This is a genomic window from Microbulbifer maximicatervae (SeqCode) (genome assembly GCF_052467225.1).
Genome location: NZ_CP174303.1, coordinates 4,315,001 through 4,776,373 on the forward strand (window position 1 = coordinate 4,315,001; position 461,373 = coordinate 4,776,373).

Annotated in this window: 419 protein-coding genes, 2 tRNA genes and 2 pseudogenes (1 of these 423 running past the window's edge); 176 read left to right on the forward strand and 247 right to left on the reverse strand. The window is 48.5% G+C overall.

All coding sequences use genetic code 11. The features are described 5' to 3' along the window. Positions 1–69 precede the first annotated feature (69 nt). The 10 genes from ACJJIZ_RS18590 to ACJJIZ_RS18635 form a co-directional block, all read right to left on the reverse strand. The gene (locus ACJJIZ_RS18590) at positions 70–1,302 is read right to left on the reverse strand and encodes an aspartate kinase (RefSeq protein ID WP_413662880.1); all 1,233 of its coding nucleotides are present in this window, start codon (positions 1,300–1,302) and stop codon (positions 70–72) included. A 132-nt stretch (positions 1,303–1,434) separates the two neighbouring features. Further along, positions 1,435–4,044, reverse strand: a complete 2,610-nt coding sequence (gene alaS, locus ACJJIZ_RS18595) for an alanine--tRNA ligase (RefSeq protein WP_444914424.1) — start codon at positions 4,042–4,044, stop codon at positions 1,435–1,437. Positions 4,045–4,116: 72 nt separating this feature from the next. After that, a complete protein-coding gene (locus ACJJIZ_RS18600; protein WP_413662882.1) occupies positions 4,117–4,464 on the reverse strand; it encodes a histidine triad nucleotide-binding protein in 348 nt (115 codons plus the stop codon). Positions 4,465–4,468: 4 nt separating this feature from the next. Then, positions 4,469–4,654: a Trm112 family protein gene (locus ACJJIZ_RS18605; protein WP_108734085.1), complete on the reverse strand. Its 186-nt coding sequence runs from the start codon at positions 4,652–4,654 to the stop codon at positions 4,469–4,471. Positions 4,655–4,793: 139 nt separating this feature from the next. Continuing rightward, positions 4,794–5,627 (reverse strand): alpha/beta hydrolase, encoded by an 834-nt coding sequence (locus tag ACJJIZ_RS18610; RefSeq protein ID WP_444914425.1) that lies wholly within the window; start codon positions 5,625–5,627, stop codon positions 4,794–4,796. 39 nt (positions 5,628–5,666) lie between these two features. Then, the gene (locus tag ACJJIZ_RS18615; RefSeq protein ID WP_444914426.1) at positions 5,667–6,677 is read right to left on the reverse strand and encodes a class I fructose-bisphosphate aldolase; all 1,011 of its coding nucleotides are present in this window, start codon (positions 6,675–6,677) and stop codon (positions 5,667–5,669) included. 48 nt (positions 6,678–6,725) lie between these two features. Next, on the reverse strand, positions 6,726–8,204 hold the full coding sequence (glpK, locus tag ACJJIZ_RS18620; protein WP_444914427.1) for a glycerol kinase GlpK: 1,479 nt from the start codon (positions 8,202–8,204) through the stop codon (positions 6,726–6,728). A gap of 99 nt (positions 8,205–8,303) precedes the next feature. Continuing rightward, positions 8,304–8,789, reverse strand: a complete 486-nt coding sequence (locus tag ACJJIZ_RS18625; protein ID WP_413662886.1) for a regulatory protein RecX — start codon at positions 8,787–8,789, stop codon at positions 8,304–8,306. Next, positions 8,790–9,824: a recombinase RecA gene (gene recA / locus ACJJIZ_RS18630; protein WP_108735301.1), complete on the reverse strand. Its 1,035-nt coding sequence runs from the start codon at positions 9,822–9,824 to the stop codon at positions 8,790–8,792. It abuts the gene before it with no gap. A 174-nt stretch (positions 9,825–9,998) separates the two neighbouring features. Next, positions 9,999–10,511, reverse strand: a complete 513-nt coding sequence (locus ACJJIZ_RS18635) for a CinA family protein (RefSeq protein WP_444914428.1) — start codon at positions 10,509–10,511, stop codon at positions 9,999–10,001. 709 nt (positions 10,512–11,220) lie between these two features. Between ACJJIZ_RS18635 and ACJJIZ_RS18640 the strand changes: the two genes are divergently transcribed. Together ACJJIZ_RS18640 and ACJJIZ_RS18645 are read left to right on the forward strand one after the other, a co-directional pair. Continuing rightward, complete coding sequence (locus tag ACJJIZ_RS18640) at positions 11,221–13,254, forward strand: glycoside hydrolase family 16 protein (RefSeq protein ID WP_444914429.1); 2,034 nt, start codon at positions 11,221–11,223, stop codon at positions 13,252–13,254. Between the two features lie 518 nt (positions 13,255–13,772). Further along, complete coding sequence (locus ACJJIZ_RS18645; RefSeq protein ID WP_444914430.1) at positions 13,773–16,505, forward strand: discoidin domain-containing protein; 2,733 nt, start codon at positions 13,773–13,775, stop codon at positions 16,503–16,505. A gap of 162 nt (positions 16,506–16,667) precedes the next feature. Here ACJJIZ_RS18645 and ACJJIZ_RS18650 read toward each other — a convergent pair whose 3' ends face one another. After that, positions 16,668–17,102 (reverse strand): GNAT family N-acetyltransferase, encoded by a 435-nt coding sequence (locus ACJJIZ_RS18650; RefSeq protein WP_444914431.1) that lies wholly within the window; start codon positions 17,100–17,102, stop codon positions 16,668–16,670. A 31-nt stretch (positions 17,103–17,133) separates the two neighbouring features. On the opposite strand from ACJJIZ_RS18650, the gene ACJJIZ_RS18655 reads away from it, so the two are divergent. Further along, positions 17,134–17,739 carry a tRNA-uridine aminocarboxypropyltransferase gene (locus ACJJIZ_RS18655; RefSeq protein WP_444914432.1) on the forward strand — a complete coding sequence of 202 codons (606 nt, stop codon included), beginning with the start codon at positions 17,134–17,136 and terminating at the stop codon, positions 17,737–17,739. Between the two features lie 42 nt (positions 17,740–17,781). Here ACJJIZ_RS18655 and ACJJIZ_RS18660 read toward each other — a convergent pair whose 3' ends face one another. Both ACJJIZ_RS18660 and ACJJIZ_RS18665 read right to left on the reverse strand, forming a co-directional pair. Beyond that, positions 17,782–18,552, reverse strand: coding sequence for a TSUP family transporter (locus ACJJIZ_RS18660; protein ID WP_444914433.1), 771 nt, complete (start codon positions 18,550–18,552; stop codon positions 17,782–17,784). A gap of 3 nt (positions 18,553–18,555) precedes the next feature. After that, complete coding sequence (locus ACJJIZ_RS18665; protein WP_282933761.1) at positions 18,556–19,344, reverse strand: TauD/TfdA family dioxygenase; 789 nt, start codon at positions 19,342–19,344, stop codon at positions 18,556–18,558. A gap of 560 nt (positions 19,345–19,904) precedes the next feature. On the opposite strand from ACJJIZ_RS18665, the gene ACJJIZ_RS18670 reads away from it, so the two are divergent. Then, positions 19,905–20,573, forward strand: coding sequence for a FecR family protein (locus ACJJIZ_RS18670; protein ID WP_413662894.1), 669 nt, complete (start codon positions 19,905–19,907; stop codon positions 20,571–20,573). A 270-nt stretch (positions 20,574–20,843) separates the two neighbouring features. On the opposite strand, the gene ACJJIZ_RS18675 is transcribed toward ACJJIZ_RS18670, so the two are convergent. The 10 genes from ACJJIZ_RS18675 to ACJJIZ_RS18720 form a co-directional block, all read right to left on the reverse strand. Further along, on the reverse strand, positions 20,844–22,784 hold the full coding sequence (locus tag ACJJIZ_RS18675) for a hypothetical protein (protein ID WP_444914434.1): 1,941 nt from the start codon (positions 22,782–22,784) through the stop codon (positions 20,844–20,846). A 259-nt stretch (positions 22,785–23,043) separates the two neighbouring features. Further along, entirely contained in the window at positions 23,044–23,382 is a 339-nt protein-coding gene (locus ACJJIZ_RS18680) for a macro domain-containing protein (protein ID WP_444916224.1), read from the reverse strand. A 4-nt stretch (positions 23,383–23,386) separates the two neighbouring features. Next, on the reverse strand, positions 23,387–23,512 hold the full coding sequence (locus ACJJIZ_RS18685; RefSeq protein ID WP_444916229.1) for a hypothetical protein: 126 nt from the start codon (positions 23,510–23,512) through the stop codon (positions 23,387–23,389). Between the two features lie 77 nt (positions 23,513–23,589). Beyond that, complete coding sequence (locus ACJJIZ_RS18690) at positions 23,590–24,522, reverse strand: hypothetical protein (protein ID WP_444914435.1); 933 nt, start codon at positions 24,520–24,522, stop codon at positions 23,590–23,592. Positions 24,523–24,937: 415 nt separating this feature from the next. After that, on the reverse strand, positions 24,938–25,057 hold the full coding sequence (locus ACJJIZ_RS18695; RefSeq protein ID WP_444914436.1) for a transposase: 120 nt from the start codon (positions 25,055–25,057) through the stop codon (positions 24,938–24,940). A gap of 188 nt (positions 25,058–25,245) precedes the next feature. After that, entirely contained in the window at positions 25,246–25,854 is a 609-nt protein-coding gene (locus tag ACJJIZ_RS18700; protein WP_444914437.1) for an energy transducer TonB, read from the reverse strand. Positions 25,855–25,943: 89 nt separating this feature from the next. Continuing rightward, positions 25,944–26,303, reverse strand: coding sequence for a hypothetical protein (locus ACJJIZ_RS18705; protein WP_444914438.1), 360 nt, complete (start codon positions 26,301–26,303; stop codon positions 25,944–25,946). Between the two features lie 124 nt (positions 26,304–26,427). After that, positions 26,428–27,717, reverse strand: coding sequence for a group II intron reverse transcriptase/maturase (gene ltrA / locus ACJJIZ_RS18710; protein WP_444914439.1), 1,290 nt, complete (start codon positions 27,715–27,717; stop codon positions 26,428–26,430). Between the two features lie 1,054 nt (positions 27,718–28,771). Further along, entirely contained in the window at positions 28,772–29,068 is a 297-nt protein-coding gene (locus ACJJIZ_RS18715) for a hypothetical protein (RefSeq protein ID WP_444894543.1), read from the reverse strand. Positions 29,069–29,665: 597 nt separating this feature from the next. After that, complete coding sequence (locus ACJJIZ_RS18720; RefSeq protein ID WP_444914440.1) at positions 29,666–30,025, reverse strand: hypothetical protein; 360 nt, start codon at positions 30,023–30,025, stop codon at positions 29,666–29,668. A 716-nt stretch (positions 30,026–30,741) separates the two neighbouring features. Between ACJJIZ_RS18720 and ACJJIZ_RS18725 the strand changes: the two genes are divergently transcribed. Then, the gene (locus ACJJIZ_RS18725; RefSeq protein WP_444914441.1) at positions 30,742–31,821 is read left to right on the forward strand and encodes an integron integrase; all 1,080 of its coding nucleotides are present in this window, start codon (positions 30,742–30,744) and stop codon (positions 31,819–31,821) included. 58 nt (positions 31,822–31,879) lie between these two features. Here ACJJIZ_RS18725 and aroC read toward each other — a convergent pair whose 3' ends face one another. Both aroC and prmB read right to left on the reverse strand, forming a co-directional pair. Next, positions 31,880–32,956 carry a chorismate synthase gene (gene aroC, locus ACJJIZ_RS18730; RefSeq protein ID WP_413662948.1) on the reverse strand — a complete coding sequence of 359 codons (1,077 nt, stop codon included), beginning with the start codon at positions 32,954–32,956 and terminating at the stop codon, positions 31,880–31,882. 173 nt (positions 32,957–33,129) lie between these two features. Then, positions 33,130–34,053 (reverse strand): 50S ribosomal protein L3 N(5)-glutamine methyltransferase, encoded by a 924-nt coding sequence (gene prmB / locus ACJJIZ_RS18735; protein ID WP_444907556.1) that lies wholly within the window; start codon positions 34,051–34,053, stop codon positions 33,130–33,132. A 342-nt stretch (positions 34,054–34,395) separates the two neighbouring features. Between prmB and folE the strand changes: the two genes are divergently transcribed. Together folE and ACJJIZ_RS18745 are read left to right on the forward strand one after the other, a co-directional pair. Further along, positions 34,396–34,938, forward strand: coding sequence for a GTP cyclohydrolase I FolE (gene folE, locus ACJJIZ_RS18740; protein WP_282933775.1), 543 nt, complete (start codon positions 34,396–34,398; stop codon positions 34,936–34,938). Between the two features lie 54 nt (positions 34,939–34,992). Further along, complete coding sequence (locus ACJJIZ_RS18745; protein ID WP_444896455.1) at positions 34,993–35,337, forward strand: 5-carboxymethyl-2-hydroxymuconate Delta-isomerase; 345 nt, start codon at positions 34,993–34,995, stop codon at positions 35,335–35,337. Here the strand turns inward: ACJJIZ_RS18745 and ACJJIZ_RS18750 are convergent. The 7 genes from ACJJIZ_RS18750 to ACJJIZ_RS18780 form a co-directional block, all read right to left on the reverse strand. Continuing rightward, positions 35,334–36,266, reverse strand: coding sequence for an alpha/beta fold hydrolase (locus ACJJIZ_RS18750; RefSeq protein WP_444911342.1), 933 nt, complete (start codon positions 36,264–36,266; stop codon positions 35,334–35,336). The genes ACJJIZ_RS18745 and ACJJIZ_RS18750 overlap by 4 nt on opposite strands. Before the next feature lie 68 nt (positions 36,267–36,334). Continuing rightward, positions 36,335–36,787, reverse strand: a complete 453-nt coding sequence (gene sixA, locus ACJJIZ_RS18755) for a phosphohistidine phosphatase SixA (RefSeq protein ID WP_444914442.1) — start codon at positions 36,785–36,787, stop codon at positions 36,335–36,337. Between the two features lie 125 nt (positions 36,788–36,912). Beyond that, positions 36,913–37,395 (reverse strand): DUF4389 domain-containing protein, encoded by a 483-nt coding sequence (locus tag ACJJIZ_RS18760; RefSeq protein ID WP_444914443.1) that lies wholly within the window; start codon positions 37,393–37,395, stop codon positions 36,913–36,915. Between the two features lie 13 nt (positions 37,396–37,408). After that, positions 37,409–38,440: an NAD(P)H-dependent glycerol-3-phosphate dehydrogenase gene (locus ACJJIZ_RS18765; RefSeq protein WP_413662953.1), complete on the reverse strand. Its 1,032-nt coding sequence runs from the start codon at positions 38,438–38,440 to the stop codon at positions 37,409–37,411. A 246-nt stretch (positions 38,441–38,686) separates the two neighbouring features. Continuing rightward, positions 38,687–40,606: a molecular chaperone HtpG gene (htpG, locus tag ACJJIZ_RS18770; protein WP_444914444.1), complete on the reverse strand. Its 1,920-nt coding sequence runs from the start codon at positions 40,604–40,606 to the stop codon at positions 38,687–38,689. Between the two features lie 97 nt (positions 40,607–40,703). Then, positions 40,704–41,906 (reverse strand): serine hydrolase domain-containing protein, encoded by a 1,203-nt coding sequence (locus tag ACJJIZ_RS18775; protein ID WP_413662955.1) that lies wholly within the window; start codon positions 41,904–41,906, stop codon positions 40,704–40,706. A gap of 241 nt (positions 41,907–42,147) precedes the next feature. Beyond that, complete coding sequence (locus tag ACJJIZ_RS18780) at positions 42,148–42,750, reverse strand: peroxiredoxin (protein ID WP_143730920.1); 603 nt, start codon at positions 42,748–42,750, stop codon at positions 42,148–42,150. A gap of 314 nt (positions 42,751–43,064) precedes the next feature. Here ACJJIZ_RS18780 and ACJJIZ_RS18785 point away from each other — a divergent pair, with 314 nt between their 5' ends. From ACJJIZ_RS18785 to bfr, 3 genes are all read left to right on the forward strand, one after another. After that, entirely contained in the window at positions 43,065–43,295 is a 231-nt protein-coding gene (locus ACJJIZ_RS18785; protein ID WP_413662956.1) for a bacterioferritin-associated ferredoxin, read from the forward strand. A 570-nt stretch (positions 43,296–43,865) separates the two neighbouring features. Continuing rightward, positions 43,866–45,185, forward strand: a complete 1,320-nt coding sequence (locus ACJJIZ_RS18790) for a DUF2254 domain-containing protein (RefSeq protein WP_444914445.1) — start codon at positions 43,866–43,868, stop codon at positions 45,183–45,185. Between the two features lie 305 nt (positions 45,186–45,490). Further along, positions 45,491–45,982, forward strand: a complete 492-nt coding sequence (gene bfr / locus ACJJIZ_RS18795; protein WP_020412720.1) for a bacterioferritin — start codon at positions 45,491–45,493, stop codon at positions 45,980–45,982. A gap of 110 nt (positions 45,983–46,092) precedes the next feature. Here the strand turns inward: bfr and grxD are convergent, their stop codons facing one another. After that, positions 46,093–46,425, reverse strand: a complete 333-nt coding sequence (gene grxD / locus ACJJIZ_RS18800; RefSeq protein ID WP_282933784.1) for a Grx4 family monothiol glutaredoxin — start codon at positions 46,423–46,425, stop codon at positions 46,093–46,095. Positions 46,426–46,741: 316 nt separating this feature from the next. Here grxD and ACJJIZ_RS18805 point away from each other — a divergent pair, with 316 nt between their 5' ends. The 5 genes from ACJJIZ_RS18805 (at position 46,742) to ACJJIZ_RS18825 (ending at position 54,964) form a co-directional block, all read left to right on the forward strand. Next, entirely contained in the window at positions 46,742–47,926 is a 1,185-nt protein-coding gene (locus ACJJIZ_RS18805) for an acetylornithine transaminase (RefSeq protein WP_444914446.1), read from the forward strand. A 22-nt stretch (positions 47,927–47,948) separates the two neighbouring features. Next, positions 47,949–48,863: an ornithine carbamoyltransferase gene (gene argF / locus ACJJIZ_RS18810; RefSeq protein WP_444914447.1), complete on the forward strand. Its 915-nt coding sequence runs from the start codon at positions 47,949–47,951 to the stop codon at positions 48,861–48,863. Positions 48,864–49,670: 807 nt separating this feature from the next. Continuing rightward, positions 49,671–52,610, forward strand: a complete 2,940-nt coding sequence (locus ACJJIZ_RS18815; protein ID WP_444914448.1) for a ribonucleoside-diphosphate reductase subunit alpha — start codon at positions 49,671–49,673, stop codon at positions 52,608–52,610. Between the two features lie 410 nt (positions 52,611–53,020). Next, entirely contained in the window at positions 53,021–54,265 is a 1,245-nt protein-coding gene (locus ACJJIZ_RS18820; RefSeq protein ID WP_108734126.1) for a ribonucleotide-diphosphate reductase subunit beta, read from the forward strand. Positions 54,266–54,577: 312 nt separating this feature from the next. Further along, positions 54,578–54,964, forward strand: a complete 387-nt coding sequence (locus ACJJIZ_RS18825; protein ID WP_444914449.1) for a DUF2750 domain-containing protein — start codon at positions 54,578–54,580, stop codon at positions 54,962–54,964. 152 nt (positions 54,965–55,116) lie between these two features. Here the strand turns inward: ACJJIZ_RS18825 and ACJJIZ_RS18830 are convergent, their stop codons facing one another. Together ACJJIZ_RS18830 and ACJJIZ_RS18835 are read right to left on the reverse strand one after the other, a co-directional pair. Beyond that, positions 55,117–55,560, reverse strand: coding sequence for a hypothetical protein (locus ACJJIZ_RS18830; RefSeq protein WP_444896442.1), 444 nt, complete (start codon positions 55,558–55,560; stop codon positions 55,117–55,119). A gap of 93 nt (positions 55,561–55,653) precedes the next feature. Beyond that, entirely contained in the window at positions 55,654–56,184 is a 531-nt protein-coding gene (locus tag ACJJIZ_RS18835) for a redoxin domain-containing protein (RefSeq protein WP_444896441.1), read from the reverse strand. Between the two features lie 72 nt (positions 56,185–56,256). On the opposite strand from ACJJIZ_RS18835, the gene ACJJIZ_RS18840 reads away from it, so the two are divergent. Then, on the forward strand, positions 56,257–57,171 hold the full coding sequence (locus ACJJIZ_RS18840; RefSeq protein ID WP_444914450.1) for an alpha/beta hydrolase: 915 nt from the start codon (positions 56,257–56,259) through the stop codon (positions 57,169–57,171). Positions 57,172–57,257: 86 nt separating this feature from the next. On the opposite strand, the gene ACJJIZ_RS18845 is transcribed toward ACJJIZ_RS18840, so the two are convergent. Next, positions 57,258–58,475: a hypothetical protein gene (locus ACJJIZ_RS18845; protein ID WP_444907544.1), complete on the reverse strand. Its 1,218-nt coding sequence runs from the start codon at positions 58,473–58,475 to the stop codon at positions 57,258–57,260. A 638-nt stretch (positions 58,476–59,113) separates the two neighbouring features. On the opposite strand from ACJJIZ_RS18845, the gene ACJJIZ_RS18850 reads away from it, so the two are divergent. The 10 genes from ACJJIZ_RS18850 (at position 59,114) to ACJJIZ_RS18895 (ending at position 72,623) form a co-directional block, all read left to right on the forward strand. After that, positions 59,114–59,506, forward strand: coding sequence for a class I SAM-dependent DNA methyltransferase (locus ACJJIZ_RS18850; protein ID WP_444914451.1), 393 nt, complete (start codon positions 59,114–59,116; stop codon positions 59,504–59,506). A gap of 947 nt (positions 59,507–60,453) precedes the next feature. Beyond that, entirely contained in the window at positions 60,454–61,338 is an 885-nt protein-coding gene (locus ACJJIZ_RS18855) for a TolB-like translocation protein (RefSeq protein ID WP_444914452.1), read from the forward strand. A gap of 1,399 nt (positions 61,339–62,737) precedes the next feature. Next, positions 62,738–63,151: a putative signal transducing protein gene (locus ACJJIZ_RS18860; protein WP_444914453.1), complete on the forward strand. Its 414-nt coding sequence runs from the start codon at positions 62,738–62,740 to the stop codon at positions 63,149–63,151. 866 nt (positions 63,152–64,017) lie between these two features. Next, entirely contained in the window at positions 64,018–64,698 is a 681-nt protein-coding gene (locus ACJJIZ_RS18865; RefSeq protein WP_444914454.1) for a DUF6629 family protein, read from the forward strand. Between the two features lie 655 nt (positions 64,699–65,353). Further along, entirely contained in the window at positions 65,354–66,025 is a 672-nt protein-coding gene (locus ACJJIZ_RS18870) for a DUF6629 family protein (protein WP_444914455.1), read from the forward strand. Positions 66,026–66,935: 910 nt separating this feature from the next. Beyond that, the gene (locus tag ACJJIZ_RS18875) at positions 66,936–68,003 is read left to right on the forward strand and encodes an alpha/beta fold hydrolase (protein WP_444914456.1); all 1,068 of its coding nucleotides are present in this window, start codon (positions 66,936–66,938) and stop codon (positions 68,001–68,003) included. A gap of 999 nt (positions 68,004–69,002) precedes the next feature. Beyond that, complete coding sequence (locus ACJJIZ_RS18880; RefSeq protein WP_444914457.1) at positions 69,003–69,704, forward strand: CPBP family intramembrane glutamic endopeptidase; 702 nt, start codon at positions 69,003–69,005, stop codon at positions 69,702–69,704. 926 nt (positions 69,705–70,630) lie between these two features. Further along, complete coding sequence (locus ACJJIZ_RS18885; protein ID WP_444914458.1) at positions 70,631–70,942, forward strand: outer membrane protein assembly factor BamD; 312 nt, start codon at positions 70,631–70,633, stop codon at positions 70,940–70,942. Between the two features lie 48 nt (positions 70,943–70,990). Further along, positions 70,991–71,452: a hypothetical protein gene (locus tag ACJJIZ_RS18890; RefSeq protein WP_444914459.1), complete on the forward strand. Its 462-nt coding sequence runs from the start codon at positions 70,991–70,993 to the stop codon at positions 71,450–71,452. A 127-nt stretch (positions 71,453–71,579) separates the two neighbouring features. After that, complete coding sequence (locus ACJJIZ_RS18895; protein WP_444914460.1) at positions 71,580–72,623, forward strand: ABC transporter ATP-binding protein; 1,044 nt, start codon at positions 71,580–71,582, stop codon at positions 72,621–72,623. Positions 72,624–72,629: 6 nt separating this feature from the next. Here the strand turns inward: ACJJIZ_RS18895 and ACJJIZ_RS18900 are convergent, their stop codons facing one another. Then, positions 72,630–74,315 (reverse strand): ABC transporter permease, encoded by a 1,686-nt coding sequence (locus tag ACJJIZ_RS18900; RefSeq protein ID WP_444894865.1) that lies wholly within the window; start codon positions 74,313–74,315, stop codon positions 72,630–72,632. A gap of 122 nt (positions 74,316–74,437) precedes the next feature. Beyond that, complete coding sequence (locus tag ACJJIZ_RS18905; RefSeq protein ID WP_282931603.1) at positions 74,438–75,469, reverse strand: Fe(3+) ABC transporter substrate-binding protein; 1,032 nt, start codon at positions 75,467–75,469, stop codon at positions 74,438–74,440. A gap of 149 nt (positions 75,470–75,618) precedes the next feature. Between ACJJIZ_RS18905 and ACJJIZ_RS18910 the strand changes: the two genes are divergently transcribed. From ACJJIZ_RS18910 to ACJJIZ_RS18925, 4 genes are all read left to right on the forward strand, one after another. Next, positions 75,619–76,026: a hypothetical protein gene (locus ACJJIZ_RS18910; protein WP_444914461.1), complete on the forward strand. Its 408-nt coding sequence runs from the start codon at positions 75,619–75,621 to the stop codon at positions 76,024–76,026. A gap of 130 nt (positions 76,027–76,156) precedes the next feature. Further along, complete coding sequence (locus tag ACJJIZ_RS18915) at positions 76,157–76,423, forward strand: PepSY domain-containing protein (protein WP_282931601.1); 267 nt, start codon at positions 76,157–76,159, stop codon at positions 76,421–76,423. A 237-nt stretch (positions 76,424–76,660) separates the two neighbouring features. After that, positions 76,661–78,106, forward strand: a complete 1,446-nt coding sequence (locus ACJJIZ_RS18920; RefSeq protein ID WP_444914462.1) for a coniferyl aldehyde dehydrogenase — start codon at positions 76,661–76,663, stop codon at positions 78,104–78,106. A gap of 149 nt (positions 78,107–78,255) precedes the next feature. Next, positions 78,256–78,561, forward strand: coding sequence for a hypothetical protein (locus ACJJIZ_RS18925; RefSeq protein WP_413664728.1), 306 nt, complete (start codon positions 78,256–78,258; stop codon positions 78,559–78,561). A gap of 96 nt (positions 78,562–78,657) precedes the next feature. Here ACJJIZ_RS18925 and ACJJIZ_RS18930 read toward each other — a convergent pair whose 3' ends face one another. The 3 genes from ACJJIZ_RS18930 to ACJJIZ_RS18940 all read right to left on the reverse strand — a co-directional run bounded on the left by ACJJIZ_RS18930 (position 78,658) and on the right by ACJJIZ_RS18940 (position 80,964). Next, positions 78,658–79,656 carry an AraC family transcriptional regulator gene (locus tag ACJJIZ_RS18930; RefSeq protein ID WP_444914463.1) on the reverse strand — a complete coding sequence of 333 codons (999 nt, stop codon included), beginning with the start codon at positions 79,654–79,656 and terminating at the stop codon, positions 78,658–78,660. An 18-nt stretch (positions 79,657–79,674) separates the two neighbouring features. Further along, entirely contained in the window at positions 79,675–80,448 is a 774-nt protein-coding gene (locus tag ACJJIZ_RS18935) for an SDR family NAD(P)-dependent oxidoreductase (RefSeq protein ID WP_444914464.1), read from the reverse strand. A gap of 132 nt (positions 80,449–80,580) precedes the next feature. Then, positions 80,581–80,964, reverse strand: coding sequence for a zinc ribbon domain-containing protein (locus ACJJIZ_RS18940; RefSeq protein WP_444894721.1), 384 nt, complete (start codon positions 80,962–80,964; stop codon positions 80,581–80,583). Positions 80,965–80,996: 32 nt separating this feature from the next. On the opposite strand from ACJJIZ_RS18940, the gene ACJJIZ_RS18945 reads away from it, so the two are divergent. Beyond that, the gene (locus ACJJIZ_RS18945) at positions 80,997–81,278 is read left to right on the forward strand and encodes a hypothetical protein (protein ID WP_444914465.1); all 282 of its coding nucleotides are present in this window, start codon (positions 80,997–80,999) and stop codon (positions 81,276–81,278) included. 201 nt (positions 81,279–81,479) lie between these two features. On the opposite strand, the gene ACJJIZ_RS18950 is transcribed toward ACJJIZ_RS18945, so the two are convergent. The 4 genes from ACJJIZ_RS18950 to ACJJIZ_RS18965 form a co-directional block, all read right to left on the reverse strand. Next, complete coding sequence (locus ACJJIZ_RS18950; protein WP_444914466.1) at positions 81,480–81,896, reverse strand: PaaI family thioesterase; 417 nt, start codon at positions 81,894–81,896, stop codon at positions 81,480–81,482. Between the two features lie 242 nt (positions 81,897–82,138). Then, positions 82,139–83,779 (reverse strand): chaperonin GroEL, encoded by a 1,641-nt coding sequence (gene groL / locus ACJJIZ_RS18955; protein ID WP_444894876.1) that lies wholly within the window; start codon positions 83,777–83,779, stop codon positions 82,139–82,141. Between the two features lie 48 nt (positions 83,780–83,827). Then, positions 83,828–84,121: a co-chaperone GroES gene (locus ACJJIZ_RS18960; protein WP_020412315.1), complete on the reverse strand. Its 294-nt coding sequence runs from the start codon at positions 84,119–84,121 to the stop codon at positions 83,828–83,830. A 215-nt stretch (positions 84,122–84,336) separates the two neighbouring features. Beyond that, positions 84,337–84,822 carry an FxsA family protein gene (locus ACJJIZ_RS18965; RefSeq protein ID WP_444914467.1) on the reverse strand — a complete coding sequence of 162 codons (486 nt, stop codon included), beginning with the start codon at positions 84,820–84,822 and terminating at the stop codon, positions 84,337–84,339. A 144-nt stretch (positions 84,823–84,966) separates the two neighbouring features. Here ACJJIZ_RS18965 and cfa point away from each other — a divergent pair, with 144 nt between their 5' ends. Further along, a complete protein-coding gene (gene cfa, locus ACJJIZ_RS18970; RefSeq protein WP_444914468.1) occupies positions 84,967–86,115 on the forward strand; it encodes a cyclopropane fatty acyl phospholipid synthase in 1,149 nt (382 codons plus the stop codon). A gap of 90 nt (positions 86,116–86,205) precedes the next feature. Here the strand turns inward: cfa and ACJJIZ_RS18975 are convergent, their stop codons facing one another. Continuing rightward, the gene (locus ACJJIZ_RS18975) at positions 86,206–86,967 is read right to left on the reverse strand and encodes an SDR family oxidoreductase (protein ID WP_444914469.1); all 762 of its coding nucleotides are present in this window, start codon (positions 86,965–86,967) and stop codon (positions 86,206–86,208) included. Between the two features lie 84 nt (positions 86,968–87,051). Beyond that, positions 87,052–88,083, reverse strand: coding sequence for a DUF481 domain-containing protein (locus tag ACJJIZ_RS18980; RefSeq protein ID WP_444914470.1), 1,032 nt, complete (start codon positions 88,081–88,083; stop codon positions 87,052–87,054). 241 nt (positions 88,084–88,324) lie between these two features. On the opposite strand from ACJJIZ_RS18980, the gene ACJJIZ_RS18985 reads away from it, so the two are divergent. After that, positions 88,325–88,630, forward strand: a complete 306-nt coding sequence (locus ACJJIZ_RS18985) for an MGMT family protein (protein ID WP_413664717.1) — start codon at positions 88,325–88,327, stop codon at positions 88,628–88,630. Between the two features lie 20 nt (positions 88,631–88,650). On the opposite strand, the gene ACJJIZ_RS18990 is transcribed toward ACJJIZ_RS18985, so the two are convergent. The 8 genes from ACJJIZ_RS18990 to ACJJIZ_RS19025 form a co-directional block, all read right to left on the reverse strand. Beyond that, positions 88,651–89,922, reverse strand: a complete 1,272-nt coding sequence (locus tag ACJJIZ_RS18990) for an AmpG family muropeptide MFS transporter (RefSeq protein ID WP_413664716.1) — start codon at positions 89,920–89,922, stop codon at positions 88,651–88,653. A gap of 236 nt (positions 89,923–90,158) precedes the next feature. After that, positions 90,159–91,532: an AmpG family muropeptide MFS transporter gene (locus ACJJIZ_RS18995; protein ID WP_444914471.1), complete on the reverse strand. Its 1,374-nt coding sequence runs from the start codon at positions 91,530–91,532 to the stop codon at positions 90,159–90,161. A gap of 340 nt (positions 91,533–91,872) precedes the next feature. After that, on the reverse strand, positions 91,873–92,445 hold the full coding sequence (locus ACJJIZ_RS19000) for a YbhB/YbcL family Raf kinase inhibitor-like protein (RefSeq protein WP_413664714.1): 573 nt from the start codon (positions 92,443–92,445) through the stop codon (positions 91,873–91,875). Positions 92,446–92,460: 15 nt separating this feature from the next. Then, entirely contained in the window at positions 92,461–93,447 is a 987-nt protein-coding gene (locus tag ACJJIZ_RS19005) for a threonine ammonia-lyase (RefSeq protein ID WP_444914472.1), read from the reverse strand. A 113-nt stretch (positions 93,448–93,560) separates the two neighbouring features. Next, a complete protein-coding gene (locus ACJJIZ_RS19010; RefSeq protein ID WP_444914473.1) occupies positions 93,561–94,988 on the reverse strand; it encodes an aldehyde dehydrogenase family protein in 1,428 nt (475 codons plus the stop codon). 238 nt (positions 94,989–95,226) lie between these two features. After that, positions 95,227–96,102, reverse strand: a complete 876-nt coding sequence (gene ampE, locus ACJJIZ_RS19015; RefSeq protein WP_444914474.1) for a regulatory signaling modulator protein AmpE — start codon at positions 96,100–96,102, stop codon at positions 95,227–95,229. Between the two features lie 89 nt (positions 96,103–96,191). Continuing rightward, positions 96,192–96,749: a 1,6-anhydro-N-acetylmuramyl-L-alanine amidase AmpD gene (gene ampD, locus ACJJIZ_RS19020; RefSeq protein WP_413664710.1), complete on the reverse strand. Its 558-nt coding sequence runs from the start codon at positions 96,747–96,749 to the stop codon at positions 96,192–96,194. Between the two features lie 190 nt (positions 96,750–96,939). Continuing rightward, positions 96,940–99,399, reverse strand: coding sequence for a DUF1631 domain-containing protein (locus ACJJIZ_RS19025; RefSeq protein WP_444912293.1), 2,460 nt, complete (start codon positions 99,397–99,399; stop codon positions 96,940–96,942). 433 nt (positions 99,400–99,832) lie between these two features. Here ACJJIZ_RS19025 and nadC point away from each other — a divergent pair, with 433 nt between their 5' ends. Then, positions 99,833–100,687: a carboxylating nicotinate-nucleotide diphosphorylase gene (nadC, locus tag ACJJIZ_RS19030; RefSeq protein ID WP_282931576.1), complete on the forward strand. Its 855-nt coding sequence runs from the start codon at positions 99,833–99,835 to the stop codon at positions 100,685–100,687. Positions 100,688–100,714: 27 nt separating this feature from the next. On the opposite strand, the gene ACJJIZ_RS19035 is transcribed toward nadC, so the two are convergent. The 10 genes from ACJJIZ_RS19035 to ACJJIZ_RS19080 all read right to left on the reverse strand — a co-directional run bounded on the left by ACJJIZ_RS19035 (position 100,715) and on the right by ACJJIZ_RS19080 (position 110,901). Further along, positions 100,715–101,464 carry a sulfite exporter TauE/SafE family protein gene (locus tag ACJJIZ_RS19035; RefSeq protein WP_444914475.1) on the reverse strand — a complete coding sequence of 250 codons (750 nt, stop codon included), beginning with the start codon at positions 101,462–101,464 and terminating at the stop codon, positions 100,715–100,717. Further along, entirely contained in the window at positions 101,465–101,650 is a 186-nt protein-coding gene (ccoS, locus tag ACJJIZ_RS19040; RefSeq protein WP_108732140.1) for a cbb3-type cytochrome oxidase assembly protein CcoS, read from the reverse strand. A 34-nt stretch (positions 101,651–101,684) separates the two neighbouring features. Beyond that, on the reverse strand, positions 101,685–104,117 hold the full coding sequence (locus tag ACJJIZ_RS19045) for a heavy metal translocating P-type ATPase (protein ID WP_444914476.1): 2,433 nt from the start codon (positions 104,115–104,117) through the stop codon (positions 101,685–101,687). Then, a complete protein-coding gene (locus tag ACJJIZ_RS19050; protein WP_444914477.1) occupies positions 104,114–104,638 on the reverse strand; it encodes a FixH family protein in 525 nt (174 codons plus the stop codon). The genes ACJJIZ_RS19045 and ACJJIZ_RS19050 overlap by 4 nt, the downstream gene beginning before the upstream one ends. 85 nt (positions 104,639–104,723) lie before the next feature. After that, positions 104,724–106,142, reverse strand: a complete 1,419-nt coding sequence (gene ccoG / locus ACJJIZ_RS19055) for a cytochrome c oxidase accessory protein CcoG (protein ID WP_413664704.1) — start codon at positions 106,140–106,142, stop codon at positions 104,724–104,726. 139 nt (positions 106,143–106,281) lie between these two features. After that, entirely contained in the window at positions 106,282–107,190 is a 909-nt protein-coding gene (gene ccoP / locus ACJJIZ_RS19060) for a cytochrome-c oxidase, cbb3-type subunit III (RefSeq protein ID WP_444906137.1), read from the reverse strand. Continuing rightward, positions 107,190–107,423 carry a cbb3-type cytochrome oxidase subunit 3 gene (locus ACJJIZ_RS19065; protein WP_413664702.1) on the reverse strand — a complete coding sequence of 78 codons (234 nt, stop codon included), beginning with the start codon at positions 107,421–107,423 and terminating at the stop codon, positions 107,190–107,192. The genes ccoP and ACJJIZ_RS19065 overlap by 1 nt, the downstream gene beginning before the upstream one ends. Positions 107,424–107,441: 18 nt before the next feature. Further along, positions 107,442–108,059, reverse strand: a complete 618-nt coding sequence (gene ccoO, locus ACJJIZ_RS19070; protein ID WP_413664701.1) for a cytochrome-c oxidase, cbb3-type subunit II — start codon at positions 108,057–108,059, stop codon at positions 107,442–107,444. 11 nt (positions 108,060–108,070) lie between these two features. Beyond that, a complete protein-coding gene (gene ccoN / locus ACJJIZ_RS19075; protein WP_413664700.1) occupies positions 108,071–109,525 on the reverse strand; it encodes a cytochrome-c oxidase, cbb3-type subunit I in 1,455 nt (484 codons plus the stop codon). 155 nt (positions 109,526–109,680) lie between these two features. Further along, positions 109,681–110,901 carry an argininosuccinate synthase gene (locus ACJJIZ_RS19080; RefSeq protein WP_413664699.1) on the reverse strand — a complete coding sequence of 407 codons (1,221 nt, stop codon included), beginning with the start codon at positions 110,899–110,901 and terminating at the stop codon, positions 109,681–109,683. A gap of 319 nt (positions 110,902–111,220) precedes the next feature. Here ACJJIZ_RS19080 and pyrC point away from each other — a divergent pair, with 319 nt between their 5' ends. The 3 genes from pyrC to ACJJIZ_RS19095 all read left to right on the forward strand — a co-directional run bounded on the left by pyrC (position 111,221) and on the right by ACJJIZ_RS19095 (position 113,420). Then, on the forward strand, positions 111,221–112,252 hold the full coding sequence (pyrC, locus tag ACJJIZ_RS19085; RefSeq protein ID WP_444894895.1) for a dihydroorotase: 1,032 nt from the start codon (positions 111,221–111,223) through the stop codon (positions 112,250–112,252). Positions 112,253–112,382: 130 nt separating this feature from the next. After that, positions 112,383–113,054 carry a ribonuclease T gene (gene rnt / locus ACJJIZ_RS19090; protein WP_282931564.1) on the forward strand — a complete coding sequence of 224 codons (672 nt, stop codon included), beginning with the start codon at positions 112,383–112,385 and terminating at the stop codon, positions 113,052–113,054. A gap of 171 nt (positions 113,055–113,225) precedes the next feature. Then, on the forward strand, positions 113,226–113,420 hold the full coding sequence (locus ACJJIZ_RS19095) for a PFL_1563 family small protein (RefSeq protein WP_282931563.1): 195 nt from the start codon (positions 113,226–113,228) through the stop codon (positions 113,418–113,420). 105 nt (positions 113,421–113,525) lie between these two features. Here ACJJIZ_RS19095 and secF read toward each other — a convergent pair whose 3' ends face one another. From secF to queA, 4 genes are all read right to left on the reverse strand, one after another. After that, positions 113,526–114,527 (reverse strand): protein translocase subunit SecF, encoded by a 1,002-nt coding sequence (gene secF / locus ACJJIZ_RS19100; protein ID WP_444894896.1) that lies wholly within the window; start codon positions 114,525–114,527, stop codon positions 113,526–113,528. Between the two features lie 11 nt (positions 114,528–114,538). After that, positions 114,539–116,407: a protein translocase subunit SecD gene (gene secD / locus ACJJIZ_RS19105; RefSeq protein ID WP_444914478.1), complete on the reverse strand. Its 1,869-nt coding sequence runs from the start codon at positions 116,405–116,407 to the stop codon at positions 114,539–114,541. Between the two features lie 219 nt (positions 116,408–116,626). Next, positions 116,627–117,745, reverse strand: coding sequence for a tRNA guanosine(34) transglycosylase Tgt (tgt, locus tag ACJJIZ_RS19110; protein WP_444898252.1), 1,119 nt, complete (start codon positions 117,743–117,745; stop codon positions 116,627–116,629). Between the two features lie 14 nt (positions 117,746–117,759). Further along, positions 117,760–118,833, reverse strand: coding sequence for a tRNA preQ1(34) S-adenosylmethionine ribosyltransferase-isomerase QueA (queA, locus tag ACJJIZ_RS19115; RefSeq protein ID WP_444906139.1), 1,074 nt, complete (start codon positions 118,831–118,833; stop codon positions 117,760–117,762). 444 nt (positions 118,834–119,277) lie between these two features. Here queA and ACJJIZ_RS19120 point away from each other — a divergent pair. From ACJJIZ_RS19120 to ACJJIZ_RS19130, 3 genes are all read left to right on the forward strand, one after another. Then, a tRNA-Leu gene (locus ACJJIZ_RS19120) sits at positions 119,278–119,364 on the forward strand. Positions 119,365–119,903: 539 nt separating this feature from the next. Then, positions 119,904–120,338: a hypothetical protein gene (locus ACJJIZ_RS19125; RefSeq protein WP_282932466.1), complete on the forward strand. Its 435-nt coding sequence runs from the start codon at positions 119,904–119,906 to the stop codon at positions 120,336–120,338. 10 nt (positions 120,339–120,348) lie between these two features. Next, on the forward strand, positions 120,349–121,332 hold the full coding sequence (locus ACJJIZ_RS19130; RefSeq protein ID WP_444914479.1) for a hypothetical protein: 984 nt from the start codon (positions 120,349–120,351) through the stop codon (positions 121,330–121,332). A 53-nt stretch (positions 121,333–121,385) separates the two neighbouring features. Here ACJJIZ_RS19130 and ACJJIZ_RS19135 read toward each other — a convergent pair whose 3' ends face one another. Together ACJJIZ_RS19135 and ACJJIZ_RS19140 are read right to left on the reverse strand one after the other, a co-directional pair. Next, complete coding sequence (locus ACJJIZ_RS19135; protein ID WP_444914480.1) at positions 121,386–121,631, reverse strand: hypothetical protein; 246 nt, start codon at positions 121,629–121,631, stop codon at positions 121,386–121,388. Between the two features lie 28 nt (positions 121,632–121,659). Continuing rightward, positions 121,660–122,433, reverse strand: coding sequence for a hypothetical protein (locus ACJJIZ_RS19140; RefSeq protein WP_444914481.1), 774 nt, complete (start codon positions 122,431–122,433; stop codon positions 121,660–121,662). Positions 122,434–122,561: 128 nt separating this feature from the next. On the opposite strand from ACJJIZ_RS19140, the gene ACJJIZ_RS19145 reads away from it, so the two are divergent. The 4 genes from ACJJIZ_RS19145 (at position 122,562) to ACJJIZ_RS19160 (ending at position 124,780) form a co-directional block, all read left to right on the forward strand. Continuing rightward, positions 122,562–122,993: a GFA family protein gene (locus ACJJIZ_RS19145; RefSeq protein ID WP_444914482.1), complete on the forward strand. Its 432-nt coding sequence runs from the start codon at positions 122,562–122,564 to the stop codon at positions 122,991–122,993. 719 nt (positions 122,994–123,712) lie between these two features. Beyond that, a complete protein-coding gene (locus ACJJIZ_RS19150) occupies positions 123,713–124,132 on the forward strand; it encodes a hypothetical protein (protein WP_444914483.1) in 420 nt (139 codons plus the stop codon). Between the two features lie 2 nt (positions 124,133–124,134). After that, positions 124,135–124,317, forward strand: coding sequence for a hypothetical protein (locus ACJJIZ_RS19155; protein WP_444914484.1), 183 nt, complete (start codon positions 124,135–124,137; stop codon positions 124,315–124,317). Then, positions 124,280–124,780, forward strand: coding sequence for a hypothetical protein (locus ACJJIZ_RS19160; RefSeq protein ID WP_444914485.1), 501 nt, complete (start codon positions 124,280–124,282; stop codon positions 124,778–124,780). The genes ACJJIZ_RS19155 and ACJJIZ_RS19160 overlap by 38 nt, the downstream gene beginning before the upstream one ends. A 516-nt stretch (positions 124,781–125,296) precedes the next feature. On the opposite strand, the gene ACJJIZ_RS19165 is transcribed toward ACJJIZ_RS19160, so the two are convergent. Continuing rightward, positions 125,297–126,244, reverse strand: coding sequence for a DoxX family protein (locus tag ACJJIZ_RS19165; protein ID WP_444914486.1), 948 nt, complete (start codon positions 126,242–126,244; stop codon positions 125,297–125,299). 663 nt (positions 126,245–126,907) lie between these two features. Here ACJJIZ_RS19165 and ACJJIZ_RS19170 point away from each other — a divergent pair. The 5 genes from ACJJIZ_RS19170 (at position 126,908) to ACJJIZ_RS19190 (ending at position 131,086) form a co-directional block, all read left to right on the forward strand. After that, positions 126,908–127,174, forward strand: a complete 267-nt coding sequence (locus ACJJIZ_RS19170) for a hypothetical protein (RefSeq protein ID WP_444914487.1) — start codon at positions 126,908–126,910, stop codon at positions 127,172–127,174. A gap of 276 nt (positions 127,175–127,450) precedes the next feature. Beyond that, the gene (locus ACJJIZ_RS19175; RefSeq protein ID WP_444914488.1) at positions 127,451–127,618 is read left to right on the forward strand and encodes a hypothetical protein; all 168 of its coding nucleotides are present in this window, start codon (positions 127,451–127,453) and stop codon (positions 127,616–127,618) included. Between the two features lie 174 nt (positions 127,619–127,792). Then, complete coding sequence (locus ACJJIZ_RS19180) at positions 127,793–129,169, forward strand: amidohydrolase family protein (protein WP_444914489.1); 1,377 nt, start codon at positions 127,793–127,795, stop codon at positions 129,167–129,169. A gap of 151 nt (positions 129,170–129,320) precedes the next feature. Beyond that, positions 129,321–130,352 carry a sensor histidine kinase gene (locus tag ACJJIZ_RS19185; protein WP_444914490.1) on the forward strand — a complete coding sequence of 344 codons (1,032 nt, stop codon included), beginning with the start codon at positions 129,321–129,323 and terminating at the stop codon, positions 130,350–130,352. Then, positions 130,349–131,086 carry a LytR/AlgR family response regulator transcription factor gene (locus tag ACJJIZ_RS19190; protein WP_444914491.1) on the forward strand — a complete coding sequence of 246 codons (738 nt, stop codon included), beginning with the start codon at positions 130,349–130,351 and terminating at the stop codon, positions 131,084–131,086. The genes ACJJIZ_RS19185 and ACJJIZ_RS19190 overlap by 4 nt, the downstream gene beginning before the upstream one ends. Positions 131,087–131,355: 269 nt before the next feature. Here ACJJIZ_RS19190 and ACJJIZ_RS19195 read toward each other — a convergent pair whose 3' ends face one another. From ACJJIZ_RS19195 to ACJJIZ_RS19205, 3 genes are all read right to left on the reverse strand, one after another. Then, positions 131,356–132,033 carry a DUF7822 domain-containing protein gene (locus tag ACJJIZ_RS19195; protein ID WP_444914492.1) on the reverse strand — a complete coding sequence of 226 codons (678 nt, stop codon included), beginning with the start codon at positions 132,031–132,033 and terminating at the stop codon, positions 131,356–131,358. Between the two features lie 514 nt (positions 132,034–132,547). After that, positions 132,548–132,814, reverse strand: a complete 267-nt coding sequence (locus ACJJIZ_RS19200; protein WP_444914493.1) for a hypothetical protein — start codon at positions 132,812–132,814, stop codon at positions 132,548–132,550. 688 nt (positions 132,815–133,502) lie between these two features. Continuing rightward, the gene (locus tag ACJJIZ_RS19205) at positions 133,503–134,000 is read right to left on the reverse strand and encodes an SMI1/KNR4 family protein (RefSeq protein WP_444914494.1); all 498 of its coding nucleotides are present in this window, start codon (positions 133,998–134,000) and stop codon (positions 133,503–133,505) included. Positions 134,001–134,874: 874 nt separating this feature from the next. On the opposite strand from ACJJIZ_RS19205, the gene csrA (ACJJIZ_RS19210) reads away from it, so the two are divergent. Then, positions 134,875–135,054: a carbon storage regulator CsrA gene (gene csrA, locus ACJJIZ_RS19210; RefSeq protein ID WP_299588813.1), complete on the forward strand. Its 180-nt coding sequence runs from the start codon at positions 134,875–134,877 to the stop codon at positions 135,052–135,054. A gap of 121 nt (positions 135,055–135,175) precedes the next feature. On the opposite strand, the gene ACJJIZ_RS19215 is transcribed toward csrA (ACJJIZ_RS19210), so the two are convergent. Further along, positions 135,176–135,904 (reverse strand): helix-turn-helix transcriptional regulator, encoded by a 729-nt coding sequence (locus ACJJIZ_RS19215; protein WP_444914495.1) that lies wholly within the window; start codon positions 135,902–135,904, stop codon positions 135,176–135,178. Between the two features lie 170 nt (positions 135,905–136,074). Between ACJJIZ_RS19215 and ACJJIZ_RS19220 the strand changes: the two genes are divergently transcribed. The 3 genes from ACJJIZ_RS19220 (at position 136,075) to ACJJIZ_RS19230 (ending at position 138,907) form a co-directional block, all read left to right on the forward strand. Continuing rightward, the gene (locus ACJJIZ_RS19220; protein WP_444914496.1) at positions 136,075–137,019 is read left to right on the forward strand and encodes an alpha/beta fold hydrolase; all 945 of its coding nucleotides are present in this window, start codon (positions 136,075–136,077) and stop codon (positions 137,017–137,019) included. A 343-nt stretch (positions 137,020–137,362) separates the two neighbouring features. Next, complete coding sequence (locus tag ACJJIZ_RS19225) at positions 137,363–137,836, forward strand: LabA-like NYN domain-containing protein (RefSeq protein ID WP_444894959.1); 474 nt, start codon at positions 137,363–137,365, stop codon at positions 137,834–137,836. Between the two features lie 702 nt (positions 137,837–138,538). After that, the gene (locus ACJJIZ_RS19230; RefSeq protein WP_444914497.1) at positions 138,539–138,907 is read left to right on the forward strand and encodes a hypothetical protein; all 369 of its coding nucleotides are present in this window, start codon (positions 138,539–138,541) and stop codon (positions 138,905–138,907) included. On the opposite strand, the gene tnpA is transcribed toward ACJJIZ_RS19230, so the two are convergent. Continuing rightward, positions 138,904–139,308, reverse strand: a complete 405-nt coding sequence (tnpA, locus tag ACJJIZ_RS19235) for an IS200/IS605 family transposase (protein WP_444913664.1) — start codon at positions 139,306–139,308, stop codon at positions 138,904–138,906. The genes ACJJIZ_RS19230 and tnpA overlap by 4 nt on opposite strands. A 394-nt stretch (positions 139,309–139,702) precedes the next feature. Between tnpA and ACJJIZ_RS19240 the strand changes: the two genes are divergently transcribed. Together ACJJIZ_RS19240 and ACJJIZ_RS19245 are read left to right on the forward strand one after the other, a co-directional pair. Next, positions 139,703–140,062: a hypothetical protein gene (locus tag ACJJIZ_RS19240; protein WP_444912269.1), complete on the forward strand. Its 360-nt coding sequence runs from the start codon at positions 139,703–139,705 to the stop codon at positions 140,060–140,062. Between the two features lie 284 nt (positions 140,063–140,346). Continuing rightward, entirely contained in the window at positions 140,347–141,363 is a 1,017-nt protein-coding gene (locus ACJJIZ_RS19245) for a patatin-like phospholipase family protein (protein ID WP_444914498.1), read from the forward strand. 56 nt (positions 141,364–141,419) lie between these two features. Here the strand turns inward: ACJJIZ_RS19245 and ACJJIZ_RS19250 are convergent, their stop codons facing one another. Continuing rightward, positions 141,420–143,366 (reverse strand): aconitate hydratase, encoded by a 1,947-nt coding sequence (locus tag ACJJIZ_RS19250; RefSeq protein WP_444914499.1) that lies wholly within the window; start codon positions 143,364–143,366, stop codon positions 141,420–141,422. Positions 143,367–143,987: 621 nt separating this feature from the next. After that, positions 143,988–144,644: a class I SAM-dependent methyltransferase gene (locus ACJJIZ_RS19255; RefSeq protein WP_444914500.1), complete on the reverse strand. Its 657-nt coding sequence runs from the start codon at positions 144,642–144,644 to the stop codon at positions 143,988–143,990. A 1,701-nt stretch (positions 144,645–146,345) separates the two neighbouring features. On the opposite strand from ACJJIZ_RS19255, the gene ACJJIZ_RS19260 reads away from it, so the two are divergent. The 5 genes from ACJJIZ_RS19260 (at position 146,346) to ACJJIZ_RS19280 (ending at position 151,802) form a co-directional block, all read left to right on the forward strand. Continuing rightward, complete coding sequence (locus ACJJIZ_RS19260; RefSeq protein ID WP_444914501.1) at positions 146,346–146,657, forward strand: cupin domain-containing protein; 312 nt, start codon at positions 146,346–146,348, stop codon at positions 146,655–146,657. Between the two features lie 258 nt (positions 146,658–146,915). Beyond that, positions 146,916–147,293 carry a biotin/lipoyl attachment domain-containing protein gene (locus ACJJIZ_RS19265; RefSeq protein ID WP_444914502.1) on the forward strand — a complete coding sequence of 126 codons (378 nt, stop codon included), beginning with the start codon at positions 146,916–146,918 and terminating at the stop codon, positions 147,291–147,293. 463 nt (positions 147,294–147,756) lie between these two features. Then, positions 147,757–148,776 carry a cytochrome-c peroxidase gene (locus ACJJIZ_RS19270; protein ID WP_444914503.1) on the forward strand — a complete coding sequence of 340 codons (1,020 nt, stop codon included), beginning with the start codon at positions 147,757–147,759 and terminating at the stop codon, positions 148,774–148,776. 548 nt (positions 148,777–149,324) lie between these two features. After that, positions 149,325–150,491 carry a patatin-like phospholipase family protein gene (locus ACJJIZ_RS19275; RefSeq protein WP_444914504.1) on the forward strand — a complete coding sequence of 389 codons (1,167 nt, stop codon included), beginning with the start codon at positions 149,325–149,327 and terminating at the stop codon, positions 150,489–150,491. A 204-nt stretch (positions 150,492–150,695) separates the two neighbouring features. Further along, positions 150,696–151,802: an acyltransferase family protein gene (locus tag ACJJIZ_RS19280; RefSeq protein WP_444914505.1), complete on the forward strand. Its 1,107-nt coding sequence runs from the start codon at positions 150,696–150,698 to the stop codon at positions 151,800–151,802. A gap of 97 nt (positions 151,803–151,899) precedes the next feature. Here ACJJIZ_RS19280 and ACJJIZ_RS19285 read toward each other — a convergent pair whose 3' ends face one another. Further along, a complete protein-coding gene (locus ACJJIZ_RS19285; RefSeq protein ID WP_282933969.1) occupies positions 151,900–152,520 on the reverse strand; it encodes a LysE/ArgO family amino acid transporter in 621 nt (206 codons plus the stop codon). 130 nt (positions 152,521–152,650) lie between these two features. Here ACJJIZ_RS19285 and ACJJIZ_RS19290 point away from each other — a divergent pair, with 130 nt between their 5' ends. Continuing rightward, on the forward strand, positions 152,651–153,553 hold the full coding sequence (locus ACJJIZ_RS19290) for a LysR family transcriptional regulator ArgP (protein ID WP_444914506.1): 903 nt from the start codon (positions 152,651–152,653) through the stop codon (positions 153,551–153,553). A gap of 11 nt (positions 153,554–153,564) precedes the next feature. Here ACJJIZ_RS19290 and ACJJIZ_RS19295 read toward each other — a convergent pair whose 3' ends face one another. Together ACJJIZ_RS19295 and ACJJIZ_RS19300 are read right to left on the reverse strand one after the other, a co-directional pair. Then, the gene (locus tag ACJJIZ_RS19295) at positions 153,565–154,440 is read right to left on the reverse strand and encodes a deaminase (RefSeq protein ID WP_444914507.1); all 876 of its coding nucleotides are present in this window, start codon (positions 154,438–154,440) and stop codon (positions 153,565–153,567) included. Further along, entirely contained in the window at positions 154,431–155,300 is an 870-nt protein-coding gene (locus tag ACJJIZ_RS19300) for a LysR family transcriptional regulator (RefSeq protein ID WP_444914508.1), read from the reverse strand. The genes ACJJIZ_RS19295 and ACJJIZ_RS19300 overlap by 10 nt, the downstream gene beginning before the upstream one ends. Positions 155,301–155,390: 90 nt before the next feature. Here ACJJIZ_RS19300 and ACJJIZ_RS19305 point away from each other — a divergent pair, with 90 nt between their 5' ends. Next, on the forward strand, positions 155,391–155,891 hold the full coding sequence (locus ACJJIZ_RS19305; protein WP_444914509.1) for a lactoylglutathione lyase family protein: 501 nt from the start codon (positions 155,391–155,393) through the stop codon (positions 155,889–155,891). A 100-nt stretch (positions 155,892–155,991) separates the two neighbouring features. On the opposite strand, the gene ACJJIZ_RS19310 is transcribed toward ACJJIZ_RS19305, so the two are convergent. After that, complete coding sequence (locus tag ACJJIZ_RS19310) at positions 155,992–157,197, reverse strand: multidrug effflux MFS transporter (RefSeq protein WP_444914510.1); 1,206 nt, start codon at positions 157,195–157,197, stop codon at positions 155,992–155,994. A gap of 280 nt (positions 157,198–157,477) precedes the next feature. Between ACJJIZ_RS19310 and ACJJIZ_RS19315 the strand changes: the two genes are divergently transcribed. Beyond that, a complete protein-coding gene (locus ACJJIZ_RS19315; RefSeq protein WP_444914511.1) occupies positions 157,478–158,581 on the forward strand; it encodes a glycosyltransferase family 25 protein in 1,104 nt (367 codons plus the stop codon). Between the two features lie 11 nt (positions 158,582–158,592). Here ACJJIZ_RS19315 and ACJJIZ_RS19320 read toward each other — a convergent pair whose 3' ends face one another. The 4 genes from ACJJIZ_RS19320 to ACJJIZ_RS19335 are packed head-to-tail and all read right to left on the reverse strand — an operon-like array spanning position 158,593 to position 161,946. Further along, positions 158,593–159,030, reverse strand: coding sequence for an ion channel (locus tag ACJJIZ_RS19320; RefSeq protein WP_282933977.1), 438 nt, complete (start codon positions 159,028–159,030; stop codon positions 158,593–158,595). Beyond that, positions 159,017–159,472, reverse strand: a complete 456-nt coding sequence (tadA, locus tag ACJJIZ_RS19325; protein WP_444892964.1) for a tRNA adenosine(34) deaminase TadA — start codon at positions 159,470–159,472, stop codon at positions 159,017–159,019. The genes ACJJIZ_RS19320 and tadA overlap by 14 nt, the downstream gene beginning before the upstream one ends. Positions 159,473–159,508: 36 nt before the next feature. Then, positions 159,509–160,312, reverse strand: coding sequence for a putative RNA methyltransferase (locus tag ACJJIZ_RS19330; protein ID WP_444914512.1), 804 nt, complete (start codon positions 160,310–160,312; stop codon positions 159,509–159,511). Then, the gene (locus ACJJIZ_RS19335; protein ID WP_444894980.1) at positions 160,309–161,946 is read right to left on the reverse strand and encodes a GMC family oxidoreductase; all 1,638 of its coding nucleotides are present in this window, start codon (positions 161,944–161,946) and stop codon (positions 160,309–160,311) included. The genes ACJJIZ_RS19330 and ACJJIZ_RS19335 overlap by 4 nt, the downstream gene beginning before the upstream one ends. Before the next feature lie 84 nt (positions 161,947–162,030). Here ACJJIZ_RS19335 and ACJJIZ_RS19340 point away from each other — a divergent pair, with 84 nt between their 5' ends. Continuing rightward, on the forward strand, positions 162,031–162,720 hold the full coding sequence (locus ACJJIZ_RS19340; RefSeq protein ID WP_444914513.1) for a class I SAM-dependent DNA methyltransferase: 690 nt from the start codon (positions 162,031–162,033) through the stop codon (positions 162,718–162,720). A gap of 26 nt (positions 162,721–162,746) precedes the next feature. Here ACJJIZ_RS19340 and ACJJIZ_RS19345 read toward each other — a convergent pair whose 3' ends face one another. After that, a complete protein-coding gene (locus ACJJIZ_RS19345) occupies positions 162,747–162,899 on the reverse strand; it encodes a hypothetical protein (protein ID WP_413664650.1) in 153 nt (50 codons plus the stop codon). Positions 162,900–163,064: 165 nt separating this feature from the next. On the opposite strand from ACJJIZ_RS19345, the gene ACJJIZ_RS19350 reads away from it, so the two are divergent. Together ACJJIZ_RS19350 and ACJJIZ_RS19355 are read left to right on the forward strand one after the other, a co-directional pair. After that, positions 163,065–163,553, forward strand: coding sequence for a hypothetical protein (locus ACJJIZ_RS19350; protein WP_444914514.1), 489 nt, complete (start codon positions 163,065–163,067; stop codon positions 163,551–163,553). Between the two features lie 88 nt (positions 163,554–163,641). Continuing rightward, positions 163,642–164,136 carry an RDD family protein gene (locus ACJJIZ_RS19355; RefSeq protein ID WP_444906181.1) on the forward strand — a complete coding sequence of 165 codons (495 nt, stop codon included), beginning with the start codon at positions 163,642–163,644 and terminating at the stop codon, positions 164,134–164,136. A gap of 13 nt (positions 164,137–164,149) precedes the next feature. Here ACJJIZ_RS19355 and lptG read toward each other — a convergent pair whose 3' ends face one another. Together lptG and lptF are read right to left on the reverse strand one after the other, a co-directional pair. Further along, positions 164,150–165,211: an LPS export ABC transporter permease LptG gene (gene lptG / locus ACJJIZ_RS19360; protein WP_444892961.1), complete on the reverse strand. Its 1,062-nt coding sequence runs from the start codon at positions 165,209–165,211 to the stop codon at positions 164,150–164,152. Beyond that, the gene (gene lptF / locus ACJJIZ_RS19365; protein ID WP_444914515.1) at positions 165,204–166,337 is read right to left on the reverse strand and encodes an LPS export ABC transporter permease LptF; all 1,134 of its coding nucleotides are present in this window, start codon (positions 166,335–166,337) and stop codon (positions 165,204–165,206) included. The genes lptG and lptF overlap by 8 nt, the downstream gene beginning before the upstream one ends. 189 nt (positions 166,338–166,526) lie before the next feature. Here lptF and ACJJIZ_RS19370 point away from each other — a divergent pair, with 189 nt between their 5' ends. From ACJJIZ_RS19370 to ACJJIZ_RS19395, 6 genes are all read left to right on the forward strand, one after another. Next, a complete protein-coding gene (locus ACJJIZ_RS19370) occupies positions 166,527–167,993 on the forward strand; it encodes a leucyl aminopeptidase (protein WP_444894984.1) in 1,467 nt (488 codons plus the stop codon). A gap of 128 nt (positions 167,994–168,121) precedes the next feature. Continuing rightward, positions 168,122–168,544, forward strand: coding sequence for a DNA polymerase III subunit chi (locus tag ACJJIZ_RS19375; protein ID WP_282933987.1), 423 nt, complete (start codon positions 168,122–168,124; stop codon positions 168,542–168,544). A gap of 24 nt (positions 168,545–168,568) precedes the next feature. Further along, the gene (locus ACJJIZ_RS19380) at positions 168,569–169,459 is read left to right on the forward strand and encodes a hypothetical protein (RefSeq protein ID WP_444914516.1); all 891 of its coding nucleotides are present in this window, start codon (positions 168,569–168,571) and stop codon (positions 169,457–169,459) included. Between the two features lie 144 nt (positions 169,460–169,603). Then, positions 169,604–172,378 carry a valine--tRNA ligase gene (locus tag ACJJIZ_RS19385; protein WP_444914517.1) on the forward strand — a complete coding sequence of 925 codons (2,775 nt, stop codon included), beginning with the start codon at positions 169,604–169,606 and terminating at the stop codon, positions 172,376–172,378. A 537-nt stretch (positions 172,379–172,915) separates the two neighbouring features. Next, positions 172,916–173,539, forward strand: a complete 624-nt coding sequence (locus tag ACJJIZ_RS19390; protein ID WP_444906186.1) for a suppressor of fused domain protein — start codon at positions 172,916–172,918, stop codon at positions 173,537–173,539. A gap of 96 nt (positions 173,540–173,635) precedes the next feature. After that, complete coding sequence (locus ACJJIZ_RS19395) at positions 173,636–174,040, forward strand: ABZJ_00895 family protein (protein ID WP_444914518.1); 405 nt, start codon at positions 173,636–173,638, stop codon at positions 174,038–174,040. Positions 174,041–174,085: 45 nt separating this feature from the next. Here the strand turns inward: ACJJIZ_RS19395 and csrA (ACJJIZ_RS19400) are convergent, their stop codons facing one another. Continuing rightward, positions 174,086–174,274: a carbon storage regulator CsrA gene (csrA, locus tag ACJJIZ_RS19400; RefSeq protein WP_444914519.1), complete on the reverse strand. Its 189-nt coding sequence runs from the start codon at positions 174,272–174,274 to the stop codon at positions 174,086–174,088. A 718-nt stretch (positions 174,275–174,992) separates the two neighbouring features. Between csrA (ACJJIZ_RS19400) and ACJJIZ_RS19405 the strand changes: the two genes are divergently transcribed. Then, positions 174,993–175,247, forward strand: coding sequence for a hypothetical protein (locus ACJJIZ_RS19405; RefSeq protein ID WP_444914520.1), 255 nt, complete (start codon positions 174,993–174,995; stop codon positions 175,245–175,247). A gap of 130 nt (positions 175,248–175,377) precedes the next feature. Here ACJJIZ_RS19405 and csrA (ACJJIZ_RS19410) read toward each other — a convergent pair whose 3' ends face one another. Further along, entirely contained in the window at positions 175,378–175,566 is a 189-nt protein-coding gene (gene csrA, locus ACJJIZ_RS19410) for a carbon storage regulator CsrA (protein WP_444914521.1), read from the reverse strand. Positions 175,567–176,515: 949 nt separating this feature from the next. On the opposite strand from csrA (ACJJIZ_RS19410), the gene ACJJIZ_RS19415 reads away from it, so the two are divergent. The 18 genes and pseudogenes from ACJJIZ_RS19415 (at position 176,516) to ACJJIZ_RS19500 (ending at position 193,606) form a co-directional block, all read left to right on the forward strand. Beyond that, on the forward strand, positions 176,516–177,256 hold the full coding sequence (locus tag ACJJIZ_RS19415; protein ID WP_444914522.1) for a TIR domain-containing protein: 741 nt from the start codon (positions 176,516–176,518) through the stop codon (positions 177,254–177,256). Between the two features lie 12 nt (positions 177,257–177,268). Beyond that, the gene (locus tag ACJJIZ_RS19420; RefSeq protein WP_444914523.1) at positions 177,269–177,631 is read left to right on the forward strand and encodes a hypothetical protein; all 363 of its coding nucleotides are present in this window, start codon (positions 177,269–177,271) and stop codon (positions 177,629–177,631) included. A 106-nt stretch (positions 177,632–177,737) separates the two neighbouring features. Next, entirely contained in the window at positions 177,738–178,835 is a 1,098-nt protein-coding gene (locus tag ACJJIZ_RS19425) for a hypothetical protein (RefSeq protein WP_444914524.1), read from the forward strand. Between the two features lie 234 nt (positions 178,836–179,069). Continuing rightward, a complete protein-coding gene (locus tag ACJJIZ_RS19430) occupies positions 179,070–179,906 on the forward strand; it encodes a DUF2971 domain-containing protein (RefSeq protein WP_444914525.1) in 837 nt (278 codons plus the stop codon). 846 nt (positions 179,907–180,752) lie between these two features. Then, complete coding sequence (locus tag ACJJIZ_RS19435) at positions 180,753–181,505, forward strand: hypothetical protein (protein ID WP_444914526.1); 753 nt, start codon at positions 180,753–180,755, stop codon at positions 181,503–181,505. Between the two features lie 1,029 nt (positions 181,506–182,534). Then, complete coding sequence (locus ACJJIZ_RS19440) at positions 182,535–183,008, forward strand: helix-turn-helix domain-containing protein (protein WP_444914527.1); 474 nt, start codon at positions 182,535–182,537, stop codon at positions 183,006–183,008. A 971-nt stretch (positions 183,009–183,979) separates the two neighbouring features. Continuing rightward, positions 183,980–184,288: a transposase gene (locus ACJJIZ_RS19445; protein ID WP_444895975.1), complete on the forward strand. Its 309-nt coding sequence runs from the start codon at positions 183,980–183,982 to the stop codon at positions 184,286–184,288. An 8-nt stretch (positions 184,289–184,296) separates the two neighbouring features. Continuing rightward, entirely contained in the window at positions 184,297–185,142 is an 846-nt protein-coding gene (locus ACJJIZ_RS19450; RefSeq protein ID WP_444914528.1) for an IS3 family transposase, read from the forward strand. 47 nt (positions 185,143–185,189) lie between these two features. Then, positions 185,190–185,609 carry a hypothetical protein gene (locus tag ACJJIZ_RS19455; protein ID WP_444914529.1) on the forward strand — a complete coding sequence of 140 codons (420 nt, stop codon included), beginning with the start codon at positions 185,190–185,192 and terminating at the stop codon, positions 185,607–185,609. Between the two features lie 18 nt (positions 185,610–185,627). Then, positions 185,628–186,050 carry a GNAT family N-acetyltransferase gene (locus ACJJIZ_RS19460; protein ID WP_444914530.1) on the forward strand — a complete coding sequence of 141 codons (423 nt, stop codon included), beginning with the start codon at positions 185,628–185,630 and terminating at the stop codon, positions 186,048–186,050. 564 nt (positions 186,051–186,614) lie between these two features. Beyond that, complete coding sequence (locus tag ACJJIZ_RS19465; RefSeq protein ID WP_444914531.1) at positions 186,615–187,061, forward strand: GIY-YIG nuclease family protein; 447 nt, start codon at positions 186,615–186,617, stop codon at positions 187,059–187,061. Positions 187,062–187,864: 803 nt separating this feature from the next. Next, complete coding sequence (locus ACJJIZ_RS19470) at positions 187,865–188,341, forward strand: hypothetical protein (RefSeq protein ID WP_444914532.1); 477 nt, start codon at positions 187,865–187,867, stop codon at positions 188,339–188,341. A gap of 24 nt (positions 188,342–188,365) precedes the next feature. Further along, positions 188,366–188,884 carry a hypothetical protein gene (locus ACJJIZ_RS19475; RefSeq protein WP_444914533.1) on the forward strand — a complete coding sequence of 173 codons (519 nt, stop codon included), beginning with the start codon at positions 188,366–188,368 and terminating at the stop codon, positions 188,882–188,884. A gap of 892 nt (positions 188,885–189,776) precedes the next feature. Further along, positions 189,777–190,259 (forward strand): YcxB family protein, encoded by a 483-nt coding sequence (locus tag ACJJIZ_RS19480; RefSeq protein ID WP_444914534.1) that lies wholly within the window; start codon positions 189,777–189,779, stop codon positions 190,257–190,259. A gap of 237 nt (positions 190,260–190,496) precedes the next feature. Next, a pseudogene (locus ACJJIZ_RS19485) lies at positions 190,497–190,751 on the forward strand (DUF6559 family protein); the annotation flags it as partial. Between the two features lie 789 nt (positions 190,752–191,540). Next, positions 191,541–192,137 (forward strand): hypothetical protein, encoded by a 597-nt coding sequence (locus ACJJIZ_RS19490; protein WP_444914535.1) that lies wholly within the window; start codon positions 191,541–191,543, stop codon positions 192,135–192,137. 629 nt (positions 192,138–192,766) lie between these two features. Further along, positions 192,767–193,102 (forward strand): Imm8 family immunity protein, encoded by a 336-nt coding sequence (locus ACJJIZ_RS19495; protein ID WP_444914536.1) that lies wholly within the window; start codon positions 192,767–192,769, stop codon positions 193,100–193,102. A 108-nt stretch (positions 193,103–193,210) separates the two neighbouring features. After that, positions 193,211–193,606, forward strand: a complete 396-nt coding sequence (locus ACJJIZ_RS19500) for a hypothetical protein (protein WP_444914537.1) — start codon at positions 193,211–193,213, stop codon at positions 193,604–193,606. Between the two features lie 103 nt (positions 193,607–193,709). On the opposite strand, the gene ACJJIZ_RS19505 is transcribed toward ACJJIZ_RS19500, so the two are convergent. Next, positions 193,710–194,744 carry an IS481 family transposase gene (locus ACJJIZ_RS19505; RefSeq protein ID WP_444913809.1) on the reverse strand — a complete coding sequence of 345 codons (1,035 nt, stop codon included), beginning with the start codon at positions 194,742–194,744 and terminating at the stop codon, positions 193,710–193,712. A gap of 872 nt (positions 194,745–195,616) precedes the next feature. Here ACJJIZ_RS19505 and ACJJIZ_RS19510 point away from each other — a divergent pair. The 5 genes from ACJJIZ_RS19510 (at position 195,617) to ACJJIZ_RS19530 (ending at position 200,826) form a co-directional block, all read left to right on the forward strand. After that, positions 195,617–196,027, forward strand: a complete 411-nt coding sequence (locus ACJJIZ_RS19510) for a hypothetical protein (RefSeq protein WP_444914538.1) — start codon at positions 195,617–195,619, stop codon at positions 196,025–196,027. Between the two features lie 60 nt (positions 196,028–196,087). Then, positions 196,088–196,438, forward strand: coding sequence for a hypothetical protein (locus ACJJIZ_RS19515; RefSeq protein ID WP_444914539.1), 351 nt, complete (start codon positions 196,088–196,090; stop codon positions 196,436–196,438). 789 nt (positions 196,439–197,227) lie between these two features. Then, the gene (locus ACJJIZ_RS19520; protein ID WP_444914540.1) at positions 197,228–198,493 is read left to right on the forward strand and encodes an amidohydrolase family protein; all 1,266 of its coding nucleotides are present in this window, start codon (positions 197,228–197,230) and stop codon (positions 198,491–198,493) included. Between the two features lie 465 nt (positions 198,494–198,958). Continuing rightward, positions 198,959–199,579: a class I SAM-dependent methyltransferase gene (locus ACJJIZ_RS19525; RefSeq protein WP_444914541.1), complete on the forward strand. Its 621-nt coding sequence runs from the start codon at positions 198,959–198,961 to the stop codon at positions 199,577–199,579. Between the two features lie 1,013 nt (positions 199,580–200,592). After that, on the forward strand, positions 200,593–200,826 hold the full coding sequence (locus ACJJIZ_RS19530; protein ID WP_413664607.1) for a DUF5062 family protein: 234 nt from the start codon (positions 200,593–200,595) through the stop codon (positions 200,824–200,826). Positions 200,827–200,870: 44 nt separating this feature from the next. Here the strand turns inward: ACJJIZ_RS19530 and ACJJIZ_RS19535 are convergent. Next, positions 200,871–201,620 (reverse strand): annotated as a pseudogene (locus tag ACJJIZ_RS19535) (SDR family oxidoreductase). Between the two features lie 90 nt (positions 201,621–201,710). Here ACJJIZ_RS19535 and gcvA point away from each other — a divergent pair. Further along, the gene (gene gcvA, locus ACJJIZ_RS19540) at positions 201,711–202,640 is read left to right on the forward strand and encodes a transcriptional regulator GcvA (protein ID WP_444914542.1); all 930 of its coding nucleotides are present in this window, start codon (positions 201,711–201,713) and stop codon (positions 202,638–202,640) included. A gap of 775 nt (positions 202,641–203,415) precedes the next feature. Here gcvA and ACJJIZ_RS19545 read toward each other — a convergent pair. Continuing rightward, complete coding sequence (locus ACJJIZ_RS19545) at positions 203,416–204,825, reverse strand: YdgA family protein (RefSeq protein WP_444914543.1); 1,410 nt, start codon at positions 204,823–204,825, stop codon at positions 203,416–203,418. A 1,163-nt stretch (positions 204,826–205,988) separates the two neighbouring features. On the opposite strand from ACJJIZ_RS19545, the gene ACJJIZ_RS19550 reads away from it, so the two are divergent. Then, positions 205,989–206,465: a hypothetical protein gene (locus ACJJIZ_RS19550; RefSeq protein ID WP_444914544.1), complete on the forward strand. Its 477-nt coding sequence runs from the start codon at positions 205,989–205,991 to the stop codon at positions 206,463–206,465. 58 nt (positions 206,466–206,523) lie between these two features. Then, positions 206,524–206,874, forward strand: a complete 351-nt coding sequence (locus ACJJIZ_RS19555) for a hypothetical protein (protein WP_444914545.1) — start codon at positions 206,524–206,526, stop codon at positions 206,872–206,874. 815 nt (positions 206,875–207,689) lie between these two features. Here ACJJIZ_RS19555 and ACJJIZ_RS19560 read toward each other — a convergent pair. Next, the gene (locus ACJJIZ_RS19560; RefSeq protein ID WP_444914546.1) at positions 207,690–208,127 is read right to left on the reverse strand and encodes a DoxX family protein; all 438 of its coding nucleotides are present in this window, start codon (positions 208,125–208,127) and stop codon (positions 207,690–207,692) included. Positions 208,128–208,240: 113 nt separating this feature from the next. Between ACJJIZ_RS19560 and ACJJIZ_RS19565 the strand changes: the two genes are divergently transcribed. The 18 genes from ACJJIZ_RS19565 (at position 208,241) to ACJJIZ_RS19650 (ending at position 227,512) form a co-directional block, all read left to right on the forward strand. Then, a complete protein-coding gene (locus tag ACJJIZ_RS19565) occupies positions 208,241–209,110 on the forward strand; it encodes a LysR family transcriptional regulator (protein WP_444914547.1) in 870 nt (289 codons plus the stop codon). Between the two features lie 425 nt (positions 209,111–209,535). Next, positions 209,536–209,940, forward strand: coding sequence for an ACT domain-containing protein (locus tag ACJJIZ_RS19570; protein WP_444914548.1), 405 nt, complete (start codon positions 209,536–209,538; stop codon positions 209,938–209,940). 108 nt (positions 209,941–210,048) lie between these two features. After that, on the forward strand, positions 210,049–210,522 hold the full coding sequence (locus ACJJIZ_RS19575; protein WP_444914549.1) for a CYTH domain-containing protein: 474 nt from the start codon (positions 210,049–210,051) through the stop codon (positions 210,520–210,522). Between the two features lie 97 nt (positions 210,523–210,619). Continuing rightward, complete coding sequence (locus ACJJIZ_RS19580) at positions 210,620–210,940, forward strand: hypothetical protein (RefSeq protein ID WP_444914550.1); 321 nt, start codon at positions 210,620–210,622, stop codon at positions 210,938–210,940. 901 nt (positions 210,941–211,841) lie between these two features. Further along, on the forward strand, positions 211,842–212,255 hold the full coding sequence (ndhC, locus tag ACJJIZ_RS19585) for an NADH-quinone oxidoreductase subunit A (protein ID WP_444906223.1): 414 nt from the start codon (positions 211,842–211,844) through the stop codon (positions 212,253–212,255). A gap of 18 nt (positions 212,256–212,273) precedes the next feature. Then, positions 212,274–212,921 carry a NuoB/complex I 20 kDa subunit family protein gene (locus ACJJIZ_RS19590; protein WP_444914551.1) on the forward strand — a complete coding sequence of 216 codons (648 nt, stop codon included), beginning with the start codon at positions 212,274–212,276 and terminating at the stop codon, positions 212,919–212,921. Positions 212,922–212,957: 36 nt separating this feature from the next. After that, entirely contained in the window at positions 212,958–214,763 is a 1,806-nt protein-coding gene (gene nuoC, locus ACJJIZ_RS19595) for an NADH-quinone oxidoreductase subunit C/D (protein WP_444914552.1), read from the forward strand. A gap of 145 nt (positions 214,764–214,908) precedes the next feature. Then, positions 214,909–215,475: an NADH-quinone oxidoreductase subunit NuoE gene (nuoE, locus tag ACJJIZ_RS19600; protein ID WP_413664589.1), complete on the forward strand. Its 567-nt coding sequence runs from the start codon at positions 214,909–214,911 to the stop codon at positions 215,473–215,475. Further along, positions 215,453–216,727 carry an NADH-quinone oxidoreductase subunit NuoF gene (nuoF, locus tag ACJJIZ_RS19605; protein WP_444914553.1) on the forward strand — a complete coding sequence of 425 codons (1,275 nt, stop codon included), beginning with the start codon at positions 215,453–215,455 and terminating at the stop codon, positions 216,725–216,727. The genes nuoE and nuoF overlap by 23 nt, the downstream gene beginning before the upstream one ends. A gap of 55 nt (positions 216,728–216,782) precedes the next feature. Then, on the forward strand, positions 216,783–219,626 hold the full coding sequence (gene nuoG / locus ACJJIZ_RS19610) for an NADH-quinone oxidoreductase subunit NuoG (protein WP_444914554.1): 2,844 nt from the start codon (positions 216,783–216,785) through the stop codon (positions 219,624–219,626). Between the two features lie 2 nt (positions 219,627–219,628). Continuing rightward, a complete protein-coding gene (gene nuoH, locus ACJJIZ_RS19615) occupies positions 219,629–220,585 on the forward strand; it encodes an NADH-quinone oxidoreductase subunit NuoH (RefSeq protein ID WP_282934030.1) in 957 nt (318 codons plus the stop codon). 31 nt (positions 220,586–220,616) lie between these two features. Then, complete coding sequence (nuoI, locus tag ACJJIZ_RS19620; protein ID WP_282934031.1) at positions 220,617–221,135, forward strand: NADH-quinone oxidoreductase subunit NuoI; 519 nt, start codon at positions 220,617–220,619, stop codon at positions 221,133–221,135. A gap of 37 nt (positions 221,136–221,172) precedes the next feature. Further along, the gene (gene nuoJ / locus ACJJIZ_RS19625) at positions 221,173–221,682 is read left to right on the forward strand and encodes an NADH-quinone oxidoreductase subunit J (RefSeq protein ID WP_444895022.1); all 510 of its coding nucleotides are present in this window, start codon (positions 221,173–221,175) and stop codon (positions 221,680–221,682) included. A 4-nt stretch (positions 221,683–221,686) separates the two neighbouring features. Further along, positions 221,687–222,004, forward strand: a complete 318-nt coding sequence (nuoK, locus tag ACJJIZ_RS19630) for an NADH-quinone oxidoreductase subunit NuoK (protein WP_444892930.1) — start codon at positions 221,687–221,689, stop codon at positions 222,002–222,004. 1 nt (position 222,005) lies between these two features. Next, positions 222,006–223,844: an NADH-quinone oxidoreductase subunit L gene (nuoL, locus tag ACJJIZ_RS19635; protein ID WP_444914555.1), complete on the forward strand. Its 1,839-nt coding sequence runs from the start codon at positions 222,006–222,008 to the stop codon at positions 223,842–223,844. After that, a complete protein-coding gene (gene nuoM, locus ACJJIZ_RS19640) occupies positions 223,841–225,439 on the forward strand; it encodes an NADH-quinone oxidoreductase subunit M (protein WP_444906229.1) in 1,599 nt (532 codons plus the stop codon). Before nuoL ends, nuoM begins: the two co-directional genes overlap by 4 nt. Then, positions 225,436–226,980 (forward strand): NADH-quinone oxidoreductase subunit N, encoded by a 1,545-nt coding sequence (locus ACJJIZ_RS19645; protein ID WP_444914556.1) that lies wholly within the window; start codon positions 225,436–225,438, stop codon positions 226,978–226,980. Before nuoM ends, ACJJIZ_RS19645 begins: the two co-directional genes overlap by 4 nt. A 73-nt stretch (positions 226,981–227,053) precedes the next feature. Continuing rightward, a complete protein-coding gene (locus tag ACJJIZ_RS19650; protein ID WP_282934036.1) occupies positions 227,054–227,512 on the forward strand; it encodes a hypothetical protein in 459 nt (152 codons plus the stop codon). A 115-nt stretch (positions 227,513–227,627) separates the two neighbouring features. Here ACJJIZ_RS19650 and ACJJIZ_RS19655 read toward each other — a convergent pair whose 3' ends face one another. The 6 genes from ACJJIZ_RS19655 to ACJJIZ_RS19680 all read right to left on the reverse strand — a co-directional run bounded on the left by ACJJIZ_RS19655 (position 227,628) and on the right by ACJJIZ_RS19680 (position 235,935). Beyond that, positions 227,628–230,105, reverse strand: coding sequence for a TonB-dependent receptor plug domain-containing protein (locus tag ACJJIZ_RS19655; protein ID WP_444914557.1), 2,478 nt, complete (start codon positions 230,103–230,105; stop codon positions 227,628–227,630). Between the two features lie 766 nt (positions 230,106–230,871). Next, entirely contained in the window at positions 230,872–231,567 is a 696-nt protein-coding gene (locus ACJJIZ_RS19660) for an aspartate/glutamate racemase family protein (protein ID WP_444914558.1), read from the reverse strand. Positions 231,568–231,768: 201 nt separating this feature from the next. After that, positions 231,769–232,590: an MBL fold metallo-hydrolase gene (locus ACJJIZ_RS19665; protein ID WP_444914559.1), complete on the reverse strand. Its 822-nt coding sequence runs from the start codon at positions 232,588–232,590 to the stop codon at positions 231,769–231,771. Positions 232,591–232,756: 166 nt separating this feature from the next. Next, a complete protein-coding gene (locus ACJJIZ_RS19670) occupies positions 232,757–233,260 on the reverse strand; it encodes a protein disulfide oxidoreductase (RefSeq protein ID WP_444914560.1) in 504 nt (167 codons plus the stop codon). A gap of 15 nt (positions 233,261–233,275) precedes the next feature. Next, positions 233,276–233,902 (reverse strand): thioredoxin family protein, encoded by a 627-nt coding sequence (locus ACJJIZ_RS19675; RefSeq protein WP_444914561.1) that lies wholly within the window; start codon positions 233,900–233,902, stop codon positions 233,276–233,278. A gap of 2 nt (positions 233,903–233,904) precedes the next feature. Beyond that, on the reverse strand, positions 233,905–235,935 hold the full coding sequence (locus tag ACJJIZ_RS19680; protein WP_444914562.1) for a protein-disulfide reductase DsbD family protein: 2,031 nt from the start codon (positions 235,933–235,935) through the stop codon (positions 233,905–233,907). Between the two features lie 134 nt (positions 235,936–236,069). Here ACJJIZ_RS19680 and ACJJIZ_RS19685 point away from each other — a divergent pair, with 134 nt between their 5' ends. Continuing rightward, on the forward strand, positions 236,070–236,927 hold the full coding sequence (locus tag ACJJIZ_RS19685) for an alpha/beta hydrolase (RefSeq protein ID WP_444914563.1): 858 nt from the start codon (positions 236,070–236,072) through the stop codon (positions 236,925–236,927). Positions 236,928–236,958: 31 nt separating this feature from the next. Here the strand turns inward: ACJJIZ_RS19685 and ACJJIZ_RS19690 are convergent, their stop codons facing one another. After that, a complete protein-coding gene (locus tag ACJJIZ_RS19690) occupies positions 236,959–237,987 on the reverse strand; it encodes a glycosyltransferase family 4 protein (RefSeq protein ID WP_444914564.1) in 1,029 nt (342 codons plus the stop codon). 91 nt (positions 237,988–238,078) lie between these two features. Further along, positions 238,079–239,236 (reverse strand): NAD-dependent epimerase/dehydratase family protein, encoded by a 1,158-nt coding sequence (locus ACJJIZ_RS19695; protein ID WP_444914565.1) that lies wholly within the window; start codon positions 239,234–239,236, stop codon positions 238,079–238,081. 874 nt (positions 239,237–240,110) lie between these two features. Here ACJJIZ_RS19695 and ACJJIZ_RS19700 point away from each other — a divergent pair. Further along, positions 240,111–240,239: a hypothetical protein gene (locus ACJJIZ_RS19700; protein ID WP_444906238.1), complete on the forward strand. Its 129-nt coding sequence runs from the start codon at positions 240,111–240,113 to the stop codon at positions 240,237–240,239. 371 nt (positions 240,240–240,610) lie between these two features. Further along, a complete protein-coding gene (locus tag ACJJIZ_RS19705) occupies positions 240,611–242,239 on the forward strand; it encodes a di-heme oxidoredictase family protein (RefSeq protein ID WP_444914566.1) in 1,629 nt (542 codons plus the stop codon). A gap of 69 nt (positions 242,240–242,308) precedes the next feature. On the opposite strand, the gene ACJJIZ_RS19710 is transcribed toward ACJJIZ_RS19705, so the two are convergent. Then, on the reverse strand, positions 242,309–242,797 hold the full coding sequence (locus ACJJIZ_RS19710; protein ID WP_444914567.1) for a GFA family protein: 489 nt from the start codon (positions 242,795–242,797) through the stop codon (positions 242,309–242,311). Between the two features lie 174 nt (positions 242,798–242,971). On the opposite strand from ACJJIZ_RS19710, the gene ACJJIZ_RS19715 reads away from it, so the two are divergent. Then, positions 242,972–243,760, forward strand: a complete 789-nt coding sequence (locus ACJJIZ_RS19715) for a class I SAM-dependent methyltransferase (RefSeq protein ID WP_444914568.1) — start codon at positions 242,972–242,974, stop codon at positions 243,758–243,760. 7 nt (positions 243,761–243,767) lie between these two features. On the opposite strand, the gene ACJJIZ_RS19720 is transcribed toward ACJJIZ_RS19715, so the two are convergent. The 25 genes from ACJJIZ_RS19720 to trmJ form a co-directional block, all read right to left on the reverse strand. Then, the gene (locus ACJJIZ_RS19720) at positions 243,768–244,256 is read right to left on the reverse strand and encodes a hypothetical protein (protein ID WP_444914569.1); all 489 of its coding nucleotides are present in this window, start codon (positions 244,254–244,256) and stop codon (positions 243,768–243,770) included. A gap of 54 nt (positions 244,257–244,310) precedes the next feature. Continuing rightward, the gene (locus tag ACJJIZ_RS19725) at positions 244,311–245,132 is read right to left on the reverse strand and encodes an MBL fold metallo-hydrolase (RefSeq protein WP_444914570.1); all 822 of its coding nucleotides are present in this window, start codon (positions 245,130–245,132) and stop codon (positions 244,311–244,313) included. Positions 245,133–245,296: 164 nt separating this feature from the next. Then, positions 245,297–245,980, reverse strand: a complete 684-nt coding sequence (tsaA, locus tag ACJJIZ_RS19730) for a tRNA (N6-threonylcarbamoyladenosine(37)-N6)-methyltransferase TrmO (RefSeq protein WP_444914571.1) — start codon at positions 245,978–245,980, stop codon at positions 245,297–245,299. Between the two features lie 24 nt (positions 245,981–246,004). Next, positions 246,005–247,468 (reverse strand): NAD-dependent succinate-semialdehyde dehydrogenase, encoded by a 1,464-nt coding sequence (locus tag ACJJIZ_RS19735; RefSeq protein WP_444914572.1) that lies wholly within the window; start codon positions 247,466–247,468, stop codon positions 246,005–246,007. A 158-nt stretch (positions 247,469–247,626) separates the two neighbouring features. Further along, entirely contained in the window at positions 247,627–249,024 is a 1,398-nt protein-coding gene (der, locus tag ACJJIZ_RS19740) for a ribosome biogenesis GTPase Der (RefSeq protein WP_413664566.1), read from the reverse strand. A gap of 146 nt (positions 249,025–249,170) precedes the next feature. Beyond that, the gene (bamB, locus tag ACJJIZ_RS19745; RefSeq protein ID WP_282934067.1) at positions 249,171–250,334 is read right to left on the reverse strand and encodes an outer membrane protein assembly factor BamB; all 1,164 of its coding nucleotides are present in this window, start codon (positions 250,332–250,334) and stop codon (positions 249,171–249,173) included. Further along, on the reverse strand, positions 250,334–251,041 hold the full coding sequence (locus ACJJIZ_RS19750; protein ID WP_444895038.1) for a YfgM family protein: 708 nt from the start codon (positions 251,039–251,041) through the stop codon (positions 250,334–250,336). Before ACJJIZ_RS19750 ends, bamB begins: the two co-directional genes overlap by 1 nt. A 70-nt stretch (positions 251,042–251,111) precedes the next feature. Further along, on the reverse strand, positions 251,112–252,374 hold the full coding sequence (gene hisS / locus ACJJIZ_RS19755) for a histidine--tRNA ligase (protein ID WP_282934069.1): 1,263 nt from the start codon (positions 252,372–252,374) through the stop codon (positions 251,112–251,114). A gap of 58 nt (positions 252,375–252,432) precedes the next feature. Then, the gene (gene ispG / locus ACJJIZ_RS19760; protein ID WP_282934070.1) at positions 252,433–253,545 is read right to left on the reverse strand and encodes a flavodoxin-dependent (E)-4-hydroxy-3-methylbut-2-enyl-diphosphate synthase; all 1,113 of its coding nucleotides are present in this window, start codon (positions 253,543–253,545) and stop codon (positions 252,433–252,435) included. A 98-nt stretch (positions 253,546–253,643) separates the two neighbouring features. Next, positions 253,644–254,600 (reverse strand): RodZ domain-containing protein, encoded by a 957-nt coding sequence (locus ACJJIZ_RS19765; protein WP_444914573.1) that lies wholly within the window; start codon positions 254,598–254,600, stop codon positions 253,644–253,646. Further along, entirely contained in the window at positions 254,590–255,366 is a 777-nt protein-coding gene (gene pilW, locus ACJJIZ_RS19770; RefSeq protein ID WP_444914574.1) for a type IV pilus biogenesis/stability protein PilW, read from the reverse strand. Before pilW ends, ACJJIZ_RS19765 begins: the two co-directional genes overlap by 11 nt. Positions 255,367–255,721: 355 nt before the next feature. Then, a complete protein-coding gene (locus ACJJIZ_RS19775; protein WP_444914575.1) occupies positions 255,722–257,653 on the reverse strand; it encodes a cytochrome-c peroxidase in 1,932 nt (643 codons plus the stop codon). 608 nt (positions 257,654–258,261) lie between these two features. Then, on the reverse strand, positions 258,262–260,244 hold the full coding sequence (locus ACJJIZ_RS19780; RefSeq protein WP_444914576.1) for a cytochrome-c peroxidase: 1,983 nt from the start codon (positions 260,242–260,244) through the stop codon (positions 258,262–258,264). A gap of 410 nt (positions 260,245–260,654) precedes the next feature. Next, entirely contained in the window at positions 260,655–262,604 is a 1,950-nt protein-coding gene (locus ACJJIZ_RS19785; protein WP_444914577.1) for a cytochrome-c peroxidase, read from the reverse strand. Between the two features lie 539 nt (positions 262,605–263,143). Then, positions 263,144–264,262, reverse strand: a complete 1,119-nt coding sequence (gene rlmN / locus ACJJIZ_RS19790; RefSeq protein ID WP_444892905.1) for a dual-specificity RNA methyltransferase RlmN — start codon at positions 264,260–264,262, stop codon at positions 263,144–263,146. Between the two features lie 63 nt (positions 264,263–264,325). Next, a complete protein-coding gene (gene ndk, locus ACJJIZ_RS19795) occupies positions 264,326–264,754 on the reverse strand; it encodes a nucleoside-diphosphate kinase (RefSeq protein WP_108731991.1) in 429 nt (142 codons plus the stop codon). 195 nt (positions 264,755–264,949) lie between these two features. Next, positions 264,950–265,144: a Fe-S cluster assembly protein IscX gene (gene iscX / locus ACJJIZ_RS19800; protein ID WP_282934076.1), complete on the reverse strand. Its 195-nt coding sequence runs from the start codon at positions 265,142–265,144 to the stop codon at positions 264,950–264,952. A 24-nt stretch (positions 265,145–265,168) separates the two neighbouring features. Then, positions 265,169–265,507 carry an ISC system 2Fe-2S type ferredoxin gene (gene fdx, locus ACJJIZ_RS19805; RefSeq protein WP_108731989.1) on the reverse strand — a complete coding sequence of 113 codons (339 nt, stop codon included), beginning with the start codon at positions 265,505–265,507 and terminating at the stop codon, positions 265,169–265,171. A 90-nt stretch (positions 265,508–265,597) separates the two neighbouring features. Next, positions 265,598–267,469 (reverse strand): Fe-S protein assembly chaperone HscA, encoded by a 1,872-nt coding sequence (hscA, locus tag ACJJIZ_RS19810; protein WP_444914578.1) that lies wholly within the window; start codon positions 267,467–267,469, stop codon positions 265,598–265,600. A gap of 63 nt (positions 267,470–267,532) precedes the next feature. Next, entirely contained in the window at positions 267,533–268,060 is a 528-nt protein-coding gene (hscB, locus tag ACJJIZ_RS19815) for a co-chaperone HscB (protein WP_444914579.1), read from the reverse strand. Between the two features lie 136 nt (positions 268,061–268,196). Further along, positions 268,197–268,508 (reverse strand): iron-sulfur cluster assembly protein IscA, encoded by a 312-nt coding sequence (gene iscA, locus ACJJIZ_RS19820; RefSeq protein WP_444895049.1) that lies wholly within the window; start codon positions 268,506–268,508, stop codon positions 268,197–268,199. Positions 268,509–268,564: 56 nt separating this feature from the next. After that, the gene (gene iscU / locus ACJJIZ_RS19825) at positions 268,565–268,987 is read right to left on the reverse strand and encodes a Fe-S cluster assembly scaffold IscU (RefSeq protein ID WP_108731985.1); all 423 of its coding nucleotides are present in this window, start codon (positions 268,985–268,987) and stop codon (positions 268,565–268,567) included. Between the two features lie 27 nt (positions 268,988–269,014). Then, on the reverse strand, positions 269,015–270,229 hold the full coding sequence (locus ACJJIZ_RS19830) for an IscS subfamily cysteine desulfurase (RefSeq protein ID WP_444908430.1): 1,215 nt from the start codon (positions 270,227–270,229) through the stop codon (positions 269,015–269,017). A 62-nt stretch (positions 270,230–270,291) separates the two neighbouring features. Next, positions 270,292–270,768 (reverse strand): Fe-S cluster assembly transcriptional regulator IscR, encoded by a 477-nt coding sequence (gene iscR, locus ACJJIZ_RS19835; protein WP_282934079.1) that lies wholly within the window; start codon positions 270,766–270,768, stop codon positions 270,292–270,294. Positions 270,769–270,874: 106 nt separating this feature from the next. After that, positions 270,875–271,666 carry a tRNA (cytosine(32)/uridine(32)-2'-O)-methyltransferase TrmJ gene (gene trmJ / locus ACJJIZ_RS19840; RefSeq protein WP_108731983.1) on the reverse strand — a complete coding sequence of 264 codons (792 nt, stop codon included), beginning with the start codon at positions 271,664–271,666 and terminating at the stop codon, positions 270,875–270,877. Positions 271,667–271,801: 135 nt separating this feature from the next. Between trmJ and ACJJIZ_RS19845 the strand changes: the two genes are divergently transcribed. After that, positions 271,802–272,605, forward strand: coding sequence for an inositol monophosphatase family protein (locus ACJJIZ_RS19845; RefSeq protein WP_282934081.1), 804 nt, complete (start codon positions 271,802–271,804; stop codon positions 272,603–272,605). A gap of 58 nt (positions 272,606–272,663) precedes the next feature. On the opposite strand, the gene ACJJIZ_RS19850 is transcribed toward ACJJIZ_RS19845, so the two are convergent. Continuing rightward, positions 272,664–274,703, reverse strand: coding sequence for an ATP-binding protein (locus ACJJIZ_RS19850; RefSeq protein WP_444914580.1), 2,040 nt, complete (start codon positions 274,701–274,703; stop codon positions 272,664–272,666). Between the two features lie 469 nt (positions 274,704–275,172). Between ACJJIZ_RS19850 and ACJJIZ_RS19855 the strand changes: the two genes are divergently transcribed. Next, complete coding sequence (locus ACJJIZ_RS19855; protein WP_444914581.1) at positions 275,173–276,336, forward strand: acyl-CoA desaturase; 1,164 nt, start codon at positions 275,173–275,175, stop codon at positions 276,334–276,336. Between the two features lie 59 nt (positions 276,337–276,395). Here the strand turns inward: ACJJIZ_RS19855 and ACJJIZ_RS19860 are convergent, their stop codons facing one another. The 6 genes from ACJJIZ_RS19860 to ACJJIZ_RS19885 all read right to left on the reverse strand — a co-directional run bounded on the left by ACJJIZ_RS19860 (position 276,396) and on the right by ACJJIZ_RS19885 (position 283,716). Further along, positions 276,396–277,391 (reverse strand): alpha-L-glutamate ligase-like protein, encoded by a 996-nt coding sequence (locus ACJJIZ_RS19860; RefSeq protein ID WP_444892899.1) that lies wholly within the window; start codon positions 277,389–277,391, stop codon positions 276,396–276,398. An 8-nt stretch (positions 277,392–277,399) separates the two neighbouring features. Then, the gene (locus ACJJIZ_RS19865) at positions 277,400–278,932 is read right to left on the reverse strand and encodes an inactive transglutaminase family protein (protein WP_108731979.1); all 1,533 of its coding nucleotides are present in this window, start codon (positions 278,930–278,932) and stop codon (positions 277,400–277,402) included. 55 nt (positions 278,933–278,987) lie between these two features. Then, positions 278,988–279,671: an ATP-dependent zinc protease family protein gene (locus ACJJIZ_RS19870; protein ID WP_282934087.1), complete on the reverse strand. Its 684-nt coding sequence runs from the start codon at positions 279,669–279,671 to the stop codon at positions 278,988–278,990. Between the two features lie 232 nt (positions 279,672–279,903). Further along, a complete protein-coding gene (locus tag ACJJIZ_RS19875; RefSeq protein WP_282934088.1) occupies positions 279,904–280,227 on the reverse strand; it encodes a YqcC family protein in 324 nt (107 codons plus the stop codon). A gap of 91 nt (positions 280,228–280,318) precedes the next feature. Next, positions 280,319–282,454 carry an ATP-dependent DNA helicase DinG gene (dinG, locus tag ACJJIZ_RS19880; protein ID WP_282934089.1) on the reverse strand — a complete coding sequence of 712 codons (2,136 nt, stop codon included), beginning with the start codon at positions 282,452–282,454 and terminating at the stop codon, positions 280,319–280,321. A 92-nt stretch (positions 282,455–282,546) separates the two neighbouring features. Further along, positions 282,547–283,716: a 1-acyl-sn-glycerol-3-phosphate acyltransferase gene (locus tag ACJJIZ_RS19885; protein ID WP_413664551.1), complete on the reverse strand. Its 1,170-nt coding sequence runs from the start codon at positions 283,714–283,716 to the stop codon at positions 282,547–282,549. 313 nt (positions 283,717–284,029) lie between these two features. Here ACJJIZ_RS19885 and nhaC point away from each other — a divergent pair, with 313 nt between their 5' ends. The 4 genes from nhaC (at position 284,030) to pgi (ending at position 289,167) form a co-directional block, all read left to right on the forward strand. Beyond that, positions 284,030–285,496 carry a Na+/H+ antiporter NhaC gene (nhaC, locus tag ACJJIZ_RS19890; RefSeq protein WP_413665846.1) on the forward strand — a complete coding sequence of 489 codons (1,467 nt, stop codon included), beginning with the start codon at positions 284,030–284,032 and terminating at the stop codon, positions 285,494–285,496. A gap of 19 nt (positions 285,497–285,515) precedes the next feature. Beyond that, entirely contained in the window at positions 285,516–286,562 is a 1,047-nt protein-coding gene (locus ACJJIZ_RS19895; protein WP_444914582.1) for a DUF3549 family protein, read from the forward strand. A 464-nt stretch (positions 286,563–287,026) separates the two neighbouring features. Continuing rightward, positions 287,027–287,221, forward strand: a complete 195-nt coding sequence (locus tag ACJJIZ_RS19900; RefSeq protein WP_157533369.1) for a hypothetical protein — start codon at positions 287,027–287,029, stop codon at positions 287,219–287,221. A gap of 320 nt (positions 287,222–287,541) precedes the next feature. After that, positions 287,542–289,167: a glucose-6-phosphate isomerase gene (gene pgi / locus ACJJIZ_RS19905; protein WP_444914583.1), complete on the forward strand. Its 1,626-nt coding sequence runs from the start codon at positions 287,542–287,544 to the stop codon at positions 289,165–289,167. 61 nt (positions 289,168–289,228) lie between these two features. Here pgi and ACJJIZ_RS19910 read toward each other — a convergent pair whose 3' ends face one another. The 4 genes from ACJJIZ_RS19910 to sbcB all read right to left on the reverse strand — a co-directional run bounded on the left by ACJJIZ_RS19910 (position 289,229) and on the right by sbcB (position 294,241). Then, positions 289,229–289,993: a slipin family protein gene (locus ACJJIZ_RS19910; protein WP_413664548.1), complete on the reverse strand. Its 765-nt coding sequence runs from the start codon at positions 289,991–289,993 to the stop codon at positions 289,229–289,231. Positions 289,994–290,056: 63 nt separating this feature from the next. Further along, positions 290,057–291,463 carry an NfeD family protein gene (locus tag ACJJIZ_RS19915; RefSeq protein WP_444906262.1) on the reverse strand — a complete coding sequence of 469 codons (1,407 nt, stop codon included), beginning with the start codon at positions 291,461–291,463 and terminating at the stop codon, positions 290,057–290,059. Between the two features lie 195 nt (positions 291,464–291,658). Then, complete coding sequence (locus tag ACJJIZ_RS19920; RefSeq protein WP_413664546.1) at positions 291,659–292,675, reverse strand: aspartate carbamoyltransferase; 1,017 nt, start codon at positions 292,673–292,675, stop codon at positions 291,659–291,661. 111 nt (positions 292,676–292,786) lie between these two features. Continuing rightward, positions 292,787–294,241: an exodeoxyribonuclease I gene (sbcB, locus tag ACJJIZ_RS19925; RefSeq protein ID WP_444914584.1), complete on the reverse strand. Its 1,455-nt coding sequence runs from the start codon at positions 294,239–294,241 to the stop codon at positions 292,787–292,789. 142 nt (positions 294,242–294,383) lie between these two features. Here sbcB and argS point away from each other — a divergent pair, with 142 nt between their 5' ends. The 4 genes from argS (at position 294,384) to gcvP (ending at position 302,217) form a co-directional block, all read left to right on the forward strand. After that, complete coding sequence (argS, locus tag ACJJIZ_RS19930) at positions 294,384–296,120, forward strand: arginine--tRNA ligase (RefSeq protein ID WP_444914585.1); 1,737 nt, start codon at positions 294,384–294,386, stop codon at positions 296,118–296,120. A gap of 162 nt (positions 296,121–296,282) precedes the next feature. Then, positions 296,283–297,170, forward strand: coding sequence for a dTDP-4-dehydrorhamnose reductase family protein (locus ACJJIZ_RS19935; RefSeq protein ID WP_444914586.1), 888 nt, complete (start codon positions 296,283–296,285; stop codon positions 297,168–297,170). A gap of 181 nt (positions 297,171–297,351) precedes the next feature. Further along, complete coding sequence (locus tag ACJJIZ_RS19940) at positions 297,352–298,830, forward strand: nucleoside hydrolase (RefSeq protein ID WP_444914587.1); 1,479 nt, start codon at positions 297,352–297,354, stop codon at positions 298,828–298,830. Between the two features lie 495 nt (positions 298,831–299,325). Continuing rightward, positions 299,326–302,217 carry an aminomethyl-transferring glycine dehydrogenase gene (gcvP, locus tag ACJJIZ_RS19945; RefSeq protein WP_444914588.1) on the forward strand — a complete coding sequence of 964 codons (2,892 nt, stop codon included), beginning with the start codon at positions 299,326–299,328 and terminating at the stop codon, positions 302,215–302,217. Positions 302,218–303,458: 1,241 nt separating this feature from the next. On the opposite strand, the gene ACJJIZ_RS19950 is transcribed toward gcvP, so the two are convergent. Next, the gene (locus ACJJIZ_RS19950; protein WP_444914589.1) at positions 303,459–303,656 is read right to left on the reverse strand and encodes a transposase; all 198 of its coding nucleotides are present in this window, start codon (positions 303,654–303,656) and stop codon (positions 303,459–303,461) included. Between the two features lie 1,545 nt (positions 303,657–305,201). Between ACJJIZ_RS19950 and ACJJIZ_RS19955 the strand changes: the two genes are divergently transcribed. Next, positions 305,202–305,513, forward strand: coding sequence for a hypothetical protein (locus tag ACJJIZ_RS19955; protein WP_444914590.1), 312 nt, complete (start codon positions 305,202–305,204; stop codon positions 305,511–305,513). Between the two features lie 8 nt (positions 305,514–305,521). Here ACJJIZ_RS19955 and ACJJIZ_RS19960 read toward each other — a convergent pair whose 3' ends face one another. After that, positions 305,522–305,776 (reverse strand): hypothetical protein, encoded by a 255-nt coding sequence (locus tag ACJJIZ_RS19960; RefSeq protein ID WP_444914591.1) that lies wholly within the window; start codon positions 305,774–305,776, stop codon positions 305,522–305,524. Between the two features lie 314 nt (positions 305,777–306,090). Between ACJJIZ_RS19960 and ACJJIZ_RS19965 the strand changes: the two genes are divergently transcribed. Then, positions 306,091–306,510, forward strand: coding sequence for a zinc-ribbon domain-containing protein (locus ACJJIZ_RS19965; protein WP_444914592.1), 420 nt, complete (start codon positions 306,091–306,093; stop codon positions 306,508–306,510). 140 nt (positions 306,511–306,650) lie between these two features. On the opposite strand, the gene ACJJIZ_RS19970 is transcribed toward ACJJIZ_RS19965, so the two are convergent. The 5 genes from ACJJIZ_RS19970 to purU form a co-directional block, all read right to left on the reverse strand. Continuing rightward, complete coding sequence (locus ACJJIZ_RS19970; protein WP_444914593.1) at positions 306,651–307,970, reverse strand: glycosyl hydrolase family 18 protein; 1,320 nt, start codon at positions 307,968–307,970, stop codon at positions 306,651–306,653. Between the two features lie 113 nt (positions 307,971–308,083). Then, complete coding sequence (locus ACJJIZ_RS19975) at positions 308,084–310,891, reverse strand: TonB-dependent receptor (protein WP_444914594.1); 2,808 nt, start codon at positions 310,889–310,891, stop codon at positions 308,084–308,086. Between the two features lie 380 nt (positions 310,892–311,271). Beyond that, complete coding sequence (locus ACJJIZ_RS19980) at positions 311,272–312,003, reverse strand: AraC family transcriptional regulator (protein ID WP_413664535.1); 732 nt, start codon at positions 312,001–312,003, stop codon at positions 311,272–311,274. A 76-nt stretch (positions 312,004–312,079) separates the two neighbouring features. Further along, positions 312,080–312,496, reverse strand: coding sequence for a hypothetical protein (locus tag ACJJIZ_RS19985; RefSeq protein ID WP_444914595.1), 417 nt, complete (start codon positions 312,494–312,496; stop codon positions 312,080–312,082). A gap of 70 nt (positions 312,497–312,566) precedes the next feature. Then, positions 312,567–313,406 (reverse strand): formyltetrahydrofolate deformylase, encoded by an 840-nt coding sequence (gene purU / locus ACJJIZ_RS19990; protein ID WP_282934112.1) that lies wholly within the window; start codon positions 313,404–313,406, stop codon positions 312,567–312,569. 83 nt (positions 313,407–313,489) lie between these two features. Between purU and pepQ the strand changes: the two genes are divergently transcribed. Together pepQ and ACJJIZ_RS20000 are read left to right on the forward strand one after the other, a co-directional pair. Then, positions 313,490–314,791 (forward strand): Xaa-Pro dipeptidase, encoded by a 1,302-nt coding sequence (gene pepQ, locus ACJJIZ_RS19995; protein ID WP_444914596.1) that lies wholly within the window; start codon positions 313,490–313,492, stop codon positions 314,789–314,791. A gap of 205 nt (positions 314,792–314,996) precedes the next feature. Continuing rightward, positions 314,997–317,048: an amidohydrolase family protein gene (locus tag ACJJIZ_RS20000; RefSeq protein WP_444914597.1), complete on the forward strand. Its 2,052-nt coding sequence runs from the start codon at positions 314,997–314,999 to the stop codon at positions 317,046–317,048. A gap of 82 nt (positions 317,049–317,130) precedes the next feature. Here ACJJIZ_RS20000 and metE read toward each other — a convergent pair whose 3' ends face one another. Continuing rightward, entirely contained in the window at positions 317,131–319,365 is a 2,235-nt protein-coding gene (gene metE / locus ACJJIZ_RS20005; RefSeq protein ID WP_444914598.1) for a 5-methyltetrahydropteroyltriglutamate--homocysteine S-methyltransferase, read from the reverse strand. Positions 319,366–319,537: 172 nt separating this feature from the next. Between metE and ACJJIZ_RS20010 the strand changes: the two genes are divergently transcribed. Further along, positions 319,538–320,497, forward strand: a complete 960-nt coding sequence (locus tag ACJJIZ_RS20010; RefSeq protein ID WP_444914599.1) for a LysR family transcriptional regulator — start codon at positions 319,538–319,540, stop codon at positions 320,495–320,497. 207 nt (positions 320,498–320,704) lie between these two features. Next, positions 320,705–321,244 carry a cytochrome b gene (locus ACJJIZ_RS20015; protein ID WP_413664530.1) on the forward strand — a complete coding sequence of 180 codons (540 nt, stop codon included), beginning with the start codon at positions 320,705–320,707 and terminating at the stop codon, positions 321,242–321,244. 91 nt (positions 321,245–321,335) lie between these two features. On the opposite strand, the gene ACJJIZ_RS20020 is transcribed toward ACJJIZ_RS20015, so the two are convergent. From ACJJIZ_RS20020 to ACJJIZ_RS20130, 23 genes are all read right to left on the reverse strand, one after another. After that, the gene (locus ACJJIZ_RS20020) at positions 321,336–323,102 is read right to left on the reverse strand and encodes a DEAD/DEAH box helicase (protein ID WP_282934580.1); all 1,767 of its coding nucleotides are present in this window, start codon (positions 323,100–323,102) and stop codon (positions 321,336–321,338) included. A gap of 209 nt (positions 323,103–323,311) precedes the next feature. Then, positions 323,312–324,547, reverse strand: coding sequence for a capsule polysaccharide biogenesis protein (locus ACJJIZ_RS20025; RefSeq protein ID WP_444914600.1), 1,236 nt, complete (start codon positions 324,545–324,547; stop codon positions 323,312–323,314). A gap of 682 nt (positions 324,548–325,229) precedes the next feature. After that, positions 325,230–327,275: a capsule polysaccharide biogenesis protein gene (locus ACJJIZ_RS20030; protein WP_444914601.1), complete on the reverse strand. Its 2,046-nt coding sequence runs from the start codon at positions 327,273–327,275 to the stop codon at positions 325,230–325,232. Continuing rightward, a complete protein-coding gene (locus tag ACJJIZ_RS20035) occupies positions 327,266–328,198 on the reverse strand; it encodes a glycosyltransferase family protein (RefSeq protein WP_444914602.1) in 933 nt (310 codons plus the stop codon). Before ACJJIZ_RS20035 ends, ACJJIZ_RS20030 begins: the two co-directional genes overlap by 10 nt. A gap of 4 nt (positions 328,199–328,202) precedes the next feature. Beyond that, positions 328,203–329,936 carry an SLC13 family permease gene (locus tag ACJJIZ_RS20040; protein WP_444914603.1) on the reverse strand — a complete coding sequence of 578 codons (1,734 nt, stop codon included), beginning with the start codon at positions 329,934–329,936 and terminating at the stop codon, positions 328,203–328,205. A gap of 307 nt (positions 329,937–330,243) precedes the next feature. Further along, positions 330,244–332,514 (reverse strand): glycosyltransferase family 2 protein, encoded by a 2,271-nt coding sequence (locus tag ACJJIZ_RS20045; protein ID WP_444914604.1) that lies wholly within the window; start codon positions 332,512–332,514, stop codon positions 330,244–330,246. Between the two features lie 35 nt (positions 332,515–332,549). Next, positions 332,550–333,509, reverse strand: coding sequence for a sulfotransferase family 2 domain-containing protein (locus ACJJIZ_RS20050; protein WP_444914605.1), 960 nt, complete (start codon positions 333,507–333,509; stop codon positions 332,550–332,552). 170 nt (positions 333,510–333,679) lie between these two features. After that, positions 333,680–335,020: a UDP-glucose dehydrogenase family protein gene (locus ACJJIZ_RS20055; RefSeq protein WP_444914606.1), complete on the reverse strand. Its 1,341-nt coding sequence runs from the start codon at positions 335,018–335,020 to the stop codon at positions 333,680–333,682. After that, positions 335,017–336,090, reverse strand: a complete 1,074-nt coding sequence (locus ACJJIZ_RS20060; RefSeq protein ID WP_444914607.1) for a glycosyltransferase family 2 protein — start codon at positions 336,088–336,090, stop codon at positions 335,017–335,019. Before ACJJIZ_RS20060 ends, ACJJIZ_RS20055 begins: the two co-directional genes overlap by 4 nt. Before the next feature lies 1 nt (position 336,091). Further along, positions 336,092–337,015 (reverse strand): alginate O-acetyltransferase AlgX-related protein, encoded by a 924-nt coding sequence (locus tag ACJJIZ_RS20065; RefSeq protein ID WP_444914608.1) that lies wholly within the window; start codon positions 337,013–337,015, stop codon positions 336,092–336,094. Beyond that, positions 337,015–337,980: a hypothetical protein gene (locus ACJJIZ_RS20070; protein WP_444914609.1), complete on the reverse strand. Its 966-nt coding sequence runs from the start codon at positions 337,978–337,980 to the stop codon at positions 337,015–337,017. The genes ACJJIZ_RS20065 and ACJJIZ_RS20070 overlap by 1 nt, the downstream gene beginning before the upstream one ends. After that, entirely contained in the window at positions 337,981–341,736 is a 3,756-nt protein-coding gene (locus tag ACJJIZ_RS20075) for a glycoside hydrolase family 99-like domain-containing protein (RefSeq protein WP_444914610.1), read from the reverse strand. It abuts the gene before it with no gap. Between the two features lie 5 nt (positions 341,737–341,741). Beyond that, a complete protein-coding gene (gene rfbB / locus ACJJIZ_RS20080; protein ID WP_444914611.1) occupies positions 341,742–342,812 on the reverse strand; it encodes a dTDP-glucose 4,6-dehydratase in 1,071 nt (356 codons plus the stop codon). 65 nt (positions 342,813–342,877) lie between these two features. Then, on the reverse strand, positions 342,878–343,795 hold the full coding sequence (gene rfbD, locus ACJJIZ_RS20085; RefSeq protein ID WP_444914612.1) for a dTDP-4-dehydrorhamnose reductase: 918 nt from the start codon (positions 343,793–343,795) through the stop codon (positions 342,878–342,880). A gap of 89 nt (positions 343,796–343,884) precedes the next feature. After that, the gene (gene rfbC, locus ACJJIZ_RS20090) at positions 343,885–344,433 is read right to left on the reverse strand and encodes a dTDP-4-dehydrorhamnose 3,5-epimerase (RefSeq protein ID WP_444916225.1); all 549 of its coding nucleotides are present in this window, start codon (positions 344,431–344,433) and stop codon (positions 343,885–343,887) included. Between the two features lie 143 nt (positions 344,434–344,576). Further along, positions 344,577–345,509: a glucose-1-phosphate thymidylyltransferase RfbA gene (rfbA, locus tag ACJJIZ_RS20095; protein WP_444914613.1), complete on the reverse strand. Its 933-nt coding sequence runs from the start codon at positions 345,507–345,509 to the stop codon at positions 344,577–344,579. A gap of 276 nt (positions 345,510–345,785) precedes the next feature. Then, positions 345,786–347,420: a polysaccharide biosynthesis/export family protein gene (locus ACJJIZ_RS20100; RefSeq protein ID WP_444914614.1), complete on the reverse strand. Its 1,635-nt coding sequence runs from the start codon at positions 347,418–347,420 to the stop codon at positions 345,786–345,788. Between the two features lie 89 nt (positions 347,421–347,509). Then, positions 347,510–348,694, reverse strand: a complete 1,185-nt coding sequence (locus ACJJIZ_RS20105) for a KpsE/RkpR family capsule polysaccharide export protein (protein ID WP_444914615.1) — start codon at positions 348,692–348,694, stop codon at positions 347,510–347,512. Between the two features lie 2 nt (positions 348,695–348,696). Beyond that, a complete protein-coding gene (locus ACJJIZ_RS20110) occupies positions 348,697–349,401 on the reverse strand; it encodes an ABC transporter ATP-binding protein (protein ID WP_444914616.1) in 705 nt (234 codons plus the stop codon). Then, entirely contained in the window at positions 349,398–350,189 is a 792-nt protein-coding gene (locus ACJJIZ_RS20115; RefSeq protein ID WP_444914617.1) for an ABC transporter permease, read from the reverse strand. The genes ACJJIZ_RS20110 and ACJJIZ_RS20115 overlap by 4 nt, the downstream gene beginning before the upstream one ends. A gap of 1,487 nt (positions 350,190–351,676) precedes the next feature. After that, positions 351,677–351,967, reverse strand: coding sequence for a YciI family protein (locus ACJJIZ_RS20120; RefSeq protein ID WP_444914618.1), 291 nt, complete (start codon positions 351,965–351,967; stop codon positions 351,677–351,679). 262 nt (positions 351,968–352,229) lie between these two features. After that, complete coding sequence (locus ACJJIZ_RS20125; protein ID WP_444914619.1) at positions 352,230–352,607, reverse strand: hypothetical protein; 378 nt, start codon at positions 352,605–352,607, stop codon at positions 352,230–352,232. Positions 352,608–352,790: 183 nt separating this feature from the next. Next, positions 352,791–353,069, reverse strand: coding sequence for a hypothetical protein (locus tag ACJJIZ_RS20130; protein WP_444914620.1), 279 nt, complete (start codon positions 353,067–353,069; stop codon positions 352,791–352,793). A gap of 660 nt (positions 353,070–353,729) precedes the next feature. On the opposite strand from ACJJIZ_RS20130, the gene ACJJIZ_RS20135 reads away from it, so the two are divergent. Next, entirely contained in the window at positions 353,730–354,098 is a 369-nt protein-coding gene (locus tag ACJJIZ_RS20135) for a hypothetical protein (protein WP_444914621.1), read from the forward strand. A gap of 230 nt (positions 354,099–354,328) precedes the next feature. On the opposite strand, the gene ACJJIZ_RS20140 is transcribed toward ACJJIZ_RS20135, so the two are convergent. From ACJJIZ_RS20140 to ACJJIZ_RS20155, 4 genes are all read right to left on the reverse strand, one after another. Continuing rightward, on the reverse strand, positions 354,329–354,949 hold the full coding sequence (locus tag ACJJIZ_RS20140; RefSeq protein ID WP_444914622.1) for a Type 1 glutamine amidotransferase-like domain-containing protein: 621 nt from the start codon (positions 354,947–354,949) through the stop codon (positions 354,329–354,331). A 532-nt stretch (positions 354,950–355,481) separates the two neighbouring features. Continuing rightward, complete coding sequence (locus ACJJIZ_RS20145) at positions 355,482–355,847, reverse strand: hypothetical protein (protein ID WP_444914623.1); 366 nt, start codon at positions 355,845–355,847, stop codon at positions 355,482–355,484. A gap of 458 nt (positions 355,848–356,305) precedes the next feature. Next, a complete protein-coding gene (locus ACJJIZ_RS20150; protein WP_444914624.1) occupies positions 356,306–356,638 on the reverse strand; it encodes a hypothetical protein in 333 nt (110 codons plus the stop codon). A 98-nt stretch (positions 356,639–356,736) separates the two neighbouring features. Then, the gene (locus ACJJIZ_RS20155; protein WP_444914625.1) at positions 356,737–357,468 is read right to left on the reverse strand and encodes a C39 family peptidase; all 732 of its coding nucleotides are present in this window, start codon (positions 357,466–357,468) and stop codon (positions 356,737–356,739) included. A gap of 426 nt (positions 357,469–357,894) precedes the next feature. Here ACJJIZ_RS20155 and ACJJIZ_RS20160 point away from each other — a divergent pair, with 426 nt between their 5' ends. Further along, positions 357,895–358,536, forward strand: coding sequence for a hypothetical protein (locus ACJJIZ_RS20160; RefSeq protein WP_444914626.1), 642 nt, complete (start codon positions 357,895–357,897; stop codon positions 358,534–358,536). Positions 358,537–358,764: 228 nt separating this feature from the next. Here ACJJIZ_RS20160 and ACJJIZ_RS20165 read toward each other — a convergent pair whose 3' ends face one another. The 33 genes from ACJJIZ_RS20165 to ACJJIZ_RS20325 all read right to left on the reverse strand — a co-directional run bounded on the left by ACJJIZ_RS20165 (position 358,765) and on the right by ACJJIZ_RS20325 (position 385,689). Beyond that, positions 358,765–358,989, reverse strand: a complete 225-nt coding sequence (locus ACJJIZ_RS20165) for a hypothetical protein (RefSeq protein ID WP_444914627.1) — start codon at positions 358,987–358,989, stop codon at positions 358,765–358,767. Positions 358,990–359,014: 25 nt separating this feature from the next. Beyond that, a complete protein-coding gene (locus ACJJIZ_RS20170) occupies positions 359,015–359,398 on the reverse strand; it encodes a hypothetical protein (RefSeq protein WP_444914628.1) in 384 nt (127 codons plus the stop codon). A 19-nt stretch (positions 359,399–359,417) separates the two neighbouring features. Next, positions 359,418–364,736 (reverse strand): hypothetical protein, encoded by a 5,319-nt coding sequence (locus tag ACJJIZ_RS20175; RefSeq protein WP_444914629.1) that lies wholly within the window; start codon positions 364,734–364,736, stop codon positions 359,418–359,420. Between the two features lie 2 nt (positions 364,737–364,738). Next, positions 364,739–365,134 (reverse strand): hypothetical protein, encoded by a 396-nt coding sequence (locus ACJJIZ_RS20180; protein ID WP_444914630.1) that lies wholly within the window; start codon positions 365,132–365,134, stop codon positions 364,739–364,741. An 11-nt stretch (positions 365,135–365,145) separates the two neighbouring features. After that, on the reverse strand, positions 365,146–367,791 hold the full coding sequence (locus ACJJIZ_RS20185; RefSeq protein WP_444914631.1) for a hypothetical protein: 2,646 nt from the start codon (positions 367,789–367,791) through the stop codon (positions 365,146–365,148). 3 nt (positions 367,792–367,794) lie between these two features. Then, positions 367,795–368,061, reverse strand: a complete 267-nt coding sequence (locus ACJJIZ_RS20190; protein WP_444914632.1) for a hypothetical protein — start codon at positions 368,059–368,061, stop codon at positions 367,795–367,797. Beyond that, positions 368,061–368,486 (reverse strand): phage minor tail protein domain-containing protein, encoded by a 426-nt coding sequence (locus ACJJIZ_RS20195; protein ID WP_444914633.1) that lies wholly within the window; start codon positions 368,484–368,486, stop codon positions 368,061–368,063. Before ACJJIZ_RS20195 ends, ACJJIZ_RS20190 begins: the two co-directional genes overlap by 1 nt. A 2-nt stretch (positions 368,487–368,488) precedes the next feature. Next, on the reverse strand, positions 368,489–368,902 hold the full coding sequence (locus ACJJIZ_RS20200) for a phage tail tube protein (RefSeq protein WP_444914634.1): 414 nt from the start codon (positions 368,900–368,902) through the stop codon (positions 368,489–368,491). A 26-nt stretch (positions 368,903–368,928) separates the two neighbouring features. Further along, complete coding sequence (gene gpU / locus ACJJIZ_RS20205; protein WP_444914635.1) at positions 368,929–369,336, reverse strand: phage tail terminator protein; 408 nt, start codon at positions 369,334–369,336, stop codon at positions 368,929–368,931. Between the two features lie 151 nt (positions 369,337–369,487). Further along, on the reverse strand, positions 369,488–370,120 hold the full coding sequence (locus ACJJIZ_RS20210; RefSeq protein ID WP_444914636.1) for a hypothetical protein: 633 nt from the start codon (positions 370,118–370,120) through the stop codon (positions 369,488–369,490). Between the two features lie 100 nt (positions 370,121–370,220). Beyond that, positions 370,221–370,769, reverse strand: coding sequence for a hypothetical protein (locus ACJJIZ_RS20215; protein ID WP_444914637.1), 549 nt, complete (start codon positions 370,767–370,769; stop codon positions 370,221–370,223). A 191-nt stretch (positions 370,770–370,960) separates the two neighbouring features. Beyond that, entirely contained in the window at positions 370,961–371,371 is a 411-nt protein-coding gene (locus tag ACJJIZ_RS20220; protein WP_444914638.1) for a hypothetical protein, read from the reverse strand. 87 nt (positions 371,372–371,458) lie between these two features. After that, positions 371,459–371,839 carry an energy transducer TonB gene (locus tag ACJJIZ_RS20225; RefSeq protein ID WP_444914639.1) on the reverse strand — a complete coding sequence of 127 codons (381 nt, stop codon included), beginning with the start codon at positions 371,837–371,839 and terminating at the stop codon, positions 371,459–371,461. 101 nt (positions 371,840–371,940) lie between these two features. After that, positions 371,941–372,294: a hypothetical protein gene (locus ACJJIZ_RS20230; protein WP_444889684.1), complete on the reverse strand. Its 354-nt coding sequence runs from the start codon at positions 372,292–372,294 to the stop codon at positions 371,941–371,943. A gap of 128 nt (positions 372,295–372,422) precedes the next feature. Then, the gene (locus tag ACJJIZ_RS20235) at positions 372,423–372,629 is read right to left on the reverse strand and encodes a hypothetical protein (RefSeq protein ID WP_444914640.1); all 207 of its coding nucleotides are present in this window, start codon (positions 372,627–372,629) and stop codon (positions 372,423–372,425) included. 79 nt (positions 372,630–372,708) lie between these two features. Next, a complete protein-coding gene (locus tag ACJJIZ_RS20240) occupies positions 372,709–373,041 on the reverse strand; it encodes a hypothetical protein (RefSeq protein WP_444914641.1) in 333 nt (110 codons plus the stop codon). A gap of 96 nt (positions 373,042–373,137) precedes the next feature. Next, positions 373,138–373,581, reverse strand: coding sequence for a DUF6756 family protein (locus tag ACJJIZ_RS20245; protein ID WP_444914642.1), 444 nt, complete (start codon positions 373,579–373,581; stop codon positions 373,138–373,140). Positions 373,582–373,866: 285 nt separating this feature from the next. Continuing rightward, positions 373,867–374,163 (reverse strand): head-tail joining protein, encoded by a 297-nt coding sequence (locus ACJJIZ_RS20250; RefSeq protein WP_444914643.1) that lies wholly within the window; start codon positions 374,161–374,163, stop codon positions 373,867–373,869. A 7-nt stretch (positions 374,164–374,170) separates the two neighbouring features. Then, the gene (locus tag ACJJIZ_RS20255; protein ID WP_444914644.1) at positions 374,171–374,542 is read right to left on the reverse strand and encodes a capsid cement protein; all 372 of its coding nucleotides are present in this window, start codon (positions 374,540–374,542) and stop codon (positions 374,171–374,173) included. 87 nt (positions 374,543–374,629) lie between these two features. Next, positions 374,630–376,678, reverse strand: coding sequence for a ClpP-like prohead protease/major capsid protein fusion protein (locus ACJJIZ_RS20260; protein WP_444914645.1), 2,049 nt, complete (start codon positions 376,676–376,678; stop codon positions 374,630–374,632). 9 nt (positions 376,679–376,687) lie between these two features. Next, on the reverse strand, positions 376,688–378,169 hold the full coding sequence (locus ACJJIZ_RS20265; protein ID WP_444914646.1) for a phage portal protein: 1,482 nt from the start codon (positions 378,167–378,169) through the stop codon (positions 376,688–376,690). Continuing rightward, on the reverse strand, positions 378,169–378,384 hold the full coding sequence (locus ACJJIZ_RS20270) for a DUF6148 family protein (RefSeq protein WP_252472065.1): 216 nt from the start codon (positions 378,382–378,384) through the stop codon (positions 378,169–378,171). The genes ACJJIZ_RS20265 and ACJJIZ_RS20270 overlap by 1 nt, the downstream gene beginning before the upstream one ends. Then, positions 378,385–380,391 carry a terminase gpA endonuclease subunit gene (locus ACJJIZ_RS20275; protein WP_444914647.1) on the reverse strand — a complete coding sequence of 669 codons (2,007 nt, stop codon included), beginning with the start codon at positions 380,389–380,391 and terminating at the stop codon, positions 378,385–378,387. Further along, positions 380,354–380,875, reverse strand: coding sequence for a hypothetical protein (locus tag ACJJIZ_RS20280; RefSeq protein ID WP_444914648.1), 522 nt, complete (start codon positions 380,873–380,875; stop codon positions 380,354–380,356). Before ACJJIZ_RS20280 ends, ACJJIZ_RS20275 begins: the two co-directional genes overlap by 38 nt. Positions 380,876–380,960: 85 nt before the next feature. Beyond that, entirely contained in the window at positions 380,961–381,683 is a 723-nt protein-coding gene (locus ACJJIZ_RS20285; protein ID WP_444914649.1) for a hypothetical protein, read from the reverse strand. Next, the gene (locus ACJJIZ_RS20290) at positions 381,673–381,900 is read right to left on the reverse strand and encodes a holin (protein WP_444914650.1); all 228 of its coding nucleotides are present in this window, start codon (positions 381,898–381,900) and stop codon (positions 381,673–381,675) included. Before ACJJIZ_RS20290 ends, ACJJIZ_RS20285 begins: the two co-directional genes overlap by 11 nt. Positions 381,901–381,923: 23 nt before the next feature. Next, a complete protein-coding gene (locus tag ACJJIZ_RS20295) occupies positions 381,924–382,442 on the reverse strand; it encodes a hypothetical protein (protein ID WP_444914651.1) in 519 nt (172 codons plus the stop codon). Further along, positions 382,430–382,837 carry a D-Ala-D-Ala carboxypeptidase family metallohydrolase gene (locus ACJJIZ_RS20300; protein WP_444914652.1) on the reverse strand — a complete coding sequence of 136 codons (408 nt, stop codon included), beginning with the start codon at positions 382,835–382,837 and terminating at the stop codon, positions 382,430–382,432. Before ACJJIZ_RS20300 ends, ACJJIZ_RS20295 begins: the two co-directional genes overlap by 13 nt. 174 nt (positions 382,838–383,011) lie before the next feature. Then, positions 383,012–383,677 carry a hypothetical protein gene (locus ACJJIZ_RS20305; protein WP_444914653.1) on the reverse strand — a complete coding sequence of 222 codons (666 nt, stop codon included), beginning with the start codon at positions 383,675–383,677 and terminating at the stop codon, positions 383,012–383,014. 44 nt (positions 383,678–383,721) lie between these two features. Beyond that, complete coding sequence (locus ACJJIZ_RS20310) at positions 383,722–383,967, reverse strand: hypothetical protein (RefSeq protein WP_444914654.1); 246 nt, start codon at positions 383,965–383,967, stop codon at positions 383,722–383,724. A gap of 25 nt (positions 383,968–383,992) precedes the next feature. Then, positions 383,993–384,826 (reverse strand): hypothetical protein, encoded by an 834-nt coding sequence (locus tag ACJJIZ_RS20315; protein WP_444914655.1) that lies wholly within the window; start codon positions 384,824–384,826, stop codon positions 383,993–383,995. A 164-nt stretch (positions 384,827–384,990) separates the two neighbouring features. Next, positions 384,991–385,281 carry a hypothetical protein gene (locus tag ACJJIZ_RS20320; protein ID WP_444914656.1) on the reverse strand — a complete coding sequence of 97 codons (291 nt, stop codon included), beginning with the start codon at positions 385,279–385,281 and terminating at the stop codon, positions 384,991–384,993. Between the two features lie 138 nt (positions 385,282–385,419). Further along, on the reverse strand, positions 385,420–385,689 hold the full coding sequence (locus ACJJIZ_RS20325; protein WP_444914657.1) for a helix-turn-helix transcriptional regulator: 270 nt from the start codon (positions 385,687–385,689) through the stop codon (positions 385,420–385,422). A gap of 112 nt (positions 385,690–385,801) precedes the next feature. Between ACJJIZ_RS20325 and ACJJIZ_RS20330 the strand changes: the two genes are divergently transcribed. Both ACJJIZ_RS20330 and ACJJIZ_RS20335 read left to right on the forward strand, forming a co-directional pair. Beyond that, complete coding sequence (locus tag ACJJIZ_RS20330; protein ID WP_444914658.1) at positions 385,802–386,659, forward strand: type II toxin-antitoxin system RelB family anti-toxin; 858 nt, start codon at positions 385,802–385,804, stop codon at positions 386,657–386,659. 100 nt (positions 386,660–386,759) lie between these two features. Further along, entirely contained in the window at positions 386,760–387,761 is a 1,002-nt protein-coding gene (locus tag ACJJIZ_RS20335) for a hypothetical protein (RefSeq protein ID WP_444914659.1), read from the forward strand. Positions 387,762–387,884: 123 nt separating this feature from the next. Here the strand turns inward: ACJJIZ_RS20335 and ACJJIZ_RS20340 are convergent, their stop codons facing one another. Next, a complete protein-coding gene (locus ACJJIZ_RS20340; protein ID WP_444914660.1) occupies positions 387,885–388,346 on the reverse strand; it encodes a hypothetical protein in 462 nt (153 codons plus the stop codon). 147 nt (positions 388,347–388,493) lie between these two features. Here ACJJIZ_RS20340 and ACJJIZ_RS20345 point away from each other — a divergent pair, with 147 nt between their 5' ends. From ACJJIZ_RS20345 to ACJJIZ_RS20410, 14 genes are all read left to right on the forward strand, one after another. Then, the gene (locus ACJJIZ_RS20345) at positions 388,494–388,829 is read left to right on the forward strand and encodes a response regulator transcription factor (RefSeq protein ID WP_444914661.1); all 336 of its coding nucleotides are present in this window, start codon (positions 388,494–388,496) and stop codon (positions 388,827–388,829) included. Further along, positions 388,826–389,008, forward strand: coding sequence for a hypothetical protein (locus tag ACJJIZ_RS20350; protein WP_444914662.1), 183 nt, complete (start codon positions 388,826–388,828; stop codon positions 389,006–389,008). Before ACJJIZ_RS20345 ends, ACJJIZ_RS20350 begins: the two co-directional genes overlap by 4 nt. Further along, positions 389,005–389,307: a DUF7673 family protein gene (locus ACJJIZ_RS20355; RefSeq protein WP_444914663.1), complete on the forward strand. Its 303-nt coding sequence runs from the start codon at positions 389,005–389,007 to the stop codon at positions 389,305–389,307. The genes ACJJIZ_RS20350 and ACJJIZ_RS20355 overlap by 4 nt, the downstream gene beginning before the upstream one ends. A gap of 165 nt (positions 389,308–389,472) precedes the next feature. Further along, complete coding sequence (locus tag ACJJIZ_RS20360; RefSeq protein WP_444914664.1) at positions 389,473–389,631, forward strand: hypothetical protein; 159 nt, start codon at positions 389,473–389,475, stop codon at positions 389,629–389,631. After that, positions 389,628–389,915, forward strand: coding sequence for a phage antirepressor KilAC domain-containing protein (locus ACJJIZ_RS20365; protein WP_444914665.1), 288 nt, complete (start codon positions 389,628–389,630; stop codon positions 389,913–389,915). The genes ACJJIZ_RS20360 and ACJJIZ_RS20365 overlap by 4 nt, the downstream gene beginning before the upstream one ends. A gap of 32 nt (positions 389,916–389,947) precedes the next feature. Further along, positions 389,948–390,091 (forward strand): hypothetical protein, encoded by a 144-nt coding sequence (locus ACJJIZ_RS20370; protein ID WP_444914666.1) that lies wholly within the window; start codon positions 389,948–389,950, stop codon positions 390,089–390,091. Positions 390,092–390,171: 80 nt separating this feature from the next. Further along, positions 390,172–390,426 (forward strand): hypothetical protein, encoded by a 255-nt coding sequence (locus ACJJIZ_RS20375; protein WP_444914667.1) that lies wholly within the window; start codon positions 390,172–390,174, stop codon positions 390,424–390,426. Positions 390,427–390,501: 75 nt separating this feature from the next. Beyond that, a complete protein-coding gene (locus ACJJIZ_RS20380; RefSeq protein WP_444914668.1) occupies positions 390,502–390,687 on the forward strand; it encodes a hypothetical protein in 186 nt (61 codons plus the stop codon). Positions 390,688–390,717: 30 nt separating this feature from the next. Next, a complete protein-coding gene (locus ACJJIZ_RS20385; RefSeq protein WP_444914669.1) occupies positions 390,718–391,047 on the forward strand; it encodes a hypothetical protein in 330 nt (109 codons plus the stop codon). Further along, on the forward strand, positions 391,034–391,480 hold the full coding sequence (locus tag ACJJIZ_RS20390; protein WP_444914670.1) for a hypothetical protein: 447 nt from the start codon (positions 391,034–391,036) through the stop codon (positions 391,478–391,480). The genes ACJJIZ_RS20385 and ACJJIZ_RS20390 overlap by 14 nt, the downstream gene beginning before the upstream one ends. Then, positions 391,480–392,079 (forward strand): ASCH domain-containing protein, encoded by a 600-nt coding sequence (locus ACJJIZ_RS20395; protein WP_444914671.1) that lies wholly within the window; start codon positions 391,480–391,482, stop codon positions 392,077–392,079. The genes ACJJIZ_RS20390 and ACJJIZ_RS20395 overlap by 1 nt, the downstream gene beginning before the upstream one ends. Continuing rightward, positions 392,076–393,008, forward strand: coding sequence for a hypothetical protein (locus ACJJIZ_RS20400; protein WP_444914672.1), 933 nt, complete (start codon positions 392,076–392,078; stop codon positions 393,006–393,008). The genes ACJJIZ_RS20395 and ACJJIZ_RS20400 overlap by 4 nt, the downstream gene beginning before the upstream one ends. Continuing rightward, a complete protein-coding gene (locus ACJJIZ_RS20405) occupies positions 393,001–393,246 on the forward strand; it encodes a hypothetical protein (protein WP_444914673.1) in 246 nt (81 codons plus the stop codon). Before ACJJIZ_RS20400 ends, ACJJIZ_RS20405 begins: the two co-directional genes overlap by 8 nt. Before the next feature lie 30 nt (positions 393,247–393,276). Continuing rightward, on the forward strand, positions 393,277–394,479 hold the full coding sequence (locus tag ACJJIZ_RS20410) for a tyrosine-type recombinase/integrase (RefSeq protein WP_444914674.1): 1,203 nt from the start codon (positions 393,277–393,279) through the stop codon (positions 394,477–394,479). A gap of 172 nt (positions 394,480–394,651) precedes the next feature. Here ACJJIZ_RS20410 and ACJJIZ_RS20415 read toward each other — a convergent pair whose 3' ends face one another. From ACJJIZ_RS20415 to gltX, 3 genes are all read right to left on the reverse strand, one after another. Next, complete coding sequence (locus tag ACJJIZ_RS20415) at positions 394,652–395,602, reverse strand: hypothetical protein (protein ID WP_444914675.1); 951 nt, start codon at positions 395,600–395,602, stop codon at positions 394,652–394,654. A 307-nt stretch (positions 395,603–395,909) separates the two neighbouring features. Further along, positions 395,910–395,985, reverse strand: a tRNA-Ala gene (locus ACJJIZ_RS20420). Positions 395,986–396,146: 161 nt separating this feature from the next. Continuing rightward, a complete protein-coding gene (gltX, locus tag ACJJIZ_RS20425; RefSeq protein WP_444914676.1) occupies positions 396,147–397,622 on the reverse strand; it encodes a glutamate--tRNA ligase in 1,476 nt (491 codons plus the stop codon). A gap of 276 nt (positions 397,623–397,898) precedes the next feature. On the opposite strand from gltX, the gene ACJJIZ_RS20430 reads away from it, so the two are divergent. The 3 genes from ACJJIZ_RS20430 to ACJJIZ_RS20440 are packed head-to-tail and all read left to right on the forward strand — an operon-like array spanning position 397,899 to position 401,912. Further along, positions 397,899–398,426, forward strand: coding sequence for a hypothetical protein (locus ACJJIZ_RS20430; RefSeq protein ID WP_444914677.1), 528 nt, complete (start codon positions 397,899–397,901; stop codon positions 398,424–398,426). Between the two features lie 38 nt (positions 398,427–398,464). Then, positions 398,465–400,978, forward strand: coding sequence for a TcfC E-set like domain-containing protein (locus ACJJIZ_RS20435; RefSeq protein WP_444914678.1), 2,514 nt, complete (start codon positions 398,465–398,467; stop codon positions 400,976–400,978). Further along, positions 400,965–401,912 (forward strand): hypothetical protein, encoded by a 948-nt coding sequence (locus ACJJIZ_RS20440; protein ID WP_444895100.1) that lies wholly within the window; start codon positions 400,965–400,967, stop codon positions 401,910–401,912. The genes ACJJIZ_RS20435 and ACJJIZ_RS20440 overlap by 14 nt, the downstream gene beginning before the upstream one ends. Positions 401,913–401,973: 61 nt before the next feature. On the opposite strand, the gene ACJJIZ_RS20445 is transcribed toward ACJJIZ_RS20440, so the two are convergent. Beyond that, positions 401,974–402,657: a fimbrial biogenesis chaperone gene (locus ACJJIZ_RS20445; RefSeq protein WP_444914679.1), complete on the reverse strand. Its 684-nt coding sequence runs from the start codon at positions 402,655–402,657 to the stop codon at positions 401,974–401,976. A 460-nt stretch (positions 402,658–403,117) separates the two neighbouring features. On the opposite strand from ACJJIZ_RS20445, the gene ACJJIZ_RS20450 reads away from it, so the two are divergent. Next, positions 403,118–403,810, forward strand: coding sequence for a glycerophosphodiester phosphodiesterase family protein (locus tag ACJJIZ_RS20450; RefSeq protein WP_282934155.1), 693 nt, complete (start codon positions 403,118–403,120; stop codon positions 403,808–403,810). Next, the gene (locus ACJJIZ_RS20455) at positions 403,794–405,002 is read left to right on the forward strand and encodes a glycerol-3-phosphate dehydrogenase/oxidase (protein ID WP_444914680.1); all 1,209 of its coding nucleotides are present in this window, start codon (positions 403,794–403,796) and stop codon (positions 405,000–405,002) included. Before ACJJIZ_RS20450 ends, ACJJIZ_RS20455 begins: the two co-directional genes overlap by 17 nt. A gap of 80 nt (positions 405,003–405,082) precedes the next feature. Here the strand turns inward: ACJJIZ_RS20455 and ACJJIZ_RS20460 are convergent, their stop codons facing one another. The 3 genes from ACJJIZ_RS20460 to ACJJIZ_RS20470 are packed head-to-tail and all read right to left on the reverse strand — an operon-like array spanning position 405,083 to position 406,680. After that, a complete protein-coding gene (locus ACJJIZ_RS20460; RefSeq protein ID WP_444914681.1) occupies positions 405,083–405,304 on the reverse strand; it encodes a hypothetical protein in 222 nt (73 codons plus the stop codon). Between the two features lie 43 nt (positions 405,305–405,347). Beyond that, on the reverse strand, positions 405,348–405,971 hold the full coding sequence (locus ACJJIZ_RS20465) for an isochorismatase family protein (RefSeq protein WP_444914682.1): 624 nt from the start codon (positions 405,969–405,971) through the stop codon (positions 405,348–405,350). 16 nt (positions 405,972–405,987) lie between these two features. Continuing rightward, on the reverse strand, positions 405,988–406,680 hold the full coding sequence (locus ACJJIZ_RS20470) for a pirin family protein (RefSeq protein ID WP_444914683.1): 693 nt from the start codon (positions 406,678–406,680) through the stop codon (positions 405,988–405,990). Between the two features lie 132 nt (positions 406,681–406,812). Here ACJJIZ_RS20470 and ACJJIZ_RS20475 point away from each other — a divergent pair, with 132 nt between their 5' ends. The 4 genes from ACJJIZ_RS20475 to ACJJIZ_RS20490 all read left to right on the forward strand — a co-directional run bounded on the left by ACJJIZ_RS20475 (position 406,813) and on the right by ACJJIZ_RS20490 (position 410,160). Then, on the forward strand, positions 406,813–406,962 hold the full coding sequence (locus tag ACJJIZ_RS20475; RefSeq protein WP_444908432.1) for a helix-turn-helix domain-containing protein: 150 nt from the start codon (positions 406,813–406,815) through the stop codon (positions 406,960–406,962). Between the two features lie 741 nt (positions 406,963–407,703). Next, complete coding sequence (dusA, locus tag ACJJIZ_RS20480) at positions 407,704–408,681, forward strand: tRNA dihydrouridine(20/20a) synthase DusA (protein WP_444914684.1); 978 nt, start codon at positions 407,704–407,706, stop codon at positions 408,679–408,681. 44 nt (positions 408,682–408,725) lie between these two features. After that, on the forward strand, positions 408,726–409,721 hold the full coding sequence (tal, locus tag ACJJIZ_RS20485; RefSeq protein WP_444912162.1) for a transaldolase: 996 nt from the start codon (positions 408,726–408,728) through the stop codon (positions 409,719–409,721). Then, positions 409,702–410,160, forward strand: coding sequence for a tellurite resistance TerB family protein (locus tag ACJJIZ_RS20490; RefSeq protein WP_282934160.1), 459 nt, complete (start codon positions 409,702–409,704; stop codon positions 410,158–410,160). The genes tal and ACJJIZ_RS20490 overlap by 20 nt, the downstream gene beginning before the upstream one ends. Positions 410,161–410,203: 43 nt before the next feature. Here the strand turns inward: ACJJIZ_RS20490 and ACJJIZ_RS20495 are convergent, their stop codons facing one another. The 7 genes from ACJJIZ_RS20495 to hrpA form a co-directional block, all read right to left on the reverse strand. Next, positions 410,204–410,722, reverse strand: coding sequence for an STAS domain-containing protein (locus ACJJIZ_RS20495; RefSeq protein WP_444914685.1), 519 nt, complete (start codon positions 410,720–410,722; stop codon positions 410,204–410,206). A 220-nt stretch (positions 410,723–410,942) separates the two neighbouring features. Next, complete coding sequence (locus tag ACJJIZ_RS20500) at positions 410,943–412,121, reverse strand: PP2C family protein-serine/threonine phosphatase (protein ID WP_413664484.1); 1,179 nt, start codon at positions 412,119–412,121, stop codon at positions 410,943–410,945. Positions 412,122–412,159: 38 nt separating this feature from the next. Continuing rightward, positions 412,160–413,062: an MlaA family lipoprotein gene (locus tag ACJJIZ_RS20505; protein ID WP_444914686.1), complete on the reverse strand. Its 903-nt coding sequence runs from the start codon at positions 413,060–413,062 to the stop codon at positions 412,160–412,162. Between the two features lie 127 nt (positions 413,063–413,189). Next, positions 413,190–413,960 (reverse strand): HvfC family RiPP maturation protein, encoded by a 771-nt coding sequence (locus ACJJIZ_RS20510; protein WP_444914687.1) that lies wholly within the window; start codon positions 413,958–413,960, stop codon positions 413,190–413,192. After that, a complete protein-coding gene (locus ACJJIZ_RS20515) occupies positions 413,941–414,786 on the reverse strand; it encodes an HvfB family MNIO-type RiPP peptide maturase (RefSeq protein WP_444916226.1) in 846 nt (281 codons plus the stop codon). The genes ACJJIZ_RS20510 and ACJJIZ_RS20515 overlap by 20 nt, the downstream gene beginning before the upstream one ends. 88 nt (positions 414,787–414,874) lie before the next feature. Further along, on the reverse strand, positions 414,875–415,174 hold the full coding sequence (locus ACJJIZ_RS20520; protein WP_108731896.1) for an HvfA family oxazolone/thioamide-modified RiPP metallophore: 300 nt from the start codon (positions 415,172–415,174) through the stop codon (positions 414,875–414,877). Between the two features lie 239 nt (positions 415,175–415,413). After that, positions 415,414–419,316, reverse strand: a complete 3,903-nt coding sequence (hrpA, locus tag ACJJIZ_RS20525; protein WP_444914688.1) for an ATP-dependent RNA helicase HrpA — start codon at positions 419,314–419,316, stop codon at positions 415,414–415,416. 166 nt (positions 419,317–419,482) lie between these two features. Between hrpA and ACJJIZ_RS20530 the strand changes: the two genes are divergently transcribed. Together ACJJIZ_RS20530 and ACJJIZ_RS20535 are read left to right on the forward strand one after the other, a co-directional pair. Next, the gene (locus ACJJIZ_RS20530; RefSeq protein WP_444914689.1) at positions 419,483–420,976 is read left to right on the forward strand and encodes a peptide MFS transporter; all 1,494 of its coding nucleotides are present in this window, start codon (positions 419,483–419,485) and stop codon (positions 420,974–420,976) included. Next, a complete protein-coding gene (locus ACJJIZ_RS20535; protein ID WP_444914690.1) occupies positions 420,966–422,225 on the forward strand; it encodes an amidase family protein in 1,260 nt (419 codons plus the stop codon). Before ACJJIZ_RS20530 ends, ACJJIZ_RS20535 begins: the two co-directional genes overlap by 11 nt. A 28-nt stretch (positions 422,226–422,253) precedes the next feature. Here ACJJIZ_RS20535 and ACJJIZ_RS20540 read toward each other — a convergent pair whose 3' ends face one another. The 10 genes from ACJJIZ_RS20540 to dnaX form a co-directional block, all read right to left on the reverse strand. Beyond that, positions 422,254–423,435 (reverse strand): vWA domain-containing protein, encoded by a 1,182-nt coding sequence (locus ACJJIZ_RS20540; RefSeq protein WP_108731893.1) that lies wholly within the window; start codon positions 423,433–423,435, stop codon positions 422,254–422,256. Positions 423,436–423,535: 100 nt separating this feature from the next. After that, positions 423,536–424,381 carry an AAA family ATPase gene (locus tag ACJJIZ_RS20545; protein WP_444895115.1) on the reverse strand — a complete coding sequence of 282 codons (846 nt, stop codon included), beginning with the start codon at positions 424,379–424,381 and terminating at the stop codon, positions 423,536–423,538. Between the two features lie 172 nt (positions 424,382–424,553). Beyond that, a complete protein-coding gene (locus tag ACJJIZ_RS20550) occupies positions 424,554–425,234 on the reverse strand; it encodes a YEATS-associated helix-containing protein (protein WP_108731891.1) in 681 nt (226 codons plus the stop codon). Positions 425,235–425,649: 415 nt separating this feature from the next. Then, the gene (locus ACJJIZ_RS20555) at positions 425,650–426,030 is read right to left on the reverse strand and encodes a hypothetical protein (protein ID WP_282934168.1); all 381 of its coding nucleotides are present in this window, start codon (positions 426,028–426,030) and stop codon (positions 425,650–425,652) included. Positions 426,031–426,226: 196 nt separating this feature from the next. Further along, positions 426,227–426,676 (reverse strand): YcgN family cysteine cluster protein, encoded by a 450-nt coding sequence (locus tag ACJJIZ_RS20560; RefSeq protein WP_444914691.1) that lies wholly within the window; start codon positions 426,674–426,676, stop codon positions 426,227–426,229. A gap of 10 nt (positions 426,677–426,686) precedes the next feature. Further along, entirely contained in the window at positions 426,687–426,974 is a 288-nt protein-coding gene (locus ACJJIZ_RS20565; protein ID WP_444914692.1) for a YcgL domain-containing protein, read from the reverse strand. Further along, complete coding sequence (rnd, locus tag ACJJIZ_RS20570; protein WP_444914693.1) at positions 426,971–428,101, reverse strand: ribonuclease D; 1,131 nt, start codon at positions 428,099–428,101, stop codon at positions 426,971–426,973. The genes ACJJIZ_RS20565 and rnd overlap by 4 nt, the downstream gene beginning before the upstream one ends. A 9-nt stretch (positions 428,102–428,110) precedes the next feature. Continuing rightward, the gene (gene recR, locus ACJJIZ_RS20575) at positions 428,111–428,716 is read right to left on the reverse strand and encodes a recombination mediator RecR (RefSeq protein ID WP_282934172.1); all 606 of its coding nucleotides are present in this window, start codon (positions 428,714–428,716) and stop codon (positions 428,111–428,113) included. 30 nt (positions 428,717–428,746) lie between these two features. Further along, entirely contained in the window at positions 428,747–429,091 is a 345-nt protein-coding gene (locus ACJJIZ_RS20580; RefSeq protein ID WP_444914694.1) for a YbaB/EbfC family nucleoid-associated protein, read from the reverse strand. 55 nt (positions 429,092–429,146) lie between these two features. Beyond that, positions 429,147–431,123, reverse strand: a complete 1,977-nt coding sequence (gene dnaX, locus ACJJIZ_RS20585) for a DNA polymerase III subunit gamma/tau (RefSeq protein WP_444914695.1) — start codon at positions 431,121–431,123, stop codon at positions 429,147–429,149. Positions 431,124–431,358: 235 nt separating this feature from the next. Between dnaX and ACJJIZ_RS20590 the strand changes: the two genes are divergently transcribed. The 4 genes from ACJJIZ_RS20590 to ACJJIZ_RS20605 all read left to right on the forward strand — a co-directional run bounded on the left by ACJJIZ_RS20590 (position 431,359) and on the right by ACJJIZ_RS20605 (position 439,551). Beyond that, on the forward strand, positions 431,359–431,886 hold the full coding sequence (locus tag ACJJIZ_RS20590) for an RNA polymerase sigma factor (RefSeq protein ID WP_444914696.1): 528 nt from the start codon (positions 431,359–431,361) through the stop codon (positions 431,884–431,886). Positions 431,887–432,226: 340 nt separating this feature from the next. Beyond that, positions 432,227–433,276: a FecR family protein gene (locus ACJJIZ_RS20595; RefSeq protein WP_444914697.1), complete on the forward strand. Its 1,050-nt coding sequence runs from the start codon at positions 432,227–432,229 to the stop codon at positions 433,274–433,276. A gap of 472 nt (positions 433,277–433,748) precedes the next feature. Then, positions 433,749–436,301, forward strand: coding sequence for a TonB-dependent receptor (locus tag ACJJIZ_RS20600; protein WP_444914698.1), 2,553 nt, complete (start codon positions 433,749–433,751; stop codon positions 436,299–436,301). A gap of 274 nt (positions 436,302–436,575) precedes the next feature. Next, positions 436,576–439,551, forward strand: coding sequence for a TonB-dependent receptor plug domain-containing protein (locus tag ACJJIZ_RS20605; protein WP_444914699.1), 2,976 nt, complete (start codon positions 436,576–436,578; stop codon positions 439,549–439,551). A gap of 374 nt (positions 439,552–439,925) precedes the next feature. Here ACJJIZ_RS20605 and ACJJIZ_RS20610 read toward each other — a convergent pair whose 3' ends face one another. Both ACJJIZ_RS20610 and ACJJIZ_RS20615 read right to left on the reverse strand, forming a co-directional pair. Next, on the reverse strand, positions 439,926–441,563 hold the full coding sequence (locus ACJJIZ_RS20610) for a tetratricopeptide repeat-containing sulfotransferase family protein (protein WP_444914700.1): 1,638 nt from the start codon (positions 441,561–441,563) through the stop codon (positions 439,926–439,928). Between the two features lie 105 nt (positions 441,564–441,668). Next, positions 441,669–441,965: a hypothetical protein gene (locus ACJJIZ_RS20615; protein ID WP_444914701.1), complete on the reverse strand. Its 297-nt coding sequence runs from the start codon at positions 441,963–441,965 to the stop codon at positions 441,669–441,671. Positions 441,966–443,069: 1,104 nt separating this feature from the next. Between ACJJIZ_RS20615 and ACJJIZ_RS20620 the strand changes: the two genes are divergently transcribed. Continuing rightward, complete coding sequence (locus ACJJIZ_RS20620; RefSeq protein WP_444914702.1) at positions 443,070–445,778, forward strand: TonB-dependent receptor plug domain-containing protein; 2,709 nt, start codon at positions 443,070–443,072, stop codon at positions 445,776–445,778. 100 nt (positions 445,779–445,878) lie between these two features. Here ACJJIZ_RS20620 and ACJJIZ_RS20625 read toward each other — a convergent pair whose 3' ends face one another. Next, positions 445,879–447,015, reverse strand: a complete 1,137-nt coding sequence (locus ACJJIZ_RS20625) for a tetratricopeptide repeat protein (protein ID WP_444914703.1) — start codon at positions 447,013–447,015, stop codon at positions 445,879–445,881. Positions 447,016–447,396: 381 nt separating this feature from the next. On the opposite strand from ACJJIZ_RS20625, the gene ACJJIZ_RS20630 reads away from it, so the two are divergent. Continuing rightward, the gene (locus ACJJIZ_RS20630; protein ID WP_444914704.1) at positions 447,397–448,929 is read left to right on the forward strand and encodes a peptide MFS transporter; all 1,533 of its coding nucleotides are present in this window, start codon (positions 447,397–447,399) and stop codon (positions 448,927–448,929) included. Between the two features lie 62 nt (positions 448,930–448,991). Here the strand turns inward: ACJJIZ_RS20630 and ACJJIZ_RS20635 are convergent, their stop codons facing one another. The 8 genes from ACJJIZ_RS20635 to fabV all read right to left on the reverse strand — a co-directional run bounded on the left by ACJJIZ_RS20635 (position 448,992) and on the right by fabV (position 456,653). Next, entirely contained in the window at positions 448,992–449,822 is an 831-nt protein-coding gene (locus ACJJIZ_RS20635) for a sulfite exporter TauE/SafE family protein (RefSeq protein WP_444906357.1), read from the reverse strand. 74 nt (positions 449,823–449,896) lie between these two features. Next, on the reverse strand, positions 449,897–450,670 hold the full coding sequence (locus tag ACJJIZ_RS20640) for an MBL fold metallo-hydrolase (protein WP_444914705.1): 774 nt from the start codon (positions 450,668–450,670) through the stop codon (positions 449,897–449,899). Continuing rightward, entirely contained in the window at positions 450,670–451,863 is a 1,194-nt protein-coding gene (locus ACJJIZ_RS20645; protein WP_444914706.1) for an NlpB/DapX family lipoprotein, read from the reverse strand. The genes ACJJIZ_RS20640 and ACJJIZ_RS20645 overlap by 1 nt, the downstream gene beginning before the upstream one ends. 34 nt (positions 451,864–451,897) lie before the next feature. Then, positions 451,898–452,773, reverse strand: coding sequence for a 4-hydroxy-tetrahydrodipicolinate synthase (gene dapA, locus ACJJIZ_RS20650; protein ID WP_444914707.1), 876 nt, complete (start codon positions 452,771–452,773; stop codon positions 451,898–451,900). Between the two features lie 91 nt (positions 452,774–452,864). Next, positions 452,865–453,830, reverse strand: a complete 966-nt coding sequence (gene lpxL / locus ACJJIZ_RS20655; RefSeq protein ID WP_444895130.1) for an LpxL/LpxP family Kdo(2)-lipid IV(A) lauroyl/palmitoleoyl acyltransferase — start codon at positions 453,828–453,830, stop codon at positions 452,865–452,867. Between the two features lie 106 nt (positions 453,831–453,936). Then, positions 453,937–454,170, reverse strand: coding sequence for a DUF2789 family protein (locus ACJJIZ_RS20660; protein ID WP_413664456.1), 234 nt, complete (start codon positions 454,168–454,170; stop codon positions 453,937–453,939). Between the two features lie 149 nt (positions 454,171–454,319). Continuing rightward, the gene (locus ACJJIZ_RS20665; protein WP_444912153.1) at positions 454,320–455,363 is read right to left on the reverse strand and encodes an NADP(H)-dependent aldo-keto reductase; all 1,044 of its coding nucleotides are present in this window, start codon (positions 455,361–455,363) and stop codon (positions 454,320–454,322) included. 111 nt (positions 455,364–455,474) lie between these two features. Then, entirely contained in the window at positions 455,475–456,653 is a 1,179-nt protein-coding gene (gene fabV, locus ACJJIZ_RS20670; RefSeq protein WP_444895132.1) for an enoyl-ACP reductase FabV, read from the reverse strand. 480 nt (positions 456,654–457,133) lie between these two features. Between fabV and ACJJIZ_RS20675 the strand changes: the two genes are divergently transcribed. From ACJJIZ_RS20675 to ACJJIZ_RS20685, 3 genes are all read left to right on the forward strand, one after another. Then, the gene (locus ACJJIZ_RS20675) at positions 457,134–457,562 is read left to right on the forward strand and encodes an acyl-CoA thioesterase (protein ID WP_108731868.1); all 429 of its coding nucleotides are present in this window, start codon (positions 457,134–457,136) and stop codon (positions 457,560–457,562) included. A 79-nt stretch (positions 457,563–457,641) separates the two neighbouring features. Continuing rightward, on the forward strand, positions 457,642–458,214 hold the full coding sequence (locus tag ACJJIZ_RS20680) for a tRNA-(ms[2]io[6]A)-hydroxylase (RefSeq protein WP_444914708.1): 573 nt from the start codon (positions 457,642–457,644) through the stop codon (positions 458,212–458,214). A gap of 86 nt (positions 458,215–458,300) precedes the next feature. Then, positions 458,301–459,011 carry a DUF2238 domain-containing protein gene (locus tag ACJJIZ_RS20685; RefSeq protein ID WP_444914709.1) on the forward strand — a complete coding sequence of 237 codons (711 nt, stop codon included), beginning with the start codon at positions 458,301–458,303 and terminating at the stop codon, positions 459,009–459,011. A 9-nt stretch (positions 459,012–459,020) separates the two neighbouring features. Here the strand turns inward: ACJJIZ_RS20685 and ACJJIZ_RS20690 are convergent, their stop codons facing one another. Continuing rightward, on the reverse strand, positions 459,021–459,497 hold the full coding sequence (locus tag ACJJIZ_RS20690; protein WP_444914710.1) for an Lrp/AsnC family transcriptional regulator: 477 nt from the start codon (positions 459,495–459,497) through the stop codon (positions 459,021–459,023). Between the two features lie 177 nt (positions 459,498–459,674). Between ACJJIZ_RS20690 and ACJJIZ_RS20695 the strand changes: the two genes are divergently transcribed. Beyond that, positions 459,675–461,348 (forward strand): aminotransferase class V-fold PLP-dependent enzyme, encoded by a 1,674-nt coding sequence (locus ACJJIZ_RS20695; RefSeq protein ID WP_444914711.1) that lies wholly within the window; start codon positions 459,675–459,677, stop codon positions 461,346–461,348. Positions 461,349–461,367: 19 nt separating this feature from the next. On the opposite strand, the gene ACJJIZ_RS20700 is transcribed toward ACJJIZ_RS20695, so the two are convergent. Further along, a protein-coding gene (locus ACJJIZ_RS20700) for a universal stress protein (protein ID WP_444914712.1) crosses the window boundary here: on the reverse strand, positions 461,368–461,373 show its end. The gene runs 897 nt beyond the window's last position; the window shows 6 of its 903 coding nt (coding positions 898–903); its start codon lies off the right edge, out of view; the stop codon is at positions 461,368–461,370.

Genomic DNA, 461,373 nt, shown 5'->3' on the forward strand with positions numbered 1-461,373 from the left:
CATGCTACGTCGAGCCACTGAATTGTAATTGGTTGTTTTTTCCGCCTGCAGGCCGGCTATAAAATCTCGCTACCTTTCTTTGTCTGAAAGCTCAAATTCGCTATGCAGCGCCCGGACAGCCAACTCTAAATAACGCTCGTCAATAATCACTGAGATCTTAATTTCAGAAGTAGTGATCATTTGGATATTAATATTGTCTTCACCCAGGGCACTAAACATACGACTAGCCACATTTGCATGTGAACGCATACCTACGCCAACAATAGAAACCTTGGCGATCTTGTCGTCTGTGATCACCTCCCGCGCACCAAGTTCCGCAGAAACTCGCTCTAAAACATCACGAGCCTTACCTAAATCATTGCGGTGAACAGTGAAGGTGAAATCAGTCGTGCCATCGACAGCACTGATATTTTGAACAATAACGTCGACTTCGATATTTTCAGCGCCGACCGGTGCCAGGATTCGGCATGCAACCCCAGGGGTATCCGGCACTCCACGAATTGTCAGTTTTGCTTCATCGCGATTAAACGCGATACCGGATACAACTGGCTGTTCCATATCGTTATCTTCCTCATCCAGGCTAATCAGGGTTCCGTTACCCTCTTCAAAAGTTGAGAGTACGCGCAGGGGAACCTTGTATTTACCGGCGAACTCTACGGCGCGGATCTGCAGAACCTTGGAGCCAAGACTGGCCATTTCCAACATTTCTTCAAATGTGATTCGATCGAGTCTGCGTGCACTGTCGACCACTCGAGGGTCAGTGGTATAGACCCCGTCCACGTCGGTATAAATCTGGCACTCGGTAGCATCTAACGCCGCAGCTAACGCCACACCCGTCGTGTCAGACCCGCCGCGCCCAAGTGTGGTGATATTGCCGTCGTCATCCACCCCCTGAAAACCAGCCACAACTATGACTTTGCCTTCATCGAGATCGGTGCGCATTCGCTCCACATCGATACTTTGAATGCGAGCTTTGGTATGAGCATTATCCGTAAGAATTTTTACCTGCCCACCCGTGTAGGAACAGGCGTCATAACCACGCTTCTTCAGAGCCATGCTCAAAAGGGCAATTGTGACCTGCTCTCCTGTGGAAACCAGAACATCCAATTCTCTGGGGTCTGGTTTTTCCTGGATTTGATAAGCGAGATCAATCAGGCGATTTGTTTCACCACTCATGGCAGACAATACGACAACCATGTCATGTCCCTGAGCGCGAAACGCGGCGACTTTATCGGCCACAGCTTCAATTCGCTCAATTGAGCCAACTGAAGTCCCGCCATACTTCTGCACGAACAAACTCATAACTTACTGTGTTTCCTTAGCTCCACAATAAGTACGCTTCCTGCCCAACTCGTGCAGGCGCGCACTTAATCACCAAACCTCTGCGAAATCAACTCAACTACGAATTCAGACCACGAATTTGACAAAACTTAACTAGTTTAAGGATTGCTCAATCCAATTTGGCACTTCTTTCAGCATATTAGGGAGCGCGGACACATCGGTTCCACCACCCTGGGCCATGTCTTTTCGACCGCCACCCTTGCCGCCCAGCTTCCCGGCAGCAAAGCGCATAAGGTCACCCGCAGAAAGCCGATCTGTCAGGTCTTGGGTCACTGCGGCAACCAAAGCCACCTTTTCATCGCCCGGAGCCGCCAGCAGCACCACGCCGCTGCCCAGCTTGTTCTTCATTTGATCCGCCAAATCTCTCAGTGATTTGGGGTCAGCTCCGTCAATAGAGGTTGCCAGCAACTTAAAGCCCGCCAATTCAATAGCCTGAGTGGAAAGGTCTCCACCAGCACCGCTGGCCAACTTGGTTTTTAACTGGGCAATCTCTTTTTCCAGCTTTCGATTGTTAAGCAGCAGCTGTTCAACTTTGTCAGCCAAGGAGTCCGGACGCGCCTTAAGCAGAGTCGCTACATGCTCCAGACGCTGCTGTGCCTGATCGAACAGAGACATTGCGTGAGCGCCAGTAACCGCTTCGATTCGACGCTGGCCGGAAGCAATGCCGCTTTCCCCAACAATGCGAATCAAACCGATATCACCGGTGCGCTTCACGTGAGTACCGCCACACAACTCAACGGAAAAAGCCTTGTCATCAGATTTGCCCATGGAAAGTACACGTACAGTATCGCCGTACTTTTCGCCAAATAGAGCCATAGCGCCCATCGCTTTTGCAGACTCAATATCGGTTTCGTGAGTTTCAACTGGGGTATTTGCGCGAATTTGGCTATTAACCAGGGATTCAATCGCGTGCAGTTGCTTTGCCGTTACGGCTTCGGGGTGGGAGAAGTCAAAGCGCAGGCGCTCGGAGTCCACCAGGGAGCCCTTCTGGGTGACATGCTCGCCCAGCACTTTGCGCAAGGCGGCATGTAATAGATGGGTTGCAGAGTGATTCAGGGCGGTGGATTGACGAACATCTGCTGATACGACTGCCTCAAGGGTTTCGCCCACAGCGATACCCCCCTTCAACAACTTACCAGTATGCAAATGATGCGCGCTCTGCTTGGTGCAGTCGCGCACTTCAAAGCGGGCGTCACCGGAACTCAAATAGCCACTATCACCTACCTGACCACCGGACTCTGCGTAGAAGGGAGTCCGATCCAGAACAATTGCACCCTCTTCACCTTCTTCCAAGCGTTCAACCTGCTCACCACCTTTAACGATGGCCAACACTTTGCCTGTTGCCTCGATCGCGTTGTAACCGAGAAACTCTGTAGCCCCTTCCAGTTCGAGGACATCGGTATAGTCCTGTTTAAATTTACCGGCAGCGCGAGCTCTCTGGCGCTGGGCTTCCATAGCAGCTTCATATCCATCCATATCCAGGGATAGACCGCGCTCACGGGCAATATCCTGGGTTAAGTCTGTCGGGAAGCCGTAAGTATCATGCAGAGTAAATACCAACTCACCGGGGATCTCACTGCCTTCGAGGGAAGCCAGGGCATCTTCTAGCAGCGCCATTCCCTTATCCAGAGTCTTCGCAAACTGCTCTTCCTCTTTGCGCAGCGCATTCTCAATCACCTGCTGCTTTTCACGCAGCTCCGGGTATGCGTCACCCATCTGCTCGGCGAGCGCCTCTACCAGCTTGTAGAAGAAGATATCTTTGTGCCCAAGTTTGTGACCATGGCGCACTGCGCGGCGAATAATGCGGCGAAGTACAAATCCACGGCCTTCGTTGGAAGGCATTACGCCATCGGCAATCAAGAATGAACAAGAGCGGATATGGTCGGCGATCACTCGCAGGGATTTCTCTTCCAGGTCGCTGCAGCCAACCACTTCTCCCGCCGCCTTCAGCAGCGCTTGGAACAAGTCAATTTCATAATTGGAGTGTACTCCCTGCATTACAGCGGCAATACGCTCCAGCCCCATGCCGGTATCCACTGAGGGCTTGGGCAGTGGGTGCAGTTCACCATCAGCGGTGCGCTCATACTGCATAAATACCAGGTTCCAGATCTCGATATAGCGATCAAGGTCGTCATTATCGGAACCGGGTGGACCGCCGGGCACATCGGCACCGTGATCGTAGAAAATCTCAGAACTTGGACCGCAGGGACCAGTGTCACCCATCTGCCAGAAGTTATCCTCGTCGAGACGGGAGAAGCGCTCGGCACTCACCCCCATTTCCTTCAACCAAATATCAGCGGCTTCATCATCGCTGATATGTACGGTTACCCAAAGACGCTCCTCCGGCAAGTTCAATACTTTGGTCAGGAACTCCCAGGCAAAGCGAATCGCCTCGCGCTTGAAGTAGTCGCCGAAGCTAAAATTACCGAGCATTTCAAAAAACGTGTGGTGCCGTGCGGTGTAACCGACATTTTCGAGGTCGTTATGCTTGCCTCCTGCACGCACACAGCGCTGTGAACTGGTGGCGCGATTGTAGGAACGCTTTTCCTGCCCCAGGAAGGTGTCCTTAAACTGCACCATGCCGGCATTGGTGAATAACAGCGTCGGGTCATTGCCCGGAACCAGGGAACTGGAGGGCACAATGGCATGACCCTGCTCAGCAAAATAATTCAGAAAGGCGTCGCGAATCTGTGCGCTTTTCATCCGGCGTAATTCCACTTCGTTAGTTGAGTTTTATTTGATTGGCGTCAGTGACACGGTGTCACTTCTGTTCCACTACTGTGCCAGCCCCTGTTCGGGCATTCTTTTTTGGGCAAGCAGGTGAACATGCAGGTGAAATACGGTTTGACCTGCGCTTCGACCGTTATTAACTACCAGTCGATAGCCCTCGAGCCCCAGCTTGCGCCCCAGTTCTGCCGCCAGCCACATAAGGTGGCCGAGCAGGGATTTATCTTCAGCCTGAGCCGCGGATAAATTCACTAGGGGTTTGCGTGGGATAATGAGGAGATGGGTCGGCGCTTGTGGCGCGCGATCCTCAATAACGACACATTGGTCGTCCTCGTAGATCATCTCAGCAGGGATATCTCCCGAGATAATTTGACTGAAAACGCTGGGTTCACCCATTGGTTTACTTTTCCAGCTTTTCCTCGGCTGTCAGCTGCCGCGCTTCAGATTCCAGCATTACCGGTATACCGTCCCGCACCGGATAGGCTAGACCGCTGGCCTTGCAGACCAGCTCCTGTGTGTCCTCCCGGTATTCAAGCGGCGCTTTACTCACCGGACATACCAACAGGCTCAGCAACTTTTTATCCATGTTCCACCCCACTATTTTCCCTCGGTAATACTTCCGATGGGCAAAAATGACCGCGTATCATACAATGCTTCATACGCTTTTACACGGTATTCGCCATAGCTTCTGCTGCGCCACCTGTTAGCTTTGCGCTTTTTTACCCTTATATGACAGAAGCAGTCTCTACTGAAACAGAATTGAGATGGCTAAGTAGCAGCTCCCGGGCTAAACGCCCCTCCTCTATTTCATTAAATACCTCGTGGTAAGACCTTGAAAAACAGTGCAATTGCTTGTTTTTTGACCCCACCTGCCCAAACCACTTGCGACTGAGTTCCACATCGACAATATGGTCTGATTCCGGCAATAACAGAAGGCAAGGCATGGATATCCCATCCAACCGGCCAGATAAAAACTCCCGCTCCTGCAAAAAAGTCTTGAACCAGCGCAGAGAGATACTGTGATGTACAAGTTCATCACTGACATACCGCTTGACCACATCCGGACTACGAGATATCCACTGACTATTTATCTGGCTGGAAAGAGCCAACCCCGGAAGCCAGCGAGCCCAAAATAGCGCGAGCCATAACAGAAGGCCTTTGGGCTCACTTTTACCGCGAAAGCCCGGTGCAGAAAGATTTAAGCTGTCGACAGATTTATATCGAATAGCACAGCCACAGGCGATAACAGCTCCCATACTGTGGCCAAGAAGATGCATCCCAAGCCCGGGGTTTCCACTTTTTACCAAAGAGATAAATTCATTTAGATCCTCACTATAAAGTGCAAAATCCTCAATATCCCCGCGCTTCCCATCCGACAATCCGTGGCCATAATGATCTAAGGCATAGACATTGTACCCTGCTCGATTGAGATCTTCCGCCAGCTCACTGTAACGCCCACTGTGCTCGCCCAACCCGTGGGATATAACCACTACACCCACAGCTTCTTCTACCCACCAGCGCCGGTAATACAGCGTCACTCCCCTGGTGACAAACTCCATTGCAATCTCCTTATTGATTATTATTTTGCTAGCTAATCGCTATTCCAGGGTTTCGCGGTACCTGCCCAGCATGGCCAAATGATTCATGCGGGACCGTTTAAGTAGCGCTTCCTGGGCTGCCTCAACATTCTCCGGGCGCCCCTGCCAAGCAGCGAGTGCTGGCTCTTGTAGTGCACGCCCATAGGAAAAGCTCAACTGCCAGGGGCCACCACCTTGCTGATTCATTGCATTGAGATTGGCCGTGGCCTCTTCCGGTCCCTGCCCCCCGGAAAGAAAGTTAATTCCCGGCACTGCTGCGGGGACCGTTCGCCGCAAGCTGCGCAGGGTATATTCGGCCACCTGCTCAGGGTCAGCCGTTTCCGCCTCCGCACCAGGGGTTACCATACTGGGCTTTAGCAACATCAGCTCCAGTATTACCCCGTGCTGGTGGAGTGCGTGGAACACAGAGTGCCAAACCCGCTCATTTACCGCCGCACTGCGCTCTATATCGTGCTCACCGTCCATCAGAACCTCTGGCTCGACAATAGGAACCACCCCTTCGGCCTGGCATACCGCTGCATAGCGGGCCAACATCTCAGCATTTGCGGTAAGCCCCAGGCGCGTGGGGTTGTGATGACCAATAGGATAGACTTCACGCCACTTGGCGAAGCGAGCTCCTTGCTTTTTATATTGCTGCAAGCGCTCAGACAACCCGTCCAACCCGTAGGTGATCATATCCCCAGGCGCTCCAGGCAGAGGGCCCTTGCCCTTATCCACCTTAATGCCCGGCACTATCCCCTGTGACGCTGCCACTTCCGGCAAGGGCTGACCCTCGGCATCTTTTTGCCCCAGAGTTTCCTCGAACAAAATAACGCCACTGATACATTCACCCAACCCCTTACAGGACAGCAGCGCAGCACGGTAGTCGCGCCGGTTTTTCTCAGTGGAATCCACTCCAATCGTGGCAAAGCGCTTTGCAATAGTGCCGCCACTCTCATCGGCAGCCAGGATGCCTCTTTGACCATCGACCAATGTTGCTACAGTTTCCTCCAGCATATCGATATGTGACATCTCTACCCCTCCCTTAGGTTATTACGCTAAGAGGATAGGCGGTCCAGCCTAAAAAGCTTTACAGGCTTTTACCGCCCTCCGCCAACCAGCCAACAACTGCTCCCTCTCCGCCTGAGTCATTGCCGGCATAAAGTCCCGTTCAATTTCCTGCAAACACTCCGGTAATTCCTTTGGTCGCCAGGTTCCACTGCCAATACCAGCCAGCAACGCAGCACCAATAGCTGTGGACTCAATCTGCCGGGGCCGTTCAACACGCAAAGAGGAAACATCCGCCTGGAATTGCATCAGGAAATTATTCGCGCAAGCACCCCCATCCACACGCATATGGGTAATCGGCAAGCCCAGGGCCTGCTCCATCAAACGAGCCAGCTCATCACTCTGGTAAGCTATAGATTCCAAAGTGGCACGCACCACCTCAGCTCGACCAGCCCCCCGACTCAAGCCGCAAATAGTCCCCCGTGCCGATGGGTCCCAGTGCGGCGCACCCAGTCCACTAAATGCAGGCACAAGATAAACGCCGCGGGTATGAGGAATACTCTGGGCGATGATTTCGGTATCCACCGCCTGCTGGATCATTCCCATCTCGTCCCGCAACCACTGTATAGCGGAGCCCGCTGTGAAAACTGAACCCTCTACGGCATAGGCCGGATTACCCTGTGCATCACAGGCCACTGTAGCCAGCAACCCCTGGGGAAGCTCCGGGCGATCCTCGCCGGCAAAAGCCAACATAAAGCAGCCGGTTCCATAGGTGTTTTTTATACTACCGGGCTCGGTACAACCCTGGCCAAACAGTGCTGCCTGCTGATCCCCGGCAACACCACAAATCGGAGCCGATGTGCCGAGAAAAGCGTGGGGGTCTGTATCGGTAAAGTGGCCAGCCGACGGTAGAACTCTGGGAAGAATGGATTCAGGGCACTGGAAAAAATCCAGCAGCTCTCTATCCCAGGCTTTATCTTTTATGTTGTACAGGAGGGTACGACTGGCATTGGTGTGATCGGTGAGATGGGCTTTGCCACCGCTCATTTTCCAGATCAACCAGCTATCTACGGTGCCGAAACACAGGTCGCCATTTTGAGCTCGGGTTAGTAAATCCGGGTTGCGGCGGAACAGCCAGGTCAACTTACTTGCGGAAAAGTAAGCATCCAGCAATAGGCCACTGCGCTCTCGCAACCAATCAGACCTGCCGCCCCCCCCCAACTCCCGGCATACCTCCGCCGAGCGCCGGCACTGCCACACAATCGCAGGAAAAACCGGCTCGCCGGTATACCTATCCCAGACGATCGTGGTCTCGCGCTGGTTGGTAATTCCCACTGCGGTGATATCCGACGCGCGAACACCAGCGCGCTGGAGTGCTGCGGCACAGACCCGGAGAGTTACCGACCAAATCTCTTCCGCATCCTGCTCAACCCAGCCAGGCTGGGGATAACGATTGGGAATTTCCGAGTAACTGCGACCAATCAGGTGGCCCTTACTATCGAAGATAAAAGCTGTGGTACCAGTGGTGCCCTGGTCAATAGACAGGATCATAGGGTTCTCGCGCTTATTCTTTTAGTCTCTTTCTGTACCTGAAAAATGGCCGAAACCTATCGACCAGTCATTCAGGTAGTAGTCAGAGTATAAGCCCGATTAATTGCCGTCCAGCGCCCAGCTAATCGCATCTGTGGGGAAGCCCCTGTAAGCCAGGTATCGCTGGCGCCGCGCTCGCTCCTTCATCCACTGATCCCGTGGAAGCTCTGCGCTCATAGGGGCCCGGTATTTTCTCTGAAGCATTTCCGCAGCTAACTCAAACCAATCCACTTCCAACTGATCCAGCGCCTGGGCAATTAGTTCACCGCGCACACCGCGCTGCTGTAGCTCCTGGCGAATACGCATCGGCCCCTGACCGCGCTGGACACGGGAGCGGGCAAAAACTTCGGCAAAGCGTTGATCGGATTGATAGTTGAGTTCGTGTAGGCGCTCAAAAAGCGTGTCGAAATCGGCGCTGGGGAATTTTGCCGCGAGCTTTTGCCTCAATTCATGGCGGGAGTGCTCGCGGCGGGTCAACAGCTCAAGCGCCGCGCTGAAAAGCGCTTGAGCTGGATCAACGGAAAAATCCGCTTTTGAGTACGGCATTTACTCTTCCGGTAATTCCGCAGCCTCTTCAGGGGTCGCAGGCACTAAATCACCAAGCAGCTGCGCACGCAGCTGACCTTCAATCTCGTTGCGAATGTCGGGGTTATCGCGCAGGAACTTGGTAGCGTTCGCCTTGCCCTGGCCAATCTTGTCGCCCTTGTAGCTGTACCAAGCCCCCGCTTTATCCACCAGCCCCATCTTCACGCCGTAATCGACGATTTCACCAATCATGTTAATGCCTTCGCCATACATGATCTGGAACTCGGTCTGCTTAAACGGAGGAGCTACCTTGTTCTTAACCACTTTCACTCGGGTTTCGTTACCCACCACCTCATCGCCATCCTTAACGGAACCGATACGACGGATATCCAAGCGCACAGAAGAGTAGAACTTGAGGGCATTACCACCAGTGGTGGTTTCAGGGCTGCCGAACATAACACCGATCTTCATGCGAATCTGGTTAATGAAGATCGCCAGGGTGTTGGTGTTCTTGATATTACCAGTGAGCTTACGCAGAGCCTGGGACATCAAACGAGCCTGCAAGCCCACGTGGGAATCACCCATCTCACCTTCGATCTCAGCGCGCGGGGTCAGGGCCGCAACGGAGTCCACTACCAGCACATCAACGGCACCGGAGCGCACTAGCATATCGGCAACTTCCAGAGCCTGCTCACCGGTATCCGGCTGGGATACGATCAACTCATCGACGTTGACACCCAGTTTTTCAGCATAGATAGGGTCGAGGGCGTGCTCAGCATCTACGAAAGCACAAGTACCACCATTGCGCTGGGCCTCGGCAATCACCTGCAAGGTGAGGGTGGTTTTACCGGAGGATTCTGGTCCATAGATTTCAACGATACGGCCACGCGGCAAGCCGCCTATACCCAGGGCCACATCCAAGCCGAGGGAGCCGGTGGAGATTGCAGGAATACGCTCGCGCTCCTTGTCTCCCATACGCATCACAGTGCCTTTACCGAACTGACGTTCAATCTGAGATAGCGCCGCTTTTAATGCCTTGTCTTTATTGGAATCCATGACCATTCCCGTATTTCTGAGCTGAATTGAGTGGTGGCAAGCTTAACGAAGGATTACTGTATAGGCAACCAGTAATTCCACATACTGAGTACCAGCTTCAGGCTGAGTTGCTCGCCCCTCAAAAAGAAGCCTAAAGCTGGGGCAAACGAACAAAGATTGACCCGGCGGACAAGTTCAAACCGGGTGCTCACGGACAATCCTTAACATTCCCTTCAGCGCCTCAACAACTGTCTGCGATTGCACCTCTGCCCGGTTACCACTGAACAGAAAACACTTCGCATCTATCTGCACTGGCTCTTGCCCCTCCGCATGGGCCCAGGCAATCCAAACTGTACCTACCGGCTTCTCGGCAGTGCCGCCATCAGGCCCCGCGATACCACTGACCGCAACGGCGAGATTGGCATCCATCATCGCCAGAACCCCACAAGCCATCTGCCGGGCGACCGGCTCACTCACTGCCCCAAACTGCTTGAGATCATTGCTGTCGACACCCAGAACACCGTTCTTGATACGATTCGCATAGCTCACGATCGATCCATCAAACCAATTCGAAGCACCCGCTATAGAGGTAATAGCCGCCGCAATCGCACCACCGGTGCAAGATTCTGCCGACGTCACACGCCAATCTCTCTTTTCCAGCTCCCCGCCCAACTCTCTGGCAAGCTCAGTTATCTCTCTGTATTCCACCGTTTCTTCCTATTCAACCGCTCCTGGGCCACAACCAAATATTACAGCACAGAAGTGGGCTCTTATTCTGGGTGCCAACCTGCAGCAAGCTTACAAATTCCATTTTAAGTAAGCTGCCCCATACCGAATATACAACCGCCCCTCAGTGGTGAAGCCACAACCCCTTTAAAAACTCAATCCACGCCGGCTGCACACCGGCGCCGACACCAAAAGATAAATCTCACGCTGTCGAAGCGCTCGCAAGCGACGCCAACACTCTAAAAAATAAAACTACCTATGGGAGCCGGGTTGCCAATTCTAATTTCCGCCGCCGGTCCACCTTCAAATTAGAATTTAAATTTTAAAAGGAGTCTTAAATCAGCAAATAATTTCAAGCGGGCAATCCAATAAGCAACAGCAAATTTAAAAGTAAAAACGTAAACAATGTAAAAACACATTAATACGCACTGGCTGATTCTAATTTTAAAGCAGAAAAATTTTGTATATGCGATAAGTTGGACCAGTCTCGCGATAAAGGGCCCGGGCTTTCCCTATGCAACAATCGGCTTTTTGTTAGTCTGTTACTGCTGTACTGAATATATAAATATCACAATAAAAAAGCAGATAAATCCCCAAGCCCAACAAGCATTAATCATCGTGGCAGATCACCGCCACTATAAAAATACAATGAAGTTGGCACCTCCATAGATAATTAAAGAAAGACAAAATCATGAATTTAAAAAAATCAGCGATCGCGGCTGCTATTGTAGGCGCCTGTGTGTCCTCACTTGCCAATTCAAAAACTTTGGTCTGGGAAGATAATTTCGACGGCGACAGTATTGATAAGTCCGTTTGGACTTACGATGTGGGCAACTCAGGCTGGGGTAACAATGAGCTGCAAACCTACACCGATGATAGCGCCAATGCCTATGTTGAAGATGGCAACCTTATTATTCAAGCACTGCAAAACGACGACGGCAGTTTTACTTCCGCCCGCCTGAAATCCCTGGGTCGTATGACTTATAAATATGGCACTATTGAAGCCCGCATTAAATTACCTGACCTGGATGCCGGATTGTGGCCCGCCTTCTGGCAGCTGGGTGGCGACTACGGCCAAGTGGGCTGGCCCGCTTGCGGCGAACTGGATATTCTCGAGGCGGGCATGGCCGACGCTCTCAGTGCCGGCACGGTCAACTCAGAAGTTTCCGGCGCTTTCCATTGGTGGCATGAATCCGATGATTACACCGGCCAGGCAGACTACGGCCAATCGAAAAACCTTATTGATGACTTCGGCTCCAGCACTGACCTCACTGAGGACTACCATATTTTCGGTATGACCTGGACACCGGATAGCATCGTCATGTGGGTCGACGACGAAGCCAATGAAATTATTAGCATCGGCAGTGAAGACCCCGCATTTGACGAGTTCCGTCAACATCACTTCCTGATCCTGAACTTAGCGGTAGGTGGCGTCTTCCCAGAGATTTACGCTAACAGTGAAATCACCGCACCGATGCCCGCCAGAATGTATGTGGACTATGTTCGCATCTACGATAACGACGACAGCAGCTACAGCACAGAAATCTCCCTGGCTGAAGACACCGCCAAAACAGGTGATATCGGCGTATTTTCCGAGGGCAGCAACCTCTCCGAATCCTTGGAGCTTGGCACCGATACCGAGCTGTATGTCTGGAACCAAAACAGCATGTCAGCTACTGTCAGCGCCGAAGCTGCCGAGGGTGATGAAGCCCTGGAGTTTGATATTACCGCTGGTGAATGGTTCGGCATGGGCTTCTGGATGCACTATGACCTAAACCTAATGAACTACGAAAACGGTCATCTCAATTTCAAAATGAAAACCACCAGCAGCCAGACTATCGGCATTGGTATTTCCAGTACTGGTAGCGGAGATGCCTGGGTAGATCTGGTGGATGGTGATGATACCTACGGCCTGGAGCGCGATGGCGAATGGCATCAGGTCAGTATCCCCCTGAGCAAACTGGGAGTGGACTTCAACACTATCAGCCAGGCATTTATGATTCGAGGTGATGCCGCCTCTGAAGATTTTGTTCTGTCCATTGATGATATCTACTTTAGCGAAAGTGTTGAAAAAACAGCGCCAACCGGTGTCTTCTCTCTATACACCGAAACTACAGAGGCCAACTCAATTTTCACACTGGGAACTGATGGTAATCTGTACATTTGGGGCGACACCCTGCTGGAAGCCACTCAAACCCCATTTGAAGGTGAAGAGTCGCTCTCCTACTACTCCTCCGGGGCCGGCTGGTTTGGAATGGCATTTACTGCCGACAGCTACTACGATCTATCCGCCTTCGATAATGATACTGCAACGCTGAATTTCGCCCTGAAAACCAGCTCAGAAACCACCTTTAAAATTGGCATGAAGAGCGGTAGCGTCAGCGATATTGGGCAGCAGTGGATTGAATTTGCCAACGGCTCTGATCCTTACGAATTCGCGCGGGATGGCGAGTGGCACCAAGTATCAATCCCCGTTACTGATTTCAGTAGTGAAGTAGATATGTCAAATGTTATCCAACTATTTGAGCTACTGGGCGTTGATGGAGATATCAGCGATATTGAAATTGACGATATCTATTTCTCCGGCGGAAGCTCAGACAGCGATAGTAATGACAACTGTCGTCCACACTCCCACAAGTGCCACCCTCATCATAAAAGGCACAAGCATCGCCATGGAAACTGCACCCCACCTGCACGATGCGCACAGGGACCCCGTAGACATTAAAAATACAAGGGCGCCGCTAAATAGCAGCGCCCTTTTCTTTTTTACACCACCCAATTTTTTCACCAGCATCAAAACCCGCCCTGTCTGTTGGCAGATATTATCTTTTAAAGATATGATCCTGTGTGAGGGAAAGCACAACAACAATAAATCCAGATTAAATTTGCTTGCGCTTTTGCCCAACACAGAAAGATCAAAAACAGAATTCCCGCACAAAACACTTGCAAACAAAAACACAAAAAGGAATTTATTTTCGTGTAAAAAAATTACAAGAAAATAATTTTTCAAGTGTATGCGACAAGCAGGACTACAACTACGATAAGGGGTCCAGATTCGCTTTCCTGTGGAACAATCGTTTTGCTAGGCTTTGCCCGTGACCAGCACCTGTTTTTCGCGTGAATTTTAGGCAATTACAATTTAAGTAATCTGCATTCATTAAATCCACGAGTAAAATTTGACTGAGTCACTCCATTCCTATCAGGCGTTTTATTCTTATAAATAATTAACAACGAAAGAAAATTATGATTATTAAAAAATCAGCGATAGCCGCAGCTATTGCCGGCACCTTTGTGTCCTCAATAGCCAATGCAAAAACTTTGGTCTGGGAAGATAATTTTGACGGAGACACTATCGACTCCTCCGTCTGGACCTACGATGTTGGCAACTCCGGCTGGGGTAACAACGAGTTACAAAATTATACCGATGACAGCGACAACGCTTATGTCGAAGACGGCAACCTGATTATTCAGGCCGTACAGGAAAGTGATGGCAGTTTTACTTCTGCTCGCCTAAAGTCTCTCGGGCGTCTGTCCTACAAATACGGAACCATTGAAGCTCGAATTAAATTGCCGGATTTGGATGCGGGGCTATGGCCAGCATTCTGGCAACTGGGCAGCGACTACGGTCAAGCCGGTTGGCCTGCCTGTGGCGAACTGGATATTCTCGAAGCGGGTATGGCCGAAGCGCTAGAAGCCGGCGTCGTAAATTCTGAAATTTCCGGAGCCTTCCACTGGTGGCACGAGTCCGACGACTACACCGGGCAAGCAGATTATGGTGTATCGCAAAACCTGGTTGAGGACTTCGGTTCCAGCTCCGACCTCACTGAGGATTACCATATCTTCGGCATGACCTGGACGCCCGATAGCATCGTTATGTGGGTGGATGACGAATCCAACCAAATCGCAGCTTTGACGGATACCAGTGATTCCGCATTCGATGAATTTCGCCAGCATAACTTTTTAATTCTCAACCTGGCAGTAGGTGGCATCTTCCCGCAGATCTATGACAACAGCGAGATCACTGCCCCAATGCCCGCCAAGATGTATGTTGACTACGTACGTATCTACGACAACGATGACAGCAGCTACAGCACCGAGCTTTCCCTGGCTGCCGATACCGCAAAAAGCGGCAATCTGGACGTATTCGGGGACAGTAGCGATATTTCCGAATCCCTGACGTTTGGCACTGATATCGAGCTCTACGTCTGGAACAATATGGAAAGCCAATCCAGCGTCGACGAGAGTGATGCCCTGGAGTTCCAAATCGATATCGGCGAATGGTATGGCATGGGTGTATGGATGCACTACGACCTGAACTTGATGAACTATCAAAATGGTCATCTGAACTTCCGCATGAAAACCACTAGCGAAGAGACTATCGGCATCGGTATCAACAGTACCAGCGGTGGTGAGTCCTGGGTGGACCTGAGCGTAGAAGGCGATACTTTTGGCCTGGAACGGGATGGGCAATGGCACGAGGTGAGTATCCCCCTGAGCAAATTTGGGGTGGACTACAACACCATTAGCCAGGCATTTATGGTACGCGGCGATGGGCCGTCAGAAGCCTTCACCCTGTCCATTGACGATATTTACTTTAGTGAGAGCGTCGAAAAAACCACACCAAGCGGCACCTTCTCTCTATACAGTGAAAACACCGAGGCCGACTCCAGTTTCGAACTGGGCACTGATGGCAATCTGTATATCTGGGGCGAAACCCTGATCGAGACTTCTCCTTCCCCCTACGAAGGCTCTGAATCCCTGTCCTACACCTCCGCAGGTGCTGGCTGGTTTGGTATGGCTTTCACTGCTGACTATTACTACGACATGTCAGCCTTCGACAACGATACCGCCACGCTCAATTTTGCTTTAAAAAGCAGCTCCACCACGACCTTTAAGATCGGCATGAAGAGCGGCAGCATTGACGATGTAGAACAAAAGTGGATTGACTTTGCCAATGGCGCCGATCCCTACGGTTTCGCGCGGGATGGCCAATGGCACCAGATCTCTATCCCCGTAAGCGACTTCAGTGACGAAGTAGACATGTCTAACGTGGTTCAACTATTCGAGCTTCTAGGCGTAGATGGAGAAATCAGCGATATCGAGATCGACAATATCTACTTCTCTGGCGGTACTGGCGGCAACGATGACTCCGGTGACGATTCCGATAGTGGAGGCGACGAGGACGACGGCGAAGGCTCTGGCGATAGCGGTGAAGCTGGCAGCCAGGACCTGATTGCACAGGCTACCGTCACCGCCAGCAACGAAATCCAGCCCATCGCAAATGCAGTTGATGATAACAGCAGCACCCGCTGGGAAAGCGCCCATGGCGGTGACTCAGTGTGGGTACTTCTGGATCTGGGTGAAGCAGAAGCTCTGAACACCCTGACAATCGACTGGGAAACAGCCAACGCTGCGACCTATGCGGTCCAAGGCAGTAACGACACTATTTCCTGGACCACACTGGCCAACTTTAGTGGTGGTAGCGCCGGAGAGAGAACCGATGAGCACTCTCTAAGTGGAAGCTATCGATATGTGCGCCTGTACTTCACTGAGCGCAGCACAAGCTATGGGTACTCCATCTGGGAACTGGGCTTAACTGGTGGCGACAGCCAAGCTTCAAGTATCTCTGCAACCTCTGAACTGCAAAGTGCTGAACTGGCAATCGACGGAGACAGTAGCACCCGCTGGGAGAGTGCCCACGGTGTGGACAATGTCAGCCTGACTTATGACTTGGGCTCTGTACAGTCCATTGGCACCCTCAATATCGACTGGGAAACTGCCAATGCGGCTGCCTACACTCTGCTCGGCAGTACCGATGGCAGCAACTGGACAACTGTTGAGTCATTTTCTGGAATGGGAAACGGTGAACGCACCGACGCAATCACCGTAGAGGGGAACTACCGTTACCTGAAGATTGACTGCACCGAACGCAATACCGTGTACGGCTACTCCATTTGGGAAATTAGCACTTACTAATAGCAGCTGGTAGTAGCAACTTGGGCAGCACTTTTACAGTGCTGCCCTACCTATAAACTGCCACCGAAAGAACTAAAATTCCAAAGCTAGAGGTGCTACACACCTTTGCACAGTAATTCTTTCTAATTCAAAGCCAACCTGAAAATAATAACCTTCCCAAGGCTAACGGTAGACCATCGCCAGAATCGAGCGCCCCTGTTTCACGTAACCGCGGAATAAATCCCCAACAGGGCCACTTAACTCATTCACTTCAACCCTCTCAAACCCCAAAGAGGAGTAAAAAGGCTCCAGGTGGTCGTAGGGAAATGTATAGGTGTCACTATCAAAACGTTCAGCAAGGAGCGTCAACAGCTGCCTTGCAACACCCTGCCCTTGATGATCTGGTGCAACAGCAACTCCAGCCAGGAGCTTAAAGTTCTCATAGCGCCGCAAATAACCGCAGGCAATCACCTCCCCCCGTTCGCCGCGCACTATCCCGCAGTCCTCATGGCGTTTGGCTTTGCCACGAAATCCATACATGCGATAAAATTTGTTCGCTAGCGGAATCTCTATATCTGCCAGCCACTGAACACTTTTAGAAGGCTGCGTTTTCGCCATAAACCTGCCCCTGTACCCCTGAAGTAGAAAAATGCCCAGAGAGACCTGTAGCACCTGCCTGCGCCCGCCCAATGTCTGCTACTGCAGTGCGTTGGTGAGCTTGGCTAATACCATAAAAGTGGTGATCATACAGCACCCACAAGAAGAGAAGCACCCGTTCAATACCGGGCGTATGGCGAACCTGTGTTTAAATAACAGTGAAATGTTTATTTCTGAAACTCTTCCTAATCAACAGCTGGACAGGCTACTCGATACACCCAGCGCTCTACTCTATCCGTCACTATCATGGCTACCCCAAACACCCCGATTAGCTGAAGGGAACAATACCCCTAGCCACCAGAATCAGCTGGAAAAGATTGAACAGCTAATTGTTATTGATGCGACTTGGAAAAAATCAAAAAAGATTCTTCACCTGAATCCCAAGCTACAACAGCTTCCAAGAGTCAATCTCAGTGGAGACTTGAAATCCAACTACGCTATTCGGAAAACCACCGTTGCGGATGGTCTGTCAACCATTGAAAGTATTGCCTTGGCTATGGCTCAACTTGAAGATAAAAATGAGTATTCCAAGCTTCTGCAACCATTTGAAAAGATGATTAGCCTGCAACAACAGAGCTATTCAGCAGAGCCAACTTAGGGCATTTGATAATCACAGTGAGTGAGGCCTCAAGCAGAGAACCTAAACAATCACACCACCAGAAAATATCAAATTAGAAACCCCCTGATAGGTTAGCACGCACATAAAAATTGATAAGGCATATCGAATAATCGATCGATATCGCTCTTCATCAATCCTAGATTGAAGCTTAAATCCAATAATTAGTCCAAAATATGCAAATACGGTAATTGCAGATAGCGACATCAACTCCAAATCATCAAAGCTCAAGTAAACTGAAAGTACAGAAAGCTGTATCAGCTTGCCAATCAAGAAACAAATATTGGAAATAAGGATTACTTCCTTTGATGATCTGGCAACTTCCAATAAGTAAATCATCAGTAGAGGCGCAATCGCATTAGTCGCGCCACCAATCACCCCAGCCAAGCCGCCCATAATGACAGGAAAAAGTACTGGCCGACTGGAGAATTTGGACAAATAACCCCTTAAACGATTGGAAAACAGGTAAATTAAGATTGATACCGCCAGTAACAACTTGAGAATATCCGGATTTGCCCAGGTTAACAGCCATGTTCCAGCAAGGCTTCCAAGAGACACCAATAATATTACTAAACTATATTTAGAAAAATTAATCCTATAATCTCGGCACTTATAAAGACTGGATATAATTACCAAAAGCGACGGCAAGATGGTTAACACCACTGCCGTTTTCAAATCATAAGCAAGTGCCAGAATAGGCGTCGCAAGCATTGGGAAACCAAACCCCAATGCTCCGTGAGCCATACCTGCTACCAGAATAAGCAACAACCCAACTATAACTATCTCTATGACCACCCGTTAAGCAACCCTCGATATAGCAGGCATATTAAAACGTATTCGTTTAAGGTGCCTTTTCCTATCCTTTATTCCAGTTCTTGCGTGAAGATATCGTCGATTATCCAATAACAATATCTGATTATTATTCAACCTAACCTTAAACATATTATGTGGCAACGATATTTTTAGCTCCAGCTCACGTAAAGCATCAAGCTCATCTGAAGAGCAATACTCACGCTCGATAATATCATACCTGTATCTGAAACCATGACTCTCATCAATTAAGGATGCCTCTATAAACTCAGACGACTTGCGAAACTCTTCAGGAACACGCAGTTTAAACTTACTACTTGAAAGCACTTGGAAAGTTTTATCGGAGAGGCTCTCGATTATCCTGTCGGCACAGACAAGAATATTTTCTCCGCCTCCATGCATATCAGCGTGCACAACGAAGAGACCAAAGTAGCCAGGCATCTCCGATTCAAAAGCACCGTCATTGTGCAAGAAGAATTCTCTATCACTATGAGATATAGCCAATGCCTCATCGCCTGTCTCACCACCAATCCTCACATCCCAAACCGTTCGCCCCATAGAATCATGCTCATGTACCAACCCAATGGTATTGACAATATCCTCCATCACTTCAGCAGAATCATCAGAAAATTTGAGATGGATAAGCGCAATCCCCTTTTTAAACAGGGCTATCTTATAACTTTCATACTCTATGTCCGAACAGGACCCAAGTTCAAAGCAGCAGTAACTTGGGACTCTAAGTGGCATGGCATGCGATGAAAAATAGAGTGACGACATTTTCAGCTCCCTTGATGAACAATTCCTTTACGATTCCCACAATATGAACTTCTACCCACAAGATAAAAGGAGCAATCTTTATGCCAAATATCACACATGTACCAAACTCATACGTCTCCAACTTTAGTCCCTGATGGCGTTTAAAGCTCTTTTACATCGAAAAAGTAAGTGTCCCCGTGGAAACTCTCTGAATCGCCTATCACAAAGTAACCCAGGCCACCCTAATAAGCCCCCTGTTTATTTCACAAAACAGCAACAATCCCCGGTTCAGGCCAAGATAACCTACCTCCAAGCAGATAAAATTTATCGTAGTACGGCAAAACCATAGCGAAATAGCTCTCGAGTCATGACCATTTAATAAAACCACAACAAATCCCCCTTAAAAAAGAAAAGAAAGCGTCGCAAAATAACAGCCAGTATCGGAGACAAGCATGCCCTATCAATTCCCCAATCAGGTGGAATAATAAAAAGTCAGGCGCTAACAATAAAATATATAAAGTGGATAAAGGTACCACCTATCAGGACCAATTCTGCTTTCGAGCCAAGCCGAGGGGAAAAGTATGGAAGATTTAAAGACACGGGAGCCATTTAAATGCCGTTACCAAACAGCCCCCAAGGAAATATCTAAACAAACCCTACCTGATGGCAGCCATATAAAGTTGAGTGCCACAACTAAAGTACTCGTCAATTATTCAGAGACACGCAGACGCATACGTCTATTAAATGGGGAGGCCCAAATAAGCATTTGTAAAGAGGTAACCTGGCCATTTATAGTAGAATCACGACAAGCATTGATCCGTACACATAAAGCCACTTTCAATATTGACCAGCGATATGGAATAACAGAAGTCACTGTTCTCGAAGGGAATATCACTGTCAGCCCGATAAAACAAAATAAAAATCGCGCCGAAATAAAGAAGGGTGAGATGCTCAAAGTAACTGAGCACAACACCGGTGCAATCAAAGGTTTTGAGGTTTCCAGCTATAAGGATTGGGGAAGTGGATTTACAAAGGCTGATAACATCAGATTAACAGAACTTCTAATATCGCTAAATCGCTTTACAAATACACCACTTGTGACGAGAGACCAGAACACTAGTAGACTACTTGTTAGTGGGGTTTATGACCTGAATCATATAGAAGATACCGTCCTCTGTCTGAGCAAATCTTATAACCTGAAAGTCACAAAAGAAGAGTCTCACACAGTGCTAGAGCTGCTTCCAGAATAATAACCTAGCTTGTTAAATACCAACAAAAGTGGTCTTGTGTACCTAACAATAAAGATAAAACAGTACTTTTCTGTAATTCTACCAGCAAATACGGTCAATCTTAGGGGCTCAGTATTACTAAAAATACGTAATTTGCTAGCCTAGTACCCTCAGCTGGCAAGGGGTACCAGGAATTCTCTTTCTGGTCCAGAGACTCCGAACCTTGCCAGCTTTTTTTATCACTTTCACTCAAGGTAAGTGACAGTAGAGCCAAAGAAAAGGCTGTAAATCCTACTCAACCGTGTCCTTATCCTCTTGCCTCAAATAACCAGCCGCATTTTCATCTTGAGCTAATTGTCCCTGTTCTGTCATTGGCAGAGCACGACTTTGCTGATTAATAGCATGAATATTCGAAGTGTTTTCCAAGTCTCTACTGCTTGTAATGGAGGCAATAGACTCTCTATCTTTCAAGAAACTAATTACGTCATCCCTGATTTCAGATAAGTCGCGTTCAGACTTATGCATTTCAAGTATATGCCTTGGATACTCCAAGTTTCTCATGCCAGATGCGGCAAATGTACTTGAGACAACCCTGGTTACTATCACCCAGGGCGTAATCGAACTTCTGACTAGTACATTTTCAGAACGAGTACTGTCATGTATTCCAGTGCCCGTTGAGATCTTAGATTCAGTGAATGTCCCTTCGCATTTAAAATACACCAATAGTGATTCAAACTGCATCTCAGCAAAGAAGATATGTGCCGCATTGACCAACAAGCGAGCAAATGTATTAAGAATAAATCCTATCAATAGCAGGTGAATTAGCGTCATACAGAGCGCGCCGCCTGCTGAAATATACTGTTCTAGCAGAGCTAAGCGGCCAGCTTCCTCGTCTAAGGCTCCAAACTCCTGTTTAATGGCTGTAAGAGATTCCGGCTGAAAGAAGTGAATAACATCAATCAAAGAATATGCAAGCCAAATAGCTAGCGCAGTAACAACGATATAAAGCGCATTACCTGCGAAAAGACTAATATCGCGAATCAGCTTGAATTTATCACCCAAATCAACAGGACGAACGGTAGGTTGTACTTCCTGGATCATTTCCCCATTGAATGAACCTTTACCATCCACTTGCTCTTCAAGTTTTGGATCAAGCTCTCTGTAAATACGATTGGGCACTTCCTTATAACGACGATTTGCCATCACAAGGTTATCCAAGTTTATAAAGATTTCCTTCGGGTGAACCGATTCCTGCCAGTTATCCCTTAATTCAGAAACCTCAGTGACTGGGTTTGCTATTTCGCTTCTAAAGCGCAGCATATAGACAACAGCAAAACTACAAGCAGCGCCTACAAATATAACCCCAAGAATATACAAGAACGGGCTAAAGCTCGGTAAAGCCTCAGTCAATACACCGGACACACTGATTATTTCATCTAGGGAAGTAGTACCTTCCCCCTTAAAAGCCACAACGCCTAAACTTAACCCCAATCCTAGCAACAGAGGCACCACAATCGAGAATAATATCGTTTTTGCAATACTTCCCCCCGTAAGACTCGCTACACTTTTCTGGGCTTCCCGTGAAATACCTTTACTCGCAGAGTGCCATACAATCAATGTATAAAGTAAAGCGATGGCAGAGTACATCGGGAATAGCTTTTCTCCCATATCGCCAGCAAAGCCACTGAGACAAATAAAAGCGACAATGACATAAGAGAGCAAGACAGTTAATGTACTTACCCATGCGCCAAACTGTGCCTGAGCCATATTTCGAATGGGGTATGGCATATAAAGCAATTTAGGGAAGATACTGTGTAATACCCGAGCCAAGAAGCCCTTAGGCTCTAGAAAGGTTGGATTCTTACGGCCAACTAACATCTCTTCTAAGCCGGAAGCAGTATAAGCCACTTCATTTTTCTCTTCTGATGCCGTACTCGTTTCAGATTTAGAATGGTTAAAAGCTAATGATACGGGATGATTTCGACCAACAAAGAAGCGCAATAAGGCCAAAATGCCGCCTGATAGAGCCCTGATACCGCCGACCAGCAGGATTGCCCCCACTACGACAAGCACCCAACCACTTACGGGGTCCGACTTCACTTGGCCAGCAGCAATAAACAGCAAGATTAGGGCAACAATGAACTGAATTCCCCCCCTAATTGCGGTAACCCGGCCTTCTTTCTTAAAAGGGTTCTTCAGGCCCAAATCAATCGAGCCGTAATCAAACGCCATAGAGTATCCCCTTAGTACTGGTACTTATGCTTAACGCCTTAATCTGCTAAAAGAAGATGTACTTCTCAACTCAATGCAGCTTAAGGCTTTCCTGACTATTTTTCACTCACTTTCTATAAAGATACTTGCTATGCACTAGTAAGCTAATTGCAGCCCTCTATGTGTTGTATGTATTTCTGTATAACTGGGTATTCTTGAAGGCTTGGATAAGGAGTTATAGGCTGCTCGCATATGGCCTGTACAACGCCTAGCCGATAAGCTATCTATACCTGTTCCCACATAGAATCGAGTTAATTCTCTCCGAGGAGTTTGATCGGTTAAATGGCTGCACAGAGTTTAAGATTGCTCGAAAAACGTAATATGCATTTAGCGTATTGGAAACATCTTCCGGCACTCGCATAGTTGGAACTGATATTAAATATGGCCAATTTTCATAAGAGGTAGGTACTAATACAGCTGATCCTATCGGGAATTCACCATGAAAGTCGGATTTGATCCGTGCTTGCACCCGATCCTCTACTTGAAAACCGAGCCTATCCCTAATTAGCAAATCCAACCCACCATCCATAATTCCGAAGCTATTAGCAGGGCTAACCATTGCGTCAACTGGCTTGGAAAAAAAAATCACTCTCGATAACGTCTACAATTTCAACGTCTTCAAATACTTCACTCCAAGCTTCCACAAGCTCCTTGGATTTATTAATTAAGTAGATTTTATCTGGCAGCATAGGCAGAACCTAATGTTAAATAACACTCATATCATATTTAGAAAACATCATACATGAGCCTACTATCATGAACCCAACTAAAGTCCCTCACTCATTGTTTCACGACATAATCTTACATACTTATCAGCTTTACAATGAATATATTTATCATCACTGTTTTTTAAAAGAGAAACCAAATCAATAGAAGTATATTTGAACCCAACTGGCCGGCCAATTTCATCGATTAATTTGTTACACAGTACGGCAATACAAGATAATCTAACCCAAAGAATTGGTGTATCCTTGAGACAAAACCCAGACATGACATCAACAAGGGGCGAAAGTTTATTCACAAAACCAACATTCACAAGCTCGTCAGAAAATTCTGAAAAAGACATACATCGCATTATTGACTGACCTTCGTGAACAACTAGAGCATTACCAATTTTCGACAGTACATCAAAAAATATATGTTCTTTTTGTGTTTTCCAATTAGCCTTAGGGTGATGGCAAATAACTTTTGAGCCAGACAGCATAACAAACAAAGCTTTCTTAAATTCTAGTAACTTAATCGATGAATCATCTACAGCGAAATCAGCATACGCGACCTTGCTTTCTATAAGCTCTGCAAGACAGAGAAGTCTAGCCAAACGATATATGGTACTTTTACCATAGTGCCCACCCAAATTAATACTATATGGATTTCTTGGCATCTCTGATACCCTGACTTTAAAGTCTCGAGCAGCCAACAAAAGCTGAAATTTTAATGGCCCAATAGCGTGATAAAGACGAGCCCTGGCCTCAAAATTATACTTAATATCTGCGTCATGCTGTTTTAAATATAGTTCAACATCTTTCCTAACCTGACCATCTTGCTCACCTTTAAATGCATCAAGTGATTTTTCAAGCTTAACCTTATGGACTTGCAAATCTTTTTTAAGCCGATGAGAAACAAGTAATTTTGTTAGCCAGACAGCAGTAAAAGAAGAAACCCCCAATGAAGAAATAAATGTAACTATGCCTACTTCCATGACTCAATATTTCCATACTTAATCTAACTAAAGATGCTACCGACGGTAGCATATATCTTATCTTTTATGCTGACCATCAGAGCTTATCATTCATTGTGATAATAAAAAGTCAATAAATCCACAAAGGCCCTTCCAGGCATACCAAAGTGAAAATTTTATCCATTGAAAATCTTTAAACTCTAAGTAGTATAATAACTGATATACCGAGTGTATCAGGTATACCGTTGTACACTCTTCGTAAATCATATAGGATAGAGGACTTTACCAAGGTAACGTTACCTCTTAGCGAACGTTAAATACGTCCTTTTTATTAGTAAACCTCAGCTATTTATCACTTCGAATATTCAATATGATCCATGCCATTGAATTACACATCAAATAGCCTCTTAAAATAAACTTGCCAGATACAATTTTGCTACACGCTGACGCCTAGCTCTCGCGCCATGGAAGCCGTTGTTGCTCCAGGCTTTTCCGCTCTCTTAACTGCTTCTCTACGGAACTCCTCCATATACGCCTGAGGTCTTTTCTTACCCATGATACACCTCCGTGTTAGGCCTAAACCTAACTATACAGTGTGTGTACTAAACGTGGGCAATTCTTACATTTAACGCCGCAATACGATGCGGCTTATTTTGTGTGCTTTTTGCTCAAAAATGGGAGCGCAGCGACCGTGCAAGAAGTACACAAAGTAAAACGTCGACTGTATTGCTTTGTTATGTGAACTTAATTCACCGACTCTTCCGGAATTCCAAAATTTATTCTACTTCTAACGCCAGTTACCTCATAGGCTTTGCCATCAATTACTCGTGGTAAATACTTGTCATTAGAAACGGAAAACAAAGCAGTTCTATCAAAAATACCAGCTGGTTTAGATTCGAGAACTATGGCATCTTTAACTTCGCCATTTATTCCAATCGTAAATTCAACTAATACATATCCCTCAATCTTCTTTTCTAGCGCATCTCTGGGATAGTATTCTTTACTTTTTTGGATTAACCAGAAATCTCCGTCAATTAGATGGTTATCTCCTTGAAGCTTTTTATATTTTCCTGAATATATAGATTCCTGATAGACATTAAGAACAGTTAGGTAAGAGTCTTGCTCATCCTCTGGACTATGAGCTATAGAGAGCGTTGCTACCTCTAATTGCTGTTTAGCTTCAGCTACTCTACCAAAATGGAGGTAGCACCTTACTCTATGTATTTGATGCCAGGTGCTCTCCTGCTCTTTTCGTTTCTCGCTGCAGGCTACATCTCTTGTGTGCTCCATGTTTTCTTGAGTTGCACAAGAAGAAATTAGGATTAAAAGTATAAATTGCAGGAGAACTTTCATTCTAAGACTACTTCAACGCATAACGGCGCGCGCCTTTCGCGCGTCTAGTGGAGGCTGTTTTTCGGCCGAAACGATGTTTGAGTACCTTGTTATGAGCTGCATATATCAATACCCTTTTTCCTAAGATAGGTGATGAGATGATAGTTATATGCTTCTGCATAAACTGGCGCAATTACTTGATACTTTCTTTCTGCAAAGCTATCTATTACGTCGTCAATCTTTAAATACCTAACATTGCTGCCATACTCGCAGCTCTTATCAATGAGAGGAACTTCGTTTAGAAGCATGCCCGTAAGGCCAATCAGCCGTAAATCACCATTATCAGCTGCAGAGATAGCCTCGCTCTCTGGATTGGCGTGTAAAATCCAGTCAAAACCCTCTCGGTTATTCTCGGGGCTTGTACAAGATGCCATTAATAAAGCTATAAAAATTACTCTAAAAATACTCATACCTTGAGAGGCTCAGTAGTGGTAGGACAGCCGGTTACCCTAACTGCCCCCACGCAGATCCGGACGTGCGGAACTACCGCATCCGGCTCTTCAGTAATATATTCGCTCGTGTAAAGCACGAACCCTAATACCAGTCCACAAGTATACTGCGTTTGTATACTCGCGGTGGCTTTAGCCCAAAATATCCCAGCATTTCCTTTAGACTATTCCAGTTATAACTCTTGCGCTGACTCCGTCGATTGAGCCATTTGTGTATGCTGTGTAGAACATAGCTGTACAAACGGGACAAGCTTCGACTGTTGTCTGGCAGACCGAAGTAGTTCTGGAAGCCTTGTAGCTTGCGCTTCAGTGTGGACAGCCATTCTCTCAGACGCTCACTGCGCTTGGCTTTGATCCAGTGGTAGAGCGCTTCCATTGTGCCCTTCTGTTTCTTTGCGGCAGTCCGGCGCCTGAGCCTGGGACGTTTGTTGACGTCCAAGCTCCAGTAGAACTCAAAACCCAGAAACTGGAACTGCCGTTTTCGGCCCGGATGGAAGCGGCTAAAGCGCTTCAGGTGCGTTTTCTCGGGGGCTAACTGCAGGCCAAACTTGTTCAGCCGTTGCGGTAGTACCCGGTAAAAGCGCTCTGCATCCGTTTTCAATTGGAAAGCCGCTACATAATCATCGGCGTACCGGATTAGCATGGCTCTGCCACGCATACGCGGCTTAACCTTCTTCTCGAACCACAAATCCAGGACGTAGTGCAGATAGATGTTCGCCAGTACCGGACTGATCACGCCACCTTGCGGGGTGCCTGCTGCCGCTTTACTGAACTTACCATCTGGAGTTTGCACGCGCACCTTAAGCCACTGTTTAATCAGTGTCAGCAGGGCTTTGTCGTCGATACGAAGGGCTAGCATGCGCAGTAACCAGTCGTGATCCAGCTGATCAAAGAAGCCTTTAATATCGGCTTCAACGATGTAGCCGTAGCCTTTGAATTGCAGGTTTAAGCCAAGGCTATGTACGGCTTGGTGGGCGCTTTTCCTGGGGCGGTAGCCGTAGCTAAAGGGCAGAAAATCCTGCTCCCAGATACTTTGCAGTAGCTGCGCTACGCTCTGCTGCACCAGTTTGTCTTCCACCGTAGGCAGCCCCAGTGGGCGCTGCTTGCCGTTGCCTTTGGGAATCAATACCCGCTTAATCGCCTGGGTACGGTAGCGTTTGTCACACAGCCGTTGATGTAGGCATTGGATATTTTGCGGCAGACCTTGCCGGTAAACTTCGGTTGTTACTCCATCAATACCGCAGCGGGCCTGCTTGTTGAGCTGGCCCCAGCTTTGATACAGCAGGTTGGAATTTAGCAGTCCGTATAAATTCTGAAACCTGTGCGTGGGGTGGCTCTGTGCTTTAAATGCGATGGCGTGCAAGGCGGTTGTCATAGTGTATCCAGCCCTACTTTGTCCGGACTATGTTTCTGTTGCACACCGATATTACTGTCAGCCCCTTCGCCATGTAAGCGGCTTTCCCGCTCTCGGACTACTATGAGCTGATCCGACTTCCGAGTGGTCTTCGTTGGTTTCACCATTAGGCTTAACTTCCCTACCTGCTCCTTCAGGAACCTGCTCGGATCTCTCAAGTTCTCAATACCTCTCTTTCTACATGCCATGGCTTGATAACCCCGCCGATCCGCCACAACCTCACCAATGCGGTTGCTTTGCCTGGACTTCGATGGCGTTACACATCTCGTCGATCGGAGCTCACTTTATTATCGGAGCGATACCAGCACTTCAGGATCACGATAACCCCTATGGCCTATAGAATTCTCTGTGTACGCTTCACATAGTTTGTTCACAGTGAGAAAAAAATGAGTATATTTTTTTTTCCTTCTGCTCCGCCCTACGCGCAACACTCGATACGGGTGGCTGGTTAGGCCTTACCCGACAGGGACTTCCACCCTGCAAGAAGCATCAAGCTTAGCTTGACGCACTAACGCCGCAAGCAACGGCCGAAATGTAGCGGCGAAGCCGCGGAATGTAGGTCCAGCCCACGTAGTGGGCGGTGTTGCCTTGCTTTGTTAAGCATGATGTCCTCTCTTATAAAATGCATAGGCACACAAAGCCAGCCCTACGGAATATACAAAATCAAAAGACATTACGGAAATAGCAGTGTAAGTGGGTGAGCTAGATAATAAATCAGGGTAAATAGCCGACAGCCACTCCATTGTAGGAATTGCTAACATGCTAGGCAGTAGCATTATGGTGAGGCCAATGATAAACAACCCGGAGGAGGACGAGCTTTGCTTTAAGATGCTGTATCCGGCGACTATCGCAACCAGAAGAGACGGCCAGGTAGAAAGCAAAGTCATTGTAATTATTTCGTAGATTCCCACTCGATCCCTCGTGATGCTTAACGCCGTGCTCAATTGCTGGCAAAAGTAGCGCGACTTTTGAATCAAAAGGCGTGACGCTTTTGACTGTCAACTGCAGCACTTGGTTATAACCTTTCCAGCACAACATCTGATTCAAAATCAGTATTGTCACTGAGCCTTAGCAATAAATTGATCCCCTCAAATCTAAACTCTATTGAGGAGAACTCTTCGAAAGACCCTTTGCAAGTAATTGATAAAACTTTCTTATGCTTCAGGTCGAACTCTTTAGCAAGATCTACATGCTCCAAATCATCCACGTCACAAAATGCATCTTCTTCACTCCACTCTTCCCAAAATCCGAGCGCAGCATCGAGAAAAAAACGCTGGTAGAGTTCAACTTCTTTTAACTTTAAAATGAGCATTAAAACATTGTTTTCACTCTCTTCCGTATAAATGATAATGAAATTCTCAACTGTCTTACTCGTTAGAGAGACGCATTCAAAGCCATGATCGTTCGTAATTCTCTGACCGATTTCGATATCCTCTGAAAGTTATAACGTTGCCAGCAAGGGCAGCCGAAGCAGAGCGTAGGCTGTCCAGCCCAGCCTCCGGCTGGGCGAGCTTGCCTGGCCTGGTTATAGCTGGCGCGCTCTGAACAACCTACTTGCTCTTTGCCAGCCACCTTTGGCTGGCCACTGCCCAATAAATTTACTGGGAAAAATACCATACTTTCCCCACCAGTTAACTAACTGACTGGCACTCCACAATGCTGCTGCTAGCTTGCAGAACTTGTTGGCTTAAAACGAAGACACTTGAACGGAACTGCGGTGCCAACCTGCAGGAAAACTCTCTGGAGAAATGTGCTCAGGAAGAGATTGGTGCTTGCAGCAACTTCAAACTACCTAAAAAATGACCGCCACAATAACGCCTCAATAACCGGCAGCTGGAACGAAGCGAAGCGTAGAGTAAGCTGTCCGGCGCCGTAGGCGCGTAGTTAATTGATTTGTTAAGCCTTCTCACTACCATGCTGCGATTAACCCTAAACCAAAAGCCGGCCCAAGAAGAAACCCAACTATATACCGCCAGCGAAGACCTACCGTTTTTGGTAAAAATAGTCCCAGGAGGAAGCCTACACCTGCCAAAATACAATATATAAACAAACTCATTGCAAACGCAGCCATGAACATTGAAGGCTCTTCTGAGGGAAACACGTAATGATCGATAGTGCCAACAATTAGAAGCAGGACCATAGGAGTGACTGCCCCAAGAACAGGAACTAGTAAGCTACGTTTAGCTGGCTTCTTCAATATGAGATAAACCAAAAGAGCCGGAAGACCGAACTCTATTAGCATTGACCCAATTGTTAAAAACGTATCCATACTCTCCTAGGGGCTTAACGAAAATAGATATGCGGAACCGTTAAGAAAGTTGGCAGTGCCTTTGTGCAAGCAAAGGGAATGACAACTTTTAGGTTTCCGCATAATCGGGTTGTTATTTGTTGCTCGTGGCACTGTGTACAAATCCACTACAAATATCTTTCTTTTATTGTCTACCACGATTCGGAGAGAGAAACTAGCAGCACTAGGTTCGCGGCCTTGCTTCGAAGCGGCTGCGCCGTCCGCATTAACTTCGTTATGCGAGCGTCGCTGAAGCTTCGAAGCTTACATGAAGGTCGAACCGTTGGCTATGGGCTTTCCCGCCAATACTGTTTTTTTATACAGCAACCTAATAATTACCTGCTATTCTTTATTGAACCCCCGCAAAACTGGAGCGAGCGACCAATAACAGTTAATTCAAAAGAAGCGTCTTTATATCACCCTTCTATATAATTCTACTCACTTCTTTCAAGATAACCTCAAAAACCCAATAATATCAAAAAGTTAAGAAATTTGGCATATTTCTCAACAGGTAGATATATAGCAGGCGCTATATATCTACCTGCTTTTTCTGCTCTTTATAACATTACCGACCCTATAAAAATCAAAGAGATAGATCGCCACCCCCCAGAAATAGGAGAAGCTTCTCTTGAATTCTGATATTGACAGCAGGACAAAAGAGTAAATACTGTATATAAAAACAGTCTAAGAGCAATATCATGGACGACATTCGCCACAAAATCCCAGGTAAGCCTGAACGATTTATGGACAATCTGCGATTTCACATTCGAAAGCAGGGACTATCGTACCGAACAGAGCAAACTTACACCCATTGGGTTAAACGTTTCATTCATTTCAATAAAAAGAAGCACCCTGACGATATGGGAGCTGTTGAGATTGAGACGTTTCTCTCTCACCTTGCAGTTCAGGGTCTTTGCTCCGCAAATACACAGAGAATAGCTCTGAACGCTTTGATATATCTGTACAAGAGATTCTTAGGTAGGGATATTCAGGCTCTGGACTTTAAACTGGCAAAACAACAAAAGTACTTGCCCGTGGTTTATAGCCGTAGAGAAATATCAGCAATTTTGGATCACCTTGAAGGCACCTACAGATTACAGGTTGAGCTAATGTACGGTAGTGGCCTTCGCAGCGCCGAACTGCTTTCTTTGCGTATAAAGGATATAGACTTCGACAGCAATAATATTTTTGTTCGAGGTGGTAAGGGGGATAAGGATCGCACTACGATATTACCTAACGGGTTAATTGTGCAGCTACATAGGCAGGTAGAGACTGTTTCCCTATTACACCAACAAGATATTTTGGCTGGTTTTGGTTCGGTTTATTTACCTAACGCTTTGGAAAGAAAGTATCCAAGTGCAAGCCGACAACTGGCTTGGCAATACCTTTTCCCTTCCAGCACCATCGGCCAATGTCCTCGCTCCGGTGAAAACAGAAGGCACCATATGCACGCGTCAACTTTAGCGCGCCAGGTTCGTATAGCTGTCAAGCTAGCGGGAGTCAACAAGCCGGCTCGTTGCCATGCATTTCGCCATAGCTTTGCGACTCACTTGCTCGAAGCAGGTTATGACTTGCGTACGATTCAGGAGTTGCTAGGGCATTCGGATGTTAGTACTACTGAAATTTATACCCATGTCGTAAATCGGGGAAATAAAGGCGTTTTAAGCCCCTCAGATCGACTGCGCAACATTAATAAAATTGAGGAGGATGGAGCTAACTATTTTGTTGGGAGTAAAGTTGGGGAAGTACAGGGGCTTAGCTTATTGGCTGCATCTTAGTAGTGCGGAGACCGGATACCGGCTCCCGCCGGTATCTAATAGAAAAAAGCCGATCGAATTATCCCGGTGTTACATCGCCATTCTGCGCGCGATGGCGCAGTGCGTGATCGATCAGAACCAGGGCCATCATGGCCTCTGCGATAGGCGTTGCTCGAATACCAACACAGGGGTCGTGGCGGCCTTTGGTAACGACTTCAATGGGATTGCCGGAGCGGTCAACGCTGCGGCCGGGAATACGCAGACTGGAAGTCGGCTTCAGGGCGATATGGGCAATGACATCCTGGCCACTGGAAATACCACCCAAGACACCCCCAGCATTATTCGACAGGAACCCCTCTTCCGGAGTGATTTCATCTCGGTGCTCAGTGCCCTTCTGCTCCACGCTGTCAAAGCCAGCTCCAATTTCCACGCCTTTTACCGCGTTAATACTCATTAAGCCGTGGGCCAGATCTGCATCCAGGCGATCAAAAATAGGTTCACCCAGTCCGGCTGGGACGCCGCTGGCGTGTACTGAGATACGCGCACCGATGGAGTTCCCCTCTTTGATCAGCTCCTGCATATAGGTCTCCATTTCGGGGACCCGATCGGCATCCGGGCAAAAGAAGGGGTTTTGTTCTACCTGATCCCAATCCAGTTTTTGTACTTTAATCGGGCCCAATTGCGAGAGATAACCGCGCACTTCAATGCCGTATTTTTGTTTCAGCCATTTTTTGGCGATGGCCCCGGCGGCAACCCGCATGGCAGTTTCACGGGCGGAGGATCGGCCACCCCCACGGTAGTCGCGGATGCCGTATTTTTGCCAATAGGTGAAATCGGCATGGGCTGGCCTTACCTGTTCAGCGATATTGCTGTAGTCCTTGGAGCGCTGGTCGGTATTTTCAATCAACAGGCCAATAGGCGTGCCGGTGGTTTTTCCCTCGAAAACACCGGAAAGGATTTTTACCTGGTCGGGCTCGCGGCGCTGGGTGGTATAACGGGAAGTGCCGGGCTTACGGCGGTCCAGCTCTCGCTGAATTTCTTCTTCACTGATCTCCAGACCCGGAGGGCATCCATCGACGATACAGCCGAGCGCGGGGCCGTGGCTTTCGCCAAAGGTGGTGACACAAAACAGCTTGCCAAAGGTATTGCCCGACATAGACGACTTTTCCAGCTAGTAGGTAGTAAAACAGGATGGCCCACAATAGGGGCGCGCATTATAAATGATCTGCCCGCCTCAGTGCGCAGACTGGGGCAAAAAGCACAAGTGTCCGCAGAACCGGGCTTGTACCCATAACCCGGCAACCGAGATTGCCGGGGAGGCAAAAGGAATTATTCCTTTTCGAAGTAGGGTTGATAGGCGAGTAGTTCTTCCCGGCTGATGGCAAAAACACCGTGGCCGCCATCCTCAAACTCGGGCCACATAAACGGCACCTCCGGGAAGGCTTTTTCCAGGGCTTCCCAGCTATTGCCCACTTCGCAGATCAACAGCCCGTCGGGCTGTAAGTGGTTGGCAGCCTCGCGCAGCAAGCGGCGGGTAAAATCGAGACCGTCATCGCCAGAGCCCAGGGCTATATCCGGCTCAGCGTGGTATTCCTTGGGCATTTCGGCCAGATCGCGGGCATCGACATAGGGCGGGTTGCACACGATCAACTCGTAACTCATACCGTGCAGGCCGGAAAATAGGTCCGACTGAACTGCGCGCACGCGTTCGTTCAACTCGTGACGATTGATATTGATCTGTGCAACTTCGATCGCGTCCTCGGAAATATCGCTCACATCGACACGCGCTTCCGGGAAGGCCTCGGCACAGGCGATACCGATACAACCGCTACCACAACAGAGGTCCAGAATCGCCAGGGGCTCAACATTGAGCCAGGGCTGGAAGTTGTGGCGAATCATCTCGCCAATCGGTGAGCGGGGTACCAGTACCCGCTCGTCCACATAAAATGTCATATCGCAGAAGTGCGCTTCCTTGGTCAGGTAGGCCGCCGGTACCCGCTCGCTAAAGCGCCGCTCCAGGATAGTGAGTACGTCGCGGCGCTCCTCCATGGTCAAACGGGCCTGGAGTATCTCTGGCTTGCTGTAAGGGGGGAGATGCAGGGCGTGGGTTACCAGTAAAACGGCCTCGTCCCAGGCGTTGTCGGTGCCATGGCCGTAGTAGAGGTCGGCCTCATTGAATCGGCTGGTCCCCCAGCGGATATAGTCCAAAACCGTGGTCAGTTCGTGGAGGCTTGTTTCACGCCTTTCTATCATCAATCTATCCTTAAGTGCTTTGTATCTCGTCGGGGCCCACTATCACTAGCGGGTACCCTCTGTTGTTGCTGCAGAGGGGCCAATCAATGCCCGGGGAGTGTAGTTTGCTCACACCAAATAAGCGACGAGTAAGGTTAAGTGGCCATTTTACAGCGGCTACCTAAAGGCCCTAAGCCATTTTTCCGCCCAACTTCGCTCCGCCCTGCTAACAAAATAGCCTTCGTCAGTGGTCGTCAAATAACAACTAACAAGCTCCTCGGGCCGCGTGGATCTTTACTCTCGGGTTACAAACGCTTAGGGTAGCGCACCCGCCCTTCGGGCTGAGATGTTGGAAAGAGCAGCATGAACGAACATTACGCGCGAATTATTGAAGCAATCGGCGAAGATCCGCAACGTCCTGGGCTCAAAGACACCCCGGAGCGCGCCGCCAAAGCCATGGAATACCTGACACGCGGCTATAAACAGACCGTGGAAGATGTAGTCAACGACGCGCTCTTCCCGTCCGACTGCAGCGAAATGGTGCTGGTTAAGGATATCGAACTCTACTCCCTGTGTGAGCACCACCTGCTGCCGTTTATCGGCCGCGCCCACGTAGCCTATATTCCCAATGGCAAGGTCGTTGGCCTGTCCAAGGTAGCACGCATTGTGGATATGTTTGCGCGCCGCCTGCAGATCCAGGAGCAGCTGACCGTAGAGATCGCCGAGACCCTGCAAAACGTTACCGGTGCTGCCGGTGTCGGCGTGATCATCGAAGCCAAGCATATGTGCATGATGATGCGCGGTGTGGAAAAACAGAACTCTGTGATGAAGACTTCGGCTATGCTCGGTACTTTCCGCAGCAACCAGGCCACCCGCAACGAGTTCCTCTCCCTGCTGCGCCAGTAAACGCCACAGGTACCCAGCGGCCGCCAGGGCCGCTTTGACCGAGGAGTGACCGCTATGCCTCACCTGATCATAGAGTATGCGAAAAATCTGGAAGAGAAGATTTCTATCGCTGCACTGGTCAGCTCGGCTCAGGAGGCGATGCACCGTTCCGGTTTATTCGCCTCTCACAATATCAAGACTCGCGCCAAGTCCTACGATCAGTTTATCGCTGGGGACAATGGCAACAGCTTTATCCACGCAGAGATCCGCTTGCTTGAAGGGCGCTCTACGCGGGAAAGGGAAGCATTGAGCTCGGCGGTTTTTAACAGCCTGTGCCAATTTGCCGAGGGAGTTCCCGCAGTCTCGGTAGAGGTGCGGGAGATGGATGCCAGCTGCTATTCCAAGCGGGTTCCCTTCTAAGCGGTTTCACCGCGCAAGAAAGGCCCAAACCACTCTGCAATCGCCTGGGCACCACTCTCCTCCAGGTGTAAGTGGTGGCTTCCGGGAATCTCACGTGCCTCAATACCCGGAAACTCTTGCAGTACAGGGCGCAGGCGCTTGAGCATATCTGCGATACCATCTTCAGCGAGAACCAGCTGCACCGGCATCTTCAATCGGGATAAGTAAGCTTTAATCTGTGGCTCATTGAGCTTGGCCGTGGAAGCCGCCATCAGCCGGGGATCATTACTCCACATATAGCCACCCTCCACTTCCCGGGTGCCCCGCTCGGTCAATACCTGCGCAGCCCACTCAGTTAGCGGAAACATGCCATTCTTGCGCGCTTCGACAGCCTCTTCGAAGGTACCGTAAACCCGCAGCTTGCGCGTGCCGTAACGGGCTCTCTGGGCAATAGCTTTGGCCAGGTTCTCCGGAGCCTTTTCATCTTCGGTGGAGGGGGGCACCAGGCCATCGATCAGCGCCAGGCGCTTTACCCGATCGGGAAAAGCGCCAGCGGTAATCACCCCGGCAATAGCACCTCGGGAATGCGCCACAATGGAGAACTTGCGCCAGCCGAGCGCGTGCACCGCCCCCAAAATATCTTCCGCCTCTTCCCAGATGTTGTAGTTGGCATCGAGTGAGCGGTGATAGCTGCGTCCGTGGCCCGGCATATCTATCGCTACCAGATTAATTCCGCTCAGCAGGGGAGCCAGCCGACTGAAGGTGGCACAGTTATCCAGCCAGCCGTGAAGAGCAATTACCGGCTCTCCCTCCGGATCGCCCCACTGGCGTGCGGCAATCGACTTGTGATCAAACTCAAGGGTGATTTCACGGGGAGTGATTTGATTTGTCGCCAAAGTGATATCCACCGGATAGTGACTAAAAACAGGTGGTGAAATGGTGCGGCCCACCAACGACATCCGCAATGACAGTTGTGATCAGCGCAATAGGAATTTACTGGCAGACACGACCGGAAAAATTACTCTGCGTGCTGCAACCACTCCAGGTCAGCGCAGCTATTAGCCCATACATCCGCACTGACACAGGCGAGGCTGGAAGTGCCCATCGGGTGTTCGTTACCGCTGCCACAGAGGCCATTGAGCAGGCTGCCCACCAGAGGCTGGTGACTAACCAGGAGAAGCGGGAAGGTATCCTGGGTTTGCAAATGGTCGAGCAGTTGCTGTGGGTGGATATTGCCGATCAGCAGCGGTTCGGTAATAACGGGCAGTCCCAGTTGAGCAGCAGCAATCTCAGCGGTTTCCTGGGTGCGTACAAATGGGCTGGCCCAAATAGCCTTTACCGCCGCCAGTTCCTCGGCGCGCTTTTTACAAACCTGTGCAACCTGCCTGCGCCCGCGCTCTGTCAGGGCTCTCTCTGCATCATTAGCGAGCATGGGCTCGGCTTTACCGTGACGCAAAATAAACAGCTGCATGGGGCTTCCTCAAGGGTGGGTTGTGACTTTGTTGATATCTGCGGGAATATTCGTAGGGAGGGCAGCGGATATTTATCCGGTGCCCACGGATAAGGCACCGGATAAACTGGCGATAGGAAAAGCGATCAATTCTTGTCGACAGGTTTGTCGGCGTCGTCGGCACTTTCCTCTACCAGCTCGGGCTTTTCACTGCTCTCGGGCTCGGAGCTACCCAGGATAATCGCATCTTCGGCTTCGTCGTCAGCCTTGTCCTTTTCACGCTTTACTTCCGTAGAAACCACTTCTGCAGAAACATCTTCGGCGCCCTCGTAACCGGACAAATCCTCTACTTCAGATTCAGGCCACTCGGAAAACGGGAAAGGTTTTTCGTCGGAGTTGTAGATCAGGAACTGGATCGCCTGGTAAACATAGGAGGCGAGCTGATCGCCAAAGCGACGCAGATTATCGTTGGATTTCCCGCTGATAATCGAAAACAGGAATTGCAGTATCACTACCGCCATCAGTAACCACGCGGCAACCTGAAGGCACACTGCAAACAGCACCATATAGATAAGGCGCACCCACTGGTTGCCGGAAGTAAGATTGCGCTTTAGATCGTCATTTTTCATATGAGGCTTCCATTTAAGGCTTGGCCGAGTAGGCCACATCAAAAGTTTGTGCGCCCGACATCAAATTGCGAATCACCTCAGGAATCGGCCGCTGTTCAAATAATATGGCGTGAATCGCGGAAACCAAGGGCATGTAGACACCCATTTCGTCAGCTTTCTGTTTAATCAGACGAACCGTATTCACACCTTCGGCCACCTGACCGATTTCTGCGACAGCCTGATCGAGCGGCTTGCCTTTACCGACCATATACCCCACCCGGTAATTTCGGCTGAGGTCTGAGGAACAGGTCAAAATCAAGTCGCCAACACCGGCAAGACCAATAAACGTCATGGGATCAGCACCCATCGCTTCGGCAAAACGCATCATTTCTGCCAGAGAGCGGGTGATCAATAAACTGATGGTATTTTGCCCGCGCTCCAGCGCCGCAGCCATACCAGTGATGATCGCGTAGATATTTTTTAGCGCACCGGCAAGCTCTACTCCAAACACATCGCTACTGGAATAAACCCGGAAAGTCTCCGAGTGCAGTGCCGATTGAATCGCTTTACAAAGTGCCTCGTCTTCACTGGCCACCACCGTTGCAGTGTAGTGCCCCGCAACAATTTCTTTTGCAAAATTTGGTCCGCTCAAGACCCCGACACGCATGTCGGTGGTTTCCTCGCGCAGGATATCGCTCATTAAGTGGAAGTTGTCATGCTCGATTCCCTTAGTGGTGGAGATCAGCATGGTGCCCGGCGCCAACAACGGGGCTACTTTTTTTACCACCTCGCGAAAGGACTTACTGGGTATCGCAACAAAAACGATACTGCAACCATCGACCGCTTGCTCCAGGTCGCTGGTAAGTTGTAATTCCGGGTGCAGCGGCACGCCGGGCAGGTATTTATGGTTTTCTCGAGTGTCGCGACACTCAGCCGCCGTCTCCGCATTGCGCATCCACTGGCGGGTGTCGTGGCCGTTGCCCGCCACAATGTTAGCAATCGCGGTTCCGAAACTGCCGCCGCCCAATACGGCAATAGCGAGGGGGTTGGAAGTTTCTTTTTGCATTGTCACACCGATAAAGCTTCTTATAAGACTTGCGGATTATAGAGGCATGACCCGCTGAGCCCAATGGGGTCAATTTGTTTTAAACTTCTGCCAATTGTGCGAAACGGCACAGTAAATAGCAAAAACGGCCCTCTGCCTTGACCAACCGATAAAACACCGCTCGATCCGGCAGGGGCCGCTTCTCGGACCAGCAAAGTCTAAAACAACTCCGCTGGCCATCGCTTAGCACCAATCAATAGCGCTGACTTAGCCGTGCATTTCCAGCAACAGCGTGTTCAGGCGGCGCACATAATCCGCCGGATCTGCCAACTGGTTACCGGCAGCCAGATTAGCCTGGTCCATCAGGATATTGGTGAGGTCCGCAAAACGATCTTCATCCGCCTCCTGGTCCAGACGCTGTACCAGTGGGTGGGACGGATTGATTTCAAAGATCGGCTTGGCATCTGGCAGGGCCTGGCCGGCCTGTTCCAGGATGCGGCGCATTTGCGGGCCCATATCCTGTTCGCTCACCACCAGACACGCTGGGGAGTCCACCAAACGAGTGGTTGCGCGTACGGATTCAACGCGACCTTCCAGAACTTCCTGTACCCGCTCAACCAGGGCACCGGACTCCTGCTCAACTTTTTCGCGCTCAGCTTTGTCTTCGTCGCTCTCGGCTTCACCCAGATCCAGCGCACCTTTGGCCACGTCCTGGAACTGCTTGCCGTCGAACTCGTTCATATGGCCCACGAACCACTCGTCCACCTGATCGGTGAGCAGCAGCACTTCGATACCCTTCTTGCGGAATACTTCCAGGTAGGGGCTGGACTTGGCCGTAGCGAAGTTGTCGGCACACACGTAGTAGATCGCCTTTTGGCCATCCTTCATGCGACCCACATAGTCTTCCAGGGATTGATCCTGTTTCTCGGTATCGGTATGGGTGCTGGCGAAGCGCAGCAGCTTGGCAATTTTCTCTTTGTTGGAGAAATCTTCAGCCGGACCTTCTTTCAATACATTGCCGAACAGATCCCAGAACTTCTGGTATTCATCGCCATCTTTCTTCGCCAATTTATCCAGCATATCCAGAACACGCTTGGTCAGTGCGCTCTTGATCGCATCAGTATTGCGATCTTTTTGCAGGATTTCACGGGATACGTTCAGCGGCAGATCGTTGGAGTCCAGAACACCTTTCACGAAACGCAAGTACAGCGGCAGGAACTGCTCCGCATCGTCCATGATAAAAGTGCGCTGCACATACAGCTTGAGGCCGCGAGCGGCATCGCGCTGGTACAGATCAAACGGTGCGCGCGCAGGGATGTAAAGCAGGCTGGTGTAATCCTGTTTGCCCTCTACGCGGTTGTGGCTCCAGGTTAAGGGATCGTCGAAATCGTGGGAGATATGCTTGTAGAACTCCTTGTACTCCTCAGATTTCACATCGGAGCGGGGACGAGTCCACAGGGCCTGGGCAGCGTTTACTGCTTCAAACTCAGGCGCCTTCTCTTCTTTCGGCTCTTCGCCCTCTTCCGCCGCCGGCATTTCCTCTTTCAACATCTCCACCGGAATGGCGATGTGATCGGAGTACTTTTTAATGATGGAGCGCAGGCGCCAGTTATCGGCAAACTCTTTCGCTTCTTCTTTCAGGTGCAGAACCACCCGGGTGCCACGCTGGGGCCATTCAACAGTCTCTACGGAGTATTCCGCTTCACCGTGACACTCCCAGTGCACACCCTGGTCGGAATTCAAACCGGCGCGACGAGTGAATACGTCCACTTTGTCAGCGACGATAAAGGCGGAGTAAAAGCCCACACCGAACTGGCCGATCAGGTGCGCATCTTTTTTCTGGTCTCCGGTCAGCTGCTGCATAAACGCAGAGGTGCCGGAGCGGGCGATAGTACCGAGGTTTTCGATAACTTCATCGCGGCTCATACCAATACCGTTATCGGTAATGGTGAGCGTTCCCTCTTCCTTGTCAAACTCGATGCGAATGCGCAGGTCTGCATCTTCGCCCAGTAATTCGGGCTTGGACAACGATTCAAAACGCAGCTTGTCGGCGGCATCAGAAGCGTTGGATACCAGCTCGCGCAGGAAAATCTCCTTGTTGGAGTAGAGCGAGTGGATCATCAGGTGCAGTAGCTGCTTGGCTTCCGTCTGGAATCCATGGCTCTCTTTTTGGGCCTCAACGGTCATCTATTCGGTCTCCCCGTAAACGTCAATCGGAACAGGGAGCAAATATTGGGATCAGCCAGCAGGTTTCAAGGGGGGACTTCACACTTGCCAGTGGAGATCAGCGATCTCCACTGGTTTGAGCAGTAGCGAGGTTACCTTTACCGGTAATATCGATCACGAAATTGGCAGTGAGATCTGAGATCACACGGGACTCCGCATTCATCAGGATGGCGATACCCACTTTCAACTTTTCCGAATAGGCCACCGCTGCACGGAAGCCCGCAACCCAACCGCCGTGGTAAATAATACGATCGTCACCAATGGTATAGAGGCGCCAGCCCAGACCATAGCCCGCGTGAGACAGGTAATCTCTCCAGATACGATGGCGCATATGGCGCTGCGTAGCGACTCGCTCAGTAGTCATATCGGCGATCACTTCCGGTGACAGCACCTTCGGGTAGTAGCCCATCTGCGCTTTCAACCACTGGGCCATATCGGAAATACTGGCATTCACTCCCGCCGCCGGTGCAGCAAAGTAGTATTCCTTCTCCACTTTTACCGGGCGCCAGCCGCTGCCTGTCTGAATATGGGGTGCCGCACGGTTGTCGGAGGCCATAAAGCTCTCCCAGCCGACCGATGCGTTCTGCATTTTCAGCGGGACAAAAATCCGCTTTTTCAGCTGGCTGGCAAAGGAGACCCCGGTCGCCTCAAAAATCACATCTTCAATAAGACTGAACAACACATTCTGGTAGCCGTAGCATTTTCCCGGCGTGCAGCGCGGATCGATATTGGCAAACTTGGGCAATATCTTGCTGAGAGGCTTGTTGTCCTCAAGGTAGTTGTCGTAGGCGTTGGGGGTCAGGCCCGAGGAATGGCTGAGCAGGTGCTCCACCTGAAGCTGGCGAGACAGTGAAGGCGTCTTAAAGCTCAGGTCCGGCACATAGTTGACCACCTTGTCATCCCATTTGAAGCGATCTTCATGCTCCAACATAGTGGCCATACTGGCAGCGAAGGTCTTGGATACCGAGGCCAGACGGAACACCGTGTCCTGATCCACCTTGCCGGATTTACCCCTGACCCTGACGCCATAGGTATCCATCGCGACCACCCGGTTGCCATCCACGATGACATAGGCGCCGCCGGGTATAGATTTACCCGCCATCATCTGTTTGAAGTATCGGCCAAACTGTTTGGCCCTGTCGTCTATATCAGCCGCTTGCGCAGGCAGGGACAGACTCCCCAGAATCACCAGGAAGAGAAAAAAACGTGCCATAGAGGCGCGCATGACGTAGACGATATTTGAAAGAATTGCAGGTCTCATAAGCAAATCGAGCCGCCAAAGCAATCCGGTAGTTGCAGATAAGACTAGCAGCCAGCGGGCAAAAACTCTATTTAGGCGCCACGCAGGACTGACTGCTGAATTCTAGTCTGCACTTTTCTCCGGCGCGGGGACGGCCATGCCAATCAGCGCAGGTCAGCGCAACAAGGCTTGTACAAACAAAAAAACCGCCTTGCGGCGGTTCTTCTTTTTGGGGTCCGGAGACCCCAGCGCAAAAAGCGTCTTACAGCTTCTCAGCGTTCTCGCTCAGGTAAGCCGCTACACCTTCCGGAGAAGCGTTCATACCTTTGTCGCCTTCCTGCCAGCCGGCGGGGCAAACTTCACCGTGCTCCTGGTGGAACGCCAGAGCGTCAACCATGCGCAGCATTTCGTCAACGTTACGGCCCAGCGGCAGATCGTTAACTACCTGGTGACGTACATTGCCTTCTTCGTCGATCAGGAAGGAACCGCGGAAAGCAACACCAGCGTCAGCTTCTACGTCGTACGCCTGGCAGATTTCGTGCTTAACGTCTGCAACCAGGGTGTACTTAACCGGGCCGATACCACCGTCGTTGACGGAGGTGTTACGCCATGCGTTGTGAGAGAACTGGGAATCGATGGATACACCGATTACCTCAACACCGCGCTTTTCAAACTCAGCGAAACGGTGGTCGAAAGCGATCAGCTCAGAAGGACATACGAAGGTGAAGTCCAGCGGGTAGAAGAAAACTACAGCCTTCTTACCTTTGATTGCTTCTTTCAGGTTAAAAGTATCGACGATCTCGCCGTTACCCAATACCGCTGCAGCGGTGAAATCCGGAGCCGGCTTGCCTACCAGAACTGCCATGAAAACCTCCTCAATCCAATGATGGGTTGTTGATGATACGTAGAGTGTTCAATTTATGAGCAACAGCTATAAATCGAATGGGAATTAATAGTGGGCCGCTATGATACACACCCACTTATTTCAGGCCCATAAATTTTTTAAATCAGGCTGATAGCAGAACGGCTATGCGTGAACTAACACCCAAAATAGGATGACCTACCCGCAAAAATGTACAAATAGCAAACAAAGAGGGTAAAATGCGACCATTCCGGAATCTTATTGACACTCATTCTCAATTGCAATAGGATTCCTACCTGACTACTATTGAGTAAGAGTTGAACAGAGCCACCGCCATGTATGTATGTATTTGTAAGGGCATAACTGACCGCCAGATTAAAGAGGCGATCTATGATGGCTCCACTTCGGTGAAGGCGTTGAGACGCCAGCTGGGCGTTTCTTCTCAATGTGGACGCTGTGCCGAGCAGACCAAGGAGATCATCGATGAGACCATGAGCGGTGGGATGGTATCCTCTGCCAACAACGGCCTCTTCTACTCCGCCAGCTGATTTTGGCTTTTGACCTGCGATCGTGTCCCTGGCGATCGCCTCCCCTCTTCTTATATCTCAGCTTCCACTCAACACCTGCTAGTTGAGTCAGGCTCTTCCCTTTAACGGCTTAGCGCGGTTCAACTGAAATTCAAAAATGGTGCCTCAGTTTTCCCTGCTACACACAAAAACGATTGTATTTAGATATAGCAATATTCCTGATCCATACATTTTTGTACCGCCCACTGACAACAACAAGTGCAGTGAAATGAACCAGAAATATGTATTTGTAAGTTCTTAGCAGACCGCCAGACCAAAGAGATAATCTATGGTGGTGCTATCTCAGTAAGGGCCTTGGGGCACCAGTTGGCGGTCTCATCCCTGTGCGGGAGGCCGAATAAACGAATGAGCTTATCGAATAGACCATGAGCGGGAGTATGGTCTACTCAGTTAACTACCGCCGATTCTACTTCACAAGCTGACCCCGAATCCCGGCAACCACAATCTATAACCACTAAGTTACCTTCCCGAATGCTCCCTCTAAAGCTCATAGGCTAAGCTGATAGCACGCTGGCGTGCCTTTCTCCATCTATGAAGCAGTATCTTATACACCTCTATGAACGCCTCCACTCCAGTTTCTGGAGCGTCCCGCTGATTATGATCCTAGCGGCGCTAGCGCTCTGCGCCTTTACCGTTCACCTGGACACAGAGCTTCCTGCTCCTCCCCTTTTATTCCGGGGCAGTTTGCAATGGTTTGATTTGGGTAATATCGAAAATGCTCGAGCCCTTTTGTCAGTCATTGCTGGCTCCACTATCACGGTAGCCGGAACGGTATTCTCAATAACAATGGTTGCCCTCTCCCTCGCCTCTAATCAATTCGGCCCCCATTTGATCAGAAATTTTATCCGGGACCGAGCGACCCAGATATCCCTCGGGATTTTCCTAGCGACCTATGTCTATGCCATTGTCACTATGCGTTCGATTGGCACAGCGGAAAACGAAATAGCTAACTATGGCATTAGCGTGCTCACGGCTTTGGTGCTGACTTTAATCAGTGTTATCTACCTTATTTACTTTATTCACAATGTTGCACAGTCAATTCAGGTCGATAACATTACCCACCGTATTAATCTCGAGTTTCAGCAGGCCATAGAGCGTGAATATCCAGATTGCCATGAATCTACGAACAAAAAAGTATTCGATACTAAACGCCTGGACCTCGGCTCAAGTTGGATCGACATCCCCACCCCAAAGGGCGGTTATGTCCAATTTATCGATAAGCAAAGAATTACGCGTACAACCCAGAATTTCCAATGCTGCCTAAAGCTGAACTGCCACCCGGGAAGCTACCTGCATCACTGGGAGATGATCGGCCAGGTTTATCCGGCAAATAACCCAGAAAGAATAATTCCTGCAATTCAGTCTGCAATACAGATCGGCACCCAGCCAACGGCAGAACAAGATGTGGTCTTTTCTATCCAGCAGCTTTCACAAATTGCTGTGCGAGCTTTATCTCCAGGCATTAATGACCCATTTACTGCTTATTCCTGCGTTGATCGCCTGATTGAGGGGCTTGGTACTGTATTATATCGACCTGAGCCCGCAAATTGTTTTACCGACTCATCGGGGGAATTGCGAATAATTTGCAGTAAGCTTGACTTTTCTCAACTGCTCCAAGCTTCTCTCGACGAAATTGTCGAACACGGCAGATCAAGTAGTGTATTTATGTGCCATTTACTCAACGCACTAGAAACACTTGTTGAGGTTTGTCATAGGAAAACAGATAAACAGGCATTAAAGGACTATTTAAAGCGCCTGAATGACGACAACTCAGTTTTTATAAAAAGCAAAGTCGATCAACAAATCATTAATGACAAATTAGTTTTTATTAGAGAAAAACTAAAAAGCTGAAATATAGCCCTGCAACCTAAATGAGAATTATTTTCGTTGCTATTTTCGGCTAAATTTGCGTTAAAACCCTTGTTTTTCCTGCATTCTACAAGAAAATTTTTTTCTTGACTTGCCGCAAATCGCAACGCAAACTCGGCCCCGATTGCAGCTGAAATCCTAAAATAAAATTAGGTAAATCAGGCAGCCGCAGACTTTAGTGACTAATAAACTTTAGTAACTAAAAATATCAACTAATCTCTAGCGACTAACAAATAGGAACTCTCTGCAAACCTAATTGAGTTGGCAGGGCTTCAGGAGCACAGGCTATGAAAGGCGACCCCAAGGTAATTGAGCATTTAAATAAAGTGCTGGGTAATGAACTGGTAGCTATTAACCAGTATTTCCTACACGCCCGCATGTATGACAACTGGGGTTTAAAAGAGCTGGGCAAACAGGAATATCACGAATCCATCGATGAAATGAAGCACGCCGATTGGCTGATCGAGCGCATTCTTTTCCTCGAAGGTATTCCCAACCTGCAGCATCTGGGCAAACTTCTGATCGGCGAAAATACCGAAGAGATGCTCAAGTGCGACCTGAAAATTGAATCCAAGGCCATTCCCGACTTGCGTGAAGCCATTGCCTATTGCGAGTCCGTTCGGGATTACGGCAGTCGTGAATTGCTGGAGAAAATCCTCGAGTCTGAGGAAGAGCATGTAGATTGGCTGGAAACCCAGCTGGAGCTGATCGACAAAGTTGGCATTCAAAACTACCTGCAAACTCAAATGGAAACTGCAGCCGGCCACTCTGGCAAGTAGCTTAAGTCCTCTCACAGGCATAAAAAAACCGCAGCTTCCGCTGCGGTTTTTTTGTTTCTACAGTATGCCTACCATCTATAGCAGCAGACATATTGGAGCAAAAGCGGAAATTAATCCTCGCCTTCGCTCTCCGCTGATGCCTCATCAATCAAGGTTTTCAGCTCACCGTTCTCATGCATTTCCATAATGATGTCACAGCCACCGATCAGCTCGCCCTTAACCCACAGCTGGGGGAAGGTCGGCCAGTTCGCGTACTTAGGCAGCTCAGCGCGGATGTCCGGGTTAGCCAGAATATCAACGTAGGCAAAGCGCTTACCGCAAGCCATCATCGCCTGGGAGGCCCGCATGGAAAAGCCGCACTGGGGGGCATTAGGGCTACCTTTCATATAAAGCAGAATGGTGTTATCAGCGATCTGCTGCTTGATGTTCTCCAGTGTATCCATAAGCGTGAAAAACCTCAGGTGGTCGAAGCAAAAAGTAAGTGTACAGGCACCATACCATCACCTGGTATAGCGCGCCGGCATCCATTGTACCCCAGTGGGGCCGGCAATAAGTACACCATCCCCTCGATGAAAGCAAAAACCGCAGATCTACAACACCGGATACCATGTTGAAATTTCAGCCAGCCAGATAGCACACAGCTTATAAAGGCTGTGTTACCATTGCTCAACCAATATAAAGTGCAGATTAAAAAGCTTAAACAGAATTTTCTGCGGAAAACAGATAATCCAAATAGTCAATATTTAAGGAGATGCCCCGGTGGCCACCCCGACACTCATGCAAAACTATGGCGATCGAACCCTCACACTGGTTCGGGGTGAAGGCAATTATGTATGGGATGATCAGGGCCGACGATACCTGGATGCAATCTCTGGAATCGCCGTCTGCGGCCTTGGCCACTGCCACCCCAAAGTGACCCTGGCCCTGCACGAGCAGATTCGGACCCTGTTACATGTATCCAATCTCTACAATATCCCTGCGCAGGAGAAACTGGCAGACAAGCTGGTACAGCTATCCGGCATGGACAATGTGTTTTTCTCCAATTCCGGAGCTGAGGCCAATGAAGCAGCGATTAAGCTAGCGCGGCGGCTAGGCAATAGCCGCAATATTGAGACCCCTCAAATCCTGGTAATGGAAAGCGCTTTCCACGGCCGCACCTTGGCTACCCTGACAGCAACCGGCAATGAAAAAATCCAAGAGGGCTTCGGTCCTCTGCCCGAGGGTTTTTTGCGTGTGCCGTTTAACGATACTGCAGCCATCGAAAAGCTCGCAGGTGAGCGCAACGATATTGTCGCAGTGCTGGTTGAGCCGGTTCAGGGAGAGGGCGGTGTACGCGTGCCCACTTCCAACTACCTGGGGCAATTGCGCGAACTCTGCGATCAACATAACTGGCTCCTGATGCTGGATGAAGTGCAAACCGGAAACGGCCGCAGCGGCAAAATGTTTGCCTACCAGCATGCGGACATATTGCCCGACGTGGTGACCACTGCCAAAGGACTGGGTAACGGTGTCCCCATCGGAGCCTGCCTGGCCAGGGGAGTTGCCGCTCAATTATTTTCTGCGGGCACCCACGGCTCCACTTTTGGCGGCAACCCTCTAGCCTGCAGTGCCGCACTGGCAGTGATCGATACGCTGGAAAGTGAATGGCTGTTAGAGCGCGCCGAGGCATTGGGGCAACGCCTGCTGCATCAACTCAAACAACAGTTATCCGATTGCGACCAGGTCAAAGAGGTGCGGGGCTTGGGGCTGATGATCGGAATAGAATTGCAGCAGCCCTGTGCCAAACTGGTGGACATAGCCCGCGAGCGCGGACTGCTGATTAATGTTACCGCCGGCAATGTAGTACGCCTGCTCCCCCCACTCACACTCAGCGACGACGAGTGCCATCAATTGGCAAACGATGTCAGCTCACTGATTCACCAGTTTGCACTGCAAGCAGTCTGATGCAAAAAAAGGAGAACAGCTTATGGCGATCAGACATTTTCTCACCCTTACAGACTTGTCCTCGGAAGAGCTCAAGCAAATTATTGAGCGCGCGATCGAACTCAAAACACTGCGCGCTCAAGGAATAAATACCGACCTTTTTCGCGGCAAAGTGCTGGGGATGATTTTTGAAAAATCCTCTACTCGCACCCGCGTTTCGTTTGAGGCCGGTATGGCACAGATGGGGGGAAGCGCCCTCTTCCTATCTCCCCGCGATACTCAGTTAGGCCGCGGGGAGCCCGTTGAAGACAGCGCCCGAGTAATTTCCAGCATGGTGGATATGGTGATGATTCGCACCTTTGGCCACCAGGTACTGGAGCGCTTCTCAGAATATTCAAAGGTACCGGTGATTAATGCCCTCTCCGACAGCTACCACCCCTGCCAGCTGCTCGCAGATATCCAAACCTTTGTGGAGCACCGCGGCAGCCCTGAGGGCAAGGTGGTCGCCTGGGTCGGCGATGGCAACAATATGTGCCACTCCTATATTAATGCTGCCCGCCTGTGCAATTTTGAGCTGCGTATAGCCTGCCCGCCCGGCTACGAGCCCAACGCCAATATCCTCGCTTCGGCAAGTGATCGGGTCACCGTAGTACACGATCCGGTGGAGGCTGTTAAAGGGGCCGATTGGGTGGCCACCGATGTGTGGGCTTCCATGGGACAGGAAACTGAACAACAGATCCGCCTGAAAGCCTTCGAGAGCTTCCTGGTGGACCATGAGCTGATGGGCCACGCCAATAGCGATGCCATCTTTATGCACTGCTTGCCCGCCCACCGTGGAGAGGAAGTGAGCGCCGAACTTTTAGAGGATGGCAATATCTCGGTGGTATGGGATGAGGCTGAAAACCGCCTTCACGCGCAAAAAGCCCTGATGGAATTCCTCCAAGACCACAGTCGATAAACCCTAAAAGGGTACAGCCACTCCTGCGGTTGTACCCTGCTACCTGTACCCACTCCCCTGCGCCTCTCCTCCCGACAACGTATAAAAGATGCGATTGGCGCCAAAACATCCAAGAGATCGCTAAATTTAGCAATCGGCGCCAACGACTAATTTACAGCCAGCCAAGATGTCAGAATTAAATAAGCGTCAACAAATTGAGCAATTGAGTACCACTTTGCTCAAAGAGCAGCCATTTGCAAATGGTTATTGCCGTTGTTAATTTACAGCGCTCTAGCTATTAAAAAAAATTGTAAGACACTGTACCCAGCGTTCTTTCCCGGCACCCACTCCTTTGCAGCCCAGAGCTGGCGGGCTCTGCCGCGAAAGTGGCTACTGACTCAGCCCCACTACCCACAATTTATCCACAAACAACTACATAGTTATTCGCCTTGAACTGACCCGCCTACCGCATTATCTTGTAGCGCACTCGAGGCCGACCCCCTATATATTGGGGTAGAGGCTCAAGAGCACCCCCATTATGTGGGGCAAATTCCGGCGCACCACCACACTTTTTGGCGGTGGGCGTCAGGCGCTGCTTTTTTCAAAGCAGAATCAGAGGTAAGCGGGCGGAATGGAATTTCCGCCACAGGCAGCAGCTGGCAAACCTTTTCAGATAGCCGGTGACAAGCCGCCTGTTTCCAGTGTCCACAGCTGTGGATAAACACTGGCAAAGCGAAGGACACGCTCCGCCATGCCACACAGTCATGTGGCCGCCGTTCTTTTGAACGCACGCGGACAGACAACAGAACAAACCTTTCGGAGATTTACATGCACACAGAGACAGGGCGCTCTCAAGCCGTGCCTGCGGAAAAATCAGGCACCTCCAGCGACCAGGCGACTGGCGGCACGACTCTGGCCGCTACTGCACCGGGCCAGATCCGCGTAATCAAGCGCAATGGCACCGTTGTACCCTACGACGACAGCAAAATTGCCGTCGCCGTCACTAAAGCCTTCCTCGCTGTTGAAGGCGGCACCGCCGCTGCTTCCAGCCGTGTCCACGAGCAAGTTGAAGAACTGGTCAGCCAGATCAGTGCCACTTTCAAACGCCGCATGCCCTCTGGCGGCACTATCCACATTGAAGAGATCCAGGACCAGGTAGAACTGGCCCTGATGCGCGCCGGTGAACAAAAGGTTGCCCGCGACTACGTACTCTACCGCGAAGAACACGCCCGCCTGCGCGCAGAGAAAGAAAAAACTGCTCAAATTGCCGAGCAAGCCGTCGATGCCCACCCCAGCATCCGTGTAAAGCAGGACGATGGCAGCCTTGCACCTCTGGATATGGAGCGCCTGCGCACCGTTGTCAAAGAAGCCTGTGAAGGCCTGAAAGATGTCGACAGCGCGGCAATTCTTAACGAAGCCCTGAAAAACCTGTACGACGGTGTTTCCGAAAACGATATCAATACCGCGCTGGTAATCACTGCGCGCACCTTGGTTGAGCAGGAGCCCAATTACACCTTCGCTACCGCCAGCCTGCTGCTGGACAAGCTGCGCTCCGAAGCTCTGCGCTTCCTCGGTGTTGCCGAGCGCGCCACCCAGCACGAGATGGAAAAGCTGTACGCCTCTACCCTGCCCACTTACGTGAAAAAGGGTATCGAGCTGGACCTGCTGGACCCTGCGCTGGCCACCTTCGACCTGGAAAAACTCGGCGAAGCTCTAAAAGGCGAGCGCGATCACCAGTTCACTTATCTGGGCCTGCAGACTCTGTACGACCGCTACTTCCTGCACAGCGACGATATTCGTTTCGAGCTGCCGCAGATCTTCTTTATGCGCGTCGCCATGGGCCTCAGCATCAATGAAGAGAACAAAAACGAGCGCGCGGTAGAGTTCTACAACCTGTTGAGCTCTTTCGACTACATGAGTTCCACCCCGACCCTGTTCAACGCCGGCACCCTGCGCCCGCAGCTGTCCTCCTGCTACCTGACCACGGTACCGGACGACCTGCACGGCATTTACGGCGCGATCCGCGATAACGCCATGCTGTCCAAGTGGGCAGGCGGTCTCGGCAATGACTGGACGCCGGTGCGCTCCCTGGGTTCCTATATCAAAGGCACCAACGGCAAGTCCCAAGGTGTTGTGCCCTTCCTGAAAGTGGCCAATGACACCGCAGTAGCCGTCAACCAGGGCGGTAAGCGCAAAGGCGCTGTCTGTGCCTACCTGGAAACCTGGCACCTGGATATCGAGGAATTCCTCGAGCTGCGCAAAAACACTGGTGACGACCGCCGCCGCACCCACGATATGAACACCGCCAACTGGGTCCCCGACCTGTTTATGAAGCGCGTGTTCGAAGATAAAGAGTGGACCCTGTTCTCCCCGGCCGATTGCCCGGACCTGCACGATCTGTTCGGCACCGCATTCGAAGAGCGCTACAACCACTACGAGCAACTGGCTGCCGAAGGCAAGCTGCGTCTGTTCAAGAAGATCCGCGCACTAGACCTTTGGCGCAAGATGCTGGGCATGCTGTTCGAAACCGGCCACCCCTGGATCACCTTTAAAGACAGCTGCAACCTGCGCAGCCCGCAGCAACACGCCGGTGTGGTTCACAGCTCCAACCTGTGCACCGAGATCACTCTCAACACCAAGGCCGACGACGAAATCGCCGTGTGTAACCTGGGCTCCGTCAACCTGGCTCAACACATTGGTGAGAACGGTGAACTCGACCGCACCAAGCTGGCCAATACCGTAAAAACTGCGGTGCGTATGCTCGATAACGTTATCGACATCAACTACTACGCAGTTGAAAGTGCACGTCAGTCCAACATGCGTCACCGCCCTGTGGGCATGGGCCTGATGGGCTTCCAGGACGCACTGTACAAAGCCGGCATCGCCTACGCCAGCGATGAAGCCGTCGCCTTTGCCGACAACACCATGGAAGCGATCAGCTTCGAAGCCATCTCCGCTTCCAGCGACCTGGCTGCCGAGCGCGGCAAGTACCAGACCTACGAAGGCTCCCTGTGGAGCAAAGGTGTTCTGCCGCTGGATTCCATCCAGATCCTGGCTGAACAGCGCGGCCAGCAGTTTATCGAACAGGACACCAGCTCCACGCTGGACTGGGACGGCCTGCGCGAGAAAGTAAAAGCCCAAGGTATGCGCAACTCCAACGTGATGGCGATCGCTCCTACTGCGACCATTGCCAATATCACCGGGGTTTCCCAGTCGATCGAACCGACCTACCAAAACCTGTATGTGAAGTCGAACTTGTCCGGCGAATTCACCGTAGTAAACCCCTACCTGGTACACGATCTGAAAGATCGCGGTCTATGGGATCAAGTCATGGTTAACGACCTGAAATACTATGAAGGTTCTGTACAGAAAATCGATCGCGTACCGGAAGACCTGAAAGCAAAATACCGCACCGCGTTTGAAGTGGAGCCGCGCTGGATCGTGGACGCTGCCAGCCGTCGCCAAAAGTGGATCGACCAGGCCCAGTCCCTGAACCTGTATATTGCCGGCGCCGACGGCAAGAAGCTGGACCTGACCTATCGCATGGCTTGGTTCCGCGGCCTGAAAACCACTTACTACCTGCGCGCACTGGCTGCCACTACCACAGAGAAATCTACGGTAAATAGCGGCACCCTGAACGCGGTAAGTGCACACGGCGGTAGCAATGGAATGGCTGCGGCAGCACCTGCTGAACAAGCTGCACCCGCACCGGCCGCAGTGCCTCAGGCCTGCTCACTGGACGACCCGGATTGCGAGGCCTGCCAGTAAAATTTAAGCCCCTTTTTTATAGGGGCTGCACTGACTCTCGGGGGAGAGCGTCGTAACCGCAAGTGCGGGCATGACCATGCGCAGCGACCCCGGTCCACCCATTATTTTAATAGTGGGTAATACCATAGGGACCGGGGATCGGCTGCGGCTTATTTCCCGAGAAAACCCAGTGCAATTGCCAGCGAAAATTCAGTGCAAATAAATGCACAAAAGCGCAGCAAAAATTGATCTGGCACAGGATTTTCTGTGCCCAGGCGAGTTAAAAATACGAGCCTGTAATGAATTATTGCCGGTAAAAAAATCACCGGTATGTCATCCCTGGTTACACACAATTAGTGAGTAATACACCAGGAAGATTTAAGAATTTTTTATCGAACTTTCGATAGTGAGACCGATCAAAAGGGCCAACTATGCTGAGCTGGGACGACATCGACACCAAGCCCCAACAACCTGAAAAAGCAACCGAACCGCGACCGACGCCGGAGGCCCAGGCAAAATCCGTGCAGGAGCCCAGCGCTTCCTACACAGCCGCTCCGGCGTCGCCTGCGGCCCAAAGCGGCTCCACTGCCGTTGATGCCGCCCGTGCCGCAGTTGCTAATATGGACCCGGCTCCCGGCCTGGAAGAACTGGAAATGGGTGCGGCCCGTATCCAGGTAGATGAAAAACGCATTATTAATTGCCGCGCTGACCTCAACCAGCTGGTTCCCTTTAAATACGACTGGGCCTGGCAAAAATACCTGGACGGCTGCGCCAACCACTGGATGCCCCAGGAAATCAACATGAACAAAGACGTGTCCATGTGGAAAGACCCCAACGGTCTGACCGAGGACGAGCGTCGCATCGTGGAATACTCCCTGGGCTATTTCTCCACCGCAGACTCCCTGGTTGCTAACAACCTGGTATTGGCGATCTACCGCCATATCACCAACCCTGAGTGCCGCCAGTACCTGCTGCGTCAGTCTTTTGAAGAAGCCATTCACACCCACGCCTACCAGTACTGTGTAGAGTCCCTGGGTATGGACGAAGGTGAAGTCTTCAATATGTACCGCGAAGTGCCTGCGGTTGCCAAAAAAGCGGCCTGGAGCCTATCTCACACCCAGGCCATCGGTGATCCCAACTTCAAAACCGGCACCGTTGAATCCGACCAGGAGCTGCTGCGCAACCTGATCGCCTTCTACGCTGTCACTGAAGGTATCTTCTTCTACTGTGGCTTCAGCCAGATCCTGTCCATGGGTCGCCGTAACAAAATGACCGGTGTTGCCGAGCAGTTCCAGTACATCCTGCGCGACGAGTCTATGCACCTGAACTTCGGCATCGACGTCATCAACCAGATTAAGCTGGAAAACCCACACCTGTGGACAGCAGAATTCCAGCAGGAAGTCACCCAGATGATTCTCGAGGGTATGGAGCTTGAAGTAGCTTATGCCCGCGACACTATGCCCCGCGGCGTACTCGGCATGAATGCGAATATGATGGAGGAGTACCTCCAGTTTATCGCCAACCGCCGCCTTAGCCAGCTGGGCCTGAAAGAGCAGTTCCCTGGCGCTCAGAACCCATTCCCGTGGATGTCTGAAATTATGGACCTGCGCAAAGAGAAAAACTTCTTTGAAACCCGCGTTATCGAATACCAAACCGGCGGCGCACTGCAGTGGTAAGCGCTTCCTGGTTAGCGAATTACTAAAAAGGAGAAAGTAGTCGCTCACAGGAAGAGAAGTATTGAAAACGGGCTTAATGCCCGTTTTTTTTATTTTGAGCATTCCAGTTTCCTCTTCACTCTAACCATAGACTTAAGTTCTATAGAAACTCTTTCTCTCCCCCTGCCGCTGACCATCTCGGCAAAGCATTTGGATAGCGGCTTGTATTCGCGCATAATGCCCCGCATTAATTGGTATAACAGCTATGCCTCTAGATGAGCAGGCCTTCAGTTATCCCTACTCGCCTATTACCTAGCTACAACGAATTGATATATGAGCACCCCAGATTTAAGTGAAATAACTAATCTCAGCTGTGAAGATCGCTACGAGTATTTTCTGAGCATAGCCGGAGAAGAGCGGGAGATCTGGATACTGATCGATAGCCAAAATTGCTTTCTTAAAATACACACCGATGAAGATGGTGGCTTTGAATATCTGCCAGTATGGCCAAGCGCTGAATTTGCCCAAGCCTATGCCGAGAATGAAACGGGCCTCACCCCTAAAAGCATTCCCTTACCACAGTTTTTAAAGAAGTGGCTTTCTGGCTTAAAAGGTGACGACATTGAAATAGGTGTGTTTCCTGCGCCGGATAAAAGCGTATGGATTACTAGCTCAGAGGAACTAGAGATCGATCTACGGGAAGAGCTGAACAACTTCTAAATAGGCTATTCACGTTGAAGCTATCGCTTCAAAAATCCGACAAAGAAAGTTCAGCTCTATTGAATAAAAGTAAGATAACAGGGTAAACACCTGTTATCTTACTTGGGTAATATACAATTACAGATTCGCCGCCTGATATTTATATATACTATTCACTTGAGGCGCTGCAATGAAAACCAGGAATAAAATAAGTTTCGACGCCACCAAAAACTATAAGGAAGAGAAAGATATAAAGCCGGCCTTGCCCGCTTATAGCAGCGCAGTCGCCAGTGCAAAGCATTCGGAAAAGAAAAGCAAATAGTATCCGGTTGGATAACTTTCACGTCATCTAAATCTCCCCATAAGTCGATATCCGAACTCAAAGCAAAATCCAAAACTCTTCCTCTAGAGAGTAGGTAGATATTAACTCCCTGATCCAGAGACCACCAATCATGTAGGATAACTAACACTTTATCGAGAAATTGGTATTGAGCAACAATCTCTCTACCATAAACGGGTATAGCTCTTTGGTTGGGGCCATCAATTAATACGACTTTACTATTATCAATTGGATTAAGCTTGAAGTGATTCACCTCAGAGAGAAAAGCGTTCGTCACTATCCTACCCCCTTAAATTCCAGACCTCTAACTTTACTACAAACTTTTAACCCAAAATATAGCTCCCTGAATTAGCAGGGTATTTAAAAAATCTTAATATGTTCCCCTAATTGGGTAATGGTTATCAGGATTTCGGATAAACTCGATACCCACCAATAGCGTTTGCAAGTCAGGCCTCGCAAAAGGTGCATTGGAAATGTCGACTATTTGCAGCCTTCCAGATTCGTTGATGACAAAAACACCCGGTTCAGCAAAGGGCCTATCTGTTTCTTCAGGGGAGCGGGGTTTTGAAATATAGAGCCCAAGCTGCTGCATTTGGGGTATTGATAAACCGTAACCGACAGTAAATCCCGGCTGAATTGCTTCCATATGCAGAGAAGCTTTTTCCTCCGTATCGGCAGAGACAACAGCCACGTCAATACCCTCCGCATGATAGCGGGGTAGTAGTACACTCAAGACACGCAAATACTTGGTACATAGTGGGCAGTGCTTACCTCGGTAAACGACTACCATTTGCCAAGGGAAACTACCTTCAAGCTTCCCCAGTACCAACTCACCTCCACCAAGTCGCTTTACTTCTATTGCAGGAAAATCGATACCAGCAGCAAGCTTTATATTGCTCATTAGCACCCCACTTGAGAATATAAGAAGAGACTTAGTCAACCAATGAATCCCACCGTTAGTATAGGAGACTCGATGAAAAAGCCCCTTATTCGTTTTCTATCAACGCTATTAGCAGCCGGACTGCTAAGTGGCTGCCCTGCTAACCACCAAAGTAACTCTTCTCCTGAAAGTCATTCCCAGCCTCTTGAGTTCTTACCTGCCCTGAAAGGGGACTACTTTAAGCTGGATTCAGCGATTATTGGGCGCCCCTACCATATCTATACTCGCCTGCCTGAGGGCTATAATCCAAACGAGGATACAACCTACCCGGTCATTTATCTCCTCGATGGGGATTCACTGTTCCCAATTTTGGCTACTAATCACCTGTTTATGCATTACGATGATTACGCCCCCGAGGCGATTATCGTAGGTATTGCTTACGGCTCATTTAAACCCGAGATCAATCATCGCAGTTTTGACTTTTCACTACCCGGTGACAGTGACACACTTACGTATGGCGGTGCAGCACAGTTTCTCAACTTTCTAGAGCGGGAGCTCTTGCCAACAGTTGAAAGCCGCTACTCGGTAGACCCTCATCAACGAGTTCTCTTCGGTCAAAGTCGAGGGGGATATTTTGTGCTTTACACAGCATTTTCTAAGCCCGACTTGTTTAAAGGATTGATAGCCAGCAATGCCACCTTCCTACCACAACAGGAATTTTTCTACAGGGAACCTGTACAAGCGACAAGAGAGGATCTGACTCTGGTAGTAACAAGTGGCTCCAAAGACATGCCAAACCTGCGCAAAGATGCACTCTCCTGGCATAAGCACTGGAAAGAACAAGAGACCACTCCCTGGCGCATTGCATTTACAACGATTCCAGGCGGTACCCATGCGGCAAATAGTACTGACAGTTACCGTTTCGGCATCCACGAGATTTTTGCAGAAGAGATCGAAATATCTCGTATGAAAGCAGAGAACAATTTGCAAGTGGTAGAGGATCACTAGAGCTAAAAACTAATAGAAGTAAATATGTGATTCCCGCAAACTAAAAAGCCCGCTTTTAAGCGGGCTTTTTTAAAACGATGAGCTAATTACTCTGTACAGGCAGCAATACGACCAGCCGTATTTTTACCGGCACCACAGTTCAGGCCATCGGGGATACCAGTGTAGTCTGGGGCCATAATACCGCCGTTACGCTGAGCGTCATGATCGGTATAAATACTCGCCAGGTTATAGGAACGCGCTGTCCCCTTATTGTCATTATCGCAGGAGAAGATAGCGCTTCCGTAAGCGATACCCAGGAAGGTCTTGTATTCCTTCAGGTTTGACCACAAGTTGCGCTTAGCAGAACCAGAACAGTTCATCTGGGAAGCCAGATTGATGTAACCATCGTCCTCACCGCCCAACAGCAAAGAGCTAGCACTCTCAATACCAGGGAAACCGGCGTAGCCTCCAATGGTATAAACCGGTGCAGCCAGGTTGGTGCCGACATAGTTGCGCACAGCATAGACATCATTAGTCTGCAGGTAACGTACTGCTGCGCACTCGCGACCGATAAACCAATCGTTGATCAAATCTTCGATCCAGCTACCGTTACACAGTCGATCAACCCCCTCAGTACCGGTGATTGCACCACCAGTAGTAAAGATTGCCGCGATACCGCTAATGGCAGTGTCAAAGTCCACTTCAACCGCGTAACTATCATTCAGGCCTGCGACATTAACGGTTTCGGTTTTCGTCTTACAGCTTTTCCAGAACCAGGAGCCAGTACAAACCTTCGAGGTTTCGGTCACAGTATTGGAATCCAGCTGGTTGTAAGCACGGTTATAGTAAGGGGACCCCGGTACGGCATTGCCTGCGAGGTACATCATCTGGGTGGCACCCTGACTGTGGGCAATCACGTAGAAAGTATCATCAGCAGCACACTGGTTTTCATGCTCATAATCATCGCCTTCGCCATTGCGAATAGCGATTATCTGCCGAGCGATTTCACCCGCTGTGCCGTCATGCCAGTAGGGCATCTCGCCCTCATCGGTGGAGTTGTAACCAACCACACCGTAATTGCCGCCATTTACACGCAACTGTTCAATAAAGTCACTACCCGCGTATTCATCGAAGTAAGCCTCACTCCAATAATCTAAAGCCGGCTGCTCAAGATTACCCTGGGAGTTAGTACGCTGCTTAATATGGCCCTCAGTACCATGGCCATGAACCAGGATGTAGCAGTTATCCGCACTAGCAGAGGCTGATCCCAAAAGCCCCGCTAATAGTAAAGAGAAGCTCGCACCCAATCGTTGATAAAGTGTCATTGTGATGTCCTTTTATTTTTGCTCGGGCTTGATCCCAATTTTTTAAATTGTCTTTTTATGTTGCCGAGACTGTTTTATGGCTTGCGAAAGGTATCTGGTTAATTAGTGCCAAGAATATGACTAATAGCGCCAAACAGAATCTTAGGGCGACAAGCAATATGACTATTTAGTCATAAAGAAAAGGAGGCTTAGATGAATGTGACATAGTTCGCAAAAACTAAGAACCGCGACTTCGCTCTAGGTCACAGTATTGATGAAGCTAAAGGTGAGTGAGCACTTCTAAAAAACTTTTGGAGCAAGCTATCTTTTCGAAGAAATAACTTACGTAAAGAAAAGGTTGAAATCGTTTAAATTTTGATCAACCCCTATCGTAGCACACAAGTATCGTAGCCACTTTTCTATCGATATACCTATGACACGTTATGCACCCTTTCCATAAAAAATTGTGGCACTAAATTAAAACATGCAGCAAGAATTACAAGGTATAAATATATGAGCACCTCTACGGAGATAATTTTTAGAGTCTAACGATTCGGGAAATATACTACATATACTTAAAATCAAAAGGTAATCATCTAGTAGTAGATTATCCGCCGACCGAATGCATACTCATTGAACATCTACGGTAGGAAGGAAAAATGATAGAGCCAAAAAAGTTTTGGGATAAAACTGCAGCGCGCTATGCCAAAAGCCCTATAAAAGATTTAAAAAGTTACAAGAGAAAACTGGCTATAACACAAGAATATTTTCAGGCAGACTGGTCTGTACTGGAATTTGGATGCGGCACCGGCAGCACCGCTATTCATCACTCTCCCTATGTGAACAGTATAACTGCTACTGATATTTCCGAGAAGATGCTGGATATTGCTAAGCAAAAAGTAAAAATTGCTTCCATAAAAAACATAAATTTTAAACAAGGCACCTTAGGTTCACTAAAATTCGAACCAGATAGTTTTAACGCCATCTTAGCGAAGTGTCCGGAAGGATTAGACCACTACAACACTGGGAGATCTAGCCCCTATCGAATTTGAGGAATGTGCTTAAAGAAGTGTCCGGCTGGAGTTGACCACAACAAATAGTCACGGTTTTTGGTGTAGTGCCACCGGCCTTGTTGTAATAGTTATAGCAGGCTTATTTGCTGCCAGACAGTTTTAACACGTATAAAATACATAACAAACAATAGCGCGTACACTCTTAAAAAACACTGAGTTGGACTGCCTACGTACTACTTCGCCTTGCTTTGGTCGCTGATATACTGGGCGCTAGCGGGCAAGGAAAGATCGAGAATGATCGAACCGTTATTCAGGAACACGCATAATCAAGATCAAGAAATGCTTTAGGCATTTACTCAAGCATCGAACACTATTGGTGATTTCATCGATCTTGTGAAATCCGGCCCTAAAGCCATTTACGCAGCAAATTCTAACTTCATATCGACCACCCAGCAATGAATCGTTAAACAGCTGACCGTTTTCGCACACCTCCAAGCCATATTCGCCTAGCGATTTCTCAAGGCCTGAATTTCTTAAATGGTGGTCAATTTACACCGATATGGCAGAGTTGAGTTTGGTGTGTTTAAAACTTCGTGCTGGCGCTGCAACATCCTTAGTGAGTACTCTCGGCACAGCAGCGAGAGGCGACCTTATACCCTTGATGGAGGCACTATGCGATGCTCCAGACTAAAGATTTCAGTCCAATAAGCGCTTCCATCTAGTATCCTTCTTTCAAGGACAGCTGGTTGGTACGGATTCCCATGATCTTCCTGCCCTAGATATTTGAAAGTTGACCAGTCTACAGTACCCAGCTGCCGGCCTTTACTTTTGCCAAGTGTGTCGGTTTTGTGCACTTTAGGTTTAAAAGTTTCGTGCCGTCAGCTCAAAATCATTTAAAAATCATAAGTACTTCAGGTGTTTTCATGTCGAACTGATTAAATTGCCCGCAGTTCATTTATTCGTTGATGTAAAAACAAGGGCAAGCTGTGAAGCATTTTTGTAGTTCTATTAGCCTCCTGATTTCTCTTTTTGCGGTGAGTAGCCACGGTTGTAGCCAAGAAGCACTTCCCCTGCTCGAAGGCCCCTACCTTGGACAAACACCACCGGGACTAACACCCAAAATATTCGCGCCGGGCTATGTCGCAACCCGGCATCGTGACTATAGCGGCTCTTTCACACCAGATATGACCGAGTTTTACTTTAGCCGAATGGATGTTGACACTGAAAAGTGGTTGCTCATTCGTTTCAAGCAGATAGGTAACCAGTGGCACGAATCCGTTGTTGGCCCAAGGGTCGGCCGCCCTCTACTTGCCCCAGATGGCAAAACCATGCACTTGGGGAACAAGTACATGGTGCGTACCGAATCAGGCTGGTCAGATTTTAAAAGTATGGGGACGATGTTCGACCGCAAAGATTGGGGCATAATGCGTCTGACGTCTTCAGCTGATGGCACCATAGTATTTGACGACTACAAAAGCGATGACGTGCTACGTGTTTCAACCGTTAGAAACGGCAAGCGGCAGCCACCTGTATTATTGGGGCCGCATATCAACTCTGGTAAGTGGACAGCCCACCCCTTCATTGCCGCCGATGGCTCTTACCTCATCTGGGACAGCGAAAAAGACGACGGTTACGGTGACAAAGATCTCTACATCAGTTTCCGCCAACAAGATGGTTCCTGGGGTAAGGCAATAAACCTGGGAGGTACCATAAACACAGCTGGCAATGAAGCCAGCGCGTATGTGTCACCAGACGGTAAGTATCTGTTCTTCAATCACAACCCCATTAAGAGAGAAGATGATGTCGATCCTGAGGGCGATATCTATTGGGTAGATACCCAAATCATAGAAAAACACAGACCCAAATTCTAATCCGCGCAATACAAAGATACAGCCAGCCTAAATCGGGTAGCCGATAGTTTAAAACTACCGGCTCCAACACTACTCTCTTATGAGTCAGCGGCCACACTGATAGCTTTATAGTAGCTCGCTATATAAGAATATGAACTTTCACAATACAACTTCTGCATTCACGATCATATAGTTTTGGTGTCCCTGACCACCTCACCTACACGTCAAGCCTTATATCGTTTTCTGTTCGTCAACTCGTTACTTTTATAGGGCGTCTTTCCCCCAGAATCTCGCCGTCTTTTGGTTGCCATTCTTTAGTAGTTGGCATTTAATGGAAGTCAAAAACGGCGGTCGTGTTAAAGGGGCTTTCATTTCAGTAATCCAAGCTCAGCCAGAGGAAATTCCACTTCTCTGCGGCCACTGCTGGCGGGTATTATTCCGTTCTGTGGAGCATCAGATTTTGAAGAGAAGATATTGCTTACTAGTTACCGCTGTATTGCTGATTATTGGTGTTAGAAAGGCTTCTTTGGGGTGATGCCGAATGTGATGATCAAGAACCAAAGTGGAATATAGGTAGACTCGGCAGTTGTTCAGCTTCCAAGCCATAGACTTAGGTTTGGTGCTGTAGCACCAGATGAGTCCCGGACAATTTACCGGTCATTGAGCAAAATAATGGAAGCTACAAATACACAATTGCTTTGAACTCTGGTGTGGATTTGTCTGGGGAATGTGGTTACTTCACTGCGAGTGAGTTTTTCACCAACTTCGTAATTGTTGTTGGGGGGGGCAAATGATGTGTCCTGTTCAAGCTGAGTGGCATTACAATCAAATGAACCAGGCATTCGCGCTACAGCCCTTACGGTGGCAGGTGCAATATAGCTGTCGAGGCGCTGCACTTGCCCATTATACAGACGTTATACTTCATCATAATTGGAACTAATTTTTATGCTCTTTAAGGGATCGTGTGAATGTAACCGTTGGCACGTTGAAGTTCAGTTAGCAGAGCCGCTCGAAGCTTTGAATCCGCGCATTTGCGATTGCAATTATTGCCAATCCAGTCCTTCCCCTATTATAAGTGACCCAACTATGTCTGCGATTTTCACTGGCGATGGAATCTCAACTAAACAAAATGGGGATCAGCTTTCTGATTTCTACCATTGCAAAGGTTGTAATCAACTGCTAGCCGTAGGCTGCAATATAAATGGTCAACTTCGCGGCGCAGTAAATCTCAACCTATTGAAAGGTGTAGATCAACTTGGCGACCCTATTCAAGTTCAGCCGAGGCTATTGAGCGCTGATCAAAAGCTAGAACGGTGGGGTAAGTTGTGGGGTTTCCTTAGTGGGCTATAAAAACATAACACGTCTAAACTTTCAGACACTTCGCCCCGCATCTCAAGACGTTAAGCGCTAAGGTGATCACTTGCTAGTAACCGTTGCTAGATTCTCATTTCCATATGAAGCGCAGATTGCAAGAGCACGACTTGAGTCTGAAGGAATACACGCTTTCATTGCAGATGAGCACACAGTCAATATGCAGTGGCTATATTCTAATGCTATGGGTGGAGTCAGGCTTCAAGTGTCGGAAAGCGACCTAGATGAAGCTAATGAAATATTGAATCAAGACCGTTCCAATCTTGTAGACCAAGAATTAGGGCATGATGAAGAAAGGGTATGCGAGTCCTGCTCATCACGAAATCTCGAGCCATTTACCAAGGGGAAAAAGCCCGCATTTTTGGTTTTCCTACTTTTGGGGATGCCTTTATTTTTCTATCAACATGGAGTTAAGTGCAAGGACTGCGGCTACTTCCAAAAGCTTGATAATCAGCAATCATAAAATATTGCCCCTTTAATGTTGAGCATGGCGCCAATACCCCCACCCATACTCTTTGTTAAAAGCCTATTGATTTGAATATGAGTTTTAGACTAAACAAATAAGGTATATCCATTCACCAAGCTGCTGGATTAAACCTTAATTGCCTCATTTACAATCACCGCGAACAATACAACGCCATTTTAAACACCCCAATCATTCTTATATGACCAATCATCTGGAAAAATAGGGGGTCGAATGGACGTGACTGCCAGCCCTAACCGCAATATCCAAAATGAGTCGTAAAGCATGGCAGTGATGACCTTTGACTGTCAGTTCTCGTTTACGGTAGATAGGCTTATTCGTGACACGCACATCTGAAATCTAAGATGTCTTGAGTAAAAGGCAATTACTCTGGTATCAACGACTTAATAGCGCTCTCTGATAAATGTGTTCACCGTAAATGACCGGCGAGTATCGCTAGGATTAATACCCCCAATGTATTTAATTTAACGGACGTATTAAGACTGCTAAGTGTAAATGCCAATCCCAAGAGGCAAAACTGAGACCCACTTTGATTAACTGAATAGATAATGCAACCACCACAGCAACATTACACTGGCTTGTTTAACCCTCTCGCTATAGATTTTACTTATATAGGTATCGACCTACATAAGCAAACTCAACATAGCTTTATTAGTCTTTTCAGCTTAACTCATTAGATGAATTGAAAGCATTGAAGTAGAAATAGTCTTCGTAAATAAATTAAGTAGTTTAGTACAAATTAGCGGAGCCAACTGATTTTCTTGGTTAAGGGTATTGTTATGTTGTACATCAAGTTATAAGACCTTTGTTTTAAATAGAGCATCTTACATATAGAGAAAATCATTATGTGTTTTTCAGCTACGGCATCATTCGGATCAGCAGCTCTGCTTATTGTCGGTGGTGCTTTGTGTACAACACATGCTATAAAAAATGATAAAACCTATTTATTACTCGCAGTTACCCCTCTCTTGTTTGCGTTACAGCAAGCGAGTGAAGGGATGGTTTGGATTGGGCACAACGAAAATTTGATTTCACTAACGACAAAAGCTTCTATTTTGTATCTGTTTTTTGCTTTCTTTTTCTGGCTTATTTGGATACCTCTTGTAGCCTATATGCTTGAAACAAAAAAATGGAAAAGAAATTTTTATATCATATTAATAATTATAGGATTTATTTTTGGCTTATATCTCTGGGTGCCTATTCTATTGGAAACAGGACCAAGACACATAATAAAAACAAGTGTATGTGGACATAGCTTATGTTATGAGTTATCCGAAGGTGGTTTGCTACCCGTCACAGTTCGAGAAAGCATTTATGCATTACTAGGTGTTTTATTCTTGTTATCGAGCAATCATCTATTTAGAAAATTTTGGGCACTTGTCATGCTACTCGGTGTTATCACTTACTTTACTCAGCGTGAAACATGGGTATCAACCTGGTGTTTTTTTGCTGCGATATCAACGTTATGGATTTATTTCCTATTAATAAATGAGTTTAAAGCAAAGATGAAAAAACAAGCTTCATGATCGCAGTATATTAGTATGTATAGATTGGCACTCTAAAGATGAGCTATTGAAAATTCGTAAAAACAGACAACAAATAATTTCCGGCCGAAGAAGTATTAACGCTACCAATAGAATTGGGGGTATTTAATACTCGAATAAACATGCAAAAATCGGATTGTAGTCGTGACACGTCCAACAATTCTGTTACCTCCTAGCCATTGGAGATCCCCGCTTAGTTAGTTCAACATGAATAACCGGAGAGTACCGACTAGAATAAATCCCCCAATTTAGTGGAAGCATAATTACTCTAGCATTCAACCAGCAACCCTTAATCCAAGGCTTATATAGGTGACCAATTTTGATAAGTGGAATAAAGAACAGCAACTATCCAATTAGTATTACACTGGGCTTGTTAGGCCCTATCGAAATAGGCTTTACTTCTGTAAGCATCAATATCCAAAGGCAAACTAAATGTATCTTTTCGAATTTTATAGACTTAACTAATAAGGTGAATTGAAAACGTTGAAGTAGGCCTAGTCATCACAGGCTAATTCATAAGCTTAGTACAAAATAGCAAAATCAACTGATTTTCTACGCTAAGGATATTGTTATGTTGCATATCAAATTATATGGCTTTGGCTTAAGTTAGAATATCTTACATATAGAGAAAATCATTATGTGTTTTTCAGCCACGGCATCGTTCGGATCAGCAGCTCTGCTTATTGTCGGTGGTGCTTTGTGTACAACACATGCTATGAAAAATGATAAAACCTATTTATTACTCGCAGTTACCCCCCTTCTTTTTGCATTACAGCAAGCAAGTGAAGGGGTAGTATGGATTGGATACAACGAAAATTTAGTGTCACTGACTGCAGCGTCTTCTATTTTTTACTTATTTTTTGCTCTATTTTTTTGGCTTGTCTGGATACCAATCGTTGCCTTTAGTCTTGAGACAAAAAAATGGAAAAGAATTTTCTTTATTATATTAACAATCATAGGTTTTATTTTTGGCTTATATCTTTGGATACCCATCCTATTAGAAACAGGACCAAGACACTTAATAAAAACGAGCGTATGCGGCCATAGCTTATGCTACATCACATCCGATTACAGCTTATTCGCCATAACAACTGGACATATTATCTATTCTTTACTTGGATTTTTATTTTTATTATCGAGCAATCGAATTTTTATAAAATTTTGGGTACTTGTCATGGCACTAGGTGTTATCGTTTATTTCACTCAACGCGAAACATGGGTATCAACCTGGTGCTTCTTTGCTGCGATATCCACATTATGGATTTATTTTTTATTAACAAATGATTATAAAGCAAAAATAAATAAATAGACTTTATAGCGGTAGTAACAAAGATAAATAGGGCCTCAACATCAAGGATAATATTAAAAACAGTTATTTTATGAGCCAAGGTTCATTAGAGAGCTCCCCTTACCCAAACTCAAGTGACCAACAATAAAAGACATGCTCAAACGTGACAGTAACTGGAGGCCTATGATCAGCTAAAAGCTACCTAAATATCACTACTATTTTTGTACTTGGTATGGATTTTGATTTACTTAAATATCTGGTATCTACCCTGAATTAGTCCATCAATACTCAGCTGAAGTTTGCCCTGGTCATGAAATAGACAGACCTAACTTCGTTTACCATAGTACCTTTAATCGGTTATATCAAAATGGTTTTGTGTTTGAGGCCAGAACTAGCGGTGTAAACATTTATGGTATCGTCAAATAAAACTCAAAACATCTTTGGGAAAATTGGCCTCAATTAGTAGAGACAGATTTGTCAGCTATATAAATTCAAAAGCTAAACAACAACTCCACCGGAAAAACCCAGCATTACCCTTTCCCATAAATTTCACCAAACAGTTTGTTCCATGATCCGGTCGGTGAACCTTATCCACAAACACGACCGTGAAAACCACTATTTCAATGAATTTTACGAGAGTACCGAGTACTTTTGTACTATCAATTCAAAATAAGCCCAAGTACACATTAGCTAGGAAGACAAAAAAACATCCTAGTAACATATCTTCTACATCAACGAATATTCTAGGCTTATCGTAAAATTCAAGCGATTTCCAGAGAAATAAGTAGTACAAATGATTGAATTACATGTGTTTTAAAGGGGTAATTGAGCTATTTTCCCGCACAAGGCTTTGAATAGCATTAAAATATATGTATAAAATACAAGCAGAGCGTTATCCTTCAACAATATAAGAAGCAAAGAGTAAATAATAATGAAAAGAAGGAGCTTTCTTAACCTTTCATTTGGTCTGGCAGCATTATTGCAATCGAAGCTCACTGCAGCATTAGCTGAATCGCAAAGTTCGTTTAATTTTTTCAGTTCACTGAATTTTGTAAATGTAAATGGAATTAAGTTGGCGTACTATGAGAAGGGAGAAGGGGTTCCTGTAGTGTTTTGTCATGGATTTCCAGAGCTGGCTTTTACTTGGAGACATCAAATTGAGACTCTCTCGATAAATGGATATAGAGCAATTGCTCCAGATTTGCGCGGATATGGCCTTACTCAAAGCCCTAACAATATTGAGGATTATACCGCACCTAAAATCTGTGATGATTTAGTTGGTCTGTTAGATCATTTAGATTTAGACAAGGCTATTTTTTGTGGTCATGATTGGGGTGGTTTCATTGTACAGTCAATAGCATTTTTGTATCCGCAGCGCTGTTTAGGAGTTATTAATATTGGTGCACCACATGCATTTCGTCCAGAATACGCGGTCGAACTTCCTTCTGAATCTGTACCAGTAATAGATAAGTTAGCCTTCAATCAATTCTTGCAAACACCATTAATTTCCGAGAAACTTCTTAATGAAAATGTTGAAAAATTTTTCACAACATTTATGCGAAGTAAATTCTTTCATGCTTCATACTTAAGGAGTCTTCCAACTAGCTCGGCTGAAAGAAAAATGGATTTGCCTAAGATTCTCAAAAGAGAAATCCTCCCTGGCAAACTGTTTCTAAGCAATGAAGAGCTTGAATTCTATGTTCGCGCCTTCCAAAAAAGTGGGTTCAATGGGAGTATCAACTGGTATAGAGCTATGGAACTTTCATGGCACGAACTCAGCAAGAAAGGTGGAACCTATGAGGTTGAGTTCCCATATCTTTACCTGTGGCCAAATGAAGACCCCATTAATCAGCTAGGTCTCAGTGTTAACATGGAGTCATTCATACACAAATTAGAAAGTGTGGAACTTAAGAATTGCGGCCATTTCCCTTCTGAAGAAAACCCCGAAAAGTTAAGTGCTGAGATTTTAGTGTGGTTACAAAAAAACTTTCCACGATAAGTATAACATTGCGCTACAAACTGACAGCTAAACCTTATGTACGGTTGCTGCGCTTCCATTATCGCGTATATAACATCAGATTTGCCCTTGGCTAAACATTACGGTAGTTGGAAATAGTGTATAGATTGATCGCATTAAGTAACTTATTTCTTGTGAATTTTACATGGTCAGACTGGCCATTGTTACTTGTTAGTCTTTTAGATTCGTTTTATGGTCAACCTCCTTTTTTTAGGGTATTTGGGTCGGCCTTATATGGTTGTGTATCAATGTAGCCATCCGCTAGAGGTGGTCCTTTGGGGTTATACTGACATCGAAGTGCTAATTTATCAAAGTTATTAGCTTACAAATACCTTTACGATTTTCTAATCTAAACACCGATGGCTCCGGTTTGATATCCGACCAAGGCGAATGGTTTTAGTTGCATCTAGTTTGGCTGAGTTGCCCTGAGGATTCGGTGAATATTCTTACTTAGAATGGGCTGTAAGTAGTAATAAACTGACCACCCTTGTCTACACACAGATAAACTCTACTTCAAATATCCCTATAGATTCAATTAGTACACTTTTCAGGTAAAGAGCTCTTAGTTTTTAATGAGCCAATAATACCACCCTCATCTACAACACCACTTAGGAAATATTCTTCCGGCCTCGCATAAATATCAACGAAGTTGTTGTTGTTATCCTTGCCGATATTGATCTCTCAAGGCTCTTTAAGATAGCCTACATACGCTGGTTCGTGGCCCACATAGATACACGATTTATGTCTATAGACAGCTTATTACGTTCGTACTTGTTAGAACTCTCTACAACTCGGTGTTCTAACAAGCTGCGGCAATCAAGGCCACAAGTAGCCACCGATGATGGACCTTTATTTATTAATAGAAAGGATTTCCAATATTAGAGACAGACAAATATCACAAATGTAGTCTAGGGGAAAATTATACGGATTAATGCTGTAATCTAGACTATAAACCATTAGTGTTGAATTAGGATGATTAGTATGCAGGCATCAGAAATAGCGTTACTATCTATAATATTGGTATTTCCTTTAGCAGATTTACTCTTAGAGAAATATAGACTTAAAAGTAAAAGTCAAGAATATGTAAAGACGGCAGTGATATTGTGGGTCATCACAGGCTTCTTGTGCTATTGCTTTTTTGGAGGCGAATTAAGCATTCAAGCTCCAGACGGTCTCCCTGCCTCTACTTGGAAGATTTATTTTGCCATTTCTATTTTTATCACATTTCTTGCATATTTTGTATATTTAATCTACTCCATAAATAACAACGAACATATTAGGCAGCAGGTTCTAGGTCAACTACAAAATGGCAGCAATTCTCTTGTCGATCTACTGCCAAAATCACGGAAGGAGCTTTTACTATTCACTTTCCTAGTTTCAGTTACTGCCGGGGTATGTGAGGAGCTGATATTCCGCTGGTATTTGTACAGCTTTCTTGAGCAGCAAACCAATTGGATAGTTGCCATTTTAGGCAGCAGTATGATTTTTGGGTTATGGCATTTCTACCTTGGCTGGAGACATGTTCTTAGAACTGCTATCATTGGCGTCGTCTTTTGCGGTGTATATCTGTACTTTGAGAGTATTGTGGTTGCAATCATTGCCCACATAATAATAGATGTATATTCAGGAGCGATCGCGTTCTATGCGAAAAGCAACTCACACCATGTACCAATCAAGGGCTAAAGCCCAAAAACTACTTACTCAATCTTTTAAATACTCATAGGCGCCATTGCTTTATGTAATTGTATTTTTTAGTAATCGTCAACATGTTGATACTTAGTGTAATGCAAGTTACGTGTTACTTTGTTATCGATTTAAATTTCAGTGCTAGCAAAGTGAAGAAAAACTGGAGTGAATGGAATCGCCCCTCTAAGAGCCATGAATGCTTTTGAGAATTAATGTATACTTAAGGGAAATAAATATTATGAGATTTTAAGGAAGGAAATGAATATAAACATCAGTGTTTTGGGAACATTCTTTATGGTATGGGTCCCCCTAGCGACGACTCTTTCAATTTATCTATGCGCGAGAAAGACAGACACGCCTATCATTGGTTCTATTTTAGGTTTTCTAACCTCATTTATCCCTCCGCTTTCTTTGATATATCTTGCAGTGCTTGTATTGAAGAGCGACATCAATAAATCATCGTAATACCTAAAATTATACGTACGCTGCGTAGCCTGACATTTCTGATCTGCCTGCATATAGATCGCGCACTAAATGTACTGTGACTTTACCGCAGTCGTGGTGGGAATGCCTCTATTTTGTTATGGTGTGGCACACTTTAAGTGTTAAATACAAGATCAGTACAATTCTATGAAAAAGATAGTAATTTCATTCTTAACGTTACTCACCATTTACATATTAGGGTTCTTCACTCAGGCCTTGACCTACTCCCTGCTTGGGATAAAGCTAAACAAGTAGCTATATGCACCCTGGATCAGGCATCTAGAATTAAATAACCCTATAAGATTGTCTTACAACAAAAGCGTAGAGTTCTGGTGTTCTCATCTTGAGGGCTGCAATTATATGGAGCCCAGCTTTTAGCTGGCTACTATGGTATATTGCTGGTAATCCTATACAGGCCAACACCTACCAGTAATAATTTTATGAAACTCGAATTTATTTTACCGAACATGAAGGGTTTATTTTTTATACTGTCCGTTTTATTTATTTCCGGGTGTGCCTCAACCCCAAACATATATGAAAGAAACGCGAAAGCTAACGAACTTGAAGCTCAAGCAGAGGAAGCTAGGGCCCGCAATAACTATTCTACGGCTACACAACTAGCCAGAAAGGCCGAGAACCTAAGAGAAAAAGACATTATCAACAAAGAGGATATCGTTGCAGATATTTTCTCCGGGCTTTTTCGGCGATTGCTGGGAGGAAGTTCCAAGAGTGACAAAAATGCTTGGCAATAAAGCAACGCACTAGTACATATCGTTGTCAGCAAGCGCTAGGTAGTTCACTTGATAAAGTACCTACCTGTATTAATTTTTGCTATTTCACCTGCTATAGCGCATACAGCTCAAGATCTCTATGCCGAGATTCTAAACACAAGAGTAAGCGGAAGTTTAATTAGCCCCTTCAAAGAATTTTCGCTGCAAATTTCCCTCACACCAGATGATAATTCCGTTAGTTATATCGACCTCAGTATTGATGAACGACCCGTGAAGATATCCCTCCCTGAAAAATTCAATGTAAGAAATGTATTGTTATCTTCTCTCGAGATCACTCATAGTCCGATACATGCACCAAATGCGGGGGCTGATGGTATAATCGGAGTTGGGCCGGCTTATCTTAAAATCAAATATCGTTACTATTCAGCTGAGTACTGTGAATCTGGAACAGGCGAGATTTCAATATCCACGAGAATGGATACCTTAGTATACGAGGTTGATGGCGAGTGTTTAGATAATTCACTAGCCTAAAAAACATCCAACACTACTGCACAGCTAAAAGTATACTTCACTCTGGACTGGCTACCGGTTAGTGTAGTGATAACTATGAACCCGAAAGCTGCCCTAATCGTTTACAGGCCAAACTACCGGAAGACCCGTGCTCCCTATACTCTCTATAGAAAACCTGCAATGCCGCTACGGTGAGCAGGTAGTTATCGAATCGGTTTCCTTTGCTTTACAAGCGGGAGAAATTGCCTGTTTGTTGGGCCCTAGCGGCTGCGGTAAGACAACTCTGCTACATGCCATTGCCGGCTTCCAGCCAATCGCTGAGGGGAATATTCAGCTATCTGGAGAAGTAATCTCTTCTCCTGAATTACAGGTTCCCGCAGAACAACGGAATATTGGGGTGGTATTTCAGGACTACGCCCTCTTCCCACACCTTACCGTTGAACAGAATATTGCCTTCGGTATCCAGTCAATGCCGAAAAGCAAGCGGCAATCCCGCACCCAGTCTTTGCTAAAGTTAGTGCGCTTGGAAGGTTTCGGGCAACAGTACCCACACCAGCTCTCTGGGGGGCAGCAGCAGCGTGTCGCTCTGGCTCGGGCACTGGCACCGCGCCCCAAGCTGTTACTCCTGGATGAACCCTTCTCCAACCTGGATACCGAGTTGCGCCGCAGTCTCGCCGCCGAAGTCCGCCATATACTGCGCGAAGAGAAGATCCCTGCAATTATTGTTACCCACGACCGCCATGAGGCTTTTATTGCCGGAGATAAGCTGGGAGTACTCAGCCAAGGCCAATTACAGCAGTGGGACAGCCCTCAAGACACTTATCAAACACCTAGAAACTTGGCAGTTGCAAGGATTGTTAGTGAAGGGAATATCATTTCCGGTACTGTTGTGGGCAATGGCCTGATCAGTACCCCTCTAGGGGAAGTGAAGGTGCCGACAGCCGCATACGAAAGTGGAGATCAGCTCGAACTGTTTGTGCGCAGTGAGGATGTTGCCGCAGGCGAACATCCCGGTGCTGTGATGGCTCAGGTTGTGGAAAAGAATTTTCTCGGCAACCAGGTGAGCTATCGCTTTCAGCTAGCCGCAGGGGAAACTGTCGAGGCCGCTTTGAATGCAGATGTTCAAGCGGCTCCCGGTGATAAACTTCCCCTGCACCTTTCCTCTGCTCTGGTGTTTGACCAGGCCCGATAAAAGCTATCAGGACAGGGCGGGCGCTTCTGAGTCCGCCACGGCTGTGCGCTCCTCACCTCTGCGCCAACCAATGGAACGGCTTAGTAAAATCACCGGTATCAATCCCACCAGGACAATCAATAAAGCCCCCAGGGCCGAGCGCTCCAGCATCTCATCGGAAGCGAACTGATAAACATAAGTCGCCAGGGTGTCAAAGCCAAAGGGGCGCAGTAACAAAGTCGCCGGCAGTTCTTTCATACAATCCACAAAGACCACCAAGCCACCCGTTAGTAGACCTGTACGCACCAAAGGTAGATGTACAGCCCACAGGGTTTGCCAGCTATTGCGTCCCAGGGAGCGGGCAGCGCGATCCATTGAAGGGGTTACTTTCTCCAGACTGGATTCTATGGCCCCTGTGGACACTGCCAGGAAGCGCACCGTGTAGGCAAAAATAATGGCGAAAATACTGCCGCTTAACAGCAGCCCTATGGAGATATCAAAGTGTTCACGTAAAAAACCATCCACCGCATTATCAAAAGCGGCCAGGGGAATCAGGACACCAATCGCCAGTACTGCCCCGGGCATTGCATAACCCAGCTTGGAAAAGCCGACCAAGACCCGTACGGATCTTTTGGGTTGCAGTCGCTTACCGTAAGCCAACAGCAGGCCCAGCAGTACAGAGACCAGTGCCGCTGCGATTGACAGTAACAAGCTATTGCTGGCGATCTGTATAAAATCTTCGCTCCAATAACTGGAGAAGTTGCTGAGTGCGTAACCTCCCAGAACCAGCAGGGGAATAATAAAACCGGCCACCAACAGTAACCCGCAGAACAATAGGGCTACACCGGATCGCCAGCCGCGCAAATCATAGCGTTCACGCTGGGAATTTGGCGATTGTACAAAGTGCTTCTGTCTCGCCCGCCCCATTCGCTCCAGCGTAATTAACAGAACAACAAAAATCAGAGTGCTACAGGCAATTTGCGCCGCGCCTCCTAAATTGCCGTGGCTCAACCAGGTATCGTAAATTCCGACACTCAAGGTGCGTACGGCAAAGAAGTCCACTGTGCCGAAATCATTCAGGGTTTCCATCAATACCAGTGATAAACCCACCGCAATTGCCGGGCGTGCCATTGGCAGGGATACGCGCAAGAAGCTCTGCCAAGGCGTACAGCCCAATGACCGGCTCGCGGCACGTATACTGCCGCACTGCTCGATAAAGGCTGCTCGCGCGAGCATATAGACATAAGGGAAGAGCACCAGTGACAGCATGGCAATCGCCCCACCCATGCTACGGATCTCCGGGAACCAGTAATCCCTGGCTGTCTGCCAACCAAACCAGGCGCGCAGGGACTTTTGCACAGGGCCCGCATATTCCAGCAAGTCCGTGTAAACGTAGGCAATCACATAGGCGGGAACAGCAAACGGCAATAACAGCCCCCACTCAAACAAACGACGCCCGGGAAACTGGCACATGCTCACCAGCCAGGCACTGCCCACGCCTGTTATCAGTGTTACCAAACCGACACCGCCAGCCAGAATCAATGTGGAGGACACATAGTGAAACAACACCGTGTCCACCAGGTGCGGCCAGATATTTTCTTCAGGGAAAAATGCCAACCAAAAAATGGATAGCACTGGCAGAGCTACTAGAAGGGAGATAGTAGCTACCAATAGCAGCCAGCGGGAAGCTGATAAGTTGGCTCGGTTTAGCATGGATTAAGGAATCAAAAGCTCATTATAAAAGAACGGCCCTGGTCTCTCGACAGGGCCGTTCGAATAAGGCTGAGATAGTGCTGTCAATTTACTCGGCAGCAATTCCCATTCAGTTAACCATTCTAAAAGTCAAAGCGTACTTCATCAACCATGCGGGAAGCCGCTGGAACGTAGGAGCCGATCTCCGTGAGACTCAGATCGTCTTCTTTAAACTCACCCATATACTCCTTAATCAATTCAGAGCGGGCAGTGCCAGGGCGTACCGGGAACTCAAAGTTTTTCTCAGCGTAAGAGTATTGAGCATCGGCGCCGCTGAGGAATTCCAGCAGCTTAACGGCATTTTCACGGTTAGGGGCGTGCTTGGTCAGCGCCGCACCGGAAATAAACATATGGGTACCGCGATCTTTCTGGTTAGGGAAGACCAGGTTTACAGACTTGGCCCAATCCACCTGCTCCGGCTGCTCCTTATTGGTAATCATTTTACCGAAGTAGTAGCTGTTACCCAGGGAAAGGTCGCAGACACCTTCGCTAATAGCTTTAACCTGAGCGCGGTCATTACCCTGGGGCTTACGCGCCAGATTCGCTTTCACACCTTGCAGCCACTCTTTGGTTTCTGCTTCACCGTGATGGGCGATCATGGAGGCGATCAGGGACAGGGTATAGGGGTGCTTGCCGCTACGAGTACAGATTCGGCCCTTCCACTTAGGGTCTACCAACTCTTCGTAGCGAGTAATTTCACCGGGCTTAACGCGGTCTTTGGAGGCGTAGATCAAACGCGCCCGAGTGGTCAGGCCGAACCAGTTGCCGGCCTTATCGCGAAATTGTGATGGGATATTGTCTTCCAGGATTTCACTGCTTACCGGTTGGGTCAGCTGCTTATTAAGCAGATCCATCAGGCTGCTGGTATTGGAAGTCAGGACTAGGTCAGCGGGGCTATTGCGTCCTTCCCTTTGCAAACGCTCGTTCAAGCCTTTGCTGGCGTAGACCACTTTGGCCTCAATACCGGTTTTTTCGGTGAACTCCTTTAAGATCGGCTCTATAAGGAAAGGCTGTCGGTAAGAGTAGATATTTACCTGCTCGGCCGCACTGGCACCCACAGCACCCAACAAGCCGGCTACAGCCAGCACTTTTTGAAATAGAGCTCTGGTAGACATTATCGTAGATCACCCTTGGATTAAACGAGAAACATTCTCATTTGATTTAATGGCAATGTCAATAAAAATACATATGTCCTAAGGCGATAAGGCAAAGTCGTCAATTTCCTCCTATGCTTAGGCTTGATACCGCCACCCATAGAGGTCCTATGTACCGCTTTGGTCCTTTAATAGCACTGATCTTTGTCCTCTGCAGCTGTGGGGGCCCGAAGGACTCCAAGTCACCTGCAACCCCTCCTGCAGATGAGTCGGCTACCAGCGCCATGAAGGAGCCCATTGCCCCACAGGGCAAAGGAGCGGAAGCGGAAAAGAAAGCTGCAGCTATATGCACCCCGGAATGGTTTGCCTGGGTTCAACAGCAAGTGCTTGCCCAGCAAAATGGCGATATGGCGAAACTATACCCATCCGGCATGCCAACTACCGGTAGTGAGGAGTGGTTCACAGCCATCACCCGGCTCAGCGGAGCCAATACCAACGGTCTCAAACCCGGAGGCATGGAGTGGTGCGAGGCTATCCAGAAGCATCTTACCGAGGGCAGTCCACAAAACCCGTTGTAAGTGCCTGGAGACCAAACGCAGACGCATCAGTTTTTATTTTACAGTTTGGAAATACCGATCGCTCGGTTAAGGGAAGATTTGATTCATAGGATACTGCGATTTAGCAAATAGACAGCGAGGTAATAGCACCATGCAGCCTATCAGCAAGTTGTTGCTGGCCTTTATCGCCGCAACAGCACTACCCTATGCACTCGCCAAAGAAAAGCCCCCACCCGGAGCTATGGCCCTTTCCACCGTATTGACCAAATTGGAACAGCAGGGCTACACCCCAATTGTTGAGGTCGATCTGGACAAGGGTAAGTGGAAGATTGAGGCCTATAAGGGTGACCAGAAGTACGACTTGCACGTAGACCCCAACTCTGCGGAAGTTTTGTCGGAAAAACCGGACAACGATTAAGGATTAGCGTCCTCATTCCGAGCTATCCTGCCAGGGCCGGCTGCCAAAGCCGGCCCTAACCTATTCTGCTTGAACATAGTGATGTAATCCGCGCCATAAATTGCGATGGCAAAACAAACTTGGCCATACCCCGGATAAAATTTGTTATCCGATCATCAAAGGAATTTACCGGATTGGTCAATCACTCCGATTCAATTTCGTTTAGTCTTTCTGAGATCAACGCCACAGGATAATAAAATGACAACACATACCCTGACCCGGCAGGATGCAGACAAAGCGGTACTGCAAAACTATCTGGACAAACAGCGCAGCGCCTACCTGGCCGACTCGGCTCCCAGCTATCAGCAACGTGTGCAGGATCTTAAAACCCTTGCCCAGCTCCTGCGTGAACAGCAGGAGCCCATTATCCAGGCAATCAGTAACGACTACGGCAATCGAGCCAGGGAAGAGATATTGCTCTACGATATCTACCCAGCGCTCTCCGGTATTAAAGAGACTATCAAGCGCTTAAAGAAGTGGATGAAGCCCAGAGGGCGCCATACAGATTTTAAATCCTATCCCCTTTCTAAAAATCGTGTGGTCCCACAACCTCTGGGGGTAATCGGTGTCATAGTGCCGTGGAACTTCCCAATAAACTTAAGCTTTTCACCACTGACCAATATTTTCGCCGCAGGCAATCAGGCGATGGTCAAGATGTCCACCAATTCCAAGCACCTTGCAGAATTACTCAGTAACGTCTGTGAACAATACTTCCCGGAAGAAAAGCTGGTTTTTGTTCCCGATGCCGATGAAATAGGCCCGGTATTTTCCAGCCTTAAATTCGATCACTTAATCTTTACCGGCTCCAGTAATACCGGCCGTGCAGTAATGCGCTCCGCCGCAGAAAACCTGACTCCAGTCACATTGGAGCTTGGTGGTAAATCACCGGCAATTGTTGGCCCGGATTACCCGGTTAAGAAAGCCGCCGAGCAACTAATTTACTGGAAGCTGGTAAACGCCGGGCAGATCTGTGTCAACGTGGATTATCTTTTCTTGCCGGAGGAGCATCTCGAAGAGTTTATCGAGCACGCAAAACATTATGTTCAGAAGCGCTACCCCGACTTAGATGGCCAGGATTACACTTCTATTATCGACGACACATCCTACCAGCGAATCTGGGCAACCCTGGATGACGCCAAGGCTAAGGGTGCTAATGCCATAGATTTAAGTGCTGGCAAATTGGATAGGGACAATAAACTGCGAAAATTTCCCCCACATATCCTGACCAACGTAGACAGCGAGATGCTGGCAATGCAGCGTGAGATTTTTGGCCCTCTATTGCCGATTATCACTTACTCCAAGCCAGAGGAAGTTATTGATTATATTAATGCTCGCCCCAGACCCTTGGCGATTTACCCTTATACTCACGACAAAACCTTACAAGATTTATATATCAACAAAGTAATGTCTGGGGGTGTGTCGGTAAATAATTGTGTACTGCACGTTGGCCAGCACGATATTCCATTTGGCGGCGTTGGTGAAAGCGGTATGGGTCACTACCATGGCTACGAGGGGTTTTTAACCTTCTCTAAACTTCGCCCCATCTTCTATCAGGGCCCAATCGATCTATTAAAATTACTGCGGCCTCCCTATGGCAAACTCTCAACCCGTGTTATCGATTTTATGCTAAAACTTACCCGCTAGTATTTTTATGGCCCGGCTACACCCTGTAGCTGGGCCATCCACTGCTATAATCGCGCTCAGGTAAGACCGAAATCACTACAGCCCGCTGGCACTGCGATAATCCCTAGTCCAAACTAAAACTATGGCTTGTTAGCAGTATGGAGCCGTAGATGATTTTTCTTACCGCCATAGCTTTAGTTGGCAATCTCACTAACCCAATCCCCCCCGGCCTCGATCCCAATAAACCCGCCCCCATCTACGACAGCCCCGACCTTTACGGAGCAGAACCCTCGGTCATTGCCTTGGACTTATCCACTATTAAAGCGAAACTGCATGGTCTTGGGTTTAATCCCATCACGCATATCGAATTTGTGGGCGGAAGATGGAAAATCCAGGCGGTCTACGGAGGAGAATTGAGGGCTCTGGAAGTGAATCCGGACAACGGAATAATTATTGCTGACCGGCCAGCCAATTAATCGCTGTTTAAATGTTAAAACTAAACCTCTAAGTCCAAACTGGTCACAAAAATTTACAGTGATATTCAAACATTGGTTTTTAACTAAGGGATCTATTCAGTGAATAGAGTCCCGGTATTGCAATGGTGTCATTCCTTTCCAGCCCCGGTAGGCCCGAATAAATGAATTGGGTTCTTTAAATCCCAGCATAAAAGAAATCTCTCCCAGATGAAGGCTGGATTTGGCGAGGTAGTGATCAGCCAAACTTGATCTAACTCCCTGCAATACTGCCTGGAAGGATTGATTTTCCTCCCCCAGTTTCCGCTGCAAAGTCCTTTTACTGATAGCTAAGCGTTCAGACACCGCTTCGACAGAACTCTCACCGGCCGGTAGTAACTCCATCAATACTGAACCTACCCGCTCTCCCATTGTGGCTTCGCTATCCAGATCCTTGAGCTGTTGACTCAATTTACCTTCAAAGAAATCCCACATAGGGGCATTGGCAGTCAGAAATAGCTTTTGTGCATCTTGCGCTGAGAAACAAATTCTCACCCGGTCTGACTGCTTAATTGAACAACCAAAAAACTCCCGATAAGGCGTTTGATCTTCAGGCAGCTGCGGTAGTGCCAATTCCAATGGTTGAATTTCCTCCCGGGTTCCCAACCGAGCAAGGCGGATATAGAAAATTAATTCGCTCAGGCCCAAAGCTTCAGGGATATTTCCATCACTTCCATAGCACTCTAAATTGAGCTTGGTGTACTCATCAGTAATATCCAAGTGCAATTCCATGGGGCCGATCAATGGTTTGTATTGCTGTATCCGCAGTAGAGCTTGATTCAGATTTGCGCTGCACAGGCTCGCAAATATGGGAGGGTCAAACGACTCAGCCGAAAGGTGCTCCGCTAGTAAAAGCGGTAATGGCCGATCCTTAGAGGCCTGATCGATACCACACCAGAAACGGAAATATTCCACCGGCGTGAGTGTCACAGCCTCCCGCTGTAACAGATCCGCAGGTAACCCGGCATAGGCAAGAGACAGCGCTGTATCGATATTCATATCGTGTAATATCAACTTCCAGCTGGGAGGTACCAGGAATTTCGCTGCACGTTTGATCATTACCGGACCTGCCTGCAATTAAGACTTTTCCATCGTCTGACGGGAAAACTTCAGTACCATTTTACGGGGCAGTAAAGGCATTATCCAATTCAGAAACAACTTGAGCCGTGTCTCATTAAAAGCAATCAGATCTCCCCGCTCCATTGCCTGATAGCCACATCTGGCAACAGACTCAGCCGAGCGGGCATTTTTCCAAATATCGACACCCTGAAGATCACCAGCGGCCACAAACCCTGTTGCAACAGCACCGGGGCACAAAGCCGTTACTGTTACACCTGTGCCTTTCAATTCCTCAGCCAGTGCCTGGCTAAATGAAGTTACATAGGCTTTAGTTGCGTAGTAAACCGCCTGTAAAGGGCCGGGAATAAAAGAGGCTGTAGATGAAACATTAAGAATATGTCCACTATTGCGGCCAACCATCCCCTTTAAATACAGGTGGGTGAGATTGGTAAGGGAAACCATATTCACCTGCATCATACCCTGCTCAGCTTCCAAATCCCTCTGATGGAAAAGACCATGACCACCAAAACCCGCATTGTTAATTAGAGTGCCAATCTCCACACCCTCACTTTGGGTTCGCTCAAAAATTCTCTGCGCGGACATAGGGTCAGAAAGGTCCTCGGCAATAACCATTGCCTGGATACCAAACTCCTTCTCCAGCTGCTGTTTGAGTGCTGAAAGCTTCCCTTCAGACCGAGCAACCAGAACCAAGTTTCCACCCTTAGATGCATGTACCCTGGCCAGTTCAAGGCCGATGCCACCAGAGGCCCCAGTAATAAGTGCCGTTTCCATCTATCTGTCTCCCAAGCGTTAATCTTGAAATCAGTATATGATCAGAAGGCGCCAACTAAGAATCCGATGATGCCAAGTGGCTATCCAAGTATGCCAAAAACCATATTGGTAGTTCTTCCATCAAATGGGAAATTAATCAGTCCGCTTTGAGTCCATAAACGGGCTGGATAAAGTCAGCTCTGTTCCACACCAGTAACAATTGGCCCTTTGCTTTCTCACCTTATGGCCACAAGAAGGGCACTCTTTCAGGTTACCAGTGGATATTTTTCCATCGCGCTTACCATCTCGCAGATCAATCTGCCCCATCTTTTCAATAAGTTCGGCCTCGGTAACCCCTAATTTTTCCGATAAAAGCTCCCACATAGCCTGATTCGCCAACACTAATGTATCTATGCGCCCCTGAATATCACCGACTTCCAGTTCCAGGTTAGCGGCCATCTGCTTTGCATTTTGAGCTCGATATCTCGCATCATCGATTTCTCGCTGCTGAAAATAATCCCAAATAGTGTCTAACATTTATTTCACCTCACCTTACAAATCAGGAAAAAATGGATCAAATATGCATTTACGATTTTCGTTTAATCAAAATTATTAACAGATATATCAAACCAAATAGTGTCCCAAATGGAAAAGAGCCAGTCCAAATCAGTGAGAGTATTAAAGAATACCAAAACAACCACTTAGTTCGAAAAGACGATAAAAACAAAGCAGTACAGGAAATCAACAAGCCTGGAGCAGACAATAGACCTCCTATAACAAAATTAGAGAGGGATTGGCTCATCATGCCTACCATTACTTCAGGGGATGTATCAAGTGATTGGGCGATCTGAAAAGTTTCCCAAAAACTCAACATCCCCAAATAAAAGAACACAATAATCGGGGTTTGAAGAACAGCACCCAATATAGAAAGAACGCTCCCCAACTTAACCCGCTTCTTCCCCTCCGGGCAAAGCTCACTTTCCGGGGAGCTATATATGCTTTGTTCAAAACTCATTCTTACCTCAGAAAACATCACATCCTTCATCAAGGATTTATAAATTGTGTCCCTTTATTAAAGCCGTAGCGGTTGCCCTAGCAATAAGCTTCCCCTCTTGAAGAAGCTCTCCTTCCAGAAAGCAGACAGTTCCACCTCTAGATACAACTCTGCCAACACCCTCAACTGGCCCCACTTTAGCTGGGCGAACAAATTGAGTCTTTAGCTCTAGTGTCGGAGCAAACTGACCAATATTCAGCGAAAATACAAGTGCAGGACCCATTACGTCGTCGAGCATTGCACACAGAAACCCACCCTGTATTGTTCCCGCAGGGTTTAAGAATGACTCCCTGGCAAAAAATCGGGCTTTCATCTCCATTTTTTCACGTGAATAGCTTATTAACTCAAATCCCAGAGTTTTCGCACACTCAGGTACTGGCAGATCTCCCGACTCGACCATTTCGTAGATATCCATATTTCCGCACCGATTCCATTCTATGTTTGTTATTTCAACTTAAGTCAGATTCACCATCACTTACCAGCCCTGCTCCACTCGATTTTGCTGCTGCCCTGTATCACACCAAGTTCCAGCAGTTAAGTGCTCTCATCTACGCCAATTCACACCTTGGATAAATCTGCCCCCAGTAAACCACTTTCCACAAGGCAAAAAAAAAGCCCCGCAATTGCGGGGCTTTTTAGATAGGCTTTAAGGCCGGCTTACATCATGCCACCCATACCGCCCATGCCACCCATACCGCTCATGTCAGGAGCAGCCGGCTTGTCTTCCGGGATTTCTGCAACCATGGCTTCGGTGGTGATCATCAGGCCAGCGATAGAAGCTGCCGCTTGCAGAGCAGAGCGGGTTACTTTAGCTGGGTCCAGGATACCCATTTCCAGCATATCGCCGTACTCACCAGTAGCAGCGTTGTAACCGAAGTTGCCTTCGCCTTGCTTGATCTTGTCAACAACTACGGAAGCTTCGTCACCAGCGTTGGAAACGATTTGACGCAGAGGCATTTCCATAGCGCGCAGGGCTGCAGCGATGCCGTGGTTCTGGTCTTCGTTGTCGCCAGTTACAGATATAACCTGGGTAGCGCGAACCAGTGCGGTACCACCGCCAGGTACTACGCCTTCCTCTACTGCGGCGCGGGTAGCGTGCAGCGCGTCTTCAACGCGGGCTTTCTTCTCTTTCATTTCTACTTCAGTAGCGGCGCCTACTTTGATTACCGCAACACCGCCAGCCAGCTTGGCTACGCGCTCTTGCAGCTTCTCTTTGTCGTAGTCGGAAGAGGACTCTTCGATCTGTGCACGGATCTGGCTAACGCGAGCTTCGATGTCTTTAACATTGCCAGCGCCGTCAACGATTACAGTGTTTTCTTTGGACAGGGTTACGCGCTTAGCAGTACCCAGGTGCTCCAGAGTGGTACCTTCCAGCTCCAGGCCAACTTCTTCAGAAATCACGGTGCCGCCAGTCAGGATAGCGATGTCCTGCAGCATGGCTTTACGACGGTCGCCGAAACCAGGTGCTTTAACAGCAGCAACTTTAACGATGCCGCGCATGCTGTTTACTACCAGAGTTGCCAGTGCTTCGCCTTCTACGTCTTCAGCGATGATCAGCAGCGGCTTGGAAGCTTTAGCTACTTGCTCCAGCAGGGGCAGCAGGTCGCGGATGTTGGAGATTTTCTTGTCTACCAGCAGGATGAACGGATTGTCCAGCTCGGCAGTCATGTTCTCTTGGTTGGTGATGAAGTAAGGAGACAGGTAGCCGCGGTCGAACTGCATGCCTTCTACTACGTCCAGCTCGTTTTCCAGGCCGGAACCTTCTTCAACAGTGATAACGCCTTCTTTGCCAACTTTTTCCATGGCTTCAGCGATGATGGTACCAACGCTCTCGTCGCTGTTAGCGGAAATAGTACCTACCTGAGCGATAGACTTGGTGTCAGCGCAAGGAGTGGACAGGCCAGCGATGTGATCAACAGCTGCGATTACCGCTTTGTCGATACCGCGCTTCAGGTCCATAGGGTTGAAGCCAGCGGCTACGGATTTCAGACCTTCAGTTACGATAGCCTGAGCCAGAACGGTAGCGGTAGTGGTGCCGTCACCGGCAGTGTCAGAAGCTTTGGAAGCGACTTCTTTAACCATCTGCGCGCCCATGTTCTCGAACTTGTCTTGCAGTTCGATTTCCTTGGCTACGGAAACACCGTCTTTGGTTACGGTAGGAGCGCCGAAGGACTTGTCCAGAACTACGTTGCGGCCTTTGGGACCCAGGGTAGTTTTTACAGCGTCTGCCAGGATGTTTACGCCTTTCAGCATTTTCTGACGAGCGTCGTCACCGAAAATTACGTCTTTAGCTGCCATGATTCTTATTCCTCAAATTCTTTTTGCGAGTAAAGTTAAAGGCTGGCCTTAGCCTTCCAACACGCCGTAGATGTCACCTTCGCTCATGATGATCAGCTCTTCGCCTTCCACCTTGAGGGTATTGCTGTCGGCATAGCGACCGAAAACAACAGTGTCACCTACCTTCACAGACAGTGCGCGAACATCGCCATTGTCCAGCTGCTTGCCCTCACCCACGGCTACCACTTCACCTTGGTTCGGCTTTTCTTTGGCAGCGCCTGGCAGCACGATACCGCCAGCTGACATCGCTTCTTCTTCCTTACGGCGTACTACGACGCGGTCGTGTAAAGGACGAATTTTCATGGATAAGTTCTCCATTGAGTCGTTTTAATGGTTTCCAACATGGGCGGCACTGGCCCTTTGGGCCGGTAACCTCACCCCTCTCTGATCCTCAGAGGCGGGGCTTAATTCTCAGTTGAACCCTATCTATGGGCGGGAATAAGGATTTCAACACCATCAGGTGAAAAAACTGCAAAGCAAATTCTCATCACTGACATTTTGTATATTTTTTAACCCAATCAGGACTTGGGGCGCTTATCTTCAACGGAGTGTTGACTCTCTCCGGGGCGCTTCTCATCTTTCGAATACTCCCCCTCGATAATGTCATCGCCTCGCTTGTGATTTGGCGACTGGTTAAAATTCTGCGGAGGAACCACTTTGACGTGGCGAAGGATAAAACCGAGCAACAGGTTCCTGAGCCCCGGTATCAGGCAGATAAAGCCGAAGAAATCAGTGATAAAGCCCGGGGTGAGCAACAGCACACCACCCACCGCGAGGAATATCCCCTCAACCATCTCTTTGGCGGGAATATTTCCAGCCTGCATCTTCTCCTGGGCCCGCATCAGGGTAGAGATTCCCTGGCGGCGAAGCAGTGTCACTCCTACTACTGCGGTCAAAATGACCAGGCCGATCGTTGGCAGGGCGCCAATTTCACTGCCTACGGCAATCAACACCCACATTTCGAGTACAGGTAGGGCTATAAATAGAAGTAATAATGGGCGCATTGCGGAAATTCCTAGTTAACCAGCTTCGCTGAGAGCCGGGGCGATCACGGTTTTTTCAATATGCTGTAGTAAATGGAGTGGGGAGGCAAATTATTCAAGGGCGCCTTATTCCACCCCACAGTAACTGGAGAGAGGAAGGATTGAATGGCAAGCGAGCAACAGGATGCTATAGAAGTGCCAGCCATCGGACGCAGTCGCCACTTAGTGGACGATATATTGGCGAAAGCGGACATTCAAATTAACGGGGAAAGACCCTGGGACCTGCAACTTCATCGGGAAGCAGCCCTTGATGAGGTCATCGCCCGGCACAGCTTGGGCCTGGGTGAGTCCTATATGCGCGGCGATTGGGATGTCCAAGACCTGGATCAGTTCTTCCACCGGTTACTCAGTGCTGAGATTCATCACAGTATCAAGAACTGGCGCTACTTTTGGCGCGCCACACGCAGCTATCTGGTGAATCTACAAAGCAAAAACCGCTCGTTTAATGTGGGAGAGCAACACTACGACCTGGGCAACGAATTCTATAGTGCCATGCTCGACAATCGGCTTACGTACAGCTGCGGCTATTGGAAGGAGGCTGAAACCCTCGACCAAGCCCAGGAAGCCAAGCTGGACCTGATTTGCCGCAAGCTGGAATTGAAACCCGGGATGCGCTTGCTGGATATTGGCTGTGGCTGGGGCAGCCTGGTTAGCTATGCCGCGCAAAAGTATCAAGTGGAGTGTGTAGGGATTACGATTTCCCGAGAGCAAAAAGCCTATGTGACAGAGCGCTATGGTGAACTGCCAATTACTGTTCGCCTTCAGGACTATCGAGAACTCAAAGAACCTTTTGACCGCATTGCCAGCGTAGGGATGTTTGAGCATGTCGGCCGCAAGAACTACCGAAAATTTATGGAAACAGCAGCGCGCTGTCTGAACAAAGATGGGTTGATGATGTTACATACGATCGGCAACAACCAGCGCACCGCATCTACGGACTTGTGGACAGAAAAATATATATTCCCAGGTGGTGAGCTACCTTCCGTAGGGCAGCTGGGCGACGCGACCGATCGCTTGCTAGTGTGCGAAGACCTGCACAACTTTGGATACTACTACGATAAAACCCTGATGGCCTGGCATGAAAACTTTGAGAAAAACTGGCCGCGCTTTGCCGATCGCTACGGCCAGCGCTTCTACAGGATGTGGCGCTACTATCTACTATCTTACGCCGGTGCATTCCGGGGGCGCACACTTCAGCTATGGCAGCTAATGTATTCGAAGTTCCGCGCCGATGGTGTTACGCGTTTGAGTTAAAGCACTATTTGCTGTAAATCCAGAAACTAATTACAGAATCAAAAAAGGGTGAACTCAGTTCACCCTTTTTATGCTCGGGAAGAGGGAAGCTTACAAACGGGCTCCGCCATCAATATCTACCACTCGACCGGTGACGTAGTCGTTCTCCAGAATAAACGCTACTGTCGAGGCGATCTCATCCTGCTCACCCAACCTGCGCAGGGGCACTTGTTTTACCAGACTCTCAAGAATCTCAGGGCGCATTTGCGCAACCATATCGGTGCCGATAAAACCCGGGGCAATCCCGGCAACACGCACGCCGTAGCGCGCCAGTTCGCGTGCCCAGGATACCGTCATCGCTGCAACACCCGCTTTACTGGCGGAGTAGTTGGTCTGCCCCATATTGCCCGCACGGGACAAACTGGAGATATTGACCATCACCCCACCCTTGCCGCTTTCCGCCATAATGCCCGCTGCAGCACGGCCGCAAAGGAATACACCGGTAAGGTTCACATCGATCACAGACTGCCACTGTGCCAGGGACATGCGATCTGTCACTTTGCCGTCTTTACACTTGAGCAACATGCCATCGCGCATAATGCCGGCGTTATTAACCAGAACCTGGAGTCCGCCAAAGTCTGCTGCGATTTTCGCAAAACCGGAGTCCACCGCTTCCTCATCGGCAACATTGATCAAGTAACTGCGAGCCTCAGCACCGAGCTTTTCACAAGCTGCAACGCTGTCTTTCAGGCCTTCCTCATTAACATCGATCAGGGCCAGGCGGGCGCCCCGCGCAGCCAGATACTCGGCCATGGCTCGGCCCAACCCCTGGCCCGCACCGGTAATCGCAACAATACTGTCAGCGATTTGCATATTGAACTCCTCGTCGTCGCTCGTTTTTTAGATTTATCGTTTATGACTGCCTTCGAACCTGCCCTATGCTGGCTCGAGGGGGAATTACCATTCGTAACCGACACCAACGGTCACTTTGGTATCTTCTTTTTCACTTTCCAGGGAGGGCGTATTGTCGTACTGCCACTCGTAACCGATCTCCATCAGCACGCCTTCAACCAGCGGTGTGCGCACCCCCAGCTTGGCGTTAGCTTCGTAGTCGTTACTGTGATCAAAGGATTGTAAGGTTTCCTGGTCGAAATAAATTTCCGGTCCAAGGGAAAACTTGTAGCGGTAGTTAAGTGCAATTCGACCGGCGACATAGCGTTCATCCTGGTCTTCGCTCAACTCTTCGTCGATAAAACTCTCGTGCAGGCTACTCAAGCCACCTTCTAGGGAGAAAGTGGTCTTACTGGTATCGTAAAACAGATAACCCATACCGAGACCGAGCGTAGTTCCCAGGTCTAAGTTCTGGGCCTCTTCCCTTTCCAACTCACTGTTAGCAGCGGCAAACCATTTCTCAGCAAAGATCCAGCGCAGGTCATAGTTGAGCTGGTATTTTTCCAGGTCACCATCTTCTTCACTTTCCTGGTTCTGGTAAACCGCCCCAATCAGGTGGTTAAAATCTCCATGGCGGATATCCAAGTTGATATTGGCATCGAGGTCTTCACGCTCACGGTTACCGCTCTCGAATACGCCTCCGGCGGTAACATCACCGCTGAATAACACCGGACTGGTGGTAAATGTGCTGTAGGGTTCTGCCCGCTCAATACCGGGGAAGTCGATCAACCAACCGCGCCCTTCATCGCAGTACACTTCCCAGCGCTCCTGGCGGTGGCCAGCCAAGGTGCAAGGTTCATCCCTGCCGGCAATTTTGATATCGGTATCGATATCCATCGACACCACTTTGGATTTGTCGACTTTAACTTCACCAAAAGTCTCTGACTTCCAAGTGACCTGATCCTTCTCTACCAGCACCAACTCGCCCTGAATACGATCGCCATTTTCCAGGGTCAGCACACCGGCATGGGCCTGGAAGGGCACAAGAAACAAGAGAGTTCGAGCAAAGAGCTTGGGAAGTCGTGTCGATAAAACCACTAAGAAACCTTGGACTTTTTAGGTGTATGAACGGTGCAAACAGCCTCAACAATCGCACCATGATGCCATAACTAGAATCATGTGGCACGCCGTCACAGCGGAGGCCTTCGCGCCCAGGGGACTGTGACCTTGCGAGCTGGTAAAGTATCCATAAATGGCGAATAAAAATCTCATTTTCAGGAGATTACAAAGTAAAAAATTGCGCCCAGTTGGCGTAATTCGCCGATATTTAGAGCTTTTTATGGAAAAACAGAACTCCCTGGAAAGAATATGCCAAGCCTTGGCGGCGATCCCCAAAGGGCGGGTTGTCACCTACGGGGACTTGGCTGAGATGGCCGGCTACCCACGCGCTGCGAGACTTGCAGGTCAGACCCTGCGTAAATTACCCCGGGGTACCAAGCTACCCTGGCACCGGGTGATCAACGCCCAGGGGCGCATCTCCCTGCCGGAACCCGGCGCCAGCCGCCAGCGTGAAAGACTGGAAAGAGAGGGGGTCATACTGCTGAAAGGGCGAGTGGATATGGGCAAATACCGCTGGAAACCTTAGCCCCAATCGCAGACAGAAAACTACGCTACTTCATCAGCCCCCCAGGGCGCGACCCAAAATAACAGGATCATTCCAGGCACCGCCAAAACGGCACACAGGAGAAAGAAGTGTGTCCACCCCATTCCCTCCACCAAATAGCCGGTGGAGGCATTGGCGAAGGTGCGCGGGAGCGAAGTCAACGCTGTAAACAAGGCAAATTGAGTTGCAGTGTGCAACTTGCTGGTAGTGCGGGCGATAAATGCAATAAACACCGCTGTCCCCAACCCCACCCCGAGATACTCAAAGGCAATTACTATCGCCAATAGCCAGAGGCTAGGATTGAAATCTGGAGTGCCCACCAGCTCGCCATTCACTTCAGACAAAATCATGAATCCGAAAATTGAAACCAGCTGTACCACCCCGAAAATCCATAGGCACTTATTAATCCCAATCTTTACAATTAATAAGCCGCCAAAGAAGCCGCCAATTACCGCAGGCCACAAACCGGCATTCTTTGCCACTATGCCGATATCCGTATTGGAATATCCCATATCCAGGTAATAGGGCGTCGCCAGTGCCGTAGCCATGCTATCGCCAAGCTTGTACAAAAACATAAAGGCCAGTACGAGCACCGCCTGTTTTACGCCATTGCGATTAAAGAATTCGACAAAGGGTAAAACAATGGCCTCGCGCAAAGATTTAGGACGACCTGCTGGATGGTCTGGCTCCGCCACCATCAAGGTCATAAAGACGGCAATCAACATAAAGGCCGCAGTAATCATAAACACCTGGTCCCAGGCCAGGTGGTCCGACAGGATCAAGCTGAGGGATCCCGGAATCAAGCCGGAAATACGATAGGCGTTGGCATGAAAGGAATTGCCCAGACCCAACTCCTGGTCTGGCAGAATCTCGCGTCGGAAAGCATCCAGGACTATATCCTGGCTGGCGCTAAAAAAAGCCACGGCAAAGCAAATTGCGGCAATTGACCAAATATCAAACTGGGGACTGAACATCCCCAGGACACCAATGGAAACAATCAATAACAGCTGCATTACCAGCATCCAGCCCCGCCGGCGACCGAGCATCGGGAATGCGTAGCGCTCCATCAATGGAGACCAGATAAATTTCCACGTATAGGGCAATCCGAGCAATGCAAAAATACCGATAGTGGCCAGATCCACGCCTTCGGTACGCAGCCAAGCGGGCACCAACTGTATCAATACAAAAAGAGGCATCCCCGAAGAGAAACCGGTGCCAATACAAATCAGCATACGCCGATTAAACACCGCCTCCCGGATGGTTTCGTGGGCCATAGTTTGTCGCTTTTATTCGCTGAGCATCGTCTACCAGTGATACCCGACCCGACAGGCAACAGACACACAATCAAACATAAGGGCGAGTCTATGGAGGGGTGGGTTTCACCTTTACAACCACCATAGACACAAGCCGGGCAGAATGCCCGGCGAAGAGTTTTGATATGACATAGGGATTTAGAAAAGAGCTGAATTCAGGATGTACTCTTAGAGAGGAAATAGCATCCCTGTAAACCTTAGGTAGTGCCCGCTCCCGGCTGCACTTCTTCTCCCGGCCAGTCGCGCTGCTCGCGGCGCCAAAAATAAATGGACAGCAGAATGGCTGGAATTCCCATAAGCGCTGCATAAATAAAGAAGTAGGCATAACCCTGAGCATCCACCACGATGCCGGAAAAACCACTGATAAATTTCCCCGGCAAGGTCATCAGGGAGCTGAACAAAGCATATTGAGTGGCGGTATAAGCTTTATTGGCAAGACTGGAGAGAAACGCGATCAGTATCGCATTGGCAATTCCTCCACTAATGTTGTCCGCACTAATTACCAGCGCCAACCAGGCTTTATCGGGACCGATCACAGCGAGTTGGGCAAATAACAGGTTGGTGCAGGCGACCATAACCGAACCCAGTATCAGCGGACGCACAACACCGTATCGCACCACTAACAGCCCACCTAGAAAGGAACCGATAATGGTACAGAAGAAGCCAAACAGCTTGCTGATTTCAGCGATTTCCGTTTTGGTAAAGCCCAGATCCAAATAGAAAGGATTGGCCATCACCCCCATCGCAATATCACTTAAACGGAAGATGCCGATAAATAACAACAGAATGATTGCAAAGCGGCCATTGCGCTGAAAAAACTCGATAAAGGGGCAGGCCACGGCGCGAATAAACCACTGCTTCATGCGACCATGCTCCCCCTTGCCCAACAGGCGCTGGGCCCACTCGCTTTGCAGCTCATCGGCTTCTTTGTTTACCTTGCTGTGATCGGGCTCGGCAATAATCAGAGTGGTAATCAGGCCCACTCCCATCAATCCAGCCATCGCAAGATAAGCACCGGACCAGCTAAAGATATCCGCAATAAACAGGGCGCCCGCTCCGGCTATCAACATTGCCACCCGATAGCCAAATACATAATTGGCAGCCATAGCGCCCTGATAGTCGTCATCCATGGCCTCAATTCGATAGGCATCAATCGCTACATCTTGAGAGGCCGAACAGAAAGCGACCCACAGGGCCAGTAGGGCTACGTGCATCAGGGAGAGCTGGGGATTTACACTGGCCATACCTATCAGGCCAATCGCTATCCCGATTTGGGATACCAGCATCCAGCCCCGACGCTTGCCCAATTTATCCGTGAAAAAAGGCAGACGCAGCTGATCGACAATAGGGGCCCAGAGAACTTTGATAGAAAAGGTGATCCCCACCCAGGCAAAAAACCCGATGGCGGTACGGCTGACACCGTAGTCCCGCAGCCAGGCAGTCAAAGTAGAGAAAACCAGCAGTAATGGGAGGCCGGCGGAAAAGCCGAGGAAAAACATGGTGAGTACACGGGGCTTCAAATAAGCGGCCAGCGCTTGCCCCCATGTCATTTGTTTTTGTAAGTTGGTCAAGCGCGGGCCTCCAGAGCCTCAGCCGCTGCAACAGGTGTTCCTGTGCAGCGGAGTATTAGGGAGCCTCTGAATAACTCCGTGATACCTCTGGTATGCATAGCGGTTCACAATCAAGGCGCGGCTTCGCAGGAATGTCTAGACCTTTCAAGAAGTCGCAACGCGGAGTGTGAATCGCTATGCAAGCCCCGAAGGGCGGGCCTTGAAGGCCACAGCTGCTGCGTTGCAGCTCTTGCAAAGGGCTACGGCCATTCGCGGCGAGCTGCGCCTAACATCTGCAACCTTCAAGACCCGCAGAGGCATTACGGAATTATTCAGAGGCTCCTTAGATTAGTTTATTTACTCAGTGGCCCCACAAAACTTCCAGCTCCGCTTCGGCCAACTTATTGGCATTGATATTGAAGCCAACTTTAGCAGGAGAAGTGTTTTCATCCAGCGGCAGGGATTCCACTTTCAAGGCATAGACACGAAAACGATAGCGATGATCCCCGTGCCCTTTGGGCGGGCAGGCACCACCGTAACCGGAATTACCATAATCATTGCGCCCCTGTACTGCTTCTGGAATCAGGCCGTTTTTCAGGTCACCGGCCCCTTCCGGAAGATTGGTCGTATCCACTGGGATATTAAATACCACCCAGTGCCACCAACCACTGCCGGTAGGCGCGTCGGGATCGTAAGCGGTAATAGCAAAACTCTTTGTGCCCTCCGGTGCCCCACTCCAACTCAATTGGGGAGACAGGTTCTCACCGCCGCAGCTGCCATAAACATGAGCCATGGGCATTTTCTTTCCAGCTTGCAGGGAGCTGGATGACAGTGTCAGCTTCTCAGCAATCGCGTTGGTTCCAGTCAGTGACAGCGCAGCAGCACAAAGCAGCCCGGCCAAACCCCGGCCGCCCTTTTTCAATAAATGGCTCATATCCCAGTTCCCCTTTTAGTTTTCTTCACTGGACAGCAGTGGGCCCACTTTGTCCAGATCCATATTTCCGCCGGTCAGAACAACCACGACATTCTTATTGCGAAAGCGCGCGCTGTGCTCAATGATCGCAGCGAGACCCACCGCAGCCGACGGTTCTACCAGCTGTTTGGTTCGCGTCCACAATAGCCGCATCGCATTGACGATACCAGCTTCGCTGACTGTCACAATATCCCGCACCGTGCGCTCAATAACGGCGTAATTTTTGCCGCCCAATGTTGTGCGCAGACCATCGGCGATCGTATCGGGTTGTTGTGTGGTGATATGAACTCCACCGCGCAGTGAACGCTGGGCATCATCCGCTCCGGCGGGTTCCGCACCAATCACCAGAATATCGGGGGCAAGCGCAGCCATTGCCAATCCCACGCCAGACAAAAGTCCACCGCCTCCCACTGGCGCCACAATAACGTCTGGAGCAAAGCCCTGTTCGCGGCTCTGCTTGAGCACTTCCATGGCTACAGTGCCCTGCCCAGCAATAATGCGCTTATCGTCATAGGGCGGGACTTCGTGCGCACCGGTTTCCTTAAGTACCTTTGCCAAAGTGGATTCGCGATCAGCCAGGCTGGGGCCCGAAGTCACCACTTTGGCACCGTACCCCTCAACCGCCATGCGCTTTGTCTTGGGAGCCGTTTCGGGCATCACCACCGTACAGGCCAATCCCCGCTGGGCTGCTGCCCAGGCGAGCGCCGCACCGTGATTACCGGACGAATGGGTGGCAACTTCCTCGACCCCGTCTGGGAGCAGCGAAAGCGCATTAGCCGCGCCCCGCGCTTTAAAGGCACCCACTTTCTGCAAGTGCTCACACTTAAACCACAAATTGGCGCCCGTCAGCTCGTTCAGCTGCCGAGAGCTGAGCAGAGGGGTCTCGTGTACCATGCCTGCAATATTTTGTGCGGCACTAAATACATCCTCACTGGCAGGTATCTCGTTGCGATCCAGGGGCATAACACTGTGTATCCTTTTCGACTACATGGGAATAATCCAGCTTATCCACCGCCGATAACATCCAGTGTTCTACGGAGCAGGCACAGTGGAAAACCGTGCCTGTCGATAAGGAATTATTTGCTGAGCATACGCAGGAATTTCATTTTCCTGTCGTTGAAGGGTGCATATCGTATATCGATATCGAGGATATTTCTGCGCCGCATTACGGCCTTGTAATGACTGAAAGTGCGGAAGCCATGCTCTCCATGGTAGGACCCCATACCGCTGGCACCGACGCCTCCAAAAGGCAGGTCCTGGGCCAGCATAAACATCATGCAGTCATTCACGCAGGCGTTGCCGGAGCTGCAACGGGATAGAAGCCGATCCGCCAATGCTTCATCCTGGGTAAATACATACAGGGCCAGGGGCTTCTCTCGCTCATTGACAAACTCCTCCGCTTTGGAGAAATCACCCAGTTCAATAATGGGGAGTATCGGGCCAAAGATCTCCTCCTGCATAACTCCCGCAGAGAGATTGACGTTGCGCATTATGGTGGGCGCCATATAGCAGTCGTCCACATCGACTTCACCGCCAAATACCACCTCTCCATCCCCCAGGTAATCCGACAGGCGAAGGGTGTGCTGGCTATTAATAATGCGCCCATAGTCGGCAGATTCTCGCGGATGCTCCCCATACATTTCCCAGAGCACCCGCTGCAACATGGGGGTGAGCCGATCGGCTGTCCGCCGACTACAAAGAACATAATCCGGGGCGATACAAGTCTGCCCCGCATTGGTAAATTTACCCCAGGCAATTCGCCGTGCAGCCACTTCCAGATTGGCATCATCGGCAACAATACAAGGGCTCTTTCCGCCGAGTTCCAGGGTTACCGGAGTCAGGTATTTAGCCGCCGCACTCATTATGATTTTGCCAACCCGGCCACCGCCGGTGTACATAATATGGTCCCAGCGCTGCTCCAGCAGCGCCGTGGTTTCTGCCACACCACCTTCGACACACGCAAAGGCATCATTGTCGAGGTAACGCGGTAATAATTCTGCGATTAACCGGGAGGTTGCTGGCGATAACTCAGAGGGCTTTACCACCGCACAATTGCCGGCGGCAATCGCCGGTACCAGCGGCGATAACAATAATTGCAGCGGATAATTCCAGGCACCGATAATCAGCACAACACCCAGTGGCTCCGGTTGCACATAGCTCTTGGCCGGCTGGGTCATCATCGGCGATTGGACCTTGCGCGGGCGCACCCACTTCTTCAGGGACTTCAGGGTGTGATCGATATCGTTGTAGAGAAATGAAATTTCAGTGAGGTAGCTTTCCTGGGGAGCTTTGCGCAAATCATCGCGAAGGGCTTGGACAAAATGTGCCTCGTTCTCGGAGATCATCTTGCGCAGCTGAGACAGTTGCTTGCGCCGCCAACTCAATTCAGTGGTGCTGCCGCTGCGAAAATAGGTTCGCAAGCCCGCCACTAATGTGGCTGCGTTCCAATCGTTTGCCCTAGCCAGATCTGACAACATTTGCGGTTCCAATACCGAAACTTCCAAACCCTACTTCCTCCAATGAGTATAAGCCTTCGCAGGCAATGACTAGCTTCGCTTTATTGATATGGCAAAGCACCGAAGTCCGGCCGCTGGGGCGCGCAATTTCGTAGGAAGGGGGGAATAAGTCAAGATAGGAAGGAAAGAAAATTTTGAAAATGGCGACAAATTCAACAATCGCCCCAGCAGACAAAAGTAGCTCTGGGGCAATGGTACAGGCATTGTGGGATTATTCAGAGGCTTCTCAGATAAACAGAACCAGAAGGGCCAAACCAGTGATCCACAGTAGCAAGGTTCTGGATAGCAGCGCTTGCAGCCCTTCAATCTCCGCACCACTTTGGCGCTGCATCTGAGACAGATCGGAACCACCACTGCACTCACTGGCGTCAATACCGCCGAGAGCTCCTTCCAGGTAAGCCTCGAGAACCTGATCGGTATGGCTCTCACGACACATCAACACCCTGCGCCAGGCGCGGTAACAACCGGCAAAGTTACCCACAATGGCAAAGCTCAGCCCCATCACACGGACCGGCAGCCATTCCAACAACCACAACCAACGCGCCGCCGTCGCCTCTTCGGAGGAGCCCCGGGTATTTTCTGCGTACAAAGCACTCAAGCGGAAGAGTACAGCCCCGGGAATACCCAGCAAAATAAACCAGAACAGCACGGCGAAGAGTCTCTCAAAGGCGCAGTAGGCAGCGCCGCGAAATACCTGCTCATGCAGACAAGTGTCATCGGAGGGCGCTTCGTGTAACTCGCGCAAAATGGGCGCCGCTGCTTTGGTGGCACCTTCCAGGTCGCCGCTATACCAGTGACGCAGGTAGTTTGCGACGATATCGTTGAAGTTGCCGCGACCGAGACAATAGAGCAGCAGTGGCACCCCCAACAGCAGGTAGCCCAGACCACCCGCAGCGCCCTCTGCCAGCGTCATCGCAATTGCAGAGATCAATACTGGAACCAGGATAGTGACACCAAGCAGCAGGCCGCTATTGCCATTAATGCTGGGCAACGCCTGTAAGTACTGACTCCAGCGACTGAACCAACCATCGCGATGTAACGGAGCCCCTGAGCCCCAGATTTGCACCAGGGCAACGGTGATCAGAACAATTAACAGAGTCATAAATAATCCGAGACTGTTTCAGTTATCAAAATCGTGCTGCGGCTCCTGTTACAGAAACCCTTCCCACTTTTAAGGTCCGCTACTGGGTATCAGACGATTTCTTTCAGCTTGTTGAGGTAGCGCTCCCAGTCAAACCCCGGACCCGGGTCCAATTTCCTTCCGGGAGCAATATCCGAATGACTGGCAATTCTATCGATATCAATAGCGGGATAAGCTTGCATAATCGCAGCACTCACCTCGGCAAGTGCGTGATATTGGGAGTCGGTGTAAATATCGGTATCCAAACCTTCCAGCTCAATACCAATGGAAAAATCATTGCAATTAGTGCGACCTTTAAACTCGGACTTGCCCGCGTGCCAGGCACGACGATCAAGGGGCACGTATTGGGTTACCAGGCCATCGCGGTCGATCAAAATATGCGCAGACACCTGTAACGCAGCAATATCGGCAAAATAGGGGTGTGCATCGATATCCAACTGCCCCAGGAAAAAGGCATCAATGTAGGGGCCGCCATACTGTCCGGGCGGCAAGCTGATACTGTGAATCACCAATAGATCCACCGCACAGTCTTCCGGGCGGCTATTGCAATGAGGACTCGGAACCCGGCGCGCGCCCGCCAACCAGCCAGACTCCACTTGATATTTCAATCTGCGATCTCCGCTGCAACCTATTGATAGCCCCGGTATCGCCCGAGGCTTCAGCAGTTACCATTCTATGGAAGCGTTGATCGATATGCCAATCTGATCGGAGCAGTATCGCGACATAACTTGCGGAAAACCACTGGCCACTGAGTATCCCTGCTAAATACTCAACGTCCGCTCGTTACATTCCTGAAAATTAGCGCTGCTCACTGCGCTTCTTGCGCACATTGCCAATTACGGACTGCAGCGCCCGCTCAAACAACATGCCGTCATCTAGCGGCAACAGTTGCGCCGAACGCAGCGCATGGGCCAGCTCTAGTCGGGCGAATTCAGCGACTTTGGCGCCATTGCGATTAACGAAGATAAATTGGTCGATATCGCGAATTACCGCCGCCAGACGACAACGGAACTGCTCGTCCTCAGAGCGCTTCAGCTCGAACCAACTGCCCTGTGCCAGGCGGAAGGTCATCTGCCAGTGGGGATCATCTTCGTCAAGGGGGGCCAGTCCACCCTGCTCCGGTGCAGCCACCTCTGCTTCAGCAACTGCCTGCTCAAGCTCTTCCATCTGCGGCACGGCCACTTCCTGGGGCTCGGCTTGGACAGCTTCAACAGGAACTTCAGCTGGCTCATCTGGAAGTTGGTCTTCGGCAGTGTCTGAAATCACTTCCTGGGTAACCACGGCTTCTGCAATAACCGCTTCAGTCACTGCAGCTTCATCAACCGTAGCTTCAGTAACATCAGCGAATCCAGCATCAGCAGCAGTTTCCTGCTCCACGACAGGGGCAACAGGCTTGTCAGCAACATTAGGCTCAGCAGATTTCGCTGCGCGCACTTCGCGGGCAACCTGCTCTGCCACTTCACGTTCACGCTGCTCCGCCAATTGCTGGGCCAGGGCAAAGCGCTCGCGATAAACTTCTTTGAGGCCGGTGAAAAGGGTACGCGCTTCGAAAGCGTTATAGGAAAGCGCCTCAATTCCCTCGCGCAATCTCTCCTGCAAAACAGGCAGTAAGCTCAATAACTGTTTGCGGGAATCCGGCATTGGGGCCTGCACACTCCACACGAGATCTCTCGCTGTGCGCACGTCGCGGTTCCAGGCGTCGCTCTCTGTCCCCTCTTTGACACAGGTCAGGAACAGCACGTTGTTCCAAACTTTGTTCAACCAATCCTGCACCACCTGTGGCAGATCCCGCTCTGCAACCAAGGCATCCATTACTGCGGCAACCCGTGCGCGGGCAGCTTGGGTTTTAGCCCGACCATCAGCCTCATCCACCACGCGGCGCTCCAACATCTCGGCACGCTTGCGCTCGCGGACGATAAATTCGCGCAGGGATTCCAGCAAAACGGCAAAGATATTGATATCCCGATCAAACTCATTAAGCACGCGCTCAACAATTTCGGATATCTCTTTGTACAGGGGATCGGATTCGTAGTTATCCCCCGCCTGCCATCCGGTAGCGGCATCGGCCAACTCGTTCAGCAATTTGCGCGCAGGGTGGCCGCCTTTACTGAAAAATGATTTGTCTGCAATGGCTACTTTCAACAGCGGCAGTTGCAGGCGGCCCAGAAGTGATTTGATTTGGGTGGCAAGGCTGCGGTCCTCCAGGATAAAGGAAAACAACATCTCTACCAGCTTGATCACATCGCTATCGACTTTTGCCAGCGAAGCAGCTTGGTTGGAATCCACCAAGCGCTGCTGTAGCAATTCGCCCACATTCAAAAGCTGTACCGCACTTCCACCTTGATAGTGGCTGCCACTTTGCAGCGCGCCCAAGTGGGAAAGCAGATCCCCTGCAGGCATTGGAGTAACACCTGCGGCTGCGGGCACCAATCCTGGAGGGAAGTGCCCCGTAGCTGCGACTCCACCTTGTACTGGCTGGCTGCCAGCCTCTACACCGCCGGCACTACCAGTGGGGGCACTGGCGGCGTGGGGAGCGCCGTTGTAGGCCGAACGCTGCCTGGCTACACGCTGCTGCTCACGCAGAGATGGCAGTACGCCCTGCTCTACAAGTAATTGGTTACAGAATTCATAGAAGTCCCGCAGCTGCAGCATGACCACCTGCTCGAACTTTTTCAGCAGGGTGAGGCGAGCGCGGATAAAGAGGTCCAGATCCTGAATCGCCTCTACAAAGGCGTCACAGATTACGTCTGGCCCCAGAGGGTTGTTTTTGTCGTACACCTTGACGGAGTAGAGCGTATCGAGCCTCATGCACAGCTCGGTAAGGGGCTCGGCGAAATCTCGCTTGGCATTGGCCACCATGGTGTCGGCAGCGACCAACTGCTCCAGGTCATCGTTGTGAACCAGCGACAGGTTATCTGATGCGAAACTGCTTTCCGTCTTTTCTTCCTGGCGGACCTGAAAAGCGCGGGAGACGTTCTGGATAAAGTGCTCGGCAATATTGCGGCGCTCAACGCGCAGCAGGCGCAGTGCCTGGAAAAGCCCATCCTGCTCCTCCTGGCCATGAGCTCGCTCGGCCATTGCAAACAGGGAATCATCCACCTTGCCAAACAGCGCTTTAATCCGCTCCAGCAGCTGTGCCGTCGCTTTGTCCTTCAGCATTGTTACTGCGGCGGGCAGAACAGGGGGCTTACCTGATGCAGAAATATTTCGCGCTCCACTTTTCTCTGAGAGGGAAACTACCTTTCTGGATTCACTCATTTCCAAGAGGTCCTTCGAATGCCGTCCGACTTGTAGCGCTGAGGCCAAAAGCAAAAATTAGTGAATGGAAAAGTGGTCTCCCTAGCGGAAACGGGGGCTTTCTGTTCCCCGTTAACCACATTCCCAAACTGTTGAAATCCCGCCGCGATCATGCGCGAAAAATCTGCCGAAGTTCTTGATTTCACTCAAGTTTTGACCGCGAGAGAACAGCGTTTACCGGCCCTGCTCTGAAACAATTCAGGCTGCGATCAAGCCTAACTCTTCGGTCATTCTACTCGCGTTATAGGACTGTTTTACACAGTTCTGCGACATATTTGAGACACTTGTCACAGCTATTCGTAGAGCCAACTGCTACTTGCCAATGACTGAGTTGAGCAGTCAAAACCCCGAGTGTTTTGGTAAACTGCGCCGGCGTTAATTTCGAGGTTTCCCAATGCGACCACAAGACACGGCTATTCCCAATATCACTGCCGACCTGCAACGCTCAGTTCAGGTGGCCCTGGAAGAAGATATTGGTAGTGGCGATATCACCGCCCAGCTGATCCCAGAGGACCGCAATGCGCGGGCCCGGGTAATCACCCGCGAAGATTGCACTCTGAGTGGTCGCGCCTGGGTAGAGGCTGTATTCCACGCCCTGGACCCGGAGCTCGTCCTCACCTGGCACTTCGAGGACGGCGACCGTATCAGCGCCAATGCCGTTATTTTTGAGCTGGAAGGCAATGCCCGCGCTATCCTGACCGGCGAGCGCGCCGCACTGAATTTCCTGCAAACCTTATCCGGTACTGCCACAACCGCTGCGGAGTTCGCCGCGCGAGCTGAAGGCACTGAGGTGAAGATTCTCGACACCCGCAAGACCATTCCCGGTCTGCGCAGCGCACAGAAATACGCCGTACTTTGCGGTGGCTGCCACAATCACCGCATCGGTCTTTACGACGCCTTCCTGATCAAAGAGAACCATATCTTCGCCGCCGGAGGCATTGAACACGCCGTCGCCCAAGCGCGAGTGATCAAGCCGGAAGCCCTGATTGAAGTCGAAGTGGAAAATATTGAAGAGCTGGAGCAGGCGCTCGCCGTCGGTGTGGACGTGATTATGCTCGACGAATTCAATGATGAAGACACTAGAACGGCCCTGAAACTGGCCAAAGGCAAAGCCAAAATTGAGCTTTCCGGCAGTGTCGACCGGGATCGCATCGCTCAGTTAGCCGAACTGGAAGTGGACTATATCTCTTCTGGTAGCCTGACCAAGCACCTGCGCGCTATCGACCTATCCCTGCGGATCGATCTCTAGCGCCCACAGGACCCATCATCACTGCACTTAGTGATGGTGATGATGGTGTCCCTGCTCTTCCGTGTCTTCTGCGGGAGCTTTCATCCCGCTCATCTGCCCGTGGTTGGCGTGGTCTCCGTGTCCACCGTGGCCCATAGCCCCCCAAATGGTCCAGATACCAAACAGCAAAATCGCTGCGGCGAAACCATAGCGAACCCCCGGCTTTTGCACTATGCCGCGCACCTGCGCCGCCGCAGCACCAGTAGCCAGCATGGCGGGCACGGTGCCCAAACCAAAAGCAAACATAGCCAGGGCAGACCGCTCGGCACTGCCCTGGGCCAGGGCGAACGTCAGCGCGCTATAAACCAAACCACAGGGCAACCAGCCCCACAGGGATCCCAGTGCCAATGCCTGCCCCGCTGAGCGAACCGGCAACAATTTGGCCGATAGTGGCTGCACATAGCGCCAAAGGTAACGGCCCCCTTTTTCAATCCAAGCCAATCCCTGCCAGATACCGCCGATATACAGCGCCATCAGGATCAGCATGATCCCTGCAGCAAATCGCAGTGGAGTTAGAGCGGGCAATATCGCCGCACCAAGGGCACCGGCGAGCGCTCCCATCAGCGCATAGCTACCCAGGCGACCCAATTGGTAAGAGCCCAGCTGCACCCAAGCAGTCTTTTTCCCCGGTGTCGCCATACCCAGCGCTCCGGAGATTCCCCCACACATACCGATGCAGTGACTGCTACCCAAAAAACCGATAGCGAGCGCCGCCGCTAAAAAACCCCAGTCCCCCACTTACTTCTCCTGCTTCCTTTCCGCGTCAGATTTGTCCTGCTGAACATCATCGTCATCAAACAAAATGCGACGACCTTCCGTTTCCAGGTCATCGTACTGTCCGTTATTCACGGCCCAGAAAAAGAGCTTCACCGCAAAGCCAACCAAAATCACCGCAATGGGAATCAGGAAATACAGACTTTCCATCAGTTACACCTCCTCTCTTTCTGTGAGCACGGGATTAAGCCGCAGCGCCCACAGGGTTTTCGTCGACTTCCTGTCCACGGGACAGACGCAACGCATTTAGCACTACGATCAGAGAACTCAGGGACATACCGATTGCCGCAGCCCAGGGCGGCACCAGACCGCAAAATGCCAGAGGCAGGGCAATCACGTTGTAACCCAGAGCCCATGCCAGATTTTGCCGCACAATCCGGCGGCACTTGTGCGCCAGCTCTATAGCTTTGGGCAGCACTTCGAGATCTCCGTTCAGCAAAATGGCATCGGCGCGGGACTGGGCCAGGTCCGCCGCAGACATCATCGCCACAGAGGCATCGGCACCGGAGAGCACTGGCACATCATTGATGCCATCCCCCACCATCAACACCTTCTCACCATCGCTTTGCAGCTGCTTCATATGGCTGAGCTTGTCCTCTGGCGAGGCTCCGGCGCGGTAGTTGCTGATACCCGCTCGCCCCGCCAGTCGCTCAACTTCCGCAGACTGGTCACCACTGAGCAGTTCCACTGAAAGACCTTGCTCAGTCAAACCCTCAACAGCGGTAGTTGCCGAATCCCGTAACTTATCCCCCAACGCGATCCAGGCAATAGGGCCCAGGGAGTCGCCGAGCAGCAGCCACTGCCCCTCCCCTTCGGGCGTAGAAACTTCCTCACTGGAGACAAAGCTCGCCTTACCCAGCCGGTAATTATCCCCCTCAATCTGCCCTTCCAGGCCGGCTCCGGTATGGACTTTCAGCTCATTGGCGGTGAGATTGCCACGCCAGGCGCGAAAGGCTCTGGCCAGGGGGTGATTGGTCTGGGATTCCAGTGCGGCGGCTACGTCCTTAACCCGCTGCTCGGTCCAGTTGGCCCGCAGCAAATCAATATGCAGGATTCTCGGTTCACCGCGCGTCAGGGTACCGGTTTTATCGAACAGCACCCGGCCGATACGCGGCAATGTTTCCAGTAAGCTGCCTCCAGCCACAAGAAGTCCCAACTGCTGTAAACGCAGGGTGGCGGAAGCCAGGGCAGCAGGGGTTGCCAGCGACAGTGCGCAGGGGCAAGTCACCACCAAAACAGATAGGGACACCCAAAAAGCGCGACTGGGATCGATTTGCCACCAGACAACAAACGCCGCCAGTGCCGCGAATAAAACGACACCGACAAAAATACCCGCAACCCGATCTGCCAGGGCCACTTGGTTGGGTTTATCTAATTGCGCCCGTTCTACCAGGCGCTCAATAGCGGACAAGCGAGTCGACTGCCCCGCTGCCGTAATTCGAATAGTCAGGGTGGAATCGCCGTTGACACTCCCGGCATAAACCGGGCTGCCTGCAGACTTCTGTTGCAGTGCCGATTCACCGCTGAGCAGGGATTCATCCACACCGCTCACGCCCTCCAGCACCTCCCCATCGGCGGGGATAGTGTCTCCCGGGCGCAATAAGACTTTATCCCCAGCGACCAATGCGGCCACCGGTACATGGACAATATCGTCACCTTGGTATTTGGCCGCCGTCATCGGCAGCAACTGAGCCAGACCACCGCTGGCTAAGCCAGCCCGATGGCGGGCGCGCATCTCCACCGTTCGTCCCAACAACAGGAAGAAGGTGAACATGGAGATAGATTCGAAGTACACCTCGCCGGTGCCAAATACCGTGGCGTAAAAGCTGGCGACATAGGCCATACCAATCGCCAGGGACACCGGCACATCCATACTCAGGTGTCGAGCGCGCAGACTGCGCAAAGCGGCACTGAAAAATGGACGCGCCGCATAGAAAACCACTGGCGTTGCCACCAGCAGAGAAACCCAGCGGAAGTAGCGCTCAAACTCGCCGACGCCCTCTTCCGCTGCAGCACCAAAATACAGGGCGATGGCAAACATCATCACCTGCATGGTGCCGAGTCCAGCGACACCCAGGCGGCGCAGGGCGGCGCGGTGCTCGCTCTGGATCACACTTTCCTGGTTGGCCGCAGTAGCCGGGGCCGGCCGGTAGCCAATCCGTTCCAGTTCGCCAAACAGCTCACTGGGTTTGATCTTGTCGGGATTAAAACCGATCTGGGCACGCTGGGTACTGGCGTTGACAGAGACCTTCTCAATCCCGTCCAACTGCCCCAGGTGCTTTTCTATCAGCCACACACAGGCTGCACAGGTAATACCGCTAATCAACAGCGAGGCAATCTTGTTGCCGTTATCCCAATCGTGGACAAACTGCTGCTGCACTTCCGGCAAATCGTATGCCGCCCAGCGGTCCTGGGGTTGAGCTTCCTCCGGCCTGTCGCTCTCCTTCTCCCGGAAGCGATAAAAGCCATCCAGACCACCGGAAACGATAGCGCTGGCTACCGCCTCACAACCTGGACAACACATATCCCGGGCGGCCCCGTCGATCACCACCGAGTGGTTGCTGCCGGGAGGGACTGGGAGTCCGCAGTGATAACAGGAGGAGGAAGACGAAGTCATTGAGTTACTGCGTTCAGTGGCGCGGCATTGCCGAGATCGAAGTTGATTTCACCTTTCAGGCGCCAGTTGGCGTCCTGATGCGCATCGGGATCAAGCTCCGGCATCAAGCGCAGATACCAGCGATTCCCAACGCCTTCAGGCAAGGTGCCCTGGTAGCGACCCACGGAGAGCTGGGAGAGCTCGATATGCTTGTCGAGGTCAGACTCCACCGGGTGGCTCAATGTGAGCAGTAAGGCCTTGGGGTAGTCGAGGTCGCCATTCAGCTCCACGACAACCGATTTTTCAGAGGGCTGAAACTGGACCAAAGCGGCCAGACCCAGGTCTTTCGCGCGCAAGTCCTGCTCGGCGCTGAAGTGATACATGCGGCTGTCTTTGTAGTAAGTATCACTGACTTTATCGTCAGCGAAGCGCACCGCTATCGAGACTGTAATTGTGGAGACAACCACCACTGTAATCAGTGGGGCCAGTACCATCCACGCCCAAGGTTCCCGGTACCAGGGTTTTGGGGTTGATTCATTCATCGCGTTACCAAAAAGTTACCGTTTGTGCACAAAAGTCGAGCCCGCCTGGGCGGGCCCGTACTTTGCAACGGGATTGGCGTCCCGTCTACTGCTTTGGACCAATAAACACCGTTCGGTGCTTATCAACCAGCTCAGGATTGTCGACTGCTTGGACAACAATCTCGATATCGTGCTTGGTATCTTTCAGCTGGTCTCTGGGAACGCTTACCCGAATGGGGACGGAGAACATCTCTCCAGGCACCAGGTAAATCGTCTTCGGCTTGCGAATGGAGTAATCGTATTCAGGCTTACCTTCCACCTTGATGGTGAATTCGTGGGGAGCCTGATCCATATTGTTGATTTTTACCGTGTAGACGTTTTGCACCTGTCCCTGGGACTCACGGAACATACGAGCACCGCGGTCGCGAGTGATTTCTGCCTCGATAGGGCTTCGAGTCATCACTTGCTGTGCAAACAGGCCGGTCATCGCAACCAGTATCAACGCGTAGCCAAATAGGCGCGGGCGCAGGAAGCGGGTCTTTCCACCCTGCAATTCGTCCTCAGAGGTGAAGCGAATCAAGCCCTGCTCATAGCCCATCTTGTCCATCACGCTGTTACACGCATCGACACAGAGGCCACAGTTGATACATTCATACTGCATGCCGTCGCGGATATCGATATCCACCGGACACACCTGAACACACCAGTAGCAGTCGATACAGTCGCCCATACCTTCCGCCTTGTAGTCCACGTTCTTCTTGCGCGGACCACGGGTCTCACCCCGCTTGGCATCGTAGTAAACCGCCAGCGTATCCTCGTCGTACATCACCGACTGGAAACGGGCATAGGGGCACATGTATTTACACACCTGCTCACGCAGGAAGCCGGCGTTCATATAGGTGGCAAAAGTGAAGAAAGCGACCCAGAAAACACCCTGCGGGTGCGCGTTAAACGTCGCCAGATCCACGACCAGCTCGCGCACACCGTAGAAGTAACCCACAAAGGCCAGTGCAGTTGCCAGCGAGATCAACAGCCAGATGGTGTGTGTGCCACCCTTGCGCAGAACCTTTTCCAGGTTCCAGGGGGCCTTATCGAGCTTCATTCGCTTGTTGCGATCGCCTTCACAAACCCTTTCTGCCCAGATAAACATCATGGTCCAGACGGTCTGCGGACAGGTGAAGCCACACCACACCCTGCCCAGCAAAGTGGTGACCGCAAACAGCGCGAAGGCGGCAATGATCAGCAGCCAACCTAGAAGGAAGCCGTCTTGGGGGCCGAAAGTAGTCCAGAAAATATGGAATTGGCGGGTGGGGAGATCAAAGAAGACCGACTGGCGCCCGTCGATATTGATCCAGGGTAGGAAGAAGAAAGCCAGCAGCAAAGGCAGGCCGGTATATTTGCGAACACGGGTGAAAACACCCTTGATATGTCGGATGTAGACTTTGTCTTCCGACTCATACAGCATGCGATAGCGAACTTCGCCATCACCTTCCTGTTCCTCACGGGTTGGAATTAAATCACTCACACAAACCTCACTCTCGCACGGGCACATCTTGTACGTGGGCCAGGTAGCCCCTTATGTTGAGGCTTTTTTCTCCGTCCCTGCAGCGCCCGGAGTCCCTTGATAAAACAAGGCCCAGCAAATGCCGGGCCTCAATAGTTAATTACTGCTTTTCTTCTTCCTGCTGGGACAGGCTGTAGACATAGGCCGCTACGAGGCGGATTTTGTCTTCACGCAGTTTATCTTTTTGCGCGGGCATCATATTTGTACGACCACCGCGAATAGTGTGTTGGATCTGTTCGCGATTGCTACCGTACAGCCAGATGTCGTCGGTCAGGTTCGGCGCACCCAGCATTTGGTTGCCTTTGGCATCCATACCGTGACAAGCCATACACACGGTGTTGAATACCTTCTGACCTTCGGCTGCCATGGCGGTGTCGTGCTCCAGGCCGTTCAGGGAGAGAACATACTCTGTCGCATTTCTAACACCTTCTTCACCGATCACCGGACCCTGAGGAGGCATCATGCCCTGACGACCGTTGTACAGGGTTTCCAGGATTTTCTCCGGGGTGCCGCCGTACAGCCAGGCGTTATCGGTCAGGTTCGGGAAGCCAAAGTTACCGCCGGCATCTGCACCGTGACATACCGCACAGTTGTTAGCGAAGATCCGGGAACCCATCTTGAGGGCTTCGGGGCTCTGCGCAATCTGCTCGATCGGCATATTTTCGTACTTACCGAAGGTCTCGTGGAATCGCTCCTGAGCCTTGGCCTGGGAAGCTTCCAATGCACCGACAGAAGTCCAGTTGCCGACACCTTTGAAGTTACCCAGACCCGGGTAAACCACCAGATATCCCGCAGAGAACACCAGGGTGGCAATGAACAACATGAACCACCACTTGGGCAGCGGGTTGTCGTATTCCTCGATGCCATCGTAAACGTGGCCCGTGGTTTTGTTTTCCGGTTCAGCCTGGTCATCCACTGCCACCTTTCGGTTGGCGAACAGCACCCAGGTAATCAACGCCAGATTGGCGAGGGTGAGCACAATTACCCACACACTCCAGAATGTACTCATTACTTATCCTGCCCCTGTTTTCGATTGGCTCCGGGTTTATCCCCGGAATTGGATTCGTCCTGCTGAGCGGCCGACTTGTCCTTGTCGGCTTGTCGCTCTTCATCGGCAAATGGCAAATTGGCATCTTCTTCGAAGCGCTTCTTGCGCTTCGGAGAGAAGGCCCACCAGCAGATAGCCAGAAAAGCCACAGAGCCCAGAACCAGACCGATTTCCCGCAAAGTTTCAATAGTCACGAGTTTCCTTCCTCGCTATTAGCGTTTTTGGGTAACCAGGGTACCCAGCTGTTGCAAGTAAGCGACCAGCGCGTCAATTTCCTTGACCTTGCCACCTTTGAAAGGCTCAGCGGCGTTGGCGATGTCGTCATCGGTGTAGGGCACACCGACGAAGCGCAGCGCTTCCATCTTACGTGCGGTGTATTCGCCAGTTACCACATTGTCGAACAACCAGGGGTAAGCAGGCATGATTGACTCAGGCACAACGCTGCGCGGGTTGTACAAGTGCGCGCGCTGCCATTCATCAGAGTAGCGTCCACCTACGCGCGCCAGGTCTGGACCGGTACGCTTGGAGCCCCACAGGAAGGGGTGCTCGTAAATGGATTCCTGAGCCATGGAGTAGTGGCCGTAACGCTCAACTTCCGCACGCAGAGGACGAATCATCTGGGTGTGACAAACGTGGCAGCCTTCGCGAATGTAGATATCGCGACCTTCCAGCTCCATTGCTGTCAGCGGCTTCTGCCCCGGCAGCGGCGTGTAGTTATCCTTGGTAAAGAACTGCGGAACGATCTCAACCAGGGCGCCGAAACTGATGGCGATAATGGTGAAAAAGATCATCCAGCCGATGTTTTTTTCTACGAGGTCATGATTCTTCACGATCTAAACTCCTATGCCGCAGGCACTGCTCGAACGGTGTTATCGGCTTCGGCATCGTTTACCTTCTCGGTAATCGTGCGGTAAACGTTGTAAGCCATCAGCAGCATACCCACCAGGAACATGGCGCCGCCCAACCAGCGAACTACATAGCCCGGATGGCTGGCTACAACACTCTCTACGAAGCTGTAAGTCAGGGTGCCGTCGGCGTTAAATGCACGCCACATCAGGCCCTGGGTAATACCGTTAACCCACATAGCGGCGATGTACAGAACAGTACCTACAGTGGCCAGCCAGAAGTGCGCGTTGATCAGCTTGGAGCTGTACATTTCGCGGCGTTTCCACAGAACCGGAACCAAGTGATACAGAGCACCGATAGAGATCATGGCAACCCAGCCCAAAGCGCCGGAGTGTACGTGGCCAACGGTCCAGTCAGTGTTGTGAGACAGGGCGTTTACAGTCTTGATGGACATCATCGGACCTTCGAAGGTAGACATACCGTAGAAGGACAGGGATACCACCAGGAAGCGCAGAGTCGGATCAGTGCGCAGCTTATGCCATGCGCCGGACAGGGTCATGATGCCGTTGATCATACCGCCCCAGGAAGGTGCCAGCAGAATCAGGGACATAACCATCGCCAGGCTCTGAGCCCAGTCGGGCAGCGCTGAGTAGTGCAAGTGGTGACCACCAGCCCATACGTACAGGGAGATCAGTGCCCAGAAGTGAACGATAGACAGCTGGTAAGAATAAACCGGACGACCAGCTTGCTTAGGTACGAAGTAGTACATGATGCCGAGGAAGGCAGCAGTCAGGAAGAACCCTACTGCGTTGTGGCCATACCACCACTGGATCATTGCGTCCTTAGTGCCCGAATAGATAGAGTAGGACTTGAACGGGCCAACAGGAATCTCCAGGTTATTAACGATATGGAGAACAGCAATAGTTACGATGTAAGCACCGAAGAACCAGTTCGCCACGTAGATGTGAGAAGTCTTACGCTTCATGATGGTGCCGAAGAACACCAGCGCGTAAGCAACCCAAACCAGGGCGATCAGGATATCGATAGGCCACTCGAGCTCAGCGTATTCCTTGGTGGAAGTGAAGCCCATCGGCAGAGTAATTGCCGCGGCGACGATAACGGCCTGCCATCCCCAGAAGGTGAAGGGGATCAGCCAGCCACCCCAAAGGCGGACCTGACAGGTACGCTGTACCACATAGTAAGAAGTGGCAAAGAGAACACTACCACCAAAGGCGAAAATTACCGCATTGGTGTGCAGGGGCCTCAAGCGCCCAAAGTGCGAGAAGGGCTGCCAAAAGTCGTTGAGTTCAGGCCAGGCTAGCTGGGCTGCGATCAATACGCCCATGCCCATACCAAAAATGCCCCAGACCACGGACATGATGGTGAACTGGCGCACGATATTGTAGTCATAGTCCGGCACAGGGCCGGTCTTTGCCACCGTTGTCGTCATGTTTTTACTTCCGTTGCTTTTAAGATTCGGTTCCACTGTGCGGGACTGGCCCACCACAGAAGGTGTGTAACCACAATGTGTGAGGCACTGTGGTTACTATTGGCCGGATAAGGATTTAAGCGCATCCTTGCCCGGTGATTGCTGATCTAAATCAACTAAATCAATTTTCTTCCTTTACCTGCGGCAATGCGCAGACGCAGGGCGTTGAGCTTGATAAAGCCCTCCGCATCCTTCTGGTCGTAAGCGCCAGCATCGTCTTCGAAGGTAGCGATACGCTCATCGAAGAGGCTGTCCGCAGAGCGACGGCCCACAGCACTCACGCTGCCTTTGTACAGTTTCAGGCGAACTTCGCCGTTAACCACATCTTGGGACTCATCGATCGCAGCCTGCAGCATGCTGCGCTCCGGGGACCACCAGTAACCGTTGTAAACCAGCTCGGCGTAGCGCGGCATCAGGGAATCCTTCATGTGCGCAACTTCGCGATCCAGGGTAATGGACTCAATGGCGCGGTGCGCCTTCATCAAAATGGTGCCGCCCGGTGTTTCGTAGCAGCCGCGGGACTTCATTCCCACGTAGCGGTTTTCCACGATATCCAGACGACCGATACCGTTGGCTCCGCCCAACTTATTCAGCTTCTCAAGCAAAGTAGCAGGGCTTAAGCGCTCACCGTCGATAGAAACGGGATCGCCCTTCTCAAAACCCAAAGTAATGTAGGTGGGTTCTTCCGGAGCCGCCTCGGGGCTCACACTCCAGCGCCACATATCCTCTTCGGCTTCCGCCCAGGGATCTTCGAGGTTGCCGCCCTCGTAAGAGATGTGCAGCAGGTTGGCATCCATCGAGTAAGGGGATTTCTTCTTGCTGGAAGAGAAGTCCACCGGAATATTGTGCTGCTCGCAGTACTGCATCAGCTTTTCGCGGGAGTTCAGGTCCCACTCGCGCCAGGGAGCGATTACCTGGATGCCCGGCTTCAGCGCGTAGGCGCCCAGTTCGAAGCGCACCTGGTCATTACCTTTACCGGTAGCACCGTGGGAAATGGCATCGGCGCCAGTCTCGTTGGCAATCTCAATCAGGCGCTTGGCAATCAGCGGGCGCGCAATAGAGGTACCCAGCAGGTACTCCCCTTCATAAATCGCATTGGCGCGGAACATCGGGAAAACGAAATCGCGCACATACTCTTCGCGCAGATCGTCGATATAAATCTCTTTAACCCCGAGGGCCTCGGCCTTGGCACGGGCCGGTTCCACCTCTTCACCCTGGCCGATATCAGCGGTGAAAGTCACCACTTCACAACCGTAAGTCTCCTGCAACCATCGCACGATTACTGACGTATCCAATCCACCGGAGTATGCCAGTACCACCTTTTCGATTTTGCTCATTGCTGTCCTCTGCTGCCGGAAATACGCCGCCGCGACAAAAACGCGGAGACGGGGAATGCCACTACGCGAAACTAGTGTCGGTCTGGGGGAGTTATTCTTGGAGATATGCCCAGGATCGGTAAATTGCGGGCACAACAATACCCACACTCTTTGTCGGGGCGCGATTGTAGCGCCTAAGCTCGCGATCGACTAGCGCCAAGGCGCGAGTAAGCACAATTGATTGATTTTTAACCTTTTCGTGCATCGCAATTTTGTACAGCTTCGGGTAGCATTCGCGCCGCACAACGACTCACTACGCTAAGAAGCTTTACGGAGTACCATGACGGAGCAAATTACCCTTCGCGCCCCCGACGACTGGCACATTCACCTGCGCGACGGCGCCGCTCTCGGGCGCACCGTGCCCGATGCCGCAAAACAATTCCGCCGCGTGATTGTAATGCCCAACCTGGTACCCCCTGTGACCGATGCCGAAAGTGCAGTGGCATATAAGGAACGTATCAACGCCAATGTTCCCGCCGACACTCCTTTCGAACCCTTGATGGTGATCTACCTCACTGACAAGACCGACGCTGCCGTTATTCGCAAGGCTCATGAAGCCGGTGTTATCGCCGCCAAACTGTACCCAGCGGGCGCGACCACCAACTCCGATTCCGGCGTTACCGATATCGCCAACATCTACCCGGCCCTGGAAGAGATGCAGGCCTGCGGTATGAAGCTGCTGGTACACGGTGAAGTGACCACCAGCGATATCGATATCTTCGACCGCGAGCAGGCTTTTATCGAGAAAACCCTGTCCCGCCTGGTAGATGATTTCCCCACGCTGAAAGTGGTGTTTGAACATATCACCACCGCCCAAGCAGTAGAGTTTGTACAAGGCGCCCGCGAAGGCGTTGCCGCAACCATCACCGCGCACCACCTGCTGTACAACCGCAACCATATGCTGGTTGGTGGTATCCAGCCGCACTTTTACTGCCTGCCGATCCTCAAGCGCGGCTACCATCAAAATGCATTGATCGAAGCGGCCACCAGCGGTAACCCGAAGTTTTTCCTCGGCACCGACTCAGCCCCCCACGCCCACCACAAGAAAGAACACTCCTGTGGTTGCGCCGGCTGCTATACCGCCTACTCCGCTATTGAGCTATACGCCGAAGTATTCGAGCGCGCGGGCAAACTGGACAAGCTGGAAGGCTTTGCCAGTGAGTTCGGCCCCGACTTCTACGAGCTGCCGCGCAACGAGGGCACCATCACCCTGGTCAAGAGCCCCTGGACCCTGCCGGAAAAACTGGATATGGGTGGTGAAAATCTGATTCCCCTCGCAGCCGGTGAAACCTTAAACTGGCAACTTGCGTAATCGGCGAGTGCCCTGATTACAGCGCCTGCAGGGAGAACACTCCCGGCAGGCGCCGCAATTCGAATACAATACCCTGCCCCACCAGCGCCAAATGCTGCTGGCCTGAAGACAAGATTTACAAGGAACCACCGTGACACCCGCCGAAGAACCCACAGGACCAAAAAGCTCTCTCGCCCAGCGATTCCGAGGCTTTCTGCCCGTGGTCATCGACCTTGAAACCGGCGGCTTTAACGCCCGTACCGATGCACTGCTGGAAATTTCTGCGGTTATCCTCGACATGGATGACTCCGGCAACCTCTTCCCGCTGGAGACCCACAGTTTCCACCTGGAGCCTTTTGAGGGCGCCAATGTTGAGCAATCCGCTCTCGACTTTATTGGCATCGACCTGGAATCCCCGGACCGCGACGCCTGGCCGGAAGAAATCGCCATCCCCGAGCTGTTCCGCAAGATTCGCAGCGCGGTGAAAAAGCACAGCTGCACCCGCGCCATCGTGGTTGCCCACAATGCCCACTTCGACCTGGGCTTCGTCAATGCAGCCGTCGAGCGCACCGGCATCAAGCGCAACCCATTCCACCCGTTCTCCTGCTTCGACACCGCTAGCCTCGCCGGCCTCGCCTACGGCCAGACCGTATTAGCCAAAGCTTGCCAGGTTGCTGGAATCGAGTTTGATAACAACTGCGCCCACTCCGCCGAGTACGACGCAGAAAAAACCGCAACCCTGTTTTGCGGCATCGTGAACAAGTGGAAAGAGATGGGCGGTTGGCCGCTGGAAACCGAAGAGACCACAGAAGAAGCTGAATAACGCACTATTCTTCCGGGCTGCCTCGAAGCGGCCCGATTTATCCAAAAACGACAGAATTACTCGAAAACTGTCGACAAAATATCCGCTATGCGCAGACTCTGGCCACTTGGGTGATTTTTTGTTCAAACCATGCTAATATGGCCCGCTTACACATAAAAACCGGATAGCGCCGTGGCCAAGAAACCTTCCTCTTCCTCCAATCGCAAACAAGCCGCTCCCCTCGAGACCAGCGAAAGTATCGAAGAGCAGGTAAAGGCGTTCCTCGCCGGTGGCGGTGAGATCGAGCAGGTGCCCAAAGGGGTGAGCGGCCAGACCAACACTTCCGGCCCCAAGCACATCACCCTCGGCAAAAAGCCCAGAGACTAACCTCCGCGCAATAAAAAACCCCGACGGCGCTCCACTGATCAACAGCAAAGCGCGGCCGGGGCCGCTCGAATATGGCTGCGTCAACGCAGCCACTTCTCATTCACATCAGGGCATTTCTTCCAGTTCTGCACCCTCTTTCACCGGCGGCATCAGATCTTCTTTGTTGATATTCAAAGCCATCAGCACGTTGGCAGCCACGTAAACAGAGGAGTAAGTACCCACAACCACACCCACGATCAAGGCCAGGGAGAAGTTGTGGATCAATTCGCCACCGAAGAACTGCAGCGCCCACAGCACCAGCAAGGTGGTGAAGGACGTCATAAAGGTACGGCCCAGGGTCTGGCTGATAGAGATATTGATAATCTCCTCAGACTCAGCCTTGCGCACCTTGCGGAAGTTCTCGCGGATACGGTCCGATACCACAATGGTATCGTTCAGGGAGTAACCGATCACCGCCAACACGGCCGCCAGCACGGTTAAATCGAAGTCCAATCCCATCACCGCAAAGAAGCCCAGCACGATAATCACATCGTGGCCCAAAGCCGCTACAGCGCCGAAAGAGAACTTGTACTGGAAGCGCAGGGCAACGTAGATCATCACCATGAACAGGGCCAGCATCATGCCCAGGCCGCCGTCATCGCGCAGCTCGGCACCTACCTGTGGGCCCACCATCTCGACACGGCGCAGCTCAACATCACCCTCACTGCCCTCTCTCAGGAGAGCCACAACCTTGTCACCGATCGGCGTCGTTGTTTCCTGATCGGTAGCGCTGATCTGGATTTCTTCCTCGGTCACCGCAGGGGGCAACTTGATCAGCAGGTCCTTCTCAGAACCAAAATTCACTACCGTAGCACCGTCGTAACCCGCTGCTTCCAGCTGGTCGCGCACATCGCTGATAAAAGGCGTTACCTCGTAGCCCACTTCAACCTGGGTACCACCGGTAAAGTCCAGGCCAAACTTCAGGCCGTTCATTGCCAGTGCGGCGATGGAGGAAAGTACCAGCACCACCGAGACAATCCCGGCGATCTTGCGCCAGCGCATAAAGTCGTAGACGCGCTTGCCCATGTACTCGGTAATTTTGCCGTTATCCACTTTGGTCTCACTCATGACTGACTCCCTTAAATCCAGAGCTTCTGCACACGGCGACCGCCGTAGAACAAGTTAACAATTGCTCGCGTACCCATGATGGCACTGAACATGGAGGTGAGAATACCGATAGACAGGGTTACCGCGAAGCCCTGTACCGGACCGGAACCAATGGCATACAGGATCACCGCCACAATCAGGGTGGTGATGTTCGCATCCACAATGGTGCTGTAAGCATTGTCAAAACCGGCACTGATCGCTGTCTGGGGAGGCATCCCATTCCTGAGCTCCTCCCGTATTCGCGAGAATATAAGCACGTTGGCATCCACCGCCATACCCACGGTCAATACGATACCGGCGATACCAGGCAGTGTGAGGGTTGCACCCAGCAGCGACATCACCGCCACCAACAGGATCATATTCACCGCCAAGGCCAGGTTCGCGGCCAAGCCAAATACGCGGTAGGAAATCAGCATACAGATAATCACGGCCAGCAGACCGATCTGTACGGATTGCACACCCACCTTGATGTTATCGGCACCCAGGGATGGGCCGATCACACGCTCTTCCACAAAGTACATGGGCGCAGCCAGGGCACCAGCACGCAGCAGCAGGGCTAATTCCTGGGCTTCGGCCGGGCTGTCCAGACCGGTGGTGCGGAACTGCTTGCCCAAGGCACTCTGTACCGTAGCCAAGCTGATAATTTTTCGCTCTTCAGTGCGCTTCTGCACGGTAACTTCGTTACCGTTTTCGTCGATCTCAGTTACCGGCTCAAAGCGAGTCTCGATAAACAGGGTGCCCATACGGCGACCGACATTCTTCCAGGTAGCGCGGTGCATCATCTCGCCGCCACGGGCGTCGAGGGTGATATTTACCTGCGGGAAGCCGCTCTCGTCGTAACCGACGCGGGCATTGGTAACGCTGTCACCCTTGATAATGATCTGGCGCTCCAACCAGGCACCACCATACATCTGCGCCTGACGATCATCGCGGTAATCGAAGTATTCCTTGTTGGAAACCAGCTCATCCGGGCGAGCTTCCATACGGTATTCGAGGTTGGCAGTTTTACCGATAATACGCTTGGCCTCTGCGGTGTCCTGTACACCGGGCAGCTCCACAACGATACGGTTACGGCCCTGGCGCTGTACGATCGGCTCAGCAACACCCAGCTCGTTCACCCGGTTGCGCAGGGTAGTGAGGTTCTGGGTTACTGCGTAATCTTCCAGCTGCTTGATTTCCTGATCGGTCAGGGTTGCGCGGATCTCCAGGTTTTCGCCGCTGCCGGACTCCCGCAACTGAAGCTGCGGGAATTCCTTGCGCAGGGTGGACATCGCCCGGCTGCGCAGCTCATCGTTGCGGAAACGGGCAATAATCTCGCGATCATCTACCAGTTCCACATTGCGGTAACGGGCCTTGGCTTCGCGCAGTTTGCTCTTTACTTCCTGCTCGTAGCTTTCCATGTTGTTCTTGACGATGGTGTTGGTGTCGACTTCCATCAGGAAGTGCACACCACCCGCCAGGTCCAAACCGAGCTTCATCGGGCTAGCGCCGATATCTTTCATCCACTGGGGTGTGGTGGAAGCCAGGTTCAGGGCGACAACATAGTTGGTGGTTCCAAGCGCTTTTTGAATCGCCTCTTTAGCCGGCAACTGCTCCTCCATGGAGTTCAAGCGAATCAGTACTGACTTGTCCCCAACTTCGCCGCCGAAGTGAGCAATACCCGCTTCATCCAGGGCTTTTTGTGCATTCGCAAGGACATCGGGGCCGATGGTGAGTGCACTGGATTGCCCGGAAATCTGCACGGCAGGGTCCGGCTTATAGAGATTGGGCGCGGCGTACATCAGGCCAAAGGCCACAACCGCGAGAATCAGAAAGTACTTCCAGATCGGGTAGCGATTCATGCTGTTCTCATTGTTCTAGTGTGACCCCGAGGGCCGGTAAATCTTGGCAATCTGCCTAAGCAATTTGCCTGGATATGCGGGCAGTATACGCAGAATGCAAGGTACACCGCCCCCAATAAAAGTGGGGGCTGATTATACGGGGATCGTGGGAACGGACAAATTACAGGGGTGCCGCAATGAGACGGGCAGCACCCCAGGCAGGGTAAAAGCGACGCCTGATCAGGCCTCCAGCGCCGGAACCTCGCGGCCCAGACCACGGTAGAACTCGGCGACATAAGCCTCCAACTCATTGGCGGCAATGGCATCGCGTAGCTTTTGCATCAGGCGCTGGTAGTGGCGCAAATTGTGAATCGTATTCAGCTGCGCACCGAGAATTTCACCGCAGCGATCCAGGTGGTGCAGGTAAGCGCGGGAGAAATTCTCACAGGTGTAACAATCGCACTCTTCCTCCAAGGGACCCGTATCGTGACGGTGCCTGGCGTTGCGGATTTTCACCACGCCTTCGAAGGTAAACAGGTGGCCGTTGCGCGCATTGCGAGTAGGCATAACGCAGTCGAACATATCCACACCGCGACGCACCGCCTCGACAATATCCTCCGGCTTGCCCACGCCCATCAGGTAGCGCGGCTTATCTTCCGGCATCTTGTGAGCCAGGTGATCCAAGACCTTGATCATCTCATCTTTAGGCTCACCCACAGACAGGCCACCAATGGCATAGCCATCGAAACCAATCTCAGTCAGGCCGCGCAGTGACACATCGCGCAACTCCGGGAACATACCGCCCTGCACAATTCCGAACAGCGCCGACGGGCTATCGCCATGAGCTTTCTTGGAGCGCTCCGCCCAACGCAGGGACAACTCCATAGATTTGCGCGCTTCGTCAGTGGTGGCCGGATAAGGGGTGCACTCATCGAAGATCATGACGATATCGGAACCCAGGTCCCGCTGAACGCGCATGGACTCTTCCGGGTCCAGGAATACCGGACTGCCATCGATAGGCGAGCGGAAAGAAACCCCCTCTTCCGTAATCTTGCGCAGTTCACCCAGGCTAAACACCTGGAAACCGCCGGAGTCGGTGAGGATCGGGCCGGACCACTGGGTAAAATCGTGCAGATCGCCGTGGGCTTTAACCACTTCGGTACCCGGGCGCAGCATCAGGTGGAAGGTGTTGCCCAGAATAATCTGTGCACCGATCCCTTCGATATCCCTCGGCAACATACCTTTCACGGTGCCGTAAGTGCCCACCGGCATAAACGCCGGGGTTTCCACTACACCGCGAGGGAAACGCAAGCGGCCGCGACGGGCCTTGCCATCAGTGGTATCCACTTCAAACTGCATAAAACATTCGCGGCTCACTGGGTATCTCCTTTCGCTGGTGCGACTTCTTCTTTTTTGGCATTGGGATCGCGGGTAATAAACATGGCATCGCCGTAACTAAAAAAGCGATAGCGCTCCTCAACAGCGGCCTTATAAGCGGCCATCGTGTGCTGGTACCCCGCGAAGGCACTCACCAGCATCAATAAGGTGGATTCCGGCAGATGGAAGTTGGTGATCAACTTATCCACAACCTGGAATTCATAACCGGGGTAAATAAAGATATCTGTCTCCCCCACCGTGGCCTGTAACTGGCCACTGCGCGCCGCACTTTCCAGCGCGCGCACACTGGTGGTACCCACCGCAATCACGCTGCCATTGCGAGCGCGGCAAGCAGTTACCGCATCCACCACATCCTGGGAGACGTCCAGCACTTCGCTGTGCATCTGGTGCTCATAAATATTGTCCACGCGCACCGGCTGGAAAGTACCGGCGCCCACATGCAGGGTAACGAAGACAACCTCGACACCTTTATCCCGCAATGCACCGATCATCTCATCATCAAAGTGCAGCCCCGCCGTCGGCGCCGCCACAGCACCGGCATTGCGGCCGTATACGGTTTGGTAGCGCTCGCGATCGCTGGCATCGTCTTCACGATCAATATAAGGAGGCAGCGGCATATGGCCGAGGCGATCCAGAATCGCCAGCACACCTTCTTCTTTAGGGAAGGACAATTCAAACAGTGCATCCTTGCGGCCGGTCACCTCTATACGGGTACCGTCTTCAAGGACGATGGTAGAGCCGGGCTTAGGCGACTTGCTGGAGCGCACATGGGCCCAGATATCCGTCTCGTTAAGCACCCGCTCCACCAGGATTTCCAACTTACCGCCGGTCTCCTTCTGCGCGAACAAACGCGCCGGGATCACCCGGGTATCGTTAAAGACTATCAGGTCACCAGCTTGGACCTGATCGAGAATATCTGGGAACTGCCGATGTGCAATGGCCCCGCTGGGCCCATCCAGACACAAAAGACGGCTGCCACGGCGCTCCTCAGTGGGCGCGCGGGCAATCAGCTCATCGGGCAGATGAAAGTCAAAGTCCTGACGCTGCATGGAATCCTGGAAATCTAGAAACTATGGAGAGGTCGCGAAGGTTATAGGAAATTTTAGGAGCTGTTAAGGAGCCTCTGAAAAACTCCGTGATACCTCTGGCATGCAGAGCAGTTCACAATCAAGGCGCGGCTTTGCAGGAATGTCTAGACCTTGCAAGAAGCCGCAACGCCGAGTGTGAATTGCTCTGCAAGCCCCAAAGGGTGGGCCTTGAGGGCTACAGCTGCCACGTTGCAGCTCTTGCAAAGGACTGTGCCATTCGCGGCGAGCTGCGCCTAACATCTGCAGCCCTCAAGACCCACAGAGGCATTACAGAGTTTCTCAGAGGCTCCTCAACTCGGACGACAGAAAATGCGCTAAGTTATTGAAATCACTGGTTGACCCAAGCGAAAGCATTGCTATAATCACGCCCTCTTCGCACCGACCCCAAGGTCGAGCAGCGAAAGTGCCAGAGTGGTGAAATTGGTAGACACAGGGGATTCAAAATCCCCCGCCCTTAAAAGCGTGCCGGTTCGAGTCCGGCCTCTGGTACCATCTCTCAAGCCCGCGTCAGCTCTAGCTTTCGCGGGTTTTTTAATTCTGGCTTACCTTCCCTAAATTTTGAAGATTGGCGCTTGAAAGACCCAAAGTGTCCACATTGTGTCCACACAGGTTTTTTTTGACTCTCCCTTGCCCACATGTGGACACCATCAATCTATTGCTTTCCCCCTGTGAAACTCCTCTTCATTTCTCTTCCAATCTCTTCAAAGTGTGAAATCCAAAGCATCCCCAAACCCCGCACCAGCTCAGGCCCTGGCCGCCAATCTCATTTCATCAACTAAAAGAACGCCAAAAATCGGCAGGCGTGGGGAGGAGTGACCGGCGGCACTTTTTACGGTACGTTTTCTGATCAGAATAAGCTGTAGGCCTTGAAAATCGTGGAGTTCAAGGGGGATTGATCGTTTTGATCACTTGAGGAAGCTTTGAAGGATTTTGAAATCGGATGGTGAACAGTTATTACTGTGCTACAGATTTTAATACATTATTTTTGAGTGTTACGATTTTAGCTATCCATCAATCAGAGGGCACTAATAATGCGCGTCTTCGCAGGAATGATTGTGCTTACTCAAATCATAACCACACTAACCGGCTGTAATAAAGCCAATAAAATCTACCCTACCACAGAGAACCTAATAGAAATTGAAAGTAAACGTCTAAAAGTACTAGAAGCTAAGGATAACGAAAGCGGCGTATTTATTAGGATTGGTGAATCACACACACGAAAATGTGAAATCCAAATATTAGGAGCCTCTATCAAGAATGAAATTTCAGTTAATTCAATTGAGCATGAAGACAAAATTAAAGCAGTTTGCTTTTGGGGAAACAAAGCTTACAGCCATACCAGAAGTCCGTTTACAAATGTGGCTTTACGCATAGATGAAACGGTAACTTTAGACATCCAGGCTTTTAACTCTGAAAATAAAGAATACCTAGCATTCACCTTAGTAAACGCACCAATAGGGAAATAAAGTAGCAAGAATGAAAGATAGATCAAAAGAAAATAAAGACCAACCAAATGCAAGAACAATAACCGAAGACGACAGATATATATTTTTCTTCCATCTCGGAATTGGTCTTACCGCGTTTATGCTTGTGGTGATGATTGGACTATTTATAGAAAGACCCATAACAGATTCCAACCAAAGCGGGATAGAGTGGGTTCAGGAGTTTATTAAATACCTTTCCCCGGCGTTCAAAGTTGCAGCAGGATGCATAGCAATAATCGGAATCATCTCTTTGATATTTCGCAGCGAACAAACTGCCCGACAGCTTGATCATGCAAAAGGTGTCTTAGAGTATGAGAAAAATAAATCTTCATTTTCAAGCTACATTGAACACCGCAATTTATTCGAGAAAACCATCAAAAGTATCGAAGAAGATCTAAAAATAGAATTCAAAGATATAAATACATTCTACAGTGATAGCTTCCCGGAAAATGAAATAAAAAATTTCAAAATAGAAATATCTGCAAAGTCTACAATACGAAAAGCCAAAGCTGGCATTGAAACTATCATTGAAGAATACACAGAATATATAGGGCAAGGATTTATTTCCGAAGCAGTAATTATCAATCACTACCAGAAGCTAGCAAATATTTACAATATGCTCCATGTAAAAGACCATAAGCTATACACATTCAACAACTATAGAAACATAAACTTCGATGAAGCCATTAGGGCGATAGATAAAGTTATCGAAGAAATAAATAGAATATCTTACACCGAAAGCGTCACCTCGGTACGCCCTTTTGCCATTGGATCATTTTATCACACGGCACTAAGGAAAATTGACCGTACGACCAATATAAAAGAAAGCGAAAATAATAGGACAGCAATTTTTAGATTCAACTCTGCTGATGCATTAATGAGATATGATCTAACATACGAGCCAGGTTTGATTTCTTTGGAATATATACCCATAAGAGATCTAGTGAAACCTATGGGGGAAAATCAAACAGGATAGCTTTTAAAAGATACTTGACGGCGAGCCAAATTAAATCAACTCGCCGTCAGCCGCTATAGACACTGATTTTCCTTCAATACCCCGCCTCGTAATATTGAATAGCGTGTAATCTCCCCCGTCTGGACATCTAAGATATTCAACCAACTATAAAAAATAGCTTTTTCTGACTGGGCAATTTCCTCCGCCAGCTCCACTGCCTCTTTCTTGGTAGGTGCTGCCACCTTAAAACTGTTTGCACCACCATTCATTAAGTGGGCACGGCCAGCAAAAATTGCGTATCTGTTGTTCTTCCTTTTCATTTTGTTCCCCTACTTTTTAATAATCAGCTCAAGCCACTATTGGCGTTAGCTTCGTTTTCAAATTGTCTGCGCTAGTTTGATGTGCAGTTATTGCAATCTCTTGGGTTGGCTTTTGTCCGCTGCCTGGGTGTGAGTGAGTTGCTAACGTACCAGCGAGCGCCGACACTACATCAATTAACTCTTCCAGTACTTTAAGTACATTTACAGATTCACTACCTAGCCAGGCCTTGCCACCATCCCTAACTTTTATGCTCTGCTGTGTTTTGGCGATAGACTCTCGAACATTCCCGATCTGCTCTTTTAGGTCGCGACCTACTGAGCTGTTAATATCGCTAATTGTTGATAGGTTCAAATTATCAAGCGCACCAATATTTAAACTACCACCCGACAGCAAACGCAAAGCGCCCAGTACTTCAATAATTTTAACCCCGGCAATTTCCTCTATCGAGTGCTCTTTAACTTGCCGGTACTCGTTGTCACAGCTGCTTTGTAATTCCGCAGCCTTAATAATTCTGCGTAGTGAATTTTCCCGAATATCCCCATGGGTCTCCCGGCTCCACTCTGCGTGGGCGTCTACTCTCTGTCGTACTGAGTCACTTTGCTGCCATGCTAAATCCTCACGGTCGAGCGCTGGGAGTCCTACCCTGTGCGATAACACCGTGCAAATAAATGGCTTATACGCCATTGCCTGCATAGTGCAACGGTAACAGTATGAAAAATGGCAAGCGATCAAGTAACAAACCACTACCGTCTCGTAACTTATATCGACAAAGAACTGATAAATAACTAGCCAAGCTATCAATATTTATGTTTACATCACTTAATTAGACTAGCATTTATAATTTAAACAAAAAATCTTATTGATGGTAAAAGGCATACTTAATTTAGATCCTTATTTTAAATAAAGTTTTGCATCTACAGGCTCAATATATGAATAGCAAGAATAAAATCACTTCCGGTGGCTGCTTGTGTGGAGCTGTGCGATATGAGGTTAAAGGGCCACTACGCAACGTAGTTAATTGTCATTGTAGTATGTGTCAAAAACTACATGGAAGTTTCGGCCCGCATACCAAAGCTCGCAAGGTCAACATTAAAATAACAAAAGATGACGGGCTGGCGTGGTATAAAACATCAGAAGTGGCCCGCAGAGGCTTCTGCCAGCAATGTGGCTCAAGCCTTTTCTGGGAGCCATTTAATCTCGATGCAACTGGAATTATTGCAGGATCACTAGATGGCCCAACCGGGTTGAAAACTATGGGGCATATTTTCACCGGCGAAAAATCGGATTTTTACGAAATTGATGACGAACACCCTCAATTCAAGGGGTCATCTGATGGGCAGCTAGTCAATGACTACAAATAGGATGTTTTTTTGAGCCAGAGAGATAGGGGCATGTTTTCGGTAATGCAGCCTCGTTTTCAGGGGCTTAAATACCGTCTGCTCCAGCCCACCACTTCCAAATAGTGATTCAGCTGGAAAAGCACCCCTTTCGGTATGTTCAAATACTCACCACCGTCAAATGGAACAGATTTTGGGATTATTACCTAAGACTACCGGACTGAATCGAAGTGTGGACAGGCTCCTCATGCGTCTTGACGATACTGCCACAGATTGAGCTGAGATCTGCATAAGCCATACAGGCACATCAAGTAAAGCTTAGGGCTTAAAACGCCCCCCCTCCAAAACGCCAGCACAGTAGTCTTAAGCATTAGCTTGGCGAGTGATAGATTCGTTTGAACAGCTCATAAACCAGCTGATATCTATTAGACGCTCCCGCTATAGGGAGATGACTTCTTGTAGCACTTTTACTTCACAGTGATCAAGGGTATTGCCTCGAGGCTAACACTGGGAAAAACTGGAAGCTTTAAATAGATTTTACCAGGAGTAATTACCCCTGAAGGAGATTGCCTATTTGCAGATTTGGTGTTCACATAAAGCGCTATATGGTAGTGACTACTCATTAAGCTGCAGACACCTAAGTCCATTTGTTATCGGACTGGTTTACCTAATGAACCTCTAAGATTCTACCCGATAGTTGAAACATTATCATATTAGAAAAATATTGATTTCCAGAAATTCATATGAAAGTGAATGTTATTGAATTATTTATAACATCACTAGATAATTCCAGCACCATTTGGTTTTTTAATTCCAAACCAGTAACATCAAGAGGGATGTATATGTCTATTTTCTGGGTGGTTGATACTAAAGTAAGAGTTTTACCACAAAGCTCGCTACCTCAAGATGGTAGTACCTTCTACTTTGGAAGATCTATAGTTCCAGACGAATCTAAAGAAAGTGCTGTAGTTAGATTAACCGCCGCACTTGAAGAGGACTTCATGCTAGTTGAGGAGGTTTCCAACGTGACTACATATGATAGTCAGCAGTGGGAAACCGAAGCCGATGAAGACTTTGAGACCAAGGAATCTTATGAGGAAGCCCTCCAAACGGGAGAGATCGCATTCGGTTGTTTTTCGTCAGAGCTATCAATGGAGGATTAATTGTGACAAAGGGAGCCATGACAATAGCCGAAGGAAGTCAGGACAAAAAATTTAAAACCGATGCAACACTTATTTTAAACGGAGTACAAGAACATCAATATGTTCTTCGTACTGCTTTTGATTCACTGTCAGTTTGGAAAACCAAATATGCAGTCAGTGTATCCCCGCCTAAAGACCAGCATTAAAGAGGCAGCTTTAATTGACAATGAAATCTGGGTTTTTGGTATAGATGGCACTAATTCAAACCATATAATTGACGCAGTAACAGTAGCCTCCCAATTCTACATGATTGAGCCTAGGGATATTCTTAGTAATATATATGTGAAAAATCTGAATGCCGAAGGAGAAGCCGGTCTTGAACTCAACTTCTTGGTCCAGCTGAATAAAGATTTATATAGAGCAACAACTGAGGCTATCATGGAGGCCTGCAGGCACTTTGGTATAAATAGTGAAGTAAATCTCCATGTATATAGCTCCAATATAAACCCAAAAATTCTTCAGAAAGATTTACATCAAGCAATGAAAGATGGAGGAGCCTCTTCAGTTGTTACAGACCCTAGAAATATGAAGTATAAGTCAGGAAACAACCTTGGTAGTAAGGGCGCCAATATTAGAACCAATATGCATGTGGCAAAATTAGAGTTTTAACTATATCGACATAAAATATAAAGCCTGATCGATCTAGTTAGTAAATTATTTACAGCTAGTATATAAATTGGGTTACCAGGAACAATTTATGACCCCATAATTTGGAGTATGATCCAACTTAGGGAACTAGCTCCCCATCTGGTAACTCATTCTATTTGATTTACAAGTAAATGCTCTGAATTTATATTCATATCCTGAATAAAAGAGCGAGATTCAAACTACCGAAAGGAGTAGATCAGCCAGGCGCGGATTATAGGAAATGTCGAACACCATGTACCCAGTATTTATTGAGCGGAGAATTAGCTCCGCTCTGCAGCCTCCACTTACCCCACTAATCTATAAAAAGAAACCTTTAAAATTTCAGTTGAAAAACATCCAGTTCATAGATGAGATGCCCAGCAATTCTATGGAGGCTTTAGATCTCTATTAGCAGATCAATTACGCCCACATAAAGGGATAAAACCTCCTTGTAAATAACAAGCACTGAATATTTCTTAGTGTTAAATGCACCCGGTTTTACGCTACTCTAGTATATTTTAACTCAAAATCTCCCCCACCAAATACAACCAGCAGAATTCCGGCCCCAAGTATTGGCAAATGCCCTATCAACTCATGAATACCAAGAATCGATGCAGTTAATAGAAAGAAACTTAATACCGTAAGAGTTGCTAACCGCGTTGACCAGCCCAACAAGATAACCAACCCAAAGCAGAACTCAGCCATTCCCGCAGAAAAAACGAAGGTCAAGTCGGAGAAAGAATACCACCCCAGATTAGACATGAAGTTCCAATGATAGTGCTGTAGAAACTCAAGGCCCAGATGAGGGTTGAGCCACTTATTGTGAACTGCCAGAGTCATTAGCTGAAGGCCTAGCCCGCAGCGTAAAGCAAGCAGTCCAAGATCTGGCTTTTGGTACAATATAAATGCTAGTGAAAGCCCTAAAAATTCAAAGCCGTAATCAATCCAGATTGAGAATGGGTAAGTAGCCATTATTGAGAGCAAAAGCGCGAAGATTAGATACCCGGAGCTTCTTAGGCTGACATCTAAAATTAACACAATACCAATTACCAGCTGAAACTCATTAACAAGACTTTGCGTGGCAGAGAATTCCAGGTTAGGGGCCAGTAATACACCCGAAAAATAATTAAAAACAAAGGTTAACCCAATCAATGCAGACGTGATATGCCAAATTTTGTGACGACCAATGTCGGACCAGAGGTAGGGAAATTTATTAGATGCTTTGTGAACTGCCACTACCTCAAGTGACTGTAAGGATCTATTCACCATACAGTATAGAAAGCCCCCCAAAAGAACTAACGCATATATCCAATTCCACTCAAACTCAACTGCATTACCATCGTTTTGTACAAACCAGCGTACATGAGACCACGCAGGAGAAGAAACAAAGTAGCCTATAAAAGCTATAACCAGTAGAAAGCTGTAAGACTTCCTCCGTGTAAACATAATTATTACCTCAATGAATACTGCTTTTAGCCTACAAAAATCTATGCAGGCAGCTTTTGCACCTGATCATATATAGTTCACGTATTTAGAGTAAATAAGGTAGCGTTCACGTTGCTAGGTACTTAACAAATGTGAAAAAAATAGCATTCTGAGGGGATTCTTTGTCAACCAAAAAATTTCTTGAAGCAAGTTCACAAAGTGTGAAATCATTGCTCATTGGTAATGATCACCAATAGATCTTAGCTATCTTGCGCGCGTCTAGAATGAGGATATTATCCGTCAGACAAATGGGTGAGCAACCACATAAGTCTATCTTTTATTAATAGTTTTACTAAAACCAAAAAGTGCTGGTTATTTATGATTGAATTTAAAAGATATGCTCACATTGAAGACTTAAGGAGCCTCTGAATAACTCCGTAATGCCTCTGCGAGTCTTGAAGGCTGCAGATGTTAGGCGCAGCTCGCCGCGAATGGCCGTAGCCCTTTGCAAGAGCTGCAACGCAGCAGGTGCGGCCTTCAAGGCCCGCCCTTCGGGGCTTGCAGAGCGATTCACACTCCGCGTTGCGACTTCTTGAAAGGTCTAGACATTCCTGCGAAGCCGCGCCTTGATTGTGAACCGCTCTGAAAGCCAGAGGTATCACGGAGTTATTCAGAGGCTCCTTAATGCTTTACTATGTAAAATCATACAAAGATGACTCAATACTTAAAATACTAAAGGAAGGGGTAAATAGCACTAGTGAAGCAGAAGAGTTTTCTCTCTTTATTTGGCGGGTTGTTGATTCTATTCATGATGACCAGGAAAACGAAATAGAGATAATGGGCAGCGCAGGTATTCTTGAAATGTTACCTGATCTCGAATATGAAATATCAGATTATATGCAATCAGTAGGCTTCTACGATGTATGGTGTAGAGTGAGTAAACAGGCTTAATAGTACCAATACTCATTATTCAAGAATTGAAAATAGAAGCTTTACAAACCAGCTTAGTGTTGAGCTGACTAGTACTACTACCATCTCAAGCCTTTATCCCAACAATTCTGGGCACCCACAAAAGTAGCAGCTTCAAAGACAATCCATATTGATACCGCATAAAACGTTGAATCAAACTCTGTATAAATGGCTAGCCAAATAGGGGGTAACCAATGCCTATTCCACGCAGCGCGCAAATCTCATGAGTGGCCAATGCACTTGCTTGAGTACATAAAGATGTCAAAAGCATGGGGCCGGGTAAAAGATATGGACATCGTCTCAATTGGGGCGGCAAAAGCCAGCTGGCAGATTTCCCAAGATGCGGCAACTTATACCACAACAAGCAATTACAAGCCTGCCGTCCTTTATATCAATAAAAAGACCGCTTTGAACTGTCCTCCATAGCCAAGGCTAGCCTTGACAAGCCAGGAGCAGACACCACAACTCACTTCAATGCCATACCACTCACAGGCTTTAACTGTTCGTTCGTCTACGAATATGTCGATTCGTCACTTTTTTAAACACCGAGATTACTGTCGCTATAAGCTAGGTCAAAACTCAATAGGAAAAGAAACTCTTATGAAAGTTACAGCCATTGCCTCCTGTTTACTATTAGCCTCAAGTAATAGCTTCGCCCTCGAAACCAAAAAGAATGACTACGATTTGAGAATCGACAATGTACAAATATTAACCAACGATACGGAAGGCTTTAGCGAGAAAAGCCGTATTTACATTCAAGATGACCGCATAGCCAGAATCACTCCGATGACCAGGACAGCCCTACCTGCCGAGAATACCCACGACGCACAGGGTAAATATGCGATACCGGGTTTGATCGATTTACATGTGCACTTGAGTGCATCTGGGTCAACTTATAAGAATTATCAGCATCTGCCGCTAGAAACCAACTTAAACAATCAACTCTATTATGGCGTTACCGCTGTCACTGACCTTCTGATGTCGAGCGAGATGATGCAATCTATATCCCAGTTGAACGATTCGGCTCCACAAGTATTTGCCTCCGGACCCGCCTTCACCAACCCCAGAGGTCACGGTACCCAATTCGGAGTGAAAGTTCATGAGATTGACAGTATCGAGCAAATCAGTGCGAGCTGGGATGCACATTTAAGTTACCAGCCAAAGTTGACCAAAGCCATCATAGAAACTTTTAATGGTACTGTCGCCCCACTCTCAGATGATGTACTCAAAGAGATTGGAAAACGCTCCCAAAGCGCCGACTTACCGTTTTTTGTTCATGTCTCCACCCTGGAAGATGGGAAACGAGCAATCAAGGCCGGGGCTACTGCTTTAGCCCACGGTATTAATTTTGAACCAGTGGACAATGAATTTATAAAGCTCATGCTACAAAACGAGGTTACCTATATACCCACTCTATCAGTGCTTCATAATCAGGCTGATGAACATGAAAATCAATCTATCACTCAGTTAGACTTGGCACCTATACACCCAAAAATGAAGGACTGCCTGTTCAATGAAGTCCAGGCACCAACGGCCAGTAGAAAACTAGCCTGGGAGAAAAAATCTATCGCATATAATAACGTGATCAAGCTAGCTAAAGCCGGAATAAAAATTGGCGCTGGCTCTGACTCCGGCAACCCCTACTCGCCACACGGACTGGGCTTAATAAGCGAGATATTAGCCTTGCAAAAAGCGGGCCTATCCAACCAGCAAATCTTACTCGCCACAACACAGGTTGCAGCAAAAGCTTTGAATGCAAGTGACGATATAGGGTCAATATCCCAGGGAAAACGAGCTGATTTTATTCTGCTAAACAAAAATCCTATTGAGAACATACAAGCAATTACAAACCCAGAAAAGATCTATCTTGCAGGTGTGGCGGTAGAGAGAAAACAGCTTATCGAGAAGAGTTACGCCACTCCCCCCATTGGTTCTAGTTGTGAATCTTCATCGGAGACGAAAGGCCATAGAATATAAAAGAACTTCATAGTGTCAGCACCCATTTAAATTGTAATTTATGGGTGCTGATACTCACCTTTAGCTAATAAGCAAACATATCAAGCGGGCTTGAATTAAAACTATCTTATCTTATTTAATCCCAATATAATTGACCAATACAGAATAAGCTATGATAGCTATTGCTCATCAATATTTTATGTCAATACTAAAAGATCTTAAGCATCCTTTCTTTGCGAAGTCATTTGTCGTCGTTCTATTACTAGATATAGCTTGCGTATTTGTTTTTTTTGAATCAGGAGATATAAGCTCGGTCAGCAATGCTCTCACTGGTGCTCCGATATGGTTTGTTTTCTTTTATTGGCTACCCACCTGGTCCACAGCTCTCATTGTATTGCGCCTTAGACGCAGAGGGTATCATTCATTGTTAATCGAGTGGATGATCCTGGTAGTCCATATGACTATCGGCAATCAGTGCGTTAGCTGGTTTATAGAGTACGCCTTTAATGTCGAAGGCGGCTTGAATATGGGAATGGGCATTATCTTTAATGGGCTAATGTGGGCTACCTGTTTATACTGTTCTTACGCCATGCTGGAATACCGCCATAAAGTCTCTGAGCAAAAGCTCGCCATGCAGAAAGCAAAATTACAAACATTACGTTATCAGCTAAATCCACACTTTATGTTTAACAGTCTTAATGCTATCTCCTCCTATATTCATAGCGATCCAAACCTTGCTGATGAAGTTTTACATAAACTAGCAGATATTTTGAGACATTCTCTCGACACTGGCGAGCTAGAAGAAACTACAATCAAAGAAGAAATTGAACTGATTAATAAGTATTTAGAAATAGAAAAAGTACGTTTTGGTGATAATTTGAAAGTAGAGATTACGGTAGACCCAAGAGCCAGTGATATCTCTATCCCGCCCCTATTATTACAGCCAATTTTTGAGAATTGTTTCAAACATTGTCGTACAATAGAAAACTTACATATTCAATGTCGTATCTACTTAAAGAATGACAAGGTAATTATTGAAGTCGCAGATAACGGATATGGATTTCAGGAAAGCGTTCTTAGTTTTATCCACTCACAGGGAACTGGAATTCATAATTTGCGCCAGCGCGTTGAGCTACGACCAAATGGAAAACTTACTCTAAGCAATCAAAGCGGTGCCCACGTTAAAGTTGAGATGTCTGTATGAATTTAAGGGTCATTATTGCCGAAGATGAAGCACCGGCAAGGAATAAATTAAAAGCTCAGCTGGCGACTATTAACTCTATTGAATTGGTTGCAGAAGCAAAATCTGGACTGGAAGCATTAACATTGATTGAGGAGCATCAACCACAACTACTACTGATGGACATTGAAATGCCTCATCTTAGTGGATTGGATGTACTAGATGCCCTAACTTACCAACCCTATATTATTTTCACAACAGCGTATTCTAAGTTTGCTATTGATGCTTTTAACCACGATACAATCGATTACTTGCTTAAACCCTTCCCATTGCAACGCTTAAAAGCTGCCATCGAAAAAGCGGAGAAGCGAATCAAACTTATTCATAACAGTACTCGGGTAGGGGATGATTCGATAGCACTAAAGCGCCTCGTAAGTAAGTGCGATGATCGCATGACCTTTATTGATCTGAACGATATTTCTTATATTAAGTCTGAACAAGGTTCAATTATTGCTCATACAGTGAAAGGCATCAAACCCTTACAAATGGGCCTAGATCAACTGGAGCAAAAGCTTAACCCAGATCAATTTCTACGCCTACACCGCAGCTACCTGATTAACCTGGACAGAGTCTCGGAAATTCAGCGTTACTTAAACGGAAAATTGGCAGTGATTATTGATGATGAACAGAAAACCACTTTAATATCTAGCCGATCCGGAGCCGATAGATTGAAAATGATATTCGAGCAGGGAAGCTAGAAATCGCTATTTATTTCTTTATTCTTACATGATTAGACCGTGCTTACACCATAAATGGAAATCGGGCTGAGTTTAATCTGGAATACTGGCAAGTACGTTCTTGATACCACCTCATAAGCACTATCAAGTAATCATCCCAACATCATAAATCATAAACCATATCGACAAAAATAAAGTGCTGAACCAATTCAATACATTGGGAAAGACACAGGAGCCTCTAAAACTAGCCCAGCATTTCTTTAAGTGGAAATAAGAGTTTCGATATTCAATTATTCAAGAGACTCTTCAAATTCCTTTTTGCTCTCTAAATCGTAATAAAGGATATCACTCCAATACAAACCCACCGGAGGCTCACTCTCAACGTTGTCAAATTTATCATTGAACTGGAGCCCATAAAATGGACTTAAAGCAGATTCTGAATTGTTTTCTGCTGCACTCTTTACAATATCAGCCGATACCTTTGGGTCTTCAGGAAGTGCATCAATAGCTGCTCCAGCTTCACGGCAAGCGATAATTTCAGATTCAACGTAGCCACGCAGGACTGACTCTTCAGAGTCATCCATACAGTCGAGCTCGATAGTCTCAAGCAGTAGATGCCTATCCTTATGCTCTTGAAGGAATTCTAACGTTTCATTTAACATTGAATCCGGCAGATCCATAATGTCTTTGCTAATAACTCGCAGAACTTCAACAAATTTCTTTAACCGCGCAAATCCTGCCTCAAAGTCACTACTAATAGCATAAAGTTGAGTTTTATCATCAGGTGAATCGTCCTCAAAGCCATCCGAGACCAGTGACGCGCACAGATTGGGATTCCCGGACATTAGTACACGGTAGGTGAAGGGAATACTATATGGCCATTCAGATAAGCCTGAGATAGTCTCGGGGCGGTCTGAATAGGATTTAGGTTGATTACTAAGGCTATAAAGATAAGAACGATTTGCCATTTTGAGGCTCCCTATAAATACTGCCAACGGCACAACTTTATCGCTGTCATGCCTTTTCTGCTCAAGAAAACTATTGGATTGAAACTTCCTGGGCTAAGAAAGTCGAGAGTGAAGTTAACTATGTGTGCTTACCATCCAGTTAGTTGCTAATAACCATCGGTTCATTCGTAAATTGAGTAGATGGATAAGTTAGGTACTGACCGCCAGCGTTCTATTTCTGTTAGAACTAGACTCTACCACTACTGAGCCTGATTATGTACAAAGGGGCTTTATTTTAATGATATTTTTCAGAAATTGATTTTAATCAATTTCAACTTGGAGTTTTTCTAACGGTGCTGTAGCCAGAGCCATTCAACTTTACCCCTGGAAATAGCTCTGGTCACTCGGGAGATTATCAAACCACAACCTGCCTTAACCTGAACTTTAAATTACTCACGCTATACATGTAACAGTTACTTACTTTTCCTACCCTCTGTCTTCGTTCATTAAGTCTATCTTAGTTACCAGATTCCTATTATTCTGGGCACTCCCTTTCTTCCAATACCCCACCCCTCTTGATTGAGTATTCTGTATAACTCCCAGTCATTATATCGAGAATTTGTAGCCAGGAATAAAACAGTGCTTTTTCAGATTTAGCAATTTCTTCTGCCAGTTCCTTTGCGGCTTCCTCTGTGGGTGCAGAATCCCTAAAGCTTTTTGCACCTCCATTCATTAAATGAATCCGCTCTGCAAAAATTGCGAAGCGATTAATTTTTCTTCCCATAATTTTCTCCTTATCCATAAAAACAGCTTAAGCCCTTACACTCCTAAGCTGATACTTCCATCCAATTTATACTTCGCTCAACTCCTCGCATCTGTGCTAGGGTCAGCTCTAACTCCTCGCGTAGATTCATCTCTACTGATACCGAAAAGCTGCGTACGTATTTTGTATAGTTAAGGATACAGATAGCGTACATTGGCCGGTTGTTATAACCCGATCGGTAACGGCAGATCCGGATCGGCTCTCCGTCAATAGTGATATTTCTGGCTCCCATTGCTACCCCCCACTCAAAATACTGTACATGTATACAGTATACGGTAAAAGGTTCAGGAACTGTCAAGTCACTATTACCGCCAGTCCAGGGCCCACTCCGCCCATATCGCCCTTCTGCACGCAAAATTACTAGTGTTATCAAGGAGTTTGGTACGAGGGGAATTACCGCTTACGCCATAGCCGCAGATATACACTTCCTGTGTATTGGCAACCCAGTCGTATAAAGTGCTTGGACAAGCCATAGGTTGTATAAGAAACGATCAGTGATCTATTTTTTGATTAAAAAATGAATAATAAGGCTTAAGGTGAGGGAACACCGGTGAGTAGTACATAGGCTACATCGCTCAACTCAATGCATGGGAGTAGCAGAGGGGTTGTCATAGAACAATGTGTATCCTGCTAGCTACCGGGAGTATTTTGGGGAAAGCTTGGGTAGTCAGCCCTTAGGAGGGTTTTGCGGTACCTCTAAGCTCTCTAGGCTTTTAGCCAGCCAGTCTTCATACCAGTTAAGATAGCTACTAGACCAAGGCTGTGGCTCACGGTAACTCTGAGTAACCCATACTTCTCCCCTATGAGCACCGTTAATAACTAACATAAATTCAATACCACAGCCTATCTCTGCAATATCAATGGTGCCTGCTGACATCGGATATTCATCTTCGTCATCCTGGTAGTAGTGCGGAAGACCCTCTACGTTAGCACCATAAGAATGCCCAGCCCCAAAACCAATCTCAAGAAGAAAGGCCCGAAACTCCTGCGGTAAAGAAATGTTGTACTGTTTCTCGATACCGTTAACTTCTTCCTCCGAAAACCGACGGAAGTTATAGTTCCAGCGCTCTGCACCAAAGAGAGAACAATCCTTATCCAAACTACTCAGCCGTTTAAGCTGTTGTTTGATGCCCAGAAGCCGGCTTTCTATTTCTTGCGTACTCATACCGTCTATATTTTAAATATTTATAAGTTTCAGCATTGCCTAGATTACAACTTTTAACGCAACGACTAAAGTGCCTCCTCCACATCCTGCCTCACCGAAACCTAACGAAGAGTGAGATTACTTCAATTTGTGCCATTTCATAAATCTCAATTCGCGACCATAATTACTGCGATAAGAGCGCCACAAATAAAACAGAAAAATAAAAACCACTCTTGAACTAAAGCACCTACTTGTTTACAGAAATTAAAAGAGATGTTTGCGATTTATACCAGTGATTCAAGATATTTTGATTATTTCAATCTCGACCAACTATGGCCCAACAATATTAAACTCCAATAGCAGTTAACATATTTTAAAACCGCAAATACAGCTGAAAAGATAGGCGCAGAAATGATCTTATTGGAATTTATTAAGATTGTTTTCAGTAACAAAACTGCGTAAGGTAACTGAATATTTCTCGATATTTTGATCGCTGCTGAGCAGCGTTATTTGTAAGCAAATCGAATGCAAAATATTGAAGAGCTTTATAAATAGCCTATTCCCTCAAAGGAGAACGGTAGCGTGACATAAAAGTAAGTAAAAGTCGCTGACCCAAGGTGCTACCAACACCAGGGGCCAGCTAACCAAATTGATACACTCACTATCAAGATGGCTGTATGGATGATACGCTAGAAACCCGCTCGTCTTCAATAAAGTGGAGCACATTCAGTAACTTGAGGCACTTTCTCAAGTTCTGGCAGCGTTGTGTCCGTCTTTTCTACTTTTATGCCTACCGTTCCCGTGCGCCACCCCGCATTCACTCTTCAACTTTCTTTCTAAGCTTTCCCATTGCGGAAAGGCTACCCATGGTTTGAGTATCATTAGGGAATAACATATGTTGATTTTGACTCGTCGAATTGGCCAAAACCTCAGAATTGGGGCTAATGTCTCAATCACTGTATTGAACGTTAAAGGCAATCAAGTACAAGTAGGAATAAAAGCCCCCAAATCTTTAGCGGTTCATCGCGAAGAAATTTATAACCGTATCCAGAGGGAACAGAAGATAGGCAAGTAAAATCTGTGAGCGGAAAACCTGGACCAATTATTGGGGGCAGAGTCGAGTAAGCTAATGGGTTACACTGCCACCAATTATTGGCCTTTCGCGGGAGCAATCATACTTATCGTCAAGAACCCAATCATCTTGAAACTTTGGGATTATCACGAATTGGAGATACGCCATCTTCGAAGACTATATGTCGTCTTTGAAACTTCTTATCCTGAAGGTATTCCGGTTGGCTAATCCGATCCATTCGAAAATGACGAAAGTCATTGCGAGCAGGGTCCCAAGCTACCAGATACCATAAGGGTGGTAAGATCAACATAGCTTGCGGTTCAACAACCCGGCTAGTTACTGCCCCTTTTGCATCACGATATTGGAAGCTCAGGTATAGTCGCTGAAGAAAAGCCGTTTCAAATGTAGGCAGTAGTAAGGGCGCCATCTCTCCGACATTAGATATGTCTACCTCCGGTGAAAGCTTACCGATGTACAGGCAATCCATAAACCTGCGTAAATCACGCACCTTATCAACGGGTAAAGCCTTCTCTATTTTTGCCAGCCCGGCATCTGCAAGATCCGAAAAGGGCAAACTCCTTGCTGCACGCACGGATGCAACGCTAATAAGCAACGCAAAAATCTCAGCGACCGAGAGCCGAGCTGTAGTTTGAACCGATTGCGGATCAAGTTGCAGGCCGCCCCCAGGGCCAGGTTCAGAACGGATAACAAAGCCCTCATCCCGCAACGAGCTGATATCACGCAGCACGGTGCGCCTGGATGCGCCAACTTCAGCGGCTAAATCGGCAATCGTCAAAGTGCCCTTTCGGCGAAGGCTTCGCACTATGGCGTCTTGTCGGAGACGTACATTCATTTTACACAGACATTAATAAATGGTGACAGTTTTTGGCACCATTAGATTCTAGCCTATGCACTCACGATCCAGCAAAGGGATGTTGAAGTTGGAACAACCCTTAAGGATAGAAAGCGGAGCCTGTTGGTAAATAGCAGCTCTCAAGACCTCCCCAAAAAAGAGGAAGTAAATTGTCTAGAATACCCGATTTCCCCACACCTACTCTTATCTCAGTGAATGGTATAGAGCTGGAGGTCTTTGAAGCGGGCCAACAGAACACAGGAAACCCCGTTGTGCTTTGTCACGGATGGCCGGAACATGCCTTTTCCTGGCGCCACCAAATACCCGCTCTCGCCGCAGCGGGCTACCACGTTATCGTTCCCAATCAGCGAGGCTATGGCAACTCATCCTGCCCAACAGAAGTAACCAGCTATGACATCGAACAATTAACCGGCGACCTAGCTGCACTTCTGGATCACTACGGATATCAAGATGCCACCTTCATCGGTCATGATTGGGGTGCAATGGTCGTTTGGGGAATAGCGCTATTACACCCAAACCGCGTAAATAAAATTCTAAACCTCGCACTGCCCTATCAAGCCCGAACAGAGAAACCTTGGATCGAGTTTATGGAGGAATTCCTTGGGAGCGATTATTATTTTGTGCACTTCAATAGGCAGCCAGGTGTTGCGGACGCAGTGTTAGACAAGAACGCTTCCCAGTTCCTTCGCAATTTGCTCCGCAAAGACGTACCTCCTTCACCGCCGGAGCCTGGTATGGTAATGATCAATCTCGCGAGAGCAGTATCACCGCTTGGTGCCCCCTTGCTGAATGATAATGAACTGGCTGTATTCGTTTCCGCATTTGAAAAAACGGGTTTTACAAGTAGCATAAATTGGTATAGAAACCTGGATCGCAATTGGCATATCTTGGCAGATGTAGACCCAGTTATCCAAAAGCCGTCCCTTATGATTTACGGCGATCATGATTTGATACCTAGGTCTCCAGATATCAAAGATTTCGTCCCCAATGTAGATGAGGTGAACCTTAATTGCGGCCATTGGATTCAACAGGAAAGACCGGAAGAAACCAATCAAGTGATTTTAAACTGGCTGGAACAGCAATCCGCTACTTAGTATCCATTTCTCTAGAAAATTCCCTTTCCGATTACCCACACAGAATCCCGCAAAGAAGGCGTTCACGGTAGGATACTCACTATAAAGTGGCCATCTGGGGATAGCATGTGCATATAAGCGAGACATGCTACTTCATAAGGCCACTGCTCAACACTATATATCTCGATACAACTCATCAGCTACTGATAAATTGGCTTTGTTGCCGAGATGTTCCTCACCTCTAAATTTGGCTGACAATCATCCCTTAAGTATGTAAAACTAGTGGCTTAATGCATCCACTCTGGTGCAGGCAGATCATAACTTCACTGTCAATTTCAGAATTTTATAATAACTGGATTCCCAAATGGAAAAGGTTGCCATATTTGTTGATGTGCAAAATGTTTATTACACATGTCGACAAATCTATAAACGAAACTTTGACTACAACAAGTTTTGGCGGGAAGTGACAGGGGGTAAAAAAGTTGTTAAAGCCATAGCTTACGCCATCGACCGTGGTGATAGAAAACAGTATGAATTTCAAAACATCTTAAGGTCGATTGGTTTCGAAGTGAAATTAAAGCCCTTCACCCAAAGATCCGACGGCTCAGCCAAGGGCGACTGGGATGTGGGCATAACTATTGATGCTATGGAATATTCAAGCTCGGTAGATACAGTGATTTTAGTGTCAGGAGATGGCGACTTTGACATTCTTGCCCATAAGCTCAGGTTAGATAGAGGCAAGAAGGTTGAAGTATATGGTGTTCCGGAATTGACGGCTGGAGCATTAATTAATGCGGCGAGCAAATTCACTCCAATTGAAGATAGGTTATTGCTGTAATAACTACCAAGGCGACTAACTGGCGCTCTTATACGTCTCTATGTACTTATTACACTCTACCCTTCAATTGAGGTGCGAATGCAGTCTGAAAAGCTATCCCTCCTTCAAATTCAAATAGGTAACTGGTACTTATTGGCTTTAAATAAATTTCGCTCAAAATCACCATCTATTAACTTTTGTGATTTTAGATTAAAGATCTATGCTGTTAGTCAACAGACAAGTCTATTATTGGCCTTTATACTATCTAATAACACCTTAGTAAGGCTCAAGGCGTCAACAAATGAAGAACTTATTCGTTATAATTTTGACCCTATTCTCTATGGCTTCTATAGCAAGTGGGGATGTAAATAATTGCCCTAAATTAAATCTCAACATTCCTGAATCTAAAGCCAACCCAGTAATAAAGGTCGCACCACTGCGTCCAATAGGCACTAACAGGAACTTACCCGTATGCGTAGTCGTGTCCTTTAGACTGGTAGAGAAACCGACGTCTGAAGGTGGAAGTCTTGTTCCTGGGGAAATAGAGATCGAAGGTTCATCTGATAAAGCATGGGATACCCCCGTTAAAGTCGCCGTATCAAGATGGCTTTACCTTTCAGAAGGTATCGACTATCGTGGGCGTCAGTATGTGATCTATAAGATTCCCTCACAATCCCCATAGTCAAAAACTAGAAAAGCTAAATGGTACCGTTTAGAGATTTTATGCGTATATTGGTACTCTTGATTACATTTATCCCCGCAGCAGTTTTTGCAGGAGGTATAAATTGTACTAGCGACGGAGACTCAGATCGCTATAAAAATCAGCTCAAAAAATTCAATGCTCAGCTACTATGCGGCCTAAGTCCTGAGTATGTTGCAGGATTTCGTATTGTTTTTGCTCCATCATTCGGACAAGCCAAGATAACAACGGTTTACCAACGCCATGACGGGACACTAGATGTAAATGGTAAATATCCTCTATCGTTATCTCAGTACATGGACATGGTTTCCCAATTTAAGGATCTCAACCTCTTTGAATCAGCAACCACCCGCATAGCGGGTGGTATGGTGAAAGCCCCCAGAGGGGGCTAGTTACAACCCTGCCAGTCGCATCTGCTCTTGGCGGCGCTCTTCAACCTCTTGATTTTTGATGTACTCACACAGTAGCCCCGAGCCCAAAAGTGTCTTCCTGTGAAATTTCTCTGTACATGCTTGTACTTCCGAAATATCTGGATCGCAGATTTCCCTTTCAGAAACCCAATCGTATTGGAAACACTGAACTTCGGAAGAATCATTAACAACATATGGATGTGATCCTTCATTGCGTACTCCTCGACCAACTCAATGCCCTTTTGACGACATAAGTCTCGACATATTGCTCCAATCTCCCGCCTTAATGTCCCAAATAACGCTTTCTTTCGATACTTGGGCACAAACACCACGTGGTACCTGCAATAATGTTTCACGTAAGCTTGGCACTGCCAATCTCGCATATGGCCCCCTTATAGAACTTGCCGGTTCATGGAGGCCATATTTTTACTCTGCACGCCGGAACGGCAGAGCCCTGTCAAGTCTCACCGCCAGAGGCGGTGGTTTACCTAACTGTTAATTAGAAAGTTATGATAGATTAATTGATTTGTACTGTGCCAAGCCTCCAAAATTATCAACGAAAATAGATTCCTCCGAACCTAATAAATGCCCTTTGGGGTTCGATGGGGAGACCGTTTATATTGAGGCTGCCTATGGAGGCCAAAAAAGGACCGTTCAGCGCTGGAATGGACTAAGTGTTGCTCCCGATGTGGAAAGGGACTTTAGTAAAACTGCAAATTTTCTCCTAAATATACTTGACTCTGAAATTAAGGAATAATTTATTTTTATATATACTCAATGAGAACACTCAAGATTCTATTATTTTACTTTAGGGAGTGGAAAGGATTTAGCCTAATAGTTCTCCTTCTATTACTGGTGTTACTTCATGTTATTAACCTGGCCAGTAACACCGAGAAGGTTGTAAAGCAAAATGGTACAATCAAATCAAAATTTTATATTGGTCGCTCCAATGCCGCTCACATACCAAAATACCAATATCAAGTAGAGCTGAAGAATCGCAAGGTGATTGATGTGGGCAGCGATATGAACCTACACCCAGGTGATACGGTTTGTATTGCAAGCATCACTTATAAAAATAGCTTGAGAGTCGCCAAATATACCATAGAGACTTCAAACGGCTGCACCGGTGCACAGTAATCGGCGTTGTGTAAGAATCTAATTTTATGTTCCTACTAACTCCACGAGACTCTAGCCGTTGAGCTTTAGGCGTCAGCTCAGAGACCCGCTAATTCCCATGCCTATCAATCATTATATTAGTTTCTTTACCTTAACCATATTAATAAACTCAGCATGGTGATAGGTGCGCCTAACTTATTGATATTATATGCTTTTTTAGTGGTATTCAGGGTATATGAAGTATTACCCCTGTTACCAAATGCTATGTTTCTAGGGTCGCGTACAATCTACGGAACCAGAAGGCAATGGCTATCAGAATCCTTTCTATCGATGGTGGAGGAATCCGGGGAATCTTGCCTGGCCAGATACTGGTGTCCCTTGAGCACAAGCTAAAGGTGAAATCAGGCAATCCTGACGCCAGGATAGGCGAGTACTTCGACCTGGTGGCCGGAACAAGTACTGGTGCAATATTAGGTGCCGCCTACATCTGCCCTAACAAGCAAGGAAAACCAAAATTTTCTGCCCAGGATGCTGTCAGCCTCTACCTTAAGGAAGGCGAGAAGGTATTTGGCTCAGGCTCATGGCCTTTTCTAGAAAAGTTAAAGTTATTGAAGGAGGAAAAGTACTGTTCCATGGAGTTGGACAGGGTTTTATCGCAATTCTTTGGGAAAATGAAACTTAGTAATCTATTAAAGCCCTGCTGCTTTGTTTCCTATGATATCAAAAAGCGGGAACAAGTCATTTTTAGGCAACATTGTGCCATAGTAAAGAATGAAGACTTTCTGGTTAAAGACCTTCTACTGGGAAGCACCGCGGTACCAACCTATTTTGAGCCAGCACGCATCTTTTCACTACCTCCATCCCACAATAAATATATCTTAATTGATGGCGGTATGGTAGCCAGTGATCCTGCTTTATGCGCCTACTCCGAAGCCATCAAATTCAGCGGGGTCTCTGGAATGAAGGATATGGTAATTGTATCTCTGGGTACTGGTAGGCAACTTTCAGGATACAAATACAAGGAGGTTAAAGATTGGGGGATACTCAATTGGGCAAGGCCGGCCATTGATATCGCCGTAAATGGAAGCGCGCAAATGGTTCATTACTATATGAATCAAATTTCATCTACCGTAGAGAATTCAAATTACTACCGGATACAACCAAAGCTTTACGCTGCTGACTCAGCCATGGACAATGCGACACCAGAAAACCTGAAGAAGTTAAAAAAAGCGGGAGAAAGGAATGCAGAGTATTTTGATAAAGAGCTGGAAGAAATAGCTACTATATTAGTCAACAACCAAGGGAGCCATAGGTATCAGTAATGCTACCGATCGGGACCAGCGCTGACTTTATCAAATTACAGCTATAGAAAGTCATTCTACTTATTAGAGCTTAGGTATTTTTCTCTTACCTGATTAATCATACCTCCTGCTTCCAACACTTCAATTTCGTCCTTAGCCAAATCACTCCGCAAGTTAATACATTCTCCTGATGATTTAATTATTAATTTAATTGAACTGCTTGACTTTATCTGTGCAATTGGATTGTCAATTTCAAGAGCTACCCCCTGTTGAAGAAGATTGTAATCATCAAAATTCTCAAATAGCAATGGCAGCACACCGAAGTTAATAAGATTACGCCGGTGTATACGGGCCATACTTTTTGCAATTATGCACCTTACCCCAAGAAAGCGTGAAGATACTGCCGCATGCTCACGGCTGGAGCCTTGCCCATAATTCTCACCACCGACAACAAAACAGTCTCCATTGAGCTTCACTGCCCGATCATAAAACGATTCATCGATTCGTGAGAATGTATAACGGCTGATGGCGGGGATATTTGAGCGTAGCGGTAAGATTTCTGCTCCAGCAGGTAATATTTCATCTGTGGAAACATTGTCCCCTGCTTTCAGCAATAATGGGCCAGTTAAAATTTTCGGTAGCTTTTCGAAATCAGGAAGGGGCTTGATATTTGGCCCTTTAATTAACTCCACTGCTACTGGGATTTCTTGAGGTGGCTGTAATAACGGACGTATATCAGGTAGATATTCCGGCTCATGGAAGCTGGGGTAGTCCATATCCAGGTCACGAGGGTCGGTGATCACCCCTCTCAACGCACTGGCAGTGGCTACTTCGGGACTGCACAAATAGACTTGGTCATCTGCGGTGCCGGAGCGGCCGGGGAAGTTGCGAGGGACTGTACGTAGGCTGATACCACCACTGGCGGGAGCCTGCCCCATGCCAATACAGCCGCCGCATCCTGTCTGATGCAAACGAGCTCCAGCTTGAAGCAATTTTGTTAGATCGCCGCTCCGACTGAGTTCTTCGAGCAACTGACGTGAGGTCGGGTTAATGTCAAAGGAAACGTCATCGGCTATTCGGCGACCTGAAACCATACGTGCCGGTATCGCAAAATCTCTCAATCCAGGGTTGGCAGAAGAGCCTATATAGCTCTGGTAGATCGAACGGCCCGCCACTTCTCGGACCGTCACAACTTTGTCTGGGCTTGATGGGCAAGCAATTAGCGGCTCGAGAGTTGATAAATCAATAGTATCTTCTTCGTCGTAACTCGCGCCTTCATCAGCCTTCATCTCGACAAAGTCACTTTCACGATGCTGCTGTCTAAGGAAAGCTCTCACAGCCTCATCCGCAGGAAAGACGCTGGTAGTGGTACCCATCTCCTGCCCCATGTTGGCGATCACATGGCGATCCATCGCAGTCAAATGGGCTAGACCTGGGCCGTGATACTCAACAATCTTGTTGACACAGCCCTTGACGGTCTGCCGACGCAACATTTCCAGAATGATGTTCTTAGCGCTAATCCATGGCGGCAGCTCACCTTCGAGCTTCACACCGAGTATTTTGGGCATTTTCAGTGCAAAAGGGACGCCTGCGATGGCCATTGCTACCTGTAAGCCACCGGCTCCAATCGCCAGCATCCCCATAGAACCCGCTGCACAAGTATGGCTATCGGCACCAAGTAACGTCTTACCAGGCACATCGAAACAAGCCATCTGTACTGGATGGCTGACACCATTACCGGGCCGCGAAAACCAAATTCCAAATTTACGACAGGCACTTTGCAGGAATATATGATCGTCGGCGTTTTTAAAGTCCGTCTGTAACAGGTTATGGTCTACATATTGTGCTGAAAGCTCGGTCTTGATTTGAGACAAACCAAGTGCCTCAAGCTCCAACATGATAAGTGTTCCCGTCCCATCCTGAGCTAGCGTCTGATCTATCTTTATCTCTATTGGGCTGCCAGGCTCCATTGATCCACTCACAAGGTGGCTTTGGATAAGTTTCTGCGCGAGATTCATAGGCATAAAGGGATACCCGGTGAGTGAGCTGGAGCTTTCTAGTATTGATGTAACTAGATCTTGATCATTGTAGCTCTAGGGAGCCTCTGAATAACTCCGTGACACCTCTGGCATGCAGAGCGGTTCACAATCAAGGCGCGGCTTCGCAGGAATGTCTAGACCTTTCAAGAAGTCGCAACGCGGAGTGTGAATCGCTCTGCAAGCCCCAAAGGGCGGTCCTTGAAGGCCACGGCTGCTGCGTTGCAGCTCTTGCAAAGGGCTACGGCCATTCCCGGCGAGCTGCGCCTAACATCTGCAGCCTTCAAGGCCCGCAGAGGCATTACGGAGTTATTCAGAGGCTCCCTAGCTTCCTCGGCTGAAGCAACGTTATAGCTGCAGGACTATGTAAGCGCCAATGCTATTTCCACGGACTCTTAGTAGCCCTAACATGCGCTAGAGCTACCTGAACTGTTGACTTCCGCATTTTTGTAATCTCTGACAAATGACTGAGTATATGCTGCTACATATACTCGATAGGAGAGTAATCACTAGAAGATAGGGAGTTAATTCAATCCAGAAGTTCTATTTAATCAGTCAAAATAAAAAGTGTTCTTCGGAAAGATACAATTCCCCAAGATTGGCAATTGCTTATGGATTCAACTCACACACAATTATATTAATTTTCTTCTCCACAAGCTGCCCTGTATTACTTTCTCCATACTCATTGTGCTTCCCGCGGGATACAACTTTGAATCCAGCGTCAGACAATTGGGTACAAATATCACCCTCATCAAACAGCCTGAATCCATATTGAGTGAACGGTAGATTTTGCATAAAAGATTTATCGCCAAAAGCCAGGCATAACTTCCCTTTAGGTGCTAGTACTCTGGAGATCTCTGCAAGATGAGTTTTTAGGGTGTCCCAAAAGTATATTGTGTGTACGGCTAGAACCTTATCGAACTGTTTATCGGCAAATGGCAGGCTTTCTGAGCTACCAACTAAAAAATCCATTTGACCCGACTCTATATATTTAAAATTTAGACCCTTTGCGGTTGCAACCATATCGCTCGACCAATCAATACCGGTATAGCGGACACTAGACCCCTTACGAATTACGTCGACTGCAAATTTGCCATTGCCCGGACCAATTTCTAGAACAGAATCACCATCTACCACTTTGAGAGCTGTTAAAGCGGCAAGATTCGTTGCTTCATTCGCTTTGTTCATTTGCTGCGCGGTTTCTGAAGCCAATGTACCAGATGGTTTTCTAAGCTGCTCAGCAACGAGCTTTGGATCTTTTGACATTACTATTCCTTCAGCGTCAAAAATAGAATACTAACCAGACAACCGGTTTTTTTGAATATAAATATAAAATACAACTTACTCTACACTACGCTATTGCTCAACCTCTATATTGATTATTTTAGGAAAAAATTAGACGCAGATAGAACATTTATTTAGAAATTCTGCACATACTTTTGGGCCTTTAGCGCAATGCAAATCAATTCAAAATAAAAATATATTTTATAAGTACCCTGTATTGCATGCATTCTGAGGGTGTTGTAATAAGCAAGTAAGCTCTCACACCTGACATCCGATCCTCCCTTTTCCGGATAGAGATTGCCCCTTAACCATTCCCTATGATGCATCCTCTCTTGAGATAGGCTGCGTAAGGACATGTGGGTATTTATTGTGACAGGATTAAGGTATTCGGGCTTTCAGTAAAGGTTTAAAGCTAATTTCATTTATTGAGTTTAACAATAAGAAAGAGTAAATATCTGCAGCTTAATTTGGTTTAAGTTTATCGGACGCTACCTTAGGACAATATATAAGAAGCTATATCTTTAACCACGGGAAATAGCTATTCAATTGAAAAATTTACAATACGTATTGACGGTTCAAACCCAATGAACCCTTAGGTTTGACCTATTAGCTTGACCTGTAATGAGATACATATTTGCATAATTCTAACAGTATGGCTAGGATGCTGCCAACCATTAACCCTACCACCTAAAACAGAAAATCCTCTTAATTTAGGTATAAGTACATGAGGATAGCTATTTGAATCCTAGGTCACTTTTCTTTTGGTTCTGCGGCTTATCGGCAATCATTATTCTTGGATTTACACCAAGTTATGTTATGGCCTACGGAAACCTATCCACAATGCATCACATCCATGGAATAGTTTCCCTTCTATGGATTGGAATCATGTGTTTACAGTCTTATTTAATGCTCAAAGGGAGCACATCTCTTCACAAATATCTAGGTTGGCTGTCAGTTGTCGTTGCCACAATATTTATAGGCACTTCATACTGGGCATTTTTCAGCACTATTGAATCAACCTTAGAGAAGAGTGAAATATTTAAACTTGTATATTGGGTTGACTTATTCTTATTACCACTTTTTGTATTCTCTCTGTTATCTGGGTTCCAGTACCGAAAGTCTCCCCAAAAGCATATGCTCTGCATGATGCTGAGCTTGGTAGCTATACTACCGCCGGGACTAGGAAGGCTTATCTACGGTTTATTCCTATTTCCCTTCAATGCTCCTATTAGGTATTTTTACGAGCCTATGATGCTAACCACCATAGGAATACTAATATACTTAGGAATTCGTGAGAAATGGAGATTTGGTCAAATAAAAGTGGCTCTTGGGGTAACGACATGCTCATTTATCACTTCCTATTGGGTAGTCAATATGGGATTTTTTGAGAGTGGGGTAAGATGGATTTTGAGCACTTAATGTTGACTCCATTTTGTTCCACTAACAATTTATCTCATTAAATATTGGGACATTATTGACGGCATGCTACTTCTTAATTAGACCAATAACTAGCACGCTATTCCCAAAACTCCATCCTTTCGCATACCAATAGAAAAGAACAGATCAAAAATCCAACTACAAAGATAATAAAGATAGTCTTGGAACTATAAGGGCGGTGATTTACTCTACCTACAGGACCTTTAACCCAAAGCTATTTTATACGCACTCAACAAGGAAGCAGAGATGTCAGGCAGTTATCCAAGTAAAATTAAGGAATTACCTCTCTACGATGGTCGCTTTGATGCTTACAAGCTTAAGGCAGAAAACAGTGATGTTCTTTTCGCATCATATCCAGCTGGAACGTTCATTCCACCCCATACTCATGACACAGATAATCATGGCGTTATCACAAAGGGGGAACTAATACTCACCATGAATGGTGCCACCCAACGGATTGGCATTGGACAGTGGTACCATGTACCAGCACATGTAGAACACTCTGCGACATTTGATGTCGAAACCGATGAGATCGAATTTTGGTTTAAAGATAAATAGGATTAAATTTCTACTACAGATCAATTTACATGTATAAAACTATAAATCTTGAAAATTAAGCTATTAAAGGGTAGATATAGTTTATTAGCTTAAGATATCGTTTTGGATAAAGATGTTACTTGGAGACGCGATGATGATCCTAATACTATAGCCACCGGGGATCTTTATCCCGTAAACAGCCCTGAATCATTGGATAAGGGAATAATTTAAAATAACCGGTTAATTTATAGGCAATTACACTAAACAGCCTAGAAATATATGTGGAAATTCATACTTGATTTTATAAATGGTGCTCTTGGTATAAGTTCCATTGAAAGTGGTGAGAGAATACCCCTAGAGGAAGAACGCTTTCCATCCGATGGAATCGTACGCGCCCCCTCTTTTGATTCGATTCCGCACAAACAAGAACCTTTGTCCGGCTCAGTCCGCCCAAAAGAACTTGGTGAGGTAGTAGAAGTCATGGTTGGTGTTGATTATCCAATTTACGGTGGACAAACGATACTCGTTGCCGATTTTGGAACTTACACAATTGAGCTGCCCAGCCCTTGCAGCGGAATAGTCGAAGAGATTCTCATTAAGCCCGGTAGCTTGATAGGTAGCGAAACGCCTCTATTTAGAATACGTAGACCAATATAAAAGTTAACCAGATATAACAATAAGATTAAAAGCTTCCTAAAACCTAAAGGTCCTACCTAAAAAATTAACCACATTCAGATAGTTAATGAGTCTTTAATCTTCGAGTAGATATTACACCACCAACCGGCTAGCAGAAATACGAATCATTTCTCTTTGGAGATTCTGATAGCTATCCCCTAAACCCTACACTTCCTCGCCATCTCAGAAATTGTCCTGCAATTTTTAAAGGTAAATAGCAAGACTTCAATCTCGCCAAATCCAGTGCATTCAATGTATAGGCCAAGTTCTGAATAATATTTGAAAAAATATTTTGTGACCAATTCTGGATATTCTAAAACTCCACAGCTTTTTTCTTAAATCATGGTATCAGCCGAACGAGCTTCCCTATATAGTGGCGCCGCCTAACTTTGATTAAAAATAGGTTAGTTGTCATTGTTTTTTGAGATGTGGGAGAGATACCAAAGTGATTAAGAAAATTTTTTCGAAAAGAGATCTAAAGCTTCCAATCGTTGGCGGCTTGATAGCGGCAGCAAGCTTGCTATCAACAACTGTATCGGCAACGGCCGAAGTTGATATAAATCAATTACGTCAACAATCAAAAATTATGTTCGGCACTCTCTCAGAAACTATGCCAGGCAGTGAGAATGACACCCCAGCGATGGTTGAGCTTGGAAGAACACTGTTCATGGACGAACGGCTTTCAGTCAATGATAGCCAGTCCTGTAACAGCTGCCATCAAGTAGGGAACTACAACGGCTCGGGTGTCGACAATGAAGCGACATCACCGGGAGCTTTACCTGGTACCAAGGGTGATCGAAACTCTCCAACGGTCTGGAATTCCGGATTTCAAGTGGCTCAATTTTGGGATGGTCGCGCAGAGGACCTGAAGGAACAGGCCAAAGGTCCAATTCTAAACCCTGTAGAGATGGGAATGCCTTCAGAAGAGGCTGTTGAGGCAAAGATTTCAAAAATTGCCGAATATCAAGAAAGTTTCAAACACGCCTTTGGTAAAGAGAATGCTATCTCTTACGACAATATTGCTGAAGCCATAGCTGCGTTTGAGCGCACACTGATTACAAATGATCGTTTTGATGATTTTATAAATGGTGATGACCAGGCTATGACACAAAGTGAGTTAAAGGGCCTGCAAACCTTTATCAACACTGGTTGTTCAGCATGCCACAATGGCGCAACCTTGGGTGGAAACATGTACCAGAAGATGGGGCTGGTCAACCAATATCCACACCAAGAAGATTTAGGTCGATATAAAGTTACAGGCCTTGAAAACGATAAAATGATGTTTAAAGTTCCAATGTTACGCGACGTAAGCAGAAGCGCTCCTTACTTCCATGATGGGCGTGTAGAAACCATCGAGCAGGCAATTTACGATATGGCTTGGTACCAATTGGGACAGAAATTAAGCACACAACAAGTAGATGATATTGCAACTTTCCTAAACGCTTTAGAACATCAAGCTCATTAAACTATTTCCCACCCTTCGGGGTGGGCTTCTTTCGCTCTAATCAATTTTGGCTGAGCTCGCGGGTTTCCAGTCACTAGCTCATTGATAACTTGTAACCATTCAACCCTGCGGTTACTTTGTGTATATGACATAGCAGTCAGTAGACTAAACGGTTTCCTGGTTAACGACCAACTTATAATGTCTAGCGCTCCACCAATACTTATATCAAGCCCGTAAAATAAAATTCGAAGGGAAATGTACAACCTTCAGCTACTAACTTGAGGGAGTTCCATTAAATTACTGTTCACTACCTGGGCATTCAGTCATCAGGTTACTTTATGTGCTTTTCGCTTTATAGATAGTGAAATTTTCCATAAGGGTCTAATAGAATAGAAAGTACGAACTTCCCTATTGCCAATTAAAACCGCTCACACTGCTTAACTCCTTATTTCCCCCCCCAAAACAAGACAATAAAACAGTCTTAAGTAACTTTTAAATAACGCAAAGAAATAAAACTAATTCGCTTTGTCACACTCTCTGTATTAAGAGTTTAGCGTTCAGGAAGATCAATGAGATTTCGGCTAGCGTCAGCCCTCACCATACTAGTTATCATAGCGTTTTTAGGCTTGGTGTACGTCTACAATTATCGACTGACCCAAAGTATTCGGTATGACGCCCACCCTGTTAATAAAGAGTTCATAAAAAGTAATGCTTCCCTTAAAGACAAAGATACTATCAACATCCTTATCATAGATGGCGGTGGAATACGTGGTTTGATACCACTCTATGTTATTCAACATATCGAAGAGCAGACCGGCAAGCCTATTGATGAATTGTTTGATGTTTTTAGTGGAGTATCCACTGGCGCTATCATCGCTACTGGCCTCAATGTGACTCAAGAATCATTTGACGATGATCATCCAGGGATTGAAAACCTTAAATCCCAAAGTGATAAAATTATTGATATTTATAAACAAGATAGCAGATACGTATTCTCTGTACCCTGGTATCACAAATTACTAACCTTTAATGGTTTTATCTCTCCTCGCTTTAGCGGTGAGCGCTTAAGCGAAACCATGGAAAAGCATTACACTGAAAAATTGAAGTTTACGAGCCTGAAGAACTACGTCATCATCCCCTCTCTCAATATTCATATGGGCCAGCTTCAACTATTTAAAAACCGTGGTGAAGCAGTCAGTAAGCTGCCCACAGACACACTTTATCAACTCGTAACAGCGGCAGCTAGCGCGGAAACCCTATACCCGCCTGTCGATTTTGTAACTACGGGACGGGATATGCACCAGCGCTATTATGCCGATGCTGGTATATACGCAAATAATCCGGCTAGTATTGTTTTACGCGAAATTATTAGAGAGTTCCCTGAAAAAAACTACTATGTGCTGATTCTCGGGGCCGGTACATCTCCACTAAGTACAATGGAAGCTAACTACAGAAACTTAAAAAACTGGGGCAGGATTAATTGGGTGAAAGACCTTATATCTAATGTACAGAGATCCATGGATGATCAACAAGTATACACCCTGGAAATCGCACAGTCCCTTAGCCCTAAAGGGAGAATTAAATATAACTACTTAAATGTAGATCTTGTTAATCCATATGTTGATCCATTTGACTACACAGCAAGTAAGAATCTGAAAGTTCTAGCAGATAGGCTTCTTGAGGAAAATAAAACGGAGGTTGATCAGGTAGTAAACATCCTCAAGGACAAAGGGTAACTATAACGCTGGAGAATACTCCACCTGATCAGTTGAACTTGCCTTTCAGTGTTACCTTGGATGAGAAGCCATAGTGGGTTTGCATGCATTAAAGCCAGAAGATTTGAATTGAATCACACTGAATACAGATAGTGTGTTCAACTAAGGCAAGGTAAGATCATACCCATACCTTCTTGGATTGACCATGGATATAGGTCGTTTGCAATGAACACACGCCTTCTTAATCTCGATGTACTACGGGGGCTTGCTGCAACTTTGGTTGTCTGGCAACACAGTAGTGAAGTCTTTATCCACAACCCATCCATCGCCCAGCACGGCTCGGCACTGGCTGAATTTATCAGTCAACTGGATTTTGGCCGGATAGGTGTACTTTGCTTTTTCCTAATATCCGGCTTTGTCATTCCCCACAGTCTTCTTGCATCTAACCGTATTCTTAAGAGCTTTGCTATCCGCCGCTTCTTCCGCTTGTATCCCGCTTACTGGTTATCTCTGACTGCAATTATCGGACTTACATGGTTGCTCACTGACCGAACATTCTCTGCATCTACCATTCTTGCCAATACCACAATGCTGCAAGGCCTTATGGGATTTGAAAGTGTTCAGATTCTATATTGGACTCTCACTGCAGAGCTGCTTTTTTACTGTCTCTGCGCACTGATGTTCACCCTTCGACTACTAGGGAATCCGAGATATCTACTCTTAATTTGCTGGGGGGCACTATCGGTATTTGTCAGCATGCAACTTTTAGGGCAATCATCCACTCCAATTTCCCAGCTTCCCGCCACCACTACTTACCTCCCCTTTGCTATCGCAGTTATGTTCTGCGGAACCCTACTCAGGTATTGCTACGAAACAAGGCGTGGTTATCGTTATATGCTTTGGGGCCTGGTTTCGACCTTCTCGATACCACTACTTGTTATGGCCATGCACCTATTAGGTAGGTCGATCAGCGAAACTCCCCTCCGCTTTGTATCATCTCATTTCATCGCTTTAGCTATCTTCCTCGTTTTTGTATTACTTCCACCAAAGCCAATACGACATTTAGCCGCTCTGGGGACTATCAGTTATTCCATTTACCTGTTTCATTTAATCGTTGTCTTTGTCGTCAGCTGGGCCATAAGCCAACCTTGGGGACAAGGGCTTACAAGTATGTCTCTATCCACGTTGCTCGTGGCAGTAACACTACTTAGCTTCGCTTTAGCGGCAGCCATTTATTGGTTGGTGGAGAGGCCCTGCATGCAATTTGGGCGCTTTTTGAGCGATCGAAACAGCGGGTTAAACAAGTCAGGGGAAATGTTAAGGGGAAGTTAGTGTGGAGAACTATCGGAATAAGTTAGGGGCCTGGAAGCAAAAAAATAGCCGTAGACTTATTAGTCTACAGCTATTTTTAGCAGCTGTTATCGGGCGTCTACTGCGCCCACAACAAGCTGATAGCAATAGTCCACATCATAATGCCCACCAGTACATCGAGTACCTGCCAGGTTCTGGGGTTCTTAAATAGCGGCTGCATCATACTGCCACCCACTGAAAGAAGGGTGAACCATAGCAGGGATGCACTACATGCCCCCAGCACAAAAAACCAGGTTCCATTGCCAGCATACTGCGCCCCTACTGAGCCAATCAGTACAACCGTGTCCACATACGCGTGTGGATTAAGCAGGGTTAAGGCTACCGCGGTAATCAATGCAGAGCGGCGGGATTTCATCCACTCTTTTTGCTCTCCAAGACCTTTATTAGTGAAGGCCGAACGGAAAGCCATAGCACCGTAGGAGAACAGGAAAGCAGCACCGAGCCAGGTCAACCAGATCATCCAGTCGCCACCCGCTTGTGCGAGGTTTGCAACCAGGAACACGCCCCCTGTGATCAAGGCAATATCCATCAGTACGCATAAAGCCGCGATACTAAAGTGATATTGTCGACGGATACTCTGCGTCAGCAGAAACGCATTCTGCGCTCCGATCGCCATAATCAAACTGATGGTAGTCAAAAAACCTTTTGCGAGCGGCGCCAGCAACAACCCTGAGAACACGATGCCTCCTGTGTTTCATTCTCTAATTTGGAAGTGCCCGCAGGGCTGCGGGCCTTAATAGTGGCGCGAGATTAAGAGTCAAACTAGAATAAGTAAACTTAATTATACTGATCCCTCATAAGAAATTCTTATGCTAGACCTAAAGCAACTCCAGGCCTTTGCCTTTGTCATAGAGGAGCGCAGTTTTGACAAGGCTGCCGCCCTACTCCATGTCAGCCAGTCTGCGATTTCCCAACGAATCAAAGCCTTAGAAAGCCAGGTTGGCCAAGCCCTATTGATACGCTCCACCCCTTTACGACCCACTGAAGCCGGCCTCAAAGTGTTGGGGTACTACCAGCAAATGCACTTGTTACAGCAAGAGCTTCTCACTGATATCGATCCAGAGGGAGGTAAGACTCGCTATAGCAATCAGAATAAGGTTCGTATCGCACTGAATGCAGATAGTTTGGATACCTGGTTCCTGGCCGCCATCACACCATTGATTCGATCCCAGCAGTTGCTCGTGGATTTAAAGGTTGACGATCAGGACGCTACCCATGAACTGCTGAAGAATGGTGAAGTCATTGGCTGTATCAGTTCAACAACCAGTAACCTCCAGGGCTGCCAATCAGTACTGCTCGGTCACATGGCCTATTACCCGGTATGCACCAAGGCTTTTAAGAAGAAGTTTTTTTCAGACCCGATTAAGGTTGAAGAGCTCCACTACGCTCCCACAGTGGAGTTCAACTATAAGGATCAATTGCAGAGTCGTTACCTTAAACAGTTTTGGGGAGTGGAGACTGGTCAGTACCCATCTCATGAAATCCCCTCTTCAAAGAGCTTCCTCAGTTTCTTAACTCTGGGGCTGGGTTGGGGAATGGCGCCAGATATTCAGATCGCCAGCCTGTTAAAAAGTGGAAAGTTGGTGAAACTCGCTGAAGACCAGTATTTGAAGATTCCTCTTTACTGGCATGTTTGGAACTTAAAATCGAAATTGATTAAAGAGATCACTATCAACCTCACAGAGCATGCTCGAAAAGCTCTAAGTCAGTAGTGCTCAAATACTCAGTGATGGTGCAACTGCCAGTATGGACAGTAGTCCAGCTGCAGTTCGCCATTTTCCAGCTGTTCTAGGATTGAGAGTGCTTGATGATATATTGGTTGATTTTCCTTATGTCGAACATTTAGGTTTTTGAAGCCCCGATAGGATTCCTGATAAATTTCTTTCGCATCGCCTCCCAATAAAAAGCTAACTATTTGGTCTCCATGCTTTAACTCATAAGCGAAGTAAGCTCCGTCTAGCTTTTCTTTCTGTACTAATTTCGACGGTTCAGAAGTTATACGGCGAGTGTAATAATTTCCAGGCTTATCCACGATACACTGGGAATTTTCCTTGCCACAGTTTCCATTATAACTTTGCTTTAATCGCTCTATACTTTTACCGTAGTCGGGATCGGTCTGCCCATATACAACGCGTGAAACTCCTAAGAAAATCATCATTCCACTACACATCATGCAGGGTTCAAGAGTTGTATAAATACTGACATTGGAATTAGTTAAGTATTTGGTCTGAGGCCCTAAGCATTTTGTCTCAAGACATCTTTGCATTACACGCACTTCAGCGTGCTGGGTCTTATCCTCACAGACTGAAACCGAATTAAGCTGAACCCCCCCAATGTGCTTGGAAATATCATCAAATAAAACCGCACCAATATTATGGCCTCTTTTATTTTTATCAGTAGGTCTGACCCAGTCCTGGAATACTATAGAATAAGCCAACAACATCAGTATTTTATCTTGCTCATCCTTAACACTCTCAGCTTCAGCTATTCCCACAAGAGAAAGTTGTGATAGAGCCCAAAATAGCAGGAAGCGAAGCAACCCGGTATTTTTACCAAAACTGTTCAGCTTTTTGATACTTAGGAGCCCGATTAAAGCCATTTCTCCATTTCACCAATAATAAACCTGACTCTGGCGGGTACAAGTTGAGTGCGCCTAAGCGCCAAATATAGTGTCTCACTAACAGGATTTTCAAGGCTATGTGCCTTAATCAATTTCGGCTTTCGAAATGCACTTACCGCATAGGCAGGTAAAACTGTGAAACCCAATCCCATACTAACGGGCTCCAGTATTAAACTGATCTGATTGGAAAACCCTTTTTGTTGAAAAGCTTCAAGACTTCTAAATTGCGGGAAGTTTGCTCCCAATAATAGACTCGCATGGTGTATACCGTCCGGGTGGCCTATGTAGCCCAGCGCTAAAAGCTTCTCCCAGTCAGGAGTTTTTACTTCAGCCGGCGTCACTAGCAACAACCTTTCACTGGCGACCGGCCGACTGTCAAGCTCCTCTGCTTGTGGCGGGCTGGTCATTAATCCAATATCAGCACCGTTTTCCGCAATGGCCTTCTCTACATCCAGGTTGGGTGCGAAACGGCAGCTAATCGATAAACCCTGGTGGATTTTCTGCAGGGACAACAACTTGGGGTAGAGCTTCAGCCCCACACTCCCGGGGCACATTACTCGCACATCCCCATGGTGGGGAGGGTCTTCACCAACAATTTGCCCCAGGCTGGCAAGCTTCTGAATAATCCCCTGCCCTTCCCGGTAGAGCCGATCACCAGCATCCGTGAGCGTGAAGTGTTTACCCTGTCTAACTAACAGAGCGACACCTAAGTGCTCCTCTAACTTGCGTATATGCTGGCTGACCCCAGACTGAGTCATATGCAAGCGATCCGCCGTACGAGTGAAGTGCCCCTCTTCAGCTAAAGTACAGAAGCTTCTTAACCACACTGGATTTATCATTACGAATGCTACTTAAAAAGATTACAAATGATAATTATACGTAATGCATTAGAGGCTGTAACTTAACCGCATTCAACAAAGGAGACAGCTATGAGTAGCGCATACCCGAGAACCTTTTCTCATATCGGTATTTCAGTGCCGAATCTTGAAGAAGCTGTGAAGTTTTACACCGAGGTACTTGGTTGGTACCTGATTATGAAGCCCACAGATATCACAGAGGACAAAAGCGCTATCGGTGAAATGTGCACCGACGTATTTGGCCCAAACTGGGGTAGTTTCCGCATTGCTCACTTGTCGACAGGGGACAGGATTGGCGTAGAACTATTCCAGTTTAGCAATCAGGAAAATCCAGAAGATAATTTTGAATACTGGAAAACCGGTATCTTTCACTTCTGCGTGCAAGACCCTAACCTGGAAGAACTGGCGGATAAGATTGTGGCGGCCGGTGGTAAAAAACGTATGCCGGAGCCTCGTTATTACTACCCCGGTGAAAAGCCTTATCGCATGATTTATATGGAAGATCCTTTTGGCAACATTCTGGAAATTTACAGCCACAGCTATGAGCTGATCTACAGTGCTGGCGCCTACTGATAATAAGCACTCCAGAGTTCACTCAGCATCATTCGAACGATGCTGAGTGAAATACCGGCACGAAGTTGTTCAGAGGCTCCCTAATTTATTTTGACATTACTCAATCGCTCTGATCTGCTGTGATGCTGACTACATTACGCAAAACCAACCAGGAAACCACAAAGGCCAAAATCCCACACACCGCAATTACCCCAGCAAGCGATTCTGGTTTTCCATTAAAAACCAAACTGGTTATCAGGATAGCTACAGCCCCGATTGACAACTGCATAGTACCAGCCAGGGCAGAAGCCGTTCCCGCTATAGGGCCATGTCTTTCCATGGAGAGAATAAATGCCGTCGGAAGAACCAAACCGAGAAACATATTGCATACGATAAGCATGCATATCAGTAGTACGAGATGATCAAAACCAGCCTCTATCACTAAATACATAGTCACCGAGCTTATTACAAATCCAGTCACACCCCACTTCACCAGCTTCACCATCCCTAAACGGGCACCGAAATTTGCCGAAAATTGACTCGACAAGAAGAAACTAAGCGCATTCAGAGCAAAGGCGAGACTAAATTCGGTTGGGGTCAATCCGTAGTAATTCGTATATAGGAATGAAGCTGCCGCAAAAAAAGCAAGTACACTGGCGAAGCCAAACCCTCCTATACAAGTAAGCCCTATATAGATGGGGTCACGTAGCAATATCGAATAAGACTCAAGCAGCGTACCTATTTTAAATGGTATGCGCTTATTCACTGGTAAGGTTTCGCGAAGGCTCGTAATAGCAAGTATCAGACTTAAAAAAGTAGCAATGGATATCCCCCAAAATATGCTGCGCCAACCAAACGAAATTAATAGCAGGCTACCAATTAATGGCGCCAGCATAGGAGAAATTGAAAGGACAAGAATTGCTGTCGTAAGAAGGCGAGTTGCTTGAGTACCCGTATAAGAATCTCGAATTATTGCTCGGGGAATCGACATTACCGAGGCGGCACCCACCCCTTGTAGGAAGCGAAAGGCAATCAACCACTCGATAGTGGTTGCCAGGGCACAACAAATAGATGCGAAAGTAAAAACCAGCAAACCAAAATAGAGCGGCGGTTTGCGGCCAAACATATCGGAAGCGGGGCCATAAAAAATCTGACACACCCCGAACGCAATAAAATAAGCCATCAACGTATAGGACGCGACCTGGGTTGAGGTGTCGAGGGCCTTTGTCATCGCAGGTAATGCAGGCAGATACATATCAATGGCCATAGGACCAACAGAGCTCAAAAGCCCCAGGATCAACGCCATTTTTATAAAGCCTGAGTTCATCCACAGTCCCTATTGAACCAACTCCACCTTGGCACCTCTACAAGACACCTCTCACAATTACTAAAAAGGGAGAAGGAAAGAATACACCGCGCTTGGGACCCTATGAGGCATGGATGCCGATTAGGAGCTTGCAGGGATGTATTCACAGCGTGTCTCGAGTGCGATGTATTCTTTCCTTCCACCCCAGTAGTAAGTTTCCTCATCCTTTTCGGACTGGCAGGTCAAACCTTAACCTTCAATCGTAGCAACTTAACTTAGGACCATAAGATCAGGGGAGTTAATGGCCCATGACGCTTCTATACCGTCTGCAGACGGTATAACTAAAGGTTTTCCAACCCTGACCTCCAAGCGTCCAAGGGGCTCCTGTGGTGCCCGGCACTTGTTCAGCGCCTCTTGGTGGAAAAGCCCTGTCATTCTAGCAACTGTGGTAGCTCAGGAATTTTTGCCTGGCCTGCTGGCTGCTACCAGCCACAAGCCCAAGCGGCACCCGCTTTCCCCACCAACAAGACAACGTCGCCGCCTCCCTTTAAGCTCCAGACGCCCAATTACCCCACGCGGCCGCCGTCAGCGACCCTATATCGCCAATACCCCCTGTTGGATTATCACTCTGCAACCAAACAGTGATGACGTTGATCTATTACTCAGCGCCGGGAAAATGCAGCGACTGCATATCAACACGATTGAGGGGATTGATGGGCGCTCAGGCATTCCAGAACTGGAAGATGATGAGCATATCGCAAGTAACATCACCCGGTGGCGCCACTTGTGCGAACTCAAAAGCTCCGAAATTGGATGCTATCTCGCCCATTTGAGAGCAATTCGCCGGGCATACCGCTCGGGTTTGGACCGGGTCTGTATTCTGGAAGATGATGTACAGCTAGAACCCGCATTTGGCCGCGTCTTAGCGGAATTAGAGCAACTCCCTGAAAATATCGAGATGATTCGACTGATGGGACTTAAAGTCCGCAAGCGAAAAGTCGTGCAAACCTTGAATGACGGTGTTCATCAGTTAGTGCGACCAGAGCGGGGGTGGTGTGGAGCACAGGGATATTTGATTAACCGGCGCGGTATGGAGAAAGTCTTAAAATATGCCAGCCGTATTTTCGAACCCATCGACAAGGTATTCGATCACTTCTGGCAATTTGACCTAAAACTGTATGGCGTTGAACCCCACCTTCTGTGGGAAAACGAGCACATCTCCAATATTGTTAAATCCAATATCCACCGCACGAAAGTCGCCCGGTGGCTCTATTGGCTGCACCCTTTCGGAAAACTCTGGCGCAGTGTGGGCAGGCACTTTTATTTAAGGCTCCACTCAAAAGAGTTCTATCCAGCAGAAAAACCCACACAACGCACAGGGCGTACGGCGCGAATTAAATCTTAAAAACCCTATGATCAATTCTCCCAATAACGCTGCATTTTTAAAAACATAAAAGAAGCGGTCCAGGTAATCATCACCAGTCCCGTAAGGGCTTCAAGGCCAGCGGTAAAACGCAGGTGCCCCAAGGGCTCGATATCACCGAAACCCAGTGACGTATAAGTAGTAAATGAGAAATAAGCGCAGTCCAGCAGACTGCCATTAAAATTACCCACCAAAGTGCCAAAGTAAGGCGAATTCACCATAAAGTAGTAACAGTAGGCAAACAGCCATATTTCAGCCACATGGGCGATCAGGGCGCCAAACACCCCCATCACAATCGCCAGGTTATGCTTAATTGGTATCCAGCGACCGATACGGGCAAGGGCACTCAATACTTCGTGATGAATCAGGACGACCGTGGCGACAACTATCGAATTCACCACAAAAGCAAATGCCAGATCAGCGTCGATCATGAAAGAACTCGCGCACTAAATTGCTTGCCTCTTCCGCCATGACTCCCGACTCCACCGTAATCTTGTGATTGAAAAAGTTGGCTTGTGCCAATTCCAGCTGGCTCTCAACAACACCGGCCCGGGGTTCGGTAGCGCCGTATATCAGCCGCCCTACCCGCGCATGTACCATTGCGCCAAAGCACATAGTACAGGGCTCAATCGTCACATATAAAGTGGTGTTTGGCAGGCGGTAGTTTTGTTGTTTATCTGCCGCTTGCCGCAGGGCTACGATTTCCGCATGGGCACTGGGGTCACAATTCCCAATCGGGCGATTACTGCCCTCCCCTATGATTTTTCCATCCTGGACCAAAACCGCACCCACCGGTACTTCACCGCGCTCAGCAGCGAGTTGTGCAAGCTCCAGGGCTCGCCGCATAAATCCAAAGTCTCTGGGAGTCGCCATAAAGCTGCTCTATTACCTCTACCTAGCAAATGCCTGTTATTTATGTTTAATAAAACGACGAATAACAAAGTCCGCCTCCAGCTCCAGGCTGTCGCGCTCTTCGAGTTTCTGCCGTTCTTCACGGTTGCCCTTCCAGGCAAAAGGCGTCATAGCGAGAAAATCTGCAATGGCCTGCTTGCCCTTCAATGCGAAAGGGAAACAGCAACGCATATCGACTTCCGGGGTCAACTTCTCAATCACTTTTGGTGCGGGATGTTTACGCGGCTCTTTATAGAGGTACTTCTTTAGTGACCACAAGTGATCGGGGCCAGGGGATACGTCTACCAAATGACCACCGGTTTTGATTACCCGCTCCATTTCATGATCGGGGGCTGGGGCAAAGATCTTCAGCAGGTTATCCACCGACTCCGAGACCACCGGCAAATTCACATTGCTGGCAACCACAAACTGGGCGCCACTGTCGCGCTTGGCCGCCATACGCACGCCGGATTTTGAAATGTCGATACCGGAAAGGCCGTGGCCATGCCAGCCAGCGGACTCAAGCTCCCGCAGGTAATACCCCTCACCGCAACCGATATCCAGTAAACGTCGGCCGGGCTTGTAGGGCAAGAGCGCCGAAATACTATCAACCAAAGGCCGATAGTAACCGGCGTGAAGAAAGCGCCGCCGCGCGTGAAGCATCTCCGAAGAGTCACCGGGATCTTTACGGCGCTTGCGATAAACGGGCAACAAATTGACGTAGCCCTCACGCGCGCGATCAAAACTATGTCGATTGGTACAGTGCCAAGTATCTTTTCCTAGAGTTAAGGGGGCAGCACAAAGCGGGCATTGCCAAATCATTCAACTTCCTGAGTGTGTCTATTCTCTTTTACAAACGAGCGCGAAGACCGCTGCATAATCAAATCTGCCGCCTTCTCCGCAATAGCGATCACAGGCGCATTGGTATTGCCACTGATCAGGGTGGGCATTATGGAGGCGTCCACAACCCTCAGTCCATCCACACCGTGTACTTTTAGCTCGCTGTCCACTACAGCCAATTCATCACTCCCCATTCGACAGGTACCTATCGGATGGTAGATGGATTCTGCATGCTGGCGAATATAGTGGATGATTGACTCTCTATCACTCAACTTCTGCTCTGGACGCAAGGACTTTTTCTTGTAGCGACTCAGTTCCTCCTGGGCGAGGATATCCTGTGCCATTTCAAATGCTTCCACCATTACCTGCAGATCCTCGGGCTCACTCAGGTAGTTGGGTTCAATTCTGGGCAGTTTGCGTGGATCGGTGGAGTCCAGGGTGATCTCACCGCGACTCTTAGGCCTCAGGGCACAGGCGTGAAGGGAGTAACCGTAGCAGGTGCGCTTATTAAACCCATGTTGGAAAGTCGGAACTGCCGTCATGTGGAACTGAATATCCGGGTTACCCCCCGCCAGACTGGAACTGGCAAAGCCCCCCGCCTCGGCCACATTGCTGGTTAAGGGCCCTTTATTTAAAAAGATCAGTTCTGGCAGGCGCATTGCGGTGAGAAGCTTCGGCCACAGTGCCTCGGAAAAGCTAACCGCTTCAGAGGCTTCCACTACTTGAATAATATCCAGGTGGTCCTGCAGGTTTTTTCCGACACCGGGAAGATGCGCTTGCGAAGTCACACCAGATTTACGCAATTGGTCCTGATCCCCAATACCAGACAGCAATAATAGCTGTGGCGACTGGATAGCACCGGCACTTAAAATCACTTCCTTGTTCGCCAGGATTTTAGTGCCATCAAGCAATTCGACGCCGGTCGCTTTCTCTCCCCTGAGAATAATCCTCGCCACCTGACTGTTGGTACGAACATGTAGGTTAGAGCGGCTGGAAACTGGGTGCAGATAAGCTGTAGCCGCAGAGCAGCGGCGGCCGCGCCGTTGGGTTACTTGGTAAAAACCCACGCCATTTTGCTGGCTGCCATTGAAATCATTATTCGGCCGGTGTCCCAGGGACTCAGCTGCGCGTAAAAAAGCATGGCCCGATCGGGTTTTCCACTTTAAATCCGAGACCGACAGAGGGCCGTAGCCACTGTGGTGCGCATCAGTACCCCGTTCATTGCCTTCCGACATTAAGAAGTAAGGCAACAAGCCCTTCCAACCCCAACCGGGATTACCCTCCGCTTCCCAGGCATCGTAGTCATCGCTGTTTCCACGAATATAAACCATGGCATTTATAGAGCTACTACCCCCGAGGGTCCTGCCCCTCGGCCAAAATAATTTCCTGTCATTCAGGTGCTTTTGTGGCGTGGTATGGTGGTGTAGGTTGTAGCGAGTACCCGGCAGTAACTCGCCAATACCGACAGGGATGGAGATCAAGGGGCTCCGGTCTTTAGGACCCGCCTCCAGAAGACAAACTCGATTCTGCTCTTCGGCACTGAGCCGATTTGCTAAAACACAACCGGCGGAGCCGGCACCTACGATCACATAATCAAAAATCATTTGAGTGGACATGGGACCTCAGCACCTTTGTAGCTGGATGGTCCACTGACGGTACACTCAAGCTGTGAATAATGACAGGCTGGAGGTCACCCAAGCATGCCCAATTCCGAATTCAGTGATGATCAGGTACTCACCTGCTGGCATAAGAATGCTCATGAGTGGACTAAAGTAGTAGACAATGCCGCCATTCCCAGCCGCCGACTAGTTACTGATGCTGCCATTGTCAGCACAATCATGGCGTACCAACCTGCGAGCATTTTAGATATCGGTTGCGGTGAAGGCTGGCTCAGTAGAAAACTGGCGGAGCAAGGTATTCGAGTCTGTGGTGTCGATGGCGTTAAGGATTTAGTGGATATTGCCAGCGCTCGAGCAGGCGCCAATGAATCCTACCGGCGATTGCAGCACGAAGAAATTTGCGCCGAAAAACTGGAACAGCAGTTTGAACTTATCGTGTGCAACTTCTCCCTCATCGGAAAGGAATCTGTCGAGCAACTATTCAGCCATGCACGCGAGTTAATACTGCCCGGTGGGTATTTTGTCATCCAAACTCTTCACCCCCATCAGGCCTGCGGTAATGAGCCCTATCGAGATGGATGGCGCCCGGGATCTTGGGAAGGTATTGACGGAGATTTTGAAGAGGCCGCTCCCTGGTATTTCCGCACCCTGGAAAGTTGGGTCCAGCTATTTCGTGACAACAGCTTTGCCATAGAAGCGATTCACGAACCCAGAGCCGATAGCCAACCAACCCCATCCTCACTGATTATTTGTGGGAGAATTTTGCGGTAGCGCATTTTGGAACTCTTTCCTGGCACCTAAGCCCCGATCCGGTGGAAAGAGGAGCTATTCAAGACAATTTTTTCATCAGCATTGGCACAGAAATACCAAAACAATAATAAAAAAACATTGGCGGGCTCCTGCTCACGCTCGCGACCACTTAGACAAAAATGAAAAAGTATCCATTTCATGCGGCCTCCAAGGAAAGAGATGACTTTTTCGGACTGTCCAGTAAGTGGAGTTGCATCAGCCGCCTAATTAATTCGAAAAAATGCTTTGTTAAGGGTGACCCATAATAAATTCAACGACCGCTTGCGGCCATCGAAATGAGAAGTTGACACCCAGGGGTAAACAGAATGCTACTCTGCAGTTTCCGATTCAGCGCCAATCAACTAGTGCCAAAAACCGTTGGCCTATTTCTTCTGCCCGCGTGCTGCGTCTGTTCTGCCGATGAGTTATTTATCCCGGATTCCCATGAAACCCTGAATATGGAATCCGGCAGTCTGTTTTTCTCCGACAGTGCATTTGCAATGGATAACGAAGCCCTGGTCCAGGCCGCCGAGTACTTACGCACCAATAGTATGAGCAACGTACAGCGACGCCTAAATTACCAATGGCTGCAGATGCACACCAATCCAGATGAGTTTAAGCCCCTGAAAGGCGGCAAAGCCCTGTCCAAAATCCTGCGAATGGGGCTTGAGACTTACAAGGCACAAAACTCCCGCGCCGCACGTACAGGCTTGCTCAGGTACACCAACAATAAGGGTAAGATTGGCAGCTCGGTGGACTATGGCATCTCTCTGTCCGATGACAAATTCAAGTTCTCTTTTGAGCTGGAGTTTTAGGGAGCCCCTGAACTCAGGCGCGCTACCTCTCCTTCCCCGTTTACAGGTTTGTTAGAATCTCCGCCACTTAAAACCGGCGGAGATAACCGTGAGTAGCTCGAACACCCCCAAATCCTTTCCTGAACTCCCTGTTGCCGGGGTGGGTCCACGCCTGGCCGCACTGCTCTACGACCTGCTGATATTGATGGGCCTACTGGTGGTTTACGGCTTTATCGCGCTGATGGTTGCCTCTACCGTGGTGGGCCTCAACTGCCAGCCCGAGGCAAATGACTACAACCCCTGTGTCAGCGGACCATTCTTCCAGCTGGGCGCTCTAGCGGTTATCGTAGGGTATTACTTCTGGTCCTGGAGGGCTGCGGGTCAAACTGTGGGGATGCGCGCTTGGCGTCTGCTGCTGGCGAGCCCAAACGGAGCCCAGCTCACTTGGCGCCAGTGTATCCTTCGCGCCATCGTAGCGCCGCTGTCTATTGCTTGTTTGGGACTCGGTTACTTCTCTGCCTGGGCCAGATCCGACAAGGCCACGTGGCATGACCTTATCTCCGAATCCGAGGTGCGCGTACTTCCCAAGAAGTCTAAAAAGTAGAAGGCCAGGGGCCCTAACGGGCCCGCTGCAGTAGATACCATCCCGCGCCAAAGCACAGCAATATCGGTAGCAGCACCGCGAGGAAAGGCGGGAAGCCAAATACCAGGGAAGATGGCCCCAGCATATCCTGGACAAACTGGAACACCAGGCCAACCACCAATCCGGTAAACACACGCAGTCCGGTGGTTACTTCACGCAGAGGGCCAAAAATAAAAGAAATCGCCACCATCACCAGACTGGCGATAGTGAGAGGCTGCAATACTTTTTTCCAGAACTGCAACCAGTAGCGACTGGAGTCTTCACCTTTGCGATCGAGGAATTTGCCGTAAGCCCACAGATTGCGCGGTGACAGATCCGCAGGCAAAGGCACCACCAAAGCGAATAACTCTGGCGAAATCTCCGCCTTCCATTCGGTCGTAGGTAACGCCTCACTCTCGGTATGCTCACCGGTGAAGATAGTCGTGCGGCTATTCTCCAGTTCCCAGCGCTTGCCGTCAAAATGGCCGCGCTCAGCAAACTCCACCTGCTCCAGCTCTCGATCAGCACCGAAGTGGTAGCGGGTAACACCGTAAAGCTCACCATCCGGCAGCGCCGCGTTGAAGTGCACAAACTCGCCGCTGTCTTTCAGCCACAGGCCACTTTCCAGACCGCTCGCCTCCAGCTCACCCAATGCCCGGGCTTTGTCACTCTCGGCAATTACATTGGTCTTGGGAATAACAAATTCCGCCAGGCCCAAACCCAGTAAAATCAGCAGCATAATGGGCTTCATCACCGCCCAGGTAATCCGACCGATTGAGACTCCGGCAGACCGCATAACGGTCAGCTCACTGGTACCTGCCAATGAGCCCAGCCCCACCAGACATCCAACCAGTGCGGAAAAGCCCAGCTGTTCATAGATACGCGCTGGCAATGTCCAACCCACATACTTCAGGGCATCGATAAAGCCGTAATCCTTCTTCAGCTCTCCCAACTGGTCCACTAACGCAAAGACCACAGTGAGGCCAAGAATAATCATCAGCGCGCCACCCACAGCAACAATAACGGTGCGGGCGATATATAAATCGAGCTTACTCACCTGGCGACTCCTTCACACCCTCGGGCAAACGCTTGGGCGGCGCCTTGCGCCAATTTCTTCCCGCTAACAGCAGCAAGCCGAGCAGTAAGAACGGCGGATGAACCAGCCAGATCATTGCCGGATTGGAAATCTTGCCGTCCTCAATCGCCCCCCTGACACCCTGCAGGATTACCAGGTAGGTGATATACAGCAGAATGGCCGGGATCATCTTCGCAAAACGCCCCTGCCGAGGGTTGGTACGGGATAATGGCACTGCGAGTACTGCAACCACCAATACCAATATCGGAAGGCTGAAGCGCCAGTAGAGGTAGGCCCGCTGCTGCGGATCATCGCCTTTAAGGAGATCCAGGGTTGAAGCCGATTCCATCTGGTCCTGCAAGCGGCTGCGCTCGCGAGGCACCTCCAGGATCACCGAGTAACTGTCAAATTTCATCTGGCGGTATTCCCGCTCACCGGGAACACCCTCATAGCGAAAACCGTCGCGCAGGACCAAATAGCGCAGGCCTGTCTCAGGATCTATCTCCTGTACACCTTCACGAGCACGGATGACAATCTGCTGGTCTGCCTCAGTTTCCTCTTCCGCACCACCCAACTCAGCCAGGAACACCCCCAACATGGTGGACTTGTCTTCGCTCAGCGTATCGGCGTAATAAACCGCGCGGCCGCCCTGGGAGGACACAAATCTCTTTGGTACCAGGTGATCAAATTCGTTGCGCGCCTTTTCCGCATTTAACAGGCTGGTGGAACGCTCCATACCCGCCGGAGAGAAATACAGGCTCATGGACGCCACCACCAGCGCCAGCATCAGTGCTGGAATCATGGTATAGCCCAGCAAACGCCAATCGCTAAAGCCACAGGCGTGCAGAACCGTCATTTCACTTTCTATATAAAGGCGGCCATAGGAGAGGAGAATCCCCACAAACAGGCCCAGCGGTAACACCAGTTCCAGGAATCCCGGTAAACGGAACCCCATCAGGGAGAACAGGATATTCGCCGAAATATCACCGGCAGCAGCTTCCGCCAGGTATTTCACGAATCGGCCGCTCATCACAATTAACAGCAAAATTGCGCTAACCGCTAGCGTGGCAAACAGCAGCTCGCGGCAGAGATAGCGAAAAATAATCACAGGGCGAACAAATTCCTTGGTGACAGCGGTGTGATGGTGTCTGAATCAAAAACGAGCAAGTTTCCCTCTAGGTACAGCAATCCACAGGCAGGCGGGTTAAACTTGTGCGACGCATTATCACTAAAAATTCTTGCTATGTCTCGGCCTAGAGACATGCAATCTATTGTCAGATTTTAAGGAAAGCGAAAAATGCAGTTCTCCGCCAAGGTTGCAGATATCAGTAAACAACGCAGTGCCTGCTCTATTATTTCAGCAGATGCCAAAAATAACCTCAGCGAAAGTGGAAAAAGCCTGGATAAATTGACCGGGGGAATGATTGCAAAAATCCTCAAGCGCGGGGACTTGGGGGCCAAATCTGGCAGCACCCAGCTGATCAATCTTATCGACGTTCCCAGCGAGCGCGTTCTGGTCGTGCGCACCGGTAAAGGCACCATCAGCCAGGCGGAATTCCGCAAGCTGGCAGCCAGCAGTGCCAATGGAGTGAAGAACTTTAAAGAAGCCGCGAGCTACCTCTGCGAAGTGGAGGTAGAAGGTGCCGATAATCGCTGGAAAGCACAGCAAATCGCCATGGCCGCCGGTCTGGCAAGCTACCGCTACACCCTGTCCCGCACCGATGCAAAACCCTTACCCCTGGCGAAATTCACCATCCACGCTCCAGAGAAAAAGCAGCTGAAAGCTATTCAAGGCGGCATGGAAGTAGGTGCCGCTCAAGCACTGGGCAGCAATGTCGCCCGTGATTTGGGGGACCTCCCAGGCAATATCTGTACCCCCAACTACCTGGTTGCCCAGGCGAAGGCGCTGGCTAAAAAACATGCAAAGCTCACCACCAGCGTGCTGGACGAAAAGAAAATGAAAGCCCTGGGCATGGGTGCTTTTCTCAGCGTCTCCAAAGGCAGCGACGAGCCCCCCGCCCTGATTGCCATGAACTACAAAGGTGGCAAGGCCAGCGAAAAACCTGTGGTATTGGTCGGTAAAGGCATCACCTTCGATAGCGGCGGCATCAGCATCAAGCCGGGCCAGGCTATGGACGAAATGAAATACGACATGGGCGGTGCCGCCAGTGTCTTCGGCGTGATGAACGCCCTGGTTGAACTGCAGCCTTCTATCAACGTAGTAGGCCTGGTTGCCGCTGCTGAAAATATGCCCAGCGGCCGCGCCAGCAAGCCCGGTGATGTTGTGACTTCCATGTCCGGCAAAACCATCGAAATCCTCAACACCGATGCCGAAGGGCGCCTGGTTCTGTGCGATACGATCACCTACGCAGCCAAGTTCAAGCCCAGCGCAGTGATTGATATCGCCACCCTCACCGGTGCCTGTGTTATTGCCCTGGGCCATCACGCCACCGGTCTCTACGCCAATAACGAAGAACTGGCCAAGAGCCTTCTCCAGGCCGGCGAAACTACTGGCGACCGCGCATGGCAAATGCCACTGTGGGACGAGTACCAGTCCTCCCTGGATTCCAATTTTGCCGATATCCAAAATATCGGTGGGCGCGAAGCCGGTTCAGTAACCGCTGCCTGCTTCCTGGCGCGTTTTGCCAAAGACTACAAATGGGCACATATGGATATTGCCGGTAGCGCCTGGAAGTCCGGCGCACAGAAAGGCGCAACCGGCCGTCCGGTTCCCCTACTGGTTGAATATCTACTGGGCAAATAAGTAGCCAAAGCGCACAATAGCCGCCGGCACCATCGGTGCCCGGCCGCCGGGCGGTCCATTGATTAATGGGCCGCTTTTGTTTTTGGCGGCATATCAATATGGCCGGGATTATTTGACCAGTATCTGTAATGACTCGCATTGATTTCTATATTCTCTCTTCCGACCAACCGGAACACGCCGATGTTTTTGCCTGCCGCCTGGCTGAGAAAGCCTTCCGCGCGGGTATGCGGGTATTAATCGCGGTAGACGACCCGCAACGGGCGGAGCAGATGGATCAACTGCTGTGGACATTTCGCGAGGACAGTTTTCTGCCCCACGCCCCGCAAACTGAAAACCAACAGGCGCAAATAGAAATTAACAGCGGCGAAGACCCCGCTGATCACCACGGCTTACTGATCAATCTCTGCTCCAAAGTACCCAAGTGGTTTAGCCGCTTTGAACGCTTGGCAGAAGTTGTGATCCAACAACCGGAACCATTAAAACGGTCCCGATTGCGATTTGGTCACTTCCGCGATCGCGGATATCCGTTACAATCCCATAAGATCAATTAGAGCCTCTAACTACGTCCGAGAGTCATGTCCGGCAAAAAAAACAAACACAAGCACCGCGGACAGCAGCGCAAGCAGCCCAGTGAATTTCTGGATGAACTTAATTCACTGCACAACTTGCTTGTCACCGACGAGAACAATGAAGAAATCCCCGTGCTCAGCCAGGTGGCCAAGCAGGGTAATCCTGTAACCCCTGAGCCCCCCACACTCCCCACTATTGCCGACATACCAAAACCCAGTGAGACACCAGCTACCAGTGAGTTCGAAGATATCGATACCTCACTGGAAGATATCGACCTGCCGATTTTATTTTCACCGGTTGAAGAAGAGATGCTGGCCCAGCAATCCCTGTCGCTGGCAGAGTCTGACCTGGCTCTATTGCGCCCGCTTCAAGAGCTGGCTATAGAGGATGAGGAACCACAAGCTTCCGCAGAAACCGGGCAAATCGAAGAAAAGCCCGTTGAAGATAAACCGGTTGAAACACCGTTAGAGCAGATTTCCCGGGAAACCAAAGTTGAAGATTTCCCAGAGGCCGAACTGGAGAGAGAGCCCGAACCGCAGCCGGAGCCCCGGGCGGAAAACCCATTTCTGCCAAATCATATTCGCTCCCGCCTCACCGGTGGACGGCCCCTACCAGTTGAAGAAAATACCCAAGTAACCGAAGCCCCAGTGCTCCCGGAAGTAGAAGCCCCAGCAACAGTGGCACCAGCCCCTGAAGTAAAGGAAGAAGCTGAACTTCCAAGCACTGAGGCCCAAGCCGCCGAAGAAGATCCGGCCGCAGACCCTGAGCCCTCCGCCAAAGAGCGCCAGCGCCAGGAATTGATCGAACAACTCGTCGCCCAGCAGCTGCCCAAACTGGAGCGCCGCCTGCGCGCCCAAATAGAACACGTGGTCGACGAGCTCGGCGTTTGGGATTGAGCGGTAAGCTCAAATACCGCCTTTTGCCCACCAGACCCCGGCGGTATAATTGCCGCCTTTTCCGCGCAGCCCGAGCAAGCACCAGACTATCCTGAGCCAAAACGCTGTGCACGCAGTCAGTTAAATACAAGGTTTCCCGCCCGCATGGACAAAACATACCAGCCCAACGCCATCGAACAGCAGTGGTACAAAACCTGGGAGGAGAACGGCTACTTCAAGCCTTCCGGGGATACTGAGGCCAAGCCCTACAGCATTATGATCCCGCCGCCGAACGTTACCGGCAGCCTGCATATGGGCCACGGTTTCCAGGAGTCCATCATGGACGCCCTGATTCGCTACCACCGCATGCAGGGAGACAACACCCTGTGGCAAGTGGGCACCGACCATGCCGGTATCGCCACCCAGATGGTGGTAGAGCGCCTGCTGGGCGCCGAAGGCGTATCCCGCCACGACCTGGGCCGCGACAAGTTTATTGAGAAGGTCTGGGAGTGGAAGGAAGAGTCCGGCGGCACCATTACCCGCCAGCTGCGCCGTCTGGGCGCCAGCCCCGACTGGTCTCGCGAACGCTTCACCATGGACGACGGTTTCTACAAAGCGGTGCAGGAAGTCTTTATCAAACTGTATGAAGACGGCCTGATTTATCGCGGCAAGCGCCTGGTGAACTGGGACCCGAAATTCCACACTGCGATCTCAGACCTGGAAGTATTAAACGAAGAAAAGCAGGGTCACCTGTGGCACTTCCGCTACCCGCTCTCAGACGGCTCCGGCCACTTGGTAGTTGCCACTACCCGCCCGGAAACCATGCTCGGCGATACCGCCGTAGCCGTACACCCGGAAGACGAGCGCTACCAGCACCTGATTGGCAAGACCATCAAGCTGCCGCTGACCGACCGCGAAATCCCGATTATTGCCGACGAATACGTCGATCGTGAATTCGGCACCGGCTGTGTAAAAATCACCCCGGCCCACGACTTCAACGACTACGAAATGGGCCAGCGCCACAACCTCGAGATGATCAACATCCTTGATGCCGACGCCCACCTAAACAACGCAGTGCCGGAAAAATACCGGGGCATGGAGCGCTTTGCCGCGCGCACACAAATTGTCGATGACCTGGACGCCCTCGGCCTGCTGGAAAAAGTAGAGCCACACACCCTCAAGGTACCTCACGGGGACCGCTCCGGCGCCGTGATCGAGCCCTGGCTCACCGATCAATGGTACGTAAAAACCCAGCCCCTGGCCGATGAGGCCATCGCCGCCGTTGAAGATGGCCGCGTTGAGTTCGTACCGAAAAACTACGAAAACATGTACTTCTCCTGGATGCGCGATATCCAGGACTGGTGTATCTCCCGCCAGCTGTGGTGGGGCCACCGCATCCCCGCCTGGTACGACAACGAAGGCAAAGTCTACGTTGGTCGCAGCGAAGAAGAAGTGCGCGAGAAGCACAACCTGGGCGCCGATATCAGCCTGCGCCAAGACGACGACGTACTCGACACCTGGTTCTCCTCCGGACTGTGGACCTTCGGCACCCTGGGCTGGCCAGAAGATACCGAAGAACTGAAAGCCTTCCACCCCAGCTCCGTACTGGTCACCGGCTTCGATATTATTTTCTTCTGGGTTGCACGCATGATGATGCTGACCCTCTACTTCAAGAAGGAAGTGCCGTTTAACACCGTGTACGTGCACGGCCTGGTGCGCGATAACCACGGCCAGAAGATGTCCAAATCCAAGGGCAACGTGATCGATCCTATCGATTTGATTGATGGCATCGACCTGGAGACCCTGGTAGAGAAGCGTACCTCTGGTCTGATGCAACCGCACCTGCGCGAAAAGATCGAAAAGCAAACTCGCAAAGACTTCCCCGAAGGTTTCTCTGCTTTTGGTACCGATGCCCTGCGCTACACCTACTACTCACTGGCATCCACCGGCCGCGACATCAAGTTTGATGTGGGCCGTATCGAAGGCTTCCGCAATTTCTGTAACAAGATCTGGAATGCCTCCCGCTACGTACTGCAAAACTGCGAAGAGCACGATTGTGGACAGGACGGCAGCACGGATTTTGAACTGACCATCGCCGACCGCTGGATTATTTCCCAGCTGCAGCGCACCGAAATCACCGTACGCGAAGCCATGGATACCTACCGCTTCGACCTCGCCTCCCAGGCCCTGTACGACTTTATCTGGAGCGAGTACTGCAGCTGGTACCTGGAGCTGTCCAAGCCGGTACTGTGGGACGACAACGCCTCCGACGCAGTGAAGAAAGGCACCCGCCGCACCCTGATCCGCGTACTGGAAACCATTTTGCGTCTGGCCCACCCGCTGATGCCGTTTATCACCGAAGAAATCTGGCAGCGTGTAAAAACACTCGCCGGTTCCAACGGTGACACCATTATGCTGCAGCAGTACCCAGAGGCCGACAGCACCAAGATCGACGAGGAAGCGGAAGCGGCTGTTGCCTGGTTGAAGCAGGTTATTGAAGGCGTGCGTAATATTCGCGGTGAAATGAATATTTCCCCAGCGAAGAAAATCCCACTGATCCTGCGCGGCGGTTCTAGCCGAGACAAAGAACTGCTGGAGCAAGCCCGCAGCCTGCTGATCAAACTGGCGAGCCTCGAAGAAATCACCTGGCTGGAAAGTGGTGAAGCTGCACCCGCCTCCGCCACTGCCCTGGTCGGCGATATGGAATTGCTGGTACCCATGGCTGGCCTGATCGACGTTAAAGCCGAAAGCGCCCGTCTACAAAAAGAGATTGATAAACTCTCCAAAGAACTCGCACGGGTCGAAGGCAAACTCAACAATCCCAAGTTTGTAGACAAAGCCCCCGAAGCCGTTGTTGCCAAGGAGAAGGACAAGCTTGCAGAAATGAAAGGTGCTCACGAGCGTCTGCAACAGCAGCTTGAGGAAATCAGTAACCTTTAATGGTTCTGGTAATCTACTCCATTAAAGAGCGGATCTGACTTAAAAAAAGGGGGCTCTGCCCCCTTTTCTTTTTTTGATATAAATCAAACTGCCCCTTCTTGAACTAGTGCCTTTCGATTTTCTATCAACTTCAGAACCCAAGTATTTGCCCAATGTACCTGCATCGCTTGTGGGTTTGCCGGCTCTAATATCAGCTTTACCGAAGTGGTCTTCGACCTAAAACGCTTCAAGCACCAAACCATTTTTCAACCCTCTAAGTCCCTGATAAGAAATCAACATGATTTTCAATCGGCTTGGCTGTTATTTTTTACAAAGATCATGAATGATTGAAAGCTCTAGGAAACTAGAGAAAGTCTATTCAGTGGGGACAGTGGGTAAAGTGTTCATTTTTGCATTTGGGACAAGAGTTCAAGCTTGTGTGATTTATTAATTCCTCAAGGTTTTACGCATTTCTTCGCTAGATTGATTCCAGGATCATAATCATGATAATAGTGGTCAGATTGATTATCTATATAAATATTATGTGAAGGAAAAAGTATGAGCTTCCTTGAAGACTCCTGGAAAGAACGAGAAGAAACAATATACAGGGGAATATTTGGTGATCTAGGACCCGGAATTTATACTTTATCAAACGAAACCTTTGATCGCATGAATGCTAAGGCTGTTGATCCTCGCTGGTTAACGCATGGAGTTTTCAAGAGTCAGCCATCCGAAACAAGGAATACCTGGGCTTATGTTACATCTGGTATGTCCAACCCTTGGGAGACTGAGGAACCAGAAGAGTTTTCTGGATTGGGCGTAGAGTTTGTCATGGAAACAGACGAAGAGGCGGATTGGGCAATTGGAGTTTTACAAACCTTAATGGCTTATAATTTACTTCTCATTTCTGGTCAGATGGGCAATTTTCCTCCCCTTTATTATGGGCACCGTGTTCCCCTTGCACTTTCTACTTCCATAAAAACGATGATGTTTACTCACCCTGTAAATTTCCCAGAAAACTTTGCCATTAAATCTGGAGCAGTCGATCTTATTCAGGTTGTGGGTATCACACCATCAGAATTAGAGGCTGCAAAAGAAACATCATCTGATGAGATAAGGCAAAAAATAATTAGTAACGCAGGTGGTTTGGTCACAAATAAGGAACGAGAAAGTGTGGCATAAATCATATAACGAGCTCAGCCATAAACGCCCATCCAGCTAGACTCGTCGCCGCGCTCCTCGCTTATGCTGAGGGCACTAACTACACAAGGAGAAGTAATGAGCATTCGAGGAGTATTAACCCGGTTCACTTTAACTTATATAACACTGATTTTCATCGTAGGATTTACACTTAACTACTTTGGCGTTGACAGTAATAGCGGCGTAAATTTCGGAATATTATTAGGCACGATATTTTGGGTATGTTCTTCTTTTGCGAATAAGAATCGTCGCTATTTCAATAAAAGTGAAAAAACCAGGGTAGTGATTGGCCTCATCGCAATTAACATGCTTATTCAAGCTATTTTCGGAGCTATCGCACTTTCCGAATCCGGTCATGAAGTAAGTGGTTCAGTTCTTTTGTTCTCAGTTGCGATTATCGGAGCTATTCATGCCGTCGCTATCTATTTCTTCGTAGGGTTTGCGAAAAAAACACTAATTAAGCAAGGCATCATAGAGAGTTAAGAAGACCTGCCAGAGGGACGCCCTTGCTTAGGGCGCTCCGTAATCTCAACCAACTCCATCCCCCAACACCCCCTCCTTTTGCAAACGTCTATAGATTTCCTCACGGTGAACGGGTAGAGATTTGGGGGCACGTATGCCTATCTTTACCTGATTACACTTAACTTCCAATACCGTAATTGAGACGCTTGCTCCAATTCGTAAGTTTTCACCCGTCCGGCGCTTTAAGATCAACATAATTGCTTCCTATAAATACTCAAACCATGCGTAGACCTCCCTTAATGGAAGGATTTGAAAGTAACTTTTAAGGAAATGAGTTAAAGAAAGTCTATTTATTGGGGATAGTGGGCAAAGTGATCATTTACGCATCTGGAGCAAGAATTCGGACTTGTATGTGATTTATTAATTCCTCGAAATTTTTACGCACTTCTTCGTAAGATTGATCCCAGGATGGTAATCATGATAATAATAGTCAGAATGATTACTATATAAACTTTATAAACCTAAAATATGTCAAATCATCGAGATTATCATTTTAAAGACTATGTTAGCTTTCGGTTTCTGGAGTTAACAGAGGAGCAAGCTGGCAATCTCGTCCATGAGGTTAAGCTGTCAAAGTATCGGGCACATTTCAAGAATCCTTGCTTTGTGGGACGTATTCCTCTGAATGAAGATACCATGGCAGAAATAGTGGCTTTCTTTAGTAAATACCAAATTGCCGCAGAGTCGTGTGATATATTTCTTTCGATATCTACTGGCAGTGATACTGAAATATGGGAAGCCCCAAATATTGTGAACCAATTGCTAAAACACATAGATTGTCGGTTAACGTTTTCATTCACTTGTACTTAGCAACGATTTATAACAAGTTTGTCGACGATCGTCCTTCGGACTGGCCGACCTTAAGCGTGTCTTCGCCACAAGGCTGCCCATTACAAAGGCGTTATAAATCCATATGAGTAAAGAAAAATTAAAGCATCGTTGTAGACAAAATCAGTACGAAGATGCTGAAATTTTCTATCAAAAAATTAATCGGGTGGAATGGGGTTGGGTTCTTTCGCAGTGGCAATCTGCAACTGAATTTGATATTGAGGATGGTTATGAAGGGGAAGTTGGCTCACAGATGTGCTCTCATCACCTCCTTATAAGATACTGCCCATTTTGTGGTGAAGATCTTGAAAATAAGAGAGAGGTACATGGTAGCTTATAACAAGCTAATAAACTTCACGCGTGAAAGACACGCGTCGGGCAGCTTACGATACGCTCCATCTGCCAGTTATTAGATCGCCCAGCGGACTGGACTCGCCAACGCGCGCCCTTGCTTAGGGCGCTTCGTAATCTCAACCAACTCCATCCCCCAACACCCTCTCCTTTTGTAAACGTCTATAGATTTCCTCACGGTGAACGGGTAGAGATTTGGGAGCACGTATGCCTATCTTTACCTGATTACCCTTAACTTCCAATACCGTAATTGAGACGTTCGATCCAATCCGTAAGTTTTCACCCGTTCGGCGCTTTAAGATCAACATATTTGCTTCCTATGAATACTCAAACCATACGTAGACCTCCCTTAATGGAAGGATATGAAAGTAACTCTTAAGGAAGCATCAGGTGGGGCGCGAGAACGGTAGGCATAGAAGTAGAAAAGGCAGACGCAACGCTTCCAGAGCCAGGGAACATGCCCCAAACTGCTGAATGGACTCCACTTTATTGAAGACGAGCGGGTTTCTAGCGTATGATCCATATAGCCATTTTGATACTGTGCTTATCAATTTGGTTAGCTGGCCCATGGTGTTCCACCACCTTGGGTCAGCGCCTTTTACTTACTCTTACGTCACGCTACCGTTCTCCTTTGAGGGAATGGTTTTTAGAAAATTCTTGATTCTCTCGAATCTCTTTGGTCATCGGCCTTCAGAAGGCTGTTCAATGACGACCCAAATACCGATAAATATTCACCGATTTTACGCAGCTTTGACACTAAAACAAACTGAATAAAATCCAATAAGATTATTTCTGTGCCTATATTTTTGATTACTCACGCTTTGAAAATTTCGGTTGCGTATAAAAATGGCCGTTAAGACTGATACTCTTCCCCGCAACTCACTTTGGAGTCCGGAAACAATAGATCATCCCTAAAGGCTTCACTTTGCTGCTTTTATATACAGTCTGTTGCTTTTCTGTGTTCTCCATTTCGAAAATCAAGAGCAGTTGCACATATCCACAGCAAGAAGAAAGTTAACTTATTGATTTTCAATGGTTTACGTCTGTGATCAAAAGCAGCAAAATATCAGGATATAATGCAGGCGCAATATATCTACTAGAGTAGTCTTCCACCGGTGCAGGCTTATATAATGGCTTGTATATTTTTTCTGGCGAGAGGAGTTTTCTGCACCTGGGATATATTGACTGGTGATATAATGCGATTGCTTTTGAATACACTGTCATGCACTTATTTCATCGAATCATCAAGGGGAATGAATGGCACTTTCTAATATGCTAAATGACAATTTGACCATTATGAAAGTTAATGGAGATACGTTCGAGAATGTTAAAGGCAGCGTTCAGAAGAATAAAATAATTATTCAACGTTCAGATATATTGATTGAAGCTTCAGACCAAATTCTCCGTAAGATGTCCAACGGTGGAACTGAAGAATATGAAGTTGTTGATCCGGGCTTTCATGAAGGGATAGGCAGTATAAAAGCCGGCTATCAAATGGAAGTGAAAAGAGCACAAAAGTCTATCGTAGGTGATGTCTCAGAAATAAAAGGAAGTACCTTGAATAACAAAGTTTTTATCGTACACGGTCATGATGACTTAGCAAAAGTCACACTTGCAAGATTTCTGGATCAAGTAGGGCTAGAGCCTATTATTTTGCATGAACAGGCGAGTTCAAGCCAAACTATCATTGAAAAAATCGAGTCTCATAGTGATGTCGGTTACGCTATTGTTTTATATACGCCATGCGATACCGGCGCGAAAGAAGGTAATGACCCGGCACCGAGAGCAAGGCAAAATGTAGTTTTCGAACATGGCTATTTTATAGGTAAGCTCGGTCGCTCAAAGGTGGCCGCTTTAGTAAAAGGTCATATAGAAACTCCAAATGATATTAGTGGCGTAGTTTATATAGATCTTGACGACAGAGGAGCTTGGAAAATGGATGTTTCAAAGGAATTGGCCCAAGCAGGCTTTTCTATAGATTTAAGTAAGGCAATTTAAAGGGCAATATTTATGTATTTACCAAGTTTGGAGTGGGTTTTTGAGAGGTTAGAGAGTTGGATGCTGCACTCTTCTACGAGAGAGCAAGAAGCTATGGATCTTTTCTTGGATGCATTAAGTCTTACTCAGCAATATCTTGGAAAGCTAGAACAAGATATGACTTTCGCTAACATTGAAAGTGAGCATGAATTATCAGCTGCATGGAATTCTGCTGCAAAGGCCGTTCGAAGCTTTGATCATGACTTATACCAGAGATGCTTGGGTAAGGCTTGTCATTGGTCTGGTTCTAGCGAGTTTAGGAATTCAGAGATTTCAGAATTAAATATATCAATTCAAAAAATGATCAAAATCGCATCAGAGAAACGGCGTGCATAACAAGCAGCTGCAATCTGACTCCGCAACTTGTCACGCTTTTGTTACAAAAATCCCGCCAGCTTGCTACACCGTTGAGCTGGACGTTATACCCTAAGAAGAAAGCTCCGTGAAAAGATATAAATTCCTAGATGAAAGGAAGTTTCGTTACCTATGTCAGGGGCTTACCCTAGACAAAAGAGATTTGGCTGTTTTAGATAATTCGTTAGTAGGGTTAGATAAGATAAACAAACTTCCTTCTAGAATTGTGTCGCACAATCAGAAGCATGGATTTAGCAAGTCCTTCGTAGAGGTTGGTCCCCAAATAATCGTCAATCTAAATAAAATGCACTCTCCGGAAAAAGGGCCTTTTGTTATGGCTCCGGTGGTAAAAGAGAACAACATATTAGATAAAGCTCCTTCATTACACATCAATTTAAATAGCCTCTCTCTTGATATTCCTCAGCGTGTAGAAATCCCTTTAAGGTTTGTGTTAAAAGGTCTTCCTAAACTCGAAGGAACACATATGGTTTACCTCCATGTGCTGAAAATGGAGGATGGGGTAAATTATGTATATTACGGAATTACAAAAAGAGGCTGGATGAAAAGGTTTAATGAGCATATGTCTAGCTCATTAAAAAACGAATCTAATTTGCTATTCCATAGAACTCTGAGAGAAGGGATTCTAGGTAGGTTAACTCAATTGTATGGGGAATCAAGTACCCGTGGCCAATCTAAAGAGTTCGTAGAAAAAATACTGGTAGGTAATCATCATGTTGTGTGTGGGGCAGGGCTTTCAGAAGAGAAAGCTCTTGAAACAGAGGAATATCTTGTTAATAAATATAGTTTTTCACATAACAATGGGCTAAACATGATACCCGGAGGAAGAGAGGGTATCGCTTACCTACATAAGCATAATTTGCTATCGAAAAACAAATCCATACTAACCGATGCTGAAAAAGATAACATAATCAGTAAATATCTAAGAGAAAACCCTCGGAAAGGGTTGCCTAATCTCGCTATTTCAGAACACTGGAATAATCCAGATTATGCTGCAAAAGTTATTTGCGGAAGAGCTGGTAGATTAACTGTCGAACAGGTTGGTGTAATTCGAGAGGCCGCACTAGATGGACGGTCCATCGAAGAAATTAAAAAAATTATTAACGGTAAAAGTAGTGAGCAAATAAGAAATATTATTCAGGGAAAAACATACAAACGGATAGAATAATGCATAACAATGGCGGCTGAGAGGGACTTGCCTTCTGCGGTGTTCGTTTGTGACTGAATGCCACAAGCCTTTGCCCTGATTGGAGAGAGCAATTCTCCGAGAAAGTGGAAGAGAGATGGAAGCTAATCTCTGCATACTATTTATATATCGGAGTACAACTAAAAACAAAACCAAAAAAGGCAATGCGACGCATGAATGTGCTTACTTTTGACGTTTGGCAAAGAGTTCGTTTTAATGAAGTACTATAAATACATTTCTGATTGGCGTGCTTTGCCCTATTTACTCAAGGGATCAATAAAGTTTACACCAATTAGTGAGCTAAATGATCCTTCAGAGCTTACCTCTAACATAATAAGAGAGGATGTTATGGCGTCTCTCGATCGTTTGCGTGAGAGAGGCTACTCTGATGAGGATCTTCATTGCTTGCAACAGCAAGGAGTCTTGTTGAGTAAGTTGTCACCGGGGTCGCAAGCCGTTCCAACGCCAAAAACAAAAGAACAAGCGACACAACTGATACGTTCGTCGTTTTACGAGCGTGTCGATCTGCTTGAAACATTACTAGAAAATACAACGAACGAAATATCTAGTAAAGTTGGCATATTTTGTGTTTCCAAGCGGTTTGATTCATTACCCATGTGGGCACACTATGCTAATAATGCGAACGGCTTAGTTGTTGAATTTAAAAATTTAGATAGTATTTTTACTGGCGATGATACCGGCATACTAAATCAACTCGTAGACGTTAAGTACGAGCGTGAATTTTATGGCGTCACCTTTGATCCAAGATCACATGAAGCACTCTTTTTTTACAAATTTAGCGATTGGTCGTATGAAAAAGAAGTTCGTGTAGTACTTCCTTTAGCTAGTTGTAGCTCATCGAAGTTCGAAAATCACACAATTTACACTATGAATATACCGGTCACATGTATTTCAAGAGTTTTTCTTGGTTGGAATATGAAAGGTTCAGAAATTGATAAAGCCAGGGATGTTGTTAATACGAATGAAAGTAAAATATCTTTGAGTTCGACAAAATTCAATAAAGGAAAAATCACAATTGACGTAAGTGCCTAGCGGTAGTTTCTAACTACCGCCCCCCCCATAGTGCAAGTCCGCAATGAGCGGTTCCCTATCCGTAATGAATCTCTACCCAACAATAGTGTTGAGCAGCTTTTCATTTGAGCTGAGTGTCATGGCAGTGCGCCACCTCAATTTTATATCCGACTGGGAACATATCGGTAAGCTAGTCCTGTCTCTTAAGTCATGGATTTAGGTTCAGGCCTCCACCATGTCCAAGGTATTAACCTAGGCATTAGGCTACTATGCCGTCGGCTGAGTTCTGCTTAATCATCTTGATCATTACTGACCAAAACACAACTGTGTTCCACCACTTTTATCTATCCCCGCAATGATGGCTAGTAGGTTAGGCCTACTTATGAGTCAGCAGCCACACTGACAGCTTCACAGCAGCTAGCTAGACAGATCTCCCCAGATAAGAACGTGAACTTTCGCTACACAGCTGTATCATTGACTCTACCCATTAGATCACTCGGCTTCGCTGTCCTTGGCTACCTCGCCTCCAGGCTAAGCCTTATAGGATGTTTCTATTTGTCAGCTCGTAGTTTTGCAAGCGACTTCCTCCCCACAAGACTTCGCAGTGTTGCAGTTGCCATTCGCCAATAGTTAGCATTTAATGGTATCCATTAAATGGTGATCCTCCTACATTGGACTTTCACCCTACTAGTCCACGCCTATGCTGGGCGTACCAAGCGCATGTTGACGGACTGAATTTCCGCTATGCTCCAAGCCAGCCTTAATACGGGCGTTAGGTGGTACACCTTATTTAGGTCGCGTAAAAACTCTGAAATTGAGAAACATATGAGTAGATGTTGGGCTAATTCCCTCGGTGATTGTGACACTATGTCTGGCGAGCATATTTTCAGTAATGCCATTTTTAAAGCAGGTTGTTCTTGCCCAATTATCGTTGATGGAGTTAAGAGAATTCGGGGCGGCGCTCCGACTTATGGTGCAGAAAAATCAAATATCTTGTGCCGTCACCACAATTCAATCTTGAGTCCACTTGACAACGTTGCCGGGAAGATTGCTTCATTTCAAGCACAATCAAATGAAAAAGAATTTGAGGAAAACCTTTATATAGAAGGTGAGCTACTAGAGCGGTGGCTATTGAAAACTGTAATTAACATGGCGGCTGCGGGCTGGGCTGGCTCTGAAAAATGGCTTCCATCACCTGAAATAGTAGAGGCAATATTTGGTATGCGCGATATTCCAAACGGTTACGGCCTGTACAGTGTAGATGGCATAGATCCAAATCATCGGCCATCTGGCGGCGTAAGTTGTATCCCTATCCACTTACCTACCCCCCATGAAGTAATATTGGCCGGGGCATATGTAAGCGTTCATGGGATGCCGTTATTTGCATCGTTCCATGATGATTTAGCCCAAAGGCTAGAACAGGGTGCTATTCCAGGTCTTTTACCACATTTTTCAGAGGATGGCTTAAAGCACCTATACCACCCAGGCGCCATCGTTATATCGCGAAAAAAAGGAAAGCCTGTTTTTATTGGGTTAAGCTGGAACGGGTTACTGAAATTTGCAGATGGTAGTACAGCGACCTTCCCGCATACCGGGCAACAAAGCAATGAATCCACCTAAATCGTGTGGCGGTAGCTTCTAGCTACCGGCCCCCACACCACCCATAGTGCAAGTCCGCAATGAGCGGCTCCCTATTCGTAATGAATCTATAACCCACTATAGTGTCGAGTAGCTATTCATTTGAGGTGAATGTCATGGCAGTGCGCTACCTCAGTTTTATCCGACTGGAAACATATCGGTAGGCTAGCTCTGTCGTTTAGCTCGTGGATTTAGGTTCAGGCCTTCATCGTATCCAAGGCATTAATCTTGGCATTAGGCTACTATGCCATCGGCTGACTTCGGTTTAATCACCTCGGCCATTGCTGACCGAGGCGCTGCTGTGTTCCGCCACTTTTTTTATCCTCGCGATAGTGGCTAACGGCTTGAGCCAACTTATGAGTCAGCGGCCACACCGACAACTTCACAGCAGCAAGCTAAACAGATCTCCCCAGTTAAGAGCGTGAACTTTCACCACACAACTGCATCATTGACTCTACCCGCTAGATCATCCAGCTTCGGTGTCCTTGGCCACCTCGCCTCCAGACTAAGCCTTATAGGATGTTTCTGTTCGCCAGCTCGTAGTTTTGCCAGCGGCTTCCTCCCCACAAGACCTCGCGGTCCTGCAGTTGCCATTCGCTAATAGTTAGAATCCATTCAGCGGTGATCTTGCTAAAGGGGGGACATTCACCCCATTAGTCCACACCCATGCTCGGCGTAGTTTTGCCGCAGCGTTCCAACACACTCCGCTGGAGCTCGTGAAGAAAAGACAATCGCACAAATCCAGGCTCCGGCATTGGGCGCGTACTAAAGCCGTTTAGGCTATCCAAGTATCTAGACCGGGAGAAATTTCAATCTCCCTCCGGTAGATATGTTTTTCTCCCAGGTGGGAGATACAAGCTTCTCCCAAATAAGTACAACCATTAACACATACTCACAGTAACACACACCAATATTACAAATAGCCCCCTAGAACAAAATTTCTCCCCCTTATACTTGGCCATTGCCATGAATCTATAGATACTAGAGGCATGCTGAATAGGAGGACTTTTTATGGGCACAAAAGAAAAACCGCCAACGCTTAAAGCTAACGAGCAAAAGTGGGGCAAAGAAAATATAGATGCGGGGTGGACGCTGATCCCAAATGCATTGCTAGTACATCAATCCACATTGGGACTCACTCCAATGGATTTGAATATCATCCTGCAAATAGCTCGCTATTGGTGGGAGCCTGGAAATCACCCGTTCCCAGCAAAACAAACGATCGCTGACTGTATAGGCGTTACGCCAAGAACAATACAGAAGCGTATCCAAGAAATGGAAAAAGCGGAGTTTATCGAGCGGATTGAGCGGCGGGAAAGTAAAACTGGCAGCAAAACCAATATATACCGGTTGTCACCTCTCATAGAGGTATTACTGCCCTATTCAAAAGACATGATCACTCAACGTGATAAGCGTAGAAAAGAGGATAAAACTAGGCCAACTATGCGCGGTAAGCCAAAATTAAAAGTGGTAGGTGACAAATGATAGAGCAAGTCATCAAACTAATAGAAACTGCAAAGTCCATAGATTCAGGCTTAGCAGCTGTCATGGTAGTTGGTTTAGGTTTTGTAGTCTTAATTTTGGTATTAGCAAAATGATACATGCGTATAAATCGGGTAGCCGGTAGTTTCTAGCTACCGGCCCCCACATCACCCATCATGTGGGTCCGCAATAGGCGGTTCCCTTTCCGCTATGAATCTCTCCCTAGCAATAGTGTCGAACAGCTCTTCATTTGAGTTGAGTGTCATGGCAGTGCGCCACCTCAACTTTATCCGACTGGAAACATATCGGTACGCTAGCCCTGTCTTTTAACTCGTGGATTTAGGTTCAGGCCTTCACCCTGTCCAAGGTATTAGTCTTGGCATTAGGCTACTATGCCGTCAGCTGACTTCTGTTTAATCACCTTGGTCATTACTGGCCGGGGCGCTGCCGTGCCCCACCACTTTTTTCTATCCCTGCGATGGTGGCTAGTGGTCTGGGCCTACTTATGAGTCAGCGGCCACGCTGACAGCTTCACAGCAGCAAGCTAAACAGATCTCCCCAGATAAGAACATGAACTTTCACTACACAACTGCATCATTGACTCTACCCGTTAGACCACCCGGCTTCGATGTCCTTAGACATCTCGCTTCCAGTCTAAGCCTTATATTATGTTTCTGTCCGTCAGCTCATAGCTTTACTAGCTGCTTTCTCCCCAAAAAGCCTCGTGGTATTGCAGTTGCTATTCGCTAATAGTTAGCATTTAATGAAGCCCATTAAATGGTGATCTTCCTACAGGAAACTTTCACCCCATTAGTTCACGCCCATGTTGGGCTCATCAAGTAAAGGCACCCGATGTCAAAACCGCTGCTTCGCTCTGGTTTTGCCACAGGTGCTTTAGGCGTTAGAGGTAAGACTTACCCACGTTTAGTAGACACCCTGTATAGTTAGGTTTAGGCCTAACACGGAGGTGTATCATGGGTAAGAAAAGAACTCAGGCGTATACGGAGGAGTTCCGCAGAGAAGCAGTTAAGAGAGCGGAAAAGCCTGGAGCAACAACGGCTTCTGTGGCGCGAGAGCTAGGCGTCAGCGCACAGCAGATCTACAACTGGCGTCGTCAATTTAATCGACTGTCTGATAAGCAGTTCAATAGTTTAGACGGTGTCGACTATTCCAAACAGGAAAGCGCTGAAGTTCGCAAACTCAAGAAGGAGCTGCATGAAGCTCGTCAGGAGGTTGAGTTTCTAAAAAAGGCAGCTGCGTACTTTGCGAACCACCAAGAGTAAAGTACGCATTGATACAAGAGCATGTAGGGTCATTCCCGGTTAGCTTGATGTGTCGGTGTTTAGAAGTCTCAAGATCGGGTTATTATCGATGGCGGGGGCGACTGCCATCTGCTCGCACGATTAGAGAGATACGAACAATCGAGAAAATCCGAGAGACGTTTGTTGAGTTTAAAGGTCGTTATGGCGCGCCTAGAATTGCTTGCGAGCTTCAAGAGTTAGGTGAGCCATGCTCGCGGAACTACGTCGCTAAGCTTATGCAGCAGGAACATATTAAAGCGAGAAACGGCAAAGGCTTTCGATATAGTCAGCCCGTAGAGGGGAGCATTAACGTCTCCGCCAACTTACTTAAGCGTTGCTTTGATGTGGATCGACCAAATTGCCGCTGGACCAGTGACATTACGTATATCTGGGCTCTGGATAGGTGGCTATACCTCGCGGTAGTTATGGATCTGTACTCTCGACGTATTGTAGGTTGGGCATTCGACTCGCAGATGACCGATGAATTGACACGTCGAGCATTGAAAATGGCCCTAGAGCGACGACCAATAAAGCCTGGACTGCTAGTTCACTCTGACAGGGGTGTGCAATATCGATCGCAGAAATACCAGGATCTCTTGTCCGAAAGCAAGTGCAAGCCGAGTATGAGTCGCCAGGCTAACTGTTGGGATAATGCGGCAATGGAATCATTCTTTAGCAGGCTAAAAGTCGAGCTGGTCTATGCCGGAACATTCGAAAGCGAAGAGCAAGCAAAATCTGAGGTGTTTGAATACATTGAGATTTTCTACAATAGGGTTCGTAGGCACTCTGCATTGGGCTATGTAAGTCCAGCAGAGTATGAGCGAAAATACACATAGTTAGAGTGTCTACTTTTTGTGGGCAAGACCAAGGTAAGGAGTTTCAAATGAGGGCCATTTTATTAATAACCATTCTTTTTCTTGGTGCTTGCGAAGTATCCACTTCAAAGAATTATACTATTCAAGTTGAGGGAGGCCAGAATCATGAGGAGAACCTCAAGGCCGCCCCTGTCATAGCAAACCTTGTCTGGAATGGCAATTTACATCATCAAATTCAAAAAGAAGTTGTAGAGCTCCAAGATCAAGATTTAAGTAATCTTTTAGGTCTTCGTTCCAAAAATGTGTCTTTTAGTTCTGGTGAAAAAGGCGTTTTTATTCAATGCATATTTAAATCTTCATTCAATGACGAGGTGGGCGATAAAGTAATTGAGATTTGTAGAAAAGAAGTGGAAGCTCAAATTGCTGACCACTTCACTTCCAACAAGTCAAATCATTCGGACGCCACTGTCGCGACGCCCGGTGTTTGAGACGTTATGACTTGACCAATGATACAATTTATTAAAACCAAAGACTTGGATAAATCTGCAAAACTTACTCTTGCCAACATGCAGGAGTACTATGACATGTATGGCGTAGACTGGACTTTATCAGATGTACGCAGTGCAATTGAAAATCTTGAGAATTATGATGTAGTGAATGATGATGGAGTTTTTGGGATTGTTAGACTCTCATTTGAAAACAATCGCTGTCAACTACGAGATATTCAAGTTGTATCTAATCAACAAAACAAAGGGTTAGGCGCTTTAGTTATCTCTAAAGTAACCGAGCTTGCAAGGCAAAAAAATCTAGGGTTCATTGATCTACGAGTATTTAAACGTAGTCCAGCATATAGACTTTATGGTCGCCTAGGGTTTGTCATAGAAAACGAAGATGATAGATTTTACCAAATGACGCTTACAGTCATATAAATCGGGTAGCCGGTGGTTTCTAGCCACCGGCCCCCACACCCGCCATTGTGCAGATCTGCAATGGGCGGTTCCTATCCGTAATCTCTGCCCAACGATAGTGTCGAGCAGCGCTTCACTTGAGTTGAGTGTCATGGCAGTGCGCTACTTCTGAATCAGCGACCACGCTGACAGCTTCACAGCAGCAAGCTAAACAGATCTCCCCAGATAAGAACGTGAACTCTCAATACACAACTGAATCATTGACTCTAGCCGCTAGACCACCCGGCTTCGCTGTCCCTGGCCACCTCGCCTCCAGGCTAAGCCTTATAGGATGTTTCTATTTTCCAGCGCGTAGTTTTGCTAGCCGCTCCCCCCCACAAGACCTCTCAGTATTGCAGTTGCCATTCGCCAGTAGTTAGCATTTAATGGAATCCATTAAATGGTGATCTTCCTACAGAGGGCTTTCATCCCATTAGTCCACGCCAATGCTGGGCGTAGCAAGTAAAGGCACCCGACGTCAAAACCTCCGCCTCGCGCTATACCCGCGTGTGTTGCGAACATTTATCCAGCTTAAACGGAGAATTAATGGAAATCCGCTTTGATCAAATTAACGAAGAGGTGCCAACTGATCCGGGGTATTATGAAATATACACAACTAAAGGCACTCTGTTAAAGGTGGGGATCGCTAAAAACCTTAAGAAAAGACTGATGCAGCATGCTCGCTCAAAACAGAGCGCACTAAAAACTGTACATCGGGCAGATGAATCATGTCCAAAAATCTTTCTTTCCAAAGATATAGAATCAAAACAATCAATATTGGCAAAGCATCTATTCTTCGATTCGAAAATAACAAATGATTATGCAGACAGGGGCTATAATTTAAAAACAGAAGTCGGTAGGTGTTCATTCCTTAATGAATGTTGCCGTTTGAAATTTACAGTTACTGAAAGCCGAGAGGAAGCTAAAATAAATGAGAAAAGATTAGGAGCTAGCGGAAAGTATCGTTATGTTGGGAAAGTTGTCCAGCGGTAAATCACGTAGCCGGTAGTAGCTACCGCCCCCCACATCACCCATCGTATAAGTCCGAAATGGGCGGCTCCCTATCCGTAATGAGTTTCTACCCAACGATAGTGTCGAGCAGCTCTTCATTTGAGTTTAATGTCATAGCAGTGCTCTACCTCAACTTTATATCCGATTGGAAACATATCGGTAAGCTAGCCCTGTCGTTTCACTTGTGGATTTTGGCTTCAGGCCTTCACCATGTCCAAGGTATTAATCTTGGTATTAGGCTTCTACACCACCGGCTGACTTCTGTTTAACCACCCTCGTCATTACTGACCGAGGCACTGCTATGTCCCACCACTTTTTTATCTATCCCCGCGACGGTGACTAGCGGGCTGGGCCTACTTATGAGTCAACGGCCATGCTGGCAGCCTCACAGCAGCAAGCTAAATAGGTCTCCCCAGATAAGAACGTGAACTATCACTACACAACTGCATCATTGACTCTACCCGTTAGATCACCCAGCCTCGGTGACCTTGGCCACCTCGCCTCCAAGCTAAGCCTTCTAGGGTGTTTCTGTTCATCAGCTCGTATTTTGCTAGCGGCCCCCTCCCCACAAGACCTCCCAGTGTTGAAGTTGCCATTCGCCAGTAGTTAGCATTTAATAGAATCCATTAAATGGTGATCTTCCTACAGAGGACTTTCACCCCATTAGTTCACGCCCATGCTGGGCGTACCAAGGCCAGGCACAATCGCCCCTTCTGGGCTGGACCGCCGCTGCTTCAAAGCTCCGGCCTGTGCTGGCGGGCGTTATATGAATACGAGGAATCATCATGGATAAGAAAGATATTGATAGAAAGGATCAACTTGTAAGGGAGATTCTTGCTGATTGGGGTGAAGCACTCTTAGAGGTTGGAAAAGATATTTCAGTACGCGATGTACTAAAGCAGGAGTTAAGGGTTGCAACCCCGACCTTAAGAATATTCATAACAGTTAAGACTTTTGAAGAAAGAGCTGAGTATTATCGCTCTCATGGCAACTACGAGGAGTTAAAAGAGAAGCTAGCAGAGGCAAAAAATACTCTAAAGAAACAAATAGAACTAGGCTCCATTTTTATGAGAAATGGATTTCATTATAAAATTGATGGTGAGACCATCGAAATGAGCTCAGAAAGGCTTAATAATGAAAGCTTAGCCGGGGCTCTTAATAATGTGAAAGCAGAAATGGATAGCCAAACAGAAGATGACCTAAATTCAGAGTTTAGTAGCTTGCTTAAAGGTATCGAAATGTTTGCTGAGGTTTATAATTAATCAATTTTAATAATAGGAATTGTTTTGTCTGAAGAAGCCGGAAAGTTTGTATTAAAAGCACCTAAGGAGCTTTTGGTAAAGCTTGTAGAGCTAAATGGGGAGGACTTAACAGAGGTCCTAAAAGAGCTTTTTTCGTACTCTGGTGTAGAGTCAAAAACATACAAGCGCGAGAGCTATAGATTCGATAAGTCGGAGTTAATAGGCGACTATCTAATCGCAACATATGGACAGGCCTGCTGTGAATGGAGTTACATTGCTAATGCTCTTCTAAAACAAGGTAAAGGTATCGAAGTCTACGCTAGTTGTAATTGCTACGATGAGTGTAGCTACGAATACTACGCATTAGATGAAAAAGGTACAAAAGTGGCATTTTCTTTACCCTTAGAGAATGCAGACGAGATTGTACAAGAAGATGAAGACTTCATTGAGCGAGTATCACAAAAAGCGAAACAGTGGAGCTCCATGATTCCAGAGCAAGTCAAGCAAGGGGCTCCAGAGTTTGATGAAGTACAACTTGATGAGTTCTTAAGTTACTGCGAGTAATCATATAAATCGGGTAACCGGTAGTTTCTAGCTACCGGCCCCCACACAACCCATCGTGCGAGTGCGCAATGGGCGGCTCCCTATCCGCAATGAATCTCCACCCAACGATAGAGCCGAGCAGTTCTTCATTTGAGTTGAGTGTCATGGCAGCGCGCAACCTCAACTTTGTCCGACTGGAAACCTATCGGCAGGCTAGCCTTGTCTTTTAATGCGTGGATTTTGGGTTCAGGCCTTCACCATGTCAAAGGTCTTAATCTTCGCATTAAGCTACTATGCCGTCGGCTGACTTCTGCTTAATCACCTTGGTCACTACTGACCGAGGCGCTGCTGCATCCCACCACCTTTGTCTATCCTCGCGACGGTGGCTAGCGAGTTGGGCCTACTTATGAATCAGCGGCCACGCTGACAGCTTCAAAGCAGCAAGCTAAACAGATCTCCCCAGATAAGAATGTGAACTTTCACTACACAACTGCATCATTGACTCTACCCGTTAGATCACCCGGCTTCGATGCCCCTGGCCACCTCGTCTCCAGGCTAAGCCTCATAGGATGTTTCTGTTCGCCTCTTGCTAGCGACCTTCTCCCCCACAAGACCGCACGGTATTGCAGTTGCCATTCGCTAGTAGTTAGCATTTAATGGAACCCATTAAATGGTGACCCTCCTGCAGGGGACTTTCACCCCATCAGTCCACGTCCATGCTGGGCGTGCCAAATTTAGGCAAGCGGACAAATTACAACGCCTTGGATTCCGTAATTTGCCATTGCTAAAGGCGTTATAAGGGGCTAAATCGAGGTCTTATTGAGAGATGTAGCGTAATTGACATTAGCTTAAAGAATCACCCTGACACTCACTGTAGTGCTACGACAAATTTAGCAGACACAATAATTTTTTTATGCAGCCTTTTAATACTCAATTTACCTTATCTAGAGATTATCTAGCCGAATGCTTTGATCAGTCTCTACCCCATGGGAAAAATGTCAAGCCCAATTACCTTCTTCCTACATTATTATTATCTTCTGGTGCGGGATTACTGTTATTTACTGAGCAACCTAAGATCGCAAGTTGCACGTTAATTGCATTAGGCGTGCTGGAACTGATTCACATTCGATATCGACGAGCTTGGTGGCTAGCACGGCAGATGCTTGGGAAAAGTGCCGGTAGTGAAGTGAAATTAACCATAGATAATGACGGAATCCAGACACAGAATCCTTATACGATAACAGCTCTGTCGTGGGCAGATATCGAGCGTATTATTGAAACCGATTTAGGGCTTATTTTGGTGGCTAAATCTGGGGGGCAGCAGTACTTGTCCAAATCGTTATTACCTGCTGAATTAACTAATAAGATAGTTACCAAGATTAAGGGTAAATATTGATTTCAATAAAAATAAAAATTGTGCCTACAATGCAGATAATACAATACATAACATGTTTCCCAAGCGCGACGCCTCTACGAGGCTTCCTCTTCGCAAGGCGTTAAATACGCACAAGGAACACGTAATGCAGTTCATTCGAAGAATACAACGAAATAGAGCGATAAAATCGTACTTGCGGAAATTGCCTAGGTTGCAAGCGAAAGATTATGGAAAATCTAAAAGGTATCGTCAAAACAAGTAAGGGCTACGATTGAGAGGTCAGGGCTCTCAATTATTTATACTTGTTACGCTATTTCAATTTTTTGCTCAAAGAAGGAATTTGATGCATATCATCATGAAATTGGTAAGGTTTGGAATTACGGAGCAATGCATGGAGAAATAGGAAATCTTCATTTTTACGGAAATGCAAACTTTAGTAGTAACGATGTTGCATCTGTTGGCTCTGACTTTGGTGGCGGTTCACATGGTATGGATGGCGGCGGCACAGATTGAGGCATTTAAATCGGGTAGCCGATAGTTTCTAGCTACCAGCCCCCACGACCATCCATCATGTGGGTCCGCAATAGGCGGCTCCCTATCCGAAATGAATCTCTGCCCAACGGCAGTACCAAGTAGCTCTTCATTTGATCTAAGCGCCATGGCTGCGCACTACTTTAATTTTATATCCGACTGGTATCATATCGTTAGGCTAGCCCGATCTTTTAACTCGTGGATTTAGGTTCAGGTCTTTACCATGTCCAAAGTATTAATCTTGGCATTTGGCTACTATACCGACCGTCGGCTGACTTCTGTTTAATCACCTCGGTCATTACTGACCGAGCTGCTGCTGGATCTCATCACTTTCATCTATCCCCTCGATGGTCGCTAGCGGGCTGGGCCTATTTATGAGTCAACGGCCACGCTGACATCTTCACAGCAGCAAGCTAAACAGATCTTACCTAAGAAAAGCGTGAACTTCGACTACACAACTGCATCATTTACTCCACCCGTTAGATCACCCGACTTCGGTGTCCTTGGCCACCTCGCATCCAGGCTAAACCTTGTATGATGTTTCTGTTCCTCAACTCATAGTTTTGCTAACGACTTCCTCCCCACAAGACCTCGCGGTGCTACAGTTGCCATTTGCTAGTAGTTAGCATTTAATGGCGCCCATTAAACGGTGATCTTCCTACTGTGAACTTTCACCCCATTGTTCCACGCCCATGCTGGGCGCATCAAAAAAAAGCAAGACGACGCATAAATTCGCGCTTGCTTTAAGCGTTATGTGAATCTTAGATAAATATGAAAAAAGCATTTTTTTTAGTTTTGATAGTTGGTGGAATTTGGAAATTTTACAACCACTCACCTGAGGTATCGTTTGGGCCTGGTGTAATGGCACCTGAGCTACCGCAGCAGGAGAAAATTGACTCTATTTTTGGTTTCAGTTTTGGAAAATACAACATTACAGAAATTGCAGAATTTAGAATTAAAGCAAAAGTACTTTCAAAGAAAAATTATCGTACTGGTCGAGAAGCAGAGCTTTCACCTACTGATTTAGTATTAGGTTGGGGAAATATGTCTGATGAGAGTATCCTAGAAAAAATTAGGATATCACAATCACGTCGATTTTATTGGTGGCGGGTAGACTCATTTCCAATACCTAGAAGAGAAATTGAAACCTATAGTGCTAATATGCACCTCATTCCTGGTGACGATGCTATAGAAGGCCTCATTGATGAAATTCGTAAGGGAGATATTATAGAAATATCAGGGAGTTTGGTAAACGTAAAATCTACCACCGATAATTGGTATTGGGAAAGTTCACAAACTCGTGAAGATACTGGAAAAGGAGCTTGTGAATTAATTTATGTTAAGAAGATTAATATAAATACTATTTAGTTTTGCATGTTTCATCACTTAAATCAGGTAGCCGTCAGTTTCTAGCTATCGGCCCCACAACACCCATCATGCGGGTCCGCAATAAGCGATTCTCTAACTGTAATCTCTATCCAATGATAGTGCCGAGCAGCGCATCATTTGAGCTGAGTGTCATGGCAGTACGCCTTCTCAACTTTATATCCAACTGAAAACATACCGGTAGGCTAGCCCTATCTTTCAACTCAAGATTTAGGTTCAGGCATTCACCTTGGCATAAGGCTACTATGCCGTCGGCTGACTTCTCTTTAACCACCTTCGTCATTACTGACCGAGGCGCTGCTATGCCTCACTACTTTAGTCTACCCCGCGATGGTAGTGAGTCAGCGGCCACGCTGACGACTTCACAGCAGCAAGCTAAACAGATCTCCCCAGATAGGAGCGTGAACTTTCGCTATACACCTACTTCATTTGCTATCCGCAAGTAGTTAGCATTTAATAGAACCCATTATACGGTGATCTTCCTACAGGGGACTTTCACCCCATTAGTTCACGCCCATGCTGGGCGTAATAAATAAAGACACTCGACATCAAAACCGCCGCTTTGGTTTTGATATCGAGCGCCTTAAGCGTTATGCATCCAGAGAGTTCTGATGAAGCCAGTCATCATTAGTTACGATTGTACTGATCATGACCCAATAGATGAGTGGGTACCAGAGGATGCTTACAATGTGGATTTCTGGATGAACTTCACAATTGGCCTAGACATCAAGGGGGGCGACAACTTCCTGGTTCGAGTCGTTACCCCAAACAATCTTCATGGAAAGAACTCAGCAAAACATGCAATTGTTCTCAACGAATACACTTGGGCAATTGTATTAGCTGAAGTTGACGCCATACTTGAGCACTGCCAAGGCATCAGTTGGACTGGTATTAGCGCGCAGTTATCTCAGTATTTTCAATGGGAGTATGACAATTACAAACGTTGAAAATAGGCTTTTTGGTGCAGCGCATAACAACACTCCAGCTACAAACGGCCTCTACCTGATGTATATCGCATTGTGCACCGGTTAACTTAGCGTTAAGTACACATACTGATGGATAGAATATTTCAAGACTACGAAGGCGATGTACCCGAGCTGGAAGGCTCCAAATTTACTATCGTGAAGTCGTTAATTGACGATGTTGACAAGGATATTTACCTTCTTTGGCTTTATGATGAGTTATCCGGTTCGTGGTATCGAATATTTATTGATGGACTCTATTGCGGAATTGATAAATATCCTAAAGATCAATCTTGTAATGATGAGGATGACGATATCTCTTGGGCAGATCATTCCGGTTGGTTTAGAGGCAAGCCCCTTTTATCCGCAACTGTAAGCTTCGATGGAAGAACTAATAGTGAAATTACCCTCAGAATGAAGTTTGATAAGGGTAGTTTTAAACTAATATGCAAGTTTGAAGCTGGAAATTCTCGCCTCGAGTTTGCTTAAATCGGGGAATCGGTGTTTCTAGATACCGGCCCCACACCATGTAGTAGTTCAGACTTGATCTGACAGTTACCGGTTTTTCAGAAGGTACTCTGTCAGGTCAAATTCAGTTTACGAGTTTCTCCTTCCAGATACTTTTACCCTCTTCAAGGGTTACCATCGGTGTGCGACCACAACACTTTTTACCCTGATGAGTTCGATCATTATTGTAATATACGAGCCATTCGTCCAGATCCTTTTGTAGCTCTTCTATTGATCCATAGATCTTTCGTCGTAACGATGGCTGGTAGAACTCTTGTAATATAGTTTTATGGAAGCGCTCACAGATACCATTTGTTTGTGGGTGCCTGGCTTTTGTCTTGGTATGTTCTATCTCGTTGATATTCAAGTACAACTGATAATCATGCTGCTCCAGCTTGCCGCAATATTCAGTACCGCGGTCAGTCAAAATACGCAACACCGGCAGATCATGCATGGCGTAAAACGGTAATACACGATCATTCAGAAGATCTGCTGCTGTGATTGGCGTCTTAGTGGTGTACAACTTGCAATGGGCTACCTTTGCATAGGTGTCGACATAGGTTTGTTGGTAAACACGCCCAACCCCCTTAAATGTTCCTACATAGAAGGTGTCCTGAGAACCTAGATAGCCGGGGTGTTGAGTATCAATTTCCCCGCAGGCTTCATCATCATGTCGCTTTCTTTCCAAGGCCTGAACCTGCGACTCCGTGAGGATTAGCCCCTCCTTAGCCACCTTGGCTTCAAGTGCTTTTAATCGTAACTTGAAGTTAGCCAGGTCGTTCCGTAACCAGATACTCCGAACACCACTAGGGGACACGAATACGCCACGTTTACGTAGCTCATTGGAGACTCGAACCTGTCCATGGGCAGGCTCTTGGAGGGCATAAGTCAACACGGCCTCTTCAATTGCTGTGTCAACACGGTTCTTGTGGTTAGGCACCCGTCGACTCTTTTCAAGAAGGGCGTCCACACCGCCACTTGAAGCAGCTTCCTTGTACCGATAGAAAGTGTCTCTCGAAACACCAAGCATCTTGCAAGCTTTTGAGATGTTGCCAAGCTCTTCTGCAAGATTGAGCAATCCGGTCTTGTGTTTGATGATACGATCATTAGTATGGATCATGGGGTTTATCCTTGGTTTTGTTTTTAGGTTTAGGCACCTTCATCAAAACCGGTAAACCCCTCTTTTTCAAGAGGATGTGTCAGATTTGGTCTGAACTAATACATATCATGTGCGCCCGCAACGGGCGGCTCCCTATCTGTAATGAATTTCTACCTAGCGATCACGTAACGTAATCAACGTCTAGCAGATTTTCATTTGAGCTGAGTGTCATGGCAGCGCGCCACCTCAACTTTAACCGACTGGAAACATATCGGTAGACTAGCTCTGTCTTTTAACTCATAGATTTAGGTTCAGGCCTTCATCGTGTCCAAGGTATTAATCTGCACATTTGGCTACTATTCCATTAGCTGACTTCTGTTTAATCACCTTAGCCATTACTGGCCGAGGCGCTACTATGCCCCACCAATTTGTCCTGGCCCCGCCTTAGAAGAGGGCCTACTTGTGAGTCAGCGGCCACGCTGACAGCTTCACAGCAGTGAGCTAAACAGATCTCCCCAGATAATTTCACTACACAACTGCATCATTTAGTCTACCCGTTAGATCAACCTGTTTCGGTGTCCTTTACTATCTCACCTCCAAGCTAAGCTTTGTATGATGATTCTGTAGGTCAGTTCATAGCTTTACAAGCTGCTTCGTCTCCACAAGGCCTCGCTGTATTGCAGTTGCCATTCGTTAGTAGTTAGCATTTAATAGAGCCCATTAAACGGTGACCTTTCCACAGAGGACTTTCACCCCATTAGTTCACGCCTATGCTGGGTGCACTAAGTCAGTTAACTTCGCACTCTAAGCGGCCAAATGCTTACAATCCGCTTCGCTACGTTTCAGCTGCGGGTTATTGACGTACTATGGATAAGTTGGTAATCGAGTAAGAGATGACAATAGAAAAATATCAAGAAGAAAAAGAGATATTACGAAACTTGAATAAACGAGAAAGCCTGTGGGGCATGTTGATAGCCACACTGATTGGAATTTTTCCAACATTAGCAGTCTTTTATGCTGCGCCGGAGTTATTTGTTTCTGTTTTAGGGTGGGTTATTCCAGGAGTAGTCCTCGGAGGTTTTGTTAAGCTGGCAATTAGCGCCCATAGTATTAAGCTTAGGCTTATTCCTGCTGGATTAATATTTCTACTTGGACCGTTGTTGCTACTGGTAACAGGAAATCCATTTACTTTTTTCATCGGTCTAATGAACATGTTTATAGTTATAACAATTACAAGGCCAAGATTATCAAAAGATCAGGAGCGGGCACTTTGGCTTCAACGACAGGGTAAGCTCCAACCATAACATGCAGCTGCAATCTAACCCCCGAAAGTGGAACAGGGCGCAAAATCTAAGGAGAAAAAAATGAGATGTATTTTAATAGCATTGTCACTGGTATTTTTTCTAGCTGGTTGCGCAGCTTCTATCCCAAAGGAAGATCTAGAGAAATCAGCATTTATTAGGGGAGGCTCAACCAATATTTGGTCAATAACAAGCGGCGGCTCAACGGTTTCTTTGACTGCCATTGATGGCCTACCTGCAAATACAAAAAATGGCCCTGTAGCAGTCAGCCCAGGCAAACATACAATTACTATGTCGTGCGCTGGCAATGAAAATGAGTTTGAGCTAACCGTCAAAGCAGGTGAAATATACGAGTATACCTATGGTGTTGGTGGGCCAAAGGGGTGTTTTGGTGGGCTCATCAAGGTTAATTGATCTAAATCCGGTAGCTTCTAGTTACCGGCCCCCACACCACCCATCGTTCGGGTCCGCAATGGGCGGCTCCCTATCTGTACGGGCGAACGATAGTCTCAAACAGCTCTTCAATTGAGTTGAGTATCATGGCAGTGCGATACCTCAACTTTATCCAACTGGAAACATATCGGTACGCTAGCCCTGCCTTTTAGCGCGTGGATTTAGGGTCTAGGCTTGCACCATATCCAAGGTATTAATCTTGGCACTTAGCTACTATGCCGTCGGTTGATTTCTGTTTAATTACCTTGATCATTACTGACCGAGGCGCAGCTGTGTTCCGCCACTTATTTTCTCTCCCCGCGATGTCAACTAACGGGTTGGGCTGACAGCTTCGCAGCAGCAAGTGAAACAGATCCCCCCAGATAGGAGCGTGATCTTTCACTCCACAACTGCATCATTAATTCTACCTGTTAGATCACCTGGCTTCGGTATCCTTGGCCACCTCGCCTCCAAGCTAAGCCTTTTAGGATGTTTCTATTTGTCAGCTGGTAGTTTTGCTAGTGACCTCTTCCCCATAAGACCTCGCGGTGTTGCAGTTGCCATTCGCTAGTAGTTAGCATTTAATGGAATCCACTAAATGGTGATCCTCCTACATGGGACTTTCACCCCACTTAGTCCACGCTCATGCTGGGCGTACCAGGTGGCTGCACTGGATAAATTTTAGCTGTCACTTTTTAAGCGAAATTACACACAAATCGCTATCAAAATTTGCTCGGTGATCGGGCGTTATAATTATAAGGGAGATTCTCATTGATAAAATTTCTAAAATATTTTGCCAGCTTTGTTGTCCTTGGTGGGATCGCATTTATAGTCGCCTACAACCATAATCTATATGTTTGGGAGCAACCAAGTAGAAGCATGTGGATTAGCAATGGTAGCTTATTTGATGGTACTGGTACGTTGCCCATTGAGAACCCTGGAATCCTTGTAGAGGATGGTAAAATTTCTTGTCTGGGAGATACTTGTGAAGTACCAATAGATGCTATTCAAGTTGATGCAGCAGGTAAATCAATTGTACCTGGCCTCATAGAGCTTCACGGTCATTTTTTCAGTGGTAAAGCTGATTCTAGTGAGAGCAGCTTACCTGTAATGATTTGGAATTCGATCCGATTGCAACCAGATGTTAGGCGGAAGCTGATCGAATCAGGTATTACAAGTTATCGTTCCGTCGGCGATCCCAGCTCGGGAATTTATAAGCTAAAAAAATCACTTGACGACCAGGAGGTCGCTGGACCACATATGTTTATTGCAGGGCCTATATTTACTGCTCCTGGTGGACATCCGGTTCAAAGAATACCAAATCGGATGATCGAGCAAATGGTCGTGCAATCCGATGATCCAAAATATGTAAAGGAGAAAATCGCTGCTCTGGTTGAGCAAGGCATTGACGGTATTAAAGCCGTCTATCAGGGCCATACAAATGAACAAGGCGAAATCACGTTACCACGCATCTCAAAGGAAACCTTGCAGGCTATTACAACGGAAGCTCGCAAGCATGGTCTTTGGGTTGCAGTACACACAGGCTCTCCACAAGAAACTAATGAAGCTATTAAAGCTGGAATAACTACCATTGAGCATGGTGTGCGACATGGCAATCTCATTAGCCCAGAAACAATGCAATTAATTGTCAAGCACAATATAGTTTATGTGCCAACTTTAGGTCGAGAACCCAAAGGACACCTGAATATACCGGCCCTACACGAGGCTGGAGTTCAATTTGGTGTTGGCACTGATACACAAGGCAAAATGATTGCTGGTGACAGCTACCACAATGAATTGTCACGCATGGTTGATGCTGGACTACCTGATGCGAAAGCGCTTATAGCCGCCACTAGAAATGGTGCGGAAGCTTTAGGGTTAATTGATCAACTGGGGACTATTGAAGTTGGTAAATCTGCTGATCTACTACTTGTCGATGGTCAGCCTTGGAGTGATATTCGTGACCTTAAAAATATCAAGATGGTCGTTCTATCAGGACGAATTGCGTCGGATAAACGTGAACTGACATCGATTTAAATACCCTGATCCCCCGTTAACGATTTATAAATCGGGTAACCGGTAGTTTTTATCTACCGGTCTCCACACCACCCATCGTGCGGGCCCCAACGGGCGGCTCGCTATCGGTAATGAGTATCTACCCAGCGATCACGCAACGATATCATTTACTCTACCCGTTAGATCATATGGCTTCGGTATCCCTGTCCACCTCGCCTCCAAGCTAAGCCTTCTAGGATATTTCGGTCCGTCAGCTCGTAGTCTTACCAGCGGTTCTTCCCCACGATACCTTACGGTATTGCAGTTGCCATTCGCTAGTAGTTAGCATTTAATGGATCCCATTCAGCAGTGATATTCCTACAGGGGATTGGTCCACGCCCATACTGGGAATACCAAGGCCAAGTAGCACCCCCCTTCGGGAGCTGGACCTCGCTACGCTCGGCCGCTGTTGGCGGCGTTAGATTTTCTGCTCATCGGAGATAGGGAATGTCAACGAGAGAAATCTCCAAATATTATGACTCAACAGAACACAGTGATACTCGAGAAGATTTAATTTTTGCTCTTAGCGAAGTAAAAGGAAGAAAGGTTGCTATTGATTGTGGCTGTGGAGCAGGATCAGATATCGCTTATTTGCGCGGTAAAGATTTCACAGTTCATGCCTTTGATATCGAAAATGAGTCTATATCTAGATGTCGTAAACGATTCAAAGATGATGAGCAAGTTATTCTATCAAAGGATAGTTTTAATACTTTTAACTATCCTGAGTCCTCGCTGGTAGTTGCTGATGCCAGTCTTTTCTTTTGTCCTGAAAAAGATTTTGAGTCAGTTTGGTTGAAAATAACTAACTCTTTAGCAGAAGGTGGAATCTTTTGTGGTTCATTCCTAGGGCCGAAAGACACAATGGCTGGGCCTGAGTATGATAAGGAAGCATTTTGGAGTGATACTCTAGTTATGAATGAATCGAAGATAAGAAAACACCTCAGTAACTTTGAGCTATTAAAGTGGACTGAACATGACCTTTCAGGAGAAACTACAGATGGTACACCGCATCATTGGCATATATTCTCCATCGTAGCGAAAAGAAAATCTAAATCGGGTAGCCGGTAGTTTCTAGCCCCCCATTCCACCCATCGTGCGGCTCCGCAATTGGCGGTTCCCTATCCGTAATGAATCTCCGTTTTACTAGCGGCTTCCTCTCCACAAGATCTCTCAGTGCTGCAGTTGCCATTCGCTAGTAGTTAGCATTTAATGGAACCCATTGAACGGTATTCTTCCTACAGTGGGCTATAACTCCATTAGTCCATGCCCATGCTAGGTGTACCAATTGGCTGCTGGATCTCAGTATTGTGTGCTTCGTCGCCGCGCCAAGTGTTAAACACACGCAAGATTAGGAGCCCTCTCCGTTTTATCGCGGCTGCTGAACCCGATAATTGATAGAGGAAAGGATAATGGATGATTTAAGAAGCAGGGCTGCGAGAAGATCCAAGACCAAAGCTAAGCCCCATAAGAATAGTGCTAGAACTGAAAATCCATGGATTTCGGAGAAAAACTGGAAGTTGATGTATACACGCTCTGAAAAGCTTCGTAGAGCTAAGCAATTAGGGATCGAGTACCCCTAGCGAACTATGCTTCAAGTCCTAAATACTGAGCTTCCTGAGAAAGATTAAGATATGCGAAATCTCCTATTCATATGCAGCCGGAATTAGTGGCGTAGTCCTACAGCTGAAGCCATTTGGAGAAAACACCCTGATTTCAGCGCTAAGTCTGCGGGTACCAGCTCGCGGGCTAAAAAAACAGTCAGTTCAGCAGATGTTCGCTGGGCTGACTTGATATTCGTCATGGAACAAAAGCATAAAAATAGGCTATTAGCAGAATTTTCTAGAATGCTGGATCATAAGCCAGTTCATGTCTTAGATATTCTAGATGAATACAAGTACATGGACCCGGAGTTAGTTCAAGAATTAGAATCCATTGTTGGGGCGTACTTGGAGAGTTAGTGCCGAGGTTCAGTCCTTAACAAATTTAGGTAAGCTGAAAAATTACTACACCTGCGGTTCCGCAATTTCCCTCTGCTAAAAACGGTAGGTGCGTAATATCGACAACCTCTTTGAGACATAATAATGAAGAAACTCAAAAATGAAAAAGAGTTAGTGAAAAAGGCTATAGCACTCGGTACTGCATATGGCACCAAGCGAGGAGTTGTTGAGTTCGAAGCTACCGATTCAGCTCACGAGAAACTCGAATATATTTACCGTCTTTTAGTTCACGATAAAGTAATTCAACCGCTTCCAGAAGACAAGATATCACAGAAGGCAATCATGCATAGGTTGGCAATTTGGGCTTCAAAGTACTGAGCGCTCTAATAGGATTTTCAGCTAAATCAAGTAGTCACTAGTGTCTAGCGAACCGCCCGATTCATACCGCCATCAGACAAGATACTTTGCCCATTGATGTATCGGGCTTCATGTGAAGCAAGAAAGACACAGGTCTGCCCGATTTCTTCGAACGTGGCAGTACGCTGTGCGGGTATGGATCTGCGGGCAAACTCCGACAGGTTTACGTTTTCACAGAAGCCCGGCATTAAATTATTCATGCGAATATTGTATCTTGCATAACGATCACCATAGAGCTTGGCAAAACTGTGTAAAGCGCCACGCAGCATGCTCATCGGATAAGGCGCTCTCGGCTCAACCGTGTTCATTGAAGAAATGTTGACGAATGCCCCTCCTCCCTGCTCAATATAAATCGGCGTGACGATACGGGCAAGTTTGACGACATTGAGCACGTACATATCGAGGCTCTCATGCCAGAGATCATCACTTAGCTCGAGTAGGGGGCCGTTGAAATCAGGATCGAACCCTACTGTTTTAATTTCTTCCGGCACCCCGCCACCATGGCCCATATTGCTAACGACGGCGTCGATACGGCCATAGGTTTGCATCGTGTCGTCGACCATTGCCTGCAGATCTGCGGTTTCGAGAACCGAACCCTACCGCCCTATACCACCTAATTCCTTGGCCAGTTCAACACTGCGGTTGGAAGGGGACATCAACGAGACCTTGTAACCCACCTTAGCCATTTCGCGGGCGCAGCCGGCACCAATTCCCTGACCAGTTCCAGTCATAATAGCAACTCTTGTTTCGGACATTACGCTATCCTCTAGTGCAAATAATTCATGGGTGGAGGTCAATATACGATATTTAAAAGTGGCAGCAAAAGGATATAATTACATGTACTTATGAGTTTAATTCATACCAAAACACGATCTTTACCATCTTTGGCCGGCTTGCGTGGGTTTGAGACTGCGGCAAGGCATATGAGTTTTACCGATGCTGCGAAGGAGTTGAGTGTTACGCAAACGGCGATCAGTCACCAAGTGAGAAATTTGGAGTCGAGACTGGGTGTAAAACTGTTCCATCGTGCGGGAAAGTCGATTTCTCTTACCGATGCCGGGAAAAAGCTGTTATCCGAAGCCAGTGAATGTTTTGATCGACTCGAAAATACGCTCCACCTCATCAAAGCCGAGAGTCAATCTCCGGTGGTAACCGTGAGCGTAACCCCCAGTTTTGCCAGCAAATGGTTAATACAGCGGTTAGGTAACTTCTGGAGAGCCTACCCTGATATACAGTTGAATGTTCACCATACCCTGGCTCTCGCCAATTTCACTAACGATGGTGTCGATATTTCCATTCGAGCTGGTGACGGAAACTGGCAAGGTTCAGTGACCAGGCTTTCGTTGCCACTCGATTTAAGCCCGATTTGCCACCCTTCGCTGCTTAACGGCAAAAATCCTTTGAAAGTGCCTTCCGACCTCAAGCATCAAACCTTACTGCATGAAGATAATTTCGACGATTGGGCATCCTGGCTCAAAGCAGCCGGGGTCGACGATGTCGATCCGCGATCAGGTAGCGTCATGAATGATGGTAACTCTCTCGCAATTGCCGTCGAAAACTGCCAGGGCGTTGCACTGGGTCGAATATCTCTAATCGAGGATGACTTAAAATCTGGAAGAATCGTAAAACCATTCGACGTGAGTATTGATTCCAACTTTTCTTATTATCTTGTCTGCCCATACGAAAAACTTGATAGTCCTGGAGTACAGGCTTTTCGTAATTTTATACTCAGCGAGGTAAATCAATCTGGTCAACGCAAGTCAGGAGAGAGATAAGGTATCGCCTAACAACAATCAATTAGCTGGACACGGCAAAGCTTTACCGATAACCCCAAGCGTTAATAGTCTTATGGAAATGATCCATCTACAAGTAAAATATTTTCAGGAAATATTGATCCAGCGGTCTCGTAGCTAATTGATGCAAGGAGTTCTGAAAATAATAATGTTTAAAATCCGCAAAAGCAAAAAGTCATAGTCACGTAACTTGATTAGGCACCAGACTCAGCACTACATGTTTTGCTAGGTGCTAACAGTGCTAAATACACACATTATATACACAAGTGTAAAATGCCGAACGGAGAACACATGAATAAAGTAAGGGATACATGTGATATTGAAGATAAAAAATTTAGCAAATCAGAAATTAAAAAACTGAAAATAGAGTTCTAACAATACCCCACCCTAAAGATATCCACAAAGCGATCTTTCGCAATCTAAATATATTGATAATTACTTACCAAAAAAAATACTAAAATTAAAAATAGAGCACCACAAGCTTTAACACTTATTATTACTTAGCTTTGATTTAATAACTACATCATCAGTATTTAGAGAGTCACATATGAGTTCATGATAACCACGGGGCAGCAATGTTTAGATGAGATATTATTGCGATTATACCGTCTACAACACTAACTTATGTCCAACTTTATTGGCAACACAGTTAAAACAGGAAAACAAATAAATCATCAGCCTTGGAAGGGTAACAAGAGAAGGGGAAGTATGAAGTGGCTTAAGATAAGCCACTTCTATTACAAAAGGCTAATATCTACTAAAGCGGTAGCGGCATAGGTTTTTCATTCACCTTAAGCTCGCTGTCTTTCAGGCTGACATTTGAGATGTAGCCGTCATTGGTAGACACTAACAAACCTTGCTGTTCAAGAGACGCTAATATGGTCGGCACTTGTTGAGCAGCGATTTGCTCCAGTTGCTCTTCACTCATACCTTGAGTTTGAGGGTTATTTTTCAATTGAGCTTTCATCACTTGTACGGCAATAAATTCAATCACAGCTTTATCGCCACTTAGCTCTCCGTCAACTAAGGTATGTGACAGCCAAAAAGCCGGATCTAGCGGTTGCTCCGGTAACGCACTGATGCCAACTAAGCTAGTATGAAGGTTACTGTTAAAGCTGCCTTGTGGGAAAGTTCCACGTAAGCTGGTAATGTTCAGTTGAGGCTCGCCAGCCACTAAAGATAGCAAGTTTTCACTCATAAACTCCATTGTCTTAGCAGTTGCTTCTTCCGTAGGTAGTTTATTGAGTGAGATGGCAAACTCCTGATAAGACTTCATAAATTCCTGGCTGATATTGGTGACCTCAAGCTCAAGGGCCAGGTCTTCACCATGGAATTCAGCTATATCGACCTTTTTAGTTCCATAGGCAACTTGCATATTCCCCAGCTGATTTTCTGGGTTAAGTTCAGTACTGGCTTTTATATATAGATCAGCAATGTCAACATTTTCTTCCTCCTCTTTATCATTTAACTTGATGACGCCAAGGTTAATTGTTGTATCAGAATCATAAAAAGCACTCTCAAAAATTGCTTCAAGGGAGGAAGGTATGGTCATATCTACAGTCAACCTTTCAACCTTAACGTCCCTTAGCTCGGAAGTAACGGTAAGGCTATCGGCGCTCCCCAGGTAAGTTAGTTGCTCCCCCTGATATTGCCCGTTACCCTGAAAACCGCTAAAAGTTAACTGAGCTTTTTGATCCTCAACATCAGTAGTAAATGGCGCAATGCTATCGTTATAGTAATAACCACCTAAGGCATTCATATTACCATGAACCTGGTAAAAAGGAGCTTCCTCAGCCCAAACCAAATGTTCACGCAATTGATCGCCGGCAACTTCTAGCGACCAGCCGAGCCAACCAAAACCAGCATGCTCACCGAAACGGAAGGGGCCATGGGAAGCACTAAAGTCTACTTCTACAGAAAAAGGATCAATTTCAGGGGCACCTGATACATCCGAGAAAGCACTGACATCCATGCTCACCAAAAAGGTGGTCTGGGTTGAAAACCAGGATGAATCCATGCTTTTTACTTCAACCGTGTATGCCGAATTTTCATTCGCGGCAGTGACTATTTCATCAATGGATGACTCTAGTTGAATGCCAACAATTTTCGGCGCAACAACACCTGTAAGCACTGCTGCCGGAAGCAATACTGTTAATACTTTTTTCATTGAGATAAATCCAATTTACAAATGGGATGGAAGACAGGTCTATTATCGACAGAGTTATTTCCAGCATTATCTCATATTTACAGACGACTGTAAGTCAAAATATATACTTTTCTAGTAAAGACTTCAGGCGTAATAGATATCAATTACAAAACAAGCGTACCTATAATGGCAATAAGTAATGCAAGCTCTATGAATTCTATTGCGTGCGTTATCTTGACCGGTGCGCGGTAATGGTGGAAGAAATTTACTAAGCAGTACTTGGAAGATCGTGAATCAAATCTTGGATGAAATTTTGCTCCGTTGAGTAGTCGCCTCCTCTTTGGATATATCGGGAGAAGGTACTGAAAATACATGCGCAACCTTGTTGCATTCTCAACAGTGTTCACAGCTAGAGTGATAGCTATCATTAATCAACTAATGGTAGATACGATACCACCGCCGACATCATCAGCCTGCATCCAAAAATTGTGTATAGATGACAACAGGAAAGAAGAGAGGAACAGTTGGTCGAGAAGACCAGCGGTAGTATGAGTATGCAAAGGGATGAAACCTCAACCTCGGACAGAAGACGAATATCTAGCAAAACAAGTTAGAAACTGCATAAGGAAGTTGATTCTCCAAAAAAGTGCGACGCGTTTCTAAAAGCTGAAAGATTTACATTCATTGCCCACAAATAATGGAACTTTGGTGCCATATATATGTATAGATATTCAATTACACCCTCTCACGTCTTTTACAAACAGCTTAGCCGTGAGGAGAGCATGCGAGACAGAGAAAACCGTCGAATTACAGGGTACCTAACCCCAGTGTAATGGTAGTTATGAAACCCAAAATTTGGTTAGAGCCGAAAGTTAATGATGCACTAATAAACCACAAATGCGTTGAGTTCCATAAGAGTGAGACTGAAACCTTTTGTAAAGCAGTAAGTATCTTTCGTTAACTCTCTTTACTGGGATCTCTTTATAAACTTTCAACCCTAATATAAGAGATCCCAGTAAAGAGAATCAAGTATACCGACTGAGCTAGACTCCTAATGGACAAGTGATGTGTCCTTCCTTAAGATCAATATGAAAAAATGACCGCATAAGATGAATATAAGCTAGCGTCTACTTTACCGGTGGAGGCTTTATGTAATAGGACGTGCAAAAGGCGTAAGTAATCCTATGAATCGACGCAAGCTATTATCACTAGTTACCACTTTGAGCATCTTAATTGGCTTAGTCTTTGTCGCAACACCATTTTTTGCCTCTATGAACCCAAATAAAGCTGCTAAGAGCAGCTCAAAAATCAGAATAGATTTGTCCGAGATCCCAGAGGCTGGAGCACTAGAAGTCGATTATCAATGGTATAAAGCTCTTGTGGTCAAAAATCCTGAAATGACAGTTTTCGTAGTGCCCTACTCCGATGGGACCTATTGGTTACCAGACCCCACCTGGGAGCGCCCTTTTCTGCCATGTAACAAATTTCTCATTCGAAAAGATGGCTTTTATTGCAAAGATCCCAGCCTCCATGAAGGTTGGCATGAACAAGCTCAATGGGATTCACAGGGGAGCAATAAAGGGACATGGATGCCCGATCTACAAAAGCTAAACTTTAGGATTCAGGGCAAGTACCTAGTACTGAGTCCAGAGTACAACTAATTACCAACAAATCAATACAGCCGATCGATTAAAGTGTCAGGAGTAAAATATAGCTGTAATGAAAAACATATTTTTACCTATGGTTTTAATTCTATGCTCCTGTTCGTCAAGTATAGATGAAGACAGCATAAATATAGAATCTGCGACTGAGTCTTTGGAGCGGCTATTATTAAAATGTACAGAGAAAGGGGAGTATTTTTCTAGTGAAGTAGAACATATTGAGCCAATCGGAAAAAGGCATTCCTATTGCGACCAAAGTGGGGCTTATATCAAATATGGTAATGTATTCGTTTCAGAGTACGGTTTGTATATGCCTGCAAAGGGAGTCACTGTTGTAGAATCTGATGGCTCTGACCCCAGCTATAAAAAAATCCATGAATCTGTCTATAGCTACAAAATTCGAGGATAAAGTGCCTAACTGACCAAGCAAGCGGTATGAGGGTAAATCAGGTGGAGTATACTTTAAGAGCGATGGAAACTACTACTTAATGAAAACTAAAAAAGTAGATAGCCTGCTAGAATCTTACAAAACAGTACGTTTTCCAGGATACTATGCGTATCGTTCTGATTATTTTAGTAATAGCTACTGCTATCAGTTGCGCAATTCAGGTACCTTTCGAAGGTGACGACAACCTTACCAGAAGCCTGTAAATTCAAACTTGGAGTAGGCCCGGAGAACATTGGACCTATCAAGAGGGAGAGAAAGGCGAGTTCAATACATATATTGGCCACCCACACTTTCCGCTCACTTATGATTTTGTTTGGTCTATAGAAGACTCTGTGCTGTATGTAGAATACGATCAATATTATGAGAAAGAACAAAAAGAATATACGTACAATATCCTTGAGCTACAACAAGCACGCATGGTCCTTGAGCCTTTACACGGAGGGCGTAAGATTGTCCTCAATGTATATAATTTTTAAAAAGAATTGCCAGCAGCTCCTGAAAATTTTATTGGAGGCAAGTCGAGGCTAACAGATAGAGAGTCCTGACTGTAAATGCAATGTTTAAATTCTTCAGGACACTCACTCGAGCGACAGCTAATACGGCCTGAACCGGTTACCTCATCTTCCAAGGTATCCTGAAGAGTGTCAGGTAAGGCTATTTACCCAGTGATCCGACATTAGCAACCTCCATAAAACTATATTCCTGTTGATTGCTACTCTTGTCAGATCAGTCAACGGAGTAAGCCGACATATTTCTATCCAATACACCGTAACTGGTCATATCTTATTGGCCTCTGACATTGCTCTTTGCGGTGAGGAGATATTATTTCTGACTTCCTCATCAGAAAAATTAAGGCGAGTCAGTCTCGCATTCAAGGTTACAACAACCGCTAAAACGGCTAATAGGACAGTAGCTGGTAAAGCGGTGCTGAGCGCTTGCCCGGCCAGTAGGTGCGATCCCGAAGCCCCGATCAGAGCTATCGAGAAGCCAGCATATCCCCACTGTTTAAGTGTTTTGAACTTTGGTTGAAGAATTGCAATCGCGCCAATCAAATAGGCGGTTCCTAAAATTTTCAACAAATAAAGCGGGTAGCCTAAATCAACCGTTGCCTGAACAATGGATTCCTGTCCTGTTAGTTTGGCCATGCCTGATATCATCATCAGCACCGCGAACATAGATGAGGCCACGTAAAAGATGACTACCTGTTTTCTCATGAAGGGAACCCTATTTCGTTAAATGACGAGCACAGACTAGGTGTTCTCTTATTGCAGTTATATAGACAAAAAGGCAAACTTCTATTGCATGAATGCAACGTCAGGGTAATGTCATGGATTGGAATGATTTGAAGGTCGTTATCGCGCTTGCAGAGAAAGGAACCTTAAAGGCGGCTTCTAGCCAGTTGAATGTTAATTCAACCACTGTTTGGAGGCGGATCCAGCAGCTTGAAAGCGAGCTTTCAACGCAGCTATTTATTGTTAGTCGTCGCGGCTACCAACTGACTGAGGCGGGGCGAACTGTTTTGGATAGTGCCAAGCGAATGGAGTCATTGGCCGATGGCATCCTCATTCAAAGTTCTCTGCAACATGACAAAGTTCAAGGTTTAATTCGTGTTACCGCACCCTCAACAATGGCAACGACCACTTTGCCCGAATGGGTTAGTGAATTCCGGAGGTCATTCCCCGACGTTGAATTTGAGATCCTTGAAAGTGAGCAGGCTCTGGATATCGAGCATCGCGATGCGGACATTGCCATTAGGGCAAGTCATACAGCACCGGAAAACCTTATTGCACGTAAAATGAGAGATGTAAACTTAAGCATCTATGCCTCTGAAGACTTTTTGACGATTAGTGGGTATAACGCTCCTTTCAAGTTGTCCGAAATTGAACGCCTAACAGCTATTGACTACGTGCACTTAGATAACCCAGCAGTGCACTGGTATCAGAAACGAATTAAACACAACACTAAATCCATATATTGTAATTCTATCACTACAGCATTGAACGCTGCGCTTAATGATCAAGGGATAGCGTTGTTACCAGCTGATGATTCATACGATCTAGTTGAACTCTATCAACTGGACGCTAAGTACAACTCATCTTTGTGGATTCTGGCTAATAAGGATCTGAGAAACACAGCACGTATCAAGGCTTTTTGGGACTTCTTAATTACTAAAATGGAAAATTATAAAGTTCAATGATTTGCATATTCCTATGCATGGAACTATCAGGGGATATAAAATTCTATGTATGACGAAATGTTACAACACCAAAGGTTCCTCTATCTCTTCTTCATTCTCTTGTGATCTTATTTTTCTGCCTCAAGTCCAAACCTGACTATGCAATTTACACCTAATAGGTTTCTGATAAGTCCCCGTTTATGCGGCCCTTGATAGGCTGGCTATCAAACAATATGTTACAAATCAAGGACTTAGGTTACCATTGAATATGGGCTTTCATTTTCCGCTAACAAAAAGGAATTCAGTATCAGAATCAGGCAAGAACAACCATACAAAGCCAAGCACGATCACAAGAACAAGTATTTGTTGGACCACCACCATTTTGCAGCCATGCTCCATATTGATTGGCGCTTGCTGTACAAGTAAAAATTTGGAATTTTCAAGCAATGTCAGGAATACTAGAACTAGAGCGTCTTTTGAGCGAAATGAATCCCGAACTTATTGAAGATGAATTTGTATTTTGCACTGTTTCAGGCTCATTAGCTCAATATATTGAATGGGGCCCACTTGCGAGCTTCAACGAAAAAGAAGGATTAACACTTGTCTTAACAAAGGATATCGCAAGCCGTGAGGGCTTGCAGTTTAAAAATACTTACAAGCAAATAACTTTAACCGTACATTCTAGCTTAGAGGCTGTTGGATTAACAGCCTCTGTTTCTAACAAACTAGCTTCGAAGGGTATTAGTGCAAATGTAATTGCAGCATACTTCCATGACCATATTTTTGTACAATCTGAAAAAGCAAGGGAAGCGTTGATTGCATTGAAAGAAGTCGGCAAGAACAGTTTATAAGTGCTCCAACAAGGGCATATACTGGCTGACTACTACGCTACGTTTCAGATTTTGACCACCTCGTATATGCCTATTAAGCAAGTGTTAAGATTTTAGGGTTGAGAAAGTATGGCAAAGGAAATTGAGCGGAAGTTCTTAGTTGATAAAAAGGCTATTGCTTCTTTTACAGGTGGAAAGAGAATCAAACAAGCCTATATAAGTACGGAGTCCAAAGCTGTAGTCAGAGTTCGCGTAATCGGAGATCATGCATATCTAACATTGAAAGGTGAAAGTAAAGGAATTACACGGACTGAGTTTGAGTATCCAATATCCTTTGAAGACGCAAATGAAATGATTGCGGAGCTATGTGATGGTCCCCTCATAGATAAAACGAGGTTCATAGTAGAACACGAAAAACACACTTGGGAAATAGATATCTTTCATGGAGATAATGACGGCTTGATTGTTGCTGAGGTCGAGATGCAAAGTGAATCTGAGAGTGTGGAATTGCCGGAGTGGATTGATAAAGAGGTTACTGGAGATCCAAAGTATTACAATTCCAATTTTTTAGATTTTCCATTTAAAGATTGGTACAAATCATAACTAGAATGTGCACAATATTTACATATGCTTCGTTGAGCTAATCACAAAATAAATTCTGTATGCCCTCGGCTCAGCGAGGCATCATGAGTAAATCACTATGAACCCAGCCATAGAAGAATTAAAAAGATATTTAATCGAGCTAGAATCGGTGAATGACTTTGAATCGATAGAACTTAAAGCTGAACATATTGGCATTTTAATTCAGGTAAAGTCGGCGATAGGACAGCTTGAACTATGCGAAAAGTATGGCATCAGTGCAGGTTCACTAGTAAGTAGTTTACCCAAAACTGAAAATCCAAATTTTTGCTACTTAGTGGTAAATGAAAACGAGTCGTCCAACCCTGATAACTGGGAGGAAGCTATCTTCGAAGGACAGAAAATTCGATTTAGTGGTGGTGACCTTGTAATTCGCAAGTAATCTACACATAGCAAATCATTGTCGCCAATCAACAAACTGCTTATATATTACAATTCTTATAGAAGTTAAGCTCTATATACCTACGCCGAAAGCATGCCTAAAAAGAGACTAAAAGTTACTCAGAAGCAAGCGATGACTACCACCACAATAAGAGCAATTTGCTTATTAATTTTGGCTTTAGGAATCACATTCCTCTTTGGCATTATAAAAATCCACAACCCCGATGTAAGCTTTGAAAGCTCAGATGGCCATTGGGGTGACTCTGAAGTTCAGTTTAAGGGGCGAGATTATTCCGTGATAGAAGAAGGGTTCCGTAGGTACAAGCTTCAATGTAACGCAAGCGATGTGTACCTTGTTAGAAATACCGAGAAGAATTGGATAAATGTACTTGCTTGGCCAAACTACCTCACTCATAACAAGTGGAAGGTCCCATACAGAACCGCAAGTGGAGTGCACTATGATGGAATTATTAGGTGCCAAACAAATCAATAACATCACATTCTAATTCCAGTACAGCGTATCCCTAAAATACCGATCTGCTTTTAATCAGAGGAATAGTTTAATAGCAATAGGACCCTCCTTCATCTTCTGAAAACTGGCGCACATTTTCATTTATTCAGCTGTCGCAAGACATTACATAACCCTACCGAATAAAAAGTATACACATAAGAATTAAACGTTCCTTCGCACCACTGGCGCTATCTCCCGCAACGATTTATAAATCAGACAAGCGAATAGGATTACCGACAACTAAAAAATTTCTCAGAAAAGCAATAATCGTTTTTCAAATTATCTCTTCTTGCGTGAGAGCACCCTCAAAATCAGAATTCTTGATTTGCCCTTTTACTGCAAGACCAGTGATTGATACGGGCTTCGCCCGCAGAAACATGGGAGAGCGAAGTTGAATTACCCGGATCAGTTCACTCCTCAGATTTGGCCATTGATTGTTTATTGTCTGGCCGTATTTGCCCTAATTACCTTAATGCTCAGCCTTTCCTATTTTCTCGGTCAGAAACGCAGAGACCCGGCTACCGATGAGCCCTATGAGTCGGGTATTGTTTCCCAGGGCAATGCGCGTCTGCGCCTCTCTGTCGCCTATTACCTTGTTGCCATCCTGTTTATCGTCTTCGACCTGGAGGCGATTTACCTGTTTAGCTGGTCCATCGCATTTTATGAAACTGGCCTGCTCGGGTTTATCGAGGCCACCGTATTTATCGTGATACTGCTGGTGGGGCTTATTTATCTGTGGCGCCTGGGTGCACTTGACTGGGGCGGATACCAGAAGAGTTTGGAGAAACGCCAAAAACCCCAATAACAACAATGAGAATTCATAATGCGCTGGAAGCTGAGCAAAGCCGACGACCTGATTGCTACCGAACACGGCAATCCTTCTGAAGAAATAAGCACTCAAGATTTAGAAAAAAATATTCTCCTTACCAAACTCGAAGAACTGGTTTCCTGGGGCCGTTCAAATTCCCTATGGCCATTTAACTTCGGGTTGTCCTGTTGTTATGTAGAAATGGCCACCGCCTTCACCAGCCGCCACGACATCTCCCGCTTTGGCGCTGAGGTCATCCGTGCAACCCCGCGACAAGCGGATTTGATTGTAATTTCAGGGACGGTTTTCCTGAAAATGGCACCAGTGGTACAGCGACTCTACGAGCAAATGATCGAGCCCCGTTGGGTCATCTCCATGGGTTCCTGCGCAAATTCCGGCGGTATGTACGATATCTACAGTGTGGTTCAGGGGGTCGATAAGTTTCTCCCGGTCGATGTTTATGTGCCCGGCTGTCCACCACGCCCAGAGGCCCTACTGCAGGGATTGACCTTGCTGCAAAAGTCGGTGGCTGCGGAGAGACGAGCCTTCAGCTGGGTTGTGGATGATCAAGGAACTCACAAGGTTCCAAAGCCCAGTCAGCGTGATCTCCATAGGGAGGAACGTACGAAAGCTGACATGCTACGTGCGCCCGACAGTGTTTAGGCTTCATGGAATAAGAAAAAAACAACGGAATAGCCAATGACTGGCGTAATTGCGAAAACTGTCCACACAGCAACTCCCTACAGGAAAGCAGCAGAGGCATTTATTCGGGATCTCGACACCGGATACAAGCTTCACTCGTTCTGGTGGCAGCCACACTGTGATGATATGCCCACACTGTGGATCGAGAAACATGCCTTGATCCCTCTTTTGCTCTTTCTCAAGCGGGATATCGCCCAGCCATTTGAAATGCTGTATGACCTGAGTGCTATCGACGAACGGCTGCGGGTCAACCGTGGGGAGGGAACCGAAAAACAGCCTTCCAGCGATTTCACCCTGGTATATCAACTACTTTCATTTACCCGCAATTTATTTATCCGTATCAAGGTGGCTCTTCCCGAGAGTGATCTGAGCGCACCGACTATTACTGCCGTTTGGGAGAATGCCAATTGGTATGAACGGGAAGTGTGGGATCTATTCGGTATCGACTTTCCAGGTCATCCCCATTTACAGAGAATCATGATGCCGCTGACCTGGAAGGGGCATCCACTGCGCAAGGATCACCACGCCCGAGCTACCGAAGTCGACCCATTTAGTCTGTCAGAAGAGAAAGAACGCAAAGAACAAGACGCCCTGCTGTTCCGGCCGGAAGACTGGGGCATGGCCAGGAGTAATGAAGACTCAGAGTTTATGTTCCTCAACCTGGGCCCGAATCACCCCAGTGTACACGGGGTATTCCGTGTAGCCCTTCAGCTGGATGGTGAACAGATTATCGATGCAGTGCCAGATATCGGTTACCACCATCGCGGTGCGGAGAAGATGGCCGAGCGCCAGGCTTGGCATACCTATGTGCCCTACACTGACCGTATCGATTACCTCGGCGGTGTCATGAACAACCTGCCCTATGTGATGGCACTGGAGCAACTCGCCGGCATTAAGGTCCCTGAACGCGCACAGATGATACGGGTGATGATGTGCGAGTTCTTCCGCATATCCAGTCATCTGGTATTTTTTGGCACCTTTGCCCAGGACGTGGGACAGATGTCTCCCGTGTTCTATATGTTTATTGATAGGGAAAAACTGTTTGGAATAGTTGAGGCCATTACCGGCGGCAGGATGCACCCGGCATGGTTCCGTATCGGCGGTGTAGCGCAGGACTTACCCCAGGGTTGGGACAAGATGGTGCGGGAATTTCTCGACTATATGCCCGCACGCTTAGCCGATTACGACGGCATGGTGATTAAAAATAAACTCCTGCAACGCCGCACCCGCGGCATTGGTGTCTACGATACGGCGGAGGCGTTTGAGTGGGGGGTTACCGGGCCAGGCCTTCGTGCCACGGGCCTGGATTGGGATCTGCGCAAAAAGCGCCCTTATAGCGGCTATGATCAGTTCGAGTTCGAGATTCCCAGCTACGATGGTGGGGACTGTTTCGACCGCTGCCGGGTCCGGGTGGACGAGATATGGCAGAGTCTGCGGATTATCCGCCAGTGCCTGGAAAATATGCCGGCAGGCCCTTATAAGTCGGACCATCCTTTGACTACCCCTCCGCGAAAGGGGCGCACCATGGAGGATATCGAGACTTTAATTCAGCACTTTGTGAATAACAGCTGGGGACCGGTAATGCCAGCCGGCGAAGTGTGTTATCCCATTGAGGCCACTAAAGGAATCAACAGCTACCAGATCGTTAGTGATGGGGGGACCACCTCATACAGGACCCGAATTCGCACCCCTTCATTCCCACACCTGCAAATGATTCCGTTGATGTCCAACGGACTGTTGATTGCTGACCTTATTGCCATTATTGCCAGCATCGACTTCGTCATGGCGGATGTGGACAGATAACAATAAAGAATTACGGCAGGCACAGGGCCGTACAGCAGCGGAGTAGAAAAGTGCACGGAAATACACCCAGCGTTTCAGCCATCGCAAACACAGATGGCGGCAGCGCCTCAACGAAACCTCCGCAAGTTCTATCTCGGGGGCGACTATGTCCAGCTTATTAGAACCGGAATTGATTGAAGTAATGGAGCAAGGCAATAGCAATTCAGCAGACAACCAGGCGACCTTAACAGTACAAGAAAAAGAGGAAATTGATCAGGAAGCCACCCACTACCACGAAAAAACTTCAGTGGGGCTCGAGGCGTTGCGGATTGTACAGAAACATCGCGGCTGGATTTCCGATGAGAGCCTCCAGGCAATTTCCAATTATCTGGATATTCCCGTTGCAGAACTTGAGAGTGTCGCCACCTACTTCCAGTTGATTTTCCGCCAACCAGTAGGTAAGGAAGTGATCTACCTGTGTAAAAGCTCCAGCTGCTGGATTATGGGTTGCGATAATTTGCAGAAAAAAATATCTGAGCGCTTAAATATCCAGCCTGGAGAAACCTCCGAAGATGGGATTTTCACCCTGCTGGAAACGCCCTGCCTGGGAGATTGTGACAAAGCCCCAGTCCTTATGCTCGGCGAAGAGATGCATCGCCATTTGGATGAGAAAGGTATTGATGAATTAATCGATAAGAAGAAAAAATACCATGCTGACAAATCCACTGACTAAAAATATTTCCAGTGAAAATATTGCCGCCACTATTGAGCAATATGTGGAAAACGACGGCTACCAGGGCTGGCGCAAAGCCATCACCATGGTACCGGACGATATTATCAACGAAGTAAAAGATGCAGGCCTGCGCGGACGCGGTGGAGCGGGGTTTAACACTGGGCTGAAGTGGAGTTTTGTACCTAGGGGTAAAGATTCGCCCAAGCAGAAGTACGTTGTCTGTAACGCCGATGAAATGGAACCCGGCGCCTTCAAAGACCGATTGCTAATGGAGCGAGATCCTCACCTCCTTCTTGAGGGGATGGCTATAGCCGCCTATGCCATTGGCGCCTCTCACGCCTATATTTTTATTCGTGGTGAATACCACCTGGCTGCAAACCGTCTCGAACAGGCAATCGATGAAGCCAAGCAGCAGGGCATGATTGGCGAAAACATTTTCGACAGTGGCTTTAATCTGGAGATCTGTCTGCACCGCAGCGCCGGTAACTATATCTGTGGTGAAGAAACCGCACTGCTAAACGCCCTTGAAGGCAAGCGGGCCATTCCCCGCGCCAAGCCACCCTTTCCACAGGTCAGCGGGCTTTGGGGAAAACCCACTGTCGTTAACAATGTAGAGACCTTGTGCAACCTCCCCCATTTAATTAACCACGGCGTGGAGTGGTACAAAAACCTTAGCCGGGGTGACGATGCGGGAAGCAAAATATTTGGTGTTAGCGGCAAGGTTAATAATCCAGGGGCTTGGGAACTCCCAATGGGGACGCCCATTCGCGAAATTATTGAACAACATGCCGGTGGCATGAAAGATGGCCTGCAACTGAAGGGCATTCTTCCCGGTGGAGGATCGACCGACTTCCTCGGCCCGGACCACCTCGATCTTCCCATGGATTACGACGTTATCGGCAAGGCCGGCAGCCGTATGGGGACCGGCACGATCACTGTGCTCGACGATAAAACCTGCCCCGTTGGCTTGGTACTGAACTTGACCCAGTTCTTTGCGCGGGAATCCTGTGGCTGGTGCACCCCCTGCCGGGACGGCTTGCCCTGGGCCGTCAAAATTCTGGAGAGAATAGAGTCTGGCCAGGGAACTAAAGAAGACTTGGAACTCCTCAGGGAACAGTGCGAGCGTATTGGCCCCGGCAATACCTTTTGTGCCCTGGCTCCCGGCGCCGCAGAGCCGATACAAAGCGCGTTAAAACTCTTTGAACAGGATTTTATCGACCATATTGAAGGCGGTTGTTGCCCCTACCAATAAATTAGCGCGACAACCCTGCCCCTGAAAGCATTAATAAAAAGAAAATGGATTTCAAATGCCAACCATCACAATAGACGGTAATAAATACCAGGTTGATGGAGATCAAAACCTGCTCACTGCCTGCCTGTCCCTGGGTTTGAATGTCCCCTATTTTTGCTGGCACCCCGCCATGGGTTCTGTTGGCGCCTGCCGCCAATGTGCGGTTATCGAGCATAAGGACAGCGAAGATCAACGAGGCCGGTTGATTATGAGCTGTATGACGCCGATAAAAGACGGCGGTATTTACAGTGTCAGTTCGGAAGCTGCGAAAGATTTTCGCGGTTCTGTGATAGAGGACTTGATGACCAACCACCCTCACGATTGCCCGGTTTGTGAGGAGGGCGGCGAGTGCCACTTACAGGATATGACTGAAATGTCCGGTCATACCATGCGCCGCTATCAGGGTACCAAGCGCACCCACCGAAACCAGTATCTCGGCCCCTTTATCAATCACGAAATGAATCGCTGTATTACCTGCTACCGGTGTGTCAGGTTCTATCACGACTATGCCGGTGGCGAGGATTTACAAGCACTGGGTCGCAATCACCAGGTCTTTTTTGGCCGCAATACCGAGGGCATGCTGGAAAATGGTTTTAGTGGGAACCTTGTCGAAGTGTGCCCCACCGGAGTATTTACCGATAAGACTTTCAGCCAGCACTTTGTCCGAAAATGGGATTTGCAAACAGCCGCCTCAGTCTGTGAACACTGTGCCGTGGGTTGCAACACCGCGCCTGGAGCGAGGGAATCCGGCAACAACCAAGACCCGATGTTGCGCCGTGTGGTCAACTTATATCACCACGATATCAACGGCTATTTTCTCTGTGATCGGGGGCGCTTTGGATACGAATATGTCAACAGTAAGAGCCGGATAACCCAGGTACTTTCTGCGCGCAAAGATGATGTGATCAGCTCTACAGCAGAAACTGATGAACGTTTGCACAAAGAGGTTTCCCCCAAGGATGCAGTGTTCTCACTTTCAGAAAAACTCGCATCTGCGCAAAGAGGTGAGCATCATTTAATAGGCATAGGTTCACCCAGGGCATCATTGGAAAATAACTTCGCCCTATTAAAGTTTGTAGGGCGGGATAACTTCTTCTCTGGCCTCAACCAGCGGGATATGCAGCTACTACACCTTGTAGACAGAATTCAGAGCGATGCCAATATCCACAGCCCGACCATCCCTGAGATAGAAAATTCAGATGTTGTATTGATACTCGGGGAAGATATCTACAATACAGCCCCCAGGGTTGCCCTGGCAGTTCGCCAAGCAGCACGGAGCCGCCAAAAAGAACAAGCTGAATCATTAAGAATACCCTTGTGGCAGGATGCTTCTGTTCGACAATTGGAGGGTGAACCCAGCCCGATTATTTTTATCGGCACCGAACTCAATCAGATTTCAGATATTACCTGTAAAGCGATCTATACCCTGCCGGAACAGGCTGCCCAAATCGGCCAAGCAATTGCCAATAATATTCTGGAGGTAAAAAGCAACAAAACTTCACTGAGTGCAGAGAATCTGGAGGAAGCTGAAAGAATCTCAGCAATATTAACTGCGGCCAAGAACCCAGTGATTATCTCTGGAACCAGTAGCAAGAATATCCACCTTACCCACAGCGCAGCCAAAATCGCCTGTGCTCTGGCGGAAAAAAATGGCAAACCCACTTCTCTATACTTATGTTGTGAAGAGGCTAATAGCTTAGGAGTTATTCAGCTGTTTGAGCCCGAAACCGGTTCCCTTGAGCATCTGATCACTGAACTCAAGAATGACAAAACCAATATCGATAAAACCCTAGTGATTCTGGAGAATGACCTCTCCCTAAGAATCGTGAGTGAAGAGTTAAATAGTCTGTTTGCCAGCGTCGACCATATCATTCTGCTGGACACCCTGCTCAATGAAACCGCCAAACATGCCGACTTAATCTTTCCTGTATCCGCAACGGCCGAATCCCAAGGGACATTTGTTAACAATACTGGTTTGGCACAGCGATTTTATGCGGTCTATGAAGGCACTGGGTATATCCAGGAGAGCTGGCGCTGGCTGGTAGATGCCGCTGGTTTTTGCACAGAACACTCCGAGAGTATCGACACTATTATCAATTGGAATCACTGCCCGGATATCACCGATTCCCTGGCGGAAAGTGTTGCTTCACTCAAGGTCATCAAAGATTTAGGGCCGGATGAAAACTTCCGGATTGACGGGCTGAAGGTTGCTCGACAGACCGCTCGCTACAGTGGGCGCACGGCTATTCACGCAGAGGAACATGTCTCAGAGGAGCCCCCACACCAAGACCCCGATGCTCCTATGAGCTTTAGCATGGAAGGTGTGCACAATCCAAACCGATCACCGCTGCAAGCCAATATCTGGTCTCCCGGATGGAACTCCAACCAATCAATTTTCAAGTTTCAGCAGGAAGTGGGTGGCGAACGCCGTGGTGGTGCCTCGGGTAAATATATCCAGCGGCGAGAGCAAGCACTATCGGAGTGGTCCTTGCCCACAGCCTCCGATGGCGATACAGATAGCGATAACCACAGTCTAGCGACACTGCCGATTTACCGAATGTTTGGTTCGGAAGAGCTCAGTAACCGCGCAATGGCCATCGCTACAGTGATCGATAAGCCATTCTTTACTTTAAATCGCGGTGATGCCGAAAGTGCCAACCTCAACCAGGGAGACACAGTGGCGTTAGACACCAATAGCGGTGTTTTCCGGGGCAGTGTGGTTATCTCCGATAGCCAACCTTCGGGCAGCCTGGGTGTGCCCTATGGTCTTCCAGGGCTTGAAACTCTTGCCCCCGTATTACCGGGTGGCGCCAATCTGTTGCCAGTGGAAGAAAGCTCCGCAATCGGGCAAGAGGACTAATTATGAGCACAAATATCTGGATCATATTGCTCAATATTTTCGGCGTATTGATAGTTACCGTGCTGCTAGCAGCCATTTTAACTTGGGGCGAGCGCCGCCTATTGGGTTTTTGGCAAGATCGCCCGGGCCCTAACCGGGTCGGAAAATTTGGCACCCTGCAAGTTATTGCAGATATGATCAAGCTGTTCTTTAAGGAAGACTTCACTCCGAAATTTGCAGATATTCCCGTATTTGTACTGGCACCCACCGTAGTTATGGCAACCATGTTGATTGCCTTTGCCGTAGTGCCCATATCGCCCAATATTGGGGTCACCGACCTGAATATCGGATTACTGTTTGTGCTGGCAATGAGTTCTATTGCGGTCTACAGCGTAATCCTTGGGGGATATGCATCAAATAATAAATATGCCCTGCTCGGTGGGCTAAGGGCTGCCGCTCAAACCGTGTCCTATGAAGTATTTATGGGTTTGAGCCTGATGGGCGTTGTTATGCTCTCGGGCAGTTTCAATCTGCGCGAGATTGTTAATGCCCAGGCAGATGGTTGGTTTATCATCCCTCAATTTCTGGGGTTTATTGTTTTCTTTATTGCCGGTATTGCCGAGAGCCGCAGAACTCCATTTGATCTTCCGGAAGCTGAGCACGAACTGACTGCCGGATTCCATACCGAATATTCCGGTATGAAATTCGGTATGTTCTTTGTGGGTGAATATCTGGCAGTAATCCTAATTTCAGCGCTAATAACCACCCTGTTTCTCGGTGGGTGGCACGGCCCCCTACTACCCCCATTTATTTGGTTTTGCCTGAAGACCGCCATTCTGGTTGGTGTGTTTATTCTTTTAAGGGCGGCGATTCCACGCCCCCGCTACGACCAATTAATGAAATTCGGCTGGAAGGTCATGCTACCTCTGGCCCTGATCAATCTACTGGCTACCGCAGCGGTACTTTTGTGGACTGCCTAGAAAATTAAAATAAGCGTGCGAGGCCAAAGAAATGATTTCAAGCCAAATTCGCAGCATGTGGTTGGTATTTAAACACCTGTTCCGGAAGAACGTTACCGTACAATACCCCGACCAAAAGCCCTACCTGGCACCCAGATATCGTGGCAGGATCGTGCTCACCCGAGATCCCAACGGTGACGAGCGCTGCGTTGCCTGTAATCTCTGCGCCGTTGCCTGCCCTCCTGATTGTATTTCACTGCAAAAAACAGAAGATCCAGACGGCCGCTGGCGTCCCGAATATTTTCGTATCAATTTTTCCCGCTGCATTATGTGTGGGCTTTGTGAAGATGCCTGCCCAACCTATGCCATCCAGCTAACACCTGACTTTGAGATGTGCGAGTACGATCGGCAAAACATGGTGTACGAAAAGGAAGATCTTCTAATTAGTGGTCCCGGTAAGTATCACGATTACAGTTTTTATCAAATTGCAGGAAAGGCCATCTCAGGAAAGGACAAGGGAGAAGCTCAAAATGAGGCCGAGCCCATTAATGTAAAAAGCCTAAATCTCTGATTTCAATAAGGCTAATAACTAAAAAGAGGTTTTCCCAGTGAATTACATTTTCTACTTAACCGCTGCGGTTGCCATTGTCTCAACCGCCATGGTTATCTTTCACAAGAACGCGGTCCACGCGCTACTATATCTTGTCACTTCACTTTTATCGGTTGCCGTTATTTTCTATCAATATGGCGCTCCCCTGGCAGCAGCTTTGGAAGTTATTATTTATGCCGGCGCCATCATGGTATTGATTATTTTTGTCATCATGATGCTCAACCAGGGAGACGCTTCAGTTGCACAGGAGCAAGCCTGGTTACAACCCCACACCTGGATTGGCCCAGCCCTTCTATCAGCCATTTTATTAATCCAGTTACTTTTGCTGGTTAGTAGCGGACAAATCCCTTCAGAGCAAACCTATCACTATATCGGGCCCAAACAGGTCGGTATCGCACTTTTTAGTCATTACGTTCTCGCTGTCGAACTGGCTTCAATGCTGCTTTTGGCAGGGCTTGTTGGAGCTTTCCACCTCGCTCGACACAGAAGAACAGTTAAACCGGAGTAAAGCTATGCCTATCGAATCTGCACCTGGTTTGGAGGCTGGCGTGCTGTTGGCCTCCATCCTGTTTTGCTTGGGGTTAGCCGGATTACTCATCCGAAGAAATATTATTTTTATGCTGATGTGTATTGAAATTTGCACCAATGCCGCAGCATTAATGTTTGTTGTCGCCGGCGCACACTGGGGCAATGCTGATGGGCAGGTGATGTTTGTTTTTGTTGTCACCCTGGCCGCTGCCGAAGTAGCCATTGCACTGGCCCTGGTCTTGCAATTCTATTATCGCAAACACACGGTCGATATTGACCAGCTCAATGGATTGAGGGGTTAATATGAACGGATCACTTGCCTGGATACCATTGCTTCCCTTTCTTGGTTTCCTAACCCTCATCAGCATTCCACTCTTTACACAAAAGGAGCCCTCACAAAAGTTAGTGAGCCTGATTGGGGTGGGCAGTGTGGGAATCGCAGCGATTCTGGTTTTTAACCTCGCACTCTCCACCTTTCTGGGCAACCCGGAATCGGTCGTTACGCTGTCAGTTTGGCAGTGGATGCGAGTATCTGACCTCCAACTCGGCTTCACCTTTCATGTGGACTGGCTAGCCCTGGTAATGCTGATGATCATTACCGGAGTGGGCTTCCTTATTCACTTATACTCAGCCGGATATATGCGTGAAGATCCGGATTTCCGCCGCTACTTTTCCTACCTGAATCTATTTGTCTCTGCCATGTTAATTCTTGTAATGGCGGACAACCTGGTACTTCTCTATCTGGGATGGGAAGGCGTTGGTCTTTGTTCCTACTTGCTCATTGGCTTTTGGTATAAGGACCCTGCAAACGGCGCGGCCGCGCAGAAAGCATTTATCGTCACCCGCGTCGGCGATACCGCCATGGCGATCGGCTTGTTCCTGCTGTTCTTTGAGTTCTCAACACTAAATATACCGGAGCTCATCACAGCGGCAGGGAATCCCGAGGTCAATACTCAAATTGTCACTATCGCTATGCTGCTGTTACTGGGTGGCGCTGTGGGTAAGTCAGCACAGATTCCACTCCAGACCTGGCTTCCCGATGCGATGGCAGGCCCCACTCCCGTCAGCGCCCTTATCCACGCTGCCACCATGGTGACGGCCGGGGTCTACTTGATCGCCCGCATGCACCCGCTTTATCAGCTGTCTGGAACCGCCATGACAGCTGTAGCCATTGTCGGCGCTCTGACTCTATTAATCTCCGGATTCAGTGCTATCGCACAAAGTGATATCAAACGGGTCCTGGCCTATTCAACCATCTCCCAGATTGGATATATGTTCCTGGCCCTGGGTGTGGGTGCCTGGTCAGGAGCCATCTTCCATTTGATGACCCACGCCTTCTTCAAGGCTCTGCTCTTCCTCTCCGCAGGGTCAGTAATCCTGAGCGTACATCACGAGCAGAATATCTTTGCCATGGGCGGCCTCTATCGCAAAATCCCCTTTACCTTTATCTGCTTTACCATCGGTTGCGCCTGTCTGGCAGCGCTCCCATTTACGTCCGGCTTCTACAGCAAAGATCATATTTTGCTCAGCGCTTATGAATACCATCAAGGAGTAAACCTGCTCTGGCTTGCCGGTCTATTGGGAGCGCTGGTCACAGGGGTTTATAGCTTCCGGGTTCTGTTTCTTGCATTTCTGGGCAGTGAGGGCAGCGCCTCCTCACACTGTAAAGACGCTAATAACACGGTGATGATGCTTCCCTTGGGCATCCTCGCTGTACTTGCCCTATTTGGTGGAATTCTCGCTCCGCCTCTCCAGGGAGTCTTTGGCACCCCAACCGATGAACACCATTCCTGGGTCATTGAAGCCATTGCCATTGCAATGCCTCTGATCGGCCTGTTTATCGCCTGGAAAATGTTCCTGTTCGAGAAAAAGGTTGGGGAGCAGCGCTCTCCACTAATGCAGTTTTGGTTTAAGGGATGGGGTTTTGACTGGGTCTATGACCGAGTCTTTGTAAGACCTTTTAAATTTATCACCGCCCTTAACCACAAAGATATTATCGACAGCATCTACAAGGGTACCGCTTCGCTGAGTGCACATCTAAATAACGCCCTCAGCTCTTCACAAAACGGCCAAATACGTTGGTACCTGGCCACCTTTGTAGCCGGATCAATTTTATTCCTAGCCCTGTTGGTGGCTCTATGACATTACTGGCAATAATTATAATTTTATTTGTTGGGGGAATATTAGCCTGGCTGGCAGAGAGACATCTCTATGAGGGTGGACGCTTAATCAGCCTGGTTTCCCTGATTATCGCATCCCTGCTCTTGATCAGCTATTTCCCCCAGGCAGAGTCCACAGCTGTTACAGGTGACAGTCAGTGGTGGGATAGCCTTTTGATATCCTGGATACCCAGGTTTGGGATCAGCTTCCATCTGGCGATTGATGGACTCAGCTTTCTTATGCTGCTACTGACAATGGGGATGGGAATCTTTGGGTTAGTAATGACCTGGAATGATGTCACCTTCCGGCGCGGCTTCTTTTATTTTAACTACCTGTGGACACTGGCCGGTATTGTCGGTGTGTTTACCGCTATCGACCTGTTTTTATTCTTTTTCTTTTGGGAAGTCATGCTGATTCCCATGCTGCTGTTGATTGCAGTTTGGGGCTATGAGGGCAGAGTCTACGCTGCGATAAAGTTCTTTATTTTCACCCAGGCAAGCAGCTTGTTAATGCTGATTGCCATCGTTGCCTTGGCATTTATCCACTATCGGAATAGCGGACAACTGACCTTTAACTATATGGATTTGTTGGGTGCTCAACTGTCTGCAACAGCAGCTTATTGGTTAATGCTCGGATTTTTTATTGCCTTTATCGTCAAGTTGCCAGCGCTGCCCTTCCATACCTGGTTACCTGACGCCCATACCCAGGCCCCTACTGCCGGCAGTATTCTGCTGGCAGCGATTCTGTTGAAAACAGGAGCCTATGGTTTATTGCGTTTTACACTGCCCTTATTCCCGGAGAGTTCACAAGCTTTTGCACCGGTTGCAATGACCATTGGAGCCATCAGTGTGGTCTACGGCGCATCGCTGGCATTCGCTCAGAAGGATATGAAAAGGCTTGTGGCCTACTCCAGTGTGAGCCATATGGGATTTGTTCTATTGGGGCTCTACGCGCTGAATACTATCGCCCTGCAGGGCGCAGTGATGCAAATGATCGCCCACGGCTTGAGTACCGCTGCTCTCTTCGCATTAGTAGGCGCACTACAGCATCGTCTCCATACTCGGGATATGAGCCAGCTCGGCGGTGTCTGGCCTCTTCTGCCAAAGCTATCCGCCGTTGCACTCTTCTTTGCCATTGCCTCGCTGGGACTGCCTGGGCTGGGTAATTTTGTTGCCGAATTCCTGGTTCTTGTTGGTAGCTTTAAAGCTAATCACTGGTTAACGGTTATTGCAGCAATTGGGCTTATTGGAGCAGCACTCTATGCACTATTGATGATGCAGCGTGTCTTCTTTGGCAAGTTTAATGACAAATTGAAACCAGCTACAGAGGGGAAAACTGTCAGTGATCTAAGCCTCAGGGAGATCTCTGCGCTTCTTTCACTGGCGGTGCTTCTCGTGATCTTCGGGCTCCGCCCCCAGCCTATCTTTGATATCGCCGAGCCTACGATTGCTAAATCAATGCAAAAATTTCAGGCCCCTGAAAATGAAGAAGTCGTCATAGAAAAGACAGGGCCGGAAACTTCAGCAAGCTTATCCTCTCCTACTGCTAAAAGCGCTAATACAGGTACATCTCTATGAGTGCCCAAGAACTATTTTCTATCCTACCGCTTTTACTGATTAGTGCCGGTATTGTAATTTTGCTGCTCCAAGTATCCTTCTGGAGAAATCATGCGGGCGCTCTGGTTACAACTCTTATCACTTTGGTAGCCGCTATCATTGCCTGTTTCTGGGTTGGAGCCACCCTATCGGGCAATAACGGGTCCATTCAAGTGACTGCCCTACTCTCGATTGACTACAACTCATTGTTCTTCTGTCTGCTGATATTAGTTACCGCCATAGCCGTCAGCGTTATGGGATACAACTACTTAAAACTTCGGTGTGACCTGAATAGAAACCCGGATAGCTATCCAGAAGAGTTTTATATACTACTTTTACTTGCCATTTTGGGAGCAAGCACCCTGGTATTTGCCAGCCACTTTGCCACCTTTTTCCTCGGTATAGAATTAATTAGCCTCGCACTGTATCCACTGTTGGGATTTGCGGTTACTGGCAATTTATCCTCAAGTAAAGATCAAGTAAATTCCCTGGAATCTGCCTTTAAATACTTAATCCTTTCAGCACTTTCTACCGCTCTCGGGCTATTCGGTATCGCATTAATTTATGCGGCATCTGGGGCACTGGACTTTGGTAGTATCGCTACACGTATACAGGATCTTTCACAGACTTCTGCTCTTTTTGCAACCGGCGCCACTCTGCTGGTCATTTCTGTTGCTTTCAAGTTATCACTGGTTCCATTTCATATCTGGACACCCGATGTATTCCAGGGCGCACCTACGCCTACGACGGCGTTGATCGCCACAGTGGGAAAAACAGCCGTAATTGCCTTTCTGTTGCGATTCTTTAATACCTTAAATCTCTACCAGAGCCCTATTCTTATTGACTTACTGACAATCGCCGCCATAGCTAGCATGCTGATAGGAAATTTACTGGCCCTGATGCAAAACAATATCAAAAGGCTGCTGGCCTACTCCTCAATCGGCCATATAGGCTATTTAATTGTGGCGTTTATCATCGGCAATAGCGCGTTTGGTACAGAGGCGGTTATTTATTACATGGTCGCCTATGTCATTACTACACTAGGAGCCTTTGCAATTGTTGGCCTGATAGCCGATTCAGTCGAGGCCACACAACTAACCAATGGAACAAATGTCAGCGACGTGACCAACAGTGCAGATGATCCTTATCACAGGGACTTTTACCGGGGATTACTCTGGCGTAGTCCATGGCTGGCGAGCTGTCTTGCTCTAATGCTGCTATCTCTGGCTGGAATTCCCTTAACTATTGGATTTATTGGGAAGTTTTACGTCTTTACCGCAGGTGTTGAAGGAAAAATGTGGGCTCTTCTCGCTGGTGTGGTTATTGGTAGTGCATTGGGCCTCTTCTATTACCTTCGTCTTCTACTTACGATGGTACAAAGAGATGCCATTGACACTAGCAGTAACAGCGAAACGTTACAAATTACCACTTCAGGGCAGTTTTTAATCGCAACTCTCGCTGCCGTACTGGTTTTTTTCGGAATATTCCCACAGGTCCTTATTAACTGGATAAATGCTATATAAAGTAGAGAGCGAGTGCTGATGTAAAAATATTTTAAAGCCCAGGTAATAGCCTGGTCATCAGAGGGTACTTACTATGAAGACTTTCAAACAAGCATTTGAAGTCATCAAGGATGCTGAGAGATTTCACCTGGAAATGGCAGCTGTTTACGAGACCTTACTGGACAAATCAGAGGACTACCGAACCCAATTGCTATTAAAACACATGCTTGAGCATGAGCAGAGAATGGCGAAAAACCTGCAGAACTACAATGATGTAGCGCAAAATAAGGTGATGAAGACATGGTTGCAATACACCCATGAAGAAAGTGCCAATGACTTTATTCGCCGCCTCAATCTGAGTGATCCACCGACAATTCGTGAAATTAATAATATGGGACGAGAGGTAGATCGCTATTTCTCAGAACTCTATCAAGCGGTGTATGGTGCAATTGAGTCGATGGAGGTGAAAGAGGTGTTTGAAGACCTAAAGCAGATACAAGATAAGGAAAGAATTACCTTATCTATGGCCACAAATTCACTGTGGGATATGTAAAAATCCCGCTACTTACAGCGGGATCTAATCGTCACATAATTCTGCAGTCGGCTAACCCGGTATTAAGAAACGCCAGGTTAGCCAGTTACAAAATTCCAGCTACAGCGGGGATTACTTAGAACTCATACTGCGCTCTTACGTAATACAGAGCTCCATTGAATCCCATAGGTGCCGTTTCCGGATATTCCGCTCCAGCAACACCGGACCAGGGGTTTTTATCTGGATAGTTGTTGAATACGTTTTCCGCACCTGCGATCAAGGTCATGGAATCATTGAAGTCATAAGCAGCCTCAATATCCACAGTCCACTCATCACCGGCATCAATGGGCAAGCTGTAATCGTCCAAATGTGCTTCCCAGTAGCTACCGTAGTAGTTGAGTCGCACTAGGCCCCGCCAGCTGTCACCACTATGGGTGACAGATGCATTACCGCGCACCTCTGGTAAGCCATCCTCCAGCTGCCTGATACGCATTTCATCCATGGTATCCGTACTGAAATCGGTAACTTCCGTTTCCGTCCAGTTGAAAGCCAGGTTGAAATCTGTTGCATCACCGAGTGGGTAAGTCGCCACCAAGTCGATACCCTGGGTTTGGGTATCGAAGTCATTGGTGTAGAAACGGAAATATTCAAGGGAATCAGCACCACTGATGCCATCCTGAACCAACTGATCCCGCTCTTCATCAGTCAGTTCCTGGTTAGCAGATTGAGTGATTCGATCTGTCACCTCGATGAGGAAGTAATCCAGGGTAATATCCCAATCACCTGCGGCAATAATTGTACCGAAAGTAAAGCTCTGAGACTCCTCTGGCTGCAGCTGCTTACCGCCTTTCAATACTGCAATGGGGTTGGTTGCCGGAATAGTTCCCCGGTTAGCCAATGCGCCATTGGTATAAGCCGTAGTGACATTGGTAATGTTGGACTGACCCGGAGTCGGAGCACGGAAACCGGTGCTCAGCGTAGAGCGCAAGGCAATCACATCGTTGATTGTATAGTGGGCTGACAATTTGAAATTGGAAGTATCTCCGAAATCAGAGAAATCTTCCCAACGCAGTGCCGCACCTAATCGAAGAGCTTCGACGACTTCGAGTTCGAAGTCGGTGTAAAGTGCAATATTATCCCGGTCAAATGTGCCTACAACCTCAGGACCAAAACCAGAGAATCCATTCGAACCAATCAGGAAACCCTGCTCCGCCAGATCACCAACTTGCCAGGAGGCAGTATCACCCTGTTTGACTTCAAACTCTTCTTCACGCCATTCAAAGCCCGTGGCCATGAACAAAGGCATTCCGGCAAGTTCAATGCTCTTAGTCAAATCGATATTGAAGTTGTTTTCTTCCTGTATATAACCACCAGGGCTAAATCTGGTCGGGCTGTCAGGTCCGAGCGTGGCATTGACGGTGTTGTAGATTAAAAAGTCTACTTCGTTGTGACCGGTACTGGCACTTACGTCGTAGCCAATGCCATTTGCAAATTCACCACGAACACCAAATACTGCTGAGTAGTCCTCTAGCTCACCGCCAAAGCGCGGAGTAAATCCGCCTGGGAACATTTCGGTGTATGAGAAGCACTCATCACTAGACTGTGCTTCCTCATGGGTCATGCCAATACAATCATAGATACCATTGCTAGCATCCAGATCACCAATTAAGGGCTCATCATCAAGCGCATAAACGCCGGGACGAGTTTCCGGGTTCCGGAAGTAAAAGCCCCCATCTGTTTCGCGGCTGGCATAGTTACCAAAGGCATACAGCTCAGCAGTATCATTTAGCTCTATGGCACTGTTAACAAAGAACTTGGTGTCGTCATTAACTTCTGGCTGGCCCCAGATCTGCGCAGGATTGGCAACATAGGTATTGCCATCGGCGATCAACTGGGCTGCATCATCCCGCTGCACACTGCGGCTGGTGGAATCCTGCTCACGATACTCAAGGCTGACATTCACAAAACCAGAGTCTGTCAGAGGCAGGCCAAAATTCGCCGCTATCGTACTCTGATCACCATCACCTTCAGCGGTAGTAGCATACTTGGCTTCAACCGTGCCGCCCTCAGCTGCATCCTTTAACTGAAAGTTGATAACGCCGGCAATCGCATCGGAGCCATATTGGGCTGCGGCACCGTCACGCAGGACCTCAACCTGTTTCAGAGCAATCGCCGGAATTGCAGAGATATCTGGCCCCTGGGCACCATCTGAAACACCACTTCCGAGGAAGGAAATGACGGCAGCGCGATGGCGACGCTTACCATTTACCAGAACCAGTGTGCTATCGGGTGGCAGTCCACGCAGGTTTGCAGGGCGAACGATTGAGGCAGCATCAGAAATTGGCTTTGCATTAACGTTGTAGGATGGAACAACGTTTCTAAGCAGGTTACTGAGATCTCCATCACCCTGGTTTACAAATTCTTCTCCGGTCACGATATCGATGGGAGCGGAGGAATCTGTAGCGGAACGCCCTTCAACACGGGTACCGATTGTTATCACTTCCTCAAGGAGTGCATCTTCAGCAAAAGTGGGACTGCTTAATGCAGCAATCGAAGCTGCCAGCAGAGAGGGAGCGCCACAGGCCGTAAGCCAGCGCTTCTTTTTTTCATTCATAGGAGAAATACCCTGTTTTAGTTATCTCTTATTTTCTTCCGAGCCAAATCAACCAGCTTTCACTTAAACCAATTTGTGCGTTACAGCAAAAATAAATTGGCTAATTAAGGTAGTGCTCCAGGAGATCAATAAAAATTTTTTACGCACTTGAAAGCTCGCTTATGCAGAGGGAGGTTACCACCAATACATTCACTGCAAGAAGTGTGACAACCAGAGAAAATGCCAGAAAAACTACAATTTGCAAGAGCAAAAAAGGCAATTTAAAAATTAAGAACGACTAAAAATGTAAATACTGACAAAACTGCCAAAAATAAAATAAATATAATTAGATGATTAAATTAAATTTAATTACAAGAGGGAGCAAAATAGAGCATACATACACAAGCAGGGTATATCCCAAATAATAACTTCTACAGAGGACAAATGAAACTTATTTGATGATTTGAGGTAAAAAAATAACCTTAGCCTACCGTAATAAACATGATAAATATCATTTCCACAAACAAATACTGTGAAGATATTTTATCTTGTTAGCTCTAACTCACAGACAAACATCCACAGAAAACCCACTTAACAAAAGAGGTTAATACTAAAAAACTAACGAATATGGGATAAGCAAACCTAACAAGAGTAGATTTGTGTTATAAAAAAACCACCCACTGATACGCTTCGAAGCTAGTAGAGTGGCTTTAATGGATGTCACAGTGGAGCATCAGTCTAACTTTTGGTTGACAAAGATATCTCTAAGTAAACCTAGCAACACTATTCAACAATCAAGTGCGAACTTTATTGCGGCTTGAGCGTGAATCTCTGTGGAGTTCATCAGGTGAGTAGAGGTATCCTCTTGCGAAAGCAACATGCAAATCTCTGTACACCCTAGGATCACACCTTCGGCACCTCGATTGGATAGCAAATCCACAATACGAATAAATTCCATTTTTGAACTGTTAAGGACTCTCCCCTTACAGAGCTCTTCGTAAATAACCCTGTGGACTATCTCTCTATCGCTAGGCTCCGGAATCAAAACCTCAATCCCATACTTTTCCTGCATATAGCCACGATAGAAATCTTGCTCCATAGTAAAAGCTGTCGCCAACAAGCCGACGGTCTTTATCCCTCTGTTCTTAAGTGCTTCAGCTGTAGCATCACCAATATGTAAAAAAGGTACATCAAGAGTCTCGATAATATCTCCAGCTACTTTATGCATAGTATTAGTGCACAATAAAATGCCCTCAGCACCGGCTTTTTCCAGGCATATTGCCGCCTCAACCAATAGCTTACCTGCCTGAGCCCAATCACCCTCCATTTGTAACCGTGCAATTTTTTCAAAATCGACGCTATAAAGTAGAATTTCGGCCGAGTGCAGCCCTCCTAACCTTTGAGCAATTCCTTCATTAATCAGGCGATAATAAATTGCCGTACTCTCCCAACTCATTCCACCCAAAAGGCCAATCTTCTTCATCTTCAAACTCACTTGATATCCCTTAATACATGTTGCGAATACTAACATGAGCGAATCGAAAGACTGACTGCAAATAAAAAGAGACCAAGAATACCGACAACTTATTTAGAAGTACCAATTTGTACTTTCTGTTTAAATTCGGCGTTCAATGCAAATTGCATACGGAAGCAATTTACTATTTTTCTTTTTTTTAGTGAGAGATCAATAATCAGATACTTCTGTAGGGTCAAAGCGCATGCAGGAGGCAATCAAGTTCCTCTTACTGAAATTAAAACCAGACACGACACTCATCAAGTTTTCCCTTCCCAATAGCCGGTGGGTAATCTCACCAAGAGGCAAACCTTGCCGGTCCAATTCCCGTGCTTCAGTTGCAAGATTTAATAAATAATCATACTTGGCTTGCAAGCGAACTTTCCCTTTTTCCACAATCCCTCTATGAGGGCAAAATATAATATCAAAATCATAAGTGAGCACTTTTTTGATACTGTGCATTAAAATTGGAATACTTTCATCTTTACGCAACAGCTTTAACTTACTAGCTACATACAAATCAGCAGTGAATATCCACCCTCGATCCTGAACCAGATAACAGGTCATATCTTTGGCATGCCCTGGTGCGGGGATAACAACTACCTTTTCGCCGGAGAACCTTAAATCTTCCGGTAGTGGCGCAGCTTCCGCACGCCCGGCCCTCCCCCAAATCAGCATCTGTATTGGCGGTATCCGAAAACCTCTCTTTAATATCTCTACTGTCGCCTTAGGGGCTCTTGGCTGTATACCAGTAAGCTTATAAATTGCGCCGGCGTTACCACTGTGATCTTCGTGGTGATGGGTGAGGACTAATTGCCGAAAAGGTTTATTTTTTACAAACCACTTGACGTATTTCCACTGGTTACTGGGGCCGGCATCGATAATAGTGTCACCCAACCGATATACAATAAAGGTTGTATTGATACCAAAATCGAAACGGCCGACCCTTTGCGCATCCAGATCTTGATAGTCAAAAGAATCAATAACCGACACGCCACTCTCCAGCGCAAGAGACAGACCTTTAAGGAATTATAGAAGTATATCTATAAGGGCTGTCCTCCCCGGCAATTGAGCAATTTTTACGCCAACCATCGCAGGCTCGGGGAAAGAAAGTTTGATATAAGCTTAAATACGACACAGTGACATTAATGGTGACGAGCTACTTTGTCATCTTTAAGCGCAACTGCAAACCCAACTTGGATGTGGCTCCAGTAGTGACCCAGGCAACGCGCCCGTCAGTGTCGACAATCAGCAAGGTTGGCGTCACTTTAACGCCCCATTGGGCACTTAAAACACCATATGGATCATTTAGAGTAGGAAAAGCAAGTTCGTGATTCCGCATATATTCGGTAACCACCTCTTCTGTTCCAGACTGCATCGCAACACCAACAACCTGGTAATCCCGAGACAGGTCAGTCACAGCGGGGGAAACTATCCGGCAATAGGGGCACCAGGTTGCCCAAAAGTAAATTAATACTGGCCCTTTGGGATACATCTGTTTTAAATCAATTAGATTTCCCTGCAGCGATTGCCCCTCTAACTGAGGGGCCTGGTTCTCAGGGATATCTCTTTGGTGGAAATAACCCACGGCAGTAACCATTAGTACCGCCAAGGTGATAAATATCAACGCCTGAACCAGGTAGCTATAACGAGCTTTTTCCACCCCAAATAAACTCCTTTAGTACTTCACACTACACCCATAAGCCCGCGATGAAGACTTGGGCACAGCCAGTCCCTTCAGTGAAGCATCCAGTGCAGCAGAAACATAATTGTGTGAACTGCCTATAACCGCAGGATTGGCTGAGTCATTATCATCAATGGCTCCAGCATATACGACTTCCCCCTGAGGATTAATGATAAACATATGCGGAGTAGTTTTAGCCCCATAAGCACGCCCCATAACTCCAGAGGTATCCAGCAAGAAGGGTACGCTTGCGCCGAGGTTATGACTCTGTGCAACTGCCATAGCCTGCTCTGGCTCCAAATAGCCCTGCTTTCCTTTAGCTGAAGAAATAACCGTGAGCCAATTTACTTTCTGTGCTGTATACCTTTTTTGAAGGGACTGCATATTACCACTGCCATAGTGTTTCCTGACATAGGGGCAATCTTTATTAAACCATTCAATAACCAACCATTGGCCTGTGTAATCGGAGAGATTGTGAGTTTTTCCAGCAGCATCCACTACTGAGAATTCTGGCGCTTTTTGTCCAGGAACGGCTGCTGCCAACACAACACTCGGTAACATCAGGAATAAAATAAAAATTCCTTTAAGTATCGAATTATTCACATTGAAAAATAACTTCATAATTAACCATCCTCACTATTAACAGTTAAATGTTTACTAAACAGAGCTGCAATTAAAGACTCTTGCAGCAGTGGTGGAAGTAACTCTGGTTTTTTCTCTCCTGCAGGATACCATGCATATACAGGTACAGAGTTCCTCCCTAAATCCTGCAAAGCTTGGGTAATTTCAGGGTTATAACGCGTCCAGTCGGCCCGAATAAGAAGCACGTTATTCTTTTTAAATAATGCTTGTACACTTGGGGTATCAAGCACCAGCTTTTTATTTACCTGGCAGGTAATACACCAGGCTGCGGTATAGTCAATAAATACAGGGCGCCCATTATCCAAGGCTTCCGTCAAAAGTGCCTTGTCATAACGATGCCAGTCATACGCCATTTCTGCAGGTTGCTCACCACCCTCCATACGGATTGCCGGTAGAGATATTAGCAAAATAGCAGCGACACAAATCAGACCCGCTGCTCCCCCCCTTTTGGAAAAATTTTTTACTAGCCAGATTGCAAGAGTAACAACGAGCAACAGGCTTGAACCGGCCAACCAACCAGAGTCCCCAGCTAGGCGCCCTAAAATCCATAGTAGCCATATCACCGTTGCGTAAAGCGGAAATGCCAGAAACTGACGCAACTTCTCCATCCATGGACCTGGAGCTGGCAGATGCCTCAGTATTACAGGACTTGCACACATCAAAATAAATGGCGCAGCGAGCCCTAAACCGAGGCATAAGAAGATGAGTAGAGCCTGAAGTGGAGGAATCACCACCGCTGCTCCCAGAGCTGCTCCCATAAATGGACCGGTACAGGGGGCGGCAACAAAGACAGCTAAAACACCGGTGGTAAAGGAGCCACGGCTACTGGAGCTAGCAAACCCCATTAATCGGTGCCCAAACTCAAAAAAGCCGCTAAAGGATAGGGCCATCAGCCAGAAGAGCATAATTAACCCAATTACCACAACCGGTGACTGAAGTTGAAAACCCCAGCCAACGGCCAACCCTCCCCAGCGTAGCGCCAATAAAGCAAGCCCCAAAGCAAGAAAAGTCACCATAATGCCGGCGCTATATAGGAAAGATTCACGCAAACGCTCGGCTGGGCGATTACCACCGTTAATCATTCCAAATAGCTTTATGGACAGCACCGGGAAAACACAGGGCATCAGATTCAATAGGATACCGGCAATAAATGCTGACAGAAGTAAAAGCCATATAGAGGTTGCACTCGTCTCAATTCCCTCTTGGGATAAGAGGGGGGCAGAGACTTTCCAGGCCCGGCTCGAGTCTGCAATCACAAAATCGCTGCTTTCACTAATCTCAGAGCCTGGCAAGCGCTTGAACTTGTAGAGGAGAGTTTCATCTTCGCGCTGAACTTCTGGCTCAGACGCAGAGTACAAGTCACCATTTACGGGGAAAATACTAGGTATTTCATCGCTACGATTCCCGCTGAGCTGCAAAGTAATATGCTCATTACCTCGCGCTGAAATGGATACTGGTTGCCACGGGCTCTCACCTTCTCCCCCTGGAAGCCTGTTGGCAAAGTAATTCCTTAACGCCAGATCTGTAGCTGGCCAAGCCGCCTGCTCTGCAACCGGCCGTACAAGGCTCATAGTGGCAAAGCCCGGTATGCAATCCACTTTACAAACCAACCACTCCAGGTCCGCATGCAGGATGATCTCTTGCGTGCGCTTATCTGGGAGGAGCTGGAACAGGTAGGCAACATTCCCGGAGTACCCCAGGTTAGTAAGATGCTCTACCCGGAGGCGCGTTGGGAATGGCCATTCGATCGGCCCTAATAAAGCGCCCAGAGCCTCCATATCAAACCGTGGAGCCGCCCCTGAATCTCCAGCATTACGCCAATACACATGCCATCCAGGATCTACCTCAAAGTAGAATCCAACCGTCTCTCTCATTCCTTGGCGAAATGTATCAGGTGCCAGCCAACGCACCTTGACGTGATCACCAGATGCCGTCTCCTGTGCTACAGGGAGACCCACAACCAACAGTAACGTTAAACAGCAGATGTTGATCAGCGTGGTCTTTATTTTCAATGTGATTCTCCTTCTCGCCTAATCAACTGGTACTCCCCCTTTGGGTCAGATACAAGTTACAACATTGGCCTCACCCATCACAAAACAAAGTCTCACTATACTCCGATCATACCTAACCTAAAGAAGCGCCCAGAATGCCTGCCTTGCAGATAAGTGACGGCCGTATCCTTACTTATGATGACTATGGTGATCCAAATGGCTGGCCTGTGCTTTTCAATCATGGTTTCTCAGATTCGCGACTAATTCGCAATCCTGATAAGGACCTTACCGCATCTCTTGGCGTAAGAATCATCTCTGTGGATCAACCTGGTGTGGGGGGATCATCTCCCCATAGAGGCCGGCGAATGGTTGATTGGGGGGCGGATATTGAAGAACTGGTTAATCGTCTAAATATCGAGACATTTTCGGTAGTCGGCCATTCAGGTGGTGCCCCTCATGCACTTTCTATCGCTAACAAACTTCCCCACAGAGTCTCTAAAATTGCCCTTGCAGCCCCTGTTGCGCCACTGGACTACCCAGGAATGACTGACCTGCTAAAAAACCCGGATATCAGACTTATCGCAAAGATCCATCGTTGGCAATTTCTTACTCGTTGTCTGTGCCGATTAAGTGCATACCAAGCCAATAGCAATATACAAGATTATATTCAGCTCTTTGCAAAGAAAGACGCCTCTGATGCCGCACTGTTTATTCGAGACCCGGCTCTTAAGAAAATGTTTGAAGAATCATTCTCTGCTGGAGCAACGCAGCATGGGGAGGGTTTTTTTGAAATGATAATGGCGCTTTGGAATTGGGGGTTTGATCCTCGTGAAATCACTACTTCCACCAAAATATTTTATGGTGATGCCGACGATATAATTGATATTAAAATGCCAGAATACCTCTCAAGTATAATGCCAAATAGCTCAACTCAAAGCTGGCACCAGCTGGGACACTATGCATTTGTTAACAAGTACTGCTGGGTTGAGTTGCTCAAGTCAGCTCGTAAGTAAGCCTTGCGAACTTTACGAGCAACGCTTTTATCTAGCCATCAACAGGCAAAGCCTCTACTGCACTTACCGGAACCAGGCTTGAAATAAAATCCTCAGTGGCCACATCCCAGGAATAGGTCCTGGCATGAGTAACACAGTCCGATCGGTCCAATAATAGTGCCTTTTCTATGGCCACTTGCAGATTGCTATCCAACGCTCCAACGGGGGCATCACCAATGATATCTTTCGGACCTGTCACAGGGTAGGCGGCAACGGGCAAACCACAGGCTAAAGACTCAAGATTAACCAGACCAAAAGTATCAGTTACCGAAGGAAATACAAAAACATCCGCAGCGCTGTAACATTCAGTTAAGTCCTTACCCTCTTTAATTCCCAGATATACCGCCTGTGGAAACTTCCTCTTTAATTCATTGAGCTGAGGACCATCCCCTACGATAACTTTTGTTCCCGGTAGCTCAAGCGATAAAAACTTATCCAGTGATTTTTCCACTGCAACACGCCCTACATTGAGCATGATAGGTCGAGTTAGGCCCTCAAAAAGTTTTGTCTCAACCGGATGGAATTTTTCTAACTCTACGCCTCTACGCCAGCGGGTGACACGGGCAATTCCCAAGGCTCGAGCTTCCGCTGCCATACCATCTGTAGTCACCATTGTTTGCGCTCCGGAATTATGAAAGCGACGCAGGAGACCGTGTAACCACTTCAGTGGAACTTTATAGCGAATCGATACATATTCAGAGAGACGGGATAGCCAAGATGTCGTAAAACGCAAATTATTCCGCTTGCAGTAGCCACGAACAGCCCACCCCACTGGACCTTCACTCATGATATGAATAGCGTCCGGTGAAAAATCCTCAATAATTCGGGCAGCTTTCCCACCGGGAAATACTGCAATTTTCACTTCTTTATAGCCTGGCCAGGGGAAATTAGTAAAATCATTAGCAGAAACAATTTTTACTTGGTGTCCCCGCGCTGTGAGTTCTTTCTCAGTTTTTTCCAGCACTCTGGAAACACCATTTAGTTGCTCCGGATAAGTATCCGTAGCAATCAAAATCTTCATATTTTGCACTCTTCAGCTATAGACATAAAACCTCACCTTCCACAGGCAGCCTTGATTTCATATAAACCAGGGCCATTGAAGTATGAAAAAATCACCACTTCGATACACAAGGGATTTTAGTTTGGTCACATCGATGTGAATATTTTTTGGCAATACCCTCAACTTCAGTGAGAAGATTATCATTCAGGGTTATAGGATTGAGCCCCATCTCGATAAGCTGATCATTATTTACCAACAAATCATTTTCTGCTGACTCTTTCCTGGGGTTGTCTAAGTAGGCAATTCCCACCCCTGTCTTGTTGGAGATTAAATTTGCTAGATCCCTGATACGATGCGTCTCTGTCATTTGATTCAGAATTTTGACTCTATCGCCTATCTCTGGAGGATTTTCAATAGCTAACTGAATACATTGACAGGTATCCTGAATATGAATAAATGCCCGCTTCTGGCCACCAGTGCCATGAACGGTAAGTGGGTAATTAATCGCCGCTTGCATCAGGAATCGATTGAGGACTGTTCCATAGTCACCATCATAATCAAATCGATTAATCAGAGATTCATCCCTCTGTGTTTGTCGGGTCTGGGTACCCCAAACGATCCCTTGGTGTAAATCAGTGACACGTACCTGATCGTTCTTGTTATAGAAGGCAAATAACAATTGATCCTGAGCCTTTGTCATATGATAGATAGAACCTGGATTACTAGGGTAAAGAATCTCCTGCTCACTCAAATGCCCTTCAGTCTCTACCTGGATTTTTAAATATCCTTCGGGAATAGTGAGACCAGCTGTTCCATACCCGTAGACACCCATAGTACCCAAGTGAATCAAATGTATATCCAATCCGCTTTCCACTATAGCCGCTATGACATCATTGGTAGCATTCAAGTTATTATCAAGTGTATAACGTCTATGCCGGACAGATTTCATCGAATAGGGTGCGGCACGCTGTTCAGCAAAATGTACAATCGCGTCTGGTTTTTCCTCTTTTAAGAGAGTGAGCAATCGATCAAAATCCTGTCCGAGGTTAATATAAACATGCCTGATGGACATACCGGAAACTTCACGCCATACACGAAGCCGCTCGGACAGGTGCCTGATTGGTGTCAATGAATCAACCTCAAGCTCAATATCAATTTTTCGCCGTGATAAGTTATCAACAATAATAACTTCATAACCCGCCTCTGAAAGGTGGAGAGATGTAGGCCAACCACAAAATCCATCACCTCCCAAAATCAATATTTTCCTCACCCTACCCCCTAAAAACTCTTAGGAATTTATACAATTCGAATACACTAATATTTTTATCAGCTTCGAATTAACCTACCTCATTCAAAAGTACCAACTGCCGTGAAACGAGGCCATACAGACAAATTTATTCGATTTTTTGTGACATTGTCGTGACAATCCATATCACTATCCATGTTCCTTGTACGCCACAATGAGAAAAAATGAACCACTCGTTTAAAATATCTCTCAGCAGCTTTGTAGTTGATAGTAAGTTGGGGGCTTCCTCGCCTACAGGCGCAATAATAGAACTATCTCATTGTTTCTATATTGAAATATATGGCGACAAAGATCTTTATCGCGCCATTCAAATGAATAGTGCGCCAATTTTACTTTAAGCCTAAATACATTGAGCACTCGAACGGAAACACTATTGTTTTAGACCGATCACTCTATCCCTCTATTAGAAAGGAAAATACGCCAATAATGTTTTCAATCAAGCTAAACTTTTTTGACAATCATACGGTTCAAATTAGTCGCCCCCCCCAAAGCACCTTTCTGTAAGTAAGACAGCGATCAAATACCCTTCATCTCTGTGTCTACGCTCACAAGTACATGCTGAATTTTGATCTGGTATAGCGAACTGGCCACTCACCGAAGATAAGAAGCGTTTCCATAAACCCTATCAACAAAGGTGAAATTAAATTCCACAAACAGATGAGTTATTAGCCTACAAACCATGTGTCACCTGAAGACAATACGAATCCACAATTGGGGAATTCACTCTTAATCGAAAATAATTATAAGTTTTTCAAAATATCCATTGCCTTCAGTAACGTTAATAACCAGCACTTTTTCCTAAATCTAATGTCACAACCACCAGGAATAGGGACTTTCCGTGAAGCAGGAAAGCCTGTCACCGAAAGGCAAATATGCAAATACCTACCCTTTCAAAGGAACTTATTTATCACAAACGGCAACTAAAAAAGCCGAAAAACAAAAACATAGCCGCGTACTAGCGCGGTAGGTTATGGGCAAAATCGACACAATCGGGATCGCATTTTAGATCTTTAGGCCAGTTAATCTGAGCTTTAAAATCTGCTATCGCAATACTGTATCTCCCGTGGTCTTGACGCCTGCCATAAGTGGCAGAACAGGCACAGTTCTACCTATAAGAAGCTTGCAAGGATGCTGTTAAACCTTTACTGGATGCACTTTGCGAGATAAAAATGTTATTACCAAAATCTCTATCAATTTTTCCTTGTAGCACAACTGATAATCAGTTTTTTGGGGAATCGTGCTTAAAAGAAAAGTGGTCGAGTGTCTCCGCATCGAGTGCATTTTCGTAGAAGAACTCACCTTACGTCCGCTCAATATCAGTACCCGGAGATATAGCTGATGATACTTAAAAAACACCTATTGCCTGTCACTATGGCAATATCGGCTTTAACATTTAATGCCACTCCAGCGCTTGCCGACTTTGGTTCCAAGCACGATAAAAACCGAGTTCCCAAGCACGCAAGAAAAAACCAAAGACAGCAAAGAACCACTCCCTTCGACTTCAGTGAAGTCTTCGATACCGTACAGATATTGCATGCTGGAGCAATTGAAATTCACCTGGGTGGGCATTTGGAGCAATCTGATCTCGAATCCATGGAAACCCTGGAAGCCTATGTTCATGCTTTTGAGGAAGGCGATGAATTATTCGAGATGAATTACAACGCTCTCGACGGGGTCGGGGTCAATGTGGGCAACGGCAAAAGATTTACCAGCTTCCCAAGGCCCGACCTGAAAGGACCTAATGCATGGGCGAATGTCCTGCCCCATCGTGCGACAGGCCCCAACGGTGATTCCTGCATCAGCTGTCACAACGTACCGGTAGCCGATGGCGGTGGTGGCGTGAACGATAATGTGATTCGTATGGACCCTGAACGTAAGCAAAAAGGCTTTATCGAGCGCCAGTCGCCCCACCTTTTCGGTATGGGGGCTGTACAGTTGGTAGCGGAAGAAATGACTACCGAGCTGCACACTTTGCGGGATGAGGCTATCAGTGAGAGCTGCTCATCCGGCACAGATACGACTGTCGCACTAACCGCAAAAGGCGTTAGCTTTGGTGAGATCTCCGTCTCCTGTGATGAGGTCAACTACGATAACGTCGAAGGCCTCGATGCTGACCTGGTAGTCAGGCCCTTTGAATGGAAAGGCCTAACCGGATTTGTACGCGCATTCGTTCGTGGCGCGGCACACCAGGAGCTGGGCATGCAGGCCACTGAATTGGTCGGTGATACAGACAGCGACTTTGATTCGATCACTAACGAGCTCAGCGTTGGTGACATTACCGCGTTAACTATCTACAACGCAGCACAGCCCCGTCCGGTGACAAAAATCGAGCTTAACAGCGTGATCGATTCCCTAACCGAGGAAGAGCAGGAGACTTACGGCTTACCACTAAGCGACGGAGAAATCGCCAGTATCGAAAATGGCGAAGAGCTATTTAGCTCTATTGGCTGCGCCTCTTGCCACTCCCCTGAGATGGAAGTTGCATCACCAGTCTTCTATGAACCCTCTCAGCACGCCAACTACCGCGATGAGACTTATCCCGCAGGCGATATAGCCGGCCTACCTAGCAGATCCCTGCAATTTAACTTGCTCACAGAGATCATGGATAACCCCCAGGAGCTTCCATCCGGACAAACGCTGGGACAGTTTGAGGAGTCGGAAAATGGCGGAGCAATAGTCCGCTTGTATGGCGACCTTAAGCGTCACGATATGGGCACAGCCATGGCCGAGGAAATTGATGAGGGCAATGTGGGAGCCTCTGTATTCCTCACCGAAAACCTCTGGGGCGTTGGCTCAACACCACCTTATCTACACGATGGACGCGCTACCACTATGACCGAGGCGATTGTCTATCACGGTGGTGAAGCTGAATCCAGTAAAGAACAGTTTAATGCGCTGAGTGACACTGAAAAGGCAGACCTGGTCAACTTCCTGGATAATCTGGTGCTCTATCTCGCGGAAGAGTAAACACTAGGTCACCGCTATAGACCTGAAGCGGGGCGGCCTCAGGCTCGCCCCGCCTCTCTTTATCCCCTGCTAAGCACTGGGAATATTCCGCTGGTGCCATTCAGCCAGGGATTCCTCTGGATAGCCTTCAAACACTTCATCCCCTTCCCGTATATCTGGCTGCGCCCAACCCGGAGCAGAATCCAGCATCATATGGCTACGAACCGGCGGTACCGGCAACTCAGAGTCAATCGCAGAAGCGAAGGGGTGTACCAGTTCTGGCCAACGCGGGTCCCAAAGCCATAACGCACTGCCACATCTTGAACAAAAATGTCGCCGTGCCGGACTTTTCCCGCCATTTTCCTGACCCGTTATCCCAATTTCAGCCTGATAGATACTTAAATATTCCTCGCCCTCCACTTTCAGGGTTTGGAAATCCGCCCCCAGGTTAATAGCAAAACCACCTCCTCCAGCGGTTTTTCTGCATATTGAGCAGTAACAACGGTTGAAGGGATAAGGTTGCCGGGAGTTCAGACTGAACTTAACCGATTGGCAGTGGCAAGATCCTTTGAGTTTCACAGTATTCCCCCAGACTTTTACCTTTCGTTCCGCAGGTGGCCAGAATGACGGTTTTACAAACTGTGCAGATTCCTGTGCCATATTTGTCGATGGCTGAAAATGCTACACAGATCATAAGTGTATCCAGGCTACACTGATTCACCCATCCCCAATGAGACTCAGGGCGTCACACCAATGAATGAACCTATCAGACATGATAAGTGGCAGGCTCAAGAGTACGTAAACGCCTCTGACATGCAGTGGCGCCACGCTATGGAAGCCATACATCGCTGCGATTATCGCCAAGCTGCCACTATTCTTGATGTGGGTTGTGGCGATGGCAAGGTAACCCGCTATTTAGCTGAGCGTATGACAAATGGCAGGATTATCGGTATTGATCTAACCGAGGATATGATTTGTTATGCCAATAAAAATTACGCAAATATACCCAACCTATCCTTCGAGCAAATGAGTGCAGATGAAATCCAGTTCGACTACAAATTCGACATTATTTTTTCTTTTAGTTGTTTACACTGGGTAGCGGACCAAGCTCAAGTCTGGAATAGTTTTTATAAATATTTAAAAGTTAACGGTAAAGTAGTTTGTGGTTTTCAGGTTGATCATGAAAATTTCTGGGAGACTGTATACGAGGAACAAGAAACAGCTACATGGAAACCCTATTTTGAAAGTTTTCACGATCCTTATAATCACTATACGCTAGAGAAAATGCGAAACTATGCTGAAGAAGCAGGCTTCTACTTACCCCGATTCGATGAAATCTACCATGTGGAAAACTTTCAAACCTGGGAAAAGCTCACCACCTTCTTTCTATCATGGGTTCCCCAATTCCGCCATCTAGGCCACCCAGAAAGAAAGCAGTTTGCCGACCAGGTAATGAACAAATACTATAAGAAAATCCACCCGGAAATGCGAAAGGATGCTGGGGTAAGAATCAAACGATTTATTATTGAGGCAGAGAAATAGATTCTCTTCAAGCTTTCCTCATAGCACCAACACTCTCACCTGCTACCACAGAGGGTTCTGATATATTTTTATAAATAATAGTTGCACCAATTATTAACATAATTAACTCAATCAAGTAGTGAGTGCCACTTAAAGTCAAATACACAATAGATTCTTCAGGGAATAGTGGATAAATTGATACACCTAGATAAGCTACCACCAGACTAACACACAACCAACGCTTTAACCGCCCCGTTATCATCCGAGTCAATATAAAGAAGGCATAGGCAAAAGCAATAGATACCAATGTAAAATAGGGATAGATAATATCTATCAAACTAGGTGCAAGCCCCCCAGAAGATTCATCATAATTTAGTGCTATCAGGAAAGGTTTTAAAAAACTCAATATATTGCTTAGTAATGGCCAGGCAAGCAACCCAAAAATAAATACCCTTAGCGACTCCCTGATCACAAAACACCCTTCTTCTGCAACTCTTAATCCAGAAGCAACGATCATCTTAACAAATAACTTTGCATCGAAATTGGCTACTGGCTAGTACGTAATGAAAACCTAGAGTCTAGGCATCTCATCCAAGTTAACCTGTAAGCATGAAGCAATCAAATTTCTCTTGCAGAAGTTATAACCAGTCAAAGCGCTGAACAATCCTTCTTTACCTAATAAACGCAAAGTAGTCTCTTCTAAGGGCAGTCCCTGCTGCATCAACTTCTGCGCCTCTCCAGATAGATTAAGCAGATACTCATATTTTTTATTCAACTGCTGCCAACCATCCTCTACCACACCTCTATGAGGGCAAAGGATAACGTCAAATGAATGATCCAGGACTCCCTTTATACTTTTCATTAATGTAGGGACATCTTCATCAATACGCAGGAACTTTAAGTAGTTGGCAATAAATAAATCAGCACTAAACAGCCAGCCACGCTCAGGTAACAAATAGCAGGTCATATCCTTTGCATGCCCAGGACTAAATACTGGTAATACTTCTTCTTCACCAATGTAGACCTCCGCTGGGAGAGGTGCTACCTCCGCTTTTCCCGCAGTTCCCCAGAAAAACTTCTGCATCGGGGGAATTCGGAAGCCTTTTTTTAATATACCAATAGTCAGATCCGGGGCCACCGCCTGCACACCGGTAAGTTTCTGGATAGCGCCGGCATTGCCACTATGGTCTTCGTGGTGATGAGTCAGCAATAACTGCTTTAGCGGTGCGCTTTGTATAAACGGCTTAACATACTTCCACTGATTGCTGGGACCCGTATCAATTACGGTTCCATTGAGGCGATAAACAACAAAGGTTGTATTAACACCCATATTGACTCGGCCGACGCGAATAGCATCTAAGCCTTGATAATTAAAGGTTTCACGTACTGGCATAGCTGTGCCCTTGGATAGCTAGGCGTTATTTTTAGGCGAATGCCGTATCTTGGGGAATTGTATTTCCCATGAAAATGAATGACATATCCTTTCCGAACCCTAGACAGTTACGGAGGAGACACATCCTGACTTGCTGCAGAATACTGAAACTAGCTGGTCGAGGGTTATTCCAGTGCCACCACTTCTATTCCGGCATCGGTATAGCGCCAACGCAAATTGAATTCACACAATTGCATGCCATAAATGCGCTGAGGATCGGTCTTTTGGTATGCCGGTCTTGGATCCTGGGATAACACCTGTTCAATTAAACGGGGGAGATCTGTACCCCAGTCATCGCGGTAGGCTTTGGCTTTATTCAGAACTGGCTCGGGGATAGTAACGGGAATTTGCACTGGAGCTGCGTCAGCAAATTCACTTTGCGCATGCGTTAACGCATCCGCATAGGGAACATAGGGTTTAATATCCAATACTGGCGTACCATCGACCAAATCTGCCCCGGCAACTATCAACTCCACTTTAGGAGAGGTGCGCACCTCCAGAAGACGAACTACTGACAGCCCGATATTATTGGGACGAAAGGGCGAGCGAGTGGCGAGTACACCCAGTTTCTTATTGCCGCCCAAACGGGGCGGGCGCACTTTAGCTGACCACTGCCCAGCGGCTTGGTGAAATTGGAACACTACCCAGATATGGCTATTTTGCTCCAGACCGGCAACTGCATCTGGCGTATCCAGGGGAGGTAACAACGCAATACTGGCGCGACTGGCATCCGCCAATAGTGGCTGGCGGGGTACTCCAAACTTTTCTCCAAAGCAGGAATGCACCCGCGCAATAGGCTCTACAACCATTTAAAATCCAAACACTTTAACAAACTACTTATCAATACCGCCGACACACAGATATTTTATTTCCAGGTAATCCTCAATACCGTATTTTGAGCCCTCGCGCCCCTGCCCGGATTCTTTTACACCGCCAAAGGGTGCCATTTCGTTGGAAATAATACCCTCATTGATACCGACCATACCGTATTCAAGTCCCTCTGCAACACGCCAAATACGACCGATATCCCTGGAGTAAAAATAAGAAGCCAGACCAAATTCCGTATTGTTGGCCATTTTAATGACTTCCTCTTCAGAGGAGAATTTATATAGCGGAGCTACCGGACCGAAGATCTCTTCTTTGAACAAGTGCATTTGATCGGTGGCCCCACCCAATACTACGGGAGAATAAAAGCATTCCCCCATAGTACTGGGACCACCAGCAACTAGGGTTTGCGCGCCTTTTTGCAGCGCATCTTCCACCAGAGATTCCGTTTTCTTCACTGCTTTGATGGTAATCATAGGGCCCATGTCGACACCGCTATCAAAACCACTGCCCATGGAAAGCTGGTTTACCGCAGCGGAAAATTTCTGTGCAAATTCATCGTAAACACCTTCCTGCACGAAAATGCGATTGGCGCATACACAGGTTTGACCGGCATTGCGATATTTACAAACAATTGCGCCCTTTACAGCTTCGCCAATGTCAGCATCATCAAAAACAATAAATGGGGCATTACCGCCCAATTCCATAGAGGTTTTTTTCATGGTTGCTGCACACTGGGCTTGCAGCAATTTTCCGACAGCAGTAGAACCAGTAAAAGTAAATTTCCGCACTAAGGGATTGGCCGTCATTTCTGCGCCAATCTCCGGTGCCTTATCCCCTGCGACAATATTAAAAACACCTGGGGGAATTCCCGCTTCCTCAGCGAGAACTGCGAGAGCCAGTGCGGATAGAGGTGTTTCGGAGGCGGGTTTGGCAATAAATGGACAGCCTGCGGCAATAGCGGGAGCCATTTTGCGTGCGATCATAGCGCTGGGGAAATTCCATGGCGTTACAGAACAGGTCACACCAATTGACTGCTTGATAACCAAGAGCCGTTTATCACTGGAAGGCGGGCTAATAACATCCCCGTAGACGCGCTTGGCTTCTTCCGAAAACCATTCGACATAATTAGCACCATACACAATTTCGGTACGGGACTCTGTCAGTGGCTTGCCTTGCTCTGCGGTCAAAATAATGGCTAGATCATCGGCGTTAGCAATTATCAGCTCATACCAGCGCCTGAGTATTTTCGCTCTTTCTTTTACCGGAGTATCGCGCCAGGTAGGCCAGGCTTTATCAGCAGCTTCTATAGCACGGCGAGTCTCATCGGCCCCCAAGTTGGCGATACTGGCAACCGCCTTGCCAGTTGCCGGGTCCAACACATCGAAGGTATCGCCAGAATCAGCGTCAATCCACTGGCCACTGATATAGGACTGGTTGCGCAGCAATGCAGGATTCTTCAGCTTCAACATCGTATTCTCCTTGTGGTTTCTTCCCTGGCCCCGTCAAAAACGGGATCACTGGTACGATAGAAATCCCACAATGCCATTCCACTGTGGGTTAAAGCTGGAGTGGTGCGCAAACCGGCATTATCCCTTGCCGGCTTACAGGTAACCTAAGTTACCGCCTCTTATTTTTTCTTCTTTTTAACAAACTTCATCAGGCGGCGTTTCTTGGCCTTCTGGCGGTCACTCAGCTTGTTCTTTTTGTCCGCGTAGGGGTTAGCACTCGTGCGGAACTCAATTTTTACCGGAGTACCGTGCAAATCCAGAGCCTTGCGGAAAGTCTTCTCCAGGTAGCGCACATAATGTGCCGGTACCTGCTCAGTCTGGTTACCGTGGATCACAATAACCGGCGGATTTTGTCCACCGGCGTGAGCGTAGCGCAATTTGATACGATGTCCGTGCACCAAAGGTGGTTGGTGCTCACTTACCGCCCACTCCAGAATACGAGTGAGGTGATTAGTGGACAGTTTGTCTGTAGCGCTCTGGTAAGCACCCTCAATGGACTCGTACAGATGCCCAACACCGGTCCCATGCAATGCAGAAATAAAGTGCACATCAGCAAAGTCCACAAAGCGCAGTCGGCGCTCCAACTCGGCTTTCACATAGTCGCGATGATCCGCTTCCAGCCCATCCCACTTGTTCAGGGCAACTACCAGCGCGCGTCCCGCCTGTACTACGCTGCCCATCAGGTGCATATCCTGGTCCACCAGGCCTTCGCGGGCATCGATCACCAGCACCACCACGTTGGCATCTTCCACCGCCTGCAAGGTTTTGACGATAGAGAACTTCTCCACCGATTCCTTGATATTTTTCCGGCGGCGAATGCCCGCAGTATCGATCAGGGTATAAGGCTTTTCGTCCCGTTCATAATTGATATAGACGCTATCGCGGGTTGTGCCGGGCTGATCGTAGACAACAACCCGGTCCTCACCCAAGAGGCGGTTAACCAGGGTGGATTTACCCACATTGGGGCGGCCCACAATGGCAATCTTGATTCCGGTCGCTTCTTCGGCTTCCTCTTCAATCTCCTGCTCGGGCAGGTCCTCGATGACCCGCTGCATCAGGGAGCGAACACCGCGCCCGTGGGTAGCAGTCGTCGGGAAAAGCTCACCAATACCTAACTCATAGAAAGGTGCCAGGGCAATATCCGGGTTTACCCCATCAACTTTGTTGGCCACCAGGAAAGTGGGCTTGGAGCGGGTGCGCAAGCGCTCGGCAATCATCTCGTCGGCTGGGGTCAGGCCGGCGCGGCTGTCCACCAAAAAGAGTACGAAGTCTGCTTCTTCAATGGCCTGCATAGATTGTTCGGCCATAGCCGCATCGATGCCTTCTTCGCCACCGGAAATACCACCGGTATCGACCAGTAACAGCTTGCGCCCGTCGATCTCCGCCTCACCGTACTTGCGATCGCGGGTAAGCCCGGCGTAGTTGGCCACCAAAGCGTCGCGAGACTTGGTCAACCGGTTAAAAAGTGTGGATTTGCCCACATTGGGGCGCCCGACCAGGGCAATTACTGGCAGCATACAAATTCTGGTTTTAGCCGAATAAAAAAATACAAAAGCCCGCGCGAGGCGGGCGATTTCAACTTGCCTGCACTGCAGGCTCCATTTGCGGGCTCTAAGCCCTAAGGCGGACAGCCTGTCCGCCTCTCGTCAGTTGGCTGCGATTATCAGGAATCAGCGAGGCGTAGAGCTGATAACTTGCCGTCATCCGACAGCACAAAAATCAGATCGCCATCAACCAGAATGGGGATGCGAATCGCATCACCGTCCACCTGCTCGCGGCCAATAAATTGTCCGGAATTGGGGTCCAGCACATGCAGGTAGCCTTCCAGATCTCCCACAACGACCACGTCCTGGAAGAAAGCCGGTCCGCTCAATTCGCGGCGCAATAGTTCGTTATTACTCCACTCGATCTGGCCGCTGCCCACATTGTAGGCATAGACGCTACCGGAGGCATCACTGAGGTAGACATGGCCACCACCTACTGCCACTTCGTGGTGGGTAGAGGCATCGCGAGCCCAGAGGCCGCGGCCATTATCTTTGGACAGGGCGACAACACGGCCCTGGTAGCTGGCGGCAAACACCAAATCACCGCGCACTACTGGAGCACCGTCGATATCAACTACCCGCTCCAGCTCCGCAGAGCCCTGGGGAATAGCGACTCGCTGTTCCCAGCGCTGAATGCCATCGCGGGCGTCCAGGGCCAGCAGTTTGCCATTATCCAGGCCGGCAATCACCATACCACCGCTAATAACAGGTGCTGCAGTACCGCGCAGGGTCAGTACTGGCAAATTGGTATTGTGGCTCCACAACTCTTCACCGCTGGTAGCGTCGAGGCCAACCAGCTTGCCATCTACGGTCTGCAGGACAACCACGCCAGCACCGATCGCTGGAGCGGCAACTACTTCGCCGGAGACCTGGTAATTCCATAGCTCAGCGCCGTTTTCGAGATCCAGAGCCACAGCGCGGCCGCGGTAGTCGGAGACTACCGCCATGCCCAGGCCAGTACCCACACCACCGCTCAGATCTACATCCAGATCTGTCTCCCAGAGCTTGCGCCCGGAGCTGCGATCAAAAGCACTGATTTCACCATCGCTGCTGGCAGCTATCAGGCGACCATCGATAAGGCTCGGCTGCAGCATCGCGTAACGCTTTTGGTCAATACCGCCAATATCGGCAGACCACACCTCTTGCAGGGCAACAGTGGAGTTAATATCCACCAGTTCGACGGGGTCGACATCTTCCTTCTCGTCATTAGAGGCACAGGCAGCCAGGGCCACCGCTAGCGCCACCGCTGCAGTGCGACCCGCAGCGCGATTCAGAAATCCCATTACTCGTCTCCCTCAGATACAGGCTCGGTTTGGTTCTGAGCGTCACTGCTCTCGGTTACCGCCAGGCTTTCAGCCTTCAGGCGCAGAAGTTGGGTGTTGCCCGCTTGCTCTGGCAGAAGCTCTGTCAGTGCTTGCTCGTACGCGGCACGCGCACCGGCGATGTCACCCTTTTGCTTCAGGATATCACCACGAGTCTCAGAATAAAGGGCCGCGAATGCCGGGGGTATAGTGCCCTCGAGCAATTTCAGGCCTTCATCGGACTCACCACGGGCCGCCAAAACAGCGGCCAGGCGGCGTTTAGCGAGCAACTCCAGGCTTGCTTCACTGGTGTTGTCGAGTACCCACTGCAGCTGCTGCTCGGCAGCTTCCAGGTCATTGCTCTCCGCTGAAATAGCCGCGAGACGCAGTGCAGCCTGGCTGGCGTAGATACGTTTGGCAAAATCGTCTTTCAGCTGCTCGGCCACATTCTTGGCAGTGGTAAGCTGCTTGTTGTCCGGTTGATTGTTGTTGGCGGAGACCGCTTCAACGAAAGTCTGGTACAGGTCAGAGGCCGCTTCAGCCTTAGTGCGCTGATCTCCCTGCCACCACTGATAACCGAAGTAACCGGCCAGGGCCAGCACAACGCCAGTCACAATTCCCTTGCCATTTTCCGCCCACCAGCGCTTCAGCGTTTCTATTTGTTCTTGTTCGGTAAGATGCTCAGCCATTGGGTAATTTGCCTTTCCTGTAGATTACTAACTTTCCCGGCGGGGGCCTCCGCCTCCCTCAGTGTTTCTTTCAGCCTTGCAGCAGTGCTGCCAGCTCTTTCGGTGCCAGCGTTTGCTGCGGTTGGTCAGCGCGAAGGTACTTCACAGTTATCTGACCACTTGCAGCCTCATCTTCGCCGATAATCAGCGCATAATCGGCGCCGCTCTTATCAGCTTTCTTCATCTGGCTTTTAAAGCTTCCTCCACCACAGTGCAACTGCAGTCGCAACCAGGGCAGCTCGTCGCGCAATTGCTCGGCGGCTGTCATGGCAGCTGATTGTACATCACCAACGGCAACCAGGTAGGCATCTACCTGTTGCGAAAGGGACTCAGGCAACACTTCTAGGGTTTCTAGCATCAATACAAGACGCTCAACACCCAGGCCAAAACCCACTCCCGGGGTGGCTTTGCCACCCATCTGTTCTACCAGGCCGTCATAGCGGCCACCGGCACATACAGTGCCCTGGGCACCGAGGCTGTCGGTCACCCACTCAAATACAGTTTTTCCGTAGTAGTCGAGACCGCGCACCAACTTGGGATTGATCTCATACTTAACGCCTGCCCCGTCCAAAAGTGCCTTTAACTGACTAAAGTGGGCGGCGGATTCCTCATCGAGGAAGTCCAGTAGACAGGGCGCATCCGCCAGCAGTTCCTGAGTTTGCGCATTTTTACTGTCGAGAATTCGCAGCGGATTGCGCTCCAGACGGCGCTGGCTGTCCTCATCCAGCTGGTCACGACGCTCACTTAAATAAGTGACCAGCGCATCCCGATAAGCAGCGCGGCTCTCGGCGTTACCCAGGGAATTGAGCTGCAGGGTCACATGTTCGCTGATACCCAGCTGACGCCACAGTCGTGCAGTCATGATCAGGATTTCTGCATCGATATCCGGCCCTTGAATGCCAAACACCTCGACACCAAACTGGTGGAACTGACGCAGGCGCCCCTTCTGTGGGCGCTCATAGCGGAACATAGGGCCGAAATACCACAGGCGCTGTGGCTGGTTCAGCAGGTTGCTCTGGATTGCTGCACGCACAGTGCCCGCTGTGCCCTCAGGGCGCAGGGTAACGCTGTCACCGCTCTTGTCATCAAAGGTGTACATTTCCTTCTCGACAATATCGGTAGCCTCGCCCACCGCACGGCAAAATAACTGGGTCGACTCCAGGTAGGGAGTGCGAATTTCGGTGTAGCCGTAGCGACTAGTAAGTTCACTCAGTGTGGCTTCCACGTACTGCCATACCGGGGACTGTTCCGGTAGCAGATCGTTCATGCCGCGAATTGCGCGAAGCTGTTTCAACGCTGTTCCTTAATTTTTCACTCAATTAATTGGGTCTTGCGCAGGGAGCTGTTGCCCTCTACGCCTTGGCGATGATATCCGCTTCGCGCTCGGCCTTGGCGGCCGCCTTCTCGCGAATCAAGCGTTCTAAATCATCCACCAGATTTTCATTCTTAAACTTACGGTCCGGCTGCCCATCCACATAGATGGCATGGCTTGGGGTACCACCAGTCAGGCCTACATCGGCTTCTTTCGCTTCGCCGGGGCCGTTGACGATACAGCCAATTACTGCCACATCCAGCGGTGTGGTCACATCTTCCAGGCGCGTCTCCAGCTCATTCATGGTTTTCACCACATCGAAGTTCTGGCGCGAGCAGCTGGGGCAGGCAATAAAGTTAATACCTTTACTGCGAAGACGCAGGCTTTTGAGCAGATCCCAGCCCACTTTGACCTCTTCTACCGGGTCTGCAGCCAGGGAAACCCGCAGGGTGTCCCCGATACCGTCGAGCAGGAGGGCACCGAGACCAATCGCCGACTTCACTGTGCCGGCACGCAAGCCGCCAGCTTCGGTAATACCCAAGTGCAGCGGTTGCTCAATCTGCTGGGCCAGCTTGCGATAGGCAGCCGTGGCCATAAAGATATCGGATGCTTTTACACTGACTTTGAAGTCCTGGAAGTCCAGGCTGTCGAGGATCGATACATGGCGCAGCGCCGACTCTACCAGAGCATCCGGCGTGGGCTCGCCATACTTTTTCTGCAGGTCTTTTTCCAGGGAGCCCGCATTGACACCGATACGAATCGGGATATTCAGATCGCGAGCTTTATCCACTACGGCCCGAATACGCTTCTCTCGGCCAATATTGCCGGGGTTAATACGCAGACAATCCACCCCCAGGTCTGCGACCCGCAGGGCGATACGGTAATCGAAGTGAATGTCTGCGACCAACGGGACATTCACCTGCTTTTTAATTTCTCCAAACGCCTCTGCGGCATCCATGCTGGGCACAGAAACCCGAACTATATCGGCTCCAGCCTGTTCCAGGCGCTGGATCTGGCCAACAGTAGCTGCTACGTCGCAGGTTTCGGTGTTGGTCATACTTTGCACCGAGATCGGGGCATCCCCTCCGACCGGTACATCACCCACCATGATCTGGCGCGACTTGCGGCGGACAATGGGAGATTCAAATTGCATAGGCTGACCTGGTGGTATTACTGATAAAAATCGAGGGGAGATTATAGAGAGATTGGGCGCAAACCTACAGAGTTCGCGCCCAAACGGGGAAGATCATCTTAATCGCCGACAATCAGACGACGAGTGCGGCGGTCGCCAATAGGCTGGCTGTCGATAGTTTCATCGCGGTAAACCACATGGGTTGCACGGGCATTTCCCAACATCAGCTCAAATGGAGCATCTCCATCTAAAGATTTGGCACTGCCGGCAGCTTGGACCCCGGCCAGTAAAATCACACCTTGTGCGTCTTTCACCTCAACCCAGGCATCTTCATCAAAGCGAAGCCGCAATGCGCCTTTCAGGGCCTGGTCCAACTGGGCTACTTGGACGGGAACAGGCTCAACCACTTTTTCCACAGAAGCAGCGGGTTTATTCTCCACCGTTTCAGCACTACCAACCTCAAGCTGAACATCAGCAACTCCATTTGATGCTGGTGCAAATGGCTCTGAGCTCAACTCTTCAACTGCAACTTCCTGCCGCTCTACTTCAGCAACCGGATCAGTTACAACTTCACTGGCAACGGGGGCTTCGGCAACCAGGTCCGCAGTATCCTCACCCATGGGCATACCGGGAATATTGACTGGGGTACCGTACTTCCACCAGAAGACACCACCCGCGAGCAACAGGGGAATCAGGGCCAGGGCACCATGTCCACGCTTGCGCTCAGGGCGAAATGCCTCGGCTTTAGTGGTTCGCCGGGATTCACTGCGCTGTGCTGGCTGCGGCCGATCCCTATCATAGGCTTCCAAAGCCTGCTCAGCAGGAATATTCAACTCGCGACAAATATTGCGGATATAGCCTCGCGTGTAGACAGCTTCTGGCTGCTTTTCGTAATTATCGCTTTCAATCCACTCAACTGTGTTATCAATAATACACAGGCGCTGCGATAACTCCTCTCGGGACAGCCCAGCCGCTTCCCGAGCCGTCAGCAAAAGATTGCCAGCGGAACCCTTAGAAGTTTGCGTATTGGATACGACCTCACCACCTTCGCAGTGTTCGGGACTACTATCCGTCATTACCACTCAACTCCTGATATTTCAGTGTCTCCGCAGAGTACGGGTACAAATTCTTCAAAGCAAGGGCGTAACTCCGCTCCTTGTCACGATTACCAAACACCTTCTCGATACGAATCCCAAGCCACAGTGACTGGGGTGTCTGGCGATTCTTTTCACTAAATTGATCCAGGTACGCCTTGGATTTTGCATAATCACCGGCGTTAAATTTCAGCTCAGCCATTTCGATCATCGCCAGCGGCAAATCGGAGTTCAGCGCTAACGCCCTGGCATAGGCCCCTTCCGCCTTGTCAGTGAGGCCGAGTCGCGCGGCCGTACGACCGTAGTTAACCAAGGCAAAAGATCGACGATTATAGGTGAGGTCTGTAGAGGCGAGCTCGAATTGCTTGAGAGCCTCTTTATAGCGCTCTTGTTTATAGAGAAAAACGCCGTAGTTAGTGTGGGCCATAGAAAACCCGTCGCTATAGCGCAAGGCTTTCTTGAAGTGAGACTCCGCAATATCCAGCTCACCATCCGCTTGATAAAGCAGTGCCAGACCGTGGTGCGCCAGTGGGTTTTTTTTACCCAACTCCAAGGCGCGGTTAAAATGGCGACGGGACTGCTCCCGGTTGTTCGGGTCCCGCAAATAGCGAATCCCCAGCTGAACATGGGTCTCCAATGCCTTATCCAGATCAACTTCCTTGCGCTCGGGTCCCCCAGAGGTTACACACCCCCCCAGCAGGGTACCGAGCAGTACCAGGAGCGACAGGCTCTTAAATTTCGCGGACACTACATCACCTGTATCTTTATTTTTCACTTATCGGCCCAGCGAGATTGCGCGGGTGTCACCAATACACCAATGAGTGCTAACGCCAATCCCTGGACAAAGCAAGCCCGCAAAACACAGCAAAACCCAACATCGACCACCGGCATCCACTGGCAGTGGTAAAAGTACATATCGGTATTTTGTGTGAGAAATCTGATTCCGCCTCAGCTGGCACTTTCCAAATCCCTATACTGCCGGAAAGCCTTGCCAGTTGCAGCCCTAAAACCCAATCAATTCCATTTAGTGATGACTTTGTCGAGTATTGTCAATCCGCCAGTACCGGTGTACCGGCGGAATAAATAAAAAGGGCTTAGAAGAGTTAGAGTTGATTACCTTCCTGGTCTACCGCATCCAGCTGCATGCCATCTGGACCAGTGTCCCGCGGCGGAATCAATGACTGGACTGCATTGGAGTCAGCATTTGCCGCATCTGGATCAGTTAGGGTTTCGAGGAACGCTACCAGTAAATCAACTTCCTCGTCGTCCAAATTCACAGCGCCGTCGCCATTTTCAGCCAACAGTGCTTCAGTCAGTGCCTGGCCATTGGGGGCAACTTTCGCGGCACACTCATCCACCTCTGCAAACTGATCCAAATCGCACATCTCACTGTTGGTGAAATACTGGGAAACAGAGTCGGCTCGACCAGTGTAGTGCTCGACATTTCTTTTCAATGTACCGAACTGACCTGCGTGCCCCCAGGGGCCAGTGAGCGCCACGTTAAGCAACGTTGGCGTGCGGAAACTGCCACTTCCATTACCACCCAAGTCAGCACCACTACCACTCTCATCTTTACCAACACCAATCTGTGGATAACTGACAGCTCTCAGCCCCTGATTAGAGAAAAAGGCTCCTGAGTGGCAATTTGTACACCCTGAATTTCGTGTCATAAAGGTAATTGCCCCTCGCTTTTCATCGTTATTGAGGGCCGCAAGGTCTCCATCAACATAATCAAAGAAGGGGTTATCGATAAAAATTTGCACCGCTTCGTAAGAGGCAATTGCCTCTGCAATTCTGCTGAAGTTAATTGCCGAATCGCCAAATGCTGCGGTAAACATTGCACCCCACGAGTCCTGGGTTAATTTTTCAGCGAGAATATCCTCACGATAATCAGTAAAACCATCATCGCTGGTATCGTCGTAACCGAACTGGGTGATATCCCCCATCTCTGCAGCTTCAGTGACCGGGAAGTGGGCTTGGGCCATCATCAGTGCGAGGGTACCAGTACCCACGGCCGCCTCTGTGTTGCGAGTAACATCCCGGGAGTCTGTCCTGAGCCCTCCATTACCATTGATCGCCACTCGGTTATCCCAGAACAAGCCATTATCCCAAAGAGCTACATTGCAGATAGGCTGGGCATTTCGAGGTACCAGCGGAACTTCATTCTGGCCGTCGGAGCGACCGGGACCGACTAATTCGGCATCAATGGGATCAACACCAACTGGCATGGACAAGTCATCGCCACCACAACCTATTGCCGGGTGGTGGCAGGAAGAGCAAGATGCATCGCCATCAGCGCTCAGATTTTTATTGTGAAACAAGCGCATACCCAGCTCTACCATGGCAGGGTCCTGTTCACTTCTGACCCGGGCAGCAAAGGCGCGCATATCTTCCAACTGCTCGGCCATGCCAACGTCATCCAGCACTGCCTGTAAGCAGCTATCGAGACTGCCATCAGCAATATTGACCGCTGAACGCGCATTTTGACATTCATCAAAATCGGAAATTCGGCTATCAGAACCATCTGCATCAGAACCATTACTGAGCCCGTCATTAGTATTATTTACCAATGTTCTGGCAGTGACGCTGGCGGTCTCATCTTCGCTGTCGACATCGCCGGTGGTTACTGAGTAGGTATATTCAGTGTCTGATGAGAGACCTTCATCGACATAGTATCCGCTAGTCGTCTCAGCAATTCGCTCGCTGCCACGATAGATAACATAGGTCGCACCGGTGCTTTCCCAGGAAAGACCGATACTGGTACCGGAAAATGCGTTACCGATCAGTTCTGCAGGAATAATTCCCTGACCTGAGCCTGTATCGCCATCGCCATCGCCATCGCCATCGCCATTATCATCATCACCTGAACCAGAATCGCCATCACTGCCAGTATCAGAAGTTTCAGTAGGCGTGTCATTGCCACTACTTGAGGAACCACCTCCTCCGCAGCCCACCATCACAAGAAATAGAGGTAGGACCAGCAGCTTTACCAGAGCCGTTAGCGATAGTGTGATTTGATTTTTATCAACATTCATAGTTCTTGACCTGCCCGTCAATGACCTTTTCTTATTCCGAGTTCTGGACAGCAAATACAGACCTAAGTGCCAGCGCTGGCATCAAAGGGTAAGGAAACACTTACTATATCTAAGAATAAATTCTGCGTTGCAACCTAATGAAAGATCTAGGGAGCCTCGCAGTGATTGCGGACCGTCCTGAAAATCAGCGGCATTGCGAAAATACCCAATTACTCCCAGGGCCTACTGTAATGACTTAAAACGGGAATAACTGCTAATAAGGTCGCAGTAAGCTACTACATCCGTTCTCATAGTCAGGAATTTAATAAAAATTAGTAGTTTCAGTGTTTGCTTAAGATAATATGTAAATTCAATCAATGAAATTTGGGCGTTAACGCCAAAACCCCAATGAAAATATTTTTGCGCCGTTGAATCAGAGGTGGGAAAAGCAAGGAAAGTTTGTAAAAACAAACTGTGTCAGGATTATTTCAGATAGATTAAAAAAAGCTGCCGGCAATAACCGACAGCTTTTTAGTGGTGACTACCGACAAATAGCCGGCTAATCCAACTTAGGAGAAACGCAAAGCGCTCTTGACGCAACCATTTCCCAAAGAGTTATGGAATGAAGGCTATAAACTTTTACCATCGCTATCTTTTGCATCTAACTGCTTTCCATCTGGTCCACCATCCCGAGGAGGAATCAGAAACTGAATCTCATTAGAGTTGGTATTCGCGGCCTTGGGGTCAGTAAGAGCTCCCAGAAATACCACTATAAGGTCCATCTCTTCTTCGCTCAGGCGATTTATACCCCCACCCTCATTTCCATCTAAGATCGCCTGAGAGTGTGCCAAACCATTGGGAGCCAGTTTACTGGCGCAACTTTCAAGATCTTTGAATTGAGCGAGATCACACATCTCACTATTCTCAAAGTACCTGGAAATGGAGGCTCCATGATCACTATAGTGTTCAACATTTCTCTTCAGCGTACCAAATTGCCCGTTGTGCCCCCAGGGACCAGTGATCGCCACATTCAGTAAGGTTGGTGCCCTGAATGCTCCGAACCCTAAGGAACCCTCTCCACCCAGATCTTCCCCACTGCCACTCTCATCGGTTCCTATACCTATCTGCGGATAATTTGCGGCCATCAAGGCTTCAGAGGTGAAGAAAGCTCCCTTGTGACAGAACGTGCACCCAGCATCCTTTGACATAAAAGTAATAGCACCACGCTTTTCCTCTACATCGAGCGCTTCCAGGTTACCGCCCACATAGTCAAAGAAGGGGTTATCGATAAATATTTGCACGGCTTCATAAGCTGCAATTGCTTCAGCAATACGACTGAAATTAATTTCAGAATCCCCAAAGGCAGACGTAAACAGGGGAGCCCAAGCTTCGACATCCAGATTAGCCGCTAATATATCTTCGCGGTATGCAGTGAAATTTTCATCGACAGAATCATCGTATCCAAAGTCCGCGATGTCACCCATTTCTGGCGGGGCCGTTACCGGGAAATGCGCCTGCGCCATAAGTAGGGCTAACGAACCAGATCCCACAGCATCATTCGTATTATCGGTAACATCTCTTGAATCCGTACGGAGAACGCCATTCGGACTCAGTGAGACCCGGTTATCCCAGAACAGTCCACGAGACCATAACGCCGCATTACAAATAGCTTGTGAATTTCTCGGCACTAAAGGCACTTCATTAGTTCCATCAGATCGACCTGGCCCGAGCAAAGCGGTATCTACAGCATTCACTCCAACCGGCATCGAAAGGTCATCTCCCCCACAACCAATCGCAGGGTGGTGACAGGATGAACAAGAAGTATCTTGATTAGCACTGAGAGACTTGTTGTGAAACAGACGCATGCCCAGCTCCACCTTGGCAGGATCCTGCTCACTGCGGACCCGTGCGGCAAAAGCCCGAATATCTTCGACAAGAGAAACCATGCGATTGTACTCGAGCATGGCTGCCAAACAATTGTCCAAGTCCTCTTCGAGTAGATCTAGTGCCGTCGCAGTATTTTTACACTCTGCAAACGTGGAGATACGCTCATTCAAAACATCATCTTCTGTACCGTTATTCAGGCCAGCATTGGTGTCATTAACTAATGTCTTAACCGTAACCTGCGAAGTTTCCGATTCGTTTGCAGCATCAACTGTACTGACAGAGTAAACATATTCGGTGTTAACTGAGAGGCCCTGTTCGACATAATAGTTATTGCTGGTTTCCGCGACCTTTTCACCGTTTCGATAGATAAAGTAAGTCTCACCATCTCTTTCCCAGTTAAGACCGATACTGGTTCCCGAGTGGGCATAGCCAATTAGCTCAGCGGGTTCACCGGCTTCTTCAGGCTCAGGATCAGGATCAGGATCGGTGCCCGTCCCTGAGCCAGAACCAGAACCAGAACCAGAACCAGAACCGGAACCGGAACCGGAACCGGAACCGGAACCGGAACCGGAACCATCATCACCCTGAACGGTATCTGCAGGCGAATTATCCTCACTACCAGATGACCCGGAGCCGCAACCAACTAACAGCGAAAACAGCGTGAGGAAAAAGAGTCTAAGTAGGACTCTGGGAAAGACTTTTTGATCGAACTTCTGAGCACTCATAAGAATCCTAGTGATCCCTTCCATATATTTTTAATAATTCATAGGTGATAACGCGACACCAATAGATTTGGTTGACCAATTAAGGAAGAAATGTGAACAAAAGCCCGGAGTGAATCCCGGAGGGAACGACCAGCTCACCAGAATTTCAGGGGATGGCATTTTTTCCAGCAACAACTGACTAAAAACTTCGCAATCCAGACGATGACTTATACCTAGCCCTGATCGCAGGAATTCACTCTCAGATCAACTTCGGCCTGGCTCTGGAAGCAAAGTAAGAATGAAACTGTGGTGAATTTTAAGGCAGAAGGTAGTTGCCTGAATGATGAATGCGAATAAAGTTCGCTAATGAAGAGTTGGCATCTCACCAGTAAGTCAATATTAGTGAGATGCTCAAATAAAATGCAGGAATATTAAAGTTCGTTGCCGTCCTGATCCCAGGCATCCAGCTGCATTCCATCGGGTCCGCCGTCACGGGGAGGAATCAGGGATTGGGTTGCATTTGAATTTACATTCTCAGCATCCGGGTCAGTGAGCGCCTCAAGAAATGCCGCTAACAGCTTCACTTCATCGTCGTCTATCGGAAGTGCTGCATCACCATCTATCTCCAGAATTGCCTCGGTCAACTCCAGACCATTGGGCGCAACTTTCGCTGCGCAGTCTTCTAGCTCAGCAAACTGATCCAGGTCGCACATTTCACTATCTGCGAAATACCGGGACACCGAATCTGCTTGCCCGGCATAGTGCTCAATATTTCTTTCTAAGGAGCCAAACTGCCCGGCGTGCCCCCAGGGACCAGTAATGCCTGCATTGAGCAGTGTTGGAACACGAAAGCCACCGAGTACTGCCCCTCCCCAATCAGCGCCATCATCCTCTTTTCCGACACCAATTTGAGGATAGTTAACGACCCTCAAACCCTGGTTAGTAAAGAAGGCGCCCGTATGGCAAGCAGTACAACCAGAGCCTGGCGTAAAATAAGTAATTGCTCCCCGCTTCGCATCGTCATCCAGCGCTGTCAGGTCACCGTCGATATAGTCAAAGAAGGGATTATCAATAAAAATATATACCGCTTCATAGGCAGCAATCGCCTGTGCGACCCTACTGTAGTCAATACTGTTGTCTCCATAAGCGGCAGCAAATAAGGGGCCCCAGGACTCCTCATTGAGCTTTGGTATAAGATATTCCTCACGGTAGTCAGTAAGGTCATCGTCGCTACTTTCGTCGTAGCCAAATTCAGAAATATCCCCCATCTCAGCAGCATCTGTCACCGGAAAATGGGCTTGGGCCATCATAAGTGCCAAAGTACCAGTACCAACCGCCGCTTCAGTATTATTGGTTACATCCCTGGAGTCTGTTTTAAGGCCACCGTCGCTCGTGAAAAGAACGCGGTTGTCCCAGAATAATCCATTATCCCAGAGCGCCACATTACAAATAGGCTGGGCATTGCGTGCAACCAACGGCACTTCGTTTTCACCATCGGAACGCCCTGGGCCAAGCAAATCGGGATCAACGGCATTAACCCCAACAGACATGGAAAGATCATCACCAGCGCAGCCTATTGTCGGGTGGTGGCAAGAAGAGCAGGCGGTATCACCGTTAGCACTAAGACTTTTACTGTGGAATAACCGCATACCCAACTCAACCATCTCCGGGTCTTGCTCACTTCTAACTCGAGCAGCGAAAGCGCGCATATCCTCCAATTGCTCTGCCATTCCCACTTCATCCAGCACAGCCTGCAAGCAACTGTCGAGACTACTATCGTCAACATCTACGGCTGAGCGCTCATTTTGACATTCATCAAAATCAACAATGCGCTTTTCAATGGCCTCTGCTTCAGTACCATTGCTCAGGCCATCATTCGTGTTATTAACCAGTGTTTTTGCAGTAACACTATTAGTATCACTATCAATACTCCCCACACCGACCCAATAACTATATTCAGTATTAACTGAGAGGCCTTCATCCACGTAATGGTTATCTGTAGTTTCTGCGATCAATTCGCCATCGCGATAGATGCTGTAGGTCTCTTCAGAGTCCTCCCAGGAGAGCCCTATGCTGGTGCCGGAGAAGGGATTTGCAATCAGTTCAGCAACCAAGATCCCCTGCTCTGAATCGGATTCATCATCTGACCCAGTATCACCATCCGAACCACCATCAGTATCACCGTCCGAATCGTCACCATCGTCTGAGCCAGAGCTATCCCCAGAGCCGCTATCATTTTCAGTAGTTTCTGTCGATGAATCATCCTCACCGCTAGAGGAACCACCTCCCCCACAGCCCACCATAAATAGAAATAAAGAAATGAACAGCAGCTTATTCAGCGCTACAAGCAATTGGGTTAATTGGTTTTTTTCCGCGTTCATAATGTTCGAACAGTCCCGTCGATAACTTTTCTTTTCCTAAGCCAGGCAACTCAGTGAACTCCATGCACTTCAACTCTCAACACAGCTGTGCAAGCATTTCTACACTTTGTTTTTCCTGAACCTAAGCACGCTGTAACAGCTCCAGGCCAAATGAAAATGACTGGATAGCACGCTATAGCTTCATAATGTTTTGATGGATGTTGGAGATACGGGTGTAGCTACTGCAAAGATCCAGTGCCAGACGGTCTAGTGAAGACCTCTCTCCAATGGCCAGCTATTTCATTCAAAGTCAAAATGTTGCAAGCAAAATGCAAATTAAAAAAATATGATCGTTTTGACCTAATCTCATGCATATATCCAACGCTCCCTTCCCGGGTAAATTTTCCTCGAGCGTTAAACGTTAGATAAAGCAATTTCGTTGACACGAAAAATAGAATAGAAAGGAACTTTTAGGCTAAACAGAGTTTTTTTGAGAAGGGGAAAATCGAAGCCAATAGGCTGCCAACAATTTGGCAACCTATACAAAAAATTACCAGCGACTAGTTAACAATACGAACGGGGCGCTCTGCATTGCGGTAGCGCTCGGAGCGGCGGGTACGGTCATTAACACTGCCTGCCAACTGACCACAGGCCGCATCAATATCATCGCCGCGTGTAGTGCGCACAGTCACGGTATAACCTTTGTCGAGCAAAATCTGCTGGAAGCGACGCAGTGCGTTATTACTCACTCGCTGATAGTCGGACAACTCAAACGGGTTAAAGGGAATCAGGTTAATTTTCACCGGAATCTCTTTAAGCAGCTCTGCTAATTGCTCAGCGTGCTCCGGGCGGTCGTTAACCTCGCGCATCAGCGTGTATTCAATGGTCATTTTACGGTGCGTATCCGGCATGCGGTCGATGTAGCGCTTGGCGGAATCCAGTAGCACCGCAATAGGGTATTTTTTATTGATCGGCACCAACTCGTTACGCAATTCATCGTTGGGCGCATGCAGGGAAATTGCCAGGCTCACATCGGTCACATCGGCGAGGCGGTCCAGTGCGGGCACTACACCGGAGGTCGACAGGGTAACGCGGCGCTTGGAAATACCGTAGGCGTTGTCTTCCATCATCAGGTTCATGGAATCGACCACATTGTCGAAATTGAGCAATGGCTCACCCATGCCCATCATCACTACGTTGGTAACCTTGCGCGGTCCTTTCGGGTCCAATTGACCGAAAGATTTGCAGGCAATCCAGACCTGCCCGATAATTTCTGCCGCCGTTAAATCGCGGTTAAAGCCCTGCTTGCCAGTTGCACAAAAGCTGCAATCCAGGGAACAGCCCACCTGGGAGGAGACACAAAGGGTGCCGCGATCACCATCGGGGATATAGACAGTCTCGATAGCATTGCCACCGGAGACTTTAATTAACCATTTCCGTGTGCCATCGGCGGAATCCCACTGATTCAATACTTCCGGGGCACGGACTTCGGCCACTTCCGCCAGCTTTTGACGCAGGGCCTTGCTGACATTGGTCATCTCAGCAAAATCATCAACCCCATTCTGGTGAATCCACTTTAAAACCTGAACAGCGCGGAAGCGCTTCTCGCCCAATGATTCAAAAAAGGCGGCCAGCTTTTCTACCGAAAGGCCGAGCAGGTTGGTTTTCTCTGTGGTCATTCATTTCACCTCGGGGGAAGAGTTGCACCGGTCCGGACAGACCGGTGCGATTTGTGGCGCGGATTAAGCGCGCGCGCAGATTTCGTCGTCGGCGAAGAAGTAGCTTACTTCGCGAGCAGCGGACTCTGCGGAGTCGGAACCGTGTACAGCGTTGGCGTCGATGCTGTCAGCGAAGTCAGCGCGGATGGTGCCAGCAGCAGCTTCTTTAGGGTTGGTAGCACCCATCAGGTCGCGGTTTGCCAGGATAGCGTTCTCGCCTTCCAGAACCTGTACAACAACTGGACCGGAAGTCATGAAGTCAACCAGGTCTTTGAAGAAAGGACGCTCTTTGTGCTCAGCGTAGAAACCTTCAGCTTTTTCGCGGGACAGTTGAACCATCTTCATGGCAACAATGCTCAGGCCAGCTTTCTCAAAACGGCTCTCGATTTCACCGATTACATTCTTGGCTACTGCGTCCGGCTTGATGATGGAAAGGGTACGCTCCAGGGCCATGGTTATCTCCAAATTGATTTTTTGTAACTTAACTTACATATAGAAAGAGCAACCTACTCAGTTGCTCTTCCCTAGTATTCCTTTCATACCCACCGGGGGTACTCAATTTTTGATCACCGCATTTCGCGGCCGGCGGATTATACGGGGTATTGATCGACTTTTGTACTCTCTTGCCAATACTGCCCCGAAGGCCGGTTACTCCTGCTCTTCGATCCAGGCAGCCTGGATCGCCTCGAGGATTTTCTCTCCGCAGCGATCGGGATCATCATCAAATCCGGGCAGCGCCATCACCCAGTTGCGCAGGTCGACAAAGTTGACCGTCAGAGGGTCCACATCCTCGTGAGCTTCGCTCAACTCTATGGCAATATCGTGAATATCAGTCCACTTCATGATTCGGCTTCCTCTGCGTGCAGGTCAGTGCTTTTCCGACACCTGGTTGATGGTGTACTTGGGGATCTCGACCACCAGGTCTTCATCCTCCACAATCGCCTGACAGGACAGGCGAGACTCCGGCTCCAGGCCCCAGGCTTTATCCAGCAGGTCCTCTTCAAGCTCGTCCGGCTCTTCAAGAGAATCGAAGCCCTCGCGCACAATGACGTGACAGGTGGTACAAGCACAGGCTTTTTCACAAGCGTGCTCAATTTCAATATCGTTGGCCAGGGCCGCGTCGATCACGCTGACACCGCTCTCCGCTTCCACCACTTTGCCCTCGGGGCACATTTCCGGATGGGGTAAAAATACTATCTTCGGCATGGGGTACTGAACCTCTGTGGTCTCAATCCGACGGGGAGAAAGTAACGACTCCCCGGCCGCCGGCAGCGCAGAGTCTGCGCCTGATCATGGTTATTTATCAAATTCATCCAAGCTGTGGCCCTGCATAGCCCGCTTAATGGAGGCATCCATACGCTTGGCAGCAAAAGGCTCAGACAGCTTATTCAAGGCTTCGATACGTCGACGAATTTCCTCTGCGTCGCCGCCGTTATGGGCCAGGCGCAGAGCTTCCATCGCGTGCTCAAGCTCGTTTAACTCACCTTCGTCCAGCAGCTGGGCACCGTTCTCACGCAGGGCCACCAACATGCTTTCCAGGGTTCTCTCCGCTTCCACCTGGGCCTCGCGCAGCGCACGCAGGGCGATATCCTCAGCCGCGTGGGTGTAGGATTCCTGCAGCATTCGCGCAATATCCTTGTCCTCCAGCCCATAAGACGGTTTAACCGTAATATCGGCACTGACACCACTGCTTTTTTCCATGGCTGTCACTGATAAAAGACCGTCAGCATCCACCTGGAAAGTCACACGGATATGGGCGGCACCGGCCACCATCGGCGGTATGCCGCGCAATTCAAAGCGCGCCAGTGAGCGGCAGTCACTCACCAGCTCCCGCTCGCCCTGCACGACATGGATCGCCATGGCAGTCTGACCATCTTTAAAAGTGGTGAACTCCTGGGCTTTGGAGACGGGGATGGTCGTGTTGCGATCAATCAGTTTTTCCGCGAGGCCGCCCATGGTTTCAATCCCGAGGGAAAGGGGAATAACATCCAACAGCAGCAGTTCTTCGCTGGACTTATTGCCCACCAGTACATCAGCCTGAATCGCGGCGCCGATTGCTACTACTTGGTCGGGGTCAATTTCCGCATGGGGGGGACGGCCAAAATAACCCTCAACCCGCTCGCGCACGCGCAGAGTACGGGTGGAGCCACCCACCAAAACTACTTCCTGCACCTCATCGGCACCGATACCGGCATCGCGCAGGGCGCGCTTACAGGCGCGTAGGGTTTTGTCGATCAGGGGGTCCAGCAGTGAAGCCATGGTGTCGCGGTCGAGCACACCGGACCAATCACCGTATTGCACTTCCACCTGCTCGGCACTGGACAGGGATTCTTTCGCAGCACAGGCGCTGTCTAACAGGACTCGCTGGGTCGCGGCGTCGAGATCGGTACCCAATCCCACTTGCTCGGCAATCCAGGAAGCGATAGTGCGATCGAAATCGTCGCCACCAAGGGCTGTATCGCCGCCGGTAGACATGACTTCAAACACACCCCGGGACAGGCGCAGAATAGAGATATCGAAGGTGCCGCCACCGAGGTCATAGACCGCGATCACACCCTCTTCGCCTTTATCCAGGCCGTAGGCAACAGCCGCTGCTGTGGGCTCGTTGAGCAGGCGCAGGACTTTCAGGCCCGCCAGCTGGGCGGCGTCTTTGGTCGCTTGGCGCTGGGCATCATCGAAGTAGGCCGGCACGGTGATCACCGCACCATCCAGCTCACCGCCCGCTTTGCCATAGAGCGCTTCGCGGCCGCGCGCGGCCAGTTTTTTCAGGATTTCTGCCGATACCTGCACCGGGTTTACCGGTCCGGCTGCAGTTTCAATCGAAGGCATACCGCCACTGCTCTCAGCCAGGCGATAGGGCAACTGCTCACCGAAACTTTTGATATCCGCAACACCCCGCCCCATCAGGCGCTTGATAGAAATCATAGTGTTGTAGGGATCTTCTGCAGCGCACGCGCGGGCTTCAGCACCCACGGTAATCGCCTCGGCTCCGTAGTGCACCGCTGATGGCAGGATCACTTCGCCCTGCTCATCGGCAATGGCCTCTGCCGATCCACTGCGCACGGTCGCTACCAGTGAGTTAGTGGTCCCCAAATCGATACCCACTGCGTGCTTGCGCTGGTGGGGAGCTGGGCTCTGGCCCGGTTCAGAAATCTGCAGTAATGCCATTAGTTATCTCTTCTTTAAGCGGGGCGCGGTACCGTCTGGCCCTCTCAGTCAGTGCTCTCGCAACTAGTCGTTGAAAAGGTCTTCTTCCAGCTCGTCAATTTGTTTCTCAAGCTTGGCCAGGAACTGAAGCTTGCGCAGCGAGTCCTCTGCTGCCCCCAGATCGCCCCCGTCATAAGTTTCGGCAAAGCGCTGTTCCTCATTGGAGATCAGCCCACGCGCCTCAGCATTGAGCTCATCCAGCGCAGCTGCAGGATCGGGCTGCTCGCGCACTTCTTCCAGGCGCTCGCGCAACATCATCTGCTGCATCAGAAATTCAGTATCTTTGGTGGTCTGCTCAGGTGGCACATCTACCCCGGCCAACTTGAGTAGGTAGGCGGCGCGCTGTACCGGGTCGCGCAAAACGGTGTGCGCCTCATTGATCTGAGCCGCCATTTTGATGGCCAACAATTGTTCGCCCTCAGAATGGGAAGCGTATTTGTCCGGGTGGAATTCCCGCTGTAATTCCCGGTAGCGGGTCGCCAGGGCACTGCGATCGACCGCGAACGCGGGTTGCAGACCAAAAACTTCGAAATGGTTCAGGTTGGTTGCCATCTGAATATACCTACTGGGGCACAGCCTGGGACGCGGCTGAAGTTGCCGCTTACTGCTGCACGGCCCCCAACTGTCCGAGGAGCCAATAAAAAGGCCGGTATGCGCAGCGCACCCGGCCTTGTGGGGCGAGAGCGAATCAGACGTGGAAACTCTCGCCGCAGCCACACTCATTTTTTACATTGGGATTCGAGAAGGTGAAGCCTTCATTCAGGCCTTCCTTGACGAAATCCAGCTGGGTGCCGTCGAGGTAAACCAGACTCTTGGGGTCCACCACCAACTTGACGCCGTTTTGCTCAAATACCGTATCTTCGGCTTCGAACGAATCGACAAATTCCAGCACATAGGCGAGACCGGAACAGCCGGCCGTTTTGACACCGACACGAATGCCGATTCCCTTGCCTCGCTTGGCCAATTGACTTTGAATGTGGGCCTCAGCGGCCTCGGTCATACTAATAGCCAAAACAACACCTTCGCTATGTTTAGACGCTACATTTGGACGAAAAGTTAACCCGCCGCAGATTCCTTGGCTTCTACAGCGTCATCAGACTCACCGCGCTTTTCACGGATATCGCGAACCGCAGCCTTGATCGCATCTTCAGCGAGAACCGAGCAGTGGATTTTTACCGGCGGCAGCGCCAGCTCCTCTGCAATGGCAGTGTTCTTGATCTGCTCCGCTTCGTCGATCGTCTTGCCTTTCACCCACTCGGTCAGGAGGGAGCTGGAGGCAATGGCGGAACCACAGCCGTAGGTCTTAAACTTGGCGTCTTCGATAACGCCCTCGTCGCTTACCTGAATCTGTAGGCGCATCACGTCACCACAGGCGGGCGCGCCCACCATACCGGTGCCTACATTGTCCGCCTTGTCGTCCATACGTCCAACATTGCGGGGGTGCTCGTAGTGGTCAATTACTTTATCGCTATAGGCCATGACTTTTCTCCTAACTCTTGCGCGCGCTTAGTGAGCGGCCCATTCAATCTTGTTCAGGTCTACGCCGTCTTTGTACATATCCCAAAGCGGTGACAATTCACGTAGTTTCTCCACTGCCTTGCGCACTTCTGCGGCAGCGGTGTCGACATCACTCTCGCTGGTAAAACGACCAAAGCTGAAACGCAGTGAGCTGTGCGCCAGTTCGTCGTTAACACCCAGGGCTCGCAGTACGTAGCTGGGCTCCAGGCTCGCAGAGGTACAGGCGGAACCGGAGGAAATCGCCAGGTCGCGCAGCGACATGATCAGGCTCTCACCTTCTACAAATGCAAAGCTCACGTTCAGGTTGCCCGGAATTCGCTGCTCGGCGGAACCATTGATATGGACCTCTTCCATATCTTTGATCTGATCCCAGAAACGGTCGCGCAGAGAGCGCAGACGCTCGGCTTCCTGAGCCATTTCTTCTTTGGCAATACCAAAGGCTTCGCCCATACCGACAATCTGGTGAGTCGGCAGGGTACCGGAGCGCATACCGCGCTCGTGGCCGCCACCGTGCATCTGGGCTTCCAGACGGACGCGGGGCTTGCGGCGTACGTAAAGGGCACCGATACCTTTGGGGCCGTAAATTTTGTGGCCGGAGAAGGACATCAGGTCAACCTTCATTTCCTGAAGGTCGATCGGCAACTTGCCGGCGCTCTGGGCCGCGTCCACATGGAAAATAACTTTGCGCGAACGACACAGTTCACCGATTGCAGCGATATCGTTGATCACCCCGATCTCGTTGTTGACGTGCATCAGGCTCACCACAGTGGTGTCCTCGCGCATGGCTTCCTCAACCTGCTCCGGATAGACGATGCCGTCTTCGCGGGGATTCAGGTAGGTCACTTCAAAACCTTCCCGCTCCAGCTGGCGGCAGGTATCCAAAACCGCTTTGTGCTCAATTTTGGAGGTAATGATGTGCTTGCCGCGACTCTGGTAAAAGTGGGCCGCACCCTTGATACCCAGGTTGTCGGACTCGGTGGCACCGCTGGTCCAGACAATTTCGCGCGGATCGGCGTTGATCAGCTCCGCCACTTGGCGTCGGGCATTCTCCACTGCTTCTTCCGCTTTCCAACCAAACAGGTGGGAGCGGGAGGCCGGATTGCCGAAATTGCCTTCCATCGTCAGCTGCTCTGCCATTTTCTTGGCGACGCGTGGGTCAACCGGACAGGTAGCCGAATAGTCCAGATAGATGGGAAGCTTCATAGTCATACCGTTTCCGCTTAGTAAATCTCTAATATCTGTCTGCTGGCCCGTTTGGGCCCCAATCACAGGCCGCCGAGTACAGCGACCCTCTCTTCCGGCGCCTCGCGCATATCTTGCCGACGCGCAACTTCCTGCACCTCAGCTCGGGAAACCAGGTTGGCCAAGCTGATACTGCTGAGGAAGCTATGAATCTGATCACTCAAGTCTGACCAGAGGTAGTGGGTCAGGCACTGTTCGCCATTGGCGCAATCCGCATTGCCGCCGCAGCTGGTGGCATCTACAGACTCATTGACCGCATCAATGATCTGCGCCACAAAAATCTCTTCACCATCCCGCGCCAGGCGATAGCCACCGCCGGGCCCGCGCACACTGGACACCAGCCCAGAATGCCGCAACCGGGAGAACAGCTGCTCCAGGTAGGACAGCGATATACCCTGGCGCTTGGATATGTCTGCCAGACTGATCGGTCCGCGATCAGCGTGCAACGCCAGGTCCAGCATGGCAGTCACCGCGTAGCGGCCTTTGGTTGTCAAACGCATATCAGCTCCCAACTGATGTACAGCCCTTTTCCGATCGGGGCGCGAGTATGGAATAACCCACTACTGTAGTCAAGTATATAACCCAGCGGGACACTCGGGTACTCAACTAGTCGGGTCGCCCCTTACCACCAGAGCGATGAATGTAATTCTGGATTGAGGTCAACATACCGCGCAGGATACCCAGCTCCATATCATCGGGGCGCACCCGACTATACAGTCGGCGCAGGCGGGTCATTGTCTGACGGGGGTTATCCGGGTCAATAAAGCCCAGCTCGCCCAGCGCCTGCTGCAGGTGATCGAAGTACAGCTCCATATCGCTGGCCTTGGCCGGTGGACGATCCCAATCGGTGTAATTCACGGGCTCACCTTTTTCAGCTTCCAGGGCCGCCATACGCACTTCGTAGGCAAGTACCTGAACAGCAGTCGCCAGGTTCAGGGAGCTGTATTCCGGGTTGGCAGGAATATGCACATGGTAGTTACAGGCCTGTAACTCTTCGTTGGTAAGCCCTCGATCCTCGCGGCCAAACACCAAAGCAACCGGATGAGACGCGGCCTCGGCGACGGTACGCTCTCCACACTGGCGCGGGGTCAGCAGGGGCCAAGGGATTCGGCGCTCGCGAGCGCTGGTGGCCACAACAAGACCACAATCAGCCACGGCTTCTTCCAGGGTATCCACCACAACTGCGCTATCGAGCAACTCAGCTGCCCCGGCTGCACGCCAAACAGCATTGGCTGCAGGAAATTCCCGAGGCGCTACCAAGTACAGCTGACTCAGGCCCATATTCTTGAGCGCGCGCGCCGCACCACCAATATTTCCGGGGTGTGCGCTGTTAACCAGAACCACGCGCACATTGTCGAGCGCGGCAAGTGGAGTCGTGTCTAAAGGTGACTTGGCCATACTGAAAGTAATAAATCGGTGTCATGGGGGCGCGCGAGTGTAGCAAAAACCAATCGGAATCCCTACAATCGCGTCCGTCGCAGTTAACCTGCGGCCTGCTTTTTAACCCCTTTAACCACTTTGTGCGGAATAGTTATGGAACCCATGCTAAATATTGCCCTGCGCGCGGCGCGTAAGGCAGGAGAACTGATCGAACGGGCCTGGGAGCGCGGCGACCTGATGAAATTCGAAGAAAAGACGCGCAACGATTTCGTTACTGAAGTGGATAAGGCCAGCGAACAGGAGATTATCTATCACCTGCGCAAGGCCTACCCCAAGCACAGCATCCGCGCTGAAGAAAGCGGCCTGCAAGAGGGCGCTGAGCCCGATTACGAGTGGATTATCGACCCTCTCGATGGCACCACCAATTTTATCCACGGAGTCCCACAGTTCGCTGTTTCTATCGCCTGTCGCTATCGCGGCCGCATTGAGCACGCAGTCGTACTGGACCCCATCAAACGCGAAGAATTTACCGCAAGTCGCGGTCGCGGCGCTGCCTTGAATGGCCGCCGTATCCGCGTCTCTTCACGCCAGGGCATGCGCGGCTCTCTGATTGGCACCGGCATTCCCTTCAACGGCCTGCCGCTGGATAACATCGACGCCTACCTGGCCGCCCTAAAAGATATCGCTGGGCAAACTGCGGGAATCCGCCGCCCTGGCGCCGCAGCGCTGGATCTTGCCTATGTTGCTGCCGGGCGATTCGACGGCTTCTGGGAAATGTACCTGAACACCTGGGATATCGCAGCGGGCTCCCTGTTGGTCAAAGAAGCCGGCGGCCTGATCAGCGATTTCCGCGGTGGTGAAGATTACCTGGACTCCGGCCACCTGGTCTGCGCCACTCCGAAAGTATTTAAGCCCCTGGTGAAAATCGTGGGCAAACATATGGGGCACATACGCTAAAAGCCTGAACGGCACTCCGGCAAATAAGATGCCGGGGTGCTGATTCCAAGAGCCCAGCTCACCTCTTCCCCGTCAAACACTCCACCAAAACTCGCGCAAGCTGCGGTCGATCAAAGTTATCCGGCAAAGCGGTTGTCACCCCCGAGGAAGCCTCTCCTCCCATAACCACCAAACAGGTTTTTTGAGTGACTTGATCCTGCTTGAGGATACTTACCAAATCCCCAACCGACATTCCCGGTAAGGTATTGTGAAACAACACTACATCCGATGCTTGGGTACGCGCCATAAATATGGCCTCAACAACATCTGCGGCCACAGAAAGCTGTACTTGCGGCGCCCCCTGCAAAAGTTTTTCCACCCGAGCCACACTTTCAGGACGGTTATCCACTAGCAGCAATCTACAGTCGGGTAATGTTGACGGGGCATCAACAGAATTTGCAAATGACAGGAAAGACTCCGCTGCATCGACCATTGGGAATTCAACCCAAAATACTGAGCCCTGCCCTTCCTGACTGTCAAAATCGATCCGCCCCCCCATCGCCTCCGCCAGACGCTTGGCAATTGCAAGACCGACACCCGTACCCTCGATATGCCCTTTTTCCTCCCCCAGACGATTAAAGGGCTCAAAAACTTCTTTGCGTCTCTCTGCTGCAATCCCCTTGCCGGTATCCAAAATATTCAGTCTCAACCAGCCATCGGCCTGCGGCGTAAAATTAATAATGACACGGCCATTTTCACGATTGTATTTCACCGCGTTGCCCGCCAGGTTCAATACAACTTGCTTATAGCGCACAGGGTCCGCACAAATATAAGCTGACTCCCAGCCGAGAGGCTCAAACATCAAACTTACTCGACGGGTTTCAGCCAGGGGCTCAAGTAAACGTTTACATTCTGCAACCAAATCGGCCGGACGAATTAATTCCATCGAGGGGCCCAAACGCCTACTGTCGATTCTGGCCAGCTCCAATACATCGCCAACCAAATGCAATAAATGCTGCCCCGCTCGACGAATTTCTGATAAGCGCTGACGCTGGTCTGCGTTGAGACTCTGATCTAATTCGACAATTTGGCTGTAACCTAAAATTGCATTAAGTGGCGTGCGTAATTCATGGCTCAGGCTAAATAATAAATCTGCCCGATGCGCATTTTCCTCCCGCTGCAACTCCAGCTCCCGCTCCATTTGCGAAAATCTTTCCCGGCTGCGGCTGACGTCTTGTAAAACTCCCAACACCCGCACGGGCTGACCGCGACTATTTAATTGGGCCTTGCCGCGGCAGCGAACCCAAACCACACTGCTATCCGAACGCCAGATGCGAAATTCCACATCGAGCGGTAACCCCTCGCGCACATGATCCCGCATGGACTGCTCAACCCGAGGGAAGTCCTCCGCTAAAATTCGAGCCTTCCACTGCTCCGCGGCTGAAATACCGATACTGCGTATCGGGCTCACTTCGTAACCCAGAATCCCCCAGCAGGCATCATCAAGTACCATTTCATCTGCGCGTAGATCCCACTCCCATAAACCATCTCCAACTCCAGACAGTGTTTGTAAGGGGCGCTCGCCAGGCAGGTTGGATAGGTAGCGCTGGGCCAAGGTTTCAGTGAAGTCAGCGCAACTTCCAATCAAAACAAATCCACTGTCATCCTCAAGGTTTATTGCGCGTCCCCGCAATCGTAACCAGCGCAACTGACCGAGACTGTCGTAGGCCCGAAAAGTAGTATCGAAGTGTCCACCTTTGTTAGTAAGACGACGTCGCACAGTGATAATTCGATCCCGCTCATCAGAATGAACCGAACGCAATTCATCACCCGTCCACAGGGAAGCCAAAGCAAGTTCTGCAGTTTCTGCAAACAGGAGCCAAATTTCACCCTGAGCACGCTGGGCACCGGAATCCGGATGCCACTCCCACAATCCACAATCTGAATCCAAAAACAAATCTTGCAAACAGGCGTTATGACGAGGCAGGCGCGATGCATCCAAAGAGGAAAGCTCATCGCTGGTTGCCAACTGGAACACTGCGCTGGACGGATTTGGGGTTAGTGACTCTGACACACAGGGCTCGACTATCGAAATTAGCTCATTAGTTACCTGGCTCATGCATCCTTGCCATAAAAGAGAGCCTCTCCCCCGGGGCCCTGAAATTTGGGAACGCCTCGGGAGACCCTAAACTAAAGCATTATGAGCTTTGCGCAAAGTGCGGGCAAAAAAAAGGCCCCGCAATGCGGGGCCGTAATCAGCGATGATGAGAGAAAACGGGAAGTCACCCAGTGTTAATGGTTTGCCATAACCCTAAGAAACTCTCCCGAAATGCGGGTCCTTTGCCCCGCACATTTACCAATGCAACCCTTATGCCAACTTTTAAAACAGCGTTTTTTAAGGCCTTAGCTTTCATACTCCAGCGCTTCTGTGGAATAGCGAACCAATGCGATCCTTCAGATGGCCAAAATGCACCAAAACAATGCACTCAAGTGAAAAGCTACGAAGAAAAAGTAAAATTTGGCCAAAGGAAATACTTCCACCCCTATCTCAAAATAGTCATGGGCAATCCTCAATAAAGGGGCCTGCTATGAACGCAACTCCTCTAAGTTCCAGCAATCAGCGAAAACGTTTTTGGATTCCCACAATTTTATTTGCCAGCACAGGTTTGTTAGCACTTACCGCAGTACCGATTTATGGATTTGTCTATGGATACCACTGGTATCAATGGCTTGCATTTGCCATTTTTGGTGCACTTTGCAGCTTCTCCATAGCAGCAGGAAATCACAGGCTGTGGTCACACAAAAGCTACGAAGCCCACTGGTCAATTCGACTTTTATTTATTTTATTCAGTGCAGCAGCCATGCAAAACACCACTTTAAATTGGTGTGCAAGCCATAGATACCATCACCAATTTATCGACGATAACAATCGAGACCCCTATTCAGCAGGGCGCGGCTTCTGGTTCTCCCATATCGACTGGATGATGCACGAATATCCCAGCAGTTATCTCGATTACAAAAATGTTAAGGATCTTCAAAGGGACCAGTTGGTAATGTGGCAACACGATAACTATGTTCCCATCATTATCGCCATGAACCTTGGCCTACCCATAATCTTGGGGATCATTACTGGAGACGTTCTCGGTATGGTTTTGCTGGCCGGAGTATTGCGCCTTGTGGTTAATCATCACACGACTTTTATGATTAACTCATTTGGGCATTTATGGGGCCGGCGCCCCTATAAGGGATCAATCAGCGCAAGAGATAATGCTTTCCTCAACCTCTTTGTATTTGGCGAGGGTTATCACAATTATCACCACACCTTTCAGATAGATTATCGAAGTGGTATTCGCTGGTTCCAGTATGACCCTACCAAGTGGTTGATCAAATCATTGAGCCTTGTTGGGCTCACCTATAATTTAAGGGTTGCCCCACCTATTCAGGTCCAAAAAGTAAAGGTAGAGCAGCTTTTCAAACAAGCCAGGGAGAAAATTGAAAAGATTAAAGATAAAGAGAGCTGGCAAGAGATTCTGGAAAGTGAGGCTCGCGGATTCGCCAAGTTATTGAAGAACTGGAAATCTCTTCAATTTTTACGCCATGGAGAAAAACATGGTCAGCCACCCAGCGAGTGGGAACTCACTTCGATCCAAACGAAAATCCAAGAACTTGAATATGGACTCAAAATGCAAGGAAAACGGCTAAAGATTCTAATTGGAAAAATTCGACCAAACGAAGGGGCGGCCACCCCCTAACCAGACAATAGGTATTGCTTCGCAAGATAATAAAATCGATAAACTATTAGCGGACTTTCCTAGTCGCTGGCAAATTTGCGCATGGAAAATGCCACCCGTTCATCCACATTTTTCCTGAACATTTCTTCATCAAATTTTTCGATAAAGCCCAAACGTTCACGTAAGCCAACACCGTTGGCAATTTGGATTGCCAATCCCGGGCGCGCATTGGCCTCAAGTAAGAGCGGGCCACGTTCACGATCCAGGACAATGTCACAGCCTAAATAACCCAGCCCAGTCATTTCGTAACAGCTTGCCGCCAAGCGGACCAGCTCGTACCAACCTGGCACCTGCAATGCATCGAAAGGCACTTCAGTGTCCGGGTGCTGGTCAATTCGCAACCCGCGCATTACCGCATGACAACTTTTACCCGTGGCCAGGTCAATACCTACACCTACAGCGCCCTGGTGCAAATTGGCTTTACCATCTGAGGCGTGGGTTGAGCAGCGCAGCATGGCCATCACCGGATAACCGCGAAAAACAATAACCCGCACATCAGGCACACCCTCAACAGAGTAGCGATCGAAGACCGGGTCAAAGTCCACCAGGGCCTCCACCATCACCCTGTCAGGTTTGCCACCGAGACTGTATAGGCCGCTGTGAATATTGCTCACGTGCCGCAAAATATCCAGCGCATCAATTTCAGCACCGGATATCTTTTTATATTTGTCGCCATTGCGACCAGCAATAACGAGAATACCTTTACCACCTGAGCCCCGTGCCGGCTTGATTACAAACTGCCATAGAGGGTCAATCACCTCCATAACTCGCTTGCGGCTGGCAGGGCTTTCAAATGCCTCGATCAACTCGGGCACAGGAATTCCCGCTTTCTTAGCCGCGCGCTTAGTGTTTAGCTTGTCGTCGACGATGGGATATTTTTTGCGGTCGTTATAGCGCGCAATATAGTCAATATTACGCGCGTTCATCCCTAGCACCCCCATGCGGCGCAGGGTCAGCGGAGATACCACTCCGCCGCGAACTTTATTGAAGATATGCTTAACTGAAAACTGCAGCATAACGCCCCCTAGCGAACCAGCGGACGGAAACGCATCAACTCACTGAGTCGATATCCGGTGTAGTTGCCCACCACCAGAATAAAGGCCAGCAATACCAACAGTAACTCGGGGAAGTTGAACGTCCAATGCTCAATATAGCGGTTGGTCATTACCCACCAAGCCAGTATCGCCACTAACAAACTGCCCCCGGACTGCACTACCACCTCGTAGGGGCCATCCTCCTCCCACACAATCGACATACGCTCAATAGTCCAGGCAAGGATAATCATCGGGAAGAAGGTCACTGTGAGAGCCTGCTCAATGCCCAGCTTATAGCTGACCACACTGATTGCCCCCATTATTATCACCACCGTCACCACGACGGCGGCGATCCTCGACACCAATAGCAAATTGAGCCTACTGAGATAGAACCTCACCCAAAGGCCGAGGATCAGGATCAAAGTAAAAATCGCTAAACCGGTAATCAGCTGGGTTTCGATAAAGGCAATTGCCAGCAGTACCGGCATAAAGGTACCGGAGGTGCGCAGGCCCACAAATACACGCAGCAGCACCACCACCAGGGCCCCCACAGGCACCAGCAGGATCAGCTTGAAAATACTCTGCTGCTCAATGGGCAAACTGTAGATCGAGAAATCCACCAGCGCATCTTTCTCATCCTTGGTGCTGCGCATAGAGACATCGCGAGCGGGGACATCATTGGCAATCACAGAGAAAGTCACTTGGGAGTTACGACCGCCCTCAAGATCTAAAAGACTCTTGCCGCCGCGCTGCCAAATAAAGAAATTTTCCGGCACACCAGGCTGGCCACTGCTGGGTTCAAACACGATCCAACGCTTGCCATCATAGACCTCAAGCAGATCTTCTGGAGATAGTCGACGTCGATCATCCTCCAGGTAGAGGCCGCGAATACGGTGGGCGGGGATATCGGCTGTCGCCAGTACAAGCAGGGCAACATCCACAAAAGAGCGGTCAGCGTAATGACGGAAGATCAGGTTGCGATCCTGATTTTCATCGTCATTCAATTCGAATAGTAACTGGGTAGTGAGAGATTCCACATCGGAAGAGCGCTCGCGGGCCTGCTCAACCAGGGAGTAAATCGCCAAGCGCACCGCTTCTTGCTCACGGGCCCCCAGGAAGGGTTTTTGTATCTCAGTGCTCAGATCCAGAGGCTGCGCCAGCGCGGCACCGGGACGCTGGTAGACATCCAGCTGATAGAAGAGAGATTGGGGGCCTCTTGCGGCCCGGCGAGACCAAATGGCCCGATAGGCATCATCTTCTCTCGCGATATAGAAACCAAAACCGGAGGAGCTGAAGGTCTCCCCCAGTATTTCCATATTGCGCTGCTCGCGCGGGAGGGTCAGTGCGGCCTTCACCGGACCGCCATCGGCATCGAAGCCCACTTTTGCTTCGATGGTCCACACGGTGCGGTACTCACCCGGCAACAGCGGAAAACCCAACTCGAGGTTTTTATAGGCGGTCAGGCCTGCTCCTACCAATGCGAGTAACGCCGCAATTACATAAACTTGGACACGCGGCGACATTCGCCATTCCCCGTAACTCTGAGGTCCCAATTAGGAACCCAATTGGATAACTGGCCTATTTAACCCCGTCTATTTGGGGTTGGCCCTGGACATTGCGCCGGCTCACATCGACAACAGCGGCATCTTTGAGGAAGTTGCGTCCCAGCAGCATCAATAAATCAGAGCCGCCCTCATCGGTCAGGTTAACTTCGACTTGGTGGGTAATACGCCCAACAGTCAGGTTAAGCTCCACTACCGGCCTGCGCTGATTATCGAAACCCAGGCGCTCCACTCGGACATGGCGTTTTATCGGCAGCTCTACTGAGACCGGGTCCATTTTGCTCGACTGAACAATCTGGAACCTGACCCAGTCCCTGCCATCCCGCTCGAACGGAGTCAGCTTCCTGACCCGCAGTGTGGAGGTTGGTGAACCTGTATCGACAACGGATTCCAGAATCAGGCCGGGAGGCTCTATGGCCACTTCTTCTACCGATCCCAAAACCAACTTATCTTTGGCAACGGGCACTTCGACTACTTTTTCTACAGTTCGTTCGATTACCCGCTCAACAACCTTCACTTCCGGTTCCGCACAAATCACTTCCGCAGGCTCTGGGCACTGCATTGCAGAATCTGGTGATTCTACTGGTGGTGCAACTTCCGCTGGTTGAGCGGCCCTGTCCCGCCCCGGATACATCAGTGACTCACAACCGGCGAGCACCGAAAGCGTCAACATTAACCACAGAAGGGAAAATCTCTGCATACCGACCAATTACCTCAAGCCCCATTAGCAATGCCATTCGGACCGCTACAAACGCGCGGTGTTCGCTTATCTGACGGAGAAATTGCTCCCCGCCTCAGGCAAAAGGTCGATATTAGCTCATGAGCGCGGCCACTGCACAGCGATGTCCGCCGAGTCGCGGGACTCAACACTAACAATGTGACATGCCGCCCAGAGTGATTGAGAGCACTGGGCTCAGGGAATCAGAAGCTGGTTAGCCCTGCTGCAGGCGCTGGTCGATAGTTTCCAAAATAGCCAGCAGTGCCGCAGCATCATCCCGCCCCTTGAAGAACTCTTCGGCAACCGGAGCAATACCACACTGGCCCGGTAGGGGCATCTCCCCTTCAATCAGGACCTGCATACGCGGCAAAAAAATAAATTGAAGCCACTGGGGCAAGGTCAAAGTATCCACACAAAATGGCTCGGTGCTGGCCAGGGCTTCTGCGGGTGGCGCATTATCCTGCCAAACCTGTAGGCTGCGCAGTTCGGATTCAAGGAACAGGAGCTGATCAGCGATTTCAGAATAAATAGGTTGCATAACTCATAGAACCTTCACATTTACAGCCGTGATAATACGCAATAGCCACCTGCCCAATCTGAGTAACAGCGCAAATACGACCAAAGATTTTCTAAATTTTTCGATTAAAGGGCGGAAGTGAATTGAGTATTGCCTGACCATAGCGACGGGTAACCACCCGGCGATCCAGCAAAGTGACTGTGCCGCTGTCCCCTTCTGCCCGCAGTAAGCGCCCGCAGGCCTGCACCAATTTTAGGGCTGCATCCGGCACTGTGATTTGCATAAATGGATTGCCGCCCTTAGCTTCAATCCACTCCGCCAGCGCTGCCTCAATCGGGTCATCGGGCACCGCGAAAGGCAGTTTCGCAATAACCACGTGGCGGCAGTAATCCCCTGGCAGGTCCAACCCCTCGGCAAAACTCGCAAGCCCGAACAGGATACTGCTGCCGCCGCCATCGATAATCTCACGGTGGCTATCCAGCAACTGCTGGCGGGATTGCTGCCCCTGCATCAGGATTCGGTTGCGCCAGGTACCAGGGAGCGCCTCGTAAACCGTCTCCATCTGGCGCCGGGAGGAAAACAGTACCAGAGCGCCACCCTCCCCTTTCAACAGGTCTGGCAACGCATCGATAATGGCGTCTGTGTGTTGCTCTGCATTGCCCGCATCCACAGCTTCCGGGGGCACTTGCAGTGTTGCACGGGAAAAATCGAAAGGACTCGGCACCACCTGATAGCTGGCATTGTCTGGAGTACCGGCACGCATTTGCAAACGATCAAATTTCCCCAAAGCTGTGAGTGTGGCCGAAGTCAGTACCGCGCCGTAACAGCGGCGCCACAAGCTGTACTCCAGGGTTTTGCCTGCGAGTATCGGTGAGCTGCAAACCTCAAAATCTGTGGAGCCGCCCCAGTCCACCAGGGTGACCCAGCGCGCCTGGGGCAATGCGCCATCAGCATCGGCACGGGCGTAATTCGCCCACAACAGAAGATTGGCCTCAGCGCGCCCATGCCAACTGCCCAACTGGGGGTACCAGCGCTCCAGATCTGCCAGGGGTACCGGCGAGTGGCCGTCCTCCATCATGCGTTGGGCGGTCTGCAACATCTTGCTGAGCAGGCTTTCCAACTCATCAAAGTCTTCCCGCAGCTTTTCCGCCAGCTGCGACATGGAATCGGGGATTACCCCACCTTCAAAGCGATGGCGGATGGTATTGCCCCGCTCATCTTCAAATTCACACAGCTCTTCAATCAGCGGCCACATCTGCTCCAACCCCTGCTTGGCAGAGGTGAGAACCGCCGGCAGCTGCTCGCCGCAGCGGTCGATCTGGGCGCCGTCACCAATCTCACCCAGCATCTGCCCCAGGGCCTTATTGGTTTGATCCAACCAACCGGTGGAAGCCCCTACACGACTGTGGTGAGAGAAATGATTGAGAGCCTTTTCCGGTAGATGGTGGGCTTCATCAAGTACATAGATAGTCTCTTCCGGGGGCGGAAGAATCGCGCCACCACCCAGGGCCAGGTCCGCCAGCAACAGGTCGTGGTTAGCAACGATCACCTGGGTCTTGCCCAGGCTCTCCCGCGCTCGGAAGAAGCTGCAATTGGTGACATGGGGGCAGCGGCGGCCACTGCACTGGCGATGGTCAGTGGTAACCCGACTCCAATCATCCGTCTCGATTGTATCCGGCCAGTTATCCCGATCGCCATCCCAGGTACCCGATGTCAGGCTATCCGTCATCTTCTGGTAGAGAGCGACACTCTCCGCTTCCACCTGCGGGAGCTCATCTTCATAGAGACCAAGGGAAAGCCCGGTGCCGGAGGCAGAAAAGCTGGACAAGAGTTGATCCAACTTGGATAGGCAGAGATAGCGGCCACGGCCCTTCGCCAGGGCAAACTCAAATTTGAGCCCGCTGTGACGAGCAACTTCTGGTAGGTCCTTGTGGATAATCTGTTCCTGCAGGGCCACCGTGGCGGTGGATATCACCAGGGTCTTGTCCTGGGCTTGGGCCAGGGGAATAGAGGCGAGAAGGTAAGCAACGGTTTTACCGGTGCCCGTACCCGCTTCAACTACACAGATATGCTCACCATCAGTCTTGTCGCTATCGCGCTCACCACTGGCATTCTGGGTGATGGAACCCAGTGAGCGGGCAATGGCGGCTACCATCAGCTTCTGCCCATAGCGGGCTTTCAGCCCTCGACCGGACAGGAATTGGCTATAGGCGCCCTGAATGGCGCTTTTGTGTTTTTCGTTGAGCACGGGGGTGAGGTCTATTCGCTAAGTGGCTGGCGCAGGGGGCGCTATTATCCACTAAGCGCCCTCTCCCCACCAGCTTCTGAACTCAGCGGGCCTTACTCATAGGCGAGGCGAGATACCACGGGATTGGCGTAGGCCTGAATAGCCTTGTCGCGCCAGCGCTCATCGACCCGAGCCATGCGCGCTTCAAACTTCTCCCGCTCTTCTTTATGTGCAGCGGGGTCCCAGGCTTTAGCCGGATATCCCACCGGTAATTGCGGAACCTCACCGTAAACCATCTCGTAGGCAATCATATTGGATGGATGCAATGTGTAGTTGCCGATAACTTGGCGATCTATTTCTTCAGCCAGGCTGTTTACATCGTTAAAATCACCTTCAATCGGCGTGCCGAAGGCGGCATGTACACGGCCTTTGTGACCGACAATGCCCTTACCAATCGAGGCCAAGTCCTCGTTTTTACCCTTCTTGTACTCGTCCTTGTGCTCGGTAACGTAAATTTCCTTGGCCTTCTGTGCATCACAGGGGTCCCATTCGTAGGAAATAGACACCGGAACAATGTGCAACTTGCGCCAAAAATCGGCAAAGGGCGTTTCCCGGTCCTTAGTCATGGCGAACATGGCGCAGAGTGCTGGATTGGTGCGATCCAGGCCATCTTTGGCGCGCCCGGAACGCTGTGCGATCCACACATGCTCGTTATCGTTGACGATGGAGTGATAGATGTAATTGGACAACTGGGTTGCTGCCTGCAGCTTTTCCCGACGACTGCCAGAACTGCGCACCACGGTGAAGCACTTGTTCAACTTCATCAGGTCGCTGGCAAACTGCTTGCTGAGCAGATTGTCTCCAATCGCAATGCGGGAGGTCTCATGCCCTTCGCGGAACATCGCCTGAATCATCAGCGCCGGGTCCATAGCGATGTCGCGGTGATTGCTGACAAACAGGCAGGCGCGATCCCTGGGCAGGGTGTCCAGACCAGAAATGCTCAGGCCGGAGGTGGTGCGCTTGATCACCTTCTCCATATATTTGCCGACAATCTCTTGAAGATCCCGCACATTGCGAACATTGCGGAGTTCAAAGCGCAGAAACTGACGTACCAACCAGGCGACGGCGCCCTCCAGCTGAGCCAGTTTGGGGACAAGGAAATGCGCAGCTGCGTGGGACATTTCCGGGTCGGCAATTAGCCTTTTGATAACCTCGCGCACTTCATCATCGCGATAGGGGCGCATATCCTCGAATTGAGAGGGGTCTAACTCACTTGCTCTCATGAAATACTACCTGTCGGGCCTGCCTCAGGCGGCCCGCACTTATTTATTTTGCGGCTGGATCAGCCGGGACTACTGGGCGCAGAACATACCGGAAGCGTCGACGAACTGCCAGCACTGGACCCGACCAGATAGTTGACCCCAGTGATAAATCCGGTTTCGACGACCAAGTCAACGCCAAAATACAGCGATGGTGCGATGATACAAAGTGGACTTCACCGCCCCAAGCTATGAGAATAAGGCTATTAACCGCCGCCGACGGCAAAACAACGATAACGAATACGGCGCTAGCCACGCAGTCAAGCAGGAGTTCACCTTGTCTCAATCCAACCCCAGCTCAGAGCCGCGCGCTCCCAGCTTAACGGACGCCCTGATCCCTCTCGGGATTCTCGTCGCCCTGTTGTCACTATCCGTATATTTCTACGGTGCAGACTCCTCCTACGGTCCCAATCAAATAGCGCTACTGCTCTGTGCCTGCGTTGTGGCCCTGATGGGGATGAAGAACGGACACAGCTGGAACGACATGGAAGGTGGGATGCTCCATGGCATTGGCCTGGTATTTGGCGCTATTCTGATCCTGCTGTCTGTAGGTGCACTTATCGGTAGCTGGATCCTGGCCGGCACAGTGCCTTCAATGATCTATTACGGCGTGCAGATTCTGTCGCCACAGTGGTTCTACGCCGCCAGCTGTATTATTTGTGCCGTAGTAGGACTGAGTATTGGCTCCAGCTGGACCACAGCGGGCACCTTGGGTGTGGCACTGATGGGAATTGCCGGCGCTCTGGGTCTATCCCTTGAGGTCACTGCCGGAGCCGTAATCTCTGGCGCCTACTTCGGCGATAAGATGTCTCCGCTATCTGACACTACCAACGTGGCCGCAGCGGTAACATCCAATGATCTGTTCCAGCATATTCGCCATATGATGTCCACAGCGATCCCGGCCTTCGCGATCGCCCTGGCGGTTTTCGCTTTCCTGGGTTTTACCTCTGAAGCCAGTTCTGCCTCCGCAACTGATATCGAATCATTGCTCACCGCCCTTAGCAGTGAGTTCAAAATTTCCCTGGTTAGCCTGCTGCCTTTGATCTTGTTGCTAGCAATGGCTTGGCGCAAAGTCCCCGCTTTCCCAACATTGATCATCGGCTCCCTGGTTGGCTGTGCCATCGCACTGATTTTCGAACCGGAAGCCGCCCGTCGCCTCGGTGGCGGTGAAGGTGCACTCGCCCCCCTGAAGGGCGCCTGGTACAGCCTATTCGATGGCTATAAGTCCACTTCCACCAACGAGAACGTGGCTGCATTGCTGTCCAAAGGCGGTATGAGCAGCATGCTTAACACCGTATGGCTGATCACCTCCGCCATGGCCTTCGGCGGCGCTATGGAGCGGGCCGGATTCCTACAGGTCATCGTCCAGGGGGTTTTGTCACTGGTTAAAACAGTGGGCGGCCTGGTAACTGCCACCGTATTCACCTGCTTTGGAATGAACCTGGCCGCAGGCGATCAGTACATGGCGATTATTATTCCGGGCCGTATGTTCCGCGAAGCCTTCAAGGAAAAGGGCCTACACGGGCTTAACTTGTCTCGCACCCTCGAGGATTCCGGCACCATCACCTCTGTGCTGATTCCCTGGAATACTTGTGGTGCCTTTATGGCGGCAACGCTGGGTATTGCTACCTGGGAGTATTTACCCTTTGCCCTATTCAATATTATCTGCCCTCTGCTGGCGATCGCCTATGGCTGGTTGCACTTTAAACAGAAGCCCATTTCTGTAGCGGCTACGGCATCTTAAGGAAATAGACAAAACCCCTATGAGTGAAAGCGGTACCCTAAGCGCCCTGATCGAGCAGGCTGGCTTCAAATTGCGCTGGTTCGATCTGGGCCGGCGCTTGCAGTCGGTTTCGAAATCCACTGCGGCATCCTTCGAAGCAGGTCTGGCTCCCTGGCCACACCCATACTTGCGCCAGGCCTGGACGGGCCTGCTGCTGCAACCAGCCGAAGGCGGTGAACCCATCGTCTGGTTCCTGCGCTTTCCGCTGGACGAGCAGGGCAAGCTGCAACTTCAAGCCCGAGATGGATTACTTCGCGCTCTGGCACAGGAACTCAAGCAGGGACCCGCTTCTGAATCTGCTGCGCAGCTGGACCAGCTGCTGCAGCAAAGTGGCTTGCTGTTTACCCCATCAACTGAGCGGCAGGCAGCATTTCACTCCCAAACAGCGCTTCTGCTGGGCCGCCAGCCCCGCGAACATTACGAGCCTGTCCTGCGCTATTTTGGCGACCCGGAAAATCACCGCTGGGACAACCTTGCGCTGCAAGGGATTGCCGACTTGGCCGCGCGCTGGGAAAAAGAAAGCACTTTGCTAATGCGCCAGATTGGAAAAGTCGCGGCTCCGGTTTTTATTAACATTTGCCATTGCCTGGAAAACCAGCCGGTCGACCACCGTCTTGCAGCAGCCATTATTGAGCGAGCAGAGCAAGAACTGACCGCAAACACGCCGGATATCTCGGTGGCCGCTGCTGCTATCAGGGGTATATCTCACTCACCAGCCACAGGATTGCGACAGGCATTTATACAGTCACTTTTTGCTGAAGATGCCAGCAATCGGAATAAAGAAGTTCTGGCCGCAATAGGCAGTCGCTGCGTCCAAGATTTGGAAGAGCAGGAATTGGCCTCACGGTGGGTTGGCAAACTGGCTGATGCCGCTGACCAGCAGACTTTTAACTTGCTGCTTTCCGATTTAATGTTTATTCCGAAAGTGCGAATCGCCCTATTGAGTGCTCTCCGTGACCCGGCAAGAAAAGAAAGTCTCGCAGTAGCCTTTGGCAATTTTTTGCACGGACCCAAACCGACACACTGAAGGCCTAAAGATAACGCCTCAGCTGGTGCTCCCTCACCCATTAAAGCTACTTTCACGAGTGAGAATTTTTAACAGAAAAAACTCTTACTCGTGAAACCATTTTCTTTGCATCGCAAAAAAACTCCCCAATCCATCAAGCGGCATTGTCAGCCACAATAATAATTCTTAGAGTCTGCCTCAAAACTGGCGCGATCAGTTTCAGCGCGTAGATTAAACAACCGAAATTCACCATAAAAAATGGTCAGCACAAACCACATTTTTTAAAAAACCCCTTATTTAAGTAGTTTTTTAAAATAAATTGGCGCACCTCTTTTCATAACTTGACCATTGACAGACATTTAAACCCAACGCCTATTACACTCAAATAGGCGGTACCTTTGTAGAACAGATTTTACAAAGCTGACCAACAGGTGACGTTTTATTGGCTATGCTAATGGCTAACATCAACGGAAAGGAGTTAGGGGATGAATTTCACTCCAGCCAAGTACTTAATTGGAATTATCAGTGCACTGGTTCTTGCAGGTTGCTGTAGCCCTCCGGCACCTCCAGCTTACTGCCCACCCGGCGCTGAACAAATTCCTCTATCCATGGCTTGTCCTGCAGATGCCGACTGCTGGATGGCTTCCGACAGAGTGCGCTGCATGAAGGTGGTCAAGTAAAATCTTTTTCTTGCCCGACAGCGTGGTGATTCATACTAAATGAAGTTTTGACCAAATCACCGCTGACAGACACCCGATTTACAAAGCCTTATTTAGTATGGATCACCACAAAATGCCGCTCTAACGAGCGGCATTTGTCTTTCCCCACACAGTTCCTTATCTCGAAACATTCCCTGTAATAGACTGTGATGCCCGCGGCGCTGGCCCGGCAAAGAAAATGCCGTTAGCATTGCCGCCCAGAAATAATAAATAAAATTTGATTTGTGTACGTTTTAGCCAAGTGGCAATAAAAAGGCTCAGAAGAGAACAAACCGAATACCATGACTAGTGAAACCCTGGCTTTAAGCCGTGTAGCGGCAATCTCACGGTTGAAGTCCCATTTTGACCAACATAAGTGGTCCTTGAGAGAGCTGTTTGCAACGGATCCCCAAAGGACAGATAAGTTCAGCTCAGACGCAGCCGGAATCTATCTGGATTACAGTAAGAACCACTTGCGTGAAGACACCCTTAAGTTGCTGTTGGAATATGCAGAAGAGCAGGGTCTGAACAACCAAATTACTGCGCTAGTGAACGGGGCCATTGTCAACAATACCGAACACCGCCCTGCCCTGCACACCGCACTGCGATTTCAGGGGCAACCGAAAACTGAACAAGAGCGGGCGGTAAAAGATTGCCGCGAGCAAATGAAACAGTTTGCCGAATCGGTGCACAACCATAGCTGGCGCAGCTTCTCAGATAAACCGATCCGCCATATCGTGAATATCGGTATCGGCGGTTCCGACCTGGGTCCGCGCATGGCGGTAGAGGCCCTCAGTCCTTGGCACAAAGACTCTATCGATGTGCACTTTGTAGCAAATATCGATGGCGCAGACCTTAGCGACACCTTGGCTGGTATCGATGCGGAAGAAACCCTTTTTGTAATTGCTTCCAAGTCCTTTTCCACCTTGGAAACCCGTGAAAATGCGCTGTCCGCACGCCGTTGGATGTTATCTGCCGGTTGCGATGAGTCGCAGTTGGCCAAACACTTTGTTGCGGTGAGCAGTAATATTACTGCTGCTCAGGATTTCGGAATTGCTCCTGAGAATATTTTCCCAATGTGGGATTGGGTGGGTGGTCGCTACTCACTCTGGTCTGCTATCGGCCTGCCCATTGTTCTTGCTTGCGGCTATGAAGTTTTTGAACAGCTTCTGCAAGGCGCCAATGCAATGGACCAGCACTTCGCCACTACTCCACTGGAGTCCAATCTACCCGTACTGATGGCGTTGACCCAGTTCTGGTATCGCCAGTGCTGGCATACGACCAGCCATGTCGTGCTGCCCTACGCGCAGCGCCTGGCCCGATTCCCCGCCTGGTTACAGCAGCTGGATATGGAGAGCCTGGGTAAAAGTGTCGACAAGGACGGGCAGGCGCTGGGCTACCCCAGTGGCAGCGTTATCTGGGGCAGTGAGGGTACGAATGGCCAACACTCTTTCCACCAATTATTGCACCAGGGAACCGACCTTATTCCAGCAGACTTTATCGCAGTCAAGGAACCGACGTCTGAACTCCTCGAACAGCACCGCTGGCTGCAGGCCTGTTGTATTAGCCAGAGCCAGGCGCTACTGCGAGGCAAAAGCCTGCATGAGGCCCGCCAGGAGCTGGAAGAAGCTGGTCACACTCATCGTGAGGCCCACGCCCTAGCCCCACATAAAGTAATCCCTGGTAATCGCTCCAGCAACACCCTGATCCTGGAAAAGTTAGATCCTTTCCACCTGGGCTCGCTCCTGGCACTGTACGAGCACAAGGTCTACGTTGGCGGCTGCCTGCTGGGGATCAACCCCTTTGATCAGTGGGGCGTCGAACTTGGTAAGCAGTTGAGTTCAAAAATCCATAAGGCTGCCAAGGGTGAAATTCCTCAGGATGACTGGGATAGTTCAACCCGCAGCCTGATGAAAAAGCTGCTCTAAACTCTACAAAAAAGGCCGCACTAATTAGTGCGGCCTTTTTTGATCTTTGCTAAGGACATCGTTAACTGGATGCAGAGCCCCGCTTCAGCATTGGCTCAATTAGATCCAGTGGCAACGGAAATACAATTGTAGAGCTGTTATTTGCGCCGGCAATATCAATCATGGTTTGCATATATCGCAAAGTAATCGCGTTGGCATTTTTCGATAATTGATTCGCTGCCTCAGTCAGCTTTAAAGCCGCCTGCGCCTCCCCCTCTGCGTGTATAACTTTAGCCCGCCGCGCGCGCTCCGCCTCTGCCTGCTGTGCGATAGCCCGCACCATACTTTCATCAAGATCGATATGCTTAATCTCTACATTAGTAACTTTTACACCCCAGGCATCTGTTTGCTCATCGAGTATTTTTTGGATATCTACATTTAGCTTGTCTCGCTCACATAACATCTCATCCAGCTCGTGCTTACCCAGTACCGAACGCAATGTAGTTTGCGCTAACTGGCTTACAGCCTCGTGATAAAATTCCACATTAATAATTGCAGACTGTGGATTAATTACCCGGTAATAAACCACTGCGTTGACTTTTACTGAGACATTATCCCTGCTGATAACATCCTGGGTGGGTACGTCCATCACCACAGTGCGCAGATCCACGCGCTCCATAGTTTGAACAATGGGAATGATTATAATCAGTCCTGGCCCTTTCACTGTTTGGAAACGCCCCAGGAAAAATACCACTGCGCGCTCATACTCCCGCAAAATACGAATGGCATACATCAGTAGCAGTATGAGTGCGACTACCAGTATCCCAAAAAAATAACTGAGCATCATTGGACTCTCCTTAATCCCACCTTAACTGTTGAGCGCTGTCATTAGCTCAATTGATTGCCCTACCTATTCCACCTCTACCCGTAAAACCATGCCGTGTTGGGCCACTACTCTAACTTTCTGACCCACCTTCAGAGGCTGGTTACAGGTCGCCTGCCAAATCTCTCCATCGAGATGCACCAAGATCTCTGCGTCCTTAACTTCGCTTACCACCGCAGAGCGACCCACAAAAGCCTGGTCTGCCGGGACTTTCGGCTGGCGTAAACTGCGTCCAACAGCGGTCAACAACATCAATAAAAAAACACCACTTACACCGGCAATAGCCCCAATCAGCTGTTTGGAAACCTGCATTCCCGGCACATCACTATCAATAAGCATTACAGAGCCAATCACCAATGCAACAATTCCGCCGATCCCCAGGGCACCAAAACTCGGCATGAAAACCTCTGCCACAATCAGCAATGCGCCAACAATAATTAATGCAAGACCAGCGTAATTAATCGGTAAAACTTGCAAGGCATAAAATGCCAGAAGCAGGCAGATAACACCAACAATCCCGGGAACAAAAGCACCGGGGCTATAACCCTCAAAAATAAGCCCATAAATACCCACCAATAACAAAATATAGGCCACTTGAGGATTGGTAATCAGGGCCAGTAATTCATTGCGCCAATCCGGCTCGTAACTTTCACTTTGCAACTCGGCAATATTTTCCGGAATCGTATAATCACCGGTATCGAGTAATACTTTTCGACCGGCAACCTGGCGCAATAAATCGTCATCATTATCCGCAACAATATCGATAACATTCATTTTTAACGCTTCCGGAGCTGTCAGGGTCGCTGCTTCGCGTACAGCTTTTTCCGCCCAGTCTGCATTGCGCCCATGGCGCTGTGCCAACCCTCGGATAAACGCGACAGAGTCATTAACGACTTTGCGCTCCATGGCCGTTCCCGCAAGCGGTTTTTCTTTTTCTTCATCCTCTCCGTCTTCCGCCTTTTCTTTTTTCTCTTCCTCCTGCTTTCCTCCCGGCATAGGTGTGCCCTGAGGTCCGCCAATCTGCACTGGCGTAGCCGCTCCCAAGGTGGTAGCAGGAGCCATAGCGGCGATCTGGCTGGCATAGAGAATATAAGTTCCCGCACTGGCAGCGCGCGCGCCGGAGGGGTAAACGTAGGTGGCAATAGGGATAGGAGACGCAAGGATATGTTGGATGATATCCCGCGAAGCCGCATCCAACCCCCCAGGGGTATCCAGATGCAGAATCACCAACTCTGCGCCCTGGTCCACAGCCTCCTGCGTAGCCCGCTTGAAATAATCAGTCGTCGCGGGACCTATGGCCCCATCAATTTTGAGTATGGCTACATGGGGAAAGGGCTCTTCCTGGGCGGCACTTTTGTACACAAAAAGGCTGAGCAGCAGCGCCAGGAAAACCAGGCTGCGAAAGAACAAAATGGGCGAAATCTGCTTCGACATGCATCCATCCCTGATGCGACATCTGGCTCAACGCCAATATTTGGATATTGAGTGCCACAGCGAAAAAGCAAAATCACTTTAGCATTCACGACACCCTAAACCGGAAACAAAAAACCCCGGCTAATTCCATCAGATTAACAGAATTAGCCGGGGCCTTGTTTATTTCCACCGGGATTTACGCCCAGTTGAGTAGTTTTATACCCGATTGCGTCGGCTATACCAGTTCACATCGCGGGAATATTTATCTACCTGATTCTCAACACCCAGCAACATGGCAAACAGAGCCATACGCACCAGCAAGCCATTGTCGGTCTGGCGGAAAATCGCCAAGCTCGGATGTTCATTCAGGTCGGTATCCAGTTCGTTCGCCTCTGCCCGTGAATCCCGTGGCAGGGGGTGCATAATTACCGTGTTAGGCTCTGCGTGGCGGGTAAAAATAGCCTTATTCAGGCGGAAGCGCCCACGGTAGCGGTTGGCCTCTTCCTGAGAGGCGAAACGCTCTTCCTGGATACGGGTGGAGTAAACAATATCCACATGGGAGATAGAGGATTCAAGCTGATCGGTAACCGTCACCTCGTGCCCCGCCCCGCGCAGCATCTCCACAATCATTTCCGGCATCGCCAGTTCCGGTGGAGAAACCAGGGTAATCTGCACCTTGCCAAACAAACACAGCAGTTTGCACAGGGAGTGCACCGTGCGGCCGTGCTTGAGGTCGCCGATCATGGCGATACGAAAATCATCAAGGGTGCGGCCGTGCGCAGCCAGTTCCTTGCGAATGGTGTAGAGGTCCAACAGTGCCTGGGTGGGGTGTTCATTGGCGCCGTCGCCGCCGTTGACCACCGGCACACGACTCGCTTCAGCAAACTCAGCCACCGACCCTTCTTTTGGGTGGCGCATACAAATCACGTCGCTATAGCCCGATAGCACTCGGGCGGTGTCGTAAAGGGATTCGCCCTTTGCCATAGCGCTGGCAGTAATTCCTACCGTTTCACGTACAGTACCGCCCAACAGATTAAAGGCGGCTCCAAAACTCAGGCGAGTACGAGTGCTCGGCTCCATAAACATATTGCCGAGAATCGCCCCTTCCAATACACGCGTTACCTTTTCACGCTGTGCATAGGGGGTCATGGCGTCAGCTACATCAAATACACGCTCTATGTCGGCGCGCTCAAATTGGCTGACCGACAGTATATTGGCTCCGATAAAGTCCATGGTTACTCCAGTGGTTGCGCCTTGTGGGCGCCGGGTATTCGCGAGCGGCATTCTACTCGGGCACCAGGAAAGAGCCCAGAGGAAGAACGGCCGCTGACGTGATTCGACACATTAGGCAAGTAAGCTATCGCCCCAGTTCTCCAGCTCTGTAATCAGGGAGATGCGCTCCGGGTACTGAACCCGCAGCTCAGACAGCTGGCGGAAGTAATCTTCCAGGGTGATTGAGGCCCCGGCAGTAGCGTCAGTTAAGCGCTGGAAACACCAGATCTGCCAGCGCTGGTGCTCTTCCTCAGACAGGGTCTCGGGGAAATTGCGCGCCCGCATACGGAATAGCAGCTCGGGTAGGCGCTTATCGGTGAAAGGCACTTCACCCGCCAAAGCTTCCGGACCTCGGGCCGCCAGTCCACGGTGCAGTTCACGGCAGATATCGCGGTCAGAGTCGCTGAGGAATCCACCGTAAAGGTCCGCTTCCACATCTCTCTCAGGGAATTCCCGATCCAGGAATACGTTGTGCAGCTTTTCTGTCAAATCGATATCTTTGAGCTTCTGCCAGTTCGCCTCACAGGTTGTGCGATCGATACCCAGCTCAGTGGCGCGCTTGTCATCCAGCATATTTGCAGGCGCCAATACCGGGCACTTGTTCAAATGCACCAGTTTCAGCCCTACCGGCAACTCACCCTCACCCAGCTTGTCGCGAGAGGTGTACAGGCGCTCTCGCAGAGTGTCTGCATCCAGGCTGAGTAATGGCTCGGGGTCCATTGCCAGGTTGGCAACAATAACCGCATTGCGGTTAACCGGGTGACTGGCCAAGGGCATCACATAGGTCAAGTGACCATGATTAGCAGAGACCTTGCCGGAAATATGCAATAGCGGACGGCGCTCGCGCATATCGATCATCTTGGCGGCCTCCTGCTTGCGACGCAGGCGGAACACATAATCGTAAAGCTTTGGTTGCTGTTTGCGGATCAGCCTCGCCATATCAATGGTGGCGTGCACATCCGACAGCGCATCGTGGGCGCCCTCGTGGGAGATCCCATTGGCAGCGGTCAATTCTTCCAGGCGGAAGGACGGCGCACCGTCCTCACGGGTGGGCCACTGGATTCCCTCTGGGCGCAGGGCGTAGGTGAGGCGCACCATGTCAATAATGTCCCAACGGCTGTTGCCGGAGCGCCATTCCCGCTCATAGGGATCGAGCAGATTACGATAAAGGGTGTAGCGAGTTACCTCGTCATCAAAACGCAAGCTGTTGTAGCCCACCCCACAGGTGCCCGGCGCACCCAGTTCGGCGAGGATGCGCTGGATAAACTCTATTTCCGGCACTCCATTGGCCAGGGCTTTCTGCGGGCTAATGCCAGTCACCAGGCTCGCCATCGGCTGTGGCAGGCAATCCACTGAAGGGCGACAGTAAATCATCAATGGCTCGCCGACGATATTCAGTTCTTCGTCGGTCCTGATACCGGCAAACTGCGCCGGCTTGTCGGCACCCGGGTCTGTACCCCAGGTTTCATAATCGTGCCAATAAAGTGTGGTAGAACTCACGGTACCTCCATAATTTGGCGGCATCATACCACCGAGAACCTCCTCGTCTGGACACCCAAGTCGAGATTTCGAGCACTCCAGACCAACTCCTTTGCCAACGCTGGTTGCAAAGCCGCCACCGCCCATTAAAATTCGGCGTTTCCACGAATTTAAGACAGCACTTCACTCTATGAATATTCGTCAGCTCCTCACCGACAAATTCCAGGCCGCCATGCTCGCCGCCGGTATCCCCGAAGAATGCGGCCCGATTGTGGCACCTGCGAAGAAAGCCGGATTTGGCGACTACCAGGCCAATGGCGCTATGGGCGCTGCCAAGCGTATGGGCACCAACCCGCGTGAGCTGGCTGGCAAGATCCTTGAGCAGCTGGATAAGGGCGATATGATCGAAAAGGTCGAGATCGCAGGCCCCGGTTTCTTGAATATTCACTTGAGCGAACAGTGGCTGAGCCAGCAGCTATTGGCCGCCCAAGGCGACAAGCGCCTGAATATCGCCTCGGTTGAAGAGCCCAAGACCGTAGTCATCGACTATTCCCATCCCAACCTGGCCAAAGAAATGCACGTAGGCCACCTGCGCACCACCATTATCGGTGATGCCCTGGCACGCCTGTTGGAGTTCCAAGGCCACAAGGTAGTTCGCCAAAATCATATGGGCGACTGGGGCACCCAATTCGGTATGTTGCTGGCACACCTTTCCGACAAGCTGGCAGACAGTGATGCAGAAGTGGCACTGGCCGATCTGGAAGTCTTCTACCGCGAAGCCAAGGTTCGCTTTGATGATGAAGAAGGCTTTGCCGATCGCGCCCGTGAATACGTTGTAAAACTGCAAGGCGGAGATGAGCAGTGCCTGAAACTGTGGAAGCAATTTATTGATATCTCTATCAGCCACTGTGAAGAAATCTACTCCAAGCTGAATGTCACCCTCAAGCAGGAAGACGTTTACGCTGAAAGCCAGTACAACGATGATCTGCCGGTGCTGGTAAAAGAGCTGCTGGATAATGGAATCGCCGTTGAAGACCAGGGCGCGATCGTTGTTTTCCTGGAAGAGATGGCCGATAAGGAAGGCAACCCCAGCCCGATGATTATCCAGAAGAAAGGCGGCGGCTATCTGTATGCCACCACCGACTTGGCCGCTATCCGCTACCGCGCCAACCAACTCAGTGCCGACCGTATCCTATATGTTGTTGATGCTCGCCAATCCCTGCACCTACAACAGGCCTTTGTCGCCTCGCGCAAAGCGAGCTTCCTGCCGGAGTCGGTTTCTCTAGAGCATTGCGCTTTTGGCACCATGATGGGCGACGATGGCAAACCATTTAAAACCCGCACCGGCGGCACCGTAAAACTGGCAGCCCTCCTGGATGAAGCAGTAGAGCGTGCAGAGAAACTGGTGGCTGAGAAAAACCCCGAGCTGGATGCAAAAACCTGTGCAGAAATCGCGCGCAAGGTGGGCATCGGCGCGGTGAAATATGCGGACCTAAGCAAGACCCGCACTAACGATTACATCTTCAGCTGGGAATCCATGCTGAGCTTTGAGGGCAATACCGCCCCCTACCTACAGTATGCTTACACCCGCGTACGCAGTATTTTCCGCAAAGCCGGTATTGAGCCGAGCGAGCTCAAGGGCGATATCCAACTGGAAAGCCCACAGGAACGCGCCCTGGCAATTAAACTAAGCCAATTTGGCGAAGTACTGGACCAGGTAGCCAAAGATACCTTCCCGCACGTACTCTGCACCTACTTGTACGAACTGGCCAGCGCCTATATGAGCTTCTACGAAGCCTGCCCAGTATTGAAAGAAGGCGTAAGTGAACAGCAGAAGCACAGCCGCCTGCAATTATGTAATCTAGTGGCCAGCACTATCGCTACTGGCCTCGATCTGCTTGGCATTGAAGTGATGGAGCAGATGTAAATTGCTCCAGCCCGGTATCACCTTCTGTAACTTTTCAGATAGGCAAATCGGGCAGCACCCGGGTAGGCGGCCTTCAGTTGTGGCCTACCCAACCATCCTGCACCATCTTTTATCCCACTCAGGCCACACGTTTCCCCCCAGCCTGACAAAAGGAAATCACCCGTGAAAATACTGATTACCGGCGCCTCCGGCCTATTGGGGCGCAGTGTATTTAAACAGCTTTCCAGCAATCCGGTTTTTTCTGTTACCGGTACCGCCTTTTCCCGCGCGGGAGATAATTTAATTCGCCTGGACTTGTCCGATAGCGAAGCAGTGAAGACCTGCCTGCAACAGGTTAATCCCGATATTGTCATTCACTGCGCCGCCGAGCGCTGGCCTGATCGCTGCGCCGACAGCCCCGACACCGCCTGGCAGCTCAATGTCAGCAGCACAGAATTCCTGGCGAAATACTGTAACGAAAATGATACACAATTAGTGTATATCAGCACCGACTATGTTTTTGATGGCAGCACTCCGCCCTACAAAGCTGATGACAATCCCAACCCGGTTAACTTCTATGGCCGCAGTAAATTGGCAGGGGAAGAGGCGGTACTGAATAACGGAAGTCACTGGGTATTGAGGTTGCCCTGGTTATTCGGGCCCGTTGCCTATCTGGAGGAATCCGGCATCACCGCCCTACTGGATACTTTGCGCAAGCAAAAGCCAGTCACGTTGGATCACTGGGCTATTCGTTTTCCCACCAGTGTTGAGGAAGTGGCTGAAGTATTGGAGCAATGCCTGCTAAAAATTCGTAGTGGTATGAGTTTTGAAGGCATTTACCAGTGGAGTGGCGATACGGCCTGCACACGCTACGAACTCGCACACATTATTGCCAAGGCTTGTAACCTGAATGCCGAACACCTGAGCGCTGAAAGCGAACCCAATTTTACAGTGCCACGCCCTTACAATTGCCAGCTGGATAAATCAAAACTGACAGGTATGGGAATTAACGGTAGTGAACCCCTGGAGCAACAGCTATTACGAAATTTAAAGCCATTTATTGAAGGCTGATTTAAATAGCTTTCAGATAAAGCGCTACAGGGAAGTATCGCTGCCGGCCATGTTCCGGCTCACACCTGTGTAATACCGTTAACTCATACAACAAACGGTGCTACAAGGTGGCAATCGAGTAGATCAGGGAGGAGCTATTGGATTGCCGAGTAAAACCACTCGAATATTTAGGGAAGGATAAATGAAATTAAAACACTGGTTCTCTGCAGGAGCTCTGGTACTGGGCAGCCTAACCACATTGGCTTCTTGCAATGCGGATAGCGGACCTCACAGCAAGAAACCACACCAGGCCATCAAGACCGAAAACGCCCAACCCATTATCTGGATTGGCGACTTCAATAACTTTGATGATGCCGTAGCACTGATGCTAATCGCCAAAGACCCACGCTATACCCTGGAGCTGGCTGTCGTTGAGGACTCTTTCAATACCGTAGCGCACGGGGCCAACACTGTTTACAACATCCTCGAATGGCTGGGAAATAACGATACCCAGGTTATTCGCGGAGCCTACTTTGCCACAGAGGAAGTCGCCTACGGCGCAAACGGCAAAGCTTCAGTATCTCCGGTAAATGACGATAATGCCGTTCTCGGCAGAGAAGACTATCAACTACCCAACTCCTCCGATTTCTCCACCGGTACCTGGAACCTGGAGCGCCGCAACGCCATGGGTATCAATCTCTACGGCCAGTATGTACCCGGCCCCTGGCGTGACAACGGCTCCACCTTATATGGAACTGACCACCTAATCCCGCGCGCCAAACAGGAGCACTACCGCTACCAAGGTAACAATGGTGTCTCCTTCAATTTTGAGCTGGCCGAAGACATTATCCTGGAAACGATGGATAACCTGGAGCAACGCCCAATAGTTTTCAACACCGGTAAACTCACCACCCTGGCCCGGGTACTTGGCAAAGCCAGCGAAGAACAGCTGGCTAAAATTGACCGCGTTATTATGATGGGTGGTGGCTTTGAGAATTATGAGCCGTTTACAGAGAATCACGAAGCAGCCTGCTTTGGCGATAAATCTAGAAATCTGGGCGGCAATATTTTCTCCCACCCCAGCTTCGGCTGTGACAGCGACTTCAGTACCCATCAGGAGTTCAATATTCTGCTCGACCCACTGAGCGCACAATGGACCTTCGACGCCCTGAGTGAAAATAGTATTGAAACCTACCTGGTTCCGACCAACTCAACCGATATGGCCAAAGTACAAGGCAGCACCATCGAAGCCCTCGCAGAGCGCCGCGCAACTCCGGAAGCCTGCTACACCTCCCAACTCCTCAGTTCCATTCGTGAATTTGAGGGTGGGGATTTCCAGGGTAATGGTGACTTCGCCATGGATGCCGTTATTCGCCTGTGGGACATTATTGCTGCCTTGGTACTGTTGGAGCCTGAAACTTTAGAGATGGATTTGGTACCCGGATTTATCGAAGTAGACCAGTTAAATGCCGGGCTGGCTGACAGTATGACTCCTTATGATCCCATCACCTTCGACCCAACTGTGGGAAAAACCACCCTTGCTGAAAATGGCGAGGGCTTGCCAGTAAATGTGGTTATGGGTATCAACCACGATGCCGCCCGTACTGCGATGATTGAGCGCCTGCGTGATCGTTTTAATGCGGCGCGGAAGGGAGCTAAGTGTCGAGCTAAACAGCATTAACAAAGAGACTGTTAGTGCATAGGAACCTTTTGACTACTCTGTATTGCTCTTGTGGACTATTCAGAGGGTTCCTAAACCCATCAAAGCGTCTATAGCCAACCTGTTCCACTTTCGAGGCCATTTAAACTCCCAGATGACCCCTTTCGTCAAATCCACTCCATCCTGTGTAGAACAAAATCGCCTCAGCCAAAATATCACAGGATTTAACCCACTTTTTGCGCCCAAATTTAGCAGTTTCCTCGATTAAATCCCGCAGATTGCCCCTACTCTCCCCGGTTGCTAAGATGCGCGCCTGCCGCTATGGCCCGGCTTCCCCTTTGGTTTCGTATTGCGACACTGGGGCTGCCAGCAAACCGATTCTCCCAAGCGTTACCCTCGCCTATCCGCAACGCGGAGGCCCGAGGCTTTCCACAGGAAAAGCGGTACTGAGGCCAGGTGCTATTTTTAACCGCGAGCGCACCGCGACGACTCCCTGCGACTACAGGAACGAAGTTTATGACCCAACCATCGCTGCAGCAGTTGGAACAACACGACGCCTTTATCCATCGCCATATTGGCCCCGATGCCAAACAGGTAGAGGCCATGCTGGAAACGCTCGGAGTTGCCAGCCTCGAAGAGCTGATCGAGAAAACCGTGCCCGAAGCCATTCGCAAGACCGATGAGCTGGATCTGGCTGACGCGATCAATGAAGTTGAGGCCCTCGCAGAGCTGAAAGATATCGCGGCGCGCAACAAGATCTACCGCACCTTTATTGGTATGGGTTACCACGACACCATTACCCCCAATGTGATCCTGCGCAATGTGCTGGAGAATCCGGGTTGGTACACCGCCTATACCCCTTACCAACCAGAAATTGCCCAGGGTCGCCTGGAAGGCCTGCTGAACTTCCAGCAGATGATTATGGACCTCACCGGTATGGAATTGGCCAACGCCTCCATGCTGGATGAAGGTACCGCAGCAGCTGAAGCCATGGCCATGTGTAAGCGCCAGGTCAAACGCAACAAATCCAACGTCTACTTTGTAGACCAGGACTGCCACCCGCAGACCATCGCCGTCGTTAAGACCCGCGCCGAGCACTTCGGCTTCGAGGTCGTTGTCGGCGATGTGGAAAAAGATATTCCCGCCGAGCTGTTCGGTGCCCTGCTGCAATACCCCGGCAGCACCGGTCGTGTACGCGACCTGACCGACATCATCACCAAGGTGCACGAAGCCAACGCCCTGGTAACTGTGGCCGCTGATCTGATGAGCCTGGTAGCCCTGCGAGCACCGGGTGATATGGGCGCAGACGTAGTTGTTGGCTGTAACCAACGCTTCGGCATCCCCATGGGCTACGGTGGTCCCCACGCCGGTTTCTTCGCCTTCCGCGAAGCTTACAAGCGCTCCGCACCGGGTCGTATTATCGGCGTTTCCGTCGATAGCAAAGGCAAGCGTGCCCTGCGCATGGCCATGCAAACCCGCGAACAGCATATTCGCCGCGAGAAAGCCAATTCCAACATCTGTACTTCCCAGGTGCTGTTGGCGGTAATGAGCGCTTTCTATGCGATTTACCACGGCCCCGAAGGCCTGAAAACCATCGCTGCCCGGATCCAGCGCTTAGCAGATATTCTCGCTTCCGCCCTGCAGCAGGAAGGCTTCAATCTGGCCCACGACAGCTGGTTCGATACCCTGAATATCACCGTTGGCGCCAAGCAGGAAGAGATTTACCAGCGCGCCCTGGCCGCTGAGATCAACCTGCGTAAAATTGGTGAAGACGCCCTGGGTGTGAGCCTGAGTGAGACAGCCACCCTGCAGGATGTGTCCGACCTGATCAATGCCTTTATCGGCACCGAACACAGCATCGACCTGCACACTCTGGACAGCGAAATTGCCAGCAAGGGCTCTCTGGGTGTACCCGCCTCCCTGGTGCGCGATACTGAATTCCTGACCCACCCGGTGTTCAATACCTACCACTCCGAGACCGAGATGCTGCGCTATCTCAAGTCTCTGGAAGCCAAGGATATCGCCCTGAATCACTCCATGATTCCTCTGGGCTCCTGCACCATGAAGCTGAACGCCACCGCCGAGATGATCCCGGTCACCTGGCCAGAGTTCGGCAAGCTACACCCCTTCGCACCAGTAGATCAAGCGGAAGGCTACGCGGAAATGTTCCGCCAACTGCAGCAAATGCTATCCGCCTGCACCGGTTACGATGCGGTGAGCCTGCAGCCCAATGCCGGCTCCCAGGGTGAATACGCAGGCCTGGTTGCTATCAAGAAGTACTTCGAAGCGAAGGGCGAAACCCAGCGCGACATCTGCCTGATTCCCGCCTCTGCCCACGGCACAAACCCAGCATCCGCCATGATGGTGAGTATGAAAGTGGTTGTGGTTGCCTGTGATGATAAAGGCAATGTGGATATCGAAGACCTGAAAGCCAAAATCGAAGAGCACGGCGACCGCGTTGCCGCACTGATGGTCACCTACCCATCCACCCACGGGGTGTTTGAGGAAGGTATCCGCGAAGTTTGCGACCTGGTACACCAGGCTGGCGGCCAGGTTTATATCGATGGTGCCAACATGAACGCCCTGATTGGCGTCGCAGCTCCGGGCCAGTTCGGTGGTGACGTATCCCACCTGAACCTGCACAAAACTTTCTGTATTCCTCACGGTGGCGGCGGCCCCGGCATGGGCCCGATCGCTGTTGGCGAACACCTGAAGCCCTACCTGGCGGCCCACCCGGTGACTGAAGTACCGGAAACCAATCTGGATAACGGCACCATCTCCGCTGCTCCCTGGGGCTCCGCCAGCATCCTGCCGATCAGTTGGATGTATATCCGTATGATGGGTAAGCAGGGTATGAAGCAGGCTACCGAAATGGCAATCCTGAACGCCAACTACGTAGCCAAGAAGCTGGGTGAGCACTACTCCCTACTCTACACCGGCACCAATGGCTTTGTTGCCCACGAGTGCCTGGTTGACCTGCGCCCACTCAAGGAAGCCAGCGGTATCACTGAAGAGGATATCGCCAAGCGTCTGATGGACTTTGGCTTCCACTCCCCCACTATGTCCTTCCCGGTAGCCGGCACCCTGATGATCGAGCCTACCGAAAGCGAATCCAAGGGTGAGCTGGATCGCTTTATCGAAGCAATGGCAACAATTCGCCAGGAAGTGGAAGATGTCACCAGCGGAAAATACACCCCAGAGGACAATCCGCTGCACAACGCCCCTCACACTCTCGAAGACGTGATGAGCGAAGAGTGGACCCACAGCTACTCCCGCGATATCGCTGCGCGCCCAGCGGCGTGGTTAAAAGAGCACAAGGTGTGGCCCGCTTCTAACCGTATCGACAACGTATACGGCGACCGCAACCTGATCTGCTCCTGCCCTCCGATTGAGAGCTACGCTGAGTAAGATCTAACACTCTCACAGGTGGATTTAAAAGCGGGCTTAATGCCCGCTTTTTTCTCCAGGCTTATTATTCAATTGATTAATTAACATTACCTTTACCCCAAATTGACCTTTTACAGTTTGCAAGTAACTTGGTTCACCTGAGCCGCCAAATAGAAAAATCCCCACTGGACTATTCTTTCTATAAACTTCTTTTTCATCAATAGTATCGGCAAGTGTCGGAATGCCTAGCTATGAAGCTTCTAAAAGCGTAGGTGTTTTGCCCGATGGAAGGCTGGAGATCAATTTTCCTCAAGTCATTAACTCCGCATGTACAGACAGAGACAGAAAACGTAGATATGTTGAAGTTGGGCATTCGCAGGAAGCAACTGTAGAATCAATTAAGCTAATACAAAGCATAATCCTGGCAGCTCACACAGACAGAAAACCTTTTACGTTTTGGTATGATCTACTAAACAGTAGTTCTATAGTGAGGGGAATAAATTAGAAATGGCTTCGTAAAGCTACTTCTACTTACTAAAAAAGGGAAAGCACCACTATTACCAATGTAAATACAAATCAAGCTACCCCCACTTGAATCAAAGAAGTGAGAATCGATCCAACAGAGCAATTCCTGCATTCAACAATGTTCTTTAGACATAACTCCTTCTGTGTAAGGTCCCTTTCACCAAAGATCAACAGGAAATATAAAAGTAAAATTGGGGCCAAGGGAGGCACACAGCAAAGAATTAAGAAATCTCCGAACAACCCCGTAGGGCCTTGAAAGCTGCAGATGCTAGGGACATAAGCACTTTGCAGCAATTATTTTCCCCAATTAATGAATTGCTAAAGCCAGCATACACAGGCGCTGGATATTTTTCTTTGCACCTCGATAGCGAATTTTCCAAACCCAAAAATGTTTTTTATCTACCTGAATCAGTGCTCTACTTTTACCCAAATTTGCACCTTAATCCTGTCCATCTTTCGCAACTCATTCTAGCCTGAACGACGCTTTGAGTAACTTAGCTTCGCTGCAATGTACCATTCCATATCCTTAGACTTCAGTTCTTCGCGTTTTTCTGCCCCAGTGAAACCAGAATCCCCCAGACTCGATTTTCTTCGTCGGGCTGCAATTGACTTTTTGCTGCGATGCCATACTCATTAGCGACTGTTGTATCGATACTATGCATGAACCCGAAAGTGGCATCTACAATAGTGACTTCTCACAAACCAATCCATTTTCAGCAAGATACTAATTGATTTCCTCAAATAGAGTTGAGCCGAGCTAATTTAACTCTAGCAAGTAAAAAGTTAAGAATCGTTGCATCATCGGGAAATGGGCCACTCAAAATCAATCCTGAAAAATTATGCATAGATTCAATCTCGTATAATGTATTTTCCATAGCTGGGTCGCTGAGATTGTAAAACAACTGCGTGCGATGAACACCCAGTATACCCCTCAATGATAAGGTCGTCGGCCACGCTTACCTCGTAGATACTAAGGGCTTTCCGAACTTCCAGCCCCTACCATGGAATGAGAATGCTCATCTGAGAAAGAAACTTTCTTACGAATGTTACGGCGTTTCAGATTGTATTCTGCTTCAACAAAGATGCCTCTGCGCAAGATTCATGGATAGTCTTGAAAGATAGGTGAATATCTACCAAATGAGCTAGGAATTTCCCAAAGATTTCCTGATTAACGCAGCGACCGCCGATGGCAGATACTATTAAAATAGATTTCCTCAAAATATCCAGTGTTAGTCTACACTAGCAGAAATTTATACTGACTCTATTGAGGATGTTAATGGTCTTTCGGGGCAAGGCAACGCATATAAACATCGCCAGATTCAGATCCTCAAGTGAAAGGCCTTATCACACGGGTCGCACAGAGACTTTGACTTCGCCCGGTTTAACACCAATTTTTTACTAGCGAGTTACAGAGTAATCTGTAACTGTATCGCTGCTACTGATGCTAGTTTCATCAGTAAATCTGATAAAATCCTAATGGATTATGGTTGTTTTTAAATCGATAGTACCAAGAGTCACAACGTGACCTTGAGATCTACATAATTATCATCACTGATTTTAAGACAAATACTACCTACACCATAGATGCCCAACAAACCATCGATAAAGAATGGCTATTTAAGGATGGGCAATATGCAAAATACACTTTCAAAGCTCTACCAACGCAGTAAAAATTTTTGATTAAATATTCTTCGGTTGACACCTTTTATAACAAGAAAACCTTTTCCACTCCAATTCTTCAAGGGTAATGCATATCACTAGGAAGTTGTAAGCTAATGCCAATTTGCAGTGGTTATACGAGGTGGAATACAAAGGTTTCTGGCGTCCCAAGCAGCTTAAAGGAAAAAATTGACCTAGACGATTTATACCATTTCGATTCCGCCGGTACTTTTGCTTCTAAAATCGCAGTCCACACAAGGTTGGTACATGCCAATTTTTTGAGATGCGTCATACATGTGACGCCATTCAAACCAATTAATGGCAACAAAAAAGAAGAGCACTACTGTACCCTACAGATACAGAATTAGATTCAACTAAGATAATCTCGCATTAGAAGTCAATACTTTAAATAGAGCGTTTATTTAAGGATGCGAAGCAGTACACAAGTCTAATCCAATATCAACCTACATTTGAATACCCATCTCACAGCGCTAAATTTACTAAAATTTGAAGATAGTAAGGAGGTACAGGAAGATACACCTACCGTTATTTCAATTGCCAGTTGGTAACAACGTACATTTACCTCGCATCTTATGGATAGAATTTATAGCGACTTTGGCCTAAACCTAATATGTGAAAAAATCATTCGCATTTATGATTGCCTCAGTGGTTACGGGGCAATTACAGCATAAAAACTTCCGAAGCATTGTTCATGCATCTACCATATAGTCACCCTCGGAAATTCAATTTAAAAAACGGCTTTAAATTCTCAATTTCGCAAAGTAATATATATAGACTAACGAATATCAAATGGACCAAACATGAAAAAATTATTACTTGCTACACTTGTACTAACTAGTGCCAATTTGGGAGCGGAAACAATTAGCATTCAAGCTATCCCATCCATAAAATCATTAACGGGAAGTAATGTTACCTTCTCATTTTCCACTACCTCAGAAATACCTGAAACATGCAAAAAAAGATTAGATAGCGGTATAACTGTAAATTTTCAACCTTCGTATAAAATATTCAATAATGCTGCAAAGAATGGTACAAACCTAAACATAGATCTCTCCACTTCTATCGATGATGGAGGTTATGAGATTTGCGGAATAAGTACTATCATCCCATAATCTTATTATTAGAGTATATTTTCACAAAGAAAATCTAAACTGTAAGCCTCCAGAACATACAAATGTAAACCTGGGGGCTTTTTCTTATACTGAATTCGCATAGCTCGACCTGAAAAAAAATCAGAAAACGTTAAATTGCCAACATAAGAAATACACACTTGCCCATCAGAAATTCCTGTGGTCACAAACAATTTAATTTTTTCTTTACCGGGCAATAATACGAAACACCCCATCGTCAATGTTGCATTTCGATAGCTTGTCAAGCTTCATTCCTTTCGGGAAGAAACATCTCAATAGTCCATTGATATTTTCAGTCAACCAGCCTCACATGAGCAATGTAGCGGGATGAAATACATCTTACACAGACTAGTTTTCGCTCGATCGACTGATAGCCCGTGAATTCACCGCCGTTGTCGAAGGTTGTAGTTTTACACGCTGCTTGAAAAGATTTTCTTTTTACAAAAGGATTAAAAGCGGGCTTTATGCCCGCTTTTTCGTTTTTATTAGGCCTATTTAACCTTCGCACCACCCGCAAAGCTTTCCCCTTTTCCTCTCAATCAATAGTAAGGAACACCCAATGAAAAGCGGCAAACAAAGAAGAACCGAAATTAAGCAAGCTCGAAGAAAAAGAATAGAGAAGTTAAATAGAGGCAAGATCCTTGATCAGTTCAGTGGCCCCATTCCCGACTGGGCTATTGCGGTAGATAGGGCAGCAATTGTGCACCACTCTTACTACATTGACATTCCTCTCTACTACTTGGATCGAGAATTTCAATGTAAAGATTGTGGCTCAGATGAAGTATGGACGGCAAAGCAACAAAAATGGTGGTATGAAATCGCCAAAGGAGACTTTGAGACTTCTGCGATTCGCTGTCGTCCCTGCAGGAAAAAGAAAAACCAATTGAAAGCAGAACAGAGAGTTCATATGGAAGCAATGGCAAAGAAAAAGCCACACCCCAATGAGGCCTTCTTTAAAAAGGGCTTTATTAAGGAATAGTATAGGTGCATCTGGTAAGATGCCAGAAATCACCCCTTGGGAACCGAGTATAAGGATTGTATTTCGGAGTGTTTACTACCCACTCCGAAATAGCTTTACTAAATAAAATTAACTAAACCATAACTATCAATATTTTTGAACTACTTAAGGCAATTAGGAAGCGCTGAAGTACCTGGCCATATTGTAGAAAGGTAACTGCTAGAATCTTTAGTCACATTAAATATCATAGTACCGCCACCAAGGTTATTATTCTCATTACATGATGCTAAAGCGCTCGCTGCAGAAGCACTATTCAACACAGTAGAAGCGCCAACACCCAGCTTAGACTTATCAACACCCAGGTTGATATACTTCTGGATTCTTGAAGTACAACTTGAGCCCAACCAATAGCTCATCTCCCAGCCATAGGTTAGTTGATCGCCTAGTTTCTTGCCATTCCATTCAGCTTGAAAAGCATCGGTATCACTCCAGAGTGCTTTGGAAATAATTTTATCCGGCATTTTCTCTCGCAATGCACTAGTCACTTTTACCAAGGAGTCAGAATAGGTTTGGCTGCACTGTGAGTACTCATCATCAATATCAATACCATCCAGACCATATTGATCCACTGCACCTTTCAACTGCTGAGCAAAGTCATCAGCGGATTGCTCATCGGCAAAACAAGACCATCCTGCATTTTGGTGATTTCCGAGAACGCTGAGTACTACTTTCGTACCCTTGTCTTGCAAGTCTTGCACTGTACTCAAATTGTTATTGAGCAAGTCCGACACTTGATCATTAAAATGCAGTACAGCTTTCTGACCATCATAATTAATATTTGCCGCGAAGATCACAGCTATATCAAACAACTGACTGCCATCACTATCTGTAAAGCAGCCTGCATTGCCCAGGTTATTACTATTAACTTCTACGTAAGCAACTTTGGGAGCAGATCCACTTTCTTGAGGAATATCAGATTTACACAGGGTGGAGCCCAGCTGACGTATTTCATTCTTGCGTGAACCACACCCATAGCCACTGCCATCCATGGAGGCATTACCGGCAAGATTTGCAATTTCCCAGTCCCCCAGGACGGAACACAGCTCATCTTTATAGATTTGAGCCTCAAGATAGGTGACCGGGCTTGCATCAGATGCACAGCTGCTTCCACTAACAACATGAGGCGCTGAAGGTTCGGATTTACACAATGTCATGGATAATTGGCGACTTTCGTTACTCGTCAATTGGCAATTTTTTCCCAGATGTTCTATTGAGGACCCGTCTGATAAACCAACCAAGTCACCATTATTGAGAAGATCACAAAATTCATTAGGATAATTAAGCGCTTCAGAATAGCTTACTGTTGTAGTGTCCGAGGGACAGTCATCCGAATTGACCACTTCAATATCTGCGTATGCACCAGCCTGAAATAAAATGGTGGCACAAGCAGCCTGCATTGCTCTACGTGTCGATTGTTTCATATTTATGCTCATTTTTATTATGTGGTTATGTAAATTCTATAATCTAATATCGATAGTCAAAAAAAATGGTGTAGAGCTTACACTCTACACCCAATACTACGATCAACGAGGTATTAGAATTTATAGTTTGCACCAATATATAGTCTGCGCCCAGAGTAATTATAATAAGTCATTCTGTTTTCCTGCTTCCAGAACCCCTCTGCCTTTTCCTCCGTTAAATTAATGATAGATGCCGTGAAATTGAGGTTTTCATTGAAGGTAAAGCTGACATTAAGATCAAGCTGCCCATAAGCTTTATCGTATAAATTATACCCTTGGTGAAGCCCCCCAGCTCGATCATCTTTCCAGTTATAAGATGCTCGCACACTGTACAAATCATTTTCATAATAACCGGAAAGATTGTACTGGTGCTTAGCCGTTCCAGGAATTTCTGCCTCAGTTTCTTCACCATTAACAAACACCCCTGAAGTACTAGTGTCGGTGTAGGTATAATTTGCCATTACACCAAAACCACTTTCGAACGCATGTTGTGCAAACAGCTCAACGCCTCTTGAAGTTGCCTCAGCACCACCCGTTTTTGTGGTCATATCGACTTCAATGGGTCCATTGCAGCAATTGTGCTCACGTAATACAACTTCAGTTGTGGTTATAGGAAGGTTGCTTATATCCTTACTAAATAGTGTTGCCCCAAGTGCGGAACCATCAAGGTAATACCATTCAATTCCCAGATCGAATTGATTGGAGAGCATCGCTTCTAACCCAGTATTTGCTGAGGTGCCGGTCCCACGGCCGGTCCAAGAATCCGGCGAGTTAATATTTACAGGGGGGCCATAAGACTCAGCCTGCCCCAAATCAGCATAACTAACTCGAGACATGGTTTTTGCTGCAGCAAATCGTATTACAAGGTCATCAGTTAGATCCCAGGCAATATTCAAACTTGGTAGGAAGTTTTCACTGTCAGCACTTCGATTATTTGCATTGGTGATATCTGTCTCTTGACCAATGATGTCATCGTACGTCGAGGTAGTTAAGTCGGTATTAACATAGCGGACACCAAAATTACCCCGGAAGGCTTCCAATTCAAAATCTGCCTGTGCGTAAAGTGAAAATATTTTTTCCTCGATGGTATAGGTACCGGATAAGACAGGAACTACAGTCCGGGTAAAATTATCACTAACGTAGGCTTTAAGCGCATCTATATCAAAAGGCAGATAGTTAATAGCCCCGGTATCGCCTGCGCTATTATCGATTACGCTGCCGCCAAGTAAGATTGAAGTGTCTGGATGAAAATCCGGGTTGTGGAACCATTCGGTACCCGACAACCACCCACGATAACCACCGTTATCCGAAATACCGTCATCCCACAGAAAAGTATCTCTTAGGGACTTGGCTTCATGATCCCGATATTTAGTACCGACATAGATTTTGTTAACTATTCCCCAATTGGTATCAAATCCCAGGTCAAGCTGATAATAATCTTCCCTATCCCGATTTTGGGTAGCGTCAGAACTAAACCAGTCATAATATGGATAGGCCTCCTGATCCGAGGTGAGATCTGTAGAGATTTCGTAGCTAGGTTCCCCGTCGGCAATAGACCACAGCCAACTATTTACGGAACCATAACGTGCATCCATATTTGCCATGATTCTTTCGGAGACACCTCCTTTTGCAGAGCTGCGCCCAATATTCACTGCTGCTGTGTAAGAATCACCTTCATACAGAATTTCGAGGTCGAATGTATGAGATTCTGATTCACCGTAGCTATCCTGCCCGGTCAATTGCGGAGACATTAAGCCTCGCTCTACCTCAACACCACCATTGACATCAGCATCGCCCCAGTTATCAGCATTTAGCAAGCCGTTATCACCGTTGCCATAGGTGACCACGGTATCCCCTTCCAGCTCAACGCCAAAGTAAGGGTTATGGTTATCATTCCATTCAGCTAAGGTGAGATTCTGACTACGGGTATCGTATCCCAACTGGGAACCGAAATAGTTCAGAGAAAATTCCAAACGCTCAGTTGGCCGCCATTGAGTAGTAATTTGATAACCATCCCTGGCCCTATCCTGCTCATGATTACCAATACCCATGGCTCTGGGCGCCCAAACATTGTTGTAAACTTCACCAGTTTCCTGGTCAACAATTGCCGGACGCTCAGCACCTTCAACTGTATCTGAATGGAATCGCCAATGGCTCGCGTAGTTTTCAATTGAGGTTACGGTTCTGTCCTGCTTGGTATATCCAGCCAGGATACCAAAGGTTTCACTCTCATTTTTCCAGGAGTAAAAAGCACTATATTGAGGTTCCCACTGCTCATTAGTATCTGAGTAAGTGGTTTCAGTAGTTATAACACCCTCACCAGAATCCATTTCCAGAGGCTTACGACTGTGTAGAATAACCGTTCCGCCAATTCCTCCTTCATCAATTCTAGCTTCCGGGCTTTTGTAAACTTCTACTTTGCTAATCATGTTGGATGGCAGCAAAGTGTAATTAAAGCTTCGAGATGGCGCTTCTCCATCAGAGGTTGCAATGTAGTTTCCATTTAACTGAGTCAAGGTCCACTCGGCACTGGTGCCACGAATACTGACTCGACTACCCTCTCCACCACTGCGTGTAATTGTGATCCCTGGCACGCGCTGAAGAGAGTCTGCAACATTCTTATCCGGGAACTTGCCCACATCCTCGGCGGTTATCGCGTCTACAATAGCATTAGAATCCCGCTTAATTTCCAGGTTTCTGGTATTACTCTCAAGAATTCCGATTACCTCAATATGATCCATCGGTTTGTCTTTCTCAGAGATATCATCAGCAATCGCCACGCTACTAATGGCTAATGAAATAGCGGAGACTAGCGATTTCTGCTTAATCTCCCGGCTCCAGATTTTGACCGTGGTTCGTCTATTATTCTTGACTGTTTTCATAGTATCCCAACTTTCTTTTCTTATAAGTTATTTAAAAGAGCCCCTCTCCAAATTGGAGAGGGGCGAGAAACCGTCAGGGGACCCTAAACCCCGTAATGACAGTCCACTTGTTGAGCACTAAAACCCTAAGAAAAAAACGGGATAAGGGGGTAATAGAAACTGAGACAGGAATAGAACAAAATCGGCGTTTGGAATTTTGGAGGACACTAAGGGAAAGGTATTAGAAGGTATGAAAGGCCAAAATTCGATTATGGATTTACAGGATATTCAACAAATAGATAAACTATTTTTAAAGAGAAGAAAGCCAGCACCAAACCATTTCAACAAAAAACTTCTATTGATTATCCATCTCTAAGTAGTTCAGGAATGGCCTATCGCATTCAAAGTTGAGACTGAACTTCTTCTCTATAAATAGCGGGAAGCTGCCCAAACATGGTCTTGAAATGTCTACTGAAGTAACTGTGAGATGGAAATCCGACACGGTATGCGATTTCAGAAATTGGCCGCTGAGTGTCCACCAGCATACGACGGGAGTTCTCTAACCTAACCTCTCTGACAAACTGCATTGGAGTTTTCTCCAAATACTTTTTAAATCGCCTCTCAAGGGCGCTAACAGACAAACTGGCTACCTCTGCTAGCTGTTCGACAGTAATCGGCTGACTGTAATTATTTTTAATATATTCAACAGGCTTTTTCAGCTTATCCATTCTGGAGAGCGTTTTGACCGTTTCATTAAGGTCGCGAGCTACGCCATAGGTACCAATAATTTTTCCAGTGGAATTCTTTAGTGGGCGCTTGGATGTCGTAAACCAAACCAACTCTCCACTTTTCCCTATATTCAACTCCAGTCGATCTGTAATCGTTTCGCCCTCCATCACTCTTTGGTCATCACGCATATAGTTTTTTGCGAGATAAGAGGGGGAAAAATCCATATCAGAGCGGCCCACAACCTGATTAAGGGACCTGCATCCAACATGCTCAATAAACTCTCGGTTACAATGTACTACGTAACCAGAATCATCTTTTACCCAAAAAATAATATCTGATATTAAATCAAAAACCGCAATAATCTGCTGGGTAGACACCATTTCCAATATTGATTCAGACTTCATTATTATTATCTATAATAGCTGGTAAAGAGTCCCTGCCTTTTTTATTACTGTACAGATCCAGCAAGCAGAAAAGGCACTAAAAAGCGCCTTCTCGGCACTCTCCCCGCACCTCACCACCATACGCGGAAATAACCCGTTCAATTTCAAAATAGCCACGCTCACAGAAACCGGTTTCCAACATCTTTTGTTCGAGAGCCCAATCTAAATAACGCTCTACACGGTCACTTGAACGGCCTCCCAAACCGATAGTATCCCGCTGCATTCGACGTTGAGAACTAGGCTGGTTTGAAACTGGGGGAGGAAGATCCTGCCGATCCTTCTCAAGAGTAAATGTAAAACGCTTAGCTCCATTTTGAGCAATCTCAGTTACAAACGACTCTTTCATTCCGGGAATCGGCTTGTTACTGGAACAGGCACTGAGAAAAATAGGTAACGCTAGGCCAGCGGCAATAAATAAACGGGCCTGAAAACTGCTAATATTTTTATTATTCACTCAAAATCCTCTCTAAACACTAACCTGCTTTACTACATCGAGCGCAAAGTTAGTATTGTTTACTGCGTTTCTATTTAAATACCACTGTTTTATTTCCGTGTATAAACACTCGCTCCTGCAAAACTAGTTGCAGCGCTCGAGTCAAAACCAATTTTTCGACATCCCTACCTGCATCCGCCATGGTTTCTGCAGAATAGGCATGATCCACATGTATTACATCCTGTTCAATGATCGGCCCTTCATCCAGATCATCGGTAACAAAGTGCGCTGTGGCTCCAATAATTTTTACTCCACGCTCGTAGGCCTGCTGATAGGGCTTGGCTCCGATAAATGCAGGAAGGAAAGAATGGTGGATGTTGATAATGCGCCCGCTATAGCGAGCAACAAAATCAGGGGTTAGCACGCGCATATACTTGGCCAGCACCAAATAATCAGGGTTGTACTCATCCACTAAGGTGGCCACTTGCTGCTCGTGGGCCCCGCGCTCCATCCCCTCAGCAGAAATACAGTGGAAAGGAATATCAAACTTCTGTACCAGCCCCTCCAGATCCGGGTGATTGCCGATAACAGCCGCGATCTCCACATCCATAGCGCCGGAATAGCACTTCATCAGGATATCCCCCAGGCAGTGGGGCTCGCGGGTAACCATCAGCACCAGGCGTTTCTTCCGCTCTATGGATACCAAGCGACGCTCTGCGCCCTGGGGCAGTGTCATATCCAGATCTTCCAGGAAGGTGGCATCGTTAAAGATACCCTCCAGGGCAGTGCGCATAAAGAAGCGCCCCTCAACCCGGTCCACGAACTCATCATTTTTGATGATGTTCAGCTGGTGCTTGTAGCAAATATTGGTAATCTTTGCGATCAGGCCCTTATCATCGGGGCAGTCGGTCAGCAGTATCTTCTTTTCCATGGTCGAATTTCAGGCCAAATATCCAGAGTCCAGACTATACACTATGCCGACTTTACGATTCAGCGATCCATTCCGGGGAGAACATGGATAAAAACCTTTACGCCGATCATATGGCCACCCTGTGCCGCCGCTACGACGAAATCCTCGAGCAGAGCGGGTTTGATACCCTCAACGTATTCAGTGGCGCTCCCAGGGTGCAGTTCCTGGACGATAACTATTACCCGTTTAAGGTGAATCCCCACTTTAAGGCACTGGTTCCCATTACCGACAACCCCCACAGCTGGGTTATCTATCAGCGCGGACAAAAGCCAAAGCTTTTGTTCTACCGCCCAGTAGACTTTTGGCACTATGTACCGCCGGCACCGCAGACCTTCTGGAGCGATTTCTACGATATCGAGCTACTGAGCAAGCCGGCCGATGCCCAGGCGTTCCTGAGCTCGGAGAATGCCGCTTTTATCGGTGAGAGCGACAAGCTGCAAGGCTGGTCACTGGGGGAGGAAAATCCGGAGCTTCTGATCAACCGCTTGCACTGGGCCCGCGCTTATAAAACGCCTTATGAGGTCGCCTGCCTGCGTGAAGCGAACCGTATTGCGGTCAATGGGCACCGCGCCGCCGAACAGGCTTTCCGCAGTGGCGCCAGTGAATTTGAAATCAATCAGGCCTACCTGGGCGCTGCAGGCCAGGGTGAGAACCGCATGCCCTACGGCAATATTGTTGCCCTGAATGAGCATGCCGCAATCCTGCACTACACCCACCTGTCTACTGAGCGGCTGCCTGAGCCGCAGCTGAAAAGCTTCCTGATCGATGCGGGTGCTGACTGCAATGGCTACTGCTCTGATATCACTCGCACCTACGCCTATGCCGATAATGAGTTCGCAGAGCTGGTAACGGCCATGGATGAAAAGCAGTTGCAGCTGGTAGACGGCCTCAAACCTGGCCTGCCTTACCCAAAACTACATCGCCAGTGCCACTTAAACGTGGGCGAGCTGTTGCTCCAATTTGGCATTATCAAAACCTCTGCCGAGAATGCCGTGGAATCCGGATTAACTCGCCCCTTCCTGCCACACGGCCTGGGTCACTTCCTCGGCCTCCAGGTACACGATGTCGGCGGTCACCAGACCGGCCCCGATGGAGGCACGACACCCCCACCGGCCGAGTACCCGTTCCTGCGTACCAGCCGAACTATCGAGGAGAACCAGGTATTTACCATCGAACCTGGACTCTACTTTATCGATAGCCTATTGGGAGAGCTGAAAGACTCAGACCTCGCTGCCGAGGTTAGCTGGGATAAGGTCGACAGCTTCCGCCCCTACGGCGGCGTGCGTATTGAAGATAATATTGTTGTACACGCATCCGGTAACGAAAACCTTTCTCGCAGCGCTTAGCTCATAGACTAAAGCAATATTGTGAGAGTGCTTACAAGTAAGCGCTCTCGCAATACCTTTACCTTACTCTGAAAGTTAAAACATTAAAGAACGCCCCACCGCTCCCGCTTTTCCTCTCGCCGCTTGCGCCCCTAAGCTGCTTGCCCCCTCACCGAAAAGAAGCCAAAGTCCATCACCGGTATTACAACAAGAAAAGGGACAATTCATGAGAAAAAAAACACTGGCAACGCTTATAGCAGCTACAGTACTAGCCGCAGCCAATACCGCTTACGCAAAATCAATCGAGTATATTTTTTACGATAAAGAGGGCATTGCGGGCTCAGAAATTATTCACCAGGATGGAACAAAGGTATCTGGTGAATTAAAGCTCGGCTGGAATAACCGCCGCCTAAACCTCAAGGAGAGCTTCACTATCGGTGAGGCGGCAATGCCCGAGCAATTATCCATTGAAGGGATCAGCCCATTTGGTGCTCCAGTCAGCGAAGAATTTTCCCTGGAAAATGATATCGCTCGCTGGAAAGGTTCCGATGAACATGGCAGTGCAAAAACTTCCGAAGCCCAATTTTATATTCCCAAGAACAGTACCCTTGCCGTACAGACGCAATTGGTAAAAGCACTGATTGCCGATGCAGATCAAAGTATTGATTTACTGCCGCAAGGAAAAGCACGCCTCCATAAGCTTGATAAAGTGACCCTGCAACAAGGCAAGAAAAAGAAAACGGTCCACCTTTACGGCGTAAGCGGCCTGGGCTTTACCCCAGATCTCGCCTGGTATGATGACAATGGGGATTTATTTGCCTCCGATGAGGGGGGATGGTTCGCCATCCTGCGCAAAGGCTGGGATAAATCTCACCTCGAAGAACTGAAAACCCGGCAAGTCGCAGCCGCAGACCAGTACCTGCAAGGTATTGCCAAGAAACATACCCACACATCAACACAACCCATCCTGATCAGCAACGTCAACCTGGTTGATGTTGAATCTGGCAAACTGCAGAGAAAGCACCATGTTCTGATCAAAGATGGAAAGATCGCAAAAATCAGTAAAAAACCGATCAAAGCCAACGGGGCAACCACCATTGATGCCCGTAACCATACGCTGATCCCCGGCCTCTGGGATATGCACGCCCACTTATCCCCTACCGATGGTGTTCTGAATATGGCCGCTGGCATTGTCAATGTTCGCGACATCGGTAATACCCATGAAAGTATCATGCGTATTGAAGGGATGTTTGAGTCAGAGCAAATCATTGGCGGCGACCTTTTCCGTGCGGGCTTTATGGACCGGGAAAGCGAAAATGCCATGCGAATGGGCAAGACTGCGGACAGCCTGGAAGAAGCCAAGGATATTGTCGAGTGGTATGCCGATCGCGGCTATCAGCAAATTAAAACTTACAGCTCGATGGAGCCCGAGTGGATCGCTCCCTTAGCCAAGCATATCCACGAAAATGGTATGCGTTTGTCCGGTCATATTCCTGCATTTATGACCGCCGAAGAGGCAGTGGACGCGGGCTTTGATGAAATTCAGCATATCAATATGCTGTTTCTGAATTTTATGGGCAAGATAGATACCCGTAAAAGACTGCGCTTTACAGAAATCGGTGAGCACGCCCACGAGCTGGATCTGGATAGCAAAGAAGTGTCTGCTTTCCTGGATAAGCTAGCCAAGAAAGGCACTGTCGTAGACGCAACCACCACCGTATTCAGCTCGATGTTACTGCGCCAGCCGGGCAAAGTAGATCCTGAATTTGCCGATATTACCGACCACCTTCCAGTCAATATCCAGCGCGCTTTTGTTGGGGCCGAACTGGATGTGAAGCCGGAACACCGGGATGACTACGACCTTTCAGCGGAAGCCCTGCTGGCCATGATGCTCAAGCTACACGAACACAAGGTCACTATGGTCGCAGGCTCCGATGGCATCCCCGGGTTTACCCTGTTACGTGAACTGGAGCTCTATGCCAAAGCCGGTATTCCGAATATTGATGTGCTGCGCACGGCCACACTGGTACCGGCACAAGTTATGGGGGCCGACGAGTATACTGGCAGTATTGCGGTGGGTAAAAATGCAGACCTGGTTTTACTGGAGGGAAATCCCCTTGAGGATATCACTGCGCTGCGTCGCACTGCACTGGTGCTCGAGGGGCAGAATATGTATCGCCCGGATGAGCTTTACACAGCCTTGGGTATTAAACCTTTCCACCCTTCAGTGCCATTTGAATTAAATAACACTACTACAGTAGCCACCAAGTCCGAGTAAGTTAAAAAAACAGAAGCGGAAAAAACAGAAAAGAAAAAACCGGCAATCCAAATGATTGCCGGTTTTTTTATTTCTAAATTGGCTAGGCCAGTTCTGTGCGCACAGTGCGCGCAGCCTCTACCATATTCAGTAAGGATGACCCGACCTCAGCCCAGTTACGGGTTTTAAGGCCACAGTCCGGATTTACCCAAAGTCTTTCAACCGGCACCACTTGTGCAATTTTCATAAGTCGCTCAACCAACTCCCTCCTTTCCGGCACATTGGGTGAGTGAATATCGTAAATGCCAGGTCCAATTTCATTGGGGTAACCACCGGCCTTGTCGGCAAACGCGCTGAGTAGGCGCAAATCGGAGCGAGCTGATTCAATAGTAATTACATCCGCATCAAGGGAAACAATGGCATCCATAATTGCATTGAAATTGCTGTAACACATATGAGTGTGGATCTGGGTTTCCGCTTTTACTTCGCTACAGGTGTAGCGGAAACACCCTACCGCCCAGGCAAAATAATCCTGGTGCTCAAACTCTCGAAGGGGAACCCCCTCACGTAAAGCAGGTTCATCAATCTGGATAATCCCGATACCGGCCGCCTCAAGATCCAGCACCTCCTCCCGCAATGCCTTGGCAATTTGCAGACAGCTCTCACTGCGGTGGATGTCCTCCCTCGGGAAGGACCAGTTGAGAATTGTGACCGGGCCGGTGAGCATACCTTTTACCGGCTTATTAGTTAGGCTCTGGGCATAGCTACTCCACTCTACTGTCATAGCGTTAGGTCGGGAGATATCACCAAAAATTATCGGGGGTTTCACACAGCGAGAGCCATAACTTTGCACCCAGCCATTACCGGTGTGTACAAAACCATCCAGTTGCTCCCCGAAATATTCCACCATATCGTTGCGCTCAGCCTCACCATGCACCAATACATCCAGACCGAGTATTTCCTGACGACGGATAGCTTCGGCAATTTCAGCGCGTAGATGTTCTAAATAATCCGCTTTAGAAATCTCACTATTGCGGTACTTGCGGCGCACACCGCGCAAAAGATCCGTCTGTGGGAATGAGCCTATTGTGGTAGTGGGTAGCAGTGGCAATTGCCAACGCTTGGCCTGTACTAAAGAGCGATCCTGAAAGCACTGTTGGCGCCAGGTATCCCGTAATTGATCAGCAATGGAGCCCTCGGCTACACCACTCTCTCCACCTGAGACAGGGATCTCTGTGTCCTCATTGAGCAGCTGCTGTAATTGAGCCAACTCCTGAAGTTTCTGGCGGCTGTAAGCAAGCTTCTGTTTTTGCTCACTGGGCAGCTTGATCTCTGTATCCAGATCCACAGGGCTATGGAGCAGGGAGCAACTGGCTGATAGCCACAGGCGATCTCCCAACTGTTTCGCCAAAGGCCGCAAAGTGCCCTGCCAGCGGTTGAGGTCTGCTCGCCACACATTCCGTCCATTAATCACACCCGCAGACAGAACCTTGTTCTTACCTGCCAGCTGGGCCGCAGCTTCAAGTTCTTCAGGTGCGCGTACACAGTCAATATGTACCCCGGACACAGGGAGGGAAAATACCAGCTCCAAATTCTCGCGCAAAGGTGAGAAATAGGTAGCCAGCAGTGTATTCACCCCCGGGGCTAATGCCGCAATCTGCTGGTAGGTGCTATCAAAAGCCCCACGCCATTCATCCGGCAGATCCAGGCCTAGTATGGGTTCATCCAACTGCACCCATTCAACTCCGAGGTCAGCGAGCTGAGACAGCAACTCGGCATAGCAAGGCAGGAGTTTTGGCACTAAATCCAGAGGGCTATCCACACCTCGCCCCAGCCATAAGTAAGTGAGTGGTCCAATAACCACCGGCTTGGCTTTGTAGCCCAGGGATTGGGCTTCCCGTACCTCGTCAAGTAACCACTCACTATCCAGGGAGAACATCTGATCATTGGAGAACTCAGGCACCAGATAGTGATAATTGGTATCAAACCACTTGGTCATGGCACTAGCCGCTACCGGCTGTCCCGATGGAGCGCGACCACGGGCCAAGCGGAAGTACTGGTCCAGCTTGTTGTCTGCCGCTCCCTCTGCAAAACGCTGACCGACCACACCAAACATCAGGGAGTGATTCAGAACCTGGTCGTACCAGGCGAAATCTCCCACAGCCACACGGCTCAAACCGGCCTCACTTTGGGCCTGCCAGTTACCACGGCGGATCTCTGTGCCCACTTGCAGCAATTGCTGCTGGGGCATATCACCGCGCCAATAGGCTTCTTGCGCTTTCTTTAGTTCGCGATTGGCTCCGATACGCGGATAGCCGAGGATATGTGTTTGCACCATGGCCGCCTTCCCAAGCTCTTTCCTGTGAGGGGAACAAAGTTGCCCCATTGAAAAATACCCCGCAGCTGCGATCTCGGTAACGGTCGCATTAGCGAGAGTCCTGACTTGATTGTGTGCGCACAGTGCTGTTCAATCAATTTCATATTTTTTGCAAATAACATGAATAATTTTAATGATGATTGAATTGCGCCATTTGCGTGCGCTGAGTGTTTTGCGTGAGACAGGCAGCTTGGTACGCGCAGCAGATCGCCTTCACTTGACCCAGTCGGCTCTTTCGCACTTATTTCGCGAAATGGAGGACCGGCTCGGCCAAGAACTGTTTATACGCAAATCCCGGCCTCTGCGATTTACCAGTGCCGGTCTGAGACTGCTGCAGTTGGGCGACGACATACTGCCCCAGGTAGCTATAGCACAGCGGGACCTGTCCCGACTGGCATCTGGGCAAGCGGGCAGGCTCAATATCGCTATCGAGTGCCACAGCTGCTACCAGTGGCTGATGCCCGCATTGAATACCTTCCGGGACAGCTGGCCAGAAGTGGAACTGGACCTGTGCAGCGGCTTCCACTTCGCTCCCCTGCCCGCACTGGTGCGCGGCGATCTGGACCTGGTTGTCACTTCTAATCCAGACCCCGATCTCAAAGGATTGCACTACGAGCCGCTATTCAGCTTTGAAATGTGCCTTGCCATAAGTCGCAAACACCCTCTAGCGCAGGAGAGCAAACGGCGTTGGGTAGAACCGCAGGAATTGGCTGGTGAAGTCCAGATTACCTATCCGGTTGAGCGCGAGCGGCTAGATATCTTCCAGCACTTCCTCGACCCCGCTGGAATTGAACCCGCAGAAGTTCGAACCGCAGAACTCACCGTGATGATGGTTCAGTTAGTAGCCAGCGGCCGAGGGGTTTGCGCCCTGCCCAATTGGGCGCTGCACGAGTACCTGCAAAAGGGGTTTGTTTCCCAATTCCAGCTTGGTAAAGAGGGCCTTTGGAGCACTCTCTACGCGGCAGTGCGGGAAGATATGCTCGAGCAACCTTATCTCACAGACTTCCTCAAAACCGCACGGGATACCAGCTTTGCCAATCTGCAAGGTGTGAGAGCGGCCAAAACCAGCCCCAGTGTGGCAGAACCTGCCTAACCACTTACAAAAGTTAACTGGGCGGCTTAAGCCTTTGCGGAAATAATGACTTATTCAACCTCAGCACAATTATCAAACAAACTGAATATTTTCAGATCAAACAAATCAATGGTTTGGTCTGGCCGGAGAGGCCGGTAAAATCACACAAATAACTATCGGCAGTGGCCTGTACCCGGCCAAATGCCTGGACTTTGTAGGAGACCCTCTATGTCAAACCCGGTTGAACGTTGGAACTCAGTGAGCAAAGGACTGCACTGGCTTTTTGTAATCCTGCTGCTCTCTGTGTGGGGAGCGGTTGAACTGCATGAGTTTTACGAGCGCGGCGACCCCATGCGCGGCTGGTTTATGCAGCTGCACTTCTCGCTGGGAGTCGGTGTCCTGATGCTTCTGGCCCTTCGCCTCTACTGGCGTGCACGTCACAAGCGCCCACAGATTGAAGGCAAGAAGTGGCAGAAGGCACTGTCCAGCCTGACCCATGGTGGACTCTACCTGTTGATTCTGGCTATGCCGGTATCAGGCATCGTGATGCGCCAACTGTTTGGGCGCGATACCGAGTTTTTTGGCCTGTTTGCCGTTCCCAACCTGTTCGCCAAAAACCCGGATCTGGGCAAGCAAATCGCTTTCCTGCACAAAGATGTAATGTGGCCCGCCCTGCTCGTACTGGTTGGACTGCATATCGCCGCCGCCCTGTGGCACCATTTTATTGCCCGCGATAACACACTCACCCGTATGCTGCCACAGCGCTAATTCAAGTCAGGGAAGAAGTAGAAGAAAGGAAACTGAATGGGAGAGCGCAGGCCTGCGCTCTCCCGGAATAAACCTGCTAAACAGGTACGACTTACTCGTCGTTATTGCCGCGCTTGGCTTTGGGCTTACCTTTGGGCTTGAACTTAGGCTTACCCTTGGGCTTCCCTTTCGATTTCACCGCCGCTTCATCGAAGCGGGTGATTTTCATCGGCTTACCGGAAACACGCACCTTCTTCAGGTGTTGGAACACTTCTTTCGGCATTCCCTGAGGCAGATCTACCGTGGTGAAATCGTTGTAGATTTCGATACGGCCAATATAGGAGCTGTCCAGATCTACCTCATTGGCAATAGCGCCAACAATGCTGCCGGGACGCACGCCCTGCTCGCGGCCGATCTCGATACGGAAGCGCTCCAGCCCCTCATCGGGCGGCGGCAGCTTGCGATCTTTCTCGAAGCTTTCCTTCTTGCGGCGGCGGCCACCGTCAAAGTCATCATCGCGCTCGCGACGCTCTTTGCGCGGTCTCTGCTCTTTCTCTTGAATCAGCAAGGGCTGGTCACCTTGGGCCATTGCAGCCAGCGCGGCAGCAACATCCAGAGGGTCAACTTCATTCTGCGCCAGGAATTCCTCAACCAGCTGGCGATAGGGCGCCAGATCAGTTTGGCCTTCCAGGGTCGCGGTAATGCGCTCGCGGAAGCGCTGCATACGGGCACTGTTAACCGCATCTGCGCTGGGCAAATCGAGTTTTTCGATCGGCTTCTTGGTCGCTTTCTCGATGACTCGCAACATACGACGCTCGCGGGGCGCCACAAACAGGATCGCATCGCCTTCGCGACCGGCGCGGCCGGTACGACCGATACGGTGAATATAAGCTTCGGTATCGTAGGGGATATCGTAGTTAATCACGTGACTGATACGCTTTACGTCCAGTCCACGAGCCGCAACATCGGTGGCTACAACAATATCGAGCTTGCCATTTTTCAGCTTGTCGATCACGGCTTCGCGCAGGTTCTGCGCCATATCACCGTTCAGGGCGGCACTGGCAAAGCCTCTGGCGGCCAACTTATCTGCCAGTTCCACAGTGCTGTTTTTGGTGCGCACGAAGATAATCGTGGCGTCCACCGGCTCCGCTTCAAGAATACGGGTCAGTGCATCCAGTTTGTGCAGGCCGCCAACCGGCCAGTAGCGCTGGCGAATGGTTTCCGCAGTCTCAGTCTTAACACGGATTTTTACTTCAACCGGCTCATCCAGATGCTCGCGGGCGATGCGGGCAATCTCTTTTGGCATAGTGGCGGAGAACAGCGCAATCTGGCGCTCTTCAGGAATCTGCTCCAATACCCACTGCACATCATCGATAAAGCCCATGCGCAGCATTTCATCCGCCTCATCCAGCACCAGGGTGCGCAGATTGGACAGATCCAGGGAGCCGCGACGCATATGGTCCATCACCCGTCCGGGGGTACCTACCACCAGCTGAACGCCACGCTTCAACTGCTGTATCTGGCCGCGGTAGTCCGCGCCACCATAGATAGGCGCAACGTGGAAACCTTTCAACTTGGATGCGTAAGACTGGCAGGCTTCAGCCACCTGAATAGCCAGTTCGCGGGTCGGTGCCAGCACCAGTGCCTGAGGGCGACGATCCTTCAGGTCCAGCTGGGAGAGTAGCGGCAGCGCAAAGGCTGCGGTCTTGCCAGTGCCGGTCTGGGCCTGGCCTAGCACATCCCGCCCCTCCAGCAGGGACGGAATAGTTTGTGCCTGGATCGGGGAGGGAGTCTCATAGCCGAGCTTTTCGATGGCGCTGAGAATTTCAGACGGCAGACCCAACTGGTCGAAGCCGGCCGCTTTAGGGGTATCGGTCATTTCGGAATTCACTTGAAGCCAAAGTCCCTATCGCGGGACCGGAGCGGTGGGTAAAAGGCCGCGCAGTCTAACAGGTTAGACGATCCAGATCAGCCTGTTTTTTAGGCAAGTTGATTAGCATGTATCTCCGCCGACAGATAGGATATCAATAATGGGTAGATAAAAAGAAAAGCGTCATTGATCTAGAGGTAAAAAGAGTACAGCGCTCCTTAGACCATATCCACCTCAGTTTCAGGCTGCTGCCTTCGCTCCCTTACACGGGCCTCCGTCAAGCGCCTGCAAACCCCATCGATAGTAGCGGCAATATGGCGGGAGAAGCTGCCATCCACTTGGGTCTTATCATAAAGATAGGCCCGAAATCGCTGGAAGAACTCCGTGTCTACCGGGTCGGGTTGACTCCAAAAGCTGGAGAGCCCCCCTTGATGAGTCAGCCCCGGTAAGTCATACAGTGATCTTCCAAGTACTTGAGTTGGCACCTCGTGGAAGAGTGCAGATATGCCCACTGTACTGTTGATTGTTACAACCCCTAGGGTGTGATCGAGCAAAGTCGGCAGGTGCAGGTCATGACAGTAGATAACCCTGCCGGTAATCTGGTAACGAGTTTCCAGCTCCCGTATCAGCTTTTGATAGTGACAAAACCCACGATCCATAGGGTGGTGCTTTATTACCATCATCGAGCCCTGTGGCGCATTTTGTGCAAACGACTGCAACACCACCTCTATCGCATTTTCGATAGAAACCAGATCAGAGTGCTTGCGCAGTTGAAAATCATCACGGGTTTGAAGTGGAAAAAGAAAGTAGCGGCCGCTGAACTCACCAGTCAAACGGGCCGTAAGCCCCCGCTCCATCAGTTTATACAGGCCTTTTCGATAGAAACTCTTGATCCAGCAAACGCCTTCACCTAGCCAGCTCAGACTTCGGTGGTGCCGATAGTGGGGAAATTCCGATTGAGAAGCCCGCATCGCAAGATAGTAGGCAATTGCAAAGCGCGCTCGCCTAAAAAAAGTTTGCCCAACAGGTTTAACTAGATTTCGCTCCCTGGCTCGATAACTATTAATTGCTTCCCGAGACCAGTCCGTACGCGAATGAGCATTCACCCCGCCAAATTCAAGAGTAATAAAATCCGGGCGCAAATATCCCTCTTCAAACACTCCAAAAGCGATACCCTTGGAGTCACAGATGGATTTTGCAATGGTATGCAGGCGGCGGCAGTCCCCATAGCAAAAAACAGTATCTACATTATTTTTAGATAGATAATCTGAAAAGAAGGCACTCCAATCACTTTCTCCCCCGGTGAAATCCACCTGAAAATCAGCCCAAGCGAAGTAGCGATCCCCGCCATTAAAGTTGATCTTATGAGTAATGACTCCGCTCTGTGCCAAGCGCCTTGCCAATTGGGCAAAGAATGGGCCATGAGGTCCTTGTAAAAATACTGCCACAGACATGTATTGGCTTTTCCTTGAGCTAAGGTCACTGGATACGTTGAGACGAGGCGATGAATAAAAAAGAAATGACTGTGAAATTAGGCTAACTTCACAGTTATTATATTGAACTGCTTTTTACATCTATGCGAACCATCTAACAACATAGAACTTGGATATTAGAGCCGCTACTAACAGGGCAGAAACTTCTGTTAATTTGGCAGCAAAAACTGCCCTACTATGGTTTCTTACCTCAAGGATCTTCCCATCAATCAAACTGTATAGTCTAAAAATGCCGACACACAATTTGTATTTGGTACAAACCATAAAGTCAATTTATCTAAAAGTACAACCACTCAGTCCACCAAGAAATTAACATCTGGCGACACACGAGAGAAAGATACCCCTGTAGCAAGCCGAATAAATTCCAACTCCATTTAATCCCACATCTTATACCAGGAAAAAATAGGTGTCAGTACAATTGGTACTATAATCACCGAAGTGTAATCGAGCGTAATAGAGTAAGAATGGCTTGCAGCCGGAAAGCCTTGGAAACCAGTTCCCGAATACTTAACGCAGAAGGGAGGAAATATAAAAGTTAGCAAAGTAGAAGTTTGAAACTATATTCCCCGAGGTCTAAAAATTTAAAGCAATATATCAAAAGAAATTAAATAGAAAACCTTATACTGGATTTCGGGTATAGCTTTCAATATCTCATAAATATTCTTCGATACAAGGAGAAGAGTTTAAAAAAAACTCCTTTTTTATTCCCCAAAGACCGTGCCCCCTCAATTAGCTCAATAGTAGTTTCTGCATTGATAAATTCAGCCGTTTTGGGATCTATATAAACAGGGTATAACAGCAAAGTAGCGGCAATCATCTGATTTAAAGTTAAATTGCGCTGCCTTCTCGATAAAAAATCCCTTAACTCACCCGTGGGGATTTCTCTATTTTCGACAAGCGTATCCCTTGTGAGCCCCCAGCCAGCATAAAAGGGTAACCCATAAGTTACCACCTGCTTGCCTCTCAGTAATGCCTCAAAACCACTCAGGGAGCTCATGGTGTGAATTTCATCAGCGACTTTAATAGCAGAAACTATATCACCCTGTTCAAGCAAAGTGTCATAAAGGGAGTCAGAACTCCCCTGCAAAGTACCTAGGCGAGCACCACAAACTACGTCAGGGTGTGGTTTATAAATAATATGAGCATCGGGGTTATTGAGCCTGACGCGTTCAAGAAGAGCCAAGTTACTTTTTATTACTGGGGAGCCATTAGCTATCGAGGCATCGCTTTCTACCTGCCCGGGAACTAAAATAATTTTTTTACCAGAAGAAAAATCAAAATCAACTGTAGGTTTATCTTCTACAACGTTATATTTGCTAATCCCTTTATCGATCAATTTATCTCGTAACTTTCTAGCTCTATCTAGAAGAGGATCAGGAAAACTACAGGTATTTAACAGAATCTCCAAATCGCTGGGCTGTCTGGCGTCAAAGTAAATACCACGACTATCTAGAACCAGTGAATTCGGAACGACTAGATCAGCACCCAAACCAACGGAACGCAAGAAACCGTCTTCAACCCTCCAGACATTTAAATCAGATTTCTTAGCCTCATCAAGCAAACTATCTGTAATCCGACTTGCCCATATCAGAATATTCGTTCCTGCCCTTGCATCTGGTACCTTTGCAGAGGAAAATTTAATCCTTCCCTTTCCACCGATAAAACCTGGAATAAAACTCCTTTTCCAGTGAGAAAACCCTACTCCGACCCAGTCACCATCGAAGCGGCTCCATTGCCTGCGTTGTTCAGCAATTAATGCTACAGTGTCTTCAAAGTTACAGCGATTGCCAGTATACGGATTAATATACCGGGAGTATTTTAGGTACGCAGCACAAAAAACCTGAAGCAACGTTCGCTTCACACTGCGGCGACCACAGTTTTGCCTATCTCGAGTTAAACCCCACCCCGCATAAAAAGGCATTCCAAAGCAATGGACCTCCTTACCTGCAACCAGCGCCTCAAAACCCAGCTGGCTGCTGACCACATAAACCTTTTCGACTCGATCCAGGATTGACCAGGGAGAAATATCCTCCGAGATAATCCTACAACCCCTCAGTTCAGCCAGTTCCTTTAGATAGCCACGCTTTTTCCCTGCGATAACATCAGGATGTATCTTTACAAGAATTTCAGCATCAGGATTTTCATTAATTGCGGACTCAAGCATTTGAGAGAAATGCTGCTCAGAAGCCAACCCACCTTTAACGGAGATATCCCCAAATGTTTGATCGACCACTAAAATGGTCTTTTGCCCAGGCAAAATTTCCAGTGATATATCAGTCGATTGGTTATATTTCGACAGTCGGCTCTCTCGTATAAGCTTTAAGCCTTTTTCTGCACGAACAAGTTCATCCGGCGAGAAATTAGCCTCACTGATTAATATTTCCAGGTCACTTGGCCGGGAGGCGTCGTAATAAATACCTGTCGAGTCAACAACCAAACTATGCGGTTCAGCGCCATTTACGCCAAGGCCGAGTGAACGTAAAAACCCATCTTCTATAGCGATATAAGGCAAACTCAAATGAGTGGCAAGGCGCTGTGCTTTAAGGGCGCTTTTTTTTAACCCCCAGCCCGCCATCATGGAAATTGATCTACCCGGCTTGAGAGCTACATAGCGACACTCAGCTTCCAGGAAGTTATCAAGGTTAGATAAACGCCGAAGCCCGAGTGAGCAGTGTCCAATTACAGGCATTTTCTTGCCTCGAGAGAAAGTGCATCCCGAAGGCTATGATCGTTGGCAAGATCCAATATTCCCTCAACCCAAGCTGAGGGTTCCATTGGCAGCAACAGACCATTTTCCCCATGCCGCACTACGGAACCATATATGTCCCCTTGAGCAAAGATACCTGCGGCACCAGCCTGGGTAATATCAAAAAATTTTGTATGCGACCTGGCGCGATTAAACGGCAAATCGAGCAAAGGTGCCAAACCAATTGATCGCCCTCGCCCTCGAAGCATCGACACGTAGGTAGGCCACTTCATCGGGTGCAGTATCTGCACCCGTGGCATTCCTCGAAAGAGCCGATTGACACACTGATCTCCAATTATCTCAAAATTGAGAATTGGACTGCGGCTGAGGACTTCCTCTATCACCGGCCGCAGCCACTGAACATCCTCAAGGTGAGACGCAGATCCGTGGTAAAACACGGTCAAAGGCTGCTCCTGCTCACAACTCAAGGGAGCAGGCTGCAGTAACTCTGGAGACCAACTTTGATACTTTTCCGCAAGGTAGGGGGCCGATACCAATAGTTGTGCGCCGATAGATCTCAGCCACCTCTGCTTAGACCAACTAAGCCGTAATATTTTTGCTTGATATCGAAGTGGCATGCTGGAAAAGGCATACCAATCAAATAAATCATCGTCGATAAAGAGGTAGATTCTCTGAAACTGACCTCTGTTTTTATCAATAAATGACTTCCAACTCCGAGGGATGTAGCGAACAAAGATTAAGGATTTTCCATTAATATCCTGTTCAATTGGGGAGCTGGACCAAGTTATACACCGGAAGTTGATTCCCCTCTCATACAAATATGGCCGAATAAAATAGTCCGTTGATGGATTTGCACCCTCTTCAATGACTAAACAGCTTTCTGTGGGAATCAAGTCAAGTGCCAAACTACTACCCCTCTAGCGGAAACACGATTGGAATCAAAATCAAAACTGTTATCGAATAAGCAATAGTCAGGGGCAGTCCAGCTCTGAGGAAGTCGCGTAAATGATATCCTCCCAAGTTTTGCACAATCAGGTTGGTCTGGTAGCCAAATGGGGTAAGAAAGCTGGCACTAGCTCCATAAGCTACCGCCATTACAAAGGGCATCCAGCTAACCCCAAAGCTCTCAGCCAAGCTCCATGCAAGAGGAAATGTCAAGGCCGCGGCAGCATTATTGGTCATCAGTTCTGTTAAAAGTAATGCGAGTAAAAAGATACCGACCAATCCCGTTATAGGCCCCCAGCCATTGATAAGACTTCTCAACCCCTCTGCCAGCGCATCCGCCAATCCACTTCCCGCGAATGCCTCCGCAAGTACTAAAGCGCTAGCAATAATTAACCAAATTTGAAAAGGAAAACGCCGCTGTAACTCTGTAGTAGATACAATACCAAGAGCAATCATACCGCCAAGCAACACGACAAGGCCTTTTAGTAGGGAAAAGTGACCGAGAGCCGCTCCCACTACAACTGTTGCAAAACCTAAGCCTAATAGCCAGTTATCTCTTTTTGATAAGTCACGTCGCACCTCCGTCCCACTAATCACATAAAAGTTCTTATCAATATTTAAGTGGTGGCGGAAGTCTGGGCCTACAGCCAATAAAAGGGCATCTCCTGCACGCAACTCAATTTCACCAAGCTTACCTGACAGCCGGTCACCGCCTCTGCGCATAGCAACCACTGCCGCATCAAAACGAGTGCGAAAGTTACAGCTTTTTAAGGACTGCCCTAGAATACTGGAGCTAGGAGTAACTACCACCTCGGTTAGATTTAAATCTAACTTCTCATCTGCGAGAGCAAACAATCGCAAACCTTCTATATCTTGCAAGCGGCCAAGATCACGAACGTCACCAGTAAAAATCAGTTTATCCCCACAGCGAATCACTTCCGAAGGCCCAACCGGGCTAATTACCTGATTACCTCGCACTATCTCAATTAGATAAAAGGTTTCCAATCGTCGCAAATTGTTCTGCTCAACACTTTTCCCATCTAGAGGAGAGTTCCTTACAACCTCTGCTTCCAACAGATATTCATCTACAGGCTCCTCAGCAATACGGCCCTCAGGTAGTAATCGGTTACACAGCAATAGAACTATGAGTCCGACTAAGGTTGCAGCCAACCCTATTGGCATAAAGGCAAAAAATTCAAGGCTAGGTGCCCCCCGGTCTAGAACAAAACTATTGACAATTAGATTCGTGGAAGTACCAATTAGAGTAAGAGTACCCCCAAGAATCGCTGCATAGGAAAGTGGTAATAACAACTTTGCCGCAGGTAAGCGTCGCTGCCCTTTAACACTAGAAGCGAGAGCTGCTACTACCGCAGTATTGTTTAGGAAGGCAGAACTCAAGGCAGTAGCAGCAGAGAGACGCAATAAGCTAACTTTTAAAGATCCCTGCATCAATCCTTCCGAAATAGCTCGCAACCACCGGGCTTTTTCAAGCCCTAGTGAAACTAAAATCAATGCAACTAATGTCACCAATCCAGGGTTAACCGCTTTCTGCAGCACGATTTCTGCCGGTACTAGTCCAGTCAAAAAGCAAGCACCAGCAGCTGAAGCAAAGATCAATGAGGGGCGATAGCGGGTAAGAATCAATGACACAATAACAAGAACAAAGATTCCAGCGACAAAAAATTGAGAAAGAGTCATAAAATGATAAGCCACTTTAATTATCGGTAGCTAAAATTAGTATTACTTATGCACCAATGGTGAATGCCGATCATGCCAAATCCACCGAAACTATGCTTCCCGCAGTCATTCCCTATGAACGCTGACTCAAGTAACCCCTGAATAAATCCATGATATCCTAGGTCTTCAAGGGCCGAAGGTATCTTGCGGAGTGATTCAGAGGCTGTCTAGCGATAACATTAAGAAAATACCCCCATATCCTAATAGGGGGAAGCAGTCAACGCTTCGAACTAATTCTGGACAACTTCATCCACGGTTTTGAGTGTGCTCAAACTGACATCAGAGAAAAATCCTCATGAACCAGTGTCAAGTTCGGATTATAGGCGGGATCGGTGTCTAATAAGCGCCCCCAACGACTGCGTAAATAGTCGGCCTCCCTTTTCGCCCGTCGTCGCTTCGCTAATGTATCGTCCGCACCACGGGATGCGGATTCATGATGGTAGAGCTCTGCAAAGGGTGTCCAAAGGTTCCTGTAACCTGCCTCACGTACCTTCAGACATAGATCTACATCATTGAACGCTACTGCGAGGTGCTTTTCATCCAAGCCTCCGACCTGTTCAAAGATGGACTTTCTTACTAATAAGCAAGCCCCAGTAACGGCAGATAAGTTTTGAACCAGTTGTAGGCGTGAAAAATAACCATACTCGCTGCGGTGGAAATATTTGTGAGCATGCCCCGCTACACCACCAATACCCAAAATTACCCCACCGTGCTGGATCGTATCGTTCGGGTAGTACAGTTTTGCACCTACACAACCAATCTCGGGCCTACAAGCTTGGCTAACCATTTCCCTTAACCAATCCCCATTAATAGGTTCGATGTCATTATTAATAAGTCCGAGAATATCCCCTTTTGCTAATTTCGCCCCAAAATTATTGATTGAGGAGTAGTTAAATGAATGATTCCAATGATGGACACTGACTCTCGAATTACGACTGATTTCGCGAAAATACTGTAATGTCTTTTTACAGCGACTCTGGTTATCCAGAATGAGAAGCTCGAAATTAGAGTATTCGGTCTTTGATAGGATCGCATCAACACAAGGTTTGAGGATATCGTAGCCGTCACGAGTAGGCACTAATAGACTGACCATTGGCTCGGACGCCGGCAGGGCCCAGCGAACTCGATAAGAGTTTGGAACAATTCCCAGCTCGGTTTTTGCATGTTGCCCAGTGCGCTGCAAATAACCATCAAGTGCACGCAATCCCGCCTCAGTAGCATACGCCTTATTAGCTCCATCCTGTGCAGTAGAACCCGTGACCGCACGCCAGTGGTACAGAACCTCCGGGATATGAACTACATTCTCACCATTGAGTGTTGGCAAGCAACGAAGTAAAAGGTCGTGATCTTGGCTACCCTCAGTCCCCACTCTAAAGCCACCAACATCCCTAACTAATTCCGTCTTTAAGACCGTCATGTGGCAAACATAGTTTTGTGACAGCAATAAGTCTGGATTCCAGCTGGGTTTAAAATGAGGAGCAAAGCGCTCTCCCACCTCGTCAATCTTATCCTCATCGCTATAAACTAAAAGCGCCTTCGGGTTCTCTAGAAGAAAGTCCGAAATCCGCTGCAAGGCATTTGGGGCCAAGGCATCATCGTGGTCAAGAAAGGTTACAAACTCTCCCTCTACCAGCTCCAGAGCACTATTACTAGCCGCTGCTATATGTCCATTTTTTTCTCTGAGCTTCACTTGAACTCGGGAGTCCAACGCCTGGTAGCTTAGAAGGCAGTCTTTGACTTTTTGGTCAGATGATGCATCATCTGCAATACAGAGTTGCCAGTGCTGATATGTCTGGGCTAACACTGACTCAATACAGGCTTTTAGATGGGAGATATTAGAGTTATAAGTCGGTAGCAGCACTGATATTAGTACCGCTTCCTTCGTGGAACTATCTGTCGCTTTAAGTGAGGGAAACTTCCTACTCCCCTCTACCTTATCAATCCACCGCCGATAGTCCCTGTCATGCCTCCTACGGACAAATGTTTCTCCATAACGATCCAAAGCATATTGATATCTACTAACCCCTTGTGTTTTGGCTTTAAATTTGAGGTTTGCAAGTACCCCCAATTTCCCCAATCCCCTAAATTCGGGGTGCATAGTCGATAAGCGTCGTGCAAGACGATCACGTGCAAACCAAGACGCGAGACGAACGATACGAAAGTGATCCACGGAAAAACAACCACGATCATCTATGGGAAACAGCTCCAGCTGGGTCACTTTTTGCGGAAAATAAACTATTCGCTTAACAACCCGTCCAGTGCGTAGAGGCAGGGAAATTCTCTCCCAACTGCCCTCCAGGCTGCTGCCCATATAGGCTAAAAGCGACGCATCCGCCCCGCCTCCATCATAGGCTACCTGAAGCTCTAGCATGTACCAACCGGGCAGGAAGCTACGTTCTAAAACTTGAAATTGAGGATTCTCAGTGAGCGACAGCCACTGATACCCCTCATCTTTAGGGCTAGCTGGCTCAATAGCAGCTTTAACCCTTAAGTAAGAAACAAGGTCCACTCGGAATATGGACTTGATAAGATTAAGCACAGCACACTTCATATAGGATTGTTGTAATAATGGAGCTATACCTGCCCCTGAACCGTCCATGGGGAGTGTACCAGTGGCTGCCCTGTATTTGCGACCACGCAATCGACCTTATCACCAACTTTTAGCTGCGAGATATCGAACGAAAAACCTACAAATCCGCCTCTGCCTATACCTAAGGCCCTGAGCATCGGCCGATCTTGCATTGCCTTCAAGCTCGAGCGTATTTCACCATTTACCCTTATCTCAATATCGACGGGATCATCACTATCTTCAGCTAAAGCCCAACCAAATAACTTCCCACTATCTATACGTACCAACGCACCACGAGTAAAGCTGCAACCCATATTCTCAAGTTTCAAGCGCCAATTAAACTGCTCTTTCACCAACTCAAACAAAGCAGTATCTTTATGGTTAAGCTGTATAAGCTCTTCCCTTGTCTCTAAGTCAATATCATAATGGCTTGAAATATCACTTCTACCGGTATTTTCGATAGCGTGTCCAATATCCAAACCATATTTCTTATTTATAATTCTAAGCGAGTCAGTATAACGCTCTGTAACCCCTACAAACCCTAATGTTGACCAGTTAGCCTGCCCTAGCAATTTGAACTGCCTGTTAACATTGTGCGGCAACCTGTAGAATTCAGGAAAGGGTTTCGCTAACCCATAATTTCGAACCATATGCTGGTACTCAGAGACTAAGCGCTGCAATGGATCTCTTACAAAGGAGATTGCCTTCTCTACACCCAGTAAAGATGTATATTTTCCAGCAGGAAAATGTCCAGCAACTAGCCTAACATTACTTGCTGTTAGCGCTTTATTGAACTCCCAATAATCTGGCGAGTTCTCTATCCACCGCTTTATTAGTGGGCTAGTCACAGGTGATTTAGGCCCATAATCTTTGCAAACAAAGTCCCGCCCAAAAAAGGCGTCACTTGCTAGCCGAAAACTTGTGCCTGCTGTTTTGGGGATATGGACAAATAAAAAACTTCTCAAAGAAAAACCAATAAATTAACGAGTAAACTACTACAATAACTAAACAATATTTATCTGTGCCTAACTACACTTTTATTCAGTCATTCATTCAAATAAACTAAATTTACTTAGAGGTACACTCTCAAGCACCCTAACTAATGAGTATAAATTGTATACCCGACTTTTACGCTTCAAGTGACTTCAAATATTGATTGACCCCGGCCAATACCGAAATACATAAGTCCTAACGCTGATAATCTGCTGGGCGAATAAAGGTTCCGTCCATCTACTATTACCGGAAACTTTAATTGGGATTTAATCAACGCAAAGTCAGGGCTCTTGAACTCCTTCCACTCGGTAACAACAACCATTAGGTCAGCCCCCTCTAATGCTGCCTCTTTTGTTGGTGCCAATGCTAAGTCCTCACGATCCCCATAGATCCTGCGAGCTTCTTCCATAGCTTTCGGGTCATATGCTTGAACAGAGGCCCCTGCGGCCCATAACTGCTCCATCAATACTCTACTACTGGCTTCGCGCATATCATCGGTCTCAGGTTTAAATGACAACCCCCAAAGGCAAATAGTTTTTCCCTTTACCTCAGGTAAAACTGCCCTAATCCTATCGAAAAGCGCCTCTTTCTGCTTTACATTCACAGTTTCAACGGCGTTTAACAAATGTGCCGGATAGTCAGCTTCATGCGCAGTACGGCAAAGGGCTTTTACATCCTTCGGGAAACATGAACCACCATATCCGCAACCGGGGTAAATAAAATGATAACCGATCCTTTGATCCGAGCCGATTCCCTGGCGAACCTCCTCAATATCTGCACCTAGTCTTTCCGCAAGGTTCGCAATCTCATTCATAAAAGAGATCTTTGTTGCTAACATGCAGTTAGCCGCGTACTTCGTCAACTCTGCACTACGAACCCCCATTTTTATTATCTTCTCGTGATTCCGATTAAAGGGAGCGTAAAGTTCGCGCATTTGGACTTCAGCTTTATCACTGTCAGTGCCAATAACGATCCTATCTGGACGCCGGCAATCGGAAAGTGCCGCCCCTTCTTTTAGAAACTCAGGATTTGACACAACATCGTATTCAATCTCCACCCTTCGCTTCCCCAACATTGCTGCTAATTGATCAGCAACTTTGTCAGCAGTACCTACTGGTACCGTAGATTTATTAACTACTACTTTATAGCGATCCATATAGGTGCCAATGGATTCAGCCACTTTAAGAACATACTGCAAGTCCGCAGATCCATCTTCATCCGGGGGAGTACCTACAGCTATAAATATAATATCAGCATGCAACACACCATCTTTGGCATTCGTAGTGAATTGCAAGGTGCCACTTTGATAACACGACTTTACTAGATCCGCTAAACCAGGCTCATAGATAGGGATATGGCCAAGCTTTAAAGCTTCAATTTTTTTAATATCGATATCAACACAAACAACGTTATGACCAACTTCAGCTAATACTGCTGCTTGAACCAGCCCTACATAGCCAGTCCCAAAAATACATACATTCATTTTTCTTCAACTACTTGGCCATTAAGTTTAGCTTCGTATTCATTCACTTTACGAATAATTAGAGGTCCATTTGGTCGAAACCTTAGAGCAATCTTCATCAACTCTTGAGCCAAAAATAAATTATAGCTTTCAATTGCTAAAGCGGAGTCTCTAATTAAGTCCACGTCCTCAGTATATATTTTATTTGGTATGTTTGCTTTATGTACGCCTTCCTCTCCAGAAGTTGGTGGAAATTTATCAAAACAAATCTCCCAATTTTCATCAAATAAATCCTTAGCCTTACCAATTAAAGGGTTATACTCAAGACCTTTTTCAACATATGTCCTATATTGAGCACCCGGCCCCATATATCTGCCATCTCGGGTCTTACTAATACCATCCTTCGCATATCGGTTGTAGTTTTTAAGTGCGGACTCATATAGAATACTTCCAATATATTTGTAGTGAAGCAGAGCCAAAGGATATTTATTAGAAGTAAAATATCCTAAAGTCTCTTTCATTAGGTCAAATCCCGCTCCATATGGATGACATCCTCTAGAGTAAGCCATATCAAAATCAGGTGAAAAAATCATCCTTTTATCAAAGACAGGATCCCTAACAGCCTTCATATATTGTTTTTCAATCGGAGTTCCTGCTTTGAGTTCCTCTCTACCGACCATATTGAAGCCAGTAATTTGCGGTACAGAGACTCCCTCCTCCTTATACTTGGCTAATACGTCTACCAAATTGGGGTGGTAAATTATTTCATCTATATCAGCACAAATAACCCAGTCAGCAACTTCTTCACAAAGCGCTCCTCCCTTTCTACTATATTTTTTATACTCCTGAGTCTTAATTTGAACATGCCTAGCGTTATCCTTCTTTCCCCCAGTATCAAAGGGTATAACTTTTACCTTTGGGTAATTAAGAGCAATATTTATCGTCTCATCTGTAGACAAGTTATCATACAGAAATATTTTCGTGCAAAATGCAGAATAGTAATCCAAAATATATGGAAGTATTACTTCTTCATTAAAACATACAAAGTACGCATGTATTTTGAGTGAACTATTTAATGCTGCCTTTTCCATATCACTTGTTGAGGATCTCGAAAACCATTTTATCATAGTCAATATTATCACTTGGTACTGTATAGGGCATAAACCGTTCTGCGGACTCAGTAATCACGATATCGGGTTGATATTCATCAACTACTCTATTATCGATATTTAGCCCCCAGACAAACTTTACCTCTGTAAAAGTTTCAGCTAGCAGTCCGGTTAGAAGTTGTGGTCGATATTCGGAGAATGAATCCCCAAAGATCAGTACTCTTTTACCATGGATAGCATTATCATTCTTAAACCCTACTATAGATCCAACATGTAATCCTGGCTCATTTTCTTTAAGATTTTCTTCTTTATATTTTACCAGCTCATTTCTAAAAACCCGTTTTACACATTTTCTTGGGGTGTAGAAAAAGACCTTTTCCTTTATTGGGGGGGAAAACTTCCCTCCCAAGTCCATAATACAGTTACCTTTAGGGTTTGTATTGAGGGGAATAGAAGGATCAATTTTGTATCCTAATCGATTCATCAATAGCTGATAAGCACTATAAGCCCCCAAGAAGTTCCAGTGAGTATCAGTTTTATGATAAATCAGGTAGTTTTCACTTTGCCGTCTTAAATAGATCGCAGGATCAATATAAAACTGCCTATCTTTTTCCCGAATAGCGGCTTCCACCCTAAAGGCTGGGGAGTTCTGTAGCTGCACTAGGTTACGCATCTCATCACTAAGATATCTATGGTAGATAGATATCTTCTCAGGCGCTGCAATATGGCAATAATCTACACCCATTGCAGTAAACATATCGGCTCTTTTTTCTAAAATGTTAGCCCACGAATTCACCCATGTGGAATCATCATACTCACCCGAAAAAATGTCCAAAACATTATTCGATCCACCAGTCAAAAACAACCAGCCATTGCCAGACGAATAAACCATCGTATTTTCATTCATTACATTATCGACTTATATATAGTTTGAAGAGACTTTTGAGCCATCTTATCCGCCACCCAACTTGCCTCCGGAACAACTATAATTTTTTCTTTATAATCATTACTAATATTTGTCACAAAATTATTTTTATATGTTTGTATCGTAGCCTTTTTAAGCATTTTATCCACATAAGAGTCGCCATAGCTTACTGCTATTGAGTGCCCCTCTTGTATATCTCTGATTTTTTTCATAAGAGGATCATTCTTATTCCAACGCCTCAAATAAGCATCACGAACATTATGGAACTTTAATTCACCCTTAGCTCTAGCAATAATATTTAAAGCTCTTATAGTTTCAACATGTAAAATCGATAGCCCGTCATTGACTCGATTCATTGCCACTGTAGGTTTAACAGACACTCCCAAGAGTTCTAAAAATGGATCTAGAGTGCCACTTTCCGCCAAACATGCTTCATAGTCAAAAATAGATATACTTTCAGAACCGAACTTGTCTACATATCGATGTAGCATATTATTTATGTTCAGCACTTCACTAGCAAAAGGTTTTGAGTAGTGTGGACTTACATATTCGGAGTAACTCTTTGTATTCCCATGCTTAACTTCTTCCTGCCACCATGAGTAAAGACGTATGGTTGGAGTTCTAAAAAAGACTAAAACTCGAACCTCATAAGGCTTCAATTCTTCCGACAGATAACTCAAAGCTCTAGAGTCGAGCACATCAAAATTTTCACTACTCAACAGTATTTTCTTACAAGCACTTTGCTCTATTGCTCTCTGAATATCACCCTTCTTATACTTAGCTTGACTCAAAGATGATGCCATCTCATGATGGCCAAAATATAATTTTCCGAATTCAAGGTAGTCAATACCAGAAGCGCGAAGAATGCCTTTATTTTCCTCACAAACCTTCTGGAGGAAAGTGGTACCAGTTTTATGTGGCCCAACATGAAAATAAATAGTTTTCATTTACCCCTCCAACACCTTCTTCACTTCCGACAAATAATTGTTTTGCTCTATTTGTTTATCTGAGCTATTTCGTGAAAATTTGAGCGTCACAGTTTGAACCCTTTTTATTTCATCTAGCTGTACATCGTAATTTTGCTTAGTCACACTCGCTGAATGCCGCCTATGAATATTCATAGGATCAGATACCACCTTTACTTTAGAGTTGGATTCAGATAGTAAATCAACATAGATATACCAATCACCAGCCACCTTAAACTCAAGAATATTATCTAGACTATTTTCAAGACAATTTACAAAGCTAGTGGTATCAAACAACATGGAGCTTACATTCATAAATTGGTTTTTAATGGACAACACTTGATCAATTACTGTTGTGCCATCGTATATTCCAGGCCGATCTAATATGTCAATAAACTCTTGATCATAGTAATAGCGATAATCATCCGCTAAATGTTTATCCTTTTCATCAATTTGCTTCGAATCTGTATAAGCAAGCGTGAAATTGGTCGGTCCTTCGAGGATTTTTTGCAAAAACAAGTTATCCGCAGAATCATCGGCTTCAGCAACCCACAAATACTTCGCTCTCGCTAAGTCAGCGCCTTTTTTCCACTGCTTGAATACCGATCCTGAGTTTTTCTTATTCACTACAAGATTAATTTTACGATTTCTACGTTTTGCATACGCCTCGATAACAGACACACTATTATCTGGAGACTTATCATCTAAAACATTAATTTCAAATACAGGATAAGACTGATCAAAGATTGATCTCAGGCGTTCTTCTATATGATCTTCATAGTTGTAATTAGGGACAGCTACACTGACACGCTTAATAGATGGATCTAAGTACTCGACTAAAGAATAAACGTACTCATCCCATTTAAACCGACTGGTAGCAGCCTCACCTCTTAGCTTAGCTTTCTCATCACTATCCGTTGCTATCTGGCGAATTATCGATTCTGCCATGGCACCAATATTTGCCATAGGCACGACTTCTCCATTGGCCTTGTCTTCAAGTAGCTCTGTAAAACCGCCGCCACCCTTAAAACCAATTACGGGCGTGCCTAAAGCAAGAGACTCCATAACAACAGAGGGGAAGGGGTCTTCTCGCGATGTCATAGCAAATGCATCGGCAGCCAATAGATAACTGGAAATCTCATTAGTGAAAGGAATATTGTGGAAATTACTCTTGAGCAATTCGCTTCCCAAATCCTCAGAAAGCCAGTGCTTAAGAGAGGGCTCGATATCACCAATCCAAATAAAGTGGTAATTAGAATGCTGCTCCACTACAAGTTTCGCTACATTCACAAAGATATCAAACCCTTTTCTCAGGTCAGCATACCCAACATTAACTATCAATTTAGCATTTTTAGATAAACCCAATTCTTTTCTAATCTTTCTGTAAGCGTTTGAGTCGTTAACTAGATCCTGATATATACCTTGAGGGTGAATGACTAACTTATTTTCTTTCACTGAGTCAACACAAGAAACAAAAGAGTCTTTCACTGCTTCGGCTGCGAAAACCACCCTTTGTGCGTGATTCGCGATATCTTGTGCAGCTTTCTCTAACTTATACTCTTGAACAAGGTTCTTAAGTTCATGGATCAATGAAATAAAATTAATATCATGACCTGCCAAGATTGGAGCAACTTTGCCAGATACAGTAGTATTACAAATTGCTTTGTTAAGCCCAGATTCTTCCTTTAGCTTTCTAACGACACTGTCAAAAACTTCAAGGCTGCCATGGCATACATAAGTCTCACCGACTTTCTCATACTCAGCGACCAGTGGACCGCCGTCTAACAACACCAGCCGAACATCAATTCCAAATTGCTGTTTTAGCGTCTTGAATATATTCAAAGTCAGCAGCTGGGCACCGTGTTTATAAGCATCATGCCCAACCAGTATTAAAGAGTACTTTCCTTGAATAACGGTTTGTTCGTGCAAGGCTCTATAAGTAGAATTTAAATAGGCGCTTCCCCAATACTGATCCGGCTCAAGGTGCGCCCCTTCCGCCCACTCATTCCAGGCGTTAATAGCTACAAACTTGTGTTTACCTTGGATAGGATTTTCTTTGGCAAACTTTACGACGCCTTTTAACCATCTCTCATACTTTTCTGGTGTTGCACCTACGAACCCCATTCCCTTTTTAGGTTTTCGAGCTTCATTATCCCACATAGGGGTAACAGCTTTGATTACATCGTAATCAAAAGAACAGTCATTCAGAGACTTTGTAGACATTTCCTCATAGCTCGGATAATGTCCAACAAACTCAGGATCTTTTAGCCCTAAACTTTGCGCAACAGATGGAAGTCCCTCCGCCACTTTATGTGGGGGAAATTCAATTGCGCCATCCAATCCGTATTCTCTGGGATCTAGATCACCAAATGCCTGAGCCATGTAAATAAGAGGCTCAATATTGTGGTTATCCCTAAATAGCCTTCTCCACAAAGCAATCTTCTCTGACGCTTTGGGAATAATACCGGGACGGTAAATAAAGAATAATGGACGTCCGTCAATGGAAATATATCGAGAGTCAGTAAAGTGGCGCGCTATATCCGCAACGAACGCAACATCATCTTCATCTCTATAGTCTTGAGCGATTAGAACATCATTGTCAAAACCATCCCAAGTTCTTGTCCAGTTCTCATTTGCCCACATTAAGCAAAATGGCAGCTCAATATCCGTATTTTCTAATAAAAGATTGACAGGGCCATCCATCAAGCGGCGACCATTAAACCAGTAATGATAAAAACAAAATCCCTCAAGTCCCGCATCTCGGGCCATTTTAGCCTGTGCCACCAAGGTGTCTTTCACTCGCAGGTCATAGAAACCCAAGTCGCGCGGTAGGTGTGGCTGATAATGCCCATTAAATCTACTCCGCGCACGAGTCACATTGGTCCATTCAGTAAACCCCTGCCCCCACCATTCATTGTTTTCTTCAAACGGATGGAATTGTGGCAAATAGTAGGCTAACGCTTTTACCTCTGGATCTACTTGCCTTGAGCCATACTTGAAAACTTCAAAACCAGGACCCGCTTTTAAGAACTCCTCATCAGCACTATTAATTAAAGCTTGTCCGGAATCTGAAGTTGTCGCACCAGGTGCGGGCGCTAAGGTTTTCAGCTCGCTGTGCTTTCCAACAGAAAGGTAATGATAATAAGCATGCTCAGAAACATTATCACCTAAGTGATTATCTATATAGAATCCAGTATCGAAGCTGGCACTTGGATTACGGCGCTCCGCACAACCTTGTAAAAGAAAGTGTTTATAGGGGTCTAGTCCTGCCTCTTCAATATCCTGATATTGCTGTAAATAATAGGCTGGATCAAAGAATGGTGTAGGGGCACAAGTCGGCTGTTTTGCATTCTCTAAATAGTGCTTTAACGCAGACTCCTCTTTAGATAATGAACTTGCACTTCTATAAAACTCTGGATCAAATGCCAGCGATGGTTGACGCCCCTCTGCCTCTCCACTTTTAATATAGTGCTCTAAGGGTTCAATCCCTGCATCCAATACATCAGGATATGCTGATAAATACCAAGCCGGGTCAAACAAATAATTGGGTGTGCGCCCTTCTTTGTATCCATTGAAGTAATAGTGCTCCAGGGGATTCATCCCTGATTCAGCAACATCTGGATTCGTCTCTAGGTACCAATCGTGATCAAATAAGCCTGAAAAATAAACTACTTCGATACCGCTCTTATTCAATGACTTAGAATCCTTTCCGAAAAACTTCTTTACTACTGATTTCATTACTATTAGTTCCCTTTTAGCAGTTCTTGCCACCAAACCGGATTATCCAAATACCACTCAATTGTTTTTTGTATGCCTGTTTCAAAGCTCTCATGTGGCTGATAACCTAACTCTTTATTTGATTTGGTAGGGTCAATAGCGTAACGTCGATCATGCCCTGCACGGTCTTCTACGAATGAAATTAATTTCTCAGAATTGCCAGCAATTGCGCTTTTAGCTAGCGGGTATTGTGCTGCTAGACTCGACTGCTTCGCAAACTGCTCATTCATCAACTTGCAAACTAGTTTTACGATATCAATGTTTGCCCATTCATTAATGCCACCGATGTTGTAACATTCGCCTATATTTCCTTGGCGGATTACTTTATCGATACCGCTTGCATGATCTTCGACATATAGCCAGTCACGTATTTGCTGACCATCGCCATAAATAGGAAGTGAAAGATCGCGAAGTATATTGGTAATTACCAATGGTATTAATTTCTCAGGAAAGTGGAAAGGCCCGTAATTATTTGAACAATTACTAGTGGTGACCTCAAGGCCATAGGTATGGTGGTAGGCTCTCACTAAGTGATCAGAAGCAGCTTTACTCGCGGAGTAAGGACTATTTGGCGCATACGGCGTGGATTCACTAAATGCCGGGTCATCTGCTTCTAACGTACCATACACTTCATCAGTAGAAACATGATGGAGGCGATGAGTATCTCTATTTATGCCTTCATCCAGCCACACTCTTTTAGCTGCTTTCAACAAGCTATAGGTGCCGATAATATTTGTCTGTATAAATGCATCCGGCCCACTAATTGATCGATCCACATGACTTTCAGCCGCAAAGTGCACTAAGGTATCAATTCTGTGTTCACGGAGTAGAGTTTCTACCAACGCTGTATCGCATATATCGCCTTGGTAAAACTTATAATTAGGGTGATCCTTAACTAGATCTAGATTTGCGAGGTTTCCTGCGTATGTGAGTGCATCTAAGACTATCACTGTATCCTGTGGGTAATTTTTTATCCAATAATGGACAAAATTAGCACCAATAAATCCAGCGCCACCGGTAACCAGTAAGTTTTTCATATCAAGATCGCTATCAGCCACAATTTTTAAATAAAGCCCTAATACCTAATAGGAAAATTGGACAATTAATGTTGTTGTTTCTTTTCAGAAAGAGCCAATCTAAGTGACTCACGCCAATGCCTAGGTTCAATATCTAATTCGGTAATCAATCGAGTTTTATCTAAGACACTATAAGAAGGTCTCTTCGCGGGAGTGGGATATTCATGTGTAGCTATTGCTTTAAGGTCTAATTGTTTATCCTGCGGAAGTACACCTAAAGCCTTACCATCTTCATAAATAGCTACCGCAAAGTCGTACCAACTAGCTACCCCGAGGTCGGTACAATGGTATATACCACTCACGCTAGGCTTTTGGGCAAGTATGATTAAGATCTCCGCCAAGGTTCCTGTCCAGGTTGGTGTGCCAACCTGATCTGCAACGACACTTAGTTGATCCCTATCTGCCATTAACCGAAGCATAGTATTCATAAAATTATTCCCGTGGGATGCGTAAACCCACGCGGTACGTACAATTATCGCTTGTGGAAGGATTTTCAAAACGGCAGTTTCTGCTTCAGCTTTACTAGAGCCATATATACCGACAGGATTAACTTTATCTGATGTTAGGTATGGAGTTGATTTTTCACCATCAAACACGAAGTCTGTTGAGACGTGAACAAGGCGAATATTTAAGCTTTTACATACTTCTGCAAGATTTTCGGTACCTTGCTTATTAATTGCAAAAGCAACATCTCCTTCCTGCTCCGCTTTATCAACAGCGGTATAGGCAGCAGCATTTATGACAACGTCTGGCTTAACTTCTCCAATCACAGCCTGGACAACTTGTTTATTGGAGATATCCAGCTCTTCACGCCCCATCGCCACCATCTCAATATCGACAGGACATAGCTTTTGAAGCTCACGTCCAAGTTGACCGTTTTTACCCGTTATTAAGATTTTAAAAGTTGCCATTTTATACAGACCAAGAATAGTTTGACGGTGCATCTAACGTGCCGCCAGGTTTTTAACAAAATAGGAAAGTTGATCTTTAAAGAGGAGCTAATCTCGGAGTCAGTGAAACCAGCGTATACTCTCTATGCGAAATATACCGTATCCTTAAAAGAACTACCGTTGCGATCTTTTTCCGAAAGTTGAGGCTGTATACCTTCAACAATGGGCCAGTCAATATTCAGATCTGGATCATTCCACAGGAGCGACTTCTCATATTCCGGAGCATAGTAGTCTGTACATTTGTATACAAATTCAGCACTTTCACTTGTTACATAGAAGCCATGTGCAAACCCTTCAGGAACCCATAACTGGCGCTTGTTCTCAGCTGACAGATACACACCAACCCATTGTCCAAAAGTTGGCGAACTTCTTCGTAAATCTACTGCAACATCATAAACTTCGCCACGTACTACCCTGACTAACTTACCTTGGGTCCGCTCAGTCTGATAATGCAATCCTCGTAAAATTCCTCGAGAAGACTTACTGTGATTATCTTGGACAAACGCACGATGTGCACACTTACTATTAAAAACATCATCACGAAATGATTCATAGAAGAAGCCACGTTCATCACCAAACACTTTTGGTTCTACAATTTTTACGTCAGGAATTTTTGTTTCAATAATATTCATACTAATTAAGAATTTAGCCGAGGCGCAGGCAAGCAATCTAGCTACTGCAGCTCTAAAGAAGAGAATAGAGGCTAAGCCGCTCATCCCTGAACGACTTCTAATTAAAGGCTCTAGAAAAAGTTCAATTTTTTCCGTATAGGCTTTTATAATCCAGAGGCATAGCGACGCGTATTGAGAGATGAGGTTTCACCATTCTCAACCAAAATTTGCATCAAATATTTCCCATAGCCACTTTTCATTAAGGGTTGAACTTGCGCTTCTAGCTCTTCTGCACTGATGAACCCTTTACGATATGCAACTTCTTCGGGGCAGGCTATTTTTTGGCCTTGTCGGCGCTCGATTGTTTGAACAAAGTGGGCGGCATCCAGCAAATTATCATGCGTTCCAGTATCCAACCAGGCACTACCACGTCCAAGGCGCTCTACATCTAACTGATTCTGGGCAAGATACACTTTATTGATATCTGTGATTTCCAGCTCACCGCGTGCACTTGGCTGTACTTCTCGGGCAATGTCGCACACTTGCTTATCATAAAAATAAAGGCCAGTGACCGCATGATTAGATTTAGGCTTTTCAGGTTTTTCCTCTAAGCTTACAGCTCGACCACCGGCATCGAACTCAACAACTCCATATGCTCGTGGGTCTGCTACTCGATAGCCAAATACTGTAGCTCCCGTCTGTCTAGCATCAGCTTGCTGCAAAATTTGACTGAAGTTGTGCGCATAAAAAATATTATCACCTAGCACAAGAGCGCTATTGTGATTACCTACATGCTCCCGTCCAATCAAAAATGCTTGGGCTAAGCCATCGGGAGATGGTTGCACTGCATAAGAAATATTAACCCCCCACTGTGCACCATCTTCAAGCAAACGCTGGTATAACGATTGCTCTTCTGGTGTCGTAATAATTAGGATATCTCTGATACCCGCCAACATTAAAGTCGTTAAAGGATAATATATCATTGGCTTATCATAAACAGCCATTAACTGCTTCCCTACACCCTTTGTTAAGGGGTATAAGCGTGTACCAGAACCTCCAGCCAAGATAATTCCCTTCCGATCAGAAGACCCCTTCACAGTTTTTCCCCCAACATTGAATTAATATTCATTTATTAATCACATCAAACAATAAAAGCTGATGCAAAAGTACAGGACTTACAGACTTTACAACCCAGGAAAGTTATCAAACTTTAGAATGACAAATTCGGAGTGAATAATTACATACAACACTTAAAATCGGTATGGCATAAGACTTACAGCTTATAACAGCCTGTAAGGAAACCAACCATGCCGATTTATATCGTGCAATATGGGAGCCAACCTTAAAAAAGTTTACAACCTTTTAGTACCAAGTTAGAAAGATAGAACTGCAGCGGTTCCAACAGCTATACGATAGAGTATTTCTGTTACATCTTTGGTTACTTGTAATTCACTGGAATGAATTTTTGGCATAATCATAATTTCATCTCCGGGGCGTAATCTATCCCCCAAGCGATTATCAAAATCACCATCTTCTATACGATTAATCGTCCCATCGAGATGTAGAATCACCAACTCTTTGCGGTTTGCATTATTGGCAAATCCGCCGGCTAACTCTATATAGTCTTCCAGAGTGCGCTTCTTACTAAAGACTAGAGAAGTTGGGAAAATTACTTCTCCCACGATCGACACAGTTGATGATTTCAAAGGCACAATAAGCTCATCACCATCTTCAAGCAGCATTTCTGCAGCGTTTGGATTGTTCGCAATAACAACCTGGCCTCTGGGTTCAGCCTTCCGCGCTTGTTCGATAAAGTTCTGAATCATCATGGCGTTATCTTTTTGCGCAGATTTTTCCAGGTCAGTATTGGGCTGGCGAGTTAGAACCTCCATCTGAAGCGCATCTAAAGAACGATCAAGAGCGGCCCGCTGCCGATCAGCGACACTCTTCCTGTACAGCTGTATAGAGTTTCTGTCTGCATTATCGCGAAAACTCAATTGACTCAGTAACTCATCAAGAGTAGCGCCATAGGGCAGTACATAAGTTGCAGGCCCATCCAACTCACCGGATACCCTGATTGAGATAGACTCAATATCGTTATCCCGTACCAACTCTATATGCGCTCCCGGATAGAGGCGTGTGGTCATGGCATTTGCAAGGGGCATATAGTCAGCTTGCTGAAGACCGTCAATTACCTGAGTAATTCGTGCAAAGTTCGCCTGAGGGTCAGGCTTTGTTACGAGGAGCATCTCGCCCAGTTGGGTGTAGGGCCCAGTAAATTCCATCTGTGCGGCTTGCTGCACCGCTCCTTCAACTGTCACCGAACCATTGCGGGCAGCAACGACTACAACATCGCCATTGCGAAGTTGTAAAGCAGGCATAATTCCATCTACCAGGAAGCTATACAGGTTTACCTTTTGTATTTCCTCTCCCTGACGCATTACTCTGATATCAACAAAGCTGCCACTTTGCTCATCGATACCTCCAGCACTATCTAAATAGTAAAGGATCGAGTCTGAGCTAAAACCGTTATACAGACCAGGGTTCTTCACAAAACCCGTTACAAAGACTTTAACTGGCTGGCTCGCCTCCAAGTTCGCATAAGCTTGCACATTATTCTTGAATACTCGCTTTACATGACGCAGTACAAAGTCATTCAATGCGCCATTCTTTACTCCAGCAACATGGACTGGGCCAACCTCGGGGACAAAAATATTACCTTTCGGATCTACCGGTAATGTCGCACTGAAACTATAGGCACCCCAGAGCTGTAGGTTAACCTGGTCACCAATCGATATTCTATAGTCGGGATTAAATCCACTAAATGGTTGATCTTTAAACGCGCCCTGAAACAGTGACTCCCCAAAAACGGGTATACCTGTCTTAGGGATCTCTGTTGAGGAAACCTCATCAATTAATTGAGTTTCCAATGCTCCAGCCTGAATACTGGATAGTGATACCAACAACCCTACACCAAAACTAAAGCGCTTTATTTTTTCAGTAATCATTTGCTTGTTCTTTGTAAATTGATATTTACTCTGTCAGCGATATCAAAAATTCACCGACACTATTCTGTCTTGAAGCCTTTTGTCTGGCGCTACATCCTATGATCCCGAATAGTCACAACTAGCATCTTTCCTATTCCATAAAGCATTAGCAGAATAATTCCCAAGCTGACCAGGTTATAAAGCTTGTGTGGATACTCTGCTTCTTCTGCTAACGATGGCTGGGTTACCACCATCAAGTGCTTAAGTTTACCTGACGCTTCCATACGAGCAGTTTCCAATGCTTTTAAAGAAGCTGCATAGGCATCGGTTGCAAATTGCAAATCTAGTTCAAGATTCTGGAAATGAGCACCAAGAAAATTAAGCCGCTGCTCTCCTTCCTCTTCCCCTATGCCCACTAGGCGTACCTTTTCTATCTCAATTTGGTTCTCTAACGCATCGATGTCGGCCTGCATGGAGATTACTTGTGATGAATCAGCATTCAGATAAGATTTTGCTGCAGTCAGGTTAGCTCGTTGCTCAGCCAATCGCGCCTCTAACCCTTGAATAATGGTACTGATACCTTTTGTAAGTTCTTCTGGACTTACAACTTTATGACTATTCTGGAAGTCAAGAATTTCTTGCTTAGTACTTCGCAACTTAGCTTGCGCTAAATCAACTTCATTCTTCACAAAAGCCACTTGCTTATCTGCGAGCTGATTGCTGATCTCGTTAACAAAATCTTCTGACTTTTGAATAACTGTCTCAATCAATCTTTTAGCAAAAATCGGATCAAATGCCTGCATCTCGATCGTGACAATTCCCGTGGCCTCATCATGACCAATACCTATATGGTCTCGATAATATTCTAAGTAATCTTCTTGAGTAGCATCTGGAGACAGTCGCGAAAAGAAATCGTAGCGGGTACTCTTGTAATATTCTGACAACTCTAACTTTTCATCCAAGTACAAAGCCATATCTAGCGAATGGATGTAATTCACTACCAGAAAAGCATCTTGAGTATCAGCGCCCATACCAGGAATTAACAAACCTAATGCAGGGGAGGTAGCATGGGCGGAAGTGCTATCTTTCACGATCAACTGCGCACTACTAACATAGCGCTCAGAAACCCAAAATAGATAATATGCCACAAGAACAAGTAGAGGCAGGATAACGAACAAAGCCCAGCCTTTGAGCTTCGGAATATGCCTGGAAGCGTTACTCACTACCCCAATTAGAGCTTTTATCTTTGATGGATTCCGTGCTTGTTGTTCAACTAGCTGGTCTTTAAATTCCATAATTAACTCTTATGTATTTCAGTGGCAGTCTTTTTTGTTTGAACATTTGATTTCTCACCCTGATACAAATCAATAGCCTGATCAACAGTATCAAAAACTCTTAACCCAGCCTGGTCCAGGTATATCCCTACATCACAATTCTTCCGTAGAAGAGGCATAGCGTGCGCCACAATAATAAAAGATGAACTCTTCCTTTTCTCAGCTATGACCTCTTCGCACTTTCTTTTAAAGTGCGCATCACCCACCGACATCACCTCATCAACTAAGTAAATATCGAAGTCAACAGCGATACTTAAACCAAAGCCAAGACGTGAACGCATTCCCGATGAATAACTACTTACAGGAACATCGAAATAATTACCTATTTCAGCAAAACCCTGCACCATATTCATTACTTTGCGCCGTGCACTTCCCCGAATCCCATGTATGCCACAAACAAAAGCGACATTTTCACGGCCAGTCATACTTCCCTGGAAACCACCTGCCAAACCCATCGGCCAGGAGATTCTCTGATTAGTTACCACTCTGCCAGAGTCGGGATAATCAATCCCCCCCATTATTCTTAGTAAAGTTGACTTTCCTGCTCCATTTCGACCAAGAATGCCGATATTTTTACCCTCAGGGAAAGACGCATTTACATTTTCAAAAAGTACTTTTCGTCCGTGAGGTGTACGGTACGATTTAGTTAAGCGTTCTAATCTAATCACCGACTTTTTACCAAATCACGCCAATTTGCTCTATAACAAAGCAAGCCAAAAAACAGCATCGAAACAGAAACAAATCCTAGATAAGCCAGACTTCCAAAGTGTCCACTAAAGTTGCTAAATAATGCTTCGCGATTTAATTCAATAACATGTAGCAAGGGGTTCCATACTAAATAAACATGATATTCCTTTGGAACCTGTTCAAGCGAGAAGAAAACCCCAGACAAAAAATACAGAGGCCGAATAAGCATAGGGATCACTTTAGCCACTTCTGGAAACCTCTCTCCCAAAACACAAAGCACCAAGCTAAGTCCTAGACAAAAAAAGAAGAATAGAATGTTAGTTGCTGTGAAAAGTATGAAATTATTAAAAGATGTGGACACTCCAAACCATGCAAATACCACCATCAGTACTACTAGAGTTGCCAGATAAATAACAAGCTCCAACAAAACACGACTTAGAACTGCATCAAACGGCCTCAGTTGCCGATAGTTGAACAACCCTCGGTTTGAAGCCACTGCAGCTAACCCCTTTTGCACACAATGATTAAAGAAAAGGAAAGGTGCAATTCCTCCAAGCATGAATAGTGGGGTTGGCACCCCAGGGTAAAACTCATCTTTTAGAAAGCTGAAAACGGCCACGAGTACCATGATATGGAGCGAGGGCTCCAGCAACATCCAGGCATATCCCAGTCGCCACTTTCCAAAGCGAGTTTTCATCTCCCGCACTAGCAATGCGTAAATTACATCACGCTGAATTTGCCAGACGGAGCGTTGAACTGATGGATGCATAGCGATTACTTTCTTGGCAATCTGTGAACCAGTCGTTACCCAATCTTGGGTTAGAACTGAGACAATTAATTCAAATAATATCGGGGCATTCTTGAAGCTAAAATGCCTTCGCTTGTTGGGTCGGCTCTATCGAGACACGACGCCACCACTCTGGGCCGCCAAGCTTAGTTCGAGCTCAAGGCACCGCAAAATGGACGCGGAATCCTATCGTAGCGCCCGTTATTAGTCATTTTTTAATTAATTACGTGCCATTACGTTCGTCCCAACAGTCTAGCTGAAAGCTATCTATAGTGGACGATATGCCCTTCTAGATGATCGCCAATGATGACTATCAATTTCTCTATGAACAAGCAGGCGGTACCTCCAGAATGCATATTAGTCGCGTCCAACAATGCTATCACTCACGCATTTTGCGAATGTGAATACACAAGCATTAACTGAGAGAAACAGACGCAAACAGACATTAATAGAGAACTTAATGCCATATTCGGCCTAATTGCTGAGATCCCGTACTGATTAAGATATAACCAGCTCCGAGTCTCTGATACATAACTCTTTCAAGATTTACCCAATATTTCTGAGCAAAATCCACGCCAAGATAACTTTTAAAAGGGAACTTAAGGTGTTAAGGAAGAGGCTATTCTATCTAAGTAGAAACTCCCAACACTTTGCCCCAGATTTGATAGTCAAATTTGGCACATCTGTACAACATGATCTTACTGCTCTCCATCTAACTCGCTGTAGGTTAATGAGAAGAAGTAATTGGGAGTGGCCAGAAAGTTTAACCGCCCAGTATCAAGACCATTTTGGTACTTAAGTATCACTTTGCTTTTGGCACAGTAAGATTAACCTCAAGGGGCGAGTAAGACCTTTTTAAGTATCCCTCTGCTTGTATCCCAAACCCTACTTTCACAGAGATCAACAAAATGTGTGATGTTATGGATATGGCTAGTATTCATCCATTCTCCATAGGGTTCATGATTAGCTCGAAAAACCTACTGAACAGTGGCGATTAAGGGCATAGGGGCAAAATACAGAGAGGTCCTCACCTCCCAAATTCCATACGTTATCAGTGCTCCTAGGCTGAAAGCTTCCCATTGAGTATGGGTCTTGCAGTGCTTCTAAATAGTGATTAACGAGTGGCTTATCTCTGTTGGTCCTTCGATTAACTGAGAATAAACCCTACTCTCTGTATTCACCTTTCTTCATACCTGACAAATCACAAGCATAGGTAGAATCATTTTCAGCTTTATCGTAAATACCAAAGCAAAAGAACAAGGGCATACTGTAGAATATAAGCCCCAAAAATAACAGCGTACCTAAGACTGCCCATAGTAGTTTTACTTTCAGGTGATTTATAGTTCTCTCCTCAATTACATATTTTCTGCTGCCTCATTTTGTCTATTTGTTCAATTATGCTCAACTTAGGCCAATATGTTCCAAAGAGTTGTGCAATCGAAAAACTATCATCCTTCTTAATTTTTTGTTTAAGTATCAATCAGAAACTCTAACTCTGGTGAGGATTTTGTCGGTACAACTTGTGTCACTTCATAAGCAGCCAATTCCTCACGATAGAATGGATCTTGTTTTAGTACCTGATCTAACGCAGACCGACTATCTATGGTCACCAGGATTACCCCACCTGTGCGAGGCTCCTTACGGCCGGAAAGCTGGAAATATCCTAGCTCGTAGTACTTATTCAAAAAATCAATGTGCTCTGAAATAAACTTTTCCACCTCCTCAAGGGGTTTTGTATAGGTAAGGGATACTATGAACATGCTGATCAACCTCTACTTGCAATTCAAAATATCAAAAGTAGAGATCGTAGATTTATCTTCCATCCAATCTCTTATTAACGTAGATTGCCAATCTACAACTCTCGACTTCATTAGAGGAGCATTATACCTACAGGCAGTCTGCAAATAAGGACAAAGAGCTCGGTATTGATGCCTAATAAGTAAGGACCTTTCCAGATAGTATTACCTCAAGTGCAAAATCCAAATAAGGATTCAATAAGACCCCAAATTAATGAGGAATAGATTAACAGTTGTCTATTTGATTTTTGGTTAAAAGCCAATTTTCACGATAGTAAATACTTGCATCATAGTGGAACGTTAAAGTCTTCGGATCCAAATAATAGGGAAAACCACTATTACTGGATATAATAAAGTCATATCTTGCTAAGGCATGTTCTTGAAAAGAATAATACTGACCATACTCAAACTTATTACAGGTATCGCTGTGAATCTTTAGTAACCTATCAATAAATATAGCTTCTCTATTATATTTATTCATATGTTCCACTAATTGTGCCCTAGCATCCAAAAAACTGGAAATAACAAAACCAAGCACAAATGCACACAAAATTACTATGTACTTTTTGATAGATAACTTTATTCGCTGATATCCTTCTGACATCTGGTGATCCTTAACAGTTAAATTAGTCGTATAAATCAGCTTGATTGTAATTTTATGGTGCAAATATGGACTTTATTTTAGCTACTCTATGAGGCAGTGAATCGTCAGCATACGTTGTGCATGCTGACACAAATAAGCCGGAGTATTCAGCGATTAATAAACTCAGGATTATACGAATGAGTATTATCGACAAAGAATCATAACAGCTTCACCTCTTGTTCCACCAATACCTCCCCCTACAACTTTCCACCCCTCGGGTACTTTTACAGTTTTCTCTGGAACTTCCCCTTTGTTTAATGACCTTCCAGATACTTGCCATAAAGTAGCAGCAAAGCATTCACTTAGCTGCTCATCTGATTGCTCTTTACTCTCCTCAGGATCAGCTTCAGCAAAAGCGTTTAAAGCCCCAAGAGAAACTACTAATCCAAGTAGTCCAGAGAATAAGATACTATGCTTTTTCATTGACTTCCTTTTAGAACTAGCTCTTAAACTTCTTATTTATCCTTTACGATAGGAACATATGGCCGACTAAGAAGTCAATAAATACACCCTCTTTTATTTTAGATTGAGCCACTTTTCTCTATCTGACCAGTCGAAAGATTTCTAAAGTGGAGAATAGATATTGAGAACTAATTTTTATCTTTCTAATGACTCTACAAATAACCATCGAAATAGTGACCGAAGAAAGTTTCCAAGTAGCTCATACGTAGCAAAGGCTACACGTAAAGTACCGTTTCATAATACCCGAAGCGTAATATCAGGAATTTGGTCTAATAGATAAAAGTGCATAATATCTCTTGTAGGCACCCTCAAATCACAAGTAAGCATACCCTAATAAGTATTCACCCCAACATCAAAAAATCTAGGCGATCTGAAAACCGTATAATTTAGTTGGTATTAGAGGACTGTCATATTTAGCTTTTTTTGAGTTCGCGAATCATAGATGTCGCGATGCGCTAAATAAGAGGTTCGCTTAAAGAACTTCTTGTAAGTTTCCCACCTTCATTAGTAAAAAATACAGTCCTATAAAGCATTTGAGCATTTTCCAAGCAGCAAGCAAAGTCTGGTTGTGGCATCATATTCAACTACGTAAATTAATTTTCAGCCTATGGAAACGATGTAATGTGTAAAAAGTTATCCATTAAAACTGGCCTTACCATCCTAGCGTCCGCAATTACTTTGATGGGATGTACAAGTGCCCAGGAAAAAGAAGCGATGCAGAAGATAGTATTTTCTAACGCTGAGGCTATAGCTGGATGCGTACTAGTAGAAGATGTAACATGCAAAACGATCAGGGTTAACCAGGGAGATGTTTGTACTCCTTGGTTACAAAAAAGGGCTGTGCGAAGAGGTGGAACCCATGTGGTTAAGGCTTCTTCAATGGCGCAATTTGGCAATATCTATATGCCTAATGGAGTATCAGCAGGTAAGGCTGTAACAGGCACGCATATCCCAGCGAAAATCTATAACTGTAGTGCTGCAAGCGAATAAGCACTAACATTGCCAGGGAGCAAGTCACATTATCACTTGCTCCCCGGCAGTATTCTTTAACATTCCGCTCAGCTCAAGCGTAACTTCTTGCTTCCCCCAATTTTAAGCTACTCCTTGAAAAAAAAGCCCTAAAGAAGAGAGAATTTATATTTCTCTTCGCCACTAGGTAATTGCAGCAATTTTAATGAGATATAGATAGTATGGCTTATCATACAATGGATATCGACTCACTAAGACACCGCAATCCAGGTCTCTGCTTCCCCATCGATTACAGCGATCAACTGATTGTTACTGAATGGAGCTAATTCCAGCTCATCTGAATATTTGGAAATAACAAGTTCCGCAGCATCCTTAAACGGTTGGTTTCCATAGTGAGGTAAGGGATAGAAGTGCACAAGATTTAACCCTTCATAAGACTCTAGATTCTTCGCTGCATCGGGATTATCCATCTCCTGAATATACGCGATATTTGGCGAGAGGATTACAGTACCTGCCGACTCACCTATATAGGGCTTACCCAGCCTAATCTGCTCCAACAAGATTTTGTCTGCACCACTTCGCCTAAGTTCTTGAAGTAGGAAATAGGTGTTACCACCAGTTACATAGATATACTCATTGTTTTGCAGTTTATATTTAATCTCATCCACTGAAGCCTTAGACACTTCCAATTCATCTACAATAAGACCTAACTGCTCCAGCTCCTTCTTGGCATCTTCCACATAAAAAGTGATCTCTTCGGGAATGCTTGCAGTAGGGATGAATGTAACCCTCTTACCTTCAAGCCGTTTATCAAAACTCGCGATCGCGCTCGCGACTTCAGCAAAATACGAAGTCAAGAATAGCTTGGCCATATATTTTAATCCTTTAAAGTACTTAATTAATCAATTACTTGATATCGATATAGTTTACTCGAGATGTGAACAGGTCAATAAAGATGTATCACATTATCCGATTATGTATGGAGAGCCCAATATTATTTTTTTATTATCTCGCAACAAAATCATCAATTACCGATTCCACCTTGAAAGTGGCCAACTTTGTCACTAAATCCAATAATAAATGGCGAAGCTTCTCCCCCCTGATTTTTACAGGAATGTTTATATCAGGCTGGTTTGACTATGAATTTCAACAATATTTATAAGCAGCTAAAGCCAAGTTTAAAGTATGATCTAAGTGGAACTAACAGGTAACCAAAATCACTTCTTTATCATTCACTATCTTGGCATCTCTCATAGAACCAGAAGCATAAGCAAGCAAAATCTGTAAGAACCATATTACATAAAGATTCGGCAGCTTAACTTTTGTACCATTTACCTAATAGTAGGAGCCAATTAGCATACGCAAAATGGAGGGGGAGATAAGTCGCTCCAGAGGCTGCGGCTTTTACTGCCCTTGTTTATGATGCATTTTTCGTACACGATCTTTCGGAGTGAGCACTCTTGCTCCCGAATCTACCTGAATCCCACCAGTGATATCTAACCATTTAGCAAAAAACGAATATATTTTGGTATAGCCTTCCCAGCCTTTAAAGTAGCCGAAAATCGCAGCCGCGATATAAACCACAAACAAAGTACAAAAGAATATGGCTTCACGGCCAGGAAAAAACAGCTCTTCCATACCTCCTTTGGGGTTTACCCCCCGGGCGAACCCCATAATTAAAATCACATTAGAAAAAAGCAGAAGAGTTACCGGAATACAGCCTAGCATTATCCCTCGAGCAATTTTCTCCGGTTTTGTTGGCTGATACATGTATTGCACCGATGATTAAAATCGATTGACTGGAAGGCAAGGCGTGATAGGAATTTTAGGCAAAAAAAAGGGCCTAAAAGACCCTTTTTTTATTTTGCGAGTTCTGGATAAGAGATTTTCCATCTCTTCTCGCACCCCTTGATAGACAAGGGAAATTTGGTGGAGCTAAGCGGGATCGAACCGCTGACCTCAACACTGCCAGTCTTCCGTACACAAAAATGTAACTTGCTGATTTGTAAGGGAAAACTGCCTTTTCCAATCTAAAGTCCTTAACTATCCTCAATGATACCACAGCGACGCCTTAACTACGCCCCCCACCAACAACTCTTGTCCTTTCCTGATAGGCATGGGCCTATATCTGCCATTGGCAGACAATAGCCGCTCGCTTTAGGTCCAAGATTTTGCAGATTAGCTGGCCACCCAGGGCGACTACGCAGCGCTGTGGCGAAGCCACGCTTTTAGCTGTCCGGCGCCAAAGGCGCGTAGTTAATTGACTTGTATGGTGTTTTTGGCCAAAAGGAGCACTTCGCTACATGCAGCATTAACGCTATTGCTGGAAATGCCCAAAAAATTGCTATGAATGCTGAAAATACTACGGACAAAACACCAACGACAGTGCCTATAACAACCAGTGCTTTAGGTGCGCGATTATCTCTTACCCAGTAAAACAAAATTAAAAAATATAAGATCCATGCAGCAATGAAAAACGGGAAAGCTATTTTCAGCGACACTCCTATAGCCAAAAAAGATAGGCTTGAGCATAGAATCGCAGTAATAAGCCTGTATTTCATATGACACCTAACGTCCACGTAATCGGCTGGGCGCGCAGAGCGTGTCCAGCCCGATGGAGGCCCGTAGGGCTGGAACGAAATTCACGCGCTTGTTATGTTTAGATTTTTAACTTTATTGCACCATCAATTAATGCAAGGTCTGCGCTACTTTTAATATGCATACCTTGCCCAAGTTGAATATAACCTCCAGCTGATCTTGGTAGGCCTTTCTTGTTTCCAGTTAGAGTGCCACTTTGGATAGTTGAAACCTTAACATACTCATTAGCGAACGATGAACCAGCTCGAGGAGCAGGGTCATGGATAATTAAAGAGCCTGAGGTATAACCCACAAGAGTGACCCAATGACCACCCACTCTTTTATATGTATCAATACCATCTAGTTTGTACCACCCCACATTGATCAGCACAGTCGAGTCGCTGCTAACACCTTCTTTAAGCCAATGAACTGATGGTACTTTAACGCCACTTGAATATTGGGCTGGATGTTTTCTCCATCCTTGATATTCAAGTAATTTAACTCTCCCAAATAATTCAGCAGAAATTTTATCAATGCCTCGTAGCATGCCACTTGTACCAGTTCCATTTTTTAAACTGGTGTTCATGTAATTTTTTGATACAAGCCTCTTAATCAATGTTTTTTGATCTATTCTCTGGTCGTTAAGCCAGAAAAGCGAGTTTGATGCTGCTACTGGGCCACATAGCTGTTTACCATAGCCATACTGTTTTTCAGTGATATCCGTTTGGGTGAAGTCAGGGATTTCATTGATATAAGCTGAATTTGCTATTGCTTGAGTTGATATAACCAAGATAAGGGTAATTATATATTTCATGTTAATTGCCTAAAAAATAACACTTACTGGGATGAAAGTATGGCTTAATAACTTGACGAATAACCATAGTCACTTGTTATACGATTACCCACAATAGAATACTTTCTGTATTTTCATATTCTTGTTGAAATGCGCATACATGCAGCCCTCGTAAATTTCACCATCTATAAGGAAAGATTTTCTAAGACGTAGGTGTTCGTTGGCTCGAAAGCGTACAGACGTACCGTTCTCACTACGAACTATGTCGTATGGGTGGCTATAGATAGGTATCTGACTACCATACTTAAAATTTAGATAAAATTTAACCTAAAAATTTTTAAATCATTTAACGCTTTACGAAAATAAATCATTAGAGTAGGCTCCGTGCCCGTCAAAATAGTTTCAAATTAATTTGGCAAGCTAAAAAAAGTTAAAGGATGTAACTCAATGAAAAAATTCTCTGCCCTTGTTCTCTCCATCTTTTTTGTTCTATGTGGGCAAGCCCACGCAAAAGACACTCTTTACGGCGGCGAGTATCTTTATCCAGGTGATAAATTAGTATCCAGTAATGGAAAGCATGAACTTCTCTTAGCAAGTAACGGAAGCCTACAATTACGTCAAGAGTCATCACTTATATGGTCCTCCATGGTTCATGGAAGTGATAACTGGAGAGGAAGTAAAACTGGTAACACCGGCATAAAGGCAGTCATGCAAGCTTCAGATGGTAATTTTGTAGTCTACAGCTCAAACAATGGTCCTATTTGGTCTACTTTCAAGAGAGCAAGCTTCGACAACAAAAACTCAAAACTCATATTACAAAACGACGGTAATCTTGTAATCTATAAACCAGATATGACTCCTATTTGGCACTCAGGTACTGTTGTAACCCCCAAACAATGTACAACTAAAAAAATCGACATGTGGGGTGGAAAAGTCCAAGACGGATACATCTGGAACACAAACACCAGATGCACTGTTTATGTTCCACTGTTGCCTAGCTCTAATAAAGTAAGGCTTCCATATAATGGACAGCTATGCGAGGTTAAACCTGCCTATGCTGGCAAACGCAATCACACTACTTGCAAGTAATTTATAAATTGAATTAATACCGTAATACCAACCCCTTGTACAAAGGGGTTGGTATTTTGCCAGTCAACGAGTTTAGCATTCAGCTGCTACCTTCAAAGCTCGCTCTCTTCACTTCAATTTGTCAGCCACCATCTTGACTGTAAAAAACAGTTTTCACTAGCCTTTAACAGCACTCCCTCTACTCCTCTACTCCTCTACTCCTCTACATTCATCAAAATGCTACCTAACTCACCTGACTACCCCAGCTAAATCTGTCGAAGTATCCCCAGTAATCTGCGGCAATGTCGCCGGGCGGTTGGCTACCTGCCAGCCGCTGCTGCCGTTGATATACAGCAGGCCATCTGCCTGATTCAGTGCGACCTTGGCGGGGAAGAATTGCCAGTAGCCGGGGTCTGCCACATAGCGGGCGAGCTGGCCGTCCTGGCTTGCTCTCTCGTTGGCACCCTCGCCCACGAACAACGGTCACCATCAACCATACTCACCCACTCGGAATCGCCATCGCCGCAATCGAGCTGTGAACCGCCAGGCGGTTCGCCACTTCACCAATACAGTCAGAAACAAGGCCCGCTGCCTCGTCAACCACATTGACTGCCTGCCCTGCATCGGTGGTGAGTGTTTTCGTGGTTACGTAAACCATATCCATCGGATCGCCGGCGGCATCGGTCTGTACGTTGTTCTGGTCGTCAATCACGGCGATCACACACTTAAGCACAGCTGCTGCTTGAGCTTCAGCACTTGCGGGCTCGGTCTTTTGTGTAATTGCAGCTCGCACAATCGTGCCGGCACTGTGGCCGTCGTCGATAGTGTAGGCAAACTGCCAGGCCTCTAAGTCCGGCACGGTTATCGGGGAAAAGCTGGGCATTCCTGATGCTCCTAATCGATTAAGGTTTGTAGGCGTTATGGGTAATTACTCGGTGTTTAGGATCAACGCCAGCCGCATAGCTGATATTGCCAACCGAGATTTTGTAGACGGTGCGGGGACCCACGCATTTGACGCTGACGACAGTTTCCCAGGTGAGCGGCTCGTCGTCATGCAGCACTCCCAGCTCTACGCCCTGGCAGTCCTGAGCTAAGTAGACACGGCCTGCACTATCCGTCACTGGAGTTTCTCGACTGCAAATAACCTGTGCGCCGCTCTTCATGGTGAGCAGTACGCACAGCACCTTATCTTCGGGCTTGACCGCTTCTATCGGTGCTAGATGGGTATCGCTGTCGCCAAGATCCCAGCAGTGAATGAAATCGCCAGGGCGGCAATCCTCTGCTATCAAATCGACGCGCAAGTAGGTGCCTGCGGCAATGCAATACGGGTCCCTTGGGATTGTGGTGCCCCCACCATTGGCGGGTGTGGTGATAGTGCCCACGGCTCGCCGCCCGATTCCAGCCGCCAACTGCCAGATCTGCGTCGTTGCATAGTAAGTAACACCACCTCCAGCATAATTAGCATCATCCACGTAGACATAATAGGTGGTAGAAAAGCTCAAACCGGTAATAGAGCCACTGTTATAAGCAACAGTGAAACCTGCGTACTGAATAGTGTGGGAAGAGATTGATATTTTTGCTGTGGTTCCGTCATCCGTTGCTGACAACACTGTGCTGCTAGTCGGTAAACTAGCCACGCTGCCCATATTTTGCTGCAAGCTGCGCTGGTCGGCTATCTGGCCGGATTCATTTAGTCCACTCAAATACTGAGCGAAGCCGATTAATGGGCGCGGGTTTTGGTAAATGCCACCGCTCTCAATCATCTCTGACGAAGACAGATAAATCTCCCCGATAATCAAATGCTTTTCTGTTGGCGTAAATGAAACCCGCTTGGTCGTAGACCCATCATAGTAATGATACTGATATTGCCCGCGCTCAATAGATACCGGCATCGCTGAACCGCTTGCGTTCCAGTCTCCATCCGTATCTGTGACAATATAAAACTGACCAGATAAGCTTGGATTCAGCTGTATGGCTGCAGTGGTTACTTTTTTGCCGCCCCACATAAACCAGCCAGGCAAATTGCCATCGGGATTACCGTTAGAATCAAAGCCACACAATTGCGCCTCACCTGGGTTCGTATCATCTCCAAGGTTCGATCCACTATTTATTTTCAGGTAAAGCCCATTGCCGGTAGGCTCGACCGTATCAATGCGAACATAATCTATCTGCGCCCTACCCTGCTTATTGCCACCATGATTAACAATGACTACAGGGGAGAAAGAGCGCACATCCGCCTGCAAGTTAGCGGGCTGTGCGATCGTATTTTTCCCTGTCCCGTTTTCTTCCGCATCAGAGCTAGCATTCCCTTGAAAATAGCCGGTGTACTCTTGCCAGCCATCCCCAGCAGCAGACACCCATGAACACGCCACATAATGCTGATTGCTGTATGAGTCATCACCCGTGCGGTTGCAGAGGGTGCCGTCAGCACGGTAGCCATTGACCCCAATAAATAAGTTTCTGTCTGTGTCATATTCGTCGGCAACCCACACGCGAGCCTTAATGCGGTAAAGCGCATCGGCATCAAATGGGAAGCGCTCAATATACTCAAGCCATGCCTCTGCATCCGATGGAAAATTGCCGCTAGTGCCACCAATGCGCAGCACGTTGCCCCCGACTTTCGAATCAGGAATATTTTTATTTACGTAATAAACATTACTATCGATATTTCCGCCAACGATGGGCCAATCATTCGTGGCGGTGCTATCTAAAAACGCATCAAAAAAAACCGAAGCAGAGGCTTGCTGTGCACGCAGCTGGGCACGGCGCACACTCTGCATTGAACCAATCAGTATGCCGTCATCGGTGAACTGACCCGTGGTCTCATCGTAGCCAAAAACATTGCGGGTAGCGTAAAAGGCCTGCTCACGGTTTGCCTCAACAATAGCTTTCAGGAGTGCCATTTTTTGGTTGTAGGCATATTCCCAATTGCTGTCGAAAATAGTGCGACTGATTGAGGTATCGTCCTGGCGACTATCCCATGCCGGCGTCAATCCCTGCAGGTAACTCGTCAGTGCCGTCAAAGCATTAGTAAATGCCGCACGCTCCGCATCGAGCGCGGTACCGAAATTACTGGCCAGCGTATCTAATTCGGTTTGATCATTTTCCAGCTGGTTGTATTCGCGGATTAGCTGCAGCTTTTCGTTTCTGTGCAATACACCATCAGCAGAGATGTTGCCGAGATCCTCAAGTGCAGCTTCCGCGTCAAGAGCGGCTTCTTCAGCTGCGTCTAGCGCGGCCTGAAGATCTGGGTCAAGTGCAGGGTCTTCATGATCTGGGTAAGCAATACGGGACTTGGGCACAAACAGCAGGCGCACGACATTCGTGCCTAAACAGGTACCACCGAGGCCAGCACGGCCGGGACTATTCGGGCTGTCGCCATAGCAGGCAATTATTTTACTGTTAGTCAGTACTGGCATTGGGTTATCGGTGCCATCCACCAGAAGAACAATCCCGCCAGGTGCGCCACCGCCGCCACTGCCACCAGATTGGCTAGACGTGCCGCCGCTCAGATCTCGACCTGGGTTGCCATCACCGCCGGAATTAACAATGGAACCCGCGACGCCTATGGCGATGCCGCGTGCAACTACAACGATGCCAGCACCACCACTGCCCCCGGCACCTCCCATGCCGGTTGGTTCGTAACTCCTATCGACATCAATATATTTAAAAGAGGCACCACCACTTGCGCCACCACTTCCGCAGAGATCATCAGGAATCCCCTCCAGCTCTCCACCATAGTTCTCAATACTAAGTGGCGGCATCACCTCATTGCGGCCAGTAACCACTTTGCCGCGTGATGCTAGATTAACGCGACTGCTGTGACTGGAGCGGCCCGACAGTGTGCCCGAGCCACCGCGACAAGAGCCCAAAAATCCCGCATCGCTGTTGCTAGGCAAGCCACGCAATGTGCCTTCAATTTGCAGCACCCCGCGCACGCGCAGCTCCACATTGTCGCTTACCGATAACGTGCTGCCTGCGGGTATTGTGAGGTCGCCGGTGTGGTAATAGATTGCGCGGCTGTCGGCGTTGCCGGCAAGTGTGCCATCTGCGGTGAGGAAACCATCAGCATCAATCGCGAGGCCCGCGGCGGTCATTGCTGTGCCTTCGCTTTCATACCACGCGTCTGGTAGTTCGGCGCTGGTGCTTTCTGCTTGATCGGCAATCATGCCGGCAGGTTGGAAGCTTCCGAACAGATCAACACTGACCGCACCCGTCACCTGATTAATGCTGACTCTCTGAACCTCCATAGCACGATCCAGGCTGTACTCATCCAAGCCTAAAGTGGGGACTAGTCTGATGTAATCCAGCTCATAGCTATAGTCTGCAGTGTGGTCATGGCCAATATCGATACGGATTAGCTCGATATCACCGCCGGTCCAGTCGCTCTCTTGAGTGAGGTCTAATACAAGGTCCTGCCACTCGTCTTTGGTATTGTTCATCCGCTCGATAAGATCGAGCATTTCATTCGCGCCCGCCGAAAAATAACTGCTGCTTTCGGTGTGCTTAAAAAACAGTTTACTGCCGGTGCCTGCAGCGATCGGCTCATCACTGGTACGACGAATGCGCAACTTTATATAGGGCAGATCCACACCAGGAAAAGTGGGGGAGAAAGTGCGACTAATCCAGGGATTCTCCCCAAGGACATTAACCGACAATACCCCATTGCTCACGTTGGATGCGGTGATACCGTCACGAGGTATCCAGCCCTCCGCATCACTGGTGAAATTAAAATCATAGGGCCTATCACCACGAATCGAGTGATCGCGCAGCTGCGGTAAACTCACTCGCACTATATCCCCTACTTCCAGGTCATTCTTACTGGGGAGTAATCCCAAGCGCAGGCTCAATGGCGGGCCGGCAAATCGATCTCGCAAAGCATCAAAGGTATTTTTCAGCGTGGTATAAGTGTGGCGAGAGTTATGTAGCCCGCGAAATTGCAGAGTGTGCTGCTTGGCTTCGCCGTGAGTAGCGATAGAGTCAACATCAAGCAAGTTATTACTACGCAAATATTTGCCATCAAATCCAGGCTGCTCAAACCAACTCCATTCAACGGAAAAAACATTACGTATACCCGCTAAATTGTATTTCAGCTCACCCAGGTTGGTTACATCGTCAGGGCTGATAGTCGATACACTGCCAGAGTCGGCAAGCACGCCCGCCATGCGACGAAACCCCAACTGGCCGGCAGCATTAACCGGCATAAACGCGCCCAATAGCAGGTTGATTTCGGTCTCGATAAACTTCTTGCCATCCGTTTTTTCGAGGCCATCAAAACGCAGAATCTTACCTTTGGTATGGTCGCTGGGCTTGTACCAATCTGAGCCGATATTTTCGAACTGATCGAGGACCACATAGTTAGGATCTATCCCCAAGTGCCAGTTGCTGGGCAAGACATCATTGGTACCCAGAATATTCCCTGTGAGGAGTGCATAGGCCAGCTGGGGGCCAGGCCCTTCCAGGTAAATATACTCCTCAACTTCAATGCCGCTTTCATCATCACTATCTTCTGGCAGGATATGATCGCGGTCATGGGTACCGAACAAGCCCCGCGTGCAGCCGGTAAAACTGCTATCGGTTTTACCGGTAGCCCGAACAATTTCGAAACCATCCTGATATTTAATTTTTAGGTAGTACACCGATTGGTTCCACGCATCACCATAGGCGGCAGTGTGCGGGTTGGGCTCGAACTCACTCGCATCATAGACCGGCAAAGTGTCTGCCGACTTTAAAAAATCCGCAGACAGTCGCGTGGTATTGAGCACAAAAATATCACTGCGCATTGCCCGCTGAATGTCTCGACAGCGCACACGATAGATACCGCTCGCATAAGAAATAGATTCCTCTGCAATCTGGGTCTGCTCTAACCGGAAATCCTCCCAGTCGAGGCCGGCAAAACCTTGATAAAGACGAACGGTGCGCCCCTTTATACCTCGCCCCTGCTCCAGCTCATCACGCAGTACATAGGATAACTGAGCGGCGATATCCACAACCTCAAATGAGATGGCCCCTATTTCTGCCAGCCCTTGCTCAGGGATAATTTTCTGGCTAGTTGCACTGCATTTTTTTAATGTGCCGAGAATCGAATTGGCTGGCAGCCCAGGAATATCCGTATGACTACTGATATAGAGCGGCAGGTCATAGTCGATCTCAACCACTAACCGTAATTCCCGCTGCGGCGCTTGGTTGTATACATCAAAGGTTTCGGAGTTGTTGCGCATAATTAAGCAATCACTTGGACTGTGGTAAACGAGAAAATAAAGCGACCATCCTTCTGCCGCTTTTCTTTAAAGGATTTAAATTTGAGTTGCACTTGCTGGGGGAAATCGGCGGTAGATGCAGTGCCATAGGCATCGAAGGTAAAAAACTCACCGAAGGCACAGCTTCTTTTAAATTCCCGCCAACGGGCCAAATCTGTGTAGGTGAGTTTTAGCGGTACCGTCTGGCAAACGTATTCCTCTTCGAGGCGATAGACCGTGTATTCGCTTTGGCCACTGAGTGCTTTATGTTCTTTGCCTTCAAGTCGGTCACTGCTGTCATAGCGCTTTAGCTTGGCTTCAATTTGGTAGTCACTACCATCACCGACTAGTGAGCGAGTTGGAGTGTATTGAATCAGCATGAGCTACTCCTTTATCCAGTAAGCTCTAGAGCTTGGCGGCTGTTCTTATCGAACAGCACCAGTTCTCCCTCACTCATCTGGGCTTTAAGTTCTTCAATAAAACGTTCGCCACTATCGCCAACGACATCTCCCATAAACTGGAAAATCACTTGTGAGGCTGGCTGTTGCGCCTCCCCTTCCACAAAACCATCATTACCAGAACTACCAAAACTTTCTGATGGAGTGGCGGCTACCGCACCCCCGGTACTCATGCTGGGCGCGCTGGCACCACCTGAAACCCCTCCGGGTGCTTTCAACGACGACAACATGCCAGCGATCTCTATCCCTTGAGTGATGGCACCGGCGATCATGGGAATGTTTTGCGGATAACCAATCTTCGAGGCTTCGCCGATATTCGTTGCCAATGCGACCCCGGTAGAAAATACGGCCATAGCCATTTGGACCTTTGCCAGCTTTTGATTATGAGCAGAAGCGGCAGACAGTATTTGCCCAGCACCAGAGACAAACATTTGCAGCTTGCTTTTGTTGCCGGCCTTATCAAGCTTATCGCGCTGCTTACGGTGTTTTTCTTCTAAAAGGGTGAGATTGCGCTCATAGGTATCGTGCGCAATTAATTTGCTAGCAAAGGCCTGATCCAACAGGGCCATCTCTTCATCCTGCTGGACTTGCAGCTGCTCCATTTCGGTAAGCCAGGAGAGCTGCAATGTCTCCAAACGGGCGAGCATGCGCTGGCGTTCAGCTTCGGTAAGGCCATCCTCACCGGCTTGGCCCTCTTCACCTTCACCATTGGCTGTACGCGCCTGCTCTTCGGCCAGGGCCATTTGGTAACGCTCTTTCTCACGCTCCGCATATTCAGTGCGCAGTGCCTCAATAGATTCAAAGCCTCGCCTGGTAAGCTCTTCCTCTGCAATCTGCAACGTGGCTATTTGCTGCAGTCGCTGTTCATGGTCGAGTTGAATCTTGCCGCGCCGGTCGGCCAGAAACTCATCAAGCTGGGAAAGCTGCTCGGCTCCAGACTCTTGCTCGGCCTGGAGCCTTGCCATCGCAGCCGCACGTTCACTTGCTTCCCGCTCCAATGCCGCCTTGAACTCTGCTTCCGTCTCCTCCCGAAGCCGCGCTTTATTCGACTTTCCAAGATTTGCCAAGCCGGCATCAGCCTCTTTCAAGGCTTGATTGAGGGTATCAATCTGGTCGTTCAGTTCACGCACCCGAGAATCGTCGTTTCCGAGTGCGACCTGATAACCAAACCGCGAGCCCTCTTTGGTGCCGCCATCCCGCAGCAGGTCCCGTTGTTTAATGAGCTTATTAATTTCTTTTTGCAGACCGTCTCGCTCAACCAAGACCTTTTGCTCGCGGTTGATACGTTGTGCATCAGTCAGCTTTTTCCAGCTACTAGTAAGCTCATTGATCTTGCCTGTCAGCGTTTCGGCATGCGCTTCTGCGGTGGGTTGCGACGCGTTCCAGGCAACCAGAGAGGCCACCGCCACTGTGATCACTCCAACCGGCCCGCCGAGAAAAGCAAATGCAGACTTAAGTCCCGCAGCGGCCATCGTCGCTGTGCGCGTCGCAATAGTCGTGCGGCCGACCACCTGCCCAAACGCATTAGTCTGGACGGTGGCCTTGTACGTTTCCGCATTCAGCAGCGCCAGCTGTGCCACGCGGGGGCCAATTGCGCCCGCAAAGCGGCCGGCCATTAATACAGTCAGCGCTGTGAACGCGGTTCCCAATCCCTCGGCTAATTCATGGGAATTATCGAGCACCCCTGTGAGGCCTTGTATAGCGCGCGTAGCTACACCGGTGGAGCCTGAAGTTCGGCTGAACTCCTCAAGAAATTCCTGCCAAGATTGAGCGAGTGAATCCACTGCGCCCGTCAACCCACCGGCCTCAGCGGAGCCGGCACCGCCCACCTGCTGGGCCAGCTTGGCAAGGATATAGCGTTGCGCCTCAGCTACGCGGCCGCTTTCCTGCATGGTTCTGATCTGTTCTTTTTCCACCTCAGTGAACGAAACACCAGAACGCTTGAGCGCAGTTAATCCCGTTGCGGGATCTTCCAACGCCTTACCCAATTGCAATGCCGCACTCTTGGCATCGCCCCCCATCACCGCGGCAAGGTCTTGCGACAGCACAATGGCATTATCAAAGACATCGGCCTGCACTGACTTGAATGTCAGCAGCACGCCCTGCGCATCGCGAATGCCGGAAATACTGGCCAAGGTTGCGCGGGCAACAGACCTCGCCTGCTCATCTAACTGCTGTGCTGTGCGGCCACTGGCATTACCCGTAGCCCTGAGCAACCCCTCAATCTTAAGCTGGCCCCGTTCCATTTCTTCGCCGGCGCGGATACTCTGATAAAACGTAGCGACAACACCGGCCACACCCGCTCCAAAAAGGGCCCAACTCGTGGCACCACTGGCCAGCAAACCATTGAGAGCACCGACTCGACCAGAAATACCCCCCAAAGGTCCATCAATGGCAGCGACACCCTGTGCGGCCCCTCGCATGGAGCGGCCGAACATATCACCCGCTGCACTGGTCGACTTCAATTCTCGGGTTAGCTTTTTATTGCGTGCAGTAGCTTGGTCCATCTCCCGCTTATATTGCGTGGAGCGCAGCTCCAGGTTGGCCACCATCGTGGCCATGGAAGTTTGTTTTGCCATTGCTCAACTCATGGAGTTCCAGATTGCGATTTGCTGCTGCACGGTTTTGGGTTTGCGCGCTTGAGGTAGGTATTGAGAGACTTTGCCTCCCAGGGTGCCGGCAGCGATATGGGCGAGCTGCCACTGCTGGACTTCGGTCGGTAAGGGCCGCTCGGAATGGAATTCATACCAGTGATCCAACTCGGTAGAACTCATGGAGCGCAACATATTGAAATAATCGGGACGGTTAAAATCCCGCGCGAGCTGCCGGGCAAAGTAGAAACCCGGCACTAGCCTTTTTTTTCGGTTTCCTCGCTTTCTGTTTCGCTATCCGCCTCTTCAGTTTGGACATCGACAAACAGCCCGGATAGCTTAGCCGCAGGGACATAGAGCACATCGATCAATTTAGGCGTAACACCGCGAATCAGCCGCTGATGAATATCTTCCAATGAATCCTGACAGTCCGGCTTCATCCAGATGGCATAGGCAACCAGCAGCAGTTTCTTACTCACCTCCCCCATACGAAAAGCCCAAAGCTGGCCAAAGGTCTCCAGCTGAGTTTCCGGTAACTCTTCATCTTGGGGCAGTGGAATATCGTCAGTGGTTTTTTGTAGATACTCACAGCGGTGGTAGGCGCTCAGCTCAAAAAGCTCGACTTCTTGCTGACCGAAAGGCACGGTTTCGGATTCTAAAATAGGCGCAGGAACAAAACTCATGGTTAGCTACCTGCGGTTACGGAGGGTTTACCGGAAATCTTAAACTTCACGGTGCGGGTGATCTTGTCATCCTTGGGTACCGCCTTACCCCAGCCGGTAATATGGCCGGTGAATTCCACGGTAGTGCCTTCTGGGTATTCAACCTTGTAATGCTTATTGGTATCGGAGTCGTAATCTGCACGCAATGCCTGCTGGCCGCTATCGGTCTCTTTCCAGATCAAAGTAATGGAAACCTCGCCGGCATCCCGCAAGCCGGAGGGGTCATAGTCCATATAGCCGCTAGTGCCATCAATCGGGGTCATGTCGACAGAACCGCGGGACTCTTCACCGGGTTCAAGATCCAACATGCCCGCCACCTGGGAATAGGAGCTGCCATCATCACTGCGATAAAACTTGGTTTTGTAACCTTGTGCCATAGTTATGATCTCATTGGGTTGAGTAATTAAAAGTCTGTGGGCTCAGTGGAATACTGGGCGCTGTAAGTAAGACGCACTTCGCCCAGAGGGTGATCTTGATCCAGGGCAAACTGCGTTTGGCTAAGCAGGAATAAGTCACAGGTGCCCTCAAGAGAGTCATCTTGCAGTACGCTCTCAATATCGGCCGCTGCTTGATCCAGCTCGACATAAATATCTCCGCTGCTCTTCACTACTGCGGCAATAGTGAGATCCAATTGCCGACTGGTGCCGCCGTCCATTTGGTGGTCGATCGGTTCATTTGCAAAGCCCACAATAATCGCAGGCAGCTTTTCCGGGCAGATGCTCTCTGTGGTACCAGCTGAGGGGAAGTTGTAGCCGGATAGGGTTTTTAGTTTGCTTAATACAGCATCGCGGATGGTGATGCGTTGGGTCATTGGGGATTGCTCCAGGAATTTTGGGCATAAAAAAACCCGCTGGTGCGGGTTTGAGTGTTTACATTACAGCAATGCTTACCAAACTAACAATCTTCTCCTTGACAGCTACCTAAATATCAAAAAACCACACAAATCACAAAAAGGGACAGCTTTACTCATAGCCACTAGTTAGATCAGATTTAAAAGATTCAATCGATCTAATCCGATCTAAATCAATGTCACTATCGGTAAATTTCCTGTTTTTAGGTTTGTCTCTTTTTGACCATTTATAGAGAGCATATGCCACACCTAATAAAAGTGGAATAAAACCTAGTGCCAATGCAAAAATAAAACCAATTGATACAGATGTAAGAGTTGCACCAGCAACAACAAAACAAAATGAAATCTTTAATTCAGAGTATTTTTTAGTGTCATAAACTATCGTATAACCCAACGCTTCAAATGTAACTATTACCGTTTTCTCTCCAGTTTTATACTTTAGGTTATGATCGCCTCCGGACACTGATTTCCTATAGCGTTCTATTCCATTTTCATCTTGGTACTTAAAAACCGCAAATAATAGATTACTTTTTGTTCCTCTAGCTGTTTCCCAAATTTCTGAGACTCCACCCGCGACTATTGCATTATATTTAGCACCTAAAGTTCGTTGATACACCGAAATACTAAAAATCACTAATCCTATGTATAAAAGCAAGAGTCCTACAAGAAGAAGTATCACCAGAAACAATACATCATTTGGATTAATCAATATCCCTTTTTCAAGATTATTTAGAATAAAATCCATGACTATTGAGTTGCCCCCTAACCGATCAATATTTAAACAATCACCATTTCTGCCGATCTAACGCCGCGCTCACAATTAGGCGTCGGCCTGCAGCGCATTGTTATGGATTGCAGACCTCGCTGAACTGTTTGCTAAATGCTGATTGCACATTAGGGAAGTAGCTACTTTTTGACACAAAACTATTTAGAACATCTCTAGCAGCGAAAAACTGCTTTTTCTCTTCACTAGACATGCCTTTTAGGAATAGATAGTAATCTTCATCAGCGCTCATCGCCGCCTTTTCTGATGTATAGAAGGAATCATTGGCCATAGCTAAATCCACTCTACTTCCCAACGAACCACTTGAAGTTACTTTTAACGAAAATCTAGGCACCAATTTCGCAATCGTACTACCAGTATTAAGTAGACTTGGATCGATAATATTCAATTTTTCTGCTACATAGATATCTAATTTGTTGTAGCGTACCTGAAATTTTACAAATGGCTTTATGATTTTGAAAGCTGCCTTATCCTCTTCGAAAAGTTTTTTTGTGGCTTCTAGCATCGATACACTTTGAGAATTTAAATATTTTTTGTATTGCTCGATTTCACATGATGCATTTGCAAGACTGCAATACATAAGGTACATCAGAAAAACTACATTCTTCACTTAGATCTCCATGACCCATAGCGCCCGCAACAGGGGCGACCAATGCTGTGCACATATTGTGCTAAAAAGGGAGCGCAGCGACCAGCACAATATGTGGATGGCGTTGGGCGTCCCGCGGAGGCCCGAAAGGCCGGAGCAATCTGCCTGCGATTGTTATGAGGGATTATGGGTACATAGGCTCCAAGTATCCCTTACTCTATAGCTATTGAGAGGGCAATAGATTTTCCATGGCAGTTATCCCCAAAATGAATCACCGTATCTGCGACCTTTGCCGCTGATTCGCAGAGAAGAAACACTGTACGGAGATGGTCTTCACCTCTAATGGCTGATGGGTAGAACTCTCCAGTAATAACTGAATCTTTTTTCATCTGCACAGTAAAACTAGCGAATTCATATTCAGCGATTTTGGTAACAGTAGTAATTTCAATGACCTTACAGCCTGGATATGCGTCATCGTCTAAAAGTTCATAACTGATCCCAATCTCTTGGGCGGCGTGAAGATCAGCATTAATCAATGGGTGATCGATTTCTCCGCATGATGTCATCGAAGCGCAAGTAGAGCCCGAAAATAATATTACTACGAGTAAAAGTAATTTCTTCATAGCGACTCATAACACCTAAATATGGGGCCGACGCTTACGTAGGTCCCAGTGCGCGCTTTTCGCGCACGGTATAATTTTCTTGTTAGGCTATTCATCTAGCCCGAAGCTTATTGTGACCACTATGCCCTTTTGAGGGCCAGTGTAACGATAATACTTTGCAGATTGTATTGCCGCTTTACCGAAATCATCAATAGGGTGTGATACGACAACTTCATGATTTAAAGTACAGCCAGACTCATTTGTATCGAATTTTATTTTTGCATAGCCTTCCACTCCATCCTTAAGAGCCTCTCTTGGATAGATAGGCTTCTTTAGAAAGTGATAACAATTGCCATCCTCCTGGCAATGCGGAGGGTTGAGCTTTTTCCCTGCGCAAAAATCACTCTCGCGCTCAATGAGTTTTACTGGTCTTTCTTCAGCAAAACATAAGTTTGTAAACAGCACGAGAAATGGAAATAAATTCTTCATTCACGTTTGCCTAACGTCTTGCTAAGGGGCAGCCGAAACGCAGTGTAGGCTGTCCCGCGGAGGCCGTGCCTTTCGCGGCCGGAGTGTACTTGAGCAACTTGTTATGTGTACTCACTTAAATCTGCTTTTTCTTTAATAAACTGGCCACTAGCCAATAAAACACTCTCGATATCAGCTATTACTTGAGTGTTGTTTTCGGGAGCATAGATAAAGAAAGCCCAGATATCATCATCCAATTCATACTCGCCATTTTTGTACTCCCATAGCGTGATAAATTCATCCGTAGCCATAGAGATAGTAGCCGTATCTAATGTTGGATGTTTCACCGGCTTAGCATTCAAACCCTCGGCTAATATATCTTGTATGTCGGGAAAGCTTTTACTTCGATGCTCCCACCAGAACTCTACTAAAAGTTCTTTCGATTTATAGCCAGGTCTTACTCGAAATTTTTCCATACTCTATTTACACATAACGCCCAGCACACGGGCGGCCGAAACAGAGCGAAGCGGCGTGTAGGCCGTCCAGCCTGGCGCTTTTTGCCGGGCTTTCGTGCTGCTGCTTGTTAGAGTTTGTGGCACTCATGTTAATTTTTAAATGACAATATTTTGAGACCAAGACAAACCAGCGCTCCAATTAACACGCCTTGCCCAGCAGCTATGATCGGAACTAATGGTACGGCTAAAAGCATATTACCAGGGGCGTCAGGTTGTACCAAAGCAGCAATTAAGAACAGCGGCGTAAAGATAACGGAAACACCCGTAGTCCAACCTTTCCATATTTGTGTGAACATTAATTACACTCGGTTTTATTGGTAGCTCTAACGCCCAAAGCTGCGGGTGCGAAGCATCCGTAGCCTTTGTTTGTTAAATTTAGTTCTCCATACCACCAGAAACATACTCCCGCAGGGCTTCAATCCCAACCCTAAACGGATGATTCTCATCTAATGGTTTAGGTTTTTTTGAGTAGTCTGAATAATTTAAAGCCCTCATTTTTCTCTGCATCCATCCCTCGTTTGTGGTGGGACAGTATGCCGCTGTACGTAACATCGTTTGAAAAATGTATTGACTGGGGATCAAATCAATTACTTCAGAAATATTCTTTGACGTTATGTGTTCTAGAAATCGATCACATGCCTCTCCGTTGGGTATTTCACCGGAGTTATAGGCCTCTAATACTTCTTCATATGTACGATAATTATCCATGGTTTTGCAATTTAACGCCTCAATAACCGGCAGCTGGAACGTAGCGAAGCGTAGTGTAAGCTGTCCGGCGCCGAAGGCGCGTAGTTGATTGACTTGTTAAGCATTATCTCTCTCGGACTCAATGGAGCCTTTAAGGACCATCACACCATGGTGGTTTTCACAAATTAGCCATGATATTTCTTTGTTAGTAATGTAGTACTCGAAATATCTTGTTTCGGACAATACCCTAACAATTGCCTTTCCCGTACCCTCAAGTACCCAATATTTACCATCTTCATCTGATGCGATAAACCAGTAAGAATCTGATTCGCTAAGAAGCGAGTTGAGCTCCTTAATGCCATTACCTGGTTGATAGCTCGTAAACGGTTCTTTAATGGAGTCCCAAAGCCATATTCTGTCGAGGCTTTGCCTGCCTTGAGATAGAAAACTATCGGCCAGCTTGTCCATTATCCATTGCCAATCATTCATGCGAAGAAAAGCAAGTCCCTGTATTTTTTCGGAACTTATAACTTCATTGATTTCATGGCGCAGTGTATTCATATTGATGCTTAACATTTATATAGTGGTCATCATGACCACTATTATTTTGACTACTATTTCTGATACAAATTTACGCCAATACGCCATCTTCTTCCACTAAATCAATAGATTACGATCATTTGGTACTACCGGCCCATCTAGAAAAATGATCAACTTGACCACTATCCCCATTTTTAACCGTCCCTTTAACCCACTGATTTTAAAGCATTTATTCGTGATTTTGAGCAACTCAAAAAAATAACAGTCACAACGATCATAAATCCTGTGCTGAACTACCCGCTGGGGCTACCCATACACCAGCACCCGCCAAACCACCCCATCATCCGCCAGCCGCTTGCGAACCTTATACTCCACTCCACCCAACGTAATCACCGCCTCTGAGTTGTAAGCCCCCACCTCACTCACCAGCAGGCTCAACTCAATACGCGCCACCCGCAGCCGCTCCTCCTCATCGAACTCGTCGATCTCCTGATCGAGGATTACCTTGCAATCAATGGGGACGCCGCCGCTACCATCGGTATAGGCAGCGGCTTTGCCCCATTTGCGGAACGCGCGCTCTGCGGCTCTCTGGTCCAAGTCCATGGTTCACCTAGGATTTAACAGTGCCAGGGACGCCGGTAAACTTCACGGCAAAACTGGTAACGCCATTCCCGGCAGCCTCTGCGGCGAAGGCGGTGGAGCCGGTGATATCACTAGTAGCTGCGGTGGCTGCATTACTATCGAATGCGCTGGAGGCAACCACCCAGGTGAGGGTTTCGCCCTGATTGATTTCTGCGGCGGATACCTTGGGCACGGTGAATACACCATCAATGGCAATCACCCCGGAGGCGCCCACGGCGATATCGTCCATCGCGACACCCAGGACGGCACCTGCGATTACCACCTGGCCGGAAGTAATCGCTGCGCTGGTGTTGTTGGTGTAATCGAGCATGCGCCCGTCTTGTACAAAATTCGTAGCCATAATCTTTCTCTCAGTGGATAAAGCAGTCGAAATAAAAAAGGCCGCGTATTGCGGCCCTTTCCGGTTTAGTTTCAGTTGGGATTGGAATTAGGTTTTGGGTGTTTTCACCATGCCTTTCGCATCCCACGCTTTGGCTGCGGCATCCAGGCGGACTTTGAATTCCACGCCGTCCACGCTCCAGCCATTTTGCTCTTCTAGGACTGGGGCTTGCTGGCCGTCCAGATAGAGCACTTCGATAGTGTCGTGCACTGCCGGGTCGGCATTGAGGTACCAGCCGTTGTGGCCACTGAGGCGCGCATCAGAGAGCACTTCGGCAATATTGCGAACGCTGTTCGGCGTGGTGTTGTTTTTCGTGGATGCGCCTACTTCGTACTCAGACTCAAGTGCAACCTTTGCACTGCCTTCATCAGCAATATCACAGAGCAGGAACTTGGGCCGGATATTGAGTACCGCATCGCCATCCTTTTGCTTGCCCATCAATACCCGTGCGGCATCAATACTGCTTGTATTGATTCCCGCTGCGCTGGCGAGGTTGCCGTGACTAGCGTCGAACAGGGGCTTTTCGTCTGCCATATTGGGATTATTGAGCAGGATGCTAAATACCAGGTCACCTACAGTGCGCACAGCAGCCAGGCCCATCTTCTGTGGGATACGAGTAAATGCGCCCAGGTCATCGTTGATGATGGCTTGGCGGTTTATAGAAAAGAGTTCACCGTAAGTGGCCAGAGCGGCTGCCTCGGCGCGCTCGCCGATAGTCACATATTTAAATTCTGCCCCCGCTGCTACTTTACGAAGTGAGGGGAAGCTACCCAGGTCTGTGCGGGTTGTCAGTTTAAAGTCACTGAGGTTGCCGACGCTGGTAAAGCGCGGGAAGATCTCTTGTGCTTCTTCATAGCCTTTCAGCATGGATTTATTGGCAATATTGCCAAGGACAGTCGCGAAGTCACCAGAGCTATGGGTAAACGCTGCGGCGACCACGCCCATCCGATCCAGGCCAGACAAGCTCTGCCCATGGGCCTGCATCAGGATGCGGGCAATCTCCATCATGGTGTAGCCACTGAGTTCATTGCCCTCTGTGCGTTTTTCACCGAGGGCACGCACGGCAATGGCATTTTCGGCATCAGCCTTGAGGCGTTTCATCCCCTCACCTTCCTGCACCACTACGCTGTAGCTTTGCACTGGGGTTGGGGTTTGATTGCCGAGGGCTGTGAGCAGTTTGTCTTTGGCTTTTTCAGCGGTGCAGTCCATATCATTGAGACATTCCTGCATCACAACACTGTGCGCTTCGAAGCCTTTAAATACGGCCGTGATATCGTCTTTGCGCTTTTTCTCATCGGCGGCAAATTGCGCTTTGGCATCGGCGGCAATCTGCGCTTTCATTTCTGGGGTAACCTCGGGCGCAGCGGTTGCAGCTGGCGTGGTGGAGGTAGTTGTGGTCATAGCTTGCGCTTCCTTGGTTTGGGTTTGGGTTGGATTGCCTGCAACCGCAGACGGGAATCTAAATTCAGCGGGCCCCTGCATGACCAATGCGTTAATGGCTTGAGGGGTGTTTTTAAATTGATTTAAGTGATCGGCACTGAAGCTGGCAGCCATCTCGATGGCTGCGGTGGTGTCGGTGGCAAAACCGGCCTCTACCGCTTCGGTGCCGGTATACCAAGTCTCGTCATCCATCACTTGGCTGATGTCCTCATCCGACATTCCGGTGCGGGAGGAATACAGGCTTTTCATGGTGGCTTTAACTTTGGCCAGCAGGCTCTTGGTTTTTTCCAGAGCGCGCTCGTCACCGCGAACACCGGCACTGGGGTTGTGCACCATGTAATAGGCGTTCTCGGCAATATGGACCGTATCCCCGGCGAGGGCGATCACACTGCCCATACTGGCGGCGATGCCTTCAATCCAGGTTTCCACTTCGGCTTTATGGTCTTTGAGCAGGTTATAAATAGCCGTGCCGTCGAACACATCCCCGCCGGGGCAGTTGATGTGTAGATTGATCTTGCTGACATCGCCGAGCGCTTTCAGGTCTCGGGCAAAATCTTTTGCGGTCATGCCCCAGCCGCCGATAGAGTCATACAGATAGATATCAGCTTCACTGGTATTGGCGGCAGCGGTCATGCTGTACCAGGATTTATTCGGCATAGCTGCCTCCTATTCAGATTCAGTTTCTTGCGCGGGTACGGCTTCGCGTTTGGTTGGGGTGGTAATGTCGTTTTGTTTGAGCTTCCGCTGCCAGGCAGCGGTTTGCTTTATCACATCGTCCGGCTTTTTGCCTCGGCGGCGGATGGTCTGCTGTGGGCTGGCCAGTACATTTTCCAGCAGGGTTTCATCCGCGCTGGCTTCATGGACCGGGTTAATCCAGGGCATCACCGGGGTAATAAAATCGACGTGCATCAGCGTGGATGGATCGACATCACTCGGCACTTTGAAGGCATCCGCTAGTAAACCCATCTGCACCCAGCGGCGGGTGGCCGGCTCTACAATTTCCTCGCAGAATTCCAGACTGAGGGTTTCGTAGTTTCCCCACTGCTCCACCAGCTCCTGGCGCTGCGAACTATAAGTCCCGTTGTAGTTTTTGCTGATGCTGCTAAAGCTGGCCATGGTGCCGGCGGCAGTCATGCGCTGCATGGTTTCTAAAAATGGCGTTAGTAAACCGCTGGGGCGATTGCTTTGAATGGTGCCGACTGATTCCCCAGGGCGTAAATCGTCGTAGATAGCACCAGCGCGAATATCCAAGGTGCGATTTCCTTCATCATCAACGTCGTTCTGCGAGTAATCATCTGGACTGCCCTTTTGGATAAAGCCCACCATGGCCGAGGCAATTTTGGCAGCGACACGCTCGTTTTCTTCATAGTCTTTAATATCCGTAAGGCGATTCATCACCGCTGCAAAGATGGAAGCCCCACGGGTTTGATGCAGCCGGCGCACAAATTTCAGGTGCTCGATATTTTCCGCACTGTGAAACCTGCGCTTCATTCGCCAGTTAAATGAGGCTCCGGGATGTTCGTCGTACAACCAAAACCCTGACGGCTCACCCCAGGCGGATTTTTGAATACCTTGCACAATGCGCTTACTGGGGTCGTTGTAATCCACCGGTAGGAAATCTGGCTCCAGGCATTCAATGGTGTAAGGCACGGAAGTGCGGTGCTTTAATCCAGGCACTGTGCCCTGCAAGTGCCGCAATAAAGTTTCACCATCGCGCAGCCAGGTATTGCACAAAAGCCGCTGCGCTTTGCCCCAGCTGAATTGCCGGGTGCATTCCGGGCGCCTTGCCCATTCCTTGTGGGCATCATTCATTTGGCTGGCAAGATCGTCATGGATATCGCCATCCCAGGTTTTGGGCTGGAATTCCACATCGATACCGCGCGGGCCGACAATGTTATTTACCAGGGTGGTAAGAATGCCAAAGGCAAAATCGTGGTTTTGCTCCAGGTGCCGGGCTTGGCCGCGCAGGGTTTCCACACTGCCTTCCAGCACCAGGTCGCCGCTGCGGTTATCACCGGGGTTTTTACGCAGGCGACTGGGGCGCGCGGCTTCATAGGCGGCGGCGATCTCCAGGGCACGCCGAGCTTGTACACGGCGCAAGGCAGCCTCGGGTGCAAAAAAACCGATGACAGAATCTAATTTATTCATTAATTAAAATTCGCGTAGGCGGGCCCAGGGCGTTTGCCGGCGGCCTTTAAGGTTTCAGCAGTTGCGCGGCGCTCCCACTCCTGGCGGCCCGCGCGGATTTCCTGCAGGTTCTCGGCGGTAAATTGGCGGCCATTAATCACCGTGGTTTTTCCGGCGAGCACGTCTATCTCGGCCTCGATATAGAGGTCGACCATCTCTTGTGCAGTTTTCGACATTTAACTATCCAGTAGAGAGCCGGCTGGCTGCGCGGGCTGCCTTGGTTTTTTAACGGCGGGTTTGGGTTGTTCGGGTGTTTGTTGAGGTTCGCTAAATAGCGTGCGCTGGCCCAGGCGCGATTCTATAGTGGACCATTTTTTCTCGGTCTTCTTGTGTAGTTCCATGGCATAGGCTGCGTGCAGGGCGTAGACCTCGGTATCTGTGCCCTCATTCGGTCTCCCGGGTCGCTGCTGCCAGGTCTCTCTACCTTTGTGTTTTTTACTCGGTGCTTTTACTTCAGCAGTCACCTGCTCCCAGTAATCCTGTCGCACATGCTTACAGCTGTGCATATAGGCACTGGTGCCTAGTAGTCGCCGGGCAATTAGATCCTTAGCCTTGTGGGTGCCTACCATATACACCTTCACTTCGTGGCGATCGGCTTTAGTAGTGCGCGTAGGGTTGCTAACTTCTGCTTTCCTTGGGTGCGAAAATATTTCTTTACTACCAAAGTCTCTGCTATCGCCTTTAATCGCCATCACAAGAACGCGTCGATATTTTCTTTTTCTGGTTCTTACCCACTCATACACTGCGCCGCTGGTAGTTCCATCAGAGGAATCGATGCTCACCGCAGATGCGTAAATCTCACCAAAGCGCTCGTGCTTAAAGCTTTGAAAAACTAACTTATCCAGGGCATCCCAGCAGCTATCACGCTTATCTACCGTGTCGCCATCAATTTCGCCCCAGTACATTTGCCAACTTTCTTCATTGCGACCAAATGCGCGGATGGTGATTGCGAGTCGATCGTGCTGGACATCGACACCGGCAGTCACCAGCAAACCACCAGCAGGACAAAACAGTTCTGGGTAGTCTTCAGCAGCTTCTTCAAGTTTCTCGTGGTCCAGTAACCGATTGGCAGCATATTTATAAGGTCTGCCTAACTTGTTGTTTTGGAATACGATGCGTGCAGATTCATCGCCGCTTTTGGCTTCGTGCTCAGCCTCTAAGAAATCCCTAACGACCTCCGCCAATCCTGTGCCAGGGATACACACATAAAGCTCCGATAGCTCCATAAACGTCTCTATCGGTTCTATCTCATCCTGCTCATAGTCTTCGCCGCATTGAGTTTTAACCCAGCCGGCAAATTCATCACCGTTTTCACGCGCTGTTTTACAGGTCTGCAATATGTTGGCTTGGCGGCGGTAGTCATCCCATTCACTGCCGCACTTGGGGCAACCGTAAATTGCGGTTTCTGGCTGATTCAAGCCGAATACCGGGTGCGGTGTGCCTCCCTCTTTTTCCAACCAACTGACGTTTTCCCAATCCAGTACATGAGAATCACCGCAGTCATGGCAAGTAACCGGCAATACACGCATGGTGCCGAGTTTGGTGTAGTGCTCCACCTGGGAAAGATCGGCAACTGCAGGGGTGCCGCCGATAATTAATTTCTTATTGCGCATCCGCTTGAGGCGTTCGCGCAGGTGGCGAATGGAGTCGCCCTGATCGCCGACGTCTTTATTAGTATCGTCCGGCTCCTCCACATAACCGCGCTTGGCAGTGGTGGATTTAACATTGGAGACGGAGTTAGAACCGACTGTACGCACTTCCCCGCCCGGGAATACTTTTCTGGTAGATCTGTTGCCTAGCTTGCGACTGGTGGAGACATCGATCACACGCGCTACATTCGGCGAGCCCTCAACAATCTTCACAAACTTTTCGTCCATGAAGTTCTGGCCTTTTGAATCCTTAGGAAAGAGCATCAAAACCCGCGCGGGATCAGTCACCGCCACCTTACAGATATCTGCCGCTAGCAGTACCGTCCAGCCAATCTGCGCCGCTTTTTGCATTACCACCATCCAGGAGACTTGGCTATCGAGCGCGTACATTACGCCCCAGAAATAGGGCACAAAATCTACTCTGTAATATCCTGCGTTATCACTATCTTCAGAGGGCAGTTTGATATTTTCTGGCAACCACTCAATCAGCGGAATTTTAGGCTGCGGTATCCAGGTCTGGCGTACCTCCTTCACCAGCCTCTGTAAATTCAATCTCGTAACCGCCAATAGTTCTGAGGGCAGCTTCAATGTTTGGCTGTAGGGGTTCTCTGTCGACGGTAATGGCATACTGACTTTCGATAGCAATAATGATGCTCTCTACCGCTCCTATAAATTCATTCTTTCCAACGGTGGACCATTCCACCATCGCCTTGCGCGTTGACTCGACATCAAGGATTAATTGATCCTCTCGATACAGCTCGCGCATTTTTAGTTTTGCATTAACTTCAGACTCAATCGCCTGTGCCATATCGCGACGATTGCGGGCCTCATTCGCTTGGCGGCCTGCGGCCTCAGTTCGCAGTCGCTCGCAATATTCATGAAGCCAAACTTTGTAACTGGCGCCTACGGTAAAAACCTCAGCTTTGAAATGTTTGGCAATAGCAGGTTGAGTAGCACCAACCAAGCGAGCAAAACCAGACTGAGTAGCCTGATCATCAAGTGATAGGTTGTCAGCCAAGGTATAACCCCCTAGGAAATTTCAGATAGCTGTTAAAAACACGCGCCCGAATTGCCCGTATTTTGGGTCGCTCAGGAGGACCCGCTCAACGTCTCTTTGCGGTCGCAATAGCACGATCCATTGCCTTATCAAGCTCTATCGGGAAGTGTCGCCGCGCTATGCCCTCGGCAATTCGGACAAAAGGGAAGCGCTGGCGGTAGTTCGGCCTGCCTTTAAGGAAAATAAGAATGGGTTTAGCAGTTGGATTACGCTTGCCGCCCGCCCTTTTCCATATACCCAGGACACCATTAATTTTCCCAACAAAATATTTAGACTTAGGGCCTTGAGAACTATCAGCCTTACTCTTTCTAGCACCCGAGTTAGCGCGCAGCTCTGACAAGATCCTTTTATAGATACCAACCGAAATGTTGCCATGCTTATTTAACTTGGCTTGTTTCCCGTGCACCACATACATGCCACTCGGTAAGAAGCCAGCGTGTCGAAGCGCTCGCTCAAAGCGTTTATCAATTCGGTTCTCACCCATTACCGACGGTGCCAGATACTCACTAGGTGCAGTGCCGTTCGGGGCCTGGTCGCGAATAAAGACTTTCGCAACGCCCGAACGCTTAGTAGCTTTCTTTACCAGTACAGAGTTCAGTGTCAGCTTCGCCGGATTTACAAATACGCGCCCAATTTCTGCCCGCTCCTCACCCCGAATACGAAACGCCACATTATTCAGAGCAACCGAACTGGCATAAGGCAGCTGCTTTTTTAATTCAGCAGCTGCCTTATCAAACTTTGAAGTATCCAGCTTTACACTAACGTCCATCGTCCCCACCCTGCTGCTCTTGCAGCTTCAAACGCTTATGGTTGTAATACCAATTCACAATGAACCCACTCAAAGCAATCAGGAAACCACCCATAGCAAGCAGCTCTTGCGCTGCATATCCACCGACTACCGCTGTACCCGCAGCAACCGTCGTGGTTGCACTGGCGACCTTTTGAACCATGGCTTCCCTCGCTGCCTCTTGAGCTACAGTGTTCACCGCTTAGCCTCACTCACTGCCGGTTACTTATTCTTGAAATTAGATGGAGTTAACGCGCGATCACCAAACCACCAAGCCGTTGCAGTACAGGCTGTAAAGAACACGGAATAAACCATATACATCAGCAGCTCATGCCGCTCCGCTGCTGACAGCAATTCAGATACATCATTAACCACCACAGCAAAAATCCAGGCAGCTAAACACCAAAGAACCACAGTAATCAGCGGCCTAAATAGTGATTTAATCGCAGCCACCCATGGGTAAGAGGGATGATCAACAGCATTACGATGGCTAGCCTCCAATCCAGACCAAGAACCAGCCTGAGCAGCTAGTGCTAGCTCCGCTTCGGTCTCCTGTGATTTCGCCCGCATATTAAGCTCAAGCAACTCTGTCTCGTGGGTCCACTTCTTTTGCTCCCACTCCTGTCGCTGCTTTTCCTGCCAATACCGGGACACCTGCCCAGCAATAGAGCCCAGGAAGCCGAACAAACCACCAGATACCGCTGAAGCGCCCACACCTAAAAGATCACTTAACCATTCCATAATTTTTTAGCTCCTGCGCCATACCAATAGCGCCTACGCCCCATATCGACGTGAAGAAATGTTTGGTAGTAACCGAACCCAGTGAAGCCAGCACGACGGCAAGCCTCACGGAGAACAAAACGATTGTGACCAGATAACGAAATATCAAATGCAATTAACTTATGCCGGGACAACGCAGCCCCTCCCACCCTCGCGTTATGTAATGCACACCGATGCCCGCTATTAATCTTTAACGGACGCCGTATTTCGTCACGAGTAAACTGGAGCGCATCCATCGACGGACGGTGTAAATAAAACTCACCACAGCAAGGACAAGCCAGGTTTGGCTCATCAGGGGAAAAATTGTCCCAATGCCACACCCCTTCCGGTATTTCGGAATAGTGTTGATAGAGCACAATAAATCTCCGAGGAATAAAAAAAGGCGCCCCAAAAGAGCGCCATTAAGAACATTAACAAGGATGAAAAATGAGTGATTCAAAACGAAAAAACCCGGCTGGGGGAGCCGGGTTTCTGTTGCAAGCGGAAAAACCGCAAGCTAGAAAAAAAGTACCATCCTGGGTCAAAGTCTGTCAACCCACCTTCAGCAACTTTTCTTTGTAACCCTCGACAACCTCAGACACAGGCCCCAGAGCACGAGCAGGGAGCGGATCTAAACGCCTTTGTAATTTCCGCCAAATATTCTTCCACTCCTGATCCCAGGTGGATTTTTGACAACCAACAATAACGCGTGCCTGCTTCACATCTACCTTGCGCCCATTCACATCCCGCAACGCACACGCACTAATACAAAATAACGCCAACTGGCTAACCTTCTCTCGCGGGTGCGGCTCCTCCCACTTATCGAACTCAGACATCAAAAACTGCAACAGCGCCGCCCGTTCTTTAAATCTTTTTGCGGGAGGAGCGTAGGCAGCCATGCCCCAGCAATAAGCCAACGGATCACTATCCCGCAACCTAGCAACAACGTTTTGAATTATTCCCCTCTCGCAGGCATCCATCACCCGGCTACCGCTTCCCTTCCCCACAACCGTCTCAGTACCACTCACTCGTGGCGCATCTATCCGGCAAATGACTTGATCTGCTTTGCCCTCAACCTCACCCCGAATAACCACCTTCCGGCCCCGGCGCGTGCTTAGGGTGGCCGTACTCCTACCGCCCATGGCCTCGTAATCAAACGCCGCTGCCGACCCATCGAACGCATCATGCCAAGCCTGTCTCGCAGTATCGAATCTCATATCACTCCCCCCAAGACATCAAACGGTAACCTCAACCGGAACAATTACGCAGCCTGCTGAAAACTATCGAAATGCTCCTGAAAAACCTTCCTCGCCACATGCAGATTATCCCGATGAAAAGTCCCCAAATAATCCTCATGCACCTGTCGAATTTTATTTTGAGTCACCACCGTATGGGCAAACACCAAATCCACTTGGCGAGGGTTATCCGTACGAAATACCGCTAAGGGTCTACTCGCAACGGTAGTCATAATTCGCTTTTGGGCTTCTGTCAGAGTCACAACGGTCATAGCATCGCTCCTTGAAAATCCGTGTCTACCAGCCAGTGTCTGTCAGCATTTCACCGATTGGCCGGTCCCGTGTTCGCTGCTGGGACGCTACACGCTGCGGTGGAATAAACTTTTCGCGTCTCACCCAGTTGCGCCACACCGCCAACCAATCACGCCGTACCCCCTGCTTGCCCGACTGAGATTTCCAGTAATCACCAAAGCTGGCCGCAATGTCGTAGATCTGGTGCATCACCTCTGGCCGCGTCTTGGCCGCCTCATCGTAAAATTCTTGGGTTAACCGCCAATCATCGGGAAGGCGGGTACCACGCTTCGATGGCGGGGCGGGTTCCTGACGGACAGCAAGGGCACCACCCTGACCGCTCTCTCTCTGGTTATTTTCTAGAGTGGTTACTTTCTTAGTATCTTTACTTTCTTGTGTCGGCAAATCCGGATACGGTAAACCCGTATCTGGTAAATCCGTATCCGGTAAATCCGTATCCGGTAAATCCGTATCCGGTAAATCCGTATCCGGTAAATCCGTATCCGGTAAATCCGTATCCGGGTTTTCAGGAAGTGGATCAGCATTTCGCGGCATATCCGAGATTTCATAGTCCGTACCGACTATTTTTCCCCGCTCACCACGCCGAGTAATTCTCTTGCAATAACCAGCATCGATTAACTCACCCAGCAGCTTGTAGATCTTATCCCTGCCCTCCTGAGCCTCTTTGGCCAGTGCCGAGGGGGAGACTTCCCAATGATCCGGCTTCGACAACAAATGCAGCAACAAGCCGCCAGCAGCGAATGAAATACGGCGATCACATACAACGGAATTTGAAACCACCAAGTAATTTGAAGACGGTCGAGCGCTTCGACGAATCATGCAGCAGCCCCCCTATAAACAAATGAATGGGTCATATTGTTTTTACCTATCCTTGAAAAAAACACCGGACAGCCCCGGCCGCCTCACCACTACCCAGGTGACGGGCACTCGCGGTATGCTGTAAGCGCCAACAAACAGTCATACAAGGAGTAGTTATGTCTTCACTAAGTAATCAATCGATCCAAATCCCTTGCCCGGAGTGCGGCCGCAAACACTCGCAGCGTATCTCCCGGCTCAACAACCAGACAAAGATTAGATGTACTTGTGGGGCGAGCATCAAAGTGGATGCTTCGAACTTCAAAAAGGAGATCGCCGGAGTTGATAAGGCAGTGAAGGATCTTCAGCGGAGTTTCAATAAAACTTTCAAATTCTAGAAAAGCTTCCTTAATATCTTGCAGGCAATCCAGAGCAGGACTTGGGTCTACCTGCAAGGTTATAACTTGGCTCCTCACCATCCTTCCCTCTCCTGTACAAATTCCCATATACCGCAGTGAATTAATCCCGCCCATTATTCATCGCAAAATGGCAGGACAATAAAATGGGGAATCGAAAAATGATTGTTATTCTGGTTTCAGAAACTAATTCGCAAGGCCTCAACTTGCCTGCCGAACTTCTGGCATGGCTTGCTGATCAGCAGCTTCAAACAACCGAGCCAGTTTCGGGCAAAGATCCACAGCCCGAACCACCCCTCCTGCCACCAGCTCCGCGCGCAGAGCCAATTCTGCCGACGCACCATGATTTCCATTTAGTAGGTTACTTATGGTGGGCTGACTGATACGCAGGGCCTTGGCTGCCGCTTTCTGGCTTCCAAAGTGCTTAATCAGTTTTCTGACAGCTTCTTCAACCGGATCTTTTCTATTCATGCCCGCAGAATATCGGTCTGCCTATACTGTCGTCAACCGGTAATCCGATTTTGAGTGATATAGGCCGCCCTATAACATACAAATCAACTAAAAAACCTTACGGAACTCATCAGTGACCGACCTAAAGGACAGGCTCAAAGAGGCCCGCAAACACGCAGGTAAGACACAAAAGCAAGTTGTTGAAGCCGTAGGCATCTCTCAACCTTCGTACTCCGATCTTGAGCGCGGAAAGTCCTACGGTACGCGCTATACCACCCAAATAGCCGAATACCTTGGCGTTAACGCTTTGTGGCTCGCTACGGGTAAAGGCCCCATGCGAAAACCTCTCATCAATGAGGTTCGGCACAAAAATCTGGAATCACTTGTAGAAGAGCACGGGCTGGAAGAACTAAAGCAAAAGCTTCCTGACGTTGAGAGCCACATTCACTTCGCCATTACTGAAAACCGAGCCATCAATAGCAGGGTGGCCAGAGCGATAGAGAGCGGCTTAGGGCTGCCTATTGGGGTCCTGGATTACGACAAGACAACAGAAGAAACGGGCAGCAATGTAATACCAGGCCCACGTATACAAGGGCGCGTACCCTTGATCAGCTGGGTTCAAGCCGGGGCTTTTTGCGAGTCGATTGACCTGTTTGAACCGGGCGATGCTGAAGACTGGATACCGTGTCCCTCTAACCACTCTGATCGCACTTTCGCTTTACGTGTTCAAGGCGACAGTATGACCAGCCCCTACCCAGGTCAAAAGAGCTACCCAGAGGGAACTATTGTTTTTGTGGACCCCGATAAACCGTTGATCAATGGTTGCAGGGTCATTGCAAAATTAAACGGTGAAGCCACTTTTAAAACCTACGCCGAAGATATGGGGCATATCTATTTACGCCCAATCAACCCAACCTACGCACCGATGGATATCACCGGCAAGAACGTATCCTTTTGCGGTGTAATCATTGGCTCTTACAGCCCCGAATAGCTCTGATCTAAGAGCAGGATTTTCGGAGGGTTAAACAAGCACATTCGTCAAAACAAAAAACCTAAACACACAACTGCACATTTAAGAAAAGGAAGACTTTATGAGTGAATCGCCGGAAGCAAATACGGTAGATACGAGCAAGCATGAAGATAAGGAGTTCGATGTAATTGCTTACTCAGGGATGGTAAGCCGAAGCGGCTACGATCAGCTGTGCGACCATCTTAGAGATTATAAATCTTCAACGGCAACTAAAGCTTATCTTATCCCTCTCACTGTAGGTGGAGACCCTGACGCAGGCTATCGAATAGCAAGAGCAATTGGCCACCTCTACCCAGATGACGTTAGAGCCCTGATACCCGACGTATGCAAAAGCGCCGGCACATTAATGTGTATTGGCGCCAACGAGCTAGTCATCTGCGATAAGGGAGAACTTGGCCCGCTTGATATTCAACTATCAAAGAAAGATGAGATTTTTGAGCTTGCCTCAGGATTAGACATCAGCCAAGCTATCGCGGCCATCCAAAGCGCCTCCATGGTGACATTCAGACACCTTCTTTTTGAGCTAAAACTTGAAGGAGGACTTGGTACAAAATTAGCAGCTGAACTGGCATCTAACTTAACATCTGGATTATTTGCACCAATCGCAGCACAAATAGACCCCATTAGACTAGGCGAACATCAGCGCGCAATGAATATTGCAGACGCATATGGGCAACGCCTAAATAGAAAATTTTCCAATACTACCGACGAACAAATACGCCAACTTTTGAGCGCCTACCCAACGCACGGCTTTGTAATTGACAGGAAAGAGGCCGCTGAGCTATTTTCAAGGGTAAGAGAGCCATCAAAAGAAGAAGCTCTCATAGGCGAAGTAGCCAGAAGAGCAATGCTTTCAAGCGGCACCTCCCCTGAAAGTTACGACCCAAAGGTTAGGGTCTTTAAGCTTGAAGAAATATTAAGACATATGAACGCCCAAGAGGTTAAAGACGAGGGCTATGAGGATGAAAATGAGGGACCAAATGATGAATCCGCTGCAAAACCAGCTTCAGGAGATCCTGAATCAAATGAAGCCAGTAAACTTACTGAGGGAGCAGATACGTAAGGATCAATCAAAAATATTCGAAGAGCAAATAAAAGCGCTCAACACCCCACGTAAGCCAACACGCGCAGAGTAGCCACACAAAAAAGCCCGCAAAAGCGGGCTTCTTCTTATCCGATACAGCATCTAGAAAAGTATCTTCTCCGCCATATCAGCCTCAATCACACCAAGGGACACACAAGTCAACGTAATATCCTGCGTAGCCGCTCCTGGCTTGTACTCACCCTGGATATTTGAGCGAATAATCACTTCCCGATCATTTACAACAACATTAAAGGCCACTTCTGTTTTGGTCCGATTATCTTTCAGATAATCGATGCCCATAGTAGTACCACAGCTGGCCTGTTCCGGTGTGAGCTTCCAGTTCTTCAGTGAAGTAGAGATATAACCAGACTCTGGGTCAGAGGACTGGATCTGAAACCCTTCCAAAAGCAAAGCCCGCTCAGCCTGCTTCAGAATCTCAGATTTGCTCGATAAGTGTTCCGTAGCGAACGGCTCATTCTTAACCTCTGGCGCCTCATAGGTCATCGCACATCCCCCGAGACCCACCACCAAAGCCGCTGCCACTCCATAACCTAGCGTTTTCATTGTTGTTTTCCTCCATGGATAAACGCACTCCGAGCATATCAACCGCCAACCTGAATTCAACCTCATACAAAAATATAGGAATACCTATTGTTTTAGAGAACCGGTTTATCTATATTTATCATCAACACCACGGATAGGGCACCCAACATGGACACCGCCACAAGCCACCTAATACCCCTGGCACCACGCCAAGCGGAAGCGCTAGCACATCGCGCCCGAGGGCTCTCAAACCGGGAAACCGCCCAGGCTATGCAGTGCTCCGTCACCAACGTCAGCAACCTGCTCGCCGAGTGCTTCTACAAACTGCACGCCCGCAACAGCACCGACGCCGTGGCCAAGGCGGTAAAACACGGATTAATCCAGTTCGTCCTGATCGCCACGATTGTCAGCGGAATTGGCGCAGAGCAAGAACAGCTACGCACCCGATTCCAACGCCGCCTCACCTCACAAACCATCCGAAACAACCGGGAGGGAATCGCATGACCGCCACCGTGTTTGTACACCCCACGGCGATGAGTAAAAACAATATCGACCGCCTCAAACGCCGCATCGATATTGCCAACGCCGTCCACAAAATTGGCACCCGCCTAGTGCAGCCAAAACCCACCACCGCAAAGCCAGTAAATAACAACTGGCCACCGTTTGGAGGTGATGCCGCATGAACCAGAACAACCCAGCCCACAGTGTGGAAACCCTGCTCACCGTCGCAAATCGCCATACCGGCGCCAGCGAAATTGCCGCACAGGTTTTGCTTTCTGCTTGGAATAGCAGTGCCTTCGCAGTTCCCGTTGCAGATCTGGCACTGCTCGACAGCGCCAACTATCAGCACGCCATCAACGTAATGACATTGCGTTACCACTGCAAAGAGCCTCAAGGGGTAATTCCAAACGGCGATAAAAAATTCCATGCCCTCTACCGAGAATGGAACCACTTGGAAATCCAGAGGAAGGAAGCCGCGTGAACCAAGCCCAGCCGCTACCGCAAATGCCCTGCCCTCACTGTGGCAAGCCAGCAGGGCCTGTATTTAATGGGCAATTGCAATTACGCGGCTGGAATTGCCAACCCTGCCGATACTGGGAACCCGCCATCGGTAGAGAAAGGAAGTTCAAAAAAACGGGGCCCGGCCATGAGTGAATTCACCCGAATTTTAGAGCTGTACGAAGAGCTGCTGGCCAAGGCGAAGCTGCAAGAAGTTGAAATGAAAAGTATGCGCGAACAAATCGCCACACTCTCCGAAGCCATCCAAGGCCAAGCCCCACAAAAAGAAAATCAGGAGGCAGCGTGAGAAAGGAAAAAACCTTCACCGTCACCCAAGCCGCCCGCCTATTGGGAATGGGCAGAAACAATTTAATGAAACTCATGCGGAACAACGGCTTATTACACAGCCAAGAACCCATGCGCAACTCCCCCACAAAGTGGGCCACCACGCAGGGCCTGCTCGTAGCAGAAAACGCTGAATACAAACGCGGTCCAGTGGCAGTGCCGTATATCAATACCAAAGTTACATCTAACGGCATGGTTTGGATGCGCGACCTTATCGAAAAACAAACCGTACCCGAAGCTAGTTAATCACCCACAAATAAAAGCAAAGGATTGAAAAAATGTACGTATACCAGAAAACCGAGCCCGGCCTTTGGACAGTAGGATTCTATGATCCTAGCGGCACCTGGCATACCGACTCCGATCACAGCGATCCCGAACTTGCCGCCAATCGCGTGGCATTCCTAAACGGCCAAAAAATTTAACCGCGCCCCAGGCGCATCAGTCAGCTGTAACCGTTAGGGCTGCCGGTACGGAGCCCAATTTTAATTAATTGGAGAACTCCATGAAAAGATTCGCACTATTCACTGGCACCTACAACTTAATGATGGGTGGCATCAAAGATTTCAAACGCTCCTACGCCACTGAAGAAGAAGCCTACCAAGAGGTGGAGCGCATTGCCCAAACCGACCCATTCACACACTGGGCCCAGATCTTCGACAAGAAAACCGACACCGCAAAAATTTATCGTATCGACGATAAAAAAATCACCGAGGACAAATCCTCAGATTGCCCTCACCCAGAACCAAACGCCGCCTGACCCACAGCCAATAACTTTCTAAGCCCGCCCAGTGCGGGCTAAGTGGGTAGAAAACAATAGTAAGAGTATCGAGTAATGAATACGGCTGAATTCAACAATCAATACCCACCCGGAACCCCAGTAATTTTTGTTGATGACTTTGGAAATGAAATAAGCACGCACACTCGCTCAATTGCTTGGGACGTATGCGGCACGCCAGTTGTAAAAATTGAAGGGAAAGCCGGCGGCGTTGATATTGAAAGAATTAAGCCCAGCCGTTGATATCAGCTCAACAAGAATCAGGGAGCCATTGTGAAAGCACGGCAATACAAAAAACTCTGCAAGAAAGCGCGTGCGCTGTTAATTGCGCTTGGTGAACCTATTGATGCTTTCTCGCAAGAGTATGAGCACATGGGACGGCTTGAGTGTGCATACGTCTGGGGGATTAATACCGGCCCCGACTATTCCGGCGAGTACGACTGGTGGGACGCTTGGTACATATTGAGTAATCAGGTTGCCGACAAAACCGCAACATGGGAAGAGCATGAAGAGAACCCTTACCGCACAAGCATAACAGGCACTATCGGCATTTTGCGGTATGCGCGGCAAATGGTGGAGACCCCAAAAAATGCCCAAGCGTAAACCCCGCAAGCCCATGAGCCAACGCGCCCTGCACGCCCGTCGGGTAAACCGCTGGCTACCCGGTTTGCTCCTCACTGCGCGCAGCAGTACCGGCCTGGATACCGACGGCGATCCTATTTTAAAGATCACCCACCGCCGCCAACGCGGCGCCGTAGGCGATATCGCCCGCGCTGATTACCAGCATGAGATATTGAATTGGCAACACCACTGGCAGGTGACGGTATTTGTTGAGTGCAAAACCTCTGAAGGCGATTTCTATAAAGACTCGACCGAGTTCGAAGCCTACGGCGTCCGCCTTAATGACCTAGCCGAATTAGTACGCCCAGAACTCGACACCATCAAAAACAAAGCCAACCCCAACCACTACAAAGACCACGGCTGGCAGGCAGAGATTCTACCGAATCGTAAACAGGAAAAAGGGAGAGCTGCGTAGTGAAAGAGAAACCAATCTTATTTAATGCGGAAATGGTGCGTGCAATACGTGATAACCGTAAAACCCAGACGCGCAGACTAATAAAACCGCAGCCTTTCAGCGGCGCCACGAACGGGGAAATTATCGACCAAATAGGTGGCCTACTTCCCGGTCGCAGCCTTTCCAGCATGATTACCGATGCCTGGCAATGTGGGTTTGTTGATGTCGCTTGCAGGTATGGGGAGATAGGTGATCGCCTACGGGTGCAGGAGGAGCCGAGCATCGTCCGTGAGATTACTGATATTCGTATTGAGCGTATTCAGGACATCAGCGAAGAGGATGCGAAAGCCGAAGGGTGTTACTCAAATGAAGAATATGCAGATTTAGCAGGAAAGGAAAATATTTGGCCGTGTAGAGTGTGTGAGGGTTATCAAGCTCATTCAGCTATGGGAATCCATTTTGGATGGGAAGAAGTGGATTGCGTGATATGTGATACGCCCATTAAGAGATTTCGTGAGTTATGGCGATCTGTCTACGGCGAAGACAACTGGAATCAAAACCCCTGGGTATGGGTTATTGAGTTTCGTCGAGTAGAACAGCAGGCGGAGGCCGCCGCGTGAAGCTCTGGCAATCCCTCACCGGAATCGCCGCCCTAATCTTCTGCGGCACCAGCCTCGCGTTTACTGTGCAGCTGTGGATATCTATGCCCGCAGGTCTCGGCGGGCAGGTGGTGGCCGGGGCCACGGCGGTGGCGCTGGAGCTGTGCAAGTTCAGCTTCGCCCCTCTCGGCCTTTGGTTGCGCAGCCAGGGCCAGGCCAGTGGCTATGCCCTGCTCTGCCTCTGGCCCCTGCTGGTAGTGATCAGCATTGTTGCAACGGTCGGATTCCTCGCCACCCACAGCGACGAACAGCAACAGCGCAGCGCCCGTAACAGCCAGGAATACAAAGCGTTGCAACAGCAGTTAAACAGTTTGCAACAGCAGATAAACACCCTAAACGGCTTGATCAACACCGACGCCAACAACGGCTACCGCCAGCGCGCCATTAATACCGCCGCACAGTTATCCACAATGGAGGCTGAGCGCACGCAGCTCATAGAAAAGCTATCCACAATCGAACAGACACCCGGCACGCACAGCGCTTTCAGCAGCTTGGCGAACACCCTCAACACAGACCCGGCAAAGGTTCAGCATATCGGCTTCCTTGCCCTGGCGATCATCACAGACATAGTGGGATTGGTTGCGTTGCTCGCGTTTAACGCCGCCGTAACAGTTGCGAAACGCGCCACTACACCGTTGCAACAGCCTGAAACGGTGGAAACACAACTGTTACACACCACCCACTTGAGCGAAGAACAACAGCAACTGGCCCAGCGAATCCGCGCCGGGGAGTTCGGCCACAAGCCCGTAATGCGCAACATCATCAACGATATGCGCCTTAGGCACGGAACCGTTAAACCCGTTTTCGACGCCCTGCAACAGGCAGGCACACTCAATAAAAATGGCCGGGGATACTTCCTCGCGAGTCAGGGAGGGCTGCCCAATGGGTAAGCTGGTTAAAGGGGTCACCTGGGCCAAAGAGCAATTCGAAAAAGGCTCCCGCCCAGGCAAAGAGAAAATCTTGGAGTGGATAGAGGCCGAGCATATCCCCGGCCAGATCATCGCCGGGGAGCCCTATGTGGATGCCGACCGATTCGCCATACGCGACCACACCGGCAAAACCCCAGCACAAAACACCTCCGCCAACGATGACCAGCCCAGAAGCGGGCTAGACCTGTTGGCAGGCTGAGAACAGATTAAGCAGTAGGCGAGCAAGGAAATGGCCAGACCTAGAAAGCCCCGTATGGTGGGTGACACAACATTGCCGGATAACCTCTACCCGGACCCGCGCCACAGGGAAAACTACTGGCGCTATCGCCGCCCGGATGGCTCCAACAAGATATTCAAAGCATCTCTTGAAGATGCTCTGCGCATGGCCGAGCAGGCCAATGCTCACCGGGGTGATAGCGTAAAACGCAAACCCATGAAGGTGCCAGATAGGGCCAGCTTTGCACATCATGCTACGCGCTATATGGAGTGGCGTGTAGAGAATGACCCCCGATTACCCGGCAAGGCCAGCTGGCGCAATCGCTGTAATGCACTAAAACGATTTGGCGAAGACTTCGAAGCTATCTCTATACATAAAGCTAAATTAGCCGATCTGCGTAAATGGTGGGAATCCCTCACTTATCACCAGCAGCATGCACGCCGCGCCGAATTTAATAAATTCTTTAATTACCTCATGGCTGAAGGCTTATGCAAACTGGAAAGCAACCCATTCACCACAGCCGACGACCGACCGCGCCTGCTGGAAAAGGGAAAGCCCATAAAAAAGCGCCAACGCTTAACCCTGGAAGCTTACTGGACCATCTATGAAAAGGCCGGGGAATTGGGCTATGAAGCGTTACAGGTGGCTATGGGTATCAGTATGCTAACCACCATGCGCCGCACTGATATTTGTGAGCTGAACTTTGAGAAACACCTACAAGGCGAACAGCTACGCAAGACGATTAATAAATCTGAAGCGCAAAGGGATAGCCTCGCCGCCAGCCATTTAAGTTTTAATTTAAAAACTCATCAACAACTTGGCAAACTGATTAACCGCGCAAGAGAACTCAGCTTAAGAAATTACCGCTGCCCCTACATACTGAGCCATACACCCAAGCAACGGCGAACGGGAAAAATTAAAGAGCATGTTTGCCAGGTAATCCCCGACCGGTTGAGCGATATGTTTACCGAAGTCCGTAATGCTACCGGACTCTATATCGGCCTACCCAAAAACCAAACTCCACCCAGCTTCCATGAAGTGCGCAGCCTTGCCTCAGACCGGTTTAAGCGTATGGGTTATGACGTGAAGTCAGTGCAGCAATTGATGGCACATACTGATGAGCGAGTTACTCAGGCTTATCAAGCAGGACACGGCATCGAGTATGAGGAGATTAGCATCTATTTGGATGAGCAGGCTATTGGGAGAGAGTTTTAAAATTGCGCACCCTCAACTATAGATAAATTGCGGGGCGAGAATATAAATTCCAGAATGAGATAGGCCTGAGGCTTCAGAAGGGGCTTTAGCTAAAGCCCACCTATAACATTAAGGTAACAGCCACAAATAACTAACGCCGCCAGAATCAAGTATAATTTTTCTATATAATTAATCACGTAATATCAGAAAAATCTCGCGCACCACTTAGCGGTACATTTACTGGAGCAATTAACTCTCCATCATCAGAAAATTTATATTGCTTAATCTGGTCATCGGTAATAAAACGAATGATATCTCCATTAGAGTTTTTAATAACAAATCTAGCCATACTATCATCAGTAATTTCCAATGTCTGACTAAACTCAGATAACGGTATTTTATACTCTAACCCCCTTAGCTCTATTAATGCAGAGGATGTCGCTATAAAATGATTTGGTAACAAGAAACAACCATGTGCGCACTTGGTTTCTTGGTTCATCTCACCATATCCTCCACTAGTGAGATCTTGGAGAGAAAGGATATTTTTACCTTTTTCATCGTAGAACCTATCAACTAGCAACTGATACTTCACCACATTTTTACCCTCCAGAAGTTCCTCTTTCCCCTTTTCTGTAAAATGAGGATGCCAGCTACCACGCTCTGGACGCGGAATGATGAAATGCATACCAATACGAACTGTCTTTATTGTTCCTTCTTCATCTAATTCTGTACTAGGTCTAAATTCATATAAGTGGATAGGCTTTCCATTAGGGAAATTTTGGGCAGCTTTAGCATATTGCTTTGCAGGTGCGGTATAACCCGTTGCAGAAAAAAATTTTCCATCAACGACCTCAGATAAATCTGGAAGTGCTCCACCTAATTTTTGGAGATCCCCCCTACCTACAGGTTCATCCTTGGTTGTGTAATCTTTTGCTTCTCCCATCGATTTCCCAGATTCACATTCGCTCAAAACGTCAATTTGATATAAAGTCTGAGAGAAATTCCCTCGCAACCTTTTATCATGGGTAATCTCGCCTTCATTCATTAAGTGCTCGGCAACACAAGACAACATTTCATAGGCCGTTCCCCGCTTCGAAGGTGAATAACCAAAAATTTCCTGAAAAATTCTATCTATAGGTGACATCGAACTTCCCTTTCCTAATAAGAATTACTTTTGGCAAGCTCCTATATATATCACTTTAACGCCCGTACAACGCAAATAAATCAAGCACTATGCAGTTTATAGAAAGAGGGCTCACCTTCAGACCATCAGTACAGCCAATTCAATACTGAAGTAAGGCAAATATGCAATCGAATGGGGAATTAGAACAGATAAATGACAGACGAAAAAAAAGGGCCTGAAGGCCCTTTTTTCATCCCCGCAAGTTTTTGTGCGGGTTTTTGTGCAGTTTTTGTGCACATGGACCCTTCATCGCTGAAGGCCCCGTATTTGGTGGAGCTAAGCGGGATCGAACCGCTGACCTCAACACTGCCAGTGTTGCGCTCTCCCAGCTGAGCTATAGCCCCAAATTTTGTTGCTTGACGTTTCCGTCGAAAGCGGGGCGCATTTTAGCAAGGTTTAGGCGCCTGTCAACAGAAAAAATAACTTTTTAATCAATTAGTTAGCTGCTGACACCACAGGCCCCCGGAGGCTGCCGCCTCCAGGGGCTCACCAACGCGAATCAGCCTTACTTGAGTCCAGCGTACTCTTTTTCCCAGCGCTTCAGCACCTTCTTCCCGGCACCGCCCAATACGTCGATCGCCTGGCGCAGGCGGGCGCGGCTGAGGTCGGGGCCCAGGAGCACCATGGCTTCCATCACGGAGAAGGACGCAGTGGTGCCGCTGATGGCGACAAACAGTGGGGCGTTAAAGTCTTTCAGCTTGATTTCCATGGCTGTGGACAGGGCCTTCACTGCCTGGAAGATACTGTCCTTGTCCCAGGCGCGCAGGGCTTCCAAACGCCACAGGGCAAATTGAAGCAGCTTCTTCTGGTCATCCAGGGGCAGCTTGTTACCGCTGAAGCTGTCTTCGGTCAGGGGCAATTTGCCAGAAGCGAGGAAGCTAACCAGCGGGGCAAAGTCACCGAAGGTTTCCATGCGCTCTTTCGCCTGGGGCAGAACCTTAAGCAGGTTGTCGCGGTTAAACATCCACTCGGTCAGGCGATCGGCGAGTTGCTCGTTTTCCAGTTCGCGAATCCATAGGCCGTTCAACCAGGACAGTTTCTCTACATCGAATACCGGACCGCCCAGGGAGACACGCTGGATGTCGAAGAGCTCCAGCATCTCTTCAAGGGAGAACTTCTCGCGCTCATCCGGCATGGACCAACCCATACGGCCCAGGTAGTTAAGCAGTGCTTCGGGCATAAAGCCGGCACGCTGGTAATACAGAATAGAGGTGGGGTTCTTACGCTTGGAAAGCTTGGTCTTGTCCGGGTTGCGTAACAGCGGCAGGTGGCAGAGCACCGGCATTTCCCAACCGAAGTATTCGTACAACAGTTTGTGCTTAGGTGCGGAGTTGATCCACTCCTCACCGCGAAGAACATGGGTGATCTCCATCAGGTGATCATCCACCACGTTCGCCAAGTGGTAAGTGGGCATACCATCGGACTTGAGCAGAATTTGTGCGTCTACCTGGGCCCAATCAATTTCAATAGTACCGCGCAGCAGATCTTCCACCACACAAGTACCGCTCTCAGGCACATTCATACGCACTACATAAGGTGCTCCGGCAGCGCGACGCTTTTCAACTTCCTCTTCCGGCAGAGCCAGGTCACTGGGCTTCAGTGAAGTACGGCCCGCTTCGCGCAATCCTTCACGGAGTTGCTCCAGTTCTTCCGCCGTACGGTAGCAGTGGAAGGCGTGCCCTTTTTGTACCAGCTCATCGCAGTAAGTTTTGTAGATATCGCCGCGCTCACTCTGGCGATAGGGGCCGTGAGGTCCGCCGACATCCGGTCCTTCCTGCCAATCCAGCCCGAGCCAACGCAGGCTGTCGAGAATGGCTTTCTCCGATTCCGGGGTACTGCGCTGCTGGTCGGTGTCTTCAATACGCAATACAAACTGGCCGCCTTGAGCGCGGGCAAAGCACTGGTTGAAGAGGGCAATATAGGCTGTACCAACGTGGGGATCACCGGTTGGAGACGGTGCGATTCGGGTTCTTACGGTCATGATAAACCTGATTGATAAATGGAGGACTCGTTAAACCGCAGGATTATAGCGCTGGCCAGCCTCTTGGCACAGGCGGGGTTTTCTCCTCAATAAGAATATTTACGCGCCATAACTTCATTATTGTGAGCTAATGACGTGACATACATCACGAAAAAAGTATTATTGCGGCCATAAAGAAGGAATGGCTTGACTAACGTATTACCCCAAATTTTGCAGGGGTTTCCGCGAGCAGCTTCTCCCTAAGAACGATAAATTAATCGCTCAGGATGGCATACCATGCAAAAAAATGTAGTTCGCACACTGTTTTCTGCTATTGCAGCAGGTACCCTTTTCAGCATTTCTGCCGCTTCAATGGCCGCTACTGATAGTGCAAGTAGTGATATCACTCTCTCTTTCACACCCACAATTGAGATCACTCGTGTAGACAACCTCACGATTACCGACCCCACTTTGGGTACCGATGCCGTAGGCACCGAAGATTTCTGTGTGGGCGGCCTCGGGTTCTCCACCTACAGCATCACTTTCGACAGTAATGACGGTGAGAATGATACGGAATTTACCCTGACCGACGGCACCAACAATGTGCCCTACAGTGTTGGTTTTGATAACAGCATCTCCGGTAGCTTCGAGACGGTTACAATAGGCGATGCACTGACAGGCAAAACCCGGAATATTGCTTCCTGTGGCTCCAGCGATAACGCGCGCTTCCAAATCACTGTGGCCAACAGCGATTGGGAAACTGCAACTGTGCTAAATGGCACCACCTATACCGATACCCTGCTGATCACTGTCGCCTCCGAGTAACAGTAAAGAGTGGCTGGCCCTGCCAGCCATAGCTCAATATGGCAGGACGTCATCTGGGGCGCCTTGCGCTGGCTTTGTGTCTGGTGCAAGCCTCTTGCCCTGATGCCCTTGCAGCGACCGCAGCGACTTTCCTACTGGAAACCTCTGCTCCTGAAGGGTTTGATGATCTCACCGAACCCCAGCAACTCGTGGTGGATCTCTACTACGGCGGCCGGGAAATTGGTGCTGCGCAAGTCACAATTGACCCGCGCTTTGTTCGCTTTGACTCCCCGTCTGAGGTACTCGAACTATTGCCCGAGGTTCGCGATACCGAGCGAATTCACTCCATCCTCGAACGACCGCAAACAAGAAACAGTCACCATGTATGCCGCTCAAACCGGCAGATTGGCTGTGGCTACTTAATGCCCTCGGAGTTTGCCGTTATTTACGATGAGCAGCTCTACCGGCTGGATCTTTTTTTCTCACAAGATCTGTTACCGCAACAAGCGGCAATCAATGACCCCTATTTGCCGGAAGCGAGTTCTGACTTCTCTGTCGTACAAAACCTGAGCGGTTCCTGGAGTGGGGTTGAAAGTGATTGGGGCCCGGACAGCTATAGCGCTGCATTAAATGGCAACACCATAGTGAGCTTTGGTGAAAGCGCTCTGCATTCACAATGGTCAGTGGCCTCAGAGCAGGACAGCCGGATCCATAATCTATATTGGAGTCGGGATTTTCAGGGGCAAGCCTATTCGGCCGGCCTTTTACAACCCCAAGGGGGCTTTGGCTATTTCCGGCCCCAGGAAGCGATCTATGGCGTAGAGCTACGCACTTCCCAGCGCACCCGAACCGATATCAGTTATCAACAGGGAGCGCCGGTTGAAATTAATATGCCGGTGCGCGGTAGAGTCGAGGTATATCGGGATGAACGACTTATCCACACCGAACTACTGGAGGCCGGCAACCGCCTATTAAATACCTCTACCCTACCCCACGGCGCCTACGATATTGAGGTGCGCACCTACGATGAAGCGGGGCGGGTATTAAGCCGGCATATCGAATTCTTTGCCAAGGATTCGCTACTGCCGGCCCCCGGCGAATGGTTTTGGAGCTTGCAGGCAGGCTTGCCCACCCGCAGTTTTTGGGACGACACTCTGCCGGACCACTACGAAGAAGGAATTACTACTGCCTCTGTCGCACGCCGTTTAACGACCGGATTGAGTCTTTTTGTTTCTGGCGCCGCAACCGAGGAGCAGCAATTGTTGGAAATCGGCGGTCGCTGGATTGGCGAAGGCGTTGAAGTATCCCCAAGCTTGGTCACATCCGGTGATGGACGCAGCGGATACCGATTGCAGGCATTACTTAAAATGCCCTACGGGACTTTTAGTGCAGTAAAAACCGAGCTGGATGCCAATACAACACCGTTCAATAACGATAAATATACATTGCTGCCGGGCAGCTATTCCCAAACAAGTCTGAGTCTGCGTACAGCGGTACTGGGAGGACAGCTATCCCTAAGATTCAGCGAGCGGGACCAAAACCAACTCCCCGGCAGCATCGACAATGGCGATTCACTGAGCAGTGCCCAGAAGTTAAAAACCCTGGAGTTCCGCCACCCCTTTTTTAAAAGCACCCATTGGCTCGGCAACGCCACTCTGTCCCACGGTGATGCAGACGGCGAGCAGTACACCAGTCTGGAATTCCAGTTCCGAATGCGCTCCAAACACTGGCAACACACCGCTAATCTCTATAGCGACAACAGCGAACAAAGCACTAGCAGCGAGCGATTTGCACTACAAAGCCGCTGGTACGACCGGGATTTATGGGCGGCTGAATTTGAGCAGCAGCTTTCTGTGGAAGCATCCCCAGAAGCCAATTACCTGGAGGCCCGTACGCATTTAGCGGGACATCACGGATACTTGAATACTGCAGTTGGTCTTTATGATGATGATGAAGGCCGTGCGATCAACTACCTCGGAGGATTCAGCACCAACCTGATTGCCACAAAAAATTCCCTCAATTGGGGCGGTGAGCAAAATCTCCAGAGCGCGGTTATCGTAAATATCGAAGGCAGTGAAGATAAAGATTTTGAAGTTTTGGTTAATGGCAGCCGCCGTGGATACGCCAAAGGCGGCACAACGTCAGTGATTAATTTACCGGCTTATCGCAGTTACAACCTTTCCCTCCGGCCCCTGGAAGAGGGCTTTTTCGATTACCGGGAAACCTCCGAAACGATTACCCTGTATCCGGGCAATGTGGGCGCCAGCAGTTACCAGATACTGCCACAAATCCTGGTACTGGGCCGATTGACCAGCCTTGGCCAGGGGCTGGCAAATACAGAAATAATCATTGGCGAACACTCAGCGCAAACTGACCAATATGGTGTTTTCCAAATGGAATTCCACGGTGAACATAGCACCATCCTAAATACAGAAGTTCGCTGGGGAAATTGTAAAGCCTCAATCGAAGCCGCTTCATCGGGCGATAGCTGGCTCAACCTGGGAACCATAGAAGAGTCAGAGGCCAACTGCCAGACTGGGCAAATAGCAGAGGTAAGCCGTGTCCGTAATTAAGAAGCTGCACAAACTTGGCCTGGCCTCTGCGCTGTTGATTCCGCTATTTAATATACCAGTACAAGCCCAGGTAAATTGCTCCAGCAATAACGATTTGCGAGTTTGTGGCCTGGAAGATTCACACACTATTGATTACGAATCAGAACCTAAAGAAATTCAGTTCACTACCCGAAGCCTGCTGGGAAGCTGGACCCTGCGCTACGATGTAGAAGTGAGCCCGCTCAGTGGATCTACTTTCGCACTATTTGCGGACAGTGGTGAACAGCTGGATATTGATATTTCATTTCGAGCCAATAACGGCACCACGGAAACACTCAGTCCAGGAACTCAGTCCGCTACTTTTGCCGGCACCAGCGACGATGCAGATACTTATTTAGTGATCGAGCTGGACAGCAGCCAAATACCCTCTTCCAGCCGCTACTCCGCCAGCTTTGAGATGACACTGAATAATTATTTTATTATTTGGACTGCCGGCACCGAAACAGTTCAGTTTGACATTGTGCTGGACGTAGAGCCAAACATCGCCATTCGCAATCTGGGTGATATTGACCTCAGCAACAGTGGCACCCTGTTTGGACAGGCCATTGAGGGCAGTGAGGACTTTTGTGTTGGCGGTATAGGATTTAGCGGTTACACAGTAAACCTGTCCAGCGCCAATGGCAGCACCGGGGGATCAGGCAGCAGTGCCTATGAATTGGGGGGAAACAGTGAACAAATCCCCTACAGCGTAGCCTTCTCAGACAATCTGGCTGCAACTTCAGGCATTTCCCCGGATAGCCTTGGCGATATCTCCGGCAGTTTTAGCCGAACTTCGGATGAAAACTGCCTTTCTGATAATGCGCGAATTTATATTTCCATTGCGCCCTCAGACTGGGAAAACGCGGGCGAACCTCTCTACACCGATGTACTCACAGTAACGGTGAGCAGCCAGTGAGCTAAATACAAAATAATCCTTTAATCCGCCCAGCCTGCTATAGGCAAGCAACCAATTCTAATTAGCCACTAAGAGGAAAACGAACCCGCTCACTCTGCTGCCCTCGCAGTAAAACTTCCAGCTCGCCGCCAACGGGTTTACCCGTTACTTCGATACTGGTGCCAGCGTATAACCGACCGGTGGCCTCAAGTTTTTCACACTTCTCTTCAGTCACACAATGACGTACTTCCACGACTTCTACATTAATATTGCCACTATTCGTGAGTCGGTAATGATCCCCTTCAGCCACTAAATCAATTTTATAAGCTCCGCCTTTTGGCTGCACAAATACCAATGCTTGATAAGCTACAAGGATTTTTAGTGCCGTTCTGTCACTCTTGATATCACCTACAACGGGTTTAAAAGTCACCCGGTAGACTTTTTCCTCTTCAAGATCTCTATCTAAGGCCATTAAGCGAAAGCGCTTTCTCTCTCCGGGGGCCAGGACAGCTCTTGCGGGGCTGATAAGGAGTTTAAATTCATCGGGATTTATCACCCTGACTCGACTCTCATTATCATGGCCGGGGTTATCCACACGGAATATTTCAGTTTGGATATATAGCGTCTCATTATCTGGGTTGCTGACGAGAACATCATCCCGGGCGCTGGGAGTATCTTCCAGGTAAAGGACAATTTTATCCACAGACATAGCTGCCATTACTGGCTGGACGACAAAGAGTAGCAGTGAAAGCAGTACTTTTTTCATAAAGAGCGGGTAGTTTTAGAACTTCTTATAGTAAGCGCAATATCGGGCTGTTTTATCCACAAGTCAAATCGGAACCTAATGAGCCTCCCTTAAATCAACATCACCAGCCCTGCTAGTAAATAAGAGGCAATACTGATTTGCCCTACACCGCCTGAAAAGTAAAACACTGCCAACGTAATAGATCATCCTGACGGGACATACCGCTAGCTAACTCAGTGGCGCGCTATCCATATGGGCAGTGTGCAATCGATTCAGCATCATCACTATGTAAAAACCCCAGCCCTCCATTGATAGCCCTCTGGTCCCATATTTCCTCCCCGTGAACCTTGCAACAGCGGTGGCACCGTCTATTTTTCCTGTATGACCCGGCTCCAGCCAGGGTCCGGTTCATCTCTGGGCAAAGGCCAAATTACGCCCAATTCCAGACGACAATAACACCCGCTTTTCGGACCAGATTCACATGTTAATTGCTCATCGCGGCGACAAGACCCGCCAACCAGAGAATACGATTGCCGCTTTCGAGGCGGCCCATAATCTGGGGGCCTGCGCTATTCAGTGCGATATCCGCTTCAGCGCCGACGGCACCCCCTGGTGCTTCCACGAGGATAGCCTGCACATCCCCGGCAATGACCAGTCCCAGGTCTTCCACTCCCTTAGGGACTCACAGTTACACCACCAGTCGATCAATCGCTTTATCGAGCTGGTGGACTGGGCCAGCTGCCATCGCCACCTGGATTGGTTTATCGGTATCTCACCTGCCAATATCGCCGCCACTGGATTTGTCACCGCCGTTAAAAAGTTAATGGAGCTGATGCGCACCGAGAATGAGTCATTCGCTCTACTCACCGCAGACTGCCGCAGCCTCAGAGCCGCCCGCAATATGGGCTGGCATCGGGTTGCCCTTGAGATCAATAGTGTCTCCCGGTGCCTATCTGCCGACATTGTTACTTTGGCGCCAGAATATCTACTAATTCGCGACAGCCAGGTTGAATGTGACGAGTTGCCCCCAGGCCCCTGGCAATGGGTTGTCTATGAAATCAATTCGACAGAAGAGGCAGTACTCTGGCGCAAGCGCGGTGCTCACCATATTCTCACCGGCAACTTGCCGCTGCTGATGCGCTCCCGGGAAGCGAGTGATGTCTACGGATTTTGATGTCCTGGTAGTCGGTGCAGGTATACAGGGGGCGGGAGCCGCCGAGGCCCTGGCCACCAATCACTATTCCGTGGTGATACTCGAACAGCTGGGAATCGCCGCCGCCACCTCCTCTCGTTCTTCCAAGCTTATTCACGGCGGCTTGCGTTATCTGGAGAGCGGCCAGTTCCGTTTGGTCTACGAGTGCCTGCGGGAGAGAAAGTGGCTACTGGACAACAAGCCCGAACTCGTGAGAATGGTCCCTTTTTATATCCCTATCTACCAGCAAAGCAAGAGACCGGCCTGGCTGGTCCGCTTGGGGTTGAGCCTCTACAGCCTGTTGTCGGGAATAAACAACAGCGATTCCCGCTTTCGAAAAGTCCCTAAATCCCAATGGGACAGCTTGCCAGGTTTGAATCGGGAGGGCTTGAAGGCTGTATTTCGCTACTACGATGCACAAACCGACGATGCCGCTTTAACCCGTGACGTTGTGGCTTCGGCAGTCGCTCAAGGCGCTCAAATAATTTGCCCTGGCAGTTTGGTAGGCGCAGAAGTCACCCGCGACCATGTCCGGGTTGATTATGTGGCAAACGGCAAGCTAAACACCCTGCGCACCCGTGCACTGGTCAATTGCAGTGGCCCCTGGGTAGCCAATACCAATGCTCGCTGTACGCCCCCAGTAGATATTCCACCTATCGACTTGGTTGCAGGCACCCATATCTTGTTGCCTCTATCACTGGGCGACAAAATCTACTACGTCGAAGCTGATGACGGACGCGCAATTTTTGTAATGCCCTGGCAAGACAAAACCCTGGTGGGGACCACAGAGCGGCCCTATTTCGGCGATGCTCGCGACGTAACACCGACTCTCGAGGAAGAGAGCTATCTCTTACAGGCCGTACAGAAATATTTTGCGCAAGCCCGAGGGCTGAACGGCGAGGACATTTGTGAGAGCTACGCGGGGCTGCGAGTACTCCCTGAAATGGAGAAGAGCCCCTTCGCGCGATCCCGGGAGTCCATTATTTGCTGCGATGACGATAAGAAGCCACGGATGTTGGCCGTAGCAGGCGGCAAATTGACCAGCTACCGCGCTACTGCCCGCAAGATACTGAAAAAACTGGAGCCCACCCTCCAGGCTGGTCGATCGATTGCTACAAAAAATACCCCGACCAAAACAGAAGATAGTTCCTCCGAGAGAGAGCGAAATATTTAAATACATTTTGAATGTGCAGTTTAATTTTTCGACTTCAAGTCACTTTAATATCAACCCAAAATAGTCATCTGACAAATAAATTATCTCTTCACCTTTTTACCGTAAATGTGCCCAACCAAATAGAAAGCGAACGGTATAATCAAATAGCTAATAATCGGCACTATAATCGCCACAGCAGCAATTACTTGTAACAATTTATGATCTGGGAAAATTAGGGCTAAGCTGTCGGGAATAAAATAAACCAAAGGAATCAGGGATAAAAAAGTAATTAATGTAGCAAAATGCTTATTGTGATGAACCATAGATATACTCCCGCCCCTCCCGTAAAATGGGAGGGGCTTTGAATTACTTTTGGTTTGCTGCAGTAAGGTAGCTGCTATATACCCATCGATAGGTCGTGTGTTGAGCTAATATGTCCCCAAGCTCCGTGCCGTGATCACTTCGCCAATCATCCATCATCTCAGCCAACACGGATGACCAGGTAGCAACTTTAATGCCCGCCTGCGTCATACGATGCATAGCAGCTTGTGTCACTGTACTATTCCAAGTACCAGAAGCATCCACTACGGCATATACATCATACCCTTCGGCTACAGCAGAGATAGCGGGAAACATCAAGCAGACATCCGTAACGATGCCAGCCATAATTATTTTTTTACGCCCGGTTGCCTCAATAGCTCGCTTAAACTCCGGACTTTTCCATGCGTTTATCTCACCTTCACGCTCAATTATTTCACTGCCCAAGATGTTTGTTATCTCTGGCATAATAGGACCATTAGGGCCTTCAGGCATACTCGCAGTAACAACAGTGGGTAAATCTACTGCTTTCGCAAGATTTGCCAATCCCTTTATGTTCTCCGTCATCAGATGCGGATCCAGATCCCGACAGCTCACCAATAGTCCCGTTTGATGATCAATTAATGCCAATACAGAATTGTCTTTAGTTAAGGTCTCTGAAAACTTATTCACGGTGCCACCTACCTATTTAGTGTTTTAACTTTCTAATAACAATTGCACTTGTATTAACATCTGCAATTAACTTACCGCTATAACTCCTAATTAAATCTCCATCCTTCACGTTTTCTTTTTGCCCAGATTCAGAAAAGACTCCCCAGCCTTTAGTTAGGTAAACCAGAGTTTCACCATTAAATGAAATTTGCTCAGCTGCATTTAAATTGGCGATCTCGATAATCGTACTGTTATCAAAGGTCACTGTTTGATCATCGCGGCCCCCATAAACCCGGGTGACCTTATTTTGGCTGGGCATGTAATACTTGTAGCCTGCGGCTTGACCAGAGACAGTTGGTAAGACCCATAGCTGGATCATTCGATTTTTTTTGCTATCCGGGTTCACCTCGTTGTGTGTAAACCCCTGGCCTCCAGCTCGCTGGACTTGCACTCCTCCTTTATCTAAACCTTTGCCATGCTCTAAAGAGCCCTCATGTTGTATTCGTCCATCCACCATGACCGAGATCACATCTATCTCACGGTGAGGATGCATGCCTGTTTCGCCTTTCGGATTGAAGCGGGCATCGGCCAGATAAACAAAATTATCGAGCCCTTCAGAGGTATGTGGATGTTTGTGCGGACCGAACACCTGGCTATCCGTCACCAACCTGTGCTCGGTAAGTCCAGCAAAACCGCCAAGTGGTAGTGAGTCACGTTTGAGGATTTTCATGATGTGCCTCCAAAATATGTAAGCGATGGAGGTATCTTAGGTACAACTTATTGTTTGATATACACTAAAATCAGAATATGACTATCCCACTTTCAACAACAATAGATTTCTATGAGCCAAGACCTCAAAGATATGAAGGTGCTTTTAGCCGTAGTGGAAACAGCTAGCTTTATCCAAGCCGCAAATCGCCTGGCTATACCAAAAGCCAACATAAGCAAGAAAGTCGCCCACCTGGAGGGTCAGCTATCAGTCAGGCTCTCAAATCTTAAAGGAGGTAGGTAGGTAGTATTTAAATCACTGTCTGCGTATTGAAGAAAAGATGATACAGGCCGAAAGAAAAGTGCCTGAAATACTGCAGGTTCATCACCAACCATGCTCACTTTAAAACATGAAATTCCTACAAAAATTAAAGGTTAGGAAAATCATTAAAAGTTATTTAATTAGCGCCCTGGTAAGATCCTCCCAATAATTTCTCAGTATGAAATAGGTGCTCGAGAAAATATAAATCTAAATTTTTCGAATGACTTCTAAATTATTAATCGGGGCACTATTGCAAAATTAGAGCAAGGAAAGAAAGAAAGAAAGAAAAATTATTTATGCACCACACCCATAAAATAGAATCAGGATTACTTAAATCTGCGCGTTTATGAGGGCTCTATCTGAGATATTTAAACAAAGAAGCTGCTATTTAATAACGCCATACAGAGTCCATGCTCTCAATGAACTGCTGGCAAGATAATACTCTGACCTTATCCCAGTTACTCACCACTTAGGCGAGCCTAGTAGCGCTAAGTATTCACCAAAAGAGGCCCCGGTTCTGGAACTACACAACCAGCCCAGCAAGCATACGTTGCCCAGCGGGACAGCTGTCAGACCCATGCAACCGGTACAAATGTTGGGCACAATAAATGCTCAAGAGGTCAAAATACCCTCATCCACATACATTTCCACATGGGGTCTACGTTTTACATCCCATATAATGGCGGGCTACTCTGTTTTTATTAGTCTGTTACACCGTAGTTTATGTCCGATTTTAGCCCCCATCGCTTTTGTACCGCTCCGCTGCTTGATTGGAGCGACCGCCATTGCCGCTATATGTGGCGCCTATTGAGCAAGCATGCACGCCTGTATTCGGAAATGGTGACCACCGGGGCAATACTGCATGGTGACCAACAGCGACATTTGCAATTTGATGCAGCTGAACAACCTGTCGCCCTGCAGTTGGGGGGCAGTGACCCTCAAGAACTTGCTGAATGTGCCCGTGTCGCCGAGGAATGGGGCTATAGCGAAATCAACCTTAACTGTGGCTGCCCCAGTGACCGAGTCCAGTCCGGGCGTTTTGGTGCCTGCCTTATGGCGGAACCGGATGTGGTAGCCGCAGGACTCACTGCCATGCGGGAAGCGGTATCTATTCCGGTTACCGTCAAGCACCGTATCGGCATCGACGATATGGAAGACTACCCAGGCCTGACCCGCTTCGTGGAGGCCCAGGCCAATGCCGGTGTGGATACCTTTATCGTCCATGCGCGCAAAGCGTGGCTAAAGGGGCTAAGCCCCAAGGAAAACCGCGAAATTCCTCCGCTCAATTACGACATGGTTTACCAGTTGAAGAAAGATTACCCCAAACTGCAAATTGTTATTAACGGGGGGATCAATTCAATTGAGGAATGCCAGCAACATTTAAGCCACGTGGATGGTGTTATGCTGGGGCGCGCGGCTTACCAAACCCCGACAATCCTGGCCCAGGTGGACAGCCAATTATTTGGCGGTGAAACAGGCCCGGATGCCATCCAGGTGGTAGAGCAGATGCTGCCCTATATCGAGCAGGAAATGCAGCGCGGACAGCGCTTGAATCATATCACCCGGCATATGCTCGGGTTATTCCAGGGCCTTCCTGGTGCTCGGCGCTTCCGCCGCCATTTGAGCGAAAATGCCCACAAGCCGGAGGCGGGTCCCGAGGTGCTTGAACAGGCACTGGCCCAGGTCACCCAAGCCGCTTAGACCGCTTTCAATATGTAGACCAGTGAATAATTAAGGGAGGAACCATGAACAAGTTGGAGCAACTCAAACAGCGCAGCCAGGTTGTAGCAGATACGGGAGATATTGAAGCAATTCGCCGATATTGTCCTCAAGATGCCACAACCAATCCCTCCCTACTGTTTAAGGCCGCCCAGCTCCCTCAGTACGACAACCATATCGCCGAGGCACTTCAGTGGGCCGAAAGCCACCAGGGTGGCTCGAACGCGGAAAATATTGCACGCCTGGCCGCCATCAAACTGGCTGTCAGCATCGGCACGGAAATCTTGCAGTTGGTGCCCGGGGTGGTATCCACCGAGGTCGATGCTCGCCTCTCTTTTGATACCCGCGCTACTATTGATTACGCACGCCACCTGATCGCCTTGTACGAACGCGCAGGTATTGCCAAAGAGCGGGTATTGATCAAGATCGCGTCGACATGGGAAGGCATTGCTGCCGCATCAGTACTGGAGCGCGAGGGAATCCACTGCAACCTGACCTTGTTGTTCAGTCAATCCCAGGCGATTGCCTGTGCTGAAGCCGGGGTAACTCTGATCTCCCCCTTCGTCGGTCGAATCCTCGATTGGCATATCGCCAACAGCGGCCGCGAGTCATTCCCTGCGGAAGAGGACCCGGGCGTAATCTCGGTGCGCAATATCTATGAGTACTACAAGTCCCGGGATTACAAAACCATTGTGATGGGCGCCAGCTTCCGCAATACCGGGGAGATCGAGGCCCTGGCAGGATGCGATCGACTTACAATCAGCCCTCAGCTATTACAGGCCTTGGAGGACAGTGAGGCACCTCTCGCTGCTGGCCTGCCACCGGTATCCGCAACCAAATCCCGGCCGACACAGGATCTGGCTGAAGCCGAATTCCGCTTTCAATTGAATAGCGATGCCATGGCCACTGAAAAGCTTGCCGATGGCATCCGGAACTTCGTGAAGGATCAGGAACGTTTAGAGCTATTGTTACAGAACCGAGTAAAGGGACAGCAGGAAATTCATGCTGCAACAAATCCGTAAACTGTTTGAGCAGATAGGAAATAGCGTTGATGTTGAAGCACGTGACGAAAAAGACGTGCGGATGATCAGCGCTGCGCTGTTAGTCGAGGTCGCCACTGTCGATCAAAAGCTCGATGAGTGTGAGCGTGAAACGCTCACACAGCTCTTATGCCAGCACTACTCTCTCGACCAGACTAGTGCCACAGAAATAGTCAGTGAAGCTATTGGCCAACGGGACAGAGCCACATCCCTGTTCGAGTTCACCCAGGCGGTGAATGAACAGTTCAGCGAGAGAGATAAATACCTGCTGATTTTGCAGATGTGGCAGGTAGCTTTTTCAGATGATGTTATCGAGGCTTTCGAGGAGCACCTGATTCGCAGGGTGGCAGAGCTAATTTATCTGCCACACGGACTCTTCACCAAGGCACGCGCCGAAGCGAGGGATATGAAGCGTTGCTAAGAAAGGGAGATTTCCAGGACTGGGGATCAGTAGAGAATAAGAGCTAGTGATAATGCGCCGAAGATTTGGCAACCGGGGAACATTCTCGCTCAAGGGTATGTACCAAGTCGCGAAAAGTCTCGGCGTTTTGCTCGTTCATGCTCATCAATACCCGGTGAGCTTCCAACACCTTTTCCCGCGCAGCACATTCGTCAGGGCTATTACATACCAAAGGCGTGGTGGGTACGCTCAAATCGTGGACCGTATCGCTGATTTCAACCAACGAATCAAAGCCCATAGCGTCCAACAGGTGGCGGATACCTTTACCCGCAGAGAATACCAACGGCTTATCACAGCCCCGCTCCAGAGCGCGAATAGCAATCTTCGCCATCAGGCCGAGAGTCGTACTATCGACACCTTCTGCACCACCGAGATCAAATGCCACTCCGGCAAAATCACCCCGTGCAAACATGTTGTCGATAAAGCTATCAAATGAGGTACAAAGGTTGAGACGAACATCACCTACTAACTTGATGACGTAGATGCCCTGGTGGGCCCCAACCATAATTTGCCCGGACTGCATAACAACCCCTGGCTCACCCGAATACACCTTTTGATAGAAGTGCAGGCGGATGGCAAAAGTTCACTGGTAGAGAACACAATAGCATTTGACGTTTTTGGCGCCTAGTGCAATTTTGTGCATAAAGTGGGCGGAGCTTACTCCTGACTATGCAGACTGACAAGTGCGATAAAGCACAAAATTCGACTTCATAGTCGAAGACTATCGATAGAAGTTTTAGGCATTACTGGCGGCCTAAAGTGAGAATCGTAATATCGTCCGGAAGGGCACCAAAAGTATCCATTTTTAGAGACTGACAGAGCCTGTCGAGTTCTCCCCCACTCTCTGAAATAGCCTGCAAAAGCTGGGCCTCTTTATCGAGCAGATCGCCCTGTAATAATTCAAGTACACCGTCGGAACAAGCGACCAGGCGCCAAGCGGGCGGCAGCTCAGCACGCATCACTTGCCAATCACCCCGTTCAAAAATACCCAGGGGACGCCCTTTTCCCGGCAACCAGTCTGCACCCGCCTCACTAACCAGGGCCGGCATAGGTATTTGCCCGGCGACGGCATAGTGCAATTGCCGGGCACTACTATCCACAACCCCGACAAACATACTGGCGTGCTTGCCCAATTTTGTAGATAACAACTCGCCATTGACCAGATTAAGGACATCCAACAAGTCATCACTGAGGGAGTCCAGCTGGGCAAATAAGGGGCGCTCTCGCAAGCGATGCATAATGCTGTGCTTAATCAGGGCAGTAACCAGCGCAGAAGAGACACCATGGCCCGACACATCGACCAGGTAAAAGGCTACAAAGCGCTCACCGAACAAGCCGTAATCAACAAAATCACCGCTCAGGTACAGGGAGGGAACCAGCCGGTAGGATGCTTCCACACCGCTGGGGTAGTGATAGGGGGTACGGGGAAGTAAATGCTGTTGCAGTAAACGGCCAGCTTCCTGGTCTCTGCGCAGCAGCTCCACATGATCCCGCAGTTCACTGTTGCGACGCTCCAAGGTCACTTTATATTCGCGATTCTGCTTCGCCAGGTTTTCTTCACCGCTGATACGGCAGATCATGCGATCAATAGCCGCCGCTTCTTCCAAAGGTTTAACCAGGTAGTCTTTGGCTCCAAGGCGCATCGCTTGGAGTACATCATCGGCAGCACTGTCTGAGGCAATAATTACTGCGGCCACTTCTGGGGCTATGCGCTTTATCCGCCGCAACACCTCCAGCCCACTCATATCCGGCAAATAGCGATCAATCAATACGATATGGAAAGCGCCGGGGCTGAACTGGCCGATGCCATCTTCCCCGTTGTTGGCAACACTTACCTGGAAGCCAAAACGCGAAAGCGCCCCTCGCAAAAAATTGCGGGAGCGCTCATCGTCGGTTAGCACCAGGCTACTGGGGCCGGCCATATAAAGGCTCTAAAAAGTTATCTGCCCTAGGTGACAAATCAGTAGTCGGAAGCCTCTTCCACTTCACCCTGATCAATTGCCTCTGCGGCCTCTTCTTCGGTTTGAACATCCATTTCACCATCGACAATCAAATAGTCGCGGCGCTGCAGGTAAGCATCCCGCAAGAGTACATAGCGATCACCATGCAACAGGGACTCCGCTTGCAGCAGGCTGGCGCGGCTCTGAATGATATCTGTCCCCTTCAATGCATATTTGGTCGCGTCGTCATTTACATAGGTCAAGGGGTTGGTGTAGTAATCCACGACCCTGGCTGGGGTATCCCGTACAGTGGACGGACCCAGTAGCGGTAAAACCAGGTAGGGGCCAGAAGGGACTCCCCAAACAGCCAAGGTCTGGCCAAAGTCCTCGCCATCACCCTGCTCGAGACCCATATGCTGGGCAACATCCAGAATACCGGCAATACCCACCGTAGAATTCACCAGGAAACGACCGGCGTCATTGCCCGCTTGGCCCCATTTACCCTGCAGAACATCATTAAAGGTATTGGTAACTTCGCGCAGGTTGTCGAAAAAGTTGCTGACACCGTGCTGCACGAAAATCGGAGTAATTTGGCGATAGCTGACAGCGGCGGGCTTCAACACATAGCGATCTGCACCATCGTTGAAGGAGAATATGGCCCGATTAAAACCTTCCCAGGGGTCGCGAAGTGATAAATCTTCGCCCTCAGCACCACCAAATTCATCGGCAGGATCAAAGCCGTACTCATCCTCGAGAGACAGGCCCCCGTCATCGGCACTGGCATCCTCTGCTCCGCTGGTATCTACTGCAGCCGGGTTTTGAGCTGCACCACCAAACGGATCTTGTTGCGCTAGCGCCCCTACTGGAGTAACAGCTATCAGAGTTGCCATTAACCAGGGCGATAAAGTTTTGCTTCCAAGCACAACCCTGCTCCTCTTATATCAAACTAGTGAGACCAAGGATTCTAACGCCCTAATAATTCGTAAGCTACCCTCGGCAGCATAGCAGCTGGGATTTGCCAAAGATAAAGGAGTTTCAGGCAATCACAGGCTAAGCCTTTAAACCGGCAATAACCCCTTTATTCAGTAGTTTTTCTAATAAATCGGCACCAAAATCAAATAAGGAGTCACGACTAATATTGGGTAATTCCTGAGCCATCTGTTCCAATATTTGTAAGCCGGTGTAATCGCCCGCAGAGACCAACTGCAACAATCTGGCGGTGACGGCATTGATCTCCATAAAATTCACTTTGTCGGAACGATCCCGGTATACGAAAAGGAACGTCGGTACCTCCGGCGGCTCTTGGGGCTGAAAATCCGGCCCCAACCGATGCACTGGGTAGCGGTAGCTGAGGCTCCAGACAAGAGGGGAAACTACAGGAACTTGCTGTAAAACATCCCCCTCTATCGCCAGCCCTTCCGGTAATTCTACATCACTGACATCTAAAGCCAACTCTACCCACTCGTAGTGGGCAAGCTCCAACAGGAACGGAGGATCTTGTGGTTGTTCTCCCCGTTCGTTCTGTAAATATGAGAGAAACTCTTCACTGATCTGCAAAAAATACGGGCTAACGGATGTGTGTTTGTGGACAAAATCACGCACCATTTGATGCCAGTTTTCGTCGCTATAAAGACTGCGCAATACCGGGAATCCACTGGCAACAAAGGATTCAATATTGTTGTAAATCAAATCTCGATAAATAGCGACACGCCGGTCCTCAATTTCTGCCGGCGGCGCAACTTGATCCGGTGCGCGCAAATGGGCAGCAAAGTCCCGCTGCACACTTTTGAATGTCTCGGGCTTATCGACGACTGAGGACATAATTCTCTTCCACTTGGTGACTGGCCTGAATGGTTTTAATATGTCCTACTTCTTCGAGTAATTTGGGAATCGGCGGAATATTAAAATCCCGCTCAAGTAGCGTCGGCATCACACCGTGAATATCGTAGGCGCGATCGAGTAGCTCCCACACAGGATCAATAACCGGTGCACCATGGGTGTCCACCTTTAAATCCTCTGCCTCATCATAGTGCCCGGCAATATGTACGTAGCGAATTCTTTCAGTAGGTAGTGCAGATAGAAAGTCCAGCGCATCGTAGCGGTGGTTAATCGAGTTTACATAAATATTGTTCACGTCCAGAAGCAAATCACAATCGGCCTCTTCCAGCACCGCATTTAAAAAAGCCAGTTCAGTCATCTCCTGGCCCGGCGCCGCATAGTAGGAGACATTCTCCATTGCAATCCGTTCTTCCAGTGCGTCCTGGACCATACGGATTCGCTCGGCAACATACATCACCGCTTCTTGCGTAAAGGGAATGGGCAATAAATCGTACAGATGGCCGTGATCTGAGCAATAACTCAAGTGCTCACTGTAACCGCGAATATTGTGTTGCTTGATAAATTTTTTAATGGCTGCAACCAATTCCATATCCAATGGTTCTGGTGCACCAATCGAGAGAGATAAACCGTGAAGTAAAAAGGGAAAACGCTCTGTATATTCCTTAAACCAGCGCCCATAGCGACCGCCAACACCAATCCAATTCTCAGGTGCTACTTCCAGAAAATCTACGGCATCTGTATCAAGGTTTTCACCCATCATTGAGCGGCGCAATCCAAACCCAGCGCCTTCTACGGAAAACTCGCGCAACACTTTCAGGTCTCACTTTTTTCAGCGATCAATAAAAAACAGGGTGGATCGCTAAAGCGTATCCACCCTCTTTAAGTACAGCGAAAAATTACCCGCCACACTTACCTTCGCCGCACTTGCCTTCTTTTTTCTTGCCTTCGCCGCACTTACCTTCGCCGCACTTGCCTTCTTTTTTCTTACCTTCGCCGCACTTGCCTTCGCCGCACTTACCCTCTTTCTTTTTATCATCACCATCGTGATCAGCCAGCGCCACGTTGTAGCCTGAGCTCAGGTCTGCTGCGGCAAAGGGGTTAGCATTGCTGTTGGCAGCAGATACATTCATAGCGGCAGTGGCGATAAACGCTGCGCCAACTGCGGCGGCTACAGGGGAAAGGTGCTTCTTGTTCATAGTGAATCTCCTAACTAGGTATCCTTAGCAATAAAAAGTACAAGAGACTTTTTTCCACTCCGCAGAAGTATAATGCTGCGAAACAAAAATCAGTCATTGAATAGAACCCGCCACAAAATAACCGGTATCAAGGGGTCATTCTGGGCTCCAGGCCTGCTTTCAGTACTTCTGTCGGGCTCTCCATCAAATTCTTACACTTGATCAAAATTTTTTTTGTGATCTCTTTTCCATAGAGAAAATCAACCAAGCAAACCTTTCCCATCAATTTCTGCCCATGACTTGCTTAAGCGCTTGGATGACACCGGCATCAGGGTTTTTAGAGTCTGCGCGAATAAGGAAACACGAAATTCCTCCAACATCCAGCGAAACTCACGCAATTCTGCCTCTGCAGAAAGTTCTCTGGGTGAATATTTCTCCACTTGCGCCAAGTAAGGCTCCGCCGCCTTCTGGTATTCAACTTGCAGTTTTCGGTCACGGTTAGGGTCGAGGGCGGCCTTTTCCAAGCGCATTGCGATCGCCTTCAGATAGCGGCCGTACTGGCGCAGCCATGACAGCGGAGTATCAAACAAGCAGCCTCGGTAGAAGAGCCCAGCCAGTTGCTGCTGGATATCCCCCACCGCCATTGCGACCGCCAGGTTTTTCTGCTGTTTGATCTGTTTACGCAGTGGCACCAGCTGAGCCAGGGCCTTGACCAACAGATCACCAATCTCCTGGGCCACCCCCACCAAGTCACCGTCATTTTCCAAAGCGGCCAGGAATTCAGCTTCGGTGCGCGGCAACTCCTCTTTGGGCCAGAAAACTTCGCGCACGGCTGCCATCAGGATGTCGTCAGCTACCTCCTCACGGCGCCCCAGATCCGCTGCAGAAAGCCCCAGCTCCTTGCCTCGCAACAGCTCTTTGCGCAGATACTTCACCTTCTCCGGCAAGTGCAACAGAGCCAAACGGCAAATACCCGCGCGAGTAAGCCTGCGAGCCTCACTGGGGTTATCCAGTAGCTTCAGGGAGACACTGTCTTTTCCTTCAACCAGCGCGGGGTAAGCCCGCACCTTGAGCCCGCCCTGGTTGAGGGTATGGGTCTCTGGAAGATCACCGAAGTCCCAGCGGGTAATACCCTCCCGCTCAAAACTGTCGCCAGCTGTTGCCAGCCCCTGCTGTACCCGATCCCGGTAGCGCGCCTGCAATAGGGCCAAATCCCGATCTTGATCCAGCAATTTACCGCCTTCATCCATCACCTGGATATTGAAACGGTAATAATCTTCCAGGGCCTGTTCCGCAGACTCCCATACCTCATCTGGCAGCTGCTGCGCTGTCTGGCGCTTCAGCTCCAGAGCCAACGACTGCCACAATGGGGTATTGTCTGCACGCAGTCGGGGCAAAGCCTTATCTATCGCAGCCGGCACTGGCACAAAATATTTACGCCACTGCTTGGGCAGGGCTTTTACCAGAGCGATGCACTTGTCCCGCAAGATGCCCGGCACCAACCAGGAGAGGCGAGCTGCCGGCACCTGGTGCAGTGCTGCAACCGGCACCTGTATACTGACGCCATCATCCACACTGCCAGGCTCAAAGTGATAGCTGAGCGGATAGACAATACCGCCCGCCTGCAACTCATTAGGGAATTGGGCCTCTCCCACATGATCGGCACTCTGCTGCATCAATAAGTCGCGGGGAATAAACAGCAGCTGTGTATCGCTGGATTCCGCTTTCTTGCGCCAGTACTCAAATCCAGCCAGGTTGACGATATCCGCTGGGATACGCTCATCGAAGAAACGGTACACCACTTCATCATCCACCAGAATATCCCGGCGACGGGATTTGGCTTCCAGCTCTTCCAGGGACTTCAACAGGTCGAGATAGTGCTTATAAAACCGCCCCTTACCGCGATAGCGTTGCTCCACCAGCGCCTGGCGAATAAACACTTCCCGAGAAGTTTGCGGGTCCAGTTTGCCGTAGGGAATTCGGCGTTTTTCCACCAGCACCAAACCGTAAAGGGAGACCTTCTCAAAGGCCATTACCTGCCCGGAGCGAGCGTCAAAATGGGGTTCAAAATAATTGCGCTTAACTAGGTGCTGCGCGGCGGCCAATATCCACTCGGGCTCGACCTTGGCTACGGTATGGGCGAACAGGCGGCTGGTCTCCAGTAACTGGGCAGACACCACCCAGCGGGGAGGTTTTTTAAATTGACCGGAGCCTGGGAAAATATGGAAACGACGATTGCGGCAGCCGTTAAACTCCTTGTTTTCATCCCGCGCGCCAATATTGCCCAGCAATCCCACCACGATGGCTCGGTGTATCGCTTCGTATTCCGCCGGCTCTTTGTTTTCTTTAACTTCAAGATCGCGACAGGCCACACGCAGCTGGTGGTGGATATCTCTCCACTCGCGCATACGCAGCCAGGACAGGAAGTTTTTCTGGCACCATTTGCGCAACTGATTTTGACTCAGTTCCTGACGCTGGACTTCAAAGGCATCCCATAGCTGAACGAAGGATAAAAAATCCGATTGTTCATGCTGCCACTGGCGATGTTTTTCATCCGCAGCCTGGCGTTTTTCTGCCGGGCGCTCGCGCGGGTCCTGCACGGCCAGAGCGGCGACAATAATCAAGAGCTCCCGCGCACTGCCATTCTCTGCCCCCGCCAATAACATGCGGCTCAGGCGCGGGTCCAAAGGCAACCTTGATAGAGATCGCCCCAATTTAGTGACCCGGCCCTGCTCATCTACCGCCTGTAATTCCTGCAGCAATTTATAGCCGTCATTAATCAGTCGTGGGTCCGGCGGATCGACAAATGGAAACTCGCGGATATCACCGATACGCAGCTGTAACATTTGCAGAATGACTGCTGCCAGATTCGTACGCAGAATTTCCGCATCGGTAAATTCCGGGCGCTGCTCAAAATCCCGCTCTTCATACAAGCGCACACAAACACCGGCGCTGACACGGCCACAGCGACCGGCACGCTGGTTGGCGCTGGCCTGGGAAACCGGCTCTATAGGCAGCCGCTGAATTTTACTGCGGTAGCTGTAGCGGCTCACTCGTGCAGTACCCGGGTCGATCACATAACGGATACCGGGCACGGTAATAGAGGTCTCTGCCACATTGGTAGCGAGTACAATGCGACGGCCTTTATGGCCGTGGAAAACTTTGGCTTGCTCCGCAAGGCTCAAGCGGGCATACAAGGGCAGCACTTCCAATTGCGCCATCTGTGCATCGCGCAAAGCCTTGGCGCACTCGCGAATTTCCCGCTCACCGCTCATAAATACCAGGATATCCCCACCGGACTTTTCCTCGTGCAGCAATTCCTCCACAGCAGTGACCACCTGCTCGTTGAGATCTGCATCCGTATCCGCTGCGGGGCGATAGTGAACTTCTACCGGGTAGGTACGACCGGAAACCTCGATAATCGGCGCATCGTCAAAATGCCGGGAAAATTTTTCCAGGTCGATGGTGGCCGAGGTAATTATCAGTTTCAGGTCAGGGCGCTTGGGCAGTATGGTTTTCAAATAGCCCAATAGAAAGTCAATATTAAGGCTGCGCTCATGGGCCTCATCAATAATCAGCGTATCGTATTTATTTAACAGGGGATCGCGCTGAATTTCAGCCAGCAGGATACCGTCTGTCATCAGTTTGACGTGGGTATGCTCGGTACTGTGGTCGGTAAAGCGTACCTGGTAACCGACGGACTCTCCCAGTGGCTGCCCCAGCTCCTCAGCAATTCGATTGGCTACAGTGCGCGCAGCAATCCTGCGCGGCTGCGTGTGGCCAATTTGGCCGTAAATTCCCCGGCCCAGTGACAGGCAAATTTTTGGCAACTGAGTGGTTTTACCAGAACCGGTTTCACCGGCAATCACTACAACCTGATTTTTCTCGATCTGCTCGGCGATTTCCTCCCGCCGCGCTACCACTGGCAAAGACTCCGGCCACTGCACTTCTGGCAACTTGCGCCGGCGCTCCTCCACCAGGGTCTCAGACGCTTGGAGCTGCTGCTCCAATTGGGCCAACATGCGATCTACCGGCTTGCCCTCTTTCTGGCGCCGGCGCACATTTTTGACAGTCCTGCGCAACCCATAGCGGTCACGCCACATGGTCGCGGAGATTCGGGCCTGCAGCGCCCCAAGTACTTTTTCTGCTTCGGTGTGACTCATAATTCGTACAGCAATGGCAAACGCGGGATTATACCCCCTGAGCACCGCAGGGCTATCAAACCTTATTCTGGCGCTCATCTATACTGGTGCGAATAGCACTTCTTCTGAGGGGCACGGCCTTTACTGCTGGTGCAATTCCTCAGGGTCATACCTTGCGAGCAGTACTATGCAAGAGATCAAGCCCAAGCCCCCCGCCAGCGCAGGCCAGCTATTTGGCCACCCCAAAGGACTCTTCCTGTTGTTTGGTACTGAGATGTGGGAACGTCTCAGCTACTACGGCATGCGTGGTATTTTTGTCTTCTACCTGACCTCTACAGCGACTGCCGCAGTCTTCGGCTGGGAACAACTGACCGATACCGAATTGCAATCCAAAGCCCTCAGCTACCTGGGCTGGTATGCAATGCTGGTCTACCTAACTCCCATTATTGGTGGTTGGATGGCAGATAATCGCTGGGGCCAGCGCCGCTGTATTATGTTCGGCGGCACCTTGATGATGCTGGGACAGTTCGCCCTGGGATTTCCCCACGGTTGGCTGCCAAATGGCAGCCAAATTTATATGTTGTGGATCGGGTTGGCCTTGCTGATTATCGGCAACGGTTTCTTCAAGCCAAATATCTCTACTATGGTCGGGGACCTCTATGAAGAGGGTGATCACCGCCGGGACACTGCCTTTACCATTTTTTATATGGGTATCAACCTGGGCTCTATCCTCGGTTACCTGCTGGTGGGCTGGATTGGAGAAAAGGTGGATTACCAGCTGGCCTTTATCGTCGCTGGCCTTGGTATGTTAGCCGGCCTAATCCTGCAGATGACCCAAGCCAAGCGCTACCTGGGAGAAATCGGTGTAGAACCTTCTGCGCACCTGGAACTGAAAGACAAGAAAGATGAGGACGTCGATAAGCACCGCCCACTGACTCAAGAGGAGCGCGACCGCATCAAAGTTATTTTGGTGCTGGGTGTGTTTATCGTGATTTTTTGGGCTGGCTTTGAGCAGGCTGCCGGCTCAATGAACTTATTCGCCAAATATCGAACCGACCTGAATGTGCTGGGGTGGGAGATTCCCGCCAGTTGGCTGCAGATGGTAAACCCTCTGTTTATTATTATCCTCGCGCCGATTATGGCCAGTATCTGGGTAGGCATGGGAGACCGGGAACCCAGCTCACCGGCCAAATTCAGTTTGGGACTGGTTTTTCTCGGCGTGGGATTCTTATCCATGTGCGGTGCCGCCCTGCAAATTGGCGATTCAGAGACCATTAAAGCGAGTATTTGGTGGCTGGTATTTGCCTATATTTTCCACACCATTGGCGAACTTTGCCTATCGCCAATTGGGCTCTCTGTCGTAACTAAATTATCTCCGCTGCGCTATTTATCCCTGATGATGGGGCTTTGGTTTGCCTTTATTGGTATTGCCAACAAAGGAGCCGCAGAGATCGGTAAACTCGTCGGTGTATCCGGTCCACTCGCAACCTTTGGCGGAGTAGCCCTGGCCGCAATTATTGCCGGAATTATCCTGTACTTTATTCGCGAGAAACTGGTGGACTGGATGCACGGTGCAGAAGAGGTTCATGTAAAGGTGGGCGAAACCACCAAGGAGGAACTGAGCATCACCGCCGATCACGACGGTGTACCGCCGAAGCATTTTAGCGGTAATGACAAATAAGGGAGCCAACCCCATAAAAGGCGTATTTTGCGAGCACGGACCTCGCTCTTTAACGTTATCAGATTCCGGACCGCTAACAGGCGTACGTTTAGCGGTCAAAGATCTCTTTCAATTGAAAGGGGAGAAAAATACGGCAGGCAGCCCCGAGTGGTTCAATACTCACCCTCCTGCCAATAAAACCGCACTTAGCTTGCAGCAATTACTGGAGGCCGGCTCAACCTTTACTGGGTTTACTCACCTTGATGAACTCGCCTACAGCATGCAGGGGAGTAATTTACACTACGGTTCTGCCGACAACCCTAAACTGCCCGGCTATTTTTGTGGGGGTTCCTCTATGGGATCGGCCGCCGCCGTGGCCTCAGGGACAGCCGATATTGGCTTAGGCACCGACACCGGCGGATCGGTGAGGGTACCTGCAAGCTATTGTGGTTTATTCGGCATTCGAACCAGTCACTCACTTATTCCTACCGACGGTGTTATCGGTTTAGCACCCTGCTTTGATACTGTCGGTTGGTTTAGTCAAACTCCTTCATTACTTGTAGACGTCGGCAAAATTCTCATCCCGTCACAGCACTTGTCCACAAATAAAGTAACCCGCCTGGTTATTTGCCCCGAGATCAGTCAACTGGCAGATACGCCCATTCAAGCAGCAATCCAGGAATTTATTCCTACATTAAATAATCAATTTCCTATCTGCGAGATTAAACACCTGTCTGATATTGAATTACTCGGCGAACTGGCGGGTGTATTCAGAATTTTGCAGGGCCGCGCCATCGCCAATACCCACGGAGACTGGTTGCGAAAATACCGGCCGGTATTTTCAGAGGACACCGCCACAAGAATTACTATGGCCCTATCAATTACCGACGATGAGATATCCTGGGCCAACGAAAAACGACAACAGTGGTGCAAGTTGATGGAGACATTACTACCGGACAACAGTAGCGTTTTACTAGTACCAACCACCCCCACAACCGCAATTAAGAAAGGGACCGATAGTGAACCCAGCAAAGTACAAACAAATCGCCAGCGACTATTGGGTTTAACCGCTATTGCAGGGCTTTGGGGCGCCCCCCAATGTCATCTGCCGTTGTTTTCTATCCTAGAAAATGGGATTAATACTGGGGGAAAAGAGATAGAGAAACCCTCTGGCTTCTCATTGATAATGACTCCACAAAGCGATTTTTCGCTTCTATCTCTAGTTGCGCAACTAACAAAATCCCTCGAAGGAATAGCAGGTAGCACCTAAGGTGCTACCTGAAAAAGCGATCAGCTTTTTAACGCCCTTTAACCAAATAAGCGATGGCTCGATCCAACCCCTCCAGGGTCATCGGATACATATGCCCGTCCACCAGTCTCTGGGTCATACCGATACTGGGAGTATATTGCCAGTACTCCTCTCCTACAGGGTTCAACCAGATCAGGTTACTGTAGGTATCGGTAACACGCTCCATCCAGGCCGCACCGGGCTCTTCATTCATATGTTCGACACTGCCGAAACGACTGGTAATTTCGTAGGGCGCCATAGACGCATCGCCGACAAAAATTACTTTGTAGTCCTTGCCATAGGTGCGCAGTATTTCCAGCAGCGAGGTATTTTCGCTATAGCGCCGCTGGTTGTCTTTCCACACATGCTCGTAAACAAAATTGTGGAAATAAAAATATTCGAGATGCTTGAACTCAGAACGACAGGCGGAGAACAGTTCTTCACAGACGCGCACATAGGGGTCCATAGAGCCCCCTACATCGAAAAAGATCAGCACCTTAATTGCATTATGTCGCTCCGGCACCATTTGAATATCCAGTAACCCTGCGTTGCGTGCAGTAGAGGAAATGGTGTTATCCAGATCCAGTTCCTCTGCGGCCCCGGTGCGGGCAAATTTACGCAACTTACGCAGAGCCACCTGGATATTGCGGGTACCCAGACTGATACTGTCATCCAGATTTTTAAACTGGCGCTTCTCCCATACCTTTGACGCCGAGCGATTGCGCCCCTTGCCGCCCACACGGATACCACCGGGATGATAACCGCTATTGCCAAACGGGCTCGTGCCGCCAGTGCCAATCCAGCGATTACCACCACTGTGACGCTTCTTCTGCTCCTCTAGACGCTTTTTAAATTCCTCCAGCAGTTTTTCCAAGCCACCGAGGCTTTGTACCTGGGCCTTTTCCTCTTCGGTCAGCTGCTTCATAAATTCTGCACGCAGCCAGTCCTCGGGAATCATTTGCTCGACAATGTCGTCGAGGGTCTCAAGGTCCTTAAAATAGGCGTCGAAAGCGCGATCAAATTTATCGAAGTGCTTCTCGTCCTTGACGAGGCAAACGCGAGCAAGGAAGTAAAATTCCTCAAGGTCGGCAAATACCAGGCGCTGCTGTAATGCCTCAAGCAGGGCCAGCAGTTCGGTGATGGTTACCGGTAATTTATAGCGGCGTAAATTCTGGAAAAAGCCAATCAGCATAATAATTCGCAGTCAGCACAGGGAAAAAATAACACCCGGTTAAACCGGGCCGAAATCACCGAGGACAACCTAAGCCCTCGGTGACATTAACCAACACAGTTTAGCGATTATCGCGACGGGCCATAAACGCCAGGCGCTCCAGCATATGGACATCCTGCTCGTTTTTCAGCAGGGCACCGTAGAGCGGCGGAATGGCATTGCTGCTATCGCTGTTTTTCAGGATCTCCCCGGGTATATCATCAGCCATCAACAGCTTGAGCCAATCGATCAGCTCGGAGGTAGAAGGCTTTTTCTTCAAGCCTGGAACCTCGCGCAGCTGGAAGAAAATATCCATTGCCTCGGCCACCAGCTGCCCTTTGATCCCTGGATAGTGCACATCGACAATTTTGCGCATGGTGTCACGATCGGGGAAGCTGATGTAATGGAAAAAGCAACGGCGTAAAAAGGCGTCCGGCAACTCTTTCTCATTATTGGAAGTGATAATTACGATGGGGCGCTGCTTGGCCTTGATGGTTTCGCCAGTCTCATAGACAAAGAACTCCATACGATCCAGCTCAACCAGCAGGTCGTTGGGGAATTCGATATCCGCTTTATCGATTTCATCGATCAGCAGCACCACGCGCTCTTCTGCCGCAAAGGCCTCCCAAAGCTTACCGCGCTTAATGTAGTTGCCAATATCGTGAACCTTATCCACCCCCAGTTGGGAGTCCCGCAGGCGGGATACCGCGTCGTACTCGTACAGGCCCTGCTGGGCTTTGGTGGTGGATTTAATATGCCACTGGATCAGCTTTAGTCCGAGGCTCTCTGCTACCTGCTCGGCGAGCAGTGTTTTGCCGGTGCCGGGCTCACCCTTGATCAATAGTGGGCGCTGCAGGGTAACGGCCGCATTCACCGCCATCTGCAAGTCGTCGGTCGCTACATAGCTTTCGGTACCGGTAAACTTCATAACTGCTCCAATCCTGTCGTCGAGGCTAACTATCTCTTTTAGCGAATGATAATTGAACAACAGGTTGGGGGCGAGGCGGTAACGCTCAATTTGGATGACCAGCTTGCGCTGGGGAAATTTGCCAGTCCCGCAGGGCGAGTCTTGAAAGCCCGCGTGGGCTTTCCGAAGCAGCCTAGGCCATCTGGGTACTGCGGCGGTGTACAACCTGGCGACCTTTGCCGGTGATATACCAGCGGATGCCCAGGTGACTGTGAATTTTCCCGACCATCTCCAGCACCAGCAAGCTATTCAAGGCGCGGGCTATAGAATTGGTTTCCATACCGCTGTCCTGCACCATGCCGGAAAGAGACCGAAATACACACTCCCCGGTATTTAACAAATGCAGCACCTGTAGGGCATTGTCATCCAATTTACGGATCTGATTGAAATCGATGGTCGGCCCCTGCTCGGGATCGCCCTCAATTTCATGCTCCAATAGGGGCATCATTTCCAACTGCATGGTGCGCAGTTCCTGCTCCATATTCTCTACTCGGGCGCGGGCAATACTGGCGTCGCGCAACTGGCGCCGCGCGGCGTTAAACACGAACATACGGGACGCAATTGCAGCGAGCAGGCAGTAACCGGTAAAAATCAATAAACGCGAGGGGTCACCCTGGATTTCTATCAACAGGTCACTCTGGGTGAATTTAAGGAATATCGGCACCATCAAGGCGCCACACAGCCCCATAATCAGGCAACGTGCGAGCCCCGCTGGATCTTCTTCAGTAAACAGCATTTGATAGTAATTGACCAACCCACCCAAAATGCCCGAAACCAGCATTACTGCAGTCAATATAAGCAGGTGATCGAGCATCAGTATTCCTCAGCCATTCGGCTCTCACTGCCAATCCGGGCAAGTGGGTATTGAACTGAATATTTCACTCTATTCACGACTGCCCTTGCCCTCTTCCCCTATTAGGTGCGAGGTATGTCCCACATGCTGGATACAGCCGCCTCTTGTTGTTACTGGATACCTGGCAGAAAAGTGACACTGCTTTTACATTGTTTTGCCTTGCGCCACAGCGGGAACCAGCTTAATAGATATAGCAGCTGTCATTGACTGGGGTTGTCGGTCTAAAGGGTTTTAGCGCCTTTGATACGAGCAACCGAGTGAAGGCCTGGATATAGGCGTCGAGGAGGGACGATGGCTGCGTAAGTGAATTAAAGTGCAACAAAAAATACTGGGTGAATGGCCACCCTGCCCTCAGGCATGACAGCCATATCTTGGGTTATTGTTCGTTAAAGTAGGGATCTTCATCAAAGCGACGACGCCTGTCCCGGCGAAATCTCATCAGCAAGCTGACAATCCCCCAAACAACCATGATCGCCAGGGCTCCACCCGAAGCGAATATCAAATTGGTAGTGACCTCTGGCGCCGCTCCATTTTCTTCAAACAGCGTTTGATAAACAAATAGCGGCAACACCGGCACAGCAACTGACTCCGCTACAGAGGTCTTTGCCGGCGCCAACAACACTGCCGCAGCCACTAACAGTAGAGTCTGGCGCACCCAACTCCAGCGCCAATTGCGCATAAACCACCAGCCCGCCAACAGCATAACCAGTGTTGAAGCGGCGTATACCATCCAGGCAAATTGGAAATCTTCTGTCATTCTCTCACTCTACTTTCTGGCACACCGATTTAATATCGGGCGAATATGCCAGGGTCCTTTACATCGTTACTCGCTCGGAACCGGCATATTTACGCCGCTTCGTAGACAAAGACTGCCAGCGATAATTAATTCGAAGAATCGAATTAATTATGCGCAATATTCAAAGGCGTTTACAGGTCGCAGTTCCCGTTTGCGATCAACCTTGTTCAACCCAAGAGACAATATGATCCTCCATATCGTCTGGATGAACCGACTCTTCACTGACAACGCGCCCACGCACCGATATCCCCGCCCGATGTACGGATTCCGGGTCTCCCGATACCAATGGGTGCCAGTTCGCAAGAGGGCGCCCTTCCGCAAGACTGCGGTATGCGCAGGTGAGCGGCAACCAATCGAATTCGGCAATATCCTCTATACGCAACTGAATGCATCCGGGGACATGGGCTTTGCGCTGGCTGTACTTGCTGCACTGGCAGGAATGGGTATCCAACAGGCGGCAGGCCACATTAGTGAGGTAGACCTCACCCGTATCCTCATCCTCCAAACTGTGCAGACAGCAGCGACCACAACCGTCACAAAGCTGCTCCCACTCGGATCGACTCATTTGCTCCAGCGTTTTCCGCCGCCAAAAAGGCTCCTGTGCCATTTAGCTCGACTCAGCGTTGCAACTTGCTGTTCTTCAGCGCGATTTCACTCATTTCGGAATCGGCTATTGGCGGCATCTGTAAGTAATAGCCGCGAGTGCGCACCTCTTTGAGCAACTTGTCCGCCTCTGCACGGGCCAGCTTTTTGTCCGGCGTCACCAACATCGTAGTGACGTGCTGCGGCTTGCCGAAAAGCTCCAGTAGATTTTTGGGAACCCTCCCAGTGCCTTCGCGCTTATCCACGTACAGATACATTTCGTCTTTATTTGGACTGCGATAAATATCGCATAAAACTTTCACTTCAATTCCTCTTTACGCAATTGTTTCAGAGCTTCGAGCAAAGGGTGGCCAATCACATCGGCCCGCCACCCTCTGAGCCGCCCCTCTAACTCGGGTCGACGGGCCTGGACCAAGGCTTCCAGCTCTTTTTTGCGAATTAATATTTCGGCAGGCAACCCGGCCCGCTCGGCAATAGACACCATCTCAAGTCGCAGTTGCTTGAGGATCTCTCCCTGCTGCCGGTTGAGAGGCTGCTGCATTCGCGCAGGTGGATCGCTTCTCTCACAGGCTTGGGCAACGATTTTTAACAGGGCCTCTCCGTGCTCACGCAAAGCCCGCCCTTCCATACCCAGTTGGCTCAAGGCGCCTCTGTGCCGGGGCAACTGCTGGGCCAGGCCGAGACAGACATTCTCTTTCAACAAGTGATTGCGCGGCATATTCAGCGCCCTGGCCTGCTTTTCGCGCCAGGCACATACATCCTGTAGCACTGCCAGTTGTTTACTGCGCAGGCGCCAGGCACCTTTCACTTTTTGGTAGTAAACCTCAGGTGGGTTCGGGTTTCGAGCCGTGACCACCAATGATGCACAGTCTTCCTGCAACCACTCCAGGCGCCCCTTCGCATTGAGGTCCTTTACCAGTACGCCGTAGAGTACCGGCAACCAAGCGACATCGAGGGCGGCATAGGTTTTTTGTGCATCGCTGAGAGGTCTCTGCAGCCAGTCCGAGCGGGTTTCACTCTTGGGCAACTCAATATGCAGTAGCTGGTTAACTGTCGCCGCATAACCTAAGCCCGCTCCCATACCACAGATCGCAGCGGCAATTTGGGTATCAAAAATGGGCTCGGGGATCACCCCCAGCAAGCGCTCCAGGGTTTCCAGGTCCTCACTACAACTGTGCATGATTTTAGTGACAGCGGTATCGAGCAAGAGGTCGCGAAGCGGCTGTAACTCCTCAATCGCCAAATTGTCGATCAGGTAGCAGTGTTTTCCATCACCTACCTGGACCAGGGCCGGTTGGGGATAAAAAGTACGGCTGCGCATAAACTCGGTATCCAGGGCTACCGCACTCTGCTTGCGCCATTCTGCACACAACTCTACCAGCTGCTCGTAACTGTCGACCCAGCGTGGAGTGGTATCTATTTCTGTCATCGATATCACTCAACTGCCGGAAAAAAATGCGGTTCGACTATTAAAGGCGTGGGCGAGAGTGCCGCCATCGATATATTCCAATTCTCCGCCGATGGGCACACCGTGGGCAATCCGGCTCACCGTCACCCCCTGGGCACGAGCTCTCTCCGCGATGTACTGCGCGGTAGCTTCACCTTCTACCGTAGGGTTAGTGGCGACAATAAGTTCGCGCAACTGCTCAGTAGCGAGTCTCTGCTCCAGCAAGTCGATCCCCAGGTCCCCCGGGCCAATGCCATCAATGGGCGAGAGATGCCCATGCAGGACAAAGTAGCGACCGTGGTAATTACCGGCCTGCTCAATAGCCAGAACATCAGCGGGCGTCTCAACCACGCACAGTGAGTCCTGCTCGCGCCGGCTATTGCTACACAATGAGCAAACGGGCTCCTCTGTGAGGGTGCGACACTGCCCACAGCGCCCCACTTGTTCCACCGCTCGCGCTAAACTCTGGGCCAGCAGGGAGGCAGCTTCCCGGTCTTTTTCCAACAGGTACATCGCCATGCGCTGCGCGGACTTGGGGCCCACACTGGGCAGACAGCGGAGCGCGCGGATCAGCTCTTCAATCAGGGGACTAAACATACAAACTCAAAACCAGTGGATGGCCACTTCTTAAAAGGGGAACTTAAAGCCTTCAGGCAAATTGATACCTGAAGTCAGGTCTCCCATCCCCTGCTTTTGCAGATCCTGTGTTTTTTCCTCTACACGACGCACAGCGTCGTTGACCGCAGCGGCCAGCAGGTCTTCCAGCATTTCCTTCTCTTCGGTCATCAGGGAGGGATCAATTTCCACAGATACCACATCGTGGCGACCATTCATCGTCACCTTGACCATACCCGCCCCAGACTCACCGCAGATGCGAAGCTCAGTCAGGTCCTGCTGCATCTTCTGCATTTTTTCCTGCATATCGGCCTGCATTTTCTGGGCCTGCTGCATCAAATCGCCCAAACCTTTCATAGGTAACCTCTATCTTGTGCATGTAGCCTCGGAATAAACCGGGCCCTAATTGTCATTAATCTTCTACTACTAGTGATTCTACGGAGCCCGGCACCAGTTCCGCACTCAATTCTGTCTGTAATTCTTGAACCAGTGGGTCAGCAACCAGTGCATCCTGGGCAGCTTCTAGCCGCGCTTGGCGGGTAGCTGCGACTAATCGGGCGGGGGTACTCCCATGTACCTGCCCTACTTGGATCTGCGCCACCACAGGCTGCTGGAAGAAGTCAGCCAGAGAGTCCCCAAGGCGCCGCTGGTGAACTTCGTCGTAGAGGCTGCTGTAGGATTCATCCAGGGTGAACGAGAGTATATTGTCCTGCCTGCCCACCATCTCCAAGTGCTGGGCAATAGAGTGCAAAATACCGGTAATACCCAACTGTCCATACATTACCGGCCAACTGCCAGGCGTTAATGCTTCCAAACGCCCTTTTGGCACTTCCTGACTGCGGCTTTCTACCGGAGCCTCCCGCGAGGTATTCACCGTATTTTGTGGTACTGGTTGCTGTAGTGCCGGCGCCGACTCCACTTCCGCAACTCGCTGGCGAAGCTCGGCCAGGACATCTTTACGCTGGGGGCGCTCTTCTGCCATTCCCTGGACAGGGGGTGGGCTTGTAATTTGCTCCGGCTGAGCCTCCGTCGCTGGCTCACTGATCATTTCAGTTGGAGCTGTCGACTCTGCCTCTCGCTGCTCTGTCTGATGCTTAAACGGCTGCAGGCCTTCCACTGCCTGCGAGGGAGTTAGATCAACCGCTGTAACAGCCTGCGGCTGTGCCGCTTCAGGCTTTTTTGCCGGACTGACCTCCGATACTTCTGGCGCTACAGGAGCCTGTGGCTGTAGCGCTTCTGGAGCCGGTGCTGGCAAAACGGGTTCGGAAGCCGATGGCAGTGGCGAACGGGGAATATCCGCAACACCCTGGGGGCGGAAAGCCAACATCCGCAGTAGAGCCATTTCAAAGCCACTGCGCTGATCCGGGGCCAAGGGCAGGTCACGTCGGGCCAGCAGAGCCATCTGGTAATACAGCTGCACATTTTCCGGGGCGATACGCCCAGCTAAATTTCTCAGTCGCTCACCATCACCCAGAGAGTTATCGATAGATTGCGGCAACACCTGAGCCACTGCGATACGGTGCAGGTTATCGGCAAGTTCTGCCAGCGCTGCACTGTAATCAGGGGCCTGCTGAGACAACTCAGCAACTGTGGCAAATAAAGCCTGTGCGTCCTCTTCAGACAAGGCTTGCAGCAGCTTCCACACCAAACCGGTATCGATACTGCCCAGCATACCGCGCACTTCTGCCTCAGTAATTTGCCCCCCACCAAATGCGATGGCCTGGTCAGTAAGACTCATCCCATCTCGCATACTGCCATCTGCGGCGCGACCGAGATGCCACAGGGCCCCTTCTTCAAACGGAACCTGTTCCTGCTCCAACACAAACTTCAAGTGCCCCACAACCCGCTCGGGGCTCATATTCTTCAGTTTGAACTGGAGACAGCGGGACAGCACGGTAACCGGCAACTTCTGCGGATCAGTCGTTGCCAGTAGAAACTTCACATGGGGAGGCGGTTCTTCGAGGGTTTTTAACAGCGCGTTAAACGAGCTGTTCGACAACATATGGACTTCGTCGATCAGGTAAACCTTGAAGCGACCCCGGGTCGGTGCGTACTGCACGTTCTCAAGCAGTTCACGAGTATCTTCGACCTTGGTGCGCGAGGCTGCATCCACTTCGATCAGGTCGACAAAACGGCCATCAGCAATCTCATTGCAAGTGTGGCATTGGCCACAGGGTTCAGAACTGACCCCCTCTTCACAATTCAGGCACTTGGCCAGGATTCGTGCGATCGTGGTTTTACCCACACCACGGGTACCGGCAAAGAGGTAGGCGTGGTGCAAGCGACCATTATCCAGGGCGTTGATCAACGCCTGGAGAACATGCTCCTGTCCCACCATCTCGCGAAACAGCTTCGGCCGCCACTTCCGTGCCAGTACTTGATAACTCATTCAATCTCCGGTGCTCGACACACCTCTGCAAGGTCTTATTGTCTGCGCCTGTGGCGCGGCCGCCATTATACCGGCATCCACCGTCAGGCATAGAGAATCGAAGAGTGTGACCAGTCAAGTTCTATCGTACCTCTCGTAGCGAAACCAATGCTTGTGATATAACTGTGCGCCAGCTCGCACTAAGAACAATCAGTCCATAACTACAGCGAGCAGGGTACGGGGATCACGATCAGTAATGAATAAGGCCAGGAAGACGCTTCTTGAAAGGCTGTTTACCGAGCACGGACAGGCCTTGGTGCGCTTTGTCTCTCGCATTGTAAAAAGCCCTGACGATGCCGAGGATATCGCCCAACACGCCTATCTACGCCTGCAAAAACTCAGCGATGAAAAGGAACTCGAGAATCCACGGGCCTACCTCTACCAGATTGCCAACAACCTGGCCGTAGACCAGCTGCGTCGGGGCAAGCTGCATGTAGAGTACGTGAGCCAGCAGATCCCCATGGAGGGTGAACCCTATAACGACGACCATGCGGACCACCAGTCACCAGAAAGGTTGCTGGCAGCCCGCCAGCAACTACAGTCCATCTACGAAACCATGGACAAGCTACCCCTAAAGTGCCGCCAGGCCTTTCTATTACATAGGACCCGGGGCCTCTCCTATAGCGAGATAGCTAAGGAGATGAATATCTCCGTGAGTAGTGTGGAAAAGTATATTTTGCAGGCTTTGAAAGCGTGTCGTAAAAAGGTAACTCCTGAAAGGTGACCTTCAGTCAGTTGCGCCACTTATGACACCTATCCTTAACATAACGATAAAAAGAAGATGAATCACCGGTATTCAAACCTTAGCAGCAGCGCCACAAAATTATTTGAGGGGGGAAGCTGTTCAGCCGTCTCAGCTTCGAAGGGCCGTATTGAGTAAACCTAAATACTCTACATACAACAGAACTTTTTACTGCAATACAGTAAAAACACGTTGGAATTATTTTTTTACTCATAGGTCCGTGTAGTAAAGGTCGCACAAATTGAGAGACTTTGAGTAATATGCCGCCTTTAGTATCAAAGTACTAAGTTAATTTTCGCAAATCCAAGGTGCTAGAGCAGCCATGAAGACTAACCCTAAGCAAGCATTAAGTGAAGATAGCCTGGATCAGGCTTGCGCTTGGGTTGCTCGTTTGCGCTCTGACTCGATCACATCTAGCGACCGCCGTCAATTCAAGCAGTGGATTTCCAAAGAAGAGAATCAGCTGGCTTTTACTGAAATCACTGAACTCTGGGGAGATTTGGGGGCCTTGTCTCATCTGCCGAGCGACACACTGTTCCCTGAAAGCATCCCCTATCCACAAAGTAAAGCGGCCTCATGCTCCGCATCTAGCGAAACACAGAAGCAGCTGAGCTCGAAGCAATGGACATTGCCTCAGTGGCTTATGGGCGGAGGACTGGCAACCTGTGGAGCAATAGTTGCCCTGTGGGTTGGTTATCAGGGTATGGGCGGCGAACTCAAAGCCCAAATATATGTGACCGAACGCGGACAAATACAAACCATAAGTCTGTCCGACGGCTCAGAAGTGAAACTGAACTCAAATAGTGAACTTCGGGTAATCTATAACCGCAATGAGCGCCGCACGGAGTTAGTCCGAGGTGAAGCCTTCTTCGAAGTGGCAAGACAAACTTCTCGCCCCTTTACTGTTACTGCCGGCAGCGCCAATATCCGCGTATTGGGAACTGAATTTAACGTTGAGCTCAACCCGCAGAGCACGAAAGTATCCGTAACCGAAGGCACCGTCTCAGTCAGTGAGACCGATAGCGCTCCCGGCTTAGGACCCGAATCAGTACAACTAATCAAGAACGAAAAAGTCAGTGTTTCTGAAAGAGGCCTTAGCCCAATTGGCCAAACATCACCGGAAGAAGCTACCGACTGGACAAAAGGACTGTTAGTCTTTGAAAAAACCCCACTTAAGGATGCTTTAACTGAGTTAAACCGCTATTTAGCTGTTCCCGTTGCCGCCTCCCCCCAAGTAGAGGACAAATTAGTTTCGGGGACCTTCGAGATCTCCGATCCAGACAGCACCTTGAAAGCTATCGCTACTGCGCTCGACTTACACGAAGACCACAGTAACTCCAACCTGACTATCTTGTCTCCCGCACATAACTAGGTTATAACCGTCATCACGGCGGTTATATATTAGGCAAGCAAAATAAGCCCGCCCAGAATCTAAGAAGAACTATCAGTTTGCTGCATTTTGACATGCTGCATGTATTTGAATGGGCACCTCATTGACACCTAGGCACTGGATAACAATATCCCTTGTGTTAGCGCTTTGTTCCCCTAGCGCTACCTATGCCCTGTGCCCAGAGTCAGGAATCGAAATCTCCAAAGGAAACCTTTCTCAAGCCCTGATATCTCTGGGCCAGCAATGTAAAATATCACTACTGGTTAGAGCCTCATCAGCTGCAAAATTTCAAGTTAACAGGCAGACACTACTTAGCCCCGATGGCCATTTTGAGCCCGCTCTAGAGCAACTATTAGAAGGAGTACCGCTATCCTTCAAAAAAGTAGGCCCATCATCAGTAGCTGTTATTGAATCACCCCAGACTGATTCTTCCCGGCAAATAGCAACGGAAGCTTTGCAAACCGAAGAAGTAACGGTTACCGGCCAAAGCCTAACCGGAAGCCACTTGCGCCACTTCCAATCAGAAGGATACCTGCCGGTAGACCGCCTTTCGCGAGACCAGCTGGAGATGACCGGCGCTCAGACTATTGCCGATTTACTAAAGTTTTTACCTGCCATTTCAGGCAACTCCACAAGCACTTCAGTTAGCCAGGAGAGCGATGGTACTGCAGCAGTCTCGCTACGCGGCCTACCAGCCAATAGCACTCTTGTTCTCCTCAATGGGAGGCGAATCATCAGCGATGGATTTAATGGTGAAGCGACCGACTTAAACACTATCCCTCTAGCACTAGTTGAAAGAGTCGAGATTCTAAAAGACGGAGCTTCAGCTGTTTATGGCTCCGATGCTATCGCGGGAGTTGTGAATATTATCTTGCAAACTGACTTTGAAGGGCTCTCGATGAAGAGCTATTACGGACAAGCTTCGCAAGGTGATCGACAGAGTGAATCTCACCACCTAACCTGGGGGTGGAGAGGGGACCGGTCTCACGTAATGTTTAACCTGGCCCAAAATCGCCAGGGAAAAGTAATGAGCCGAGACAGGGACCTATCCAGCTCAGCGGATAGTCGCGCAATTGGGGGGACCGATCAGCGGTCATCTGCCATCCCAGATGGCTTTATTGCCCTCGAGAGAAATGAGGTATTAACCAACCTCTCCCCTGGGACCTATCAGAACTGGTCGCCGGAAGAGAAATTTAACTACAGCGACTACACCTCAGCAATTACCCCCACCCAAAGCGACTCAATATACATAGCCGGCAACCTGGATATTGGCGAAAGCACGCAAGCTTTTTCTGAAATTATGGGCGTCCGATCCAGCGGAGTATCAACCTCTGCTCCCACCCCTGTATTCACACGCTTTGACAACGGGGACTTAACGATAGCGGCTGATAATATTTACAATACTTTTAACGAAGAAATTTATGATGTCCGCAGACGCGTTATCGAGCTTGGCCCAAGGACACAAAATAACCGAACAAACAGCTGGAGATTCAATACCGGAATTAAAGGCTTCTGGAATGAATGGCAATGGGAACTGGGTGCCTCAATCCACAGAACTTCTAAGAAAGAAACACTAAACAATGTAATAGATCCCTTTGCGCTCTCCCTAGGGCTAAAAGGACCAGATGTCTGCAATACCACAACTTCCTGTGTGGCCGTAAACCTTCTTGGCCCCAGCGGCAGTATTGATGCGGAACAACTAGAGTTCATTCGTGGCAAGAGTATAACCACTAGCAACTCGCGAATGACATCTTTCACATTCATAACTGACGGCATTATCAAAAAAATATCGGCAGGAAATATTCTTGCAGCAGCAGGAATTGAGTTCAGACGGGAAAGCGTAAGTCTTCACTCCAATGATAATTTCGGAATGTCCTTTATTGGTGGGCATGCCCCTGGATCTACAGAAGGAACCCGGCTTGTCAAAGAAGCTTTTGCTGAGGTGTCCATCCCGCTAATTTCAGAAAAGCTATGGCTAGATGGTGCCATTAGAAGCTCTCACTATGACGACTTCGGGGATACTAGTAACCCCAAACTGGCTCTGAGATGGAAACCAACCCCCTCACTTCTTGTACGAAGCAGCTATACCACAGGATTTAGAGCCCCAACTCTCACAGACATGAATCAACAGGGCTACCAAACTCAAGAATTTCTATTCGACCCCTGTACAAGCACAAATACAAGTGACCTTCCTGGCTGCCAATATCGGTCTGACAGCTCGCGGATACAATATTTAACTGAATTTAGCGGTAATCCAGATCTAGCACCTGAAACATCCCGCACAATTTCTCTCGGAGTGACATGGGAGCCCCTCAAGCTTCCCGACTTTACCGCTAAATTTGATCTTTATGACATCGACGAAGACCAAGTGATCGGCACCAACCCCCAGTTTTTGTTGGACCAAAATGCCTACTACAACCTTTATACTGACTTGGTCATACGCGACCAGAGCGGTGATATAACCAAAATATACGCTTCTCGTATAAATCAAGGAAGCCGTGAGATCCGCGGATATGACGCAGCCTTTCGTTATAACTTCCAATTAGAGGGTGAAAACGAGCTGCATTTGGCTTTAAACATCAGCAGAATGCTTCACTACTTCAATCAAAGCTCACCTAACTCAACCAAAGAAGATCTATCTGGCACCTTCACAGATATTTCAGCCGGCGGCCCAGGATCATTGCCAAAATGGAAAGCCAATGCTGGAGCCTACTTAAAAAAAGGCCCTTGGAATGCCGGCTACACCGTCCATTATGTAGACAACCTTAAAGAAACGTTTACCACCCTGGACGGCACTAGCCAAAGCCGCAATATCAGCGACTGGTCATCACACGACATCCAGGTTGCTTACACCCCGAGCACTCGACTGAGATTTGCGTTCGGTATCAATAATTTACTTGATCGCTCACCTCCTTTTGCTTCAACCGCAGAGAGCAATAACCACGACTACCTAACATATGACCTTACAGGCCGATTTTTTTACGGAAGCTTTTCCCTAAGCCTCTAAGCTACACCTCTCTACTCAAACTCCTTCTGCCTCCCCTTTTACGCTCTCAAATAGACCAAAAATAAAACAAAAAGATCGATGAGCGAGCACGCGCTGACCTACCAAACCTGACAATACGCAGTATCAGAAAAAAACACGATTCTTTTGAGGGGTTCCGTCCGCCAAACGTTAATAGGTGTGTTGGGAGGGAAGTAGCCACTTGGGGGTAGCTACTTCCAGTAATCGTCATTAATGACAACAGACTATAAATCCAACGATCAAGAGAGGATTGACAATGAAAAAGAACCTCCTATCTGCAGCCGTAAAAGGAGCCATCGGCTTCACCGCCGCTGCTGTTATGGTTCCTGCTACTCCTGTTTTTGCACAACAAGATGCAGAAATGGTTGAAGAGGTTGTGGTAACCGGGTCCAGAATCGAGCGCGCCAATGACGTAAGCGTAAGCCCTGTTACTTCCGTTAGTGCTGAAGACCTAAAAGCAACAGGTGTAGTTCGTGTTGAAGACCTGATCAATGACCTACCACAAGTTGCCGCAACCCAAACAGCCGGGCAGGCTAATGGCTCCACTGGTACCGCAACCGTTTCCCTTCGCGGCTTAGGATCTCAGCGCACCTTGGTACTTATTGATGGCCGTAGAATGCCTGCTGGCTCACCTCTTGCCGGCGGCTCTGGTGCTGACCTGAACCAAATACCCGGTGCACTCGTTGAGCGAGTTGAAGTGCTGACTGGCGGCTCTTCTGCGACCTACGGTTCTGACGCAATCGCAGGCGTTGTCAACTTCATCATGAAAGATGATTTTGAAGGGGTACGCTTTGAAACTCAAACTAGTGTCTACCAGCACAATAATGACAACAGCAGTATGCAGCGTCTGGTAGAAGAGAGTGGCTACGATGTTGCTGACGGCAGCGTAACTGACGGTCACACCGATGATTTCTCATTGATCATGGGTGCAAACTTGGACAATGGGCGCGGTAACGTTACTGCATATGCCAACTACCGTAAAATTGATGCGGTTCTTCAGTCCGATCGCGATTACAGTGGTTGTAGCCTGTCCGGCAGCTCTGACAACTTCGCCTGTGGCGGTTCCTCCACTGTGCCCTGGGGCCGCTTTACCGACTTCGGTTTGAATGACGGGGACACCACTGAAGGCTTTGATTACAGCCTCGGGGATAACGGCGAGCTTGTCGACTTCTCTCGCCCTTACAACTACGGCCCACTGAATTACTTCCAACGTCCAGATGAGCGCTGGACTATGGGCGCTTTTGGCCACTATGAAATCAATGAGCACGCAGAAGCTTATGCCCAGCTGATGTACGCTGATGACCGCACCGTTGCTCAGATTGCCCCCTCCGGCGCCTTCTTTGTTACCAGCGATCTTTACTGTGGTAACCCTCTGCTCTCTGACGAACAGTTTGAAGCTTTCTGTGGCGTTTACGGCCTGACCGAAGATAACTATGTCAGTGACTTAAACGTCGTAAATACCGACGAAGACACTGGATTGACAACCGAAAACCCAGGTGCCCTTTACATTGGTCGACGCAATGTTGAAGGCGGCCCTCGTCAAGATGATATGCGCCACACGACATTCCGTGGTGTATTTGGTTTGCGCGGAGATATCAACGACAACTGGAACTACGACGTTTACTACCAGTACTCCGAGGTAAGCCTGGAACAGACCTATTACAACGATATGTCTGTAACCAATATCCGCCGCGCCCTGGATGTTCGAGAAGATGAAGATGGCAACGCTGTTTGTCAGTCTGTGATCGATGGATCCGACCCCAACTGTGTACCTTGGGATATTTTCTCAGCAGATGGCGTAACCCAAGAAGCCATTGACTACCTGGTTCTCCCTCTGTATGCCCGCGGTACTACCGATCAGGAAATTCTTTCTGGTTATGTAACGGGTGACCTGACCGACTACGGCTGGAAGCTTCCAACTGCCGAAAGTGGCATTGCCGTTGTAATGGGTCTTGAGAGTCGCCGTGAAAAGCTGAACTATTCACCAGACATGGGCTACCAAAATGGTGAAGGTGCCGGCCAGGGCGGCCCAACCCTGCCTGTAGATGGATCTCTCAACGTTAAAGAAATTTTCGGTGAGATGAATGTCCCCCTTATCAGCGGTATGCCTGGTGCTGAATATTTGGGATTGGAGTTAGCTTATCGCTACTCCGACTATTCAACTGACGAGCAAACCAACACTTACAAAGTTGCTGCTGACTGGCAACCGATTGACGACCTCAAAGTCCGTGCCAGCTTCCAGTCTGCTGTACGCCACGCTAACATCCGTGAACTGTATCGCGCACAATCCATCCAGCTGTTCGATATGGACTACGACCCATGTGGCTCCCGCACAGAAGCTGATGGCACTGTAGTTGAGCCTTCCTACACCTTAGAACAGTGTATGAATAGCGGTATTACTGCGCAAACTTACGGCAACCAGATCGATTCACCTGCCGGCCAGTACAATTATATTGGCGGTGGCAACCCAGATTTGTCCCCAGAGAATTCTGACACCTTGTCATTCGGCTTTGTTTATTCTCCAGAGTTTGTTGACGGGCTGACCCTTAGTATTGACTACTTCAATATCACTGTTGAAGACGCAATTGCCTCTATCCAACCAGAAACCATCCTCGACAAGTGTATCGAAACCGGCGATGACCTGTTCTGTGGCGCAATCAACCGTGGCGGCAACGGCAACCTGTGGATTGGCGACGCATCTATTACCGCTACTGACGTAAATATTGGCTACTTCGAAACCGAAGGTTTTGATATCAATGCCAACTACGGCTTTGATGTAGGCAGCTACGGCGCTGTAGATATGAACTTCATCGCTACCTACCTCACCAAGTGGGACCAGCAGGAGTTCGAAGGCCAGCCGACCGAAGAGTGTGCGGGTTACTGGAACAGCTCTTGTGGCACCCCAACACCTGAGTTTGTCAGCACTTTGCGAGCGACCTGGTCCACTCCCTGGAACGTGGATATCAACGGTAGCTGGCGCCATATTGGTAGTGTGACTGACCTAGGCGCAAATAATGCAGACTTTGATGCAATCAACTATTTTGACCTGTCTGCTGCCTGGGTGGCTTCCGATAACGTAACTATCCGCAGCGGTATCAACAATGTCTTTGACAAAGAGCCACCCTTGACCTCTGATGCCGGTTCCGGCATCTACGGTAACGGCAATACATTCCCAGGCATCTATGACGCCTTGGGCCGCTATGCCTTCTTGGGGCTGACTGTCGATTTCTAAACATTCTTTGTTCATAAATTGAAAGTCAAAAAAGGCGCGACAAAATGTCGCGCCTTTTTTTATGCATCCAGCCAATTACTTTAAATACTGATCAAGCTCAAGCATTTTAGCTATTCGCAACAATCACTAACTAGTCCCACAGAAGGTAGCCCCTCAACCTGATCAAAATTAAAGGCACTAACATAATAAATTCAATTGAAAGGCCGAAAACACCTAAAATCAAAGCACCGAGAGCTCCTCCAAAAATACTAATAAAAACTATATTGACGAGTAATTGGAAAAGAAACGTAGAGACGACTAGCAAATCACCCTACATCAACCCCTAAAATTTCAGGGACTTATAAGTAAAGCTAAAAGCTACACTTTAAAGCAACCTACTGAATTCCTTGAAGGTGCCTCTTATAGTTTCTATAACGCCCAGAAGATTTTTTATAAAGAGACTTCCTAACCTGCCAAATACTCGCAGTTTTCACTACACCCTCTCTAGCTGAGAAATTAAGACAGGCACCTTCCCAGTCGAGCCCAATAAATTTCAACAACTTCTCAAGCTCATCTTCTGGAGAGCAAACAAACTTATCATAATCCACACAGCAGACGGAATCAGGAAAAAGAAGCCTCCAATGCTCCATTACTAACTCTTGCTGCCGGTAGTAATGCCCTATCCATTCAAGATCTACAGAATAATTCATTCCTGCTCCTAACTGCTGAAAATAAACAGACAGGCAGTTATCCAGTAAATTTCTTTTCGTCCACACAATCTTCGCCTGAGGAAAAAGACTCTTAATAAAACCTATATGCAAAAAATTATCAGGCCTCTTATCAGTGAAATGTCCTCTCACATCAAACCTCTTCGTAACATGCTCCTCATAAGCTAAAGCTATAGTTTCAAAAAAATCAGCAGTTCCACTTTTAATTTTTGAAAAATATGTATCACCAAAGTTCCTTACCTGCCTTGAAATAAAATCAAGCTCTCCTCCAGCGGTCACTTGGGAGTGGCCACTTAACACTTTCTCTAATAAGGTCGATCCGGAACGAAGCATCCCACAAATAAATATAGGAGCAAATCCCCCTCTTTGCGGCAAGCTGTCAGCCCACGCCTGATCAAAAGTTGAGATAAGGTCCTGAGTGTATTTCTCCTGCAAATCCTTTCGATACGCACGAAACCTCAATCGACCAACCTCGTTAGCCTTATGGTAAGCCTCAAAGGCTGCATCATACTCAGCACAGTCATCGAGAGCTTTTCCGAGAGAAAACAGCAGTTCTTCACGCTCTAGTGGAGAATCTATGCCAGCTAACAAAGCAGCTTCTAACTCAACTACAAGTGGATCATCCTTTCTCTCAATATCGCTTTGATACACCAACCTGCTAAGAGCGGGATAATATTTTGAATCAAGTGAAAGTATCTTTCTATATAACTTTCTTGAATGAGCTTTATCCCCTCGCTCCTCAGCAAGCCCTGCAAGATTAAATAAAGCAGGAATATAATTTGGGTCTACAGAAAGGGCCCTCTCAAAAAAATTGCCAGCCAACTCTAAACAATTCATATCTAGGTACACTAACGCAAGGTTATTGTAGACCTCTTCTTGCCCATCAATTTTAAGCTCAATTGCTTTTTTATATGCTTCAGCTGATGCCTCAAGCTCACCAACTTTCCTTAATTGCAAAGCCAAGTTAAACAAACAATTCGGTTGATTCGCATTGAGAGACAATGCGTACCGGTACATTTCCACCGCACTCGCACTCATCCCAGCAGATACACATCCTGAAGCCAAGTTAAGGACATATGTCATATTAGAGGGTTTAATTGACAGAAATTTTTTCAGGTAGTAATCTGCCTTTTCTGCCTGCTTGCTGGAAATATAGAACTGACAAATCTCCGCAAAAATCAGTTCACGCTCAACACCTAAATTCAACATTGCCAGCAATATACCTTCTGCCTCAGGTAATTTTGAGGATGCAATTGCTTTATGAGCACGCCTTAGCTCTTTTAGAAACTCTGATCGATTTGTCATTTTTACAGCCAAACTAATTTTAGAATGGGAGGAAGAGTATCGGAGGGAAAGCAAAAGATAAAAGAATAGACCCTCCCCTGTAAGAGAAGGGTCACTCAAGCACCATTAATATTCGTTAGGGTTTCCCTGTGCACCCTTACGACGAGCCGAGTCCACCATATTTTTTGAGTCCTCAGCAACACTCTGCCACTCTTCCACCGTCATGCAGGTCTTCTCTTTAAAGCGAGACCCTGTGATAGACCGAACTTTACATACTAAGCGGCTTTCAGATGATTCAGTATTACCAGTCGAAGCGCCCGCAAGATCGTTTTTTGCGCCCTCATCATCAACTACCGACTTAGTAGCGCATCCGCCAACAAGCATAATCGTGCAAAGACCAACTAAAACTGCTTTCAAGCCCATTATTCCCTCTCCTTGATTAAAAAACATTATTGTATCGACTCGAACTTAGATTCTATACTGATATCATCTCTAGCGCATATACTGGTCGCGAAATATATCTCCTTTCAGAGATACAATAAAAGCAACCCGCTATATTAATCTTCTTTGCCCCAAACCTCTTTTAGAACCGCACTATTGTCTTAAAAAGACCATCGCACCAAATACGCTTATTAAAACCCAATCTTTTTGAAGGCTAAATAAACACTCCTTCCCATAGCCATAAAAAGAAGAACGCCTGCAACGTGCAATAAGATTAGTAGATACTTTATGCACCTATACACAAAACCTAGCAGCTACAACTCCCAAGCCATCTGGCATCAGCCCAATAAAAAAGGGGGGCAAGCTATAGATTCATACTATTGGAAAAGTCAATTTGCTACCCAATCCACCCGAAACAATTAATCCGTGACCACGAAGCCCTCCCTACAAAGTAGAGGGGCATTAAAATACGAGCTTCGCTACAAAAATAGACTCATTTCAGCTCATATTTTTCAATCTTGCAGATAGGCTTAGGGGGAATGTGTTAAAAAATACATATTGGATCGAACGAGTGTGGGACTATATTCTAACGTTATGAGGCAAGGAATCTAATTGGCAAAAATATAAATGCTTTAAATACAATTAAATCCTGGGCACCCAAAAGCCTCTCGCATGCAAAGATTACCGAAATAAAAGCACGATAGAATCATTTCCTACGCATCCAATTCCTTCAAAGGCCCTAGTTGAACCTCGGCCTCATGCTCAGAACAATGGCTAAATCCACCCATATTTGGCATCACCCAGCCTATGACAAACAGGCCGCCTAAAAAACATTATCAACTACAATTAGTCGATATATTGAAAAATACAGCTTTTTTTATCAGTTTATTGAGCTATTCAGCCTAAAAAAATCAAAAAACAACCAAAAACTTCATCTTGATTATTCTGGTGCATACAAGCAGATTGATCATTAAACCATCAAGATAGTTCCATATTTCCGCGCAATGCATTAAAGTCAGCTTTGTCACATTTACACCCATATCATAAAAAGCATTATAAGCACCTTAAGTATAAGAAGGTTCCACTATGATTAAGACCAAACTGAGCATTGCTATAGCTGCTCTTGGCACCCTCGCCAGCACAGGCGCTTTCGCCCAAGAGTCCACTGAGATTGGCGCAGAGGTAGAAGAAGTAATTGTTACTGGTTCGCGCATCGCTCGTGACCCGCTATCCACTACAGGCCCAATCACTTTAGTTGACTCCGAAACCATCGCACGTTCAGGTGTTGGCACCATTGACGAGCTTCTGAACCAGCTGCCATCAATGGGTACCACTGGTATCAATGCTAACGACAACAATGGCGGTGCTGGCCTTTCGTTTGTAGACCTTCGTAACCTAGGCTCTGCACGTACCTTGGTCCTTGTTAACGGCCGTCGCTTCGTATCTTCCAGCTCCGGCGTTGCCTCTGCTGTAGACATGAACAATATCCCAGTAGATATGATCGACCGCATTGAAGTACTAACTGATGGTGCGTCTGCTGTATACGGCTCCGATGCGGTTGCAGGTGTAATTAACGTTGTCTTGAAAGACTCTTTCGATGGCGTTCGCATAAATGCTCGTGCGGGTGCAACCGAAGCCGGTGGCGGTGAGAATGGCGAACTATCTATCACCTTTGGTAAAGAGTTCGATCGTGGTCAGTTCATCGGTAACGTAACTCACAGTAAACGCGACGAAATCACTTATGAGGACCGTGACTGGGCGGGCCTGCAAAGCTCCATGTCTCCCACCGGTAATATATTTACCGACTACGGCAGTTTTAGTGTTGCCGATGACGGTGTCACTTTAGGTGATTACTCCAGCTATGATATCGGCCAATACATGTGGCTTTCCGGATCCATGGAGCGCACTAGCTTCACAGGTAGCGGCTCTTACTCTATCACCGACGACATTGAGTTTTACGGGGAAGGCTCTTACACCCTGAAAACAACCAATCAGCAACTTGCCGCTCAGCCCATGTATGCTGGCAATGGCCTCAACCTGACTGCTGACCATCTCTCAGATGAAGTTCAAGAGCAATTGGCCGAAGCATGGCAGGAAGCTGAAGATGCTTACCAGATTGAACTCGCAGCTTACAATGCCGCCGTTGCCGAATGGGAAGAACAAGGTAGCCCTGAGGATCTGAAGCCTACAGCACCAACAGCAGGCCATGGCGATAGCTGGGAAGCTGGCCTGTCCGACGTTCGTCTGCGCCCTGTCGCCGGTGGAACTCGCGATTCCGAACAGAAAACTGAAACCTACCGCATTCTCGGCGGCTTGCGCGGAGATCTTGCCAATGGTTGGGGCTGGGATGCTTTCGTAAGCTACGGTAAAAACGAAGGTGAAAACACTGTCGCAAATTCCATCAGCAAAACAATGCTGCAGGAAATCCTGGATGGGGAAAGTGGAATTGCTGACGAGGATATTCAGTTCCTCGGCGGCATGAGCGATGAAGTTATCGACTACATCAGCTACACCGATCGCGAAGACAACGAGTACGATATGCTCAATGTCGGCGCGAGCTTGACTGGAGACATCGAACAAGTTCAATTCCAAGGCGGTGCCTTAGGGTTTGCTGCTGGTCTTGAATATCGAGAGGAGTCTGGCGAATTTAACCCCAGTGAAGAAACTCAAACCGGTTCTACATTTAGCAATCAGCAAGATGCAACTTCTGGTGATTTCGCAGTAACTGAGGTGTTTGCCGAGTTTAACCTGCCTATTCTGGCCGGTTTAAACTATGCGGAGGAACTGTCTGTTGACGCGGCTGTTCGATATTCCGACTACGATACATTTGGTGGCCAGGCAACTTATAAGCTTGGTGCAGTATATGCACCAACTGAGAACCTGCGTTTCCGTACTAGCCTGTCTACAGCGTTCCGTGCTCCAGGCATCTATGAACTCTATAGCGGCACAGCACAAAGCTACAGCTACCTGATTGACCCCTGTGACACTAGCAGTAACAATAAGGATGGCCAGGGCGCTAACTGCGGTATGGTAAGCACAAGCTTCACCCAAGCAGGCTCACAGGTACCGACCAACATCGGTGGTAACGAAGATCTTCAACCTGAAGAATCAACAAGTTTTACTGCTGGTATTGTTTGGACACCTAGCTTTGTCGAAGACCTGTCCATCACTTTGGACTACTTCGATATTCAAATCAAAGATGCCATCACAGATGCTGACACCCAGCAGATTTTGAATGACTGCTACCGCGACGGTATCAGTACTGCCTGTGACCTTGTTAGCCGTGGAACCAGTGGGCAAATTGACTACCTGGAAGGCTCTCTGCTGAACATCGGCGAGATTAACACCAGTGGTATTGATATCGACGTAGTACAAAACCTTTACTACGATGCGGGCAAACTGGCTCTGCGCGCTCAAGCGACCCACCTGCTTGAGTATGAGGAGTACAACACCCAAACCGACCAAACTACTGACTACGTCGATTACATTGGTACGACCGGCGATGCATACACCAAGTGGCGCGGACTGGCCAGTGCAACCTGGTATGCCGACAGCTGGGACTTTGGAGCAGACATTCAGTACATCGGTGATGGCCATAGCCCCTATGTGGATATGCCTTCACATACCTACCTGAACTTGAAAGCAGGCTGGGATGTTAATGAATCTACACGCCTAACCGCTGGTATCGACAATGTCACCGATCGCGAGCCGTCTACTACCTCTGGTAGCGATTGGAATGGTACTTACGACTTCCAAGGCCGCTACGCTTGGGCTGGTGTTAGTTACCAGTTCTAAGTACTGACTTTATAAGTCAACTCGATAAGGGCGCCATTTGGCGCCCTTATTTTTTCTAGTGAAGTATTCGAAAATAAAGTTACGAGCGCTCTTACACCGACTACTCCCCAGCGCCCATTAAGAACTCTAACTTATTTATATATCTATTTTTAACGGCTAGATTATTTACCAGTGAAAATGCCTCCGAAAAGCTCTGCTTGGAAGACGCTACATCCCCAAGCTGGTACCGGGTTAACCCCAACAAAAAATGAAATCGGTGATCGCTACTATCGGCTCTTAGAGCCCTTCGGAGGCGCTTTTCAGCGAGCTTAAACTTGCCATTTTCATAAGCTTCACGCGCCCGATAGTAAATGTAATAAGGGTTTCTCTCACGGTGATAGCGAACTCGGTCAGCGTAGCCATCAGCCAGCACTTCCCTACCTGTACTACGGTACAACCGCTCTAAATTACTAATGGCAACAAGGTTTCCCTTTTGTAGGTTTAACGCCTGTAAATAACTCTGTTCAGCTTCATCAAGATGGTTAAAGTGGCTGTAGAAAGCTCCTAGATTTGACCAGAGATCCGCCCTATCCGGGTGCAACTGAATAGCTTTGCGCAGATACAAAAATGCTTGTTTCTCTTCCCCCTCGCGCATCAGCTCAACCCCCCGATTGCTGTAATAGAGCGCAAAAGCAACTCGATCCTCAAGCTTTTGCTGCTTGTAGATCGGATCGTAAGCGGCCAAGTTTAAGTCAACCACTCGCCGACCCCGCGCATGCTCGGACACCATATTCACATGGCGGTAGACAACGAAGATTTCGGCCTCATCTTGAGTCCAAACTGCCGGTACATCTACCTCATTAAAATAGGCATGGGCACCCAATTGCCTAGCCATAGCAACCATCATTAAGGTGAAGGTCAGGCAATTGCCACGCTTTCGGTGGTAAGCCTCTACTGCGGGAAGGGTAGTATCGGCATCGTATTCAAATTGCATATTTCCCTGACGGAAAGCACTTAGTAGTCCCCTTAACCGTGTATCAGGAGCTAAGCCGGGAGAAATTGTATTGAGGTAAGACTCTATATTGCTATCAAGATCTAATAAATCTTCATCTGGTAGTTCTAAATGCTCAACTGCCCTGCCGAAAACCGCTTTGCCACTTAACACAAGGTCGCTATCTGCAATTTCCACATGACGAATTGGAGACTGGGAGCAACCAGTGGTTAGTAGCACCAGAGTAAGTCCGAATAGAAGCTTCACAGTTATTTCCCCTCAAGATTAGGACTACAACAGGATTTAACTCTAATTTACAGACTCACAAAGTACCCTGTTGCCATTTTTATGAATAACCTCACAACAGTTCGCCTGTTAAATAGACAGCTGGTAAACTTTCCAAGTTACGCAGGAGGTAGGCGCTACAAACATTTGGGCCTTTGAGCTGGCTGGAAACACCCAGTCCAAATCCAGATCGGTCCCAACCTCTTTAAACAAGAGCAATACAGGAAAAAAATAGTACTCTGACACACGGATGAATTACCTGGCTAGCCAAAGGGCACCGAAATTTCAGTTCCCTGGCCAGGCTGCCTTCCTAATATGCAACAGCATATTGCATTAGAGCTATAACAACTGGAATTTCAGCTTATGTCGTCAAATACAGACCAGAATGACGCCGGCTTTTTTGGCCACCCCAAAGGGCTCTCGACACTTTTCTTCACTGAAATGTGGGAGCGGATGAGTTATTACGGTATGCGAGCCCTGCTTGTGCTGTTTATGACAGCCAGCCTTCAGGAAGAGGGCTTGGCCTTTACCGTTGCAGCAGCCGGAGCTATTTATGGGCTCTACACTGGCGCCGTGTACTTCCTCGGCCTGCCCGGTGGCTGGATTGCAGACCGCCTACTAGGAGGACAACGCACCATATGGTACGGCGGCATCATCATTATGTGTGGCCATATTGTGCTCGCTATCCCAACCAGTTGGAGCTTCTTTATAGGCTTGATCCTTGTTGCTACCGGCACCGGCCTGCTCAAGCCCAATATCAGTGCAGCAGTTGGACACCTGTACCAACCAGATGATGTTCGCCGCGACAGTGGATACGCACTGTACTATATGGGCATCAACATGGGCTCAATCATCGGTTATGCCGTCTGCGGGTACTTCGGTGAAAATGTCGGTTGGCATTGGGGCTTTGGTGCCGCTGCTGTGGGGATGGCTATTGGCCTGATCCAGTATCGCCGCACTATCCACAATCTGGGGGACGCAAGCCTCAATCCCGAGAACCCACTTTCGCCAGAAAAGGCAAAACTGGCTTGGCGCATAATTGGTGCTGTTGTAGTCGGTGTTGCAGTGATTACCGGCTTCGTGATGAATGGCACTATCACCATCAACCCGGTAGAAATAGCCAAGTACGTAGCTGTAGCCTTCACCCTGACCTTCCTTGCCTACTTTGGCTTTATCTACTTTGGCGGCCAGCTGAGCGGGTCAGAGAAAAAGAAAATGTGGGCGCTATTCCTAGTCTGTGTAGCCTCTACCTTTTTCTGGTCGGGCTTCGAGCAAGCGGGCTCCTCACTGAACCTATTCGGCCGCGACTACACGGATCGCCTGATTGGCAGCTTTGAAATGCCAACCTCCTGGCTACAAAGCTTTAACTCCATCTTTATCATTACCCTGTCCCCCTTCTTTGCCGCGCTGTGGATTAACCTGGGCAAACGCATGATCACCCCATCCTATGGGCTGAAATGTGCACTTGGCCTGATCATCATGGCCAGTGGCTTCTTGGTAATGTTCTTTGCCGCTCAATACGCAGCAGCGGGCCTGAAAGTTGCTCCTTACTGGCTGGTAGCTACTTACTTCCTGCACACTGTCGGTGAACTCTGCCTGAGCCCGGTGGCCCTGAGTGCAGTAAGTAAACTTTCTCCTCGCCGCTTTGCTGGCCAGATGATGGGTGTCTTTGTTCTGACTTACTCTATCGGCAACCTCTTTGCCGGTCTTCTGTCAGGTAACTTTGATCCGAACAATGTTGCTGAGATGCCAAACCTGTTCCTGCAAATCAGCTTGTTCACAATCGGAGTGGGTATCATCCTGGCCCTGATCAGTCTCAAGTCCAAGTACTGGGAAACTGACTCAGAAGCACCCCAGAATACTGCGACAGCTGAAGGCTCTACTAAAACGGCCTAATACTTAGCTGTATTCCAAAAAAAGGCCACTGCTGTGCAGTGGCCTTTTTTATTTTCCCTCGCCTAAAGCAAGCCTTGTAACAGACCGACATTCAGCCAGATAAAGCGCGCCCCAATAATAAACAGCAAAACGGCAAAGCAATGCTTAAGCATTTTGGGAGAAAGGCGATGGGCGAGATTGGCACCAAAGCGGGCAAAAAACGTGCTGGTGACAACGATTCCAAAAAACGCAGGCCAGTACACATAGCCACTACTCCATTCTGGTAGAAGCTGATTGCCCCAGCCCTGGAAACCAAAGCTCAGCGCACCCGCAACCGCAATGGGAAGACCACAAGCCGCCGACGTAGCGACCGCACGCTGCATCTTCACCCGGCAACGGGATAAAAATGGAACGGTTAGTGAGCCCCCACCGATACCAAAAATCGCCGATACCCAGCCGATAACTCCCCCAGCAGATAGCAATAAAGATGACCTTGGCAAGTTGCCGGCCCCCTCCGTTAATTGATCGTGCCGGGCACCACTAAGCCACATCCTCACCGCAATCACGATCGCAAAGACGCCTATCAGCAGCTGCAGCCAGGCACCGGGGAGTAATTCAGCAGTGGCACCACCGGCCCAGGAGCCGATTAAAATGCCTGGAGCCATAATTCCAAAGATCTTCCAGTCCACCGCCCTTTTCTTATTGTGAGCGCGCACTGAACTGATTGAAGTGACAATGATTGTTGCTAGGGAGGTGCCCACAGCCATGTGGGTGAGGATTTCAGGGGATATCCCCATGGCGGTGAAAACAAAAACCAAGGCAGGAACAATGATCAGGCCACCACCTACGCCAAATAGTCCGGCAATAGTTCCAGCAGCAGCACCGACCAACAAATAAACCAGTAGTATTTCCATAGCCCACCCCGTTTAAATACGACAAACAATTTTGTCGCATTTAAACAGATATAAGCTGGGGATAGATAGCGACCTTAACTTCGGCTTTCCACTGTAAGCCAGTCAAACCCTTCCTGCTGACAGGCAAAAATACAGCTCTCCACTGTTTCGGTAACCTCTGCCAGGGCCTCCTTTGCCAGGGCAAGACTGTTATTTTTTTCACTGATATGGGCTACAACCAGGTGCTGTAGCTGTTCATAGCCAACGCGCTGTAGAAAGCCAGCAGCCTGCTGATTACTCAGGTGGCCATAGGCACCTCCAACCCGTCGCTTCAACGAAGGTGGATAGGGTCCTTGAGCGAGCATCAGAGGGTCGTGATTTGCCTCTAGAACCAAGGCATCACAATCACCAAAGTGCGCTTCAACATGAGGGGTGATAGTTCCCAGATCCGTCAACAAGCCCAGACTGCTACCGCGACAGCGAAACACAAACTGCGCCGCCTCACGAGCATCGTGGGGAACCGCGACCGGGGTTACTTCAATATCAGCGACGACAAAGGGCTGGTGCCCCTCAATTAAGTGCAGCTCCGGTAACCTGCCAATATCACGCGCCTTAAAAGTACCGGGCGTCAGGTAGACAGGCAGGCCATATCTGCGCGCAAGTGGACCTACACCAGAGAGGTGATCACTGTGTTCGTGGGTAACCACAATCGCAGAGATATCAGCGGGAGACATACCGAGCCGCGCCATACGGCGTTCGGTTTCCTTGATGGTAAAACCGCAGTCAACCAAAAGAAAGTGGTCGCCACTGGCGACCACTGTTCCATTGCCTTTACTGCCGCTTCCCAAAGAGGCGAAGCGCAGGCCCATTAAATAAGGTTCTGCTGGATAGATTGAAGCAGCTGGGAAGCTTCATTCTTTGAAAGCGGCTGTCCGCGAGTATCGCGCACGCGCACTTCAATCTCATCGTCATTGCCACGAATAACAATCAGATAACCGGGATAAGCCTCGCTTGTAGCGGTTCCTACTCCCAGGCCTTTGATTTCCTTGAAGAGAGCAGGTTCAGCACCCTCAGTCATATCAATTCCAGCCAAGATCTGCTGTAGGCTTACCTGATCAGCGCTCTCTGCCAGCTCGTCTTCATCGCTCTTGCTACCCCAGGAGAACCAGCCTCCGTCGCCATCTTCCTCATCAGAAGCAAGTGCACGGTCTTCATCGTAGGTGACGTAAAAAAGTCCAATATCGGAATCTTCACGGTGTAGACGATAAGCACCAGAATTCACAGCATGAGCGACAGTAGCCCAGGCCCGATCCATTTCGAGCCCCATTGCAATATAGGGCTCATGACCAGCAGGCTCCCTCAACTGGACCTTAAGTGAGCTGCTACCAATTGCCTGGGCAACCAAAGACGCTGTAGCAGCAGCTGTTTCTGACGCCAGTGCCGTGGACATTTCATCAATCATCCACCCTTCTCGCTCAGGGCTCGAAGAGCGGTCTGGCCAATTAACGCTACCGCCAACCGGGGCTGCAGAAGGCACAGACAAGTGGCGTACATGAATCTCTGTCGTATCGGGTTGCACACCGGTCTCTACCTGCAAGCGATACTTATCTTTAGTGTCAGGGCTCTCTTTAAAGGCCATCCAGGCAGTTTCCATCACACCCGCATTGGCATCTGACATTTCTATACTCAAGCCTGAGCTGCGAAGGAATTGGTGCAACTGGGGCCACACCTCTTCAGGAGGCTGGGATACCAGCACCCAGCGATTTCCGCCGAGCTTTTGAATCTTTACTCTCTCCAGACCCGCATTCACTGAAAGCGCTTGAGGACGCGGAACTTCAAATTCCCCTTGGGCCAGCTGCTCTCCTGCAATCTGGGGGATCTCATAGAGTTCCTCCTGATGCTTGGTATTAACACCTTCAGGTATCCGCAGAGGCGTCAGGCTATCGGCATGCTGGTAATCATTACTGCGATCGCGGAAATAGCCATCGTTGCCGAACACACCGCACCCCGCCAGTGTAATACTGGAGATAAAGAGCCCGGCTCCAACGGTCAATTTTTTCATTAAAGCTATCCTGGTTAATTCTCAGTTCGCGGGTTTAGAGTACACCGGCACTGCGCAGAGCTTCGCGCACTGTTCCGTGGTGCTCAGGGGATAAACTTGTCAGAGGCAGGCGTATTCCACCGTCGACACGACCCATCTCCCGGAGAGCCCATTTCACCGGTATCGGGTTGGACTCCAAAAACAGCACTTTGTGCAATATTTGTATTCGCTGGTCAATTGTCCGTGCAGTCACCGCATCACCGGCCAGCGCAGCTTCACACATTTGGGCCACTGCTGCGGGGGCCACATTAGCGGTTACACTAATATTTCCATGACCACCCAGTAACATTAGTTCAACCGCGGTACTATCGTCGCCAGAGTAAACGGCAAACCCTTCGGGCAGAGTATCTATTAAAACCTTAGCCCGCTCCAGATCACCGGTGGCTTCCTTGATGCCTACGATATTGCTGACCAACGCCAGGCGCTGTACCGTCTCCGGCAACATGTCAACTGCTGTGCGGCCGGGAACATTGTAGAGAATTTGGGGAATGGAGACAGCCTTGGCCACCGCACGATAGTGCTGGTAGAGGCCTTCTTGGGTGGGCTTATTGTAATAAGGTGTAACCAGCAGGCAGGCATCTGCACCACATCGGGCGGCATTCTCTGTAAGGTCAATCGCTTCAGAAGTAGAATTTGCGCCAGTTCCAGCAATCACTGGCACTCGACCTGCCACTTGGTCCACAACACGTCGAATAACCTCAATGTGCTCATTGAAGTCCAAGGTTGCAGATTCACCGGTAGTCCCCACAGCAACCAGTGCTCGGGTCCCCTGCTCGATATGCCACTCAACGAGGTTGTGCAGACTGTCCCAATCCGGGCTTCCGTCTGCGTACATTGGGGTGGCCAGGGCCACCATACTACCGGTTAACATCCTCACTCCTTATTTTTGCACTCCACCCGGAATACCACCGCCAGAGTCAGTTCAGTATGTTACTTAGGCCAGGGTATCTGCGCCAGTGCGACTAGCTCGCCACTCTTTTGCGTTTCTTTTTCTTTTTGCGTACCCCGTGATACACGTTTTCTGCCCCTTCAGGACGGGTCTTAAAACGGCGATGCACCCACATGTATTGTTCTGGGGCCTCTCGAATACGCGCTTCGATAAACTGGTTCACCAAAATGGCATCTTGCAGCTCATCTCCCGAAGGGATCTGATCAATAGGATCGTAAATCTTCAAACGGTAACCTGAGCCATCATCCAGTCGTGTTACCACATAGGGCACCACTTTGGCCTTGCCGACCCTGGCGAACCGTGAGGTTCCCGTAACAGTCGCCGCGGGAACATCGAAGAAAGGAGCAAAGATCCCCTGCTTAATCCCATAATCCTGGTCCGGAGCATACCAGACCGCACGCCCGCGCTGCAGGGCTCGCAATACCCCGCGCACATCTTTACGCTGATAAACACTGCCATTCTCAGTATGGCGCTCTCGCCCTTTGCGCTGCATGTAGTCATAAACCGGATTTTTGTGCGGCCGATACATGCCATCGAGAGTAATACTCATCCCCATCATGGCGGCGCCGATTTCCAGGGTAGTGAAATGCATGGCCATCAGGAGAACGCCCTGGCCTTGGGCCTGGATGGCCTGCAGGGCTTCCAGCCCTTCAAAGGTAAAGCGTTTCCGTAACCACGCTGCAGAGCGAAACCAGGCCATGCCGGTTTCCATCAAGGCGATACCACTGGACTCAAAATTACGCCTAAGAAGTTCAGCTCGCTCATCTTCCCCCAGCTCGGGGAAGCACAGCGCGAGATTGCGTTCAGCAATCGTGCGCCGGCTGGTAGCTACTCTTAGCATTAGGCGGCCAAATGCACGGCCCATGGCCAACTGCCAGCGATAGGGCAATTGCGCGATCAAAAACCATAGTGCAAAAAGCAGCCAGGTCAGCCAGTAGCGAGGATGCAGCAGCGCCGCGCGAAATCGGGGTTTTTCCATCAGATCTATATCAGGGTGTGGCGCCGAGGCGCAACCTAAGTCGGTTGAAAACGACGTAGTATACCCTATGCGAGGAGAGCAGGGACTGCGTAACAGCCACAGGAGGTCAGTGCCTTAACAGGGTGTCCAACTCATCCACTGCGACACACCAATCCGAATCATCCAAGATAGCATTCTCCAGGAACTCTCGTTGCCCATCACTCCAGAAGGAGGCGGAGGAAAGCTTCTCATGGCGGTGCAAATAGTGCGTGACCAGAAATTCATGGATCTGTGCATCTTCAGACGCCAGCCCCAACTGGGAAAACAGGTCCTTCAGTGTGTGATGTCCAGTAGTTTCCATAACGATTACCGCTATCTATTCTGGCAGCCATATTTTCATGGCGACTACCCCAATTATAGTTGGGCAGCCCCTGATTCATCCCGCATTATTCCTGCGGGGCTTTCAGAGGCATCACAGGCTTTCATCAATAGAATTCAGACTCTGCCCTTTTAGGGCGCCGGGTTGGGATTCCCCTGGTGTATAGCTTCGATAGCCGCTAATTGCTCACCATCCAGGGTAATTTCAACGCTGGAAATATTGGAACGCAATTGCTCGATAGTTGTGGCGCCAATGATATTTGAAGTGACAAATGGCTGCTGATTCACGAATGCCAGTGCCATCTGCGCAGGGTCCAGACCAAACTCCCGGGCCAAATCCACATAGGCCTGGGTCGCAGCCAGGGTTCGCTCTCCAGCGTAGCGCTGAAAGCGATCATAGCGGGTAAGTCGCGCACCCTCAGGCTTCCTTCCCCCCAGATACTTACCCGAAAGAACCCCAAATGCGAGGGGGGAGTACGCCAATAGGCCACATCTCTCGCGAATAGCAATTTCAGCGCAGCCAACTTCAAAAGCCCTGTTTAAAAGACTGTAGGGGTTTTGAATCGATACAATCCTTGGCTTCCCGTAGGCAATCGACTGCTGCAGGTACTCAAACATACCCCAGGGGGTCTCATTGGAAACACCGATATGACGAACCTTGCCCTGCTCAACCAACTCTTCGAGTGCGCCCAATGTTTCAGCTATAGACACACCATCGTCGCTGCCGTGGGTATAGTCCAGGCGCCCGAAGAAATTAGTTTGCCTTTCAGGCCAGTGGACCTGGTAGAGGTCAATGTAGTCAGTGCGCAAACGTTTTAAGGAATCGTCACAAGCCTGCAAAATCTGCTCTCGGTTCAGGCGGGGACCCGAGCGAATATGGCCAACACCTGAATTGGCGGCACTGCGGCCCGCCACTTTAGTTGCGACAACAACCTGGTGCCTGCCTCCTCGCGCAGCCAACCAGTTGCCGATATATTCCTCGGTTCGGCCCTGGGTTTCTGGCCGTGGCGGTACGGGATACATTTCCGCGCAATCAATGAAGTTAACCCCTTGAGATATTGCATAGTCGAGTTGCTCAGCGGATTCAGCTTCATTATTTTGTTCACCATAAGTCATGGTGCCCAGGCAAATCTGGCTTACCTTAAGGTTGGTGGTGCCGAGTTGGCGATACTCCATTGAAAAACCCCCATAAACCGAAAAACCGGATTATGCAGCTTTGCTAGGAAGAGTTGTAGGAGTGCGTTACGGAAGGGGAAACGGGACTCCCAAATGGAGTCCCGCAAAAAATCAGCCGAATTTGGTATCTACCATAGGTGAGGTATCTGCATCGTAATCAATGCCATCAACACCAAATCCAAACAGCTTGAGGAAATCCGCCTGATAGCCCTTGAAGTCAGTCAAGTCAAACAGGTTCTCAGCAGTTACCTCTGGCCAGAGCTTTTCGATCTTAGCCTGGGTCTCAGGGCGCAGCTCTTTCTCGTCCATACGTAAACGGTTCACATCATCGAGACGTGGAGTATCGGTATAGAGCCCCTCAGTGTAGAGGCGGTATAGCTGTTCGATACAGCCCTCATGAGTCCCCTCTTCTTTCATGATTTTGTACGCAAGAGAGATATAGAGTGGCATCACCGGAATAGCAGAGCTGGATTGGGTAACCAGCGCCTTCAAAACGGCAACGTTAGCCGCAGCCTTACCGTTATCGGTGATCGCTTTTGCCGCGCGATCAAGATCTTCTTTAGCTTTACCGATAGTCGCGTGACCATAAATCGGCCAGGTCAACTTTTCACCGATATAGGTATAAGCCACAGTTTTGCAGTTATCAGCCAATACCCCGGCATCACCGAGGGCCTGCATCCACAGTTCCCAGTCTTCACCACCCATAACCTTGACGGTATTTGCGATCTCTTCGTCGCTCGCCGGCTCCAAAGTAATATCGGAGATCTCCAGCTTGTCAGTGTTCAGATTCTTGGCAGTGTAAGATTTGTTAATGGGCTTGAGGACAGAGCTATACAGCTCACCGCTTTTCGGATCTGTGCGACGCGGGGATGCCAAGCTGTAAACCACGAGATCAACCTGACCGAGGTCTTCTTTGATCATCTCTACAGTCTGGGCTTTCACCTCATCAGAAAAAGCATCGCCATTGATACTCTTTGCGTAAAGCCCCGCTTTGTGGGCCTCCTGCTCAAAAGCTGCGGAATTGTAATAACCCGCAGAAGCCGTGCGCTTTTCAGTAGGCGGCTTCTCGAAGAACACACCAAGGGTGCTTGCGCCGCAACCAAAAGCAGCTGTAATTCGCGATGCCAGGCCATAGCCTGTGGAGGCACCTATCACCAGCACCTTTTTGGGCCCATTTTCGACCGCTGGCTGGGACTGAATATACTCAATCTGCTCGCGTACGTTAGCAGCGCAGCCCTGCGGGTGGGCATTGGTACAAATAAAACCGCGTACTTTCGGCTGGATGATCATCCTTACAGTCTCTCCCTTCGTCTTTTGGGAATCGTTGTTACCTGATTACAGATACGCTGGTGGCGCTCCGGAGAACTATCAACCCAAGGTCGTGAGTGCGACGCCTGGGTCAGGTTCGTGGGCCATTCTAATCTCTGTCGCCGAGGAGTCCCATAGCGGTATTTCCCACAATCGATAGATGACGTCCAAAATATCTACTATCCCGGCCAAAGCGCCATATCCTGTTCAAAACCCAAACAAGAAATCGATATTTCCTGACTTTCCTGCACATAAAAGGGGCTACAGTGATTAATGTCGCGCCAAGCCGGTGCCACAAAAGGGCCAATTGACATATTTCCACAGGAAAATTCATCAACCGCGCTTTTTCTGGCTTGGCACGCTGTATGCAGTCTCACCAGTGAAGGAAGCTTTTCGCTGTCATACAGCAAGCCAGGGATGGCTCGAGCGTTGTTAAACCTGTAGTAAGTTAGGAAGGTCAGAGTGAAATACTATTCGCGACACTGTGTGAAACCCGGAGACCTCAATCCCGCCCAGCGCCTGTTTGGCGGACAGCTACTGTCCTGGATTGATGAGGAAGCAGCAATCTTTGCCGGCTGCCAGATGGGTACTCCAATGCTGGTCACCAAACTGATGTCGGAAATTGACTTCGTCAGCTCCGCTTGCTGCGGTGATGTGGTGGAGTTTGGATTCGAGGTGGTTGGTATCGGCCAAACCTCGCTCACAGTCCACTGCGAGGTTCGCAACAAACAGTCACAACAGCTGATTGTGCAAGTGGACCAAATTGTTTTTGTCGCGCTGGACGCAAATGGCAAGCCCACCCCTCACGCAAAGGCCGGCATGTCCCTGGAACAGGCCCGAATTGTTACTCAACAAGAGCGGGAGGTTCGCGAACGCAGAATTGCCAGCTGACTCTACCCCGGAGCAATAACGCTCTAGAGCAGTGAAACGGTGGCGGTATACTGACGCTTTGCACTAACCGCCATCGACTATGTTTGAACTGCGATTTCACACCCCCAAACCCTGGGCTCAAGTGGTGCTCGCCGACTTTGATCGATTCCTGCAGGACCATGCTGCCGCAGAGAAAAAGGCCTCCGGCATGGCGGTATCCATGTTCTCCCACTATCCCGACAAGCCCGTTTTAGTGGAAGCCATGATCAACCTGGCACTGGAAGAAATGAACCACTTCCGCCAGGTTATCAAGATTATGCATGATCGAGGGATCTACCAGGCACCGGATGCGAAAGATCCGTATATCAACACCCTGCGCCAACTGATTCGCCAGGGGCCAGATGAATACTTGATGGACCGCCTGCTCACCGCAGCGATCATCGAAGCGCGGGGGTGCGAGCGCTTTGGACTGGTGGCTGAGGCACTGCCATCTGGCCCCCTGAAGACCTTCTACCAGGTCATCACCGATAGTGAAGCTCGCCACCACGAACTATTTGTCGAACTCGCCCTGGAGTACTTTCCCCGTGAAAAAGTGGAAGCGAGGCTATCTGAATTACTCGATGAGGAAGCCGCGATTACTGCCGCACTCCCACACCGCGCGGCATTGCATTAGCGGACCGTAATTCAACGCAATTCCTATTCCCCTCCAATGGTGTATCCTGGCGCCAATCTCTAGCCCGACGTAGAGGCGCCAAACATATGCAGACTTTCCTTCGCCAACACTGGTTCCACCTGTTCTTATTGACCACCTTTGCCATTACCTGGGCCTGGTCTGCCTGGAACCCCCTGCACCCCGATGACTGGTTGCTGGAGAACTATCTGGTATTTGCCGCTCTACCGGTCATTTTGATCAGTGCACGGAGTTTTCCCTTATCGAATATCTCCTATACATTGATCACCATCTTCATGTGCCTTCATGTGATCGGCTCTCACTACACCTATGCCGAAACGCCTTTTGGCTACACCTTGCAGGAATGGCTGGGCTCCGATCGCAATATGTACGACCGCCTGGTGCATTTCAGCTTTGGCCTTCTCCTGGCCTATCCGGTGCGAGAGATTCTTGTGCGCCTGGCTCAGCTGCGTGGATTCTGGGCCTATTTCTTCCCGGTAGACGTGACTTTTGCGCTCTCATCAATCTACGAAATCATTGAGTGGCAAGCGGCAAAAGCTGTCTCTCCAGAATTGGGCGCAGCCTTCCTCGGCTCTCAAGGAGATATTTGGGACGCGCAGAAAGACATGCTGCTGGCGGGGCTCGGCTCTATCACCACCATGCTGGTGGTACTCGCCCTGAACCTGTGGTTGAACTCCAACGCCTGGAGTGAGATTCGCAACAGCCTTAAGGCCCCCCCGGGTGACCGCGCCCTGGGAGAAACCCGATTGCGCCACTGGTGGAGTAATCGACGCGGCTAGAATCCACCCCTATTTCGACAATGCATGATTTAGCGGTAAACGGGTTGTCTGCTTCATCGTCTCCATCACAAAACTGGAGCTGACATCAAACAGGTCGGCCTTGATCAGTTCCTTGTAGAGACGATCGTAGCCAGGCATATCGGTGACTACCGCTTTGATCAGATAGTCCAAATCTCCACTCATACGATGGACCTCAAGAATTTCAGCCACCCCCTGTATCAATTCGCTAAAACGGGCGGCCCACTGATCATTATGCTGGTTGGTACGAATTGAAATATAGACCGTCAGCGGCAAGTTCAGTTTTTGCTGATCGAGGAGGGTAACCCTGTCGCAAATCACCCCCTCATTCTCAAGACGGTGAATGCGGCGCCAACATGCCGACTTGGACATCCCAACCCGCTCGGCAATGTCCCCCACTGACAGGGTCGCATCAGCCTGCAACAGCTCGAGTATTGCCCTATCCAGTTTGCTTAATCCTTCAGTCATCACTCAGTCCCCGCCTCGCCCAATCACACAAAATGACGCTTAATGGCACAGTTTTACGATTTAAATCTTATTATCGGCACAATCATTCATAAATCACACAATAAAGGATACAAGTAGAGACATTGTTTCAAGCATTCGGGACTAAAGTGAGCCCCACAAAACAGGGGAAAGGAAATCATGACAGACCTGATAAAGCACATCCGCGACTCAGTAATCGGCGATATGCAAGCAATCGTAACGCCGTTTGGAAAACGTCCTCTGGTGTACGCCGACTACACAGCTTCCGGTCGTGCGCTGACATTTATCGAAGAGACTATCCGCCAGCAGGTACTGCCCTTCTATGCCAATACCCACAGCGAGAGTTCCTATACCGGTGCCCATACCACCGCGCTACGGGAGCAGGCCCGTGAAGAAATTCGTCAGGCAGTCAACGCCAGCGATAACCATAAAGTGATTTTTTGTGGTTCTGGTGCAACAGCGGCGATCAACAAATTGATCGATATTCTCAACTTGCGCCTGCCCGCAGACCTGGATAGGCAACACCAGCTCTTAAGTAGAATTCCCGAACATGATCGCCCGGTTATTTTTATCGGCCCATACGAGCACCATTCCAATGAACTCCCCTGGCGAGAGAGCATTGCCGATTTAATCGCTATTCCACTGGATCAAAGTGGAAAACTTGACCTTGAAGTACTGGAATCAGAACTGCGCGCCCATGCCCATAGACCACACAAAATCGGCAGTTTTTCTGCGGCCTCTAACGTAACCGGAATCAAAACAGATGTAGAGGCAGTGACTGCACTCCTTAAAAAACACGGAGCTTTATCATTTTGGGACTACGCCGCCGCAGCACCCTATGTGCAAATTAATATGCAAGGGCCAGCAACGCCGGATAGCCACTACCAAAAGGATGCCGTGTTTATCTCCCCGCACAAATTCATCGGAGGACCCGGCACCCCAGGTATTCTGGTTGTACACGAAGATCTGCTGAAAAACTCGGTACCTGCTACACCGGGAGGCGGTACCGTCCTTTATGTCACACCGGAAGATCACCGCTATCTGGAAGACGCCGAGCGCAGTGAAGAGGGCGGCACTCCAGCCATTATCGAGTCGATCAGGGCCGGTATGGTTTTCAAACTTCAACAGACGGTGGGCGCAAAAGAGATTGGTCGACGCGAAACCCAATTTTTACAGCGGGCACTGCAACGCTGGTCGGAGGAGGAGGCCATTGAGATACTCGGCAATACTGACTCCGCACGACTATCCATCATCTCCCTGCGAATTAAATGGAACAGTAAGGACCTTCACTACGGTTTTGTGGTGGCATTGCTCAATGACCTGTTTGGTATTCAGGTTCGCGGAGGCTGCTCCTGTGCCGGTCCCTATGGACACGCTTTATTGGGCATCGATATGGCCCACAGTAAATCCCTGGAAGAACAAATCCTGCAAGGTCAGAAGGTACTGAGACCCGGTTGGATAAGACTCAACTTTAACTATTTTATCAGCGAGGAGGCCTTCGAATACTTATTGGAGGCAGTGGCCCTGGTCGCCAACTACGGCTGGAGATTGTTGCCGTTTTACCGTTTTGACCCACTCACCGGCGTATGGAGATATCAGGATAAGAAAATGAGGACATCGTTTGATATTTCTCAGCTGACATTTACTGAGAAAGACACGCAACAAGAGCAGGAAAACCGTTGCAACTTAGATCTTAAGAGCTATTTAATGATGGGAGAAAAAGAGCTTCGCAAAGTTGGTCGCGAAGCCCATTTCTACGATTTAAGACTACCCGATGAGGCAGAACCCCTACGCTGGTTTGCCAGCCCCCGGGAAGCGGCACTGGCACTTTAAGTGGGAAGCGAAGGGGCTTCTAGCG

What these genes read in the sequence shown, in the direction of transcription:
- gpU (WP_444914635.1), bottom strand. Translation starts at nt 369,336, where the DNA reads ATGACCCAACGCATCACCATCCGCGATGCTGTATTAAGCAAACTAAAA.
- ACJJIZ_RS18905 (WP_282931603.1), bottom strand. Translation starts at nt 75,469, where the DNA reads ATGTCTACCAGAGCTCTATTTCAAAAAGTGCTGGCTGTAGCCGGCTTG.
- ACJJIZ_RS18900 (WP_444894865.1), bottom strand. Translation starts at nt 74,315, where the DNA reads ATGCTAAACCGAGCCAACTTATCAGCTTCCCGCTGGCTGCTATTGGTA.
- pyrC (WP_444894895.1), top strand. Translation starts at nt 111,221, where the DNA reads ATGACGGAGCAAATTACCCTTCGCGCCCCCGACGACTGGCACATTCAC.
- ACJJIZ_RS19590 (WP_444914551.1), top strand. Translation starts at nt 212,274, where the DNA reads ATGCGCTGGAAGCTGAGCAAAGCCGACGACCTGATTGCTACCGAACAC.
- ACJJIZ_RS18765 (WP_413662953.1), bottom strand. Translation starts at nt 38,440, where the DNA reads ATGCAAAAAGAAACTTCCAACCCCCTCGCTATTGCCGTATTGGGCGGC.
- bfr (WP_020412720.1), top strand. Translation starts at nt 45,491, where the DNA reads ATGAAAGGCGACCCCAAGGTAATTGAGCATTTAAATAAAGTGCTGGGT.
- ACJJIZ_RS19280 (WP_444914505.1), top strand. Translation starts at nt 150,696, where the DNA reads ATGAACACACGCCTTCTTAATCTCGATGTACTACGGGGGCTTGCTGCA.
- ACJJIZ_RS19920 (WP_413664546.1), bottom strand. Translation starts at nt 292,675, where the DNA reads ATGGACTTTATCGGAGCCAATATACTGTCGGTCAGCCAATTTGAGCGC.
- metE (WP_444914598.1), bottom strand. Translation starts at nt 319,365, where the DNA reads ATGGTGCAAACACATATCCTCGGCTATCCGCGTATCGGAGCCAATCGC.
- ACJJIZ_RS19000 (WP_413664714.1), bottom strand. Translation starts at nt 92,445, where the DNA reads ATGAGCCATTTATTGAAAAAGGGCGGCCGGGGTTTGGCCGGGCTGCTT.
- ACJJIZ_RS19645 (WP_444914556.1), top strand. Translation starts at nt 225,436, where the DNA reads ATGAGTGCCCAAGAACTATTTTCTATCCTACCGCTTTTACTGATTAGT.
- ACJJIZ_RS19725 (WP_444914570.1), bottom strand. Translation starts at nt 245,132, where the DNA reads ATGCCAGTACGTGAAACCTTTAATTATCAAGGCTTAGATGCTATTCGC.
- rlmN (WP_444892905.1), bottom strand. Translation starts at nt 264,262, where the DNA reads ATGACCACAGAGAAAACCAACCTGCTCGGCCTTTCGGTAGAAAAGCTG.
- ACJJIZ_RS20250 (WP_444914643.1), bottom strand. Translation starts at nt 374,163, where the DNA reads ATGGACTTGGACCAGAGAGCCGCAGAGCGCGCGTTCCGCAAATGGGGC.
- ACJJIZ_RS20305 (WP_444914653.1), bottom strand. Translation starts at nt 383,677, where the DNA reads ATGAGATTCGATACTGCGAGACAGGCTTGGCATGATGCGTTCGATGGG.
- tnpA (WP_444913664.1), bottom strand. Translation starts at nt 139,308, where the DNA reads ATGCGAGATTGGCAGTGCCAAGCTTACGTGAAACATTATTGCAGGTAC.
- ACJJIZ_RS20380 (WP_444914668.1), top strand. Translation starts at nt 390,502, where the DNA reads ATGAATACGGCTGAATTCAACAATCAATACCCACCCGGAACCCCAGTA.
- bamB (WP_282934067.1), bottom strand. Translation starts at nt 250,334, where the DNA reads ATGGGATTTCTGAATCGCGCTGCGGGTCGCACTGCAGCGGTGGCGCTA.
- ACJJIZ_RS20415 (WP_444914675.1), bottom strand. Translation starts at nt 395,602, where the DNA reads ATGTCACCTATAGATAGAATTTTTCAGGAAATTTTTGGTTATTCACCT.
- ACJJIZ_RS19330 (WP_444914512.1), bottom strand. Translation starts at nt 160,312, where the DNA reads ATGATTTGGCAATGCCCGCTTTGTGCTGCCCCCTTAACTCTAGGAAAA.
- ACJJIZ_RS18760 (WP_444914443.1), bottom strand. Translation starts at nt 37,395, where the DNA reads ATGAAAAATGACGATCTAAAGCGCAATCTTACTTCCGGCAACCAGTGG.
- gltX (WP_444914676.1), bottom strand. Translation starts at nt 397,622, where the DNA reads ATGACCGTAAGAACCCGAATCGCACCGTCTCCAACCGGTGATCCCCAC.
- ACJJIZ_RS20060 (WP_444914607.1), bottom strand. Translation starts at nt 336,090, where the DNA reads ATGGAAAAGGCAGCATTAAATAGTTCACTCAAAATACATGCGTACTTT.
- ACJJIZ_RS18670 (WP_413662894.1), top strand. Translation starts at nt 19,905, where the DNA reads ATGGAAGATTTAAAGACACGGGAGCCATTTAAATGCCGTTACCAAACA.
- ACJJIZ_RS19870 (WP_282934087.1), bottom strand. Translation starts at nt 279,671, where the DNA reads ATGCAGAGATTTTCCCTTCTGTGGTTAATGTTGACGCTTTCGGTGCTC.
- ACJJIZ_RS20175 (WP_444914629.1), bottom strand. Translation starts at nt 364,736, where the DNA reads ATGCGCAACAACTCCGAAACCTTTGATGTATACAACCAAGCGCCGCAG.
- ACJJIZ_RS19290 (WP_444914506.1), top strand. Translation starts at nt 152,651, where the DNA reads ATGCTAGACCTAAAGCAACTCCAGGCCTTTGCCTTTGTCATAGAGGAG.
- ACJJIZ_RS19225 (WP_444894959.1), top strand. Translation starts at nt 137,363, where the DNA reads ATGGAAAAGGTTGCCATATTTGTTGATGTGCAAAATGTTTATTACACA.
- ACJJIZ_RS19350 (WP_444914514.1), top strand. Translation starts at nt 163,065, where the DNA reads ATGCTACTCTGCAGTTTCCGATTCAGCGCCAATCAACTAGTGCCAAAA.
- ACJJIZ_RS19405 (WP_444914520.1), top strand. Translation starts at nt 174,993, where the DNA reads ATGAGTAAAGAAAAATTAAAGCATCGTTGTAGACAAAATCAGTACGAA.
- ACJJIZ_RS18875 (WP_444914456.1), top strand. Translation starts at nt 66,936, where the DNA reads ATGAAAAGAAGGAGCTTTCTTAACCTTTCATTTGGTCTGGCAGCATTA.
- fabV (WP_444895132.1), bottom strand. Translation starts at nt 456,653, where the DNA reads ATGATCATCCAGCCGAAAGTACGCGGTTTTATTTGTACCAATGCCCAC.
- gcvA (WP_444914542.1), top strand. Translation starts at nt 201,711, where the DNA reads ATGAGTTTAATTCATACCAAAACACGATCTTTACCATCTTTGGCCGGC.
- ACJJIZ_RS19510 (WP_444914538.1), top strand. Translation starts at nt 195,617, where the DNA reads ATGACAATAGAAAAATATCAAGAAGAAAAAGAGATATTACGAAACTTG.
- ACJJIZ_RS19150 (WP_444914483.1), top strand. Translation starts at nt 123,713, where the DNA reads ATGAAAGTGAATGTTATTGAATTATTTATAACATCACTAGATAATTCC.
- ACJJIZ_RS20645 (WP_444914706.1), bottom strand. Translation starts at nt 451,863, where the DNA reads ATGAAAAAATTGACCGTTGGAGCCGGGCTCTTTATCTCCAGTATTACA.
- ACJJIZ_RS18845 (WP_444907544.1), bottom strand. Translation starts at nt 58,475, where the DNA reads ATGACACTTTATCAACGATTGGGTGCGAGCTTCTCTTTACTATTAGCG.
- ACJJIZ_RS18700 (WP_444914437.1), bottom strand. Translation starts at nt 25,854, where the DNA reads ATGAAAGTTCTCCTGCAATTTATACTTTTAATCCTAATTTCTTCTTGT.
- ACJJIZ_RS19660 (WP_444914558.1), bottom strand. Translation starts at nt 231,567, where the DNA reads ATGAAGAAGATTGGCCTTTTGGGTGGAATGAGTTGGGAGAGTACGGCA.
- ACJJIZ_RS19195 (WP_444914492.1), bottom strand. Translation starts at nt 132,033, where the DNA reads ATGGCAAATCGTTCTTATCTTTATAGCCTTAGTAATCAACCTAAATCC.
- ACJJIZ_RS19175 (WP_444914488.1), top strand. Translation starts at nt 127,451, where the DNA reads ATGTCAAAAGCATGGGGCCGGGTAAAAGATATGGACATCGTCTCAATT.
- ACJJIZ_RS20540 (WP_108731893.1), bottom strand. Translation starts at nt 423,435, where the DNA reads ATGCTGATTGGCTTTTTCCAGAATTTACGCCGCTATAAATTACCGGTA.
- ACJJIZ_RS19765 (WP_444914573.1), bottom strand. Translation starts at nt 254,600, where the DNA reads ATGACGGATAGTAGTCCCGAACACTGCGAAGGTGGTGAGGTCGTATCC.
- csrA (WP_299588813.1), top strand. Translation starts at nt 134,875, where the DNA reads ATGTTGATTTTGACTCGTCGAATTGGCCAAAACCTCAGAATTGGGGCT.
- ACJJIZ_RS19560 (WP_444914546.1), bottom strand. Translation starts at nt 208,127, where the DNA reads ATGAGAAAACAGGTAGTCATCTTTTACGTGGCCTCATCTATGTTCGCG.
- ACJJIZ_RS20125 (WP_444914619.1), bottom strand. Translation starts at nt 352,607, where the DNA reads ATGTCAGAAGGATATCAGCGAATAAAGTTATCTATCAAAAAGTACATA.
- ACJJIZ_RS19555 (WP_444914545.1), top strand. Translation starts at nt 206,524, where the DNA reads ATGAAAAACATATTTTTACCTATGGTTTTAATTCTATGCTCCTGTTCG.
- ACJJIZ_RS19255 (WP_444914500.1), bottom strand. Translation starts at nt 144,644, where the DNA reads ATGTCAAAAGATCCAAAGCTCGTTGCTGAGCAGCTTAGAAAACCATCT.
- ACJJIZ_RS19315 (WP_444914511.1), top strand. Translation starts at nt 157,478, where the DNA reads ATGGCCCATGACGCTTCTATACCGTCTGCAGACGGTATAACTAAAGGT.
- ACJJIZ_RS19785 (WP_444914577.1), bottom strand. Translation starts at nt 262,604, where the DNA reads ATGAACGCGGAAAAAAACCAATTAACCCAATTGCTTGTAGCGCTGAAT.
- ACJJIZ_RS19240 (WP_444912269.1), top strand. Translation starts at nt 139,703, where the DNA reads ATGAGAACACTCAAGATTCTATTATTTTACTTTAGGGAGTGGAAAGGA.
- iscR (WP_282934079.1), bottom strand. Translation starts at nt 270,768, where the DNA reads ATGCGTTTGACAACCAAAGGCCGCTACGCGGTGACTGCCATGCTGGAC.
- ACJJIZ_RS18985 (WP_413664717.1), top strand. Translation starts at nt 88,325, where the DNA reads ATGGAAAAACAGAACTCCCTGGAAAGAATATGCCAAGCCTTGGCGGCG.
- ACJJIZ_RS19775 (WP_444914575.1), bottom strand. Translation starts at nt 257,653, where the DNA reads ATGAATGTTGATAAAAATCAAATCACACTATCGCTAACGGCTCTGGTA.
- ACJJIZ_RS19335 (WP_444894980.1), bottom strand. Translation starts at nt 161,946, where the DNA reads ATGTCCACTCAAATGATTTTTGATTATGTGATCGTAGGTGCCGGCTCC.
- ACJJIZ_RS20315 (WP_444914655.1), bottom strand. Translation starts at nt 384,826, where the DNA reads ATGATTCGTCGAAGCGCTCGACCGTCTTCAAATTACTTGGTGGTTTCA.
- ACJJIZ_RS19525 (WP_444914541.1), top strand. Translation starts at nt 198,959, where the DNA reads ATGTCAACGAGAGAAATCTCCAAATATTATGACTCAACAGAACACAGT.
- ACJJIZ_RS19320 (WP_282933977.1), bottom strand. Translation starts at nt 159,030, where the DNA reads ATGATCGACGCTGATCTGGCATTTGCTTTTGTGGTGAATTCGATAGTT.
- ACJJIZ_RS18775 (WP_413662955.1), bottom strand. Translation starts at nt 41,906, where the DNA reads ATGAGACCTGCAATTCTTTCAAATATCGTCTACGTCATGCGCGCCTCT.
- queA (WP_444906139.1), bottom strand. Translation starts at nt 118,833, where the DNA reads ATGCAGCGTCAGGACTTTGACTTTCATCTGCCCGATGAGCTGATTGCC.
- ACJJIZ_RS19005 (WP_444914472.1), bottom strand. Translation starts at nt 93,447, where the DNA reads ATGCCCCTGGATCGCAACGAGATACCTGCCAGTGAGGATGTATTTAGT.
- ACJJIZ_RS20075 (WP_444914610.1), bottom strand. Translation starts at nt 341,736, where the DNA reads ATGAAATCAGTAGTAAAGAAGTTTTTCGGAAAGGATTCTAAGTCATTG.
- ACJJIZ_RS20235 (WP_444914640.1), bottom strand. Translation starts at nt 372,629, where the DNA reads ATGTTCACACAAATATGGAAAGGTTGGACTACGGGTGTTTCCGTTATC.
- ACJJIZ_RS19780 (WP_444914576.1), bottom strand. Translation starts at nt 260,244, where the DNA reads ATGAGTGCTCAGAAGTTCGATCAAAAAGTCTTTCCCAGAGTCCTACTT.
- ACJJIZ_RS19185 (WP_444914490.1), top strand. Translation starts at nt 129,321, where the DNA reads ATGATAGCTATTGCTCATCAATATTTTATGTCAATACTAAAAGATCTT.
- ACJJIZ_RS19845 (WP_282934081.1), top strand. Translation starts at nt 271,802, where the DNA reads ATGGAACCCATGCTAAATATTGCCCTGCGCGCGGCGCGTAAGGCAGGA.
- ACJJIZ_RS18865 (WP_444914454.1), top strand. Translation starts at nt 64,018, where the DNA reads ATGTGTTTTTCAGCTACGGCATCATTCGGATCAGCAGCTCTGCTTATT.
- ACJJIZ_RS18665 (WP_282933761.1), bottom strand. Translation starts at nt 19,344, where the DNA reads ATGTCGTCACTCTATTTTTCATCGCATGCCATGCCACTTAGAGTCCCA.
- ACJJIZ_RS20180 (WP_444914630.1), bottom strand. Translation starts at nt 365,134, where the DNA reads ATGCTGATTCAATACACTCCAACTCGCTCACTAGTCGGTGATGGTAGT.
- ACJJIZ_RS20325 (WP_444914657.1), bottom strand. Translation starts at nt 385,689, where the DNA reads ATGAATAGAAAAGATCCGGTTGAAGAAGCTGTCAGAAAACTGATTAAG.
- ACJJIZ_RS20295 (WP_444914651.1), bottom strand. Translation starts at nt 382,442, where the DNA reads ATGGAATGGTTAAGTGATCTTTTAGGTGTGGGCGCTTCAGCGGTATCT.
- der (WP_413664566.1), bottom strand. Translation starts at nt 249,024, where the DNA reads ATGCTGCCAGTAATTGCCCTGGTCGGGCGCCCCAATGTGGGCAAATCC.
- ACJJIZ_RS20410 (WP_444914674.1), top strand. Translation starts at nt 393,277, where the DNA reads ATGGCCAGACCTAGAAAGCCCCGTATGGTGGGTGACACAACATTGCCG.
- ACJJIZ_RS18590 (WP_413662880.1), bottom strand. Translation starts at nt 1,302, where the DNA reads ATGAGTTTGTTCGTGCAGAAGTATGGCGGGACTTCAGTTGGCTCAATT.
- hscA (WP_444914578.1), bottom strand. Translation starts at nt 267,469, where the DNA reads ATGGCATTACTGCAGATTTCTGAACCGGGCCAGAGCCCAGCTCCCCAC.
- ACJJIZ_RS19550 (WP_444914544.1), top strand. Translation starts at nt 205,989, where the DNA reads ATGAATCGACGCAAGCTATTATCACTAGTTACCACTTTGAGCATCTTA.
- ACJJIZ_RS18910 (WP_444914461.1), top strand. Translation starts at nt 75,619, where the DNA reads ATGTACCGCTTTGGTCCTTTAATAGCACTGATCTTTGTCCTCTGCAGC.
- ACJJIZ_RS19965 (WP_444914592.1), top strand. Translation starts at nt 306,091, where the DNA reads ATGAAAAGCGGCAAACAAAGAAGAACCGAAATTAAGCAAGCTCGAAGA.
- ACJJIZ_RS19135 (WP_444914480.1), bottom strand. Translation starts at nt 121,631, where the DNA reads ATGAAAAGGAAGAACAACAGATACGCAATTTTTGCTGGCCGTGCCCAC.
- ACJJIZ_RS20040 (WP_444914603.1), bottom strand. Translation starts at nt 329,936, where the DNA reads ATGACTCTTTCTCAATTTTTTGTCGCTGGAATCTTTGTTCTTGTTATT.
- ACJJIZ_RS19190 (WP_444914491.1), top strand. Translation starts at nt 130,349, where the DNA reads ATGAATTTAAGGGTCATTATTGCCGAAGATGAAGCACCGGCAAGGAAT.
- htpG (WP_444914444.1), bottom strand. Translation starts at nt 40,606, where the DNA reads ATGACCGTTGAGGCCCAAAAAGAGAGCCATGGATTCCAGACGGAAGCC.
- ACJJIZ_RS19160 (WP_444914485.1), top strand. Translation starts at nt 124,280, where the DNA reads ATGCAGTCAGTGTATCCCCGCCTAAAGACCAGCATTAAAGAGGCAGCT.
- hscB (WP_444914579.1), bottom strand. Translation starts at nt 268,060, where the DNA reads ATGGCAACCAACCTGAACCATTTCGAAGTTTTTGGTCTGCAACCCGCG.
- sbcB (WP_444914584.1), bottom strand. Translation starts at nt 294,241, where the DNA reads ATGATGCCGCCAAATTATGGAGGTACCGTGAGTTCTACCACACTTTAT.
- ACJJIZ_RS20610 (WP_444914700.1), bottom strand. Translation starts at nt 441,563, where the DNA reads ATGACAAATCGATCAGAGTTTCTAAAAGAGCTAAGGCGTGCTCATAAA.
- ACJJIZ_RS19275 (WP_444914504.1), top strand. Translation starts at nt 149,325, where the DNA reads ATGAGATTTCGGCTAGCGTCAGCCCTCACCATACTAGTTATCATAGCG.
- ACJJIZ_RS20470 (WP_444914683.1), bottom strand. Translation starts at nt 406,680, where the DNA reads ATGAAAATCCTCAAACGTGACTCACTACCACTTGGCGGTTTTGCTGGA.
- ACJJIZ_RS19340 (WP_444914513.1), top strand. Translation starts at nt 162,031, where the DNA reads ATGCCCAATTCCGAATTCAGTGATGATCAGGTACTCACCTGCTGGCAT.
- dusA (WP_444914684.1), top strand. Translation starts at nt 407,704, where the DNA reads ATGTCCGATTTTAGCCCCCATCGCTTTTGTACCGCTCCGCTGCTTGAT.
- ACJJIZ_RS20560 (WP_444914691.1), bottom strand. Translation starts at nt 426,676, where the DNA reads ATGGCACAGGAGCCTTTTTGGCGGCGGAAAACGCTGGAGCAAATGAGT.
- trmJ (WP_108731983.1), bottom strand. Translation starts at nt 271,666, where the DNA reads ATGGCCAAGTCACCTTTAGACACGACTCCACTTGCCGCGCTCGACAAT.
- ACJJIZ_RS19855 (WP_444914581.1), top strand. Translation starts at nt 275,173, where the DNA reads ATGAACGCAACTCCTCTAAGTTCCAGCAATCAGCGAAAACGTTTTTGG.
- ACJJIZ_RS20550 (WP_108731891.1), bottom strand. Translation starts at nt 425,234, where the DNA reads ATGCTCGATCACCTGCTTATATTGACTGCAGTAATGCTGGTTTCGGGC.
- ACJJIZ_RS20620 (WP_444914702.1), top strand. Translation starts at nt 443,070, where the DNA reads ATGATTAAGACCAAACTGAGCATTGCTATAGCTGCTCTTGGCACCCTC.
- ACJJIZ_RS20350 (WP_444914662.1), top strand. Translation starts at nt 388,826, where the DNA reads ATGACCGCCACCGTGTTTGTACACCCCACGGCGATGAGTAAAAACAAT.
- ACJJIZ_RS19580 (WP_444914550.1), top strand. Translation starts at nt 210,620, where the DNA reads ATGAACCCAGCCATAGAAGAATTAAAAAGATATTTAATCGAGCTAGAA.
- ACJJIZ_RS20535 (WP_444914690.1), top strand. Translation starts at nt 420,966, where the DNA reads ATGACAAATAAGGGAGCCAACCCCATAAAAGGCGTATTTTGCGAGCAC.
- ACJJIZ_RS19165 (WP_444914486.1), bottom strand. Translation starts at nt 126,244, where the DNA reads ATGTTTACACGGAGGAAGTCTTACAGCTTTCTACTGGTTATAGCTTTT.
- ACJJIZ_RS20445 (WP_444914679.1), bottom strand. Translation starts at nt 402,657, where the DNA reads ATGAAAAAAGTACTGCTTTCACTGCTACTCTTTGTCGTCCAGCCAGTA.
- nuoI (WP_282934031.1), top strand. Translation starts at nt 220,617, where the DNA reads ATGATTTCAAGCCAAATTCGCAGCATGTGGTTGGTATTTAAACACCTG.
- lpxL (WP_444895130.1), bottom strand. Translation starts at nt 453,830, where the DNA reads ATGGAAAAACCCCGATTTCGCGCGGCGCTGCTGCATCCTCGCTACTGG.
- ACJJIZ_RS20635 (WP_444906357.1), bottom strand. Translation starts at nt 449,822, where the DNA reads ATGGAAATACTACTGGTTTATTTGTTGGTCGGTGCTGCTGCTGGAACT.
- ACJJIZ_RS20025 (WP_444914600.1), bottom strand. Translation starts at nt 324,547, where the DNA reads ATGTCTGTGGCAGTATTTTTACAAGGACCTCATGGCCCATTCTTTGCC.
- ACJJIZ_RS19750 (WP_444895038.1), bottom strand. Translation starts at nt 251,041, where the DNA reads ATGGCTGAGCATCTTACCGAACAAGAACAAATAGAAACGCTGAAGCGC.
- ACJJIZ_RS20520 (WP_108731896.1), bottom strand. Translation starts at nt 415,174, where the DNA reads ATGAACAAGAAGCACCTTTCCCCTGTAGCCGCCGCAGTTGGCGCAGCG.
- ACJJIZ_RS20595 (WP_444914697.1), top strand. Translation starts at nt 432,227, where the DNA reads ATGAAGACTAACCCTAAGCAAGCATTAAGTGAAGATAGCCTGGATCAG.
- ACJJIZ_RS18695 (WP_444914436.1), bottom strand. Translation starts at nt 25,057, where the DNA reads ATGGGTAAGAAAAGACCTCAGGCGTATATGGAGGAGTTCCGTAGAGAA.
- ACJJIZ_RS19465 (WP_444914531.1), top strand. Translation starts at nt 186,615, where the DNA reads ATGGAAATCCGCTTTGATCAAATTAACGAAGAGGTGCCAACTGATCCG.
- ACJJIZ_RS20000 (WP_444914597.1), top strand. Translation starts at nt 314,997, where the DNA reads ATGAGAAAAAAAACACTGGCAACGCTTATAGCAGCTACAGTACTAGCC.
- ACJJIZ_RS18965 (WP_444914467.1), bottom strand. Translation starts at nt 84,822, where the DNA reads ATGCGCCCATTATTACTTCTATTTATAGCCCTACCTGTACTCGAAATG.
- pepQ (WP_444914596.1), top strand. Translation starts at nt 313,490, where the DNA reads ATGGATAAAAACCTTTACGCCGATCATATGGCCACCCTGTGCCGCCGC.
- ACJJIZ_RS19420 (WP_444914523.1), top strand. Translation starts at nt 177,269, where the DNA reads ATGTATTTACCAAGTTTGGAGTGGGTTTTTGAGAGGTTAGAGAGTTGG.
- ACJJIZ_RS19490 (WP_444914535.1), top strand. Translation starts at nt 191,541, where the DNA reads ATGAAAAAAGCATTTTTTTTAGTTTTGATAGTTGGTGGAATTTGGAAA.
- ACJJIZ_RS20660 (WP_413664456.1), bottom strand. Translation starts at nt 454,170, where the DNA reads ATGGAAACTACTGGACATCACACACTGAAGGACCTGTTTTCCCAGTTG.
- ACJJIZ_RS19430 (WP_444914525.1), top strand. Translation starts at nt 179,070, where the DNA reads ATGAAGTACTATAAATACATTTCTGATTGGCGTGCTTTGCCCTATTTA.
- ltrA (WP_444914439.1), bottom strand. Translation starts at nt 27,717, where the DNA reads ATGACAACCGCCTTGCACGCCATCGCATTTAAAGCACAGAGCCACCCC.
- ACJJIZ_RS19530 (WP_413664607.1), top strand. Translation starts at nt 200,593, where the DNA reads ATGAAGAAACTCAAAAATGAAAAAGAGTTAGTGAAAAAGGCTATAGCA.
- ACJJIZ_RS19025 (WP_444912293.1), bottom strand. Translation starts at nt 99,399, where the DNA reads ATGAGTGAATCCAGAAAGGTAGTTTCCCTCTCAGAGAAAAGTGGAGCG.
- ACJJIZ_RS20010 (WP_444914599.1), top strand. Translation starts at nt 319,538, where the DNA reads ATGATGATTGAATTGCGCCATTTGCGTGCGCTGAGTGTTTTGCGTGAG.
- ACJJIZ_RS20375 (WP_444914667.1), top strand. Translation starts at nt 390,172, where the DNA reads ATGAAAAGATTCGCACTATTCACTGGCACCTACAACTTAATGATGGGT.
- ACJJIZ_RS20455 (WP_444914680.1), top strand. Translation starts at nt 403,794, where the DNA reads ATGTCTACGGATTTTGATGTCCTGGTAGTCGGTGCAGGTATACAGGGG.
- ACJJIZ_RS18690 (WP_444914435.1), bottom strand. Translation starts at nt 24,522, where the DNA reads ATGGAAGTAGGCATAGTTACATTTATTTCTTCATTGGGGGTTTCTTCT.
- ACJJIZ_RS20355 (WP_444914663.1), top strand. Translation starts at nt 389,005, where the DNA reads ATGAACCAGAACAACCCAGCCCACAGTGTGGAAACCCTGCTCACCGTC.
- ACJJIZ_RS19545 (WP_444914543.1), bottom strand. Translation starts at nt 204,825, where the DNA reads ATGAAAAAAGTATTAACAGTATTGCTTCCGGCAGCAGTGCTTACAGGT.
- ACJJIZ_RS18925 (WP_413664728.1), top strand. Translation starts at nt 78,256, where the DNA reads ATGATTTTTCTTACCGCCATAGCTTTAGTTGGCAATCTCACTAACCCA.
- ACJJIZ_RS20065 (WP_444914608.1), bottom strand. Translation starts at nt 337,015, where the DNA reads ATGAATGAAAATACGATGGTTTATTCGTCTGGCAATGGCTGGTTGTTT.
- ACJJIZ_RS19145 (WP_444914482.1), top strand. Translation starts at nt 122,562, where the DNA reads ATGAATAGCAAGAATAAAATCACTTCCGGTGGCTGCTTGTGTGGAGCT.
- ACJJIZ_RS19130 (WP_444914479.1), top strand. Translation starts at nt 120,349, where the DNA reads ATGAAAGATAGATCAAAAGAAAATAAAGACCAACCAAATGCAAGAACA.
- ACJJIZ_RS20015 (WP_413664530.1), top strand. Translation starts at nt 320,705, where the DNA reads ATGTCAAACCCGGTTGAACGTTGGAACTCAGTGAGCAAAGGACTGCAC.
- ACJJIZ_RS20265 (WP_444914646.1), bottom strand. Translation starts at nt 378,169, where the DNA reads ATGAATAAATTAGATTCTGTCATCGGTTTTTTTGCACCCGAGGCTGCC.
- ACJJIZ_RS20450 (WP_282934155.1), top strand. Translation starts at nt 403,118, where the DNA reads ATGTTAATTGCTCATCGCGGCGACAAGACCCGCCAACCAGAGAATACG.
- iscU (WP_108731985.1), bottom strand. Translation starts at nt 268,987, where the DNA reads ATGGCCTATAGCGATAAAGTAATTGACCACTACGAGCACCCCCGCAAT.
- argS (WP_444914585.1), top strand. Translation starts at nt 294,384, where the DNA reads ATGAATATTCGTCAGCTCCTCACCGACAAATTCCAGGCCGCCATGCTC.
- ACJJIZ_RS20120 (WP_444914618.1), bottom strand. Translation starts at nt 351,967, where the DNA reads ATGTTCATAGTATCCCTTACCTATACAAAACCCCTTGAGGAGGTGGAA.
- recR (WP_282934172.1), bottom strand. Translation starts at nt 428,716, where the DNA reads ATGTTTAGTCCCCTGATTGAAGAGCTGATCCGCGCGCTCCGCTGTCTG.
- ACJJIZ_RS18780 (WP_143730920.1), bottom strand. Translation starts at nt 42,750, where the DNA reads ATGGCAGTTCTGGTAGGCAAGCCGGCTCCGGATTTCACCGCTGCAGCG.
- ACJJIZ_RS18975 (WP_444914469.1), bottom strand. Translation starts at nt 86,967, where the DNA reads ATGCAAATCGCTGACAGTATTGTTGCGATTACCGGTGCGGGCCAGGGG.
- glpK (WP_444914427.1), bottom strand. Translation starts at nt 8,204, where the DNA reads ATGATCCTGTCTATTGACCAGGGCACCACTGGTACCACAGCTTTTATC.
- ccoS (WP_108732140.1), bottom strand. Translation starts at nt 101,650, where the DNA reads ATGGAAAGTCTGTATTTCCTGATTCCCATTGCGGTGATTTTGGTTGGC.
- iscX (WP_282934076.1), bottom strand. Translation starts at nt 265,144, where the DNA reads ATGAAGTGGACTGATATTCACGATATTGCCATAGAGTTGAGCGAAGCT.
- ACJJIZ_RS19345 (WP_413664650.1), bottom strand. Translation starts at nt 162,899, where the DNA reads ATGAAATGGATACTTTTTCATTTTTGTCTAAGTGGTCGCGAGCGTGAG.
- ACJJIZ_RS19460 (WP_444914530.1), top strand. Translation starts at nt 185,628, where the DNA reads ATGATACAATTTATTAAAACCAAAGACTTGGATAAATCTGCAAAACTT.
- ACJJIZ_RS20335 (WP_444914659.1), top strand. Translation starts at nt 386,760, where the DNA reads ATGAGTGAATCGCCGGAAGCAAATACGGTAGATACGAGCAAGCATGAA.
- rfbD (WP_444914612.1), bottom strand. Translation starts at nt 343,795, where the DNA reads ATGCACCGTCAAACTATTCTTGGTCTGTATAAAATGGCAACTTTTAAA.
- csrA (WP_444914519.1), bottom strand. Translation starts at nt 174,274, where the DNA reads ATGTTGATCTTAAAGCGCCGGACGGGTGAAAACTTACGAATTGGAGCA.
- ACJJIZ_RS20370 (WP_444914666.1), top strand. Translation starts at nt 389,948, where the DNA reads ATGTACGTATACCAGAAAACCGAGCCCGGCCTTTGGACAGTAGGATTC.
- ACJJIZ_RS18685 (WP_444916229.1), bottom strand. Translation starts at nt 23,512, where the DNA reads ATGCTGCCAGATAAAATCTACTTAATTAATAAATCCAAGGAGCTTGTG.
- sixA (WP_444914442.1), bottom strand. Translation starts at nt 36,787, where the DNA reads ATGCAGCTGTTTATTTTGCGTCACGGTAAAGCCGAGCCCATGCTCGCT.
- ACJJIZ_RS19685 (WP_444914563.1), top strand. Translation starts at nt 236,070, where the DNA reads ATGCCTGCCTTGCAGATAAGTGACGGCCGTATCCTTACTTATGATGAC.
- ACJJIZ_RS18645 (WP_444914430.1), top strand. Translation starts at nt 13,773, where the DNA reads ATGATTATTAAAAAATCAGCGATAGCCGCAGCTATTGCCGGCACCTTT.
- ACJJIZ_RS20555 (WP_282934168.1), bottom strand. Translation starts at nt 426,030, where the DNA reads ATGACAGAAGATTTCCAATTTGCCTGGATGGTATACGCCGCTTCAACA.
- ACJJIZ_RS19715 (WP_444914568.1), top strand. Translation starts at nt 242,972, where the DNA reads ATGAATGAACCTATCAGACATGATAAGTGGCAGGCTCAAGAGTACGTA.
- tgt (WP_444898252.1), bottom strand. Translation starts at nt 117,745, where the DNA reads ATGCAGTTTGAAGTGGATACCACTGATGGCAAGGCCCGTCGCGGCCGC.
- ACJJIZ_RS20140 (WP_444914622.1), bottom strand. Translation starts at nt 354,949, where the DNA reads ATGGCCAAGCTATTCTTGACTTCGTATTTTGCTGAAGTCGCGAGCGCG.
- ACJJIZ_RS20270 (WP_252472065.1), bottom strand. Translation starts at nt 378,384, where the DNA reads ATGTCGAAAACTGCACAAGAGATGGTCGACCTCTATATCGAGGCCGAG.
- ACJJIZ_RS20225 (WP_444914639.1), bottom strand. Translation starts at nt 371,839, where the DNA reads ATGAAGAATTTATTTCCATTTCTCGTGCTGTTTACAAACTTATGTTTT.
- gcvP (WP_444914588.1), top strand. Translation starts at nt 299,326, where the DNA reads ATGACCCAACCATCGCTGCAGCAGTTGGAACAACACGACGCCTTTATC.
- iscA (WP_444895049.1), bottom strand. Translation starts at nt 268,508, where the DNA reads ATGACCGAGGCCGCTGAGGCCCACATTCAAAGTCAATTGGCCAAGCGA.
- ACJJIZ_RS19850 (WP_444914580.1), bottom strand. Translation starts at nt 274,703, where the DNA reads ATGAGCCAGGTAACTAATGAGCTAATTTCGATAGTCGAGCCCTGTGTG.
- ACJJIZ_RS19500 (WP_444914537.1), top strand. Translation starts at nt 193,211, where the DNA reads ATGGATAGAATATTTCAAGACTACGAAGGCGATGTACCCGAGCTGGAA.
- grxD (WP_282933784.1), bottom strand. Translation starts at nt 46,425, where the DNA reads ATGGATACACTGGAGAACATCAAGCAGCAGATCGCTGATAACACCATT.
- ccoP (WP_444906137.1), bottom strand. Translation starts at nt 107,190, where the DNA reads ATGAGTACATTCTGGAGTGTGTGGGTAATTGTGCTCACCCTCGCCAAT.
- ACJJIZ_RS19940 (WP_444914587.1), top strand. Translation starts at nt 297,352, where the DNA reads ATGAAATTAAAACACTGGTTCTCTGCAGGAGCTCTGGTACTGGGCAGC.
- groL (WP_444894876.1), bottom strand. Translation starts at nt 83,779, where the DNA reads ATGGCAGCTAAAGACGTAATTTTCGGTGACGACGCTCGTCAGAAAATG.
- ACJJIZ_RS19650 (WP_282934036.1), top strand. Translation starts at nt 227,054, where the DNA reads ATGAAGACTTTCAAACAAGCATTTGAAGTCATCAAGGATGCTGAGAGA.
- ACJJIZ_RS18885 (WP_444914458.1), top strand. Translation starts at nt 70,631, where the DNA reads ATGAAACTCGAATTTATTTTACCGAACATGAAGGGTTTATTTTTTATA.
- ACJJIZ_RS18835 (WP_444896441.1), bottom strand. Translation starts at nt 56,184, where the DNA reads ATGAGCAATATAAAGCTTGCTGCTGGTATCGATTTTCCTGCAATAGAA.
- aroC (WP_413662948.1), bottom strand. Translation starts at nt 32,956, where the DNA reads ATGTCGGGCAATACCTTTGGCAAGCTGTTTTGTGTCACCACCTTTGGC.
- ACJJIZ_RS19200 (WP_444914493.1), bottom strand. Translation starts at nt 132,814, where the DNA reads ATGGATAAGGAGAAAATTATGGGAAGAAAAATTAATCGCTTCGCAATT.
- ACJJIZ_RS19250 (WP_444914499.1), bottom strand. Translation starts at nt 143,366, where the DNA reads ATGCCTATGAATCTCGCGCAGAAACTTATCCAAAGCCACCTTGTGAGT.
- ACJJIZ_RS19215 (WP_444914495.1), bottom strand. Translation starts at nt 135,904, where the DNA reads ATGAATGTACGTCTCCGACAAGACGCCATAGTGCGAAGCCTTCGCCGA.
- folE (WP_282933775.1), top strand. Translation starts at nt 34,396, where the DNA reads ATGAACGAACATTACGCGCGAATTATTGAAGCAATCGGCGAAGATCCG.
- ACJJIZ_RS20245 (WP_444914642.1), bottom strand. Translation starts at nt 373,581, where the DNA reads ATGAATACACTGCGCCATGAAATCAATGAAGTTATAAGTTCCGAAAAA.
- ACJJIZ_RS18650 (WP_444914431.1), bottom strand. Translation starts at nt 17,102, where the DNA reads ATGGCGAAAACGCAGCCTTCTAAAAGTGTTCAGTGGCTGGCAGATATA.
- ACJJIZ_RS20605 (WP_444914699.1), top strand. Translation starts at nt 436,576, where the DNA reads ATGAAAAAGAACCTCCTATCTGCAGCCGTAAAAGGAGCCATCGGCTTC.
- ACJJIZ_RS20260 (WP_444914645.1), bottom strand. Translation starts at nt 376,678, where the DNA reads ATGCCGAATAAATCCTGGTACAGCATGACCGCTGCCGCCAATACCAGT.
- ACJJIZ_RS19860 (WP_444892899.1), bottom strand. Translation starts at nt 277,391, where the DNA reads ATGCTGCAGTTTTCAGTTAAGCATATCTTCAATAAAGTTCGCGGCGGA.
- ACJJIZ_RS18615 (WP_444914426.1), bottom strand. Translation starts at nt 6,677, where the DNA reads ATGTCACATATCGATATGCTGGAGGAAACTGTAGCAACATTGGTCGAT.
- ACJJIZ_RS19445 (WP_444895975.1), top strand. Translation starts at nt 183,980, where the DNA reads ATGGGTAAGAAAAGAACTCAGGCGTATACGGAGGAGTTCCGCAGAGAA.
- ACJJIZ_RS18920 (WP_444914462.1), top strand. Translation starts at nt 76,661, where the DNA reads ATGACAACACATACCCTGACCCGGCAGGATGCAGACAAAGCGGTACTG.
- ACJJIZ_RS18960 (WP_020412315.1), bottom strand. Translation starts at nt 84,121, where the DNA reads ATGAAAATTCGTCCTTTACACGACCGCGTCGTAGTACGCCGTAAGGAA.
- ACJJIZ_RS20495 (WP_444914685.1), bottom strand. Translation starts at nt 410,722, where the DNA reads ATGCAGTCCGGGCAAATTATGGTTGGGGCCCACCAGGGCATCTACGTC.
- ACJJIZ_RS18625 (WP_413662886.1), bottom strand. Translation starts at nt 8,789, where the DNA reads ATGCCGTACTCAAAAGCGGATTTTTCCGTTGATCCAGCTCAAGCGCTT.
- ACJJIZ_RS18600 (WP_413662882.1), bottom strand. Translation starts at nt 4,464, where the DNA reads ATGGGTGAACCCAGCGTTTTCAGTCAAATTATCTCGGGAGATATCCCT.
- tal (WP_444912162.1), top strand. Translation starts at nt 408,726, where the DNA reads ATGAACAAGTTGGAGCAACTCAAACAGCGCAGCCAGGTTGTAGCAGAT.
- ACJJIZ_RS18655 (WP_444914432.1), top strand. Translation starts at nt 17,134, where the DNA reads ATGCCCAGAGAGACCTGTAGCACCTGCCTGCGCCCGCCCAATGTCTGC.
- ACJJIZ_RS20640 (WP_444914705.1), bottom strand. Translation starts at nt 450,670, where the DNA reads ATGGGCCTGCGCTTCGCCTCTTTGGGAAGCGGCAGTAAAGGCAATGGA.
- tsaA (WP_444914571.1), bottom strand. Translation starts at nt 245,980, where the DNA reads ATGGTTGTAGAGCCTATTGCGCGGGTGCATTCCTGCTTTGGAGAAAAG.
- pgi (WP_444914583.1), top strand. Translation starts at nt 287,542, where the DNA reads ATGACTAGTGAAACCCTGGCTTTAAGCCGTGTAGCGGCAATCTCACGG.
- ACJJIZ_RS19495 (WP_444914536.1), top strand. Translation starts at nt 192,767, where the DNA reads ATGAAGCCAGTCATCATTAGTTACGATTGTACTGATCATGACCCAATA.
- ampE (WP_444914474.1), bottom strand. Translation starts at nt 96,102, where the DNA reads ATGACTCTGTTAATTGTTCTGATCACCGTTGCCCTGGTGCAAATCTGG.
- ACJJIZ_RS18930 (WP_444914463.1), bottom strand. Translation starts at nt 79,656, where the DNA reads ATGATCAAACGTGCAGCGAAATTCCTGGTACCTCCCAGCTGGAAGTTG.
- ACJJIZ_RS19865 (WP_108731979.1), bottom strand. Translation starts at nt 278,932, where the DNA reads ATGTCGCCGCGTGTCCAAGTTTATGTAATTGCGGCGTTACTCGCATTG.
- ACJJIZ_RS20460 (WP_444914681.1), bottom strand. Translation starts at nt 405,304, where the DNA reads ATGGTTCATCACAATAAGCATTTTGCTACATTAATTACTTTTTTATCC.
- ACJJIZ_RS20685 (WP_444914709.1), top strand. Translation starts at nt 458,301, where the DNA reads ATGCAGACTTTCCTTCGCCAACACTGGTTCCACCTGTTCTTATTGACC.
- argF (WP_444914447.1), top strand. Translation starts at nt 47,949, where the DNA reads ATGGCGATCAGACATTTTCTCACCCTTACAGACTTGTCCTCGGAAGAG.
- ACJJIZ_RS19895 (WP_444914582.1), top strand. Translation starts at nt 285,516, where the DNA reads ATGAGTGAAAGCGGTACCCTAAGCGCCCTGATCGAGCAGGCTGGCTTC.
- ACJJIZ_RS18720 (WP_444914440.1), bottom strand. Translation starts at nt 30,025, where the DNA reads ATGGATACGTTTTTAACAATTGGGTCAATGCTAATAGAGTTCGGTCTT.
- ACJJIZ_RS19565 (WP_444914547.1), top strand. Translation starts at nt 208,241, where the DNA reads ATGGATTGGAATGATTTGAAGGTCGTTATCGCGCTTGCAGAGAAAGGA.
- alaS (WP_444914424.1), bottom strand. Translation starts at nt 4,044, where the DNA reads ATGAAAAGCGCACAGATTCGCGACGCCTTTCTGAATTATTTTGCTGAG.
- ACJJIZ_RS19570 (WP_444914548.1), top strand. Translation starts at nt 209,536, where the DNA reads ATGTCAGGAATACTAGAACTAGAGCGTCTTTTGAGCGAAATGAATCCC.
- secF (WP_444894896.1), bottom strand. Translation starts at nt 114,527, where the DNA reads ATGAGTGAGACCAAAGTGGATAACGGCAAAATTACCGAGTACATGGGC.
- ACJJIZ_RS20030 (WP_444914601.1), bottom strand. Translation starts at nt 327,275, where the DNA reads ATGCCTGTAATTGGACACTGCTCACTCGGGCTTCGGCGTTTATCTAAC.
- ACJJIZ_RS20475 (WP_444908432.1), top strand. Translation starts at nt 406,813, where the DNA reads ATGAAGGTGCTTTTAGCCGTAGTGGAAACAGCTAGCTTTATCCAAGCC.
- ACJJIZ_RS20240 (WP_444914641.1), bottom strand. Translation starts at nt 373,041, where the DNA reads ATGGATAATTATCGTACATATGAAGAAGTATTAGAGGCCTATAACTCC.
- nuoC (WP_444914552.1), top strand. Translation starts at nt 212,958, where the DNA reads ATGACTGGCGTAATTGCGAAAACTGTCCACACAGCAACTCCCTACAGG.
- ACJJIZ_RS18680 (WP_444916224.1), bottom strand. Translation starts at nt 23,382, where the DNA reads ATGGTTAGCCCTGCTAATAGCTTCGGAATTATGGATGGTGGGTTGGAT.
- ACJJIZ_RS19885 (WP_413664551.1), bottom strand. Translation starts at nt 283,716, where the DNA reads ATGAGAGCAAGTGAGTTAGACCCCTCTCAATTCGAGGATATGCGCCCC.
- ACJJIZ_RS18880 (WP_444914457.1), top strand. Translation starts at nt 69,003, where the DNA reads ATGCAGGCATCAGAAATAGCGTTACTATCTATAATATTGGTATTTCCT.
- ACJJIZ_RS20665 (WP_444912153.1), bottom strand. Translation starts at nt 455,363, where the DNA reads ATGGAGTATCGCCAACTCGGCACCACCAACCTTAAGGTAAGCCAGATT.
- ACJJIZ_RS18790 (WP_444914445.1), top strand. Translation starts at nt 43,866, where the DNA reads ATGAAGCAGTATCTTATACACCTCTATGAACGCCTCCACTCCAGTTTC.
- ACJJIZ_RS19975 (WP_444914594.1), bottom strand. Translation starts at nt 310,891, where the DNA reads ATGAAAACAGTCAAGAATAATAGACGAACCACGGTCAAAATCTGGAGC.
- ACJJIZ_RS19655 (WP_444914557.1), bottom strand. Translation starts at nt 230,105, where the DNA reads ATGAATGAAAAAAAGAAGCGCTGGCTTACGGCCTGTGGCGCTCCCTCT.
- hrpA (WP_444914688.1), bottom strand. Translation starts at nt 419,316, where the DNA reads ATGAGTCACACCGAAGCAGAAAAAGTACTTGGGGCGCTGCAGGCCCGA.
- ACJJIZ_RS20150 (WP_444914624.1), bottom strand. Translation starts at nt 356,638, where the DNA reads ATGAAATACAGGCTTATTACTGCGATTCTATGCTCAAGCCTATCTTTT.
- ACJJIZ_RS19915 (WP_444906262.1), bottom strand. Translation starts at nt 291,463, where the DNA reads ATGTCGAAGCAGATTTCGCCCATTTTGTTCTTTCGCAGCCTGGTTTTC.
- ACJJIZ_RS20230 (WP_444889684.1), bottom strand. Translation starts at nt 372,294, where the DNA reads ATGGAAAAATTTCGAGTAAGACCTGGCTATAAATCGAAAGAACTTTTA.
- ACJJIZ_RS20545 (WP_444895115.1), bottom strand. Translation starts at nt 424,381, where the DNA reads ATGAAGTTTACCGGTACCGAAAGCTATGTAGCGACCGACGACTTGCAG.
- ACJJIZ_RS20055 (WP_444914606.1), bottom strand. Translation starts at nt 335,020, where the DNA reads ATGAATGTATGTATTTTTGGGACTGGCTATGTAGGGCTGGTTCAAGCA.
- ACJJIZ_RS20155 (WP_444914625.1), bottom strand. Translation starts at nt 357,468, where the DNA reads ATGAAATATATAATTACCCTTATCTTGGTTATATCAACTCAAGCAATA.
- dapA (WP_444914707.1), bottom strand. Translation starts at nt 452,773, where the DNA reads ATGTTAACCGGTAGTATGGTGGCCCTGGCCACCCCAATGTACGCAGAC.
- ACJJIZ_RS19230 (WP_444914497.1), top strand. Translation starts at nt 138,539, where the DNA reads ATGCGTATATTGGTACTCTTGATTACATTTATCCCCGCAGCAGTTTTT.
- ACJJIZ_RS19375 (WP_282933987.1), top strand. Translation starts at nt 168,122, where the DNA reads ATGACTCGCATTGATTTCTATATTCTCTCTTCCGACCAACCGGAACAC.
- ACJJIZ_RS18815 (WP_444914448.1), top strand. Translation starts at nt 49,671, where the DNA reads ATGCACACAGAGACAGGGCGCTCTCAAGCCGTGCCTGCGGAAAAATCA.
- ACJJIZ_RS20680 (WP_444914708.1), top strand. Translation starts at nt 457,642, where the DNA reads ATGTTTGAACTGCGATTTCACACCCCCAAACCCTGGGCTCAAGTGGTG.
- ACJJIZ_RS19480 (WP_444914534.1), top strand. Translation starts at nt 189,777, where the DNA reads ATGCAGCCTTTTAATACTCAATTTACCTTATCTAGAGATTATCTAGCC.
- ACJJIZ_RS19910 (WP_413664548.1), bottom strand. Translation starts at nt 289,993, where the DNA reads ATGATGCTCAGTTATTTTTTTGGGATACTGGTAGTCGCACTCATACTG.
- ACJJIZ_RS20310 (WP_444914654.1), bottom strand. Translation starts at nt 383,967, where the DNA reads ATGACCGTTGTGACTCTGACAGAAGCCCAAAAGCGAATTATGACTACC.
- nadC (WP_282931576.1), top strand. Translation starts at nt 99,833, where the DNA reads ATGCGACCACAAGACACGGCTATTCCCAATATCACTGCCGACCTGCAA.
- ACJJIZ_RS19045 (WP_444914476.1), bottom strand. Translation starts at nt 104,117, where the DNA reads ATGACTTCGTCTTCCTCCTCCTGTTATCACTGCGGACTCCCAGTCCCT.
- ACJJIZ_RS20345 (WP_444914661.1), top strand. Translation starts at nt 388,494, where the DNA reads ATGGACACCGCCACAAGCCACCTAATACCCCTGGCACCACGCCAAGCG.
- ispG (WP_282934070.1), bottom strand. Translation starts at nt 253,545, where the DNA reads ATGCAATTTGAATCTCCCATTGTCCGCCGCAAGTCGCGCCAGATCATG.
- ACJJIZ_RS20170 (WP_444914628.1), bottom strand. Translation starts at nt 359,398, where the DNA reads ATGCCCAGCTTTTCCCCGATAACCGTGCCGGACTTAGAGGCCTGGCAG.
- ACJJIZ_RS19180 (WP_444914489.1), top strand. Translation starts at nt 127,793, where the DNA reads ATGAAAGTTACAGCCATTGCCTCCTGTTTACTATTAGCCTCAAGTAAT.
- csrA (WP_444914521.1), bottom strand. Translation starts at nt 175,566, where the DNA reads ATGTTGATCTTAAAGCGCCGAACGGGTGAAAACTTACGGATTGGATCG.
- ACJJIZ_RS19735 (WP_444914572.1), bottom strand. Translation starts at nt 247,468, where the DNA reads ATGTTGAAGCTGAAGAATCCTGCATTGCTGCGCAACCAGTCCTATATC.
- nuoF (WP_444914553.1), top strand. Translation starts at nt 215,453, where the DNA reads ATGCTGACAAATCCACTGACTAAAAATATTTCCAGTGAAAATATTGCC.
- ACJJIZ_RS20185 (WP_444914631.1), bottom strand. Translation starts at nt 367,791, where the DNA reads ATGGCAAAACAAACTTCCATGGCCACGATGGTGGCCAACCTGGAGCTG.
- ACJJIZ_RS19305 (WP_444914509.1), top strand. Translation starts at nt 155,391, where the DNA reads ATGAGTAGCGCATACCCGAGAACCTTTTCTCATATCGGTATTTCAGTG.
- ACJJIZ_RS18935 (WP_444914464.1), bottom strand. Translation starts at nt 80,448, where the DNA reads ATGGAAACGGCACTTATTACTGGGGCCTCTGGTGGCATCGGCCTTGAA.
- rnd (WP_444914693.1), bottom strand. Translation starts at nt 428,101, where the DNA reads ATGACAGAAATAGATACCACTCCACGCTGGGTCGACAGTTACGAGCAG.
- ACJJIZ_RS19900 (WP_157533369.1), top strand. Translation starts at nt 287,027, where the DNA reads ATGAATTTCACTCCAGCCAAGTACTTAATTGGAATTATCAGTGCACTG.
- ACJJIZ_RS19875 (WP_282934088.1), bottom strand. Translation starts at nt 280,227, where the DNA reads ATGCAACCTATTTATTCTGAAATCGCTGATCAGCTCCTGTTCCTTGAA.
- rfbB (WP_444914611.1), bottom strand. Translation starts at nt 342,812, where the DNA reads ATGAAAAACTTACTGGTTACCGGTGGCGCTGGATTTATTGGTGCTAAT.
- ACJJIZ_RS19300 (WP_444914508.1), bottom strand. Translation starts at nt 155,300, where the DNA reads ATGATAAATCCAGTGTGGTTAAGAAGCTTCTGTACTTTAGCTGAAGAG.
- ACJJIZ_RS19440 (WP_444914527.1), top strand. Translation starts at nt 182,535, where the DNA reads ATGGGCACAAAAGAAAAACCGCCAACGCTTAAAGCTAACGAGCAAAAG.
- ACJJIZ_RS20320 (WP_444914656.1), bottom strand. Translation starts at nt 385,281, where the DNA reads ATGGTGAGGAGCCAAGTTATAACCTTGCAGGTAGACCCAAGTCCTGCT.
- ACJJIZ_RS20145 (WP_444914623.1), bottom strand. Translation starts at nt 355,847, where the DNA reads ATGTATCAGCCAACAAAACCGGAGAAAATTGCTCGAGGGATAATGCTA.
- ACJJIZ_RS20500 (WP_413664484.1), bottom strand. Translation starts at nt 412,121, where the DNA reads ATGGCCGGCCCCAGTAGCCTGGTGCTAACCGACGATGAGCGCTCCCGC.
- ACJJIZ_RS20020 (WP_282934580.1), bottom strand. Translation starts at nt 323,102, where the DNA reads ATGACCGATACCCCTAAAGCGGCCGGCTTCGACCAGTTGGGTCTGCCG.
- ACJJIZ_RS20195 (WP_444914633.1), bottom strand. Translation starts at nt 368,486, where the DNA reads ATGAGTTTTGTTCCTGCGCCTATTTTAGAATCCGAAACCGTGCCTTTC.
- ACJJIZ_RS19435 (WP_444914526.1), top strand. Translation starts at nt 180,753, where the DNA reads ATGTCTGGCGAGCATATTTTCAGTAATGCCATTTTTAAAGCAGGTTGT.
- ACJJIZ_RS19080 (WP_413664699.1), bottom strand. Translation starts at nt 110,901, where the DNA reads ATGAGCAAAATCGAAAAGGTGGTACTGGCATACTCCGGTGGATTGGAT.
- ccoN (WP_413664700.1), bottom strand. Translation starts at nt 109,525, where the DNA reads ATGACGACAACGGTGGCAAAGACCGGCCCTGTGCCGGACTATGACTAC.
- ACJJIZ_RS19390 (WP_444906186.1), top strand. Translation starts at nt 172,916, where the DNA reads ATGAGCTTCCTTGAAGACTCCTGGAAAGAACGAGAAGAAACAATATAC.
- ACJJIZ_RS20285 (WP_444914649.1), bottom strand. Translation starts at nt 381,683, where the DNA reads ATGGACGTTAGTGTAAAGCTGGATACTTCAAAGTTTGATAAGGCAGCT.
- ACJJIZ_RS19170 (WP_444914487.1), top strand. Translation starts at nt 126,908, where the DNA reads ATGCTTTACTATGTAAAATCATACAAAGATGACTCAATACTTAAAATA.
- prmB (WP_444907556.1), bottom strand. Translation starts at nt 34,053, where the DNA reads ATGATAGAAAGGCGTGAAACAAGCCTCCACGAACTGACCACGGTTTTG.
- ACJJIZ_RS19690 (WP_444914564.1), bottom strand. Translation starts at nt 237,987, where the DNA reads ATGAAGATTTTGATTGCTACGGATACTTATCCGGAGCAACTAAATGGT.
- ACJJIZ_RS19245 (WP_444914498.1), top strand. Translation starts at nt 140,347, where the DNA reads ATGGCTATCAGAATCCTTTCTATCGATGGTGGAGGAATCCGGGGAATC.
- nuoM (WP_444906229.1), top strand. Translation starts at nt 223,841, where the DNA reads ATGACATTACTGGCAATAATTATAATTTTATTTGTTGGGGGAATATTA.
- ACJJIZ_RS18840 (WP_444914450.1), top strand. Translation starts at nt 56,257, where the DNA reads ATGAAAAAGCCCCTTATTCGTTTTCTATCAACGCTATTAGCAGCCGGA.
- fdx (WP_108731989.1), bottom strand. Translation starts at nt 265,507, where the DNA reads ATGCCGAAGATAGTATTTTTACCCCATCCGGAAATGTGCCCCGAGGGC.
- ACJJIZ_RS18725 (WP_444914441.1), top strand. Translation starts at nt 30,742, where the DNA reads ATGGACGACATTCGCCACAAAATCCCAGGTAAGCCTGAACGATTTATG.
- ACJJIZ_RS18870 (WP_444914455.1), top strand. Translation starts at nt 65,354, where the DNA reads ATGTGTTTTTCAGCCACGGCATCGTTCGGATCAGCAGCTCTGCTTATT.
- ACJJIZ_RS20695 (WP_444914711.1), top strand. Translation starts at nt 459,675, where the DNA reads ATGACAGACCTGATAAAGCACATCCGCGACTCAGTAATCGGCGATATG.
- ACJJIZ_RS19295 (WP_444914507.1), bottom strand. Translation starts at nt 154,440, where the DNA reads ATGGCTTTAATCGGGCTCCTAAGTATCAAAAAGCTGAACAGTTTTGGT.
- ACJJIZ_RS20210 (WP_444914636.1), bottom strand. Translation starts at nt 370,120, where the DNA reads ATGGATTTTATTCTAAATAATCTTGAAAAAGGGATATTGATTAATCCA.
- ACJJIZ_RS19415 (WP_444914522.1), top strand. Translation starts at nt 176,516, where the DNA reads ATGGCACTTTCTAATATGCTAAATGACAATTTGACCATTATGAAAGTT.
- ACJJIZ_RS20115 (WP_444914617.1), bottom strand. Translation starts at nt 350,189, where the DNA reads ATGCATCCATCAGTTCAACGCTCCGTCTGGCAAATTCAGCGTGATGTA.
- ACJJIZ_RS20105 (WP_444914615.1), bottom strand. Translation starts at nt 348,694, where the DNA reads ATGGAATTTAAAGACCAGCTAGTTGAACAACAAGCACGGAATCCATCA.
- ACJJIZ_RS19470 (WP_444914532.1), top strand. Translation starts at nt 187,865, where the DNA reads ATGGATAAGAAAGATATTGATAGAAAGGATCAACTTGTAAGGGAGATT.
- ACJJIZ_RS18990 (WP_413664716.1), bottom strand. Translation starts at nt 89,922, where the DNA reads ATGGCCCACGAAACCATCCGGGAGGCGGTGTTTAATCGGCGTATGCTG.
- ACJJIZ_RS19505 (WP_444913809.1), bottom strand. Translation starts at nt 194,744, where the DNA reads ATGATCCATACTAATGATCGTATCATCAAACACAAGACCGGATTGCTC.
- ACJJIZ_RS19385 (WP_444914517.1), top strand. Translation starts at nt 169,604, where the DNA reads ATGGACAAAACATACCAGCCCAACGCCATCGAACAGCAGTGGTACAAA.
- ACJJIZ_RS19125 (WP_282932466.1), top strand. Translation starts at nt 119,904, where the DNA reads ATGCGCGTCTTCGCAGGAATGATTGTGCTTACTCAAATCATAACCACA.
- ACJJIZ_RS18705 (WP_444914438.1), bottom strand. Translation starts at nt 26,303, where the DNA reads ATGAGTATTTTTAGAGTAATTTTTATAGCTTTATTAATGGCATCTTGT.
- ACJJIZ_RS20630 (WP_444914704.1), top strand. Translation starts at nt 447,397, where the DNA reads ATGTCGTCAAATACAGACCAGAATGACGCCGGCTTTTTTGGCCACCCC.
- ACJJIZ_RS18950 (WP_444914466.1), bottom strand. Translation starts at nt 81,896, where the DNA reads ATGGATATCTACGAAATGGTCGAGTCGGGAGATCTGCCAGTACCTGAG.
- nuoE (WP_413664589.1), top strand. Translation starts at nt 214,909, where the DNA reads ATGTCCAGCTTATTAGAACCGGAATTGATTGAAGTAATGGAGCAAGGC.
- ACJJIZ_RS19980 (WP_413664535.1), bottom strand. Translation starts at nt 312,003, where the DNA reads ATGAAGTCTGAATCAATATTGGAAATGGTGTCTACCCAGCAGATTATT.
- ACJJIZ_RS19205 (WP_444914494.1), bottom strand. Translation starts at nt 134,000, where the DNA reads ATGAGTACGCAAGAAATAGAAAGCCGGCTTCTGGGCATCAAACAACAG.
- secD (WP_444914478.1), bottom strand. Translation starts at nt 116,407, where the DNA reads ATGAATCGCTACCCGATCTGGAAGTACTTTCTGATTCTCGCGGTTGTG.
- ACJJIZ_RS20200 (WP_444914634.1), bottom strand. Translation starts at nt 368,902, where the DNA reads ATGGCACAAGGTTACAAAACCAAGTTTTATCGCAGTGATGATGGCAGC.
- ACJJIZ_RS20615 (WP_444914701.1), bottom strand. Translation starts at nt 441,965, where the DNA reads ATGGGCTTGAAAGCAGTTTTAGTTGGTCTTTGCACGATTATGCTTGTT.
- nuoL (WP_444914555.1), top strand. Translation starts at nt 222,006, where the DNA reads ATGAACGGATCACTTGCCTGGATACCATTGCTTCCCTTTCTTGGTTTC.
- ACJJIZ_RS20510 (WP_444914687.1), bottom strand. Translation starts at nt 413,960, where the DNA reads ATGTCCTCAGTCGTCGATAAGCCCGAGACATTCAAAAGTGTGCAGCGG.
- ACJJIZ_RS18940 (WP_444894721.1), bottom strand. Translation starts at nt 80,964, where the DNA reads ATGTTAGACACTATTTGGGATTATTTTCAGCAGCGAGAAATCGATGAT.
- ACJJIZ_RS20405 (WP_444914673.1), top strand. Translation starts at nt 393,001, where the DNA reads ATGGGTAAGCTGGTTAAAGGGGTCACCTGGGCCAAAGAGCAATTCGAA.
- purU (WP_282934112.1), bottom strand. Translation starts at nt 313,406, where the DNA reads ATGGAAAAGAAGATACTGCTGACCGACTGCCCCGATGATAAGGGCCTG.
- cfa (WP_444914468.1), top strand. Translation starts at nt 84,967, where the DNA reads ATGGCAAGCGAGCAACAGGATGCTATAGAAGTGCCAGCCATCGGACGC.
- ACJJIZ_RS20580 (WP_444914694.1), bottom strand. Translation starts at nt 429,091, where the DNA reads ATGAAAGGTTTGGGCGATTTGATGCAGCAGGCCCAGAAAATGCAGGCC.
- ACJJIZ_RS19380 (WP_444914516.1), top strand. Translation starts at nt 168,569, where the DNA reads ATGTCCGGCAAAAAAAACAAACACAAGCACCGCGGACAGCAGCGCAAG.
- recA (WP_108735301.1), bottom strand. Translation starts at nt 9,824, where the DNA reads ATGGATTCCAATAAAGACAAGGCATTAAAAGCGGCGCTATCTCAGATT.
- ACJJIZ_RS19455 (WP_444914529.1), top strand. Translation starts at nt 185,190, where the DNA reads ATGAGGGCCATTTTATTAATAACCATTCTTTTTCTTGGTGCTTGCGAA.
- ACJJIZ_RS19705 (WP_444914566.1), top strand. Translation starts at nt 240,611, where the DNA reads ATGATACTTAAAAAACACCTATTGCCTGTCACTATGGCAATATCGGCT.
- ACJJIZ_RS20070 (WP_444914609.1), bottom strand. Translation starts at nt 337,980, where the DNA reads ATGAAAACTATTTATTTTCATGTTGGGCCACATAAAACTGGTACCACT.
- ACJJIZ_RS19395 (WP_444914518.1), top strand. Translation starts at nt 173,636, where the DNA reads ATGAGCATTCGAGGAGTATTAACCCGGTTCACTTTAACTTATATAACA.
- ACJJIZ_RS18610 (WP_444914425.1), bottom strand. Translation starts at nt 5,627, where the DNA reads ATGGAGTTTGTCACCAGGGGAGTGACGCTGTATTACCGGCGCTGGTGG.
- nuoG (WP_444914554.1), top strand. Translation starts at nt 216,783, where the DNA reads ATGCCAACCATCACAATAGACGGTAATAAATACCAGGTTGATGGAGAT.
- ACJJIZ_RS18825 (WP_444914449.1), top strand. Translation starts at nt 54,578, where the DNA reads ATGAGCACCCCAGATTTAAGTGAAATAACTAATCTCAGCTGTGAAGAT.
- ACJJIZ_RS19265 (WP_444914502.1), top strand. Translation starts at nt 146,916, where the DNA reads ATGTGGAAATTCATACTTGATTTTATAAATGGTGCTCTTGGTATAAGT.
- ACJJIZ_RS20340 (WP_444914660.1), bottom strand. Translation starts at nt 388,346, where the DNA reads ATGAAAACGCTAGGTTATGGAGTGGCAGCGGCTTTGGTGGTGGGTCTC.
- ACJJIZ_RS20360 (WP_444914664.1), top strand. Translation starts at nt 389,473, where the DNA reads ATGAGTGAATTCACCCGAATTTTAGAGCTGTACGAAGAGCTGCTGGCC.
- ndk (WP_108731991.1), bottom strand. Translation starts at nt 264,754, where the DNA reads ATGGCCCTGGAGCGTACCCTTTCCATCATCAAGCCGGACGCAGTAGCC.
- ACJJIZ_RS19720 (WP_444914569.1), bottom strand. Translation starts at nt 244,256, where the DNA reads ATGATCGTTGCTTCTGGATTAAGAGTTGCAGAAGAAGGGTGTTTTGTG.
- ACJJIZ_RS19310 (WP_444914510.1), bottom strand. Translation starts at nt 157,197, where the DNA reads ATGAACTCAGGCTTTATAAAAATGGCGTTGATCCTGGGGCTTTTGAGC.
- ACJJIZ_RS20430 (WP_444914677.1), top strand. Translation starts at nt 397,899, where the DNA reads ATGCAAAAAAATGTAGTTCGCACACTGTTTTCTGCTATTGCAGCAGGT.
- ACJJIZ_RS20100 (WP_444914614.1), bottom strand. Translation starts at nt 347,420, where the DNA reads ATGATTACTGAAAAAATAAAGCGCTTTAGTTTTGGTGTAGGGTTGTTG.
- ACJJIZ_RS18915 (WP_282931601.1), top strand. Translation starts at nt 76,157, where the DNA reads ATGCAGCCTATCAGCAAGTTGTTGCTGGCCTTTATCGCCGCAACAGCA.
- ACJJIZ_RS19970 (WP_444914593.1), bottom strand. Translation starts at nt 307,970, where the DNA reads ATGAAACAATCGACACGTAGAGCAATGCAGGCTGCTTGTGCCACCATT.
- ACJJIZ_RS19955 (WP_444914590.1), top strand. Translation starts at nt 305,202, where the DNA reads ATGAAAAAATTATTACTTGCTACACTTGTACTAACTAGTGCCAATTTG.
- ACJJIZ_RS19515 (WP_444914539.1), top strand. Translation starts at nt 196,088, where the DNA reads ATGAGATGTATTTTAATAGCATTGTCACTGGTATTTTTTCTAGCTGGT.
- ACJJIZ_RS18745 (WP_444896455.1), top strand. Translation starts at nt 34,993, where the DNA reads ATGCCTCACCTGATCATAGAGTATGCGAAAAATCTGGAAGAGAAGATT.
- ACJJIZ_RS20255 (WP_444914644.1), bottom strand. Translation starts at nt 374,542, where the DNA reads ATGGCTACGAATTTTGTACAAGACGGGCGCATGCTCGATTACACCAAC.
- ACJJIZ_RS19830 (WP_444908430.1), bottom strand. Translation starts at nt 270,229, where the DNA reads ATGAAGCTTCCCATCTATCTGGACTATTCGGCTACCTGTCCGGTTGAC.
- ACJJIZ_RS20590 (WP_444914696.1), top strand. Translation starts at nt 431,359, where the DNA reads ATGAATAAGGCCAGGAAGACGCTTCTTGAAAGGCTGTTTACCGAGCAC.
- ACJJIZ_RS20130 (WP_444914620.1), bottom strand. Translation starts at nt 353,069, where the DNA reads ATGAAAAAGCATAGTATCTTATTCTCTGGACTACTTGGATTAGTAGTT.
- ACJJIZ_RS18605 (WP_108734085.1), bottom strand. Translation starts at nt 4,654, where the DNA reads ATGGATAAAAAGTTGCTGAGCCTGTTGGTATGTCCGGTGAGTAAAGCG.
- nuoK (WP_444892930.1), top strand. Translation starts at nt 221,687, where the DNA reads ATGCCTATCGAATCTGCACCTGGTTTGGAGGCTGGCGTGCTGTTGGCC.
- dnaX (WP_444914695.1), bottom strand. Translation starts at nt 431,123, where the DNA reads ATGAGTTATCAAGTACTGGCACGGAAGTGGCGGCCGAAGCTGTTTCGC.
- ACJJIZ_RS20690 (WP_444914710.1), bottom strand. Translation starts at nt 459,497, where the DNA reads ATGACTGAAGGATTAAGCAAACTGGATAGGGCAATACTCGAGCTGTTG.
- ACJJIZ_RS20530 (WP_444914689.1), top strand. Translation starts at nt 419,483, where the DNA reads ATGCAAGAGATCAAGCCCAAGCCCCCCGCCAGCGCAGGCCAGCTATTT.
- ACJJIZ_RS18715 (WP_444894543.1), bottom strand. Translation starts at nt 29,068, where the DNA reads ATGCTCATTTTAAAGTTAAAAGAAGTTGAACTCTACCAGCGTTTTTTT.
- ACJJIZ_RS20160 (WP_444914626.1), top strand. Translation starts at nt 357,895, where the DNA reads ATGAAAAAATTCTCTGCCCTTGTTCTCTCCATCTTTTTTGTTCTATGT.
- ACJJIZ_RS19050 (WP_444914477.1), bottom strand. Translation starts at nt 104,638, where the DNA reads ATGAATGAATCAACCCCAAAACCCTGGTACCGGGAACCTTGGGCGTGG.
- ACJJIZ_RS20220 (WP_444914638.1), bottom strand. Translation starts at nt 371,371, where the DNA reads ATGAAGAAATTACTTTTACTCGTAGTAATATTATTTTCGGGCTCTACT.
- ACJJIZ_RS19675 (WP_444914561.1), bottom strand. Translation starts at nt 233,902, where the DNA reads ATGAAGTTATTTTTCAATGTGAATAATTCGATACTTAAAGGAATTTTT.
- ACJJIZ_RS20435 (WP_444914678.1), top strand. Translation starts at nt 398,465, where the DNA reads ATGGCAGGACGTCATCTGGGGCGCCTTGCGCTGGCTTTGTGTCTGGTG.
- ACJJIZ_RS20490 (WP_282934160.1), top strand. Translation starts at nt 409,702, where the DNA reads ATGCTGCAACAAATCCGTAAACTGTTTGAGCAGATAGGAAATAGCGTT.
- ACJJIZ_RS18675 (WP_444914434.1), bottom strand. Translation starts at nt 22,784, where the DNA reads ATGGCGTTTGATTACGGCTCGATTGATTTGGGCCTGAAGAACCCTTTT.
- ACJJIZ_RS19575 (WP_444914549.1), top strand. Translation starts at nt 210,049, where the DNA reads ATGGCAAAGGAAATTGAGCGGAAGTTCTTAGTTGATAAAAAGGCTATT.
- ACJJIZ_RS18850 (WP_444914451.1), top strand. Translation starts at nt 59,114, where the DNA reads ATGATAGAGCCAAAAAAGTTTTGGGATAAAACTGCAGCGCGCTATGCC.
- ACJJIZ_RS18640 (WP_444914429.1), top strand. Translation starts at nt 11,221, where the DNA reads ATGAATTTAAAAAAATCAGCGATCGCGGCTGCTATTGTAGGCGCCTGT.
- ACJJIZ_RS18820 (WP_108734126.1), top strand. Translation starts at nt 53,021, where the DNA reads ATGCTGAGCTGGGACGACATCGACACCAAGCCCCAACAACCTGAAAAA.
- ACJJIZ_RS19260 (WP_444914501.1), top strand. Translation starts at nt 146,346, where the DNA reads ATGTCAGGCAGTTATCCAAGTAAAATTAAGGAATTACCTCTCTACGAT.
- nuoH (WP_282934030.1), top strand. Translation starts at nt 219,629, where the DNA reads ATGAGCACAAATATCTGGATCATATTGCTCAATATTTTCGGCGTATTG.
- ACJJIZ_RS20135 (WP_444914621.1), top strand. Translation starts at nt 353,730, where the DNA reads ATGTGTAAAAAGTTATCCATTAAAACTGGCCTTACCATCCTAGCGTCC.
- rfbC (WP_444916225.1), bottom strand. Translation starts at nt 344,433, where the DNA reads ATGAATATTATTGAAACAAAAATTCCTGACGTAAAAATTGTAGAACCA.
- ACJJIZ_RS19370 (WP_444894984.1), top strand. Translation starts at nt 166,527, where the DNA reads ATGCAGTTCTCCGCCAAGGTTGCAGATATCAGTAAACAACGCAGTGCC.
- ACJJIZ_RS18945 (WP_444914465.1), top strand. Translation starts at nt 80,997, where the DNA reads ATGGATCAAATATGCATTTACGATTTTCGTTTAATCAAAATTATTAAC.
- tadA (WP_444892964.1), bottom strand. Translation starts at nt 159,472, where the DNA reads ATGGCGACTCCCAGAGACTTTGGATTTATGCGGCGAGCCCTGGAGCTT.
- ACJJIZ_RS20390 (WP_444914670.1), top strand. Translation starts at nt 391,034, where the DNA reads ATGCCCAAGCGTAAACCCCGCAAGCCCATGAGCCAACGCGCCCTGCAC.